At 46.4% G+C, this 374,586-nt stretch carries 298 protein-coding genes, 3 tRNA genes and 7 pseudogenes (1 of these 308 cut by a window edge); 150 read left to right on the forward strand and 158 right to left on the reverse strand.

Annotated elements, in window-relative coordinates; genetic code table 11:
• Positions 1-102: 102 nt before the first annotated feature.
• The 10 genes from EJL04_RS08740 to EJL04_RS08785 form a co-directional block, all read right to left on the reverse strand.
• Entirely contained in the window at positions 103-771 is a 669-nt protein-coding gene (locus tag EJL04_RS08740; RefSeq protein ID WP_125104679.1) for a SprT-like domain-containing protein, read from the reverse strand.
• Positions 772-1,287: 516 nt separating this feature from the next.
• Positions 1,288-1,887: a hypothetical protein gene (locus EJL04_RS08745; protein ID WP_125104680.1), complete on the reverse strand. Its 600-nt coding sequence runs from the start codon at positions 1,885-1,887 to the stop codon at positions 1,288-1,290.
• Positions 1,888-2,979: 1,092 nt separating this feature from the next.
• Complete coding sequence (gene recA, locus EJL04_RS08750) at positions 2,980-4,008, reverse strand: recombinase RecA (protein WP_053399045.1); 1,029 nt, start codon at positions 4,006-4,008, stop codon at positions 2,980-2,982.
• Positions 4,009-4,390: 382 nt separating this feature from the next.
• Complete coding sequence (locus EJL04_RS08755; RefSeq protein ID WP_125104681.1) at positions 4,391-5,629, reverse strand: saccharopine dehydrogenase family protein; 1,239 nt, start codon at positions 5,627-5,629, stop codon at positions 4,391-4,393.
• Positions 5,630-5,784: 155 nt separating this feature from the next.
• On the reverse strand, positions 5,785-6,378 hold the full coding sequence (locus EJL04_RS08760) for a DUF6621 family protein (RefSeq protein WP_125104682.1): 594 nt from the start codon (positions 6,376-6,378) through the stop codon (positions 5,785-5,787).
• A 152-nt stretch (positions 6,379-6,530) separates the two neighbouring features.
• Entirely contained in the window at positions 6,531-8,510 is a 1,980-nt protein-coding gene (locus EJL04_RS08765; RefSeq protein WP_021853651.1) for a KUP/HAK/KT family potassium transporter, read from the reverse strand.
• Between the two features lie 407 nt (positions 8,511-8,917).
• On the reverse strand, positions 8,918-9,934 hold the full coding sequence (locus EJL04_RS08770; RefSeq protein WP_053399042.1) for a zinc-binding alcohol dehydrogenase family protein: 1,017 nt from the start codon (positions 9,932-9,934) through the stop codon (positions 8,918-8,920).
• A gap of 22 nt (positions 9,935-9,956) precedes the next feature.
• Entirely contained in the window at positions 9,957-11,213 is a 1,257-nt protein-coding gene (fucP, locus tag EJL04_RS08775) for an L-fucose:H+ symporter permease (RefSeq protein ID WP_125104683.1), read from the reverse strand.
• Positions 11,214-11,229: 16 nt separating this feature from the next.
• The gene (locus tag EJL04_RS08780) at positions 11,230-12,153 is read right to left on the reverse strand and encodes an amidohydrolase family protein (RefSeq protein WP_125104684.1); all 924 of its coding nucleotides are present in this window, start codon (positions 12,151-12,153) and stop codon (positions 11,230-11,232) included.
• Positions 12,154-12,168: 15 nt separating this feature from the next.
• A complete protein-coding gene (locus EJL04_RS08785; protein ID WP_021853654.1) occupies positions 12,169-13,101 on the reverse strand; it encodes an aldo/keto reductase in 933 nt (310 codons plus the stop codon).
• 499 nt (positions 13,102-13,600) lie between these two features.
• Between EJL04_RS08785 and rhaD the strand changes: the two genes are divergently transcribed.
• Entirely contained in the window at positions 13,601-14,410 is an 810-nt protein-coding gene (rhaD, locus tag EJL04_RS08790) for a rhamnulose-1-phosphate aldolase (RefSeq protein WP_021853656.1), read from the forward strand.
• 880 nt (positions 14,411-15,290) lie between these two features.
• On the opposite strand, the gene rhaT is transcribed toward rhaD, so the two are convergent.
• From rhaT to EJL04_RS08805, 3 genes are all read right to left on the reverse strand, one after another.
• Positions 15,291-16,304: an L-rhamnose/proton symporter RhaT gene (gene rhaT, locus EJL04_RS08795; RefSeq protein WP_021853657.1), complete on the reverse strand. Its 1,014-nt coding sequence runs from the start codon at positions 16,302-16,304 to the stop codon at positions 15,291-15,293.
• 105 nt (positions 16,305-16,409) lie between these two features.
• Positions 16,410-17,666, reverse strand: a complete 1,257-nt coding sequence (locus EJL04_RS08800) for an L-rhamnose isomerase (protein WP_021853658.1) — start codon at positions 17,664-17,666, stop codon at positions 16,410-16,412.
• 39 nt (positions 17,667-17,705) lie between these two features.
• Positions 17,706-19,196: a rhamnulokinase gene (locus tag EJL04_RS08805; RefSeq protein ID WP_125104685.1), complete on the reverse strand. Its 1,491-nt coding sequence runs from the start codon at positions 19,194-19,196 to the stop codon at positions 17,706-17,708.
• A 423-nt stretch (positions 19,197-19,619) separates the two neighbouring features.
• Here EJL04_RS08805 and nhaD point away from each other — a divergent pair, with 423 nt between their 5' ends.
• Entirely contained in the window at positions 19,620-20,969 is a 1,350-nt protein-coding gene (gene nhaD, locus EJL04_RS08810) for a sodium:proton antiporter NhaD (protein ID WP_021853662.1), read from the forward strand.
• Positions 20,970-21,271: 302 nt separating this feature from the next.
• On the opposite strand, the gene EJL04_RS08815 is transcribed toward nhaD, so the two are convergent.
• The 12 genes from EJL04_RS08815 to EJL04_RS08870 form a co-directional block, all read right to left on the reverse strand.
• The gene (locus EJL04_RS08815) at positions 21,272-22,147 is read right to left on the reverse strand and encodes a helix-turn-helix transcriptional regulator (protein ID WP_021853663.1); all 876 of its coding nucleotides are present in this window, start codon (positions 22,145-22,147) and stop codon (positions 21,272-21,274) included.
• A gap of 14 nt (positions 22,148-22,161) precedes the next feature.
• On the reverse strand, positions 22,162-22,734 hold the full coding sequence (locus EJL04_RS08820) for a GNAT family N-acetyltransferase (RefSeq protein ID WP_021853664.1): 573 nt from the start codon (positions 22,732-22,734) through the stop codon (positions 22,162-22,164).
• 103 nt (positions 22,735-22,837) lie between these two features.
• Positions 22,838-24,118, reverse strand: a complete 1,281-nt coding sequence (locus tag EJL04_RS08825; RefSeq protein ID WP_021853665.1) for a hemolysin family protein — start codon at positions 24,116-24,118, stop codon at positions 22,838-22,840.
• Between the two features lie 245 nt (positions 24,119-24,363).
• Complete coding sequence (locus EJL04_RS08830; RefSeq protein ID WP_125104686.1) at positions 24,364-26,664, reverse strand: outer membrane beta-barrel protein; 2,301 nt, start codon at positions 26,662-26,664, stop codon at positions 24,364-24,366.
• Positions 26,665-26,937: 273 nt separating this feature from the next.
• Positions 26,938-28,347: an outer membrane beta-barrel protein gene (locus tag EJL04_RS08835; protein ID WP_125104687.1), complete on the reverse strand. Its 1,410-nt coding sequence runs from the start codon at positions 28,345-28,347 to the stop codon at positions 26,938-26,940.
• Between the two features lie 76 nt (positions 28,348-28,423).
• Positions 28,424-29,464 carry an IS630 family transposase gene (locus EJL04_RS08840; RefSeq protein WP_125103825.1) on the reverse strand — a complete coding sequence of 347 codons (1,041 nt, stop codon included), beginning with the start codon at positions 29,462-29,464 and terminating at the stop codon, positions 28,424-28,426.
• Between the two features lie 38 nt (positions 29,465-29,502).
• Positions 29,503-30,327: a carboxypeptidase-like regulatory domain-containing protein gene (locus EJL04_RS08845; protein ID WP_125104688.1), complete on the reverse strand. Its 825-nt coding sequence runs from the start codon at positions 30,325-30,327 to the stop codon at positions 29,503-29,505.
• Positions 30,328-30,715: 388 nt separating this feature from the next.
• Positions 30,716-32,473: a hypothetical protein gene (locus tag EJL04_RS08850; protein ID WP_125104689.1), complete on the reverse strand. Its 1,758-nt coding sequence runs from the start codon at positions 32,471-32,473 to the stop codon at positions 30,716-30,718.
• Positions 32,474-33,971: 1,498 nt separating this feature from the next.
• The gene (locus tag EJL04_RS08855) at positions 33,972-35,381 is read right to left on the reverse strand and encodes a sensor histidine kinase (RefSeq protein WP_125105332.1); all 1,410 of its coding nucleotides are present in this window, start codon (positions 35,379-35,381) and stop codon (positions 33,972-33,974) included.
• Between the two features lie 42 nt (positions 35,382-35,423).
• Positions 35,424-36,113, reverse strand: a complete 690-nt coding sequence (locus EJL04_RS08860) for a response regulator transcription factor (RefSeq protein ID WP_021855662.1) — start codon at positions 36,111-36,113, stop codon at positions 35,424-35,426.
• 138 nt (positions 36,114-36,251) lie between these two features.
• Positions 36,252-37,610, reverse strand: a complete 1,359-nt coding sequence (locus EJL04_RS08865) for a DNA recombination protein RmuC (RefSeq protein WP_125104690.1) — start codon at positions 37,608-37,610, stop codon at positions 36,252-36,254.
• 78 nt (positions 37,611-37,688) lie between these two features.
• On the reverse strand, positions 37,689-39,179 hold the full coding sequence (locus EJL04_RS08870) for an ATP-dependent DNA helicase (RefSeq protein WP_125104691.1): 1,491 nt from the start codon (positions 39,177-39,179) through the stop codon (positions 37,689-37,691).
• Positions 39,180-39,353: 174 nt separating this feature from the next.
• On the opposite strand from EJL04_RS08870, the gene EJL04_RS08875 reads away from it, so the two are divergent.
• The 3 genes from EJL04_RS08875 (at position 39,354) to EJL04_RS08885 (ending at position 41,344) form a co-directional block, all read left to right on the forward strand.
• Positions 39,354-39,833 (forward strand): hypothetical protein, encoded by a 480-nt coding sequence (locus EJL04_RS08875; RefSeq protein WP_021855665.1) that lies wholly within the window; start codon positions 39,354-39,356, stop codon positions 39,831-39,833.
• Positions 39,814-40,629 carry a DUF3822 family protein gene (locus tag EJL04_RS08880; RefSeq protein ID WP_053397933.1) on the forward strand — a complete coding sequence of 272 codons (816 nt, stop codon included), beginning with the start codon at positions 39,814-39,816 and terminating at the stop codon, positions 40,627-40,629. The genes EJL04_RS08875 and EJL04_RS08880 overlap by 20 nt, the downstream gene beginning before the upstream one ends.
• Positions 40,630-40,786: 157 nt before the next feature.
• Positions 40,787-41,344, forward strand: a complete 558-nt coding sequence (locus EJL04_RS08885) for an RsmD family RNA methyltransferase (RefSeq protein ID WP_021855667.1) — start codon at positions 40,787-40,789, stop codon at positions 41,342-41,344.
• A 699-nt stretch (positions 41,345-42,043) separates the two neighbouring features.
• Here EJL04_RS08885 and EJL04_RS08890 read toward each other — a convergent pair.
• From EJL04_RS08890 to EJL04_RS08900, 3 genes are all read right to left on the reverse strand, one after another.
• Positions 42,044-44,254 (reverse strand): RCC1 domain-containing protein, encoded by a 2,211-nt coding sequence (locus tag EJL04_RS08890; RefSeq protein WP_164511745.1) that lies wholly within the window; start codon positions 44,252-44,254, stop codon positions 42,044-42,046.
• Between the two features lie 53 nt (positions 44,255-44,307).
• Positions 44,308-45,213 carry a T9SS type A sorting domain-containing protein gene (locus EJL04_RS08895; protein ID WP_125104693.1) on the reverse strand — a complete coding sequence of 302 codons (906 nt, stop codon included), beginning with the start codon at positions 45,211-45,213 and terminating at the stop codon, positions 44,308-44,310.
• Positions 45,214-45,354: 141 nt separating this feature from the next.
• The gene (locus EJL04_RS08900; RefSeq protein ID WP_125104694.1) at positions 45,355-45,705 is read right to left on the reverse strand and encodes a hypothetical protein; all 351 of its coding nucleotides are present in this window, start codon (positions 45,703-45,705) and stop codon (positions 45,355-45,357) included.
• 805 nt (positions 45,706-46,510) lie between these two features.
• On the opposite strand from EJL04_RS08900, the gene EJL04_RS08920 reads away from it, so the two are divergent.
• From EJL04_RS08920 to EJL04_RS08955, 8 genes are all read left to right on the forward strand, one after another.
• Positions 46,511-48,727, forward strand: a complete 2,217-nt coding sequence (locus tag EJL04_RS08920; RefSeq protein ID WP_420899299.1) for a site-specific integrase — start codon at positions 46,511-46,513, stop codon at positions 48,725-48,727.
• A gap of 123 nt (positions 48,728-48,850) precedes the next feature.
• Positions 48,851-49,597: a hypothetical protein gene (locus tag EJL04_RS08925; RefSeq protein ID WP_125104695.1), complete on the forward strand. Its 747-nt coding sequence runs from the start codon at positions 48,851-48,853 to the stop codon at positions 49,595-49,597.
• A 157-nt stretch (positions 49,598-49,754) separates the two neighbouring features.
• Positions 49,755-50,219: a helix-turn-helix domain-containing protein gene (locus EJL04_RS08930; protein ID WP_010537131.1), complete on the forward strand. Its 465-nt coding sequence runs from the start codon at positions 49,755-49,757 to the stop codon at positions 50,217-50,219.
• Entirely contained in the window at positions 50,216-51,334 is a 1,119-nt protein-coding gene (locus EJL04_RS08935) for an AAA family ATPase (RefSeq protein ID WP_125104696.1), read from the forward strand. Before EJL04_RS08930 ends, EJL04_RS08935 begins: the two co-directional genes overlap by 4 nt.
• Before the next feature lie 191 nt (positions 51,335-51,525).
• Positions 51,526-52,434, forward strand: coding sequence for a toprim domain-containing protein (locus tag EJL04_RS08940; protein WP_125104697.1), 909 nt, complete (start codon positions 51,526-51,528; stop codon positions 52,432-52,434).
• A gap of 130 nt (positions 52,435-52,564) precedes the next feature.
• Complete coding sequence (locus tag EJL04_RS08945; RefSeq protein WP_206429372.1) at positions 52,565-53,149, forward strand: type IV toxin-antitoxin system AbiEi family antitoxin domain-containing protein; 585 nt, start codon at positions 52,565-52,567, stop codon at positions 53,147-53,149.
• Between the two features lie 10 nt (positions 53,150-53,159).
• A complete protein-coding gene (locus tag EJL04_RS08950) occupies positions 53,160-54,014 on the forward strand; it encodes a nucleotidyl transferase AbiEii/AbiGii toxin family protein (RefSeq protein WP_125104698.1) in 855 nt (284 codons plus the stop codon).
• Between the two features lie 113 nt (positions 54,015-54,127).
• The gene (locus EJL04_RS08955; RefSeq protein ID WP_071122663.1) at positions 54,128-54,379 is read left to right on the forward strand and encodes a hypothetical protein; all 252 of its coding nucleotides are present in this window, start codon (positions 54,128-54,130) and stop codon (positions 54,377-54,379) included.
• 47 nt (positions 54,380-54,426) lie between these two features.
• Here the strand turns inward: EJL04_RS08955 and EJL04_RS08960 are convergent, their stop codons facing one another.
• From EJL04_RS08960 to EJL04_RS08970, 3 genes are read right to left on the reverse strand one after another with little or no spacing between them, the layout of a single operon-like run.
• Positions 54,427-54,696, reverse strand: a complete 270-nt coding sequence (locus EJL04_RS08960) for a helix-turn-helix transcriptional regulator (RefSeq protein WP_071122662.1) — start codon at positions 54,694-54,696, stop codon at positions 54,427-54,429.
• A 15-nt stretch (positions 54,697-54,711) separates the two neighbouring features.
• Positions 54,712-57,018: a S8 family peptidase gene (locus EJL04_RS08965; protein WP_125104699.1), complete on the reverse strand. Its 2,307-nt coding sequence runs from the start codon at positions 57,016-57,018 to the stop codon at positions 54,712-54,714.
• 6 nt (positions 57,019-57,024) lie between these two features.
• A complete protein-coding gene (locus EJL04_RS08970) occupies positions 57,025-58,116 on the reverse strand; it encodes an AAA family ATPase (protein WP_125104700.1) in 1,092 nt (363 codons plus the stop codon).
• 439 nt (positions 58,117-58,555) lie between these two features.
• Here EJL04_RS08970 and EJL04_RS08975 point away from each other — a divergent pair, with 439 nt between their 5' ends.
• The 11 genes from EJL04_RS08975 (at position 58,556) to EJL04_RS09025 (ending at position 66,810) form a co-directional block, all read left to right on the forward strand.
• Positions 58,556-59,092 (forward strand): hypothetical protein, encoded by a 537-nt coding sequence (locus tag EJL04_RS08975; RefSeq protein WP_125104701.1) that lies wholly within the window; start codon positions 58,556-58,558, stop codon positions 59,090-59,092.
• Entirely contained in the window at positions 59,082-59,420 is a 339-nt protein-coding gene (locus EJL04_RS08980) for a DUF4134 domain-containing protein (RefSeq protein WP_010537137.1), read from the forward strand. Before EJL04_RS08975 ends, EJL04_RS08980 begins: the two co-directional genes overlap by 11 nt.
• Positions 59,421-59,524: 104 nt before the next feature.
• Positions 59,525-59,947, forward strand: coding sequence for a DUF4134 family protein (locus EJL04_RS08985; RefSeq protein WP_125104702.1), 423 nt, complete (start codon positions 59,525-59,527; stop codon positions 59,945-59,947).
• Between the two features lie 197 nt (positions 59,948-60,144).
• Positions 60,145-61,317: a site-specific integrase gene (locus EJL04_RS08990; RefSeq protein ID WP_125104703.1), complete on the forward strand. Its 1,173-nt coding sequence runs from the start codon at positions 60,145-60,147 to the stop codon at positions 61,315-61,317.
• Between the two features lie 28 nt (positions 61,318-61,345).
• Positions 61,346-62,614 carry a site-specific integrase gene (locus EJL04_RS08995; RefSeq protein ID WP_125104704.1) on the forward strand — a complete coding sequence of 423 codons (1,269 nt, stop codon included), beginning with the start codon at positions 61,346-61,348 and terminating at the stop codon, positions 62,612-62,614.
• Positions 62,615-62,754: 140 nt separating this feature from the next.
• Entirely contained in the window at positions 62,755-63,072 is a 318-nt protein-coding gene (locus EJL04_RS09000; protein ID WP_125104705.1) for a helix-turn-helix domain-containing protein, read from the forward strand.
• 8 nt (positions 63,073-63,080) lie between these two features.
• Entirely contained in the window at positions 63,081-63,392 is a 312-nt protein-coding gene (locus tag EJL04_RS09005) for a hypothetical protein (protein ID WP_241209969.1), read from the forward strand.
• Between the two features lie 64 nt (positions 63,393-63,456).
• Positions 63,457-64,287 (forward strand): hypothetical protein, encoded by an 831-nt coding sequence (locus tag EJL04_RS09010; protein ID WP_125104706.1) that lies wholly within the window; start codon positions 63,457-63,459, stop codon positions 64,285-64,287.
• Positions 64,288-64,567: 280 nt separating this feature from the next.
• Entirely contained in the window at positions 64,568-64,963 is a 396-nt protein-coding gene (locus EJL04_RS09015) for a plasmid mobilization protein (RefSeq protein ID WP_125104707.1), read from the forward strand.
• 50 nt (positions 64,964-65,013) lie between these two features.
• On the forward strand, positions 65,014-66,192 hold the full coding sequence (locus EJL04_RS09020) for a relaxase/mobilization nuclease domain-containing protein (protein ID WP_241209970.1): 1,179 nt from the start codon (positions 65,014-65,016) through the stop codon (positions 66,190-66,192).
• Between the two features lie 12 nt (positions 66,193-66,204).
• A complete protein-coding gene (locus EJL04_RS09025) occupies positions 66,205-66,810 on the forward strand; it encodes a hypothetical protein (protein WP_206429374.1) in 606 nt (201 codons plus the stop codon).
• Between the two features lie 88 nt (positions 66,811-66,898).
• Here the strand turns inward: EJL04_RS09025 and EJL04_RS09030 are convergent, their stop codons facing one another.
• The 6 genes from EJL04_RS09030 to EJL04_RS09055 form a co-directional block, all read right to left on the reverse strand.
• Positions 66,899-67,891, reverse strand: coding sequence for a hypothetical protein (locus EJL04_RS09030; RefSeq protein ID WP_125104709.1), 993 nt, complete (start codon positions 67,889-67,891; stop codon positions 66,899-66,901).
• A gap of 16 nt (positions 67,892-67,907) precedes the next feature.
• Positions 67,908-68,741 (reverse strand): hypothetical protein, encoded by an 834-nt coding sequence (locus tag EJL04_RS09035; RefSeq protein WP_125104710.1) that lies wholly within the window; start codon positions 68,739-68,741, stop codon positions 67,908-67,910.
• Positions 68,742-68,757: 16 nt separating this feature from the next.
• A complete protein-coding gene (locus tag EJL04_RS09040; protein ID WP_125104711.1) occupies positions 68,758-69,414 on the reverse strand; it encodes a hypothetical protein in 657 nt (218 codons plus the stop codon).
• A gap of 66 nt (positions 69,415-69,480) precedes the next feature.
• The gene (locus tag EJL04_RS09045; protein ID WP_125104712.1) at positions 69,481-70,569 is read right to left on the reverse strand and encodes a hypothetical protein; all 1,089 of its coding nucleotides are present in this window, start codon (positions 70,567-70,569) and stop codon (positions 69,481-69,483) included.
• 18 nt (positions 70,570-70,587) lie between these two features.
• Positions 70,588-72,141 carry a DNA methyltransferase gene (locus EJL04_RS09050; RefSeq protein WP_125104713.1) on the reverse strand — a complete coding sequence of 518 codons (1,554 nt, stop codon included), beginning with the start codon at positions 72,139-72,141 and terminating at the stop codon, positions 70,588-70,590.
• Positions 72,142-72,158: 17 nt separating this feature from the next.
• On the reverse strand, positions 72,159-72,374 hold the full coding sequence (locus tag EJL04_RS09055) for a helix-turn-helix transcriptional regulator (RefSeq protein WP_117692501.1): 216 nt from the start codon (positions 72,372-72,374) through the stop codon (positions 72,159-72,161).
• Positions 72,375-72,713: 339 nt separating this feature from the next.
• Between EJL04_RS09055 and EJL04_RS16615 the strand changes: the two are divergent.
• From EJL04_RS16615 to EJL04_RS09125, 14 genes and pseudogenes are all read left to right on the forward strand, one after another.
• Positions 72,714-72,809 (forward strand): annotated as a pseudogene (locus EJL04_RS16615) (DUF4134 family protein); the annotation flags it as partial.
• A gap of 51 nt (positions 72,810-72,860) precedes the next feature.
• Complete coding sequence (locus EJL04_RS09065; RefSeq protein WP_125104714.1) at positions 72,861-73,163, forward strand: DUF4133 domain-containing protein; 303 nt, start codon at positions 72,861-72,863, stop codon at positions 73,161-73,163.
• A 156-nt stretch (positions 73,164-73,319) separates the two neighbouring features.
• Entirely contained in the window at positions 73,320-73,631 is a 312-nt protein-coding gene (locus EJL04_RS09070; protein WP_125104715.1) for a hypothetical protein, read from the forward strand.
• A 6-nt stretch (positions 73,632-73,637) separates the two neighbouring features.
• Positions 73,638-76,196: a TraG family conjugative transposon ATPase gene (locus EJL04_RS09075; protein ID WP_125104716.1), complete on the forward strand. Its 2,559-nt coding sequence runs from the start codon at positions 73,638-73,640 to the stop codon at positions 76,194-76,196.
• Between the two features lie 6 nt (positions 76,197-76,202).
• Positions 76,203-78,764, forward strand: a complete 2,562-nt coding sequence (locus tag EJL04_RS09080) for a hypothetical protein (RefSeq protein WP_125104717.1) — start codon at positions 76,203-76,205, stop codon at positions 78,762-78,764.
• A 61-nt stretch (positions 78,765-78,825) separates the two neighbouring features.
• On the forward strand, positions 78,826-79,554 hold the full coding sequence (locus tag EJL04_RS09085) for a hypothetical protein (RefSeq protein ID WP_420899307.1): 729 nt from the start codon (positions 78,826-78,828) through the stop codon (positions 79,552-79,554).
• A gap of 43 nt (positions 79,555-79,597) precedes the next feature.
• Positions 79,598-80,383: a DUF5045 domain-containing protein gene (locus EJL04_RS09090; RefSeq protein WP_420899300.1), complete on the forward strand. Its 786-nt coding sequence runs from the start codon at positions 79,598-79,600 to the stop codon at positions 80,381-80,383.
• A 6-nt stretch (positions 80,384-80,389) separates the two neighbouring features.
• On the forward strand, positions 80,390-80,995 hold the full coding sequence (locus EJL04_RS09095) for a hypothetical protein (RefSeq protein WP_125104718.1): 606 nt from the start codon (positions 80,390-80,392) through the stop codon (positions 80,993-80,995).
• Positions 80,996-81,152: 157 nt separating this feature from the next.
• Positions 81,153-81,485: a helix-turn-helix domain-containing protein gene (locus EJL04_RS09100; protein WP_004311699.1), complete on the forward strand. Its 333-nt coding sequence runs from the start codon at positions 81,153-81,155 to the stop codon at positions 81,483-81,485.
• Between the two features lie 4 nt (positions 81,486-81,489).
• Positions 81,490-81,837: a hypothetical protein gene (locus EJL04_RS09105; RefSeq protein WP_125104719.1), complete on the forward strand. Its 348-nt coding sequence runs from the start codon at positions 81,490-81,492 to the stop codon at positions 81,835-81,837.
• Between the two features lie 72 nt (positions 81,838-81,909).
• Positions 81,910-82,560: a hypothetical protein gene (locus EJL04_RS09110; protein WP_125104720.1), complete on the forward strand. Its 651-nt coding sequence runs from the start codon at positions 81,910-81,912 to the stop codon at positions 82,558-82,560.
• A gap of 201 nt (positions 82,561-82,761) precedes the next feature.
• Positions 82,762-83,133, forward strand: coding sequence for a plasmid mobilization protein (locus EJL04_RS09115; RefSeq protein WP_005819428.1), 372 nt, complete (start codon positions 82,762-82,764; stop codon positions 83,131-83,133).
• A 14-nt stretch (positions 83,134-83,147) separates the two neighbouring features.
• On the forward strand, positions 83,148-84,371 hold the full coding sequence (locus EJL04_RS09120; protein WP_125104721.1) for a relaxase/mobilization nuclease domain-containing protein: 1,224 nt from the start codon (positions 83,148-83,150) through the stop codon (positions 84,369-84,371).
• Between the two features lie 29 nt (positions 84,372-84,400).
• Complete coding sequence (locus EJL04_RS09125) at positions 84,401-84,955, forward strand: Mce/MlaD family protein (RefSeq protein WP_029428818.1); 555 nt, start codon at positions 84,401-84,403, stop codon at positions 84,953-84,955.
• A 69-nt stretch (positions 84,956-85,024) separates the two neighbouring features.
• On the opposite strand, the gene EJL04_RS09130 is transcribed toward EJL04_RS09125, so the two are convergent.
• Positions 85,025-85,951 carry a tyrosine-type recombinase/integrase gene (locus tag EJL04_RS09130; protein WP_029428817.1) on the reverse strand — a complete coding sequence of 309 codons (927 nt, stop codon included), beginning with the start codon at positions 85,949-85,951 and terminating at the stop codon, positions 85,025-85,027.
• A 100-nt stretch (positions 85,952-86,051) separates the two neighbouring features.
• Here EJL04_RS09130 and EJL04_RS16725 point away from each other — a divergent pair.
• A pseudogene (locus tag EJL04_RS16725) lies at positions 86,052-86,594 on the forward strand (restriction endonuclease subunit S); the annotation flags it as partial.
• Positions 86,595-86,663: 69 nt separating this feature from the next.
• The gene (locus tag EJL04_RS16730) at positions 86,664-87,146 is read left to right on the forward strand and encodes a restriction endonuclease subunit S (protein ID WP_252197892.1); all 483 of its coding nucleotides are present in this window, start codon (positions 86,664-86,666) and stop codon (positions 87,144-87,146) included.
• Here the strand turns inward: EJL04_RS16730 and EJL04_RS09140 are convergent.
• Positions 87,139-87,519 carry a restriction endonuclease subunit S domain-containing protein gene (locus tag EJL04_RS09140; protein WP_125104723.1) on the reverse strand — a complete coding sequence of 127 codons (381 nt, stop codon included), beginning with the start codon at positions 87,517-87,519 and terminating at the stop codon, positions 87,139-87,141. The two genes, EJL04_RS16730 and EJL04_RS09140, sit on opposite strands and share 8 nt — an antisense overlap.
• Before the next feature lie 163 nt (positions 87,520-87,682).
• On the opposite strand from EJL04_RS09140, the gene EJL04_RS09145 reads away from it, so the two are divergent.
• Positions 87,683-88,312 carry a restriction endonuclease subunit S gene (locus EJL04_RS09145; RefSeq protein ID WP_241209972.1) on the forward strand — a complete coding sequence of 210 codons (630 nt, stop codon included), beginning with the start codon at positions 87,683-87,685 and terminating at the stop codon, positions 88,310-88,312.
• Here the strand turns inward: EJL04_RS09145 and EJL04_RS16620 are convergent.
• The 10 genes from EJL04_RS16620 to EJL04_RS09190 all read right to left on the reverse strand — a co-directional run bounded on the left by EJL04_RS16620 (position 88,305) and on the right by EJL04_RS09190 (position 99,510).
• Entirely contained in the window at positions 88,305-88,922 is a 618-nt protein-coding gene (locus EJL04_RS16620; protein ID WP_241209973.1) for a restriction endonuclease subunit S, read from the reverse strand. The two genes, EJL04_RS09145 and EJL04_RS16620, sit on opposite strands and share 8 nt — an antisense overlap.
• A gap of 59 nt (positions 88,923-88,981) precedes the next feature.
• Positions 88,982-89,494 (reverse strand): restriction endonuclease subunit S, encoded by a 513-nt coding sequence (locus EJL04_RS16625; protein WP_241209974.1) that lies wholly within the window; start codon positions 89,492-89,494, stop codon positions 88,982-88,984.
• A 183-nt stretch (positions 89,495-89,677) separates the two neighbouring features.
• A complete protein-coding gene (locus EJL04_RS09155) occupies positions 89,678-90,793 on the reverse strand; it encodes a PDDEXK nuclease domain-containing protein (protein ID WP_125104724.1) in 1,116 nt (371 codons plus the stop codon).
• Between the two features lie 45 nt (positions 90,794-90,838).
• On the reverse strand, positions 90,839-92,395 hold the full coding sequence (locus EJL04_RS09160) for a type I restriction-modification system subunit M (protein ID WP_029428812.1): 1,557 nt from the start codon (positions 92,393-92,395) through the stop codon (positions 90,839-90,841).
• Positions 92,396-92,399: 4 nt separating this feature from the next.
• A complete protein-coding gene (locus EJL04_RS09165) occupies positions 92,400-93,047 on the reverse strand; it encodes a hypothetical protein (RefSeq protein WP_118354601.1) in 648 nt (215 codons plus the stop codon).
• Positions 93,048-93,057: 10 nt separating this feature from the next.
• Positions 93,058-95,895 (reverse strand): type I restriction endonuclease subunit R, encoded by a 2,838-nt coding sequence (locus EJL04_RS09170; RefSeq protein WP_125104725.1) that lies wholly within the window; start codon positions 95,893-95,895, stop codon positions 93,058-93,060.
• Between the two features lie 40 nt (positions 95,896-95,935).
• Positions 95,936-96,163, reverse strand: coding sequence for a helix-turn-helix domain-containing protein (locus EJL04_RS09175; protein WP_259327090.1), 228 nt, complete (start codon positions 96,161-96,163; stop codon positions 95,936-95,938).
• A 217-nt stretch (positions 96,164-96,380) separates the two neighbouring features.
• Complete coding sequence (locus tag EJL04_RS09180) at positions 96,381-97,013, reverse strand: recombinase family protein (protein WP_029428808.1); 633 nt, start codon at positions 97,011-97,013, stop codon at positions 96,381-96,383.
• A gap of 158 nt (positions 97,014-97,171) precedes the next feature.
• Positions 97,172-98,332 carry a tyrosine-type recombinase/integrase gene (locus EJL04_RS09185; protein ID WP_125104727.1) on the reverse strand — a complete coding sequence of 387 codons (1,161 nt, stop codon included), beginning with the start codon at positions 98,330-98,332 and terminating at the stop codon, positions 97,172-97,174.
• The gene (locus EJL04_RS09190) at positions 98,329-99,510 is read right to left on the reverse strand and encodes a site-specific integrase (RefSeq protein ID WP_125104728.1); all 1,182 of its coding nucleotides are present in this window, start codon (positions 99,508-99,510) and stop codon (positions 98,329-98,331) included. Before EJL04_RS09190 ends, EJL04_RS09185 begins: the two co-directional genes overlap by 4 nt.
• Positions 99,511-99,734: 224 nt before the next feature.
• Here EJL04_RS09190 and EJL04_RS09195 point away from each other — a divergent pair.
• The 5 genes and pseudogenes from EJL04_RS09195 to mobV (EJL04_RS09215) form a co-directional block, all read left to right on the forward strand.
• A pseudogene (locus tag EJL04_RS09195) lies at positions 99,735-100,472 on the forward strand (hypothetical protein); the annotation flags it as partial.
• Between the two features lie 430 nt (positions 100,473-100,902).
• On the forward strand, positions 100,903-101,241 hold the full coding sequence (locus EJL04_RS09200) for a helix-turn-helix domain-containing protein (protein ID WP_420899301.1): 339 nt from the start codon (positions 100,903-100,905) through the stop codon (positions 101,239-101,241).
• A 2-nt stretch (positions 101,242-101,243) separates the two neighbouring features.
• The gene (locus EJL04_RS09205; protein WP_125104729.1) at positions 101,244-101,552 is read left to right on the forward strand and encodes a hypothetical protein; all 309 of its coding nucleotides are present in this window, start codon (positions 101,244-101,246) and stop codon (positions 101,550-101,552) included.
• A gap of 44 nt (positions 101,553-101,596) precedes the next feature.
• Positions 101,597-102,205 carry a helix-turn-helix domain-containing protein gene (locus tag EJL04_RS09210; protein ID WP_125104730.1) on the forward strand — a complete coding sequence of 203 codons (609 nt, stop codon included), beginning with the start codon at positions 101,597-101,599 and terminating at the stop codon, positions 102,203-102,205.
• Positions 102,206-102,473: 268 nt separating this feature from the next.
• A complete protein-coding gene (gene mobV / locus EJL04_RS09215; RefSeq protein ID WP_125104731.1) occupies positions 102,474-103,910 on the forward strand; it encodes a MobV family relaxase in 1,437 nt (478 codons plus the stop codon).
• Here mobV (EJL04_RS09215) and EJL04_RS09220 read toward each other — a convergent pair.
• Positions 103,900-104,931: a hypothetical protein gene (locus tag EJL04_RS09220; RefSeq protein ID WP_125104732.1), complete on the reverse strand. Its 1,032-nt coding sequence runs from the start codon at positions 104,929-104,931 to the stop codon at positions 103,900-103,902. The two genes, mobV (EJL04_RS09215) and EJL04_RS09220, sit on opposite strands and share 11 nt — an antisense overlap.
• A 48-nt stretch (positions 104,932-104,979) precedes the next feature.
• A complete protein-coding gene (locus tag EJL04_RS09225) occupies positions 104,980-105,786 on the reverse strand; it encodes a tyrosine-type recombinase/integrase (protein ID WP_057256673.1) in 807 nt (268 codons plus the stop codon).
• A 60-nt stretch (positions 105,787-105,846) separates the two neighbouring features.
• Between EJL04_RS09225 and EJL04_RS09230 the strand changes: the two genes are divergently transcribed.
• Positions 105,847-107,229 carry a restriction endonuclease subunit S gene (locus EJL04_RS09230; RefSeq protein WP_125104733.1) on the forward strand — a complete coding sequence of 461 codons (1,383 nt, stop codon included), beginning with the start codon at positions 105,847-105,849 and terminating at the stop codon, positions 107,227-107,229.
• On the opposite strand, the gene EJL04_RS09235 is transcribed toward EJL04_RS09230, so the two are convergent.
• From EJL04_RS09235 to EJL04_RS09280, 10 genes are all read right to left on the reverse strand, one after another.
• Positions 107,209-107,685 (reverse strand): restriction endonuclease subunit S, encoded by a 477-nt coding sequence (locus EJL04_RS09235; RefSeq protein WP_174522446.1) that lies wholly within the window; start codon positions 107,683-107,685, stop codon positions 107,209-107,211. The two genes, EJL04_RS09230 and EJL04_RS09235, sit on opposite strands and share 21 nt — an antisense overlap.
• A gap of 8 nt (positions 107,686-107,693) precedes the next feature.
• Complete coding sequence (locus EJL04_RS09240; protein WP_125104734.1) at positions 107,694-108,284, reverse strand: restriction endonuclease subunit S; 591 nt, start codon at positions 108,282-108,284, stop codon at positions 107,694-107,696.
• On the reverse strand, positions 108,281-109,849 hold the full coding sequence (locus EJL04_RS09245) for a restriction endonuclease subunit S (protein WP_125104735.1): 1,569 nt from the start codon (positions 109,847-109,849) through the stop codon (positions 108,281-108,283). The genes EJL04_RS09240 and EJL04_RS09245 overlap by 4 nt, the downstream gene beginning before the upstream one ends.
• A 15-nt stretch (positions 109,850-109,864) precedes the next feature.
• Positions 109,865-110,371, reverse strand: coding sequence for a hypothetical protein (locus EJL04_RS09250; RefSeq protein ID WP_125104736.1), 507 nt, complete (start codon positions 110,369-110,371; stop codon positions 109,865-109,867).
• A 40-nt stretch (positions 110,372-110,411) separates the two neighbouring features.
• Positions 110,412-111,437, reverse strand: coding sequence for a PDDEXK nuclease domain-containing protein (locus tag EJL04_RS09255; protein WP_125104737.1), 1,026 nt, complete (start codon positions 111,435-111,437; stop codon positions 110,412-110,414).
• Positions 111,438-111,474: 37 nt separating this feature from the next.
• Positions 111,475-112,986 carry a class I SAM-dependent DNA methyltransferase gene (locus EJL04_RS09260; RefSeq protein ID WP_057256679.1) on the reverse strand — a complete coding sequence of 504 codons (1,512 nt, stop codon included), beginning with the start codon at positions 112,984-112,986 and terminating at the stop codon, positions 111,475-111,477.
• Positions 112,987-113,000: 14 nt separating this feature from the next.
• Positions 113,001-115,397 carry an EcoAI/FtnUII family type I restriction enzme subunit R gene (gene hsdR / locus EJL04_RS09265; RefSeq protein ID WP_125104738.1) on the reverse strand — a complete coding sequence of 799 codons (2,397 nt, stop codon included), beginning with the start codon at positions 115,395-115,397 and terminating at the stop codon, positions 113,001-113,003.
• Positions 115,398-115,463: 66 nt separating this feature from the next.
• Positions 115,464-115,670, reverse strand: coding sequence for a helix-turn-helix transcriptional regulator (locus EJL04_RS09270; RefSeq protein ID WP_005680006.1), 207 nt, complete (start codon positions 115,668-115,670; stop codon positions 115,464-115,466).
• Between the two features lie 166 nt (positions 115,671-115,836).
• Positions 115,837-116,991 carry a site-specific integrase gene (locus EJL04_RS09275; protein WP_125104739.1) on the reverse strand — a complete coding sequence of 385 codons (1,155 nt, stop codon included), beginning with the start codon at positions 116,989-116,991 and terminating at the stop codon, positions 115,837-115,839.
• A gap of 24 nt (positions 116,992-117,015) precedes the next feature.
• Positions 117,016-118,182, reverse strand: coding sequence for a site-specific integrase (locus EJL04_RS09280; protein ID WP_125104740.1), 1,167 nt, complete (start codon positions 118,180-118,182; stop codon positions 117,016-117,018).
• A gap of 231 nt (positions 118,183-118,413) precedes the next feature.
• Between EJL04_RS09280 and EJL04_RS09285 the strand changes: the two are divergent.
• From EJL04_RS09285 to EJL04_RS09345, 13 genes and pseudogenes are all read left to right on the forward strand, one after another.
• A pseudogene (locus tag EJL04_RS09285) lies at positions 118,414-118,725 on the forward strand (hypothetical protein); the annotation flags it as partial.
• 28 nt (positions 118,726-118,753) lie between these two features.
• Positions 118,754-119,368: a conjugative transposon protein TraK gene (traK, locus tag EJL04_RS09290; protein ID WP_125104742.1), complete on the forward strand. Its 615-nt coding sequence runs from the start codon at positions 118,754-118,756 to the stop codon at positions 119,366-119,368.
• Positions 119,369-119,412: 44 nt separating this feature from the next.
• Entirely contained in the window at positions 119,413-119,805 is a 393-nt protein-coding gene (locus EJL04_RS09295; RefSeq protein ID WP_125104743.1) for a hypothetical protein, read from the forward strand.
• Entirely contained in the window at positions 119,802-120,977 is a 1,176-nt protein-coding gene (gene traM, locus EJL04_RS09300) for a conjugative transposon protein TraM (protein WP_125104744.1), read from the forward strand. The genes EJL04_RS09295 and traM overlap by 4 nt, the downstream gene beginning before the upstream one ends.
• A 34-nt stretch (positions 120,978-121,011) precedes the next feature.
• Positions 121,012-121,878, forward strand: a complete 867-nt coding sequence (gene traN, locus EJL04_RS09305) for a conjugative transposon protein TraN (protein ID WP_125104745.1) — start codon at positions 121,012-121,014, stop codon at positions 121,876-121,878.
• Between the two features lie 12 nt (positions 121,879-121,890).
• Complete coding sequence (locus tag EJL04_RS09310) at positions 121,891-124,074, forward strand: type IV secretory system conjugative DNA transfer family protein (protein ID WP_125104746.1); 2,184 nt, start codon at positions 121,891-121,893, stop codon at positions 124,072-124,074.
• A gap of 36 nt (positions 124,075-124,110) precedes the next feature.
• Positions 124,111-124,653, forward strand: coding sequence for a glycoside hydrolase family protein (locus EJL04_RS09315; RefSeq protein ID WP_125104747.1), 543 nt, complete (start codon positions 124,111-124,113; stop codon positions 124,651-124,653).
• A 578-nt stretch (positions 124,654-125,231) separates the two neighbouring features.
• Positions 125,232-125,633, forward strand: coding sequence for a tail fiber domain-containing protein (locus EJL04_RS16630; protein WP_241209975.1), 402 nt, complete (start codon positions 125,232-125,234; stop codon positions 125,631-125,633).
• A 3-nt stretch (positions 125,634-125,636) separates the two neighbouring features.
• Positions 125,637-125,975, forward strand: a complete 339-nt coding sequence (locus tag EJL04_RS09325; protein ID WP_125104748.1) for a class I SAM-dependent methyltransferase — start codon at positions 125,637-125,639, stop codon at positions 125,973-125,975.
• Between the two features lie 40 nt (positions 125,976-126,015).
• Complete coding sequence (locus tag EJL04_RS09330) at positions 126,016-127,572, forward strand: IS1634 family transposase (RefSeq protein WP_125103887.1); 1,557 nt, start codon at positions 126,016-126,018, stop codon at positions 127,570-127,572.
• 30 nt (positions 127,573-127,602) lie between these two features.
• Positions 127,603-128,301 (forward strand): class I SAM-dependent methyltransferase, encoded by a 699-nt coding sequence (locus tag EJL04_RS09335; protein WP_125104749.1) that lies wholly within the window; start codon positions 127,603-127,605, stop codon positions 128,299-128,301.
• 8 nt (positions 128,302-128,309) lie between these two features.
• Complete coding sequence (gene metK / locus EJL04_RS09340; protein ID WP_125104750.1) at positions 128,310-129,587, forward strand: methionine adenosyltransferase; 1,278 nt, start codon at positions 128,310-128,312, stop codon at positions 129,585-129,587.
• A 31-nt stretch (positions 129,588-129,618) separates the two neighbouring features.
• The gene (locus EJL04_RS09345; RefSeq protein ID WP_125104751.1) at positions 129,619-131,406 is read left to right on the forward strand and encodes a S8 family peptidase; all 1,788 of its coding nucleotides are present in this window, start codon (positions 129,619-129,621) and stop codon (positions 131,404-131,406) included.
• A 46-nt stretch (positions 131,407-131,452) separates the two neighbouring features.
• Here the strand turns inward: EJL04_RS09345 and EJL04_RS09350 are convergent, their stop codons facing one another.
• Positions 131,453-132,058, reverse strand: coding sequence for a M23 family metallopeptidase (locus EJL04_RS09350; protein WP_241209976.1), 606 nt, complete (start codon positions 132,056-132,058; stop codon positions 131,453-131,455).
• A 283-nt stretch (positions 132,059-132,341) separates the two neighbouring features.
• Between EJL04_RS09350 and EJL04_RS09355 the strand changes: the two genes are divergently transcribed.
• The 16 genes and pseudogenes from EJL04_RS09355 to EJL04_RS09430 form a co-directional block, all read left to right on the forward strand.
• Complete coding sequence (locus EJL04_RS09355; protein WP_125104752.1) at positions 132,342-133,100, forward strand: DUF4099 domain-containing protein; 759 nt, start codon at positions 132,342-132,344, stop codon at positions 133,098-133,100.
• 26 nt (positions 133,101-133,126) lie between these two features.
• Positions 133,127-133,351, forward strand: coding sequence for a hypothetical protein (locus tag EJL04_RS09360; RefSeq protein WP_125104753.1), 225 nt, complete (start codon positions 133,127-133,129; stop codon positions 133,349-133,351).
• 12 nt (positions 133,352-133,363) lie between these two features.
• Positions 133,364-134,905: a hypothetical protein gene (locus EJL04_RS09365; protein ID WP_125104754.1), complete on the forward strand. Its 1,542-nt coding sequence runs from the start codon at positions 133,364-133,366 to the stop codon at positions 134,903-134,905.
• A 12-nt stretch (positions 134,906-134,917) separates the two neighbouring features.
• Positions 134,918-136,075, forward strand: a complete 1,158-nt coding sequence (locus EJL04_RS09370; protein ID WP_125104755.1) for a toprim domain-containing protein — start codon at positions 134,918-134,920, stop codon at positions 136,073-136,075.
• 30 nt (positions 136,076-136,105) lie between these two features.
• Positions 136,106-136,594 (forward strand): PH domain-containing protein, encoded by a 489-nt coding sequence (locus EJL04_RS09375; protein WP_125104756.1) that lies wholly within the window; start codon positions 136,106-136,108, stop codon positions 136,592-136,594.
• Entirely contained in the window at positions 136,575-137,273 is a 699-nt protein-coding gene (locus EJL04_RS09380; protein WP_125104757.1) for a hypothetical protein, read from the forward strand. The genes EJL04_RS09375 and EJL04_RS09380 overlap by 20 nt, the downstream gene beginning before the upstream one ends.
• Before the next feature lie 20 nt (positions 137,274-137,293).
• Positions 137,294-137,968 (forward strand): hypothetical protein, encoded by a 675-nt coding sequence (locus EJL04_RS09385; protein ID WP_125104758.1) that lies wholly within the window; start codon positions 137,294-137,296, stop codon positions 137,966-137,968.
• A gap of 18 nt (positions 137,969-137,986) precedes the next feature.
• Positions 137,987-138,646 (forward strand): hypothetical protein, encoded by a 660-nt coding sequence (locus EJL04_RS09390; RefSeq protein WP_117701493.1) that lies wholly within the window; start codon positions 137,987-137,989, stop codon positions 138,644-138,646.
• A gap of 19 nt (positions 138,647-138,665) precedes the next feature.
• Positions 138,666-139,493 carry a M23 family metallopeptidase gene (locus EJL04_RS09395; RefSeq protein ID WP_125104759.1) on the forward strand — a complete coding sequence of 276 codons (828 nt, stop codon included), beginning with the start codon at positions 138,666-138,668 and terminating at the stop codon, positions 139,491-139,493.
• Between the two features lie 11 nt (positions 139,494-139,504).
• Positions 139,505-139,804: a hypothetical protein gene (locus tag EJL04_RS09400; RefSeq protein ID WP_074027658.1), complete on the forward strand. Its 300-nt coding sequence runs from the start codon at positions 139,505-139,507 to the stop codon at positions 139,802-139,804.
• Entirely contained in the window at positions 139,804-141,630 is a 1,827-nt protein-coding gene (locus EJL04_RS09405; RefSeq protein WP_125104760.1) for a hypothetical protein, read from the forward strand. Before EJL04_RS09400 ends, EJL04_RS09405 begins: the two co-directional genes overlap by 1 nt.
• A gap of 27 nt (positions 141,631-141,657) precedes the next feature.
• On the forward strand, positions 141,658-144,075 hold the full coding sequence (locus EJL04_RS09410; RefSeq protein ID WP_125104761.1) for a MutS N-terminal domain-containing protein: 2,418 nt from the start codon (positions 141,658-141,660) through the stop codon (positions 144,073-144,075).
• Between the two features lie 18 nt (positions 144,076-144,093).
• Positions 144,094-145,698: a glucosaminidase domain-containing protein gene (locus EJL04_RS09415; protein ID WP_125104762.1), complete on the forward strand. Its 1,605-nt coding sequence runs from the start codon at positions 144,094-144,096 to the stop codon at positions 145,696-145,698.
• A gap of 4 nt (positions 145,699-145,702) precedes the next feature.
• A complete protein-coding gene (locus tag EJL04_RS09420; protein ID WP_125104763.1) occupies positions 145,703-145,897 on the forward strand; it encodes a hypothetical protein in 195 nt (64 codons plus the stop codon).
• Between the two features lie 74 nt (positions 145,898-145,971).
• The gene (locus EJL04_RS09425; protein ID WP_125104764.1) at positions 145,972-146,580 is read left to right on the forward strand and encodes a hypothetical protein; all 609 of its coding nucleotides are present in this window, start codon (positions 145,972-145,974) and stop codon (positions 146,578-146,580) included.
• 5 nt (positions 146,581-146,585) lie between these two features.
• Positions 146,586-147,785, forward strand: a pseudogene (locus tag EJL04_RS09430) (ArdC family protein); the annotation flags it as partial.
• 106 nt (positions 147,786-147,891) lie between these two features.
• Here the strand turns inward: EJL04_RS09430 and EJL04_RS09435 are convergent.
• Genes EJL04_RS09435 through EJL04_RS09450 form a run of 4 tightly spaced genes read right to left on the reverse strand, consistent with a single transcriptional unit; the run spans position 147,892 to position 149,296 of the window.
• Positions 147,892-148,191, reverse strand: coding sequence for a hypothetical protein (locus EJL04_RS09435; protein ID WP_125104766.1), 300 nt, complete (start codon positions 148,189-148,191; stop codon positions 147,892-147,894).
• Positions 148,188-148,559 (reverse strand): hypothetical protein, encoded by a 372-nt coding sequence (locus EJL04_RS09440; protein ID WP_125104767.1) that lies wholly within the window; start codon positions 148,557-148,559, stop codon positions 148,188-148,190. The genes EJL04_RS09435 and EJL04_RS09440 overlap by 4 nt, the downstream gene beginning before the upstream one ends.
• Before the next feature lie 52 nt (positions 148,560-148,611).
• Entirely contained in the window at positions 148,612-148,986 is a 375-nt protein-coding gene (locus EJL04_RS09445; protein WP_125104768.1) for a DUF2958 domain-containing protein, read from the reverse strand.
• 7 nt (positions 148,987-148,993) lie between these two features.
• The gene (locus tag EJL04_RS09450) at positions 148,994-149,296 is read right to left on the reverse strand and encodes a sulfide:quinone reductase (RefSeq protein ID WP_125104769.1); all 303 of its coding nucleotides are present in this window, start codon (positions 149,294-149,296) and stop codon (positions 148,994-148,996) included.
• A 559-nt stretch (positions 149,297-149,855) separates the two neighbouring features.
• On the opposite strand from EJL04_RS09450, the gene EJL04_RS09455 reads away from it, so the two are divergent.
• From EJL04_RS09455 to EJL04_RS09495, 8 genes are all read left to right on the forward strand, one after another.
• Complete coding sequence (locus EJL04_RS09455) at positions 149,856-150,875, forward strand: type IV toxin-antitoxin system AbiEi family antitoxin (protein ID WP_125104770.1); 1,020 nt, start codon at positions 149,856-149,858, stop codon at positions 150,873-150,875.
• 415 nt (positions 150,876-151,290) lie between these two features.
• Positions 151,291-151,485, forward strand: a complete 195-nt coding sequence (locus tag EJL04_RS09460) for a hypothetical protein (RefSeq protein WP_125104771.1) — start codon at positions 151,291-151,293, stop codon at positions 151,483-151,485.
• 114 nt (positions 151,486-151,599) lie between these two features.
• Positions 151,600-152,445 (forward strand): GLPGLI family protein, encoded by an 846-nt coding sequence (locus tag EJL04_RS09465; protein ID WP_125104772.1) that lies wholly within the window; start codon positions 151,600-151,602, stop codon positions 152,443-152,445.
• A complete protein-coding gene (locus tag EJL04_RS09470; protein WP_125104773.1) occupies positions 152,442-154,982 on the forward strand; it encodes a carboxypeptidase regulatory-like domain-containing protein in 2,541 nt (846 codons plus the stop codon). The genes EJL04_RS09465 and EJL04_RS09470 overlap by 4 nt, the downstream gene beginning before the upstream one ends.
• A 1,086-nt stretch (positions 154,983-156,068) precedes the next feature.
• Positions 156,069-158,933, forward strand: coding sequence for a T9SS type A sorting domain-containing protein (locus EJL04_RS09475; protein WP_241209977.1), 2,865 nt, complete (start codon positions 156,069-156,071; stop codon positions 158,931-158,933).
• A 17-nt stretch (positions 158,934-158,950) separates the two neighbouring features.
• Positions 158,951-168,115, forward strand: coding sequence for an endonuclease toxin domain-containing protein (locus EJL04_RS09480; protein WP_125104774.1), 9,165 nt, complete (start codon positions 158,951-158,953; stop codon positions 168,113-168,115).
• 75 nt (positions 168,116-168,190) lie between these two features.
• Complete coding sequence (locus tag EJL04_RS09485; RefSeq protein WP_206429375.1) at positions 168,191-168,601, forward strand: hypothetical protein; 411 nt, start codon at positions 168,191-168,193, stop codon at positions 168,599-168,601.
• A gap of 642 nt (positions 168,602-169,243) precedes the next feature.
• Positions 169,244-169,447, forward strand: coding sequence for a hypothetical protein (locus tag EJL04_RS09495; protein WP_241209978.1), 204 nt, complete (start codon positions 169,244-169,246; stop codon positions 169,445-169,447).
• A 135-nt stretch (positions 169,448-169,582) separates the two neighbouring features.
• On the opposite strand, the gene EJL04_RS09500 is transcribed toward EJL04_RS09495, so the two are convergent.
• From EJL04_RS09500 to EJL04_RS09530, 7 genes are all read right to left on the reverse strand, one after another.
• On the reverse strand, positions 169,583-170,986 hold the full coding sequence (locus EJL04_RS09500; RefSeq protein ID WP_125104775.1) for an OmpA family protein: 1,404 nt from the start codon (positions 170,984-170,986) through the stop codon (positions 169,583-169,585).
• Positions 170,987-171,015: 29 nt separating this feature from the next.
• Entirely contained in the window at positions 171,016-172,482 is a 1,467-nt protein-coding gene (gene mobV / locus EJL04_RS09505) for a MobV family relaxase (RefSeq protein ID WP_125104776.1), read from the reverse strand.
• A gap of 245 nt (positions 172,483-172,727) precedes the next feature.
• Complete coding sequence (locus tag EJL04_RS09510; protein WP_125104777.1) at positions 172,728-173,588, reverse strand: hypothetical protein; 861 nt, start codon at positions 173,586-173,588, stop codon at positions 172,728-172,730.
• 97 nt (positions 173,589-173,685) lie between these two features.
• Complete coding sequence (locus EJL04_RS09515) at positions 173,686-174,180, reverse strand: hypothetical protein (RefSeq protein ID WP_125104778.1); 495 nt, start codon at positions 174,178-174,180, stop codon at positions 173,686-173,688.
• A gap of 24 nt (positions 174,181-174,204) precedes the next feature.
• Positions 174,205-174,564 (reverse strand): hypothetical protein, encoded by a 360-nt coding sequence (locus EJL04_RS09520; protein ID WP_125104779.1) that lies wholly within the window; start codon positions 174,562-174,564, stop codon positions 174,205-174,207.
• Between the two features lie 15 nt (positions 174,565-174,579).
• Positions 174,580-175,026, reverse strand: a complete 447-nt coding sequence (locus tag EJL04_RS09525) for a hypothetical protein (RefSeq protein ID WP_043610617.1) — start codon at positions 175,024-175,026, stop codon at positions 174,580-174,582.
• 11 nt (positions 175,027-175,037) lie between these two features.
• Positions 175,038-176,042, reverse strand: coding sequence for a hypothetical protein (locus EJL04_RS09530; RefSeq protein WP_125104780.1), 1,005 nt, complete (start codon positions 176,040-176,042; stop codon positions 175,038-175,040).
• A gap of 361 nt (positions 176,043-176,403) precedes the next feature.
• Between EJL04_RS09530 and EJL04_RS09535 the strand changes: the two genes are divergently transcribed.
• Genes EJL04_RS09535 through EJL04_RS09545 form a run of 3 tightly spaced genes read left to right on the forward strand, consistent with a single transcriptional unit; the run spans position 176,404 to position 177,938 of the window.
• A complete protein-coding gene (locus EJL04_RS09535; RefSeq protein ID WP_125104781.1) occupies positions 176,404-177,054 on the forward strand; it encodes a recombinase family protein in 651 nt (216 codons plus the stop codon).
• A 12-nt stretch (positions 177,055-177,066) separates the two neighbouring features.
• Entirely contained in the window at positions 177,067-177,657 is a 591-nt protein-coding gene (locus EJL04_RS09540; RefSeq protein WP_125104782.1) for a DUF6155 family protein, read from the forward strand.
• Complete coding sequence (locus EJL04_RS09545; RefSeq protein WP_125104783.1) at positions 177,654-177,938, forward strand: DUF1294 domain-containing protein; 285 nt, start codon at positions 177,654-177,656, stop codon at positions 177,936-177,938. Before EJL04_RS09540 ends, EJL04_RS09545 begins: the two co-directional genes overlap by 4 nt.
• A 236-nt stretch (positions 177,939-178,174) precedes the next feature.
• On the opposite strand, the gene EJL04_RS09550 is transcribed toward EJL04_RS09545, so the two are convergent.
• The 3 genes from EJL04_RS09550 to EJL04_RS09560 all read right to left on the reverse strand — a co-directional run bounded on the left by EJL04_RS09550 (position 178,175) and on the right by EJL04_RS09560 (position 181,130).
• On the reverse strand, positions 178,175-178,675 hold the full coding sequence (locus tag EJL04_RS09550; protein WP_164511746.1) for an SLOG family protein: 501 nt from the start codon (positions 178,673-178,675) through the stop codon (positions 178,175-178,177).
• Position 178,676: 1 nt separating this feature from the next.
• Positions 178,677-179,255: a type I phosphoribosyltransferase gene (locus EJL04_RS09555; protein WP_125104785.1), complete on the reverse strand. Its 579-nt coding sequence runs from the start codon at positions 179,253-179,255 to the stop codon at positions 178,677-178,679.
• 1,491 nt (positions 179,256-180,746) lie between these two features.
• Positions 180,747-181,130, reverse strand: coding sequence for a single-stranded DNA-binding protein (locus tag EJL04_RS09560; RefSeq protein WP_022121712.1), 384 nt, complete (start codon positions 181,128-181,130; stop codon positions 180,747-180,749).
• 282 nt (positions 181,131-181,412) lie between these two features.
• On the opposite strand from EJL04_RS09560, the gene EJL04_RS09565 reads away from it, so the two are divergent.
• On the forward strand, positions 181,413-181,592 hold the full coding sequence (locus tag EJL04_RS09565) for a hypothetical protein (protein ID WP_125104786.1): 180 nt from the start codon (positions 181,413-181,415) through the stop codon (positions 181,590-181,592).
• A gap of 288 nt (positions 181,593-181,880) precedes the next feature.
• On the opposite strand, the gene EJL04_RS09570 is transcribed toward EJL04_RS09565, so the two are convergent.
• The 5 genes from EJL04_RS09570 to dnaG all read right to left on the reverse strand — a co-directional run bounded on the left by EJL04_RS09570 (position 181,881) and on the right by dnaG (position 187,672).
• Positions 181,881-182,057 carry a hypothetical protein gene (locus EJL04_RS09570; RefSeq protein ID WP_010537206.1) on the reverse strand — a complete coding sequence of 59 codons (177 nt, stop codon included), beginning with the start codon at positions 182,055-182,057 and terminating at the stop codon, positions 181,881-181,883.
• A gap of 4 nt (positions 182,058-182,061) precedes the next feature.
• Positions 182,062-182,316, reverse strand: coding sequence for a DUF6926 domain-containing protein (locus EJL04_RS09575; RefSeq protein WP_010537207.1), 255 nt, complete (start codon positions 182,314-182,316; stop codon positions 182,062-182,064).
• Positions 182,316-182,897, reverse strand: a complete 582-nt coding sequence (locus EJL04_RS09580) for a hypothetical protein (RefSeq protein WP_125104787.1) — start codon at positions 182,895-182,897, stop codon at positions 182,316-182,318. The genes EJL04_RS09575 and EJL04_RS09580 overlap by 1 nt, the downstream gene beginning before the upstream one ends.
• 1,308 nt (positions 182,898-184,205) lie before the next feature.
• Complete coding sequence (cls, locus tag EJL04_RS09585; RefSeq protein WP_125104788.1) at positions 184,206-185,630, reverse strand: cardiolipin synthase; 1,425 nt, start codon at positions 185,628-185,630, stop codon at positions 184,206-184,208.
• A 116-nt stretch (positions 185,631-185,746) separates the two neighbouring features.
• A complete protein-coding gene (gene dnaG, locus EJL04_RS09590) occupies positions 185,747-187,672 on the reverse strand; it encodes a DNA primase (RefSeq protein ID WP_125104789.1) in 1,926 nt (641 codons plus the stop codon).
• Between the two features lie 968 nt (positions 187,673-188,640).
• Between dnaG and EJL04_RS09595 the strand changes: the two genes are divergently transcribed.
• The 4 genes from EJL04_RS09595 to EJL04_RS09610 all read left to right on the forward strand — a co-directional run bounded on the left by EJL04_RS09595 (position 188,641) and on the right by EJL04_RS09610 (position 193,206).
• Positions 188,641-189,081, forward strand: coding sequence for an META domain-containing protein (locus tag EJL04_RS09595; RefSeq protein WP_125104790.1), 441 nt, complete (start codon positions 188,641-188,643; stop codon positions 189,079-189,081).
• Between the two features lie 216 nt (positions 189,082-189,297).
• Positions 189,298-190,167 carry an electron transfer flavoprotein subunit beta/FixA family protein gene (locus tag EJL04_RS09600; protein WP_053397941.1) on the forward strand — a complete coding sequence of 290 codons (870 nt, stop codon included), beginning with the start codon at positions 189,298-189,300 and terminating at the stop codon, positions 190,165-190,167.
• Between the two features lie 128 nt (positions 190,168-190,295).
• Positions 190,296-191,318: an electron transfer flavoprotein subunit alpha/FixB family protein gene (locus tag EJL04_RS09605; RefSeq protein WP_021855678.1), complete on the forward strand. Its 1,023-nt coding sequence runs from the start codon at positions 190,296-190,298 to the stop codon at positions 191,316-191,318.
• Positions 191,319-191,475: 157 nt separating this feature from the next.
• On the forward strand, positions 191,476-193,206 hold the full coding sequence (locus EJL04_RS09610) for an acyl-CoA dehydrogenase family protein (RefSeq protein ID WP_125104791.1): 1,731 nt from the start codon (positions 191,476-191,478) through the stop codon (positions 193,204-193,206).
• Positions 193,207-193,684: 478 nt separating this feature from the next.
• Here the strand turns inward: EJL04_RS09610 and EJL04_RS09615 are convergent, their stop codons facing one another.
• From EJL04_RS09615 to EJL04_RS16370, 9 genes are all read right to left on the reverse strand, one after another.
• Positions 193,685-194,659 carry an IS3 family transposase gene (locus tag EJL04_RS09615; RefSeq protein ID WP_241209979.1) on the reverse strand — a complete coding sequence of 325 codons (975 nt, stop codon included), beginning with the start codon at positions 194,657-194,659 and terminating at the stop codon, positions 193,685-193,687.
• Positions 194,660-194,694: 35 nt separating this feature from the next.
• Positions 194,695-195,069 (reverse strand): transposase, encoded by a 375-nt coding sequence (locus EJL04_RS09620; protein WP_125103787.1) that lies wholly within the window; start codon positions 195,067-195,069, stop codon positions 194,695-194,697.
• 266 nt (positions 195,070-195,335) lie between these two features.
• Positions 195,336-195,872 carry a hypothetical protein gene (locus EJL04_RS09625; RefSeq protein ID WP_125104792.1) on the reverse strand — a complete coding sequence of 179 codons (537 nt, stop codon included), beginning with the start codon at positions 195,870-195,872 and terminating at the stop codon, positions 195,336-195,338.
• A gap of 495 nt (positions 195,873-196,367) precedes the next feature.
• Positions 196,368-197,306 carry a HipA domain-containing protein gene (locus EJL04_RS09630; RefSeq protein ID WP_125104793.1) on the reverse strand — a complete coding sequence of 313 codons (939 nt, stop codon included), beginning with the start codon at positions 197,304-197,306 and terminating at the stop codon, positions 196,368-196,370.
• A 97-nt stretch (positions 197,307-197,403) separates the two neighbouring features.
• Complete coding sequence (locus EJL04_RS09635) at positions 197,404-197,748, reverse strand: HipA N-terminal domain-containing protein (protein ID WP_021855682.1); 345 nt, start codon at positions 197,746-197,748, stop codon at positions 197,404-197,406.
• An 89-nt stretch (positions 197,749-197,837) separates the two neighbouring features.
• Positions 197,838-198,059, reverse strand: coding sequence for a helix-turn-helix transcriptional regulator (locus tag EJL04_RS09640; protein WP_021855683.1), 222 nt, complete (start codon positions 198,057-198,059; stop codon positions 197,838-197,840).
• A 198-nt stretch (positions 198,060-198,257) separates the two neighbouring features.
• Positions 198,258-199,553, reverse strand: a complete 1,296-nt coding sequence (gene dacB, locus EJL04_RS09645) for a D-alanyl-D-alanine carboxypeptidase/D-alanyl-D-alanine endopeptidase (protein WP_125104794.1) — start codon at positions 199,551-199,553, stop codon at positions 198,258-198,260.
• Positions 199,537-199,965, reverse strand: coding sequence for a PH domain-containing protein (locus tag EJL04_RS09650; RefSeq protein ID WP_125104795.1), 429 nt, complete (start codon positions 199,963-199,965; stop codon positions 199,537-199,539). The genes dacB and EJL04_RS09650 overlap by 17 nt, the downstream gene beginning before the upstream one ends.
• 15 nt (positions 199,966-199,980) lie before the next feature.
• Positions 199,981-200,130, reverse strand: a complete 150-nt coding sequence (locus tag EJL04_RS16370) for a hypothetical protein (RefSeq protein WP_164511747.1) — start codon at positions 200,128-200,130, stop codon at positions 199,981-199,983.
• Between the two features lie 137 nt (positions 200,131-200,267).
• On the opposite strand from EJL04_RS16370, the gene nadB reads away from it, so the two are divergent.
• Together nadB and EJL04_RS09660 are read left to right on the forward strand one after the other, a co-directional pair.
• Positions 200,268-201,863: an L-aspartate oxidase gene (gene nadB / locus EJL04_RS09655; protein ID WP_021855687.1), complete on the forward strand. Its 1,596-nt coding sequence runs from the start codon at positions 200,268-200,270 to the stop codon at positions 201,861-201,863.
• A 753-nt stretch (positions 201,864-202,616) separates the two neighbouring features.
• Complete coding sequence (locus EJL04_RS09660; protein ID WP_021855688.1) at positions 202,617-203,159, forward strand: TlpA family protein disulfide reductase; 543 nt, start codon at positions 202,617-202,619, stop codon at positions 203,157-203,159.
• Here EJL04_RS09660 and EJL04_RS09665 read toward each other — a convergent pair.
• From EJL04_RS09665 to EJL04_RS09680, 4 genes are all read right to left on the reverse strand, one after another.
• A complete protein-coding gene (locus tag EJL04_RS09665) occupies positions 203,146-204,657 on the reverse strand; it encodes an alkaline phosphatase family protein (protein ID WP_125104796.1) in 1,512 nt (503 codons plus the stop codon). The two genes, EJL04_RS09660 and EJL04_RS09665, sit on opposite strands and share 14 nt — an antisense overlap.
• A gap of 143 nt (positions 204,658-204,800) precedes the next feature.
• Entirely contained in the window at positions 204,801-205,871 is a 1,071-nt protein-coding gene (gene buk, locus EJL04_RS09670) for a butyrate kinase (protein WP_053397949.1), read from the reverse strand.
• Positions 205,872-205,974: 103 nt separating this feature from the next.
• Positions 205,975-206,889: a phosphate acyltransferase gene (locus EJL04_RS09675; RefSeq protein WP_125104797.1), complete on the reverse strand. Its 915-nt coding sequence runs from the start codon at positions 206,887-206,889 to the stop codon at positions 205,975-205,977.
• Positions 206,890-207,550: 661 nt separating this feature from the next.
• Positions 207,551-208,024 carry an Lrp/AsnC family transcriptional regulator gene (locus EJL04_RS09680; protein ID WP_021855694.1) on the reverse strand — a complete coding sequence of 158 codons (474 nt, stop codon included), beginning with the start codon at positions 208,022-208,024 and terminating at the stop codon, positions 207,551-207,553.
• Between the two features lie 184 nt (positions 208,025-208,208).
• On the opposite strand from EJL04_RS09680, the gene EJL04_RS09685 reads away from it, so the two are divergent.
• The gene (locus tag EJL04_RS09685; protein WP_125104798.1) at positions 208,209-209,501 is read left to right on the forward strand and encodes an O-acetylhomoserine aminocarboxypropyltransferase/cysteine synthase family protein; all 1,293 of its coding nucleotides are present in this window, start codon (positions 208,209-208,211) and stop codon (positions 209,499-209,501) included.
• Between the two features lie 304 nt (positions 209,502-209,805).
• Here EJL04_RS09685 and sov read toward each other — a convergent pair whose 3' ends face one another.
• The 4 genes from sov to EJL04_RS09705 all read right to left on the reverse strand — a co-directional run bounded on the left by sov (position 209,806) and on the right by EJL04_RS09705 (position 220,611).
• Complete coding sequence (gene sov, locus EJL04_RS09690) at positions 209,806-217,404, reverse strand: T9SS outer membrane translocon Sov/SprA (protein ID WP_418874219.1); 7,599 nt, start codon at positions 217,402-217,404, stop codon at positions 209,806-209,808.
• Between the two features lie 169 nt (positions 217,405-217,573).
• The gene (ruvA, locus tag EJL04_RS09695) at positions 217,574-218,179 is read right to left on the reverse strand and encodes a Holliday junction branch migration protein RuvA (protein ID WP_125104799.1); all 606 of its coding nucleotides are present in this window, start codon (positions 218,177-218,179) and stop codon (positions 217,574-217,576) included.
• A gap of 170 nt (positions 218,180-218,349) precedes the next feature.
• Positions 218,350-219,642, reverse strand: a complete 1,293-nt coding sequence (locus EJL04_RS09700) for an ABC transporter permease (protein WP_125104800.1) — start codon at positions 219,640-219,642, stop codon at positions 218,350-218,352.
• Between the two features lie 18 nt (positions 219,643-219,660).
• Positions 219,661-220,611, reverse strand: a complete 951-nt coding sequence (locus EJL04_RS09705) for an ABC transporter ATP-binding protein (RefSeq protein ID WP_021855699.1) — start codon at positions 220,609-220,611, stop codon at positions 219,661-219,663.
• 548 nt (positions 220,612-221,159) lie between these two features.
• Between EJL04_RS09705 and EJL04_RS09710 the strand changes: the two genes are divergently transcribed.
• Positions 221,160-222,425: an IS4 family transposase gene (locus tag EJL04_RS09710; RefSeq protein WP_125104801.1), complete on the forward strand. Its 1,266-nt coding sequence runs from the start codon at positions 221,160-221,162 to the stop codon at positions 222,423-222,425.
• A gap of 390 nt (positions 222,426-222,815) precedes the next feature.
• Here the strand turns inward: EJL04_RS09710 and EJL04_RS09715 are convergent, their stop codons facing one another.
• The 5 genes from EJL04_RS09715 to EJL04_RS09735 all read right to left on the reverse strand — a co-directional run bounded on the left by EJL04_RS09715 (position 222,816) and on the right by EJL04_RS09735 (position 226,034).
• Positions 222,816-223,175: a hypothetical protein gene (locus EJL04_RS09715; protein ID WP_125104802.1), complete on the reverse strand. Its 360-nt coding sequence runs from the start codon at positions 223,173-223,175 to the stop codon at positions 222,816-222,818.
• Between the two features lie 127 nt (positions 223,176-223,302).
• The gene (locus tag EJL04_RS09720) at positions 223,303-224,067 is read right to left on the reverse strand and encodes a hypothetical protein (protein WP_125104803.1); all 765 of its coding nucleotides are present in this window, start codon (positions 224,065-224,067) and stop codon (positions 223,303-223,305) included.
• 393 nt (positions 224,068-224,460) lie between these two features.
• The gene (locus tag EJL04_RS09725) at positions 224,461-225,090 is read right to left on the reverse strand and encodes a flavodoxin family protein (protein ID WP_021855702.1); all 630 of its coding nucleotides are present in this window, start codon (positions 225,088-225,090) and stop codon (positions 224,461-224,463) included.
• A gap of 5 nt (positions 225,091-225,095) precedes the next feature.
• On the reverse strand, positions 225,096-225,635 hold the full coding sequence (locus tag EJL04_RS09730; protein WP_125104804.1) for a flavodoxin family protein: 540 nt from the start codon (positions 225,633-225,635) through the stop codon (positions 225,096-225,098).
• A 15-nt stretch (positions 225,636-225,650) separates the two neighbouring features.
• Positions 225,651-226,034 carry a nuclear transport factor 2 family protein gene (locus EJL04_RS09735; RefSeq protein WP_125104805.1) on the reverse strand — a complete coding sequence of 128 codons (384 nt, stop codon included), beginning with the start codon at positions 226,032-226,034 and terminating at the stop codon, positions 225,651-225,653.
• Positions 226,035-226,254: 220 nt separating this feature from the next.
• Here EJL04_RS09735 and EJL04_RS09740 point away from each other — a divergent pair, with 220 nt between their 5' ends.
• The 3 genes from EJL04_RS09740 (at position 226,255) to EJL04_RS09750 (ending at position 230,280) form a co-directional block, all read left to right on the forward strand.
• Positions 226,255-226,614 (forward strand): winged helix-turn-helix transcriptional regulator, encoded by a 360-nt coding sequence (locus EJL04_RS09740; protein ID WP_125104806.1) that lies wholly within the window; start codon positions 226,255-226,257, stop codon positions 226,612-226,614.
• Between the two features lie 1,280 nt (positions 226,615-227,894).
• Positions 227,895-228,794 (forward strand): diaminopimelate dehydrogenase, encoded by a 900-nt coding sequence (locus tag EJL04_RS09745; protein WP_053397959.1) that lies wholly within the window; start codon positions 227,895-227,897, stop codon positions 228,792-228,794.
• Between the two features lie 598 nt (positions 228,795-229,392).
• Positions 229,393-230,280, forward strand: coding sequence for an alpha/beta hydrolase (locus tag EJL04_RS09750; protein WP_241209980.1), 888 nt, complete (start codon positions 229,393-229,395; stop codon positions 230,278-230,280).
• A 406-nt stretch (positions 230,281-230,686) separates the two neighbouring features.
• Here the strand turns inward: EJL04_RS09750 and EJL04_RS09755 are convergent, their stop codons facing one another.
• Positions 230,687-232,102: a C1 family peptidase gene (locus EJL04_RS09755; RefSeq protein WP_206429376.1), complete on the reverse strand. Its 1,416-nt coding sequence runs from the start codon at positions 232,100-232,102 to the stop codon at positions 230,687-230,689.
• Between the two features lie 195 nt (positions 232,103-232,297).
• Here EJL04_RS09755 and dxs point away from each other — a divergent pair, with 195 nt between their 5' ends.
• The 3 genes from dxs to EJL04_RS09770 are packed head-to-tail and all read left to right on the forward strand — an operon-like array spanning position 232,298 to position 237,062.
• Positions 232,298-234,235, forward strand: a complete 1,938-nt coding sequence (dxs, locus tag EJL04_RS09760) for a 1-deoxy-D-xylulose-5-phosphate synthase (protein ID WP_125104808.1) — start codon at positions 232,298-232,300, stop codon at positions 234,233-234,235.
• A gap of 16 nt (positions 234,236-234,251) precedes the next feature.
• Positions 234,252-235,595, forward strand: a complete 1,344-nt coding sequence (gene trkA, locus EJL04_RS09765) for a Trk system potassium transporter TrkA (RefSeq protein ID WP_021855711.1) — start codon at positions 234,252-234,254, stop codon at positions 235,593-235,595.
• A 9-nt stretch (positions 235,596-235,604) separates the two neighbouring features.
• Positions 235,605-237,062, forward strand: a complete 1,458-nt coding sequence (locus EJL04_RS09770; RefSeq protein WP_021855712.1) for a TrkH family potassium uptake protein — start codon at positions 235,605-235,607, stop codon at positions 237,060-237,062.
• A gap of 211 nt (positions 237,063-237,273) precedes the next feature.
• Here the strand turns inward: EJL04_RS09770 and EJL04_RS09775 are convergent, their stop codons facing one another.
• Together EJL04_RS09775 and EJL04_RS09780 are read right to left on the reverse strand one after the other, a co-directional pair.
• A complete protein-coding gene (locus EJL04_RS09775; protein WP_125104809.1) occupies positions 237,274-238,356 on the reverse strand; it encodes a DUF4435 domain-containing protein in 1,083 nt (360 codons plus the stop codon).
• Between the two features lie 12 nt (positions 238,357-238,368).
• Positions 238,369-239,196 (reverse strand): AAA family ATPase, encoded by an 828-nt coding sequence (locus tag EJL04_RS09780; RefSeq protein WP_125104810.1) that lies wholly within the window; start codon positions 239,194-239,196, stop codon positions 238,369-238,371.
• Between the two features lie 101 nt (positions 239,197-239,297).
• On the opposite strand from EJL04_RS09780, the gene EJL04_RS09785 reads away from it, so the two are divergent.
• Complete coding sequence (locus EJL04_RS09785) at positions 239,298-240,233, forward strand: DMT family transporter (protein ID WP_021855715.1); 936 nt, start codon at positions 239,298-239,300, stop codon at positions 240,231-240,233.
• Between the two features lie 1,203 nt (positions 240,234-241,436).
• A complete protein-coding gene (dnaK, locus tag EJL04_RS09790; protein ID WP_053397963.1) occupies positions 241,437-243,362 on the forward strand; it encodes a molecular chaperone DnaK in 1,926 nt (641 codons plus the stop codon).
• Positions 243,363-243,544: 182 nt separating this feature from the next.
• Here the strand turns inward: dnaK and EJL04_RS09795 are convergent, their stop codons facing one another.
• Positions 243,545-245,227 (reverse strand): Omp28-related outer membrane protein, encoded by a 1,683-nt coding sequence (locus tag EJL04_RS09795; RefSeq protein WP_125104811.1) that lies wholly within the window; start codon positions 245,225-245,227, stop codon positions 243,545-243,547.
• A 48-nt stretch (positions 245,228-245,275) separates the two neighbouring features.
• On the opposite strand from EJL04_RS09795, the gene EJL04_RS09800 reads away from it, so the two are divergent.
• On the forward strand, positions 245,276-246,316 hold the full coding sequence (locus EJL04_RS09800; protein ID WP_125103825.1) for an IS630 family transposase: 1,041 nt from the start codon (positions 245,276-245,278) through the stop codon (positions 246,314-246,316).
• 204 nt (positions 246,317-246,520) lie between these two features.
• On the opposite strand, the gene EJL04_RS09805 is transcribed toward EJL04_RS09800, so the two are convergent.
• From EJL04_RS09805 to EJL04_RS09820, 4 genes are all read right to left on the reverse strand, one after another.
• The gene (locus EJL04_RS09805) at positions 246,521-248,785 is read right to left on the reverse strand and encodes a T9SS type A sorting domain-containing protein (protein WP_164511748.1); all 2,265 of its coding nucleotides are present in this window, start codon (positions 248,783-248,785) and stop codon (positions 246,521-246,523) included.
• An 83-nt stretch (positions 248,786-248,868) separates the two neighbouring features.
• A complete protein-coding gene (locus EJL04_RS09810) occupies positions 248,869-249,687 on the reverse strand; it encodes a hypothetical protein (protein ID WP_125104813.1) in 819 nt (272 codons plus the stop codon).
• A 421-nt stretch (positions 249,688-250,108) separates the two neighbouring features.
• Positions 250,109-254,983, reverse strand: a complete 4,875-nt coding sequence (locus tag EJL04_RS09815) for a RecQ family ATP-dependent DNA helicase (RefSeq protein WP_125104814.1) — start codon at positions 254,981-254,983, stop codon at positions 250,109-250,111.
• 400 nt (positions 254,984-255,383) lie between these two features.
• Positions 255,384-255,719 (reverse strand): macro domain-containing protein, encoded by a 336-nt coding sequence (locus tag EJL04_RS09820; RefSeq protein WP_125104815.1) that lies wholly within the window; start codon positions 255,717-255,719, stop codon positions 255,384-255,386.
• A 480-nt stretch (positions 255,720-256,199) separates the two neighbouring features.
• Here EJL04_RS09820 and EJL04_RS09825 point away from each other — a divergent pair, with 480 nt between their 5' ends.
• The 6 genes from EJL04_RS09825 to EJL04_RS09850 all read left to right on the forward strand — a co-directional run bounded on the left by EJL04_RS09825 (position 256,200) and on the right by EJL04_RS09850 (position 262,857).
• Positions 256,200-256,511 carry a hypothetical protein gene (locus EJL04_RS09825; RefSeq protein ID WP_125104816.1) on the forward strand — a complete coding sequence of 104 codons (312 nt, stop codon included), beginning with the start codon at positions 256,200-256,202 and terminating at the stop codon, positions 256,509-256,511.
• Between the two features lie 260 nt (positions 256,512-256,771).
• Entirely contained in the window at positions 256,772-257,203 is a 432-nt protein-coding gene (locus tag EJL04_RS09830; RefSeq protein WP_053397969.1) for a MarR family winged helix-turn-helix transcriptional regulator, read from the forward strand.
• Between the two features lie 256 nt (positions 257,204-257,459).
• Positions 257,460-258,791, forward strand: coding sequence for a TolC family protein (locus EJL04_RS09835; RefSeq protein ID WP_125104817.1), 1,332 nt, complete (start codon positions 257,460-257,462; stop codon positions 258,789-258,791).
• A 12-nt stretch (positions 258,792-258,803) separates the two neighbouring features.
• Complete coding sequence (locus tag EJL04_RS09840) at positions 258,804-259,838, forward strand: HlyD family secretion protein (RefSeq protein WP_125104818.1); 1,035 nt, start codon at positions 258,804-258,806, stop codon at positions 259,836-259,838.
• 5 nt (positions 259,839-259,843) lie between these two features.
• Entirely contained in the window at positions 259,844-261,436 is a 1,593-nt protein-coding gene (locus tag EJL04_RS09845) for an MFS transporter (protein WP_125104819.1), read from the forward strand.
• 476 nt (positions 261,437-261,912) lie between these two features.
• The gene (locus EJL04_RS09850; protein WP_125104820.1) at positions 261,913-262,857 is read left to right on the forward strand and encodes an NAD(P)H-dependent flavin oxidoreductase; all 945 of its coding nucleotides are present in this window, start codon (positions 261,913-261,915) and stop codon (positions 262,855-262,857) included.
• Between the two features lie 197 nt (positions 262,858-263,054).
• Here EJL04_RS09850 and EJL04_RS09855 read toward each other — a convergent pair whose 3' ends face one another.
• The 3 genes from EJL04_RS09855 to EJL04_RS09865 all read right to left on the reverse strand — a co-directional run bounded on the left by EJL04_RS09855 (position 263,055) and on the right by EJL04_RS09865 (position 267,545).
• Positions 263,055-264,479, reverse strand: coding sequence for an MATE family efflux transporter (locus tag EJL04_RS09855; protein ID WP_125104821.1), 1,425 nt, complete (start codon positions 264,477-264,479; stop codon positions 263,055-263,057).
• An 888-nt stretch (positions 264,480-265,367) separates the two neighbouring features.
• Positions 265,368-266,003 carry a BamJ family beta-barrel-assembly machinery protein gene (locus EJL04_RS09860; protein ID WP_125104822.1) on the reverse strand — a complete coding sequence of 212 codons (636 nt, stop codon included), beginning with the start codon at positions 266,001-266,003 and terminating at the stop codon, positions 265,368-265,370.
• Positions 266,004-267,545 carry a glycine--tRNA ligase gene (locus EJL04_RS09865; protein ID WP_125104823.1) on the reverse strand — a complete coding sequence of 514 codons (1,542 nt, stop codon included), beginning with the start codon at positions 267,543-267,545 and terminating at the stop codon, positions 266,004-266,006.
• A 696-nt stretch (positions 267,546-268,241) separates the two neighbouring features.
• Between EJL04_RS09865 and EJL04_RS09870 the strand changes: the two genes are divergently transcribed.
• The 6 genes from EJL04_RS09870 to EJL04_RS09895 all read left to right on the forward strand — a co-directional run bounded on the left by EJL04_RS09870 (position 268,242) and on the right by EJL04_RS09895 (position 275,873).
• Positions 268,242-270,977: a DNA gyrase/topoisomerase IV subunit A gene (locus EJL04_RS09870; protein ID WP_021853413.1), complete on the forward strand. Its 2,736-nt coding sequence runs from the start codon at positions 268,242-268,244 to the stop codon at positions 270,975-270,977.
• Positions 270,964-271,848, forward strand: coding sequence for a DUF3316 domain-containing protein (locus tag EJL04_RS09875; protein WP_125104824.1), 885 nt, complete (start codon positions 270,964-270,966; stop codon positions 271,846-271,848). Before EJL04_RS09870 ends, EJL04_RS09875 begins: the two co-directional genes overlap by 14 nt.
• Positions 271,845-272,858 (forward strand): S41 family peptidase, encoded by a 1,014-nt coding sequence (locus EJL04_RS09880; RefSeq protein WP_125104825.1) that lies wholly within the window; start codon positions 271,845-271,847, stop codon positions 272,856-272,858. Before EJL04_RS09875 ends, EJL04_RS09880 begins: the two co-directional genes overlap by 4 nt.
• Positions 272,855-273,664, forward strand: coding sequence for an ABC transporter ATP-binding protein (locus EJL04_RS09885; protein ID WP_125104826.1), 810 nt, complete (start codon positions 272,855-272,857; stop codon positions 273,662-273,664). Before EJL04_RS09880 ends, EJL04_RS09885 begins: the two co-directional genes overlap by 4 nt.
• Before the next feature lie 155 nt (positions 273,665-273,819).
• Complete coding sequence (locus EJL04_RS09890) at positions 273,820-274,506, forward strand: response regulator transcription factor (RefSeq protein ID WP_021853417.1); 687 nt, start codon at positions 273,820-273,822, stop codon at positions 274,504-274,506.
• Positions 274,503-275,873, forward strand: coding sequence for a HAMP domain-containing sensor histidine kinase (locus tag EJL04_RS09895; protein ID WP_125104827.1), 1,371 nt, complete (start codon positions 274,503-274,505; stop codon positions 275,871-275,873). The genes EJL04_RS09890 and EJL04_RS09895 overlap by 4 nt, the downstream gene beginning before the upstream one ends.
• Positions 275,874-275,905: 32 nt before the next feature.
• On the opposite strand, the gene EJL04_RS09900 is transcribed toward EJL04_RS09895, so the two are convergent.
• Positions 275,906-276,598, reverse strand: a complete 693-nt coding sequence (locus EJL04_RS09900) for an MgtC/SapB family protein (RefSeq protein WP_021853419.1) — start codon at positions 276,596-276,598, stop codon at positions 275,906-275,908.
• A gap of 200 nt (positions 276,599-276,798) precedes the next feature.
• Between EJL04_RS09900 and mgtA the strand changes: the two genes are divergently transcribed.
• The 13 genes and pseudogenes from mgtA to EJL04_RS16825 form a co-directional block, all read left to right on the forward strand.
• The gene (mgtA, locus tag EJL04_RS09905; protein ID WP_125104828.1) at positions 276,799-279,444 is read left to right on the forward strand and encodes a magnesium-translocating P-type ATPase; all 2,646 of its coding nucleotides are present in this window, start codon (positions 276,799-276,801) and stop codon (positions 279,442-279,444) included.
• 4 nt (positions 279,445-279,448) lie between these two features.
• Positions 279,449-280,498, forward strand: a complete 1,050-nt coding sequence (locus EJL04_RS09910; RefSeq protein ID WP_125104829.1) for a carbohydrate porin — start codon at positions 279,449-279,451, stop codon at positions 280,496-280,498.
• 809 nt (positions 280,499-281,307) lie between these two features.
• Positions 281,308-282,252 (forward strand): DUF362 domain-containing protein, encoded by a 945-nt coding sequence (locus EJL04_RS09915; RefSeq protein WP_021853422.1) that lies wholly within the window; start codon positions 281,308-281,310, stop codon positions 282,250-282,252.
• 190 nt (positions 282,253-282,442) lie between these two features.
• Entirely contained in the window at positions 282,443-284,311 is a 1,869-nt protein-coding gene (locus tag EJL04_RS09920; protein WP_125104830.1) for a TonB-dependent receptor plug domain-containing protein, read from the forward strand.
• Positions 284,312-284,476: 165 nt separating this feature from the next.
• Positions 284,477-284,653 (forward strand): Sec-independent protein translocase subunit TatA/TatB, encoded by a 177-nt coding sequence (locus EJL04_RS09925; RefSeq protein WP_021853424.1) that lies wholly within the window; start codon positions 284,477-284,479, stop codon positions 284,651-284,653.
• The gene (gene tatC, locus EJL04_RS09930) at positions 284,650-285,420 is read left to right on the forward strand and encodes a twin-arginine translocase subunit TatC (protein WP_125104831.1); all 771 of its coding nucleotides are present in this window, start codon (positions 284,650-284,652) and stop codon (positions 285,418-285,420) included. The genes EJL04_RS09925 and tatC overlap by 4 nt, the downstream gene beginning before the upstream one ends.
• 26 nt (positions 285,421-285,446) lie before the next feature.
• Positions 285,447-286,952 (forward strand): 4Fe-4S binding protein, encoded by a 1,506-nt coding sequence (locus tag EJL04_RS09935; RefSeq protein WP_125104832.1) that lies wholly within the window; start codon positions 285,447-285,449, stop codon positions 286,950-286,952.
• Positions 286,953-286,999: 47 nt separating this feature from the next.
• Complete coding sequence (locus tag EJL04_RS09940) at positions 287,000-288,406, forward strand: aldo/keto reductase (protein ID WP_125104833.1); 1,407 nt, start codon at positions 287,000-287,002, stop codon at positions 288,404-288,406.
• Positions 288,399-288,812 (forward strand): DUF1893 domain-containing protein, encoded by a 414-nt coding sequence (locus EJL04_RS09945; RefSeq protein WP_125104834.1) that lies wholly within the window; start codon positions 288,399-288,401, stop codon positions 288,810-288,812. Before EJL04_RS09940 ends, EJL04_RS09945 begins: the two co-directional genes overlap by 8 nt.
• A gap of 17 nt (positions 288,813-288,829) precedes the next feature.
• Complete coding sequence (locus EJL04_RS09950) at positions 288,830-289,348, forward strand: ECF transporter S component (RefSeq protein ID WP_125104835.1); 519 nt, start codon at positions 288,830-288,832, stop codon at positions 289,346-289,348.
• A gap of 658 nt (positions 289,349-290,006) precedes the next feature.
• Positions 290,007-290,399 (forward strand): hypothetical protein, encoded by a 393-nt coding sequence (locus EJL04_RS09955; protein WP_125104836.1) that lies wholly within the window; start codon positions 290,007-290,009, stop codon positions 290,397-290,399.
• A 217-nt stretch (positions 290,400-290,616) separates the two neighbouring features.
• The gene (locus tag EJL04_RS09960) at positions 290,617-292,665 is read left to right on the forward strand and encodes a TonB-dependent receptor plug domain-containing protein (RefSeq protein WP_125104837.1); all 2,049 of its coding nucleotides are present in this window, start codon (positions 290,617-290,619) and stop codon (positions 292,663-292,665) included.
• A 67-nt stretch (positions 292,666-292,732) separates the two neighbouring features.
• Positions 292,733-293,005 (forward strand): annotated as a pseudogene (locus EJL04_RS16825) (heavy-metal-associated domain-containing protein); the annotation flags it as partial.
• A 321-nt stretch (positions 293,006-293,326) separates the two neighbouring features.
• Here the strand turns inward: EJL04_RS16825 and EJL04_RS09970 are convergent.
• The 3 genes from EJL04_RS09970 to EJL04_RS09980 form a co-directional block, all read right to left on the reverse strand.
• Positions 293,327-295,588, reverse strand: coding sequence for a coiled-coil domain-containing protein (locus EJL04_RS09970; RefSeq protein WP_125104839.1), 2,262 nt, complete (start codon positions 295,586-295,588; stop codon positions 293,327-293,329).
• A gap of 125 nt (positions 295,589-295,713) precedes the next feature.
• Complete coding sequence (locus EJL04_RS09975; RefSeq protein WP_125104840.1) at positions 295,714-302,187, reverse strand: dockerin type I domain-containing protein; 6,474 nt, start codon at positions 302,185-302,187, stop codon at positions 295,714-295,716.
• A gap of 921 nt (positions 302,188-303,108) precedes the next feature.
• Positions 303,109-303,480: a LytTR family DNA-binding domain-containing protein gene (locus EJL04_RS09980; protein WP_125104841.1), complete on the reverse strand. Its 372-nt coding sequence runs from the start codon at positions 303,478-303,480 to the stop codon at positions 303,109-303,111.
• 640 nt (positions 303,481-304,120) lie between these two features.
• On the opposite strand from EJL04_RS09980, the gene EJL04_RS09985 reads away from it, so the two are divergent.
• The 5 genes from EJL04_RS09985 (at position 304,121) to EJL04_RS10005 (ending at position 308,834) form a co-directional block, all read left to right on the forward strand.
• Positions 304,121-305,623 (forward strand): cobyric acid synthase, encoded by a 1,503-nt coding sequence (locus tag EJL04_RS09985; protein WP_125104842.1) that lies wholly within the window; start codon positions 304,121-304,123, stop codon positions 305,621-305,623.
• Positions 305,616-306,659 (forward strand): aminotransferase class I/II-fold pyridoxal phosphate-dependent enzyme, encoded by a 1,044-nt coding sequence (locus tag EJL04_RS09990; protein WP_125104843.1) that lies wholly within the window; start codon positions 305,616-305,618, stop codon positions 306,657-306,659. Before EJL04_RS09985 ends, EJL04_RS09990 begins: the two co-directional genes overlap by 8 nt.
• Positions 306,660-306,680: 21 nt before the next feature.
• Positions 306,681-307,613, forward strand: a complete 933-nt coding sequence (cbiB, locus tag EJL04_RS09995) for an adenosylcobinamide-phosphate synthase CbiB (protein ID WP_125104844.1) — start codon at positions 306,681-306,683, stop codon at positions 307,611-307,613.
• A 223-nt stretch (positions 307,614-307,836) separates the two neighbouring features.
• Positions 307,837-307,918 (forward strand) — tRNA-Leu (locus EJL04_RS10000).
• Between the two features lie 403 nt (positions 307,919-308,321).
• Positions 308,322-308,834 carry a porin family protein gene (locus tag EJL04_RS10005; protein ID WP_021853436.1) on the forward strand — a complete coding sequence of 171 codons (513 nt, stop codon included), beginning with the start codon at positions 308,322-308,324 and terminating at the stop codon, positions 308,832-308,834.
• A 241-nt stretch (positions 308,835-309,075) separates the two neighbouring features.
• Here EJL04_RS10005 and EJL04_RS10010 read toward each other — a convergent pair.
• From EJL04_RS10010 to EJL04_RS10030, 5 genes and pseudogenes are all read right to left on the reverse strand, one after another.
• Positions 309,076-309,699 (reverse strand): annotated as a pseudogene (locus EJL04_RS10010) (LytR/AlgR family response regulator transcription factor); the annotation flags it as partial.
• Between the two features lie 10 nt (positions 309,700-309,709).
• Complete coding sequence (locus EJL04_RS10015) at positions 309,710-311,266, reverse strand: IS1634 family transposase (protein WP_125103887.1); 1,557 nt, start codon at positions 311,264-311,266, stop codon at positions 309,710-309,712.
• A gap of 74 nt (positions 311,267-311,340) precedes the next feature.
• On the reverse strand, positions 311,341-311,520 hold the full coding sequence (locus EJL04_RS10020) for a response regulator (protein ID WP_125104846.1): 180 nt from the start codon (positions 311,518-311,520) through the stop codon (positions 311,341-311,343).
• A 21-nt stretch (positions 311,521-311,541) separates the two neighbouring features.
• Positions 311,542-313,500: a tetratricopeptide repeat-containing sensor histidine kinase gene (locus EJL04_RS10025; RefSeq protein WP_164511749.1), complete on the reverse strand. Its 1,959-nt coding sequence runs from the start codon at positions 313,498-313,500 to the stop codon at positions 311,542-311,544.
• An 895-nt stretch (positions 313,501-314,395) separates the two neighbouring features.
• On the reverse strand, positions 314,396-315,406 hold the full coding sequence (locus EJL04_RS10030) for an aspartate-semialdehyde dehydrogenase (RefSeq protein ID WP_021853439.1): 1,011 nt from the start codon (positions 315,404-315,406) through the stop codon (positions 314,396-314,398).
• A 137-nt stretch (positions 315,407-315,543) separates the two neighbouring features.
• On the opposite strand from EJL04_RS10030, the gene EJL04_RS10035 reads away from it, so the two are divergent.
• The 5 genes from EJL04_RS10035 (at position 315,544) to EJL04_RS10055 (ending at position 321,834) form a co-directional block, all read left to right on the forward strand.
• Positions 315,544-317,667: a cation:proton antiporter gene (locus EJL04_RS10035; RefSeq protein WP_125104848.1), complete on the forward strand. Its 2,124-nt coding sequence runs from the start codon at positions 315,544-315,546 to the stop codon at positions 317,665-317,667.
• Between the two features lie 48 nt (positions 317,668-317,715).
• Positions 317,716-318,483, forward strand: a complete 768-nt coding sequence (locus EJL04_RS10040) for an ABC transporter ATP-binding protein (RefSeq protein ID WP_125104849.1) — start codon at positions 317,716-317,718, stop codon at positions 318,481-318,483.
• 65 nt (positions 318,484-318,548) lie between these two features.
• Positions 318,549-319,394, forward strand: a complete 846-nt coding sequence (locus EJL04_RS10045) for a CvfB family protein (RefSeq protein WP_125104850.1) — start codon at positions 318,549-318,551, stop codon at positions 319,392-319,394.
• Positions 319,395-319,475: 81 nt separating this feature from the next.
• On the forward strand, positions 319,476-320,369 hold the full coding sequence (locus EJL04_RS10050; RefSeq protein WP_053399246.1) for an NAD(P)-dependent oxidoreductase: 894 nt from the start codon (positions 319,476-319,478) through the stop codon (positions 320,367-320,369).
• A 424-nt stretch (positions 320,370-320,793) separates the two neighbouring features.
• Entirely contained in the window at positions 320,794-321,834 is a 1,041-nt protein-coding gene (locus EJL04_RS10055) for a tyrosine-type recombinase/integrase (protein WP_125104851.1), read from the forward strand.
• Between the two features lie 1,384 nt (positions 321,835-323,218).
• On the opposite strand, the gene EJL04_RS10060 is transcribed toward EJL04_RS10055, so the two are convergent.
• The 5 genes from EJL04_RS10060 to EJL04_RS10080 all read right to left on the reverse strand — a co-directional run bounded on the left by EJL04_RS10060 (position 323,219) and on the right by EJL04_RS10080 (position 328,842).
• Positions 323,219-323,686 (reverse strand): nucleoside deaminase, encoded by a 468-nt coding sequence (locus tag EJL04_RS10060; protein ID WP_021854210.1) that lies wholly within the window; start codon positions 323,684-323,686, stop codon positions 323,219-323,221.
• 441 nt (positions 323,687-324,127) lie between these two features.
• The gene (gene asnS, locus EJL04_RS10065; RefSeq protein WP_053399175.1) at positions 324,128-325,531 is read right to left on the reverse strand and encodes an asparagine--tRNA ligase; all 1,404 of its coding nucleotides are present in this window, start codon (positions 325,529-325,531) and stop codon (positions 324,128-324,130) included.
• Between the two features lie 138 nt (positions 325,532-325,669).
• Entirely contained in the window at positions 325,670-327,088 is a 1,419-nt protein-coding gene (locus EJL04_RS10070; protein WP_125104852.1) for a pseudouridine synthase, read from the reverse strand.
• A gap of 143 nt (positions 327,089-327,231) precedes the next feature.
• Positions 327,232-328,578 (reverse strand): adenylosuccinate lyase, encoded by a 1,347-nt coding sequence (purB, locus tag EJL04_RS10075; RefSeq protein ID WP_021854214.1) that lies wholly within the window; start codon positions 328,576-328,578, stop codon positions 327,232-327,234.
• A 189-nt stretch (positions 328,579-328,767) separates the two neighbouring features.
• Positions 328,768-328,842: transfer RNA gene (locus EJL04_RS10080), tRNA-Val, on the reverse strand.
• 260 nt (positions 328,843-329,102) lie between these two features.
• Here EJL04_RS10080 and EJL04_RS10085 point away from each other — a divergent pair.
• On the forward strand, positions 329,103-329,297 hold the full coding sequence (locus EJL04_RS10085; RefSeq protein ID WP_125104853.1) for a hypothetical protein: 195 nt from the start codon (positions 329,103-329,105) through the stop codon (positions 329,295-329,297).
• A 667-nt stretch (positions 329,298-329,964) separates the two neighbouring features.
• Here EJL04_RS10085 and EJL04_RS10090 read toward each other — a convergent pair.
• The 17 genes from EJL04_RS10090 to EJL04_RS10170 form a co-directional block, all read right to left on the reverse strand.
• Positions 329,965-330,039 (reverse strand) — tRNA-Val (locus tag EJL04_RS10090).
• A 127-nt stretch (positions 330,040-330,166) separates the two neighbouring features.
• Positions 330,167-331,312, reverse strand: a complete 1,146-nt coding sequence (locus EJL04_RS10095) for an OmpA family protein (RefSeq protein ID WP_125104854.1) — start codon at positions 331,310-331,312, stop codon at positions 330,167-330,169.
• Positions 331,313-331,471: 159 nt separating this feature from the next.
• Positions 331,472-333,316, reverse strand: coding sequence for a DNA mismatch repair endonuclease MutL (gene mutL, locus EJL04_RS10100; RefSeq protein ID WP_125104855.1), 1,845 nt, complete (start codon positions 333,314-333,316; stop codon positions 331,472-331,474).
• Positions 333,317-333,326: 10 nt separating this feature from the next.
• The gene (locus EJL04_RS16375; protein WP_021854217.1) at positions 333,327-333,629 is read right to left on the reverse strand and encodes a hypothetical protein; all 303 of its coding nucleotides are present in this window, start codon (positions 333,627-333,629) and stop codon (positions 333,327-333,329) included.
• A 4-nt stretch (positions 333,630-333,633) separates the two neighbouring features.
• Entirely contained in the window at positions 333,634-335,553 is a 1,920-nt protein-coding gene (locus EJL04_RS10110; RefSeq protein WP_125104856.1) for an OstA-like protein, read from the reverse strand.
• Positions 335,550-337,001: a peptidylprolyl isomerase gene (locus EJL04_RS10115; RefSeq protein WP_125104857.1), complete on the reverse strand. Its 1,452-nt coding sequence runs from the start codon at positions 336,999-337,001 to the stop codon at positions 335,550-335,552. The genes EJL04_RS10110 and EJL04_RS10115 overlap by 4 nt, the downstream gene beginning before the upstream one ends.
• A complete protein-coding gene (locus EJL04_RS10120; RefSeq protein ID WP_125104858.1) occupies positions 337,001-338,434 on the reverse strand; it encodes a peptidylprolyl isomerase in 1,434 nt (477 codons plus the stop codon). The genes EJL04_RS10115 and EJL04_RS10120 overlap by 1 nt, the downstream gene beginning before the upstream one ends.
• Positions 338,435-338,500: 66 nt before the next feature.
• A complete protein-coding gene (gene guaB / locus EJL04_RS10125) occupies positions 338,501-339,979 on the reverse strand; it encodes an IMP dehydrogenase (RefSeq protein ID WP_021854221.1) in 1,479 nt (492 codons plus the stop codon).
• A gap of 586 nt (positions 339,980-340,565) precedes the next feature.
• Positions 340,566-342,743, reverse strand: coding sequence for a DNA helicase RecQ (gene recQ, locus EJL04_RS10130; RefSeq protein WP_021854222.1), 2,178 nt, complete (start codon positions 342,741-342,743; stop codon positions 340,566-340,568).
• Positions 342,744-342,803: 60 nt separating this feature from the next.
• The gene (gene clpX / locus EJL04_RS10135; RefSeq protein ID WP_053399172.1) at positions 342,804-344,036 is read right to left on the reverse strand and encodes an ATP-dependent Clp protease ATP-binding subunit ClpX; all 1,233 of its coding nucleotides are present in this window, start codon (positions 344,034-344,036) and stop codon (positions 342,804-342,806) included.
• A gap of 67 nt (positions 344,037-344,103) precedes the next feature.
• Positions 344,104-344,811 (reverse strand): ATP-dependent Clp endopeptidase proteolytic subunit ClpP, encoded by a 708-nt coding sequence (gene clpP, locus EJL04_RS10140; RefSeq protein ID WP_125104859.1) that lies wholly within the window; start codon positions 344,809-344,811, stop codon positions 344,104-344,106.
• A 131-nt stretch (positions 344,812-344,942) separates the two neighbouring features.
• Positions 344,943-346,301: a trigger factor gene (gene tig / locus EJL04_RS10145; RefSeq protein ID WP_021854226.1), complete on the reverse strand. Its 1,359-nt coding sequence runs from the start codon at positions 346,299-346,301 to the stop codon at positions 344,943-344,945.
• A gap of 324 nt (positions 346,302-346,625) precedes the next feature.
• Positions 346,626-348,212 carry an ATP-binding protein gene (locus tag EJL04_RS10150; protein ID WP_241209982.1) on the reverse strand — a complete coding sequence of 529 codons (1,587 nt, stop codon included), beginning with the start codon at positions 348,210-348,212 and terminating at the stop codon, positions 346,626-346,628.
• A 230-nt stretch (positions 348,213-348,442) separates the two neighbouring features.
• Positions 348,443-349,417, reverse strand: a complete 975-nt coding sequence (locus tag EJL04_RS10155; RefSeq protein WP_241209926.1) for an IS3 family transposase — start codon at positions 349,415-349,417, stop codon at positions 348,443-348,445.
• 35 nt (positions 349,418-349,452) lie between these two features.
• Positions 349,453-349,827 (reverse strand): transposase, encoded by a 375-nt coding sequence (locus tag EJL04_RS10160; protein WP_125103787.1) that lies wholly within the window; start codon positions 349,825-349,827, stop codon positions 349,453-349,455.
• Positions 349,828-350,283: 456 nt separating this feature from the next.
• Positions 350,284-350,772, reverse strand: coding sequence for a bacteriocin fulvocin C-related protein (locus tag EJL04_RS10165; RefSeq protein WP_125104860.1), 489 nt, complete (start codon positions 350,770-350,772; stop codon positions 350,284-350,286).
• A gap of 249 nt (positions 350,773-351,021) precedes the next feature.
• Entirely contained in the window at positions 351,022-352,755 is a 1,734-nt protein-coding gene (locus tag EJL04_RS10170; RefSeq protein ID WP_125104861.1) for a hypothetical protein, read from the reverse strand.
• A gap of 760 nt (positions 352,756-353,515) precedes the next feature.
• On the opposite strand from EJL04_RS10170, the gene EJL04_RS10175 reads away from it, so the two are divergent.
• Genes EJL04_RS10175 through EJL04_RS10185 form a run of 3 tightly spaced genes read left to right on the forward strand, consistent with a single transcriptional unit; the run spans position 353,516 to position 355,101 of the window.
• Positions 353,516-354,076, forward strand: coding sequence for a flavin reductase family protein (locus tag EJL04_RS10175; protein WP_053399187.1), 561 nt, complete (start codon positions 353,516-353,518; stop codon positions 354,074-354,076).
• Between the two features lie 54 nt (positions 354,077-354,130).
• Positions 354,131-354,592 (forward strand): nucleoside-diphosphate kinase, encoded by a 462-nt coding sequence (ndk, locus tag EJL04_RS10180; RefSeq protein ID WP_021854231.1) that lies wholly within the window; start codon positions 354,131-354,133, stop codon positions 354,590-354,592.
• A 41-nt stretch (positions 354,593-354,633) separates the two neighbouring features.
• Positions 354,634-355,101 (forward strand): MaoC family dehydratase, encoded by a 468-nt coding sequence (locus EJL04_RS10185; protein WP_125104862.1) that lies wholly within the window; start codon positions 354,634-354,636, stop codon positions 355,099-355,101.
• A gap of 119 nt (positions 355,102-355,220) precedes the next feature.
• Here EJL04_RS10185 and lptB read toward each other — a convergent pair whose 3' ends face one another.
• Positions 355,221-356,051 (reverse strand): LPS export ABC transporter ATP-binding protein, encoded by an 831-nt coding sequence (gene lptB / locus EJL04_RS10190; protein ID WP_021854233.1) that lies wholly within the window; start codon positions 356,049-356,051, stop codon positions 355,221-355,223.
• A 165-nt stretch (positions 356,052-356,216) separates the two neighbouring features.
• Between lptB and EJL04_RS10195 the strand changes: the two genes are divergently transcribed.
• The 4 genes from EJL04_RS10195 to EJL04_RS10210 all read left to right on the forward strand — a co-directional run bounded on the left by EJL04_RS10195 (position 356,217) and on the right by EJL04_RS10210 (position 361,394).
• A complete protein-coding gene (locus tag EJL04_RS10195) occupies positions 356,217-356,963 on the forward strand; it encodes an MlaE family ABC transporter permease (protein ID WP_021854234.1) in 747 nt (248 codons plus the stop codon).
• Positions 356,964-356,966: 3 nt separating this feature from the next.
• Positions 356,967-357,734 carry an ABC transporter ATP-binding protein gene (locus EJL04_RS10200; RefSeq protein WP_021854235.1) on the forward strand — a complete coding sequence of 256 codons (768 nt, stop codon included), beginning with the start codon at positions 356,967-356,969 and terminating at the stop codon, positions 357,732-357,734.
• 309 nt (positions 357,735-358,043) lie between these two features.
• Complete coding sequence (locus EJL04_RS10205) at positions 358,044-359,123, forward strand: linear amide C-N hydrolase (RefSeq protein WP_241210011.1); 1,080 nt, start codon at positions 358,044-358,046, stop codon at positions 359,121-359,123.
• A 720-nt stretch (positions 359,124-359,843) separates the two neighbouring features.
• The gene (locus tag EJL04_RS10210) at positions 359,844-361,394 is read left to right on the forward strand and encodes an ATP-binding protein (protein WP_053399191.1); all 1,551 of its coding nucleotides are present in this window, start codon (positions 359,844-359,846) and stop codon (positions 361,392-361,394) included.
• Positions 361,395-361,475: 81 nt separating this feature from the next.
• Here EJL04_RS10210 and EJL04_RS10215 read toward each other — a convergent pair whose 3' ends face one another.
• The 4 genes from EJL04_RS10215 to era all read right to left on the reverse strand — a co-directional run bounded on the left by EJL04_RS10215 (position 361,476) and on the right by era (position 365,440).
• Entirely contained in the window at positions 361,476-362,441 is a 966-nt protein-coding gene (locus EJL04_RS10215; protein ID WP_125104864.1) for a hypothetical protein, read from the reverse strand.
• A 128-nt stretch (positions 362,442-362,569) separates the two neighbouring features.
• On the reverse strand, positions 362,570-362,989 hold the full coding sequence (locus EJL04_RS10220; protein WP_125104865.1) for a hypothetical protein: 420 nt from the start codon (positions 362,987-362,989) through the stop codon (positions 362,570-362,572).
• 44 nt (positions 362,990-363,033) lie between these two features.
• Entirely contained in the window at positions 363,034-364,347 is a 1,314-nt protein-coding gene (der, locus tag EJL04_RS10225) for a ribosome biogenesis GTPase Der (RefSeq protein WP_021854240.1), read from the reverse strand.
• Positions 364,348-364,558: 211 nt separating this feature from the next.
• Positions 364,559-365,440 carry a GTPase Era gene (gene era, locus EJL04_RS10230; protein WP_021854241.1) on the reverse strand — a complete coding sequence of 294 codons (882 nt, stop codon included), beginning with the start codon at positions 365,438-365,440 and terminating at the stop codon, positions 364,559-364,561.
• Positions 365,441-365,733: 293 nt separating this feature from the next.
• Here era and EJL04_RS10235 point away from each other — a divergent pair, with 293 nt between their 5' ends.
• On the forward strand, positions 365,734-366,237 hold the full coding sequence (locus EJL04_RS10235; protein WP_125104866.1) for a hypothetical protein: 504 nt from the start codon (positions 365,734-365,736) through the stop codon (positions 366,235-366,237).
• Positions 366,238-366,449: 212 nt separating this feature from the next.
• Here the strand turns inward: EJL04_RS10235 and EJL04_RS10240 are convergent, their stop codons facing one another.
• The 7 genes from EJL04_RS10240 to EJL04_RS10270 form a co-directional block, all read right to left on the reverse strand.
• Positions 366,450-367,148: an SIMPL domain-containing protein gene (locus EJL04_RS10240; protein ID WP_021854244.1), complete on the reverse strand. Its 699-nt coding sequence runs from the start codon at positions 367,146-367,148 to the stop codon at positions 366,450-366,452.
• A gap of 308 nt (positions 367,149-367,456) precedes the next feature.
• Entirely contained in the window at positions 367,457-368,473 is a 1,017-nt protein-coding gene (locus EJL04_RS10245) for a beta-ketoacyl-ACP synthase III (protein WP_021854245.1), read from the reverse strand.
• Entirely contained in the window at positions 368,473-368,658 is a 186-nt protein-coding gene (rpmF, locus tag EJL04_RS10250; protein WP_021854246.1) for a 50S ribosomal protein L32, read from the reverse strand. The genes EJL04_RS10245 and rpmF overlap by 1 nt, the downstream gene beginning before the upstream one ends.
• A 6-nt stretch (positions 368,659-368,664) precedes the next feature.
• Positions 368,665-369,198 carry a YceD family protein gene (locus tag EJL04_RS10255; RefSeq protein ID WP_053399179.1) on the reverse strand — a complete coding sequence of 178 codons (534 nt, stop codon included), beginning with the start codon at positions 369,196-369,198 and terminating at the stop codon, positions 368,665-368,667.
• A gap of 716 nt (positions 369,199-369,914) precedes the next feature.
• The gene (locus EJL04_RS10260; protein ID WP_125104867.1) at positions 369,915-371,528 is read right to left on the reverse strand and encodes a M56 family metallopeptidase; all 1,614 of its coding nucleotides are present in this window, start codon (positions 371,526-371,528) and stop codon (positions 369,915-369,917) included.
• Between the two features lie 43 nt (positions 371,529-371,571).
• Entirely contained in the window at positions 371,572-372,321 is a 750-nt protein-coding gene (locus EJL04_RS10265) for a TlpA family protein disulfide reductase (protein WP_125104868.1), read from the reverse strand.
• The gene (locus EJL04_RS10270) at positions 372,318-372,683 is read right to left on the reverse strand and encodes a BlaI/MecI/CopY family transcriptional regulator (RefSeq protein ID WP_021854251.1); all 366 of its coding nucleotides are present in this window, start codon (positions 372,681-372,683) and stop codon (positions 372,318-372,320) included. Before EJL04_RS10270 ends, EJL04_RS10265 begins: the two co-directional genes overlap by 4 nt.
• Positions 372,684-372,968: 285 nt before the next feature.
• On the opposite strand from EJL04_RS10270, the gene EJL04_RS10275 reads away from it, so the two are divergent.
• Positions 372,969-374,138, forward strand: a complete 1,170-nt coding sequence (locus EJL04_RS10275) for a sensor histidine kinase (protein ID WP_021854252.1) — start codon at positions 372,969-372,971, stop codon at positions 374,136-374,138.
• 243 nt (positions 374,139-374,381) lie between these two features.
• On the opposite strand, the gene EJL04_RS16830 is transcribed toward EJL04_RS10275, so the two are convergent.
• On the reverse strand, positions 374,382-374,586 hold the 3' portion of the coding sequence (locus EJL04_RS16830) for an STM3941 family protein (RefSeq protein ID WP_420899302.1). The gene runs 35 nt beyond the window's last position; 205 of the gene's 240 nt are visible here — the last part of the coding sequence; its start codon lies beyond the right edge, outside the window; the stop codon is at positions 374,382-374,384.

A 374,586-nucleotide genomic window follows, 5' to 3' on the forward strand; every position in this document is an offset into this window, starting at 1 on the left:
TGCACAAAACAGATAAAGCTATGTGCAGTATTATGACAGATTGGGGTTAATATGGGCAGCACACACGCAAGCCACCAACACGGCAGACAACGCAGCATGGCGTCAGCGCTGGCTGATGCCTGCCCGCACCCGGTCTAAAGGCTTCATTCTGCCCGTAAGCTCGGCAAAGACATCTTTGCCTACAATGCGCCCACGGGGAGTCCTCACAGAAGGAAACGAACTGAAAAAGTCGTCGTCTGACACATACCAGTCATATCTGACAATGCCACGCGCACGGCTCATAGTTTTGTCTATTGCCGGCACATAACGCGGACTAACCACAGAGAGCAGGCATCGCCCGTCGGTCATAGCCACTGCCAAAACCACCCTCATGCGCTTACGCGCCTTGCCGGCAGACCTCTGTACGGCGTCCATCTTTGTAGAAACGCTTATGCTCCAGCCGTCGGCGTTTATGGCGCGCATCATCCTGCGGAACACCTCGCCGTGCGGCGACGTGTCCTTTATTCGCCTCGACGTTATGCACAGATGTATCATCTCGTGCAGCAGAACGTTCTTAAAATGGCGCTCGTCGGCATCATAATAGTTGCTCAGGCGTATTGTGTAGTCGGTGTACGACTTTGAAAACATCCTGCGCCTCACCTTGCACGACATACATCCGAGCTGCGTGCGCGAGCGCCCCACTGCAAATGCGGGCACGGGCAGACTGCCGCCGAAATAGCGCACATTAAAGTCGGCAAACCATTCTTTAAGAAGTTCTACGCTTACTTGCATGGATGCAAAGTTAGCACATCTGCGACACAAGAGCAAGCGCTGCGGCAACTTTTTGCATAAGCCCAAATCGGTCATTAGACCGCATATTACTTTATCAATTTTGTGCATTGATGCTGAATCACAATGCCAAAAGAGGGTTAAGGTGGGTTCTATAAATTCCCACGTTTTATTTTTTCTTTCAATGGGCTTATGACTTTTTTCATCTTTTTGTTTTTATGCGGCTCATTTTGCAAGTTCATTCAGTCGTGTAGCCCGCTACATTTCTTTATTCACTTACAAAATCTTCTCGCCTAAAATCAAAAATCTGAAAAAGCGAATTTATAGAACCCACCTTAAGCACGAAAGAATATTCTCTCCCCGACCGACAACAAACAAGCCAGCACACCAACGCCGCAGACATAAAAATAACAGCCATGCCTTGCTCTATAAAAATTGTCAGCAGCATGACAGTTCATACTGCTGACAACAATATCTGTTCTACGCTGATGTCAATCAGACTTGCACCGGCATGCAGCATTATCTGTCATACTGATACGTTACGGGCACGCTGAACTTTAATCCGGACGACATCTCTACAGTAAGGTCAAACCAGAATGTGCCGTGGCCTTCAGGACGCTTGGTAAACCATAAAACTGTCTTATCCGAGTTAAGCAGCTTGGTGTCGGCATAAGATATGTTTTTAAGGGTGTCTGACACAACTGTTGCCCACGGATTGTCGATACCCATTTCATCAGAAGTACTCCATCTTGACTCGATATATTTGCACAAGTTCTCGTTTTCAGGCTTATTCTTTTCTGCATCCGCAACAGTATATCCGTTGCGTATAAAGTCATAATAAGAACGCCCGCAGAACAGCACGATGTCTGCCAGCGACGTGCCCTTGGGATGCTGTGCATCATAATCTGACCTACATGTTACGTCTATCTTTTTTATTGAGTCGCTGACAACAGAATCCAAAAAATAAAATCCCGGTACACGATAATAGGCCGTGTCACCAAACTCTCTTGCCACCTCTTCTGCCGCTTCATCATTATACCATTCACCAAGAAGAGAAAATCGTATATATGGATCGGTCTGTATACTGTCGTAAGTGTCGCTCATATAAAAATATCTCAACTGCTTTGCCTTTATATACACTGAGATGTAACTTTTTTCAGAAAACTTCGGAGTTCTTCCGGGATTGATATTATTATCATCATTATCACACCCATAAAAAAGAGCCACTGACACAACTGCACAGAAAAGCAGTTTAATATAATTGAACATTAATCTCTTCAACCCAGTTTCTTTTCGTGTCTTTTCCATAAAAATCCTCCTTCTGATTAAAATCAACAAAACAAACTTATATAATAAAAAATGAATAAATAACCGCTAGTTTTCTCCAAAGATAAGAAAATAATGCTATATATACAACTCAGAAGTCAAAATATTAACAAAAAACACACAAATACATATAAATTTACACTGCAACAAATCACCTGAACAGATAAATATAACAGCCCAAAAACAATACTGGCGCGCACATGATTGCACGCACAAAGCCCTTCAGATAAAGGTTTTGCACAGATAACACTCTGCAACACATTCTGGGCTTTACGCTTACACTCTGACTTTTGCTGACGCTCTCATACTGCGATATTCTGAAAATAAAATTATCCGGCCGTAAAAACCGGCAAAAATCGTGTGCAAACATAAGCTGCGACGCATCAGAACATTACAGACAATCTACAGCGTTGTGTGCAACGATTTTGCCTGAAAAACGGGCAAAAACCACTGCTTTTTGGCACCAAAAACGGCCAGTTAAAGATGAAAAAACAGTGCATTAACGCACAAAAAGTGGCATATTAATCTGACAAAAACATGCCTTTAACGATGTTTTGTAAATATTGTTTACCTGCAAAACCATATTTCTGCCTAAGCATTTTCTATTTCGCATGAAAATCATGACATAAACACGATGACAAAATGAAAGGCAATAAAGCGTTGCAAGTTTCAAAAATAAAGAGCCATGCAAGACGCATGACAGATAACCGTAGGGACGTACCCAAGGGACGTCCGGATGATAAAGGCACATGATTTATACAAAAAGGCGATGTGGACACACCTGGGGTGTGTCCCTACAGAACATAAAAAAATCCGGCACAGACGCCGTTGCGCCCATGCCGGATGTATATTCAAAAATATTTATAACACAAGACAGACGGCGTATTACTCCACGCTGTCTGATATAGCCTGCATTATCAGTGCCTCAATCTCCTCGCACAGTTCAGGATTGTCTTTCAGCAGCGTCTTGGTTGCGTCGCGTCCCTGAGCCAGCTTGCTTCCCTGATAAGAGAACCATGAACCGCTCTTCTGTATTATGCCATACTCAACACCGAGGTCAACAAGCTCGCCAACCTTAGAGATTCCATCGCCGAAGGTAATCTCAAACTCAGCCTTGCGGAACGGAGGAGCCACCTTGTTCTTAACCACCTTGACGCGAACCTGATTGCCGATAACCTTGTCGCCGTCTTTTATGCTCGTAACGCGGCGTATGTCGAGGCGCACGCTGGCATAGAATTTCAGCGCGTTACCGCCGGTTGTTGTCTCAGGGTTGCCGAACATAACGCCAATCTTCTCGCGCAGCTGGTTGATGAAGATGCACGTTGTGTTGGTCTTGCTTATAGTAGACGTAAGCTTTCTGAGCGCCTGACTCATCAGTCGTGCCTGCAGACCAACCCTGTTGTCGCCCATATCGCCCTCAATCTCGGCTTTCGGAGTGAGCGCAGCCACTGAGTCGACCACCAGAATGTCTATCGCTGAAGAGCGTATAAGCTGATCGGCTATCTCGAGAGCCTGCTCACCGTTGTCCGGCTGAGATATCAGCAAGTTGTCGACATCCACTCCGAGCTTGGCAGCATAGAAGCGGTCGAAGGCATGCTCGGCGTCGATAAAGGCAGCAATGCCGCCCGCCTTCTGAGCCTCAGCAATGGCGTGAATGGCGAGAGTTGTCTTACCGCTGCTCTCAGGACCATAAATCTCTATTATTCGTCCGCGTGGATATCCGCCCACACCGAGAGCGGCGTTAAGGCCGATGCTTCCGGTGGGAATGACCTCAACCTGCTCGATGTTCTCGTCGCCGAGCTTCATTATCGAGCCTTTGCCGAAGTCTTTTTCTATTTTGGCCATGGCAGCCTGCAAGGCTTTCAGTTTGCCTTCCTGTATGCTCATGCCCTCTGTATCTTTTTCTTTTGCCATATAAAAGCGTTTTTTAGTAATTGAGAATGGAGAATTGAAAATGGAAAATTATGATTTGCATTGCTGATATGCATATAATCTTCAATGTCTGTCTAACAGTTCCACTCGAAATATTTAATTGAGAATTGAGAATGGAGAATGGAAAATTATGATTTGCATTGTTGCAATGCATTTAATCTCCAATGTCTGTCTAACAGTTCCACTCGAATTATTTAATTGAGAATGGAGAATGGAGAATTATGATTTGCATTGCTGATATGCATATAATCTTCAATGTCTGTCTAAACAGTTATGAACCAAATACTCCTATCCCATTAGGAATTATAAATTTCAAAACTCACCATCCCAATTATGAATTATGAATTGTGAATTATGAATTAAATTACAGTTCCAGGTCGCCGTCGAACACTTCGTGCCAGGGCAGTCCCTGCTTGTTGAGCTGCTCCATGAACGGATCCGGATCAAACTCCTCTACGTTCCATACGCCCGGCTTGCGCCACAGACCTTTAAAGAACATCATTGCGCCAATCATGGCGGGCACACCTGTTGTGTAGCTTACGCCCTGCATGCCTGTCTCCTTGTAAGCCTCCTGATGCGAGCAGTTGTTATAAACATAATATGTGCGCTCCTTGCCGTCTTTCAGTCCGCTGATACGGCAGCCTATGCTTGTCTCGCCGTCATAGTTCTCGCCGAGATCCTGCGGATTAGGCAACACAGCCTTGAGGAACTGCAGCGGAACAATCTTAACCTTGACAGTCTTGCCTGAGCCGTCGGCCAGCGGAGCCTCATATTCAATCTCGTCGATGCGAGACATGCCGATGTTCTGAATAACGTCGAGATATGTAAGATATTGCTGTCCGAAGGTCATCCAGAAGCGTGCCTGCTTGATTGTAGGATAGTTCTTAACGAGGCTCTCCAGCTCCTCGTGGTGCATCAGATAGCTCTCGCGCGGACCGATGTTAGGATATGTGAGCGCCTTGTGAACCTCGAGCGGCTCGGTTTCAAGCCACTGGCCGTCCTTATAGTAAAGTCCCTTCTGGGTAATCTCGCGGATGTTAATCTCAGGGTTGAAGTTTGTTGCGAAAGCCTTGTGGTGGTTTCCTGCGTTGCAGTCAACGATGTCGAGATACTGAATCTCGTCGAAATGATGCTTTGCAGCATAAGCTGTATAGATGCCACTCACGCCCGGGTCGAAGCCGCAGCCCAGAATGGCTGTAAGTCCTGCCTGCTCGAAGCGCTCCTTGTATGCCCACTGCCAGCTGTACTCAAAATGAGCCTCGTCCTTAGGCTCATAGTTTGCTGTGTCGAGATAGTTGCATCCGCAAGCCAGACAGGCGTCCATTATAGTAAGGTCCTGATAAGGCAGGGCAAGGTTGATAACCAACTCGGGCTTATAGTCGTTGAACAGAGCCTTGAGCTGCTCAACGTCGTCGGCGTCAACCTGCGCCGTCTTTATATCCATGTTAATTCCGGCCTTGTGGATGGCGTCGACAATCTGGTCGCACTTCTCCTTACGGCGACTTGCAATCATGAACTCGGTAAACACGTCAGCATTCTTTGCTATCTTGAACGCTGCAACGGTAGCTACGCCACCGGCTCCAATCATTAATACTTTTCCCATTTTAAAAATTTATTTTGCTTGTTTTTTGTTATTAGTCTTTTAAAGATTATAGGGGATGGGACTTATGGGAGGAATGGGAGTTATTGGGCGGGTAATTGGCGATGACAGACATCTGGCAGCCAAGGCTGCCGCTCCGCCATAATCCCTGCCGCTCCCTATTTTATCTCATCGGCCCTTATGCCCAGCGCGCTCATCAGCGAGTAGCCGAGTATCTCCTGACGGAAGTTGCCGCCCTGCATGGGCTGCATGGCAAACACGGTTACACGCTTTTCGTCGTCAACGTTTCTCAGGGCATGGCGCACACGGTCGTAGATGCGCTCGGCATCGGGCACAACCATAACACGCTTCACTTCTTTCTGTGCGCATATAAGCTCTATCGTCTCAACGAAGAAATCGTCCTTGCTGACAATGTCCTCAACGGGAAGCGCACTGATAAGGAACTCTCCAAGGTTGTCCTTAAACGCCATGCCGTCAAGTTCATGGGCATATTCAGACGGCTTGAAATTGTCAAGTCTGTCTCTGTTCTTGCCGTGTATCAGAATCACCTGCGTCTGGTGTTCACCCTCGCGCAGTCCTCCGTCAAGACCGATGCAGTCAATCCAGCGCGCCATGTCGGCCTGCGGGATGCGCCGCTCTATCATCCTTTCAAAATTAACGATAAGGTCGAACGCCACTTTATCTATATAGTCGGCGTCTACCACCATAACATTCTCGCACCATTTTGCGGTGCCTGCCAAATTGTTATTCATGTATGCAAACTTACACAAAAATAATGAGAATACACACCGTTAGACAAAAAAACTGACTTTTTGATATTCTTTGTAATGTGTCTTTCAAAGCGAAAGACACATTACTCATGTTTTCAGACTAAACTATTATAGTTTTTGCACATTCTGCGGCATCATTCTGCCGGCTCAGCCCTTGCTATACGCCTTCTGCTGCCGTCGCGCTGTCCTGAAATAATCAGCGGCACACGCTCTACCACAACCACCGACGTGTCGAGACCGAGCGCCTTAGGCTCGTCTACGCCAATGCGTCTTATTATAGCATAGAGGCTCATCAGCAAGTTCTGACGGCGGTCTGATGAATCTTCGGGATAATAGATGCGGTGGATTATAATGAAGCGGAAGTCGCCGGCAATGCCCTTGCTGCGCAGCGAAGGATAAGAACTGGTAAGGTCTACCTCGCCTGAAGCCACCAGGTCTTCTATTATCTGGCGGAGATACAGGCTGACGCGCGGCTCAATTCTGAATCCGATGCGCAGGTTTATGCTGAACAGCGTGTCGGGCACGAGTGCCTTGCAGGTGTATTCGAGCGTGTCGGGCGCGTCAACAAACTCAATGTGCAGCAGCCAGTAATGGTCGGCACGCTTGGGCTGCTTGTTTATTATCGAATAAAGCAGCTTGTCGTCCACTCCGCCTTCAGTCGGTGCATGGTTTACATACACAAGGTTTGAGGCATACTTGGGTATGCTGTTGTCTGCCTTTATCGCAGATATTATGTCGTGATAGTCGCTGAGTTTCTTTATGCGCAGATAGCGGCTGCGTATCTTGCGTGCACTTATCCACACAAACATAATGAAGCAGAGCAAGCCGCCTATGAGCAGGGTGAACCATCCGCCGGCAACAAACTTAGACATGTTGGCAGCAAGGAACAGTCCTTCGAGCACACAGTAAAGACCGACAAAAATGATTACGACAAAACGCGGAGCTGACATCTTGCGCAGATAGAAGCCCAGAAGCAGCGTTGTCATCAGCATGGTTATGGTGATAGCCAGTCCGTAGGCAGCCTCCATGCGCGAAGAATCGCCAAAGAGAAGCACCGTAAACACCACGGCCACATACATAAATCCGTTTACCGTAGGAATATATATCTGTCCCTTCACATTGGTAGGGTGCTTTATCCTCATACGGGGCCAGAAGTTGAGGTTCATCGCCTCACTCAATATCGAGAACGAACCGCTGATAAGTGCCTGGCTCGCCACGATGGCCGCACCCGTTGCCATAAACACGGCAAAGAGCAGCATGCCGTCGGGCATGATGGCATAAAAAGGATTGTCGTTGCCGGCTGCACGCACCGGATTGGCAAGCACCCATGCACCCTGACCGAGATAGTTGAGGATGAGCATAATCTTGACAAAAATCCAGCTGATGGCGATGTTGTGCTTACCGCAATGTCCAAGGTCGGAATAAAGGGCCTCGGCACCCGTGGTACAGAGGAAAACGGCTCCGAGCACGAGGAACCACACGGGCGACTCTATAAGCAGACGCGCCGCATAATATGGATTAAAGGCCTTGAGAACCTGCGGACAGCCTATAAGCCACATAAGGCCAACGACACCGAGCAGCATGAACCACAACAGCATGAATGTGCCGAAAGAACGGCCTACATGCTCCGTACCAAAACGCTGCACGAAGAACACAACAGTGATGACGGCAATGGCAACAGGCAGCACGGGTATATCGGGATTGATGCCGCGCAGTCCCTCTATGGCTGTGGTAATGGTGATGGCAGGCGTTATCACTCCGTCGGCCAGCAGCGTGCTGGCTCCTATAACGGCTATGGCATAAATCCAACGCCGCTTATGCCGGCGCAACAGTGCGTAGAGAGCCAATATTCCGCCCTCGCCATGGTTGTCGGCACGCAATGCTATGAGCACATACTTTATGGTAGTCTGCAACGTAAGCGTCCAGATTATGCACGAAAGCGCTCCCAGCACGTAATTTTCTGTCAGAGCTTCGCCCGTGTGTGTTATTGCTTTCATCACATACAGGGGTGACGTTCCGATGTCTCCAAAAACAATTCCCAGCGTCATGAGTATTCCGGCAAGTCCGGCTTTGCTCACTCCCGCCGTAGCATTTACCTTAGATGTTTGTACCATATTGAATATATTTTATTTCGCCTGCAAAATTATAACGATAAAATGAAAGAAATGCTTATTTTTACATTTTATTTTATGCAGTGAGAGAAACGGCCGACTACTTCACGCACAACAAAAGGATGCGCCTACGGAATAATATGAATAAACATGAGACAGGAAACGTCTGTAAAAAACAACGATACAAAAAAACAAAAAATCTGCTGATAAGGAGGCAAGAAAAAACCGGAAGAGCAGGCATAAAGCCTTGTCTTCCGGCAGCTTATAATAACTAAACCATACAACTTTCATAAAGTGAGTCTGACGCAGGCCGCAATACTTTTAATCCCAACCGGTCTTTATCTGTCAGAATTAAAGAACAGCATCAGGACCTTGCGCTGACCGGCATAATGCCTATATCAGCCGTTAAATCAGAACTCAACAAGAATACGGAAAATCTTTCCGGGATTCTCGCTCCAGTCTTTCATTGCATCAGGAGTTTCCTCGGGAGTAACAACCTTAGATATAAACTTCTCGATGGGATAACGTCCTGTGTTAATGCAGTTGATAACGGCTCTGAAGTCAGACGGAGTTGCATTGCGAGAGCCGCGTATGTCAAGTTCCTTCTGAACGAACAGCTTTGTCTGGAAAGCCACTTCGCTCTTGGCATATCCTATGCAAACCACACGCCCGGTAAAGCCAACCTCGTTGACAGCCATAACGTAAGTGGCAGGACTGCCTACAGCCTCGATGACAACATCGGCACCATAGCCTCCGGTTATCTCCTGTATGCGCTGATGAACATCCTCTGTCATGGTGTTAACAGCAAATGTTGCTCCAGCCTCCTTGGCAAGCGCAAGTTTCTCGTCGTCAATGTCGGCAGCAATGACTATTGCACCACGCAAAGACGCACGCATAACAGCACCGAGGCCCACCATTCCGCAACCGATAACCATTACGAAGGTGTTGTCGGTAACCTCAGCACGCGACACTGCATGGAAGCCGACGCTCATAGGCTCTATCAAGGCGCAGCTGCGCACAGGAATATCGCCTGCCGGTATGACCTTTGTCCAAGGCAGAGCTGCATATTCGCACATAACGCCCTGACGCTGCACGCCCAAAGTTTCATTGTGCTCACAGGCATTATAGCGTCCGTTGCGGCAAGAGGCGCAGTTGCCGCAATTTGTGTAAGGGTTAAGCGTAACAACCATTCCCTTCTTCAGTGTGTCGGGTACATCGGCACCAACTTCCTCTATCACGGCACCCACCTCGTGTCCGGGAACGACAGGAAGCTTCACCATTGGGTTGTTGCCGCGGTAAGTATTAAGGTCGGATCCGCAGAATCCTACATATTTTATTTTCAGTAAAACCTCATCAGCCTTTATCACCGGCTTTTCTATTTCAGCCACACCAATCTCCTGAGGTGCGGCAATACGAACTGCTTTCATTTTTTCTACGTTTGTTTTTATTTTAATTTATCACTTTATATCCTTTCCAGCCATAATATGCGCAAAAAGCGAAACATATCATTGGCACAATGTATGCGATGTAGTACATCTCTTCGTTGGCATGCATGAAGTATGCCGTAAGCTGCGGCAGACAGGCGTTGCCGACAATGGCCATGACAAGAAATGCCGAACCGCTCTTGGTCTGGTCGCCCAATCCCTGCAGGGCCAAGGAGAACTGTGTGGGATAGATAATAGACATGAAGAACGACACGGCAAGCATTGCATAAATGCCTACATGTCCGCCAAAAGCGCAGATAACGCCACACAGGATTATCAGCAAGATTGAATATACCATAAGCATGTGTGACGGCTTAAACTTTATCATCAGCGCAGTGCCCACCCAGCGGCCTGCCAGAAACGCCAGCATGTAGAAGCCGAAGAACGTTGTGGCTGTGGCCTCATCAAGTCCGGCATACACACAGCAGTAAACAAGGAAAAGGCTGTTGATGGCCGTCTGTCCGCCGTTATAGAAGAACTGTGCGATGACGCCCCAGCGCAAGTGTGAATGCCTGAGCACGGAGAAGTCGATAAGCTTGCCTTCGCCGCGGGCCTCGCCCGACTTGCTTTCATCTGCTATTTTAGGAAATTTCGTAAACACGAATATCAGCGCCACGACAATCAGCAGCGTGCCCAGAAGCAGATACGGCAGACGCATCGACTCGGTCTCGTGCTGAATGTATGCCTCCCAGCCGCCTTCATAGCTCAGGGGCAATGTCTCACGCGTGTAATTATTGCCGCTCAGCACCAGCTTGCTCAAGAACATGGCTGAGATAAACGCGCCAAGACCGTTGAACGACTGGGCCAGGTTAAGACGCCTTATTGACGTCTCCGGCTTGCCCAATACAGTTACATAAGGATTGGCAGCCGTCTCAAGGAAGCACATACCCGTGGCTATAATGAAGAAGACACACAGATAAACCCAGTATGACTTGATCATAGCAGCCGGGAAGAACAGGAAGCCGCCCAGCGAGGCAAGGCACAAGCCAAAGATGATGCCGGCCTTGTAGCTGTAACGTTTCATGAACATGGCTATGGGTATAGGGAAGATAAAGTAGGCCAGCCAGTAAGCCGTCTCAGTAAACGAAGCCTCAAAAGTGTTGAGCTCGCAGGTCTTCATCAGCTGCCTTATCATCGTCGGCAGCAGATTGCTGCTTATCGCCCATAGAAAAAACAGGCAGAATATCAGCGACAAAGGCACTATATAGCTATTTTTTTTCATAACGACATCATATTATTTACTCCGACATATTCTTTACGTATGGCAGGTCAGGCAGATTGTTGAAGCCATAGAACTTTTCAGCATTCTCGCCGAGGAACAGTCTTTTTTCCCTGTCTGTCAGGTCATTGGTCTTCAGGATAAAGTCATAAGACATCTTATAGGTTATGGCCGTTATGGTGCGCGGATAATCTGATCCCCACATCAGCTTGTCGGCACCAACCATGTCGATGGCCTCCCTGATAGCCCTGACGGCTCCGTTAAAGGGATAGAACTCTTTATTGAACAGCCATGTTATGCCGCCCGACTCTATCATCACGTTGTCGTTAAGGGCGAGTTTTATCTGGTCTTCCCAGCCCGGGGCGGTAACCATGCCGAAATGTCCTATAGCAATCTTCAGGCGCGGACACTCCTCTATCACCTCCTTGATCTCGCCGTTCTGCAAGTTGTTTTCAGCCAGACACAACGACAGGATGACGCCCTTGTTCTCCATCAGATGAAACATCTTCATCATTTCGGGAGAATTCAGGTTTACTCTTCCGTCGCTCAATATCAGCCTGTGGCCTGGTATGGCAATACCCTTGAAGCCGCTATCGATAAGCGAAGCTGCCGTGTCATAGAATCCGGGCTTGAAGTAATCGCACATGCCGAACACAAAGAAGCGTTCGGGATAGTCGCTCTTCACCTTTGCCAGATAGTCGTTCTGTATGCCGTCGATAAACTCCTGCACGACAACAGCTCCGCCCACCTGTGCGTAGTTCATGTTAGAGAGGAACACCTCGGCGCTGTTTACGCCGTCTATCATAAACGGCGGAACCATCTGCACCTCTTCCGTAAGAAAGAACGACCGGCCATTCTTCAATGTCCTGACCGGCATTCCGTTCCAAGAAGTATCCTGGCGCAGCCACAAATGTGAATGCGCATCTATAATTTTATAGTCCATGTCTGCCCTGCTATATTATGTGTTAGCCCAGCGCACACGCATCTGGTCGCCAATTATTTTCTGTACTTCCTCAACCAAGCTGCTGTCCATCGGCGAATTTACATAGTCGATGTTCTTCAGCACGTTCTGAGGATTAGCCGAGCTGAACAGCGTTGTGGCGATGCGCGGATTGCTTGTAGAATACTGCACGGCGAGTTTTTCTATCGGATAGCCGTGTTCTGTGCAGTAGTCAGAAGCACGCATGCAAGCCTCCTTAAGAGCCACCGGAGCCGGATGCCATGCCGGTGCACCGCGCTGCGACAACAGTCCCATCGAGAACGGCGAAGCATTTATTATGCCCACATTGTTTGCCTCAAAGAAGTCGAGATAGTCGAGCAGCATCTCGTCGTTGAGACTATAATGGCAGAAACACAACACAGACTCAACTGTTCCGGCCGGAACATGCTCTATCACCCATTTAAGGTTTTCGGGCTGCAGGTCGGTGATGCCCACATGCTTCACCACTCCTTCCTCGCGGAGCTTCACTAGTGCGGGCAGAGTCTCGTTGACAACCTGATTGAGGTCGGCAAACTCAACATCGTGAACATTAATCAAGTCGATGTAGTCAATGTTGAGGCGCTCCATGCTCTCGTAGACACTGTCGGTTACGCGCTTGGCAGAATAGTCCCAGGTGTTGACGCCGTTCTCGCCGTAGCGTCCCACCTTTGTCGAAAGATAATATCTGTCGCGCTGTATTTCCTTCAAGGCTTTTCCCAATACCATCTCGGCCTTGTAATGACCGTAATATGGAGATACGTCTATAAAGTTAATTCCGTTGTCAACTGCCGTATGGACTGCTTTTATGCCCTCTGACTCGCGTATGTCATGAAAGACGCCGCCTAAAGAAGAGGCGCCAAAGCTGAGATTAGACACACGCATTCCTGTTTTTCCTAATTCATTGTAGATCATAGTAGAAATATTTATATCTTACGATATGACGCAAGGCAATGGAAAATGTCATATTAAAATTGTTTAAATTATTATGTCTTTCTTCACTCAACCTGCCAAATCATGCCTTTTTAAGCACTTTCAGCCACCGCATCACAGGCATTGCCACACCTTATAAATACACGAATAAAGCCATAATACGCATGTCAATGCTTACATTTTTGACAAAAATTATAGGTTGTATCCATAGATTTTCAAGAAAAAGAACGTATATTTGCACATCGCTTGTGAGCGAAAACCACATGGCGCGGATTATCTCTCCGCAGGCAGGCTTCCATCAGGAATACTTTACTAAACACATCGTCATGTTCGAAAAATGAACATCCGGATTCAGAATCATGGTTACATACGCTGAAAGGCAAGAAAAAATCATCCGTCAAAAATCCGAGTTTTAATATCAAATCACAAAGTGGTCATTATGTTCAATTTTGTAAATTTGCGCAGTCAAAATAATCAAAATATGAAAAGTATACTTGACGGACGTCCCGCATTGAAGAAAGAAATTGACAAAGTGGCTGAAGTAGCCGGTTATCTTTGGCAGAAGGGATGGGCTGAAAGAAACGGAGGAAACATTACAATAAACATCACAGAGCTGGTTGACGACGAAATAAGACAGATGCCGGCCATAAGTGAAGTGAAGCAAATAGGAGTAACGCTGCCTCATCTTAAAGGCACATACTTCTTCTGTAAAGGAACAAACCGCAGAATGCGCGACTTGGCCCGCTGGCCAATGGAGAACGGAAGCGTAATCCGTATACTTGACGACTGCGCAAGCTATGTGATCATAGCCGACAACGTGGTTAATCCCACGAGCGAGCTGCCTTCGCATCTCATGGTGCACGACCATCTGATTGAGAAAGGCTCTCCTTACCGCGCATCGCTGCACACTCACCCGATTGAGCTTGTTGCAATGACACACATACGCAAGTTCTTGGGCAAAGACGTGCTTACAAAGCTGCTTTGGAGCATGATTCCGGAGACAAAGGCTTTCTGTCCGCGCGGATTGGGCATCATTCCTTATCAGTTGCCAAGCAGCGTTGAGCTTGCAGAAGAAACTGTAAGACAGCTTGACGACTACGACGTGGCAATGTGGGAGAAACACGGAGTGTTTGCCATCGACAACGACATCATGCAGGCATTCGATCAGGTTGACGTACTGAACAAGAGCGCCCTGATATACATCGCTGCCAAGAACATGGGCGAAGAGCCTGAAGGCATGAGCGACGAGCAGATGGCTGAAATGTCTAAGGCATTTAACTTGCCTAAATAAAGTTTGAATAAAAATCTTATCATTCTCAGATAATATTAGTTTAAGAGTCTATTTAGACGGCGGAATCCTGATGCTGTGAAGCATTGGGATTCTGTTATTTTATGGGATTTTAATATCAGGCAGGACCTTATTTGCAGCTGAATAGATATGCTGACACGCCATAAAATTAAGCCCCAATCGGCATCAGGCCACCATAGCTTTATCTATTTTTGGCATTCATAATTTCAGTCCCTCTTTAGTTCACTTTTTCTTGACATAGCCCGCCATTCCTGCGAAAAATCTAACGAAAATCCCTTCAAAATAAAGCAAAAATACAGACTGGAAACTAATAACGATTTGGGTTGAAACCTCAGGCCAACAGGACGTAGCTACATAAAAGTTTATGTTACGGCTGACTTTACAGAGACGATTATCCACACCTCATGACGGCAGACTTATCCTGAAACAGCAAGATTTGTAAAAGACGGCATTCTGCCCTGTAAAAGGTGGCTTTTTACAGGCTGATATGTGGCTTTTTACATTGCGAAAAGCCACATATTGCATGCCATGAAACAGCACAGATAAATACAAGAAGTTTTTTAAGCCAAATCATACCACTTGCGTTATACAGCCAAACAATATATTTTTTCAGAAAAAAACTCGTCACTCATCACATCTGCACGTAACCATCTGACAGACAGAGACATAACGTGTGACGAGTTGAATAAGCAAAACGTCACCAAACATCACGCCCAAGCAAGGCAGGTGATATATGGTGACGTTTTACAGCTGCAACTCATCACGCCACAAGTCAGTAAAAATCAACAAGTTACACGCAGATGTGACGAGTGATGAATTTTCAGGAAAAACTTTTTTACCTTATTTGCGTCATTCGCCCGATTCACTTCAACAGCTGGGGAAGGAACGAAGACACAACAAGTATGATAATGCCGGCCACGAGCACGGCGATGGTCTTCTGCGAACAGCCTTTCCACTCTTTCAGTATTATTCCCCATACATTGCTGAAGGTTACGTTGAGGGCCATCAGTATGCACCATGAGAATGTTAGCAGTACGGGCGAATCTGTCAGGAATCCCTTGCCAAGGCTAAGACCGAAGAACTGGCTGTACCACAGCAGTCCGGCAAGGGCACAGAACACGATGTTGTTAAGATAAAGACTTGTCTGCGAATAGTCGCCCCATGTGCGGTTCTTGCCGTTCTGGTAGAAACAGTATACCGCATTGGTGACAAAGCCGCCCAGCGTAACGAGGAACGTTGCGGGCAGCGTGCGGAACATCGGGTCAGTGGCGTCGCCGAAGTTGAGATGCTCGCCAAAGCCGAGACCTATGCTGAAGCATGCGCTCATAAATCCTGCAAGCAGCGCAACGATGATGCCCTTGGTGAAGTTGAAGTCCTTAACGGCCTTCTTCTTCTCTTCGTCACTGAGCGACTGCGACTTCATGTTGCCTGCCACGCCAATAACGCCAATACCTATCAGCGTAACCACCACGCCTACGATAACGGGCATCGTAAGGTCTTGTGTGTTGCCCGTAAATATGGGGGTGAGTATGGTTCCGAGTCCGGCGCATGTGCCGAGAGCAATGCTCTGTCCGAGAGCCACTCCGAGATAGCGCATAGAAAGGCCGAACGTAAGGCCGCCGATGCCCCACAGTACGCCAAAGAACATTGTCCACAAAGCCGCCACGGGGTCTGCCATATACACTTCAGCGAGACTGTGGCCTGAAGGCACTGCCAGCAAGGCGCCGAGCAGCGGGAACACGAGCCACGCAAAGACACCCTGCACAAGCCAATAAGACTCCCAGCTCCATTTCTTTATTTTGTTGATGGGCACATAACAGCTCGACTGGCAGAATGCGCCCACAGCTATTATTATCAGTCCTATTATTATTTCCATCAGAAGAAACTGAAAAGATTATAAACTATGGATTATTAATTAAAAAAGAGTTGAGAAATATTTCTCGATTCTCAACTCTTTTCATTTGTCTTTCTGTCTACTATATTAACCTCTTTTTGATGTTACGTCTTTTTCATACTGCTCTACGTCGGCAATGAAAGCCTGACCAACAGGCACATTGTTGCGCAGACAGAACTCGTCGTAAACAGCGTTCCACGGAAGAGCCTTAGCCTCCTCGAGCAGAGCCAGACGCTCAAAGCCCTTGCCCTCGTCTTCATACTTGCGCAGTGTTGCCAGCGGCTCGAGCAGAGCGCGCAGCATGCACTTCTGTGCGGCACGGCTACCTACGACATAAGCACCGATGCGGTTGATTGAAGCGTCGAAGTAGTCGAGGCCATAGTGTACGCGGTCGAGAGCACCTGCACGTACAATCTCGCTGAATAGGTCGAGTGTCGGGTCGTCCATGATTGTAACGTGGTCTGAGTCCCAGCGGATCGGACGGCTTACGTGCAGCATCAGCTCAGGCACATAGAGCAGCATGGCCGAAACCTTGTCGGCAACGCTCTCTGTAGGATGGAAGTGGCCTGTGTCGAGTGTAATCATCTTGTTGTTCTGCGCAGCGTAAGATGTGTAGAAGTCGTTTGAGCCTACAGTATAGCTTTCAAGACCTATACCGAACACCTTGCTCTCTATGCAGTCCTTCATGTTGTCATATTTTGTTGCGAAGATCTGGTCGAGAGAGTCTTTGAGCAGTTCGCGGTATTTCAGCTTGTTCACTGTCATGTCCTTGCTTCCGTCATGCACCCAGAGGTTCATGATACAAGGATCGCCCTGCGCCTTACCCATTTCCTCGGCAATGGCACGACAACGCTTTGTGTGCTCAATCCAGAAGTTGCGTATGCCTTCGTCGGGATTTGCCAGAGAAAGGTTGCCGCTCTTTGGGTGAGAGAATGAAGTAGAGTTGAAGTCGAGCTTCATGTTGTTCTCCTTACCCCACTCTATCCAGCTTGCAAAGTGCTTAGGCTCAACCTGGTCGCGGTCGACAGCCTCGCCCTTGAAGTCGCCGTATATTTCATGAAGGTTCAGACGGTGAGTTCCGGGGATGAGCGACTTAGCCTTTATTATGTCAGCTCTTACTTCGTCTATGTTGCGTGCGCGTCCGGGATAGTTACCGGTTGTAGCGATACCGCCGCTCAGCGAACCTGTAAGGTTCTCGAAGCCGATAACGTCATCTGTCTGCCAGCAATGCAGGCTGAGATGAAAGTCCTGCATCTGATTCAACACCTTCTCTGTATCAACGCCAAGCTCGGCATAGCGCTCTTTGGCTATCTCGTAAGCCTTATTTATCATTTCTTCTTTCATAAGTTATAAGTTTTATAATTTTTTGGTTTATTCGTTTTATTATTTATTTTCTTTTGACTCTACCACTTTCAGGTATTTCTCGTAAGCAGCATCCCACTCAGCCTTGTCCTTAGGCTCGAAGCGCTTCATGCTCACGCTGTCGGCTATGATGCGGCGCATGTCGAAGATATCCTCAACGGCTCCGGCAGCCTTAGCCTGCAGCATGATGTTGCCAAGAGCGGTGCATTCCTGCGGACCGGCAAGCACGGTGACGCCTGTGGCGTTGGCCGTAAACTGGTTGAGATACTCGTTGAGCGAGCCGCCACCGATAATATGAAGAGTGTTTATCGGGAACACCGACATTTCTTTAAGATAGCCGAACACCTGACGGTAACGCAGCGCCAGACTGTCGAGTATGCAGCGGCATATCTCGGCATAGCCTTCGGGTACGTGCTGACATGTCTCTGCGCAATACTGCTTTATGGCAGCCTGCATGTCGGCAGGATTGGCAAACATCTCGTCGTCAGGGTTTATGATGCTCTGAAAGGCAGTAACCTTCATTGCGTCTGCCAGCAGCACGCCATAGTCAGACGGAGCCTCGTCGCCCCACTCCTTGCGGCAGCGCTCAAGCAGCCACATGCCGCAGATATTCTTAAGGAAGCGTGTGGTGCCTTCCACTCCGCCCTCATTGGTGAAGTTCAGCTCATAGCTGCGTCCGTTAATTATGGCGTCCTTGGTCTCAATGCCCATAAGGCTCCATGTGCCGCTGCTGAGATAGGCAAACTTCTCGTCGGCAGCAGGTACGGCAGCCACGGCACTTGCCGTGTCATGACCTGCAACGGCTATCACCGGCACGGGGCCAAGCCCTGTCATCTTCTGCACCTCATCAGTGAGCACGCCTATCTTGTAGCCGGGAACAACCATCTTGCCAAACTTGCCGCGCGGAAGTTCGAGACTCTCGAGCAGCATCTCGTCGAGCTCTTTCGTAACCGGATTGAGCATCTGGCTTGTTGAAGCTATGGTATATTCGCAGACAGCCTTGCCCGTGAGCATCCAGCTGAGCGCATCAGGCATGAAGAGTATCTTCTCGGCATTCTTCAGAGCCGAATTGCCGTCGCGTTTCATGGCATAAAGCTGAAACAGCGAATTGAAGTTCATAAACTGTATGCCTGTGGCGCCATACACTTTCTCCTTTGACACTTTCTTTTCGAAATACTCCTCCATCGCACCAAACGTGTGAGGGTCGCGATATGAGAACGGATTGCGCAGCAGCGCGCCGTCGTCACCCACACATACGAAGTCGACGCCCCATGTGTCGATGCCTATGCTGGTTATCTCGACGTTACGCTTTGCCACAATCTTCAAGCCTTTTATTATCTCGAAATAAAGAGCGTAAATATCCCAGTAAAAATGTCCGCCGGTCTCTATCAGGTTGTTAGGAAAGCGTGTAATCTCCTCTAACTTTATCTTACCGTCTGAAAGAGTGCCGACGATAGTCCTGCCGCTTGTAGCTCCAAGGTCGACAGCAAAGAAACATTTTGAATTGCCCATTTAGTATATTAGTATGTTTTTAGCGTATTAAATTAATTTCTGCAAAGATAAAGATTATTTCAAATAAGTGAATATAACAATTTGATTTTTAGACAATAAGATTTGAGAATAAAACTTAGCTTAACATTATGAAAGCATCTGTGCATCACTTCTTTGCAAACGTTTTCGTAAGGACAAGCATATCGTCCAGAGGGCAAAATCACGGCTCACGGAACGGACAGACATATTGTTACTGCCGACGGGATGACTCACGGCACAAACAGACAAAGATGAAGAAAACAAGCATAACAACACGTCACAAAAAGGCAGAAAACAGGACCAGATTATAACACGAACAAAGTATTTTTCGGTAAATATTTTATTGGAGTAGAAAATAATTACTAAATTTGCACGATAATATGAACTAATCTTAAATAATTAAAAATGTCAACTTTAACATTAGCTATCGTAACCGTATTTATCATCGGTTATCTGTGTATTGCCCTCGAAAGCTTCACCAAGGTGAACAAGGCAGCCATTGCGCTGCTTATGCTGGTGGGCTGCTGGACAATATTTATGTTCGATCCGGGAAGCTACCTGCCCGGTGTTGCCGGCGATAAGATATCGCTTGCTGTAAATGAAATAATTGAGAAGCATTTGGGAAGCACTTCAACCACACTGTTCTTCCTTATGGGTGCAATGACCATCGTTGAGGTGGTTGACCAAAACGGCGGCTTCAACTTCGTCCGCGACATGATGAAGACGAAGAACAAAAAGACTCTCTTGTGGCGAATAACGTTCATGACGTTCTTCCTTTCGGCCATCCTCGACAACCTGACGACCAGCATCGTTATGATAATGATTCTGCGAAAGCTGATTCAGGAACGTAAAGACAGACTCATATATGCGTCGCTCGTGATTATAGCGGCCAACTCAGGAGGTGCCTTCTCGCCTATTGGTGACGTTACGACAATCATGCTGTGGAACAAAGGTCTGATAACGGCTGCAGGAGTTATAAAGGAACTTATTGTGCCGTCGCTTGTTTCTGTGGCTCTGCCTGCCTACCTTCTGTCGCTGTCGCTCAAAGGCGAAATAGCTGTTCCGGCAATAGCCGGAGGCAAGACGGCTGAGACCAACGAACTGACAAAGAGACAGCGCAAGACGGTGTTCCTCATCGGTGTGGGCGGTCTTATCTTCGTTCCTATATTCAAGTCGATAACTCATCTGCCTCCGTTTGTTGGCATATTGCTGGTGCTAGGCGTGCTGTGGACCGTAACCGAACTGTTCTATCGCCATCTGCACAAAAATGAGGAGAGGGGTGCAATGCAGAAAAGAGTTGTAAACATCCTTTCACGCATCGACATGAGCACCATTCTGTTCTTCCTCGGCATACTTATGGCCGTTGCCTGTCTTGAGACAATAGGCGTGCTGGCCACTCTGGGCGAAGGCCTCAACACAACATTCAACGGCAACCATTATATCGTAACAGGCATTATCGGCGTGCTGTCGAGCATCGTTGACAATGTGCCTCTCGTAGCAGGATGCATGGGTATGTATCCTATTGCCGAAGTGGGCGACATGGCACAGGACGGCATATTCTGGCAGCTCCTGGCCTACTGCGCCGGTGTGGGCGGCTCTATGCTCATCATCGGATCTGCCGCAGGCGTTGTTGTCATGGGTCTCGAAAAGATTACTTTCGGCTGGTATATGAAGAGGATTTCTCTTATAGCATTTGCAGGATACATGGCCGGAATATTGATCTATTGGGTAGAAAAGACATTCATCGGACTATAACATAGTCATCTGCCGATAACGGCACGCATCTCATGACGCAACCGTGCATGGGGTGCACAAAATACAAAAAAAGAGGAAATGCATCAAAGCGTGCATTTCCTCTTTTTATATATCCACTTGCTCTGCCTACGCATCATTTCTCCCCCAGCCGGTCATAAAAATTTTCCGTTTTGACATTGAGCAGATTGTCATGGAACGGGTATATAATAAAATAAGGTGTATACCGCAATGAAAAAATCGGCCATTAGACATTGATTATGACTAATGACCGATTCTATTCTAAAGAGCCTTCTGCCGCACTGTCATCTTGTGCCGGCTCTATATTCGCTTGGCTTACAGCCTATCTTCACCTTAAACTTACTTGAAAAATAGTCGGGCGAATCAAAGTTGAGCCTGTAGGCAATCTCCTTTATACTCATGTCTGTGGTAGACAGCAATTCCTTTGCACGCTGCAGGCGCAGGTCCTGCTGATAAAGCGCCGGCGACATGCCGGTGTATTCCTTGAACAGCTTGCGGAAGTTAGAATAGCTTGAGCCAAGTTCTGCCGCAATCTCCTGCACCGTTATCTTCGACTCCACACCCTCGCGTATGCGCAGGCGTGCCTTGTTTATCATGTCTACGTATCCGCCGCGGCGGTTAAGCTCCATGTTGCGTTCAAGCGCATACATGTGGCCGAGCAGATTGTTCACGATGCCGGCAAGTATCTGCTGCGAATAGGCAGCCTCCTCCTTTGCAGCCTTTATGGCCGAGTTATACAGATAAACGATGTCGCCGCTGAAGCCTACATGATATACGGGCTTCTCGAGCGACAGGAAGTTGTAGCGCATACGGTCGTCCATGTTGCGGCCCTTGTAGCCAATCCAATAGCTCTTCCAGAACACTCCCGGCAGAGGATGATACGTATGCCACTCTCCCGGAAACAGCAAGAAGATATCACCGGCCTTGATATGAACATTCCTTACATGCTCCGACGAGAATATGCCCTCGCCTTCTATAAGATAGAGCATCTGATATTCATCAAGCACGCGGCCGCGCTCAACATCAAAAAAATATCCGTCGCCATGTCCCTTGGTAGGATAGTCCTCGTCAGGGCCCACTTCATCGTATCCCACAGTATTTACGACAAGTCCCCATTGGGCGTCACGGTCGTTAGCTACTAAATATTTACTGTCCTGCATGCGTCAATTTATTCTCAGTTAATTACATACTGCAAATGTTTCATGGGATGTCCGCCCCAGGTGTTGTTGCCTACGAACTTGAATCCCACCCTGCCATAAAGTTTCTCAGCCTTCGGATTACCGGTGTCTACGAGCAGTCCTACAGCAGGCAGCCCCATGCCCTTGGCCTTTTCGATAACGGCATTGAGCAATACGGTTGCCACGCCCTTGCCACGGCAGTTTTCAGGTACGGCTATGCTGTCGATATACAGCTCGCCCGGCCCAGTCTCGTCAGCTATATTGCTGAAGTCGCGGCCGAAGTTGTCATTCATGGCCTTGACAAAAGCCTTGCGCAAGTCGTGCAGATGTCCGCCGTCGTAAGACACGCACATACCGCAAACTCCGCCGTCCTCGTCTATAGCCACCATGGTGTTCTTATAGCTGTACTGCGAATCTTCCGAAAGCACGAGTTCTGTCATCACACGCTCAAAATCATCGAGAGTGTGGTCAGGACCGACAAAATACTGGCAACATTCATAATTCATTGCCTGCATTATCAGTCTTGCTATCGAAAGAGCCTGAAATTTCTGAGCTGATTGTATTTCCATTGCAAAAGATTAGATTATATCATTCGTTGCAAAAATACTGAAAATAATACAATCTACAAAATCTATTACTCAAAATCAGCCGGCGCTTAATATTTATAGCGTATTATTCTTCTTTTTTCAGTGTTACAAGCACTTTGTCAATACGCGCACCGTCCATGTCGACAATCTCGAGGTTGAAACCGTTCCATTCGGCACGCTCGCCCGACTGCGGTATATGCTTCAGCTGCTCTATTATCAGTCCGGCCAAGGTGTTGTAGTTCTGTTCGCCGTCGTACAGGTCTTCTTTGTCAAAATAAGACAGGAAGTCGTAGAAAGAGCACTGTCCGTCAACAAGCCAGCTCGCTGCGTCTTCACGCTCTATGATGTCAGGTTCGTTGTTCACCTCGTCTATAGTTCCTACAAGGCCCTCAAGGATGTCTCTCAGAGTGATTACGCCCTGAAAGCTTCCAAACTCGTCGCAGATAAAGGCCTGTGTAAGGCGTTTCTCCTTCATCTGTTCGAGAGCCTTATACACGCTCATGTTCTCGTAGAAATAAACAGCCGGACGCATTATCTCCTTCAGGTTGAGAGTGCTTGCGTCGAGTCTGAAGATAAGATCCTTAAGCGACACCACGCCCACGATGTTCTCCAGACTGTGGTCTATAACGGGATACGACTCATAGAGGTCGTCGTTAAGCACTTGTCTTATCTCGTCCTTAGTCATGTTCACGTCGAGCGTAACCACCTCTGAGCGGTGTGTCATAAGCGAATTTACCTTAAGGTCGCCAAGCATGAACACGCGCTCAACGATGTCCTGCTCAACTTCCTGCACCTCGCCGTCTTCCTTGCCTTCCTGGACAATCGACTTTATGTCCTCCTCTGTAACCTTGCTCTCCGCATTCTTAACGCCGAGCAGGTTGACTATTGCCTCTGTGCTCTTTGACAGAATCCATACGAACGGACTGGCTATGAGCGACAGCACATACATAGGGCGCGATATAACCTTTGACACGCGCTCGGCAACGCTCATGCCTATGCGCTTTGGAACAAGCTCGCCAAGAATTATCGTCAGATATGTAACAATGACTACTATTATTGTCTGTGCCACGGGATAGGCCCATGATGCCGACATACCGGCATGCTCGAGCACGTCAGCAAACTTGCCCGATATGGCCGAACCCGAATAGATACCTGTGAGAATGCCGATAAGCGTGATGCCTATCTGTACGGTGGATAAAAACCGGTCGGGGTCGTTGGCCAGCCTGAGGGCAGTCTTTGCGCCCTTGCTCCCCTTCTTCTCGTCGTTTGTTAATGTTACCTTTCTCGCTGATATAACTGCTATCTCGGACATTGAAAATATTCCGTTGAAAAATATCAATAGCAGAATAATTATAATTTCTTCCATTAATGGTTTAAACCGTATTGTTTCAGTTGCAAAGATAATGCATGTAAAGTTAATTTCAAAATAAATAGGCACATTTTATTTAAATTGAAATACATTATGTGAGTGAAGAGATAAGAGTGAAGAGCGAAGTTTTCAAATGTTATGCCAATTTACATCTGTACAACATCTTACAATACAACATTTGAAATGACCGGCATCTAACCTTATTCCTTCACTCTTATCTTTCACTCCTATCTCTTCACTTCTCAGAACGTCGGTGTATTCACCGGCTTGTTTTTAACCGTAGGCAGTGTCTGATTATTTATCTTCTTTCCTGCCGTGAAGTTCCATGTAACAAACAGCACTACGTGCGAATCCGGTGTAAGCAAAGTGCGTCTCTTCTCCCAGCCTTCACCGAACATAGTAAGTTTCTTTGTGTTGTAGAGTATGTTTTCGTACAGAAGGCTCACGTTCATCTTTCCTTTCATCAGCGACACATATCCGCTGACGTCCATTTTGAACCTCGCGTTCTCATCATAACTTTCAGTCCTGTTTTTGCTCGATGCTGTCATATTGAGCGTAAGTCCTAAATACTTGTTTATCTTGAAGTCGTTGTTGCTTCTGAACGTAAAAGTTCCGTGGTTAATCTTGTTCTCGCCGCTGCGTGAATGTCTGTATAGATATGCAATGCTGGTATTTGTGTGCCAGAAGCTGAATATACGCCCTGTATAGTTCATCGTGAGCGACTGCTGCATGCAGTAGGCTGAGTTTTCAGGCCTGGTGTAATATACGCCCGGGCGGTTTTCGTCTTTATGCATGATTACGCTCACAATGTCGCTTCCGTAGCTCATGCTATATGAGAAAGATAAACGTCTGTTTAAAGAGAAATACAGTTCTACATCGTCATACACTTCCTTTTTAAGATCCGTGTTGCCTATGCTGTAGAGGTCGTCTCCCTGCCATGTCACGTTCGGAATACGGTAGCCGTAGTTGGGCAGATAGAACATGCGGCGGTAGCTGATGTTCAAATATCTCATCTTGTTTTCGTCGATGGTCCACTGTCCTGACAGCGAGGAGCATATTCCGTCCTGCCATCTCTCGAAGTTGTTTGAACTGTCCAGGTAATCCTTGTATTTCTCGTTCGTTCCGCTGTATCTCATCCCGAACTTCAAGAACAGCGACTTGCTTGGTATCAGGCTATATTCAGCCCATGCAGAATAGTAATCCTGATTCAGACAAAACTTGCCGTCTTCTATATATGACATCGTCTTTGTGCCGCGGTTATTGTTCATGTTGGACATATAGTAATACTCAAGGCCGGCTGTCAGGTTCATTTTGTCGTTAAACTTGAAATGGGCGTATGGTGATACTGTCACAAAGTCGATGTCATAATTCTGCCTGGCATTGTCAAACATCCCGTTTGTGTTGTATTCCTGACCGTTGTCATATTTGTTTTTTGAATAGTCTATACGCATGTTCAAGAAGTTTTCTCCTCCGTTGCCCAGTCCCTTGCGGTATTGTGTGCCTATGCTGTATGCACGGCTGATTGGCTTTGCCTTTATATCAAGAGTGTCGTTTCCGCTAATGCTGTTCTTTGACGTTCTGTTCCAGCTTGCCGACACTCCGCCGTACAGGTCTATCCTGTCTGTCTTGTTGAAGGCGTATCTCAGAGACAGGTTGTCGCCGAAAATCCTGTATCTGGTTGTGTTGTGCTTATATGTGTAAGAGTCGTCGCTGCTGTTATATTCCTTTGTGAGGATGTCAGGATATTTCCCGTACTCAAAGGCAGTCAGATAGTTGTTAATCGTAAATTTTCCCTTGGTGTAAAGCAGGTTCAGCCTCGGCGATTCGCCGTACAGATCCTCGGTGTTCATACCTCCGTATACGGTTGCCGAGCCTATGAGGCCTCCTTCTTGCCTAAGATGTATTTTCACCACTCCGCCCGTAGCCTTCTCGCCATACGAGCCGTCGGCAAACGGAATTATCTCAATGTCTTCAATCATTGAAGGCGGTATCGACTTGAGCTGGTCGAAACTTATCTTTCTGTCTTCCAGATAGATAAGGGTATTCTGCTTTCCGTTCAGGCTCAGACTGCTTTCCGTAACATCTATGCCACGCACATATTTAAGAAAATCTTGTGTGCTCTTTCCCTTTGTCAGCGGGTTTCCTTTCACTTTCACAATGGTTTCGCCCGTACGTTTCTGCCTGGTGTAGTTGGCCATCACGGTTATGCCTTCGAGCATCTCGGCCGAGTCGTCCATGCGTATATTCCCAAGGTCTGTATTGCCTTTCACGGTTATGTCGCTTATGTAGTCGGCAAGTCCGATATATGTTATCTTCAGCTCGTAATTGCCGTTGTCAAGGGCGCTGAACGAGAACACTCCATTGTCGTCAGCCACAGTCTGCCGTCTGAACGCACTGTCGCCGGCCATGGTTAAAGTTACACTTGCACGCATCACAGCCATGCCTTCTTTGTCTACAACACGGCCAGTCATGCCATACTTGTTTTCCTGAGCGCCCGAACCTACAGATATCAAGGCGAAAATTATAAAAAGCAGAAATCTCATATTATATATTTTTTGGTTTTACATAGCCCATGCCCTTTTAAGTCAGAAAGGATATGGTTAAAATCTTAAGTCTTCAGTTATTAGACGTACACACATTGCCATTTGTGACATCATAAACAACGTTTTTTCATGGAAAACTTGCAATGATGCCGGTTTGGCCTGCGCCGTAGTGGCGGCATATCATGCACTGCATGCTATGCCGCACTGCATCGAGTCGTATTGACGTTTGAGTTTAAATTTATTTCATTTATATTATAACACCCGAAAATCAAACTAATATTTACGGTTCATCAAGTTGATGTCATCCTGTATGTCCTTCACGATATTGTTGTCCAGGTCTATTCTCTTCTTCTGGTTCTTTCTTATTGTCCATCTGAACAATATATAAGGATGAAAGACGTCTTTCTTGTTTAAGATTGACATTTCATACTCTTTGTCGCGTACACGCATCTTCGACTTGAGGTCCTTTGTAAGAAACTCTGAACCAACCGACAGCGATATATTTGGCGTGATGTTATACGACACAAAGATATTGCTTGTCGTAGGCGTAAGGTTGTGCTGTGCCGACACGTTCGTGTACGTGTAATTGGTATAGGCCACAGAACCGTAAAAGCCCCATTTGCCGGCGGTCTGAAACAGAAAGAGGTTGCCCATAAAGCTCTTCTTGGCATCTTGTCCTGGATAATATTCTACAAAATGCGTCAGGGTCGTACCTACGGTGGTGTTTTTATATCTGTAGTTAAACAGGGCCGACAGATTGATATTTGAATAGTGGCCAAGGTTTTCAAATGTTGACGTATAGACACCGTTGTCGTCAACAAAACCTATATTCTCGTATCTGTCCGTTATATAGCAGTAGTTAAAATAGGCTCCTGCGTAAAATCCGTTTTTATAGTACGAGTATCTCAGCGAAACGCCGTGAGTTTCCTGTGGCTTTAGGTAAGGATTGCCAACGTTACGGCGAAGCGAGTCGGTCGACGTGTCATACGGATTCAGCATAGCCACGTCGGGCGCGGCGCTGTTCAGCGTATAGCCCAGTTGCAGGCTTCCTGCTTTTTTCATGTTCCATGTAAACGCTGACGACACATAAGGGCGATAATAATGGTCTGACACTCCGGCCGACTTGCGCCATATGCCCTCATATCCGAGCGAAACCATGTACATAAAATTCTTTATCATTCCGTTTGCCGATGCATAAAGAAACTCGCTCCATTCATTATGACGGTAGACGGGAAGCATGCCGTATTTTTCGCTGAGCTTGTCGTTTATGTAAGTTGTCGCATTTCCAAACGTAAGCGATGTCTTGTCGTTTACATCCCATGTAAATTCGCTCGTCTGCGACACTGTGTTCTTGCGTGTGCTGAAGTCCGTCATGTCCTTCCATGTCTCTGCCGGATATATGTCGGTTGTGTTGTTTCTCAGATTATTATAATTATACGTGCCCGTAAGATAATTCTCAAGCATCATCTTGTCGTTTATCGTGTGTCTGTAGAACAGTGTGCCTGAATATACCCTTGACAGGTTTTTCGACTTATAGTCGGAAGTCATGACGTCATTGCCCGAATTTCCGTTAACAAGGTCAACGAACGTTCCGCTGCCCTCCGTCTCAGCGTGCGCGCTGTTGTTGTTTCCCTGAAAATAAGCTGCGAGATAGTCTTTTTCAGTCGGCTTGTATTTCAGCATCAAAGTATAGTCAAGCGTCTTGCTGCTTGACAGCGTCTTTTCGTTTATGTCCTTTATATAGCTGTTGCTTTTATAGTTAAAAAGAAATGGTTTGCGAATTACACAAACGAAATTTGAGAGTTAGAAGTGACTCCAACTCTTCTTTATAGTTTCCGATATTGTCGAAGAAATCCTTGATGGCCTGTCTGAATTTCTCTTTTGTCCTGTAGAATCCGGTGTTAATGACCTTCTTCCTGAGGAACTTCCAAAGCCTTTCAATCAAATTGAGGTTCGGCGAGTAAGGCGGCAGGAATATCTGTTTGATTTTCGTCCCGTTTACCCATTCCTTGAGCTTTTTGTTGTGATAATAGCGGGCATTGTCGGAGATGATATAGATGACGGAAGCTTCGGGATGCCTTTCCAAGGCTGACTGATAAACATCCCGGGTGGATTCGGCATTGACGCTCTCACAGTCATGCGCTATCACATCTGTCACGTCATATGCATTAAGCAACCCGTTGATGTTCACCCTGTCACGACCGCTGACGGTCGGCTGTTCAAGTCTCTCGCCTTTCTCTATCCACGCATAAGTGGAACGGCTGTTGTGGGTCGGATGGACACCGTCCGCATAATAAACCACCGCATCTTCCGGCATACCGGAAAGAATTTCTGAAAGTTTCCCGGCAAAGGCCGCCTGCCTTGAGGCATCAGCCTCACAAGGGACTTCCGATGTCTTCTTATAGGTAAATCCGATGCGGTTCAGCAAGTCTGCAACCCCCTGGGGAGTGTATTCAACGCCGAATGCGGACTTTATCCAGGCCGCCACACCTTTGGCATCCGTATATATGTGCTCGCGTAGTTCCTTGCACAAGGCTGCCAGCTGACGGCTGTCAAGAAGCCCCCAATAACCCTTGTAACGGTTTTCCAGAAGTTCATCAGCACCACCATGTAAATAAGCGGAACGATAACGGTATACAGTGGAAACGTCTATTCCAAGACATGAGGACACGAAAGAGGGCGTATTACCCATGCCCAACATCAGAATGCAAGTCACACGGGCATAGTCGGAACTTCCGGCTAAATTCCGTTGAAGTTTACGCAAAACTTCCATTTCTGATGTCGACAACTGAATTTCCATAGTGCAAAGATACTATTTTTTGAATGATTTTTCGCATTTCACTTACTTTTGACTATAGTCCAGATGCCGTTTTCTGATTTCTGGTCGTGTGTGTATTCAGGCCCGAAGTCGGCATAGACTGAAAACTTGCTGTTGCCAATCTCAATTTTTCCCCACGTTGAGCCCCAGTAGTGCGGAAAATCATTGCGCAGGCCATACTCGTAAAACTGATACAAGGTCTTTTGCGGTTTCAGGCGTATGTCCAATATCTTCTGCACGCCCTCACGCATGTATTTCGCATTCACTACATCTTTTATCTCCACATAGTCAATCCTTTTCGGGTCTATTGTCGTAATTCCTGAATTAACTCTTATTCCGTCAACAAGCACCAGCAGCTGCTTTCCGTCCAGTGACTTCACCGTTTCTGTTATATAATTACTGATAATGTCGGGTACTTCCTGCAACGCCTTATACGGATTTCCGCTTTCACGCGCTTTCTTAGACAGGTAATATATATGTCCTGTTGCCGTGGTCACCCGGGGACGTTCGGTAGTAACCAGCACTGAGTCGAGCTGTATGTCTTTCTCACGCAGCACAAAGTCTTCGCTCAAATCCTCGGTCAGGCTTATTTCTTTGTTTACCGATGAATATCCCAAGGCTGACAGCTCTATGTTATATGTATCAGGACTCAGGTTCTTTAAGGCAAATCTGCCTTTGGCGTCAGTAGACGCCAGCGCTACGATAGTGTCGTTCTTCAGCAGCATTATCTGCACATCTTTAAGAGGCGCACCCGTTTCTGTATTAATCTTTCCTGAAAAGGAAATCTGTGAATAGGTGCAGACAATGGCGTTAAGAAATAAGAGTATTAACAAGAATCTTTTCATATTATTAATATGTTACGATTAACGATTTACTTTCTTAAAGTTTTATGGTTTTTATTTTTATTCGCATCTCCAGTCTTTTTGTGGCATCATCAATAACGTTTTACATGGCAACCTTGCAAGTTTGCCGGATCGCCCTGCGCCGTTACTTTCGCAAAACAACGGAAATTTTATAATAAAAACAAATTTTGGCAATTAAAAAAGTTCACAAAAAGTTCACAAGACTCTTTGCGAAAAGCTGCAAACTTCACAAAACTTCACAAACGTGTTTTTCATTAAATTTAGCTGTTCACAACAGTTCTACGGACGTACGTCTCATTAAGTTTCGTGCTGTAAAATCTTTTCACAAAGATTTCACAGCACGTATTTTCTTCATGACGTAAATCACTGTTTATAAAGACTTTATAAATTTGTCAAAGTCTCTCGACGAGCCGTCTTTGCCGGTTATTCTGTTATACATCCGTTTTCGTATGTTGGCAATGTCCTGAAGACTGCGGCCGGTAAGCATATTTATCTGCGAAGGTGCGAAGCCCAGCTTGACCAAGAGGCACAGCTCGTATTCGCTTTCACTCAAAACGGCCTTCAGCCGGCTTATTTCTTCGTAGCTGTCAAACAGGCTTATGAGCATTTTGCGCTCTTCTCCGCTCATCATCACGTGCTCCTTTTCGGCATGTCTACGTAAAATTCTTACGACAGGCTCGTCTGCAAACGGCGTCATTCGGGCTGCAATGTCCTTGTTTTTCTCATATTCGGCTTTCTCTTTTTGCAGCCTTTCAATCTCTTCCTCCTTCTCCTTAATCAGACTTTCCATCCGTGTCTGTCTGTTTTCGGTCAGTATGTCCAGCTCGCGCCTTGCCTTCTTCAGTTCGCTTATGCTGCGTTTATATTCTTTTATCTCGTTAACTCTTGCCCTGCGTTTCCTTATTATATATGTTCTCACGGCCAGTGCCCCGCCAATGGCTGCAGCCATGATAGCCATAATTATGATTATGCTGATATATTTTGTCCGCAATGCGTCTTTCTCAGCCTCTTCTGCATTCTGCCTGTATCTGTTATAGTTGTACATTGCCTGCATCTGCTGGAGATGTTCGGTTGACATACGGGCATAAAAAGAATCTGTCATCTGGCGTGTTAATTCAGAATATTTTGCAACAGAGTCAGGCCGATGAAGTTTTTTGTATAATTCAGTAAGCCCCTCGTAGCTGTATCCAAAATCATTAGGATAATTGGATGTTGTTTTCAGGCACTTGTCAAAGCACAGCCTTGCAGAGTCATAGTCGTTAATGCTAAGATAATAATATCCTTTAATTGCATAATGCACTTCCAGGCCTTTTTTAATGTTGCCATATTTATCAAATCTTCCGCTCATTTTTTCATATACATCCAAGGCATGCTTGGCTTTTGATATGTTTCCGTTTTTTGCGTAAATGTCAATAAGTGGCCCTAAAGAGTAGGCTGCTTCTCTTTTATATCCGTATTTGGAGTAAAGTCCATACAGCTTTTCGCGTATGCTGATGACTGAGTCTATTAAATACTGTTTAGAATAAATATTGGCCTTCTGCTCATATGTAATAATAGCACTTAAAGTGTCCTTTGCCTTCATTGCGTATTTAAACGCCAGGCTATTTTCGTGGAAAGCGTCGCTTATGGCACGCTGATTTTTTAAAATCTCTGCCGACCATACGTGTATTCTGTGCAGTGTAAGGAAGTCGCAGCTGCTGTCAGTGGTGTCTGCCTTTGTTGCTGCTTCATGAAAATACTGCAATGCCGTGGGGGCATCCTGACTTCTTTGATATGCGCTTCCAAGGATATAGTATGCGAGCATACGTTCGTTAGAATCTCCGTGTTTGTCAAAATAGTCGGCAATGTCTTTCAGCGAGTCGGTGCTCATGGGCATTGCGAGCTTGTTTCTTACTTTAGCCTTTAGCAGCAACAGCTTCATGTGCCGGCTTTTGTTCATGGCGCTTTCTCCCTCCAGACTGTCAATAAGCGTCATCGCCCTTTGCGGTGCCGCCTCGCTCAGACTGTCTGCCGCAGCAATATCTCTGTCTGCCGCCTGCTGTCCGCAAGATACAACAGATAATAGTGTTGGCACTATACATACGGCCAATAACAGGCCGCCCGTTATGTTGGTTATAATTCTTTTCATCGTTTTAAATGGTATTCGAGATGCAAAGATAATATTTTTTTTGAGTAGTTAAAGGAGTTAGAGTAGTTAAAGGAGTTAAAGTCAAATGTCTTGTTGGGTATAATTCAACTTACTTGGCATTTGGATTTTTCGTTTTTCACTTAACCTCTTGTGCAACCGATATGAATCAACAAAGCCCTGTAGCCACAAGACAAATGTGCCGGCTGATTTGTAATCTGCCGGAATGGAGTATAAGGATTTAAATCCGCTTACTTCCTATTTTTATTAATAGGTATGAGTTGCGGATCTAAGATCCTGATATTTTATGCTGTCGGATAGCATATCCGACAGAACATTAAAATTCGATACTCTTGTGGATTATTGTTATTTCACTTTTCATTTAACCGCTTGTGCAACCGATATGAATCAACAAAACTAATGTGCCGGCTGATTTGCAATCTGCCGGAATAGAGTATAAGGATTTTAATCCGATTACTTCCTATTTTTATTAATAGGTATGAGTTGCGGATCAAAGATCCTTATATTTTATGCTGTCGGATAGCATATCCGACAGAACAATAGTCCTGTTGCTTTATGACTTTTTTATCATTACAAAACTAATACGCCGTATGTACAACTGATTTGAACCAACAAAGCTAATGTGCCGGCAGATTTGCAATCTGCCGGAATTGAATATAAGGATTTTAATCCGCTCACTTCCTATTTTTGATTAATAGGTATGAGTTGCGGATCAAAGATCCTTATATTTTATGCTGTCGGATAGCATATCCGACAGAACAATAGTCTTGTTGCTTCTTTTCGTTCCAAGCCGCAAATTCTTTGGATTTCCTTTAATCAGCAGTTCTTGCTTTAAGTAAAAACTTAGGACAAAATATTTTTTCAATCTGGAAAACAAAAAGACAACGGATGTTAATTGCATGGCGCGAAAACGCTAAATGGTTAACATTCGTTTGCTTATCAGGATGGATAACGAGGCAAAAAACATGGATTTTGAGCCGTAAAAGCATGGTTTTAGAGTGATTAAAGGGCGCTTTTGAGAGTATAAGTCGGCCACTTTTGGAGCGTAAACGGCAGAGTAATATTTTTTAACTATTGAAGTTTTGAGCTTAAAACGGTATAAGACATTGAATGACAGAGACTTAACGGAAATGCCTGGTTTTTGCCGTTTTTCACGCCAAATCACAGACTTGCGATGAACATCGCTATTCTGAGAGCGTCAAACGGACAGAAAGCATCAGAAATATTTACAAACAAAGAAACATATTTAAGTGAAAAATGAAAAGGGAAAAGTGAAAAATCCAATACTCTTGTGGATTATTATTTGGAGTTAAAGGAGCATATTTAAATGAAGAACGAAGAGTGAAGAGTGAAAAATCCAAATGCCAAGTAGCAGATTATACCCACGAGGCATTTGACTTTAACTACTATAACTACTTTAACTCCAAATAATAATCCACAAGAGTATTAATTTTTCTTCGCGCCTGCTCTTCGCTTAAATTTATTTTTTCAATGTGAAGTCGAAGCGGAGACCGCCTGTGAGGTTGTTGCTAACCTTAATTGTTCCGCCATGCAGCAGCACGGCGTTCTTTACAATGGCAAGACCAAGACCTGTGCCGCCCATCTTGCGGCTGCGGCCCTTGTCTACACGATAGAAACGCTCAAAGATGCGTGCCAGATGTTCGTGAGGAACACCGACACCATTGTCGCTGAAGGTGAAACGCCAGCAGTCGTTGTCATTAACGGCTGAAAGAGTTATGGTGGTGCCTTCGCCGGCATAGGCTATGGCGTTGTCTGTCAGGTTGCGGAACACGCTGTAAAGCAGCGACTGGTTGCCCTTCACCTTGATGCCGTCAGGCAGCATGTTGCTGAATGTCATCTTGCGTTCTGACAGCTGCAGCGCCGTGTCGTTGACAATATTAGACACCATCTGGCTGACGTCAACCACATCGAAGTCGACCATCTCGGGAGCATCGTCGAGCCTGTTAAGCGTAGAAATGTCATGAAGCAGAGATGTGAGGCGCTGCGACTGTGCATAGCAACGCTGCAAGAACTGCTCCTTGGTGGCCTCGTTGATGTTGGGATTTTCGAGTATTGTCTCAAGATAACCCTGAATGCTTGCAACGGGCGTCTTCAGTTCGTGGGCGATGTTCTGCGTCAGCTGGCGCTTCAGGATGTTCTGTTCCTCCTTGGTTTTCTGCAGGCGCTTGTATATCTTTATTATACGCTCTGCAATCTCGCCGAGTTCGTCGCCGGGAAAGTCAACAAGGTCTTCGGTGTCGAGACTCTCGTTGTGGTCGGCACGGCTCGCAAAGAGGCGCAGCTTGGTGATGTTGTCGCCCAGACGGCTCACAAAGCGGTAAAGGATAAAGACAAGCACAAGCATGGCCACGAGCGAGAACCACAGATAATGCTGGTCGGCACGAAGAGTCTTGGCAAGACTGTTGTCGTAGGGCAAGGCACTGCGCACGATGAGCGAGCACTGCGGAACATAGGTGGCAGAATAGAAATAGTCTTGATTGAGAGTGGAGCTTACACGGCTGAAGTCGTAGCCGCTGCCGTCCTTGATGGCCTCTCTGACCTCCCTTCGCGAAAGATGGTTGCCCATCTTCTTATAGTTCTTATATACATTGTCATAGACAACCTTTCCGCTGCGGTCGATAAGCGTAACGCGCAGACCATGAATGTAATGGTTGGCCACATAGCCGTCGAGCGTCTTGTCCGACCTGTCGTCAAGATAGCGCAGCGACTCCATCATACGCTCGTTGTAATCCTGCAGGCGCGTGTTGAGCGTGTTGATTTTATACTCACGCTCACGTGCGTGCTGAAAGATGATGAAGGCCACAGCGAAGACCACAAATACGGACAGCACGCTGATGTAAAGACGCGTGCCAACAGATGTTCTGCACATTTTCATTTAGGTTGCTTTATTTATATTTTTAGTAAAAACGCATCAGGCGTCGAAGTAATAGCCGAAGCCGAGGCGTGTTACGATGCACTTTGAGAAGCGCCCTATCTTCTTGCGGAGGCGCGTTATGTTTACGTCGACAGTGCGGTCGAGCACTAGCACATCCTTTGGCCAGATGCGGTCGATAAGTTCCTGACGGGAGAACACACGGCCCTTCTCGTCGAGCAGAAGGTGAAGAATCTCAAACTCGGTCTTGGTGAACGGAATGTCCTCGCCGTCTATGCTTACGGTCTTTTTGTCGAGGTTAAGCTCGAGTCCCTGATAACTTATCACGTTCGACTGCGGCACACCGTTGTGCTCGGCTGTACGGCGCAGCACGGCGCGCACTCTTACCAGCACCTCACGTATAGAGAATGGCTTCGAGATATAATCGTCGGCACCGAGATTGAAGCCTGTAACGGTGTCGTTTTCAGTGTCACGCGCCGTGAGGAATATTATTGGGATGTCTTTTGTGGCAGGTTCGGCCTTGAGCTGCTTAGCCAGCGCGAAGCCCGACATGCCGCCCATCATAACGTCGAGCAGCAGAAGGTTGAAACTCTCGATGTTCATCTCGAGAGCCTCCTCGGCCGAGTTGGCCATCTCAACGGTATAGCCGTCTGTCTCAAGGTTAAACTTCAAAATCTCACAAAGGTCTTGTTCGTCGTCAACCACCAGTATTCGATAATTATTATCCATAAGTCATTCTGTTTTTTATAATAACCGTTGCAAAAGTAATGATAACTGTATTCATATTTATTACAGACGTGTTACAATGCCGTTACAACACAATACGCCACAAGAAGGAAGCCACGCGGCGACTGCTCCCGGACGGCATCATGCCTGAGAGTCGTCGTCGGGCGATATGTCGGGCAGCGGACGGCGCGGATTCTCCTTCGCGCCCATCTCAACGAGCTTGCGCGCCGACACGATGAAGCTCTGATTGCCTTTTATGGCCTTGCGCGCATCATCAAACGATTTCTGCACGGTTTCGATGTTCTTGCCTATCTTCTCGAAACGTTCAACAAACAACCCTACGCGCTCGATGAGCGTGTCGGCAAGTCCGAACACGAGTTCCTGGTTGTCGGCCTGACGCTGCTGTGTCCACGCTATCTGCAAGAGGCGCAGCAACGAGAAGAGATTCTGCTCACCGGTGATGACCACCTTGCGCTCAAAGGCATAGTTCCAGAGCGACGGATCGGCAGACACGGCAAGCTGCATGGCTGCCTCCTGCGGCACGAACATGATGACAAAGTCGAGAGTGGTGCCGCCCTCCATTGAGTATTTGGCATAGTTCTTTGCCGAAAGCTCGTCTACATGGCGGCGAACGCTCTTAACATGCTCGTCGAGAGCCTTGCGGCGCTCGTCGTCGGTCTCGGCGTTTACATAATTAATAAAGGCAGTAAGCGACGCCTTCGAGTCGATTATCACGTCCTTATGGTCGGGATAATGCAGCACCACGTCGGGGCGCATCATGTCGTTGGTGTCGTCGTTGTGTATCACGTTGCCCTTTGCGTCGCGCATGGTGTACTGCACGTCATACTCAACGCCCTTGGTAAACCCGAACTTATCGAGAAGGTCATTGAGCTTCATCTCGCCGAAGTCGCCCTGAATCTTAGGACCTGTCTGAAGCGCACGCGACAGCTTTTCAGCCTCAGCGCCGAGCGATGCCGTTGTGGCATGCATCTGTCTTATCTGTTCACCGAGCGAAGCCGTGCTGCGTGTGAACGACTCGCGGTTGTCGTCCATCGACTTTTTCATCTCTGTCATTACGGCTTTCAGCGGAGCTATTATCGAGTCCATCTGGCTGCGGTTGCTCTTGTCCAGTTCGTCAGCCCGCTGCTTAAGGAGTTTCTCGGTTGTTGTGCGCAGCTGTTCCTGCAAGAGCTGCAATCTCTCATTAAACTGTTTCTCCATAAGCAGCTCGCGCCCTGCTCTCTCTTCGGCATGCTTGCGCTCGGCATCAGCCATGAGCCGTTCATACTGGCGGCGCAATTCGGTCAGCCGCCGTTCGGCATCCTCACGCGCATCGCCCAACTGCGAACGCAACATATCGGCCTCGCGGCGGCTTGCGGCAGCCTCGTTAGACAAGCGTGCGTTGTTTTCTTTTTGAGCAGCAGCGTTGCGCTGCGACACTATCATCATTGCCACTACGGCAATAAGAAATCCTGCTATAAAAAATAAGAATGATGTCATTATAACTATTTATTTTTTTACTTGAAAAAGACTAATTACACTATGTGAAGTAATGAATGCAGAATAATATAATTAATGTCACCCTTCCGTCTGCGTCTTGGGCCAGTTTACGAGAAAGAGTTTCTCTGTGGCACGCGTGAAGGCTGTGTAGAGCCAGTGGATATAGTCGGGCGAGAGCATGTCGTCGGTCATGTAGCCCTGGTCAACATATATGTGCGCCCATTGTCCGCCCTGCGCCTTGTGGCAGGTAACGGCATAGGCATATTTTATCTGCAAGGCATTGTAACAAGGGTCTTGCCTTACCTTCTTCAGGCGGTCGGCTTTCAAAGGCACATCCTGATAGTCTTCCATAACTCCGTTGAAGAGCCGCTCGCTCTGTTCGCGCGTAAGAGCCGGAGCCTCAGCCATAAGACTGTCGGTTACGGCGGTTACCATTATTTCATAATTGTCGTAATCGGGAAACTGAAGCCACACGTCGGCAAAGTGAAGACTGTAGAACTCGCGCAGGTTTCTAACCCTTACCACCATGGCCCTGTCGCCGTTGGCAATAAACGGCAACGCCTGGCTTTCGGCCTTACGTTCGTCGCCGTTGCCCGTGCTGCTGTCCTCGAGAGCCTTTTCCTCGGCGGCAGCCTTTTCGGTCCAGTAGTAGTTGTTTCTCACCACCATGAGCATGTCGCCCGTTGTCAACTCTTCCTCACGGCCCAACACCATGCCGCGTATGCCGGCGTTGTAGGCATTGGCGCGCTTGTTGCTGCGCGTTATCACGATGGTCTCGTCGGTGCCCACTTCAGAGTAGCTGCTGTTAAGCTGCTCAATGAGTTCGCCTCCCGGCACCATGCGTATGTCGGCAAAGCCTGAAAAAGTTATTTTAGGAAGACGCGTAACCTCGTCGTGGGTTATCATGCTGCGTATCTCCGTGGCATTATAAAGAATGCCGGAACCTGATGCCTGTCGCAAAATCTCGTTAAGGTCGCACTGATAAACCTTCAGTCCGTAGCCCGCCATAAAATCAGCCATCAGCGCTGGCGACTCTTCCTCACCCACCGGAGGCAGCTGTGCCATGTCGCCAATGATCATCATGCGGCAGTTGTGGCCACCGTACACGAAGCTAACCATATCGTCGAGCAGGCAGCCCGTGCCGAAGACAGCTCCCTCGCCGCCTCCGCCGTTGGCAATCATCGACGCCTCGTCGACAATGAAGAGAGTGTCGTGATACATATTGTCGTTAAGACTGAAGCCCGTCGACTCGCCCGCAAAGGTCTTCTGACGGTATATGCGGCGATGTATGGTGAAGGCCGGACGACCGGCATTGACCGAAAACACCTTGGCGGCACGTCCCGTGGGGGCAAGCAGGATCACCCTCTGGCGCAACTTTACAAGCGTCTTAACGATGGCTGCGGCAAGCGACGTCTTGCCCGTACCGGCAGAGCCGCGCATAATCATCACCGAGCTGCCGTCGCGGTCGAGCAGAAAACGGCTGAACACGGCCGTGGCCTTAGCCTGGTCGGCAGTAGGCACAAAGCCGAAAGTCTGCATTATCTGAGTTGCCAGTTCTTCAACAATCATCAGTTTTTATGCCAAAGGTTTGATTTTACGAATTATTTAGTGTAATTTTGCAAATGCACAGAATGCGAAAGCATAATGCAAACTTACATAAAATAATTGATATTTTATGCCATGTGAACTAAGAAAATATTGTTCTTAACCACAGCCGGCCATAAATAGCAGGTCAATAAGGCAATGATAAAAATCAGCAACAATCACATTCTGGCACTCATAGCCGCCATGCTGGCCATAACATGCGTCATGAGTGTGTGCTCGCCCATAAGATTTGAGCGGCAGCAGGCCGGACGCGAGCAAGCGGTGAAGGAGCGGCTGGTGAAGATAAGATATGCCGAAGAGAAATACCGCAGAGCCAACGGCACTTACAGCGGAAGCTTCGACATACTGGTCAGAGAAGGCTATCTGGCCGACTCGCTGCAATACATACCCTTCGCCGGAAAAAAGAAATTCGACCTTACGGCAACGACGCAGATAAGCAAGTCGGGCAGGCAGATACCGCTGATGGAATGCGGAGCCATGTATAACGACTACCTGTCGGGGCTCGACGAGAACAGCATAGCCAATCTCATCGAAGAGGCTAACAACGCGGGGAGATACCCCGGACTGAAAATTGGAGACATAACCACACCTAACGATAATGCAGGAAACTGGGAATAACATAATAACAAAGAAGCCGAGGCTTACCATACGCATAGGCAGGCACTCGCTGTCGTTCTCTGCCCTGAGCGCAGAAAATCCCGAGGGTATAACCTTTGAGCCTTATACCGTGAGAAGCGGCATATCCATGGCGGCTAACCTCAGAGAGGCGTTCAGGGAGATTGACCTGCTGAACAACGGATGGCAGAGAGCAATGGTGATGATCGACTCGCCCGTGATAATGATACCCATAGACGAGTTTAAAGACAGCCAGAAGGAAATGCTCTACCACTATGCCGTTACCGGACATGAGGGCGAAGTGGTGATGTCGAGCGTACTGCCTTCGCTAAATGCCGTGGCCGTATACTCTATAAACAAAGACCTGAAGCTGGTCATCGACGACCACTTCGGCGACGTAAGGTTTGCACACGTGTGCGAGCCGGTGTGGAATCATCTCTACCGCCGCAGCTTCACCGGCATAAGGATGAAGCTGTATGCGTATTTCCACGACAAGAGGATAGACGTGTTCAGCTTTCAGCAGAACAGATTTAAGTTTACAAACAGCTTTGACACCGACCTGGCACCCGACGCCGTATACTTCATACTGAACGTATGGAAGCAGCTTACCTTCGACAACAAGCGCGACGAGCTGCACCTCGTAGGCGAACTGCCCGCCAGGGAGGAGCTGACACAGGAGCTGCACACGTTCATACAGAACGTATACGTGATAAACCCGAAGGCCGAGTTCAACCGCGCTCCGATTACGGCAATAAAGAACATTCCTTACGACCTGATAACATATTTCGTGAAGAGCTGAGCCGCAGGCTGCACAGACAGCGGTAACGCCTGAAAGCCTACGCCGCAGAAACAGCATGAGGCAAAACTGCAGGCAGCTCACTACAAGCCCCCAGACGGAGCAGGGACAGGCAGCAAGCCTCAACAGAAAGCCACAACAACATTAGGAATAAACTGAAATGAGAATAATTACAGGAATATATAAAGGACGCCACTTTGACATACCGCGCACGTTCAAGGCAAGACCGACAACGGACTTTGCCAAGGAAAACATATTCAATGTGCTTAACGGATACATCGACCTTGAAGACGCCATAGCGCTCGACCTCTTCTCGGGTACGGGCAGCATATCGCTCGAACTGGTGTCGAGAGGATGTCAGAGCGTGATAAGCGTGGAGGCCGACCGCGACCATCATGCCTTCATAAAGCAATGCCTGAAGAAGCTCGGCACCGACAGATGCATCGCCCTGCGAGGCGATGTGTTCCGCTTCATAAAGAGCTGCCATCAGCAGTTCGACTTCATCTTTGCCGATCCTCCCTACGCCCTGCCCGAACTGCCCACCCTGCCCAAGCTGATACTTGAGCGCGGACTGCTGAAGCCCAACGGCATATTCGTATTCGAACACGGCAAGAACAACAGCTTTGAGGATGTGCCCGGATTCATTGAGCACAGGGCATACGGCAGCGTGAACTTCAGCATCTTCTCTAACAGAGAACCGGAAGGCGAGGATGAATAAACGCCGTCCGGCCTAAGCCTATTATTATTTGCATTTTCGGTTGAAAGTCAGACCCAACTGACATGAGTTGAAAATATGACGGATTATAACATCTAATCTGAAAGAGATTACGGCTGAAGCAAATAAGAATATTCCATAAATAAAATACAAAAGACGGCAAACTGCATTGCAAAAGGTATGCTTTTGTATCCTGAAACACGGCCTTTTGCAAGACCAAAGCACAGCTTTTCGGCTGAATAAGTTATTCTGTTAATGCGTAATACCGTAAAAAAGTTTTGTTAAAAACTCGTCACTCATCACAAAGCCGCCTAATTCACTAATAATCAAGATGTTATAGTGTGACGAGTTTAATTTGCAACTCATCACATCGAGGTCTACCAAAATCAGGAAAGGCCACAAAAGCCATGGTGTGACGAGTTGCAAATTAAACTCATCACACCATAACGCTATGTATATCAACACGTTACGCGCGAATGTGATGAGTGACGAGTTTTAAAGAAAATTATTTACTGTTGATTTACGGATTGTCCTTTCCTAATTTAGGTCGACTTCAAACAGAGTCGTACAAATCAGCACTGTCAAAGATTTTTTTATTACCAGCCATTAACATCAACGGCTGCACAGACAGATACATAAAAAAAGGAAGAGGCTTCCCGCATACAGCAGAAAGCCTCTTTGTAATAAACCCAGAATATTGAATTATCTCTTTACAACTTTAACAGCATGTTTCTGTCCGTTCTGAGTGTAGACAAGAATGTAAGCGCCGTTGGCAACATCAGACAAATTAAGACTGCCTGCCACAACACCGCACTTGCGTACGAGTGAACCAGAAACGGTATATACACATACGTCATTAACCGGCTGTGATGTATAGAGAGTGTTGCCGTCGAAACGAACAGAAGCTTCGTTGTCAACACCATTAATACCGGTTGAGCCCTTAGCCACCAGATTAAGCTTGCTCCAGTTGGCATCTGCTGCAAAGATGTCATAAACATCCTCATTTACAGTAAGAGTGATGGCCTTAAGGTCAGATATGCCGTCGAACATTCCTGAATAGAATATAGGTGCGCTGTCTTTTGTATAGCTTGTCCAGTCGATGTTTGCCAAAGCTGTACAGTCGCTGAATGTAGCTGAAGCAAAAGCTATCTCTTCGGGCAATACGACATCTGTAAGAGCCGTACAGCTCTTGAATGTGCTGGCCATGCTGCTAACGCCGGTGAGAGACTTAGAGCTGAGCAGATTAACCTTTGTCAGAGACGTACAGCCCATGAAGGCGCTGTTAAGACTCGTAAGGCCTGCGCAGTTCTGCAAGTCGATGTCAGAGAGTTTCTCGCAGTTCATAAACGCATTTGTAAAGTCCTTGAAGTTTGCAGCCTCGGCAGCAGCCGGCATAGCCACCTTCTCAAGAGCCTTGCAATTTACAAAAGCACCATTCTTTGCCAGTCCGCCCTGAACGTAGAGGTCTGTACCTTCTTCAATAAGAACCTCTGACATATCAACAGAAACGAGCGTGGTGTTAGATGCTCCGAAAGCAGTAGTACCTATAGCCTGAGCCAGTTCTGTAAATTTGCTTGTGTTCCATGTTCCAGTCAGTTTGATTTCAGTTGCCTTATTAAGGTCGCTTGGAATATCGTCAGAAGGTACAGTAACAACGTCTTCGTCACCGCCGCCGGGAGTAGCACCGCCAGGACATGCTATCTCAATAGGTTTCTTCTGATAGCTGGTCTGCAGCTGTTCCAACTCTGAGCCGTCGCCAAGCTGTCCACCCTTGTTTCGTCCCCATGCATAGAACTTTCCGTCTGTAGTAAGCACGAATGAGTAGCTCTGTCCTGATGCCAGCATTGAGTAAGTTGCGCCTTCTGGCAGAAGTGGCTTAACAGGTTTTGCCGAGAACGGCATTTCGTCTGAAGATGATGTAGCTGTAAGCAGTTTGCCGTTGCCGTCGCCGAGAGCTCCGTCGCTATTGCTGCCAATAGCATAAATCTCCGTGATGACACCGTCTTTTCCTATGGCAATGGTCGTAGTGTTCTCGCATCCTGATACAGAAAGCACACCATCAGGAACGGTCGTTACCTTTGTGAACTCATAGTAAAGCGACACAAGCTCCTCGTCAGACTGATTAAAGCCGAGCAGGTTTGAATAGTTGTCACCTGTTGCCCACAATGTACCATCAGCCTTTATCGCATAAGTGCGGTTGTCGATAGCCTTGACGTAAACCCAGTCGTTAGCAGTTCCGATCTGTACCGGAGAAGACTGACTCGTAGCATTGCCAAGTCCTAACTGTCCTGAATTATTCTGTCCCCAGCCCCATATTGTGCCGTCAGTCTTCAAGGCTACACAGTGAGAACTTCCTAAAGACACTTGTTTCCAGTCTGTATCAGTTCCAATCTGTACCGGAGTAGTGCGTGTGTTTCTGTCACCAAGACCCAGCTGCGAACTGGTGTTTTCGCCCCAGCCCCATATTGTGCCGTCTGTCTTGAGTCCGATTGCGCTATATCCCCAGAAATGACTTGCCGTAACGTCAGCCCAGTCATTATCAGTTCCTACACGTACAAGTTCTTTATGGTCCATTCCGTCACCGGTTCCCTGCACACCGCTCTCTGATGTACCTGCTGCCCATAGAGAGCCGTCTTCCTTTATGAAGAAGGCGTAAGCCTTGCCACCTATCACTTTCTTCCAGTCTGTATCAGTTCCTACACACTGCCACTCTGCTGTTCTTTCCGACACAGCCGGCGCACCCAGCTGTCCTTTCTCGTTCCAACCGCAGCTCCACAGAGTGCCGTCGTCACGAATAGCATAGGTAGAGGCGTCTCCTGTTGCAACGTATTTCCATACATGCTCCTGTGCATTAACCGATGTAGCCAGAGCCAATAGCCCCGCAACTACAAATGAACGTGTAATCTTTTTCATAAGCATTATTATTTAATTCAAAATTTGGAACAAATGTTCCCTTCTTATTTTTGTCATTTATTTACCAGAACTTTCTTGACGTCAATCAGCTTTCCGTCGCGGAACACCTGCACAAGATAAAGTCCTGCCCCTGGCAGTGTAAGGCTAACATCCTGTCCCTTGACCATATTACGCTCACACACCTTCATGCCGGCAGCATTTACCACGCTTACAGATGTTGCATCGTCGTTGCCTATTGTAAGATTGAGCGAGCTGACCTGTAGCCTTGTTTCGCTGCAGCTGACAAGACTCGGAGTTATGTCTGTGGCGTCGCCGTCCTTATTGTCGACAATAGGACAGATCATAAACGAAGCGCCCGGCGCAGCGCCGAAATAATTAACCGGCATGTTATAGCCCATGTCGTTATAGTTTACAAAAGAATTGTGAGCAAGCATGCTGGTCATCTGCTCCTCGGGTATATCCTGCCCCATTACTTCAGTCAGCATAACGATATCAGACTCTGACGGATCGTCGCCAAAACCTTCAACGGTAACAAAGAACAAAGGCTTGTCCCATATCTGCAGAGGCTGTTCAAAACGGAACTCGCCAACTGCCACATTCTTTATAGGAAACTCGCCCTCATAAGCATCACGAATTTCGCTCACCGGCAACTCAACCACCTCTAACGGCAGACCTGTGAACTCCATGTTGCCCTCGCTCTCCATAGGGTACCATACACGAAGCATCAGCTTTGCATCGGCAGGATATTTTGTAGGCTTAAAGGCGAAATATACGTTTACGCCTGTAATATGGGCATTACCGTGAGCCGTCATGAACAAGTTGCCATAGCCCTTCAGTCCGGCACTGTTGGTTCCGCCGAGATAGCCAGCCGAACCACCGTTTAAAGGCAGATAGCCAAGCTGATATGTCTCGTTCCATTTACGGCAGTTTGCCGTGCTTATTTCGGCCTTACCGCTCACAAGCAGCTCGCCTTCGGCCTGATACGCGCTCTTTTTGCCCGATGCATCAGTAACTTCAAGTGAAGGAAATGCGTAATGACCTAATTTAGTGTATGTTGCAGTTGCGCTTTCTGTTGCGGAAGTTTCTTCTGATGTTCCAGGCTAAGACCAATTATAGGCGGATGCGCCGCTCACATTACTTATATATGTAACAGGCTTGCCTGTAGGTGCCCATAAGAAGTAGTTGCCGTTGGTAAGGCGGTTGGGCGAAAGATAATTGCACACAGGCTGATTCTCAGAAGAATATGTGCCAAGACGGCTCAGTCCGTCAGGATAACTGTATGCAGGCTGATTGTCGGCACGGGTTATGGGATAACTGTCGGACAAGACAGACACTACCGGTTTTTCAACTTGCGGCAACAAAACGCCGACACCATCCTTGGCTCCGTCCACTGCAGAAAAAGCATTCTGGGCCAACAGGCATGACAGAATAATAAAATGCATCCTTTTCATAGTAAAAAAATTGTTTAAGAGATGACTAATATTGAAAGTATATAACTAAGCACCTGAAGTGTATTATGGCAAATATGCAACGCCTGTATACTTACATCTTCTGTGTTCAGATATTACTCAGCATCCGGAATATTCAAGCCGCCCACAGCCTTTGTTGGCCGAAAGGAGATTTGCATATAGCGAAAGCTGTACCGGCGGCAACACGTCCTATTGCTGCGTTCAATCTGAATTCACCGATAAGCTGTAACAGATATCTGTTTTGGTTTACACCACTATCATTCTCACATTTAAAAGATCCGCATGGCGCAAAACTAAAACTTAACAATGACAAAGGAGACAAAGTCAGCAACGACAACATCATTTCACTCATAGCATTTAAGTTTTAGGTTGCTTCTTATACTCCCCAAATTCAGCGTTAACAAACTGGTATTAGATTAATGGAAACAAAAAAGGCATGGGAGTTTCTACTTCTCGCCCATCCCTGCTCTCAGGCCTTCGCATTGCCTCAACTCAAGGATAAGCAACGCAGATACAACGCCAATACAACGTCAAATCTCATGCAACATTCAAAATGATAAGAAATTGCGCGTAAATGCTAATATATACAGCATATAGCAGGTGTTTGACATGATGTATTTTTTGTTATTTATCTGTTACTTTACCATTTGATTTTATAATTTATCATAGTTAATGGTTCGTAATTGGTTCTCGTTTTGGGTAACAAATCCAATTATTTTTCGTATCTTTGCACCGTGAGTAACAAATCTCGCAAAATGACAATAAGTAGAATAAATAACAAAGTAACATGAGAAGTAACAATGAACCTGTGCGCATACGCTACAAGGATTTGGCGAATGGCACAAAGTCGATTTATCTCGACACTTACAAAAGTGGAAAGAGGTCGTATGAGTTCTTGAAGCTTTATCTGCTTCCAGAGGACGATGACAAGGCTAAGGCAGTCAATGCCGAGACCTTGCAGAAGGCAGAAGCTATCAAGAACCAACGAGTGCAAGAAATCCTGTCGGGAAAGTTGGAAACAGTGAAGGCTTCCTTGGAACATCCTGCTTCTACAACAACTTCAAGCAAGAAGAACGCACGTTTAAGTAAGAAGAAAAAAGTCGGCAGTGATAAAACTGGCAAAAGTGTCAAGGGAAAGGAAAGTGAGGTAAACGAAGTCGTTGGAGCCGTTTCTGGCAGAGAAGGACACCAATGGAAGTTTATTGACGATGACGGTGAGGGCAGAGCCATAGATGGAACAATCAAAAAACATAGAGGCAGACCCAACAAGCGTGAAGCTGTCACTCTTCGTTTCAAGGACCTTGCCAACGGCAGCAAGTCGCTCTACTTCGACATATATTATAATGGTGAGCGCAAGTACGAGTTTCTGAAGCTCTATATCAACCCAGAGATTACCGAGGCTGACAAGCAGAATAATGCCTTGGTCATGGAAACCGCAGAGCGTCTGAAAGAACGCAAGACGCGAGAGGTCGTCAATGGAGAGACTTTCACGGATCCTTCTGACGAGCTGAACCAAGTGGAGAAAGTTGAGGAATACACCAGTTCTGTGATAGTCCGTAGTCGCAAGATGCGCAATGGAGACCGTTCCCTCTTTCTTGATATATATTATGGTAAGGGACAACGTGCCTACGAGTCTGTCGGTCTTTATCTTCGTAAGGATGACAGCGAGGAGAAACACAAGGAAATCTGGAAAGAAGCTGAGAAAAAGGCCAGGGAACGCATGAAGGCATTGAAGGACGGAACCTTTGAGAAGCGTGTCGGCAGAAGAGGTTACAAGCCGCATGGAGAAGATCCAGATGCCAACGTGGACAAATACAAGGAGTATCTTGCCACCAAGAAAGTGAAGACAGAGATTGCCGTTGCAGAGACTGAGCGTAAGAGAAATTCCAAGACCAAGGAGCCTGTGAGAATCCGCTTCAAGGAACTTGCCAACGGCAACAAGTCGGTCTATCTATCCATCAATGTCAACGGTCGCCGTACCTATGATTATCTGCGCCTTTATCTCATACCAGAGGTTGACGCAGCTGCCAGGGAGCAGAACAAGCAGACGATGCAAGCAGTCTATGCCATCAAGGCACAACGCATCATGAGCATCACTAACGGTATCGCAGGGCTCAAAGACAAGTCAAGAATCAAAATGCGACTTGTGGATTGGTTGGAGATATTCCGTGACGCACAAGTGGAGCGAGGAAGACAATCTGCCCGAAACTGGGTGAACAGCGTGCTGAATGCAGTGAGAGAACACTCGCCAAACGTGACACTCGCAGAGATGACCAAGGAATACTGCAATGGTTTCATGGTGTTCTTGTTGAACGACTATATCACCTACAAGCACACCCATCCGTCCAAGTCCACGGTGATGAACTATCTCAAATGCCTCAAAGCAGCCTTCAACATGGCTATTGAGGAAGAGATAATGGACGACAATCCCGTATTGCGTCTTCGCATGGATGTTCTGAAAGGTGGCGGTACCAAGCGAGAGTATCTGACCGTTGACGAGGTGAAGAGACTGATTGACACCCCTTGCAAGCGTGAGGATATCAAGGCGGCGTTCCTGTTTTCATGCTTCTGCGGACTCCGTATCAGTGACGTGAAGAGTTTGAAGTGGAAAAACATCATCACCGAGGGTGACAAGACACGAGTTGAGATATTACAGTACAAGACCAAGCAGCCTCTCTATCTTCCTCTCAACAAGCAAGCCCTTCGTTGGATGCCTGAGCGTGGATCTGCGAGTGACGAGGACAAGGTGTTTCCAACACTGCCAAGCAAGAACTACGACTGCATCCCGGAATGGAGCCGTGCGGCAGGTATCAGCAAACATGTGACCTTCCATGTCTCAAGACACACGTTCGCCACGATGGAGCTGACCATGGGCGCAGATCTATACACTACAAGCAAACTTCTCGGTCATACGGAGGTGCGTACGACACAAATTTACGCAAAAATCATCAATAAGAAAAAGGACGAGGCTGTTTCCCTATTGGACAGTGCGTTCGAAGAATAAAAATGGAACATAATAATACATCAAACAACCAAGGACGAGACGACTCCTCGTTCTCTCTTTTTACCCCAATGCAATGAATGCACCTTCGCTAACGGTGTAGGTGGCATTTGTGGTACCAACAAATTGTGGCTGTTCTTCAAGGAAGCCCATGAGTGCTATCAGACGGAAGTCATAGGATGCGGTAAACTATATCACCGCTACAAAAAGGATTTTCTCAACAGCCATTCCTATACGGACTGCCAGTATGCGGCAGGAAAGAACGAGCACAAGAAGAACTTCTATATCATGGAGGAGTTTCTTGAAGAACGTGAGGACTTAGTAGTCATATTCTTTACCAAAGTGGATTTCGAGTATCATGACTACAAGGCTCTTCATCACAAGTTCAACACCACGGAGCCGCCTCCAAACGGTCAGTATCTCCATGGTAAACCACCGTCAATATTACAAACAGCACAAGAAACCAAACCGAAACAGGACTTTCAATGTTACTTTGATTCTACTCAGTTGAACCTCATTGCGCGCCATGCCAATGAGGTTCATTTGTTCTCAGCCGATGTGTCGGAAGAGGATATGCGAAAACTCTTCTCGTGTCAAGTCTGCAAGCAGCTAAAGGCGAGAAGCAACAGACGTGTGGCATTCTTCTTTGACATGCTCTGCAGCAAGAACTTGATTTGCAAGCAATGGCAATCGGTCATTGCCAAGCATAAACTCATTCTGTCTTCATCAACAGACAAGCCACTTACAACAACCAAGCTGTCCTCAGCAACCAGTGATGCCAAAAGTACCAACGCCAGCATCTATGAGGCTATCCGCAAGAAAGTGCAAGAAATAGCAGATTGCGGTAAAAATGACAGCAAGGACACCATCTGACAGATGAAAACCTTGACAGTTGGCTTGATAGTCGGTTGACAGTCAAGCGCACTTCCATCCGATTGGTCAGAAATGCCATTACCTTTGCCCTCTGTAATCAGAAACCTGGTTATGGAGGGCGACCTCGTTATGTGTAACGATAAATAAAATTACGACAATGATTGGACAGACAACAAATCAGGCAAACAATCCACCAAAGGATGGAACTATCCTACCGCCAACGATAGACGTGGATAAACACGAGTTGACAGAACAAGAACTGGCAGATATGACACCAATGAGACTTGCCGAGCGTATTCAACAAATGGAAGAAGCATTCAAGCTGCTTGGACCAGTGGAGGATGTGTTGAACCGCATCAAGTGCTTGGAGAAATGGCTCTTTGCAGGAAAAGACGTGCTCACCCTTGACGAGGCAAGCGTATTCCTTGACGCTTCAAAGAGTCAGCTTTACAAACTGACACGTACCTTTGCCATTCCCCATTACAAGCCAAACGGCAAGACCATCTATTTCAGCAAGGAAGAACTGGTGGAATGGATCAAGAAGCACCCTGTGAAAACAAAAGAGGTGTATGAGCAGGATGCCATACGCTATGTGATGAACAAACCCTTGAAGAGCAGATGACGATGGAAGAAATGAACGACATGAGCCTCTTTGAAGGCGCAGCGGACAATGCTGATTTGTTGGAAAAGTTGCTGAAGGCATCGCTTATCCATGCGGATGAGACCTACCAGACACCGCCACAGATAATATGGGTGGACAACTCGACCATAGCCACGCTTGGCAACTTCAGTGCCTCCACAGGCAAGGCGAAGAGCCGAAAGACGTTCAATGTATCGGCATTGGTGGCAGCCTCGCTCGCTAATGGAAAGGTGCTGCAATATACGGCAAAACTGCCCGATGACAAGCGTAAGATACTCTACGTTGATACGGAGCAGAGCCGTTTCCACTGTCACAGCGTGATGCAGCGCATCCTCCGGCTTGCAGGATTGCCCGACAACATGAACAGTGAGAACCTTGTGTTCTTCGGACTGCGAGAGTACAGTCCCAACCTCAGACTGCGACTGATAGAATATGCCTTGCAGACGCAAAAGGGCTTTGGCTTGGTCATCATTGACGGCATAAGGGACTTGATGCTCGACATCAACAATCCGAGCGAGTCCGTCCATATCATCAACAAACTGATGCAGTGGTCAAGCCGCTATGACCTGCACATACATTGTGTCCTACACTTGAACAAGGGTGATGACAATGTAAGAGGTCACATAGGAACGGAACTCAGCAACAAGGCAGAGACGGTACTGGTGATAAGCAAGAGCAATTCGATGGCGAATGTGAGTGAAGTGAAACCGCTCAACATCCGAGACAAGGACTTTGCACCCTTTGCGTTCCAAATAAACAAGGAGGGACTTCCAGAGATTGCCAAGGACTATGTGGTTGACTCCACCACAGCCAGACAGCCGAAGATGACAATAGCCGACATTACCGATGAGCAGCATGACAAGGCACTTGAAATGGCTTTCGGCAAGAAAGTGGTGTCAGGCTATGAGAATGTGATAAACGCATTGACAAAAGGTTATACAACTATTGGTTTTGCCAGAGGTAGAACAGTGATGTCAAAGCTGCTGACCTTCCTATTGAAGAGCAAACTGGTGGTGAAGTGTGGCAACAACGAGTATTGCAGAATGAAGGATTATCCTTCGCTTCCGCTGCTTGAAGGGCAGGAGGTAAAGACGTGAGGATGAAGCGAAAGTCACTTCAAAAACCACTTCATTCACCTCGGTGTATATATAATAGTAGAACGGACGGATTTTGTGAAGTGGCATCATATTTAACTACATGGACATACGACAAAATGACTTCACAAAACCGTTCATTCACTCTGGTGTATATATAATAAGCGCACGAATGAACAAAAAATGAATGAAAGATGAACATACAACAAGCAAAGGAAATCAAACTCACGGACTATCTGAGCGCATTGGGACATCAGCCCAAACGATGCAGCAAGTCCACATCTTATTATCTGTCGCCATTGCATGCGGAGACAAAGCCATCGTTCAAGGTGAACTTCAGCCGAAACCAATGGTATGACTTTGCTCTTGGCAAGGGTGGCAACATCATTGCTCTTGCCCAACTTCTCTACAATACGGATGATGTGGGTGCTGCATTGCAGCATATAGCAGCGGACATGAACAACCCAAAGTCCACAAAGGCAAAACCTCCCATACTGACACAAGTAGAGACAAACAAGATGGACAAGGTACATATCCAAGACTTGTCCTACCCTGTGCTTATGTCGTATCTGCGTTCACGCCATGTGGATGCGGACATGGGTAAACGCTATTGCAAGGAGATCTGGTACACGTTTAAGGGCAAGCGGTATTTTGGTATAGCCTTTCCAAATAACCGGGATGGGTATGAACTGCGTAACCCATATTATAAAGGTTGTTTGGGCGAGAAAGACATATCCTTGATACATTCACAGCAAGTTGGAGTGCAGGACAGATGCTGCATCTTCGAGGGGTTTATGGACTTTCTTTCGTACAAGACTTTGGAAAAGCGAGGCGACAATGTGATTTGCATACAAGAGCCATGTGATTATATTGTACTGAACTCCATCAGTAGCCTTGGGAAATGCATGGAACGATTGGCGTGTTACACTGCTATCCATTGTTATCTTGATAATGACCAAGCAGGAACGGTGGCTGCCCATACAATCATGGACTGTTATCAAAACAGGGCAATCAACGAATCCATAAGATATGCAGAATACAAGGATGTCAATGATTATCTTATCGGCAGAAAATCCATTATTCCGCATAAAGAGGATGTATAAAACGATAATTTTCTACGGAGAAAGTCAATATTCTCCGTAGAAAACTATATTTTGCGTGATTTTTGCGTAGATTTCCGTACAAACATACTACATTTTTGAAAATATGTAGTAACTTTGTACAGAATTAAAGATGCAAATCATGGAAAAGCGTATGACAAATCCAAAATCTGAAGGCTATATCTCTGCAAAAGATATGGCAGGAAGAGCTGCATACTATAAAGTATTGCAAGCCGCCAAGAATGGCGAACTCACCAGAATAAAAAGAGGTGTGTATGCAACCGATGCCCATTTGGCAAGTCAAATGCTTGATGTGGAAAAGGTTGTTCCTGGTGGTGTGTTGTGTCTGTATTCCGCTTGGTCACATTATCAGTTGACTACACAGGTACCACAAGAATATTGTCTTGCAATAAAAAGAGGCCGAAAAATCACCCTTCCAGATTATCCCCCAATTACACTATACCATTGGAGTGATACCGCCTTTAACCTTGGAATTACGAATACAGAGATTGAGGGTTTCAAGGTGAGGATATATGACGTGGAGAAATGTGTCTGTGATGCAGTAAAGTATAGAAACAAAATCGGCATAGATGTCTGTACGGAGATTATAAAGGAATATCTGAAACGCAGAGATCATAATGTCAGCAAACTGATGAAATATGCCTCACAACTGAGAGTTGCCAAAACATTGGGAACATATCTACAAATGGAACTATAAAATAATAAATATGACAACGAAGAATTATGCTCGCTCGGTAAGAGCGAAACTGCTTAATATATCGAAAGAAGAGAATGTCTTCTACCAATCGATATTGACACGATACTTTCAGGAGCGTCTGTTGTACCGTCTGTCGGTAAGTCCATACAAAGAACGCTTTATATTGAAAGGTGGTGCATTACTGTATGCCCATGAGCATTTGAAAGCAAGACCAACATTGGACATAGATTTCCTTGGTCAACAGATTAGCCGTGAGTTGGACAATATCAAGGAGACATTCAGAAATTTATGCGACATAGAATGTCTGGAAGACGGAGTTGTCTTTGAAAAGGACAGCATTAGCGTAGAAGAAATCACTCTCAAAAAAGAATATAATGGTGTGCGAGTGCATGTCAAGGTAGGACTTGACACGGCAAGCCAAGTTGTTTCCATGGATGTAGGCTTTGGCGACATCATAACTCCTGCACCCGTTGACCTTTCTTATCCGGTGTTGCTGGACACATTACCAGAAGTTGACATCTTGGCTTACTCTTTAGAGACCGTGGTGGCTGAAAAGTATCAGGCAATGATAGACCATGCGACAGAGAACAGCCGCATGAAAGACTTCTTTGATGTGTACAGAATACTAAAAGCAGGAAATATTGACTTGAACACATTGCAAGAAGCCATCACAGCCACGTTTGAGAATAGAGGCACCGCCATCTCTACGGAATATAGCCTTTTCGAGGATTCTTTTGCGACAGATGCCAAACGAAATATTATGTGGAATAGTTATTTGAAGAAAATCAAATTCAAGGAACCACTAACCTTCCAAGAAGTTTGGACATATATCACACAGGAACTGAAACAATATATGGAAAAATAACAGTTCACCAAGAATTTGCCAAGCTCTCCGTTTCGGAGGGCTTTTTTTTATGCCCTTTTCATAAGCAAAGATTATAAGGATGTAAACGATTGTCTAATAGGGAGAAAGAAAGCATGAGGGAAGCAAAAGTGGAATATGACGATATAGCGGATATACACTGGTGGATGGTGGATCATATTCACTATCTGCCAGCCATGATATATGCTGTATTGTTGATAGATATAGTATCAATCGTTGTCATCATCAAACATAGCAAGGGGCTGGAGCAAGACGAGGTATTGGAACGATTGAAGATAGGATGCAGTGTGGCAGTGTTCCTGCTTGGGATGCTGTTGGTGTATTATATAGCATATCTGTTTTGGTAAGGTGATATGGAAAAGTTTGAAAAACGATAGTTTTCTACGGAGAATATTCATTTTCTCCGCAGAAAACTGTTGTATTGAATTTGGATGTTCAGAAGCAATGAAGCAGGAATCCCCATAACTGATTCTATCTGTAAAGCCATTTCTGTGGATAGTTGCCTTTTCCCAGAAATTGTTTCATTTAAAGCTATCAATTCGATATTAGCTTTTTCTGACAATTGCTCTACAGACAGTCCCGACGCAACAAGCTCGTCGTTTATCAGTTCTCCAACATGAGTGGGCACATAGGGAATGGCGTTTGAAAAATCATATGTAGCCATAATAAAGTACGATCATTAATTATCAACTCGAATATCATTATGAATATTGATATCGTTGTGTACATATCCTCTTTGTTCTAGTAAACTGAGACATTCGGTATATATCGTGCCACGATGTCTAGGGTCTTTTATTGTCACAACGACAACAACGTCTTGCGAAAGTACTTCTCCGTCTCTCTCCAAAGCTTGTACAGCTGCATCACGGTAGAGTCCAGTGAGTTTCAGTGCCCATTTTCTGTTTTCTCCCAATGCCTTTCTCCTGTTAGTGTCAGTCATCTTGGAAAGATCAACATAATACTTCTTGATAGGTTGATATTTATCTCCCTGTTCAATCAGCATACGTTCTTCTGCGAACTCCTTTTTGAAAGCTTTTGAGCTATAAATCGATGCATTGAGTACATTAACGGCATCTTTTGATGTTCTTGACTCATTGCGCATCATACCTTCGCCCAATTGAACATGTTCAACATGGTCATAAGTTTCCAATAGAACATCCACTTGACTTTGGCAATACTCACAACCTTGCCCCGCATTAATTACAGGATTCACAGCCATTGACAATGTAATTTCACCGATGAAATAACCGTTTTCAACCAAACTTTGTGGGTATGGAAAATCCAAAGAAACAATATTTGTTCCTTTCTGTAAAGTCTGATGAAAAACCATAGTGCACTCATCAGCATCGTTGTTAAGCATATCTGTAATAACAGATGGCAAACCGAACCCCATTTCCCTGCGAAGTTCTTCTGGCGTTTTCGATAAACCTACAGGGTAATCAGAGTTGTGAACAAGCAATGCTTTCAAAAGCAAGGGATTGCATTCACCTCCAATCATCTGATTAAGATTAGCAGCCAAAGCTGTAATTCGTGGAGTAGAAAAACTAGTTCCACTCCAGCGGCAAAACTGTCTTCCCCATTCTGAAAACAGGGACAGATGTGTATCCATATTGCCGCCATAGTGCACCAAATCTGGCTTTACTGCATTTTCAACACCAGGACCAATGCGAGAAAAAGGACTTCTGTCATTTTCTTTAGCATCATTATTGGTAGTTTTCTTATGAGCTATAGATCCTACAACGAGACTAAGCAAAGAATCGGCGCCATCAGTAATTCTTTGATTTTCTGCTCTTGGATCAACATTACCTGCAGATTTGCAAATCAAGATTCTGTTGTCTTTCTGCAAGCTGTCCAATGCGATGCCCAAGTCGGAATATCTGTCATTATCTATCGTTTTTGTTGTACCTTGCGAGAGATTCCAGATTTTTATATCTGGATGTTTAGCGATAGCATTTTGAATGTTGGCTACCAACTCGTTTTCGTATATTTGGGTTCTGTCCGTATTGACAATACAACTCTTTATTTTACAAGGTCCACATTTCGTCAAATCTTTATTTTCAAGAAAATCACCATAGTTGATGACACTTGCTACAGCTGTTCCATGACTTCTGTTTATGTCTTCATCTTCCAAATCAGCGATATTATCTTCATCATCAATCATCCAAGGACGCAGGTAATCATTATCGCCAACACCAGAATCCAATAAGCCTACCACAGGATATGTTGCGCCTTCCAATGGTGTCATCACTTCGATACAGGAGTTGTCTTCATCTGGGGCAGCTTCAAATTCTATTGTAGGCATTTTTCTAACCGCCAAGACACAATCCATGGATGCAATAGCCTGAAGTGCTTCCTCTGACACATGTTCCAAGGAAAACAAGCGTAAGCTACTAGCATAATTCAGCTCTTCTAATTCAACTCCAAATTCCTTGCATTTTATACTCAAAGCAATACGAGAACGATGATTGTACTCACTATTCAGATAATCAACCAGCTGCAGTTTGAGACGGTCATTTTCTTGAATGCTATCATCAACAACAGCCTTGTATCGAGAAATGTTTTCTATTGCAGACAAACCAATCTTTTTGACTTTCGGCAGATTGGCTGTATTTACCACCTTAAAACCTCGCTCCATTTTCTTCAAATCATTGGCGGTATCAATCTTTACCAAGATTTTACCTACCGATGTGACTCCTAGGACATTTCGTTTAGAGTTTACATCCATCATTTTTCGCACTGCTGGACGATGAGATTTAGCTGTTGCTTTTTTGTTCAGTGTAATCTCTGTAAGCACAGGCATCGTTCTATTTGCATCAGAGAATAATTCTGAGAACAACTCCAATTGATCGTAAACCCTTTCTGCATTAACGGAAATAGCAGTATCATTAACCCACTTTGGTAATTCACTGCCACCACCAGCTTCCGTCAAGAAATTGTCTGTTTCTCCCCTAAAAGATACATTTTGTATAGGATATTCTTTTACCATAATTCACTATTTTTTAGATAATACATTTCTGACCAATCTTGCACTAATATTTAGTTTTTGTACAATCTTGGCTTGACTAACTCCGTTTGTGTTAAGGAACATGATGAGTTTATCTTGTGCTTCGTCTTTTCCTTCGAACTCAAAGATAGTAACAAGTAAGTCCTCATATTCAATAGCTTTGCTTCCATTGATAACGCCCTTCACTTTTAGTTTGTTAAATATCGTAGAGATGTCAGAGGGAGACATTTTTTTTGTTAAGTCACAAACCGTTTTCATCTTTTGTCCATCCTCTACAAAAGGACAATTGAACCCAGATGTTAAGTCCAAAATTATTTTTTTTCTTGCTTCGTCATCAGGCATTCCGACTTCTATTTTTGTTGTGAAGCGTCTCCAAACGGCCTTGTCTAACAATTCGGGATGGTTTGTTGCCGCAATCAGAACGCAAGAAGTTGGCATGGAGTCAATGTTTTGAAGCAAGCTGTTGATGACACGCTTCAGTTCTCCCAGCTCGTGATTGTCGTCACGTGCCTTGGCTATTGCATCAAATTCGTCAAGAAACAAGATGCATGGCATGCTACTAGCATAGCTGAATATTTTTCTTAAGTTCTTTGCTGTACTACCAAGAAGTGATGAAACAATTCCATCCAATCTTGCTACCACCAATGGTAAATTGGTGTTTTCACTGACATAGTGAGCTATAGAGGTCTTGCCACAACCAGGTGCTCCGTAAAGAAGCATGGACTTAGGCATATTAACCCCTGCCTGTTCAAGTTCGTCACTGTGCCTCACCAACTCAATGAATTCACCTACTTGCCTTCCGACATTATCAGAAAGGACAATATTGGTACGTGTTGAGTCTTCGGGAATTACTTCTACTATTTGCAATTTGCTGTCCGAATCTAAAGGTAACATACGCATGGCATCAGCTGTTGCAGAACTTCTTGTGTTAGAGTTTTGAATTTGCTCTTTGATGCAACGAGCCAATTGAATGTTGCCCTCGGCTTCAAGACGAGTAGCTAAACGATTGGAGTAACTTATGATTTTTCTCCTATCGTTATTCAATCCTCCTTCTATAATTCTTAATATATCTGATGACATATGGCTTGTTATACATGTTATTATTATTTTTTGAATACAAAAGTAATAAAATAAAATCCAATGCGGCAAACATATTGAAACATTAACTCATTTTTAACACAAAACGTACATAAAACCAAAATATCTGTACGAATACCTCTGTTTTATGTTATATTTCGTATTAAACAAGTACATATTACAAGATTTAAACAGATAAGGTATTCTATACTTAAAAACATCCGTCTAAGTATAAGGAAGAAACATGCGAAAACTAACAGAAAAAGCTGATTAAAGTATGATTGAGAGTATGATATATAATTATAATTTGAATATATCTTAAACTTTGATGGCCATACTTTACAAAATTCTTTTTTGTCGGATTTTACTCTTTACTTTGCACTCGCAACTGGCACTTTTGCCACTGCATAGAGTATAAATCATCAATAAAACAAAGTATTATATGAGTCCATTTTTGATATTCGCAATCAGCCTTACCATTGCATACGCCATCTACTATGCGGTGATGATAACCAGAGACCTGTATGGTAAGAAGGAAGAAGCCAAGAGCAACGAGGAAATGTTTGACATCAGCAACATAACGGAAGAGGAAGCCGCAGTAGCCGTCAATGAAAGCGATGGTGGCTTTAGCGTTGCCGACAAGCAATACGACACGAGTTTCCAAGACGGCACATCATACGATGAGGGCTATGGCATGGGAACAGAGAACAACGGAATGAGTGATTATTCTCCAAAAACGGATTCTTCCGGCAGAGAAGATGATGTTGATGAAGACGAAGGAAATGATGTCAACCAACAGAAGCCGAAGAACGCAGCCGAGTCGTTGCAGGAAAAGATGGATGGGCAGATGGAGTCCACTTCTCCCATATGGATAGACGGACTATGGCAGGACGACTTTACGGAGAGCCTATTGAAACAAGGCGAGACAAAGCCAGGACAACCAAACATCAAAACAATACCAGTCAAGGATGAAATTTAGCCATATCATAAAGAATGTAGTAAGTTCCTTTGTCTTTGCGCTGCTCCCCCTGTCAGCATCAGCCAAATGCGGTAATGTGGACTATAGCTGGGGAGCAGACGCACTGGCAGGGATGCACGACTATGTGGTGACGATGATGCTGTATGTGCTGTATCTGACATACGCTGTCGCTGCTGTGATGGTGATTATATCCGCTTTGCAGATATACATCAAGATGAACACAGGGGAAGATGGAGTTACCAAGTCCATACTGACGCTGATAGGAGCCTGTCTGTTTATGATAGGCGCATCCATCCTGTTCCCGGCATTCTTTGGCTACCAGATTTAAGACTCAACTGCAGAAGAGTATATCATGTGAAAGCGACAACACCTTTCTATATAATTATAATAAGGTGTTGCCAAACGAATCATTAACAAGTAAAACAAGAAAGAATGTTTAAGAAAACAACGAACTATTTGAAGAAGACCGCCAAGAGCGTCCTTTCTTCAGGACGCTTGAAGACATTGGCATTGATGCTCCTTGTGGGCGGTGGCATTGCCATGGCGCAGAACTCGGCAGGTGACTACACGGCAGGTACCACCGCACTTACAACAGTGACGGAGGAAATTGCCAAGTATGTGCCTATCGTGGTCAAACTCTGCTATGCCATTGCAGGTGTTGTAGCCGTAGTGGGTGCTATCAGCGTTTACATCGCCATGAACAACGAGGAGCAGGATGTCAAGAATATCTTAGTCCTCCGAAATGCGTTTGAAAAGACAAGAAAGCAAATGAAAGTAAATGCGCTAAGTATCAATGCTTTAAGCGATAATTTGAATTTTCCGATGTTTGCCAAGCTCACTCTTAAAAAGACATAAAAGACTGTTTCTTGTTTCCGTTTTGTTTCTCGTTTCTCGGTTTGTTTTCTTATCTTTACATCAGTTTTCCGAAGTAAGGGAAGAGAAAGAAAAGCAAATGTCAGCATTGGAAACCATATCTGACATGAACTTTCAACAAGAGGGAGAAAGACCCTCCAGGCAGCAGAATACAAAAACAAAATAACACTTTATACATCATGGCAAGACCAAAGAAACAAGTAAAGCTGAAAGAGCCGATTAAAATTCGGTTGAAGTCGCTCGCAGATGGCAACAAGAGCATCTATCTTGACATCTACTATAAGGGAGTGAGAAAGTATGAATACCTCAAACTCTATCTCGTCCCCGAAATCAATCCCGTCTGTAAGGAACAGAACAAGCAGACTATGGCGATTGCAGAACGCATCAAGGCAGAGCGCATCAAAGCCCTGCATGGTCATGGCATACAGGACTGGGAAACCGTCAAGCAAGGTTCAATGCTTCTCACTACTTGGATAAAGAAGTATTGTGAAGGTGGTGTCGGCATCAAGAAGTCAACACTCCATTGCCGTGTGGAAATGCTGCACACCGTGGAGAAGTATCTTGACGAGACAAACAAAGGCTTCATTGCCCTTGAAGAGGTCAATGCGGAGTTCTGCCGTGGTTATGTAAAATTCTTGCGTAACTTCCCAAATTCCCATATCAAGTATGGCGAGCCAAGACCTATCAGTGAGAATACGGCAAGCCGATACCTCGGAATGTTCTCCACTGCTCTCAATAACGCTGTGCGCCAAGGCATTATCCGAAACAATCCGATGAAGGAACTTGATGCACGTGAGCGCATCCAACCCAAGGAAGGCAAGAAAGAATACCTTACTATAGAGGAACTTCGTATCCTCATGGCTACGGACAGTTACCGTCCAGAGGTCAAGGAGGCTTTCATCTTCGCCTGTTTTACTGGATTGCGATTAAGCGATATGTACCGTCTTGCTCCGATGCACATCTTCAAGACCGCTGACGGAAAGGGCGAATACATAGACATGGAAATGCAAAAGACGGAGAAGCCAGTTATAATACCTCTCTCGGAAGAGGCTAAGCGGTGGTTGCCAAAGCCAAGAGGAAATGATGTTCCTTTCTTTGACATTCCGACCACACAGACCGTTATAGGCAGGGCTCTCCACAAATGGGCGGAAGCGGCAGGGATTGAGAAGCATATCTCATTCCATTGCTCACGGCACACGTTCGGAACGATGATGCTCACGCTCGGTGCAGACCTTTTTACCACAAGCAAGCTGATGGGACATTCCAACATTCAGACCACGGAAATCTATGCTAAAATCGTGGACAAGAAGAAGGAGGAAGCCATCAACCTCATTGACGGTATGTTCACATAAATCATTGACAACGAAAACATATAGAGACATGACAATAACTATCAGACAAAAGGCACTTGCCAACGACAACATAAGCTTGTATCTTGACATCTACGATGGTGGCAAGCGCAAGTTTGAATTTCTTTCCCTCTATTTGTTGCCAGAGGTTGATGCAGAGACCAAAGCAAGGAACGAAGAAACATTGCAACGTGCTCACCAGATAAGGGCAGAGCGTATTCTTCATCCAGAGACCATTCCTGAGGTAGGTCACTTGATGATTGTGAAGGAAATCCCCAATGACGAGTCTCCCGAGGTCTTAGATTGGATCCAGACTTACATCGACTGGATGAGCGACAATACAGATTATTCCAAGGCTATTGTTGACCAATCAAAGTATCTGAAATACCTAATGAGCGAGTTTCTTGCCAACAAGCGCAGACCTCACATCACTCTGAGGAAGTTCGACAAGGAATGGTTCAAGGCATTCTTCCTTTGGTTGAAGAACGACTATGTGCCACAGAAGTATGTACGAGTTGAAGCCAAGCCTTTGTGTGAAGGCTCCCTTCACAATGTTCAACAGCGCATCGTGGCGGTGTTCAACAAGGCAGTCAAGTTCGGTAAGTTGAAGGCTAACCCTTTCTACCAGTTGGAGAAGTCAGACATCTTCCCCAAGCCAAAGTCATCACATAAGCAGTATCTCACTCCCGATGAACTGAAAAGGTTCATGGCTTCAGATGAGAGAAGTCCAGGGGTAGCAGAGACACAAAAGGCTTTCGGTTTTGCCTGTCTGACAGGACTTCGTATCAGCGACATCAAGGCTTTAAGGTGGAGCGACATCAAGAGAAATGAGGAAACGAACACTCTTGTAATCGTCCAGAAGAAAACCAAGGCTCTCAATGCCGTACCTATCGGCAATACCGCCTTGTCATGGATGCCACCCAAAGGTGATGATGATTTTGTGTTCCACCTTCCTGCTAAGGCTAATGTGGATGCAGCCCTTAAAAGGATAGCCAAAAAGGTGGGCATTGAGAAGAATATCTCTTTTCACTGTTCCCGACATACATTCGGAATTTTGGTGCAGGCGGTTACCGGCAACATTGAGACTACCAAGAAGCTGATGGGACACAAGTCACTCAAATCCACCTCCATCTATGCAGATGTGCTGACGCATGAAAAGGTCAAGGCTGTTGACAATATGAAGAAAGCCTTTCGAGGTCGCAAACAGCGTGAAGAGAACAAGCAAATACCGAGGACAAAGCGGACAGCAGCCACCAACACCCATCCACGCAGAATAACTTTTATACAGGATAACAAGTAAACAGAACTTTTCAGGATAACAACCAGTTAATTTCACTTTTGTAGTCCCCATTTATCGGGCAGGGATTTCTCTCTGCCATGGGGGACTACACTTTCAAAACAAGCAGTACAACGAATTACAAACAATTAAATTACAGGATAATGAACAAAACTATCGACACCGAAACTCTTATTTTGAAGGTAGAGTCACATGAGCACCGCATTGGAATAATGGAGAACCTCCTCCGTGATGCCAAGCAAGTATTGACATTGGAGGAAGCAGCCTTATTCATGGGTATATCAAAGAGCAGTCTCTACAAGATGACACACAAGCATGAACTTCCGTTCTTCCGTCCCAACGGCAAGATTATCTACTTTGAGAAGTCCGAGCTTTTGAACTGGATGCGCCAGAACCGCAGTATGTCCGAGGCAGAGACTAAGGCTGCAGCGACCAAGCACATGAGTGAACTTTGTAAATAGACATGGCGATGATGAAGGACGATATTTCCCATGAGGAGTATAGAAGCAAGTTGGCAAATGTCGCTGACCTTGCCGTGAGCTACATCAATACTGGCAACGGCTACTTTCGGATGCGTGATGCTTTCAATGGACTTGCCGAGCAATGCGGAGCCAACAAGGGCATCAATGATGAAGCAACTATCGGCAGAAGAAAACTTCTTGCCCAGTCTGTTTGCATTGAATGCATTTCACGATTAAGCAGTCATTCTAATGACAGGTTGCAAGGCGAGCTCTATGTTATCGCAGAGGACATTTCCCCAAGGAGAGGATGGCATAGATGATTTTCTCTTTACTGAGAAAAACAGTCTTGCCAGTTATGGTTATAATATTCAAAATTCACAGAACATGGATAAACAAAAGATACATTACTGCTTCACGCTGTCCGATGCACAGATGGAGTATCTTCGCTGCAAGAAGTACAAGATTGACCGCATGGAATGCTTCATGTCTCTTGCCTCTCTTGCTGAACGTGAAACAACTCTTGTTTCTATCAGCAAGACCCAACAAGTGGAAATCTTGTGTGGGCAATGTCTGGTTGACAACACCCAACTTGCCAAACTCTGGGATAAAGACCGCAAGACCGTACCCAAACTGTTACAGGCTATGGAGGTTGTGGGCATTTCCTCTTCACAAAAAGTTGGAGACAACCGCATCATTACCCTGCATTCCCTCTCTGGTTGGTATGTGGACGGAAGATTTGTCAAGAACGGCTTTTCATTGAAACGCAATGAGAATGGCTCTGCAATCATCCACACGGAAGTTCCACAAGCAAGAGTAATTGTTACGACAACGGAGGATGATACAAAGTCGGACAAGGAAGATGGGCATTCTGCCAATGGAATATCCGATACTGACAACAAGGGCAATTCTTCTACGGCAGGTATTTCTTCTTCCCTAAATTCGACTTCATCTAATGATAATGGAAGCGTGGGTAAGGTCGGAACGAATGGCAATCTTTCCGATGCTGTTACTGGCGGTATTTCCCCACAACAAAACTACTCCAGACAGTCTGTTGGCAATCCTTCTTCCATGCAAGAAGCAGAAGCCAAACAGAATGAGGGAGAACACAACACATATCCACAGCATCTGGCAGGAGGACAAACACAACAGTCTAACGGTTCTAATGCCAATGGTTACAAGGCTAACAGCTACAATAACGGCAATCAAAAGGCATAAAGAGGCTTATGAGCAACCATACAGAGAAATCATCCCAAAGGACGATTGACCGCCATAGGCTACCGCCAAACTGTTATACGTTTAAGCAGCCTTGGGGGACGGACGCTGTTAAAAGTGCCGTCATTTTATAGGTACTTTTCGAGAAATCCTTTTGTAATACAGAAGCCGTGTCCGTCTTTCTGTATTCCTAAAAGTTTCTCGGACTACTCGCAGGCTCGCAGTCGTGACCACCTTTGCAAGGTGCTTGTAATCATCCCATTTTAATCAGAGACAAGGACAAATGAGAAAGAAGAAAATCATAAGGAAACCGCCTACGGAAGTCCATACCTACCGATGTACGAACGAAGAGTTAAAGCAACTCCAGACGCTTGCCAAAGAGTGTGGAATAAGTCTGAGCCGCTATGTCGTTGAGACTGGCTTGAAGCACCGTCCACGCATGAGACTCACCAAGGAAGAGGTGGATGCTCTCAACTCTCTCGCCATCGCAAGGACGGATTTGATAAAAATCAGCAACGTGCTATCCAAGAAAACGGCTGAGGAAAAGGCTCGGTTCTTCAAGAACGAGAAGTTCATGCGTTGGTGGATTGATGCCGTTGCAGGACTTATCCAACATTGGTATAGCATTGAAGAGAATATCGCAACAAACGTACAGACCAAATCAAAGGAGGATTCATGATTATGCTCGCAAAGGTAGTATCGTATGGAGGTAACTCCGTAAGGTACGCATTGGAAAAGGAGAAGGCAAAAACGGTCAAGGTGAACAATATGCCAGATGGTCTTGACCCTACCGCCATCTGGTACATGATGAAGCATCATTGCCAGTATCATCAGGCGGAAAGGACGGTGGGCAGAAAGTTGGAAAGGTTCATGACCACTTTTGTACTTTCCCCATCAAAGGAAGAGTCTGCAAACTTCACGATTGAAGATTGGGCGAACCTTCAAGACGAAGCATTGGACGTTTTGGATTCTGTTGGACTTACACCCAACGGTTTCTCCAATGAGATAAAGACCAATTTCACCAATTCTATGAATGTGGGGGGACTGCACTCTGACTCCAAGTCAGGAACGCAGCACCTTCACATTGACTGCTGTCGTGTGGATATGGAGGGTAACACCAACGATGTGCATGATATTCATCTTCGGGCAATGAAGGCTGCGGAAATCATCAATATGAGGCATGGGTGGGAACAACCACAGGAGATTCGGAATATGCGGAAAGTGGAACTTGCGGAGGATTGCGAAAATACCCTCAAAGATATGCAACAGTTTAACATTGACAGATACTTCAATCTGTTGCGCATGAAAGGCTATGAGGTCAAACCTCGTTACGACAAGCAACGGAAACTTGTCGGCTACACAGTCGGCAAGAATGCTTCCGTGTTCAAGGCTTCTGAGATAGGCAGAAGGTTCATGGCATCAAAGATTGAAGACACCTGGAAGAAACTGCACCCACAACCAACACAAGTCAGGACAAAGCCTGTTTCTCCATCCGTTGTTCCTGCGCCTCGCCCAGTTCGTCCTGTCGTTCAGACTCCAACAGCATCACAACCAAAGGTGCAACCTCAAATTACACAAACGGCATTCACAATCAACATTGGCGATGAAGTCAAAAAGGTGTGGATTCCGAACTCTGTCAAAGATGTCTTTACTAATGAGGTTCAGATTCCAGAGGATAATGATATTGCGACAACAGAGAATGTCGCTCATGTAGCGATGCTGTTGTTTGCAGGGTACATTGACGCAGCCACTTCCATGTCAGAGAATTGTGGCGGTGGCGGTTCTGCTCCTTCTTCTGGTTGGGGCAAGAAGGATGATGAAGATGATTGGAAGTTTGCCCACCGTTGCGCACAGATGGCTCATTCCATGTGCAAGCCTAAACCACGCAGCAGAAGTTTTCACCGATAAATCAATGACAATATGGCTATCAGAAAAAGCAAGATAAACATAGACACAGAAGAAAGATCCGATTTCGACAACATGATGAATGATGTCGAAAACGAGGTCGAGGAACAGCAAGCCGAAGACGGACTTGTAAACCGTGTTCCTGAGTTGAAGCAGTTGAGTAAGGACATTGATAAGGCAACCGACACCTTCATCAATGCCACACTTGAACTGGAGTCTGCTATTCAGCAGTATCAGCGTGCAGAAGCCAAATTAGGTGGTGCTGTGACTACCATCAGTAAAAAGGTTGATACCATCAATCAGCACATAGACAAAGTTTTGGAAAATGCTCCCACAAAATTAAAGGTGGCAGTAAATGTCAATGATGCTGACTGGCAGAAGATTCAAGAACTGTTTGCCAAAGAACGCCAATGGATGACCGCACAGATGCAGATGCATATCCGTGAGGTCAATTCCATGTTTGCTGATGAACGGAAAAAAGTCCGTGAGCGATACAAGGAATATGATGGCTGCTATCTCGGTCACTATGCCCAGTGGTTCTTTTGGTTCTTCTTCACGATTGGAATCTTTGTGGTTGCAGGAGGAATAGGTATAATTGTAGCACAAAATTGTGGCAAATGAAATACCAACTGAATTTAGGAACATCATCATTAAATTCAGTTGGTTACTTCTGTATATTTCTGGAAATATATTCAAAACAAATTATGATTTACAATTCCGACAACTCCGTAATTAGTGACGAAACAGAATCTTTTTTTGCAGAATAGATTTTAGTCTGATATTTTTTATCCAATTGGCATCTTTCAATAGCTAATTTCTTTTCATTATCAGCGAAAAAATAATCAGAAATACGCAACCCAATAGCAGCCCTATCTATGTCTATCACATCATTCGGAGTCTGACTTTTCCCGTTGACAGCCATATCTGCATTCAACGATGAACGAATATTCATTGATGGAATTTTTTCAAACCCATGTGTTTCTAATTCACAAATTAATTTCTGAGCTAATCTTTTATCAAGTCTTTTATCACATAGTAGTTTTAATAACAAATCCACTTTATTAGGAATATTTATTTTACCACATTGCACACCTCGAACATTAACCACTCCCTTTCGGCATAGCTCTTTAAGACCTTCTATATATGCTATGGTCTGTATTTTACATAGATAATCCAATGCTAAAGATTTATCTGGTTTACTAAGTTCTTGACCAGCTTTTTTCATGTCTTCTCTTAACCCATTTACATCTTTGAACAGTTCTTGATTATAAAAATGATTCTCTTTGTTGAACTTATGACCATTTGCATAAATGTCAAGTATTTCAATGTCTGCATAGTATGCTTTATGAAAATACATGGATTGTATTGGTTTAACGTTCCCCTGTCTTAGCAACATCATTATCTCCGTTGCTGCGATTTCTTCATATCCATAAAATGTAGTTCCTTTTGCAATCTCGCTGAAGAAATGATGTTGTTGTGCTATTTGTTTTGAATACTCTATACTTTCGTTGCCGTCTTCGCCCATATTGGAACGTCCTAGTGTTTCGTATAGGTGTTCAAGTGGCATAGGACAAGAAAGGATTCTATTGTTTACTTTTTCTATGATAATACTACGTAGCTGTCCCCACAAAGATGTAGGGACAGCATTATACATATTACTTACAGCAAATTGGTCAAGATATAATATTTTCTTTCTTTTCATTGTCTATCTACTATGTTTATGTAAGAGAGACTTCTCCATCTTTAACCTTGTCTATAGTAGCTTTTCTATGGTAACCATTCTTTGTGAATTCGTTAATCCATATCAGTCTCCTTGTGCCATCACCATAAGGTTGCAATCTGAAATGACCACTAACCTTAAAAGATTCATCATTACATATTTCTGTGTACCACTTACTGTCAAATCGATAGTAATCAAGTCCTGGTTCTGTGACATTCTGATTTTTCTTTTTCTTCTTAACCTCTTTTCTAACAGTGGTTGAAACTTTACCTAATTGTACTTCTGCCCATTGTCTTAAACACAAATAATCTAAGACCATATCTATGTAATCTCTGATATTTGCTTCCATACAACCATCAATAAGAGGTAAAACCATACAGTCTAACTGATGTCCATTTCCCTTAATTCTATCCTTTGGTGACACACAAATGTAATATGTAGGTATGGACAAATACTTATCGATGTTGTCTTGGAATATCCATAAAGTAAGACAGCCATTCTTTATGCTATACACGACATAACACCCTTCTATAAAGTATGGGCTACGAACAATTCCATTCTCATTATCTAACTCTTGGAGAATATCAATATGAAATTGTGTAAATTTCATATAGGATTTATCCATCGTATCAATAAATGTCTTAGAGAAAACGACCAAATTACGGCAGTTTCCTTTTACTGTAGATAATTCTCTTATCGCATTCTCTCTGTCAGAATCAATTGCACTACCGATATTATTACACCAATTAAGAATGCTTTGTGGCAATTCTCTTTTATCAAGACAAAACAAGTATCTAAACAATGTAATGTCATTTATGTTTTTTATTTTCATAAACAAATACAATTTGTCAATTAACCCTTTTGATCCATCTATAGTCAGGACCTTTAGTAGTCCACTGAAATTGCCACATTGCACCGTACTTATTGCTTATCAAATAGTATTGATACATACTCGTCATCGGTTGTATTGTAAAAATGCTACTATTACCTGCTTCAAGAACTTCTTCATTAATTGAAACGCAAAGGAGGTTGTCTAAAGACTTGGTATCGTATTGCACTTGCCAAAGTCTTCCTGTAAAACTATCCAACATGATGAATGTCCACATATTTTGAGTAGCAAACATTTTGAATCTACCCTGCCATCTATCAGTTGAAGATGGATATGCTTTTGACCAGTAATTTATTGGTGCAGCAAACATGTAATCTGTTCCTTTTGTGCTAAATTGGACTTGCCAATTCTTTCCTGTAAAGGTATCAAGCATGATGAAAGTCCACATATTCTGTGTTTCATAAAGACAGAAGCGATTATCAGTTTCGCCACCATCTTCCATTGCATCACATATTTTCCAAGATTGACCGTCATCTTGCACCTGTAATACTTCTCCCGTAGCAGTATTCAAACGTAACTGGTTATGGTAGTTACGTGTTTGATACATTTTATAAGTTTGTGCAAATAGGCTGATAGGCATAAAGCACAAAAACAATAAAGCAGCAATTTTTCTCATATCGTTTCTGTTTTACGAAAAACTAAATGGAATTTGGATTATGCAATATTACCATCTTTCCTCCATTTATTCTTTTACGACAAAGATTATGTCGGCAAGACTTTCGTATATTTTTTTATTAAATGTGAATTCAATTTTCTTTAGAGAATTTTCACTGAAGCTATCAAGGTATGTATTTACCTTAGGCTCAATTAACGAGAATGCTCTCTTCATCTTCCACGACTGATTCATGTCCGTAGAATCGACAAGAACAACAAACAGACGGTTTTCAGCACCGAACAAACGAGGACTTTGATTCTCATAAAGCCATTTCATCAGGTTTTCTGGATTATTACGAGCCTCATTTACAATCTGTTTTCTTGTAGCAGTAAGTTGAGATATAACTTCTTGATGTCCTTGATTTTCGATTTCTTCTTTTAAGAAATTATACTGTTCGGAATCAGAAAGATTTTTATCTGGTGTAATACCATATTTCTTAGCCTGACGCTTCAACCAAGTTAACTCAGTGTTGCCTAATGCTTCTTTTAATTTACCTTGCATATAAGCTCCAGGAAAATAGGTAACTTTCAAATCGATAGGGTTATTCTCAATAAAAAAGTCAACACTTTTGATTTCACCAACCGCAGACAACACACGTCTATGCTTCTTAAATATTGATTCAATAAGATAGGATGTCCAGTTGTTATACCAACTTGTTTGAACGAAATTCCAAGCATTTGTTGCAATAGCATCAGCCTTGCTGCGTAGTTCATCATAATCGCTGATTACTTTAATATATCTACGGACAAGATATTGGTCAAGAGAGTTTTCTTGATCTCCTCCCCATTCGTAGTTGTTTATCTGACGTAAACCACTTTTCAATTTTTCTTCATCCACACCCATCGTGTGATACCATTCATTGTTTCTGTCGCACAGATAAGTATCAAGCATAGTCATGCCATTAGGTGTATTCTCCATTATTGAATACAACTCGGCAAACTGCTCGTTAATCTTTGTAGAAGTAAGCTCAATGCCATTTTTCTCAACAAATTGTTTAATCTGTTTTCCACGACATACGGCTCTAACCTTCAAGTACAACAAAGCACTTTCATTGTTGTTGAAAGCGTAAAGATTTTGTGCACGGAACTCTTTGTCCCATTTCTCAAAGTTTGTCATATTGAATATTTTTATATTTTACTTTTGTTTTATACTCCAATTTCCTTCCTTGTCCAGTTGAAAACGATTATTCAGAACTGTAAACACATCGACATTGCCTATTATAATCATATTTCGCAAAATCCATTCCATTATAGCCATCATTATAGCATTTGTGTCGGTCGTCCCCTTCTTGATCGTTTCAGTTATGAACTCCGTTATAATTCTTATAAATTGACTATCATCACAAACACGTAAGTGTACAGGTGCTGGATTCTTTCGAAAAGTCACAAGGACATCACCTTTAATCGATTTAACACGATTAAGTTGACGTGGTGGGTAGGTCTTTTGTTCTAACCATTCATAAGCAACAACATTGAAATTGTTGAAAACACACGCATTGCTAACGGCTTTCCATTCTAGTCCAGAAAGAGAGTGAAATGTAAGTGAAAAATATTTATTATCTTTTAACACTCTTCGAATTTCTGAAAAAGCAGAATTTATATCATGTTCAAAAGCCTCAATATCTTTGTGACGTTGATTACTATCGGATATTACAATTTCTTGCTGATAATCAGGAACAAACTGTAGCCATGAGTTCCAAATTACACTTTGCTCAAAATATGGTACACTATCCCCATAAGGAGGGTCTGTAAAAACATAGTCCACAGAGTTGTCTGGGAGTTGCAACCTCTTTGCATCAAAGTTGGTGATTTTGAAAGTAGATTGGATAGGCTCTTTCATTAAATCACCCAATAGCGCATTCAAGAAATCTTCTTTTCCCTTTATCGCCTTCCTTATGCGATTTTCGTAATAATGTAATACATTATTCTCTATATATGTCTCACCAATATAAAAACCGGTCATCCAAGCTCCTTGAGCAAGTGCCCCTCTGCTTTTGATAGGTGGAACAAGTTTGGAACAGTTGGCTAAATTTGCTGTAAATGCAATTAAAAACAAGTCTTTATCAGATCCTGCTGCATATTTATTTATCAATGACAACAATTTCGCATGACAAGCAAGTGTCCTTTTGGTAAAAAGATCTTTTATTGTCATGTTCGGGCGAGCTGATATTCTGGAGTTTTCAATAATCGAAACCACAGGATACCAATCCGTTATTTTGTAATTGTTTTCTTTCTCACAGAACTCTTTTGCTAACTCTTCTGGAATATCTTTAATAGACGTCTTTCTTCCATCCTTAAAAGTAAATTGCAGTGGTAAACCATCCTTATTTCTTAAAACTGATATAGGCAGATATGTTTTCTCGCCAATGGTAATATTATACCATTCGTTTATGAAAGTAGACATTTCTGCTTTGATCTTTTCCCATACCCTTTTTACTCTTGAAATATTAACATCGTTTGAGAACAAGTTATGTGCTATAAAATTAGCTATCGGATTGAGATCATTTACTATAACGTTTCTATTTTTTAGATATGCTTCACAACAGAAAACTCCATACCCTGAAAATGGATCAATAATAGTATCTCCAGGGTTTGTATATTTTTCAACCAAAGGACTTATACCAGTGGCTGGCTTTTTACCCCAATATTTATGCATAAAATATCGAGGAGCATTTTTTTCACTATTCATTTTTCTATTGTTTAATTTTAAAAGTTTTCATGCAAGTCTGTTGGAACAAGAAGTTCTCTTGTATCTATTTTTAACAGCTTAGCTATCTTACTTAGTGTTTGTAAATCTGGCTGAGCAGAATTAGAGCACCAACGACTGGTCGTTGTAACACTAACTCCAAGTTGTCCTGCTAACCATTTACCTGTTTTCTTTTGTTCTACAAGAACTACTTTTATTCTATTAAGCTCATTCATTGTAATTTTATTTAAGTTCAATGCAAAGATATATACATTTATTGTAATAAACGAGAATCTTTAGGAAATATTGTATAGTGGCATAAAAAATATGTTTTATTACTTTAATTTGCTACTATCTTACGCACGAAAAAGTAACTTTTGTGATTAACATACAACATTAGGGCTTTACTCCCGAAATGAAAGAAAAGGAAAATTATCGTTGTTTTCAGTGTTAATTTATGTTTTCTCATGTTTTCATTTTGGGGTTTCTTGATTTTGTTGTTCCTAATTTGTTTCTTTTGTAATTTTACCATTCTAATTAGTATTGATTATCAGCATATTACGAGCAATCAGTAAGATTTCAAGAAGAAGATCATGATGATTGTAGGAGCATGTATCTTCCTCGTGGCAGCAGCACAGGCATTGCCATTGTTCTTCGGTGTGACCAACTAACGAGTGAGAGTTATTCCGTGCATATTCAGTAATTGAGAAACGACGTGAAGAATGGCAAGAGAAGAGCAGGAAATCCGCTACCCCGATTACCCACTGTTCAAGGGACTCCAGAAGCCCCTTGAATTCATGGGAATACAAGGGCGGTATATCTATTGGGCAGCAGCCACGGCAGGAGGAGCCATCATCGGCTTCATTGCCGCCTACTGTCTGATGGGTATCATTGCAGGACTGATAGTGTTGGTCGTGGCAATCACTACGGGTGCAGGTCTCATCATGTTCAAGCAACGGAAGGGACTGCATACCAAGAAGAACGGCCAAGGAGTGTTTATCTATGCCTACAGCAAGCGCATATAAAAATGTGAAACAAAAAAAGTATCGACATGACCAAGATGTGGATGACAAGTAGAAAGTGAACGACTGGTAGGCTCATTCTCCCCCAAGGGTGTGGGTCTACCTTTATTTGTTTCAGCGAAAGTATCGCATCTTTGACATAAAAGAATGGTTATGAGCATGAAAGCAAAGAACATTATCATTATGGCATTGGCTGGCATATTGCTGACCGCATGCAAGGACAAGACCTACAAGCCACCCACATTGGATGCCATGAGGAGTGCTGACAAGGCAAGAGCTGCTTGGGCGAGAGAGGCAGAAGAACATCCTGCGATCGTGGAAACACAAACAAGCAGGATGGATTCCACTGCAAAGGATAGTGTATCAACCCTTTATAGCGAAGAAAGCTACAATACCTCTTATCAAGAGAATGACAACAAATCATCCAGAATGAGGGGAAATCATCAATCATCCGAAGAAACAGAAGAATAAACGAATATGGTACTATATGTAATCTTATTTTTCGTGGCAACCTGCATTGGCATGGCCATATCGGTCTATGCCTTTGGTACTGGTGGCAAGCGGAAGAAAATCTTTCAGGATATCTATTTCTCCGTGGAAGACACGGACGGTATCGGTGTGCTCTATACAAAGACTGGAGAGTATTCTGCCATCCTGAGAATGGAGAACCCAGTGCAGAAATATTCTGCCAATATAGACAGCTATTATGAGTTCACCAATTTGTTTGCTGCCATCGCACAGACTCTGGGTGAAGGCTATGCCCTGCACAAGCAGGACATCTTTACTAGAAAGCAGTTTAAGGATGAGAGTGGCAAGGGACACGAGTTCCTTTCCGAATCCTACTTCCGCTATTTCAACGGAAGAGAATATACGGACAGTATGACCTATCTGACCATTACGCAGGAGAACAAGAAGAGCCGTCTGATGTCCTTCGACAACAAAAAGTGGCGAGATTTCCTGGTAAAAATCAGAAAGGTGCAAGACCAACTGAAGGATGCCGGTATCAAGTCGGAGTTTCTGAACAAACAAGAAGCAAGTCTGTATGTTGACCGCTTCTTTGCCATGAACTTCCGGGACAAGATGGTGAGCATGACAGGATTCAAGGTGGATGACGAGACGATAGGTATGGGTGACAGACGCTGTAAGGTATATAGTCTGGTGGATGTCGATAGCGCCAATTTGCCGACACAGATACGACCATTCACCAATATCGAGGTGAACAACACCAGCATGCCAGTGGATCTGGTAGCATTGGTGGACAGCATTCCTGGTGTGGAGAGTGTGGTGTATAACCAAATCATCTTTGTGCCGAATCAGAAGCGTGAGCTTGCCATGCTCGACAAAAAGAAGAACCGCCATGCCAGCATGCCGAACCCAAGCAATCTGATAGCCGTAGAGGACATCAAGCGAGTGCAGGAGGTGATAGCGAGAGAAAACAAGCAGCTGGTATATACCCACTATAATCTGATAGTGACGGTGAAGCCAGACACGGATATACAAAAGTGTACCAACCATCTGGAGAATGCCTTTGGCAGGATGGGCATACATATCTCGAAGCGAGCCTACAACCAGTTGGAACTGTTCGTCAATTCATTCCCTGGCAACTGCTATGGGATGAATGCCGACTATGACAGATTTATGACGTTGGGCGATGCCGCCACCTGCCTGATGTACAAGGAAAAGATTGTGCATAGCGAGGACACACCCTTCAAGGTCTATTATACCGACCGCCAAGGAGTACCAGTAGCCATCGACATATCAGGAAAAGAGGGACGAAACAAGCTGACCGACAACAGCAACTTCTTTGTCCTCGGTCCTTCGGGAAGCGGCAAGAGTTTTTATGTAAACTCCATGGTGCGCCAAGCTCATGAGCAGGACACCGACATCGTGCTGGTAGATACAGGTAACTCGTATGAGGGACTGTGTGAATACTTCGGCGGAAAATACATTTCCTATACCGAGGAGCATCCTATCACGATGAACCCTTTCAAAATCAAGCGAGAGGAATGGAACATCGAGAAGTTGGGATTCCTGAAAAACCTCGTGATGCTGATATGGAAAGGAAGTCAAGGCACGGTGAGCAAGACCGAGGACAGGTTGATAGAGCAAGTCATCAACGAGTATTACGATGCCTATTTCACCACCAAGAGAGTGAGCAACCTCTGTTTCAACAGCTTCTATGAGTTCAGTACGGAGCGACTGCCGAAGATATGCGAGGAGAATGGTCTGCATGGCATTGACCTCTCGTCCTACAACTATCTGTTGAAGGATTTCTACAAAGGAGGCAGCCATGATGTGACGCTGAATGAGAATATGGACAGCAGTCTGTTTGATGAGACCTTCATCGTCTTCGAAATCGACAGTATCAAGGATGATCCACTGCTCTTTCCACTGGTGACACTCATCATCATGGACGTGTTCCTGCAGAAGATGCGCATCAAGAAGAACCGAAAGATGCTCATCATCGAGGAGGCATGGAAAGCCATCGCCTCGCCTATGATGGCGGAATACATAAAATATCTGTATAAGACCGCCAGAAAATTCTGGGCAAGCGTGGGTGTGGTGACACAGGAGATACAGGACATCATCGGCAGTGAGATAGTGAAGGAAGCCATCATCAACAACTCGGATGTGGTGATGCTGCTCGACCAGAGCAAGTTCAAGGAACGCTTTGACACCATCAAGGCGATACTCGGTTTGACCGATGTGGACTGCAAGAAGATATTCACCATCAACCGTTTGGAGAACAAGGAAGGACGCAGTTTCTTCCGTGAAGTCTTTATCAGGCGAGGACAGACCAGCAATGTGTATGGTGTGGAAGAACCGCATGAGTGCTATATGACCTACACCACGGAACGAGCGGAGAAGGAAGCATTAAAACTCTACAAGCGAGTGTTGAAATGCAACCACCAACAAGCTATCGAAGCCTATTGCAGGGATTGGGATGCAAGTGGTATCAGCAAGAGCCTCGCTTTTGCTCAAAAGGTAAATCAGGCAGGAAAAGTACTGAATTTAGGGAACAAAAATAAAAAGTAATCAAAGATGAAACGACTTCTATCCATCATAATGCTGATAGTCTGTGTGTTGGCAAAGGCTGACGCACAGTACTACAGCGTGAACTATGACAAGCAGACGGTGGCTGCTATGGCAGCTGCATACGGAACGGAAGCCGTGGCAGAGGCATACTATAACGAGCAGGTGCAGAACATCTTGAAGCACTATAATGCAGCAGAAGTGGCAAGTGCCGGCATCTTCGCCTCAAAATTCTTGGAACGCAAGGCAATGACGGAGTTGGGCATCTGGAACAGTAGCACAGAGAACAACTATTACCGCCGTATCTACAACATGGTGTCGGGCAAAATCATGCCGAAGATATGGACGGTGGCAGGAATGATGCTGAAAAGTCCACAGACTGCCCTGTATTGGGGAACCTATCTGATGAAGATATGTGATGACACCAAGAACCTGTGCATGCAGTTTGAGAGTGTGGTAACAAACAGCACCCTCACATTCTCGGACATCGCCTTTCTACAAATCAACCAGGAGATAGCTGCCATACTGAAACTTTCAGAGATTGGCAACGTGGATTGGAAGAAGATGTTGGACGATTTGTCGAAGGTGCCAGGCAATTTTACAGTAGACAATCTGAAAGCCGACATCGACAATCTGTATAAGGCAGGAGCCAACCTTGCAGGAGCAGGAATGAACAATATCGGCAATGCCCTGTTGCAGAGCAGCCAGTTCAACGACCTTTTCCAAGGCAAGCTCAGTGCAGCCATCGACATTGTGGATAACTATTCCTCGCTGTTCAAAAGTCTCGACAAGAGCGTAGGCAACACCCTCTTGGGCATGATTGGAGGCAAGGACAACGTGGCAGGACTTTTCTCTCTTGCCAACTATAACCTAACCTCTTGGATGACCGACTATCTGGATGAGACGGCAGGAAACTACTACACGCAAAGATGGTATATCGCCCGACGAGACCAAGGACGAGAGAAATTGTGCGACTATGTACCGCCCACCGATGACAACAGCATCTTGAAAGGCGACCACTGGTACAGAATCAACACCAAGGATGCCAACTTCTATCCCAACAATAGCCAAAAGGAAGCTATCCTGCAAAACTCGGAGAATCATGCAGGTTGGTCAAGGACAAGGGTGCAACAGCTCAACAACCAGAATGACGGCTTTACTTATAACATCAGCTATTGGTTGAACAGCTACATCATCAGTAGCAAGAAAAAAGGACAGAAACAGAAGGCATACGCCTACGAGATACAGGTGTACAAGAGTTGGAACAGGACAGAAGAAGTGGATGAGGCAGTCTTTGACTCCTATTCGATGGACTTGAACACCTTCAAGGCACAACTGCAAGCCCGGTTGAGCGAATGGAATGACAACGAGGAAGGTTATACCTATTATATAGGCAGTGATGCACGCAACTACTATCAGGCAACCGATGCCGCCAAACTGAAGGGATGTGAGAGCGTGACCATCAGTGTGACATGCTGCGACGGTGTGCAGTTGGGGCAAGGCACCACACAATACAAATGCAAGAGTTGTGGCGGTTCGCTGAATGATCATAGCAAGAAATGCGCCATGACAACATCGGTGACAGAAAACACCCTCGACCTCTCGGACTTGTATAAACAAGAGCAGGAAGCCAATGCCAAGATAACCTCTTTGCAATCGCAAATCAATCAGTTGGAAGCGGAGAACAAATCACTTGTCAAGCAAATCGCCAATGCAAGTGTGGAAGATGCAGCCAAGTATCGGGAGCAATACAACAAGAACAAAGCTTCCATCGAACAACTGAACAAAGAACTTGCCACATGGCAACAGAAACAAAGGGAAATAGAGGAAGCCAAGGCAGAGGCAGGAAAGGACAATGACGTGGCGACGGATGACTACTATCGCATACCAGCCATTATGAACGACTGCAAGAGTGCCTACAACCTAACTTGGCAAGGGGAAGGAACATGGAGCGGCTATACTTACATTCGAAAAGCCACCATGCCCAACATCAACGGCATCATCACCTTCAAGGCAACATTGAAGATTGCCAGAAAGCCGAAATATTTCTTGGGCATCAAGATACACAGAGCCATCCTGCAGATCAGTTGGGAGCTGACATCGGAATACACCAACACCTCAGTAGTGGATGTGATAACGCTTGAACCAAGCAAGACCGAGCAGGAAAAGGCGGACGAAGTGAACAAGCGCATCTCGGAAATTGCACAGGAATATCCATCGTGCAAGATAACCACTGAATATGCTAAGAGCGCACCTGCCGATGACAATAATACCGATGACACCTATCACCTGCTATGGTCAAGCGATAGGTTAGAGGTAGCCAGAGAGGTGGACAGCAGAATCACCAAGATATACGCAGACTTGGTATCGTTGGAGAAGATGATGCACTACAAGCGCAACATCATCGACGTGCTGATGGACATCGCTCCACATATCAATGCTGACGAAGGACGACGGTTGACACTAGTGGAGAAATGTAAGAAACGTTGGTTAAGGAAAGCTGCCGACACCAAACACTCAGATGACTATCACGGCAAGTTTAATGATGAAGACAATGAAAATGAGAAATAGAAAAGAATACAAGGCTGATGCAGCGGAGAGGGTTGCAGGGTCAGTGAGCAAGAAGCGACGAATGGATATTGTGAGAACATTGCTGGTAGCAATCTTGCTCCTCGCCCTCCCCTCTAAAACATTCGCCCAATGGGGATTTGATGTTGCCAGCGTAGAAGCCTACATCAATGACCACAAGAAACAGCGGAGTCTGTTGCTTGCACGAAGCACGTTGGAATACAGCAATAAACTATTGCACAGTTACAGTAAGGACGAGACCAAGGCATACAAGGAACTTAACGTTGACCTTGACAAGTACACCAGGGCATTTGATGTGATAGATGTGCTATATCAAAGTTTACGAACCAGTCTGAACGTGTACTCCACCTACGAGGGTGTGAGCGACAGAATATCGGACTATAAGAAGCTGTTGGATGACTACAACAAAAAAGTCATCAAACGAAAGCGTATTTCGCTTGCCGATACCATACTGATAGGTATTAACCGACGAGCCATAGAGAATATCGCAAATGAAGGCGAATACCTCTACAAAAGCGTGAGCGACTTGGTGCTGTATGCCACAGGAGCGGCAGCGTGTTCTACGGCAGACCTTCTTGTGGTATTGGAAAGCATCAACACCTCGCTTGACAATATAGAGAAGCATCTGAACAAAAGCTACTTTGAGTCGTGGCGATATATCCAAGTGCGCATCGGCTATTGGAAAGAAAAGGTTTACCAAACCAAAAGCAAGCAGCAAATACTGGAAGATGCCTTCGGTCGGTGGAGAGTGGCAGGTAAACTCGGATATTGAGAGAACGAAGAATTTATAATCCCATATATAATAATGTATAGACATGGATAGAAAGAAAACAAGAATAGGAACCATCATGTTGATGTTGGGAGTCGCTATCAGCGGCAATGCCCAAAGTGGTGTAACATACAATCATGACAGTTCGAAAAAGAACCAGATAACGGTGATGGAAATCGGTAGTGGTAGTCTGTCACCAGAATTGTACTATCAGTTACTGCACAGCAGTTACAAGAAATCGGCTGCGAGTAAGAACAAACTCGGTTTTCGTACCACGGCAGGAATCGGAGCTTACAATCAAGTGGAATATGCCGAAGCCATCGACTCTGCCCTGACCAAAAGAGCAGAGATTGAGGCGTTGAATATGGCAGACCGTCAGATTGACCTCGCCTGGAAAGTGGAAGGAAGCAAAATTAACAGCAAGATGAATGCCTTCAAGAGCAACATCGACCGCATCCTGCCTGTAGGCGGATCCATCGGTGACAAGCAACGCTGGACAGAATACTATCATGTCTATGAGACAGCCATCAAAGCCACCAAGGATGCCTATATGCCCAATGCCAAGCGTAAGAAGATGTACCTACAGATTTATGCAGATGTGGCAAAACAGAACGAGACACTTGTGAAGCAACTGGTGCAGATGTCGAATGCCAGCAAGACCAAGGAATTGTTGACAGCAAACGGCAACTACCAGACCGCCAACAAACGAAGTATCATCAGCAGTGCATCCAGCAAATGGCGAGAGGCAGGAATGGCAGTGAGAAACAACACATATTCTGGCGGTAATAACGGCTCGAATGAGGATGACAATGATTTGAAAATAAACAGATAAGGAGTTATGGCAGACAACAGCAGCATATTATCCGACTTCGGCATCAACATCTTGGAAGAAGAGATTGATGACGTGATTTTCCAGACCAACGAGTTTCTGTGCGACGCTACTTTCACAGGCTCGAATGGGCCTTTTTGGTGGTTACTGGTGGTTGCCGTTACCAATTCTCTAAAACACGACTTTAATCGTTGTAAATCAGCAACTTACAAATTCTTGTCTCGTGACACAAAATCAGCGAGGGACAAAAACGGGACAAAACCACGGAAAAATAAAGTCAAGAACACTTTGCCCGAAATATCCCTTGTGGAATACCTCTGTTTCGTTTGCAAAGGTACAAATTTGTCCCTTGAAAAACGAGGGGAAATCCCTATTTCTCTCATTCACAACTCATTTTCCTACCATTGTACCCCAAATGTGGTTATTGCAAACGGTTTTGACCTCAAACGGCTTGGTTTGCGAAAATTGGGTGTTAAATTTTGTTTTGCACTCTGTTGGACATTTTCAAAAACGAGAACTGGCAATAGAACCAAAGATTTGCCACCCCTATTGTCCAATCCTTGGTTTTGTGAATGTTTGAACGATAGACATTTGAAGATGCTGAATTTCAAGTGAGTGTCCGACCAATCTACCACATTACAGCATGGTAAAATAGAACCAAAGAATTGAAAATCAGCACTTTTAATAAACCATAACGGCTGCTTGAATATCATTGGCAACAATATACCTTTGCAGCCGAAATCGATAACGAAATAAACAAAATATCAGATTTATGACAGAAAAGAACGCATTAAAGATGAACCTCGACCATGAGCGCAAGATAGTGGAGCTTCAGTCGAGAGTGAACAAGTTGGAGAACCTTTGCTATATGACAAAGGAAGTGTTGAACCTTGAAGAGGCTTCCGCCTTTCTCGGCATTGCCAAGAGCACGCTCTACAAGATGACGCATCTTAACCAGTTGCCGTACTTCAAGCCTGCTGGCAAGCTCATCTTCTTTGAGAAGAAAGCCTTGCTTGACTGGGTACGAGGAGCAAGAGCCATGTCGGAGGAGGAGATAAGACTGGAAGCTGCAAACCGTCTGAATGAAATGAACAATAGACCATAGCATCATGACGAAAGATGAACTTGTAAACAGTCTGCAAAAACGTGACCCTCTGTTGGCTAATGCGGTCAGCAATATGGTAGACTACATTTCCGACCGCTTCCCTGCTGCTTACCCAAGCAAGGAACAGACGGAAGCAGTCAATAACTATCTTCATTCGGTCTATGCTGACGGTGACGGAACCATGTCGGTAAGAAACTGTGAGCATCGAAGAATTGCATCACAGAAAATTACCATCAATGCCATACAAGTGCTTGACAGTCCCCAACTTGACCGACTGCAACGTGTGCTTGACCATATCGCATACGACAAGGAGTATTATATGCCAGAAAGAGGCTTTGGCATGAGGCGATAGTTTCTCTTTTGACGGCAGAGAGTTTTCCGCATAACAACATGAACAGATTTACACAACAAAAATAAAACAACGATGAACAGTAATATTTTCAACAGCATTATCCTGAGTAACGAACAAGTGAACTATCTGATGGGTGGCACGGCTGGCATCAATCGCCTTTCATGCCTTTATCAACTCATTCAGATGGTGACACGACAGATTGAAACCTCAAATGAGGTTGGGGAGTCCACAACCGCATTATGGGAGGTGAACATGTCAGAGGTGGCTCTATCCAAACTATGGAAGTGTGACCGAAAAACCGTCTCCAAGATGCTTGACCACATGAACAAATTGGGCATCCTTTCTTCTGTACAGACAAGACGAGGAAGTGTTCACACATTGCTATGCATTTCTGCATGGATTGTTGACGGCAAGAAATATGTCAATCCTCACTATGTTCCCATCAACCAAAGAGACTGTTCCGGCAAGTCTAATACTATGACTTCCACAACCGCATTCCCTAACAAGGAGGATCCACCCATCAAAAATGGCGGTACTTCTCCAACACAACTTGCCAACAGTTCCTTTTCTTCCCTAACTTCAGGAAATGACAATAATGGAGAGGAGGAAGATGTTCCACCGCCAAGCGTCTCTGACATGGAACTGGAGGCAGAAGCCAGAAGGCAATTCTTCAAGGAACAGATGGAAGCGGTGGATGCCCCACAATTGCTGTTGCTTGGGTAATTTGAGAACCGTTATACAACAAGTCTGTGAACTGGTGCAACCACAGTGTGCAGCGTGCTTGTGCGTAAACTCTGATAGCAGTGCTATGCAAGAAATACCAATGTCATACAAACGCACTTCGTTTGTCCGTATGTCAATGGACTTCTTGAATGCTCGCAAGCTCGCATTGGGTTGCACACTTTTATAGAACCAATACTTGGTATGGGAAAGAAGAATATTGAAAAGGAGGTTCCGAAATACACGAGCCGCCTGATAGTAAGGCTGACACCACAGCTTCACAAGGAAATAGCGGAATATGCCGCCCTTTGTGGACTGACCACAAGCGCATACGCACGCAAACGATTGGAAGGAAAATATCCAAAACAACGCTTGACAGACAAGGAAATGGAGGCATTGAACAGCCTTTCGGATGCAAGGGGCGATATACAGAAGTTGTTCGGCTTCCTCAAAGGCCGTCCGCTAACGGAGCGTGAGAATATTCTCCGCAGTGAAATCTTCATGAAACGGTGGAGAACAAGCGCGGAGGTAATAATGAACCGCATGATTGAGATAGAGAAATACTTAACCCAATAGAACACATAATTGATATGATAGCAAAAGCAAAGGTTATAAGTCATGGCGCAAATGCTATACGTTACTCAGTGGATAAGGACAAGGCAGAGATAGTAAAAACCAACCTCTTGCCTGAAGATATTTCCCCAACGGCAATGTGGGCGAGAATGCTTGCCTTGCAGAAAAAGTTCGAGGACAAGTTAAACCGTTATCATCCGCTCAAACGGAATATGATACGTATAGAGGTTTCCCCAACCTCCGAGGAAACGCAGGGTTGGACAATGGAGAACTGGCAGGAGTTGGCTGATGATTTTATCCGAGAGTTTGATGCAGTTGACCTTTCCGCCAAGTCAAAGCGAAAGAGTGCAAAGGCAACCAACCTCAAAGAAAGCCAATACGTGATTGCACTCCATCGTGACAGCAAGAGTGGCATTATGCACCTTCACATAGATGCGAACCGCATAGACATGAGGGGCAAAGTGAATGATGCCCATTATATCTATGAGAGGGCAATGACTGCTGCCGCCAAAGTTGGGCAACAGCGTGGTTGGAAAGATACACAAGAGGTAAGCCGTCAGAACAAGGAAACAGTAACGAATGATTGTCTTTCAGTATTGGCTAAGATGCCGTACTTTGATTGGAGACTTTACACAAAATGTCTCACGCAAATGGGATATGATGTGAAACTACAATCTGATAGCAAAGGACAAGTGCGTGGCTATGCCATTAAGCGTGGCAATTCCATTTACAAGTCATCTGAACTTGGCAAAGGTCGCTGTTTGATGCCGTCAAAAATCGAAAGCACTTGGGCAAAGTTGCATCACCAAGAGGTGGCTAAAGCAGTTTCTATTCCCCCAAAGAATACTCAACAGCCAAAGAACATAACGACATCAAAGACTATGCCCACTGTGGACAACACTCCCAAGATACGACATTTCGACTTTTCTACGGACGAGTTCCACGCTTATTCTGTTGATATTTCTCAGAATTGTCTGGATGTCATCGACAAGAATATTGCCTTGGATGCCGACAATGTGTTTGCCAAGATTAGCGATGTACAAAAGACAGCCATACTTCTTTTTGCTGAATATATTGACGCAGCCACAACCATTGCTGCTCAGTCTGGCGGTGGCGGAGGTGGTGCAACCTCTGGTTGGGGACGAGATAAGGACGAGGATGAACTGTCATGGGCGCATCGTTGCGCTATAATGGCAAGCCGTTTGTGCCGGCCTCGTAAAAAGCAAGGATATGGTAGATAGCCGAATGTTCAACAAACAACGTCAGTACTATGCCAATAGGTAAAAGTAAAATATCGGATATGGATTTCGGTTCTTTCGAGAATACGATTGACAAGAACATCGAGACAGACAAGGCTTCTGACAAGTTCGACAAACAGCTTCAAGCCTACAAGAATGCAGAAGCCACTTTGAATGCTGCAAAATCAAGTCTTGATACGGCAACGATTTCCTTAACGGAGGCAAAAGACAACTTGGTTGAAGCCACCGATAAAGCTGATGCCGTTACAAAAGCCATTGACAGCTTTATTGCCAAGGTGAGAGATATAAAGTTCACGACTAAAGTTGATAATGCCGATATAGAAAAGCTAACTGATGACAGGAAGAAATACATATCGGAGGAGTCCAAACTTCTTGAAGACCACCGAAAGGAGAATAAAGAAATTCTCACTCGCCATTTCTATGATATGTCTAATATGATGTCAAGGAATGAAGGTGTTTGGTTGTCGAATGGTTGGGTGAAGGCTTTACTCTGGATTTTCCTGCCGTGTTTTCTTTACACTGTCATTTCGATTGTCTATTTTGTTGCATCATACATAGAAAAATAAGTGGAGGATGGGGTAATTTGAAATCACCTCATCCTTTTGCCGTTTATAACCAATGCTTATTTTCCTTCCCTATTTTCCAAGAGACTTGAACATCTTGGTGATGCACTTTTTCTTCTGCTCCATGTTCGGGTGAACATAGAGGTTGAGAGTTGTAGTGATGTTGGCATGACCAAGCAATACACTTACGGTCTTGTAGTCGCAGTTGCTCTCAATGCAACGAGTGGCAAAGCTGTGGCGCAGTCCATGATATTTCAGACGTGGAATGTCAAGACGCTTCATCAACCGATGATAGTAGTTGCGGTAAGTCCGTGGCTCTGTCGGTTTCTCCTCATTGGTCAGCACATAGAAATCATCGTTTACCACCTTTTTCAGAGGCTTCACCATTGCCAAGAGTTCTTTGTTCATCGGTATCTCACGGCATGAGTTCTTTGTCTTGGGCGTGTTGATGACCAACTCTGTGTGCTTACGCTCACCATCAACAATGTAGATGCGCTCAATGGTGCGGTTCACGGTGATTGTGCCGTTGTCGGTATTGATGTCCGACCATTTCAAACCGCAAATCTCTCCGATACGCAAACCAGTGGTCAGACTGATATAGATGCCGAGGTTGCGGAACGTGAAGTTCTGCTTGATGAAATCGAGGATTTTCTTGTGGTGTGCCACCGTTAGCACTTCAATTTCCTTGTTCGTCTCTGTCGTAGGGTACTTGATGTCCCACTCACAATAGTTCATCCATTCGTTCTTTACTCCGAACTTCATCACCATCTTCAAAACAATCAGAATGTCTTTCACCGTTTTTATGCTTAGTCCGCCATTTAGTTTCTGCAAAACGAACTCCTGCACAAGTTTCTCACTCAGAGCCTCACAATCGCCAAACGATGGCAATATGTGGTTCTCCAAAACTAACACATAAGCAGCATATGTGGACTGCTTAACGTAGCGTTGCTTGTCAACTTTCCAAGCCAACGCAATTTCTCTAATCGTTTTTGTTGTCATTGTAATCCTTAATTTTGAAGGTGTACATAATAATTAGAGAAAAGTAGCCTCTTATGTCCCAAATCTCAGATTCCCTGAGTTTCAGGGGGAATGGGAGAAGTACGAATTAGGTGATATTTGTGATATTATCACTGATTTTGTGGCAGCTGGAAGTTTTGCCTCTTTGAGAGAGAATGTCAAATATTATCAAGAGAACAATTATGCACAATTGATACGAACTATTGATTTAAAAAACAATTTCACCAATAGCGATTTTGTTTATGTTGATGAAGTCGCTTATGACTTCTTGTGGCGCGTTCAACTCAAAGAGCCTAATATCGTATTGCCTAACATAGGTGCGAACATCGGAGAAAAGTATTATGTCAAGCCACAAGATTTACCCAAAAACAAGAATGTTTTAGGACCGAACGCAATACTGTTAAGAAGTAAATGTAATGACACTCATTTTGTCTATTTCAGATTATCAACATCTTCATATGACAATGAGATGAAGAAGTTGGTTGGCGCAAGTGGACAGCCTAAATTCAATAAAACAGACTTAAAGAAAGTAAGTCTCTTTATGCCTTCACTGATAGAACAAAAGAGAATAGCATATTTTCTTGCATTGTTGGAAGAGCGTATTGCTACCCAAAACAAAATCATTGACAAATTGCAGTCCTTAATCAAGGGAATTGCACAGAAGATAGTTCGCAGCAACAAGCCCAATGTTCGTTTGTATGAGTGTGTAGAATGTAGTTCTTCCACCCAGCAAGAAAGTGAAGTCTGTGAGCAAGGCGCATATCCTGTGTATGGCGCAAATGGCATCGTTGGCTATCTTGATGATTATAATACAGAGGGTGAAGCCGTTTATATTATCAAAGATGGTTCTGGTGTTGGTACAGTTTCTTACGTTACAGGCAAATGTTCTGCAACAGGAACTTTGAATACTTTGCAAGCTAAAGACGGCTATTCACTTCAATACCTTTACTATCTGCTGAAAGTGTTCAACTTTGAACCTTACAAGACAGGTATGGCTATTCCTCACATATATTTCAAGGACTATGGAAAAGCCAAAGTGTTTTGCCCATCATATACAGAACAACTTCAATATGCTCGGTTGTTGTCTGCAATTGATAGCAAACTATCAGTAGAAAAGAACACTCTAAGAAACCTGAGTTTACAGAAGCAATACTTGCTCCGCCAGATGTTTATATGAACATTTGGCGAAGCAGATACTGCTTTTGTAATTCAAGCATATCTCTTTGCTTTACTATAGTTTGCATTCGTGATGATAATGTGGAAAAAGCATGTGCTATTGTTCTAACTATTTGCGTAGTTGGCAAAATGAATTCTTGATTTTGCGTTTCAGCAATATAATGTCTTTTATGCTCATCCGTAGATAAATCAAGATACTTCAAAAACTCAAATGTATAACGCAAGAGTTCTTTGTTCTTTGCCGTTAGAATTTTGATAGCAGATGATTTGACCTTAAAGGGAAAATCAACATATTTGCAATCAAGAGTGAAATCGTCAAATATTATGCAATCGCCCTTGTCGTATATTCCGTCAGTTTCTGATGTGTAACCCAAAACAAAGGCTTTGTTGGCAGTTAATACTGGAGTTCCTCCTGCTGTATATTCAGTATCTTCAACAATATATGGTTGTGGCTGCTCATAACTAAGAACATCGCCAACCTTTGCATTTAAGCCAATATCTTTTCTAAGTTTTCCAAATACATCATTTCTAATTCCCTTGATTAGGGATTTTGAAGTTCGTAGGTCTGCGATTATAGATTATGCAATAAACTCCCTTGATACTGATTTTGGTAAGTTCGGTTCTTTGTATGAAATTGCAGGTGAGGGTGGAACTCCAACAACTTCAAATGCCAGTTTCTACGATAATGGTAAGATACCATTTATCAAGATTGACGATTTGAAACAGAAATATTTGATAGAGAACAATGACTTTATTACGGAACTCGGCTTACAAAAATCATCGGCTTGGCTTGTGCCTACACGTTCTATCCTCTTTTCAAATGGTGCGACCATTGGAGAAATTACAATAACAACATATCCTGTTTGTACCAAACAAGGAATATTGGGAATTGTACCAAAGCAAAGCATTGATGTAGAGTTCCTGTATTATTTCATGTCTTCATCTTATTTCAAAAAGGCAGTTAGTTGCATAGTAACAGAGGGGACGATGAAAACAGCCTACTTGAAAGATATAAACAACATACTTTGCCCGATACCAACAAAAGAGAAGCAACAGGAGATCGTAAAAATGCCATCCGCTCTAAACTCTAAGATTGATATTGAACAAAGTATATTAAAACTATTCATTACGCAAAAGCAACATCTACTGCGCCAAATGTTTATATGAACATATGACGCAGTAAATAGGTCTTTTGATTGTTCAACAGATTAAGGGATAGGGTTTCAACATTTATTTTATCGTCCAAAGACACCAAACACTTAGCCATTCTATGTTGTTCTTTCAAACAAGGCAACAATAGTTTGGCTTTTTCTATATCTGCATAATGCAAATGAATTATAGTGCTTCCTTTTGCATATTTTGCCAATCGTCTTTTGGCAATGTGATTGAAGAAATAACTTAGATATTGAGCGTCAAAATTAGAATTTATGTGTATTCCAAACATATCACCACCTAATACAACATTGTCTATATTGATAACAGATGGAGCTATTAAAGACACTGCATCAACAGTTGTAGAAGAAGGAAATAACAAATCCCCTTTCTTGCTCAAAACCATGCCCCCTGTTTTGTTAGTGCGACTTTCTATTTGAGATATAGTTTCTCCATAAGTTGTAAAAAGTTCACCATACAAAATGCAAGGGGTTCCTGTTTCAGACAAATCATCCTTAGCTAAATTGCCTACACTGAAATGCTCTCCTAAATCTGCTATACAAACAGTCTGCTTCTCTGCTTGTCTATAATGTTTTTCAATAATCGCAGACTTTAGCTTCTTCAAGTCCTCAATGATTTTGTTTTGGGTCGCGATACGCTCGTCAAGAAGAAACACAAGATTAGCTATTTTTCTTGCTCTTTTAAAGTTGGAAAAGAGAAAGATATACCTTTTACAATGTCAGCTGAAAGATTTCCCTGTCCTCCTTGTAAGTATTTTCTAAGATTTTTTGAAACGTGTTTATTCCAAACTGATTCTATGAATTTCTTATTTTGCTTTGTTCTAATACATAGAATTGCTTGATTGATAGCTCCTTTTATTTTAGAGACTGCGATATCACCACTTGTTGCACCATACATTGCCAATAATAAATCTCCGACCTCTACCATTTTGGCAGAAGAACTATCAAATCCTGTTTGTGTTATGAACAACTCTGTACTATCAGCATGGAGTTCTCCAGAACGAATAAATGCAATATTTCCTCCATAGAAATCTTTGTTAGAAGAACTTGGAGTGCCACCCGAGAAGAAAGTACAAATCTCTGATAGCTTACACTTCTCCCACTCCCCCTGAAACTCAGGAAATCTGAGATTTGGGACATTGAGTTTCTTATGTTCGTTATTTATTGTCGTTGTCATTTTTAATCCTTAATTTAAGTTCACCATTGCGGTTCAGTTACATGGTAGTTACATACCTTTTTCCCTATTTTAGAAAGGATTAGAGGCGATTTTGATGTGCTTTCTCGACTTTCAGTTACATACCAGTTACATGTTTTCATGTTTCCTCGTATGAATGTCAAATCATAAAAGCAAATACCAAAATTATTCGTCCTTTGTACTTTTCTCTGTTTCCTTTTCTATTTTTTCTTCCAATTCTTTGATGGATGGAATGGTTCCCTCCACCTTTTTAGGATACAACTTAGATAGTTCGTACTCGGAGATTCCGATAGGCTGACTGCTACCTTCTAAAGCATACTGGGCTATGGTGTTGCTCTTTTGCTTACAAATGAGTAATCCTATGGTCGGGTTATCTCTACCTTCTTGGCGCAAGAGGTGATTGCAAGCTACTACATAACCACTTAGTTGTCCTGCATCTGGAAAGTCAAATTCTCCAATCTTCACTTCTACCACAACATAGCAAGATAACTTCAAATTGTAGAAAAGCAAATCAATGAACTTCTCCTTTTCGTCTATCTGCAAACGATACTCCTTGCCAACATACGCAAAACCTGTACCCAATTCCAACAGGAATTTCGTAATGTTAGCCAGTAAAGCATCTTTCAATTTGCGTTCATTGTATTTACCACGAACACCAGTAAAAGAGAAATCATAAGGGTCTTTTGTAATTTCTTGTGCAAGGTCGCTATTCATATCGGGCAAAGTCTTCTTGAAATTTGTCAATGCCTTTCCACTTCTTTCATAGAAGTCTGTTCCAAGGAAATTCAACAGCATAGAACGACTCCAACCGTTTTCCATTGTTTGGCGAACATAGAACAATGCTTTATGAGCATTCTCCGAACACTTGTCAATGATATAACGATGATGTCCCCAAGGTATAGAGAATAGGATAGTGTGCAAATCTTCCACAAGTTGTGGAAGATTTGTATTCTCTGATTTTTCCACAGCTTGTGGAAGACTTTTTTCAAGAGGCGAGTACAAGCAATAGAATCGTTTTGCATAGCGGACAGATGTTTCAGAAAGTCCGTCAGCATCAGGCAGTTTATGTCTTAAATCACGACTCAGTGCCGCATAAAAGCCACTACCATATTTGTTAGACGCTTCTTTTGTCTCAATATCCTGTCCTAACTCCCAATAAAAACGCAGCATTTCAGTATTCACCTTTACTGCTGCCCTTATTTGACTTTTGCGATAACGCTTGCATAGTTCTTCGACCCACTGCAAGTAATCCTTATCCAATATGTTTATTGATTCACTCATTGCTTAAACCTCTTAATTAAAAATTGCACAAAACTGGCAGAAAGACTATTCAACCAATCCCAGTTCTTTCAAATAGCCTTCAATCTCCTTGTCAAGGTCGGCACGTTTGGCTTCCAACTCCTTGATTTCCTTCATGACGGCATGAATGTCGATAGGCTCTTCTTCCTCGAAAGTATCAACGTAACGAGGAATATTGAGATTGTAGTCGTTTTCTGCCACCTCTTGCAGTGTGGCAAGATGGCTGTACTTTTCTATTTCCTTGCGCTCACGATAAGTATCTACAATTTTCTTGATGTGTTGCGGACGGAGTTTGTTCTGGGTCTTTACCTTTTCAAACTCCTTACTTGCATCAATGAACAGGATGTTGTCATCCTCTTTACGGCATTTCTTAAACACCAAAATACAAGTCGGAATGCTTGTGCCATAGAAGATGTTGGCAGGGAGTCCGATGATGGCATCCACATAGTTCTTCTTCTCAATGAGAAAACGACGGATTACGCCCTCGGCATTACCACGGAACAACACACCATGAGGAGCAACACAAGCCATTGTGCCACCCTCATTAAGGTGGTAAATCATGTGGAGAATAAAGGCGTAGTCGGCTGTCTTGCGTGGTGCCAAGCGTCCTGCCTTGCTGAAACGGTCGTCGTTGTTGAACTTGTCGGCTGCACTCCATTCGGCAGAGAAAGGTGGATTTGCGACGACAGCGTCAAACTGAGTGTCGCCAAAAGCATCAGCCTCTAAAGTATCGCCATTCTCAATGCGGAAATTGCTGAACTTGATACCATGCAGAAGCATATTCATACGAGCCAAGTTGTAGGTCGTAGGGTTCTTCTCTTGTCCGAAAATCTCGTTGGCATGACCGATGCTTGCAGCACGGAGCAGCAACGAACCACTACCGCAAGTTGGGTCATAGACATTGCGCAGACGAGCGTGACCGATGGTAACAATTTCTGCCAAGATACGGCTCACTTCCTGAGGTGTATAGAACTCGCCAGCCTTCTTGCCGGCACCAGCTGCAAACTGGCTAATCATATACTCGTAGGCATCACCGAGAATGTCAATCTCTTGCGATGCTTCTACACCGAAATCTATGTCATCAAGGGCAAGAAGAACATTGCTCACCAATGTGTTCTTATCATCAGCAGTCTTTCCCAACTTAGGCGAAGCAAGGTCAATGTCAGAGAACAGACCGCCAAAGTCCTCTTCGCTGTCCTGTCCGAGAGTGCTGTCCTCAATGCGCTTCAATGAGCGTTCGAGCATAGGTAGGATGTTCTCTTTCTTCTTAATGCTTTCAATGACTGACGAGAACAGGAAGTTTGGCTCTATGAAGTAGCCGATGTTTTCCAAACAGTCAGTCTTTACTTCTTGTTGCAATGCTTCAATATCCTCGTCTTTCTCCATTGCCCACAATTCCTTGAACGTGACTTCATCATCCACCAAGGCGGAGTTTGCATGTTTCTCTATCTTCTCCGACAAATACTTGTAAAAGATAAAGCCAAGGGTAAAATACATGAAGTCACTGGCTGACATATTGCCACGCAGTTTGTTTGCGACTTCCCAAAGCTGGTCACGGAGTTTCTGTTGTAATTCTTCGCTCATATCGTTATTTCTTTTTTATTTTCAATGTTTCACTAATAAAGACATTGTCATCGTCTTTGTCTGTTATATACTGATGGCAATACTTCCCTTTCCCCTTATTTAGTATTATAACGCTATTCCAAAAAGAGGTATGATTGATGGTATAGCCTGGGTCTAAACAAAATATTTTTTCAACAACCCCTTCTTGCTCTTCATAGCCAATAGCAAGTATTGCATGAGCACCACCTCTAAATGATATGGCAGTAACCAAAGGCAAGTTGTCATTTATTGCAGTTTTAAGTTCTTCTACAAATATGGTTTGGTCTGATAGAGAAGCCGTATATTGTAGTGCAGATGATGTTACTTCTTTAGCAAAAGAGTGAGAAAGTTTTTCTTTGATTTCTGAGAAATAGAAACCATCACGGCAAAGTCCTTCTGTTACAAAGAACTCTTTGAAAAGCCTTCCTTTGGCGGTATTTCCTTTGAATGTAGTGTTCAAGTTTACAACTTGGCTACGAGTGAGAACCTTTAGTATAAGAAGATTCATCATCATAGAATACACAGCACATGCTCCATCCATTTCACCTTGTTGTAAATGGATAGGTTGCCACTTGCGGTTATACACGCTGACTCCAAGAGCCGTTATATCTATATCTCTAACTATCTTTATCATTGCAATTTTGTCATTCCCAACTGAATGTTCTTATAATAGAACGCAGTTTATCGAGTATTCTTGTTAATGCTTTGCGCTTTTTTATCAGTCCCAAGTGCTTCTCTTTCAATGCCTCTTGTATGATTTCTGGCTGCTCCTTTTGTAGATAGTCATATTCAGAAAGGTAATGATTGAGCACGGAAGCGTCCAAATCTTCGTCCTTGGCAAGCGTATTGATAGCATTGTTACGCTCTGTGACGATATAGTTGTTCAATCGCTCTTCAAGGTCGCTCGTACCGTCAGCCTTTTGTTTGCGAGCCATGAAGTTGTCACGGTCATCATCTACATTCTTCTGGATAAATCCGTCAATGAGCTTTGCCTTACTGCGAAGTTCGGCATCCTTTATCATTGTGTCGATGATGTGCTTGCGCTTTTCTGAATAATCCTCGCTGTATGGATTGAGGTCTGCAATCAACTCCAAAATGTAGGCAACATTGATAATGTCACTATGCAACAATTCCAAGCAGAAGTCAATATCCGTAAGTTTATGATCTTCTGGAGTTGGTTCGTCTTCATTAGGGTTGGGAGTTGGCTTTGGTGCAGGTGGGTCAACCAAAATAATGCTGTCATGAATGTCAAGATACTTGCTGCGGAAGTCCATAAACTGCTGTTCGGTCATGCCAAGGTCGGGAGCATCTACATCAAACTCGTCATACACCTGTATCTCTGCGTGTTTCTTGATGATGTCACGGAAAGCAAGGATAAACTGCTTCTTGTCGTTCTCGCTTTGGAGATAGTCCACGTAATGTGGTTCAGGATAATGTGTCAAGAAATCCTTGGTCAGTTCTTGATAGTTCTTCTTCACATCATCAAACGGCGGACGCACTATATCTTCAAGATTGTTGCTGTTGCTGAAAAGTTTGATAGACTCGTCCACCTTGCTTTTCAAGTCACGGAAGCACACCACCTTTCCGAAACGTTTCTTCTCGTTCAGCACACGGTTGGTACGGCTGAACGCTTGCAGTAAGCCATGATACTCCATGTTCTTATCAACATAGAGCGTGTTGAGTTTCTTGCTGTCGAAGCCAGTAAGGAACATTCCTACCACAAGGCAAAGGTCGAGAGGCTTCATGTCGGCCTTCTTTTTCTTCATGCGGAGGTTGATGTCATCGTAATACGCGCGGAAGTTTTCGGTGGTGAAACTCGTTCCATACATATTATTATAGTCATCCATGATGGCTTGTAACTCGTCAGCCTCACCTGTGCTGTCGCTTACATAGCCACCTGTGTTCATGCCTGTCTGCTCGTCATCTTGGCTGCTGTTGGCAGCGTATGTGAATACCGCACCAATTCTAATCTTCGGATTGAGACTCTTGAATATCTTGTAGTAGCGGATAAGCATTGGCACAGACTGCACGGCAAACAGTGCGTCAAACTCACCGTCAAATGTTGACTTATTGAAATTATTAAGGATGAATTTGGCTATCTCCGTCATGCGGTCTTGCTCGGCATTGTCCACATCCTCGTTGCCGTGGTAATACTCCACAAGGAAACCGAGCACGTTTTCATCGGCAATGGCATCCTTAATAAGATACTTGTGAAGGCAGTTACCGAAAATCTCTTTTGTAGTGTGTCCGTCCACGGCATTCTCCACAAAAATAGGCGTACCAGTGAAGCCGAATATCTGCGTATTGTCAAAGAACTTCACGATGTTCTTATGGCATTCTCCGAAATGGCTTCGATGACATTCATCGAAAATCATTACGATACGAGAATGGCGTATTTCCTCAATGCGACTACTGTACCACTGCTTGCTAACAGCGGCATTCAACTTCTGGATGGTAGTGATGATAATCTTAGAATTGCTGTGCAGACGCTTCACCAACTCATCCGTGTTGTCGGTACTGTCAACGGCACCAGGCTCAAAGGCCTCGTATTCGGCTTGCGTCTGAGTGTCAAGGTCGTGGCGGTCAACCACAAACATAACCTTATCCACATCGTCCAACTCAGAAACGAGTTGTGCAGCCTTGAATGAGGTCAAGGTCTTGCCTGCACCAGTTGTATGCCAAATATAGCCATTGTCGTTGGAGTTTTCTACACGGTCAAGAATTTTCTCCACCGCATAGAACTGATAAGGGCGAAGCACCATCAGGCACTTGTCACCCTCATGCAGAACGATGTACTTGCCTATAATCTTGCCCAACGTACACTTGTCGAAGAACACTGTGGCAAACTTCTCCAAGTCGTTGAACGGCACATTGGCTGCATCCGTCCAGTTGAAAGTGAACTTATAGCCACTATTCGGGTTGTTGGCAAAATAGCGAGTGTTCACACCATTGGATATGACAAACAACTGGATATAGTCAAACAATCCATGAAAGGAAGTTTTGTGGTAGCGTTGTATCTGGTTGTACGCCTGTTTCAACTCCACACCTCTGCGCTTCAGTTCAATCTGAACCAAAGGCAAACCGTTAATGAGTATCGTCACATCATAACGGCACTTTTTCCTTCCTTCAACTGTAATTTGGTTGGAAACTTGAAACTCGTTTTGACACCAATGGGTACGGTTCAAGAACTCCACCCACAGGCGTTCACCACTTTCAAGTTCAAGCGGAAAGAGGTCACGAAGTTTCTTTGCCTTCTCAAAGCGAGTGCCACCTTCAAGATAAATTAGTATCTTTTCAAATTCAGACTCAGTAAATTCTGTGCGACCGAGTTCTTCCAATTTCTTCTTGTTGTGTATCTCCAACTGCTTCTTGAAATTGGCAGACAGGTTCTTCTCCTCCTCAATATGAACATACTCGTAGTTCATCTTTTGAAGAGTGTCTATAAGTCCGTTTTCGAGAGCGGCTTCACTTTGTACTGGCATATCTTATCTTGTTTTTATCATTACACTTATGAGAATATGACTATTCATCCATTTGCAGGAAATGAATATACAAGGCATTCTCTATTTTGCTTATGGCTTCAAGCGAAAGGTTTTCTCGTCCTTTTAAGATTTTTGAAATGTACTGTTGCGTACAATTCATTTTTTCAGCCAACATCTTTTGAGTCATTCCAAGTTCCTTCATTCTTGCGGACATGGCATTGGCTATCATTTGAGAATGATTTAACCATGATTTTTCTTCTTGGCTCATTTGTGTTCCTGTATTTTGAACAGGAGATATTGTTTCCTTTATCATCTTAGACGTATTTCGCTTTGTTCCATTTATAATTCTTGCTATTGCCATTTTGCCTACAAAGATAACTGATTTTAATGAGAAAACACAACTGCGAGGTTGTTTTCTGCATAAATAAGGCGAATTTGTGCGGTTTTAGTGTCATTTGTAGCTGTTTATTCTTCAAAATGAACTTTTATAGCATCATCAATCGCTTTACTCGTTGCACCGTACTCACACCCTTGCCACTCAGTTTCGCCACATCCCGAATTGAATATCCCTTGCGGAGCAAACTTATTACTTCCCTATATTCGGTCTTTATCTGTTCTGTAGTTTTTATAGAGCCAACCTTGCGTCCGAGTTTTCCGCCTTTCTCTATATACCGCTTCCGTCCAGACTGCAATCGAAATGAGATATTATCACGTTCCAATTGCGCACAGGTCGAAAGCGTGGCTATCATTATCGGGGCAAAGAGGGATGGATGTCCTTCATCGTCCAATAATATAAGCTGTTCCTTTTGTATGTAGAGGTTAATGCCACAGTCAATGAGTTTCTTGACAGAGGCAAGCACCTCAAACGCATTGCGACCCAATCTTGACAGCTCGCTGACAAGTAGGATTCCAATGCGGTTTGCCTTGCAGTATTCCATTGCCTCACACAACACTGGACGCTCATCATTCTTCTTTGCGCCAGAGATGTGTTCCTCAAAGACCTTGAAGACTTCGATACCCTTATATTTTGCATACTCCGACAAGTCCTTGACCTGTCTTTCCGTGCTCTGTCTGTCACCCATACTGGAGACACGAGCGTATATTACTCCTGTTGTCATCTATATCAAAGATTAAATTGAACATGAAAAAGCCTGTGCCCAGATAAGTCTTGCAGATTTATTTGAACACAAGCGTTTTTTGAATACAGCCTGACGGCAATTTCCCAACAAAAGGGAAGAAGTAAGACTTCTCCGTTGTTCGCACTCTGCTGTATGTCTCAATCAAACACGCCATTAAACAGATTGACCGCCTCTATCTTCTTTTCAAGAGCCACTTTTGCATAAACTTCGGTTGAAGTTATGCTTCCATGTCCCAAAACATCCTTCACTGCTGATATGTCAGCTCCTGCTGAGATAGCCAACGATGCTGTCGTATGCCGTGAGCAATGGTAGGTCAAATCCTTTTCTATGCCAGCCTTTTCTTTAAGTCTTCTTACGTATTTCGATACGTTGTCTGACTTCTTGACAAGGTGAAACACAAGACTTTCCGGATTGTCATCCGTCCGAGGTGGCAACAACGATTGTGCCATTTCATTGAGCGGAATAATGGCAGGACGCTTAGTCTTTCGCTGTATGATGCTGATTGTCGGCACGCCATCTATCATTTTAATATCACACCACCTTAGATGCTGCATATCGCCAAGGCGAATGGCAGTCATGGATGATAAACCAAATGCGAGTTGTACGGTTCGTTCATTCTCGCATTCAGCTTCCACCGCCAGGAAACGTGTGAGTTCTTCGGGCGTAAGATACTCTCTGTGTTTGTCAGGAGCATGGAAGCGTTCCAACTTGTTTAGACTGTGTACAGGATTGAATTTAACAAGTCCTTCACGCATAGCCTTGTTAAATATCGCTTTGACTGTTTCCTCAAACAACAGTAATGTGTAATCAGCCAACCGTCCTCCGTTGGTCTTGATTTGGCGTTTGTTGCGATACTTGTTGCGCATATAATCAAAAAGACCGCAAATTTCATCTTTACTGACATCTTTCAGCAGGATGTCTTTCTTATCTACTCTCCGTAAATAAGTGGCGATACGCTTGCGGACAACATTCTTATGACCTATCATCTTCTTGCAGTTGCCACAATCAACAGACCATTTGATATATTCATCGCACCATTGAAGCCAAGTCAAGCCGTTGCCTTGTTCTTCGCTTTTGGCATTCTCTTTCTCCAATACAGGAGGGGTGAGGATGCGCTCTGCTCGTATCTCCATAGCCTTGTTGTATGTAAGCCGATTGTGCTTTGCTGCACCAACGGCATCATCGGGCAAGAGATAGAGATGCAAGTTTTCTCTCTTGCGGAAGCCAGTCTCGTAGTATTCCAGATATAAGGCTCTTTTGCCTTCCGTCAGCTTACGTTCCTTGATTTCTATCTTCATTGTATTACTGGTATTTGGTCAAACATTCCGTTCACGAGGTTCACGGTTTCCAACTTCTTCTTGTCAACAATCTTGGCGTAAATCTCCGTCATCTTGATGCTCTTGTGTCCGAGTATCTTACTTACTACATAGATACTTGCACCAAGGGTCAGGAGCATCGTAGCCGCCGTATGTCGTGAGCAATGGTAGGTTATATGCTTGGTTATTCCTGCTGCCTCCATCCATTCTTTCAGCACCACTTCTACAGTTGTAGATGTGATTGTCAAGTTGTGGAAGATATTGTCTACGCCTTCTTCTCTTTTAGGCATCCACTTCTTTGTTTCTTCCGACAAGGGGATGGTTACTCTATCCTTGGTCTTGACTTGGATATGGTCAATGTATTCCGTCTTGCCGTCAGCAGCCTTGTGGATTTCACTCCAGTTCAAGGCTTTCATGTCGCTATATCGCAGACCGGTGAAACAGGAGAATAGAAAGGCTTTCTTCACCAGTTCATAACGGCATGGTGTGTTCATCACCTTCTTTATTTCCTCTATCGTCAGAAACTCACGCTCAGCCACTCGCTTCTGTGGCTTCTCCTTTGCCTCCAACAGCAAGAATGGATTTTGCTCAATCAGTCCGTCCCTTACTGCCTTTGCCAATGACGAGCCGAAATAGTTGACGAACATACGGCAAGTGGTGGTGCTGAGTTGTTTCTTTCCATCATTGTAGGTGCAAGTCTTCAAAAAAGTAATGAAGCCTTTGCAAAACTCCTTATCCACGTCTTTCAACAGAAACTCTGGCTTGCCTATATGTAATAGGTATTGGTCAATGCGAGCATGAGTGTTTCGCTTTGTCTTCATGGAAGACTCAGACAACTCGGCATTGTACTTCACAAAGTCATCCATCCACTTGGTAAGTGTCATGCGTGACTTCTTCACCTTGTCCCAATCCACAAGACCCTCTCTCTGGATGTCAAGAATGCGCTGCGCCTTGATTTGCTCTGCCAACTTTCTTGTATTGGCGTTTTGCAACTTGGTAGCAGCGTTGATTTCTGGCACAAGATAGAGTTTCAGCGTCTCTTTCTTTCTCAATCCCTTCTGGTAAATGTCAAGATAGAGGCTGATGTTGCCACCTGCTATCTTCTTTTCTCGGATGCGCACAGGCTCCTTCAAACGGATTTCTTTCTTCTTTCGTCCCATTTTATTTCCTTTCTTTTCTGATGTTAATATATTCTTTTATCACTGATTATCAAGCATTTAGCTTGCGATGCAAAGATAATACAACGAGGGACAAAAACGAGACAAAAGTGGGTAAACAATCCGCTAATTTAGGAAAGAATAACGAACCAATCCAAAATCGGCTTCCATTCCTAATAGACTGTAAATCAGTGATATTACATCACCTTACTATCCTTTCATTTCCGATGGTTAGACCCGCTTGGGATAATTGGTGGGTCGTTCAAATGTGTATGGCACTCGCAGCCCTCTTCTCTATCGTGGTGGCAGCGAACATGGCCTACAAGATGATGGTGAAGCATGAGCCACTGGATGTGATGAAACTATTCAAGCCATTGGTGATAAGCATCATCCTCTGTTGGTGGTACCCACCTGCCGATACAGGCATGACGAACAGTGGCAGCAATTGGTGCGTACTGGACTTTCTGAGTTACATACCAAACTCCATTGGAAGTTATACCCATGACCTATATGAGGCGGAAGCCACACAGATAGAGGACAAGTTTACGGAAGTTCAGCAGCTCATCTACACCAGAGACACGATGTACACCAACGTACAAGCCCAGGCAGACATTGCCCATAAGGGAACAACAGACCCGAATCTGGTGGAATCGACCATGGAGCAGACAGGTGTGGATGAAGTGACCAACATGGAAAAGGACGCAGCCAAGCTGTGGTTTACCTCACTGACTGCAGGAGCAGTGGTGAACATCGACAAGATAGTAATGCTGATAGCATTGATCGTGTTCCGTATCGGTTGGTGGAGCACCATCTATTGTCAACAGATACTGTTGGGAATGCTGACGATATTCGGACCGATACAATGGGCGTTCTCGCTACTGCCGAAATGGGAAAGCAGTTGGGCGAAGTGGCTGACAAGGTATCTGACAGTGCATTTCTATGGAGTGATGCTCTACTTCGTGGGATTACTTCGCTATGTAACTCGCTGATTATCAGTGTTGCTATTTTGTAAAACACCTCCACGTAACAAACATGCAACAAAAATTTCCAAATAATAAAGAGATAATTGCGTATTTGTAACTATAAAATTACAGCCCAAGCACCATTTATGCATTTTAAGGCTGTTTTGAGGGTTTGACAACCAAGTTCCAAAAACAGTGTTTCTCTTGTATTCTTACTATCGTTTCTAAGTTTGATTTTGTCTTCACTTTATTTCATTCAAGTATGATTTAGAGTATGAAACAACTTCATTATTATAATATAGCTTAAGATTTCGTCATTGACCAAGCATTTCTAACAGAATGAGAAATTTCTTACATACCTTTGCACCACTTTCAACTTGCAATCACAAACAATGGTCATGATGAAATAGTCAAATTATAACATCAACAGATTATGGAATCACGAACCAATCAAAGCGTTACTCCAGATGTTCAAGCACTCATGCTGGAGAACCTAAAACTCGCCAAGCGAGTGGAAGTGCTTGAAAATACTCTGTCAGCAGGTAAGGAAGTGCTGACTTTGGAAGAAGCTGCCCAATTTATGGGAGTGACAAAAAGTTCGCTCTATAAGATGACACATGAGCAGACCATTCCTTATTACAAGCCGAATGGCAAGATGGTGTATTTTGAGAAAGCTGAACTCTTGACATGGATTCGCAGAAATGCGATTGCGTCAAAGGCACAGGTTTCAGAAGAAGCCAACCGTATCTTGAAAAATCTAAGTGTCAAGTAGCCATGAGGACAACAGAATTTGAAGCCAAGAAGGAACAGGCAGTCAAACTGTCTGTCCTCTGGGCTAAGACAGGACTTCGTGAACTATCCATGAGGGATGCCGTCAATGATTACATTGAAGCAAGTGGTGCAAACCAAGCCATAGACAATGACGAACAAGCCATTTTGTATGGAAGATGTGCCGTTGCATTACGAGTAAGCATAGAGGCAATAAACAGTCTTAACAAAGATGAACTTCAACGCTTGGATAGAAAACTCATGGAGATTGTCAGTGAGGATATGCCACGGCAACAGCATGGTCTTCACCGATGATTTGTTGTCCTTTCAGTCATTCACCATTTATAAACCATTCGGACATGGAAAGAAAAGAGATAGACAAAACTCGCCCTGTCACTTACTATTTGTCATTGACGGACGAACAACTGAATTTTCTCAGTAGCAACGAGGGAGGCATCAACAGAATACAATGTTTCCGCAGACTACTTCACCACACGGCAACTGCCGATACCACCTATACCAAGCGTGGCATATCCAAACCACTAATGCAAGGACAAACTTGTGTATCTGCCCTTGAACTTTCAAAGGAATGGAACTGCAACCGAAAGACAGTTATCCGCTTCTTGAAACAGTTGGAACAGTTGGGTATCGTAACAATAAAAACTGATTGCCTTACCACCATTATGGATATGAGGTGCATAGCAGCGTGGAAGCATGAGGGTGAAACGGTTTATACAGCCAATGCCCTTTATAAGCGAGACAACGGCAAAGCGAAGTCGGAACAGAACCCGAACAAGTCTGTTTCAGATCCGACTTCTTCAACTTTACATTTGCCTTCTTCCGATTCATCAGAAATCACTCCTTCGGAAATGGAGCAAATCCATTCCTTGGAAGAAATCCCTGATGATGTGAGAGAGCAGTTGTTGGCGGAAGATGTAGAGCATTTCCACGAACAACGTGAAATGTAACCTTTCGTTCTTTTTAATCTTGGCATTTGCCTTCATGCTGTCAGTTTGCCAGTAAGAACGCAATGCCAAGACTTCATCAAAACCGTTTTAGAGCAGTGAGGGTACACAACAGAAGAGGCTTGCCTATATGTACGCATAATGTAGATGGGGAACATAATCCTCGGTATGGTTATCACCAACCGAATTATGCTCCATCGGGCAAGCCCTCAGGAGGACACCAGAGCAAGCTCATTTTAATATTTCATTACCCCATCTAAGAAATAACATTATGCCAGAATACCAAGTGTTTCACCAACAAGCCGTCAAGTCGTTTTCGGCAGGTGAAGACAACGAACATCAGAGGCGTTGGACGGAATCCCAATGGGAAGCCAAAGCCTCCAACAAGAAGTTTAACTACGACAAGAGCCGTGCGCATCTCAACTTTGAGATAGTCAAGGGCAGTAAGATTGTACCTCTCGGCTCTTCTAAGCCCATTTTGGAGCGGTTTCAAGACCGTTTGGAAGCCACTGGTGCGGAAGACCCTAACAAAGGGCTTGAAACGCCCAAATACCGCATTGCCTGCAACATGATATTTTCGGGCGATGCCGACAGAATGCGAGAAATGGCTTTCGGAGACCAGAATGTGGAGCGAGCGAAAGGCGCAGACAACAGTCATGTCAAGCGCAAAGCGGAGATAGAATTGTGGGCAAAGGACATCTACAAGGCTGTTGCCGATGCATGGGGCGAAGACAACATCATTGACTTTTCCGTTCATCTTGACGAGTCTTCACCGCATATCCATTGTCTTGTAACGCCAATTATGTACGATGAGAAGAAACAGAAGATGCGTATCAAATACCGAGATACTTTTGGTGGTGACGCAAACAAACTGGATGCTATCCACGACTACTTGGCAGAGGTCAACAAAAAGTGGGGCTTGGTACGTGGCGAATCCGTTTCGGCTACCAATGCCCAGCATGTCCCTCGTGACGAATGGTATAGACAACTCCAAGCCGAAAGCCGTGAGTTGGAAATCGCAAATGGCAAACTGGAACTTGACATTCGCAGAAAGGAGAATGCCGTTAAAGGTCTGAAAACGATGATAGAAAACCTCACTCACCAGAAGTTTGAGGTGGAGAACAAAATCCATGAGGTTGAGAAATTGTTGGAACAACAGAATGGCGAACATTCCGAGTTGTCAAAGGAACTGGAACGGTTCAAAAGTCAGTTGTCCACCTTGGAGTTCAAGCTGACGGACAAACGAGAAAAACTGAGTGCAGCCGATGAAGCCCTTGCCGAGTTCAGAGCCATGACAAGGGCGCAAAAGTCTGAGGCTGAAACATTGCGTGTCGTGCAGGAGCAGACATCACGTACTTTGCAGACATACGCCCAAGCCTCTATTCTTGCTGGCAGTTTTCAAGAACTGCTGACTATGAGCAGTAGAATTTGCGCCAATGTACCCGAAGCCAAGAAAATGGCAGAGAACACCATTATTGAAGATATGTGCGATATGCGTTTCAAAGATGTACTTGGCACAGCCGTTAAGATGTTCATTGAGGGCATCAATGGGGCAACAAGCATCACGCAGTCGGGAGGTGGCGGTGGCTCCAATTCGGAATTGCCTTGGAGGGATAAGGACGAGGATATTTTCAGCTTTGCCAGACGCTGCATGAGATTCGCCCACAGCAAACACTATCCCAAAAAGAGTTCGGGCATTAAGCGGTAGTATCAGCGAGTATTCGCTTCCAGACATCAATATCAGGGAAAGGCATGTATATTTCAAAGAAACCATCGAAATATGCCACTGTCTTTCCTTGATTTATTTTCGCCTCTGCATAGGCTCTGCTTTTGTACTTGTCGGCAAGGCGTAACAATTCCTGTTTCTGTTTCTTTTGCTGATTTTCAAAGAAACTTATTGCAAGAACAAGCAACTCCTTTACACTATTTGTAAGCCCTGCCTTGTCATAGATATAAAGCAGACGGTTGTAAGGCTCTGGCTTCCAATAGCCATTGGCAATCAGCTCTTCATAGATATTGGTTGCAGTGATGTAATCCTTGCTTTTTTCGGCAACCTTTGCCTTGCGTAGTTCATCCTCTATATGGCTGATAATATCTTCTATCTGATGGCACACTGGAATGTCTTCTGAAAACAATGTGTCGTTTCCATTTGTATAGAAATCAAATTCGGGCAGTTGAGCAATCAAACTTTTGTATCGGTTTGCCAATGTATCTTTGGTGGTAATGTTTCTGTGGAGATTGGCTTGTTTGGGTAGTTTGTCTTCTCGTTGCCTTATTACTTCCCTAAATTCGACAACAAGCGCATCTTGGCTGAATTTTGCAGGGACAAGCAATAGAATACGCTTGGCATCACTCCATTGTTCTTTGTTTGTATAATGGCGAAGTAGCCAATTATATGGTTCAAGGTTCAATGAATATCCTTTTTGAACCGCACTCTCGTATTGGCATTTAGTCTGTTCTGTGTCATTTGCTTTCAGATATGACCTTGCCTTTATAACATCTGTAACACCAGGCATTACCAAAGGCTGCTTGGTGAACTGTTGAGGTACATTTATAGAAGAAGGCAAGGAAACGGTCTCTTGCGTGTTTGTCTCCTTGCCTTTGTCGTTGCTGAATATGTCTTTTATCTTCTTGAATAGTCCCATGCGTATTTTCTTTTGACTGCAAAGGTAATGCAAAACGCTGATAATCAATTCTGCTTGTTGTAAAAAGCATATACTCGTTTGCATAGTTTAATAGCATGGATAACATATCAAAAGATATAGAATATGCTCCGATTACCAGGTTATCACTTTGTCAACTATCTCTTGTTGCTCAATGCTGCTTCTTCGTAGATAGATACGTGTCGTTTCTATGCTTTCATGTCCCATAAGGTCTGCAAGCAGGGCAATGTCATTGAACTTCTCCAAGAAATTCTTAGCATAACGATGGCGGAACGAGTGAGGGTACACCACTTTTTCATTCAAGCCATACTTCACCGCATAGTTCTTCAACTGCTGTGATATGCCTCTTGTAGTAATACGCTCGCCAAAGCGATTAAGAAAGAGATAGCCACTTGTGCGATTGAGTGTCTGCAACCACTTTTCTGTTTCTGTGCGCAATGTCTTTGGGATATAGATACGCCGTATCTTGCCACCCTTGGTGTAGATGTCGTAATAGCCTACTTGCACGTGCTCAATCTTGATTTGCACAAGTTCGCTCACTCTGGCACCAGTCGCAGCTAAGAAACGCACCACAAAGTACCACTCCAAGTTGTCTTCCTTCTTCAATTTGTTCTTCAAGAAGGTGTAGTCGGCATTGCTGATGACATTCTCCAAATAAGAACGTTGCTGCACCTTGACCGACTTCAAGCGGAGTTTCGTCTTGCCTACAAATACAAGGTACTTGTTCATCGCCTGAATACGGAGGTTTACCGTCTTTGGCTTGTAAGTCTCAATCAAGTAGGTCTTGTAAACCAACAAGTTTCTCTTGTTCAGCTCTTTGTGTCGAGAGCCAAACTCCTTTACGGCATACAGATATGCCGAAATCGTGTTCTTAGCCATATTGCCTTGACTTAGGAACTCTTCAAATTTGTCTAATTCCATTTCTATTCGTTTATTAGTGAAACATTAAGTTGTCCTAATAAATAGGCATGGATTTGTTCTATGAGTTCCTATTATGAGAAGATTATTGCCACAGGGGAGGTGAAATGTATTGATGAGGAGATTCCATTTGAAATACCTAAGAGTTGGGAGTGGGCACGGTTTTCTACAATTGTAAATATGTCGCCGAATGTATTTGCAGAAGATGATGAAAATGCGGCCTTTATGCCTATGGCATTAATAAATGCAGGGTACGGTAGTGGATATTCCTATGAAACCAAGCAATGGAAATTAATCAAAAAAGGGTTTACAAAAATGGCTGTAGGTGATATTGCCTTTGCCAAAATTACGCCTTGTTTTCAAAATAGAAAATCATTTATTTTGGGAGATGTTCCAGGAAAAGTTGCTGCTACAACAACGGAACTTAACGTACTTCGTATATATGGACAAACATTATCTGCTTGGTATGTCTTATATTTTCTAAAATCTGATTATTTTATTAAATACGCGAAATATAAAGGAACCGCTGGACAACAAAGGGTTTTATCATCATATATTCAAAATAAACTTTTTCCTATACCTTCATATAATGAACAATTTAGGATTGTAGAAAAGATCCAAGGAGTATTGCCTATTGTGGATAAATATGAAAAATTACAAAATGAATTAGATAAAATTAATGTTGTGACTTTTGATAAATTAAAAAAATCAATACTTCAAGAAGCTATTCAAGGTAAACTTGTTCCACAGATTACAGAAGAAGGTACAGCACAAGAATTGCTAGAACAAATAATGCTTGAGAAACAAAAACTTGTTAAAGAGGGCAAGCTAAAAAGATCTATCCTCAATAATTCCATTATTTACAAAGGTGACGATAACAAGTATTATGAGCAGATAGGCAAAAAATGCTGGGATATAACTGAGCAAATTCCCTTTGAAATCCCAAGTAATTGGGAATGGTGTAGAGTTCGTAATGTATCAAACTCTTATATTGGTCTAACGTATAAACCGACAGATATAGACGAGAAAGGAACTATCGTATTACGTTCCTGTAATATACGAAATGGCAAGTTAGCATTAGATGATATTGTAAGAGTAAGTTCTTCCATATCAGAAAAAATGCTTATAGAAGAGAATGACATCATCATTTGTGCAAGAAATGGAAGCAAACGATTAGTAGGAAAATCGGCTCTTATAAAGAATTTGCCAGAGCCAATGACATTTGGCGCATTTATGGCAATATGTAAAACTCCTATTTACGAATATATGTTTGCTTATTTGCAGTCTGATTTGTTCTTTGGGCAGTTGAGAGATGTGAGTAATACAACCACAATCAATCAACTAACCCAAAACAAATTCAATGATTTTCTTATTCCGATACCACCTGTAAGGGAACAAGAGCGTATTGCTTTCAAAATAAGCCAGTTATTTCAAGAGTTGCGCTGACAACTCTATCTTTTGGACTATTCTTTTCTGTTCTTGAAATGGCGGAATGCCAATTATAAGACCATAGAAAAGCTCCTTGTTGAGGTGTGGAATTGCTGCACCTTTCTTAGAATTGCGTAAAGTTTCTTTATAAAACTGTATAAATGCCAATATATAAGGTTCATACATTGAAGAACTTATCCATAGTTGCTTGAAAGTACTACCCATATAGCCATCTTGTGGAACGATGAAAACTTCACCAGAGTTTTCACCGTCCACAAGCATTATATTGTCACCTTTATATACAAGTTTACCTTGTTCTACTATAGTTTCAGAACTTTTACCACGTAAGTATTTTGCATCTAACAAGCATTGCTTGCCAATGGTTTTCAAGCCGTCTGTAAGTTGGCAAACAGCATTTAATCGAGCAAGAGACCAAGAACTCGGAATTTCAAAAGGCAGTTCTATTTCAGACACTTCGCTTCCTATCTGCTCATAATACTTGATAAAACCTCATTTATTTTGCCAACTATTCTACTTTGTTCTGCCATTGGAGGCAATGGTAGATACAACTCTTTCAGCCGTTCTTTACCAAGATTATAAAAAGCAGCACCAGACTTCTTGGTTATTCCTCGCATAGCCTCAATTAGGAATGGACTTTGAAGAAAATACGCAAGTAGCAGGGAGTGATTAAAGGCTTGAATGTATGGGCTAATGATGAATACAAAACCGCCAGCACTAACATTATTGTAGTCTTTTTCTATTACTGCCATTTTACCAATATTCTCCAAACTGGTTACAGCAGGAGTAATAATGCAATTCTTCTTTAGAATGGTATTTGCATTGACAAACTCTTCTGACACAAATACGTCATCATCTTTGAATATATACTTATTGGGTAGAATGTTTCCACCACGTAATATTCTAATGCCTTTCTTGTTTGCGTTTGCTTGCTCTTTTTTGAACGAGGCACCTGTCTGTATTTCCAACAAGTCTTTGACTTTGCACCAAACCCATGTTTCGGGTATTTGAAACGGCAAAAACTCATCAATACAAACAGGACTATCGTCTATCAACTCATAATACTTGTTACAGACTTTATCTTTTGTACTATACGTTGTTGTTCAGCAAATGGCGGAATTGGAACAAGGTAGGCTTTTACTGTCTTTGTCGCCAATTCCTTTTGTTTTGTACTGCCGTCCGATTTGTCTTCTATAACAGACTGTACCGTATTACTTGCAAAATAGTAGTACAGGTATTCTGAAACGATGTGCGTTTTATATGGACGAATTACAGTAACATGGCTGTCAGCAACAGCCAATTCATAAGGATTAAGTATCATGTAGTATATAGCCATTCGACCTAATGTTCCCAGTCCTGTAGAGTTCCACATCAAATCTCTATCTTGCAAAAAATACTCTTCATTATATGATGAAATACTCTGTGGTTCAATAAATTTCGCTTTCTCGATGGAAAATCCATCCCATTGATTGCATTTCTGAGCTACAACAGGATATTTCTTTATTGGGCTATATTTGGGCGATTTGCCTCTATGTATAAAAGAGCAAATATCGTCAAGTCGTACCCATGCCCAATTTGACGGTATCTCAAATGGTATTTCTTCATCAATACATACTGCCCCATCTTCCGACTTCTCCCAATACTTGTTATCGTCACCACGGAAGATAACAGAATCGTTGAGGGCAGACTTCTTTAGTTTGCCTTCCTTGACGAGTTTCTGCTTCTCAGCTTTTATTTGTTCAAGTAGCTCTTGTGCTGTACCTTCTTCTGTTATTTGAGGTACGAGCTTGCCTTGTATAGCCTCTTGGAGAATAGATTTCTTAAGAGATGCTTTTATATTAGAATCAAGAATCTCTTTTTTGTTTTGGAATGTTCCATATCTTTCAATTAGAGGAATAATATTTTCTATTTCATGTACAATCCTTTTTTGTTCATTTACAGGTGGAATTGGTATTAAGCGAGGTTTCATATTCTCCATAGAAACATGAACCATAGTACTTCCTGTTGTTGATGCTTTTACTTGCGTCTTATCAAACAAAAAGAAATAATACAAGTATTCTCTAAACAAAACCCTTGAATTAAACTTGACATTCCAAATATGATAATGAAAAATCGTTTTATCACCATTCCATATTTGTGGACCAAAAGAAGCAGACCATGCATAAAGCAAGTCGCCATTATAGCAATACTTGTCTTCTGGCAATTCTAAGTCTGAATAATACCACTCGTTATTTGTAAAGAAGTTACCAACACGAAGTATTTTGTATTTTCCTTGCGACAATAGCTCTTCTTTTTTATATGCCCTACCATTTACAAAAGTTATAACATCTTGCATTCTACACCATTCCCACCCCTGTGGTATCTCAAATGGTATCTCCTCATCAATACATTTCACCTCCCCCGTAGCAAGCAACTTCTCATAATAGGAATTGTCCTCACCACGGTAGATAATGGATGCGTTCTTGTCACGCTTGATTTTCTTCTCCTTGATCAAGCGTTCTTTCTCTTGACGAATCTTATCAAGCAAAACGCTTGCTGGTTCGTCATTAGGGTCTTGCGGTACAAGTTTTCCCTGTATTGCCCATTGTAATATGCTATTCTTTAATTGCTTTCCGTTCATTGTAATTTTCTATCGTTAGAAATCATTGTCCTTATTCTTCTGCTTCAAGAAGAACTGATAAAGTTTCTTGCCTATTTTATCTTTGGCAAATGTCCGCTCATGCTCAATAGGTATGGTAGATAACCTTATCTTAGCCACGCCTTTTTTCAACAACTCAAATTGTTGTGGACTTATCTTGAATTGAGCTGTAGAACTGATTTCTGTCACTGGAAGGACTATATTGCCAGAAACAATACCTGCCGTTTCAGAGCCGCTACCAATCTGAGAACCATAAAGTTTTATAACTTCACCATCGAATGTTTTCAACAACATGGTTGATTCTTTCAGGAAATTCAGTCGGTCTGACTTTACGGTTGCGATAATGTAATATGCCGTATCTTGCTTTGCAACGCTATATTTCATGTTGCATCCCTCGGCAGCCAAAGGTCGATATGTATATCCAACCGTTTGTGCATTTATATTGACACTGCACATAGTCAGTACAATAGACAAAATGATTAGTATGCCAATATTACTTTTCATAATTATGCTATAAAATCGAAATGTCCTTATTTTATTGTTGTTACTCTGCTTCGTCCAATAATTTGTCAAGTTGCGCTTGCAGTTCTTCACGCTTTGGCAAATAGAGTTGGTAACGTGCCACAAACAATTGATTGGTTATGCCTTCCAAGGCATACTCCATCAGAAGTTCGTCTTTTCTTGCTCCCAAAACTATGCCAATGGGTGGATTATCGTCAGGTTGACATACTTCTGTTTTGAAATAGTTCAAGTAGAGGTTCATCTGCCCAATATCACCATGCTTTATCTCTGCTCGCTTCAAATCAATCAACACATAGCATTTCAAGATACAGTGGTAGAACACCAAATCCACCTTGAACTGTCGGCTTCCAATCTGCATGGAGTATTGTCTGCCCACAAATGCAAAGCCACGTCCCATTTCCAAAAGGAACTGCTCCATGTGGTCTTTCAGAGCCTTTTCCAAGTCACCCTCCTTATAGCGTTTTTGTTTGGGAAGTCCTGCAAATTCAAGCACGAAAGGGTCACGGATGATGTCTTGCGGAGTTTGTACTTGATGTCCCTCGTTAGCCAAAGCAAGAACTCCTGCTTTATCTGTGCTTAGTGCAAGTCGCTGAAACAGACAACTTTTCATCTGTCTTTTCAGCTCCCTAACCTTCCAACATTCCTTGATGGATTCCTTATAATAGAACTGCATTTCAAGTGCATTATCACACTTCAAAAGTTCATAATAATGGCTCCATGTCAATTTGTGGGACAGTGTCCCACATTTTGGGAATGCCAAGTACAACTTACGCATATAGGTAAGATTTGTTCGGTTAAAACCTTTACCATTTCTTGCTGTCAAATCCTTTGCAAGGTTTACAAGTAACCTTTTGCCATATTCAGCTCTTTGTTTACCACCCTGTTCAAATTCAACGATATACTTTCCAGTTTGCCAGTTGGCATCAAGCAATTCCGTATTGACCGCAGCAATGGCTTTTGACTTCGCCTCACCCCATAGCGTGGTTATGTTGTCTATCAACTTCTGATAGGCAGCATCATTTAAGTTTGTCAAACCTTTATTCTCCATGCCAATCTTTTAGATTTGTGGAACACCGTTCCACATTTTACAATTCGTCCACATTTACATTTATCCCCAAGATACGCTGTATCTCCGCCAATGTCTTATCAATTTCATGATCAAGAGCTTTGCGCTTCTTGAAATAGTCGGCAAGCAGTTCGGCAGGAGGCAAGATTTCTTCATCCTCTTTCGGGAACTTGCACAAGTCGAAGTTGCAATCGGTGGCGATAAGGTCTTCAACTGAATAGCAACGAGATTTCTCGTCACCATCAGCAATAATGATCTCCTTACGGTCGTTCCACCACTCACGGATTGGGTCGCAATGTTCCGACTTCATGGACTTTGTCTTGGAGAAATGCTTGTAACCCTCTGGCATATCCAAACGATAGAACCACGTTTCCTTTGTAGAATAGCCCTCTGGAGCACCCTCCGCACTGGTATTGTCGAAGAATAGAATGTTCGTGGCAATGGAAGTGTAGGGCGCAAAGATGCTGCCTGGCAAACGGATAATGGTATGCAAGTTGAAATCTCTAAGCAGCTTGGTCTTGATGGCTATCTTTGTGTTGTCTGCTCCAAACAGGAAACCGTCTGGGACAATGACCGCTGCACGACCATTCTTCTTCAAGCGATACATGATAAGCACCATGAAGAGGTCGGCAGTCTCGCTACTGCGCATATCTGAAGGGAAGTGTGACTTGACATCCGATTTCTCGTTACCACCGTATGGTGGGTTCATCAACACAACATCAAACTTGTCTCCGTCTGTATAGTTGAGTACATCTTTTGTAAGCGAGTTGTCGTGATATACCAATGGCGTGTCGATACCATGCAGCAACAGGTTTGTCACACATAGCATATACGGGAATTGTTTCTTTTCTATGCCAAATACAGACTGATTGTACTCTTTGCGGTCTTCTGCTGTTTTGACCTTCTTATCCAATTCGCCCAACCAGCTTGTGATGAAACCTCCTGTACCACAAGCAAAGTCTGCCATTTTCTCACCAATCTGCGGATTGACTATCTCTGCCATAAATTCGGTTAAGGCTCTTGGGGTGTAGAACTCACCAGAGGAACCAGCCGACTGCATTTCTTTGAGAATAGTCTCGTATATCTCACCGAAAGCATGACTTTCCTCGTAGTCACCAAGGTTCAAACCGTCAATCACATTCAGCACTTGACGAAGTTGAACTCCGTCTTTCATATATTGGTTGGCATCCTCAAATGTGGTCTTTACAATCGCCTGACGGATAGGGGTAGTTGGTGTTATCTCTATGTTTTTGAGTTCCACAAACAATGTGTTGTTGACAAACGAAAGCAGCTCATCACCAGTCAAGGCTTTACCGCTTCCATCGTCATGCGCCCAGTTGCGCCAACGGCATTCTTCTGGAATAATAGACTTGTAATCATCATCGTCCAACTCCCAGTCATTCTCTTTCTCGTCATAGACTTTCAAAAACAGCATCCACGCCATTTGTTCTATGCGTTGCGCATCACCGTTGATACCGGCATCATTGCGCATTATATTGCGTACTCGTTTTACGAAATTTGATAAACTCATATTATGTTTCTATTTTATGCTATATTATATATGTATTGTTCCAGTTCCTTTACGGCATCAAGATAGCCTTGCTTGCCACCAAAGAACTTCACGATGTTTGCCTTTGAGCCCAATTTGCGGAATGGGTCATTTTCAAGCACAGTAAGGCTTTCCAATTCAGACACACCTTCCTTGGTGTACTTATCCAACAGGGCTTCAAGCACAAGTCGTGCCTGTTCACCATACTTGCTGAATATGTCTCGTTTCTTCACTTGTTCGGCACGCTCATGTCGTGTAAGTGTTTTCTTGCCGTAGGCTATATGGCAGATGAAATCGAAATCATCCACATCGTCCATGTCTTGGTCGTGCTTCAATGCTGCAAGATCAATACCACTGTCTTTAAGCATTTCAGCAATATCTGACTTTTTCTTGGTTTCTTGCCACTTGGAAGTGAATGTATCAATCGTAGCGTATGTGTCTATGATACTTTTCTTTGTATAGTCGGTAATGCTTTCCGTGCGAAGCAACTTACCATTTGTGTCATAGACAGAAACGACCTTGTTAATGACCTTTACTGTACAACCGTCCGAGTTGACTATTGGCTTAGGCTGTTTGGGCGGTTGTTGGCAAATACATGGTATCTGACCACATACTGGGCAGGGCTCTGGTGTCGTTTTGGGACACACGCATGGATTCTGTCCACATACAGGACAAATATGTGGTTTAGGCGGATAATTTGGGTCTATCTCAATCGGTCCATCCCAATCAGGGTCAGCAAACAATCGTGTTACATTGCGGAAGTCCATTACTGTGAAGTATGTCTTTCCTTCTTTCTCACGAAGACGAGTGCCACGACCAATTATTTGTTTGAACTCTGTCATAGAGCCGATTTGTTGGTCAAGCACAATCAGTTTTGTCATTTTGCAATCAACACCTGTTGAAAGCAACTTACTTGTAGTTGCTATGACAGGATATTTCTCGGCAACAGAAATGAAATAATCCAACTTGCCTTTTCCGTGTTCGTCACTACCAGTTATACGAACCACATAGTCAGGATTTTTCTTGCACATGTCAGCATTGGCATTAGCCAAAGCCATACGCATACGTTCCGCATGAGTTTCATCAGCACAGAACACTATGGTCTTAGCCATGCGATCTGTACTTTTCAGATAGTTGGTTATCTCTTGCGCAACTTCCCTTATGCGGTCTTCTATGACAATGTTATAGTCATAGTCGCTGTTGTTATAAATGCGGTCTTCTATCTCATTGCCGTAAATATCCTTTTGTCCCTTTGTCGGTCTCCACTCATCGCCAATGTTGGTTGTGATGTTGATTACCTTGAAAGGAGCAAGGAAACCGTCCTCAATTCCGTTTTTAAGACTGTATGTATATATAGGCTCACCAAAGTAGCCAATACTTGACTGGTACTTTGTTTCTTTTGGTGTTGCAGTCATACCTATATGAGTAGCCGAAGAAAAGTATTCCAAGATGTTTCGCCAGTTGCTATCATCCTTTGCGCTACCTCTATGACACTCATCAACGATAACAAGGTCAAAATAGTCTGGGTTAGGAAACAACTCCTTATAATTCTTGGCATCATTCTGTCCAATCAACTGTTGATAGAGTGCAAAGAACACTTGATAAGAACCCAATTCTTCCAAGTGGTTCTTGTCTTTTGAGTAATCTATCTTGTGCGTTACCTTTTCTAATGGTTTGAAGTCCTGCTGTATGGATTGGTCAACCAATATGTTGCGGTCTGCAAGATACAACACTTTCTTCTTCAAACCACTTTTAAGCAAACGCCATACAATCTGAAATGCAGTATATGTCTTGCCTGTGCCAGTTGCCATGACAAGGAGCACACGGTTTTGTCCTTTGGCAATGGCACCAACTGTGCGGTTTACTGCATTGCGCTGATAATATCGTGGCGGAAATATATTCTGACCAGTGCAGAAAGGCTGCTCTATAATAGCCAACTCTTGCTCATTAAGTCCGCTTCCATCGTTAGCCTCATTTTTATATCTTTCGATAAGTTCTTCTTTTGTTGGAAATTCGTCCATAGCAAAAGTGCGTTCCTTGCCTGTCAAGAAGTCATGTTCGGCAAAACCTTCACCATTTGAACTGTATGCAAACTTCACATCAAGCATTTGGGCACAGGTCATGGCTTGTTGCAATCCATGAGAAACAGAATGATTGGCATCCTTTGCTTCTACAATAGCAATGGGTGTTGCCTTATTTGCATAAAGTACATAGTCGGCAAACTTCGGTTTCTCTCTATGCACAAGATTACCATGAAGGCTAATTTTACCGTCAGTAAATTTAACCTTCTGTTCCATGAATATACTATCCTTTGACCATCCCTTGCTTGTGATGGCTTCGTTGATATAGCGGAACTTGATGTCCTCTTCTGTAAGTTCTTTGCTTATGCCCATGTTCTAATAACGTTTTATTATCGGAAGTTATTTTGTCCAGTTCTAAAAATCCAGCATTTGGCATTATTATTCTCGCTCGTCCTCGTCTGTTATCAAGTCCTTCAAATCGACTTGTAGAATTTTTGATATTTCAAGCAATGTTTCCAAATCTGGCTGGTATTTATTTCTGGCGTAGCAGTTTACTGTACTAAAGCTCTTCCCAAGCTGTTTTGCAAGCCATGTCTGAGAGATGCCTTTTTCTTCCAACGTGTCTTTAATTCTGTTCAGTTTCATATTTTCACCGAATTTTACTGCAAATATACATTAAATTTTGCGATAATAATTCGTTATATGGCTCTAACAGGTAAAAATATAACGATATTTCACACTTTCATACCCATTCGATACGAAATAAGGGAATAAAGAGATTTTATCCTCCTTACTCCCTTTCTTTTCTTCCCTAATTTCCAAATACTTTTTCCACTCGCTTGACGGCATCCGCTCTCATCTGCATGGCTACGGAAGCATATATCTGTGTTGTCTTAACACTTTTATGACCCAATAGTTTGCTCACAGTCAAGATGTCACATCCTGCGAGGATAGCCAATGTTCCAAAAGTGTGCCGACTTGTGTGAAATCCGAGAACCTTTGTAATGCCAGCTCGTTTTGCCATGTGCTTCAAGGCTCTGTCACAGTTGCAGATTTGCGGTGTGTTAAACACAAGGCTATCTTCACTTTTATCTTCCCTGTCGGGCAACCATTCCAATGCCTTTTTGCCTAATGGTATCAGAATGGGGTGCTTGGTTTTCTGCATACGAGGCAGATAGATAGCCAATCCCGCATCAGTTTGGCGAATATCCTTCCATCTTAAGTTGGATATGTCACTATGTCTTAAACCTGTAAAGCAACAGAACATATAACATTGTTTGGTTGCAGGACTGCCTGTTTCTACGGAAGCCAATGACATGACCTCTTCTTTTGTCAATGCAACGATATTACTCTCTGCCTTGCTGACCCTTTCCCTTATATCCAATGAAGCAAAAGGATTTGCACTTATCAGACCGTTTCTGACCGCCTTATTCAATATGGTGTTGAGTGTGGTCTGCATTTGGTGCATGGTGGACTGTGCCAACTTTTGAGGGTTGCTTGGAGACTTTGGCGAAACATAGATGTCCCTCATATAGCTCAAGAAGCCCACATATACGTTTTTATTGAAGTCTATCAATCGTATGCCACTTTTATGGCTGTATTTCATATATTGGTGCATGATGGCTATCAGCTTCCATACATTTTTGATGTAGTTCTGAGAATACGCTTGGCTGTTAATCAATCCCTTGTGATAATCAAGCAGCCATTCATAGAAAACAGGCGATGCCTTTCTTAATGCCGTTTCATCTGGAGACTTTGCCTCCTTACGAATACCAAGGAGTCTTTCTGCTTTTATAGCGACCGCCTTTTTCATGGCGTTCTTGTTCTCTCGCTTTGCGTCTTCGTTTACCTCTGGAACAAGGTACAAATGCAGTGCCTCATATTCCCTTTTACCATTCTCATAGCAGTCAAGGTATAGCGATTGACTGCCATTTTTTAACACTCTTGTTCTTATCTCTATACTCATTTTCAGTTACCTTTTTTATTAGTGCTAATCAAATAGATTATCAACCTTGTTGACCGCCTCCACTTTTTTCTCGTCCACTATCTTGCTGTATATCTGTGTTGTAGAGACATTGCTATGCCCCAATAATTTGCTTGTTGTATAGATGTCAACTCCAAGTGTCAGCATCATCGTGGCGAAGGTGTGCCGTGAGCAGTGAAACGAGATGTGCTTTTTAATATCAGCATTTTGCATCCATTTACGAATGTCGTGACATACCGTTGGAGTGCCTGGCAAAGTGAATATTGGCTCGTTCGGGTCTTCCTTTTCATTAAGGCAGTTCAGAGCCTCTTTTGATAATGGAACATTGACGAGTTTGTTTGTCTTCTCCATGATTGTGCGGACAAACTTTGTCTTTCCGTCAGATGCGAGAAACACCTTGTTCCATGTGAGCGCACGTACATCACCCAAGCGCAATCCTGCAAAGCAAGAGAAGATAAATGCCTTTTTTACTTCCGTGTTGGCGCAGTCCGCTTTCATAATGGCTTTCAACTCGTCAATGGTCAGATATTCTCTTACGCTTTCGGCTGGCTGATGCTTCTCCTTAGCATCCAACAGTTTCATTGGATTGCTTGCTATGATACCCTCACGCACTGCCTTATTCAACGCTCCATTGAATACCGCTTGATGATGATGTGCGCAACCTTGACTGATAATAGCTGTAGCGTCTTTCTTCACTCCATGATGTGCCGTTTTCAAAAACTTCACGAAGCCACGGCAGAAATCAACATCTATTTCTGACAAACAGATATTGATGTCGCTAGTCGTGGCAAGGTACTGTTCTATCTTGTGGCGCATCTCCTTTCTGCCTTTCAATGTGGATTTGGCAAAGTTGCCGTCCGACTGCTCATATTTGCAGAGCCAAGTCAGCAGTGGCATATTCTCCTGCTTGATTTTCTCCCATTGTTTGATGCCACGGTTCTGCAACCCCAATATTCTTTCAGACTTCACCTTGTTTGCCACTTGCATAGCGTGTCTGTTCTGGTCTTTTGAAATCGGGTCTTTCTCTGGAACGAGGTAGAGCGACAGCGACTCGTATTTTCTGACACCATCTGAATAAATGTCGAGATAGAGGCTGATATTTCCATTCTTCAACTTGCGCTGACGAATGCGAACAGGCTCTTTCGGTTTTGATACTTTCTTTTGTCTTCCCATGCTGTTATATGCTTTTATTTGTTTCTATTTTATGCCCCCATTCGGGTTTCTCTGAGGTCAAAGTTATAAAGATTATTTTGTTTCGCGTAACAAACGTGCAACAAAAATGTACCAAAAATAGATTTTTAACAGTCAAGGAAATAAAAGAAATCAAATCAAAGAAGTGTCTGTGTATCAATGGGATAACGTGTATTTTCTTTGATTTGTTACGACTTTGTTTTACGCCATAATATCCTCTACTTCGTGGGCTTCTATGTGCTATTGCTCTTCGACATCGTGCTCTGCATACAGGTGGAGAACCTGACGGCTATCACCGCCAGTGAGCAGACGATGGCGGCATATTTGCAGAACTCGTTCTTCTCGGCAGGGTATCTGATGGCAGCAAGTATCGTTGCGTTGAAGTGTCTGAACTTAGTTCCAGACCTTGCGGCATGGATGATACCAGAGGGCGATACCGCATTCTCTACCAGAAACTTCGGTGAGGGTGTGGCACAGCAAGCCAAAATGTCGGCACAAGGAACACTTGCCCATGTTGTTCATTAAAGGTAAAAAGGTAAATAACGAAATAGCAATGGTAATCAAGAATTTAGAGAATAAGGTAAAGTTGGTGACTATCATCTGTAGCTTGTTTCTGGTTGGGTGCGTGCTGATAAGTATCAGCTGCATCTGGACGGCGAAGAACATGGTGGTGGATGCACAGAACAAAATCTATGTGTTGGACGGCAATGTGCCTATTCTGGTGCAGCGCACGACGATGGATGAGACATTGGATGTGGAAGCAAAGAGTCATATCGAAATGTTCCATCACTACTTTTTTACATTGGCACCCGATGACAAGTACATCAAATACACGATGGAGAAAGCCATGTATCTGGTGGATGAGACAGGACTGGCGCAGTACAATACACTGAAGGAAAAGGGTTTCTATTCCAACATCATGGGAACGAGTGCCGTGTTCAGCATCTTCTGTGACAGTATCAAGTTCAACAAGGAGAAGATGGAGTTTACCTACTATGGCAGACAGCGCATCGAGCGCAGAACCAATGTGCTGACACGTGAGCTTGTGACGGCAGGACAACTGAAACGAGTTCCGAGGACTGACAACAATCCACATGGATTGCTGATAGTGAACTGGAGAACCTTGCTCAACAAGGATATTGACCAGAAAACAAAGTCGAACTATTAAAGGTAAAAGGGTAAAGAAGTAAAAAGGTAAAAAAAGAAATAACGATGAACACAAAAGGATTTAAGCAGATGCTCATTGGGGAGAAGATGCCTGACAAGGACGCTCCCAAATACAAGGAACGCTATGAGCGAGACGTGAGAGCTGGAAGAAAGTTTGCCAGGATGTGCAGAATCGACAAGGCCGCAGCTAAGGTACAGAGGTTTGCCGACCTGCATAAGACACTGTTCCTGGTCATCGTGTTCGGTTTTGTAGGTGTGAGTTTCAGTTTCAACATCTATCGCATGGCAAGAGCTTATCACTATCAGGGAGAGCGACGCACTGCTACGGAGCGGCAGGACTCCTTGATAAAGGCTCGCCATCAGAATATGGGAAATGCAAAGAACATAGTAAGAACCAATGAGGATGCACGCCATCCTCATAAAGACAAATCACGATGAAGCTGACAGAAAGAATCAATTTCAGACAACCCAAGTACATGCTACCTGCGATTGTCTATCTCCCACTGCTTGGTGCATCCTACTTTATCTTTGACCTCTTTGATACCAAGGTGGCGGAGAAGCAAGATGCCAATATGCAGACCACGGAATATCTGAATCCGAACCTGCCACAAGCTCATATCAAGGGCGGTGACGGTATTGGAGGCAAGTATGAGAACATGTTGAACGCCTACGGCAAGATAGAAGACCATAGTGCCGTGGAAAATATAGACCGAGACAATGAGCAAGAAAAAGAAGAATACCAAAGCAAGTATTCGGATGCAGAACTGCAACAGTTGGATGCCGAAGCCAAGAGGCAAGCAGAACTGGAAAAACAGAGAGAAGCACAAGAAGCCCATGAGCGACAAAGAGAGAACGAGGCGTTGGCAGAGCTGAACAAGGCACTTGCCGAAGCAAGGCTGAAGGGACAGCAAGCCACGCAACAGAACTCATCGTCTTCAGCAACAGCATCCGATGAAACAACAGCTACAGCCAAGGGTGGTATCAACATTGAGGGCAAAATCAAGGTGAATGAGAATGCCCGAAAGGAAGCAGACGAGAATGACAAGCCAAGTGAGGTGGTGAAAAAGGTGAAGACATCCTCGGACTATTTCAACACTTTGGCGGTGAACGAGAAAGAGCCGACAATGATAAAGGCTATCATTGACGAGAATGTGAAAGCCGTGGATGGAAGCCGTGTCCGCTTGCGACTACTCGATGATGTAGAAATCGGTGAGATAATAGTGAAGAAAGGCGCATATCTGTATGCCATTATGAGCGGCTTCAGTTCACAACGAGTGAAAGGCACGGTAAAAAGTGTGCTGGTGGATGATGAGATAGTGAAAATCAACCTGTCACTCTATGACACAGACGGCATGGAAGGCTTGTATGTGCCAAGCAGCCAGTTTAGAGAGACCACCAAGGATGTGGCAAGCGGAGCCGTGACCGGGAATGTGGATATGAATACCACCAATACTGGCAGCAGCTTTTCGCAGTGGGGCATGCAGACCATGCAGAATGCTTATCAGAAAACAAGCAATGCCATAGGTAAAGCTATCAAGAAGAACAAGGTGAAACTGAAATATGGCACCTTTGTGTATCTGATAAACAGCAAAGATACCAAGAGCAAGTAAATATTAAACACAACAAAGTAAACATTACGCCCATATGAATATCAAGAAGACCATTGGCGCACTCATGATGTGTGCAATAAGTGCCACTCCCCTGATGGCACAACAAACCAGTGCGGAGAGCTATCAGCCCAGCACCTACCAGGAGATGGAGCAGCTGACCGTGAACGAGCAGGTGACTACAGTCATTACGGCAAGCGAACCCATCCGCTTTGTGGATATATCCACCGACAAGATAGCAGGAGACCAACCCATCAACAATACCGTGCGACTGAAGCCCAAGGAGGGACTGCATGAAGATGGTGAAGTGCTTGCCATCGTGACCATTGTGACAGAACGCTACCGTACCCAGTATGCGCTGCTCTATACAACAAGATTGCAAGAGGCAGTGACGAATAAGGAGATACAACAGATAGAAAAGAATGCCTATAATAATCCTGCGGTCACATTGTCCTCTACGGACATGGCTCGTTATGCTCGTGAGATTTGGAGTTCGGAAGCCCATGTGAACAATGTGAAGACCAAAGCCCATAAAATGGTGATGCGACTGAACAACATCTATTCGTCGGGCGACTATTTCTTCTTGGACTTCTCGGTGGAGAACAAGACAGACGTGCCATTTGATATAGACCAAATACGATTGAAGCTGACGGATAAAAAGACCACAAAGGCAACCAACTCACAGATGGTAGAGTTGCATCCAGTCTTCACTTTGGAGCAGACCAAGCGTTTCCGCTATGGCTACCGCAATGTGATAGTCATTCGGAAAATGACATTCCCGAATGACAAGCAATTAACCATCGAAATGACGGAGAACCAAATCAGCGGTCGCACCATCTCATTGAAAGTGAACTATAGCGATGTGCTGTCAGCCGACTCATTCAATCCGATTTTTCTAAAATAGCAATCATATCCAATGGAAGAAAGCAAGGAGCTACAAGGATTTTACAAGATATTCAGGGCGGTCATCTACATATCCGTGTTGATGGAGTTCTTTGAGTATGCCATAGACCCAAGGGCGATAGACGGCTTTGGTGGTGTGGTGTGTGACCTGCACGACCGCATCAAGCAGTGGTTTATCTACCATGACGGGAACCTGGTGTATAGCAAGGTGGTGACATTCCTCTTGGTGTGCATCACCTGTGTTGGCACGAGAAACAAGAAACACTTGGAATTTGATGCCCGAAGGCAGGTGCTGTACCCCTTGGTGAGTGGCGTGCTGCTGTTGGTGTTGTCCGTGTGGCTCTTCGGCTATGCAATGGACACTCGTCTCTATGCCCTAAGATTGAACATCATCCTATATATGGTGGCAACCATCATCGGAACGGTGCTAGTGCATGTGGCCTTGGACAACATTTCGAAGTTCCTGAAAGAAGGACTGATGAAAGACCGTTTCAATTTTGAGAACGAGAGTTTTGAGCAATGCCAGAAGGAAGAATACAACAAGTACAGCGTGAATATCCCTATGCGCTACTACTATAAGGGTAAATTCCGCAAGGGATGGGTGAACATCGTAAACCCATTCCGTGGCACTTGGGTAGTTGGTACGCCTGGTAGCGGTAAGACTTTTTCTATTATAGAGCCGTTCATCCGTCAGCACAGTGCAAAAGGTTTTGCCATGGTCGTTTACGACTACAAGTTCCCTACCTTGGCAACCAAACTGTACTACCACTATAAGAAGAACCAACAGTTGGGTAAACTACCAGAAGGCTGTAAGTTCAACATCATCAACTTCGTGGATGTGGAATACTCCAAGCGAGTAAACCCGATACAGCAGAAGTATATCAATAACTTGGCAGCAGCGAGCGAGACCGCAGAGACATTGCTTGAATCCCTGCAAAAAGGAAAAAAGGAAGGCGGTGGCGGCAGCGACCAGTTCTTCCAGACATCAGCCGTCAACTTCCTCGCCGCCTGTATCTACTTCTTCATCAACTATGGCAAAGAGCCATATGACAAGGACGGTAAGATGCTAATAGCAGAGAAAGTACTTGACCCGAAGACCATGCAGATGAAGCCGACCGGTAAGGTGTTTAACCATGCAGGAGAAGAAGTGGAGCCAGCCTATTGGTTGGGCAAGTATAGCGATATGCCCCATATTCTCAGTTTTTTGAACGAAAGTTACCAGACCATCTTCAATGTGCTGGAGACCGACAATGAGGTAGCACCCTTATTGGGACCGTTCCAGACCGCCTTGAAGAACAAGGCGATGGAGCAGTTGGAAGGTATGATTGGTACCCTGCGTGTCTATACCTCACGTCTTGCCACCAAGGAAAGCTATTGGATATTCCACAAGGACGGCGATGACTTCGACCTGAAGGTCAGTGACCCGAAGAATCCGAGCTATCTGCTGATAGCCAATGACCCAGAAATGGAGAGCATCATCGGAGCATTGAATGCCCTAATCCTCAACCGACTGGTGACACGAGTGAACACAGGGCAAGGCAAGAACATCCCTGTGAGCATCATCGTGGACGAGTTGCCTACACTCTACTTCCATAAGATAGACCGACTGATAGGTACAGCTCGAAGCAACAAGGTGAGCGTAGCCTTGGGATTCCAGGAACTGCCACAGTTGGAAGCAGACTACGGGAAGGTGGGTATGCAGAAGATTATCACCACCGTAGGCAATGTGGTGAGCGGTTCTGCACGAAGCAAGGAAACTCTGGAATGGCTATCCTCTGACATTTTTGGAAAGGTGGTACAACTGAAGAAAGGCGTGACCATCGATAGAGACAAGACGAGCATCAACCTGAATGAGAATATGGACAGTCTTGTACCAGCCAGTAAAATCTCGGACATGCCGACTGGATGGATCTGCGGACAGACGGCAAGGGACTTTGTGGCAACCAAGACCGGCATGAATGGCAGTATGAACATACAGGAAAGCGACGAGTTCAAGACCAGTAAGTTCTATTGCAAGACCGATTTTAATATGGCAGACATCAAGAAAGAAGAAAGTGAATATATGCCACTGCCCAAGTTCTACACCTTCAAGAGCCGTGATGAGCGTGAGCGCATCCTCTATAAAAACTTCGTGCAAGTTGGTGAGGACGTGAAAGCCATGATAGCAGAGATATTCAACAAGAAGAATGCCAAGTGACAAAACAATGAAATCCCCAAAACAAAAACAACGTCCATGATAAAAAAGATAAAGACATACATTCTCCTAACGCTCTTGCTGCTGTGCCAAAGCATCATGGCGCAGAACAAGACACCAACCAACGACAGCCCAAGCCAAGCCGACTTGGACATTTTCGCTTTGCCTCCCTTTGAGCGAGCCGTACGCTGTATCAAGTATTATGAGGGATGGCACGACATCAAGCGCAACTATCCCTATATCGGATGGGGACATCGGATATTGCCGCACGAGAAGTTCAAGAAGAACCTCACTTATCTGCAAGCCGATTCCTTGTTGCGCTCAGACCTCACCAAGTTATGCGCCATGTTCCGCAAGTATGGCAAGGACTCATTAATCCTTGCCGTACTTGCCTACAATGTCGGACCTTATAAGATATTAGGGAACAAAAGATTTCCAAAGAGCCGTCTCTTGCAGAAGATTGAACATGGATTGGATAACATTGAAAAAGACTACCTTGACTTTTGCAGATGGAGAGGCAAGTACATTCAGTCTATAAGAAGACGAAGAATGACAGAACTTCAACTATTATACAACCCATAAAAAAGCAATAGTACTTCATTTACCATCCAAGAAGACCAGTATAGCCTATTTTAGGGAATGTTTCCTTAATGACACTCGATAATGTACAAAACATACAATCCTTTCTTTGTTTTTAGAGTGTTTTTTTTGATTTATCAAAATATAAACCACTAAGTTATGTTAAATAGTTGTTAATAAAATAATATTTTCGTCTATTTCCTATATTTTCTCAATTTATTTTCCTAATTTTGCATTTGTCAATTATACTATAATACAAGTTTTACTTGTTGAGTGGTCAAATATATAACATCTTTAATAAAGTGTAGAATATATAATGTTGATAAAATAGCAGATTACAAACATTAAAATTTAAAAAATATGGCTAGTAAAAAATCTCTTTTGGGAAAAGTATTTGCTTTCTCTCTGTTTGCTGCATTCAGTATGTCTGCAAACGCTCAGATTAAATACAACTCGTCTGGAAGACTATAGGAACAACTACTCCTTATTCTTTCTATCCAACTACACATAATGGTAGCATCTATTTCAAAGATAACTCTTCGCATTTCTTCCAAATAGATATAACTCCTGCAAATCCGAGATTGGCAGGACAAGGAGACCAAGTAGTTTTCTACAACACACAAACGAGTACGTTTAACAGTATTCAAGTCAAGAATGTCTATAATTACTCAGATGCTAGAGCTAAAACGAACATTCAGCCATTAGCTAATTGTATGTCTGGGTTAAAGAAACTACGTACTTATTCATACAAGTTTAAAGACGAAGGAACGGCAGCTAAAGCTTATACTCTTCGAAAGGGAGGACATGGAAAAGAATATGGCTTGCTTGCGCAAGAGGTAGAAAAGGTCTTCCCGAATTTGGTTGTTACAGATAATGAAGGTAAAAAGCTCATAAACTACACAGAGTTGATACCTGTGTTGATTAATGCAGTTCAACAACTGTCTTCTGAGGTAGAGGAATTAAAGGGTAAAATTTCAAAATAGTATATGCAACAAAGACAATTAGACCGTCGATTGTATTTCAAAGAGCTTGCAACAACCAGTGAGAAATACTTTGTTCCTTATTTGGAGAACTTTGTTAAAATCGGTGCTGGCACGAATGTTCTTGAAATCGGTTGCGGAGATGGCGGGAACCTATTGCCTTTTGCAAAATTAGGTTGTAGTGTTGTAGGCTGTGACATTGCAGACATGCGCATTAACGATGCTCGAAAATTCTTCTCGGAAGAACATGTAGAGGCAAAGTTTATTGCGTGTGATGCTTTTTTCCTGACTTCGTCACTCAAAAAAACTAAACATTATAATTCGTTGATAAACAATATTTTGTAATTTTGTGTCACCCATTTTAGGGTGACACGATGCAAAAAACATGTTTATACGTAAAAAGAAATACCCATCAGGCAATGTAGGTGTCATAGTGGTTGAAAAGGTCAAGGGCAAGATGAATGAGCTTACCACTATAGGTATAGCGCGCACTCAAGAAGAGGTAGATTCTCTCGTAATGAAAGGTCGTAAATGGATATATGAGGAACAGGAACACCGCCATCCACGGCTGGATCTTTTCGGTGAGGAACGTAAGAAGTGTGATGCAGAACTTCTGAGTGCCGAACAGATGCTTTCGTGCATAACCAACATCTCGATCAATGGAGCGGACCTGATACTTGACCGTGTCTTTGACAGCGTTGGATTCAACAGGATAGATGATGAGGTATTCCGCCAACTTGTAAAAGCCCGTTTGTCTTATCCTGCAAGCAAAGCTGCGACAGTGGAGTATCTGAAGAATCATTTTGACGAAGATGTCAGCCTGTCGAAGATCTATCGTTATTTGGACAAACTGAGCGATAACCAACATAAGATAGTTCAGGACATAAGCGTCCTTCACACGAAGAATATTTTAGGCGGCCACATCGGTGTGCTGTTTTATGATGTCACCACACTCTATTTTGAATCGGACTATGAGGACGAGCTTCGCAAAACCGGTTTCTCCAAGGAAGGGCGTCATCAGAACCCTCAGATTATATTGGGACTGTTGGTCAGCATTGGCGGCTATCCGCTTGCGTATTGCATCCATGAGGGCAACAAGTACGAGGGGCACACGATGCTTCCGGTAGTGACTGAATTTGTCCGGAAATATGAGCTGGAAGATTTTGTCGTGGTGGCTGACTCAGGGTTGATGAACAACGATAATATAGCCGACCTTGAAGCAAACGGTTACAAGTATATCATCGGTGCGAAAATCAAGAACGAGAGCAGGAAGATACAGGAATGGATACTGGAGCAGCCTAAGACGGACTGCCAAATGGTTGAATACGATAAAGGTAACGGACAGAGGTTGTTGGTCGGATATACAGAAGAGCGTGCCCGAAAGGATGCTTATAACCGTGAGAAAGGTATACGCCGTCTGGAGAAGGCATACCACAGAGGTACGCTTACCAAAGACAATATCAACAAGCGTGGATACAACAAATTCCTGAAAATGGAAGGAAATGTAAAGGTGACCATCAATTACGAGAAACTGGAGAAGGATGCGAAATGGGATGGTCTCAAAGGATACCTTACCAATACGAATATACACGTCAATGACGTATATGCCGCCTACCATAACCTGTGGCATGTTGAAAGAGCTTTCCGCATATCAAAATCAAAGATTGAGATAAGACCAATGTTTCACTTTACAAGGCGCAGGATAGAAGCACATGTCTGTATCTGCTTCGTGGCCTTGAAAGTTTACAAGGAATTGGAGCGTCTGCTGAAACTATCAGGCATAAATATGAGTGTGGACAAGGTGCTCGAACTTGCTAAAACTATAGTGACTATACAGATGACATTGCCTCAAAGTAAGCAGACTATCAACAGAACTATGCTGATGAAACGTCATCAACGCATTGCTTCATTGTTTACTGATGATTTTTGGGTGACACGTTGACGAAGTCAGGAGAAATACTTTGTTCCTTATTTGGAGAACTTTGTTAAAATCGGTGCTGGCACGAATGTTCTTGAAATCGGTTGCGGAGATGGCGGGAACCTATTGCCTTTTGCAAAATTAGGTTGTAGTGTTGTAGGCTGTGACATTGCAGACATGCGCATTAACGATGCTCGAAAATTCTTCTCGGAAGAACATGTAGAGGCAAAGTTTATTGCGTGTGATGCTTTTTTGTTGAAAGACTTAGAGAATCAATTCGATATAATTCTTTGTCATGATGTAATAGAACACATTTATGACAAGATCGGTTTTATGACAAAGTGCAAAAAGTTGCTCAAAAGCAATGGAATTATATTTATGTCTTTTCCTGCATGGCAAATGCCATTTGGAGGTCATCAACAAATTTGCAAAGGATTTCTGCTCAGTCATTTACCTTTTATGCATCTTTTACCAAATATTATCTATAAAGGGTTATTGAAAATAGGAAAAGAAGGGGCTGGTTGTATAAAGGAATTAATGAATATAAAACAAACGAGGTGTTCGGTAGAACTCTTTGAGAATGTTTTAAAAAGGACAGGTTATACTATAGAAAATCGTATAGCATGGTTTATAAATCCACACTATGAAGTTAAATTTGGATTGAAACCACGAAAATTATATATGGTTATAGATAAACTTCCTTACATTAGAGACTTTTTCACGACATCCTCTTTTTATGTATTGAAAAAATAATTATCTATATGGCATATCTATTTACATCAGAGTCTGTTTCTGAAGGGCATCCGGATAAAGTGGCTGACCAAATTTCAGATGCTTTACTTGATCAGTTCTTGGCTTACGATGACCATGCTCATTGTGCCATAGAAACATTTTGTACTACAGGACAGGTGGTCATTATGGGCGAAGTTCGCTCTAATGTATATGTTGACTTGCAGACCATTGCTCGCAAGACCATCAAACAGATAGGTTATACAAAAAGTGAGTATCAGTTTGACGGCGACTCTTGTGGTGTGCTTACTGCAATCCATGAACAGAGCGATGACATCAACCGTGGCGTGAGCCGTGAAGAGGATGAAAATCAGGGTGCTGGCGACCAAGGCATGATGTTTGGTTATGCTACTAATGAAACCGACAATTATATGCCTGTATCTCTCGATTTGGCTCAGATTATTATGCAGGAGCTTGCAGCCATCCGTAAGGAAGGCAAGGTAATGACTTACCTTCGCCCAGACTCCAAGAGTCAGGTCACCATAGAGTATTCTGATGACAATGTACCTCAGCGCATTGATACTATCGTAGTGTCTACTCAACATGATGACTTCATCAAAAAGTCAAATGGTGATGATGATGATGAGGCAATGCTCGACAAGATTCGCGAGGATGTGCTCAACATCTTGATTCCGAGAGTAAAAGCCCAGTTGGACGACAAGGTGTTGGCTCTCTTCAATGATAACATCAAATACTTTGTGAATCCTACAGGCAAATTTGTCATTGGTGGTCCTCACGGAGATACAGGGCTTACTGGTCGTAAGATTATCGTAGATACCTATGGCGGGAAGGGTGCCCATGGCGGTGGTGCTTTCTCTGGCAAGGATTCTAGCAAGGTAGATCGTTCTGCCGCATATGCTGCTCGCTATATTGCAAAAAACATGGTGGCGGCAGGTGTTTCCGATGAGATGTTGGTACAGGTAAGTTATGCCATTGGTGTAGCTGAGCCTGTGAGCATCTACGTGAACACATACGGCAGAAGTAAGGTTGATATGACAGATGGCGAAATTGCCAAGAAGATAGCCGAGATGTTCGATCTCCGTCCTAAGGCTGTCGAGCGTCAATTGAAATTGCGCCAACCTATGTTTTTGGAAACTGCAGCTTACGGACATATGGGACGTAAGAATGAAGTTGTGGAGAAGACCTTCACTAGTCGCTATCATGAGGTAAAACAGATGAAGGTGGAGTTGTTTACGTGGGAAAAACTGGATGTCGTTGATGTCATAAAAAACAAATTCGGCATTAAATAAATCCAAGTATTAATAATTAACATTAAAGGCAATGAGGAATTTCGATAAGATATTTGTGGTAACTGTATTTGCTACCAGTTTGTTTGGAATCACGTCTTGTAGTGAGAAGGATTTCTTAGACTCCTCTAACACTGCAAATATGATGATGACAAGGGCTATGGCAACTTCTGATTATTACTATTGGTATAAAGGGGAAAAAGTTGGTATATCTTCATTAAATGGAACATTTTATGTTTCCAGTTCTGATAGCGTAAAATTGCAGAATCTTTTTAAAAATAATTCTGCAATTTCTTCTAAAGAAACAATTTTTTCGTCTATAGATAAGGAGCATAAAAAACATTTTTGGAGAATAATGGAAACATCCTCTTTGTCATCTTCAACAGAAGATATGATTAAGGAGTTGAAAACCAAAGTGGGAGATGAGAGCATAACCATTGCTCCTGTTTTTGGAGATAATGAAAATTTGATTTCAACATGCGAATATTTTTATGTTCGTTTGAAAAATCAGAATGATTATTCTCTCTTGGAAAGTGTTGCAAAACAAAATTCAACAGAGATATTGGGTGAAGTAGATTATATGCCAAATTGGTATGTATTAAAGTCACCGACAAGTTCTAACGGCTTAGAAATGTCAAATAAGTTTTACGAAACAAATTTATTCGAGGCTGTCGATCCTAATTTTATGTTCAACTTTACACCTAATAGTTGCGTATCAGATCCTTTAGCTGACCAACAATGGGCTTTGAACACTGTAGATGCTTGTGATGCGTGGACTATAACAAAAGGAAAAGGAGTGTCTGTTGCTGTCCTTGACCAAGGAATAGATAGCAATCATAAAGAATTTGCAGAGAACTATAGTTCTTTATCATATGATTTGACAACAAAATCATTGCCAACTCAAGTGTATGGAGAACATGGCACTCATGTTGCAGGAATAATTGGAGCAAATCATAATGGAATACAAATAGCAGGACTTGCTCCTGAGGTATCTTTGGTGTCATTGAGCCATCCTTTAACGGTTGGAACTGAAAGAGTTGCACAATTGGCTTCCGGATTTGGTTATGCAACCACTCATGGAATTGATGTGATCAATAACTCTTGGGGAGACCAAGGTGGTCGTTTGTATCAACAATTGCATAGCTCGCTTTTGGAAGAAAGTATACAGAATGCTTTGACAAATGGAAGAAATGGAAAGGGTATGGTCGTTGTGTTTGCATCAGGAAACCAGGCAGGACAAAGAACGGATTATCCAGGTTATATGTTCCCGGATGCCTTGATTGTAGGTTCTATAAGTAGCAATCTAAAAAGATCATATTTTTCGACATATGATGACAAGTTAGATGTTATGGCACCGGGAGGAGATATTTTATCAACATTGCCAGGTAATTCTACAGGGAAAATGAGTGGAACTTCAATGGCCGCTCCATATGCAACGGCATTGGCTGCACTTGTCCTGTCAGTTAATCCAAGTTTGACCAATAGTGATGTTTGCCGCATCATAGAACAAACAGCACAAAAAGGTGGTGGATATACATATTCTTCAGTTTCTGGAAGACCTAATGGTACATATAATAATGAAATGGGATATGGCATAATAAATGCTCCTAAAGCTATAAACATGGCAAAGGAAGGTACAAATACAATAAACTTTATAGATAAAACAGTTTCTTCAAATCAAACTGTTTCTGGTTATAATATCTATACGAAAAATATAACTGTTAACGATAATTCTTTGCTTAAGTTTATTTTGGCCAATGGAATTGTTATTGACAAACCGTTTGTCGTAAATCAAGGGGCGCAATTAGAAATTTCATTCTGATAAATAGAGTAACAAAGAAAAGCAAGCTATTTCCGTGAGGATGTAGCTAAAAAAGGATGGCAGGATTGATACTCTTCCCATCCTTTTTGCATGTAAGATGTAGGTGTTCACCTGTACTTCGACCGCTACTGCCAGTAACACCGATAATAGTGCCAGAATAAACGTTTTCACCTCTGCCAACTACAATAGAAGACAAATGGCAATAGCTGACACGATAATTGCCATGTTTCAATATGACATAGTTGCCAGAACGATTGTCATACCCTACCTTTTCGACAATACCATCCATCATGGCATAAGTAGGTTCGTTCTTTGCACGAAGATCCAAACCATTGTGCCATGATAGTTTACCCGTAAAAGGGTCACGACGATAGCCATAAGAACTGGTGACCTTGATTGATTTCAGTGGATAAGTGATGCTCGGATAGCTGCTTATCCACTGTTTTTGTTTGCTATCCATTGAGTCTGTTTCCTGTTGAAGTAGATTGGCTTGTATAGAATCTACAGGTTGATTGGCAGGAAGCAGAAACTTCTCCTCAACTTTCTTGACTTTGTAACGGCATACGTTATCGCTGACGGTATTGAACTGTGCTTTTGCATTCGATACCGCCAGACAACTTATTACCCATAATGCCACTATTTTCCTTTTCATGGTGCAAAGTTAGGGAAAAAAATCAAGAGTGATACACGATGCTGTAAAAGTATAACATAAAATAAGATTAAAGTATGATTGAGAGTATGAAATAATGATATAATCATAATAAAACGGAAAAGATTGGGCAGAAGAACGTAGGCTTTCTTGTATTCATTACTCTTGGGCTATCTTTGCATAAGACAAACTGCACTCGGCAATAAGAAAGTAAACTTTCATTGCGCTCGTTTGCATTGTTTTTGCATGGCTATATGCAAAGTATCATTCAAAATATAATCAGAATATGAAAAGAAACTCATTTGAAGAAAGCGAAGTGCCGTATCAGACACTTGCAAAGTTCGGTCTTACCCATGAGATGATAGAAGACCTTCCGATGCATGCCTTGGATGACATCAGCAATGGTCGTCCATCGCCAGTGTTGCCAGTGAGTCTGGAGGTGAACGAAGGCTACAGTATCAAGAGCAGAACCCGATTTGCCTTGGTAAGAATGGCAGACGGAAATGTTGACGTGATGTTCTATCCTGTTTTGAAGTACGCCCCATTGGACAATTTCACCAAGGAGCAGCAGGAACTGTTGAAGCAGGGCAAGGCAGTGGTGGCAGATGTAGATATGCCAGATGGCGCACATATCAAGGCATTCGTGCAGATTGACGGAGAGACCAATCAGGTGATGGCTGTGCCGACACCTGTTATAGGCAGAAATCTACAGGTCTTGTCCGACGAACTCAGTCTTGGAGGAACGGAGCTAAAGAGCATCCAAAATGGCGAGGCACTGACATTTGCCGTAGAAGACGAACCGTTGACCGTAGGCATCGACCTGAAGAGCGATACTAGTATCCGCTTCGCCAACGGCGATGGTGAGCAGTGGCGCAAGGAAGGCAAGCGAGAGTGGGACAAATACACCTTCGGCATCTATGGTTGTTGGGTAATGGATGATGACGGCAATCTCGACTATGTTCCAGAGGAGGAATATACCGAAGAACTGTGGAATGAGCAGAAGAAAGCTGCCGGAAGACATGCATCGGCTGTCGCAAGAAAATAACGTGAAACATCAAATTTAGGGAAGAAATGAGAAAAGGACCTTATTATACAGAAGACATTCTCGTGGAGAAGATGCAGAATGGTGAATACTGTTGGCTCGACTACGTGAACCATTTCAGCGAAGAATGGCAGAACGAGTACGAGGAATACTGCAAGGAACACGCCCTGTGCATCGGCAACGAGAGTGCAGAACAGTTTGTGAAGTACAAGGACGAGCTGTTGGAGCAAGGAATGGAAACAGAGAACGCTTAATAAAATCATGCTATGGCGATAAGAAAGAACTTGAATCCAAGACAGATGGACTTGCAGCCAGAGATGCGTGACATCCTGATGCGCAATGGTATGCAAGCCCATATCATAGCCAACGGTGACGGTTATCAGTTAGCGGTACAGGGACATGACTCCCCACTGCTGACCTATAACCTCACCGAGAAACAGATGTTGGCATTGACTGATTGGGGGACCAACTCTGCCAACAAGAAGGCATATAACACCTTTACCAGCATCATAGGCAAAGACTTCTATATGCCGAGAAACCTTGTCCATGCAAGGAATGCTAACGGAAGAGTGGCTATGGGGCTGCATGGATATAGGATTGGTGCTGGAGAGTACGGACGGTTGGGATGGAGTCCAGAGTTTTTAGGTTGGACACCGAGAATGCAGGACGGCTATCATCTACGCAGAGTCGGCGGACAGATGTTCTATGCAGGAGCACCGATGGTGGCAGAGAGACCTGACAGAAGACTGAAACCAGGTGAGTTAACCTCAGGAGGCTATGGCTTTTACTATAAAGGACAGCAACAAGTAGCATCACAAGCAGATGTATTGCAAAACCTGCAAGCCGTGATGACACCTGTAGAAACACGTCCAAGAAGTCAAGAGCCAGCCAAACCCTACAAGGAACTGATAAGCTCACCTGTATATTTCTCCAACGATCAATGGCAGGAATGCCTGTCTTCACACGGTATCATCATCGATGAGAAGGCAAAGACACTCACCATCCAATCAGAAAGCACCAAAAGTGATATGGTGTATGACTTGACCGACGATGAATTGAAGGCATTGACCAACAATTCTGTCAAGCAAGTATCTGTAGCCAAACGACTGGATATATTGAATAATGTCATCAAGGACGATTTCGCAGACAAGATAACGATGGACATGCTCAACAGCAAGGAGCGCATCCATATCGGTTTGCGTCCAGAGGTGCAGCAGGAGTTGGACGGCAAGATGCAGTTGCAATCTACCGTCGAGCCACTGCAAGTGCAGCAAGAACCTATGAACAATAAAGTAGGTGTTGTGGATGGGCAGGACTTGGACGAGAGCAAGGGATGGTTCCGTGAAGGCAAGCATGGCAGAGAAGTAACTGTTGGTGAGATACGAGTGGAGCCAGCGGAGCAAGAAGGCAAGTTCCTCATGACAGCCATCATCAACGGTGAGCGAGTAAGCCACGAGATAACGCAGAAGCAGTATGACAAGTTCATGGCAGTGGATGACTACCATCGCATGAAACTTTTTTCCAAGATATTCGGTGAGGTGGATATGAAAGACCGTACCAGTTTGGGAACCAAGATTGGAGCCGCACTGTTAGCAGGACTGGGTGTTGCAGCCGAAGTCGGCAGTGAACTTCATAGACCACATAGCGCACCTGTAGTGATAGTTGACCACCATCATGGTGCAGTCCCTACACCACCTCGTCCCTACTTCAAACCAGGAGTAGATACACCGATGGATGTGGCGGCGAGAAACTTTGAGGCAGCCATGAACCAAGAGGTATTGCATCAGCACATGGGGAAAGGACTATAACGGAATACGCTTATGGCAAATAACGAACTGACATATAATGATTTCTTACAGCGTCTGAACATACAGGAGTTATTGGTGGACGCAGGCTATCAGTTGAACAAACGAGATGGCTTGCGCTATCCGTCGTATGTAAAGGTGGACAGTCATGGACAGCGAGTGAGGGGTGACAAGTTCATTGTCACTGGCAATGGCAAGTGTTGTTTTCAGCCACCAGAACAGAAAAACTACAACGTGATAGGCTTCATCAAGGAGCATCCTACGCTGTTTGACGACTATAAGCCAGGGATGTCATTGGACAGACTGGTGAATGTGGTATGCAACAGACTGTTGAATAATCCCATTGACGTGCGTGAAAGCAGAGTGGCAGAACCCAAGCGAGATGCCAAGCCCTTCAACCTGTCAGACTATGACATCTTGCGTTTCCACCCAAGGGAAAAGGACACTCAACGGAAACATTATCCTTACTTCAAGGAAAGAGGCATCAACATGGGGACCCAGTTCGCCTTTCACAAGCATTTCTTCTTGGCGACCAAGCGTCGAAATGACGGATTGAGCTTTGCCAATCTCGCCTTTCCACTATCCTTGCCGTCCAAGCCGGACAGCATCGTTGGATTGGAAGAGCGAGGTAGACCGAGACGAGAGGACGGCAAGGCATACAAGGGCAAGGCGGAAGGAAGCAACAGCAGTGAAGGATTGTGGATAGCCAACCTGACAGGTAAGCCATTGAAAGAAGCCACAAATATTCTATGGTTCGAGAGTGCCTACGATGCTATGGCAGAGTACCAAATCAATCCAGTGAAGAACGTGTATGTCTCGACCGGAGGTACACCGACAAAGGGGCAAATAAAGGGAATGCTGGAAGAGACCCGACAAGCGAACCATTATTTGGGCTTTGACAAAGACGAGGCAGGACGTGGCTTTGTGAAGAACTTCAAAGCAATCGCTAAGGAAATGGGATTTACAGACTTCACGGTGCAAGCCTTTCATCCTTTGGGACAATATAAAGACTGGAACGATGCCTTGCTTGGCAAACGAGACCAACGGTTGATAGACCAAGGAGAGATAGACTTCGACTATTTCGAGTTCGCCAAGGCGCAAGAGGCTGAGAGGCAACAAGAGCAAGCCAAACAGAAGGAAAAAGAGGAACAGACATCGGGCTTCCGCAGATAAAGCACGGTGTCATTATCAAAAAGGAGAATTATGCAGCAGACATATCGGTATAGAAACATCATCATCAAGCCCCATTGGATGCAGTTCGTCATCAACGAGCTGCACCTGTTTGTGCTTATAAGCGTAGGCTTTGTATATGCAGGTATTGATGATGCCGTTCTCTCCACTTTGGTGTTTGTCCTCTCGCTTTTGCTTTCCCTATGCTTGGCATATCGGCTTTTCTATTTATGCAGGATGCGGTACATCATCAGTAACGAACAATTGGTGTTTGAACATGGCGTGTTTCATCGGGAAGAAGATTATCAGGAACTGTATCGTGTGGTGGATTTCAATGAGAGTCAGACATTCATGCAGCAACTATTCCGATTGAAAACCGTGAGCATATATTCTGGAGACAGAACGACACCAAGGCTTGACATTATCGGAGTACCGATGAAGGAAAACTTGGTAACAACCATCAGAGAACGAGTAGAAACCAGCAAACGCAGGAGGAGCATCTATGAGATTACAAATAGGTAAGATATGGTTGATAGCAATTATCTGCATAGCAACGGCATCGAAAGCCAAGGCACAATTGGTGTCATCCAATCCCTTGGAATGGATGGCACTGGCAGAAGGCAATGAACTTATCAACAGTGAGATTGAAAAGCAAATCAACGGACAGACCAAGACGGCGTTGTTGCAGAATACAATGGCTGCTGAGTTTAACCAGATACACAAATGGGAGAAGAAGTACAACAGCTACTTGAAATCAGTGAACGGCTATGCCTCTTCGCTGAAAGCATGTACCCATCTGTATGATGATGGCGTGAAGATTTTCATCACGCTCGCCAAGTTGAAGGCAGCTATTGCCAATAATCCGCAGGGCATTGTGGCAAGCATGAGTATGAATAACCTGTATATCGAGACGGCAACGGAATTGGTATCGGTTTTCAATCTATTGAACGATGCCGTGGCGAATGGTGGCACAGAGAATATGCTGACAGGAGCAGACCGCTCCAAGACCTTGTGGGCATTAAACGACAAACTATCTGCTTTCCAAAAGAAGCTCAACAAACTGTATCTGAGCATCCGCTACTATACAATGAGTGATGTGTGGAACAATGTCACGGCTGGGATGATAGACAGAAGTAATGGTGAGATTGCTAAGCAAGCATTGGGGCGATGGCGGAGAGCTGCCAAAGTCAGTACACCATAATTAAATAAAAGCATTCGAGTATGAGAACATGGATATTTTGCTTTGTCATCATGTTGCTTTCTGTCTGCAAGATGCAAGCCCAGAACGACCCTGTGTTGGCAGGAATGATATACGCCTATACAGACAAGGCTGAAAAGGAGTTGAAGAACCAGGAGAAGGTGATGCTGATGCAGACCACTGGTCATATATGGTTGAAAGAGGAAGTGGAAGGAACCACCAATCTGCAACGAGAGTTCAACAACTACTTGGACTCGTTCCGCTCCATCGTGGTGTATGCTGCACAGGTATATGGCTTCTATCACGAGATAGACCGACTGGTGGATAACTTGGGAGGATTCACCAAACAACTGGATAAACATCCGAGCAATGCCCTTGCTGTGGCACTGTCAGCCAAGCGCAACAAGATCTATCGGGAGTTGATTATGGGCAGCGTGGAGATAGTAAATGACATCAGGCCTGTATGCTTGTCGGGCAACAAGATGACCGAGAAAGAACGAGTGGAAATCGTTTTCGGCATCCGCCCCAAGCTGAAGGTAATGAACAAAAAGCTGCAACGGCTGACCAAGGCGGTGAAGTACACCTCGATGGCGGACATCTGGGCAGAGATAGAGGAAGGTAGCCACGACAAGGCAGACAAGAAAACCATCGTGAAGGACTGCATGAACAGATGGAAGCGAAACGGAAAGATCAAATAACAATAAAAAGATACGACTATGAGTATATGGGCAAAGATAGCAAAGTATGGCGGCAGTGCCTTGAAAGGTGCAGGTAGTGTCGCCAAGCAAGGACTGAAATCTGCAAGCAATACGGCTGTGCATCCCACCCAAGCACTAAAAGGCGCAGGAAGTGCGATGAAAACAGCCGCTGTGGGCAGCGCAGCAGGATATGTGGCATGGCAGAACCTTGTAAACGACAAGAGCATGGTGGAGATAGCCAGTGATGTGGTGGTAGGAAAAGACACCACGGAGAAAATATCCGAAGCTGTGGAAGACGTGAAAGGACTGAAGAACAAGGCTGGAGAAGCTGTGGATGCTGTGAATGGTGCCATGGGCGACATCAACAGTAAGTGGAGCGGAATGAGCAACTTCTTCCGTGGCATCTTCGGAGGCAACGGACTGGAGATGTTCGGCAACTTCTTCAAGAACTTAGGGAAAGGAAACGTGTCGGGACTGAGCCTTGCAGGACTGGTAACAGCAGCGTTCCTCACTTTCGGACGTTTCGGATGGCTTGGCAAGATAGCAGGAGCCATGCTCGGCATGATGCTCATCGGCAACAATTCCAATATCAAGAACATTGTCAGTGGTGATGGCGGTCAAGGAAGAAATGTGAACGAAGCAGAAACGACCACACGCAGTGGCGGCATGAAACGATAAACATAAAAACGACAACAATATGAGATATACAGAAGAAATGATGCTGCAATCAAAAAGCGGCTTTTGCATGCCCTTTGAGGAGCGAGGCAAGGATGTGGAACTGACACTTGGCTATGGCAAACATAAGCATCCTGTAACAGGAACCGTATTCTTCCATCACGGACTGGACTTTGAGGCAAATCACTATCTGCTGTCTGCCTTGGCAAGCGGAACGGTATCGGGCATTGGCAATGATGCGACACACGGCATCTACCAAGTGATACGCTACGGCAAGTATGAAGTGACCTATTCCCATCTTGCCAACGTGTTCGTGAACTTCGGACAAACCGTGAAGGCAGGAAACATCGTGGCATTGAGCGGTGACAGACTGCATTTCGAGGTAAAGTTTGACGGCAAGGAAATCAATCCGATTGATTTCCTAACGATGCTATATGGTAATGTGAAGGCAATGGAACAGACTGGTAAGACTGGTTTTCCTGAGTTTGAGACCTACGACATGAATATAGCCACACAGTATAACAAAGATCAGAAAGAGATAGAAGAACTGATGCTACGCTTCATGCCATCGTATATGGAAGACCTGTATAAAGGTATGTATGTGACACCGCAACATGCAGAGCAGTCGCTAAGGAACATCTTTGCCTTGTCAGCGGCGAAACACTATTTCTATGAAGCTATGCCATCCATCAGCAATCCGTTAGGCATCGGGCAGAGAGCTATGCCCTTGGCTTGCAAGGTGCAGAACTTGCTGATTGCGGATTTCTTGAACTATCTGGCATTGCGGCATGGCATCTATCTGTCCACATTGAGCGAAGTTCTAAAAAAAAACTCCATGACGAAGCCATAAGGACGAGTGGCATCATCGACCCGCTTGCTGAACTGGACATCGATGTGCAGAGCTTTGATATTCCAAGGTTGGTGAGCGTCTATCCCGACCGTGCAGGAGTGAGATGGTGGACAAAGGCGTGGTTCAATAACCGAGAGGAAGGAGAATGCTCCGTGGAGATAGAACTGCAGCAAGCCATCCTCTTCATCCATGACAGAATAGAGAAGGACTCTTGGCTGGAGGAATACTTTCCAAAGCAGATGGAAGTGTATCACCAAGCCATCGAGCAGACAAGAGAACAGATATTAGGTCAACTAAACGTAACGCTATAATGAGTACAATCAAGAACCCGACACGCTTTGCCGAACTGGAGTATTGCCTTCAAGGATATTTTGACGGCAAGCTGGCACCTGTGATGAAACAGGTGCGAGATGACTTGACGCACAAACAACTGGAGGAAAGAGGCAGATACCAGAGCAGTTTGGCAGGAGTGCTTGCTTCTGCCAATCCGTATGCAGGCAACACGGACTTTGTGTTGAAACAGACAGGCAAATGGAACAGTAAAACCACAGAGGACTACTTGGAGATGTGCAACCAGAAGATATGGAAGGACAAAAATATCGTTAAGGACTTGGCGACCATTGCCGGCGAGTGGCGCAATGCCGTGGTGAAGGAAATTGGACGAAGCAAATATGACGCTTTGTCGAAAGCCTGTGGCGAGGATTTGGCATACGCATACGTTGCGCAAAGGATGGAAGACCTGATGATTGGGAAGCTCGTCAAGGACAATACACCCAAGTCAACGATGGACTACATCGTGCGAAAGGCAGCACAAAACAGCATCTGGGGACTGCAAGAAGAACTGATGAAGTCACCATTGACGGTAGAGATAGAGGCTCGTGGCGAGAAAGCCTATAAGCCAAGCAAGACGGAGAAGTTTGCTGGAAGGGCTACCGCCTCGGTAGTGGATGCCGTGACTATGGGCGGTATCGGTAGTTGGAAGTCATTGGCTACCTTGGTGGGGAGCGACATGGCATTGGGCTATATTCTCGATTCCAAGAAGGGAAACGGCGAACAGCGGAAAGAGCAAGCCATGGAATTGAGCATCAGCAAGGGCGTATTCGGACAGAACGGCAATGCCTTCACTGGTTTTCGCTCACAAGCCAAGAAAGTGAATGCCACCGACAATGGCTATGTCAAGACGCTCAACAGCAAACTCCATAACAAGATACATATCCCACAAAAAGCATTTACACCTATGGCATGGACAGATAACAGTATTAAGTTTCCTTTCCAAAAAGAGCAAGAGAAACGGAACGATCCGAAATACAAGAATGTACCGCTGATAGTGGCACCCGGCAAGGAAGATGCCTATCTGGAAGAGAAAGCCAAGCACGACGCAGCCAAGGTTGCAGAGGCTGAGCGTATCATCAAAGAAAGAAATGAGACTGAGGCCCTACAAGAAGATGCAGAACAGCAACAATCGGAAGATACGCAGCAGGAACAGCCAGAGCGTGACAACAGCAACGGATGGGAAGGACTGTTGAAGAACTTCGGACTGGACGGTTTCAGCGACATTGGCAATAACCTCGGCTATGTGATAGCCATGTTGCCCGACATCCTTGTTGGACTGTTCACTGGCAAGACGCAATCATTAGGCTTGAAGGACAATATGATGCCGATAGCCGCCATCCTTGCAGGAATGTTCGTGAAGAATCCGCTATTGAAGATGACACTCATCGGTATGGGCGGTGCCAATCTGCTGAACAAGGCAGGACATGAAGCATTGGCAAACAAACGGAAAAGCAATGATGGAAATGCTGTATCATACGATAATACAACATCACAAGCAGTGCAATATAAGTCCTATCCAGACGAACCGTTGAATCCCCGAATAGCCAACCCTGTGCTGCAAGGCAATTGCTTGGTGGCAACCATCGACCGAGTGCCATACACCATCCAACTGCCAGAGCATGTGGTTGGAGCATATCAAGCAGGAGCCTTACCACTCAACACCCTTGCCAATGCCGTGCTTGCCAAGAGTGACCAAATGAGACAGATGGCAGAACGCAACTATGGCGAGCAAGAAGTGAGAAGTGTGAGAAACGAGGCGATGGAAAACGCAGAGCAGCGAGAAGTTATTCAACGTTCAAGATAATAAAAGAAAACGTAAAACAATCATACAATGAAAGAGAAAAGTCCACAAGAGAAGAATGCAGCAGAGCGTCAAGTGTCACTGATTACCGAGGCCCTGTCAAAAGCAGTCGACAACAAGGGTGTCTGGCTGAATGAGCAAGGAAAGCAATATCCACGGTTTTACCCAAAGGGAGCGGCAGTGAGTCCGTTCAATGCCCTCGTGATGGGATTGAACTCCGATAAGAACGGATTTTCTACAAATCTTTACACGTTATTTAGTGAAGCCAAGAAGCGAGACGAGTCTGTGATGGCGCATGAGAGAGGTGTGCCGTTCAACTGGTATGCGTGGAACAAGTATGTGAACCGACATAATCCGGAAGACATCATCAGCAGAAAGGACTACCAGGAATTGTCGGCAACCGATCAGACACAGTACAAGGGCATACATAATCGGGAAATACGAGTGCTGTTTAACATCGACCAGACCATGCTGCCACTGAAAGACAAGGAGAAATATGAAGATGTGGTGAAGGCGAATGTCGGTGCGAATGAAGACAAGGCATTGCGTAGCCAAGTAAATGACTTCATCCAGAAGATGAAGGAAAACCTGATGGCGGTGCGCAAAGACGGAAGCGGAGTGGCACACTATGACACAGAAAAAGATGCTGTGTATATGCCAAAGCAAGAAAACTTTGAGCATTATAGCGATTATGTGCAGGAAATGTTGCGCCAAACGGTGAGTGCCACAGGACATCAACAGCGACTGGCAAGGGAGGGCATGGTGATGAAAAACGGCATTGCGCCATCGGAGGATGCCGTGAAGCAAGAGAAACTGGTTGTGGAACTAGCTTCGGGCATCAAGATGATGGAAATGGGTATGCCAGCCAAGATTTCCAAGGAGAATATGGGACTGGTGGACTACTGGAACCGCGAATTGAAGGAAAATCCATGTCTGATAGATGCCATAGAGAGTGATGTGAACAATGCCTTGGACGTTATTCGCAAGGCAGAGCGTGGCGAGAAAATAGAATATTCATCCTTGAAGAACGAGCAGCAGACCACCGAGATGCAAGCGCAGATGCCCAAGCATTACTTCGTGGCAGACGAGATAGCCAAGCATCCTGACAGCGAGCAGAAGTTTGTGGTGATTGTAAGAGACAAGGAAAACAAGAGTGCTGATGTGGTGTTACCAGCAGGAGCATCATTGGAAGTGAACAACGAGGTGTCGGGCATGAGCAAGCAGCGCATCGAACATGCCTTACAGAAGGAAGGTTTTCAGTCTGTCAAGTTCTATAATCCCGATGGCGCTTTGGGCTACCATCCTGATGACAGCTATTTTGCAGGAAAGGACATCACTGTGGCAAGATTGAAGAACTGGCAGTTGGAGGACATATCCAAGATTGACGTGAGCGATGCCGTGAGCCAGAGCAAGCAGGTGGGCTTCGACCGCATACAGATGGTGCAGGATGACAACAAACGTTGGGCGATGTATATCAAGCCCGAAGGACAGAAGGCATTCTCTATCTATCCCGACAAGGCGGATTTGAACCGCTTCTTCACCACATTGAAACAGGCGCAGGACACGATGGACAGTTTGAGAGTGGAACTGGCACAGAAATACTATGCGATGGCAGAGACAAAGCCTGACCTGAAGGTGGACTTGTTTGGCAGTGGTCAGCATAACGAGGTGGACATGAACCGCATACAGAAAGTGAACGTGTTCAAGGCAAAGAACGATGTCATTCTGTGTGCAGCCACCATTGATGGCGCAGACAAGTTGCAGCCTCGTGTGGTATCGCCAAGCCAATGGCAACGAATGTGGATTGCCGAAGACAAGAACGAGTACAAAAAGCATCTTGCTGCTACCCTGTTTGCCGACATCCTGCAGAAAGGACAGGCGCAGGAGCAGACAGCATCAGAAAAGCAAGGAGACGAAACCGAGGTGAAGCAAGAAACGCAAGTCTCCACCGACAAGCATGAGGAAGAGCATCGAGAATATCACGAGGAAGAGAATAAGCAAGCTTCCTCTGAGGAAAAGACAGATATTAGGGAAGAGAAGGATGCGACTGTTCAAAGAGATAATAACGCTACTGTGGATAAGAAGGAAGAAACAAAGGGTAAGCAGAAGGAAGAGACCAAGGACTCTCCCATCATGAAGCAATGGAAGGAGTTGAAAGCCAAGCATCCAGATGCTTGGCTGCTGTTTCGTGTAGGTGATTTTTATGAGATGTATGAACAGGATGCCAAGCGAGGAGCGGAAGTGTTGGGGATTACATTGACAAAGAGAAACACCCAAGCAGGTCCCTACATGGCTGGCTTTCCACATCATGCCTTGGACACCTATCTGCCCAAGCTTATCCGAGCTGGAGAACGAGTGGCTATCTGTGACCAGTTGGAGGCACCCAAGCAGAAGCAAGAGGAGCAAAATACTGAGGAACAGCAGCGTTCTGGCGGTATGAAACGATAATAATGAGGATATAAAGACATGAGCAAGAATCAACAATATGCAGAAAGATATGCTGCCGAGGCGATGGAGCAGATGAAGCGATATGGCATCCCTGCTTCCGTCACCTTGGCGCAAGGCATCTTAGAAAGCCGTAATGGACAGAGTGAACTGTCGCAGTTGGGCAACAACCACTTTGGCGTGAAGGCTTCGAAAAGTTGGTTGAAGAACGGTGGCGATTATCTTGTCTATACCGATGACAAGCCGAATGAGAAGTTCTGCAAGTATGCCACGGTGGGTGACTCATACGAGCACCATTCCAAGATATTGAAGAACAGCAGCCGCTACAGCCAATGCTTCAAACTCTCTCCCGACGACTACAAGGGATGGACAAAAGGTATTGAGCGAGGCGGTTATGCCACCAATGGAGGATATGCTGCCAGTTTGCAAAAGATTATCGAAATCAATGGATTACAGAAGTATGACCAACAGGTGATGCAAGAAATGAGGGCTGATGGCAAGAAGTTCGGAGTAGAACAGAATGCAAGGACTTCAGCAACGGTATCGTCTTCGGTATCGACATCCAATAATGACGAAAAGAAGCAAACAGCATCTCAAACATCCAACGACAAATACTCATTCCCTGTGAAAAGAGACGAGTTCTTGTTTGTCACTTCTCCATTCGGTATGCGTCAAGACCCTATGGACAAAAGCAAACAGCAGATGCACAAGGGCATTGACATCAGAGCCAAGCATGATGATGTGTTGGCAACCGAGAATGGTGGCAAGGTGGTAGCTGTGAACCACAATGCCAATACTGGCGGTGGCAAGTCTGTGACAGTGGAATACGCAAGATCGGACGGAAGCAAGGTACAGACTACCTATATGCACTTGGACAGTATTGCTGTGAAGGTGGGTGACGAGGTGAAAGCTGGGCAAAAGTTAGGTGTGTCGGGAAATACCGGCACACGCACTACTGGCGAACACTTGCATTTCGGAGTGAAAAACATATCGGCAGACGGCAAGACAAGGGACGTGGATCCTGCATCATACTTGGCAGAGATAGCACAGAAAGGTAATCTGAAGCAACAGGCATTGTATAACGGCAATGACCTGTTGGCAAAATACAAGGAAAACAGTTCGGCTGTGGACACGAGTCTGTCACCTGATGATTGGATGAAGAAGCTGTTGTCATCTGAGGATGCAAGCACAGGATTGTCAAGTGCAGACCCGATAATGGGATTGGTGACTACCATGTATAGCAGTCTGCTTGCCCTCGCTGTGCAAATAGACAGTAAAAGCGAGGAAGAGCAAAGAACGCAAATCTCAGAAGCTGTAAGCAAAAGGCAGGTGGACTTGAAAACGTTGATGCCGACTATGAAGGAATGTGTGCTGAGTGTTGGCGATAATGGAAAGGCTGTGTTGCAAGCGGACAATGGCACTACCAAAGTGACGAGAGAGCTGACCAATGCGGAGTTCTGTAGATTGTCGCAAGTGTTGGGTGATACCAACCTGAGCAATGATGCCAAGAAAATGCGCATCGCTGGAATGGTGAATACTATCGTGCTGACTCAACAGGCATCGCAAAACTATGAGCAAGTCCTGGAACAGCAAGAAGGTCAAAGTCAGACAATGCAAAGAAAGTAAGGACATGAAGGAAAAAATGAAAAGATGGTTAGCGGTAACGGTTCCACTATTGATGGGACTGTCGCTATTTACGGCAGTGGCATTCGGTGCCTATTTGTTGGGCGGAGTGTATGCAGCTGTCGGATATATCGGGTTCAATGTTATGGTGGGAGTTTGGCTGTTTCGAGAAATCACCAGAGCACCCATGATGGATGATTGACATTTGGAAATAATCAGATACTTGAAGATTCCACATCTTGGTCGATTGAAAACGAATAAAAAAGTATTTGAGCTATGATTAAATGTAACGTAAGTGTGTGCGGAACCGTCAGCAAGGCTGCAGTGGTTCGCAATGGGAAGGACGGAATGCCTTTTACGACATATTCCGTGGATGTGGTGGTGCCAGCCAAGAGTGGTATCAACAAGACCGTGATTGTCAGTTGTATCATGGATGGTGACGATGCGGAAGGCATTGTCGTGGGCAACCGCATTGAGTTGAAAGGTGTATTGACCTTCAAGAAGAAAGATGACAACCTGTATTTCAACTTGAAAGTATCGGAAGTGAACCTTTCGCCTGTATCGGAAAGCAAGGATGGCATCGTGGGCGGCATGGAGTTCAAGGGCAAGGTCGGTAAGGACATTGATATGAAGAAAGGCAAAAATGGTAAGGCTTTCCTGATGTTTTCTGCTTTCAGTGCAGAGAAGATTGGAGAAGAATTTGCCTTTACATGGGTACGCTTTGTCCGGTTCTCGGAAGAAAAGGAAGAATGGCTGCAGTCGAAAGCCACCATCGAGGCAAAGGGCGAGTTGGAAATCTCGGTGTATAACGACAGACTCAACTTAGGCTGCAAGGTGGCGGAGTTGAACCAGTGGGAGAAGAAACCGTATCATCCTAACAATTAGCAAGTATGGCATATTACAATAAGAGTCCACAGAATAATGGCGATGGAAAGAATGCTGAGGACAGAGCCTTGGACACCTTCGCCAACATGATGATAGAGAAAATCGAGTCGTTGGGAAGCAAGGACGGATGGCAAAAGCCTTGGTTTACGGAAGGTACATTGAGTTGGCCGAAGAACCTGTCTGGCAGAGAGTATAACGGCATGAATGCCTTGTTGCTCACCATGCTCTGCGAGAAGAAAGGCTACGAGTTGCCAGTGTTCTGCACCTTTAACCGTGCAGTGGGTTTGAACTATCAGACCGACAAGCAAGGTAACAAGAAGCAGATGGTGGATGCCAATGGCGAGCCGTTGCCCAAGGTTGGCATCAATAAGGGAGAGAAGAGTTTTCCCGTGATGCTGACAAGTTTCACCATTGTACACAAGGAGACAAAAGAAAAGATACCCTATGACGACTACAAGCGAATGAGTGCTGAGGAGCAGAAGGAGTATAATGTCTATCCGAAGTTGAATGTGTATCAGGTGTTCAATGTGGCACAGACCAATCTGAAGGAGGCACGACCTGAATTGTATGCCAAGTTGGAAGCAGAGAACAAGCCAGAAAAGGCATTGGTGAAGGAAGGTGACATGTATTCATTTCCTGCTGTTGACCGGATGTTCAAGGAGCAGAAATGGATTTGCCCAATCAATATCGAACACCAGGACAATGCGTTCTACTCCATTTCCCGCAACCAGATAACCATTCCTGAAAAGTCACAGTTCAAGGATGGTGAGTCGTGGTATGGAACAGCGTTCCATGAGATGGTTCACTCGACAGGAGCGGAAGATCAGTTGAACCGTCTCAAACCGCAGTCGGGCTTCGGTTCCGATGAATATGCACGTGAGGAACTGGTTGCAGAGTTGGGCAGTGCGTTGGTGTGCCAGAAGTATGGCATGACCAAGAATCTGAAGGAAGACAGTGCCGCCTATCTGAAATCGTGGCTCGGCAGTCTGAAGGAGTCGCCAAGTTTCATCAAGACCACCTTGATGGATGTGAAAAAGGCAACGTCTATTCTCACGCAGAGAATAGACGAAGTGTCTTTGGAAATGAAGGAACAACAGAGTGAGGATGTTGCAGCTTCAGTATCGGAAGAAAACAAGGAAGCGAAGGACATGAAGCAATCCGCATCATCAAATGATAGTGAGCAAACTGAGGCAGAAGAAGAAAAGGTCGCAAGGTCTGCGTTCCGCCGATAATGAGGCTATTTGTAGCAAAAAAGCAAAAATCCAAGATGCGCACATATATATCAATGTGTAAGCATCCTGGATTTTTTCATTATTCGGGTGTGGCATCTTCGCTGTCACCATCTTCCTCATCTTCGTCAGCAAGCCATTTCTGCCAATCTTCCTCGTCAATGGTGAGTTCGTTCATTTCCCAATCATATGCGAGTTCAGGCATTGGGTCACGAGAGTAAGGAAAATGGATGGTATAGCCGATTTGTCCATAGGAGACATGGAGCGGAGTGACGCAAAGGTCTCTGCCGAAATAGCTTCGGGTGGTAAGATATTTGCGCCAGTCGAAACGTTCATAGAGAATGTTTCGACATAGGCGGTAAAGATATTGTTCTATTGTCATACGTCTTGAAGTTCTAACTGTGAATAAAATTGTCTGAATGCCTCGTAAAGGTCAGCCATCATGACTTCGGCTTCCTCCATGTCTTTGACTATATCGGCAATGTGGTAAGGTGCGCCATTTTTGCCGTGACCGTCTGAGCCAATCCAAATGTATGCTTCCTCGTCAACATCAAAGTTCTCGTAATACTCATGGATATTGTCGATGAAGGCTTCCATATCATCGTCTTCAAGTTCCACGCTGAAATTGAAATCTTGACCATAGGAAGTATATTTGGCGAAGTTTACATCTGTCTTGCCATTTTGTGGCTCGGAGAAATCAACGCTCCATCCTAACATTTCGGCTATCTCCGTTATCTTTTGCTGTATCATATAGTTTGATTTTTAGCAGCCATAGGCAAGAAGCCTACGGCTGATGAATGGTTTAAACTTCTTCCCTGTCATATATGTCAGACAGGAACGACTGCAATCTTTCGTCGGGAATGTTCCCTATCGGGCAAGGCTTGAAGCTCTTGTCCTGCAATATCGGTATCTTGGGAAGGTTATGTCCGACATCCACGCTGATACTTTCCATTTCCTTGATGGAAGCATAGCCATATTCTGTATCGGCAAGACCGACAACGATAGAGAACAGCGTGAAGTCATTGCCTTCCGGCTGACCTTCCAATACATACCAACGGACTTTGCCGATGAAGAAGACGCATTGGCAAATGGCATCCTTCTTCTTGCCGTCCTGTGAATAAAGCGGATATAGCTTGAACTGCTCCGCCAACTGTGGTGTAATCAATCTGCTTGTCATAATTGCATTATTTTTTGGGTAAATACTCTGATGAAGATGGATAGTAGAGCTGCTGCTCACGCAAGGCTTCAATGGCTGCATGTGCCAAAGTGCAAGCCCATTCATTGCGAAGGTCATAATAGCCCTTCTGATAGTTTATAGCCAACTGCTCCATAAAAGCCATCATCACCTTGAACTTCTCGTTTACAAGAAAGCGGTGGTCATTGGCAAACTCTGCACCCACCTTGGATGCTGAACACATCTTGCCGTTCACGAAGCGTGAAAAATCATTGGCAAACTCCTTGTCTCTTTCGTTAATCATATTGTTCATATCTGTTCGGATTAAATTATGAAACTTCTTTTTCTTCCCTATTCTCGAAGCCTTTATGACTTCATCGAGGGAATTGATTTTACGTGCAATCAAGAGTTCGGGCATGGAGACAGACAAGACAAGGAATTGGATGATTATTTCATTGGAATACCCCAATCTTTGATTGGCGGAAGGCTGCTAAGGAAATAACCAGCCAATAGCAAGGCGATACTTGACGGTCTGGTGGGCTGAACTAAATTTGCTAAGGAAAAACAAGGGAGGATGAAGGGGTATGGGAGATGTGTAGTGACTAAAACTGGTAAGATTACCGCTTTTTGATAATAGAGAGATCTGTTAGAACCGGCATATACAGTTCGAGCATTCCCGTTTTTTGTCATTTGTGTCACTTTTCGGGAATTGTATTTCTGAAAATATCCCTGTTCAATCTTCGCACTATGTTAAATAGTATTGAACAAGATGAAATATTGAACAAAAAGTTCGTTCGTTTAAGTTTTGTTCATTATCATTGCAACGTTCAATCAAATTGAACACAACTGATATATTGAACAAATAACATAAAATGATGGCAAACAATATCATAATAAACCAAGCATTGGATGCTCTTAGAGCAAGCCTTCCTGTGGGGGATGTTGAGTCAACAACAGCCGTCAAAGTAAATTGTACCAATGAAAATGATGTCACTGTTAAGATAATGAATATAGATTTTGTGTGTCATGTAAGGGAAAACATAACCAAGGCCACATTAAATCCGACATTAGCGACTATGCAAACGATGAACAATGACAAGCAGCAAATCTTGCTTGTTACGCAATACGTCACGCCGCAGGTATCAACAGAATTGGCAAACAGAGGTATCAACTATCTGGACTGTGCAGGAAACTGCCTTGTCAGATATACAAAGGCAGGAAACTTGATTTTCCAAATATTTAATCAAGGAAGGAAAAATACGGAGTCCAAGGTGAAAACCTATCCCGTGTTTCAAGATGCAGGATTGAAGGTCGTGTTTTATCTGTTACAAGATGCAGACAATATAAAGAAGCCTTATCGAGAGATAAAAGAGCAAATTGGTGTATCTTTGGGAAGCGTGAAAAACGTTTTGGATGAACTTGCAAGACGTGGTTTTGTTTGTGACACTAAAAACGGGCGCATAATAAAAGACAAAAAACAACTGCTTGACTTATGGGTTAGCAATTACAATGAAGTATTGAAACCCAAATTGCTGGTAGGCGCAATGGCATTTCGAACAGAAGCGAATAGAAATGAGTGGAAAAACATAGCATTGCCAAAGGGCATGTCATGGGGAGGAGAACTTGCCGCAAACTTGACGGATGGCTACTTACAACCAGGACTTTTCGACATATACACGGAAATACCTGCAGCACATCTTATACGAACAGGTGTCGTCAAGCAAGATACAAATGGGGAAATTCATCTGTACAACAAATTTTGGAATTGGGAAACAGACAACAGAACTGTTCCTGCTATATTAATCTATGCAGACTTGATGGGTAGTGGCAATAGTCGCTGCTTGGAGGCTGCGCAACGCATATTAAAGAATAAGCTTAGAGATTTCGAGTGAAAAGGGGTTCTTTTGTGCTATAATTTTTATACAGAATGGTTCTTGTTATGCTTTTAAGTTTTAAACTGTAAGTATTTTGAGGTATCCCTCAATTTTGATGGCACTTTTTCAAGGTGACTCATTTATCAAAACAAAAGTGAATTTGGATAGTTTATCAGGTCTAAATTACACTTTTGTTTTAATCATTTTATATTGTTTTGTGCAGGCAAACAGGTAAAGCATATCTTAAAATACTTTAATTTTAAAGATTTTTCTTATCGAAATATTGGGAAATTCCACAAAAATACATATATTTGTTGGCGAATATTATTATGCTTTGCATGTTGGTATGATATTAGAATTACAAAAACTCCTTGCAATTTAATGTTGCTTTGGATAGATATATTTATTAATTTACATTTAAACCTCAGTAAAAATGAAGAAATTTTTAACAGCCCTTTGTTTGATGATTGGAATAGCTTCAACATCATTCGCTGCTAATTCGGTTGCTTCAACCCCTGTGAATTCTGAAGTTTATAGTGTTCAGAAGAATGACACTCCTGACGTAATTATTGTTGTTGTAGATGACAAAGGAGTTATTATTGACATCATTGTAATTAAACAACGCTAATCGTTGTGGAAAATCATGCTCACTCCTAACTTGATATACTCCAAGTTAGGAGTGAGCATTTTTATATTATATTAATGCTTTGTTGGGTTGTTCGCATCTATAATAATTAATGGTATGGCATATAAAAACATATATATAACTATTCTGGCGTTACTGTACGGCTTTACTGTCAATGCGCAAGAACAAGCAAAATATCGTGTAATTTACGATTGTGATGCGCAGATTGTCACTGGGAATCTGAACATTTACAGGTGGATGCTTGATATTGGAGATACAACTGCTGTATTCTACAATAAGAACTACAGACTGTATGATAGTGAGTTGACTAAAGTAAAAGCCCAAGGAGGAGACAATGCGATGATTGATCAACTCCCTGTTATCGGTGGAAAATATTCACCGAAAAATGACCTTCAAATAATTGTTGGCAATCCTAAAAGGGGAAAATACACTTATTACAAGCAAGTCCTCTCGTCTGGTTTGAAATACGAAGACCAAGTTCCGTCCATAAAATGGCAATTGAACGACAGCACAAAGACCATCTGTGAATATGAATGCAAGCAGGCGGTTGGCTCCGTGTATGGTCGGACATGGACTGTATGGTATTCTATCGAGTTGCCTCTCAATTACGGTCCTTACATTCTTAATGGTTTGCCAGGATTGATTATGGCGGCAAGGGATTCGGAGGGCTTGTTTGATTTCAAAGCTGTTGGTGTAGAGAATGCTCCTGAGAATGCCTTGGTTTCGGTTTACAAAGAAGACAGCCACCAGAAGTGTACCCGAAAGCGTTTCTTGCAACTGCGCTCAGAGTCAGAAGGAATCAATAAAGACCAACTTGTAGATAGAATTCTTAGTCAAAGGACATCGGGTGAAAAAGTGATAGTTTATACTGTTTCTGGGACTGATGCAAAAGTCGATAACGAGGTTGAAGTGCCTAAATATAACCATTTGGATAAAGAATGAGAATTGCCGTTTTTATTTTACTTCTGCTAACAAACCTTTCGCTCTCTGCACAAACCTTCACAGGAAAGGTGAAGGGTAAGAAAGGAGAGCTCTTGGTAGGTGCCTCGGTTGTGGCATCGACTGAGAGCAAGTCAACCGTGGCGTATTGTCTCACAAGCGATAAGGGTGAATATAAGTTGACTATTCCTAAAGGGAAAAATCCTGCAAGCATAACGGTAAGTTATATTGGTTATCAGAAGAAGACGATGCCGTTTGCTGATTTGAAGGATGGCATGACTATCACGTTGGCAGAAGGTGGCTTCAAGTTAAAGGAAGTAAAGATAAAAGCGGAGCGTATAAAAAGCACAGGAGACACGCTCACATATTCGGTTGCTGGTTTCCGCCAGGGACAAGACCGAAGCATTGCCGACGTGATAGCCAAGATGCCTGGACTTGAGGTAAAAGCGGATGGCAAGGTGGAATACCAAGGAAAACCTATCAACAAGTTCTATATTGAGGGACTTGACTTAATGGGGTCGCAATATGGTGTTGCCAACCAAAACATCTCAGCTGATAAGATAAAGAGTGTGCAGGTATTGGAGAATCATCAGTCGGTGAAGTCGTTGCGTGGCGTGTCGTTCAGCGAACAGGCTGCTCTCAATCTTGTGTTGAAGGATGATGCCAAAGCCGTATGGACGGGAGCGGCTGACATAGGTTTGGGTTATGGTGATGATTTTCTATATGACTGCCGACTGATGGGTATGCGTTTCAACAAGAAGTATCAGACGCTGATGATGTACAAGAACAACAACATCGGCAAGCAACTCGACAATGAGGTGCTCGACCTTGCTGCATTGTTGAAGGGAAGAACTGGCTCTGAATCGGGCTTTCTCTCAATGATGTCGGTTGCGGCTCCCGACCTTGCAGACAACCGATATACTTTCAACAATAGTCATCTTGTTGCCGGCAACTGGCTTTGGAAGACTGGCAAGGATTCGGAACTGCGTGTGCAAGGCAACGGATTTATTGACAAGACCGATATGCAGGACTATAGCTCATCCACTTATCTCACCCTTGCCGATATGCCAGTCATAGTTGAGGAGCAGAATGTCTGCAACACCCGAAGCGAATGGAAGGGTGAGGCCAACTATCAGTACAACGGCAGTAAGAGTTTCATCAAGAACAACCTTAAAGGCTATATTGACTTTAACAAGAGTATCGGCACGATGATGTACAACGGACAACGCACCGACATGATGGTGAAGCCGCACAAGCGTAGTATTACTGAGGATTTTCAGATGTCGCACACCACGGCAAAGGGCAACATATATAACGTTGACAGTTATTGGACCTATAGCTATCTGCCAGGACAGTTGCTCACCATTGGTGGAATGACAGAACGGCTGAATCTCGGTTTCTTCTCCACGCAGAATGAAATGCAATATAAACTGAAAGTCGGCAGACACTATCTCAACAATGAGTTGGGAGTGAACTACGACTATCAGAGTATTGGTGTGGCAATGGACGAGGAAGCGGAGAAGACGAATGTGTATCAGTTGCTTCGCACGTATTGGACTCCTTCAATGTCGTTCCTTTTCGGAAAGCACAGAATAGGAATAAAGTCGAAGATAAGTTATGCCCATCAGTCTTACCGTGAGTCAAGAAGCAATCATCTGTGGATAGACCCTTCGGTGAGTTGGAATTGGAAGGCAACTGTTGTTTCTGAATTTTCGGCTAATGTTGGTTATGCTAATGCGCCATTGATGGGAAGGTCTATCTATGACACTCCTATCTTCACAAGTTATCGCACTAAGAAAGTGAATAGAGGCAAGACGGATGCTACTCACTCTATTCATGCAACGGCAGCATATAAATACACCAATCCTGTGTCGGGACTGTTCTTTAATATTCGTCCTTCATATAATAGAATGTCGGGAAACATCCTTTATGAGAGTGCAATGAACGGCAACGTCTATACCATGACTGCTACAGACAAGGAATATATCATGCAGACAATAGGCGTTTCTGGTCGTATAAGCAAGTCTTTTGGATGGGCAAAGACACTAATAGGTCTTGGTGCCTCACACAACATCACAGATTATAGTATGCTTGTGTCGGGCATTGTGAATGATGCACGTATGAACACAACCGCTGTTTCGTTCAACTATTCATTGCGTCCAGCGAGATTTCTTTCTGTTGAGGGTAAGTCGAATGTGAACATTTACAAGCAGAAGAACCTCACGGCTCCCGAACTCTCTTTCAACCCCACAACCGACTGGGAACATTTTCTTAAACTATCTGTTTTCCCTGCCAAAGGATGGATGCTGAGCGTAAAAAACGAACTCTTCCATACCAACGACAAGAGCATAGGCGTAAACCACTTTCTTGACTTTTCCATTGCATACAAGGCTAAGCGTTGGGAGTTATCTGTCACAGCAAACAACTTTATTGGCACTTCAGAGTTTGAACGAAGAACTCTCGGCAACACAATTGAGTCGTATAGCGTGACACGCTTACGCCCAAGGGAATTTCTCACCAAATGGAGTGTGGATTTGTAAACAAACACTGGTGACAAACTATTTGTTTTTCACCTCGTTAGCAGTGTCGGTTTCGGTAACTGACCGCTAACGGTTTGGTAACTGAAATAACTCAATATCCTGCTCGGCTTTGCTTTGCAGCCAATTGGTAGAATTATGAAATATTGCTCATTCTCAACCTCTTGCAGTTCATTTCTCTCATCTTCACTTTCCGTTGCTTTTGCTTAAATTGTGCATTGCTCTAACTCGCTCTAAATTGGACTTTGATTGAAAATCAAGAAGTTGGGCGTTTGCCTATATTCTAATAGGTAACAATATGGAAACGAGCGGACTTCTGCTCGTTTCTGTATTTTGCAATATGCAAAGAACGCCTCAATTCGGGGACAAAGATACGATATTTTTCTTAATATCCCATAATTTGCAAGAAGAGAAACATAGAAATTAGGACTTTTTTTATATGAAATCTCAAACTTGTGAACATAACCCCATCATAAAAAGAATAGCAAGTATTCCTGCTGAGTTTATCAAATCAGGAGACATTGTTGTTGATGACGACTCTACCATCAGCTCATATATACCTTTCCGACACAAGCATATATTGTTTTCGTTTGTACTCCGAGTGTGTACAGTTTCAAAACATGATTTACATTCTAACATAAGAAACTGAAGCCGTGAGCATTTGTGTATTTTTGCCAAACTAACTCCAGTACATACAACAGATGTAAAAGATTTCTGCAAAATTGACCGAAATCATAAGAAAAAAACACCAAACCAGCAAATTTCTTAAAGATAATATCCGTTTATTAAGATTATTTTTGTATATTTGCAGCATTAGTTTGGTGGTAAAGCCTATTGGCCTGCCACGTGACAATAGGACTTTACGGAGCAAGCCTATATCACAAATCTTCTCCGTAGTAACAGTCCGTTCTCTCTCACTGGTCTCTCCCTGCGCGGCAGAGGCATACGTTTTTATATTTTTCAAACACTCCAAATTGACAGCGCATGAGAAAGTTTACTTCTTTGTTACTGTTAGGCTTCGCTCTCGGCAGTTTCGCGCAAACGCCCGGATGAGTCAGCGGAAGCGAACTGTGGTTCAAGACTGCGCCTTTGAACTCAGACCTGCAAGGTTATTACCGTTGGCAGGATTTCTCTGGGGATTCCATACGGCTGATGCTATTGGACAGCCGTGGCGTCAAGTCTGAACTTACTCTTCCGAACAGTTCAGTCCATTACTTCAACTTTAATCCGAGTCTCTGGCTCGCAGACGGATTTCGTAGTCTGAGTGCCAAACTCAAACACGGCAACCTCTCGCAGGCTACCGTCATCGGTGTCTTTGCCCCCGAAATGGCGACCATTGGCAAAGACATGGTGCTTTATGCCCTTGATGGCCGCAAGGGCGACGGAGCAATTCTGAGCAAGGACAAAGCCGTAAGGGGTAGAGGTGTTGAACCACTGGACTATGGTTCAGCATCGGGTGAAGACCTGCTTTATCAATCAAGTGATTCTTTGTCCGAGAACGGTTTTAAGGAAAGCGCTCTGCGCGTTGTGTCCTACTTCAAGGTAAGCAATCCTTCAACAACATTGTGGGGAGACAACTCCAACACCACATTATTCATCGGAACCCCTTCCACCTCGGGCAGCTTCGGTACGGATTTCCCGACCTCGCTCTTCGGTAATGCTTCCATCCTGGGATATGCCCCTGAGCTTATTGCTTTCAGCAGGATGCTTACACCCGATGAGCGCAGAAAAGTGGAGAGCTATCTGGCGGTAAAGTACGGCATCACCCTCAAAGGCTCGTATCTTGACAGCGACGGAAACCTGACTTGGGACATGGCGGAGAACCAAGCCTACCACCATAGGGTCACAGCTGTTGGAACCGACACGGCAGGAAGTCTCTCCCAACCGCTTTCCGCAACATCATATGAGGAAAGTCCGGTGTATGCGGCCTTGAAGGAGAACGGAACTTATCATGGCGCAAATCCATACAACCCTTCATCCGCTTCCCGTCTGCTTGTCATGGGACGTGAAAACGGCAATCCGATGCCGGACAGAGGCTTTACTTTCTGGGGCGACGATGATGTGGCACTTGCAACATATACCTCACCTACAGATTCCCTGTGGCATGTCATGAAACGTACATGGATGGTCAAGACCAACGTGCCGTCAAAGCCCGACAGTACAGTGGCAAGATGGACTGCGCAAGGATTTGAAGTGTCAAGGAATGGCTTTACTGACAATATCATCCAAGAGAAAGCCGCTTCCGGAGCTTATGCCACGACCCCAGCCCTTGTTGGAGGTGGCGGTGCTTTTGAATTCACCTGTCCGACAAGTCACCCGACTTTTGACGTTGGCTTCGGAAGCATCGGTGGCAGCACATGCAAGTATGGATTCCGGTTCACCAATGCTGGAGTTGTTTATCCAATCATCAACGGAGCGGTCTCAAATTCATACATCGCCACGGATGTTGACGGAACGGACATCTCTATCCGCAAGGAAGGCAAAAACATCTATCTGCGTGTTGACGGAACAGGAAGTGCGACAAGAACCATATCCCTTTCGGATGCAACTGACACAGACACAAATGTGGGCATTATCCGAACGGAAGGAGCAGAGTCCGCCTTGAACATGGCAGGCTTGAGGACAGGAGGAATAGATGATGTCGGTTATATGGCAGAGTTGAGCTATGACCTCACATCGGACAGGGAGTTCTCGGACTATTGCCGCAAGCGTACCGTCATGCTCATAGACCCAAGCGGTGAAGGTGATTTCGACATCAACAGCAATAGCAACATAAGATGCTCCAAGCCTGATATGACGAGGGGCAAGACCATATTCCGCAATATCCTATGGGATGCAGACGGAAGCGGAAGCGATGTGTTCACATTCGCCTATTATGACGGCATTTCCTATGATGCCACTCCTACGCCGTCAAGTTGCGAGAATGGAGTTCCACGCAATGACGGGTATATCGACATAGGCATTAACATCGGTACACCAGTCTATTCCTATGTGCTCAGCGTTGACACCGTTGCAGGAAAAGTAAAAGGAGAAACCATTGCCAGAGGAACATTCTTCGGTGACACGCATAGAATCACGAATCTTGCCCCCGGCGCCTATGCGCTGTCCGTATCACAAGGTGGAGGCAACGAGATTTATGCCACTGGCAACGCACTCTACACCTCATACTCACATGACACCAGGACCTATCTGTCTGGCGACATCTCATGGACGGTGAACGATACAAAATCAAACTACCGTGTGGGATTGGAGCCAAGCCTCACGGACGAGATCACCCAATATGGCTTCGACGTGCGGGGCGACAAGGCGCATATCATAACCGGTGGATATACAAGCCTAACCAAATATGTCACCATCAAGCCGGGCGATGTGCTCAGTGTTACAGTCCGCAATATGCAGGTCACATACAAGTTGAACGGACAGACCGTGCATCATGAATATGTCTGGTCACTTCGTGCATGGCGGTTCTGCATCAAGTACGGAAAGGGCGAGACGCATATCACCGACCTTACCGTAAACGGTACGCCTGTAACCTCATTCACCACAAGGGGCAACGTGCAGATAGAAACACCCAAGAAGTGTACGACAACGATGACCGTCTATGTCGGCAGCGAGTGTGATGCAAGTATGCCTAACGGAACACAGGCAAGGGAGAACCATGTGGGCAGCTCGGACAGACAGGCAGACAATACCTTCATTTCTGGAGAAGACGAGGATTTCACTGTCAAGGGCAACGGTTCTACGACAGGCATCTACGAGGCTAAACTCACACAGGACAAGCCTGCTGCAGCCACATTGATGGTGTTTGACGTATCAGGCAAACTGGTAGTGTCACGCCAAATGACAGGCGAAAGCGTCAAGCAAGCCGACTTCAAGGTTCCCGCATCGGGTGTGTATGTCGTGAAGGCAATCTCCGAGAATGGGGAGTATACAAGGAAAATCTCAGTAAAGTAACTTAAAGGAAGATACGCATGAAGAATTATATACAGAAGGTGGCGTGGGCATTGGTTTTACTGCTTGCCGCCACACTGTCCCTTTCGGCAAAGGACGGGACAGCCGTGAGAAAACTCTTCAAGAAGGGTGTCTCTGACAGTATCTCCGTAGGAGGTAGCAAACTGGTCGTTCTTCAGAAAGACCTCATTCGGAACAGAAGCCTTTCCGTGAACTCTATCGGAGAGGAGAATGTTCCTGAGCTTGACTTTGCCATGACCAATGTCACGGCAGGAGGACATGGCTACCGTTTTCTCCCTCACGGAACCCATTTCACAGGCGAGGGCGCGACTGTCAAGATAAAGTATGACCGCACAAGAATACCAAGCGGCTATACCGAGGACGACATCCGTACCTATTACTACGACCCGGCCGAGAAGCATTGGGTTGCGTTGGAGCGTGTGCGTGTGGACAAGAAGGAAGAGTGTGTCGTTTCAAAGACCACCCACTTCACCGACATGATCAACGGCGTGATACAGGCACCGGAGTCTCCGCAGACCGAAGGCTTTGCCCCGACGATGATGAACGACATCAAGGCGGCAGACCCGACGGCGAAGCTCAATGTCATTGCGCCTCCAAGCGCAAACAACCGTGGCTCTGCCAACCTGCAGTATCCGTTCGAGATGCCGCCAGCACGAAACGGTATGCAGCCAAGCCTTGGCTTGCAGTACAGCAGCGAGGGCGGTAGCGGTTGGCTCGGTGAAGGTTGGAACATCAGCGTGCCAAGCATTACGCTTGACACCCGGTGGGGCGTGCCTCGTTATGACCAGTCAAAAGAGACGGAGACTTATCTCTTGTCCGGTTCAATGCTCTCCACTATGGATGACAACGGACAGATGGGAGTCGCACACCGTGGCGAGAAGATGAACAGAAAGGCTGACCGCCAGTTCTACACCCGCCAAGGCGGTGATTTCAGCCGTATCATCCGCAAGGGTGACAGTCCTGCCAACTATTATTGGGAGGTTACAGACAAGCAGGGTGTCAAGTACATCTATGGTGGTGACGGAGCTGTTGTAAAGGGCAATGTCACTGATGCTTCTGGCAGTACCCGTGAGGTGATTGCCGAATGGAAGCTTAAACGTGTCGAGGAACTCCACGGTGACTATATAGAATATGTGTATGACATCGTGGATGAGGATGTGCGTGGCGGCTTGAAGGCCAAGGCTGCATATCTGAAGGAGGTTCACGCAGGTAATGCAGGACAGGAACCGCACACCGTTGTACTCTTTGATGGCAACAAGGTAAAGCAGGTAAAGACCAACAATGCCCGCTATGGATTCCTCGCCTCCTCCAACAGGCTGTTGGAGAAAGTGACCGTGAATTTCCAGGGCGAGACATTGCGCAGCTATGCCTTTGACTACAAGGAAGGTGCATTCCACAAGGAAATGCTCACAGGTGTCAGACAGTATGACAACACAGGAAAGGAAGTGGCTTTCCAGAACTTCGACTATTATGATGATGTGCAGGCTGAAAAGGGATATGTTCCGTTCAAGGACGATTCCGAGAAATGGAACACGCACGATGACGGACTTGACGCTGGTTTCGTCAATCCTTTAAAGACTGTCAGCAAGCGTTTCAGCGACAAGCCAACTGCACTTGGCGGAACGACAAGTTCTTCTGTAAGCGGTTCGTTCTATGCAGGTGTAGGTGTCGTGGACGGAAGTCCCTGGAAAGGCAATACCGTGGGTGGCTCTTACAGTTACTCCAGCGACACGAGCAAAGGACTTTCCGCACTCGTTGACTTGAACGGTGACGGACTTCCTGACAAGGTGTACAAGTCCGGTGGTTCTGTATATTATCGTCCACAGATTAAGACAGACAACGGAGAAGTCGTATATGGTGAGCCTGTCAAGGTAAAGGGCATCAGTAACTTCTCAACAACCAAAAGTTCTACCAACACTTTCGGTGCGAATGCCGTTGTCGGTTGGAATGTCCTGACTGCCGTTGTCGGAACGGACAAGTCAACCACTAAGACCAAGACCACTCAGTATTTCAGCGACATCAACGGTGACGGACTTGTTGACCTCGTTTCCAATGGCAAGGTTTATTTCAACCATTTGGAATTTGACAAGGCAGGCAATGCCGTGCCTACATTTACGTTGAGCAGTGCCGATACACCAAGCCCTATCATCTATGGCGGCAAGGTTGACACTTCTGTCATGGAGGTCAGTAAGGATGAGCAGGCGGAAGCCATCAAGAACTCACCGATGGAGGACATCGTGCGTGTATGGCAAGCACCAAAGGACGGAACTGTCAGCGTAACTGGTAAAGTAAGCCTCATTGCACCAACAGATGACTATGATGCTGACGAGTATCAGAAGGCAGACGGCGTAAGAATTGCCATCCAAAAGGGAGGCAATGAACTTTGGAACAAGACGATAGCCAAGGGTGACAACAGTCCATACAGTGCAGCCGTATCATCTGTTGCCGTCAAGCGTGGTGACAGGATCTATTTCCGTGTCCAGTCTGGCTCTGAGGAAACAAGCAACGGTTCTTTTGACAAGGTAAGCTGGTCGCCTACCATTACATACGCTGGCGAGTCAAATATCTTGCCTAACGGGCTTTCTTCAACAGAGTACAAGCCTGGGGATGGTGCCATCTACGATGTGAACACCTCCGCTAATGTGGAGAATGGTTCAAGCGTGGAAGTTCGCAGTGCCTTCCACAAGCCTGTAACAACCGACGATGTTGTTCTCAGCATCATCGGCAGCAACGACAAGAAAGACAGTGACGGAAACGACAACCCGAACTATATCGAGAAGACGGTCTTTGCTCGTACACTGAAGGCTAATGAGACTTTCAATGGCGATTCACTCAACATCAGTCTGGAGAATACAGAAAAGCTGACCAACTTCAGCTTTGAGATTTCATCCTCCTCAAATGTTGATTGGAAGAATATCGGTTGGCAAGCGTCTGTGACTTATAAGGACTCTGCCAATATCGAACAGACGGTAGCAGTTCCTGCACACTACAATACATTTGCAAATGCCTTGGCAGAGGGCAAGCCATACTTGACCACAGCGACTGATACAATTATGGTTGTGTCACCAGTGCTTACCCTTTCAGACAATTCTATCAACGGTCAGATTACTTTGACCGCCAAGACAGAGGAAGCACTTGTTGGCAAGAAGTCTTTCAATATCGAGAATGGCATCTTGAAAGCCGATATTCTGCGATTTGCAACTACTGCAGGAAAGAACATCTGGTTTGAATACAGCTATCCGGCAGCAATCTCTAATGAAACTGTTACTTCAGCCTCTGTTTCCATTCTGAAAGATGCGGCAGGTCTCGTAACAGAGAATGTGCTTGCTGGATTCTATGCAGAGAATGACAATCTTGGCTTCGGTATGCTTTACCGTGGCTGGGGAGGTTTTGTCTATAACTCGGCAGAGGGCAGATATGCAAAGCCTATTGAAGAGTCATTGCTGAAATTGCCTGAAAACGAGAACGACAAGGTTGATCCTCTCACGATGGCATTCACTCCATTGGGTACAGACCAGACTTCTATGGACAAGTGGGTCGGTCAGCGACAGGACATCTATCTTACTGCAACCGAGGCAAGTACAGCCCGATTGACAGAACAGGATGTACTCCTTACCAATCCATTGGATAATAATGCTGAAGTGGCAGGACTTGCAGGTGAATACTTGCAGGGTACTGGTGCGGCAGCTGTAAGCCAAGTGGTATCAAGCAAGAGTACCGTTGTGCAAGGTGGTGCACTTGGCATTACCCATAACAATGCAAATGGCAGTTCCAAGACGGAAGTAGCCATGATGGATATGAATGGCGACGGATTCCCTGACATCATTGCAGGTGGTACCATCCAATACACCAACTCACAAGGTGGATTGAGTGGTGAAATCTACAAGGGCATCGGAGCGAACAACTCTGACAATGCTTCTGAGGCGTGGGGATATGGTGGCAATCCTGTTGCTTCCGTATCAGGTATCACCAACTTAGCCAAGGGTATTAAACCGTCTTTGAGCAATGTTCAGACGGAATGGTTAGCTCAATTCTCTATTTCTGGTAGTGCACCAAAGAATACGGATGAAGCCGTAGAGTCATTTATCGACATTAATGGAGATGGACTTCCTGACAAGATTCTTTCCGACAAAAAGGTAAGATTAAATCTTGGCTATGCCTTTACTGAGCCTATTGATTGGGAACTTGACCGTATTCAAGGCGGTAAGAGCCACTCTTATGATATAGGAGCAAGCGGTGGCGCAAGCCAAGGCTGGGGAGAAACCAAATACCACGATAACAAAATAAACAAGGCTTCTGGTAGTTTCTCAGCAGGTTTCGGTATCGTAACCTCTGAAAGTGAAGAGGAATACAACCTTATCGACATCAACTCTGATGGTCTTCCTGATAAGGTATGGAAGGATGGTGACGGTATAACTGTTGCCCTCAATACTGGCAACGGTTTTGATGAACCTATCAGCTGGAAAGGTGTAAATGCGCTTAGTGAATCAGCCTCTACATCAGAGTCTGCAAATGCAGCGTTCACTTTGACCATCAACATTCCTGTCATCAGCATCAAGATTTCAACCAACCCTGGTGCATCAACCTCGCACAGTATCAATCGTCCTACCTACTCTTTGCAGGATGTTGATGGTGACGGTTATCTTGACATCGTTGAGTCTGAGAAGGAAAGCGAGTTGAAGGTTACACGCTCAGCCATTGGCAGAACCAATATGTTGAAGTCTGTCACCAATTCCTTGGGCGGAACTTTCACACTCGACTATGCGCATACCACTCCTACCTACGGACTTCCTGGTGGCAAGTGGGTAATGTCTGCCCTTACCGTTGATGATGGTATCCATGACGATGGACCTGTAATGACTACCGCCTTTGAGTACAAGGACGGCAAGCGTGACCGCCATGAACGTGAGTTCCTCGGTTTCGGTGAGGTCATCACCAAGAACCTTGACACGGAGAAAGGCAATTCTGTTTACAGACAGGCTGTTGAGAACTACGATGTAGCCAACTACTACACGCAGGGCAATGTTACCGCCACATCCGTAGAGGATGCCAACGGCAACAAGTACACCGAGACAAAGAACCGTTACGACAGCTACTATCTGACTGCCGACGGTGACAAGTACACGTTCGCAAAGCGTGACGTGAACCTTTGGAGTGACCGTGCATCTGCATTCGTACCTCTCCGCTATACGGCAAACTTGCAGTATGAGGGAGCGGCAAACGGTGTGGTTACATCCGAGGCTTGGAATGAGTACTACCTCAATGGCTATCATGGTGAGTTGAAGTCCTACAAGTACAGCGACAAGGGAAGCCTTGGCGAGGACGGAAACGGCAAGTTTGATTATGCGACTGCTATCAAATATACGGACAATGCCACCAAGCACATCTTTGGACTTCCTGTTGATGTGACTGTTACAGGCGGTGACGGTTCACTCTATCACCATGTGACGGCGAAGTATAATACCAACTACGCCAACCACATCACGCAGATTACACAGCAGTTGAATGAGGGCGAGGCTGTTACGGATTACAAGTACGACTCTTACGGCAACATCATCCAGAAGACTCTCTCTGCCAACGGCAAGGGACAGCGTATGTGGTACAAGTACCGCTATGAGCCTGAGATGAACATGTATGTTGAGCGCATTGACGATGCGTGGGGCTACCGCAGCGAGCAAGGCAATTTTGACTATCGCTATGGCATTGCCAAGGAGCATCGTGACCTCAACAACTTCTATTATGAGACTGATGTAGATGACCTCGGTCGCATCACTGGCGTGCGTGGTCCTAACGAGTTGGCTACGGGCGTGCCTTATGCCATCGCCTTTGAGTATCAGCCTTTGGCTACCTTTGGTGAGAGTGGCATTACCGCTCCTGCATACGCAGTGACCAAGCACTACGACATCCAGCATCCTAACGATGACTTGGAGACCGTTACGTTCGTTGACGGTTTCGGAAGAGCCGTGCAGGTGAAGAAGGACGGTGTTGTGACAAGTACATCCAAGGGAAACTCTGCCAAGGACGAGAACGTGATGATAGTCAGCGGAAGAAACGTGTATGACGCTTTCGGACGTGTGGCAAAGGCTTTCTATCCTACAACGGAAGGAACCGGATCGAAGTCCACATTCAGCAAGTCATTTGACAATGTTTCTCCAACGGTTACTGTTTATGACGTGCTCGACCGTGCTACCTCAGTGACATTACCGGACAACTCTACGACAACTACGGCATATACTGTTGACAACGGCAGTCATGCACTTGTTACAACCATAATAGACGCACTCCATAATGTCCAGGCTACCCATACCAATGGCAGTGGCAAGACCTTGAAGACCATCCAGAAGAGCGGTCCTGACGGTGAGATTACCACATCGTTTGAGTATGACGGCATACAGCGTCTTGTTCGTGTCACCGACACGGAGGGCAATGTAACGACCTCTACTTACGACATGGGCGACCGTCGCACAGAGGTGAACCATCCTGCAAGCGGCATCACCAGCTTCACATACGATGCGCTCGGCAATGTGCTGACCAAGCAGACTGCCAACCTTGCCAAGGAAGGCAAGTTCATCACCTACGATTACGACTATCAGCGTCTGACGGGTATCAACTACCCGGACCATCCGGAGAACAACGTGAAGTATTATTATGGTGGTCGCAACGCCTCTCAGAACCGTATCGGTCGCTTGATGCTCCGTGAGGACGGAACGGGTGCCATCGAATACTTCTATGGCAAGATGGGTGAAGTAACAAAGACCCGCCGCACGATGATTGTGCCTAACCAAGCGATAGCAACCTACGTGACGCAATGGACTTATGACAGTCACAACCGTCTGTTGGAGATGATCTATCCTGATGAGGAGAAGATTACTTACTCTTACAATCTCGGTGGTCAGCTTGAAAAGGTTCATGGCTACAAGTCATACGGCTACGATTATGTAAGCAAGATCGGCTATGACAAGTTCGAGCAGCGCACATACTTGAAATATTGCAACGGTGCTGAGACATTCTACACCTACGACCCACAGCGTCGTAGATTGCAGAACCTCACCGTGAACAGTGGTGGCAACACCATCATGGATAACGCCTACACTTACGATGCGGTGAGCAATGTGCTCAGCGTAGTAAACGGTGCGTCAGTTCCACAGAGTGGCAAGGCTGGCGGACAGATGGCGCATAACTATACATACGATGCACTCTACCGTCTTGTTGGCGCAACAGGTACTTATACAGGTGCGGACAATAAGACTGCAAGCTACACCCTTGCAATGGGTTACGACAACATGCATCGTATTACGTCGAAGCGTCAGATTCTCACGCAGAACAACGTGCAGTTTGATGGTACGCTCAATGCTGGCTATGACCTTACTTATACTTACGGCACAGACACTGGAAAGAAATTCCAGCTTGCCAACGTTAAGGATGTAAACTATCGCACCGAGGAAACTCCTTCCGAGAGCGAGAATGTGAACAACAGCCACGCCTACGAGTATGATGCCAACGGTAATCTTGTTTACGTTAATACAAGCCGCACAAAGAAAGACGGCATGGCTGACGAGAAGACCGCAGAGCGCATGCTTAAATGGGATGAGGAGAACAGACTCCTTGCTTCTGATGATAACGGCTTTGTGACCAACTATTGGTATGATGCTGACGGTGAGCGTACGGTGAAGACATCAGGTGAGAGTGACCAAGTTTATGTGAACTCAGAGTTTGCTGGAGGTCGCACGAACACAGCCAAGTTCTCTTTGTATGTATCTCCTTACCTCGTAGCCAACCAAGGCGGACGTTACACCAAGCACATCTATATTGGTAGTCAGCGTGTAGTCAGCAAGATTGGTGACTTCGACTCTTATGGTTCAGACCCACGCCGCATCCAGTATGCAGGTAGCGAGACGGATGGCTTGTCTGTTGATTATAAGGAAAAATATACCCAGCAGTTGCAGGACATTAAGGATAATTATGCAACCTTTGCAGTGCCGTACAATGGCGAGGACAACAACGACTATGTGGACGGCAAGGGCTTCTGCTGCAATGACGGCAGCTTGGAGGCTGCGCAGACACAGGCTTTAGCGAGAGCTGCAAAGAATAACTTCCAAGAAAGTGACGCATACGAGAAGATGCAGTTCTACTACCACCCAGACCATTTGGGTAGCAGTAGTTACATCACCAACCTTGACGGTGAGGTGGTGCAGCATATTGAGTATGTTCCTTTTGGTGAGGTTTTCGTTGAGGAGCGCAACAACATTTGGAATACACCTTATCTTTTCAATGCGAAGGAATTCGATGAGGAGACGGGATTGTATTACTATGGGGCGAGGTATTATGATTCGAAACTGAGTCTTTGGATTTCAACAGACCCTTTGCGTGAAAAGCATCCAAATATAAATAGCTATTGTTATACAAATAACAATCCTATCAAATATATTGATCCAGATGGTAATGATTGGTTTGTTAACGACCAAAATTTCTATGTTTGGTCTATGTCTAATTATGTACCAGGGGTTAGCTATGCTGGTAATGTTCTTCCTTCAAATGTGTCAAGATATCAAATCTTGGAAAAGATAAGAGGGCAATATTATCATAAGTATACAAGTAATATTTTTGCATCTATAGGAAATACTATTTTGGGTAATGATAAGTTTGTAGAAAAGAAACCATATAGCCATGCTGAAGAATCATTTAACAATGAATTTGTTTCTCAAGGGGCAATGATAGTTGGTCTTTCTACGGTCGGCAAATTAGGAAAAGTGATTCTTAATGCTTTTAAAGCTGGTCGAAATAGTGTCTGGTCTCTTCCATGGTTAGAACGTGGTTTAATAATTGAAGAGCAACTTGGAAAAAATCTAAAGGGAAATTTTCCTACAATTGATAAATTTCTTAATGGCGTTGCAACTAGTATAAAAAGCATAGACCTTAAGGCAAAAAGTTATCAAAATGCAAATGCTTTATATTCCAGATTAAAAGGATATATTAATCAGGTTGCTAAATTCAAAGGACAACGTTGGAATGGAGTTACTATTCAAGAAGAAGACATAACTAAAAGAGCTTTGGATGTTGCAATTCCGCAAGGTGCATCAAAATCACAAGTAGAAGCTATACAAAAAGCTATTGAATACGGCAAAAATAATGGAGTACAAGTAAACATACATGTTATTCAATAAATAAATCAAAATTGTTATTTGCCATAAGTCTTTAGACTGACGGCAAATAACAATTTCAATTATAAAATGAGAAATATGAGAATAGACAAACAGATAACAATTTGTAAATTGGGAACAGAGCTGAAAATCTATCCCGAATCTAAAAATGAAATAGGTTTGTGGATAGCACATCCTCCATGTTTCGTTATTTCATCAAATGACCTTTACGGTGTGGAGAATATTGTCAACAATGCTATAAAATATAGCAATTCTGGAGAATTGGCAAATGAAGATTCCGCTAAATTAGTTCTAAAGGAGTTTCATCTTAAAAGTTGGAACGTATTGTATAAAACTTATAAAATAATTAGTTTTTCTCTTACGTCAGAACAAATTATCATTACACCATATATTTATACAAGAAGGGGAGGATTCCCTGACAACAAGGGTAAATTAATTTTCGATAAAAGCGATTATAGTTGTGCAATAAGAGAGCTTTTAAAATATTGATTATTTGTAAATAAGGCTGTGTTTAGTTATAAGGGTTATAGCTAAACACTGCTTATTTTGGTACTTTTATACTCCCCATTTTATCCTTTCTTATTCAGAGTATAGTTCTTTCTATCCTCTTTTTTAGGTTCGTTGCCAAACGAGTCTATCAGAATAATACTATTGGCATCTCTCACCTTAATAGAATATATTGTCCCCACTCGAAGGATGTACAAGCATCACGATGTTGCCGTCAAGCACTTGGAAGGTACCTCTTAACTTTTCCCGCTCATTCTGCTTTTCTTTGAATGTTCGTATCAACAAATAAGTTTCGTCAGCTAATGTGAGTGTTGTCTCAACATTTGACGGTAATTTTCCGCAATATGTCCCAGTAACAGAATCTAAACTAATATCACAGTTCTCTTTTTTTTGCTTAATGCAGCAATTCCATACAATAATTTCAAATACCTATCGTTCTTTAGCTATGACATAAAGAATGAGCAACATGAAAGTATCAACAAAACAAGGCTATAAACCGCCTTAAAATTCAGTTGGGTTTATCAGAGGATAATTCCCCCTATACCTTTGAAACATTTTCCATCTACAAGGTTCAAACACTACAGCGTGTAGCGTCTTGTTCGTGTCATCGACACAGAAGGCAATGTGACGTCCTCAACTTACGACATGGGTGAAGTCACCAAGACTCGTCGCACGATGATTGTGCCTAACCAGGCGATAGCAACTTATGTGACGCAATGGACTTACGACAGCCACGACCGTCTATTGGAGATGATTTATCCTGATGAGGAGAAGATTACCTATTCTTACAACCTCGGAGGTCAACTTGAGAAGGTTCATAGCTACTAAACAAGATCTTGCGACAGGAGAAAGAACAAAATAACCAATAGCAGAAAGAGTCCATTCATCACGAACGGACTCTTTCTTTTGATAATCATTGTTTTGCAGATTACCGCTTATCGTATGAATGATAGTAAAACACATTTACTGTGCAAATAGTCTGACAGCCGTATGACGGTTGACTGCAATTGGTGTATACTCATCAATACCGCCCTTGCTTTTTGATATTATCATGGACTTGTCAATGCCTCTTGCCACAAGCTGTTGCGTGATATAATCCGCTCTTGACTTGCTGAGAGGATTGTTGATGCCATCGTTTCCTGTGGCACTGTCGGCAGCACCAACAACGGAAATTTTGAGATGATAAGTCTTTGCTATACGAGTAAGCTCATCCAAGTTTGCCATCTGTGAAACGTCAACCAACTGCGCGGTTCCAATCTTAAAAAAGAAGAACACTGGCGAACCGATGCACTTGGTTCCACCTGCCATTTCTGCAACGTATTTGTTCCAAGAAACAGAATCGGAAACAGAGAAACTATACTCCAAAGAGCGGCTTGTTTTTGGCTTTCCCATGCCATTCCAATCCTTGTGAGCCAATCTTGCACGGAGCGAGTTCAAACCGCTGTAGTCATTTTTCGGGTAGATGCGATACTCCGTACTATCCGCATAATATGTCAGGCGGTCGGCATATGCTTTCAGCAATCCTTCAATCTCCAAGATCTTTCTCATTTCAGCGATGGCATTGGCATCCTCCGCATGAGCTTTGCTTAACTTTTGGTTGCGAGCCAACAAATCATTGGTGTAATCTGCCAGCCATTTGTTTTGGTTGATATAAGGAGCGGCATCTACAACCTTCTTCCACCCGACCTTCCCGATGTTGAAAGTCAGTCCGGCAGACAAGGTGAACAAATTGTCACCAAACTTATTGGATGCGCCCACACCATCAAAGTCACGGAATGTGGTTGCGCCACCCAATTCCATGTTGACCGCCAAACGCTTTGTTAAACGATATTGTCCAATCACACCATAGTTGATGACAAACGGACTCTTGCCGTTATCCTCGTTATGGATAATACCGCAACCAGCATACGGAATGAATCCCCATCTTTGTGTGGTGGCATGGTCTTTGACAAAACTGTTGGTCACATTCCAAAGAAAATCTGCATGAACCATCTTGTAATCACGGACATTCTTGCTGGCATCCTTGAACTGAAAACCTTGAAAACTAAACCGATCACCAATCTCTGGCGTGAACCATTTTCCTGCCTCTACTGCCAGGGAAGGTTTCATCCTGTCGAACAAGTTCCCCGTACCATGTGGCTTTCCTACAAAGGTAGATATGCCACCAGACATACCAACGAACCAGTTGGAAGACCATGCGGAGGGTACAGTCACCTCTTTGAGATATGTCGGCCCAATCTGTCGAAGCATATCCTCGTTTATGCCAGACGGTACCAAATCATCCGTGCCATCATCTATTGTCTCTGCATTGGCGTGTAATTGTCCGCACACGCACAATGCCATCATAAATATTGCTTTTCTAATCATAAATTTCAATTTGTCGATTATTTTTTCTATTAACGCTTTCTACTCTTGCTGCCTTTCGGTCGCATCATCCTGTTTGCCATCGCAAGGCAACGGTGCGCCCAACGCCTGTCATCTTCGTCATCGTTGCGTCCCCATTTCATGTCATTGCTGCCACCGCCTCCGCCACCTTGCCCTTCGGCAAATGTCGTAGCTTGGTCGATGTAGCCAAGATACAACAATGTGGCACAATGCAGAACTTCGGCAGTATGCTCGGCTATGGTTTCCAATGGCGAGCCGTCAAATGCGACTTTGATTTCAGGTGGCAACGATACCATCTTGGAACGGTAGTCCGTGACCATGCTTTCCAACATAGCTGTCTTGATAAGTGTGCCAGCACCAGTCTGAGCTTCACGAGAGAACTGCATGGCATCCTGCCGAAGCGTCTCTGTCCGCTCCTTGACAAACTCCATGTCCTTATTCAACTCATCCAACTGCCGGTCAGCCACAGCGAGCTTGTCTTTCTTGTCTGCCAGTTTCTCATCAACGGAAGCTAACTCATTTTGCAATTTTTCCAACTTCTGCGACAAGATGGAACTGTCACCCTCCTTGTTGGCAATCTGCACCTTCAACTTGTCAATCTCCAACATCTTCTGATGTTTCTCTTCTTCCAGATGTTCCACCATAGAAGAGAGACCTTTCGCACGACGTTCTGCCAGTGCTATTTCCACCCGAAGATCACTTACAGCCTTGTTAAGGTTGTCCAGTTCCTCTTCCTTTGAAGAACATTCCTCGGACAGGTGCTTGCGGTATTCCTCCGTAGGTCTGTGTCGTTGCCGAGTCTCCGTTTGGCTCGTTCCACGCAACAGCCCCCAAGGCTCATTGACCATCGCCAAATCGTCATGAAGTTTCGATGTACGTTGACTATATTCCCGATTGTTGGCACCTGCGAAGATTTCTTTGAAGGCAAACTTGCCGTCCTTGATTGGCAGAAGAACGCAATGGATGTGTGGTGAAGTCTCGTCCAAGTGTACATAGAAGGCAACGATGTTCTCCTCACCATACTTTCCTGCGACAAAATTATAAATGTCCGTCGTCCATTGCTCAATCTCAGGCATACGCTTGACGGCATAATTTTCCTTGTTGTCACCGGGCTTGAAAACCACCTCTTGGTCACCGAAGGCAAGCTCACGCATCTTCCATTGCGAACCGCTGAAGATGAAGTCCGCCACCGTTCTGAAACGTGGCTCAGCCAATCCCTCATTTTTGTCCTTGATGCCACGAGCAGCCAAGTTCTCAGCCATCATCTGTGGGATGGACTTGCTCTTGTCGATAGGTGCTATCTTGCCTCCTTTGGAAATCTGGAAGTTCAGATGCTGTCTGCCGAGGTCATAGTTACCCTTGGCAATGGCTACCTGCCATGCCCTGTCGCTCCAGTTTCGTTGGTATTCGCGGCTGAGAGCGGCGGCGCATCCCTTACGTCCCCTGACGTTCAAAACCTGCTTTGCTATTCTTTCCATATCTCTGATATGCTTATATGTGTCAGTAAAAACAGTGTCCCAGCTTGCTGCCTTGGCGGACACTCTCCCGAAGACTTTTAGGTCGTAGGGGTAATGAGTTACCACACTCCCTAAATTCGTGAACAGCGGGCAAGCCCGATGCGCTAAAAAAGGCAAGCCACGACGAGTGCGATATGCCAGTACCGAACCGTGAGGTCTTAAAAGGAGAATGTCCATAAGGCAGCTATAATGGAACAGAATGAACTCTACTTATGGTTGTCCGCCTTGGCGGTTACAACTGGCTTGGCAGCTGTCTCAACTGTTGAGGCAGGACAGCAAGCCTTATAAGCGGAACACAGGGATTGGAAAAGGCTCATGTCTTCAGCAGTTTTTAACTTGATTGAAGCGGCCTTTCCATAACCGGTAATGTCGGGCTGTTCCTTTATCAGAAGGAACAACTGGAGCCAGTCTCGATTGAGAACACGAGTGAAGAACTTGAAGATTGCGTTACGCAACTGAAGTTTGTTATGTTCTTCCTCATCTACAAGAGGCATACAATCCACAAGTCTGCCAATCATACAAGTGGCAATATCATCAGATGAAAGTTGGTTGTCAGATGATGTAGAAGCAGAGTTGTTTTCTTGCGATAATGCTACCGCACCCTTTACAATCTGGCCACAGACAACGGCAGTCTCTTCTGTGGTGGAAGTGCCATTGAACCAACTGTCCATTGTGAAACGGATGATTGGTTCCAATATGCTATTTCGCATTGTCGGAACGTTACCGTCCTTCATGCCAATCATCGTGATGATGGTGTATTTCGTTTCAAACTCCTTGCAGTGTATCAGCCCATGTTCCGTTAATTTTTCGAGGAACTGACGCACTGTGGCACGATGCCAGTGCCAGTCCTCCGCAAGTTGAGTTTTGGTTGTGATAAACTGAAAATCTTTCAATTCGTCTGCCACTTCCTTGCTTACGGCTTTCGGCATGTAGTGTTCACATGCCTTGTCCAGCAGATAGCAGAATGCCTCATGCTTGGAATACCGCTCGTTATGTCGCTCCTGGAGAGATGCCAGAAAGCCGACAGAGAGACTTACCTTTATATTTTCCTTTGGTATATGTTTCATTGAAAATGTCTTGTTGATGTTGTGAAATAATGATTCTCATTTTAGACTGAGTGTTGTGGAATGTGCCAAGTACCAAGTGGCATATTCCAAGAATGGACTAAAAGTAGAAGTTTACGATGTCCTCAGGACATTGCGCCAAGTGTCTGCCACTGTCAGGACATTGTGCCTTGAAGATGACCTTTGAGGACGGATAGTAGATGGATGCCACCAAGAGCAAGCCTACCATCATCCCCAATGTGTACAGATGGGGAGTGAACATGAACACCAATGAGGCTGTAAAAGCGATGGCACATGATTTCCTGTTGTCATGCAACCTATGCAGCAGATTGTCTGCATAGGAGAACTTGAACAGCAACAATGCCAACAGTGCCATTACATGAGCACCAATCTCGTTGGACTGTACTTGATATGCCACGAAACTGAACACCAATATTGCCATCAGCAACAGCAATGTGTACAATTTTCGAAAATTATGCGAAAACACCATGCGGAGATAAAATCTCTGCATCATCCGATTGTTCTTCCTGTAGCACATCGTTGATGCCAAGAGAAGAAACATAGGGAAGAAAAGAAAGATAATCTTGAATATCATAGGTCAAATTGTAATGTAAAACGGTCAATAACCTTCGAATAGCTCCAACTCAATAATTCCATAGGTGACTTCCATGAAAAGTCGCTCAACATCCGCCATTGTCAAAGCATTTGATGCAAGGCGTTTCTTGAAACCAGCATCCTTTCTCATAAGAATCTTGGCACTTCGGTCAATGTCAAGCAGTGGTATATGCCACTCCTGCCCACGGACATAATCATTGTTGGAATGACAGGCTCGAAGAGTCAGACACCGACAGCAGACGGTCTGCACCATGCCATGCCGTGAAACGGCGGTGTCTTTCCAATGGAACGAACTGCCAACGTCTATCCATGTGTGGCATTTGTGGATGATGTCCACGATGTTCTGAAGCTGCACGTCGCTCATAAATGGAACGTAATGTCACATGAAACACATCAGCATGTCCGCCTTGTCACGCTTGTACTTGAAAAAGCCTGTCCTCGCTTGCAGTTCCATGTCGTGGCATAAGTCGCCGTACATGAACTCCAAGGACTCATAGATTGTCACCATGACGGAGTGGACATTTCCATTGGCATCCGTACTGGCATTCATCTTGTACATCCGCCCGAAATTAGGGTTGGAGAAGGCGCAGCAGAACTGTCCGAACTCTGTATGTACGGAAGTCACCTTGTGATAAAGGATGACCAGTTCCATCTGGTCTTCAAAAAGGTTCATCACCTCTTCGAGAGGACAAGGCTTTTCCAACTTGAAGTCAAGCAGGACATAGCCGTCTTCATAGACTGGCTGTTCCATGCGCTCCTGGTTGATAAGCTCCGGCAACTGCAATGGTGCAAGTGCCAGGAAGTCGTTGAGAAATTTATGCAGCATAACTATTGTGTTTATAATGAAGAAATGTATAGCTTGATGAACATATCAGGTAACCCGTCTGTCATATTCTTGTCCATCTGCAAGGAACGGCTAAGAGAGGCGATTGTGCCTAAAGCATCTATTGACAGTTGCACCAAATCCTTTCGCTGATTCTCTGAAAGCATCGCCATTCCGAAGTCATCAATGGACAGGAATGGTTGCAGTATCATCCAAAAATAGGCAGTCCGTTGTTCAGCGGAAGTAACCTTTCCACTCTTAATATCAGCAACGCAAGTCTGCGCATTGGCGATGATTCTTCGATTGGTACGAACCGCCATATATGCCACGGCATCCCTTGCCGGTAAGTTTCCTTTCCTTGAAGATTGAGCAATCATCTTGCACACATCTTCTGTTCCACTTGTTATATGCGAAACCGACACGTCGCTCATCTCGTATAGATGAGATAGAAATGTCCTGAACAGCCTATCCTCCGTTTTCAGAAAGGCGAGGAACTGTGATTGGTTGGCAATGCCTTCCTTCTTCACCTTCTCCAAGAAGAAATGATAGGTGGTCAAGATCCTTGTCTTGTCACCTTTATATAATGGTATGGTGTCCATACTCTCAAAAAACTTTGAAGCCACCAAGGAAAGGCTATCCGTTTCCTTCTTACTTTTATAAGGGGAGGCGTTCATCTTCAACAGGAGCACATCCTTGAATGTCCTTCGCTTGGCGGTAGCTATGCGCATAAACTCGTCACGGATGGAGTCATGGACATTGGAAAATTCTTCCATCGGAAACGAATGTGCCTTTTTGATGGTGTCTCGCATCAGACAAACAGAAACCGAGTCTTCTAAAGTACGCCATTTGGATATTTTGTTGGCAAGGTGTTCCATAGACAAATCCTTGTCTGATTTCATCCTTGAAAGGAACTCCTTTTGCGCATCCAATGCCTCCCTTGCATCATGGAAAGATGATTCTCTGGCATTTTTTGAACAGGATGCCAGCAAAAGAATGGCAAGTATGATGGCAGACAACATGGACATATGTTTTCTACCATCAAAGTATGATATGTGAAAACTTGAAGTGCAAGATTGTTTGCATTTCACCCTCGATCGGCTTTTTGCCGCAGATATGATACTATTTATACTTTCCATTTCGGACTTTGTTTGAAATTTGCGGTGCGAATTTACGACTATTTATCGGGTATTCATTCAAACTAAATCAAACTTTATGTTTTATTCTCATTCATACTTTACAACATGATATGAAATGATAATATATACAAGAAAGTGCAGTACATTAACCTTTAATTAACTATAATAATTATCAGAGTATGATTATACTTTGATGGAATATAAGTATCTTTGTCGGCAAATTACAAATCAGTGTATAATAGCTATGGCAAAAGTAGGTTACATATTTAACTCGGAGCAGTATGACACATTCACCTTTGACCGGGCATGGATGGAGAAGTACGGTTGCTGCCGTATCATAGAAGATAGTGCAAGCCAAGAGAAGACACGCCCAGAATGGAAGCAGCTCATGGATTGTCTGGAACGAGGTGATGAACTGGTCATCTCGAAGTTCAGCAATGCACTGCGTGGCGTTCGGGAATTGGCGATGTTCCTGGAGTTTTGCAGGGTGAAGGTGATAAGGGTCATTTCCATACAAGACAAGATCGACTCCAAGGGTGAGCTATTCCCAAGTACATCAATAGCCGATGTGCTTTTCATGTTCGGTTCGTTGTCAGAAGAGGTCGTTGCCTTGCGCAAGGCTACTGCCCATGTGGAATATATCAAGTCGGGTATTAAACCAGCCAAGAGTTCAACTCCAAAGAAAGGTATCGACCGTGAGAGGAACATCGTCAATATGTATAACAACAACTACACTATCGATGACATTTGGAAAGTCAGCGGCTTCAGGAGCCGCAGCTCGGTGTTCCGCATACTCAACAAGTATGGGGTGAAGCTGAACCGTGGCAAGTTCAGCGGACCGCTTGGCAAGAGAAAGCCCAAGGATGAGAATGGAAATGAGGTTGAAAACGAATAAGAAAGGATTGCTATGTCAAAATCAACGATAAAGAAGCTGCTCCAGTCAATGACGAAGGCAGAAATCATAGAAATGGTACTTGAACTGTATTCCGCCCGTAAGGAAGCCAAGGAATACCTGGAGTTCTATGCCTGTCCTGATGAGAAAGGAAAACTCGAAGAATACAAGAGTATTATCCGTGAGGAGTTCTATCCCAAGAAAAGACGAGAACCACAGACACGCTTTTCCGTTTGCAGAAAGGCTGTGGCTGACTTCAAGAAACTCAAGCCGTCCGCTGATGCCCTTGCGGAACTGATGGTGTCGTATATGGAATGGGCTACCCAGTTCACCTACGACTATGGTGACATGTGGGAACAATACTACGACTCCGTTGAAAGCAACTTCGACAAGACTGTCAAGCACATTGCAGCCAACGGACTGTGGGAGAAATACGACAAGCGACTTCAGCAATGCGTAAAATGGTCTGATGGAAACGGCTATGGCTTTGCAGATGCCGTTGCTGATATGTATGAGGAAGGCAAGGCGATTAATCATGAACTTGCCACAAAATATCCAACTACAAGAATGAGTGAGGCAGAAACAAAAAAGATGTTCGGCAAATGAATTGGCTACACTTTATAATAGTTTGTCTTTTACTTGCCAACGTCGTAACTTTCATCGCTTACGGCATTGACAAATATAAGGCAAAGAAAGGGAAATGGCGCATTTCGGAGGCGACACTCTTGCTAATGGCTGTCTTGGGTGGCAGTATAGGTGCATGGCTTGGGATGAAGGCTTTTCATCACAAGACCATGCACAAGAAGTTTTATATAGGGGTGCCGACAATCATCATACCGCAACTTGCATTTGTGGTACGGCTTACCTATAAGTGTCTTGCGGCATAGGCATACACTTTCCTTCCACAAAGCCATTACTATCTGCGCACGAAAAAGTACACAAGATGTTCTGACCTTGTAGAATAATAAGATTGGCAGATAAGGCAATTCCTTATCTGTCTCTTCTGAAATCATTTCGCTTGTCTCCGTGGAAAAGGCTTTTGAGCGTTCCGCCCAAAGCCTTGAACACGAAGAACACCACGAACAAAGATACGATGTCGTTCATAAGCTATAGTTTTCGTTTATTATACTTGTGACTTGTACAGATTGATGATGTCCATCCCCATCGACTTGGCTTTTCGACAAGTGTAGAACGTGCCGCCCTTGGGCTTGCCGTCGAAGAAAGCAATCAGTCCGCACGAATGAGAAAGCATATAATCATTTCGTCTGAGCAAGCATCCATTGAAATAGTGCTTACTCAACAGGATAGCATCGTCCGCCTTGTCAAGAATATCCCAATAGCGGTCTTGCTCCCTTGCGCTCCACCTCTCGTTCTGACCGTCATAGGGAATGACGGCAATAAGTTTCAGATTGGGAAGTTCCACTTTCAATGAAATCACCTCCTCGGCTGCCAACATATCGAAACCGAGTGCCATGCCACAATAGAAATTGGTGATGCCCATAGCATAGAGCAGCCTTATCTTGCCCCTCAGTTTCTTCCTTATCTCGTCCTTGCGGTCTTCCGCTATCGTGCGATGTCCCGAAAAAGCCACGGAATTGGCTTTGATGTACTTTGTCTTATCCATATCACTTTGCATATTTATAGTGTGTGCGTCCCAAGAAAAGACCTCCCAATACGTTTCCGCCAAACATTTCCAACTGATTGGCAAAAATGGCATAGCTTGCGCCGGTCGTTACCACATCATCAAAAACATAGATGTCCTTGCCTTTGAAGTAGGCTTCATCAAACTCAATCACTTGTGTCTTAGAGATGCTCTTTTCCTTGTCATGGCGGTGCTCGTGTACTGCCAAGCGGTCGCCTGAAACGGATATGTGCGAATAGCCGTTGATGATGCCGCAAAGCTCGCTCACACGATTACAGAAAGCCATGTATCGACTCTCGTTCTTGGCTTGGGTGCTGGCTGGCACACATACAAACACGATGTCCTTTATCTTCTCACCACAAACTTTGATAAGATGTGCTGCGGTCATTTGCGCCACCTTCTCAAAAGCGTTGTCCCTTGCATCCTTGAACGCCCAAATCAGTTGGCGTGCAGCCACTGCGTCCTCGCCCACATTGCGAACCCTCACAGGAAAATACTTCAAGAAGAAATCCATCCTCTTGCTCAGCTGTCTCTTGATGTTGTCGTCTATCATTCTTGCCATAGTCGGAAAAATTATTTGCGTTAAACTCGATTATTTATTTTCCCTATTTTCGGAAGCCTTTCGGCTTGCCCAAGGGATATTTTTCCGCCACGCAAAGGAGTTGGAAGGCAAAAAGACAAATCGGAAGCGAAAAATACGCTCTATATGCAAGGCACATAGAGGAAGATTTTTTGAAAAGCATCCATGATGCCCAATTTGGCATTTGCCACGCAACTGGTACCTTTGCGGAAAATATCCGAAGCGGCAAAGACGATGGACGAAATGAAATGGCTATAAGTGCTACTACATAAGATTACAACAAGAAAAGGGTGGGTGTGGAACTGCGCCATTGGTGCAATTCCGCAAGGGAGGGACGAAGTGCTATAAAGAGAGAATGGCTTGCCGATTATAATAGAAGGACGGAACAAAGATGCCGCAGGAGTAATTGGGAAACTCTCTTGGCATTCATGCCGAGTGTGTTTCCGCTCCAGCCTTCATGCCATGTGGCTTATTGCAGTAGCGACAGTTGGTCGCCACAGTCAAGGAGCCTTTTGGCATGAAATCTTTGTAACGACTATAAAAGGGAAAACCATGGATTATAAAAGGAATACAAGAAGCGAATATAAAAGATATGGGTGGGAGTGAAACTGCGCAACAGCCAGACAAGCAACTTAACGAAAGGGGTGGCATTGGTAGACAGCATGTAAGTGACGGTTGCGTCACGGATGCCGTTAGCCAATGCCATTCTGTTCGTGCTTGTCCTTCGGCAAATGACCATTCTTCATCTTTCAGGATGTTGCTCCCGATAAATGAAGAATGTCGCTTTGACGAACTGTTGGTACGGTTTCGCAGATGGGTGGGACAAAGTAATAAAAATGGAAAGACGACCTGTCGTTTATAAAAGAGAATGGAACAAAGATGCGGCAGGAGTAATTGGGAAACTCTCTTGGCATCCATGCCGAGTGTGTTTCCGCTCCTGCCTTCATGCCATGTGGCTTATTGCAGTAGCGACAGTTGGTCGCCACAGTCAAGGAGCCTTTTGGCATGAAATCTTTGTGACGGCTATAAAAAGGGTAAACCATGGATTATAAAAGGAAGACGAGAAGCGAATATAAAAGATATGGGTGGGAGTGAAACTGCGCAACAGCCAGACAAGCAACTTAACGAAAAGGGTGGCATTGGTAGACAGCATGTAAGTGACGGTTGCGTCACGGATGCCGTTAGCCAATGCCATTCTGTTCGTGCTTGTCCTTCGGCAAATGGTCATTCTTCATCTTTCGGGATCTTACTCCCGATAAATAAAGAATGTCGCTTTGACGAACTGTTGGTGCGGTTTCGCAGATGGGTGGGACAAAGTAATAAAAAGGGAAGACGGCTTGACGCTTATAATAGCAGTACGCATGCGGTTATAAGAGTAAACTTGCTAATAGTGGGTATAAAAGTAAACATGGTTGTATGAGCAAAACAAAAGCGACCGAAGCCGCTTTGTTTATTGGAGAGAATGAAGAAATCCTATTTCTTGCCTTTCTTCGTAGGCTTTTCAGGCTCTGCCGCTGGAGCTTCCTCCTTGTCTGGTGTAGGATAGAACTTGTTTGCGATGAAGACGATGCGGTTGTGCTTGGTGCCTTGCTGATCAACCCACTCGTCTGGCTTGAAGTAGCCCTCGACGGTGAGCATGGTTCCCTTCTGCAGCTTGTCGAAAGAATCAACATGCTCGTTCTTGCGCCATGCCTCCATGTTCATGAAAGCTGATACTCTGTTGGTTTCCTCACCATTCTTCTCCTGACGGCTGACTGCCAATGAGAAACGTGCTACAGAAGCGTTGGTGAACTGACGGATTTCTGCGTTGTTGCCTACGAATCCTGTTACTACGAAAGTGTTCTCGATCTTTTTCATATTGAATTACTTTTTGAAGTGAAACTTAATTTTTACATGCAATCCAAGAGCAGGGATGTGGCACATGAGGGCAGCACCATGAAAATCGACGATAATACTCGTTTTCTGTTGGCGGTGAGGAGAAAAAGGAAGATTATCGGCTATTTTATTGGTCACAGCGAAGCGACCGCACAAGACGGATTCCATCTGTCGAAGCATCACGCTACCTTTGCATAGGAAAAATAGTGGCTTCAAAAAATCGGTAATTCAGGAAAGAACGCAAGAACACCGTAACAGCATCGTATGGCTCAATCATTTGCAGTAACCATCACCAATGCAAAATACGTTTCCATGGCGTGTGCCGTCATAAACAATGGTAAACCAACAGGCAATACACTTTTCCGCATGGAGGGTGGTCGCATGAGCATATTGACAAAGACAAGCAGAAGGAAAACCTGCTTCGAAGGCTACTCCTATTTGTAGAGGAAGGTAAGCATGAGCAACCAACTACAATCGCAATGCTGCAAACAAGATCCATCCTCAGACAAAAGGCTTCATTGTACGAAAAGCTCCAAGAAAGGCGTAGTCGCAGATTTTATCTCATACAAAGAGGCAGGTCGCCATTTGGCGAATACAACCATCAAAGCATAGCCATATAAAAGTTTATCGGCAAACGATGAAGGGAGTTTGCCGTTACATACAAAAGGGCTTTTACTGGCGGAAAGAAAAAAGATGCCTGGCGAGTATAACCTTCACCAAGCATCCTTTTCGTCAGTCATAGACAAGAACGTCATCACGTCTTTCTACAATTTCCTTGCCATTGCGCAATTTCACTACGATGTCCTCACCATAGTCTGCAACCACGAAACCTTCTGTGCGTCCTCTGTAGGGTATCAGCAGTGTACAACTGCAACCGATAATGTCGGTCAATTCTTCGTATTCAAACATAGCTCTATAAAGTTTGTGGGTTCTCCGAATGATAAATCACCTTGCAATCCTCAACCTCAGCAGGTAGTCCAAAGGCAGGATAGTGCGAGAATGATGCGTTTCCATCTTGGCTGAGTGGAGAAACAATCTCCACTTGCCATTTCTGCATGAAGCCATCAACCATCTTGATGTCTTCATCACTCAATCCCGTAGGGTCGCCATTGATGATGTAGCATAATGCCCATGTGGGGATTTTCTCTATCGTCTCAAATCTTTCCATCAGTCAAACGTGAACTTGTTTATATAAAAATAGGTGTCCACGTTCTCATACTCATAGCCGTTGATGAAGTCCACCATTTCATCTTCGGTTCTGTCACCTTGCGAGATACCCATCTTCTCACACCACTTGGCAATAGCATCTTGGCAAGTGTCAAAGATGTCCTCACAAGCATCCTCGAAAGGCTCACCCGAAGAACTCACACAGCATTCCTCTGGGAAGAAGCCTTGCTCGTCATGGACATAGAAAATGTCGCATCCACATTCTATCTCACGATAACTGACGGAAAGTTCTCCACCAAGAACTTTGTTCAGTTCATCAAAGAACTCCTCACAGGCAGACCATGCACTTTCGGTGTCAAAGGACAACAAGCAGATGTCCTCGTCTGCCTCAAACTCTGCCCAATAGATATATCCTCTTACCGATATGCCCATCTTCTCATAGTCGATGCCATAGTGTTCCGCCAACTTGTAGAGATGTACGTTCTTGGTGTTCACCTCCATTGTTTGGAGCGTGTTCCAAAGGTCGGCTACCGCCTTGCGTTCGCCCATCACCTTGTACTGAGTGTCACAAATGTTTGCCATAAGTCTTCATTTTTTTATTCCCTAATTTTGCATCTGCAATTTCGGGATTGTTTTAAATTTTGTTGCCTCAAAAGGTGTCTGTGCTTTTCCTGCAAGGTTCTCTGCTAAAATACAACCTGCAAGGTGGAGATTTTAGCAAGAGACCATAGGCACTGACCTTGCAAGGAATATGGGTACAGACATTACCTTTGCAACCAAATTTATCAAAGCCCAGAAATGGTGATGAAGATTCAGGTAGCGGAGTAACAATTAGAAAAGTTGAGATATGAGGATAAAAAGAGACAAGAACGACTTGAAACAAGCGATTACAAATGGAAAGTAACAGAAATCATACAAGAGTTCTTACTGGCGGAAAGAAAGAGAGCGACAACCCAATACTGCACATGGCACGATTGGGCTATCGCTCCGCAATTCGTTCAGTTCATCCAATCCATTAGTATATATATCCTAAGATGAATGAATTTATATTTGTGTATTGGCTTTGGTTGGCAGCCATAGACAAGTAACACATCTTTTTTCTTTCCGCCAGTAAAAATGGTTCTTGAAGTAAAAGTAACAGGAAAAATGGTTGTTGGGTAGCAAAATTTGTTGCACAAGATTTGTTTTTCATTTTGTTGGTTCTTTCTTGTCACCCAATAAAATGATGCTTACGTTTGAGTTTTCCTGTACCTGCTGATAATCAAGTAGGTAACAAATAAGAAATATCGTCTTTCAATGTACAACGCTGCCAGCCCACGCCAAGTGGAATTATATATACAACACACAGCCATATAAAACTTATATGGCCATCATTGGGATATAATTCACCCACGCAGACGTTCCGTTGCATTATTTCTGTGAGCTGATTCAAAGTTTGCGAAGTTTTGAGAGCACAGAATTAACGTCCGTAAACGCCTTTCCGAAGTCAGCATCCTAAAAATGCCTAAACTTCAATCCATCGATGTTATGACCCCGCCCGTTCCCAGGGAACTGGCATCGTCGGTGGCAAAAATAACAATATTATATCAAATAAAAAAGTTTTTATGTTTATTTTTTATGTTACACGGCATTATTTTTATACACAATTGCCAATTTGTCTAGCATTGAAACGATTTTATAGACAAACGGTCGGCTGGCAGTATATTGGGTTTATATTATACAATTAAACTTATGTTTTCAGCCGTCTTTTTGTTTACTATTTGCGGCTTGCCGCCTGAACAAGCAGAGGCAGACGTCAACATAAAAATATCCCGGCCGTGGACTGCCGGAAAAACAGGCTATACACGAAACTAAAGACAAGAAAGACATTAAGGAAATATTGACTGAAAATCACATCAGCGGCGAGAACACACGCATCAGCGACTCAAGCAAACGGTGAGGGAACGAAAGACGGCGCGTGCTCATATACTTTTCATAGTCGACACACTGCTTCACGTCTTCCATAAAGACCGACTTGATGCGAAGGGCCATATCACGGTCGTAGATAAAGGCGTTGACTTCAAAATTGTTGTCGAAGCTGCGGAAATCGATGTTGGTAGAGCCGCAGGTTGACAGGCTGTCGTCGCTGACAAGCAACTTTGAATGGTTGAAACCGGGCTTATACAGATAGACCTTAACACCGGCATCGACGCTCTCCTGCACGTATGAACGGCTTGCCCACTCAACGAATTTGGCGTCTGAGTGCAGCGGAACCATCAGCCTTACGTCTACTCCGGCAAGGGCTGCGGTGCGCATGGCAAAGAGCACCGGCTCGGTTGGCAGAAAATATGGCGTCTCCATATATACATATTTTTTTGCCTCCAGCAGTATGCGGACATACCCCTGCATCATCTCGGGCCACGGACTGATAGGACTGCTGGTAACTATCTGCATTATGCAGTCGTTGGGGCGGATGTCGTCGTGGGGCGGATAATAGCAGCGGTTGCTGATGAGCGTGCGGTCGACGAAGAACCAGTCGACCAGGAAGGCGCGCTGTATGCCGTAGACGGCGCCGCCCCTTATGCGCAGATGAGTGTCGCGCCATGCGGTTCCGTTGCGGCCCTTGATATACCGCAGGGCGATATTCATGCCGCCGATAAAGCCCACGCGGCCGTCTATAACGCACAGCTTGCGGTGGTTGCGGTAGTTGACCTTGCTGGTAAATGCAGGAAACTTGACCGGCATGAAGGCATGCACGTCTATTCCGGCATTGCGCATACGCTCGAAGAACGAATTGGGAACGTTCCAGCAGCCCACGTCGTCGTAGATGAAACGCACCTCAACGCCCTCTCTTGCCTTGGCAATGAGTGCGTCGGAAACGAGATAGCCCAGAGGGTCGTCGCATATAATATAGGTCTCGAGATGTATGTGATGACGGGCTTGGGATATGTCGCGCAGCAGAGCATGAAAGAATCCGTAGCCGTCGGTATAGATGTCGGTCTCATTGTTCTTGAAAGGCAAAGCCCAGTTTTGGCTGGCAAAGAGCTTTATGAGCACGCTGTGCTCGTCAGGCAACACGAGGTTTTGCTGCTCGGCAAATCCGAGCATGGAGCGCTTTGTCAGCTGGTCCATGCTCTGCTGGCTGATGAGTTTCTCCTTGCGTGTGTTCTGCCCGAAGAAGAAATATAGCACGAAGCCCACAACGGGAAGGAACACAAGCACGAGTATCCACGCCATGGTCTTGGCCGGCTGACGGTTGTCCATGAGCACGGCTACCATTGCTGCTATCACTATGAATGCATAGAGCAAGAAGAATATCCAGTGTACGTAAATCATACGGTATGCCTTTTTACGTTATCTATTCCGCCTGCACGCAAGATGCCTGCGGCTGTATTCTCACTGCCTGAGTGCAACGTCCGGCCACGCAGCATGATACTGCATGAGATGCCACGTCACACGATTATCTCGCTGCCGAGTTCTTTGGCTATCGAGTTGCGTATGCCCTGCATGTCCTTATATTCGGCCATGAGGCTCATCATCTTTTCGGTGTCGCCTGATGCCTGGGTTATCTCGCGCTTCAGGTCTTCCATCTTATGCTCAACATAGTCAAGGCGGAAGTCGAGTATGAGATGTATCACCTGGTTGCGGAGCGTGTCCTCATCTCTCTTCACCTGCAGACTGCGGCTCAGCTGAAAATGGTCGATGGCCATGTCGGTGGCCACGCGGCTCACTTCGATGTCGGGATGATGGGTGAAGTAGGCCTCTGAGTTGAAGCCTTCGTCATCGTTGTGTTCAACGGCTTCCTGCAGTATGCGGTTGTAAAGCTCGTTGTGGAACTTGAGTCCGTCTGCCCCGAGGTCGTAACTGATATACTGCGACACGCTCAGGTTGATCTTTCCGCCATCCTCGGTCTCCACATCTTTATATAGCACCTCGTTGCCGTGGCGTACCACCATCTGCGTGAGCATGTATTCTACCTTCGACTCTACATCCGACTTGGCGTCTACCTCCACTTCAGGCGGCTGTGCGGCGGCTCTTGCCTCCTCGCGCCTTGCCTCCTTGAGTTGCTCCTCCATCTCGCCCTGTATAAACTTGTTGACAGTGCTAACGAGCGTAGCCTCGTTTATGCCAAGCCGGTGTGAGCATTCGGTCATGTATGTGGCCCTGGTTATCTGGTCGTCTATTACAGACACGCTCTTGATAATGCTGCTTATGGCCTGCGAGCGCTTTATCGGGTCGGTTACGCCCTTTAGCAGCAGGTTGGTCTTAAACTCGATGAAGTCGGTCTGATGCGCTTCGATATAGTCGCGAAACTCCTGTGCGGTGTGCTTACGCGCAAAGCTGTCGGGGTCGTCGCCGTCGGGCAGCAGCAGCACCTTTACGTTCATTCCCTCGGCCAGGAGCATGTCTATGCCTCGTATAGAAGCATGTATGCCGGCAGAGTCGCCGTCGTAGAGCACGGTGATGTTTTTCGTAAAGCGGCGTATGAGGCGTATCTGCCCCGTGGTGAGCGATGTTCCCGACGATGCCACTACGTTCTCAACGCCGCTCTGGTGCATCGATGTAACGTCGATATATCCCTCAACGAGATAGCAGCGGTCGTTTCGCGTTATAGCCTGCTTGGCCTGATATATGCCGTAGAGCTCGTTGCTCTTGTGGTATATCTGCGACTCGGGCGAGTTGACATACTTTGCCACATTTTTATCGTTGGTAAGTATGCGCCCGCCGAAGGCCACCACGCGCCCCGTTATTGTATGCACGGGAAATATCACACGGCCGGCATATCTGTCCTGAAGCTGTCCGTTCTCCTTGCGGTAGCACAAGCCGGTCTCTATCAGAAACTGCTCCTTGAAGCCTTTTGCCAGAGCTGCACGTGCCAGCGCGTCGCGTTCAGGCAGCGCATAGCCCAGCTGGAACTTATATATCGTGTCGTCGCGGAATCCGCGCGAACGGAAATACTGCATGCCGATGGCCTGCCCGTCGCGGGTGTTCATCAGGTTGTCCTGGAAGTATTTAAGCGCCCAGTCGTTCACGATGAACATACTCTCGCGCTCGCTCGCCTCGCGCTTCTCCTCGTCCGAGAGTTCGCGCTCCTGTATCTCTATGTGATATTTCTTGGCAAGCCATCTCAGCGCCTCGGGATATGTCATCTGTTCGTGCTCCATGATGAAGCCTACGGGATTGCCGCCCTTGCCGCACGAAAAGCAGTGGCAGTAGCCCTTGGCGGGCGACACCACGAACGAAGGAGTCTTCTCGTTATGGAAGGGGCACAGTCCCTTATAGTTTACGCCCGCCTTGCGGAGCGAAACAAACTCAGACACCACGTCAACAATGTTGGCGGCATCCATTATCTTGTCTATCGTTGCCTGATCTATCATAAGCATTAAAACGTCCGGCATATCACCGCCCTGCCGCCTTAGGCTGACGGAACGGCTGCGGACGAACTAATGCAAAATTAAATATAAATAGCGAGATAAGCAAGTGGCCGACTGATTTTTGTATAATCGGAACATATATTTATCGGTACGACGGAACGGCAAACAGACCTGTCATGAAGGCATTACGGAATATTGTGGACAAAGTGAGCCATGACGTCAGAATGACACTTTGTAAACCGGCGGAGCAGCATGACGCGCAAAACGTAAACAGAGAAAATACAACTTTACTGACCATTCTGGAGAAATATCCGCACCGAAAGCCACGAGGCGCAACGCAGACCGGCAGCCTCAACACGACAAAACGACCAACACAGCAGTAAAAACGAACTGCACCGCCGATATAACACAGTGCTTTTTAATGCCTAAAAGAGTGCAAATCACAACCCGAAACGGCAGCTTTCGACATGCAAAAGGCATGCTTTCAGCCAATAAAGCGCATCAAAAAGATGCACACGTCGACAGCAGTAGCCCGTAAACCGCTGTAGAAGTGCGCTTTACACGCTGCACACCAATATCTGCATTATTCTCGTCCGGCGGAGTTTTATTTGCAAATATCGCAGTATGGGAGCGTCAACAGAAATCAATATGTAAGCAAAACAGCCGATTAAACGACATGAATTTTCATAGCCGCAAAGCCGCCGGAAAAGGCGCGCCGCACCATTGATACAACGGCATACGGCATGCGTCATGACCACGCATAAGGCTATATGCAAAAAAAACGGAATTATGCGAAACATTAGTTATTTATGGTCTTTATTTTACCTTTTCATCGATAATTTACTTAAATTTGCACCCCAAATGGTCAAAAAGGCCACTGCAATCAGGCTGGAAGCACCGGTCAGAAAGACCGGACGCAACCGGCAAAAGCCTGAAAGACAACATTTTATTAACAATAAAGAGTAAAAGGAATGAAAAAAGTATTTGTAGCATTATGCATGGCAGGACTGCTCGCAGCCACAACGTCATGCAAGACATCTAACAGCGCTGCATCATCAGTGTCTGCACTAAACGGAGAATGGAAAATAACCGAAGTTAACGGTCAAAGCATAACAAAGGCAGACAACGACAACGAAGCCTTCATAGGATTCGACGTTGAAAAGAAGAGCATGTACGGAAGCACAAGCTGCAACCGCATCTTCGGCCAGCTTGACGCTGACGCAAAGAAGGGCACGATATCTTTCGGCACAGTAGGCAGCACACGGATGATGTGCCACGACATGAAGACCGAGGAGCAGGTGCTCAAGGCTGTCAACGAAGTTAAGTCTTACGAGCTGAAGGACAACAGCACGCTTACGCTGAAGTCAGCCGACGGAAAAGTGCTGATGACTCTGCAGAAGCGCAACAAGTAACAACCGCCTGCAAGACGGTGAGGCGGCATCAGCGCCTGACATCAGTGAAGCAGAGCATTATTATGTGTGCGGACACAACGCGCGTTGCACATGCCACAACCGTTTAAAAGGGTTTAAATACACGGGTAAAAACGTACGTTTTTGCCCGTTTTTTTTGTCAAAAAGCAAAAATAGTGTATTTTTGCAATCTAAGAATTTACATTATAAGCTTAATCTATGAATTTGAAAATCATCGTACTTGCAAAACAAGTACCCGACACGAGGAATGTGGGCAAAGATGCGATGACAGCCGAAGGCACTGTTAACCGCGCCGCGCTGCCGGCAATCTTTAACCCTGAAGACCTTAATGCCCTTGAACAGGCACTCAGACTGAAAGAACAGAATCCGGGCTCAACCGTAGGAATCCTCACCATGGGACCTCCGCGCGCAGCCGAAATAATCCGTCAGGGACTTTATCGTGGAGCCGACACAGGCTGGCTGCTTACCGACCGCCTGTTTGCCGGAGCTGACACCCTGGCCACTTCTTACGCACTGGCTACAGCCATCAAGAAGATTGGCGGAGCCGACATCATCATAGGCGGACGTCAGGCTATCGACGGCGACACAGCACAGGTAGGACCTCAGGTGGCTCAGAAGCTGGGCCTCGCTCAGGTTACTTATGCAGAGGAAATACTGAAATGCGAGGACGGAAAGCTCACCATACGCCGCCACATCGACGGAGGCGTTGAAACCGTAGAGACTCCGATGCCCGTGCTGATAACCGTAAACGGAAGCGCAGCACCATGCCGCCCCTGCAACGCAAAACTCGTTATGAAATACAAATACGCCACCGTTCCGCTCGAGCGCACACCCGACATGCCTTATGCCGAGCTCTACGAGAAGCGTCCTTATCTTACACTTAACCAATGGTCAGTGGCCGACGTTGACGGCGACCCGCAGCAGTGCGGACTGGCAGGCTCGCCCACAAAGGTGAAAGCCGTTAAGAACATCGTGTTCCAGGCAAAGGAATGCAAGACTCTCACATGCTGTGACGACGAGATCGACTGCCTCATCAAAGAACTGTTGGACGAAAAGATTATTGGATAAAAAGAACCTGCGGAACTGCCCGCCGCACATGCCTTCCGCCGCCTTAACGGCAACTGCGGACGCATGATGCCACAGAAATGCACAAGGACACGTTCCCGGTTTTCTTTCACAAATAAAGCAAGTAAATTATGAATAACGTTTTTGTTTATTGCGAAATAGAGGGTACTGCCGTTGCCGAAGTATCTCAAGAATTACTCACCAAAGGACGCAAGCTGGCCAACCAGCTCGGTGTTGAGCTCAACGCCGTGGTTGCCGGTACAGGCATCAAGGGCAAAGTGGAAAGCCAGATACTGCCCTACGGCGTCGACAAGCTGTTTGTATTCGACGCTGAAGGACTGTTCCCCTACACATCCGCACCGCATACATCTATCCTGGTAAATCTGTTCAAGGAAGAACAGCCGCAGATTTGCCTCATGGGAGCAACCGTAATAGGCCGCGACCTCGGTCCGCGCGTATCGTCATCTCTCACAAGCGGACTCACCGCAGACTGCACACAGCTCGAGATTGGCGACTACGACGACAAGAAGACAGGTAAGCACTATGAGAACCTCCTGTATCAGATACGCCCCGCTTTCGGCGGAAACATCGTTGCCACTATCGTCAACCCTGACCACCGTCCGCAGATGGCTACAGTGCGCGAGGGCGTGATGAAGCGCGAGATTCTCGACGAGAACTACAAGGGCGAGGTGGTTTATGCCGACGTTGCGAAGTATGTTCCCACAACCGACTATATCGTAAAGGTTATCGACCGCCATGTTGAGAAGGCTAAGAACAACCTTAAAGGCGCACCCATCGTTGTTGCCGGAGGCTACGGCGTAGGCAGCAAGGAAGGCTTCGACATGCTGTTCAAGCTGGCAAAGGAACTTCACGGAGAGGTTGGAGCAAGCCGCGCCGCTGTTGACGCAGGCTTCGTTGACCACGACAGACAGATCGGACAGACCGGTGTAACCGTTCATCCTAAAGTATATATCGCCTGCGGTATCTCAGGCCAGATACAGCACATAGCCGGCATGCAGGACTCAGGCATCATCATCTCGGTGAACAACGACCCCGACGCTCCTATCAACCAGATTGCCGACTATGTAATCGTAGGCAACGTTGAAGACGTGGTTCCGAAACTCATCAAGTATTACAAGCAGAACAGCAAATAATCAAATAAACCGGGAGTTGAGCCTCACAGCCACAAGCCGGCACAGCATGCCCTACGCATCGCGACAGCCGGCGCACGGCGGCAGACACAAGGCAAGGCCCTGACACGACGCCAGCCGTAACACAGCTCCCATTTATCTCATAAAAAGAATAACAACAATGGCAAACTATTATACAGACCATCCTGAGTTTGAGTTTCACCTCAACCATCCTTTAATGAAAAGGATTGTCGAACTGAAGGAACGCAACTTCGCCGACAAGGATGAATATGCAGACGCACCTGTTGACTATCAGGACGCTTTGGAGAATTATAAAAGAGTGCTTGAGATTACAGGCGACATTGCAGCCAACGTGCTCGAGCCCAACAGTGAGGAAGTAGACCTCGAGGGTCCGCACCTCGTTGACGGACGCATGCACTACGCATCGAAGACCTACGAGAACCTTGACGTTACACGCAAGGCAGGACTCTGGGGCATATCAATGCCTCGCCGTTACGGCGGCCTCAACATGCCGGTAACTCCCTACTCTATGGCTTCTGAGATTGTTGCCGCAGCCGACGCCGGCTTCCAGAACATATGGAGCCTTCAAGACTGTATAGAGACTCTCTATGAGTTTGGCAACGAGGAGCAGCGCCAGAAGTATATTCCGCGTGTCTGTGCCGGCGAGACAATGAGTATGGACCTCACCGAGCCCGACGCAGGTTCCGACCTGCAGCGCGTAATGCTCAAGGCAACATACAGCGAGGAAGAAGGCTGCTGGCTGCTCAACGGCGTAAAGCGCTTCATCACCAACGGCGACTCTGACATCCACCTCGTTCTGGCAAGAAGCGAAGCCGGCACACACGACGGCCGCGGACTGTCAATGTTTATCTATGACAAGCGTCAGGGCGGCGTAACAGTGCGCCACATTGAGAACAAGCTGGGTATCCACGGCTCACCTACCTGCGAGCTTGTATACAAGAACGCCAAGGCTGAGCTTTGCGGAAACACACGCATGGGTCTTATCAAATATGTAATGGCACTTATGAACGGCGCACGTCTGGGCATCGCAGCACAGAGCGTGGGCGTAAGCCAGGCTGCATACAACGAGGCTCTTGCATACGCCAAGGAGCGCAAGCAGTTTGACAAGGCCATCATTAACTTCCCGGCCGTATACGACATGCTGGCACGCATGAAGGCAAAACTCGATGCCGGACGCAGCATTCTGTATCAGACAGCACGCTACGTTGACCTCTACAAGGCTCTCGAAGACATCTCGAAGGAGCGCAAACTCACACCTGAGGAGCGCCAGGAGATGAAGACCTACACACGTCTGGCAGACGCATTCACACCGCTGGCAAAGGGTATGAACTCTGAATATGTAAACCAGAACGCCTACGACGCAATACAGGTTCACGGCGGTTCGGGCTTCATCATGGAGTATAAGAGCCAGCGCCTCTACCGCGACGCACGTATCTTCTCTATCTACGAGGGTACGACACAGCTGCAGGTGGTTGCCGCTATACGCTACATCACCAACGGAACTTACCTCTCTATCATCAAGGAGATGCTGGCTGAAGAGGTTGCCGAAGAGCTGAAGCCGCTGCAGGTACGCGTTGCCAAGATGACAGAACTCTATGAGCAGGCCGTAAACTATGTAAAGGAGGCCGGCAACCAGGAGGTTCAGGACTTCCTTGCACGCCGTCTGTACGAGATGACCGGCGACATAATCATGTCACTGCTCATACTGAGCGACGCCACACGTGCTCCTCACCTCTTCACAAAGAGCGCCAACGTATATGTACGCCATGCTGAGGCTGAGGTGATCGGCCACTCTGCTTATGTAAAGAGCTTCATCGAGGAAGACTTGGTAAACTTCCGCGCAGTTGAGGAGAAAGCCGCAGAGGAATAAACAATGAACAAACGAAAAGACATGAAGACGGTCTCGGCAAAGATATCTGAAAGTCTTTTTATTTGATACGTTACTACGCGTAACAACAACAGCCAGGCACATACGGAACCGGTTTCCGCTATGTGCCTGGCTTCGTTTTTACCATATTCCGTTATCTTCCATATAACAATCTGACCGACTTATGCTGCCGCTCGCTGCCAGGCAGAATGACAGAAAAACTTTTTCTTAAAAAACTCGTCACTCGTCACAACCGGCCTTAACATGCAGAATATCAGCAAGATGCAGTGTGACGAGTTGAATTGTCAACTCATCACAACTCGTCACATGACGCTTTTTCATGTCCTTTCCTAAAATTGGTTGACTTCTAACAAGCCATTCCCTGATTAAAGTTGACTCTGGTTAAACTTATAACTGTTATTGGTTGACTCTACTTTTAATTACTGATTAAAGTTGACTTTTACCGGGACAGAATCCCTGTTCATGGTGTCCTTGGAGGGCGTAGCCCGGAAAGGACACCATGAACAGAAGGCAAAGATAGTCCATCTTCTCCAATATCGGAGCATTCCTGTCTGTTTTTTATGGCCTTTGTCCTAAAACTGCTCCAACGCTTAGATATCTCACCCTGACATGAAGCAGCCTGTGCCGGTGTCATCATGTTGATGCTCATGTGCGGCCTTTCGTTGTTGTAGAAGTCCACGGCCGTTGCCACGGCTTCCCTGACCTGGCCGATGTCGGTGAACCTCATACCCTTAAGGAGTTCGTTCTTTATGGTACCATTAATACGCTCTGCCTGTGCATTGTCCTTCGGATCCCCGGTCTCCGTCATACTGATACTTATACCATTTTTATTAAGCAGCCTGACATATTCGGAACTTGCGTATTGTACGCCGCGGTCTGAATGATGTATAAGGCTGATGCCGTCCATGCCCTTCAGCCTTCCCAAAGCCATGCACAGTGCTTCAATGGGATAAGCCGTCTCAAGCGTCGGACCGACACAGTATCCTACAATCTCTTCTGTATATGCATCAAGTACAATTGAAAGGTAGCAGAAACGGTAGTGTATGTCGTCTGTCCAAATAATTATGTACGTTATGTCACTGACCCATAGCTGGTTAGGTCTGAGGGGCAACATTTCCTTTATAAGATTGGGATATGTCGGAAGACCGTGCCTTGAGTCAGTGGTACGTGGACGGCGCAACCTTTTACGGAGAATCATGCCGTTACATGACATTATTTCTATAAAACGGTCACGGCCGACGGGACTGTTGCCGCTGAAATCACGCCGGTACATGTGCCAGAGCTTCAATGCGCCTATTCCGGGGTCTATACGGCGCACCTTGCGGATATACTCAATCACAAAGGCATCACGGGCGGCCCTCATCATTGACTTTGACTCATCATACTTGTAATAGGCCTGCTTGCTTACGCCAAACAGCGCACAAAGATGTCTCACCCTGTATCGGACAGGGTTCTTCGTGTGCAGGAATGTTACTGTTTGGCGCCAGATTTTTTTCTTATGCTGATGCCTAACTCGGATTCGGCCACATTTATCATCTCGTCATAAGCCTCGGCCTTTATCTCGGCCTTGGTCAGTTCGGACTTAAGACGGAGTATCTCGGCCTGAAGGGCCTCTATGTCTGACGGGAGGCTGACTGAGTCACGAACATGCTTCTCTCTTAGTGTCTTTTTCTTTGTCATAAAATCGACATAATACAATTCAGGTGCAAATTTAGCACACCAGCGGCGAACTGTAGCCTCTGATACGGGAATTATTTTTGATATTCCCAAAAAACTTACACCTGAAGAGCGAAGATCTATCACTTTTTGAAGATATTGACCCTTTTGTGATTTATTTTTCCTCATAATTATTTTATTTATGAGTCAACTTTTTTCAGGGTAAGACATCACCCCCAAAACCGGCCATCATAATTCAGCATTGTTGCGGTATGTTTCCGGCAGAAACAGCTGATTATGACACGAAAGGCGGACGGCAAGACGATAACGGAAAAGACTAGAACGGCTTAGAGCATATATGTGTCTGTAGGATAAATCAAATTCGGGCAATGAACGGTTGACGGTTAAACGAGCTGCACCATTCCACGGAGGATTCAGACACGTCCACATGACGCTCATTTCCACACCTGCCATCCGTCTACAAGACTGAACAGACGGCCGAGCGACTTGCTGTATGCCGCCGGATAATGCAGCGCATAGACAAACCATACATTGTCGCCCTTGACATATTTTGCATAATAACGGAATCCGTCGATGAGCATCCCGTCCTCATAAAGCGGCGACGACACCACAAAGCTGTTGCCCCTGCGGCGGCATGAGTCGGCCTTCATGGCAGAGGCTATCGAGTCCATATACTCCTTGAAGCCGCGCTCCTTTCTGTCGTAGACCACGTAGCACTCTATCGTAAGCTGCCAAAAATCGAAGCGCGAGCATCCGAAATAGCGGCCGGTGGTGTCGTTGTTCTTTACGAATATGTCGGGATAACGTGCCACGAAGCCAAAGTCGCGGTCTTTATATTCTGCAAGCGGCGCCACGTTGAGCCGCTCCATGAGCCGCCGTTCCATGTCGGGCATATCGTCCTTGCGGTCAAGGGCGTCTATGCCGAAAGCCAAAGCCGCGAGCAAGATGGCAAAAACAAGTATCTTTCGCATAATGCTTAAATCTGAACTATCCGGGTTGTTACATTGCGCAAGCATGCTGCCGCTGCTGCCGGACATTCAGTCAGCATGCCGAAGGTACACATTCCGACGGCTGCGCGGCAGCAGTCTGGCGCAAGCTGTGGCAACTATGCAAAAGTAACGATTTGGCTTTTTTGCAGTGAAAAAACTTGCTGACATTTGTCTGACATTTCACGGATAACGCCCCGAAATGAATGTCAGACAGCAAAGACCGGGAACACCCGCTTTGCAAAAGGCCATCTTTCGGCATGCAAAAGGGCACCTTTTACAAGCTAAAAGGCCGTCTTTCGGAAGGTGAAATACGGCCTTTTGTAACGTGCTGAATATGTGTATGTTACGAAAGCCATAAGCAACGGCGATATGATGCGGCGAGAGCATCATGCAGGCAGGGCTGCATCCGCCCACCTGCCAAGGCTAACCGGCGATATGCCTCTGCCTCAGCAGCTACCTGCAAGCCCTGGACGCATACTATTTCAGCATTATTATGCGGCGCAGGATGAGCGTCTTATACTGATGCTTCATGTCTTCCGGCAGGAACGACATGTCGATAAGCTCAAACCACTTAGGCAACACGCGGCTGAACTTGCGCGCCATGTTCTCTATCACCTTCTCCTCAATGCCCGACGAAGCTATCGACTTTATGAAGTCGGCCTTGCGCAGCTTGCGCTTCTTTCCGTTGAGCGTCAGAGCCAGTTCCTCGGTGTCCTCGGGCATTACGAGGGCCGTTGAGAGCATGTCGTAAGCCGGAGTTAGCGTATACGAGCCGTCCATGGCGTTGTAAAGCGAGAAGTTTTTCAGGTGCATGTCGGCGTTGCCCGTTATCCATGAGAAGACAACAACCTCCCAGAAGTTTACCACATCGAGCTTCGGCGTGGCCGAATATTTCCTTATCGCCTTGGCTATCTGCTCGTAAGAACCTTTATATTTATACTCGGTAAGCCTCTCCGTCAGCTGGCACATATCCTCCATCGGTATCTTGTGCCCGTCGGCCGTGCGGTCTATTCGCCTTGTTATGTAGCACAGTTCGCCGTCGCTGAAGCGTATAAGGCTATGCGGAACGACGGTTATCTTGGCTGCCTCGGCCAGATGCATCGTCAGGTCTTCAAGCTCGGGCAGCGCGCGGTATGTGGTGGTCTGAGGCTTCAGGATGAAGCGTCCCCACAGGCCAACGATGGTAAAGCGGTCGGGCTCGTTCCTGCCTCCGCGGTCGATGTCGAGCGAGAGCTTTGCCTGCACACCCGTAAGCGTAGTCTGACTGCGCACCACCTGACGCGCAAGGTCGCCCAGCTGCGCCCTGACATAAGGCAATGAAGGCGCATTGCGCGTGCCGAAAAACTTGCGGGCACAAGCCGGATGAAAGTCGGTCTGCCCCTCCTTCAACTCCTTGTAACAATAAAGACACCTCATGGTTAATTCATAATTATTAGTTCATAATTCATAATTGGATAAACAAAAGAACACCGAGAAAGAGGATTTAAATTTTTAATTTTTACCTTTTAATTTTTCATTCTTCCCGTTCTTCCTCCTTGTCGTCCTGTTCCGGCACCACGCTCACAGCCCCTATGCAGTCCTTGCAGCAGGCAAGAAGCAGAGACATGCGGTCGCGCTGGTTTATCTTCCAGCTCTTCTCGGCAATGTTGAGGAGCCATCCCTCAGGAATAAGTCCGTCGAAAAACGGAAACAGCACGGTGTCGTGATAAGGCTTGTCGGTAAGGGGCAGCGTAAGGCTGACGGCCTCCGCCCCGTCGGAAGCAAGAAAGTCGGGGTCGTACAAGAACGTAAATCCGTTCTCGTCTTCAGTGAGTCGCCCTGCCAAACGGTCGTAAAGATATACTATCGCTGTTTTCATAGGCACAAGGTTTTAGTCTGTAAGGAATAAAAAACACGGAGACAAACACGCCATACGGCCATGCCCCGCATAACGGCACACGGCACAGCCTACTCATGTTCGCGCCCGGAGCGTATCTCCACGGCACCCACCTGTCGGCCAAAAAGGCTCAGCACCTGGTTCACTTTGTCCATGCGCAAGGTCTGCTTGCCCTGCTCCAGCTCACGGACAAAGCGCAGACCAACGCCCGACTTGTCGGCCAGGTCTACCTGAGTGAGGTTAAACTTCTTTCGCATTTCTTTAACAAAATCTGCTATCAGTCTGTCGTCCATTTTATACCCGTTTGGGTACAAATATACAAAAGAAATATAACAATTATACCTTTTAGGGTATAATTTTATTAATTTTATTTCATATTACACCCTATCGGGTATAAACATAAGTAATATTACCAAACTTTTTATTAAATAAAATTAGGCATAAAAACTAAAAAAGGCAGGCTAGCCATGACGGACTAGCCTGCCTTATGGTCAAGGACGGCACAGCGCCTCGCACACGCGGTCTTGAAAACGTCGGCCCGAAGACGAGTGTCTTATGCCCATGTTGATTATCGAGAAGCACAGCACATGGCCGTTGGCAGCCGTGCAATAGCCCGCAAGGGCACTCACGCCGGTAACGGTTCCGGTCTTGGCATGCACGTTGCCGCGAGCATATCCGCGCTGCATGCGGTCGTCGAGCGTTCCGTCAACGCCGGCCACTGGCATGAGTTCGCGCAGCGGCTCATATATCTTTTTATGCTTATAGGCATATTTCAGGAATGCCACCTCAAGCTCGGGCGACACATAATTATACAGAGACAGGCCGCTGCCGTCGGCAATGTAATACTTTGAAGGCTTAAAGCCGAGCTGCTGAATCAGCCGGTTCATAACCTGGCGGCCCTGCTTAGCCGTGGCAGGAGCATAAGAACCGGAAGACGCTGCCAGATGATAGAACACCGATTCGGAATAAAGATTGTCGCTCTTTTTCATCATGCGGATCATCACGTCGCCAATAGCCCGCTCAACGGTGCATATCCTGCGGGCGTTGCCGGGCGTGCGGCATGAGCGCACGCTGCCGTCTACGACGATGCCTGCCCTGTCAAGCTTCTTTCTGAACGACTCAACGAATTCGTCCTTTCGCGATACTAGCAGCGGCGAGAGCACGGGGTTGTCGTCGTCCCAGCACCATCCCTCGCCGAGGCGGTCGTCGTCTTTCATGGAGAAATCGGCACAGATGTCGCCTGCAATAGTGTCGATGCCAAGACTCTTCAGGCTGTCTACGAAGTCGTTGAGGTCGGACGTTGTGAACGCAGGGTCAAAGTCGCCCTTGCAATAAATATCACCCCTGAGCACACAGCTGTCTATCGTACCTGAATAAGAAAGCGTGGTCTTATACTTATAGCCATAGCCCAGCCTGTCGAGCGCGGCCACAGCCACCATCATCTTCAGCGAGCTTGCCGGACGCATAAGCTGCCGCGCGTTGTGGCAGAATATAGCCGAGTCGGCCGTAAGGTCGTACACCATAATGCCCACAGTCGACGTCTCGAACATGTCGTTCTCAAGAAGCGAGCCTATCCTTGCCTTTACATTTGCCGGCCATGGCAGGTCTTCTTCAGATATAACGGTGTCGGCGTCGGCCGTGTCTTCGTCATTAACGGCGTATGCCGCCATGCTTCCGCGCCCGCTTGCCGCGCCTGCCATGCCCGTAACAGACACCATGGCAACCAGTATCAAGGCAAAAAACAGCTTTATTGCAGATTCTGTATTTCTGTTATTCTTTATCTTCATCTTCATTAATGTTTAAGCTTATGCGCTCCTGCCGGTCTCTCACCTCGCGCATGAAGGCCTCCTCATTGACCGGCTGCACAGTGGTTTCGTGCCCTGCGCCATACTCTATAAGGATGTATCTCACGCCAAGCAGACCGGGTCTGACCACCCTCATGCGGATAATCTCGTTGACGGGGACAGACAGGCTGCGCGAAAAGCGGCCGCGACTGATTATCAGCCGTCCGTCGGACGTGAGCACATAGACCGTATGTATTATCCTCTCTATCATCAGGACGACGACACCCATAAGCAAAAAGCCCACAAGGGCATTGACGGCAGAGCGGTGCCATAGAGAATAGATGGCTGCCCCTGCAACTATAGCTATGCACGTGTAATTGAGCCACGACGCACGATAATGGAAAGAACGGTTCACTGAAACACTGTTTTTTTAATATTTGCCGTATGGCAGAATGCCCTTGCCGGTCTTACGGCACGAAAGCAGCGCAGCGGCAGACAACACGTCTGCGGGCGACAAAAGCGCGCCGACGAAGCCGGCAGACAGGCCACACGGACCACCAACATCTATTTTTTTGACCATGCAAAGGTAGCTATTTTATCATTAAAAGTGGCATTTTGATGTTTTAAAGTAACCTTATATATGTCAAAAATAGAAATCAGGCACACTCAATTTCAAAAATTCTTATTACTTTTGCAAATGTTTTATAATATATCTTTATGGTATTCAAATACGACTTTTTGATTATCGGCGCAGGAGTTGCCGGTATGAGCTATGCCCTTAAAATTGCAAGAGCACACAAAGGCAAGATATGTATTATTTGCAAAACTACACTTGACGAGGCAAACACAGCGTTTGCCCAAGGCGGCGTAGCGTCAGTAACCAACCTCAAGGTGGACAACTTTGAAAAGCACATTGAGGACACAATGATTGCGGGTGACTACATAAGCGACCGCAAGGCTGTGGAGCAAGTTGTAAGAAACGCGCCGGCGCAAATAGCAGAACTCGTCAAATGGGGAGTGAACTTCGACAAGAAAGAGAACGGAGAGTTTGACCTTCACCGCGAGGGAGGACACTCTGAGTTCCGTATCCTTCACCATGCCGACGACACGGGAGCCGAGATACAGAGAGGCCTGATGGAGGCTGTGAGAAACACGCCGGAGATAGAAATAAAGGAAAATCACTTTGCGGTAGAGATTATAACGCAACACCATATGGGCATCGAGGTGACAAGACGCACACCTGACATTGAGTGCTACGGTGCCTACGTGCTGAATCCTGACACAGAGAAGGTGGACACTTACCTGAGCAAGGTTACGCTTATGTGTACGGGAGGATGCGGAGCCGTGTACCAGTCGACCACCAACCCGATTATATCTACGGGCGACGGCGAGGCCATGGTATACCGCGCAAAGGGAACAGTGCAGGACATGGAGTTCGTGCAGTTCCACCCGACAGCGCTCTATCATCCCGGAGAGACTCATCCGGCATACCTCATCACCGAGGCAATGCGCGGCTACGGAGGCATACTGAGGCTGCCTAACGGCGAGTCGTTCATGGAGAAATACGACAAGCGACTGTCGCTTGCGCCACGCGACATCGTTGCACGCGCTATAGACAAGGAGATGAAGATTCACGGACTTGACCACGTATGCCTTGACGTTACGCACAAGGACGCCGAGGAAACCAAGCACCACTTCCCCAACATCTATCAGAAGTGTCTGTCGATAGGCATAGACATCACAAAAGACTATATACCCGTAAGACCTGCAGCCCACTATATGTGCGGAGGCATCAAGGTTGACCTCAACGGCGAATCGAGCATACACCGCCTGTATGCCATAGGCGAATGTTCATGCACCGGACTGCACGGAGGCAACCGCCTGGCAAGCAACTCGCTGATTGAGGCCGTTGTATATGCCGACGCTGCGGCACGCCACTGCCTCGAGCATGTTGACGAATACAGCTTCAACACGCAGATTCCTGAATGGAACGACGAGGGAACGATGACCAACGAGGAGAAGGTTCTCATAACACAGAGCGTAAAGGAGGTTGGCCAGACCATGAGCAACTACGTGGGCATAGTAAGAAGTAACCTGCGACTGAAGCGCGCATGGGACCGCCTCGACCTGCTGTATGAGGAGACCGAAGCCCTATTTAAGCGCGTAAAGGCAAGCCGCGACATCTGCGAGCTGCGCAACATGATCAACGTGGGCTACCTAATTACGCGTCAGGCAATAGAGCGCAAGGAGTGCCGCGGACTTCACTACACGATAGACTATCCGCTCCACGCCTACGACAACAAGAAAGACTGACAAGCCGAGGGCTTTGCTGCCAGCGCGAGGAAAGATGCCCAAACGCCGGACGCACGCCTGAAACTGATGATAAAACAGACAAGAGTCTGCCGCCCTTAACTCACGGACGGCAGACTTTTTTTGTGCCTTTTCGCATGGCAGGCAAGTCGGATAATTATGTACGGAGTTTTCTGTAATCTGGAGAATAAACTTTAAACGGATGTTAATTTAGTACCGACTAAAGTCCCATTTCATTAACTTACGTTCACAAAATCGGCATAAAATAGCCAACAAATCATCAGTTTTGCACACTGAAAGCAATGAGTTTGTGCCATGATTTGTGCCGTTTTGCATCATGAAAGCTATGCTTTTGGCATACAAAAGGCCATGTTTTGCATTCTCAAGCCATACGCATAATCGTACATTTAAGCATAACCGCCTGATAGGCAAGACGTTACATAGAACATAAAAAAATGGAGTTTTTCATCCGAAACCATGCTTTTGCCAAGAGCATGGGCACTCTGAGAGCGTCAAAATCAAAAAGTTTTCTGTTTGCAATGCCACAAAACACGACAAGCGGAACCAGCCCTGAGAGGCTGAGGCGCATACGGCCAGGCACAGAAAAAGCGTCAGACAGCATTAAGTTGTAAGCCCTGCGGCTTGCAGAAGTGACATAAATATCTTATTTTTGCAGACAGAGACACATGTTAAACCTTGCGGCAGGCTACGGCACACACCAACAGGCCGGCCGGCAAAAACAAAAGACACGGCAACATGAACAACACTTTGATAATCAAGCTGACTGCATTTCTGACGGCACTGCTATGCATGGCTTCATGCACGGTAGGCGGAGACGACGACAACGAATACGGAAAAGGAATGCTGGAAGAAGGCACCATTGCCCCCGACTTCATGATATACACCGACAGCCGGCCCGAGGGCTTCGCGCTCAGCTCGCTGCGCGGACAGTATGTTCTGATAGAGTTTTGGGCGTCGTGGTGTCCCGACTGCCAGAAAGAAACCGAAAACATGAAGCAGATGTATGCCACTTATGCTCCGCAGGGCGTGGTGTTTGTTGGCGTTTCGTTCGACACCGACAGAGACCAGTGGCAGCAGTATATCAGCGAGAACGGCCTTAGCTGGATTCAGTTCAGCGAATTAAAGCCGTGGAAAGAGAGTTCTATTTCCACGGCTTATAACGTCAGGTGGATTCCCACCTTATATCTTATCGACAAAGACGGCCGCGTGGTGCTTGGCACGGTCAGCGTGGCCGAGATGAGCAGCAGGCTCGCCGCCCTTGGTCTTAGCGGTCAGTAACGGCTGTAACAGGACTGCCGATGCTGCCGTTAGGAATCTGTATGTCTATCATGGCGCACACCGTAGGCACGATGTCTGTCATCCACACTCTTTCGTGAGTCTCGCCCGGCTCTACGTGCCATCCCATCAGCAGGAACGGAATGTGCGCGTCGTAGGGGTTCCATGTGCCGTGAGTTGTTCCGCCGTCAATCTTCTCTCCATACACATCATAGTTGGCCGGCTGCACTATCAGCTGTATGTCGCCGCTGCGCATGCGGTTGTATCCGTTGATAATCTTCTCGCGGATAAGTGCAGGAACCGTTGCATCCGGCACGTGCTCAAGGTCAACCACATAAGCAAACATCGGGTCTTTCTTCAGCCACTCAATGGCAGCCTTCTTCACGTCGTCAAGACTTACCGCCATAGCCTCAACGGCTTCATGGTTGATAAACACCTTGTAGCTGTCTATGCAGCGCACCAGACTGGTCTTTGAGCCGAACTTGTTCATGAGATACGCGTCAAGTTCCTTCTCAACCTTCGGCACCACAAAGCCGTCGGCAGGAATGCCGTGTTCGCGCGACAGCAGTATGCTGTTGGCAGCTCCGTGGTCGGCCATGAGGAACACGAGATACTGGTCCTTGCCCACATTCTGGTCGAGATAGCCGAACAGGTCGGCCAGACGCTTGTCGAGGTCAACATAAATCTCACGAGTCTTGTCGCTGTGAGTGCCATACTTGTGGCCTATCATGTCTGTGCAAGAGAAGCTTACGGTAAGCAGATCGGTTACATTGTCGCCGCCGAGCTGCTCTCCTGCCACGGCAGCCTTGGCCATTTCCTCAGTTATCTTGTTGCCGAGCGGCGTGTAGCATATCTGGTCTTTCGTCACCTTGCCGATGCTCTTGTTATAGTCAACGGCCCACTTCGGCAGTTCTTTCATATAGTAGGTGCTGCTTATGAAGGTGCCTGTTGAATAGTCAATCCAATAAGCTCCGTCGGCAGCATGTCCTGCAGGGAGTATTGCGGCGCGGTCTTTGAGCGACACACCGATGACTTTTGCCTTAAAGTCGGTGGCTATTTTAAGCTCGTCGCCGATGGTGGTGGTGAGCATGTTGCGGGGCGACATCTTGCCCTCAGCCGACTTGCTGCCCACTGTGCTGACGGTTGAGTCGGAGCAGCAGTACACCATCTTGCCGTTCAGCAGGAAGTTGTTGCCTGCTATTCCGTGTATGGCAGGCACGGTGCCGGTGTATATCGACGCATGACCAACTGCCGTTATCGAGGGCACATAGTTGATCATCGTGTTCTCACAACTGAAGCCCTCGTTCATAAGACGCCTGAATCCGCCTTCGCCAAACATGTCGTAATAACGGTAAAGATAGTCCCAGCGCATCTGGTCAACAACAATTCCCACAACGAGTTTCGGCCTGTCGGCTCCCGCAGCCAACGCTCTGGCGCTGCCAAAGGCCGTGAACATCAACACCGCCGCAACGGCATTAGCAAGTAAAGAAAATCTTTTCATCTTTTGTGTATATTAATTACAGTTTGTTCAGGGTGCTAAATTAACAACACCGGTTTACACGAATGTTTCACCGGTGCTACAATTAAGCTACGCAGCACCACACAAAGTGCGGTGCTGCGTATATGCTAATAAGTAAAATTCTGTTACAGATCCTCGCCCGTGTACTCGAGCAGCGGCAGCGTTCCCCTGAGTGCTCCGAGGGCGTTGTAGGCAAGAGAGCCCATCTCGTCCTCGCCCGGACAGATAACCACAGGAGCTATATATTCTACCTGTGCCTTAAGTCTGTCGGTGCAATAAGTGTCGTAGGCAATACCGCCGGTAAAGATTATGGCGTCTACCTTTCCTACAAGGGCCACATGCATGGCGCCTATCTGCTTGGCGATGGTGTAGAGCATGGCGTCTACAACTTTCTTGGCGTGCTCGTCGCCTTCTTCCACATTGCGCGAGATTGTTATCATGTCGTTGGTGCCGAGATAAGCCGTGAGACCTCCGCGGCCGCTTATCATCTGCTTGATCTGCTTCTGTGTGTATTCTCCGCTGAAGCACATCGCAACGAGCTGGCCTGCCGGAAGCGTGCCCGCACGCTCTGTTGAGAAAGGTCCTTCGCCGTCGAGGGCGTTGTTTACGTCGATTACCTTGCCCTTGCGGTGCGCACCAATAGATATTCCTCCGCCAAGATGCACGACGATGAGGTTAAGGTCTTCATACTTGCGGCCTATCGAAGCGGCGTATCTTCTCGCAACAGCCTTCTGGTTGAGGGCGTGGAACACCGACTTGCGCTCCATGCCGGGAATGCCCGTGAAGCGTGCTTCGGGACAAAGCTCGTCGACAACCACCGGGTCGGCTATATATGCCGGACAAGAGCAGCGCACGGCAATCTCGTCTGCAATAAGCGCTCCGAGGTTGCAGGCATGCTCCATCTGGGCATGTATGAGGTCGTGCTTCATCTTGTCGTTGACGGCATAAACGCCTCCCTTAAGAGGCTTCAGCAGTCCGCCGCGTCCGATAACGGCGTCGAACTTCAGCTCGATGCCGGCCTCCTCTAGACACTTGAGGATGAAATCACGACGATATTCGTATTGGTCACTGATATGATGGAATGCGGCAAGCTCGCTCACCGGATGGTGTGCACCGGTCATCCATACAGACTTTTCGTCTTCATAAACAGCAAGTTTAGTTGACGTAGAGCCAGGGTTTATTACAAAAATTTTCATTCAAGACAAATTGTATAAATGATAAGTTAAAGAACAATTATCTATGGCATGGCCGCCAGAGGCAGCCACGCTCACATGGAAATGTTTTTGCCCTGAGGGCGCGTCAGCCAAGTATGCCTGTGCAGGCAAGAGCCAGACTGTAATATTTTGACTCGCACGAGTCGGCACGTGAAGCAACAACAACGGGCACTGTTGTACCGCAGAGTATGCCTGCCGTCTCGGCTTTTGCAAACAATGTGATTGTCTTATAGAAGACGTTGCCCGACTCGATATTGGGGAATATCAGCACGTCGGCATTGCCCACAACGGGCGAAGTTATGCCCTTGATGCTGCCGCTGTCGGCATCGCATGCCGTCTTGACATCCATCGGACCTCCCAGACACACGTCGCCGTACTCGCCTGCCTCTGCACGCTTCTTCAGTTCTTCGTAGCAGATTGTGTGAGGGAACTTCTCGTTCACCTTCTCTGTGCAGTTGATAAGAGCCACGTTAGGACGGCTTACGCCCATGTGGCGGCTTGCGCTGACGGTGTAACGCAGTATGGCGTCAAACTGATCGAGAGTAGGACGCGGAACCACTGCTGCGTCTGAGAACACGATAAGCTTGCGGTAGCTCGGTATCTGGGCAATAGTTATATGGCTCAATACTCTGCCAGGCTCAAGCAGTCCGTGCTCTTTATTAAGAATGGCGCGTAAAAGGTTATCGGTGTTGAGCGTGCCCTTCATGAGCACGGCAGCCTGACCCTCCCTGACAAGATCCACAGCCTTATAGGCCGCATCGTCGGGAGTAGGCTCCAAATACACCTTTACATGTCCCTCATACATCGAACGGAGACGCTCGAACTCGGGTTTACACTCACCAGCACACACCAACAAGAAGTCGGCAATTCCTTCCTTAAGACATCGTCCTACTACATATTCAGTGTGAGAGTCGGCCGGGCAGACTACTGCCACACGCTTTCTGTTAGTAACAGAACACTGACGGCTGACAATGTCGTCAAAATTTTGTATTGATTCCATAGCGAATAAGATTTGAGTATATAGACTGATTTTGCGGGCATGAACAGACTCACGGACTGTCATTAACTGCACAAATCGCCTTGTTTTGTGCAAAGATAGTGTTTCAACGGCAAACTTCAAAATAATTAGAGCAATAATAATGCGTTTTAAAGAATTTTAGACCAATCAATACGAAAAATGCGGTGTTTTATATCACAACGGCACTAAAACACACAGCCAACAGGTGTATATCATGGCTTATATTTACAATAAGCTCGAAGATTAGCACTTTATTACACAAAACGTTAGTTACGAATTGAAAGCAGAACCATCTAAACGGCTGTCCCGACAGGCAGAAAAGCACCCGACAGACACGCCCGGAGAGGCACGGGCAGATGAAAACCGTAAGTAAAACACCTGTATTTGCTTGTATCTATCACAAAAATCCTACAAATAGTTCTATAATCAAAAGAAAACAACAAGCATTTGGTTATAAACTAAAAGCTATCCTTTCAGGATGCAAAAGGGCATCTTTCACACTGCGAAAGGTCACCTTTTAAAAGGCAAAAGCATAGCAACCGAACGGCATGCGCCCCACCCTGACGGCACGACGCACGCAAACAAAACGGCACAATAGTACTGCAAGGCGCCGGGATGCTTACAGACTGTAAGATGCAGGACGCTAAATGAGCGACAGACCATAGTCGTGCTTTATCTCGTCCATGACAAAGACGCTCTCGATAGACGACAGATAGTCGAGGCGGCCAAGCACATTGAGTATGAAATCCCTGTAACTCTTCATGTCGGTAACGTTCACCTTGAGCAGATAGTCGTATCCGCCGGAGATGTTGTAGCACTCAGTAACCTGCGTCAGCGACCTGACCACGCCGGCAAACATGGCTGCCACATCGCTGTTGAGGCGCGTCAGCTTTACCTTGCAGAACACCACGAAGCCGCGGTTGAGCTTGTCGGCGTTGAGCACGGCCACATATTTCATTATATAGCCTTCGCGCTCAAGACGCTTAAGGCGCTCGAACACCGGTGTGGACGAAAGACTGACGCGCGACGCCAGTTCGCGTGTTGTGAGCCTGGCGTTATCCTGCAGTGCCTGCAATATCTGAAGGTCTACCTTGTCGAGTTTGTCTGTTGCTGCCATAGAATATTTTTCTTTTTAGATGCCGAAAGCGGCATTTGCCAATATTATTTTTCTAAATACAAAGGCAAATATAGTGATATTTTCTAAATTACGGACACATATTGGCAGAATAATCCATACTTTATAACTTTGCAGGACGAAAACAACATTAAGGATAACGTATAACCCTAACAAGACAAACGACATGAGCAAGAATGACGGAAAACTTAGATTTGAGACGCTGCAGCTGCATGCCGGACAGGAACATGCCGACGCTGCCACGGGAGCAAGGGCCGTGCCCATATATCAGACGGCGGCATACGTGTTTGACAACGCTGCCGACGCCGAGGCGCGCTTCAGTCTGAAACAGCAGGGCAACATATACAGCCGGCTGACCAACCCCACGCAGGAGGCGCTCGAGACACGCATGGCAGCGCTCGAAGGCGGCGTGGGCGCACTGGCAGTGGCATCGGGGGCGGCGGCCATAACGTATGCCATAATGAACCTGGCAAGGCAGGGCGACCACATCGTGGCGGAGAAAAACATATACGGGGGAACATATAATCTGCTTGCGCACACGCTGACTGACTATGGCATAAGCGTAACCTTTGCAGACATATACGACCTCGACGCCATTGAAAGCGCCATAAGAGACAACACCAAGGCTGTGATTATAGAGACGCTGGGCAACCCCAACTCTGACGTGGCGGACATAAGGGCCATAGCCGACATTGCCCACAGGCACAGTCTGCCGCTGATTGTGGACAACACCTTCGGCACACCTTATATAATAAGACCGATAGAGCACGGCGCCGACATCGTGGTGCACTCGGCCACGAAGTTCATCGGCGGGCACGGCACTTCGTTAGGAGGAGTGATTGTAGACGGCGGAAACTTTGACTGGAATGCCGGACAAAAGTTTGAACAGCTTACAAGTCCTGATGCCGGATACCACGGTCTGGTGTTCACCGAGGCAGCCGGACGGGCGGCATACATAACACGCATAAGGGCAACGCTGCTGCGCGACACGGGGGCAGCCATAAGTCCGTTTAACGCCTTCATGCTGCTGCAGGGTCTGGAGACGCTGTCGCTGCGCGTTGAAAGGCACATCGAGAACACGCTGAAGATAGTAAATTTCCTCGACGGCCACAGCAAGGTTGTAAGCGTGAGCCACCCCTCGCTGCCGTCGCACAAGGGGCATGACATCTACAAAAAATACTACGACAGAGGCGCAGGCTCTATCTTCACGTTCAACATCAAGGGCGGCAAGCAGGAGGCTTTCAGGTTTATAGACAGCCTCAAGATATTCTCTCTGCTGGCAAACGTGGCCGACGCAAAGTCGCTCGTGATACATCCTGCCAGCACAACTCACTCTCAGCTCACGCCCGAAGAGCAGATGAGCCAGGGCATTGGGCCAAACACGATACGTCTGTCGGTAGGCATAGAGAATGCCGACGACCTTATAGACGACCTGAGTCAGGCTCTCGACAGCATTTAACCCCAATCCGTCATTAGGCCGCACATAGCTTTATCAATTTTGTGTATTCATGCTTTCAGCCCGCCTTTTTGTTTCTATTGGCGTCTTTTTGTTCGCTTTTTCCTGACATAGCCCGCTATGCCTGCAAAAGATCCAACAAAAAGACGCCAATAGAAACAAAAATACAGGCCGAATCATAATAACGGATTGGGGGTTAACTCTAACAGGCTGCACATAAAAACGCCAAGGCGCACATATCCCGAGGGGCCATGCCGCATGGCATAGGCTTTATTCTGCAGGGATGTGTGCGCCTTGGCGTATGTCTTTATCGCGTAAGCGAGAACTTCAGACTCAGGCCAAAGTCCTGAGTGGTGGTAGGATAGCTGCTGCTCGAAAGCAACGGCGTGTTGGTCTGGCGGTCGTAATAGAAGCTCATTGTGAGCAGGCGCGACAGCGTGTAGTCGGCCGAGAACGACAGCTTGAACGCCGAGTTGCCGCTGCTGGCAGAGCTTGTCATCGAGGCTATGTCGCGGCAGATAGACGCCTGCTTGCGGTAAGACAGGTCGAGACGCAAGTTGAGGTCGGTGTTGAATCCGGTGCTGCGCGAGCTGTTCGACGTTGAGTTGTTGTTGTTTTCGTCGTTGCTGCGACTGCTCTTCACCTTGCGACGGCGGCGTCCGCCAAACAGTTTGAAGTTGTTTATCTTGTAACCCATGCCCACAACCCAGTCGTGACTGGTGGCCTCGTTGATCTGTATACTTGTCATACTGAGGCTGAGCACTCTCGTTGTGCGGTACTCCAGCTTGCAGGTAAGGTTGTTGTTGAAGGTCATGTCTATTCCGAGCAGCGGCGAGAAGGCCTCGTTGATGCTCACGGTGCTGATGTTATACATGCTGCTCGGCACGGGGTTGCCGGTTGACACGTCGCTGACGAAGCCCAGACCGTTCATATATTCCATAAACGTGCTGTAAGAGCTGTATGAGCCGATGGCATAGATGCTCTTGTAGGCATGGTTGATGTTGAAGCTCTTGAACACGTCGCGGAACCACGGCAACTGTGACAATCCGCTGTACTTCACCGTCCAGTTAGGCAGCAGGCGCGACAGTGCGGGGAATATGTTCAGCGAGTTGCCGCCCATGCTCGTATAGGCCGAAAGGAAGGCCGGTATCATTACGTCGGCGCTGTACTTGCTGACTGATCCGTTAGCAGGGTCGAACTTCTGTCCGGCAAGCGAGCTTCCGGCTGGATATTCGGCATTGGTGTATTGTGCCTCGACACGGCTTCGGAACGACTCGAGCGAGTTGCAGAACTTCTCGAACGTAGCCGAATGATAGCCGTTTGTGGCGTCGCCCATTCCCTCAAAAGCGCTGCCAAGACTTATCGTGGTCATGGTGAGCGTTCCGCTCTGTGTGGTCGGCGAGCCGGAGTACATATATTGTATGCTCTTCGACTTGGTTTCGGTGCGGCTTGCGTTGAGGTCTATCTTCAGGTTCTTCACCGGTTCGAGTGTCATTCTGAGCTGCAGGTCTTCAGTCAGACTTGTCGTTGCAGGCGTGGCCACACTGTCGTTCATGAGCAGCCAGCCGCGTTCGGCACTCTTCTCGATGTAGCTGTCGTCAACAAAGCCGAACGCAAAGTCGAGACCCGGAGCCATTGTTCCGCCGCTGCGCTGACCGAACACGTCGCCAACGTTGGGCATGAAGCCCGGCAGATACATGCTGTACTGGTTGCGGTAAGAGAAGCTAACGTTGCGCACGAGCATCAGTCCGCGTGCCACACACTGGGCAGTCTTATACCAGACGTTCTCATCCAGCGGAGCCTTCGGCGTAACGGTGAGCTTCAGCGTCGTTGTGCTGTCAACCTTCGACGTTATCTTAATGCGGTTGTTGTCCACAGCCTTATACTTCAGTCTGAAGGCCTTGCCGTCCTTTGTCTTGGCCGTAACCATAAGCCTCTTGCTGTTCTTGCCGTGAGACACTATCAGCGTGGTGTCAGGATTAAGCACAATCTCCTTTTCAAAGCTGCGCTTGTTCTTCGGCAGCAAGCTCTTTTCCTTGTCGGCGTCCTTTCCGTCCTTACCGCCGTTTCTGCCATTCTTGTCGTCGGCCTTCGACGTCTTGTTGTTGGCAGAGTTCTTTGCCTGCTTCAGCTGGTTGCGTCTCTTCAGCTGAGACGTGCGCGACGTTCTCGAACTCTTGTTGAATCTGTCGTTGGCCTTCTTCAGGAACGGCACATGGTTGTAAAGCCTTTCAAGATTGAACGTTCCGTTAAGGTTGAACGTGCGGTTTGTAGATATCTCGTTACCCAGCGACGTTCCGTCCTCAAGGTCGGTTCCACGGGTCCAGCTGTAGGTTGCATTATAGTTGGCATCAGAGTTGATCCAGTCGAATATCGGAATAAGATTCAGCGGCAACTGATACGACATGTTGAACGTCTGGTTATAGTCAAGCGGGCGTCCAAAGTCCTTTATACTTGTCCACACAGAGTCTTTCCATGCCGCATACTGATCGGGATAGAGGTCTTTGTTTATCGGCGTGTAAGGCTCTTCTATCTCGGCATGTGTGGCACTGTTGAAGTTCATGTGGAGATTCTTGGTCAAGTCCCAGCGTATCGAGAACTCACGGTTCCACAAGAACTGCTCGCTGAAGGTCAGCGGCAGCTGATTGCCGTCGGTGCTTTCCATGTCGCGCTCCTGAAGTTCATAATAGTTGCGCAGCATTTCCGTGTCGAACGTTATGTTCTGCGGCAGCCAGTTAAGACCGAAGTTCTTCACGATGTCATACCACTTACTCTTGCTCTTTATCATCTTCTTGAACGGCTCGAAGGTCTTGTAGACAGGAGTGTAGCTGTAGTTGATGGCTCCGCGCCAGTTGTCTTCGTTCTCATAGACGGTTGTCTCGCCGCTCGTGTGGCGGTGACTATGGCTGTAAGAGAACGAGAAGTTTGCCGGGTCGTACGGCATAGGGTGACGCTTAGTCTGTATTCCGACACGCACATTCGACAGTGAGAAGTTTGTGTTTGTGGTCTTCGTCACGGCAATGCTCTCTATTGAGTCGCGCTCATGCTCGTTGGCTGTTGCCTCGAGAGCATCTTCAAGGAGCATATCCGTATCAAGCGGATTATACTTCGGACGTGTTTCTTCCTGCGTTATAGAGTAATAAAGCGGAGCCGTAACCTTGGCCTTGTCGGGGAAGAACTTGCCCAGCTCTACGTTTGCCGTGAAGCTGTAAGTCTTATAGTCGTCCTGCGAACGCTCGGCTACGCCGTCTTCAAGTCCGCCGAATCCGTCGGTAACTATTTTTCCTGTAGCGTTTATAGTTCCTACATCCGACAGCTGAACGTTGAGCGCTCCCTGTGCTGCCCATCCGCCTTCGTTGTTATATTCCTTCAGACGGAGCTCGTTGACCCAAACCTCTCCTGACTTCATCTCACCCGAAAGGTTACGCACACCTATCATCATGACCTTAACCTCGCCAAGGGTAGGATTACCCATGATGCTCACCTTGTTGTTAGGTTTGTCTTCATCATAGGCCGAATACACTGTGTTGTATGATGCAAGTCCGAGTCCGCGTGCCTTGTTGCGTTCTTTCTTCAGCGATGTGAACACGCTCAGCGGTATGTCGAGCATATTCTCCTCCGGCCATACGAGCTTACAGTCTGCCAGGCTATATCTGTTGTATTCACCCGGAGCAGTAAGTTTCAGGGGTATCTCATACTCATAGTAGTTGTTCTTATAGTCGCTTCCAAGACGGACAAACACGGCAAGCTGATTGTCTGTCAGATTAGTTGTATTCTGCTCAAAGGCATTGGCATGCACAAACATCTGCAGGCGCTTATACTGACGAATGTCGAGCGTGGTGTTCTTGTATACGGCCTTCGACTCATTTGTCGACATGTTCTCAATCACGATGTTGAGAGCCTGTTCGTTGTCTTCAGTAAGCTGCGGCTGTGTGGGGTCTTGTCCGCGCTGTATGCCCGGAGGCAGCACATAGTTGACAGGCGTTTTGTCGCTGTTTTCCTCAATGCTCACCGCACTTACCGACATGCTTCCGGTTTCATTTGCTCCGGTGTTGAGCGACTGGTCGTAGACGCGCCATTCGCCTCTTACAAGGTCGAACGTGGCGAAACGCAGCACGATAGGCTTCTGGAAGTTTGTAAGGAACATACGCATGAAGCGCACTGATGTGAAATCGTTTATCGAGCCTACGCGCTCCTCATACTCGCTCAGAGGTATTCTGAACTGATACCATGTGGCATGTCCTGGCTTGCCGTTACGCAGCGTGGGCGATGTCTCGCGCTTGTCGACAATGAAGTTTCGTCCCACCACGAGGTCTTCGGGGCGGATGCTTATCTTGTACTGATAATACTTTTCATATTCGTTCAGCGTGTAGTCCTGGTTGATATCCTCAACGTCAGGCGTCGTCTTGTAAGACGTGTCATAGCTTTCTGTACGGCTGTCGCTGTCAGGCGAGTTGCCCTGAGGATTGTTTATCCTCTTATATCTCTGCAGGATAGACGCCTCTATCTGGTCGAAGTCTGATCCGCGGAAGTAATGATAGTCGTCGTTGGCGGGGTCGTTCATAATAGAGTCGAGCTGTGCCGCTGACACCTTACCCTGAATGGCTGTGAGGAACTCCTGATATGGTCCGAACTCTCTTTCCTCTGCGTCGGTAAGTCCGTTGTAACCTACATCCTGCAAAGCTCTTGAACCGGTTGTGGTTGCAAAGGCGTAAGTAACGGTGGCCTGTGTAGGTATCTTACCCCACTGTGTGGTAGTGTAGCTGCCTGAACCGTCGACAGACATGCCGCTCTCATAAAACTTCTTACCGTCGCGCAAGATGTCTTCGCTCACTTCTCCGAGGTTGATGTAGAAGTCGCCGCCATATTGGTTGGCATCGCTCTGTTCATTAGAATAGATGAACGGGTCGAGCAGCCAGAACTCGATATACTCAATGTTGGCTGTCTCAAAGTCGCTTGTGTCGAGCTTACGCATCATACCGCCCCAGTGCTGCGTAGGATTCTGCAGCGTTCCGTCATAGTTGAGGTTTGGATTAAAGTTGTAAGGACCGCGCTCAGAAGGATAATATGCGAGGTTGAGTATAGGCAAGGTGGCTGTTGCGCCGCTGTAGCTGTTGTTGTCGCGGTTAGGGAAAAGTTCCTTTACATACACCTCACGCACGTAATAGTTGCTTAGCTGCTCAAGGTCGCCCTTGATGTGAGCCGGAGTGAGCGACGAACTGCGGCGCGTGAACAGCGGGTCGATGTTATACCATGCCAGCAGCGCACGGTTGTATCCGCTGGAAAGCGTCGTCTTGTCCGACTGCTCGGGGAACATGGAAGGCACGCTCGAAAGCACCCACGATGTAGGCGATGAAACGTCAATAGTGTTCTTGGTGTTCTCAAAGTCGTCGATATACGACGCATTGTCCTGCACTCCGCTTGCCTGACCTGCGATGAGCTGAGCAAACTCTCCGGTGAATGATATCACAGAGGGCTGCGTACAGTGAAGGAAAGGCAGCTTGTCGAGCATGTTTGTCAGCCACTGGCTCTCTTTCTTCCAGTTGATGTTGAAGCCCCATAGGGTGTTGTTCAAGGGTTCAGAGCCCATCGTAACCTTCGTGGTGAGCGCCTGTTCCGACAAGTGCTGTATAGTACCGCTTATCTGGAAGTCCTTCGAGAAGTCGTATTGCCAGTTGAGTCCGAGCATGGTCTTGCGCTCCTGGGCATAGTCGGTGTTGCTCTCGAGCGATACGTTAATGGCCGTGCCGGCGTCAATGATGCTCTGATTAAGGATTGTCACCTCGCCTGACGAATAGTCTACGGTATAGTCAGAACCTTCGGTAAGCGTAACACCTCCGGCCGTAACAACTACGGATCCCTGCGGCACATTGTATGCACCGAGCGATATTACGTTGGCAAGTGTTCCGCGGAACTGTCCTACAAGCTGATACTTGTCTTTCTCCGCTATCTGCTTTGCCACGGTCTTTGTTGAGTCATAAAGCTCTGTAAAGCTATATTTTGCAGCCACATCCGGAGCCACGCCCTTGGCTGTAAGAGCCTTATACATATAGTCGCCGAACGGCTCTGCCTCAGGGAAGAACACGCGTCCGTTGCTTATGGTATAGCCTTCAACATAGTCGAAATATCCGTTGCTGTTTGCCTTGTTGTTATTGTCGAGGCGGTCGGCACCGAGAAGCTTTATGATGGTCTGGTCCTTCACCTGCTGTTCGGGGATGTAAGACAGGTAGACGCCCGTGGTGTCGCTCTGGAACTTGACGTCAAGACGGAACTTGTCTTTTTCCACAGAAGAAGCAAGATAATAAACGTTCTTCATCATCAGGTCCCAGTTGCCCTGCTGCGGGTTGTTGCTCGTGTTCTTGAGCGATTTTACGAACAAGGCCTGGTTAACGTCCTGTATGTCGGAAGCAAACTCTCCCACCTGATATGTAACGCCGCCATAGGTATATTCGTAAGCAATGGCCAGCACCTGGTCGGTCTGCAGCGTCGACTTCAGCGAGATGTATCCCAGCGATGTGTTGACGGTATATTCAGAACTGTTAAGCAGGCGTGCGCTCTCCAGTTTTTCATAGTCAACACCACCCACGAAGCCTGGAATAGCATCAAGTACGGAAGAGGTCTGGTTAATATCGCGTGCAGCTGCATAGCTGTTCACCATTGTCGAATATTCGCTGTTGGCATTGTTTCCCGGCACATTCTGCCCTGTCAGTCCCCACATGGAGTTGCTCACCTTGGTGTTCTCTCCAAGGTCGGTCAGCGCCACGATGTTGCGCGAGTTTGATGTCGTACCCGTCTTGTTGGTCACCCATATCTCCACGCGGTTGATGGTTATACCTGTGGTTATGTTAGGCAACTTCTGCATGGCTGCGTCATACTTGTCGCGGAAATATTGCGAAAGGAAGAAGTGGCGGTTTTCCTCATAGTCGGCAGCATCGATCTCGAACGGCGTAAGCTGCACACCACCCTGCGACGACACGCTCTTTGACGACGACTTCTTCTGTGAGATTACGGTCTGCAGCGACAGCTTGCCAAACTGCAGGTCGGTTCTGATACCAAAGAGCGAGGTGGCTCCATTGACGAGCGACGAGTTGCTCGGGAACGACACGTTACCGCCCTCAACCAGCTTTATTATCTCGTCTTCCTTGCCTTCATACTTCAGCTTCATGTTCTGCGAGTCGAAGTCGAAGGTAGCGTCGGTGTTGTAGTTGAGGTTCATGTTCACCTTGTCGCCCACCTTACCGTTCACGCTCAGGTTTATTTTCTCGTCGAAGTCCATCGTCGTGGTCTTACGGTTTCTGATAGGCAGCGAAGGGTTGTCTATGTTCTTGAGCGTGGCTCCAAACTTCAGCTCGGCCGTACCCTGCGTCTTTATCCTCACACCGCCGGGACCGAATATCTTTTCTGCCGGTCCGAGGTCGAAGTGCATGTCGGTGAACGAGAATTTCTCCTTGCCCTGCTCCTTTACTATCTCGTCATTCTTTGAACGGAAGAAGCGGTCGAACTCCTTTTTCTCGCTCCACGCGCGATACTCTTCTGGCGTCATGGCTATCGGCGCCGAAAGATATCCCTCGCCCATCTTTGAACCTATGTAGTAGCGGTTGAGCGTGTCGTTATAGACAACCTCCTGCGAAATGTTTCCGGGCATAGACAGGTCGGCCATACCGCGGTCGAGATCGTCCTGAGTGATCGGCACAATGCGCTGTATCTTCCAGCGCGGATGCAGCAGCGAGTCGGGTATAGAGTCGTCCTCTATTATCACTTCGGGCATGGCCACTGCCGTGCGCTTGGCCGTATCGGCCTGAGCCACATTGCCGCGCGCACCCTGCTGACGGTTGTTCTGCCGTGTGCGGTCGTCCTGAGTGTAGGGCAAAGCCAATCCGTAGCTGGCCGCACTCACGGCAAGCATTATCAGCAAAAGCCCATAAATCACCCTTTTTATACGCATATCAAAGTTAATGATGAAGAATGGCCGGCAATCAGAAAGGCCGGTTCAGCCATACGTGCCAACAATACAAAACCATTCTTCGCTTTTTGAGTTATTCTTAAATTATCCGTTTATCGCTATATCCAGCACTTTACTTTATCTGCTTCAAGGCCAGCTTAACCACCTGCTCAACCGGCAGTTCGGGCTGCTCCTTCAATATTGCCACGACAACCTTTGCCGACGGTGCAGGCGCAAAGCCGAGCATGGTGAGCGCACCCACAGCCTCGTCCTTCACTTCCTTGTTAACAATGTCAGCCTGCTGTGCTGTCTCCTGCGGCACTTCGCCTGTTATGCCCAGAGATGCTATCTTGTCTTTCAGGTCTACTATTATGCGCTGTGCCGTACGCAGACCGATGCCTTTCACGGTCTTGAGCACGCGCTCGTTGCCCGACGATATGACGCCGCACAGTTCTGCCGGCGAAAGCTCGGAGAGAATCATTCGGGCCGTGTTGGCTCCTACGCCCGACACAGATATGAGCAGCAGGAACATGTCGCGCTCCTCGCGTGCGGCAAAGCCGAAAAGCACATACGCGTCTTCGCGTATGCTCTCATATACGTGCAACTTTACTTCTTTCTTGCCTTGAATGGCAGTATATGTGTTTAGCGAAATGTTCAGTCCGTAGCCCACGCCGCCCGTGTCTATCACGGCATAAGCCGGGCTAAGTTCTGCCAGTTCGCCTCTTACGTATTCTATCATTATCTTGTCTGTATTGCTTTTTTACCTTATTTATAACGAGCATATTTATCTTTTATTGCATGACGCCGGGCTATTTAACCAAAAATGTCGCCGGGCACATGCTGCCTGACGACATTTTGTCTATATCTGATTATGCTTTTCTGCGTATCGGTATGTGCTTACCGTGGCGCTTATTTGTATCTCATCCACTTTATCATCTCGCCTATCGACGGCTTCTTGCCGTACATAAGTATGCCTACTCTGTAAATCTTGCCTGCCATCCATATCAGGGCCAGGGCCGACGCATAGAGCACAACGAGCGAAAGCACTATATGCCATACCGGAGCACCGAGCGGCAGTCTTACCATTGACACTATAGGCGAGGTGAACGGTATGAACGAACACCACACGGCAAGAGGTCCGTCAGGGTTGTCGGCACTGTACATCGCGGCATAAAGGGCAAAGACAAGCACTATGACGATGGGCGTCATAAACTGCTGCGAGTCTTCCGACTGGTTGACCGAAGCGCCTACGGCGGCGAATATAGAGGCGTAAAGCAGGTAGCCGCCTATGAAGTTGAGAACGAACACCAGGCCGAGCATGGGAAGGTTGAGTCCGGCTAAGGCCGACATGAAGGCGGCCATATCATCTGAAGCCATATCGGGAGTGGCAGCCATGCCTGTGGCCATCATGTCGGGATTAGACAGGCCGAAGCCCACTCCTGCAACGCTCATTATCACGGTTATCATTATTCCCCAGATGGCAAGCTGCAGTATGCCCACAAGGCCGATGCCAATAATCTTGCCTATCATGAGCTGGAACGGGCGCACCGACGACACCATAAGCTCCACTATGCGGTTGGTTTTTTCTTCCATTACGCTCTGCATCACCATTCCGCCGTAAGACATCACAAACATATATATGAGGAACGTGAGCACCATGCCTGCCAGCATTGCCAGTTCGGCGCTCGACTCCTGCTCTGAGCCGTCGTCGGTCCATTTAACGGTTCTTATGTCGTAGCTCTTGTCGAAGTCGTCCATTATCTGCTTGAGCTGCGGGATGTTGTATTTCACGAGTTTGTCGTGGCGTATCTGCTCGTCGAGCGTGTTGTTCACAATGCGCGAGAGACCCTGCGGCACTTCCTTGCGCGAGTAGATTGTGGCTGCCTCGGGATGCTCCAGCAGGTCGGCCTTTATCTCTATCACGGCGGCAAAGGCGGTAGTGTCCGACTTAAACTCACCCAACATCATGGGCGTGAGCACAAAGCGGTACGACTCGTCGTCCTTGAACAGCTTGGCATATTTGCCGGTATGGTCTATCACTGCCACCTGTTTCTGCTCGCCGCTCTTTATCGTCGACAGCATTAGGGGCACAAATATCAGTGCCGCAAAGACAAAGGGCATGAGTATGGTGAGCAGGATGAATGATTTTTTGCTCACGCGGTTGATAAACTCGCGCTGTATTATTATTAGTGTCTTGTTCATGATTTGCTCTAAGTTTATTTATTGTTTGCTATCTTCTCCGGCCTTTTCTTCCGTCGCGCCGTCGCCTCCCACGGTCCTGATGAATATCTCGTTCATCGAGGGCAGACATTCGGCAAACGATGTTATCTCGTTGTTTGCCGACACCGCGCCCAGCAGCTGCGCGTTGCTCATGTCGGCCTTCTTGCGCAGGGTGTATATCGTCTCGCCGCCCTTGTTCTCTGTCTCTGTCACCTCAATGCCTTCCACGGGCACAAGCTGCTTGCCGGCAGCTAGTCCGAGGCGGTAAGTGTCGGTCTTGAAACGTGAGCGCACCTCGTTGACATCGCCCTGCAGCACCACTTCCGAATGGTTTATCAGAGCTATGTTGTCGCATATCTCCTCCACCGACGACATATTGTGCGTAGAGAATATTATGGTATGGCCTTCGTTTTTAAGTTCAAGTATCTCGCGCTTCAGCAGTTCGGCGTTCAAAGGGTCGAAACCCGAAAACGGCTCGTCGAATATCAGCAGCTGCGGTCTGTGCAGCACGGTTATAACAAACTGCACTTTCTGCTGCATGCCCTTCGACAGCTCTTCGAGCTTTTTGCCCCACCACGGCATTATGCCAAACTTATCAAACCATTGTCTAAGTCTTTTTTCTGCCTCGGCCTTATCCAGGCCTTTCAGCCGTGCCAGATAAATGGCCTGCTCGCCCACGCGCATCTTCTTGTACAGTCCGCGTTCCTCAGGCAGATAGCCGATGTTGCAGATGTCGTCTACCGACAGCGGATGTCCGTTGAAGGTAACGCTGCCTGAGTCGGGCACGGTTATGCGGTTGATTATTCTTATCAGGGTTGTCTTTCCGGCGCCGTTCGGTCCAAGCAGTCCGAACACCTTGCCTTCGGGCACTTTTATACTTACTCCGTTGAGTGCAGTATGGTTAGCGTAGCGTTTCACTACGTCGTGCGTCTCGAGGAATATTTTGTCCATGTTATTTTAAAGTATGATATGTTATTGTGCCACAAAGTTAAGGTTTATTCGTCAACAAGCAAAAAAATCTGCAATCTTTATTAAGTTAAAAGTGAAAAGAGAAAAGTGAAAAATCCAAATGCAAGTAAGTAGATAATACCCACAAGACATTTGACTTTAACTACGGAATGTCAGGCGCATTAGTCTTATAACTATAATAATTTATGGCTTGGAACGAAAAGAAGCAACAAGACTATTGTTCTGTCAGATATGCACGTGTTGTTGAGCCCAGCGAAAAATTCGACAGCATTAATTATTAGGATCTGTGATCCGAAATGCATACCTGATAATTTAGAATAAGAAGTAAGCGGATTGATAAATCCTTATATTCAATTCCGGCAGATTGCAAATCAGCCGGCACATTAGCTTTGTTGGTTCATTTTAGTTGTACAGAAAAGAAATCATTAGTGTTCGAAAGATTTTAACTATCTGAAAATCAGCTATTTATTTGCATATGTCAATATTTTTTTGTATCTTTACATCATAATAATAGAGCAAAAAATATTGAAATGAAAGATGTAAAAGTTCATGCAAAAGACATCCTGCGCATGATACCCGATGAAGAACTGGCCAAACTGTCCAGTTCTACAAAGGTGGACTATTGCGCCAAGGTATTGAGCGGCGAGCGGATGTTCTATCTCCTTGTATTTGCCCTCCTGGCGGCAGATCAGATAAGTCAGCGCAAACTTGAGGTTGTATTCAACAATTCCATGTTCAAGACGCTGTTCAACATAAGTGCAGACGCCCATGTTACGCACAGTTCCATTTCCACCCGCCTGTCAAAGATAGACCTGAGCTTCTTTGAGAAAGCCTATGAGATTATATACAGACGTTTCTCCCAACTGTACACTGAAGAGGAAATTATGCATCTGTATCTGATACGTGTTGACAGTTCCATGGTGGCCGAATGCTGCAACAGGCTCAAGGCCGGTTTCACCGTCGGCAAGAAGCCCGGAGACGGAAGGCAGCCGCGCAAGCAGATAAAGTATACCATGGCATACGACGGTTTCGCCGTCAGACTGGCCGAGGTGTTCAACGAGGCTGTATATCTTAGCGAGGACATGGCCATCCCAAAGGTAGTACTCAAGCTTGTCAAAAAAGACAGCAGACATGCGAACTTATATGTTATAGACCGCGGTCTCAGTTCCCTGGACAACTTTAACGCCATAAACGAGTGTGATGGCAAATTTGTAGGAAGGATAAAGACCAGCCGCAACATGGAAGTGGTGGAAAGCCTTATGAAAGAAGACACAGACACCGACCTTGGCAATCTTGAGCTGTATGAGGACAATATTGTACATCTGTACGACAATGAGGAGAAGAAATACTCCGAAACGCCATACCGCGTTATAAAGGCACGCTTCAAGCATCCGCGTGACACCACACGCCCTGCAAACAAAGGCAAGGTAAGGAGGGTTGAGAACGAGGTGTTCCTGATAACCAACGATTTCAGCCTTACGCCGAAGCAGGTAGCCGAGGCATACAGGAGACGCTGGGATATAGAGGTATTCTTCAAGTTCCTGAAGCAGAACCTGTCTTTCTCGCATTTCGTGTCAACAAGTGAGAACGGAATTAAGGTTATACTGTACATGACGCTCATCACTGCCATGCTCGTGATGATTTACAAGCGTGAGAACGGCCTGGGATTCTCTATAGGCAAATTCATGTTCTTTATGGAGATGCAAGATTGGGTCTGTCAACTTATGGTCGTGCTAAATGGCGGTAATGCGGACAAACAGAATGGTGACATCCGGCTGAAGGCAAGAATTCCGTAAAACGGATTTTAGCCATTGCAACATAACATGAATAAAATAATCTTTCGAACACTAGTGAAAAGAAATCCAAAGAATTTTAGCTTGTAAACTATAAAAACGTCAAGAAGCAACAAGACTATTGTTCTGTCGGATATGCTATCCGACAGCAATAAATATCAGGATTTGTGATCCGAAATTCATACCTAAGATAAAAATAGGAAGCAAGCGGATTGATAAATCCTTATACTTAATTCCGGCAGATTACAAATCAGCCGGCACATTAGCTTTGTTGATTCATATCAGTTGCACATGGAATACCACGTAAGTAGACAATACCCACAAAACATTTGACTTTAACTCCTTTAACTACTTATAACTCCTTTAACTCCAAATAAAAATCCAACTCTTCACTTAAAACGCTATTAGCGTTAACACCGAGTCGACTACAGACGCTATGGCGTCGCCGATGGTGAACTTGGCATGAAAGAATATTCTTACACACAGGTATGCGAGAAACATCGTAACCAATATAAACAACGCAGCAGCAAGCAGCATAGCCCATGAAGGATACAGCGCCACAGCCAGCGTGGCACCACTGATAAGCATATATTCTATGCCTGAAACAATACGTATTCCGCGCAAGTCTGACTTGCTTAATGTTCCCGGGTACATTCTTTTAAGTCCGGGTATCAGCATGTCTGCCTTACCCGACATCACCACAGGCGCAACAATAAAGATGATGCAAGCAACGATAAACAAAGATATTTTCATAGGCTCGGTTTATATATTATCGCCACAAATTTAACTTGTTTACATCAAAAGAACCGCAAAAAAGCTTTTAAATTTTCATAATAATACTGTCTGTCCATCTAAAACTTTCACAATATGATGTCTACTTTTATTTCTGCTGCAACGGCTCCAACTTAATATATAACGAGACCTCCCAAACCTTATCAGGAATTGACAAATCTTTCGAAATATTTCTGTCGAGCATCGCCTCTTTTGAAATAGTCAATATTCCTTCCTGACATGATATGCGTTTCACCCTACGGTTATACTTTTTCAACATTATGTTCAGGTCTTCTGCCAAAGGAGTCTTCGCAAGCTCTTTCGTCATATCCGAATGCCAATAATAGCCATGCTCGTTAAGCTTACAATTTGCATTCAGCAGATTGGTTGTCATTACGGCTATATCGCCAAATGTAGACAAAAACCCAGACATCGCATCCATTGTTGTTAAATCGTAGACCTTGGATGCTGCGTCTAAACATAACTCTATTTCATGGATTGTTTCTTTATATGTGGGACTATAAAAATCATAAGAAATAGGAGATGCATATCCCACTGCCGCAGTGTCATTTTTACTGACATTTTTTCCAGTAAAACAAATTTTTGGACCAACCAAATTATAAAACTCAACATTTTTCACTTTACCATCTCTTGTCGTTATTATACACGAAAGCGCAGAAGTATCTTTTTTTGTTGTCACATAATATTCTGTGTCCTTCCATTTATCAGATGAATCAACAAACTCTGCACGTACTATCGTGTCCGGCTGTGTATTGCCTTTAGGCATACTGCAACTTTGACCGGTTAAGGTAAAGCTTGCAGATGCGGCAAGAAACACTATCGGCAACAATATTTTCTTAATTTCTATTTTCATTTTTACACAACAAGGTTTTTATTGTTTTAGATTTAAGTTACAAAGTGTATAGCCCCATAATTCTTTATCACAAAAGACATCAACATGCCTAATTACACTTTAATCATCGCCACAAATTTAATAAAATTAAGACAAATGAACAATTAAGAGACTGACTTTTTCATTTAACATCAGAAGTTTTATAGACTGAAATTAGCTTTACTGACCATCGGCTACTTTATTATATTCCGGCAGTTCTTTCGATGTGCTCAACAATTCGTATAAACCAGCCGGAACAAATTTCATGCAACAAAATAGCAGACAGCACAAAATTTGCATGGAAAACATTCCGTACGAAAATAAAAAAGATGATAATGCGTCTTTACAGACGCGCCATCATCTTTATATTACAGCCTAATACTTATCCTGAATGAAGTGTGTGCGCAATCTTTGTTCAGACTGAGGTTTGTCAATGCCGTTATTGCGCCCACACTCAATACATTTCAACAGCCACGCCATATTATGACCTAACACACGCATGGTCTGCAGTCCTTCTTTATCCTTCATCACATCATCGGGCGTGAAGCCATGCACAGAATTCCAGTATTGAGAAGACACAACGGGCATATTGCATATAGTAAAATACTGGTTAAGCTGTTCAAACGTGGCAGACGCTCCTCCCCTGCGGCACGACACCACCGAGGCGCCCACCTTACCGGCCATGCGGCTTTCGGAAGAATAGAACAGACGGTTAAGGAACGACACAAGCTGACCCGACGGACCGCTGTAATAAACCGGCGAACCGATGACTATGCCATCAAACTCATCAAGCCTTGCCTGTATGTCCTTTACTATATCGTCTCTGAAGCAGTGGCCCGTGCGCATGCAGCTTCCGCACGCTATACATCCTGCCAGCGGCTTCTTGCCGAGATAAAGCAGTTCTGTGTCTATTCCGTCGGCTCTCAAAGCCGTTTCAACCTCATGTAAGGCGGTGTAAGTGCAGCCCTCCTTGTTAGGGCTGCCGTTAATAAGCAATACTTTCATTGGCTTCAGAATTTATGTGCCAGTTCGGCAGCCTTGGCGCAACCGTCGGTCTTGTTTATGTCTCCCTCGTTAAGCACGGCAGGAACAAGCACTTCGCCCACAACGTCCCATTTCAACAAAGCAGCCGAACGCTCAAGCGGAATGCGTACGCCGTCCATAACCGTCATGTCGTCTTCCTCGCAGCAGGCAATCAAGCCGAATTTCTTACCTGCAATATCCTTTCCGCCTACAACAAGAGAAAACAGACGGTCAATAACGCCTTTTATCTGTGCAGGTATAGAATACCAGTAAGTTGGCATTGTAAACACCACGGCATCGGCATTTAATATTGCCGGGGCTATTATATTGAAATCATCGTCAAACGAGCATGCCTTTCCTGTCTTATAGCATGTCATGCACGCATGGCATCCGCCAATCTTCATCATTGCCGCATCAAAACGTTCTATCTTGTGTCCGCACTTCTCAGCCTCCTTTATAAAAGCTTCTGTCATGGCAAAGCTATTGCCGTTTTTACGCGGACTTCCTGTAACTACAACTATATTCATAACCTAAAGTTCTATTTATTTCTGTATTGTGTCTGAATTCTGATTATATGCCTTGGCCACGCATTTCCACTCACCGTTGATTTTAAGCATCAGCAGATAATCGGTGAAATCAATGCGTCCGCCCCATTTTTCTTCAAGAACGCGCACCACGGCAAGCGTTTCTTCAACGGCAATAACGTCTACACGCGCCTTGAAGTCTGCGCCTCCGCCAACCGAGTCGACATTGTTATAAAACTGATTTATGCTTCCGTGCTCAAGTTTTCCGTCAAGATAGCCAAACAGCACGGCCTCGTCTATAAACAGTTCTTTAGCATAACTGCTGTCGCCTTCGGCAACACTTCTGACAAACTTTATGGCTGCTGCCTCAACAGCCTTGTATTCTTCAATACTTGCTCTCATAATGTTTTCATAATTTAAAGATTCATTTTATAATGAAAGCGCAAACAAGACGCAAGGGCGTCTAACCGGCCGGAATGCAACTTATCGTGTGCAAAGATACGAGATAGTAAACATTTTTGCAAGTACCGAAAAATTATTCAGATACTGAAAAATATATCAGTATATTAACTTTTCGGATTATTATGTTTACTTTTGCACAAACATTAAGACGAACAATACCATGTATGAAAGAAAGATACCCGTTAACCTCGACTGTCCGCTACGCCTTACGATGAGTCTGATAGGTTCAAAATGGAAGTCGTGCATCTTGGACGAGCTGCGCGACAAGACGCTCAGACCGAGCGAGCTTCATAAGATATTTCCCGAAGCCACGCCGCGCGTGCTCGACTTGCAGCTTAAAGAGCTTGTTGAAGACGGACTGGTGTCAAAGACCATATACCCCGAACTGCCTCCCCGTTCTGAATATGCCATAACGCCACTCGGAGCAACATTAATTCCGATTATCGACGCCATGATTGAATGGGGCAACAAGAACACCGAGCTGTTTCAGAAAAAATACGGCAAGCCTAAAAACGGATAACAACAACTCTTTGCCGTATGCAGAGTGAAACTATTGTTCCGGTGAATTTATGCGAGTTAATAAACGCAGCAAAAAAATAAGACAACATAAAGTATAAGAACCAAAGGTCAGTAAATAATTTTGAAATAGCACCGCTTCGGGTGCTGTCGGTTTGTTGAGTAATAATCCGTGGGTGACACACCCACGGTTACTAAAGTGAAGCCCTTCGGGCTAAGAGTTAGCCTTAATCAGCCGCAACGCATTTGAATTCTTCACTCTTCGTTCTTCACTCTTCACTTAAACTTGCCCTTCGGGCTATGAATTATCGTTAATCAGCTTAACTATAGACAACACCCTACAAAGCACATGTTTTTTCACTTTCGTAAGACAGGAGTTAAAGCAGTTACAGAAGTTATCGCTCACTTTGGTGAGCCAGGAGCATCTTTAAGAAAAGAACGAAAAGTGAAGAGTGAAAATCCAATAGTCGTCTTGTGGTTTTTCGTCAGCTACAGAAGTAAATTTCTTAATTTTTAATTGCTTTTGCGTCTGCTCTTCACTTAAACTTAAATTTCCTCTTTTTGCTTACACTCTGATTTTCCTTGACGCTCTCAGACGGCGATATTTGAAAAATAAAATCTGTCGGGCGTAAAAACGGGCAATTTTCGTGTGCAATTATAAATAGCTGACCGAATGTGTGTTATCATTAATCATAGTCATTATGTGCAACAAAATCAGGCCTAAAACGGCATAAAAACAGGGCTTTTTGCCTTGAAAAGTGGGCTGTTTTTGATGCGAAAACGGGCCACTTTCGGATAAAAAGTGGCCGAGTAATTTTTCAAAAGCATACCTTTTGCGATTTATTGTAAATATACTTTACCATCTGAACCGAACCAAAGGCTCTCTAAATTCTATTTCGACAGAAAATCCTGACAAAAGTCAGATATCATTTTGAACGGCATTATGCACTTATTGCTTTCATTATGAAACATCACAATAACCGCCATGACACTGAATGTGCGGCTAAACATGCGGCTGCATAAGCTGTAAACAGAGACCTACATACAGGCCGTTTTTAAGCCAGGTAACAATCCTTTGCCGTTTGCCTTATTTACACGTTCAGAAAGTAAGATATATAATATTTTCAGTTACGTTTAATAACATTAACGCTGATTATTGTTGAAAAAACACATACAAATTATCCGTCAACTGAAAATTTGCATTATCTTTGCATAAGATAAACTGCATCTCAGCATAAATAAAAGAAATAGGATAATAAAGAATCAGATAAATTTTTAGACAATATGAAGAAAATCAGAGCAGCCGTAGTGGGCTACGGCAACATAGGCAAATTTGCCGTTGAGGCACTCGAAGCAGCTGAAGACTTCGAGATTGCAGGTATAGTAAGACGCCACGGAGCAGAGAACAAGCCGGCAGAGCTGGCCGACTATGAAGTGGTGAAGGACATCACTGAGCTGAAAGATGTTGACGTGGCTATCCTTGCCACACCGACACGCAGCTGCGAGGAGTATGCAACAAAGATTCTTGCACTCGGCATCAACACCGTAGACAGCTTCGACATACACACAAGCATACGCGAATATCGTTCTAACCTGATGAAGATATGCAAGGAACACGGCACTGTGGCTGTGATTGCAGCAGGATGGGACCCGGGTTCTGACAGCGTTGTGCGCACACTTATGCAGAGCCTTGCACCTAAAGGACTGAGCTACACCAACTTCGGTCCGGGCATGAGCATGGGCCACTCTGTATGCGTGCGCTCTAAAGAGGGCGTAAAGAACGCTCTGTCTATGACCATACCTAAGGGCGAAGGCATACACCGCCGCATGGTTTATGTTGAGCTTGAAGAGGGCGCAAGTCTTGAGGAGGTTACAAAGGCTATCAAGGCCGACCCGTATTTCGCAAGCGACGAGACATACGTTATGCAGGTTGACAGCGTTGACGCTGTGCAGGACATGGGCCACGGCGTAAACCTCGTGCGCAAGGGTGTGAGCGGAAAGACTCAGAACCAGCGCATGGAGTTCAACATGAGCATCAACAACCCTGCCCTGACAGGTCAGGTGCTCGTAAACGTTGCGCGCGCATCTATGCGTCAGCAGCCCGGATGCTACACCATGGTTGAAATCCCCGTAATCGACCTTCTGCCCGGCGATCGCGAAGAGCTGATAAGCCACCTGGTGTAAATTCTAAGTGAAGAGTGAAAAATCCAATAGTATTGTGGATTTCTGTCTGTAGTTAAAGTCAATATGCTTTAACCACTGAAATAAAGTTAAGGAGATGTTTCTTTGAGCGCAGCAAAAAAGGGAACATCTCCTATCTTTATCAGGCCATAACGGATTGAATTGTCTGCCAGCTACTCACTGTGCATAAGAAGCGTAATGTAGCTAAATGTATTTTAACCAAAATCGTTATTAGAATCCGGTCGGGATTTTTGCTTTATATAAAGCGAATTTTCGTCAGTTTTTGCTGTCATAGCGGACTATGTCAGGAAAAGCGAACAAAAAGACGGCTGAAAGCATGAACGAACAAAAGTGATAAAGCAATGTGCGGCATAATGACCGATTGGGGTTTAATAAACAAGCCCGCCGGAAAAGATTAAGTACGCACTGAATTTTATTCCGCCAACGGATGATTTTATATAGTCCTATGCATTTTATATCGAACATAAACCGGTTTATTATAACAGCATTTATAATATTCAATTCATTTTCTGCATATTCAGCAAATACAGGATACGATGAATATTCAGAGCGAAATGAAGCAGATTCATTCATTGCCCGTATGCCTGAAAAGCTGCAGGAGCGTCAGACTGAAGCTATCCGCAAGGCAATGTCCGGCAATAACGACATGCTTCTTAACGTAAGAAACGCCCGCAATACAGCAGCCAAGCTGCCCAACGGTGTCTATCGAACAGACATCAGTAAGAGTCTGACTCTTTTTAGAAGCAAGCGCTACGACAACGACGCAATACCACTGCTTGTATATTTCCATGGTGGCGGCTGGGTTATAGGAAGTATAAACAGTTGTTCACGTTATTGTGCTGCGATGGCCGAAAGAGGCATTGCCGTACTTGCCGTAGATTATAGGCTCGCCCCCGAGCATCCTTTCCCGGAAGGGCTGAAAGACTGCATAGATGCCGTAAAATTTGCCTGCGAGAATATGGAGGAATGGAAATGCAGCAGCATATCCGTAGGCGGAGACAGCTCAGGCGGAAATCTTGCCATAGCCACGGCATTGAGCTTCCCTGAAAACACTTTCAGCAGCCTGATTACATTCTATCCCGTTACAAAAGCCTATGCTGACAACTCCGAATCATGGAAACTGTTCGGAAAAGGATTCGGACTTGACAGCGAACTTATGAACGCTTTCAACGAAGCATACACCACCGAATCGCATAATCCATTAGTATCTCCCGCAGAAGCAGACGACCATGCCCTTGCAAAACTTCCGCCAACGTTGCTCGTAGCGGCCGAACGCGACATCCTACGATGTCAAGGCGCAGAATTTGCAGAGAGGCTGAAAAATATTGGCATAGAACAGAAATACATTCTGATTCCCGGTTCGGTCCACTTGTTCATTACGGTTGACGGACAGCCTACAGCGTTCAAACATTCTGTAAATGAATCGTCTGAGTTCATATTCAGACATTCAGGACAAGCCACGCAATAAGGATAAGCGCCATATATGCGCTGAAACCACATGTATTGCACAACAGCAATCCACCCCAAGAAAAAGCAACGCCCATTTATGCAGCTCTACCGTATGCCGGAAAACAAAAGGTCTATCGCCACTCTGACTTTCCACATACGTGAGGTAGCATATTTTCTTATACAGGATTAACTTTAATCGCAATATTCAGAAACGAATATTTTTTCATTCATAAGCATAAAAAAATCCGCCGGACAAAAGGACGTCCGACGGATTTTATTTTTAAGTATGAGTAAAAGACAAATTAAAGAGTTAATCTTCGCAGATATCAATTGTCAATAGCAAAAGCCCTAATCACTCCATTATCAACAAAGCATATGGCTTTAACTCCTTTAACTACTTCTAACTACTTTAACTCCTAAAAGAACTATTCATCCGGCAAGAAGAGCGGATCTTCGGGCATAACCATAACAGGCTTCTGCTCATACTGCTTAAGAGTCTTGGCAGGAACATACTTCTTGTCAACAACGAGGCGGAACATATACTCATTGAACCACTCGTTGGTCATTATCAGGCAGCCCTTCTGGCCCCAGTCGCCGCCCCAGCTGTTCTCAACCTTCCACTTTGTGGGGTTGCCCTTGGCGTCGAGGTCAACGGCCGTAAGAGTCATGGCGTGAGTGGAGCCGCTGTCGTAAGTCATGATGCGCTGAGCCTTGTTCATGCCGAATGTTGTGCCGAAGAGCGAGCCGTAGTCATAGTTGCGCGGGTCGCAATAGCCACGCTTGCGGTCGAGGAACTTACCCACGTCGTAAGAGCTGTACATCTTCTTGCCGTCTTTCAGAGAGGCGATGGCAAGCTTGGCTATTTCTTCCATCGGCAGGTTAAGATATTTCCAGTTAGTTCCGTCGTATGTGTGGCGGTCGTATTCCACCTCGTAAGTCTTGTAATACTCGCGGCGCGGGTCATTCATAACCATGATGAAAGAGCCGCCTATGGCTTTGCCGCCAAGCATCTCGGCAGCAAACGACTTCGGGGTGAATTTCTTTGCCTCGGTAACGGTGCGTCCGTCCTTGTTCTTGAAGGCATAAGTAAACTCCTTTACAGGCTCGCCTATGGTAAGAGCCAGCATACGGTAGATCTCGCCCAGCATCTTTGTCTTCTCGGCGTTAATCTCCTTTGCGCTCTTTCCGCCGTTGGCCATGTCGCGCAGCTTCAGGCCGAACTCGCGCAGCTTTGACTTAATCAGTGACGTAGCCTTAGATGTGTTCTCGGCAGAGAAAGTCTCGGGCATTACCTCGGCAGGCACAAGTCCGTATTTGTCAACAAGGTCTGACACACCGCAGAATGTACCGCCGTCGTTGAGCGGACTCTTGAAGAAGAACTGAACACGCACATCGTCCATAGGCTTCGACGCACAGTCGATAACGCCCTGCAGGAAGAGATTTGACTTCTCGAGCTGATCCCAGAAGAAGAGATAAGCATGAGACAGGTCGACACGCAGCGAGTCGGTGCGGTTGGCGAAGTTTGAGCGTATCACGTTGAAGCCGCTGAACATCCAGCAACGACCGCTCTGCTTCTGGTCGGTAATGCTCTGCGACTTGGTCTCAACACTGAAGTAGGTGTCGAGAGCGCCCTGGTTGGCGTAGTTCTGAGCCAGGTTGTCGATACTGTTAGACGCCACGGCGTTAAACAAAGCCTTGTCGGCAGTTGTCAGCTTCTGCGACTGCTGAATTTCCTTGAGCATATCAGCCGATATGCCTCCGTCCTTTGTCTGTGCATGACATGGCAGCGATAACAGCGCAACCACCATGCCCGACATGAAAATACCCTTGTTAATATTCATTTTTTCTTTATTTTTTTGTTTGTCGCAAATTTACATCTTTTTATTGAAAAACACACTATACGGCCTTTCATTTTACATTTATCCCCACTTAATTACAGTCATTAACGCCCCCATTTCATCCGCCAGGGCACTTTACACCTTAATAAAAATAAACGAATTTATTTTGTTCTTCAATCTGTTTACATTATCTTTGCAATGATATTCAATAATAAGACGACCGTGGAATCTAACGATTTTAAGCTTCTTAACAAAATAAATTATCCCGCCGACTTAAGAAAGTTGAAAGAAGAACAGCTGCCGCAACTGTGCAAAGAGCTGCGCGATGACATTCTGAAAGAACTTTCGGTAAACCCGGGGCACATGGCCTCGAGCATGGGAGCAATAGAACTTACCGTAGCCCTGCACTACGTGTTCAACACACCGGAAGACAGACTGGTTTGGGACGTGGGACACCAGGCCTACGGACACAAGATTCTGACAGGCAGGAAAGACCGCTTCTGCACCAACCGCAAGCTGAACGGAATAATGCCCTTTCCGTCGCCGTTAGAAAGCGAATACGACAGTTTTGTGTGCGGACATGCCTCTAACTCTATTTCTGCCGCGCTGGGAATGGCACTGGCAGCAAAGAAGACCGGCAACGGCAAGAGACATGTGGTGGCTATTATAGGCGACGGCGCCATGAGCGGCGGACTGGCCTTTGAGGGACTCAACAACGTGTCGACCACGCCTAACGACATGCTCATCATCCTCAACGACAACAACATGAGCATAGACCGCAGCGTAGGCGGACTGAAGCAGGCTCTGCTGAAGCTGAACACCAACGAGACCTACAACAATGTTAGATTCAAGCTGTCGAAATGGCTCAACGCAAAGGGATATCTCGACGAAGACCGCCGGCAGGGCATACTGAGGCTGAACAACGCGCTGAAGTCGGCCATAAGCCATCAGCAGAACATCTTTGAAGGCCTCAACATAAGATACTTCGGCCCGTTCGACGGACACAACATAACAGAACTGGTAAGGGTGCTGCGACAGCTAAAGGACATGAAAGGGCCCAAGCTGCTGCACCTGCACACGATAAAGGGGCACGGATATGCACCGGCCGAAAAGGCTGCAACGATATGGCATGCCCCCGGAAAATTCAACATCAACACAGGCGAGCGCATAACAGACGACGAGACAGGAGTGCCGCCTAAATATCAGACAGTGTTCGGCGAGACGCTGCTCGAACTGGCAAAGAACAATCCGCGCATAATAGGCGTTACGCCGGCAATGCCTACAGGATGCTCCATGAACATTCTGATGAAGGCGATGCCCGACAGAGCCTTCGACGTTGGCATAGCCGAAGGCCACGCCGTAACGTTCTCGGCAGGAATGGCAAAGGAAGGCATGCTGCCGTTCTGCAACATATACAGTTCGTTCGCACAGCGCGCCTACGACAACATCATTCACGACGTGGCAATACTGAAACTTCCCGTCGTTATATGTCTCGACCGCGCCGGACTGGTAGGCGAAGACGGAGCCACACACCACGGTGCCTTCGACATTGCTGCCCTGAGACCTGTGCCTAATCTGACCATAGCCTCACCTATGAACGAGCACGAACTGCGCAACCTTATGTACACGGCGCAGCTCGACGGCAAAGGACCTTTCGTGATAAGATATCCGAGAGGACACGGCGTGATAGTAGACTGGCACAATGAGTTTGAAGAAATTGAAGTGGGAACAGGACGCAAGCTGAAAGACGGCAACAGCGTGGCCGTGCTGTCAGTGGGCCCGATAGGCAACAACGTTACCAAGGCCATAGAAGCCGTAGAGAAAGAATGCGGCGGAGCACAGATTGCCCACTACGACATGCGCTTCATAAAGCCGCTCGACGAGAAACTTCTGGCCGAGGCAGCATCAAAGTTCAAGCATATCATAACCGTTGAAGACGGAGTGCGCAAGGGCGGATTCGGCTCAGCCGTGCTCGAATGGCTCAGCGACAACAACTATACAACACGCGTCACAAGACTCGGACTGCCCGACAAGTTTATCGAACAGGGCACTGTAAACGAACTGCAGCACATAACGGGCATCGACACCGAAACGATAGCCGCGACAATAAAGAATGCCACAGGCAGCATATCCTAAACAATAAAGATGTAAAATGAAAATCATCATAGCTGGAGCTTATGCCATAGGTACTCACCTGGCAAAGCTGTTATCACGCAACGATCAAGACATTGTGCTGATCGATGAAGACGAGGAAAGGCTCAACAACATCAGCAATGACTACGACCTGATGACCATCCACTCCTCGCCTTCGAGCATACAAACTCTTAAAAACGCCGGCGTGCAACACGCCAACCTGTTCATCGGAGTCACGCCTGACGAGAACATGAACATGAACAGCTGTATACTTGCAAAGGCTCTCGGAGCAAAAAGAACGGTGGCAAAGGTGAACAACTATGAGTTTATTGACGAAAAGCTGAAAGAATTTTTCAACAATCTCGGCATCGACTCGCTCATCTATCCTGAGAACCTCGCCGCACGCGACATAACCAACGGTCTGAAGATGAGCTGGGTAAGGCAGCGCTGGGACGTGCACAACGGCGCACTGATAATGCTCGGCATAAAGCTGAGGGAGACATGTGAAATTCTGAACGAGCCGCTAAAAGACCTCTGCAAGCCCGAATCGCCATATCACATCGTGGCGATAAAACGCGGCGAAGACACCATTATACCACGAGGCGACGACGAGCTGAAGATATACGACATGGCATACTTCATGACCACACGCAACTATATTCCGTATATCAGAAAGATTGTCGGCAAGGAACACTACGTGGACGTAAGGAACGTGATGATAATGGGAGGCGGCAACACGGCCATAAGAGCCGCGCTGACCATGCCCGAATACATGAACGCAAAGATCATTGAAGCCGACGAGAAGCGCTGCGAATATATCAATGAGATTGTAGACACCGACAGGACAATGGTGATAAACGGCGACGGACGAGACCTGCCGCTGCTCATTGAGGAAGGAATAAAGAACACGCAGGCCTTCGTTGCCCTGACGGCTAATGCCGAGACAAACATCCTGGCATGCCTTACGGCGAAGCGCATGGGCGTGAGAAAGACCATAGCAATGGTTGAAAACCTCGACTATGTGAGCATGGCTGAAAGCCTTGACATCGGTACTATCGTCAACAAGAAGGCCATAGCCGCAAGCCACATCTACCAGATGATGCTCGACGCCGACGTGAAGAACACCCGTTTCCTCATGACCGCAAACGCCGATGTGGCAGAGTTTACGGCACAGCCGGGTTCGAAGATAACCAAAAAGAAAGTATACGAGCTGGGACTTCCCAAGGGAACGACAATTGGAGGACTGGTAAGAAACGGCGAAGGACATCTTGTGTCCGGTAACACGGAGATTGAGGCAGGCGACATAGTGGTTGTGTTCTGCCACAACGTCAACATGAGCAAAATAGAAAAGTTCTTCAACTAAAAGCATAAAATGATAAACTTCAAAATCATATATAAGGTTATAGGCTCGCTGCTCTTTATTGAAGCGATAATGATGCTCTACAGCCTGTGCGTGTCGCTCTACTATAAAGAAGACGACATTATGGCGTTTGTCATATCAATAGCCATAACCGTCACCACGGCCATAGGACTGAAATATAAGGGCTATCATGCCGAAAACAGCATGGGACGCCGCGACGCTTATCTGCTTGTAACGCTGACATGGGTCATATTCAGTATTCTTGGGGCCTTGCCGTTCGTGATAAGCGGATATATACCGAGCTTCACTGATGCCTTCTTTGAGACGATGTCTGGCTTCACAACCACAGGAGCCACGATTATCGACGATGTGGAGAGCCTGCCCCACGGCCTCGTGTTCTGGCGCTCCATGACCCACTGGATCGGCGGCCTTGGTATCGTGTTCTTCACCATTGCCATATTGCCGTCGCTCGTAGGCGGAAGCATGAAGGTGTTCTCGGCAGAGGCTACGGGCCCGATAAAGACGAAGATGCACCCACGACTGAGCACCAACGCCAAGGCTATATGGGCCGTCTACCTGCTTCTCACCGTAGGATGCGCAGCCAGCTTCTATGTTGCCGGCATGAGTCTTTTCGACTGTCTTAACTACTCAATGTCGATAACGGCCACAGGAGGCTTCGCACCTCACAACTCAAGTACAGGCCATTTCCATTCGGCCGTGATTGACTATATCTCTATAATATTCATGTTTCTGTCGGGAACTAACTTCACCCTGCTGTATCTAAGTCTCTTTAAGGGCAAGATAAAGTCGGTTGTGAAGGATGCCGAACTTAAGTTCTACTTCTGTGTTGTGGCCCTGGCCACTGCCGGAATTATGTTCTTCCTGATAAAAGACCTTAACTATAATCTGGCCGACTCGTTACGCTACGCACTGTTCCAGGTAGTAGCGTTTATAACAACAACTGGTATATTCAACGCCGACGCGGGCAAATGGCCGCACATAACATGGGTGATTCTCAGTATCTGCATGTTTGTCGGAGCATGTGCCGGCAGCACGAGCGGCGGCTTTAAGTGCATCAGAAGCGTCATTCTGCTGAAGATTATAAAGAACGAGTTCAGGCACATCATTCATCCCAAGGCCGTGCTGCCCGTAAAGATAAGCAACAACACGGTGCCCTATCAGGCGCAGGCCACGCTGCTTGTGTTTCTGTCTCTCTATCTCGCCGTGTGCCTGTTTGCATATTTCTCGCTTACATGCATGGGCATAGACAGCACCAACTCCGTAACGATAGCGTTGAGCTGTGCCAGCAACGTCGGCCCTACGCTCGGTCTTGAGATAGGTCCTACGATGTCGTGGAGCGGCATTCCTGACGCCGGAAAATGGATTTGCTCGATACTGATGCTTATGGGGCGTCTCGAGTTTTTCAGCGTACTGGTGCTGTTCACACCTGCTTTCTGGAAGGAAAACTGATGCTTGCGTGAATCAACAAGAGTCTGTTTTTTATATAAGACTTTACTTACAGGAAACGGACTTTTACCTTTATATAAGAAATAATGAATAATGCATCTGCTGCGGAATTATTAATTTCATCCGCAACAGATGCATTATTCATTTTCTGCGCCATTACAGCGGCTATATTCTTAACAAGACTTACACATTGTAAACACACTGAAGGCGGCTGTCATTGCCGCCCTTTCTCGTGCCTGTTGCTATCTGAATTCTTATTTTCAGATGGCGTACCTGCCGGCGCATCACCGTCTGCCGCAGCATTGCCGGCCTGAAGATACTCCTCGATGTCGCGCTTCATACGCATGAACGGACCTGAAGTGTAATAGCCCATGTTCTTCTTCAGCATCTGCTCTATGTCCTGAACGCTGTGAGAATAGCACGAAAGCTCGTTGCGCATCTGCGTTGAATGTACTGCCTGACGCCTTATCTCATTCTCACGCTCACGCACAAGCCGCTCGCACACCTTGGTCATTACGGGCACCACCACCTTGTCGAACAGATGATGTCCCTGTATATACAGATAGGTGGTGTCGGGCGTTACGCCAAGGCTTATCAGCTCTTTCTTCAGCGCCAGATACGACTCCTTGGCGTTGGGGTTATGATGATGCAGCCAGTTGATTTTCTTTGTAACCTTGTTGCGCACGTTGGCTATGGCCTGCTCCGGTGCGCCAAGACTGAAGCTGCCTATCTCTATCACGCGGTTAAACTCAGTTATGGTGAACTGCGTGTAGATGTCTCTGCGGTAGTACCATATAGACCATACGAACAAAGGGAAGATGGCCTCGCTGTACTGCTTGAGGAACTCGCTGAAGTTGAATATGGCGTGGTCGTTGAGCGTAACCATCACACAGACATTGTGCAGCGACGGGGCATAGCACTGAAGGTTCTCTATCGAATAGGCATAGGTGTGAAAGACGAACGGATTGCTTAGAATGTTGCGCGACGTAACCGTAGCGCCCTGTATCAGATAGTCGTAGTCGGCATCCACGCAGGCTATCATGTCCTGCCCCACCTTGCCGTATAACAAGTTCATAAGCACGGAGCGCTTGCCCCGCTCGAGCGTGTTGTGCGACGGCAGCATCACCTCAAAATATTTTGTGTCGTCCTCATAGCTGCCGAGCAGCATGCGCCAGAAGAGCACGTCGTCGTAGCTCTCAACGTAGGCCACGATGCGCCGGCGGGCAGTCTTCGACTTCAGTCTGTTTGCCGCCTCAAAGTATTTTGAGTTTATGTTGTCCTTCAGCCGCCTGTTCATATGCCCTAAACCTTAACGTAAGTTCTGGTCGGTGATGTCGCTCACCTCTGTAACATTGTCCATCCATCCGTTCATTATCACGGCCGGCGAGTGTGTCGTCAGGATAATCTGCACGTTAGGATTAAGGTCGAGAATGAGGTCGATGAGCCTCTTCTGCCACTCGATGTGCAGACTGACTTCAGGCTCATCCATGAACAGCACGTAAGGAAGATTGTCCTCTATGAGCACCGTGAGCAATATAACCAGCATCTGCTTCTCGCCGCTCGAGAGCTGATAGGGATGCAGCGTCTCGCCTATCTGCGTGAATCTTATCTCGTTTTCGGTGCGTATAATCTTCTTTCCGGTATCAGAAAAGAGGTCGTCTATCAGGTCCTGAAACTTCTTCTTGGGCTCCGACAGCTGCTGCGCCTTCACCGCCGCGTCGGGCTCTCCGCTCTGAAGGGCCGCAATGATGCGGTTGCCGATGTTCACCTGATAGTCGAGAAACTTGCGCTGAAGCTTGAACAGCTGCCAGTCGAGCTCTGTCACAAGGTTGGCTCCCACCTCGCTCAGCATGTCGGCATTGAGCAGCGGACGGTCGAAGGAGCGTATCACGTCGAACCGTATATACGTGGCGTCAGCCGGATTTACCTTGATGTGAACACCCTTGAGCAGATGGTTGTATATGTCGCCAGTTATGCCGACGCTCTTCACCAGCTTGTTAAGGATGGTGCTCTTGCCCACTCCGTTTATGCCGCTAAGGACGTTCACCTTGCGGTCGAGGTTCCACTCCACATGGCGGCGCCCGCTCCATAGCGACTCTATCTCCACCTGTTCTATATAGTCAGCGTATTTCTGCATAATATCAAATTAATAAGCTCTTTAGACAGCAAATATAATTATTTTATCCGAAAATGTGTACCTTTGCACCCGTAAATATATCAAAAAAATAAAAAAACAACATGCAAAACAATCGTCCGCTAATTGCTCACCTCTGCCTGTTCTTCGCATGTGCGTTCTGGGGTCTGATGGCTCCGCTCGGCAAAGATGCCATGACGCACGGCATAACGGGCATAGACATGGTGACATTCAGGGTAACAGGAGGAGCCATCCTGTTCTGGCTGACATCGCTGTTCACGCCAAAGGAACACGTTCCGCGCAAAGACCTGCTCATGCTTATAGGAGCTGCCATATTCGGCCTTGTGACCAACCAGTGCTGCTACACGATAGGCCTGAGCATAACATCGCCCATCAACGCGAGCATCGTCACGACGTCGATGCCTATCTTCGCGATGATTCTGGCAGCAATAATACTTAAAGAACCCATAACGGGCAAGAAGGCCCTGGGCGTGGTGTTCGGATGCACGGGCGCCGTGATACTGATAGTTACGAGTGCGGCTGCGGCAAGCTCTAAGGTGGGCGACATCCGCGGCGACCTGCTCTGCCTCGGCGCGCAGCTGTCGTTTGCGCTCTACCTGTCGCTCTTCAGCAAGCTGATAAAGCGCTACTCGGTGATAACCGTGAACAAATGGATGTTCACCTATGCCACGATACTTATCCTGCCGTTCACGTTCAACCACGTGGCAGGCATCAACTTTGCGGCTGTGCCTACAAGCACATGGCTCGAAACGGGCTTCGTGGTGTTCTTCGGCACATACATAAGCTACATCCTGATGATGATAGGACAGCACACGCTGCGCCCCACCGTGGTGAGCATATACAACTATGTGCAGCCGCTCGTGTCGGTTACGGTGAGCATACTCACGGGCATCGGCGTGTTCAAGCCGAGCCAGGGACTGGCCGTCATACTGGTTTGTCTCGGCGTATGGCTCGTAACCAAGTCGAAGTCGCGTGCCGACATGGTGAAGGAACAAGACGCTACGCAAAAGCAGGCATAGGCCTGACGCAGAAAAATCTACATAACAAAGTCCGGCAAGAGGCGGGCTGCGGTTTCATGACAACTGAACCACAGGCGCGGCTTTTGCCGGATTTTTTGTATCATGACATATTGCAAGACATAAAAATCTAAACGGATACAGAAGGGATGACGGGAAACCTGACCGGACAGACAGGCAGCACGCCGCAGACGGAACCTGACCGGCTGTAGGCACGACACTGACCAACCGCCAAACAAGACACATAAACATATCCTCCGGCCGGCGCTGATTTACGGGCGATGAGAAAGTAAAAAATCAGGACATGAGTTTTCTTTAATCTGGAAAACGAAACGCAAACAGAAGTTAACGGCACTGACGTTACGGCTGCACACATTTAACATTTCATTACATCTGCATAGCTTATAAAGCCAAAAACCGCCGTTTTTCCGACTGAAATTCAATGGTTTTACGCTGCAAAACGTGCCCTTTCGACTTGCAAAAGGTATGCTTTTGCAACGTAAAAGCATACCTTTTAGGCATAAGGAAGATACGATTAGCGCCACAGAAGCTACTAACTCACTGATTAGCAACAGGTTATAAAAAGCCTCGTTTTTTACGTATTTTCGCGTCAAAACACGTTTCTGCGCAGGGCATGGCCATTCTGAGAGCGTTAAACAGACTGAGTTTTCTGTTTTTATCCCCAACCAAACATCACCATTCAGCCCATTATCTGCTCCATGCCGGGCAGGCCGCCGCCGGCTTGTTTGCAGCCATTGCCATTCATGCCAAGACCATAACGGCACGTAAAGGCAGGCTGAAAGCATAAACAAGACAGCTAACAGAAATAAGCATAAAGCATGATGCCGGATGCGGCTTACGGCTGATTTCAGCCTATAAGGCGGCAACGCCTTGCGTACATTATATATAATGCGCGCGCATATTTACAGAAATGATATTCTGTCATAACCACAAAAGGCATCATGCGCGCCTTATCCAAAGGGCGCACATTCCGCCGAACTCTCTATTATTCAGCATGTTACAATCACGCAGAATCACACATAGCTGGCAAACAAGGCATAAAAAAGGCCTTAGCACATGACATATTATTACGACAAAATGTCACCACGTGGCACACTTTATGCCACATTTTCGCCTTTGGCACACGATTTGTATAAAAGTAAGCGAATTAATTAACATCGATAAAAACAAAAAAAATATATAATTATGGGAAAGATTATAGGAATTGACTTAGGTACAACAAACTCATGCGTTGCAGTTTTCGAAGGCAACGAACCTGTTGTAATAGCAAATAGTGAAGGTAAGCGCACCACTCCTTCTGTAGTGGGCTTCGTAAAAGACGGTGAGCGCAAAATCGGTGACCCGGCTAAACGTCAGGCCATAACAAACCCGAAGAACACCGTTTACTCAATCAAGCGCTTCATGGGCGAAACTTACGCTCAGTGTGAAAAAGAGACAACACGTGTGCCGTTCACAGTAGTCAACGAAGGCGGATATCCCCGCGTTGACATCGAAGGCCGCAAATATACTCCGCAGGAAATTTCTGCAATGGTTCTTCAGAAGATGAAGAAGACAGCAGAAGACTATCTCGGACAGGAAGTTACAGACGCCGTAATCACCGTTCCGGCATACTTCTCTGACTCACAGCGTCAGGCTACAAAAGAGGCCGGACAGATTGCAGGACTCAACGTTCGCCGTATCGTCAACGAGCCTACAGCCGCAGCTTTGGCTTATGGTGTTGACAAGGCAAACAAAGACATGAAGATTGCTGTGTTCGACCTTGGTGGTGGTACATTCGATATCTCTATCCTTGAGTTCGGCGGCGGCGTGTTCGAGGTGCTTTCTACTAACGGTGACACTCACCTTGGCGGTGACGACTTCGACCAGGTTATTATCGACTGGCTCGTTAACGACTTCAAGGCTGCTGAAGGCATCGACCTCTCTAAAGACCCGATGGCAATGCAGCGTCTGAAGGAAGCTGCCGAGAAGGCTAAGATTGAGCTGTCAAGCTCTACATCTACAGAGATCAACCTGCCTTACATCACAGCTGAAGGCGGTGTGCCAAAGCACTTGGTAAAGAATCTTACACGTGCTCAGTTCGAGCAGCTGGCTCACTCTCTGATCCAGGCTTGTCTCGTTCCTTGCCAGAACGCCATAAGAGACGCCAAGCTTAACACAGCCGACATTGACGAGGTTATCCTCGTAGGTGGTTCAAGCCGTATACCTGCCGTACAGGAGCTGGTTAAGAACTACTTCGGCAAAGAGCCTTCAAAGGGCGTTAACCCTGACGAGGTTGTGGCAGTAGGTGCATCAATCCAGGGTGCTATCCTTAACAAGGAAGGCGGCGTAGGCGACATCGTGCTCCTCGACGTAACACCTCTTACACTGGGTATCGAGACAATGGGTGGCGTAATGACAAAACTTATCGACGCCAACACCACAATACCTTGCAAGAAGAGCGAAGTGTTCTCAACAGCAGCCGACAACCAGACCGAGGTTACAATCCACGTTCTGCAGGGTGAGCGCCCGATGGCAGCACAGAACAAGAGCATCGGTCAGTTCAACCTGACAGGCATCGCTCCGGCACGTCGTGGTGTTCCTCAGATTGAGGTTACATTCGATATCGACGCCAACGGTATCCTGAAGGTTTCTGCAAAGGATAAGGCTACAGGCAAGGAGCAGGCCATCCGCATCGAGGCTTCATCAGGTCTGAGCAAAGAAGAAATCGACCGCATGAAGGCAGAGGCAGAGCAGAACGCTGAAAACGACAAGAAAGAGCGTGAGCGCATCGACAAGATGAACCAGGCTGACTCAATGATCTTCACCACCGAAAACTTCCTGAAGGATAACGGTGACAAGATTCCGGCTGACCAGAAGGGCAACATCGAGAACGCACTCAACCAGCTCCGCGATGCTCACAAGAGCGGCGACATCACAGCCATAGACAACGCCATCAACGGCCTCAACACTGTTATGCAGGCAGCCAGCGCTCAGATGTATCAGAACGCAGGCGGTGCACAGCCTAACGCAGGCCAGGGCTTCAACGGCGCCAACGCCGGAGGTCAGCAGGCTCAGAACAACGGCAAGGCTGACGACAACGTACAGGACGCTGACTTTGAGGAAGTGAAATAAGGTTTCATAACCTAATATGATATAAGAAGTCCGTGTAACTTATTGAGTTGCACGGACTTCTTGTTTTATTCTACCACAATGTTTAATTACACATAAAAGACAATAAAAAGGGCTGAAACCATCAAATTGATTTCAGCCCTACTTATGTTTAGTAAAATAGGTTTTATCTTATGGCAATAATTCTAAAATCTGATTTTTCGCATTGTTGTCTGTCCTGATTCAGAAGTATGCTTAACGATATAAACACCATGAGTCAGGTTATGACCAGGAACCTGGATACCTTGGAGATTGAAAACTTCCAGTTTACCTTCCTCAGAACAGCATATTGTTCCCTCCGGAGTTACGTAAATTGAAACATTAGTTATTTCATTATTTCTGATATCAGTTGCTCCGGTTTCAATGTGTGCCTTTGCGGCATTGTCTATAATACCGGTCTTACCATTTATCAGCAAAGCTACGATTGACAGATATTTTGTGCTCTGTACTCTCGGCAGCTCAATATCCTTAGTGAAATCATAAAATTCTCCAACCTCAACCTCTGAAGGCATACTGTTTTCTATTCCATTATAATCGAATATACCTCTTGCCACATGATTGAATTTAATCGGTGCCGGATTCGGAAGGTTTTCAAAGCCTCCCATCTCACCATTCGCACCTCCGGAATAAGCATTTGCCTGCGTAACTCCGGTGATACTGTCCTCAAGTATGACAAAAGCTATGCGATAGTCAAGATCCTTGCCTGGATTAGCAAACGTCGCCGTAACCTTTGCATGTACGACATTGTCTTCTAAGTTTGCACTTGTCACCATGCTGGCAACGGCCTGGTCCCTTACAAGATTCTTGTATTCACTTTCAAGATTACCCGACAACGGACTGCAAACCTTTTGCGGGTCTCTGTTAATGATGCAGTTTGGATATGAGTCGAAATAATTCTGTATAGGTGCATAAGTGTCCTCGCTGAAGACATCTCTATCGTGAGCGGCTATACCGATAAATGTATCAGGATATTTCTCATCCATATACTCGAAAGCCACAATTCCTTTAGGACACCATCCGCACCAAGTGCCAGTACCTTCTTCAACAACCATCCTTCTTACAAAAGAATTCTCTGTAACTTTGATATATGCAACAACATCATTATTAACAGGATTGGCATCTTCTATGCCATTAACAGAAACAAGTTTCATATTGACTGTGTGCATTCCAAATTCGTTAATAGCAGGCACATCAATGCTGAAGCTTGTAGAAGAACCGCCTGTAAGATACGTGGTTTTCTCAATTGTCTGAGTTTCGCCGTTGTCAATATTGTATTCAACCTTATAGCCCTTTATAGCCTTAGTCGAAAGATTTTCAAGTTTTGCCGTAAGTTTAAATCCCTCACCCGGTTTTACCAATGTTTCATTGTTTACTATTAAGCGTGCGTCTTCGGGCAAGTCTTCGCCTTCAATGCGGACAGCAATATTCAGAGCATTGTATTTATACTCTTCATTACCGGCATAGTCTATCCATGCGTTGTCTCCGTCTTTCACCCAACATCCGTTTACATTATAAATGCTTGAACGTCCTATAGGGTTTATACCTACGCAAGAATATCCCACATAAAATCCCTTGCCGCTTATTACGTATGCATCATCGAAACTAAAAGAAGCCACACCTGTTTTTTGCGAACCGAACGTTTTCTCTGTTTCAGGTGTACCGTCTAGATCTTCAGTAATGAACACCTTCAATTCACTTACCGAATTATACAGTCCAACACGTACAGCCGTAGCCTTCTTTCCCTTGTAAAGTTCTGCTACTTCAGAAGGTATGTATATGGCTCCCGAAACAGTTGTATTCTGCCCTATACCGATACCATTTATAGTCAAAAGTAAGTGAAATGCGAAAAATCATTCAAAAAATAGTATCTTTGCACTATGGAAATTCAGTTGTCGACATCAGAAATGGAAGTTTTGCGTAAACTTCAACGGAATTTAGCCGGAAGTTCCGACTATGCCCGTGTGACTTGCATTCTGATGTTGGGCATGGGTAATACGCCCTCTTTCGTGTCCTCATGTCTTGGAATAGACGTTTCCACTGTATACCGTTATCGTTCCGCTTATTTACATGGTGGTGCTGATGAACTTCTGGAAAACCGTTACAAGGGTTATTGGGGGCTTCTTGACAGCCGTCAGCTGGCAGCCTTGTGCAAGGAACTACGCGAGCACATATATACGGATGCCAAAGGTGTGGCGGCCTGGATAAAGTCCGCATTCGGCGTTGAATACACTCCCCAGGGGGTTGCAGACTTGCTGAACCGCATCGGATTTACCTATAAGAAGACATCGGAAGTCCCTTGTGAGGCTGATGCCTCAAGGCAGGCGGCCTTTGCCGGGAAACTTTCAGAAATTCTTTCCGGTATGCCGGAAGATGCGGTGGTTTATTATGCGGACGGTGTCCATCCGACCCACAACAGCCGTTCCACTTATGCGTGGATAGAGAAAGGCGAGAGACTTGAACAGCCGACCGTCAGCGGTCGTGACAGGGTGAACATCAACGGGTTGCTTAATGCATATGACGTGACAGATGTGATAGCGCATGACTGTGAGAGCGTCAATGCCGAATCCACCCGGGATGTTTATCAGTCAGCCTTGGAAAGGCATCCCGAAGCTTCCGTCATCTATATCATCTCCGACAATGCCCGCTATTATCACAACAAAAAGCTCAAGGAATGGGTAAACGGGACGAAAATCAAACAGATATTCCTGCCGCCTTACTCGCCGAACCTCAATTTGATTGAAAGGCTTTGGAAGTTCCTCAGGAAGAAGGTCATTAACACCGGATTCTACAGGACAAAAGAGAAATTCAGACAGGCCATCAAGGATTTCTTCGACAATATCGGAAACTATAAAGAAGAGTTGGAGTCACTTCTAACTCTCAAATTTCGTTTGTGTAATTCGCAAACCATTTCTTTTTAACTATAAAATGATATTATCACTGTATCCCCAATAAATTTGGGCCGCTACATCAGCCCGGCCAAGCATAAAGAGCAAAGATAATAATAATAATTTTAGATATTTCATTTTGAATAAAATAAATAGGGTATGATGTTATTATTGTCTTTTTATAAAAATCGGATTACGACCTTCCGTTGCAGGGAGGTCGTAATCCGGACAAAAAGATTATCTGCATACATTAACTTTGACGTTGTTCATAGAACCGTCAGCAGCAACAGTGTGTATTATATACAATCCAACAGGAAGATTGACTGCCAAAGAATTCTGCGAGCCGTTCAGATTAAACATCTTTATCATCTTACCGCTGATATCATATACATAAACCTTCTTAAGGTTATTTTCATTAAAGTTCAAAGTAGAAGTCTTTGAATCATACCATACAGAGTTAGCACCAATATTTACATTTTCAATACTGCCTGCAATGCCCCTTACTGCCATATGTATAACAGGAACCTTCCAATATGCCATCGGTGAACCGTCACTAAGGATTGATCTTGTATTTTCAAAATCATCATTGTTGAACATCTTAAACAATGCAGGATAGTCATTTCCAACCAAACCGTTCTTGACAACTGCTATACACAAGTTTTTATCTTTCTTGTATTCAAATTCTTCAGAAAGGATGAAAGACATAAAGTTTGTTCCAGGATTGATTGTTACAGATCCTTCGTAAACCTGTGTCATATCTTCAAGTGGAATAGCCTCGCTTTCAGTCTTGAAGATCGTCTTGTCCGTATTGCACATATAGATTTTTACATCTACCGGACCAAGAACAGAAGTGATTTCGTTACCGGTATATTCATATGCTATACGGCTTATACTTCCGTCAGTCTCAACATTGATCTCGTCTGCAAAATATAACGTCTGTGTCATACTTTCACCTACGATGAACGACATAGGAATTCTGGTGTCATCACCTATTGTATTTTCATCTGTAACGAGAACATTGTACGGCGGCATGCCTTCCGGCAAAACATTTACAGTATACGGTTCTGTAACATTATTACTTTCGTCGCCGTCACCCTCAATTTCAACCAAGCCAACAAGTTCGACCTGGTCTTCAACATCAGGAACGTAAGTTACAGTAACTTCTGCAGTCTTGAACATTTCAACAGCAGGAACATCTGTAGTTGAACCTAAGACAACATAGTTACCATTGTCTACACGTGCAATCTTAACTTCGTATTTGTCTGCCGTCTTATAAGAGTTGTTGTACAGTTTTACCTTACATGTATTATTTCCATTGCATACTGCGTCAATAATTCCGTCCAAGCTTACAGCGCTCATATCTACAGGATGAATCTCCTCTATCGTTACTTCCTGCAAGCTGAAGATATCGTCGCCTGTTACCAAAGACACGTCTATTCCATAATTGTAAACACCTGTCTCCTTAATTTCAACAATGTCTTCAAATGTCTTAACGTAGTAATATTCATCTGCAGAGTAATCCTTCTCTTCGCGAAGCACGTTTGTCATATCGCCAGCAGTCTTTCCTTGACCGACAGCAATTCTAAAGTCTTCCTTACAGCCATTAGGACCATAATAAGTCTTTATCTTTGTTGTTATTTTATACGTCTTTCCTGCTTCCAGCTTGACATCCGGTGAAATCAACCAACAGTTTTCTCTCTGATGTGTTGTTGTCATCATTCCTTCGTCTCCAGCCATAGAGCCACCGCTCCATTCCCAATCGCCAAGATTTGTCCATGCTTCTGAGAGAATCTGGTCTGTGAAATTGAATTTCACAGGAGTTGTGTATGCTGCTCCGGCTATGAACTTCTCTGTCTCTGTTGTCTCACCGACACCTGTTACGTTTGAAGTCTGTATTGTATAATAGTAGCACTGCTGATTACCTAGATTTGTATCTGTAAATGTAGTTTCAGTCTGGTCTTTAGCAATTTCAATTTCGTCAGGATAACGTATGATTGTATATTTAAGTCCATCAGGATTTACATATCCGCCGTTCATACCATATTCTGGAGCATCCCATGTAACAGTAACACTTTCTCCATTGTTCTTCACCACAATATTTCCGACAGCTCCGGGAACATCCTCGCCTACGAAAACGCTAATGCTGTCCTTGATACCTTTTCCAAATTCATTGCACGGAACAACATAATATGTGTTTATTCCTGCATTTGGAGTTTCATCTGTCCATGACATTTCCTGTCCTTCCTTGCCTTCTGCAGGGAGAGTAGCCGCCGGTGTTTCTGAACCGTCCTTATATATCTGTACTTCTTTCAGGTCTGTAAGTTCCTTTTTATTCCACTGCAATGAAGGATTCGTCCATGTCAATGTGCTTTTCATTAATCCTGTCATATCGGGAGTAGCTTTCAAATCCTGAACTTTTGCAGGTGCATTCTCATTTTCAGGCAACGTATAAGGAATATACAGTCCTACGAAATCACCCCAGAATGCTCCAAGAGCTTCCATATTACCAGTTTCCAGATTTACAGTATACAATTGCTGCTTGTTATCATCTGCTCTAAGGGCGATCCAATATAAGTCACCTGTAGTTAGTCAAATGACATTGTTCCATAATAAGCTGTAACAAACGAACTTCCGTTATAAGAAAGCTTCACTTCTTTTTTAACATCGAAGTTGTCTGTATCATATGCAATAAGCTTTGCACCTACGTTACTTTCACCTTCATATATTGAATTCTGCACCCATAATGTACCTTCCATATCTACAGACATAGCAAAAGATATGAAATCAAAATCATGCAGTTTTGTCGGCGTACCCGTAGCTCTGTCTATTTTGTAAAGAGTTGACACCTGTGCCTGATTTTCTTTTGTTGTCTGTCCAAGAGCATACACCTCGTCTTTCACGGGGTTATATGTCATGCAATACAACGTATAGCTATGCCAGTTGTCATAAAAATCATCTCCCTGCTCGAAATTCTTGACTATATCCAGTTCTCCCGTCTCCGGTTCAACTTTTACAAAGGCATACGGATAGTCATATCCCAATGAATACTGGAAAATATAAAATGCATAATAAGCATCGCCGCCCCAGCATCCACATCTCAGACCATCAACGAATGACTGTGAACCAGGATTCCAAGTTTTTAGCTTTATAGCATTTTGAGGCTCTTTTGACCAGAACTTATACCATCCACGCTCTTGATTGTAATAATTATCCAATGTTGTTGCATACATCAGGATTCCTTTTTCTTTTTCCTCATTAGGATTCACTTTTTGCATGCCATTAGTCTGTAGTTTAGAGCTAACTCCTAATTTAAAATCAGGAAATTTTTGTCCCGTTTGCGCATGAACGGAAAACGATGTTGCTGCTACTAAAAGTAACAAAAACAAATAGTAACTTTTTTTCATAGATAAAGTTTTTGTTGTTAACAATTATTGTTTTAATAAAGATTTCAAGCCATATCAAGCTTGATTTTGTTGAGAGGATGCCGCCTGCAGGTGTGTATGCAAAGAGGACTGTGAACTTAAACAATTACCGGTTGAAATGGGAATAAAACCTATTAAAAAAGGAATTTAAAATCAACTATAAAGCAGAAACAACTCCCTAAACCTGGGTAAAGATAAATACAATATTTCAAAGCTGAAATATTTTGCCTGGTAAATCTTATTATTTTAATGTTTTTTAAATTTAACATTTATAGCATTTTTAATTGCAATATGCTATACTTTGTACATATTTATTTACAAACTGAAAAAGGCATGAATAGGCGTTTCTGCCCATTTCTCAATACGACAGCACACATAAAATCGACAAATGGGGCACACAATATCACAAAGAAAGAATCATGTCCGCCAGCAGAACGGCAGTCTCAGCTTCATCCCTCGGAGCATCCTTCGGTTTCCATGCAACAATGAATCTTACCGATGCCGACCTGACACTGTAACCTCTGCTCTCCCACTCCGCAAGCGTTTTCTGCATATTGACAGACAACTTGGCCACAGGCATGCCGGCCGCATTATACAGAAAATGATTACCGTATGTAAGCCTGTCGCCGCTACGCAAGGCAAGAACTTCGCTTTTACGGCCTTCGAAGAACTGCAGATACACATCTTTGTGAGAAAGCTGCAAGACTATCTCCTCAGGCATGGCATACTGCTCTCGGTCTGTCATGTGGCGGTCAGCTCTCAGACGGTCAAAACAGTTGCCGTTGGTATAGACAATGAGTCGCTGCTTAGCCCGCGTCATTCCTACATAATAGCGGCGCATCAGGCAGTCGTCTTTCGCATAATTGCCGGAGATAAGCATATACACATCGTCAAACTCACGGCCCTTTGCCTTGTGTATTGTCGATACAACGACATCGGCCCCTGACAGGTCGCAGAAATCTTCGACAGACGACTCAAACACAAACTCCTTGAAATCGCTTAGATATTTAGTCTTGCTGGTCTGCTCAAAAAGTTCGATGCAACGCTTCAGATACACCAAACTTTTACTTCTTTCATAAGACGAGAATGTTTTCTGTTTGGCCTTTTCCCATAAATCATCCTGAATCAGCGGTGAAGTAACATGCTTGCTTATGTATTTCATGAAGTATCTCACCTCTACCATGTTCCAAAAGAGCAGGCCTTCCATCGACTGTATCAGTTTACATTTTATGCCGTGTCTGCGCAGAATGGCAACAAGCGTAACCGTTTCTTCGTTGGTCTGTGTGAGTATGCACGAGGAACCTTTGCCCTTATGCGACATCAAGCAGTCCACGAGCGGCTTATACATATACAAAGAATTGCAGTGGACGACCTCTACCCTACCGTCGCTGTCTTTCATCGACTTTATAGGCGTTACCTTCATTCTCCGGCTTACATTACGCAAAAAGTCGTTAGAGAAATCAACCAAATGACGCTCACTGCGGTAATTCTCCGTCATTTCTATAAAACGGCTACCCTCTTCCTTGGTCAACTGATACATATATTTAGAGTCAGACCCGCGAAACTCGTAAATGTTCTGGTCGTCATCACCAACGGCTATCACGCGCATGTCATCATTGGCATCCATCAGTGCCTTTACAAGTTTATATTCGTCGCCACTCATATCCTGCGCCTCGTCAATAACAAGCACCGTCTTGCCTATCTTTGACGGCTCCACCTCACCGTCGACAATCATCTGAGCCGCGCGCCCAACAACATTGTCAACATCGTCAAGATTGCCGATACGCCCGAGCAAATCAAAGCAATAAGAATGGAATGTCTTTATCTCAACAAAGTGGGCTGCGTTGCCAATAAGCTGCATCAGCCGCTGCTTAAATTCTGTCGCCGCAGCCCTCGAGAACGTCAGCATCAAGAGCTGCTCATGCTTCACATCTTCAAGCAACAAAAGCGATGCCAGCTTATGAACAAGCACACGCGTCTTGCCGCTGCCCGGACCGGCAGCCACGACAATACAGCGCGACTCTTTATCAGAGATAATTTCCATCTGCCGTTCCGACAGCTGTCCAAAAAGCTGCTTGTATTTCTTTGGCGTAAGATTGCGCTGCAGGTCGTTAACTCTCTCACCCTTGAAATATTTTGATATAAACTTTTTATAATCCATCCGGAAATAGTCGCTGACATACTGCAGAGCCGCGTTATAGTCTTTCACCATCAGGTTAGCATATTCGCCTACGATATGCACCTGCTGTATCTTCTGCTTGTAAAACTCATTGAGCATGCGGTAATCTTCCTGCTTGAACCTCGATTTTGTGTCCTTTATTCTTTGTATGTTCATCGCGTTATAAAGAACAAGAAATCCTCCTTCAAGCTTGAGCGCGCCTATCCTCGACAGATACAGCAGAGCCTCTTCCACGTCATCTAGCTTTACATTATCTAACTCGGTGAAAAACGATTTTTGTTTTTGCTTTATATAATTAAGGAGTCCCACAACAGAGAACATAACCGGTTTGCTGCCCGACTTGTCGCCGTCTTTATCATCCACCTGTCCGTAAAGCCATTCTATCGCAACCTGGCATATCTCCATACGCTTTTCAAGACGCTTAATAGTCGACTCCATATCGCCCATGCGCCTCAGCTCCATGTTATGCTGTGCGTCCTCCTTTTTGCGCACATATCCTTTCACTGTCAGAAAATAAAGCAACGTGCGTATGTCTTTCTCTTTAGACGTGGTTATGCCATAGTTCAAGGCATTGTCGTTAAACTGCTTGCACGATATGCGCAACGGTTCATCGGGCAGACAGGTCAATATGTATTTCTCAAGTTTCTCAAATCTCGTCAGCAGCAACATTGCCTTACGCTCAGAGTCGCCTGCGTCAAGCAGGTATGCCGAGATATCCCTGCTGTCGGCCAAGATGCCAGCCTGCCGCATACGCTCAACAGCAGACACCACTTCGCTCTTGCTCAGTCCTAAAATGTCTGCCAGATAGTCAATGCGCGACTCGCCCTCAGCGTCTCCGGCCTTGGCTATGTTCTTCTGCGATATAAGTGACTTTATTATTCTCACGGCTGTCTCCGTTTCGTCGCTGCCGAACAATACCGACGATGTTATGCGCTCTCTTGCCTCGTCCATGTTTTTCACGGTGATGCCTGTAGCATAAACATGCGGCACGTTGTTGCCCCTTATCAGATATCCGCTCTGTTCAAGCGTGGCGAGTGCCGTGCGCACGCGTGTTTCTATGTCATACACCGAATCGTCCCATCCGGCGCAACGCGCTATCTCCAATGCCGAACAGCTGACTTTCGTGCGGAGTTTGGTAAGATTCTTCACGGCTCTCCACACCTGCTGGATTTCGCTGATGCTCAGCTTTGTCTGATTAAGCAATATGAAATGCTTGTCCAGATCGTTGTCATTATACAGCACGTAGCAGCGTGCCGTCAGTTCGGGGTCGCGCCCTGCCCTGCCGGCTTCCTGAACATAATTTTCAAGCGAGTCGGATATGTCGTAATGCACAACAAGCCCCACATCTTTCTTATCAACTCCCATTCCGAAGGCCGAAGTTGCCACTATTATGCGCACCCTGCCGCTCATAAAGGCATCCTGATTGCTTATCTTCTCATCGGCATCCATCTTGCCGTAGAAAGGCAAAGCCTTCAGCCCGTCGGAAGTCAGCTTGCGCGCAAGGTCGACAGTGCGCTTTGTGCGCGACACATATACTATCGCGGGACAGTTGAATTCAGACACCAGCGACCTGAGCTTCAGATACTTGTCATTGTCGGTTTCGGCATATATAACCGAATAACGCAGATTGGTTCTTGAGGAATTAGAGGCAAAAAGTTCAAGATTGATGTTCAGCGTCTTGCTGAAATAATCGCAGATGTCCTGTATCACTTTCTGCTTTGCCGTCGCAGTAAAGCACGACACGGGTATAGGCGTCTTGCACCTTTTTCTTTTATGATATTCGCTGATAAACTTGCCTATGTAGAGATAGTCAACCCTAAAGTCCTGCCCCCATGAAGAGAAGCAGTGAGCCTCATCGATGACAAACCTTACCACATTGCGTGCTGTCAATATCTTTTCGATTGTCTTCGACCTCAGAGTCTCGGGGGAAATATACAGGAGTGAAGCGTCGCCGTCCTGCACTCTTTTTATTGCCAGCGAGCGCGATATAGGGTCAAGCAGTCCGTTAATGGTAACGGCGTCAGTTATGCCACGGTCAGCAAGATTGTCCACCTGGTCTTTCATCAGCGACTGCAAAGGCGAAATTACTACAGTCAGTCCGTGAACGGAACGGCCCTGCATCAGTGCCGGCAACTGAAATGTAAGCGACTTGCCTCCGCCTGTAGGAAATATGGCAAGCAGCGACTTGCCGTCTATCGCAGCCTTGGCAGCCTGCTCCTGAAGCGGCACTCCGTCGTAAGTGCGAAAGCCGTCGTATCCGAAGAAAGTCTTCAGGTTATATCTCACGTTGAGCATTGTGTTGCAGTAGTCGCATCCTTCGCTGCAGCTTGTCTCACGCAGCAACTTCATGACAAACTCAACGGCAGGATAATTCTTAAGCACCCAGCCGGGAGTAACCGAACGATGGTCTGTAGTATCTATCAGCACCAGCGCATACGCCAGTTCGCAGGGATACAGCCTTATCATCATGTCTATGTCTGCATTGCCGCAAATCATTCCTTTATATATGCTGCGCACAAGGTCTGCAGGTCTGTCGTCGACAGCCGTTGCACCAACCATCTTGAAAAATCCTTCAAACTCACGTTTATCTTTCAATAACAATGCGAACAGCATACGCTTTTCTTCAGGCAGCGAATTCCATTGTGCCACTTCGTCCATCAGCAAATCTCTTGCCTTCTCGCAGTCGTTCACGGGATTGTTCATCTGCTCGCTCACCAGCTTGTCGTCTTTCACAAGTCTGTGATACGGACGCTCGGGAAAGAGCAACGGCGAAACATAGAGCGTGTCTACCAAAATCCATGGGCATGGCTCGTCTTCAAACAGATATTTTATGTCATGGTGTATGATGTTATGGCCGCACAGATAATCAACGTCTTTCAGAAAACCGAGCAGCTCGCTTTTAGATGACTTATGAAACACGCCACCGTCATGGCGCAGCGCACCAATGTCATGCACCTTATGGTCACTAAGCCCAATCTCAGCATCTATCACGGCATAATGCGGAGCATTATTATATGTTTCGGATGTAGTTTTCTGACTGAAGATTCCATTCTTATCCTCAGCCTTAATTCCCCGTATTAGTCTTTCCCATATTTTCATGCTTTCCAACCGTAAAAAATTTGTCAACGGTGCAGTCTGACGGCATCATCAATATGCCTCTATCTGCAAATATCCAATTATCAAGGTTACACTTATCAGATTGCAAGACTTGCAATAATTCTTTACAAAAATACAAAAAACTATTTTATTCACATTAATTCAACAAGATTTTATTCGAATTAATGCCACCAGCGCAAATTAACTCAAGCTGCAGCAATAACAGCTAATAATACTTATTATAAAAATCTATGCGAATAAAAATCAGCTGGAAACCATGTTGCGTTATCTGAATTTACGAAACATCATACTGCCATATCCTGCCTTTCGAGAAACAAGATATGGCAGTATTATTTATAGAAGAGAGATGCTTTATTGGTAATTTCCGAATCAATTATGCAACCTATTGCTCATTCTCCCCCTGGTAAGCCTCAACTACATATAAATCAACCATAGGATAACTACTTGCCACACGCTCGATACATCTCTTCACGTCATCCCACTTTAAGCCCCCCAATCCTGCACCTATCGCCGGCATGGCTATTGCCTTAACATCATTACAGACGGCCAAGTAAAGCATTCTGTCTAACGAACCTTCAATATACTCAATTTCAGCCCGGGTACGCCATGTAACCTGAGTTCCGAGATTATATATATGTCCGCCGCCATAATCATAGTCGAACACATCTCCGGGACAAAATTCCCCTTCTTTACACAACTGCTTATACTTAACATACATATCAGGAAATTTAAAGCACAGAAAGCATGGCTAAAATGTTCACGCTGATTTCCTAAAAATAACTCTATGACTTACGCATAAAAAGTGGCCCACTTTTGAGTGAAAAGTGGCCGAGTTACGGGTCGTAAACAGGCCACTAACAGTTTGAAAGTGAATATACGTTGTTTTGTTACACAAACACTATATAAAAAGAGCGAAAATATCAATCTCAAACATAACAAGCCGAAAATGTTACGATTTTCACGCACTTTTTTCTTTATAATGAATTTCTGGGCTTGAAATGACGCAAAAAAGGATAAGGAGAAAGCAGTAAGATGATGTATTGAACGACGGTAAAAACTGACATACGGACATTACTTGCGGCTGGCAAAAAAGCCATAATAAGAAGATGCTTTGCCATAAAGCATGATTATGTTTTTTTACTAAAAAAATCAGAAAGCAATCAGAATTTATTCTATCTTTGCAAAAAAGCACAAGATTATGAAGAAACTCTATTTAATAACATTAATATTCAACGTCTGCATCCTGTCTGCTGCAGCACAAACGTCAGCTAAACAGAATGCACGACAGCCTGCTGACTCTATAAAAATAACAAGGGGCAATGCCGGCATGACGACGATAAGAAATGTTCATCTTGGCAAGAAGGATTCTACGATGCATAAACTAAAGGTGTATAAAATTGACAACAATGCCATAAAGACACCTAAATACGATGCATTCAAGGAGAACATGAAAAGAAAGCCACAGGCCGTTGACTTGCTAAGAGACATTGCCGGACACATTATTAAATAATAGACAAACGCAGAATTAAATAACCTGTATACGCCGAAACATCAACATCAGGGATAAGCCAACAGCAGGATATGATGGCATAAAGCGTCAGCGCAAGATTCTTACAGATGATAAAATCCAAAGAAAAATGCCATGTGCCTATGAGCCGTTCTTGACTTAAGGCATGAAACATGGGCATGAAAGAATTATTTAACACAAAAATTAGTACGCAATAGCAACTAATTCAAAATATAATATTACCTTTGCAAAAAATTTAAATTATGCCAAAGGAATTATTAGGAACAACAATAGGAAAACTGCGCAACAAGCTGCACCGCCTGATGAAACAGCGATATGCTGCCGAGGCAAGCATAAAACTTACCGTTGAAGAGTTTATACTCCTGACAATGATAAGGGCAAAGACCGACCAGATTCTGCAAAACATTGCCATAGCAACAGGCAAGAACAAGTCGGTTGTGATGCGCATGATAGACTCGCTCGAGAAGAAAGGTCTCGTGAAACGCACCGTAAACCCGGAAGACAGACGCGAGAATCTGCTCAGCACCACAGACATGGGCGAACAGGTTGTTGCCGAATACCACAAAATTGAGAAGAAGCTGTCTTACGAATTATTGAAGGGCATACCCGACGAAAAGGTGGAGGTGTTCTTCGAAGTAGTAGAGGAAATATCAAGGCGCACAAACAGTCTTTAACGCGATAAAGGCTGACTATCAGGAAAATAAAGCTCACATCAGCCGTTATATCTCAAATTCAGTCATCCCGAAGTTTAAGTCGTCCACATTGCCCGGACCGCAGAAACACCAAGGCACACAATGCTTTAGCCTGCGGCGCGAAAGGCAACGAAGACGGCAACATAAAAGGTGACCGAAACATAACCTTATGTTTGAGCTTATTATTTTATAGGGATAGTTGCTATTGTAAACTATTTATATTATCAATAAAAATCAGATGAAGAATATAATTAAAAATGTTATTACGTGCCTGTTGCTGATTTGCCCGGCATCATTACACGCACAGCAGACAGCACGCATCATGAGTTTGAATGAATTATTCTCACTGGCCGACACGCAGAGCAAGACGATAAAGATTTACGAGTCGGTTGTAAGCGGTGCCGAGAAGGACATCTCGGTGGCAAAGAATGCCTATCTGCCAAGCGTGGAGTTCTCGGCATCGGCAACGTTCAACGGCAACGCATTGGTGGCCGACCGCGACTTTTCAAACGGACATTCATTTTCATCGCCTCATTTTGGCAACAACTTCGCAATAGAAGCTTCGCAGGTGGTGTTTGCCGGAGGTGCAATCCACTATAACATAAAGGCCCTGGAGATACAAAAGAGAATAAGGGAGTGGGAACTTGCCTCGCACAAGCAGGACGTTTACTTCCTGCTGACAGGCTATTATCTCGACTTGTACAAATACCGCAACCTGCTCACGGTGTATGACAGAAACATGGAACAGACGCGCCAGGTGATACGAGACATGCATGCACGCGAAGCTGCCGGAGTGGCACTGAACAACGATATCACGCGATATGAGGTGCAGTATCAGAATCTGCAATATAAGCGCACTGAGCTTGTAAGCTCGATAAACATCTGTAACGACAAACTGGTAACGATGCTCGAACTGCCTAAGGACACGGAGATATTGCCCGACACGACACTCCTGTCGAGTAACATGCCGAAACCCGTCGAAGCCGAATTTCAGGACATAGCCTACAAGAATTCGCCTATACTAAACAAGAACAGACTTGCGCTCGACATGCTCAGCAAGAAGGAGAAAGTGATAAAATCGGGCTACATGCCGCAGATAAGCATCATAGCCGGCGACAATCTTAAAGGTCCTATCACATACGAAATACCTACATTGGACAACAATATCAACACATGGTACGTAGGCGTGGGACTGAAATTCAACATAGGCAACATATACAAGCTGCCAAAAGACCTGTCGCGCCTGCGCTCTTCAGTGGAGCAGTCGCACAACGAACTTGCGTCGGCCGAAGAAAGCGTATCGCTCGACGTAAACGCCGCATATACAAGATATCTCGACTCGTTTGAACTTCTGAAAACACAGGAAAAGAGCCTTCAGCTTGCACGCGAGAACTACGACGTGATAGCCAACCGCTATGCCAACGACCTTGTGCTCGTGACCGACCTCGTAGACGCCGACAACCTCAGACTGTCGGCCGAGGTTCAATATGTCAACGCACAGATAAACGTAATATACAATTATTACAAGCTCATTTACTCAACCGGTTCACTGAATACGATAATTAAATAATCAAAAATAATTATGAACAGAAAAAATAAAAAGATATTGCGCAACATCATCGTAATCGCAATAATTCTGAGCGAACTGACATGGGTCTGCTCAAAGTTCATACACTTCGGCAATGTTGAATACACCGACAATGCCCAGATAAGACGAAACATCATACCGATAAACTCACGCGTGCAGGGCTTCATACAGAAGGTATGCTTCGATGATTTCCAGTTTGTACACAAAGGAGACACTCTCGTAATCATCGAAAACTCTGAATATAAGCTGAAATTAGAACAGGCAAAGGCAAACTATCAGAAAACCCTCATGGAGAACACGGCCATGGGAACGGCAATATCTACCACGGCAAACAATCTTTCGGTTTCTGACGCAAGCATAGAGGAACTGAGAATAAGGATGAACCAGACCGAAACAGACTACCAAAGATATAAGCAGCTGTATGCACAAAAGGCCGTTACACGCCAGCAATATGACAACGCAAAGGCCGACTATGAGGCTACGAAGGCCAAATATGACATGCTCGTGAGACAAAAGAAGAGTACATCGCTCGTAAAAGACGAACAGACACAACGCCTTGAGCAGAACCAGACAAACATAGACGTAGCCAAGGCAGCAAAAAACCTGGCCGAACTGAATCTGTCGTACACCGTGATTGTTGCCCCGTGCGACGGCTACACATCACGCAAGGCCCTGCAGGAAGGACAGTTTATACAGCCGGGACAGACTCTGCTGTCAATAGTTGAATACGACAACGTGTGGATTATAGCCAACTATAAGGAAACACAGACGGCCAACATACGCGAAGGCATGCCCGTAAGCATAAAGGTGGACGCCGTGCCGGGCGTTGAATATCACGGCAAGGTAGGCAAGCTGGCCAACGCCACAGGCGCACAGTATTCGATTATACCGCAGGACAACTCTGCCGGAAACTTTGTAAAGATTGAACAGCGCGTTCCAATAAAGATTGTATTCACAAAGGAGAACAGCAAGGAAGCTATAGAACGCCTGCGCTCGGGAATGAACGTAGAATGTGAGGTTAAATACTAAAGCCTATGCCAGCACCTTCACCACAAGAAGTAGCAGCCGCAAGGCGCATAATGGTATGGAAAGACTTTGTGCCCCAGCCTCTGCGCTTTCCGCTGATAATATTTATAATTGTTGTCTACATGTTCTCCGGCGGTATATACATGTCGGCCGTGGCCGAGATGACCGGAACATGGGGCTGGATCAACGAAGACGTAATGATGGCAGGCTATGCCTCAATGACGGGACTTACAATGGCCTTTCCGCTGCTGTTCAGGATACTGTTCAGATTCACAACGCGCGACGTTCTCCTGTTCTCTGGTGCAGTGTTTATCATATGCGATTACATCTGCATGATATGCGACTTTCTCCCGCTCGTTGTTGCCCTGTCATTCATTAGCGGTTTCTTTAGAATTGTAAGTACTTTTGTTTGTTGGAGCAGCATCCAGCTTAAGATTACGCCAAAGAGAGACTTTGCGGTGTTCTTTCCATTCCTGTTCACGTTTGTCCTCGGCAGCGTGCAGCTTGTCAACGTTGCCACAGGATACAGCATTTATGCATTCGACTGGCAGGCCATGCACCGCATAACCATTGGTGCGTTCATACTTGTTTTCGCGCTGGTTTATTTCTGCATGCGCAGCAAGTTCCGTCAGGGTCCCTACATCCCGTTCAAGGGCATCGACTATCTCGGTGGAATAATGTGGACACTGTGGCTGTTCTGCATCATATTCATCTGCGTATACGGCGAACACTACGACTGGCTTGACGGCGAACCAATCCGCATAGCCATAGCGTTTGCGGTAATTCTGCTGCTGATGTGTCTGCAACGCGCTGCCACAATCAGGCATCCTTACATAAACATAAGGACGTTTTCGCAACACAACATGCTCTATATATTCATCCTGTTCGGGTGTATGACGCTGATGTCTGCCACGGCTACATCCACCCAGAACATATTTACCTGTTCGATTCTTGGATACGACGCACGCCACAATGCCGACCTCAACTGGGGCATAACGGCAGGAATAGCCGTAGGCACGGGCTTTTTCTTCATGGCTCTGACGAAGTGGAAATGGCGAATTAAGGACATCGTCTTAACCGGGTTTGTTTCTTTTCTGCTTTACCAGACGATGCTGTATTTCCTTATCGACCCTTCAACGGAGAAATACATGCTGTATCTGCCCATGCTGCTTAAGGGCGCCGGAGTGAGCATTGTGTACACATCGCTCACCTACGCCCTTGCCGGCTGCGTCACGTTTGAGTATTATTTCGAGGCCATGTGCGTCATCGGATTTATCCGAACGAGCTTCGGCGGACCGCTCAGTTCGGCCATAATGACCAGGATTTTCAATAACGTCAAACAGGCAAACACAGCCAATCTGGGCAGCTATATCGACCCGATGTACTACAACTGCGAATCATTTCAGACTCTATACAGCGAGTTTCAGCGCCAGATGCTCATGGTTAGCCTTAAAGAGGTCTACGGATGGGCCGTGATAATGGCCGTGATAATCCTGCTCGCCATACTGCTGTCTGACTATCGCGTTCACCTTGGTGCAAGGGCTAGTCAGATGCTCAGGTTGTCACAAATATGGAGGCAAGTGCGCCACAAGTCTGACTAAGGTGCAAAAAGCATAACGGCACGGAGCCTTACGGACGGCAGCACAAGACACGGCAAATAAGCCGTCTGCCGGATATTTCTGCCGCAAATTACAGGTATGCTCTGAAAACGGCCGAAAAACCGTAACTTTTTCGCCAAATATAGTTAAAGATTAAGCATTGGCAACGTCAATAAGCATTATATATTAAGAAAACATCGCAGGTTTAGTTTCAAACCGTTAGTGGGCCGTTTACGACCTGTAAACGGCCCACTTTTCATGCAAAAGTGGGCCACTTTTTATCCGCAAACGGCATACTAATTTCAGACTAAATGCAAGTTGATGAAACAAGGGAGACACAACAAGCGGCAAGGCACGCTGCACTATAAATGAAACAAGGACACCGGACACCTAAAAAATAACGGCAAACACACAAGAATATCGCTGCAAAATCTTATCTTTGCAGCGATATTTTTATTTTACAAAAACAGAAAATGCTTATGAAAAATAACAGAATAACCGAACTTTTCGGCATTGAATATCCCGTAGTTCAGGGCGGTATGGTGTGGTGCAGCGGCTGGCGACTGGCTTCTGCCGTGAGCAATGCGGGCGGTCTGGGACTGCTCGGAGCCGGATCAATGCACCCGGAGACACTGCTTGAGCACATAAACAAGATGAAAGCTGCAACCGACAAGCCATGGGGCGTGAACGTTCCGCTGATGTATCCCGAGATAGACAGACTCATGAAGATGATAATAGACGAGGGCGTAAAGGTTGTGTTCACGTCGGCAGGCAGTCCGAAGAAGTTCACCCCGATGCTTCACGAAGCCGGAATAAAGGTGGCACACGTGGTGTCGAGCAGCAAGTTTGCCGCAAAATGCGAAGAGGCAGGCGTAGACGCTATCGTTGCCGAAGGCTTTGAGGCAGGCGGACATAACGGACGCGAAGAGACAACCACGATGACTCTGATACCGCAGGTGCGCAAGGCAACCACAAAGCCGCTCATAGCAGCAGGCGGAATAGCATCGGGCGAGGCCATGCTCGCAGCCATGGCTCTCGGCGCAGAGGGCATACAGGCAGGCACACTGTTCGCACTCACCGAGGAGAGTTCGGCGTCTGAAGAGTTTAAGAAGAGATGCACAGAACTTGCCGAAGGCGACACCATGCTGTGTCTGAAGAAGATTGCCCCCACCCGACTCATCAAGAACGCCCTATACACCAAGCTGGCCGAAGCTGAAGACAAGGGAGCCACAGCCGACGAACTGCGCGAGATACTCGGCAGGGCAGCATCAAAACGAGGAATATTTGAGGGCGACATGGAGAGCGGCGAACTGGAGATAGGTCAGATTGCCTCAGCGATAAAGACGATAAAGCCTGTGAGTGAGGTGATGAAAGAACTTATCAGCGGCTTTGAAAAGGCAAAGGAAAGAGTTGCACTTCTGTAAGCCTCAACGCTTGTTTATCATCATTTTGCGGCAGAATAAAATGATTCTGCCACAAAATATTATACCCATAAAACAATTCGTCATCCGCAACATCCTTATAAAGCGGCAACAAAAGTCTGCCGCATGATGTTACGGATGACGAATATAATTATCAAACAATATCACGACGGACATCCGTCCGACATCACATATAAATCTTATCCCAACTTTACTTTGAGCCATCGTCCGCTGAACAGGCGCCATAAGAATATTGCGCCGCGGAACGTAAGCTCTATGGCCATCGCCATCCATACGCCGCGCAAGCCGTAGATAGGCGCAAGATAAGCCGCAAGAGTAAGGCGCACGAGCCACATGCTGGCAAGGTTCATACAGGCAGGAACAAGCGTGTCGCCTGCACCGAGGCATACGCTGTAAGCCACTATCGAGGCGGCAAACATCGGCTCGGCAAAAGCCTCTATACGCAAAGCACCGATGCCCAGCTGGCGAATTTCTTCCACAGGCGTCATTATTCCAATCATCTGCGGTGCCGTGATATACATCACGACGCTGATGGCCGCCATGACAATCATGCCAAGAAATACGGTGCGGTAGGCAAAGCTGCGCGCCAGGCGCGGCTGACCTGCACCGATGCTCTGCCCAACAAGCGTGGTGGCAGCCTCGCCGATGCCGTATCCCGGCATGTAGCAAAGGCTCTCGGCGGCTATGGCAAACGTGTTGGCGGCTATGGCAAAGTTGCCAAGCGGGGCAACAATCATCGTACTTACTATCTGCGCACCGCTCATCATAATATACTGTGCGCCCATCGGCGTGCTTATCTTTGCTGCGTTGCGCAGATAATCCCACAGCGGTGCAAAGGTCCATTTCTCCTTTTTCAGCATCAGTTCCGACGACCTGAGCGTTGCAAACCATATCAGCATCACACCCGTAACGATGTATGCAAGAGCCGTTCCAAGGGCAGCTCCTGCCACGCCCATGCCCATTCCGGGCATCAGTATGTCGTAGCCAAGCACGGAGACGTGACGCGTGCTGAATATAAGGAAATAGTTGAACACCACGTCCAGAAGACACATCAGCACGCTGACGGCACTGGGCACGCGCATGTTTCCCGAACTCTTAAGCATGCTCGACGACAGTATTCCAAGCTGATATACGGGCAGCGACATACAGAATATGGCAAAATAGCGCGACGCGTCGGGAGCGATATCGGCTCCTCCGCCAAGCCACAGGGGCAGCGGATCGGCTATGACAAGGCATATGGCAGTAAGGATGAGCGTGAAGAGCGCCGTGGCCATTATGCCCTGACGGAACACCTGGCGCGCCTTTACAAAGTCGTTGGCACCGATAAAGTGGGCAGCCTGCACCGAGAAGCCCATGGCAGCGGCCGATGTAAGACCGCCAAAGAGCCACGTAGTTGACTGTACTATGCCTATCGACGCCGAAGCCTTGGCACCAAGCGAACCAACCATCGACGCATCGATATATACCATCAGGGTGTTTGTCAGCTGTGCCAGAATGGACGGCACGCTGAGCTGGGCTATCAGATTGAGCATCTGACTGCCGTTCATCGTCTGGCCGTTGCGTATCATGGCCAGCAAGTCTTTTCCTTTATTAGCTGAAAACATCGTGCGAAATTACTACTTTTAAGATGAATAAACAAATTACGCGGACAAAAAACACGCGGAAATCTTTTATTAAAGACTTCCGCGCACATTATTCAGTTAATTCAATTTTCTAAAAAAAATGGAGGCTCATGCAATTCGTTTATGCTTTCCCTTACCCCCAATACCTGTTGCTGTATTCACAGCAAACAGGGTTAACATCCGTTACCTTAAACAATCTTTTTTATTTACCTTAATTACCTATGAAAACTTTTTCATGCCTCGCGGCATCTTTGTTATCCTTTACCAAAACAATCTTTCTCTTTACCTTAGCTTTATACCTATGAATTATTAATACCTATTGTTTTGTTTTGACGATGCAAAGATACTGCTGTTTGCGCACACAACCAAACATTTCAAGCATTTTATGCATCAAAACGCATGTTTTTTGACATAAATCAAAATCAGTATACGGGATGTTGATTTTTACATATTATTTGATTACACAAAACGCCACGCTGCGTCAGCACTGCCATGCCGCAACACACATGCGGACAAGAAAGGCTAGGCACGGCAGGACATTGCAATACATAAAGCAGAAAAAGAAAAAGCATGAGGACAAAACGCAAAGACATATACATAATGAAATAAAGGCGCATACATAACATATTTAATATATAGGCATAACCATCGAACATACCAACGTTTACCAACCGTGTATGTTTACATAATAGATTTAAGGTGAATGTATAACTATCGAACTCACAAACGCTACCGACCATACGTGTTTACATTACAAAATTAAGGTGCATGCATAATAAAATTAAGGCATATACATATATAATATAATGTAAAAGGGACGGAAGCGGCATAATGCCGTCCGTCCCCAGGAACATTATCTTTACGTAAGTGTTATTCTGTTATCCACTTGCCTTTCTTGGCATACCACGGGTCTGGCGTAACTCCCGGACGATAATATGCCACGAGGGCTATATCGAACACCAGCGTGCTGTAAGCCGGAATACCGGTGCTTCCGGTTGATCCGTAGCCCAGCTGATAAGGGATATAAACGCGCCAGCGGTCGCCTATGTGCATATACTGCAGCGCTGTGGTGAAGCCGTCTATAAGGCCGCCTACGTACAGCTGGCGAGGCAGAGCTGTCTGAGGATTGAACTCTCCCTCATAGCTCTCGTCGAACACATATCCCTCGGAATAAGAAGTTGAGGGCAGGAGGCGTCCGCGATAGTGCACCAACACAGAGTCGGTGAACATTGGGCATCCGCTGCCCGTTCCTTCCTCGAGCACCTCTACCACGATGTGATCGGCATATCCGGCCGGTATGGTGTCCTCAAGCGAGTAGTTTCTGATAATCTTCCAGCTGCCGTCCTCAATGCCCATAGCCTTCTCGTAGATATTGTCAAAATAGGCCTCGTTGCGGTTTTTCCAGTCGGGAAATTCCTCAACGGTGTCTTCGTTCTCGCTGCAGGCCATGAAGCACAGCGGTGCAATAAGCAGCATCAGAAGGGCAAAAATATTGTACTTCTTCATTTACTGTATCTTTTTAAGAAGACTTGCAATGCTTACCTTATCCTCAATAATGCCGTTGAGTTCGTCGATGCTGACTCTCTCCTGCTCCATTGTGTCGCGGAAGCGCAGCGTAACGGTGTTGTCCTTCAGCGTGTCGTGGTCAACGGTTACACAGTAAGGCGTACCTATTGCGTCCTGACGGCGGTAGCGCTTGCCGATAGAGTCTTTCTCGTCGTACTGGCAGTTGAAGTGGAACTTCAGATTGTTTATTATCTCGCGTGCCTTCTCGGGCAGTCCGTCTTTCTTTACAAGAGGCATCACGCAGAGCTTGACAGGAGCCAGGGCTGCGGGCAACTTGAGCACAACGCGTGTCTCGCCGTTCTCGAGTTTCTCCTCGCAGTAAGAGTGGCACATGATTGAGAGGAACATACGGTCAACGCCGATAGATGTCTCGATGTCATACGGAGTGTAGCTCTCGTTGGTCTGCGGGTCGAAGTATTTGATCGAGCGGCCTGAGAACTTCTCATGCTGCGACAGGTCGAAGTCGGTGCGGCTGTGTATACCCTCAACCTCCTTGAATCCGAACGGCATACGGAACTCGATGTCGGTAGCGGCGTTTGCATAGTGGGCCAGCTTCTCGTGGTCGTGGAAACGGTAGTTCTCCTCGCCGAAGCCGAGGGCCTGATGCCACTTCATACGTGTCTCCTTCCACTTCTGGAACCACTCGATCTCTGTTCCGGGCTTAACGAAGAACTGCATCTCCATCTGCTCGAACTCGCGCATACGGAAGATAAACTGGCGTGCAACAATCTCGTTGCGGAAGGCCTTGCCTATCTGTGCTATGCCGAAAGGTATCTTCATGCGGCCTGTCTTCTGCACGTTAAGGTAGTTTACGAATATACCCTGTGCTGTCTCGGGGCGCAGATAAATCTTGCTTGCGCTGTCGGCTGTAGAGCCCATCTCGGTTGAGAACATGAGGTTAAACTGGCGCACGTCGGTCCAGTTCTTTGTTCCGCTGATCGGGTCGACGATGCCTTCGTCGAGTATTATCTGCTTCAGCTCATTGAGGTCCATGGCGTTCATGGCCTCGCTGTAGCGCTCGTGCAGGGCGTCGCGCTTCTTCTGGTTGTCGAGCACGCGTGGGTTGGTCTCGCGGAACTTAGCCTCGTCGAAAGCCTCGCCAAACTTTTTGCGGGCCTTCTCCACTTCCTTGTTTATCTTTTCCTCGTATTTTGCTATCTGGTCTTCAATAAGCACGTCGGCGCGGTAGCGCTTCTTTGAGTCGCGGTTGTCGATGAGCGGGTCGTTGAATGCGTCAACGTGTCCCGATGCCTTCCATATCGTTGGGTGCATAAAGATGGCCGAGTCGATGCCCACGATGTTCTCGTGAAGCAGCACCATGCTCTTCCACCAGTATTCCTTAATATTGTTTTTCAGTTCAACACCGTTCTGTCCGTAGTCGTAAACTGCGGCCAAGCCGTCATAGATGTCGCTGCTCGGGAACACGAATCCGTACTCCTTGCAGTGAGACACTATTTTCTTAAAAACATCTTCTTGTGCCATTGTTGTTTATTTACCTTAAATTTTTATTTCACAGAAAAGCCCTCTGCGAGGGCAACAAAAAGTTATCGTATAAACACTTTTGCGTGCAAAGATAATGCAAAGCTACCGAAACACAAAACTTTTTCACACACATTATTATATTTATTTCGTCCGTGGCCCGTGCCGGCGGGTGCCTGCTGCCATGCGGCGCGTTATGTTTATTTAACACGGAGACGGCTGCCGGTTTTTCATGTCTGAAGCCGGATTCTTGAGCAGCACGGGCATTCTGAGAGCGTCAAACGGACGGCAACGGGCATTTCCGATTAACTTTATTTAACCTCGCACAGACCGTCCTCAACGGCATCTCAGCATAAGGCCGCGCTGCCGCTCCTTATATAAAAAATAAAATATTTATTTTGCATTGTCTCCGATTTTAGCTATCTTTGCATAAGATAAGCGGCATCTCAGCATAACACTTAAACATGTTTCAACAAACAGGTTTAGTGGTTCTGCGTTCGATTTGCATTATCTTTGCATAAGATAAGCGGCATCTCAGCATAACACTTAAACATGTTTCAGCAAACAGGTTTAGTGGTTCTGCGTTCGATTTGCATTATCCTTGCATAAGATAAGCCGCACGAAGGCATCAAGCTAAAACAAGCCGGGCTGCAAAAGCCACACCGATTTGCATTATCTTTTCTACAGACATACATCATCATGGACGACAATATTAAAGACCCCGAAAACATAGAAGAGCAGGACATGCCCGTTCAGGACGACAGCAACGACATCGAACCCGAAAGCCACTCTGACTATAAGCCGGCCAACAGGTTTGACGCCTCTGCCGTGCATCATCTGAGCGGAATGTACCAGAACTGGTTTCTCGACTACGCATCATACGTTATCCTTGAGCGTGCCGTGCCCCACATCGAAGACGGACTGAAGCCCGTTCAGCGACGCATACTGCACTCTATGAAGCGCATGGACGACGGACGCTACAACAAGGTGGCCAACATCGTGGGCCACACCATGCAGTTTCACCCTCACGGAGACGCATCTATAGGCGACGCGCTCGTGCAGCTCGGACAGAAAGACCTGCTCGTAGACTGCCAGGGTAACTGGGGAAACATACTCACGGGCGACCGTGCCGCCGCTCCGCGATACATCGAGGCGCGCCTGTCTAAGTTTGCGCTCGACGTGGTGTTCAATCCTAAGACCACCGAATGGCAGCTGAGCTACGACGGCCGCAACAAGGAGCCTATCACGCTGCCGGCAAAGTTTCCGCTGCTGCTGGCACAGGGAGCCGAGGGCATAGCCGTGGGATTGTCGTCAAAGATTCTGCCGCACAACCTCAACGAGATATGCGACGCCGCCATAAGCTATCTGCACGGCGAGCCGTTTACGCTCTATCCCGACTTCCCGACGGGCGGAAGCATCGACGTGAGCAAATACAACGAAGGACAGCGCGGGGGCACGCTGAAGGTGAGGGCAAAGATAGAAAAGCTCGACAGCAAGACGCTCGTGATACGCGAGATACCCTTCGGCAAGACCACCACTACGCTTATCGACTCGATACTCAAGGCCATCGAGAAGGGCAAGATAAAGGCACGCAAGGTGGACGACAACACGGCCGCACAGGTGGAGATACAGGTGCACCTGGCTCCCGGCGTGTCGTCAGACAAGGCCATCGACGCCCTCTACGCCTTCTCCGACTGCGAGATAAACATCTCGCCCAACTGCTGCGTAATCGAAGACAACAAGCCGCAGTTCCTGACCGTGAACGACGTGCTGCGCCACTCTACCGACCGCACCATGGCCCTGCTGCGCAAGGAGCTCGAGATACGCAAGCATGAGCTGCTCGAGCAGCTCCACTTCTCGTCGCTCGAAAAGATATTCATCGAGGAGCGCATCTACAAAGACCGCAAGTTTGAGCAGGCTCCCGACATGGACGCAGCATGCGAGCACATCGACAACAGGCTGACGCCGTTCTATCCGCAGATGATACGCGAGGTTACAAAGGACGACATCCTGCGCCTCATGGACATCAAGATGGCACGCATACTGAAGTTCAACAAGGACAAGGCCGAGGAGCTGATAGCCAAGATAAAGGCCGAAGTGGACGACATAAACCATAAGCTGAACAACATGGTTGAGGTTACGGCCGACTGGTTCAGGTATCTGAAGGAGAAATACGGAGCCGCACATCCCCGACTGACCGAGATAAAGAACTTCGACACCATCGAGGCTACAAAGGTCATCGAGGCCAACGAGAAGCTGTATATCAACCGCAACGACGGCTTCATAGGCACCGGACTGAAGAAAGACGAGTTTGTGTGCAACTGCTCCGACATCGACGACATCATCATCTTCTACAAGGAAGGCAAATATAAGGTGGTGCGCGTGGCCGACAAGATATTCGTGGGCAAGAACATCCTGCACGTGGCCGTGTTCAAGAAGAACGACCGCCGCACCGTCTACAACGTTGTCTACCGCGACGGAAAGCAGGGCAAATACTTCATGAAACGCTTCTGCGTGACCAGCATTACGCGCGACCGCGAATACGAGTTCACGCAAGGCACGCCCGGTTCGCGCGTGGTTTACTTCACCGCCAACCCCAACGGCGAGGCCGAGGTGATAAAGATTACGCTCGACCCGGCACCGCGACTGAAGAACATCTTTAAGGAGAAAGACTTCTCTGAGGTTGCCATCAAGAGCCGCGGGGCAAAGGGCGTGGTGATGACACGCTTCAACGTGCACCGCATATCGCTCAAGAGCCACGGCCACAGCACGCTGGGCGGACGCAAGGTGTGGTTCGACCCCGACGTCAAACGACTCAACTACGACAGCCACGGACGCCTGCTCGGCGAGTTTAACGAGGACGACAGCATACTGGTGGTGCTCGACAACGGCGACTTCTATCTCACCAACTTCGACGCCAACAACCATTATGAAGACAACATAAAGATTATCGAGAAGTTCGACGAGCACAAGGTGTGGACCGCCGTGCTCTATGACGCCGACCAGCAGGGCTATCCTTACTTGAAGCGATTCACCATGGAAGCCACCAAGCGCAAGCAGAACTACGTGAGCGACAACCCGGCAAGCCGGCTCGTGGCGCTCACCGACGAGCCTTATCCGCGCTTCCTCGTAACCTTCGGAGGACGCGACGCCTTCCGCGGCACGATGGAGATTGAGGCCGAACAGTTTGTAGGCGTTAAGGGATTCAAGGCCAAAGGCAAGCGCATAACCAACTGGGAGACGGAGAGCATAGAGCAGCTTGAGCCGGCACAACAGCCCGAACAGGAGCCTGAAGACAGCACACCTGAAGAGCAGCCGGCTGAAGAGACACCGCAACAGGAGAACCTCGACCCCGATGCAGGCAAGAGCCAGCAGCAGGTGATAGACGAGATTACAGGACAGCTCAGCCTTTTCAACGACAATGAAGATAATTAAGCTATTAACGCTCGCGGCCATGCTTGCCTCCTCTGCGGCGGCATGTGCCCTGCCCTGCGGCAAAGGGTCTGAAGACGGGACGGCACTGCACGGCAGCCTCAACACAGGCAACGTATATGTCCCCGACACCATAAGGAACAACAAAATTATAACCAACGCCCAGATGATAGGCATCGGGGCAGTGAACATTCTCGACACTTACCTCTCGCCCGAGAAGTATCGCGGCACCGAGCTGCGCTACATTTCACACACGCTGCGCGAGCGCAGGGACAGCCGCTGGTCGCGCCTGATAGTACATCAGGGCAACATGTCCTACAGCGACAACCGCTCGGGCAACGGCGGCGAGATAGCCGGAGCCTACACGTTCAGCTACGGCGTACACTACAACTGGAACTTCTTCGACGGCAGCCTCAACGTCAAGGCCGGCGCACAGGCCGATGTCAACGTGGGCTTTCTCTACAACACGCGCAACAGCAACAACCCTGCGCAGGCACGCCTGTCGCTCAACATATCGCCGTCGGCAGCCGCCACATACCGCTTTCGCCTGTGGCAGCACAACTACTCGCTGCGCTATGAGCTGAGCGTTCCGCTCATGGGACTGATGTTCAGCCCCAACTACGGACAGTCGTACTACGAGATTTTCAGCCGCGGCAACTACGACCACAACATCGTGCCTACCACCTTCGGCAGCACGCCGTCGCTGCGCCAGATGCTCACCTTCGACTTCTCGCTCGGCCGCACCACGCTGCGCCTTGGCTACATGGGCGACTTCCAGCAGGCCAGGGTGAACAACCTGAAATATCATTCTTACTCTAACATGCTGCTCATCGGCATTGTCAGACAGTTCAACATAACTAAAATAGTACCATGAGAAGAGTCTTAAACTTTCTGCTTCCGCTCATCGTGGCACTTGCCGCCGTGTCGTGTGTCGACGAAGAGGAATACAGCGACGACCCGCGCGGCAACTTCGAGGCGCTCTGGAAGATAATGAACGAACACTATTGCTTCTTCGACTATAAGAACAGCGAGTACGGACTCGACTGGAACGAGGTGTATGCGCGCTACAGCCGGCAGATAGACGACGGCATGACGAGCACCCAGCTGTTTGAGGTATTGGGCAACATGCTCGGCGAACTGCGCGACGGACACGTCAACATGTACGCCTCGTTCGACCAGTCGCGCTACTGGAGCTGGAAGGAAGACTATCCCGCCAACTTCAGCGACTCGCTGCAACGGCGCTATCTCGGCACCGACTACAAGATTTCTTCGGGCATAAAATACCGCAAGCTCGACGACAACATAGGCTACATCTACTGCGGATCGTTCTCCAACGCAATAGGCAGCGGCAATCTTAACGACATACTTATGGACCTCGCCACGTGCAACGCTCTCATCGTTGACGTGAGAGACAACGGCGGAGGAATGCTTACCTCGGCCGAAACCCTGGCGTCGCGCTTCACCGACGAGGAGATTCTCGTGGGCTACATACAGCACAAGACAGGTCCCGGCCACAACGATTTCTCCGAACCGGAAGAGCAGAAGCTGAAGCCTTCGAGCGGACTCAGATGGCACAAGCCCGTGGCCGTGCTCACCAACAGGGCCGTGTTCAGCGCCGCCAACGAGTTTGTCAAGTATATGAAGTGCTGCCCCGGCGTAACCGTCATCGGCGACAAGACGGGCGGAGGCGCAGGCATGCCCTTCAGCAGCGAGCTGCCCAACGGCTGGTCGGTGCGCTTCAGCGCATGCCCCATGTACGACCGCGACATGAACTGCACCGAGTTTGGCATAGAGCCCGACCATAACGTACAGCTCACCGACAGCGACTTTGCCAAGGGCCGCGACACAATAATAGAATATGCACGCAACATCCTTAACCAATGAACAACAGCAACACTTCTGACACAATAAGGCTCGACAACCTTACCATAGGATACAAGACACACGACGGCATACGCACCGTGGCAAAGGACATCAACGCTTCTATAAAGAGCGGCAAGCTGACATGCCTCGTCGGGACCAACGGCATCGGCAAGTCTACGCTGCTCAGAACGCTGTCGGGATTTCAGCCACGGCTTGGCGGAAGCATTGTCATCAACGGCAGCGAGCTGTCGGGCTACACGCCGCGCGACCTCTCGCGCATAGTCAGCGTGGTGCTTACGTCGAGGCCGTCGTCGATAAACTTCACCGTAGAGGAGATAGTGGCACTTGGCCGCACGCCCTACACCGGATTCTGGGGAACGCTCAATGATGCCGACAAAGAGATTGTAAGCGAGAGCATCAGGCTTGCCGGAATATCCCATCTGGCCAAGCGCAACGCCATGTCGCTAAGCGACGGAGAGCGTCAGAAGATGATGATAGCCAAGGCACTTGCGCAGCAGACGCCCGTGATAATGCTCGACGAGCCCACCGCCTTTCTCGACTATCCGAGCAAGGTGGAGACAATGCTCCTGCTGACACGCCTGTGCCGCGAGGAAGGCAAGACGATATTCATGTCGTCGCACGACCTCGAACTCGTCATTCAGCTTGCCGACATCTTATGGGTTATGGAGCAGGGCGGCACCATATCTGTAGGCACTCCCAAGGCTCTCGCCGACGAGGGAACGCTCAACCGCTTCATTGAGCGCACCGGCATAATGTTCGACAAAGAGGCAATGCGCATAACCGTATGCAAGAGCGGCGCCGACTGACATTTTAAGACGATACTAAAGCGGCGGGCATACACATTAGTATGAATATGTATGCCTTGCTTAAAAAATTCCAAGAATTTATATTTTTTGTACACACCTGTGATAAGTCGTGATTAATTATTAAATTTGCATCAGAAACATAAAGTTCATAAGCCATGCAATCCATACTTATCATAGAAGATGACAAAAGAGTGGCCGACCTGCTGAAAGCCGGACTTGAGGAAAGCGGATACCATACGATGGTGGCATACGACGGTGCCATGGGGCTGCGGCTGTTTGCATCCAACAGCTTCAACCTTGTGCTTTCAGACGTTATTCTTCCAAAGCTGGACGGTTTTGAACTTTGCAAGGAGATACGCAAGACCAATGCATCTGTACCCATACTCATGCTGACAGCCCTTGGCTCTACTAACGACAAGCTCGACGGTTTCGATGCCGGAGCCGACGACTACATGGTTAAGCCTTTCGACTTCCGTGAGCTAAACGCACGTATCAAGGCGCTGCTTAAGCGCAACACCAACATCGCGACAGAGCAGCCCGAGGAGCTGAAATATGCCGATCTGACGATAAATCTCAAAAGAAAGGAAGTCTGGCGAAACGGGGTAATGATAAAGCTGTCGCCCAAGGAGTATAACCTGCTGCTGTATCTGACGGAGAATGCCGAGCGCGTGATAAGCCGCACGGAGATTGCGGAGAAAGTATGGAACACCCACTTTGACACGGGTACAAACTTCATCGACGTTTACATAAACTATCTCCGCAAGAAAGTTGACAAAGAATTTGAAATCAAACTAATACACACAAGGCCGGGAATAGGCTTTATCTTCACCGACAAGCCATGAAAATACGCACAGCCCTGACATTAAAGAACACATGCGCCACGGCAGCCGTTTTCCTGCTGTGCACAATATTAATCTATATTGTCAGCGAACATACCCGTAGCAAAACCTTCTTTCATGACCTGAGAAGCGAAGCCATAACAAAGGCACATCTGTTCCTGCAGAACAAGGTTGACCCAAAGACAATGCAGGACATTTACCTTAACAACAAGGAATTTATCAATGAAGTAGAGGTTGCCATTTACACGCCCGACTTCAAGATGCTGTATCACGACGCTGTGCAGAACGACATAATAAAGGAAAACCGCCAGATGATAAGCAGCATCCTGAACAAGAAGGAAATAGAGTTTTATATAGGCAAATATCAGGGCATAGGCATGCTCTACACCCTCAACGGCAAGAACTACATCGTAACGGCTGCCGCCTACGACGGCTACGGATATGCCAACTTGACAAAACTGAAGAATGCACTGCTCATCTTGTTCATCATAGGTCTAACCCTGCTGTTCGCAACAGGCTACATACTTGCACGCACTGCGCTGCGCCCGATAAGGGAGATTGTAAAGGAAGCAGACATCATTACTGCGTCGCAAATATCAAGAAGGCTGCCCGTAAAGAACAGAAAAGACGAACTCGGCGAGCTTTCCACCACATTCAATGCCCTTCTGAACCGCCTAGAAGTTTCGTTCAACGCACAAAAGATGTTCGTCAGCAACGTATCGCACGAGCTGAGAACTCCGCTTGCAGCCCTGATTGCCGAGCTCGACATAGCATCTCAGAAAGAACGCAGCTGCCAGCAATACCGCACGACAATACTAAACGCACTTAACGATGCAAGACGCATGACCAAACTGATTGACGGACTTCTTAATCTTGCCAAGGCCGACTATCAGCAGGAACAGATAAAGATGGAGCACATACGCCTGGATGAACTGCTGCTCGACGTCAGAGAATTTATCCTGAGGGCACACCCTGACTACCATATAGAAATAATATTCGAACAGGAGGAAGCCGAAGACGACAGTCTGATAACCGTAAACGGCAACCATTATCTGCTGTCAATAGCATTCTCAAACCTCATCGAGAACAACTGCAAATATTCGGCCGACCATTCCTCGTTCATACAAATATCCTATTGGGACAAATGCGCAGTGGTGCGCTGTTCTGACGACGGCATGGGAATGTCTGACACCGACAAGCAGCACCTTTTCAAGCTGTTCTACCGCGGCGAACAGGAGAAAGTGGCCGAAGGTCACGGAATAGGCATGGCCCTTTCACAAAAGATTATCCGTCTGCACAGAGGCGATATCGCCGTACATTCGGAAAAAGAAAAGGGCACAACCTTTATAGTTGAGCTTCCGCACATATAGCAGCAACCGGAGAAGGGCGCCAGCACTGACAGCTACAATTCGCCGCCACGCAGTTCACGGCGATGCCAGCCTGCACTTATAACGCCGGCATGAGCTTGCAGCCGCCGTATTATCAGTTCTGACAAAGTCCTGTCATCACCACGTGCCTCAAAATCACAGAACACGACAAACACGCCATCAGCCTCCTTATAGAACAGCTCATTGACCCTTGCCTCGCCAAAAAGCAAGGTGTTCGTTATAATATTCCTTACGGCGTCAAGCGACTCCTTATCACATTCCACCTTTACGGTCAGCGACGCCGCCCCCTCAAACTTTGTTTCGATAAAATGGCATAAAGGCCTGAAAAGGCAATGAGTGACAAGTACACAGGCAACAAGGACCGCCAGCTCTGAGAAGAAGCCGACTCCGGCAAGAGTTCCGCATGCGGCAGAACACCATATCGTGGCAGCCGTATTGAGTCCTCTCACGTTGAATCCGTCTTTCAGAATAAGTCCTCCGCCCAAGAAGCCTATGCCCGAAACTATCTGCGCCGCAACTCTTGAAGGGTCGCCGTTTTGAGACGTTATGGCATACGACAACACCGTGAAAGCGGCAGACCCTACAGAAACAAGAATGTTGGTGCGCAGTCCGGCGTTGCGCTGCCTGCACTGACGCTCCAGCCCGATCAACGCTCCGGCAAGAAAAGCGCTGCCCATCCTTATCAGATAATCAACAAACAGAATCATAAGTTTTTTATGCAAAGTTAGCCCTGCGGCAGCAGAACGGCTGTTAGAAAATCATTAGACCCGGATTAAAATTTTATTAGAACTTTCTCTAATGATTTTCTAATACCGTTCTAATGACATTCTAACGGCCTTACAGAAAAACAATTCCGACTTTTGCAGCGCAAAAAACAATAGTATTAATCTAAAAACACGGATACGCTATGTGGAAGAAAACGCGCAAGATGAAATTAGAATTCAATGCCGAGAAGATTTTTCTGGCATCAGAACTGCCTATGAGCTCTGTGTTCAGCTATTTCCAGACAGCCCCGCAGGGCCTGAACAATGAGGAAGTGGAAAAAAGACAATCGCTTTACGGAAGAAACGAAGTGGAGCATGAAAAGAAGCTGCATCCGCTGACAATGCTTATAAAGGCCTTTATAAATCCCTTCATCGGAGTGCTTACGGCTCTGATAATCATTTCGTATATTATTGATGTATATATCGCCGCTCCCGAGGAAAAAGACTTCACGTCGATAATTATCATAGCCTCGATGGTTATACTCAGCACCATTCTCCGCTTCTGGCAGGAATACAAGGCCAGCGTGTCGAGCGAGGCGCTGCAGAAGATGGTCACCAACACATGCACCGCTAAAAGAGACGACGGCACGGAACACGAGATCGGCATTTCGTCGCTCGTGCCCGGAGACATCGTGAAACTGGCGGCAGGAGACATGATTCCGGCAGACATACGCATCATAGAGACGAAAGACCTCTTTGTAAGTCAGGGCACACTGACAGGAGAGTCGGAGGCTATAGAGAAGAGAGCGGAGGCAAGCGGAGGCGACAGCCGCGGGCGGAGCATAGTGGAACTTGAGAACATCTGCTTCATGGGTTCCAACGTGGTGAGCGGCTCTGCCACGGGCATCGTTGTGTCTACAGGCAACAACACGTATCTCGGCACCATAGCCCGGAGCATTGCCGGCCACCGTGCCTCTACCGCCTTCGACAAAGGCATTGCCAAGGTGAGCATGCTGCTGATACGCTTCATGCTGATAATGGTTCCGTTTGTATTTCTGGTGAACGGCCTGACAAAGGGCGAATGGCTCGACGCCTTCCTCTTTGCGGTGTCTGTAGCCGTGGGCCTTACGCCCGAGATGCTTCCGATGATCGTAACGGTCAACCTGTCGAAGGGTGCCGTTGCCATGTCGCGCAAGAAGACTATTGTGAAAGATCTCAACGCCATACAGAACTTCGGAGCCATGAACATTCTGTGTACCGACAAGACCGGCACGCTGACCTGCGACCAGATTGTGCTCGAGAAGTATATAAACGCCGACGGCACAAGCGACAACAGCAGACGGATACTGCGCCACGCCTACTTCAACAGCTTCTTCCAGACAGGCCTGAAGAACCTTATGGACAAGGCCATACTGTCGCACGTAAGGGAGCTTGAGATGGAATCTGTCAGGGAGAGCTACAAGAAGGTGGACGAGATACCCTTCGACTTCACGCGCCGCAGGATGTCGGTAGTGGTTGAAGACGTCAGCGGCAAGAGACAAATAATAACCAAGGGTGCCGTAGAAGAGATGATGCAGATATGCTCGCACACCGAAGTGGGCAACTGTGTTGTGCCCTTCACGCCCGAATTAAGGGTCAAGGCATACGAGATAAGCAAGCGCATGAACCGCCAGGGACTGCGCGTGCTGGCCGTGGCACACAAGAGTTTTCTGAGCAAGGAGAACAACTTTGCCGTTGAAGACGAGAGCGGCATGGTGCTTATAGGCTTCCTGGCGTTTCTCGATCCGCCCAAGCAGTCGGCGGCCGGAGCCATAAGGCAGCTCCATGCCCACGGAATAGAGGTGAAGGTGGTGTCGGGAGACAACGACGCCGTTGTGCGCACGATATCAAGACAGGTGGGCATCGACACGACAAACGTGCTCACCGGTGCGGAGCTGAGCGCCATGAACGACGAAGAAAAGCGTGAGGCTGTGGCCAGGACAAGGGTGTTTGCCAAGGTAACGCCCATGCAGAAGACCGAGATTATAGCTCTGCTGCAGACTCAGGGCAACACGGTAGGCTTTCTGGGCGACGGCATCAACGACGCTGCAGCCCTGCGTCAGTCGGACATAGGCATATCTGTTGACTCTGCCGTAGACATAGCCAAGGAGAGCGCCGACATAATACTTCTGGAAAAAGACCTCATGGTGCTGGAGAACGGCGTGATAGAAGGGCGCCGCACCTTCGGCAACATAATAAAGTATGTGAAGATGACCGCCGGCTCCAACTTCGGCAACATGTTCAGCGTGATGGCCGCAAGCGCCTTCCTGCCCTTCCTGCCTATGCTCCCGATACACCTGCTCGTGCAGAACCTTTTGTACGACATGTCGCAGACGGCCATACCGTTCGACCGCATGGACGACGACTATCTCAGCAAGCCGCGCCGCTGGGACGCCTCCGACCTGAGCCGCTTCATGATATACACGGGGCCCATAAGCTCCATATTCGACATCACCACCTATCTGCTCATGTGGCATGTGTTCGGGTGCAGCTCGCCCGGCGCCCAGTCGCTGTTCCAGTCGGGATGGTTTGTAGAAGGACTGCTGTCGCAGACACTCATCGTGCACATGATACGCACCAAGAAGATTCCGTTCATACAGAGCCGCGCGTCGTGGCCGGTGATGTGCATGACGCTGGCGATAATGGCGGCAGGAATAATAATACCCTTCACGCGCTTCGGCTCGTGCATCGGACTTACGCCCCTGCCTCTGTCCTACTTTCCCTGGCTGGCGGCAACGCTCATAGCCTACTGCGTGCTGACGCAGGTAGTGAAGGAATGGTATATCAGGCGGTTTAAGAGATGGCTCTGAGCAGATGAACAAGATTGCATGCCTCATCATCGCGGCAGCGGCATACGGCTGCTGCCGCGCCACGGCACAAGACATCAGCGCGCAACTTACAGCCGAGATGCAGGCCGACGCCGGGGGACACACCAACATGTCGAGCCTGCTGCGCATTGACTTCATGCAGCCTTTATGCAAAGGCGTAAGGCTCGATATGGCAGTCATAAGCATAGCAAGGACGCGCAGCGGGGGCATAGACGACAGCCGTCAGGGCTTCTCAAACATCGACGAAGACAACACCACGCTGGCTCCGGCCGTGGCCGGACTGACCTTTACATCGGGCGGCAGCATGCTGTTTGCCGGCATACGCAACATGAACGAAGACTACTTCACGTCGCACTTCATGTCTCTCTTCACCAACAGCTCGTGCGGCATATTCCCAACCATATCGGCCAACTACCGCATAGCCAACTATCCGCTGGCGTCCATGGGCATTCATCTTGAGCGGAAAATAAGTGAGCTGACCATAATGGCATCGGTCTACAACGGCGTGGGATACAAGAGTTTTTCGGGCCGTCAGAATGTTTTCAGGCTTTGTCCTGAATCCGACGGACTGTTTTCAATATTATCCGTAAATTATCAAAACAATGGCAGCACTTTTAATATTGGAGCTAACCTGCATTATGGCAATAACGTGTCTTATGAGGAACTTGCAGGCACCGCGACGGCAGAAAAGGCGCAGAAGACGCAGAAGAAGACAGCAACAGGGGCTGTATGGGGATATGCCGAGCTGATGATTGCGCCGCGGATGTGCGCCATCATGCAGTATTCGGCCAACCCGTCAAAGGGCGTCATCTGCCGGAGATATGCAGGCATAGGACTCGTAAGGACGATGCGCAATGCCGAACTGGGCGTCTTTGCCGACCGCGCCGTGTATAAGGACGAAACCGAATGGGCGGCGGAACTTACGTGTCGGATAAACTGCTTAGGCAGGGGATATCTGCAGCCTGCGATACATCTGATAAAGAACTCTGACGGGGCTTACTGCGCAGGACTGCTGCGGATGAGCTACACGATATGAACCGACGATGCTGACCGCGGCGGCTGAGCATGGCGGCTGTATAACGCTACGCATCATCAGCTGCATGTATGAAACAGAAATGCGTGCCGTCGTGCATGTCTGAAATGCGAAAAAAACGTACAAAACGCCAACCGGTTAACGCCTCTAGAATAGCGATGCTCATCACGGCGCTGCTGTTTTGGCCAAAAAACGGCCAAAATAAGCATCTTCAGTTAAGCCGTTGATATATTGCGCTTTACATATTTCACGCCGCCAACCGGCAGCTTTAAAAAGTGAAAATCAGGCATTTTTTATGCCAAAAGCTATGCTTTTGCAACACAAAATGTGCCCTTTGAGCATTCAAAACGTATGCTTTCAAGGCACAAAAAGTGCCTGCTCTGCATCATCATCACGCCAAAACGCAAACAGATGTTAACAAAACAGCATACTACGCCCTGCCCGTTTAACCTTCATTAACCTTCAATTTTCCAGATAAGAAAAAACTTTTGTCCTGATATTTTACTTACGGACATGCCGGCGGCTGCATAAATCTGCAACGCGAATGCAACAGTCTGAAGCCGGCAGCGGCACGCATACGTCATCAGCCGGTGAGGCAGACCGATGCATGCCGTTATCGGTAAAAATGACGCAAAAATAGGCATTTATGTAAAAATGGTACTTTTTTCTGTAATACGGATAGCGCGTCAACGGGATAATAAATATAACTTTGCAGAGCAAAGAGCAGCCGGAGCATGCACGGCAGACAGGCATACGGCGGCGCAACCGCTACCGGCAGGGACTGAAAAAACAACAAATAACACTATATGTATATGAAAACGTTAATAGCATTGGCAGCCGCGCTGCTGTTCAACTTGTGCGCGCAGGCTCAGCCTAAAGTTTACTTTACCAAAGAGATTTCGCCCGAAGCACTCGTGCGCATATACAAGGCCCTGGGCAAGGAGGCCAAAGGCCGAGTGGCCGTAAAGATAAGCACGGGCGAGGCCGGAGGCAACAATTATCTTAAGCCTACGCTCATACGCAACCTCGTAGACGAGGTGGGCGGCACCATCGTAGAGTGCAACACGGCATATGCCGGCAGCCGCAACACGTCAGAGGCTCACTGGAAAACGATACATGAGCACGGCTTCGACTCTATCTTTGCCGTCGACATCATGGACGAATACGGCGACATAAGGATTCCGGTGAAGGACAAGAAGCACATAAAATACGACATCGTGGGCGCACATCTGGCCAACTACGACTTTATGATAAACCTGGCCCACTTCAAGGGTCATGCCATGGGAGGCTTCGGCGGAGTGCTTAAAAACCAGTCGATAGGCGTGGCATCGAGCGCAGGCAAGGCGTACATACACACCGCAGGCAAGGTGCAGAGCCAGGAGGAACTGTGGAACAACCTGCCCGCACAAGACTATTTTCTTGAGAGCATGGCGGCAGCTGCCCAGGCCGTGGCCGACTATTTCGACGGAAACATCATATACATCAACGTGATGAACAACATGAGCGTCGACTGCGACTGCGACAGTCATCCTGCCGCTCCGGCCATAAAGGACATGGGCATAATGGCATCGCTCGACCCCGTGGCACTCGACCAGGCATGCCTCGACAAGATTTTTAACCACAAAGCCTCTGCCGGCGACGACAACAAGCCGCTCATAGAGCGCATCAACCGCCAGCACGGCACATACATAACCGACTATGCGGAGAAGATAGGGCTTGGCAGCAAGACCTACACTCTCGTAGATATAGACAATTAATAACTTCTTCTACAACTGAATGAGCCGGACGGGACCCGGCAGAACACCTGCTCCAATAGCCAGAATCGTTGAAATACCGACTGACAAGTCGAATCCTAATTTTGTCCTCCAACAACGGCTGACCGCAGGAGCCGGCATCTGCCTGTCCCACCGGCTTTTATCACAGACACATCATCAGCAAGACAAACTTATGAACAAGACATTTTTTTCAGCCTTATTCATCGCCTTAACTGTTACAACATCACACGCACAGACCGACTCGCTCACATATCAGCTCGACAACATTGTCGTAACGGGCACGCGCAGCACAGCCAGCATAGGGCATCTGCCTGCCACGGTTACGGTGGTGGGCCGCGAGACTCTCACAGAGACTCAGCGCACAAGCGTGCTGCCCACCCTTGCCGAATATGTGCCCGGACTGTTTGTCACCTCGCGCGGAATGCTCGGCTATGGCGTAAGCGACGGTGCTGCCGGCACTATCTCTATGCGCGGACTCAGCAGCTCGCAGGGCCGCTTCATGGTGCTAATCGACGGCCATCCGCAATATCAGGGCATCTTCGGCCACTCCATAAGCGACTCTTATCAGACCATGCTGGCCGACCATGTCGAGGTGATGCGCGGCCCGGCCTCAACGCTCTACGGCTCCAACGCCATGGGCGGAGTTATAAACATCGTAACCAGAAAGATGAAGTCAGACGGCGTAAAGACCGACGTACATCTCGGCGGAGGCTCTTACGGCACGTTCCAGGGCGAGCTGACCAACCGCATAAGGAGCGGCAGGTTTTACAGCGTTGTGTCGGGACAATATGCCCGCACCGACAACAACAGGCCGCGCATGGGCTTCGAGCAGTATGGCGGATACGTCAAGCTGGGCTACGACATGTCGCAACATTGGTCGGCATACGCAGACATCAACCTCACCCACTTCAACGCCTCTTATCCCGGAAGCGTGCAGGTGCCCGTCTATGACGCACGCCAATGGATTACGCGCGGCGTGGCATCTGTAGTTGTGAGCAACGACTACGGCAGCACATCGGGAGCCGTCAGCGCCTATTACAACTTCGGACGGCACAAGATCAACGACGGATATGAGGACGGCGAGCAGCCCAAGGACTATTACTTCAGGTCGGACGACGCTCTCGCCGGACTGTCGGTATATCAGAATATCAGGCTGCTGCGGGGCAACCTGACCACCATAGGACTCGACTATCAGCACATCTACGGCAAAGCCTGGAACCGCGACAGGGCTTCGGGCGAGACTACTTCAGTCATAGGTCATGAGAATGAGAACGAGATAGCAGGCTACGTTGACATAAGCCAAGACCTGCTTTCGTGGCTCACACTGAGCGCCGGAATACGCCTCGACCACCACTCGCAGTCGGGCACTGAGTGGATTCCGCGCGGCGGCATTGTGTCGAGAGTTATAAGAAACGGCGAGATAAAGGCCATGGTGAGCAAGGGTTTCCGCAATCCGTCGATACGCGAGATGTATTTTTGGAAACCCGCCAACGACGAGTTGCGCCCCGAACGCATAATGAACTACGAGCTTTCGTGGTCTCACAAGCTGCCGTCGGCAGGCCTAAGCTACGGCGTCAACCTCTATTACATGAAGGGCAGCAACATCATCCAGCAGCAGATGGTGGACGGACGGCCAATGAACGTGAACACGGGAGCCATTGAAAACAGCGGCGCCGAACTCGACCTTAGCTGGAGAATAAACAGCTGCTGGCAGGTGAACGGCAACTACAGTCTGCTGCACATGCACAATCCTGTTGTGGGAGCGCCCGAGTCTAAGCTGTGGCTCGGAGCTAACTATAAGTCGGGACGATGGAACGTAAACGGCGGACTGCAGTATATCAGCGGCCTTTACACCCAGACCGGCGCCGACGAAGTGAAGGAAAACGTTGCCCTGCTCAACGCAACCGTAAGCTACAGAGCTTGCCGAATGATGCAGCTGTGGGTAAAGGGCGAGAACCTTCTGGCACAGAAATATGAAATCAACTACGGCTACCCTATGCCAAAGGCAACGTTCATGGCAGGCGTAAACCTGTCTTTCTGAATATAGCCGCCAGCCCGGACGATATCCCAAACATTCACTGCCGGCTAAAAGCGGATTACAGAATAATAAAAAAAACATAAACTTACACCGCCTAATGGGTGCAAAGAGAGAGAATAAAAAGAATTTATATTATTTTTGCATTGCGAACAAAACAAGAAAAACATTATGATTGGAACACCTGAACTTATTTTAATCGTGCTGGCGCTGGTGCTGCTCTTCGGCGCAAAGAAGATACCCGAACTGATGAAGGGTCTCGGACAAGGCGTCAAGAGCTTTAAGGACGGCATGAACGGCAAGATAGACGACACTGCTGAAGACAAGGAGAAGAAGAAGGACGAATGAGCAACGCTGAAAGCAACAGCGGCAAGCCGCAGACGTTCTGGGATCATCTCGAGGAGTTAAGGGGATGCATCCTGCGCATGCTTGCGGCGGCAGCAGCGGCAGCGGCCGCAGCCTTCGGCTTCAAGGAAGAGCTGTTCGGCATAGTGCTTGCTCCTGCCGACCCTGACTTCATAACCTACAGGATACTGGGCGCGGAGCCGTTTAAGTTTCAACTGATAAACACCGGGCTGACAGAGCAGTTCATGATACATCTGAAGACGGCGTTGGCCGCAGGTCTGCTCATAGCCTCGCCCTACATTCTGTATCTGCTGTTCAGATTTGTGTCTCCGGCTCTGTATGACAACGAGCGGCGCTACTCTGTAAGCATCACCCTTTGGGCCTACGCCATGTTCCTTATGGGCGTTGCCGTCAACTATTTTGTAGTGTTTCCTCTCACCGTCCGTTTTCTCGGCACCTATCAGGTAAGCGCTGCAGTGATGAACATGCTCAGCATAAGCTCGTATATGGACACCCTCCTGGGCATGAGCCTCGTCATGGGCGCCGTGTTCGAGATACCGGTGATAAGCTGGCTTCTGGCCCGCTTCGGACTTCTCAAGGCCCGCTGGATGTCACACTATCGCCGCCACGCCATAATAGTGATACTCATCCTTGCCGCCGTGATAACGCCTACATCCGACATGTTCACCATGCTTATCGTCTCGCTGCCTATATGGCTGCTCTATGAGGCAAGCATAATGATAGTGAGAATTACCGAAAAGAAACAATAATAATCTGAAAACAATATCTATAAACCATGCTAAGGAAAATAAGAATCTTGCTGGCAGCAGTAACCTTCACTCTGATTACGCTGCTCTTTCTCGACCTGACAGGCTCGCTGCACGCATGGCTCGGATGGCTGGCCAAGATACAGTTCTGGCCTGCCGTGCTGGCTTTGAACGTGGCTGTAGTGGCCGGTCTTCTGATTTTAACACTGATATTCGGGCGCATCTACTGCTCCGTAATATGTCCGCTGGGCATAATGCAGGACCTCATATCAGCCCTGCACGGCAGACGAAAGCGCAACCGCTTCAGCTTCTCGCCCGAAAAGCGCTGGCTGCGCTACGGCGTGCTGGTGGTGTTTCTTGCGTCATGCGTTGCCGGAATCAACGTAATCGTGTCGCTGCTTGCGCCCTACAGTTCTTACGGCCGTATGGTCAACAGCATCTTGCGCCCCGTATGGACGGCAGGCAACAACGTGCTGGCATCGCTTGCCGAACGCATGGACAGCTACGCCTTCTACAGCGTTGACGTGTGGATGCGCAGCCTGCCTACGCTCATAATTGCCGCCGTAACGTTCGTGATTATTGCCGTGCTGGCATGGCGCGGGGGCAGAACTTACTGCAACACAATATGCCCCGTTGGCACAATTCTGAGTTTCTTTGCACGTTTCTCGTGGTTCAAGATCAGCATTGACGGCAACAAATGCATAAGCTGCCGCCTCTGCGAGAAGAACTGCAAGGCGTCGGCCATCGACGTAAAGACAGGACGCATTGACTATAGCCGCTGCGTGGTGTGCGGCAACTGCATAGGCAAATGTAATAAGGATGCCATAAGATATATTCACCCGGCTAAAGCTGAGGCACGCAAAGCAGAAGCCAAGCATGAAGGAGGAAACGAAAGCAGCAGCATTGACAGCGGCAGAAGATCGTTCCTGCTCGGTGCAGCAATAGCAACTACGGCTGCGGCGCTGGCTCAGGAGAAGAAGAAGGTGGACGGCGGACTGGCTGTTATTGAGGACAAGGTGCAGCCCGAACGCGCCACGCCGATAACTCCTCCCGGCTCTATGTCTGCACGCCACATGGCCCAGCACTGCACGGCATGCCAGCTCTGCGTGTCGGCATGTCCCAACGACGTGCTGCGTCCGTCGTCTGACTTGTCAAAACTGATGCAGCCTACAATGTCGTATGAGCGCGGCTACTGCCGCCCCGAATGCACCCGATGCAGCGATGTGTGCCCTACGGGTGCCATCAAGCCGATAACACGCGAGGACAAGTCGGCCACACAGATAGGACATGCCGTATGGATAAAGAAAAACTGCGTGAGCGTTACTGACGGCGTTGCCTGCGGCAACTGTGCCCACCACTGCCCCGTGGGAGCAATAACGATGATACCGCTCCACCCCGGCACCGACTCAAAGCTGACCATTCCTGCAGTGAACGAGGCGAGATGCATCGGCTGCGGAGCGTGCGAAAACCTCTGTCCGGCACGTCCGTTCAGCGCCATCTATGTTGAGGGACACGAAGTTCACCGCACGGTATAGCTTCACCCCGATGTCTCTTTATCAACAACTAAAAAACAATTACCGTTATGAGTAAAGACATAAACAGAAGAAGTTTTCTGAAACTGCTCGGAGGCGGAGCCGTGGCCACATCGGCACTGCTCACCGCCTGCAAGGGCAACGACAATAAATCCACTGCCGCCAAGGAACCGCCCAAGGGCAAGATGACCTACCGCACCAACCCCAAGACCGGCGAGAAGGTGTCCATCCTGGGCTACGGCATGATGCGCCTGCCGGTGGTGGGAGGCAACGACGCCAAGAAGAAGGAAGGCGAGGTTACGCCCATAGACCAGGAAATGGTGAACCGCCAGATTGACTACGCGCTGGAGCACGGCGTCAACTACTTCGACACGTCACCAGCCTACTGCCAGGGACAGTCGGAGCGTGCCACGGGCATTGCCCTGAAGCGTCATCCGCGCAACAAATACTTCATTGCCACCAAGCTCTCCAACTTTAACCCAGAGACATGGACGCGCAAGGCATCTATCGAGATGTTTGAAAACTCTCTGAAGGAGCTTCAGACCGACTATGTCGACTATCTGCTGCTGCACGCCATCGGACAGGGCAAAGACTCGCTTGCCACATTCAACGGCCGCTATATGGACAACGGCATACTCGACTGGCTCGTGGAGCAGCGCGAGAAAGGACGCATACGCAACCTCGGCCTCTCTTACCACGGCGATGTCAAGATATTCGACCTGATGCTAAAATGGCACGACGAAGGCAAGTATCACTGGGACTTCGTGCAGATAGAGCTTAACTATCTCGACTGGAACTACGCCAACGAAATCAATCCAGTGAACACTGATGCCGTATATCTCTACAACGAACTGAAAAAACGCAACATACCGGCAATAATCATGGAGCCGCTGCTGGGCGGACGACTCGCCAACGTGCCCGACCCTATCGTGGCCAAGATGAAGGAGCGCGAGCCCGAGAACAGCGTGGCCAGCTGGGCATTCCGTTTTGCGGGCACTCCCGACGGCGTGCTCACCGTGCTGAGCGGCATGACGTATATGGAGCACCTGAAAGACAACCTCTGCACCTACTCGCCGCTGAAACCGCTCACAAAGGAGGAAGAGGCGTTCCTGATGGAGATTGCCAACGACATATACAACCTGAACACGATACCTTGCAACGAGTGCAACTACTGCATGCCCTGCCCCTACGGCATAGACATACCTGCGGTGCTGTCTCACTATAACCGCTGCATCAAGGAGGGCAACATGCCCAACAAGGGCAGTCAGGACCCCGACTACCGCCGTGCGCGCCGCGCCTTCCTCATAGGCTACGACCGCAGCGTGCCGCGCCTGCGCCAGGCATCCCACTGCATTGGCTGTGGCCAGTGTGTTGAACATTGTCCGCAGGGCATCAAGATTCCGGAAGAGATGCACCGTATTGACAAATTCGTGGAGGAGCTGAAGCAGAATGGATAAGCTCATCAGCATGCTCGGCCATGACGGCTGCCGCGGAGTGATGCGCTCACCGGGCGGCAAGACCATTGTGTTCAGACGCAGAGGTGTGGCAGACCTCTTCGATGCCGTAACCTCTCATCCCGACCTTACGCAGGGCGCCTCGGTAGCCGACAAGGTTATCGGACTTGGTGCGGCTTTCCTGCTCGTCAAGGGCGGCGTGGCCGAAGTATACGCCGAAGTCATCAGCCGGCCGGCTGTCAGCAAACTGCAAGATGCCGGAATAAGCCTCAGCTACGGCAAGACTGTAGAGCACATTATCAACCGCGAAGGCACCGGAATATGCCCCGTTGAACAACTGACATCTACAGCCCAATCGGCCGACGAGGCATGGAAACTAATTAAAGAATTCATAAAGCGTAATTCATAATTCACAATTAATAATTAATGGAAACAACAATATCACAGATACAACAGCTTAGCTACCGCGAAGGCAAGACCTACGCCCAGGCTGCTGCGTTCGTGGCAGGCAACATCCTGCTGCCTCAACTGTGCCACATGCTGCCGCAGGGCGGACTGGTGTGGCTGCCAATATACTTTTTCACGCTCATTGCAGCCTACCGCTACGGCATCACCGCCGGACTGCTCACGGCCATAGCCTCGCCGTTGGTAAACAATATGATGTTCGGCATGCCGCCGGCACCCATGCTGCCGATAATATTAATCAAGTCGGGCCTGCTCGCCCTTGCCGCTGCTGCCGTTGCATCGCGCTGCAGGAAGGTAAGCATAGTAGCCGTAGCCGCAGCTATTGTTATATATCAGGCCATAGGCACAATGGCCGAATGGGGCATGACTGGCTCGATGGCTGCCGCCCTTCAGGACCTGCGCCTCGGCTGGCCCGGTCTGCTCGTTCAGCTGTTCGGCGGATATGCCCTGCTGAAACTCATGGCACGCAAGGCCCGCTGACAAGACAACGCACAGCATATCACGGACAAAAAGCCAAGATAAATAGGACAAGAAGTCTTTTTAGATAAAAACCTGCCACTCGCCACATCTGCAAGTAACTCCCTGAAAAAGTTACTTAAAGATGTGGCAAGTTGTTTTTTACTCCATCACGAAACACCAAAAAGACGCCTGCCAAAACAGCCTGTCATATAAAACGGCAAAAAATCATAAGAAAAACGCACCGTTTTCATTAACAAACACTCAAAACAAAAGCAAATAAAACGCCGACCGTAAGCAAAACAAAGTGTATTGCTTTCAAATCATTAACCTATCGTTTACGGGTCAGAAACGGGCCACTTTTGATGTGAAAGTGGCCCGTTTTTTCATCAAAAACAAGTGCTTTATAACTCCCCAGCCACACGTTCTCAAAATATGCCCGAGCTGCTCGCGATTAATACGCAATCTACATATACCATTTTCTCATTGCATCCGCAATATTATCAGCACGAGACAACTATACCGAAATCATTATTTTGTCTGTGAAGTTTATAAAAAAAATTAATTTGCTTTGCATTGTAAGGCTCATGCTATATATTTGCACAAAAAATTTTCATTAACGCAGCAAGGGCTGAAGCAACATCCCGGCTTGTTTAACACTGTCACATAACGCACAAAAGAAATGATGAAACGCCAAGGCAACATACTGATATGCATGCTGCTGTCACTGATGATGGTGGCCGGCGGAGTTGGTTTTGTGATTGTGAAATGCTGCTGCAAGAGCAACACGGCGCAGACCGAATGCCGCAGCACATGCTGCCGGCAGTGCGACAGGCTGCACATGGAAGCAAAGTCGTGTGCCGAAACAGTGGTGATGAAACTGTGGCCGACAACCACGGGGCAGCAAAAGCCGGCAAGCGTGCCTGACGCTCAGGCCACGATGCTGCCGCCATACAGCATTGCCTCATACTGTCAGGCGCCCGCTTCAGCATATCTCATCTGCCGGTATGCGCCAAGACTGCTGCACGCTCCGCCACGGCTATATCTGGCCATGATAAGAGTGCTGATAATCTGATTTTATCCTGTTTTTTATCATAATATTTTTTACTCACCCTTAAGTCAGGCGCCCAAGTATGCGCGCCTGACCATATCATGCATGGCTGAAGCCTCTGCAGCAACGAGGCGCCACCAAGGCACGACGGGGGAGACAAAGACATAACGGCTGAGGCACAGACAGCACGCAGCCGAAAACTAAAGAACAATAAAAAAACGGATAAAAGCAAGAATTACTGATGAACATAAGACTTACTGCTGCAGGAGCCGCACTGGCAGCCTGCACCACAATATGCGCCGGCAATGGCCCGGCCTCACTGACCACAGACAGCATAAGCCATAACGACAGCATACACCGCGAAAGCTCGCTGGGCGAGGTGGCTGTGGTGGCGCGCCGTGCCGGAACGACACGCATGGGCGGAGCCGTAAACGGATTCAACCTGAACCGCGAGGAGCTGTTCCGCGCGGCATGCTGCAACCTTGGCGAGAGCTTCACCACAAACCCTGCCGTAGACGTGAGCTACAACGACGCCACGACGGGCGCAAGGCAGATAAAACTGCTGGGACTGGCCGGCACCTACGTGCAGATGATGACCGAGAACATGCCCAACTTCCGCGGTGCGGCAGCGCCCTATGCGCTGGGCTACGTGCCCGGCCCTTGGATGAAGGGCATACAGGTGTCTAAGGGTGCGGCGTCGGTGAAGAACGGCTACGAGGCCATAACAGGACAGATAAACGTAGACTACAAGAAACCCGAGGACGAAGAGGGCATAGAGGTAAACCTCTTCGGCGACACAAAGAGCCGCATAGAGGCCAACGCCGATGCCAACCTGCACATAAACAAGCAGCTGAGCACGGAGGTGCTGATGCACTACGAGAACAGCTTTGAGAATCACGACGACAACGGCGACGGCTTCTACGACAAGCCGAAGGTGGAGCAATATAACCTGCAGAACAGATGGCTCTGGGCAGGAGAAAAGTATATATTCCACGGAGGCATAGGCGCACTGAAGGAGCACCGCAACGGCGGACAGACAGGCCATCGCGGCAACGACGGCGCCGAACTGTTCAGGATAGGGCTCGACACGGAGCGGTATGAGGCCTACATGAAGCACGCCTTCATCATAGACCGCCACAAGGGCACCAACATAGCCCTCATGGCATCGGGCTCGATGCACATGCTCGACGCCGGATACGGACACAAGACATATGACGTGAACGAGAAGAACGTGTATGCATCGCTGGTGTTTGAGACCAACTTCACCAAGATGCACAACCTGTCGGCCGGACTGAGCCTCAACCACGACTATCTGGGACAGACCGTGCGCATGGTGAACGACAAGGAGGCATCGCCCGTAAGGATGAACGAGAAGGAGACCGTGCCCGGCATATATGCCCAATATACATTCAACCTCGACCACCGGCTGACAGCCATGGCGGGCATAAGGGCCGACCACAGTTCGGTGTACGGCACATTCGTAACGCCGCGCCTGCACCTGAAATACATGCCCACCGACATACTTACGCTGCGCCTCTCGGCAGGCAAGGGCTACCGCACACCGCACGCTCTGGCCGAAAACAACTATCTGCTAGCGAGCGGACGCCGGCTCGTGATAGACGACCTTGAGCAGGAGGAGGCATGGAACTACGGGGCGAGTGCCGCACTGAACATTCCGCTGCTGGGTGAGACGCTGAAGCTCAACGCCGAATACTACTACACACGCTTCACGGCGCAGGCCGTAACCGACTATGACACCGACCCGGGCGTGATACACATAGGCAACCTGAACGGCAAGTCGTATTCGCACACGCTGCAGATAGACGCCACCTACCCCATATTCAAGGGCATGACGCTCACGGCTGCCTACCGTCTGAACGACGTGAAGGCCACCTACGGCGGCCGACTGCTCGAAAAACCGCTGACAAGCAAGTACAAGGGACTTATCACTGCATCATACAAGACGCCGCTCGGCCTGTGGCAGTTTGACGCCACGCTGCAGCTCAACGGCGGCGGACGGATGCCCGATCCTTACGAACTTCCGGACGGCACAATGTCGTGGAACAAGCGCTTCGGCTCATACGAGCAGCTCAGCGCACAGATAACGCGCTGGTTCCGCCACTGGTCGGTATACGTCGGAGGCGAAAACCTTACCGGCTTCACCCAGAAGACATCTATCTACGGTGCCGACAATCCATGGGGCACGGGCTTCGAGCCTACGCTTGTATGGGGCCCAGTGCACGGCCGCATGTTCTATGCCGGAGTGAGGATAAACATCGGAAGGATGTAGTAAACCGAACAAAGTACAGACAAATTATCATACAAAAAATAAAACCAAACAGATAAAACAGAAAGTTATGAAACGACATTTTTTATTATTGACATTGGCGCTGTGCGCTATCACAAGTTTTGCCAAAGACATCAAAACAATCATCGTAACCACAAATCCGCAGATGCACTGCGAGGCATGCGAGAACAAGATTAAGAGCAACATGCGCTTCGAGAAGGGCATAAAGGCAATAGAGACAAACATTAGCCGGCAGGAGGTTACACTGACCTACGACGCCGACAAGACAACGCCCGAAAAACTGATGAAGGGCTTTGAGAAAATCGGATACACGGCCACTGTTAAGACCGGCTGCGACAAGAAGCAAACTTGCTGCGAGAAACAGCAGGCAAGTTGCGGACAAAAACAGAATTGCTGCGACAAGCAACAGGCGGGCTGCAGCAAACAACAGGCAAACTGTGAGAAGAAACAGAACTGCTGCGAAAAGCAACAGACAGGATGCAAACAAGACTGCAAGAATTGCAGCAAAACCGAATGCTGTAAGAAGAAGTAAAACAGGTATAGACTTGAAAACAAAAAATACACGGCAGGGAAAAGCCCTGCCGTGCTGCAATCTGAATTTTAATGTTACGCGACTCACGTCGAATAACAATTTACCTGCATTCTACTTAACTTGTATTTTATAGATCTTACCATTCGAATATTTCACAATATTCAATTTTCCTCTAACCAATGAGTTAAGTTTCTTTCCGGTAATATCATATACTTCAACATCACCGTTCTGTATATCATCGATTGTTATTCCATAAATTCCGGTTGCCTCTTCATACTCTTTCTGAGCTTTTTCAGCATCTGCTAGAAGCTTTGCAATAGCATCTTTTACTGTCTGAGAGTCGATCGTGCTTTCTTCTGTAAGCTTAACAGCCTCATAATCACTTTCTACTTTCTCCGAAATTTCATCGATTTCATCCTGAATGGCCTTAATGTCATCAACAAACTGATCAGCTACGTCCTTACACTCGGTATTGACAGTCTCTTCAGCGGAATCGAGTTCTGCCTGAAGGGCCTCAAGTTCTTCTGTCAGACGGGCATAAGCAGCCTCATTGGCATCAACCACAGCCTGAGCAGCCTTGGCATCAGAAAGGAGTTTTTCGATAGAGTCTTTCACTGACTGAGAATCAATTGTACTCTCTGCAGTAAGTTCACCTGCCTCATAAGCAGCCTTAACGCTGTCGGAGATTTCCGTGATGCGAGTCTGGATGCTGTCGACCACTTCTGTAAACTGAGAGGCAACGTCCTTACACTCAGTATTGATTGTTTCCTTTGCGGCATCGAGTTCTGTCTGAAGTGAAGCTATTTCAGCTGTCAGACGGTTATAGGCTGCCTCATTGGCGGTTACAACAGCCTGAGCGGCCTTGGCGTCTACAAGAAGCTGGGCGATAGATGCCTTTACTGACAATGAGTCGATTGTGCTTTCTGATGTAAGCTCTACAGCCTCATAAGCTGTCTTAACGCTGTCGGAGATTTCTGTGATGCGAGTCTGGATGCTGTCGATTACTTCTGTAAACTGAGAGGCAACGTCCTTACACTCAGTATTGATTGTTTCCTTTGCGGCATCGAGTTCTGTCTGAAGTGAAGTTATTTGAGCGGTCAGACGCTTGTACGCCTCTTCGTTTACAGCTTCCTTATTGCCCTGAGCAGCCAAAGCATTTTCAACAAGAGCTTTTATCGATGTAGCTATATCATCGGCTCCAGCCTGAACATCAGCAAGACCTTCGGCCAAAGTTTCATTGGCATAAGAGTCATCAACAACCTTATGCAAACTATCAATCTTTGCTACTATTGCAGCTTCAGCGGCAAGAATGTCTTCGTTATCCTTAACGTTAGCGGCATTTGCGGCAATGCTGTCAACTGCCTCGTTGTACAAATTACGCAATGAATCTACCAATGCCTTTGCCGGAGTATAATGTGCAAGATAAGAGTTTGTAACGCTAAGTTTCACTTCGTCATAGAGGCCGAAAGCATTACCGTTCTCGTTAGAAACAATGACATCATTTATCACAAGATCAGATTTCAGCGCCAATGTTTCGTCAGCCTTAACATAGAAAGCCAGCACCTCACCTGTTGTTCCGGCAAAATTCTCTGTTGTCATACCAGCAACAGCAATCTTCAATTTGCCGTCAGATGTCATGTTAGAGCTTATAGTAGCATTCTGAGGCAGACGGCTGCCATACTCAAACTTCGGTTTACCGTTGTCTTTAACTTCAAACGAAAGTCCTTGAGGCAAAGTTATCAGAGCCTGCATGCCTCTTACGTTAATAAAGTTGTCGAGCACAAGGCTTACCTTCTTTGATGTTCCGTCGGTCTTTATAGCCAATGTGTCAGCAGCTGTATAAAGTTTTCCTACATAAGGAGCTACATCTGCGCTAAAGTCAGCCATGGGGAAACTCTTTGTATAGCCGTCTTCACCTTTTTCATGGCTGCTGCCAAGGATGTTTGTGAAGTCTATTTTACCGGCTTTTACAAAACTGTTTTCAGCCTTAACCTTAAAATAAGCTACGGCACCGCTATCGCCAAAGATAGAGACAGTGTCTGAAGGAACAATAAGCAAACGGAGATTGCCGTCAGAAAGAGTGCTCATAAAAAGAGAATGGTAGTCGCGGTCAAGACGTACCTCATCACGTGTCAGACTGTTGGCTACATAAACGATACCATCGGGAAGGGCTATATCCATCTGCAAAGCAGTAATCCTGTCGCTGTTGTCAAGACACACAGCAACAGTCTTTTCCTCGCCTGGCTTTATGTTAAAGCTCTCTATCGTCACCTTGTTGTCGGCCAATGCGCAAGCAAAAGAACCAACCGCCATAAGGCATGCCATAATCAGCCGTGAGGCAAAGTGACATTTAAGAATGTTTGTTTTTATCATACTCAATTTTTAAACTAAATGGTTTCTTGAAATTATTTTCCTTAAACAGAAGGCGTGACAGCCTACGTGACGCCACGCCTTCATGTCCATAAGAGTATAATTCTATCTAACTTTCAGGGTCTCGATTATTTGCGAAGCACTTTCTTGGTTGAACCGTCTGAGCCACGCAGGATGCTAACACCCTTCTTCAGAGTCTTTATCACCTGACCGCCTACAGAGTAGATCTTATCCTTCAGACTCTTGTCTGCGTCAACACCGCCGATACCTGTTGTGCCCTCGCCTGTGCCGTCGATGCTGTAGGCAATACCTCTTGCATCAGAAGCAAACACGTTAGCGATGCTTATGTTGCCGTCAACCTTGCCAGCAAGTTCGAGCAATACAACAGCCTCGCCGTTGGTGCCGAGCGCGCTGTTCTGCATAGAGCTTACAACCACACGCTGTGTGCCGTCGGCCAATGTGTTCTGATAGAGGTTGTGCTCGCTGCTGCCGGATGTAGCACTGAGCAGTGTTACACCTGCCGGAAGCTTGATGTCCATCTGTGCGCCTACATATGCAGCAGAACCATTAATCCTGACAGCCACACGTGTCACGTCACCATTACTTTCTGTAGCAAGTTCGAGGCTACCTGCAGCACCCTGCTGAGCTGCCTCATAGCGTGCCACTGCTCTCAGGCCTGTATTATTGTTGCCGAGAATAGCATTTGTAACAGCTGTAACGTCACCGATATTTATGTTGCCATCCTCGTTTACATCAGCTGCAAGATATTCCATTGAGCCTTCATCTACCGTCTCAACCTCAAGAACATAGTTCAGAATCTGAGTATAGTCGTCTACCAGTACCGAACCGTCGCGGTTAACGTCGCCAAGGATATAAGCATAACCTTCGGCATCTGCCTTCAGGCTGTTAAGCTGCTCTGTCAGCTCGCCATAACGCTCCCATACGGCAGGAACGGCCTCTGTCATATAGTCGATAGCCATGCCCTGAACTCCGGTTTCTTCATCGAGCAACGGATTTCCGTCAAGGTCTTGATTTACAGTACCATTATTATATGCATCTGAATTATAAGTATAAAGCAATCCAATTAATCTATTGAGACGAAGACGTTCAGCTCTAAGTTCATCTCCGTTTTCCTCTGTATACTTGCTTGTGTTTATAATATTCGAAACCTTATTATAAAGAGCCAACAAGCCAGACTTGTTCTCATTACTATTATAAATACGCTGCTCAAGCTCATCATATGTTGCATATTTATCTAAATCTGCAATACATAATTCAACAAGGGACTTGTTTACATTCTCACTATTTTCTGTCAAAGAGAACGCTGCATTGGTTTCCTCAAGTATCTGACGGTCATAATCAATTACGCCTCTAACATCTTCAATATAATATTGATATTGTTTTATATCGAAGAATTCGTAATTGCTAATCTTCTCAACAACAGCATCGAGACTTGCCTCCAGCTTGTCGAGCTCTGCTGTAAGCTCTACATACTTCGCATCGTTGATTGTGTATGGTTTCTGAGCATCAGCAATATCCTGTGTGAGCTTAGCCAACTCTGCCTCAACAGCTGCTATGCCGGTAGAGAGTTTGCCTTCATAGAACAATATTGAGCCGGCCTCAGCATACTTGGCTATTTCGGCGCTCATATTGTCGATAGAAGTCTTAACGGCAGCGAGAGCCTCAGTGTAATCATCTTTTACATTTTGATGGCATCCGTTAAGAACTTTAAGTTCGGCATTATACATGCTCTCTACCTCGGCTAAAGCAGAGTTAAGAGTTTCTATTGTTGTAGCAGCAAGATTTGCATCATAATATGCAGCAAGCTCGGCACGCATTGTGGCAATCTTTGTCTCAAACTCAAGATACTTAGGCTGCTTGTCTTTCTCATCGAGAGCGATGAAGTCAGCATCTGTTTCCATATCTTCAAGTTCTTCAGCCATAGAGTTTATCTTTTCGATATAAGCATCTACCTCGGCAACCTTGTCTGTACCTTCTACAGCTGCGGCAGCTTTGTTCTGATCACCCTTGAGCGAAACTATCTCATCTGCAAGTCTAAGACTTTCTCTATCATTTGCAGTGACATAAATAGATGCTATTGCAGCTTCTATGCCAGCACAATTTGTCTTAAATGCTCCCTCACCGTCATCATAGTAGTCAACACATCCGCCTGATGACAACTTACGATCTATGATTGACTGCTGTGTGTTTAAAAGATTCTGAGCTGTTACCTCACCGCAATCAACCGTAATTACATAGCCATTTACAAATTCCGCTGCAGCTTCAAGACTTGCCTGAAGTTCACCGAGAGCAGCCTTCATTGCATTGTAAGCCTCTTTATTGGCAACCTGATCCTGTGATGCAGCCTTTGCGTCAGAATAAATTGTACTGCTTTCAAACGGAGCAAGCAAAGCCTTTATTGACGGCAGACTTGCATACAAATTGCCCTTTTCTACTTCTGTATATGCATTCTTAGCAGCAGTAACAGTAGCCTCAACAAGTGCATCATAACTATCAATTATCTGCTGCTTTTTTGTTCCGTCTGTATCGCCGATATATTCAAAAGTTTCAAGGTCGGCGCTTTCTTTAGCCACCTGCTCGTCGATAGCTGTAATAACAACTGTCCATTCACGCTGTGCAGCATCTTCCTTATCTGCAACAAGCAGTTCGTCGATAGTGGCGAAAGCGTTAAGATGAGCATCAACAGATAAAGCAAAATACTTGTCGGCAAAATCTTTATTTGCATCTGCAACAATCTTTCTTACATCAGAGAATGATTTTGCTATAACATCAGAATTATAACCGGCATCTGTCAATTCTGTAATTGCTGCATCCAACTTAGCGTTTGCCAAAGCAAAGTTGTTACTGAACACACTCTTGGCAACGGTGCTTACAGCGTTATCAAGTGCAGCTACAGCATCATTTATCTTTGTAATATAAGTTTCAGCCTCTGCCTTATGAGACTCAGCAGCATCGAATATTGCCGGACTTACAGTTGCCAGATATTCTTCTGAAACATTACTTTCAAGTACACGAAGGTCTGTAAGTATACCATTGATTGCAGCATTAGCTGTAGTTACAGCTTCATTTGCAACTGATACAAGTTCAGAATTTGTAAGGGCACTGAACTTAGCTATTGTGGTGAGGGCCTCATTATAAGTATTTCTTGCATCCTTCACAGTAGCAGTAAACGCGTCATAGCGTGCCTTGTTGTCTGCTGCAACAGCTGCATTATAGCCTTCTTCCTGAGTGTCGGCAATAGCCTTAACAGTAGTCTTAATCTCATTCAGTTTCGCCAATACATTCTCATTCTCAGCAACCGATTTACCTTCATTGTAATTCTTCAGCATCTGTGCATTCAGTTCTGTAAGAGCTGTCTGCTGCTCTGTGAGCTGCTTAAGGTATTCCTGAACGATACTTGTCTGGTCGCCGGTTGAAATCTTGTAATAAGTTTCAGACCAATATTCGTTTGTCTTTTTATACTCTGCAACCTGCTCCTCGTATGTTGTCTGGTTATTCTTTGCATCAGTGCCAACGGCCTTAATAAGGGTATTAAGGTTTTTGAGTTGTGCTATAATCGTTGCTGAAATCTCTGCGCAGTTGCGGTCTTCACCTGAATAAGCGTCAAGAGCTTTCTGCTTCAAAGTTGCGAGATTATCGCTGTAGCCGCTGATTAAACCGTCATAATAAGCCTTTGCCTCAGCATTTATACCTTCAACGGCAGCTACTGCATCTGTTGCCTTTGTTATATTAGCATCAATATCAAGATCAACGATTGTCTTCTGTATCTCGGTATAAGCCTTATAGTTGGCCGTAGAAGCCTGAGCAGCCTCGCGTGCTGCCTCAACATCAGCAGATATCGCATTCAGCTTGCTCTCAATGCCTTCAACCTTATTGCCCTCTTCATCTTCACTGTCAGCCCATGCAGCAACAAGTGTCTCTGTAGCATCTGCATCATTAACGGCCTGACGCTGCTCATCAATTTTGCCATTCAGCTCATTTACCATAGCAGTAAACTCGTCTGCTCTTGAAGCATCCTCGTTCAACTCTTCTACGCCTTTAACTGTGCTGCGGTTTCCAAGAAGCTGTGTCACTATGCCGTTAATAACTTTGTCGGCTGCTGTCTTGGCATCTTTATTGGCCTGAACCTTTTCTTTTACTCCGTCAGCTTCTTTTATCAGTTCGTCAATCTTGGTATTTATTTTGCTTACTTCTGTCGTCACACTTGTAAGCACTGCCATTGCAGCAGCCTTATCAGACTCTGTTTTTGCGCCTTCAATCTTACTTTCCTGATCTTTAAGCTCTGCTTCGATGGCTGCCTTCTTATTATTGATATCGCCGTGTGAAAGTCCGAGTTCCTCCTGGCTCCAACTATAGGCATTAATCTTACCATAAGCTCCCTCAACAAGAGTTGTTGCCTGCGCAAGAAGTTTCTCCAACGCAATGCTTACCACATCCTCATCATACTTAGCTTTATCGGTATCATAAGAATTAACCAAAGTTTCGGCTTTACCTTCAATTTCAACTTTTGCGGTGTATGCCTCGTCAGCTACTTCAATAAGCTTATCACTATGTTCTTTGCCTTCAAGGTCGAGGGCTGCATCCTTATCAGTTGTTATCTCTTTTATAGTAGCCTTGAAGCCGTCGATCTTATCGCCATAAGTTACTTTTTTCTGGTCTGTAGATTCTGCATATACATATACCGAACGGTTGGTAACTTTCTCTTCAAGGTAAGCGATGGCCATATTACAGTTTGCAACCTCACCAACAATAATCTCGTATGCGTCAAGGGCAGCCTCAGCAGCTTGCTGATAATCATTAACTTTAGTAGATATTTCGTTGATTGCATCTGCGTTGTCTGTCTGATATTTAACGCACGTCCCTTCTTTCAGAGCAGTCTCAGCACTTGATTTAAAGCCATCTATGCTCTTCTGGATAGCAGCTTCTTCTGTTGCATATTTTCCGCTTACAACATACACCTTGTCTGTTGACACCAACGCATTTACGGCTTTCTTTGCATCGTCGAATTCGCCCTGTTTGCCTTTCAGAAGTTCTGTAACAGCGACCCAAGCGTTATAGTTGTCAACAGCACCTTGCGAACCGCTTGTAAGCTCATCGATAGCTATGCTTATCTTGCTTACTGTTTCTGAGTAATCCTTGCTGTCGATTGTATTTTCCTTATTATCAGCCTCTATTGTGCTGCTAAATGCGTCGATAGATGCCTGTATCTCGCTGATTGTCTCTGCAAACTCAGCATTGTCGCCTACGCCCGGAGTTTTCTTCAAAGCGTCAAGACGGTCTTGCAGGCCTTTCAAGTCTGCCTTAGCTTTTGTATAGGCTTCTTTAAGGGCATTTGCCTTGTCAACATAAGTTGTCTTCAGCTCGTTGATTGAAGCTGTATATTCTGCAAGTTTGGCAAGATTTTCTTCTTTTGCAGTTGCCGCACCGGCATGATTCTCATCTGTTCCGTTAGCCTTCTCAACGGTCATGATATTTACATAAACGGCGTTAAGCTCTGTCTGTGCCTTTGTGCGCAGTGCCTCATAGACATCAGGATGAGTATCGTCACCCTGCAGGCCGCTATAGATTTCCTGCTGAGATTCGGTATAAAGAGTCTTGATTGTTGCAATAGCCTCACCCACCTCTACATAAGCGGCATGATCAGCTTGAGCTGATTCTATCGCATCAGAATAGTCTGATATAAGACCATTTATCTTTGTTACAAATTTGTTGTTATATTCTGTCGTAAACTTTACGCCGGCAGTACCTTTTGCATATGCGGCATCGACTTCAGTTTTATATTTTTCAATCTCTTCGCTGATAGTGTCGTAAGCACCTTTTGTCATTGCCTCAACATATGTTTTCTCGTCAGCATCAGCTATTGCATCAACAGCGGCCTTAGCTGTAGCAAGAGCTGTTGTCTGTGCTTCATAAACCTTCTTAGCCTCAGCATAAGCAGAAGAGTTGTTTGCCTGAGCGTCAACTTTCTTGCTGAATTCTGCTATTTCGTTGTAAATTGCAGATTCTTCAAGAGTCTCGGCATAAAGACCATACTCTATATATTTAGCATAAGAGTCTTCATTGTCGTCAGCAATGGCAGCCACCTTAGTTGCCAATGAGCTGGCTTCCTGCAATAGAACCTTTCCGGCCTCATCTTCAGCATAAATTTTAGAAGTAGCCTCGCTAAGCATCGATGTGAGCACGCTCTTGGCATTTGCAAAGTTATAGACCAGTGTCAGTTTAAATCCGCCTACTTTATACTGGCTTCCATCCTTGCTCTCAATGCTGATGATTACGTCTTTAACAGCATTAATCTTGAACTGGCCATTAGCAGCAAGTTCTTTGCCGTCAATCAAGATCTTAGCATTCTCATTAGTTTCAGCTGTAAGCGTATATGTTCCGGGATACAGCTTTCCGATATTCTGCGTGACTGTTGCACCAGACGGAGAAACAATCAGTCCGCTCTCAATTTCCAAGTCAGACGCACCTTCCCAGTCGGTTGCAGCATCTGTCTTAATCTGATCTACATCCGCATTGGCCCATGCCGGCATAGTTGAAGCCGAGGTCACAGCGAGAAGAGAAACCAGTACATTTTTTCTCATAATTCAGCGTTTTTAAAATTAAAGTTTATTTTATAATTTATGTTTCAGTATCACCATGCACACCTTATTTATATATGTATATGCATACATTTGCAGACAAAATTAAACACATTTTATGCAGGCATGGCATTATAAAACCGTGTTATTCGTGAGCCCTGCCATTCTTTTCGTGAATTTACTTCCATAAACAACATATCAGCGAAATGAAGCAATTTATCAAAAAATATACAACAACACTTTGCAGCCACCTCAGACGCTCTGAGATGTTATATAAAAACAATGATTCTGCATACATCGAATTATGTTAAAAGAGCCTTGCCCTGCCTACACGAAACAGACAAGGATACAGAAAAATTCTGACACTTAAACCCAAAATTCTCAGTAAACGACAAGAATGACTATTCGACATGAACATTGGGCATACACAGCGGTTGGCAATAAGCACTTATGTTACAGGCAAGGCACATCAAAGTATTGATTTTTTTGTCCGGACAGCCATATAGTTTAATCCGCAAGAAGCAAAGACCGCCCATCCCATAAAAACTGCAAGCAGAACATATGCCTTCCGTTAAAAATCCGCCAATACGACTTTATACCGGACACAGATTGAAAGCAAAACCAGACTTAAAGGTTTCAAATCATTAACCTATCATTTACGTGTAGTTAACGGGGCACTTTTTATGAGAAAACAGCCCGTTTTTCAGCAGCAAACAAACCGTTTGCCGTTGCCACCCAAAATACTGCATTTTCCCGGTGCAGAATACGCTTAAAACTAGCATAAACCAACCACAACAATACACGTTAATTAGAGATGTATATTTCATACTTGGCTTTCATGTGCCAAACTATGTTCAATCAGAGTTCTCATCATTCCGTTTTAATAGATTAATTTCTGTGCTTGTGTTAATTCCCGCAATAATTTTATCTGTCCGCCTGAGATACGGCCTCATCCAGCAGTCCCATTAACGTACGCAATACCGGTTTAGGCAAATGTATCGTATGATTAACTCCATGACTGTCAGAAACCAGCAAAACTTGCTTTATTGCATTTACATGAAACACATATCCTATGTTTACAATATATGTTCTGCCCAGTCTTACAAATCGCTTACGAAACTGCTGTTTTTCATGTATAGCGTCTTCCACTTTTGAAAGCCCGAAAGGTATCATAAAATGCGTACCTGATGAATAATATATATGAGTATAATGATCGTCTGCCTTAAAATACATCGTCTGGTTAAGGTCAACAACATACAACTCACCATAAACAATAAAACGTAATTTAGTCTGCATAAGTTAATACCATGCCAACTGTGCGGCATATCACTGTGCCCGCTTTCCAATAAGCACAAAATTATCAAATTCTCAATTATTAGTCAATTGCAATATACAGAAAAAAGCGTGGAAAACTTGCCCGCCAGCCGTCCCACACACTGAGGCTCTCGCATTGCCCATATCAGCAGAACAGATGACGTGCAGTTCCACGCTGATATGAACATAACATCCCTACTTGCCCTTGCCCCGGCAAAATAGCCAAGATACAAAGGCAATATAGGAATGTTCTTTTGCACACATCCCGTGACCATCTGCCTCGCCATGTCTTGACTGATACTTCGAATTTGCGAGATTCCAGTGTGTCAAGAACAAAGCGTCAAAGCAAACGCCTTTCTAATACATGCACATCCTTATCAAACACAGACCTTATTTAATAACCTGCATACGCAAGAATGCTTTGCAAATATAATTAAAACATTTCATCCAAACAACTTTAAATGCCATAAATTTAAGGTCCTTGTATATTTTTTTTACCAAAAAATAACTTTTGTAAACTACTTATTTACACAAAAAAACATACACTATGCTATGTTCTGATTTTTATCCGTAACTTTGCATTTCGGAACATAGATAAAAATCTTACTTAAGGAAAGTAAAAATGAAGAAACTTCACCCCATAATGTTCGCAGGAACAGGCAGCGACGTCGGCAAAAGCGTGGTGGCGGCCGGTTTCTGCCGCATATTCAAACAGGACGGATACTGTCCGGCACCATTTAAGGCGCAGAACATGGCGCTCAACTCTTATGCCACGCCCGACGGACTGGAGATAGGAAGGGCGCAGGCCGTGCAGGCCGAGGCGGCAGGACTCAGTCCGCATACGGACATGAACCCGCTGCTGCTGAAACCGCAGACCGACAAAACGTGTCAGGTGGTGCTCAACGGACGGCCAATAGGCAACCGCGACGCCTACAGCTACTTCAACCCCAAGGGGCGCGACGTGCTGCGCAACGAGGTGAACGCCGCATTCGACAGACTCAACAGCCGCTATAATCCTGTTGTCATGGAGGGCGCAGGCAGCATATCGGAGATTAACCTGCGCGAAACTGACCTCGTGAACATGCCGATGGCGATGTATGCAGGAGCCGATGTGATACTCGTTGCCGACATCGACCGAGGCGGAGTGTTCGCCAGTGCCTACGGCTCGGTGATGCTTCAGCGCCCGGAAGAGCGCAAGCGCATAAAGGGCATACTGATAAACAAGTTCAGAGGCGACATCAGACTGTTTGAACCGGGCGTCAAGATGATTGAGGAACAGTGCGGAGTGCCCGTCATAGGTGTGCTGCCCTACTTCAAGGACATCTTTGTAGAGGAGGAAGACAACCTGCAGCTGGCGTCGAAGGCACGCCATGCATCCGGCAACGGCAAAGTGAGCGTAGCTGTGGTGCTGCTGCGCCACATAAGCAACTTCACCGACTTCAACATGCTTGAGCGCGACAGTCGTGTAAACCTATATTATGCCGACAGTGCCGAAGACATAAGCAAGGCCGACATAATAATAATTCCGGGCAGCAAGAGCACCCTGGCCGACCTCAGCCTTCTGCGCAAGAGCGGCATGGCACAGGCCATAATCAAGGCTGCCGAAAGCGGAAAGACCGTTGTGGGCATCTGCGGCGGCTACCAGATGATGGGCACGATGATAAGCGACCCCGAAGGCATTGAGGGCAGCATAAGCGGCATGCCCGGACTGGGACTGCTGCCCATGCACACCGTGATGAACCGCGAGAAGACGACAAAACAGGTAAGATTCGGCCTCAACGGCAGCGACAGCTGCGACATGGAGGGCTACGAGATACACAACGGGCGCACCGAGGCCGACAGCGGCAGCAGCATAAGACCGCTTTGCACACGGCAGGACGGCACGCACGACGGATGCATCGCAGGCGAAAGGTGCATGGGAACTTATATCCACGGCATATTGGACAACAGCGGATTTGTTGACTTTCTGCTGAGTCCCTACACACAGGAGGAACACTCAAAGAGCGAAACGGACAACTGGAAAGAGTTTAAGGACGAACAATACGACAAACTGGCTGACCTGATACGCCGCAACGTGGACATGAAACTGGTTTACGAAATTCTGCAAAACGACAACGATGATTAACGGACACGGAGACGACCTGTATAAATATAATGTGGAGGTGAAATCGAACTTCAGCTCAAACATCTACTCGCACGCCGACCTGAGCGGTCTGAAAAAGTATCTGGCCGGCCGCATGGACGTAATAGGCAGCTATCCAGAGCCTGAACCCTACTCGCTCGAAAAGGCCCTGGCTGAAGAATGTGGCATAGAGGCGAACGAGATTATGGTTACCAACGGAGCAACCGAAGCCATCTACCTGGCGGCAAGACTCACTAACGAGAAACTTGCCGGCAGCGGCATCAATCTGATCAGCATGCCGACATTCAGCGAATATGCCGACGCATGCAGGATGGCCGGAGGAAAGACCATGAGCAGCGAAAGTGGATACAGAGGCGAGGCAACTCACTGGCTGTGCAACCCGAACAACCCTACGGGCACCGTTATCGGCGGAAAAGAACTGCTGAACATAGCCGCAGAAAGCAAGAACGACATCTTCGTGATAGACCAGAGCTATGAACACTACACCACCCTTAAGCTGATTTCTGACCGCGAGGCTGCCGACGCTGGCAACATCATCCTGATACACTCCATGACAAAGCAGTTCTGCATACCCGGACTGCGGCTCGGATACGTAACGGCAGCGCCGCAGCTAATCAGCCGGCTGAAGGCCCTGCGCCATCCGTGGAGCGTAAACGCACTGGCCATCGAGGCGGGACTTTACCTCATACAGAACAAAAAGAAGGCGATATCTGATGTCGGCGGTCTGCTCGACGAGGCGCAGAGACTGAGAAACGAACTGAACAAGATCGACGGAGTGAGCGTCAGACCGACGATGACAAACTTTATGCTCGCAAGCCTTAAGGGGCGCAAGGCAGCCGACCTGAAGGAGTTTTTGGTGAACAGCTACGGCATACTGATACGCGACGCATCTAACTTCGAAGGGCTCGACAGCTCATATTTCAGGGTGGCGGCACAGACACGCGCCGAAAACGACATGCTCGTAATTGCGATAAAAGACTTTATGAGTCACGACCGTTACAGACAACAAGACAAATAACGAAACTGCATAAGAAACGAAATGACACCTATAATATCAATAATAGCCGGATGGACGGCCGACCGTCTGCTTGGCGACCCAGAGCGTCTGCCCCACCCCGTCGTGTGGTTCGGCAAGGCCATAGCAGCAGGCGAACGCCGGCTAAACAAAGGCAGCCACCGCAAAGCAAAGGGAGCCGCAATGTCTGTCTCGCTCACTATAATCACCTTTGCCGTTACGGCGGCGATAATAATGCTCGCCGAGATGCTGTCGCACACGGTAGCCATCATCATCCAGGCCTTGCTGATATTCTATTGTCTTGCCGGACAGACGCTGATAAAAGAAGTGAAGGGCGTGTTCGAGGCGCTCGACAGGTCGCTCGACTGCGGACGCAAGCAAGTGTCGAGGATTGTCGGACGCGACACATCACAACTTACCGACAACGAGGTAAGAAAAGCAGCACTCGAAACTCTTGCCGAAAATCTCAGCGACGGAGTAATCGCTCCGGTGTTCTGGCTCATAGTTCTCGGTGTGCCGGGCATGATGGCGTATAAGATGATAAACACGCTCGACTCGATGATAGGCTACCGCACCGAGCGCTATAAAGACTTCGGTATGGTGGCGGCGCGCACCGACGACGCAGCCAACTTTCTGCCGGCACGGCTCACGGCACTGCTCATGGTGCTCATGTCCGGAAGGCCTTCGCTGCTCAAGTTTGTTGCAACAAACGGACGCAAGCACGCAAGTCCGAACAGCGGCTATCCCGAAGCAGCCCTGGCAGGAATACTAAACTGCCGCTTCGGCGGAGGCCACACCTACTTCAACGAATATTTCTACAAGCCCTACATTGGCGACAACGAACGGCAACTGACAACTGAAGACATGAGAAAAGCCGTAAAGATAAGCCGCAGGACAGAGCTGGCCATGCTGCTGATAACTCTTGCAGCGGAAATTGCACTTGTGGCAATAATATAAAGGCATTGGCCTCTCAATCCGGATAATTGCAACCGACAAAACATCAGTAAAACGGCAACATACATAAGAAAAGGAACACCTGAAAAATAAAAAATAGTCAAAAACCCATAAAGATCCTTGGTTTTTACACAAAAAGGATGTACCTTTGCAAAAGTTTTTGCGAAAAGCTCAAAACATGACGTAAACGTTCATGCTTTATGCCGCAGCAAAACATAAAAAGTCTGCGCCTGTGGCGGAATTGGTAGACGCGCTAGACTTAGGATCTAGTGTCCCGCGACGTGTAGGTTCGAGTCCTATCAGGCGCACAGATATAAAAAAGAGGTGAAATGTCTTCAACGACTTTTTACCTCTTTTATTTTTTATATATCACCCAAAACAACACTTCCGTTTATCAGCCTTGCCCTTGGATATAGGCACCCGATATACAAAAAAATGCAGATTTGATGATTAATTGACGACCTGCACCCGTGTATCCGACTGAACATTTACATCATTTTATCTACGCCGACTTGTAGAGATAAGGCATCTTGATTTCAGGTCTCTTCACTCTATTTTTCGACCAAATAAGCCATAAGACGGCAGTATAAGCACATTTTGATACAAAAAAGTATATTTAACTTACATTTTGTGTTTGTCATTAAAAAAGAATTCGTATATTTGCGGCATAGAGTTTTAAATCAAGTATTATTAACCAAAAAAGAATCGACTATGAAAAAGATTTTATTGGTAGCCCTTTTTGCAATAGTTGCAATAGGCGCAAGTGCACAGAAGAACATCACAATATGGTGGGGTGGAAACGTTTCTGACGTTGACGGCGACTTCAACACGAAGTCTGAATTTAAAGCTTTGAATATCGGTGTATCTTATACAGCTCCAATTGACAACTCGTTCGACTGGTCGGTAGGTGCTGCTTACGTTACTAAAGGATGCAAGGACTGGGATCCGGGCTTCATACAGCTCGAAGGAAACGGTGCGTGGAACTTCGTTAAGGGCGGCGACGCCAAAGTTGGCCTCTTCACCGGTCCGTATGTAAGCTTCCTCGTTGCAAAAGATGACATGGAAAGCGCCAACACATTCGACATCGGATGGCAGGGAGGTGTGGCAGCAGCCTATAAGTTCCTGTCGTTTAAGGTTGGATATGAATACGGCTTCTGCAATCTTGTTGATGAGATTGACGGAAAAGCAGGCGACTTCTTCTTCAGAGTTGGAGTTAACTTCTAAGATAATATAAAACAAAAAATGGCGTCCGACCAAAAGTCAGACGCCTTTTTTTATTTTGCATAGACCACCATAAACATGAGTTGCAATCTACGAACATTAGTTGTCTGCAACAAATCTGCTATGCAGGCCGGTGGTTATAATATTCAATGCCGGCCAAGTTTCACTGCGCCAATCAAGTATTTTACAACCGACATAAGAACTGTATGCGCCATAAAAAAGCCCATTATCATGACCGGCAGACTTATAACGCACTGAAACGTTTGATAAGTTTGCGGCGATAAAAGCGGCCCACCTTGACATAGTCGATATTGTCAAACGGCGGATAAAAGCGGCAGATGTTGTCGCACACCTCCATAAGATAGTTGATGTTGATGATGTATTTCTGGCTTACCTGTATGAAGCTGCTGTCAATGCCGAGCAGCACGTCCTTGTTGACATTGCGCTTCAGGCGCATGGGTTTGTCGCATCCGGCAGCCACCGCCATCCATACACGCGTGTCGTGATCGTAGGAAAACACGCAGATGTCGCGTATCTGCACCAGACGGAAGTCAACGGTATTAGTGTAGAACAGCAGTTTGTCGTTGCCGTTTTTTATGATGCTGTCGTCCTTTATCACCGCGGCCTTCTCGCTGTCGCGCTCCTCATAGAAGCGGCTTATCACGGTGTCGAGTTCCTTGTCGTCAACAGGTTTTAGCAGAAAGTCGAACGCCTTGTTGCGGAAAGCCGGGAGCATATAGTCAGTGTAGGCGGTGTATATCACCACATGGCAGGGCCACTCGGCCAGATCGTTAAACTGCGAGAGAAACTCTATGCCGGTCATGTCGGGAAGCTCAACATCGAGAAAGAGCAGGTCGGGCTTGTGTCTCCTGACTTCGTCAACGTGTCACCCAAAAATCATCAGTAAACAATGAAGCAATGCGTTGATGACGTTTCATCAGCATAGTTCTGTTGATAGTCTGCTTACTTTGAGGCAATGTCATCTGTATAGTCACTATAGTTTTAGCAAGTTCGAGCACCTTGTCCACACTCATATTTATGCCTGATAGTTTCAGCAGACGCTCCAATTCCTTGTAAACTTTCAAGGCCACGAAGCAGATACAGACATGTGCTTCTATCCTGCGCCTTGTAAAGTGAAACATTGGTCTTATCTCAATCTTTGATTTTGATATGCGGAAAGCTCTTTCAACATGCCACAGGTTATGGTAGGCGGCATATACGTCATTGACGTGTATATTCGTATTGGTAAGGTATCCTTTGAGACCATCCCATTTCGCATCCTTCTCCAGTTTCTCGTAATTGATGGTCACCTTTACATTTCCTTCCATTTTCAGGAATTTGTTGTATCCACGCTTGTTGATATTGTCTTTGGTAAGCGTACCTCTGTGGTATGCCTTCTCCAGACGGCGTATACCTTTCTCACGGTTATAAGCATCCTTTCGGGCACGCTCTTCTGTATATCCGACCAACAACCTCTGTCCGTTACCTTTATCGTATTCAACCATTTGGCAGTCCGTCTTAGGCTGCTCCAGTATCCATTCCTGTATCTTCCTGCTCTCGTTCTTGATTTTCGCACCGATGATATACTTGTAACCGTTTGCTTCAAGGTCGGCTATATTATCGTTGTTCATCAACCCTGAGTCAGCCACCACGACAAAATCTTCCAGCTCATATTTCCGGACAAATTCAGTCACTACCGGAAGCATCGTGTGCCCCTCGTACTTGTTGCCCTCATGGATGCAATACGCAAGCGGATAGCCGCCAATGCTGACCAACAGTCCCAATATAATCTGAGGGTTCTGATGACGCCCTTCCTTGGAGAAACCGGTTTTGCGAAGCTCGTCCTCATAGTCCGATTCAAAATAGAGTGTGGTGACATCATAAAACAGCACACCGATGTGGCCGCCTAAAATATTCTTCGTGTGAAGGACGCTTATGTCCTGAACTATCTTATGTTGGTTATCGCTCAGTTTGTCCAAATAACGATAGATCTTCGACAGGCTGACATCTTCGTCAAAATGATTCTTCAGATACTCCACTGTCGCAGCTTTGCTTGCAGGATAAGACAAACGGGCTTTTACAAGTTGGCGGAATACCTCATCATCTATCCTGTTGAATCCAACGCTGTCAAAGACACGGTCAAGTATCAGGTCCGCTCCATTGATCGAGATGTTGGTTATGCACGAAAGCATCTGTTCGGCACTCAGAAGTTCTGCATCACACTTCTTACGTTCCTCACCGAAAAGATCCAGCCGTGGATGGCGGTGTTCCTGTTCCTCATATATCCATTTACGACCTTTCATTACGAGAGAATCTACCTCTTCTTGAGTGCGCGCTATACCTATAGTGGTAAGCTCATTCATCTTGCCCTTGACCTTTTCAACCACTATGACACCTACATTGCCTGATGGGTATTTCTTTTTACGTATAAACATGTTTTTTGCATCGTGTCACCCTAAAATGGGTGACACAAAATTACAAAATATTGTTTATCAACGAATTATAATGTTTAGTTTTTTTGAGTGACGAAGTCAGGAAAGAGCAGGTCGGGCTTGTGTCTCATTATCATGTCGAGACCCTCCTCGCCTGTTCCGGCAGTGGCAACGACGCTCACATCGGGATATTTCTGCAGCTTGTCCACCAGGTTGTCTATTGCCGCCTGAGTGTCGTCTACGATTATTGCGTTCATAATATACGGTTGTTTGCTATGCTAAGAATTTTTTAGTCCAAGCGGCAAGCTCAGCGATACCTCGCATCCGGCCACCTTGCCGTCATCGCCGGTAAGGTTTCTTATGCCTAATCTTATCTTGCGCTTGTTGTTACGGTTAATTATGTTTATAGAACTTCTTATCACCTTGAGTCCGGTGCCCGTTGAGTTAGGGTCGCTGTGGCGTATGTCGAACCCGGCGCCATTGTCGGTCACGGCGATGTTGCAGCGTGAGCCTTCCATCACAACGCTCACCCTGAGCGACTTGTGTCCGGCTCGCCTTTTCAGTCCGTGCTTAATGGCATTCTCAACGAGTATCTGTATGAACATCGACGGCACCATGACATTCTGGAGCACATCATCCGGCGGCGCCTCGACGCTGAACTCGAAGTCGTCGCCTATGGACGAGCGCTCCACGCTGATATAATAGCGCACAAAGCCCAGTTCCTCCTTAAGCGACACGTAATATTTGTCAGACATCTTCAGGTTGGCCCTTATCAGCTTGGTCAGTGCCATCAGTTCGTCAGCGTCACGGCTTCCTGTCTTTGATATGCTGTTGTTGAGCACATTGAAGATGAAATGTGGCGATATGCGGCTGCGGGCATTGGCCAGCTTAAGCTGCATGAGCTGCATGTAGGTCTGCAGCCTGCGCTTGCGCATGTATGTCAGCAGATAGAGGAACAGCAACACCAGCATGACGGCAGCCAGCGCCACCACATACATCACCCATCGCACCCTGCGTATGTCGGCGTCCTTGCCCTGCAGCACAATCTGATGATGCAGCTTCAGCGTGTCCTGCGTGTATCGCATCATAATTTCCGACGTGCGCATATTTGCGGTGTTATGCTTGAGCGAGTCGTTGCGCTCAATGCTCCCCATAAGGTTTTCGTATGCCTTCTTATAATTTCCGGTCTTGGCATAATACTCGCGCAGATAGCGCTGGCGTATGTTCACAAGGTTGAAGTCAACCACGGTGTTGATCTTTTCCGCCTCGAGTATACGTCTGACCTCATTGACATCACCTTTTTTCAGTGCAAGCCCTATGCGTATTGTGTGGCAGTAATATATCGCCATGTCGTCGTTTATGCTGCCGAAGAAGGCTTCTGCCTCGTCGAGATACCTGTATGCCTCTGCCATGTTGCCGAGATTGAGATATACGTCGGCCATGTTTACCTTGCACAGATACATCTCGTAGCTCTGCTCCATGCGGCTCTGCTCAAGCAGTTTCTTGAGCCTAAGGAATATGGCCAGGGCCGACGGATAGTCTTCGGCGTAATAGTAATAGTTGCCGTAGTTGTTAAGGAAGTAGAGCTTCAGATTGAGCGGCATTAGTCCGAAGTTGCGGTCGGACACCTGATAGCAGCGCAGAGCCTCCTTGAAGTCGCCCAGATTGAGATATATACGGCCAAGCCCCATATACAGGCTAACGTTGGTCTCCTTGGGCAGGCGCAGCGAGTCAGAAAGATAAAGGGCCCGTCTGTACCACATGGCGGCATGCGGCATGTCGTTGACTGCCACGTAGGCATCGCCAAGATTGGCGCATACGTCAGGCAGGCGATACTCCATGTCGCTGCCCATGATACATTCGTACGACTTATAATATAAATCTATTGTCTCGTGCGGATTGTAATGAAACTTGTGATAATATGAGCCCTTGGCATTATATAAGAAGCCCATCATGCCCCTTACGCGCGGCGTGGGCTTCTGCCGCTTCAGAAATCCGAACGGCCCGTCCCAGTTGAGCCTCATCGTGTCGGGCGAATCGAGCGACACTCTGTAGCGCAGCCAGCGCAGGTAGAAGTCGTAATAGTCGAGGCTGTCGGCTGCATTGGCCATGCCCTCACGCATGGTGCGCATGACATATTCTGACTTAACGAATATCGAGTCGTCAAGACTCTTCAGAGCCGCCTCGTGCTCCGGCGTGCGCTCATCGCCGCGCTTTCCGTCGTCTGAACACGACATGACCGACATGCACAGCAAGGCGGCAACCGCCGAAACGGCCGCCAGCCTGCACAACGAGGTACAGGCATGAACATATAAACTGATAGCGCCGGTCACTTTCACTTACGCTGAAAATCTCTTAAACTTATGACTTCAAATAATACAAAACCGACACAAAGTTAACAAAAAATTACTTAAACAGGTATCTTTATTTGATTAAATTACGGTTATTGTTAATGTTTTGAAATGTATTTCAGCAGATTTTAGGGGTAAACGGCCATAACATGTAAACGTCTGGTTTACAGACATAAACGCATTCTTCATGATTTGCACATACAGACGACCCTATCTTCAGGCTATAACGCCCCACCCGACCTAGCCGCAGCAGGCACAATAACGCCATGAATAATACTGCTGTAGGGGCACGTTATGCCGTACTGATTCACGGCCGTTATCATACGTAAATGTAAAAGACGGCAAATCAGCCTGCAAAAGGTGGCCTTTCATGATGCAAAAGACGGTCTTTTAGACTCTAAAAGGGCACCTTTTACAAAGCCACTGATATTCAGCACGTTACAATCAGGCAGCCAACATGCCGACAGACTTGCACTACTATGGCGGAAACTCTGCCTCACAGCATCGCAGAAAGGCGAAAAATCACCGGACGGCAGACTTATCGCCCGGAGCCTTTCTGCCGGCAATCCTTACGTCATCATCCTGCTACATGTGCATAGCTGCAATCCGTACGGCAGGCGTGCCTTATCTCTGTATATCAGAAACGCGTCAACGACAGTCTGCCATTAGCCCGAGACGGACAATAATCAAGGCTGACGCCATAAGAAAACGACAATGCCCGGCACAGCCGCTAAGGCCGTGTCCGGGCATTGAATCTGTTTATCAGAATGCTACATTAAAATTATTTCACGTTTCCTACCTTTATCAGATATTCGGCTATCTGAACGGCATTGAGCGCAGCGCCCTTGCGTATCTGGTCGCCACTGAGCCAGAATGTCAGTCCGTTCTCGTCTGCCAGGTCTTTTCTTACACGGCCAACATATACGTCATCCTTGCCTGCTGTGTCGAGCGGCATGGGATAAACCAGGTTAGAGGGATCGTCCTCGAGCGTTACGCCGGGAGCAGCGGCCAGAGCCTTCTGTGCCTCCTCAACGCTGATGGGGCGCTCTGTCTCGATCCACACTGACTCAGAGTGGGCACGGAGCGATGACACACGCACGCACATTGCAGAACACTTAACGTCGCTGTGCATAATCTTGCGTGTCTCGTTAAACATCTTCATCTCCTCCTTGGTGTATCCGTTGGGCTGGAACACGTCTATCTGAGGAATTACGTTGTAAGCCAACTGATGGGGGAACTTGCTCACGGTTACGGGCTTGCCGTCGATAATCTCCTTATACTGCTGCTGCAGTTCGGCCATAGCCGCAGCACCCGCGCCGCTTGCGCTCTGGTAGCTTGCTATGTGTATGCGGCGTATGTGGCTGAGCTGCTCGAGCGGCTGCAGAACCACCACCATCATTATTGTCGTACAGTTAGGGTTGGCAATGATGCCGCGCGGACGCTTGAGGGCATCCTCGGCGTTGCACTCAGGCACAACCAGAGGCACGTCGTCGTCCATGCGAAACGCGCTCGAGTTGTCAATCATCACGGCTCCATACTTTGTTATGTCGGCGGCAAACTCTTTTGAAGTGCCGGCTCCGGCCGACGTGAAGGCTATGTCCACGTCCTTGAAGTCGTCGTTATGCTGAAGCAGTTTTACCTCATACTCTTTTCCCTTAAAAACATATTTCCGGCCTGCCGAACGCTCTGAACCGAACAGCACAAGGTCGTCAAGCGGAAAATTTCTTTCTGCGAGAACGCGGAGGAACTCTTGTCCAACAGCGCCGCTCGCGCCAACAATTGCTACTTTCATTTATCGCTTATTTTTATTACAAAATATATTAATCTGCTAATTATTCGGTACAAAAGTACAACTTTTAGCCCAATCACTGCAAAAATATGATTTTTTTTTGCACTTTTGCATATAGATTTGCAACATAACGAATATTTATGCCGGATATATCGCAATTTTTCCCCATAACAGCCCCGACGTTGATATTCTTCGTCGTGCTGTGCATCATTCTCTTCGCACCCATAATAATGGGCAAGCTGCGCATACCCCATATCGTGGGTATGGTGCTGGCCGGAGTCATCGTCGGACCCCACGGGTTCAACATCCTTGCCAAGGACAGCTCGTTCGACCTGTTCGGGCATGTGGGCCTCTACTACATCATGTTCCTTGCCGGACTCGAGATGAACATGAGCAACTTCAGAAAAAACAGGCTGCGGACGTTCACCCACGGCATCATGGCCTTCGTTATACCTATGGCCATGGGCTTCGTGTTCAACACGGCCGTGCTGAAATACAGTTTCTTAACGTCGGTGCTGCTGGCCAGTATGTATGCCTCTCACACGCTGATAGCCTATCCGACCATCCTGCGCTACGGCCTGTCCAACCAGCGCAGCGTCACGATAGCCGTGGGAGCTACGGCCATTACCGACACGCTTACGCTGCTCGTGCTTGCCATTGTGGGCGGAATGTTCAAGGGCGAGATAACCAGCAGCTTCTGGATCATGCTGTTTCTGAAGATTGCGGTGGTGTTCTTCATCATAATATTCTATTTTCCGCGCATTGCCCAGTACTTCTTCCAGAGGTATGAAGACAACGTCACGCAGTTTATCTTCGTGCTGGCCATGACGTTCCTCGGCTCGGTGATGATGGAGATGATAGGCATGGAAGGGCTGCTCGGCGCCTTCCTTACGGGTCTGGTGCTCAACAGATACGTGCCCAACATATCGCCGCTGATGACTCACCTTGAATTTGTGGGCAACGCCATATTCATCCCCTATTTCCTCATCGGCGTGGGCATGCTCGTCAACGTTAAGATACTGTTCGGCGGACTGGGCACGCTCGAGGTGGCAGCAGTGATGATTGTGGTGGCCCTGTCGAGCAAGTGGATAGCATCGCTGTTCACGCAGAAGCTGTTCGGCATGCGGGCCATTGAGCGCGAGCTGATATACGGCTTGAGCAACGCGCAGGCAGGAGCTACGCTTGCCGCAGTGCTCGTGGGCTACAACCTGATATTGCCCAACGGCCAACGCCTGCTCAACGACGACGTGCTCAACGGCACTATCATACTTATCCTCGTTACGTGCATATTCAGCTCGTTCACAACGGAGCGTGCCGCCAAGAAAATAGCTCTCGAGACCAAGAGCAGCCTGCCTAAGGACGAAACCGCTGACGACGAGAAGATAATGATACCGATGAGGTATCCTGAAACGGCCGAAAACCTGATTAAGATGGCGTCGCTGATGCGCAACCGCAAGCTCAACCGCGGCGTGGTGGCGCTCAACGTGGTCTACGACGACGACAACCGCCTGATGTATCAGGAGCGCGGACGGCAGCTGCTGGAGCACATAACCAAGGTGGCCAACTACTCGGGCATGATGGTGCAGACGCAGGTAAGAATAGCCACAAACATCAGCAACGGCATAAAGCACGCCTTCATGGAGTTTAACGCGTCAGAGCTTATCATGGGCATGCACATACGCCAGGAGGTGTCGAAGAAGTTCTGGGGCGAGTTCATACAGAGCATCTTCAGCGGCCTTAACCGCCAGATAACCATCGTGCAGTGTCTCACGCCGCTCAACACGCTGAGACGCATACAGGTGGCCGTGCCGTCGCGAGCCGAATACGAGCCGGGATTCTACCGCTGGCTGGAGCGTCTCTCGCGCATGGCCGAGAACCTTGAGTGCCGCATACAGTTCCACGCAAAGCACGAGACGCTGTCGCTCATCAACGAGTATATACAGAACCGCCATCCTGGCGTGAGGGCCGAATACACATACATGGCCCACTGGAACGAACTGCCGGGACTGGCCGACAACGTGAACGAAGACCACATGTTCGTGGTTATCACCGCACGTAAGGGCACCATATCATACAAGAACGCGCTTGAGCGTCTGCCGGAGGAGATTACGCGATACTTCGCAGGCAAGAGCCTCATGATAATCTTCCCCGACCAGTATGGCGAACCGCTGGGCGCAATGACCTATGCAGAGCCTCAGCATCACGAACAGCCTAGCGCATACGAGGTGCTGCTGACATGGGTAAGGAAAAAATTCAAGATATAAACAACTCTCTACATAACGACAACAAGCAAACAAAGAAACAGAAAAAACATGATAGATATAAAAGGCATAACCAAGAGCTTCGGCTCGCTGCAGGTGCTTAAGGGCATCGACTTGCACATAGGCAAGGGCGAAGTGGTGAGCATCGTCGGACCGAGCGGTGCCGGCAAGACCACACTGCTGCAGATAATAGGCACACTCGACAAGCCCGACAGCGGACAGATAATAATAGACGGCACCGACGTGAGCCGCCTTAACCGCAAGAAGCTGTCAGAGTTCAGAAACCAGCGCATAGGCTTCGTGTTTCAGTTTCACCAGCTTCTGCCTGAGTTCACCGCGCTCGAGAACATCATGATACCGGCCTTGATTGGCGGAAAATCGCGCAGCGAGGCAAAGAAGAAGGCCGAAGCCCTGCTCGACTTCATGGGACTGGCCGACCGCGCAAAGCATAAGCCCAACGAGCTTTCTGGCGGCGAGAAGCAGCGTGTGGCAGTGGCACGCGCACTGGTAAACGACCCTGCCGTTATTCTTGCCGACGAGCCGTCGGGCAGTCTCGACTCGAAAAACAAGGAGGAACTGCACCAGCTGTTCTTCAGTCTGCGCGACAAGCTCGGACAGACATTCGTGATTGTAACGCATGACGAAAACCTGGCAAAAATTACCGACCGCACCATAGCCATGCGCGACGGAATGCTCGAGACCGACGTCTATGCCGCAGCCGACGCAGCAACGGCAGCTAGCAGCAGCACCGCCACAACCGACAACGACACGGACGGAGCTGACCGTGCGGACGAAAATGCCGACGGCAAGGCCGAATAGAACGCAGAAAAGAACTGCGAGACCACAAACATTTGTATTATAAAAATCAAACACCGATAAAGAATATGGACTTCATAAAACTTGGCGACTACAACCTCATGAAGGTTGTCAAGAAAGTAGACTTCGGTATGTATCTCGACGGAGGCGACGAAGGCGAGGTGCTGCTGCCACAGCGCTACGTGCCCGAAGGATGTAAGGTTGGCGACGAGCTCAACGTGTTTATCTATCTCGACAACGAAGAAAGGCTCGTAGCCACTACGCTCACGCCGCTGGCCAAGGTTGGCGACTTTGCCTTCCTCAGCGTGGCATGGGTTAACGAGTATGGAGCCTTCCTCAACTGGGGACTGATGAAAGACCTCTTCTGCCCGTTCCGTGAACAGAAAATGAAGATGGAAACAGGCAAAGGCTACATCGTGCACGTACACCTCGACAGCGAGAGCTACCGCATAGTGGCCTCGGCCAAGATTGAGCGCTACTTCAGCAACGAGCAGCCCGAATACAGACAGGGCGACGAGGTGAGCCTGCTGGTATGGCAGAAAACCGACCTCGGATTTAAGGTGATAATAGACAACAAATATCCGGGACTTGTCTACAAGGACCAGATATTCAAGGATATACACACCGGCGACAGGATGAAGGGATACATAGGCACAATAAGACCCGACGGCAAGATAGACGTGACGCTGCAGCCTACGGGACGCAAGATGACAACAGAATTCAGCGAGGTGCTTCTGCAATATATGAAGGAACACGACGGCGTGTGCCGCCTGACAGACAAGAGCCCGGCTGAAGACATCTACAAGACCTTCCAGGTGAGCAAGAAGAACTATAAGAAAGCCGTGGGCGTTCTCTACAAGCGCAGGCTTATCTCTCTGTTCGACGACTGCATAGCGCTCACACAGGACGAATGACAAAAGCGCACGGCAGCACAACAGCAGGTCTGCCGTGGTGGAAACGATAAAAAAGTATATTATAAGTAAAGGCTAACGACAATGAGAAAATTCAGAAAATTAGTGGCAATAGAGCCGATAAAGATGATTCCGGAGGCTATAGACAGCCTCGGGCGGTATGCCGACGAGGTGATCATCCACAGCGATATGCCACAAACCGCTGATGAGACAGCAGCACGCATAGGCGATGCCGATGCCGCGCTGGTAAGCTTCACTACGGCCATAACCGCAGAAATCCTTGCCAAATGCCCATGCCTGAAATACGTAGGCATGTGCTGCTCGCTCTATTCACCCGAAAGCGCAAACGTAGACATCCACTATGCCGACGGACACGGAATAACCGTAACCGGCATACGCGACTACGGCGACGAGGGCGTGATAGAATACGTGGTAAGCGAGCTCGCCAGATGTCTTCACGGCTTCGGTCAGCCTGCATGGTTCGGCGCACCAAGCGAGATAACCGGCCTGAAAGCCGGCGTGGTGGGTCTGGGCAAGTCAGGAGGCATGATAGCAGACGCCATGAAGTTCTTCGGAGCCGAGGTGGGCTACTTTGCACGCAGCCAGAAACCCGCAGCCGAGGCTAAAGGCTACAGGTTTATGCCCCTGGACGAACTGGTTGGATGGAGCGACGTGATATTCTGCTGCCTCAACCGCAACACCGTGCTGCTGCACGAAAAGCAGTTTGAACTTATGGGCGACCATAAGATACTCTTCAACACCGGCCTGTCGCCGGCATGGGACGAACCTGCATTTGAAAAATGGCTCGACCGCGACAACATCTGCTTCTGCGACACCACAGGAGCGGCCGGCAGCGAGCGCATGCAAAGCCACAGGCACATGCACTGCATGGGCGTATCGTCAGGACTTACAAAGCAGTCGTATGAACGGCTCAGCCAAAAAGTTCTGGCAAACATAGAGAACTATCTGAAAGATTAGGAACTAGCTGAACATCAACATAAAAGAGGGAAGTGAAAGTAAAGGAGTTAATATATAACCTTGAAGACTTGATTACCTGCATCGGTAAAATGCAACGACATTATCACAGCCTGGCACTGCAAACAGACTGACGGTTAAAACCCTTACTTAAATACAGCATCCCAAAGTCCCTCTACAAAACAGAGCATAAGCCAACACGCCTCAAAGCTTATGCCCTGTTTTTTTGATTTCAGCCGAAGAAGTCAATAAAACAAAATTAATAAACAATAAATGCAACGACAAATGAAAACAAATATAACAACGACAGACAAAAAACCTGCAATAAAACAAGAGGAATGCATCTGCAATCAATTAAGGAATGCACCTCCTCATTTCACCGGATGTAAATTTACTTGTTTATTAAGTTTAAATTTTCAACAGCAAAATGACTACAATTAGAATTAAACTTTCTCCTCAGCTTATAAAGACGGGAGAAGAAGAACTTCTCATCGAAATAGATGAGAGCGTTCTGTCAGAAGAAAAGCTGCAAGTCAAGAAAGACAGATATTTGTTCCTATACATGGAGAAAATAATCAAAGAACTTGAAAGCAACAAGCAAAGCAGCACGGCAGATAACTACAAGAGCACGCTGAAAAGCTTTAAGCGATTCAGGAAAGGCAAGAACATCACGCTCGGCAAAATCAACGACAAGATGATGCAGCAATATGAGATGTATCTGAAAAACGAAGGAATAAAGATGAACACGATATCCTTCTACATGAGAGTGATGCGTGCGGTATACAACAGGGCGGTGAACGACGGACTCGCCACGGAGAAACAGCCGTTCAAGAACGTCTACACCGGGATTGACAAGACCGAGAAAAGAGCCATACCGCTGCAGACCATAAAGGCCATAAAGGAGCTCTATATGCCGTCGAGAGCATTACACTTTGCCAGAGACATGTTTCTCTTCAGTTTCTACACCCGCGGAATGTCGTTCATAGACATGGCTTATCTTAAAAAGACCGACCTAAGCAACGGCATACTGACATACAAGCGGCGCAAGACCAAGCAGCAGCTCTCAATAAAATGGGAGAAATGCATGCAGGAAATAGTAAACAAATGGCCATCGTACAACGACTATCTGCTGCCGATAATTACGATACCCGGAAAAGAAGAGAGAATGCAGTATAAGAGTTGCCAGAAGAACGTGAACATGCAACTCGACAAGATATCCAAAATGCTGAAAATGCGAAAAGGCATAACCATGTATGTGGCACGTCACTCATGGGCAAGCATTGCAAAAAACATGAACATCCCCATAGGAGTGATAAGCGACAGCATGGGGCACACATCGCTAAAGACCACACAGATTTACCTCAGCGCAATTGACATGGATGTCATAAATAAGGCCAACCTGAAGATATTGAATAAAATAGAGAAAAGGAACGAAGAGACAAAGCGATTTTCGCAAACCGTAAAATAAAAGTCTCATAAACCTGCAAACGACTAATTGGATATAAATACAAACAGCCTAAGCACACGTGCTTCAAAGCAACTACTAACTACATACAAAATTGACAAACTGACTCTCGGGCTGCTTTAAACTCTTAACGACTGATTATTAACTATTTAGAATTATTATTTTATCTAATATCATTTATTTAAATTGCCAACATTATGAAATGTCTTATACAACTTAAAACATCTAATATTTAGAGAATCGGTATTTCTGCGTCTTACGCACGCAGACAATCAGCATAGCAAGCATCTCTAACGATTAAAATATCATCACAAAGACGTCTTGCACTACATTGTAAAAAAGCCACAACAGATATCCGTGGCAATTTACACAATTTACCAATACGTAATCACCCTCAGGCATTACGCCACCATAAAAAAGACGGCGTTGCAGAGATTAAAATACAGGAGTCTGCCCTATCCGGGACGGCTTTCACATTAATAATAAGGGTGCTACAATATGGCGTTTGTCAACGGCACACATTCTATTAACTAACAGCATCCGGTGAAACATCATGATGTGCTGAACGCCATTACACAAAATATTGATAAAGATTATTAATTAAAAACTCCAATAAAACGGCGGAGGATGTGCTCTACACTCATCTCCCGCCGTTATTGTGTTCCATACGGGCCGACACATCAAACGCAGCATTCCACATTAGTTGTAGCCAAACAGAACCTTGCTATAGCAATGAAACATTGGCATAAATAATAATGTTACAGAATGCAGGTAGCATATACACGGCAAGTTGTATTCACTGCAAAAGGTGCCAAAACGCAATGCGAAAGGGCATGTTTTACAACATGAAATGCGGCAAATTGGAATGTAAAAGGTATGCTTTTACAACAAAGGACATAAACAGGAAAGTAAAGCGAAAAAGTTTTTTGTATAAACTCATCACTCGTCACAAAGCCTCATAACTCACTGCATGTCAGCACATTAGGCTGTGATGAGTTGCCGTACCGACTCATCACACAACAAGGTGGAAAGCCTGGCGTGATGAGTTGAGAAAGAAACTCATCACACCATAACGCATTATAATTCAACACTTTACGCATGAATGTGATGAGTGATGAGTTTATACAAAAAACTTTTTCTGTTTATTTCCGTCAGTTATCCGGCATGCTGTCGTCATGGCAACAAGGCATTAAAATAACACTATCACGCCTGCCGTAAGACATGAGCCGAAAGCCTGAAACATAAAAGGACTACTTACAGAAGCCTGCCGGATTCATAGCTTACAACTCCTCCGGCCGGATTGCAGTCCGGCAGAAAGCGGGAAACAGTACCGGACACAGCATATCCGGCACAGCCAATAATCAAAGGGCTTATCTGCCAAGATACGTCAATACTCTATCTTATCGTCTTTCTGCGCCCACATCTCAAAAGCCTTGATGGCCTCGTTGCGCATCATCTCCTCTGACGACAACTTGCGGCCTTCACGCGGCAGAGCCAGCTCGTCGTAGATAAACGAGTCGTCAAATCCGATGTTCTTGGCATCGGTCTTGTTGTTGGCAAAATAAACCTTCTTCAGTCTTGCCCAATATATTGCGCCAAGGCACATGGGGCACGGCTCACACGACGTAAAAATCTCGCAGTCGCTTAGGTCGAACGTACCCAAGGCGGCAGCTGCCGCCCTTATGGCGCTCACCTCGGCATGGGCTGTAGGGTCGTTGTTGGCCGTCACGCGGTTGACTCCTGTTGCAACAATCTCGCCGTCGCGAGCTATCACGGCTCCGAAAGGTCCTCCGCCATTGTTGACATTATCTATCGAAAGCTCTATGGCCTTACGCATAAGTTCGTCTTTTGTCATAATGATTTCTTTTATTAACGTTTGAAACAATCATACACCCGGCAGCTGCCGCAGCACGGCCTTGATGCAAGGGCGCACTTGAAGTATGACATCTGCCGGCATACCGCAGCAAATATACTAATTTATAAATTATAAAAAGAAAATAGACAAATTAAATAATAATTATTTCAACTATTTATAAAAAAATGTGGACAATGCTTCCGGCTGTCATCTGCCGGTTTTCCCCAACCGCTCACTATACTTATGCCGGCTCTTTGTCTCACATTAAGCATAACGGCAAATAACAAACAAGCGCTCAGCCAAAATCAGGCGTCAAGCTCTGCCTACGGGCTTATCAGGCGTAGTAAACCTGACACGAAAACAACGAAAAAAAGCGTGTCAGAATGCATACAAAAGCACATTCTGACACGCCTTCTTGATTAGTATATAAGAATATTAGCTTTAGAATTCAGCATTTTTCGGAGTACGCGGGAACGGTATCACGTCGCGTATGTTCTGCATACCTGTAACGAACAGGATAAGGCGCTCGAATCCGAGACCGAATCCTCCGTGAGGGCATGATCCGTATTTACGTGTGTCGAGATACCACCACATATCCTTCATCGGGATGTTGCGCTCGTTGATTTCGCCTATCAGCTTGTCGTAGTTCTCCTCACGCACGCTTCCGCCGATAATCTCTCCAATCTGCGGGAACAGAACGTCAGTGCCCTGAACAGTCTTGCCGTCCTCGTTAATCTTCATGTAGAACGCCTTTATGGCCTTAGGATATCCGGTCATGATGACAGGCTTCTTGAAGTGTTCTTCAACGAGATAACGCTCGTGCTCGCTGGCAAGGTCCATGCCCCAGCTTACGGGGAACTCGAACTTATGACCGTTCTTAACGGCCTCTTCAAGAATATTGATACCCTCTGTGTACTCAAGACGGACAAAAGAACCGCTGACAACCGACTTGAGTCGCTCTATCAGCGTCTTGTCTATCATCTTGTTGAGGAACTCAAGGTCGTCCTTGCAGTTGTCCAAAGCCCACTGAACGCAGTATTTGATGAAGTCTTCCTCGAGGTCCATCAGGTCGTTGAGATCGATGAATGCAACCTCAGGCTCTATCATCCAGAACTCTGCCAGGTGGCGCGGAGTGTTTGAGTTTTCGGCACGGAAAGTTGGTCCGAAAGTATAGATGGCACCCAGAGCCGTTGCTCCGAGCTCGCCCTCGAGCTGTCCGCTCACGGTGAGTGAAGTCTGCTTGCCGAAGAAGTCGTCGTCGTAGGTTATCTTGCCTTCGTCGTTCTTCTTAAGGTCGTAGAGGTTCTTGGTTGTAACCTGGAACATCTGTCCTGCACCCTCACAGTCGCTGGCTGTGATGAGCGGTGTGTGGAAATAGAAGAATCCGTGATCGTGGAAATACTTGTGGATGGCTATGGCCATATTGTGGCGTATGCGCATCACGGCTCCGAAGGTGTTAGTACGAAGGCGCAGATGTGCATACTGGCGCATGTACTCGAAGCTCTGTCCTTTTTTCTGCATCGGATAGTCGCTGGCACAGAGACCGTAAATCTCAATCTCACGGCACTGCAGCTCTACCGTCTGTCCTGCTCCCTGGCTCTCAACCAGCTCGCCGTTGACATTGATGCATGAGCCTGTGGTTATCTGCTTGAGCATGCTCTCGTCGAACTTTGACGGATCGACAACTACCTGTACGTTCTTTATTGTTGAACCGTCGTTAAGCGCGATAAAGTCTACTGACTTGCTGCTACGGTGGGTACGCACCCATCCTTTTACGTTGACGACAGCGCCGAAATCTGTGCGCTGAAGCACGTCTACGACTTTTGTTCTCTTGATTTTTTCCATTTTGTTATATGTTTTGACAGTAATCCGGCGCATGCCTCAGCCATGCTGTCGGCCACGTGGCACAAACAGAGCCGCAGGCCTGCACCAAAATACGTTTCGTCTAAAAAGCTTCAGCCTTTAATTCTGATTGTTGTACTATTATTCAAAAGCTCCCATGCGCAGCATGTCAACTTCCTTCTCTGTGAGGAAGCGCCAGTCGCCGCGGCGGAGATTCTTCTTAGTCAGACCAGCAAAGAGCACACGGTCGAGCTTGACAACTCTGTATCCGAGGCTTTCGAAGATACGGCGGACGATACGGTTCTTGCCGCTGTGTATCTCGATGCCCACCTGGCTCTTGTCTGTTGCGCTGGCATACTCGATGGCGTCGGCATGCACCTCGCCGTCCTCAAGAGTTATGCCTGTGGCTATCTGCTGCATGTCGTGAGCAGTAACCTTCTTGTCGAGGAAGACGTGATAAATCTTCTTCTTCAGGAATTTAGGATGAGTGAGCTTGCTGGCCAGATCGCCGTCGTTGGTGAGCAGGAGCACTCCTGTGGTGTTTCGGTCAAGGCGTCCTACGGGATAGATACGCTCCGGACATGCGTTCTTTACGAGATCCATCACAGTCTTGCGCTGCTGCGGGTCGTCGCTTGTTGTAACACAGTCCTTTGGCTTGTTGAGAAGCACGTATACCTTCTTCTCCATTGACACCTTCTGATCGTGGAATCTGATGTCGTCAGTGCGCAGAACCTTTGTTCCGAGCTCTGTAACAACCTGACCGTTAACGCTGACCACGCCTGCCTGTATGAACTCGTCGGCCTCACGGCGGCTGCAGATACCTGCATTGGCCAGATACTTGTTAAGTCTTACGGGCACTGTCGGGTCGATGTTGGCCTCTTTATATTCTATACGCTTCTTCTGGCTGTACTTTGCGTTAGGATCATAATCAGGGGTACGCTGACGGTAACCGCCGCGCTGATAAGAGTTCTGACGGGGCTGATAGCCGCCCTCGCCTCCTCCGTTGTTGTAACGCGGACGATAGCCAGCCGACTGGCGGGGCTGATAGCCGCCGTCCATGCCCTGATTGTAGTTCTGGCGGTAGGGCGAGCCCTGACGCTGGCCATACTGGTTCTGGCGGGGCTGATAGTTGCCGTCGGCATCGCTGTTATAACGCGGACGATAGCCGCCGCGCTGCTGCGGCTGATAGCCCTGACGCTGCTGATAGCCGCCCTGCTGTCCGCTGTTATAACGCGGACGATAGCCGCCGCGCTGCTGCGGCTGATAGCCCTGACGCTGCTGATAGCCGCCCTGCTGTCCGCTGTTGTAGCGCGGACGGTAAGAACGCTGCTGACCTCCGTCTGACTGGAGCGCTGCGCCGAATCCCTCAGGACGGAAGCCTGCTGAATCGTTATTATAGTTTCTGCTAGATGAATATGCACGCTGTACCTTGATGCGCGGACGCATAGGTCTTTCTCCGTTACGGTAGTTTGTGTTTTCAGCCGGTTTGTAGCCCTCACGGCTTACCTCGTTTTGTCCGGCATACATACCTTCTTTCTTGTTTTCTAAATCTTCTGTCATATTATTTCAGATTAATGCCTCACGGCGGTTTGTAATTATGTTATTTTTATATTTTGTTCTGCTACATTTACTAAGACATTCAAACAAACAGGCATCCACACGGCCGGTAGTCAATACTGAAGCCGCGGGCGATGCCTTGCTTATTATATTCCGGTGTAATTGTGAGGTGTTATGGCCATAAGCTCAGCCTTAACCTCATCGCTTACATTCAGTTCTTTGATAAATTGATGTATTGTTTCTTCTGTCATTTTATGGTTAGTACGTGTAAGTGCCTTGAGAGCCTCATACGGATGCGGATAGGCCTCACGGCGCAGTATGGTCTGAATGGCCTCAGCCACAACGGCCCATGTATTGTCAAGGTCGGCACTTATCTTCTCTTCGTTGAGTATGAGCTTGCGCAGTCCTTTCAGTGTGCTCTGTATTGCGATGACAGTGTGTCCGAGAGGCACGCCGATGTTGCGAAGCACTGTAGAGTCGGTAAGGTCGCGCTGCAGACGGCTTACGGGCAGCTTCTGTGCCAGGAACTGCAGCACAGCGTTTGCTACGCCGAGGTTGCCTTCACTGTTCTCGAAGTCAATAGGATTGACCTTATGAGGCATTGCGCTCGAGCCAACCTCACCGGCCTTGATCTTCTGCTTGAAGTATTCCATTGAGATATACATCCAGAAGTCGCGGTCGAGGTCTATTATTATCGTGTTTATGCGGCGCACGGCATCAAGCACTGCACCCAGACAGTCATAGTTGCTTATCTGCGTGGTCCACTGCTCGCGCACGAGTCCGAGTTTCTCGCTGACAAACTTATTGCCGAAAGCCTTCCAGTCGTACTCGGGATATGCCACATGATGGGCATTGTAGTTACCCGTAGCACCGCCGAACTTGGCAGTAAGCTCACACTGACGTAAAGAGTCGAGCTGCTTCTGCAGACGGTATGCGAACACCATAACCTCCTTACCGAGACGTGTGGGCGATGCAGGCTGTCCGTGAGTCTTGGCCAGCATGGGCACCTCTTTCCACTCTTCGGCATAGTCGGTGAGCTGCTTTATGAGCTCTTCCACCTGCGGAACCACAACATCGCAAAGCGCATCCTTAAGCGAGAGCGGCACTGAGGTGTTGTTGATGTCCTGCGACGTCAGTCCGAAATGAATAAACTCCTTGAACGGCTCGAGACCTCCGATGGCGTCGAACTGTTCTTTTATGTAATACTCCACGGCCTTAACATCGTGGTTTGTGATGCCTTCAATTTCCTTGACACGTGCCGCACCGGCTTCGTCAAACGTAAGATAGATGTCACGCAGACGTCCAAACAGCGAATGGTCGAAATCCTTGAGCTGAGGGAGCGGAAGCTCGCACAGCGCAATAAAATATTCAATCTCCACACGTATACGGTAACGTATGAGAGCATACTCAGAAAAATAGTCTGCAAGCCGTTCGGTCTTGCCTCTGTATCGGCCGTCTATCGGAGAGATGGCAGTAAGTAAGTCAAGATTCATAACTAATACGTATTAACGGTTGCAAAATTAATAATTTAAATCGATTTAATGGCACTTACAGACAATAAAAGTTTGTTATAAATTGCATTTTTATAAATACCGGACAGGCAACACACGCAAGCGGCAAAATCATGACAAGAGTGTGCATAAAGAAAAAACCGACAGCACCTTGGTGTTGTCGGTTTTGCGTGGGCGTTGACGGATTCGAACCGCCGACCCTCTGCTTGTAAGGCAGATGCTCTAAACCAGCTGAGCTAAACGCCCTTGTTCTTGTAAGCGAGTGCAAAGATACGGCGTTTTTTCCTTTCCGCCAAATTTTTCGCGAACTTTTTTCATTTTTTCTTAAATTTAGTTCCTAAACAGGCATTTTTTGTCTAAGATGCACCAATAATCCAGTTCTATGCAAGACTCACCGCACATAACGCTCAGCGCTCCTCACAGAAAGCAGCAATGGACGCTGACATACGGAACAGGCACTAATATTCCGGACAAAGACATAAAATCAGCAAAACCAACGAGGACTCATGCGCGAAGAAAAAGCAACAGCCGCCACACGGCAAAAACAACCTAACACCACGACAAATAAAAGGATACCGGCTGCATGCCTTGCACAAGGTAAAGGACGCAAGAACTATCTGCAAAATGCCGACGCCAACAGGCATTCGCACTCACCACACAACCTTCTGACAATCAACGCATTACAAAAGGGCACATTTTAGGCGGCAAAAGGTGTCCTTTTAGCCTGCAATTTGTATCCTTTCGCAACATAAAAGAACGCAAATCAGAAATAAGACAGCGCACAAAGAGCCAGCCGAGTGCAACGAGCGCCAACCGGGCATACGATAATACATGCATCAAGCCGAGACATTGCGCATCTAAAGCGTCTACAGCCATTCTTTCTACATCAACCGCAAGAACTCCTCACCTATTCTACCCGACAATGTATTTCTACAAGAAATAAGCCAGCAAAGACAAAAGGATACATACAAAACCGCCGACAACAAAGCTGATCCGAAATTCAAACACACATCTATAGAGCTGCCACTGTATTAACCCTCAACCGGTCATTATACAGCACATAGCGTTATCAATTTTGTGTATTCATGCCTTCATCCCGCCTTTTTGTTTCTATTGGCGGCTTTTTGTTCGCTTTTTCTTGACATAGCCCGCCATGCCTGCAAAATCCAACAAAAAGGAGCTCAATATAAAGCAATAATACAGACCGAATCATAATAACAGATTGGGGTTAAAGCAAGACACAAAAACTATCAGGAAAACATGCCATACAGGCCACGACTGCAGCGAAACGAAGAAAAGACAGACAAGCGGCAACAATGACAATAAACGAAAAATGCCGGACAAATTGTCCGGCATTCTGTTTTGATGTGGGCGTTGACGGATTCGAACCGCCGACCCTCTGCTTGTAAGGCAGATGCTCTAAACCAGCTGAGCTAAACGCCCTTGTTCTTGTAAGCGAGTGCAAAGATACGGCGTTTTTTTCTTTCCACCAAATTTTTCGCAAACTTTTTTCAAAAAAAGATGCCCCGACATGTCGGGGCACCATTTAAACTTTAACTGATATGGAATTTTACTTTGCAATCTCAACAGTAGCGCGACGGTTGTATGAAGGAGGAACAAGTGTGTCTACACCGCCCTTAGCCTCAATCTGGATGTTTTCTCTCTTAACACCCATCTTAACCAATTCGTCAGCAACTCTCTCAGCACGTTTCTGTGACAGAGCACGATTGTATGCAGCAGGACCTGTTGCATTGTCAGCATATCCGGTAACAATCAACTTAGCGTTGTTGTCCTTAGAATAGTCTGCAAGATTCTTAACGTTAACAAGGTCTTTTCTTGAAGCGATTGTAGACTTGTTGATGTTGAAGAATACAGAAACAGGATTTGTTATATACTCTTTCTCAACCTTTGTTGTTGCAGTAGCAGTTCTGTTTGCAAGCTCGTTCTTCAGACGGCTGTTCTCTGCCTTCTCGTCTGCCAGCTGAGCATTGAGAGCGTCTAGCTGTGACTGTGAAAGAGCCTTGATGGCGTCTACATCAGGAACTTTGTTCCATGTGCCCTTACCTACGTTGTAAGTGATACCAACCTCTGCATAAACGTTGTTAGGATGGTTCATCAGGAAGCCATCGCCCATATCGGCCGGCATACCGCAGATGTCGCTCTCCATGCGGTTCCAACCAAGTTCGAAGTTGATGGCAACCTTTCTGCTTACCCAGAACTCGTTCAAGATACCTACTGACCAGCCCATTGCATATCTGTTATATGTGCAAGAACGGCCAACACCGGCACCTGCGAAAGGTATGAAGTTCCATACACGGTCAGGATTGTAGCCACAGAACATATTGCTGAGGTTGAACATTACCTGCTCATTCAAGATCCAATACTTGTTGCCGTTGCCTTTGTTCTGATCGCTGTAAACAGCCTTACCCCAGATTCCCTGCAGCTTTGTACGGAGACCTATTCCAGGTGTGAACCATTTACCGATGGCGATAGAAGCTCCAGGGTTAGAACGGAATTTCTTGAAGGGGCTCTTTGACCAGCCTCTGCCATCTTCATAATTACCATACCAAGCGTTCCATTCAGCACCGGCCTGAATAAACCAGTTGCTCCAGAACGAATTTGTAGCAACGCTGTACTTTTCAGTAGCGTCGTTCTCCTGCGCCATTGAGGCAACAGAAGCACCTGCTAAAAGTAATACAATTAATAACTTTTTCATAACTCTTAATATTAAACAATCAATAAAAATATGTCAAATGCCTTTATATACAAAGCTTATCTTCAATTGCAAAGATAGCAATATTTTTCAATTAAACACGTTTTTTGTAATTTTATTTTCACATTTACAGAAAATAATACAAACTATTATAAAAACGTGTCAACAGAACAAACTATCAATGTCATGTTGCTTAAGCATGCCTATCACAGGCTTGCCGTCAGGAGTGTAGTTTACGTTTGAGCACGTAAACAGTTCGTTCACAATGCTTTCCATCTCTGCATTGTCGAGCACTTGTCCGTAAGGGATGGCTGCACTTTTTGCCAATTGCAGTGCCAGTGCGCTGTTTATTCCTTCCGTCGGCCCTATTCCGGTTTCAATAAAATCATCCACTATATTCTTCAACAGCTTTACATAGTCAACGTCTTCAAGTCCGGCGGGAATTCCGTTTATCGAGTAGCTGCCGCCTCCAAGAGAAGCGAGATCGAAACCTATATTGGCTATTTCGTTGCTTATCTTATCTATAATCACTGTTTCGGAAGGAGAAAACTGTATCATCTCCGGGAACAATATCTGCTGCGAACTGCATCCCTTTCCGTTAATCTGCGAAAGATAGCGTTCATAAAGTATGCGCACATGGGCACGGTACTGGTCGATAACCATCAAACCAGACTTAACGGCAGTCATGATATACTTTCCCTTATATTGATAATGTGCAGGTGACTTCTCGTCTATAACGCTGCCTCCGCCCGAGATTATCGTTCCTTCCGGTTCAGGCTGGGCTACATCTGGCATAAAGAGGCTTTGCTCTTCGCCGCCGCTCACTCCTTCATAGAGCGTTTCCCATGAGTCAGGAACCGTTCTACGGTTTGATGGCATACTGCCTGCTGACGTCTCCTTGAAAGGATTATACTCCGGATTAAAGTCAAGTTTGGGAGCTGAAGTGCCGCCCACAGAGGGGTCGAACACCGGTATATCAGGCCTTCCTTCAGTGTCGAAGTCTATCGAAGGAACATCATTAAAGCGGCCGAGAGAGTCTTTAACGGCAGCCATAAGTATCTGCCATATAGTCTGCTCATTCTCAAACTTTATCTCGGTTTTTGTAGGATGGATGTTCACATCGATGTCTTCGGGATTGACATCGAAGTAAATGAAATAAGGCACCTGCTCGCCCATAGGTATAAGGCGGTCGAAAGCCGTAAGCACGGCCTTATGAAAATACGGATGCTTCATATATCTCCCGTTGACAAAGAAATACTGATGAGAGCATTTCTTACGGGCGGCTTCGGGCTTGCCGACAAATCCCGAGATATTGCATACCGTTGTCTCTACGTTAACGGGCAGTATGTCGTGATTGAGTTTCTTGCCGAACACATCTACTATACGCTGTCTCAGGCTGCCTTTACGCAGGTTGAACATCTCCACGCCGTTGCTATGGAACGTAAAGTTTATCTGCGGATAAACAAGCACTATACGCTCAAAAGCAGCAAGGATGTTATTAAGTTCCGTAGAGTTAGACTTCAAGAACTTACGTCTTGCAGGGACGTTGAAGAATATATTGTTTACAGAAAAGTTACTTCCTATAGGACATGAAACAGGCTCCTGGGCCATAACCTTAGAGCCGGAAATAGTGATATGCGTTCCGAGTTCGTCATCTGCAGTGCGTGTTTTCAGTTCAACCTGGGCCACGGCAGCGATGGATGCAAGCGCCTCGCCACGGAATCCCATTGTATGAAGAGCAAACAGGTCGCTTGCCTGGCGTATCTTTGATGTTGCATGACGTTCAAACGACAGGCGCGCATCGGTTTCCGACATGCCCTTGCCGTTGTCTATCACCTGTATCGAAGTGCGCCCTGCATCGGTAACCAGTACCTTAATTGTATCTGCTCCAGCATCAACAGAATTTTCAACAAGTTCCTTGATTACAGATGCCGGACGCTGTATAACCTCACCCGCAGCAATCTGATTTGCCACAGAATCAGGCAGAAGCTGTATAATGTCACTCATGATTTTTCAACTAATTAAAATAAAGCAAAAACTTCCAAACTACAACAAGCAGGACAATCAGCAGCAGGATGACACCCGTACTAAGGATGAATCCGCCGGACAAACGCCGTTCGCTGCGGCGCCTTGCATATTTCGTAGCGTTAAGGAAAGCGCCTCTTATGCGGTCTTCATGGCTTGACTTGCCTTTGTCGTCTGTCACACCAAGCTCCCGTTTCGCACGTTCCTCCACATCCTTCAATACATCCTTACGTTCATCAGCATACAGGTATTGATGCTGAAACCCACGCGGTCTGCGCTGCTTGAACAGTCCCATAAGCTTATTTGTTGTCTTTTAGCTCAACATCGGTCTTGGCCTCTGTTTTTGTTTCTCCACCCGGCGCAGTCTGAACGTCAGAATCCTTTACGCTGTCGGATGCAGGAACTGGAGCAGATTCCGGCTTACTTTCCGGTAAACCTGCAGTTTTCTGTTTTTCTGACGCGCCATCTGCAGACGATGTTTGCTTTGCGTCCGCTCCATCATCCGGCTTCGACTGTTCTGCGCCTGCAACAGGCTTAACTTCACTTTCAACAGAAACAACAGAGCCGGAACTTATATGCTGCAACGGTGCTGAACGGCGCGGAATGTTCTTTAGCTCTGTGCCGCTCTTCTTGCCGCGCCATACGAATATGTCATTCTTGTCAAGCGGCCTGACATAGTCAAACCATGCAAACGACGGCAGCTTAGACTTTGCCACGGGCGTCTGTGTGATAGGATACATAACATTCTGACTCTTGCATGTCCAAAGAGTTTCCAGCTGTCGGTTTCTCATGAACATACGCATCGTATCCGTCTCAATATATGCCATGTTGGTGAGCGAGCTGTCCTTGTCTTCTTCAAGGTAATACACGGCAAGCACGTTACCTATCGCCTCGGTCTTGCGTATTTCTCCATTTTCAAAATATCCGAACATCTCTCTCGAAGATATCTGATTAAAATGGATGCTGTCGGGCAACTGCTCTATCGAAAGAGCCTGATTTATAACATGTGCGCGGTCAATTGTCGAGTCTTTCATGAACACCTCGATAACCTCACCTAACAGCTGGCGGTTAGCATTCCATGTTATCGGGTCTTTATACATTATGAGACACGAGTCTTTCGTGTTGTAAATCAGAGAGTCGCAAACGGCCTGAACATCCGGTCTGAACGCCCTTACCTTATTATAACAATGGGCCACACGATAAACAGAGTCGGTGTTTATATTAAAGGTGTAAACCTTCATCGTGTCAGAATGCAGATAAAGCGTGTCACGCTGAGAGAAATCCATCATCACGGCGCTGTCTGTTGCGAAGGCAAAACCTGTCTTTTCATTATACCAGAAGTAGTTGCTGTTCAGCTGATTCTTGTTAAGCGAATCCTTGTACACAACATTATGAAAGCCCTGACTTATACCTGTCTTTTCGTTATAGAACAGACTGTCGCCCGTAAGTTCCTTACCGTTGTTGGTAAGACGCGACCGTCCATATAGGCGGGCTTTCTCCTTATTGGTGTCATAATATCCCTGAGATGTATATATCGTGCTCTTTCCCGAAGTGATTTTCGACGGTCCAACGATATGCGCCATTGAAGTACGTGTGTCATAATGGAGCGTATCTGTGGTAAGAACAAACTTAGGATTCTTCAGATTTACATTATAATTGAACACGGCGTTGCGTGTTTCCGTGTCATATTCGCCCCAGTCAGAAACCAATACGTTCTTCTTGTCGACCATCTTTCCGCCTTCAAAGAAATATCCGATGCCGTAAAGACGGTCGTAGTTAAGACTGTCGGTGTAAAGCGTGGTGCCCCTATGCTTCAGCACAACATTGTAGCGTGCCTCGGCCATCTGGTCGTTGCCGTCATAATAGGCATAGTCGCTGAACAGCGAGAGGGTGTCTCCCTGATACATCTTCACATGTCCGAAAGCCTTAAACGAGTTTGACTCCTGATAAAGATACGCACTGTCACAGAACAGGCGCGCACCATTATGCCTGAATGCCACACGCCCCTTAAGCACCTGGGCCGTAGGGTTGTCGCCGAACATGTCATAATTGGTAACATCGGCATGAACAAGATAGACGCGCTCGTTTGTACTCTTGCGCGGTTTCTTCTTATTCGGCTGGCGTGATTGGACCACACTAAGTCCAAACAGGCACAGGAGTACCACAATCAGTATCCTATGCCCGCTGAATAAGACTTTTATTCTATTGTTTGTTGTCATTTAACCCAACCTTGATATTCAAAGTTACAATTCTTATAACGATCGTTTATTCGTATATACGTATTCTTTATCTTATCCTTTATCCAGTCTTTTATGAACTCTTCCTTGCGCTTGGCAAGCACGATGTTCTTCATCGTCTGAAAATCTTCGGTTATCGTAGCCCTGTGCATCTCCACGCGGCTCTTCAGCTTTGCGACGACACAAACGAGCTTACCGTTTTTCTCATTAATCATCTGGAAAGGAGCCGACACCTCACCAACCTTCAGCGTGTCTACCACACGTGCTATCTCTGAAGGCAGATTGCGGAGCTGGAACTTACTTGTACGTCCTGACTCGGTGGTGTTGGCCATCAGACCGTTGTTGTTGCGGGTATCCTTATCGTCTGACAGGAATGACGCTGCCTGCTCGAAGGTGAATTTGCCCGCACGTATCTCGTCTGCTATAGAGTCAAGCTGCATTGAAGCTGTCTCGATAGCCTCATTAGAAACGTTAGGCTTAAGAAGGATGTGTCTTACCTTAATCTTGTCGCCTCGCTTGTCTATAAGCTGGATGATATGATATCCGAAGTCGGTCTCTACGATTTTAGATATCTTCTTCGGGTCTGTAAGGTTGAAAGCCACGTTAGCAAAAGCCGGATCGAGCATGCCTCGGCCTACATAATCAGGAAATTCGCCACCCATACGGGCTGTACCCGGATCTTCCGAATAAAGCTTTGCCAATGCCGTGAAAGAAGTCTGACCGCTGGTGACCATCTCGGTGTAATTGCGAAGTTCGTTCTTTATACGGTCTATTTCGGCCTGCTCCACTTTCGGAGTACGTGTTATAATCTGTACTTCAACCTCTGTCGGAACCATAGGGATACTGTCTTCAGGCAATTCGCTGAAATATCTGCGCACATCGGCAGGCGAAACTGTGATGTCCTCAACGAGCTTCTCGCGTTCTCTTTCAATGAGAAGGCGGTCTTTGAAGTCATCGTGAAGAGATATTCGCAGCTCAGCAAGACTCTTCCTCTTATACTCCTCCAGACGTTCCTTGTTGCCGTCGACCATCTGAAGCCATGCGCTTATCTGATGCTCAACACTCTGAGCCACCTCAGACTCGCTGACCTCGATACTGTCTATCGCAGCCTGATGCAAGAACAGCTTCTGCACGGCCAACTGCTCAGGAATGGTACAGTCGGGATCACCTTCCCACTTGACGCCTTCCATCTCGGCCTGCATACGGGCCATTTCGACGTCAGACAAGAGTATTGGCTCGTCACCGACAACCCATATAACCTCGTCGACCACGCTTGCCGGATCGGCAGAATCAACGGTGTCAACCTTTGCAACCGAGTCGGTTTTTGCAACGTCTTTATCGTCGCCACCCTGTAAAGGCCGCGCGCTTACAGTGGCAAAGAACACCATCGATACTACGGCCCATAAGGCTGTTTTGCTTCTAGATCTCATTATTTAGAATGATTATTTACTGTTTTCAACACATCATAATATACTTCCACGGGATATTTCTTTCTGAGGTCGGCCACCCACTGCTTCTCCAGCTGGTCCTGATAGTCGGCCGTAACCAGTCCACGAACATCCTCGTAGTTTTCGGGCTTACGCTTAAGTATCTTTCCGTAAACAGCATCGATAGGGAAGTTCTTGACCGGAGTAACCACGGTGTCTTTCTTAAACACCATCTTGTCGATAAATGCATTGTCGCCGGCCTTGAATATACCTTTCTCGACGCGTATTCTCAACACAGAGTCGTTGTTGAACGTAACACGCAGTTTCTCAGCCCATTCGTCAAACGGAACATCCTTCACGCAGTTCTTAACAGCCTCTACGTCTTCATTCTGCTTGACGTGGTATACCATACCCTTGTATCTGGGTTCGTCCCAATAATATCTTTTCTTGTTCTTCTTGAAATATGCGGCAAGTCCGACATCGTCTTTTGCGGCCTTGTCCCACACCATGCGGTTGCTTATCTCATAAAGCAAGAGTCCGTCGTGATATTCCTTGATAAGATTCTTCAGGTCAGAGTCCTTGCTTGCCATCTCTTCGGCCCTTGCCTCAAGGATGTTCTCTTTGGTAAGTTTTCCGTCAGACTCTTTTACAAGTTCTTCAAGCTTTTTGTCAACAATTCTCTCACGTGCGCCACGTGCCTCGATAAAGCGTATGATGTCAGTCTTCAGCGTGTCGAACGGCTCAAAAGCCTTGCGGTCCTTCATGAGAATGATGTGATAGCCCACAGGTGAGAGCACCGGTTTGCTCATTTCGCCGGTTTTCAGAGCATAAGCTGCGTCTTCAAACTCCTTGAGCGTCTGTCCGGGCTGAAGCCAGGGCAGTTCTCCTCCGTTCTTGGCCGAACCCGGATCCTGCGAATATTTCTTGGCAAGCTCGGCAAAGTCGGCTCCGCCTTTCAGCACGTTGTAAAGCGAGTCGGCGCGCAGGCGTGCCTTCTCGAGCTTCTCAGCAGGGGCTTTCTGCTCAACATATATAAGTATGTGTGCAGGCTTAATCAGTCCGCGCTCGCCGATACGCTCCTTTGTCTTGTCGTAAACCAGGCGTGCCTCGGCCACGATGTCAGAATCGTTGACAAACGACGGACGTACCTGCTGGTCGCGGTACATGGCAAACTCTTTCTTAAACGAGCTGAGCGTGTCGAGCTTAGCGTCATAGGCTGCTGCGACCTTAAGTTTGTAATTAACAAACAAGTCGACGTATTCGTCAACAGTCTTCTTGTCGATTACGTCGTCAGAATTGTTCTTATTATATGAATACTCAAACTCAGAGCGTGTCACTGGCACCCCGTTGATTTTCATTACAACGGGATCGTCGTGCTGAGCAAGAGCCATGCTCCCACAGAGGAGCATGGCTACAAAAAGCTTAAAAGATTTCATTTCTTAATATTGCGGTATTTAAATAATACTCATCTCGGCTCACATGCGAGCCTCTATACATGCCGGTTATTCAGGGCGTGAGTAGTTGGGAGCCTCACTTGTGATAGAGATGTCGTGAGGATGGCTCTCGAGCACGCCTGCATTTGTTATGCGCACGAATTTGGCATTATGAAGTGCCTGTATGTCGTTGGCTCCACAGTAGCCCATACCTGAGCGCAGACCGCCCACGAGCTGATAGATAACCTCCTGCAGAGTGCCTTTATAAGGAACGCGGCCAGCAATGCCTTCGGGCACAAGTTTCTTAACATCCTTAGTCTCTGACTGGAAGTAGCGGTCCTTAGATCCGTTCTCCATGGCCTCGAGACTGCCCATTCCGCGATAGCTCTTGAACTTACGTCCGTTGAAGATTATTGTGTCGCCGGGGCTCTCTTCTGTTCCGGCTACCAGCGAACCGATCATGACGCAATATCCGCCGGCTGCAAGAGCCTTGACAACATCGCCTGAATAGCGCAGACCGCCGTCGGCAATGAGAGGAACGCCTGTACCCTCGAGGGCGCAAGCCACGTCATAAACAGCGCTGAGCTGAGGAACGCCCACACCGGCAACGACACGTGTAGTACAGATACTGCCCGGACCGATACCTACCTTTACTGCGTCGGCACCGTTATCAACGAGCATCTTGGCAGCAGCGCCTGTAGCCACGTTACCCACAACGATGTCTACACCGGGGAATGAGTGCTTAGCCTCAACAAGCTTCTCGATTACATATTTAGAATGTCCGTGGGCTGTGTCTATCACGATAGCATCGGCATTGGCGTCAACAAGAGCCTGCATACGGTCGAGCGTATCAGCAGTAACGCCTACTCCGGCAGCAACGCGCAGACGTCCCTTGGCGTCCTTGCATGCCATAGGCTTGTCCTTAGCCTTGGTGATATCCTTATATGTGATAAGTCCTACCAGTTTGTTGTCGTTGTCAACAACGGGCAGCTTCTCTATCTTGTTTTCCTGCAGAATGGCAGCCGCAGCTGTAAGGTCTGTCTGGATGTTAGTCGTTACAAGATTCTCGCTTGTCATTACCTCGTCGATCTTACGGTCGAGAGTGCGCTCGAATCTCAGGTCGCGGTTTGTAACGATACCTACCAGATGGTTTTCGTCATCAACGACAGGAATACCACCGATATGATATTCTGCCATCATGGCCAGAGCCTCTCTTACGGTAGAACCGCGGCGGATTGTAACAGGGTCGTAAATCATACCGTTCTCCGCACGCTTAACAATGGCAACCTGGCGTGCCTGCTCCTCTATCGACATGTTTTTGTGTATAACGCCGATACCGCCTTCGCGGGCTATGGCTATAGCCATGGCCGACTCTGTCACGGTGTCCATTGCGGCCGTAACAAAAGGAACGTTCAGGCTGATGTTGCGCGAGAACTTGGTTTTCAACTCTACCGTCTTTGGCAGTACTTCCGAATAAGCTGGGATTAAGAGGACGTCGTCAAAAGTCAGACCGTCCATCACAATTTTATCTGCAACAAATGATGACATATATTTATTTAGAAATTTATTGCGTGCAAATTTAGCAAAAAAAATCCATATCAGACGCCACAAACGTCATTTTCTTTTCTAATTAATGCTATTTAACGCAGCCCGCGGCAACGGCCGGCGACATGCCGAAAACATTAAAAAGCAGCCTTTTGAGCATACTGTTTGGCGTTTTTTATGTTTTAGTCGACAAAATCGGCCAACAGACCGCATATAGTTTAAACAGGCAAGCACATTACCTCCTTCATCCGTCTTTGTTTTTTCTGCTACAATCTTGCCGTCATCCTTCTATTGACACTGTACGCTGTTCAGCGAAAAAACTTACGACACTGCGCTCAATATGCCACGAAAATACAGCCATACGCCAACAACCGGCCTGGACAAAAACAGCGACCGACGTCCTGCCACGGAACGTCCTGATATACAGCGCATTGCAATACATGGTCTTTTGCCTGCCAATATGCCGCATATTACACGATAAAAGGTGGCCTTTCGCAATGCAAAAGCCACCTTTCATCAACTATGTTATTATCTGTACCTAAGCCGCAGGATGTCAGCCGCCATTGTTCCGGCTTGTCCCGGCCTAGGATTAGTTGCCCATGTCTGATATAAACTTTATTCTAACCAGACGGATCTCGTCTTCACTATAATCATCGCCAAGCTCTTCCATGGCAGTCTCAAGGTCGTCGGTCTCGCTCTCCTTGAAGTAGTCGTAGATGTCGTCCACATGGTCGTCGTCCATCACTTCTTCGAGGAAGTAGTCAATGTTTATCTTTGTTCCGCTGTAGACGATGGCCTCAACCTCATCGAGCAGGTCTTCAAAGTCGATGCCCTGTGCATCGGCAATGTCGTCGAGGGCTATCTGCCGGTCGATGCTCTGTATGATTTTCACCTTCAGCACCGACTTCTTTGCCACTGTACGCACACGCAGGTCTTCGGGGCGCTCTATGTCGTTCTCCTCGCAGTGTTTCTTTATCAGCTCGACAAACTCCTTGCCGTAGCGGCGTGCCTTGCCTGCTCCCACTCCCTGAATGTTCTGAAGTTCTTCGAGAGTTATAGGATAAACGGTGGCCATCTGCTCCAACGACACATCCTGGAAGATGACATAAGGCGGCAGCTGATGCTTGCTGCTGACCTTCTTGCGCAGGTCTTTCAGCATGGAATACAGCATCGGATCGAGTGCTGCACCAGCTCCGTCGCTTACTTCCTCTTCGTCCTCTTCGTTGAAGTCGTTGTCCTTCACGATCATGAACGACTCAGGATTCTTAATGAACCTCTTGCCGGCAGCAGTAAGTTTCAGTATGCCGTAGTTCTCCACATCCTTCTTGATGTATCCTGCAATGAGTGCCTGACGTATTACCGGATTCCAGAGTTTTTCGTCCATATCCTCACCCGAGCCGAACTCGTCAAGCTTGTCATGCTTGTGAGCCACTATGTCGTTGTTGTCTTTTCCTTCAACAAAGTCTATGACATAGTCTGTCCTGAAGTCCTCCTTTATTGCCGCGATAGCCTGCAACACAACGAGCAGCGCATCCTTGGCCTCAATCTTCGTCTTCGGATGCAGGCAGTTGTCACAGTTGCCGCAGTTGTCCTTGTCGTACACCTCGCCGAAATAATGCAGAAGCATCTTTCTGCGACACACGGAAGACTCGGCGTATGCGGCTGTCTCCTGCAGCAGCTGGCGACCGATGTCCTGTTCGGCAACAGGCTTTCCCTCCATAAACTTCTCAAGTTTTCTGAGGTCTTTATATGAGTAGAATGCGATACACTTGCCTTCCCCACCATCTCTACCGGCACGGCCAGTTTCCTGATAGTAGCCTTCAAGACTTTTGGGTATGTCATAATGGATCACAAAGCGCACGTCGGGCTTGTCTATTCCCATACCGAAAGCAATAGTGGCAACGATTACGTCGAGGCGCTCCATCAGGAAATCGTCCTGTGTTGCCGAGCGTGTAGACGAGTCGAGACCGGCATGATATGCCGCAGCCTTGATATCGTTGGCACGCAGCACCGCGGCCAGTTCTTCGACCTTCTTGCGCGACAGACAATAAATGATGCCGCTCTTGCCGGGGTTCTGCCTTATGAACTTAACTATCTGCTTGTCTATATCCTTCGTCTTATGCCTTACCTCATAATAAAGGTTCGGACGGTTGAACGAACTCTTGAACTCTGTTGCGTCGAGTATTCCGAGGCTCTTCTTTATATCCGTTCTCACCTTGTCGGTGGCCGTAGCCGTAAGCGCTATCACCGGGGCATTGCCGATCTCGTTGATAATCGGGCGTATACGGCGGTATTCAGGACGGAAGTCGTGTCCCCATTCAGATATACAGTGTGCCTCGTCTATGGCATAGAAAGAAATCTTAACAGTCTTGAGGAAGTCGACATTATCCTCCTTTGTGAGCGACTCAGGCGCAACATACAGCAACTTGGTCTTGCCGGCCATGATGTCGCTCTTAACATGGTCGATGGCCGACTTGTTAAGAGAGGAGTTAAGATAATGAGCCACCCCGTCGCTCTCGCTCATGCCGTTGATCACGTCAACCTGATTCTTCATCAGTGCAATGAGCGGCGATATCACTATTGCCGTGCCGTCCATGATGAGCGACGGCAACTGATAACACAACGACTTTCCGCCTCCGGTAGGCATAAGCACAAACGTGTTCTTGCCATCGAGCAGATTGCGTATAATGGCTTCCTGGTCACCTTTAAACTTATCAAAGCCGAAATATTGCTTCAGTTTTTCTGTAAGATTAACTTCCTTGTTCATATAGTTAGTAAGCAGAGTTTCCCGGTTTTATGTTACTTTATATTTAAGAGCCTTGCCGGCTTAAGCACTCTCCAGCTTTTCGAAGTGAGCCTTCTCGAGCTGCTGGCGTGCATAGTCGAGAGTTACTTCAAATGTCTTGACGCGCTTTGACGGAACTTCAAACATTGCATCCATCATAACGCTCTCCACGATAGAGCGCAGTCCGCGTGCTCCGAGCTTGTATTCCATGGCCTTGTCGACAATGAAGTCGAGCGAGTCCTCTGTGAACGACAGCTCAATGCCGTCCATCTCGAACAGTTTGATATACTGCTTTATTATGGAGTTCTTTGGTTCTACGAGTATCGACCTTAGAGCCTGACGGTCTAACGGATTAAGATATGTCAGCACCGGCAGACGGCCGATAATCTCAGGTATCAGTCCGAACGACTTGAGGTCTTGCGGCAGGATGTATTTCATGAGATCGTTCTTGTCGATGTTGCGCACGTTCTGCACCGAGTTATAGCCCACCACATGAGTGTTGAGCCTCTGTGCTATCTTGCGCTCGATGCCGTCGAAGGCTCCGCCGCAGATAAACAGAATGTTCTTGGTGTCTACATGAATATACTCCTGGTCGGGGTGCTTGCGTCCGCCCTGTGGCGGGACATTCACCATCGAGCCTTCAAGCAGCTTGAGCAGTCCCTGCTGAACGCCCTCGCCGCTCACGTCGCGTGTTATGGAAGGATTGTCGCTCTTGCGCGCAATCTTGTCTATCTCGTCGATGAACACGATGCCGCGCTGCGCAGCCTCAACATCATAGTCGGCCACCTGAAGCAGTCGGCTCAGTATGCTCTCAACATCCTCGCCCACATATCCGGCCTCGGTGAACACCGTGGCATCTACAATGGTGAAGGGGACATCGAGCAGCTTGGCTATGGTGCGCGCCATGAGGGTCTTGCCCGTACCGGTGCTTCCCACCATAATTATATTGCTTTTCTCTATCTCTACGCCGTTGTCGTCTTCCGGTTGCTGAAGTCTCTTGTAGTGGTTATACACCGACACGGCCAGACAGCGCTTTGCGTCGTCCTGACCGATGACATACTGGTCGAGATATTTCTTTATCTCGCGCGGCTTCGGCACCTTCTTAAGTTTAAACTTAGTATTTTGCTTTTGCTTGTCTTCGTCGAGCAGTCCTGTCGACTTAACTATCTCGTAAGCCTGCACGGCACAGCTCTCGCATATATATCCGTCAACGCCCGTTATGAGCAGCTTGACGTCTTTTTCGCTACGTCCGCAAAAGCTACAAACTTTATTCATCCGATTGTCGTATATTTATATTTGTATTGATTAAGCTCCGTGTGCTTGGAGCTTCACTCTTCATGCATTATTTTTCCTGTCCCTCGTTCTGTACAGAAGCTGCGGCCTTTCCGCCTTTTCTGATAAGCACATTGTCTATCATGCCATACTCCTTAGCCTCTTCGGCCGTCATCCAGTAGTTGCGGTCAGAGTCTTTCCACACCTTGTCGTAAGGAGTGTGTGAGTGGTCAGATATTATGGTGTAGAGCTCTTTCTTGAATTTCATTATCTCCTTGGCCTCAATCTCGATGTCTGAAGCCTGTCCCTGCACTCCGCCGAGCGGCTGGTGTATCATCACGCGGCTGTGAGTAAGAGCCGAGCGCTTGCCTTCAGTTCCGGCAACGAGCAGCACGGCAGCCATAGACGCAGCCATGCCCGTGCAAATAGTGGCCACGTCGCTCGATATGAACTGCATGGTGTCATATATGCCAAGTCCGGCCGTAACGCTTCCGCCGGGGCTGTTTATATATATAGATATGTCTTTGCCGGGATCGGTCGAGTCGAGATACAGCAGCTGAGCCTGCAGCGTGTTGGCTGTATAGTCGTCAATCTGTGTGCCCAGAAATATGATGCGGTCCATCATAAGACGTGAGAACACATCCATCTGGGTTACGTTGAGCTGGCGCTCCTCCAGGATGTAGGGGTTCAGATACTGAGCCTGAGCTTTCATTACGTCATCGAAGACCATACCGCTCATGCCAAGATGTCCGGTAGCGTATTTTCTAAAATCGTTCATAATTATTATAGTTCATTTTTCGTAGAAAGAAAGGAGGTTACCGACCCTTTCTATCTGTTCTTAGGAACAAAGATAATAAAAAAAGTCGATAACCTCCTAACATGCGGAAGTTTTTTATAAAAAAATATTTTTTATTCTGCCTGCATCATTTTGTTGAATTCCTCGAGTGTTGCAGTCTTGTTCTCGAGCTTAACAACGTTCTTGAGGATTTCTGTCAGCTTGCGGTCAATGCTGCGGTCAACGAAAGAGTCGATATACTCTCTCTTTTTCAGCATGTCCTTGGCATAGTTCTCGATATATTCCTCAGGAATGTTGTTCATGCCATACTGAGCAAACTGTGCCTTGGCAGCCTCTTTGGCTGTCTCCTCGATGTCAGCGTCCTCAATCTTAATGCCGTTTGCCTTAACGAGCTGCTCCTTGATGAGGTGCCATGTAAGCTCCTTGATGCTCTGCTCGTAGTTCTTCTCAACAAACTCCTCGCCCTTGTCCTTGTTGTTGTTCAGCATGATGCGCTTCAGCAGGGCATCGGGATATGTAAGAGCGCCTACCTTGTCAACAAGATACTTGCGTACATCCTGGATGAACTTGAAGTCAGAGTCAACGGCAAACTGAGCCTTGAGTCCCTCTGCAATCTTCTCGCGGAAGTCTTTCTCGTCCTTGATTACGTCCTTGCCGTAAACCTGGTCGAAGAGTTCCTGATTTACCTCAGCCTTAACATAGCGAGATATCTCAGTGATCTGATAGCTGAAGTCGGCTGTCAGGTCGGCAACTTCTTCCTTCTTCATCTTGAGCAGTGAAGAAACCTCGATGTCGCTTTCAGGATAAGCCTTCTTCGGGTTGAATGTGATGATGTCGCCCAGCTTGGCTCCGTCGAAGAGTTTCTTCTGGTCTTCCACCTTAATATATTCAGGCATGAGCACTGCACCCTCAACTGTGATGCCGCCCTCCTTGGTGTTGCCGTTTTCGTCGAGCTCGCGGATGTCGCCCTTCAGCATGTCGTTTGCCTGATAGTCCTCTACCTTGTCGTAGTGGCCAGCACGAGATGCGAACACGTCTATCTGCTGGTCGATGATCTTGTCGTCAACAGTTATTGTGTAATAGTCTATTGTGTCGTCGCCTGTCAGTTCAGCCTTGAACTCAGGAGCAACAGCTATATCGAACATAAATGTGTAGGGAGCTTCCTTCTCCATGTCTACCGGCTCCTGCTTGTCTGAAGGCAGCGGCTCGCCCAGCATCTGGATGTTGTTGTCTTTTACATATTTGTAAATCTGCTCGCCCAGCAGCTTATTGATTTCGTCAACCTTGGCAGTTGTTCCAAACTGTCTCTTTATCATGCCCATGGGCACCATGCCGGGACGGAATCCGGGCACGTTAGCCTTCTTGCGGTAGTTCTTCAGTGTCTTCTCGACATTCTCTTTGTAGTCAGCCTCTTCGACTGTCAAAGTCAGCAGTCCGTTGACTTTGTCGGGATTTTCAAATGAAATTTTCATCGTTTAATGTTTATATTGTTTTTAAATTATTAATCAAATTGAGGTGCAAAATTAGTCAATATTGACGTAATTACCTAATATAATAGGAAAAAACCTGCAAAATTTATCATTTTAAACATCTCGGCTGAATATTTCAGCATATTTTTTTGACAATTTTATACCAAAGATTCTACATCGCCAAAGTATGGAAAAATTTAGCTCTTGCTTCATACAAGCACCTTATTGTCAATACTTACGGAAACACCACACAACAGAAAATGCCAATACATAGGGTTATAAACGTAAATAAATCCACTTCTCCAGCATTTTGATACGATCTGCCGGCTAATCTAGAAATTGTCCGACAACATTGGATACATTTTCAAAAAACATGACATAATAAACCGGAATATACGTCACACCATTTTCCATATAGACATTCTGCTCATTGGAAAGCACATAAGCCCTTTTTATGTTATACTCATCATTAGACAAAAATTTATCCAAAGCGCTGTGAATGGTATAATCTTTTCCTGACTTAACCTCTATTGGGATATTAGACAAGTTGTCGGCATCATCAATCAAGTAGTCAACCTCACCATTTTTTTTATTATCATAATAGTATAATTCATACCCATGAGCTTTCAGTTCCTGGGCAACAACAGTCTCATAAATTGAACCGAGATTTATGCTCCTCATATCAGACATCACGGCAGTGATATTGTTACGATAAAAAATACCGGATAATATACCCACGTCATTTAAATAAAGCTTCAGCAAATTCTTACCGCTGTTTTCAACCAAAGGATAAGACGGCTTGCTTATAGCCTTTACTTCAAGGGCTATGCCGGATGATATGAGATAGTCAAACTCATCCAGATAATCATTAGTCCTTTTCCATGTCTTATTCTCAATATCTTTTATCACCACACGTTTCTTCTTGTTCTCAAGATTTGAAGGTATCATGTCAAAGATGCGCCGTATTTTCAGTTTCCGGCTGTGTTCTTCTTCATATTTCGACGCATCTATTCCATATAATGTATGAACCTCATTCTGAACGGACCTGAACTCAACAACGTTGCGGCTCTTTACAAACGTATCAACAGCCTTGGGCAGACCACCTACCAGAATATATTTCTTAAAAAGATCTATCATCTTTTTGTGCATGGTATCCGGCAGTGCCTGAAGACTATTAAATTTCTCTCGCATTGCCTCAACAGCATCTTTTCCGACACCATTAGCATAGAGAAACTCCTCGAAGTCCATTGGATACATATGTACTATATCCAGACTTCCTATCGGCACAGACTGCGTATTCTTCAATGTCACGCCTAACAGCGAGCCACTGGCAATATAAGTAAATTTCTTTTCTCTCATCAAAAATTTAACCAAAGTCAGAAGATGGTCATAAGCCTGTATCTCATCTATGAACACAAGCGTGTTTGCCTTATCTTTCATCTTGTCGCCGGCAACTAGACTCAAGGCCATATAAAAATCACTTGTAGTCTTGGCTTCAGCAAATACTCTGTCGCCCAACTTATCTTCTTCCATATTTATTTCAATATAGTTAGAAAACATTTTTTTCCCGACCCAGCTGATTATATACGACTTTCCAATTTGTCTTGCTCCGTCAATCAACAACATCCTGTCTGAATCTGAAGAAAGATATTCTTCTATACGGCTTGCAATTTTTCTGTATAACATAATATTTATATTGCCTTTTAATTCACTGCAAATATAATGTTTTTTTGGCATAAAGGTGCGTTTTCCTATAAGAATCAGCACTAAAAAACTGCGTTTTCCTATAAAACAAGGCTCCCAAAAGGTGCGTTTTCCTATAATTTCAACAGCAAAAAAGGTGCGTTTTCCGAAAAACCTTTGCCTGAACAAGGCATACACAAAAAGTTTTGACAAAAACTCGTCACTCGTCACAAAGGCATATAAAGCACTGGAATACAACGCATTATAGTGTGACGAGTTATATTTTCAACTCATCACGCCAAAGTCTCCAAGCCAAGGATGTGTCCTTTCCTAAAATTGGTTGACTTCTAACAAGCCATTCCCTGATTAAAGTTGACTCTGGTTAAACTTATAACTGTTATTGGTTGACTCTACTTTTAATTACTGATTAAAGTTGACTTTTACCGGGACAGAATCCCTGTTCATGGTGTCCTTGGAGGGCGTAGCCCGGAAAGGACACCATGAACAGAAGGCAAAGATAGTCCATCTTCTCCAATATCGGAGCATTCCTGTCTGTTTTTTATGGCCTTTGTCCTAAAACTGCTCCAACGCTTAGATATCTCACCCTGACATGAAGCAGCCTGTGCCGGTGTCATCATGTTGATGCTCATGTGCGGCCTTTCGTTGTTGTAGAAGTCCACGGCCGTTGCCACGGCTTCCCTGACCTGGCCGATGTCGGTGAACCTCATACCCTTAAGGAGTTCGTTCTTTATGGTACCATTAATACGCTCTGCCTGTGCATTGTCCTTCGGATCCCCGGTCTCCGTCATACTGATACTTATACCATTTTTATTAAGCAGCCTGACATATTCGGAACTTGCGTATTGTACGCCGCGGTCTGAATGATGTATAAGGCTGATGCCGTCCATGCCCTTCAGCCTTCCCAAAGCCATGCACAGTGCTTCAATGGGATAAGACGTCTCAAGCGTCGGACCGACACAGTATCCTACAATCTCTTCTGTATATGCATCAAGTACAATTGAAAGGTAGCAGAAACGGTAGTGTATGTCGTCTGTCCAAATAATTATGTACGTTATGTCACTGACCCATAGCTGGTTAGGTCTGAGGGGCAACATTTCCTTTATAAGATTGGGATATGTCGGAAGACCGTGCCTTGAGTCAGTGGTACGTGGACGGCGCAACCTTTTACGGAGAATCATGCCGTTACATGACATTATTTCTATAAAACGGTCACGGCCGACGGGACTGTTGCCGCTGAAATCACGCCGGTACATGTGCCAGAGCTTCAATGCGCCTATTCCGGGGTCTATACGGCGCACCTTGCGGACATACTCAATCACAAAGGCATCACGGGCGGCCCTCATCATTGACTTTGACTCATCATACTTGTAATAGGCCTGCTTGCTTACGCCAAACAGCGCACAAAGATGTCTCACCCTGTATCGGACAGGGTTCTTCGTGTGCAGGAATGTTACTGTTTGGCGCCAGATTTTTTTCTTATGCTGATGCCTAACTCGGATTCGGCCACATTTATCATCTCGTCATAAGCCTCGGCCTTTATCTCGGCCTTGGTCAGTTCGGACTTAAGACGGAGTATCTCGGCCTGAAGGGCCTCTATGTCTGACGGGAGGCTGACTGAGTCACGAACATGCTTCTCTCTTAGTGTCTTTTTCTTTGTCATAAAATCGACATAATACAATTCAGGTGCAAATTTAGCACACCAGCGGCGAACTGTAGCCTCTGATACGGGAATTATTTTTGATATTCCCAAAAAACTTACACCTGAAGAGCGAAGATCTATCACTTTTTGAAGATATTGACCCTTTTGTGATTTATTTTTCCTCATAATTATTTTATTTATGAGTCAACTTTTTTCAGGGTAAGACAATTATAAAAACAAGCCAGACAACCACAGAAATGACATATACAGCTTTTATTCTGCACACAAAACAGATGTACGTCAGCACCGCAGCAAGCAGCCAGCCCAACGACTGCATCAGCGAGATGAGAGAGTCGTAGAAAGTAACGGCATAAAACGGTATCATAAAAGCAAGAATACCTGCCAACATCGCCATAAAATGCCTGTTTGTGTTTTCTCTCTTTCGCTGTATGGCAGACAAACGCCAACATACGACAGCCGACAAAAACAGCCCTCCTGCAAATGAGGATATGAAGAGAGACTCGAAACAATTAAATATACACGCCGCCATTGTTGACAGCAGCATCACGAAGAACGAACATAAATAATCCTTGCAATTCATAGGCAAACATCAATATAAGGCATTGCCGGAGGCATGACAAATTAATCGTTTTCATATTTTATCACCATTTCTTCGCCTGACGCGGCTATCGAATACACCATCTGCCGGCTCCATCTGAACTGCCGTTCTGCCGTCTGCATCCACCCTGCCATAAACGCATTTACTTCGGTTTCCTGTTCAGGAGTAATCTGCTTACCAGTAAACAAGCCTTGATGGCTGTCTATAAAGTCATAAAGCTTCATCACATGGCTCTTTTCCTTTTCCGACAACTTATCGTCAGCTGCGATGTCCGTCAGCTTATCTTTCCAGAACTGCACTCGCTGTTCAGGAGAAAACCTTGTGTATGCAGCACGCCTAATCCCGTCTGTCGGAAGTTTGAGCCATTCGCTGCGCGTCATCTTCGCTATTCTGTCTTTGTTAGCTTCAGCCCAAGCCTCCGACACGGAGTCGCCACAGCATACGCTGTCTGTCTGTGCATAAACCATATACGGTGCCAGCAACAGGAAAAACATTAATACACACTTCTGCATGATAAATCAGATTTAAGTTAAACATTAATCACCAAGCGACGGACTTACATTCTAAATGTCTGCCTCACACAGCTTGTTTTTATCTGCAATAATAACAGAGGTCATCACCTGCTGATTTTTTCAGCGCTTTAAAGTTTGTCAAATATACAAACATTGAAAAACTTTAGGTGAACAATCAGCTTAACAAAACTTCACCATATTGTTCCGTCCATGCAATAAAACTTTGGAAATCAACATATTATAAAACATCTAAAAATCACGGATAAAGGTATCAAAGTCTCTCGATGAACCTTTCTTGCCGAGCATTTTACCATACAGGCGAACCTTAGCCATGCCGATGGAACTGTACGAATAAGACGAAATGTTGCATATCTCTTTAGAGGTCAGACCGGCCTTTACCATGCAGCATATCCACATCTCATTGCTACGTATGTCGGGATAAAACTCCTTTAGGCGCAAGGTGAAATCACCGTATGCCTTGTTCAGAGCCTCAACAAGCATGTGGTAATCGGCAGATGTAGGTTTTGCAATCGGATCGTGATAAAGTTTATACACATCCGTATCGGCCAAATCTGCCACAAGCAGCTCGCCGTGCTTCTGCTCAAAGGCTGTCAAGGCGTCTTTATATTTCAGCATCTCGGCCTCATTGCGGATAAGCTCCTGCCGCAGTTCCGACAGCGTCTGGTTTGATGCCATCAGTTCATTTTCAAGTAAGGCTATGCGCTCCTTGTTCTGCTGCGCGCGCTGTTTTTCCTTCATGCTGCGTTCGAGGCGATAACGTCTCACTCGCTCCAGCTGCTCCCGCTGCTTTCTCTTGCGCTTGAGATACATCCCCAGCAAAGCCACCGAGGCAATAACCACCACAACAACCAGTATAGACATTACTGCTGCAAGGCGTAACTGCGAGGAGGCCAAAGCCGCATTTTTACGCTCCACATCTATACTCTTTTCCACCTGCAACAACATGTCCGATGTTTCCTTCAGCTCACTTGCTTCCACAGAGTCAGAATATACAGAATATTTCTCATAATATTCCATTACCTCGTCACGCTTGCCCTGCTTCGTTAACAGTCGCGCCAAGTCTAAAGAGACATCCCTCTTTATTGAAATTTCGCTATATTTCATCCCACGCTTATCATATGCAACGGCAGAATCAAGCTGCCCTATTTTCTCAAAGTACATAGCCCAAATGTAATAATGAGACGCAATGTCTTTGTCTGTCGTTGCCAGAAATTTCGTATTCAATGCCGCATAGGCTTCATCAAGCCGACCTTCTTCAATATATATACCTGCCAATTCCTCCATAACCATATTATAAAGGTTCGCGTCATCAATAGTTTTTGCTTTTTTTGCAGCTTGTTGATAATAAGGTATGGCAATGTCATTTCTTTTTAGATCACGATACGACCGCCCAATGTCTCTCAACGAATAAATCTCTGTAACCTGTGCACCGGCCTTCTTGGCATATCCGTATGCCAACTTATTATATCGCAACGCATCTTTATGCAAGCCCTCAACCTCATAAACATATCCTGCCCATGTGGCGGCACGGGCTTTATAGCGATTGATGACAGAATCGTTCTCCGCGTCAACGGCAATGGCCTTGTTGAACGATGTAAGGGCGTGGCCGTAGAGATGCATGTCACAATAAACGCGACCGAGAAGATAATCAGCACGTACGCGCTGAAGGGCACTGCCGTAAGAATCATAACACCCTGCGGCTATACGTATGGCCGAGTCTGACACATGCAGGATATAGCATTTGTCGTCGGCTTCGGTGCGCGACAGAGCATACCACAGGCGAAAGTCTTTACCCGAACGGCATATTTCGAGTGAGTCGTGCTTCAATATCGCCAACGCGCTGTCGGGATGTTCCTCCATAAGGCTGTCGGCTGTGCGCAATATGCCCTCCGCCCTGCCTCCGTCACGACAAGAAAAGAATGTTGCGCAGAGCAGCAAGAAGGGGAGTATTCTTGTAGTCAAAGAAGTTATAGTAGTTAAAGGAGTTAAAGTCATATGCCCTGTAGTATTTTATCTTGAGTGAAGTTATCCGAATTGTGTCTTACCGTGAGCATTGCCCGCAAAGTCTGTTTTAAACGTTTGACATCAGTTCTTTATAGTGTTTTTGCATTTTAGGCAGTGAACAGACAAGTTCTGCGCAGTGCAAATATAATAAATTCATTTTAATTGGCTTACTACTTACATTCAAATTCTTCACTCCCGACTTTCACAACTCCGCATTTAGATTGTTCACTTTTAACTTTCGCAAGACGGGAGTTAAAGTAGTTATCGCCAACAAGTTGGCTAGGAGTTAAAGTCAAATGCTTTGTTGCTATAAAGTAGTTCTGCAATTGGATTTTTCACTTTTCTCTTTTCGTTTTTCACTTAAACCTGGCGAAGCAGCCCGGAGGGCTACACTTTCGTAACCGGGTGTGGCGAAGCTCCGCGGAGCCACGCCCGGATATTCTATAATGAGGAACGTGCACCCGAAGTGGTGCTACTTTTGAGCCTCTCTTAATCTTTGGATCCCGCATTGAGTGCGGGATGACCTCAATAGCCTTGTTGCTTCTTATCACCACTCTATATTTTAATTTTTCATTGCGCTTTGCGCCTTCGCGCAGCGCCTGCTCTTCACTTAATCTTCAATCGGATTGTTCGCTTTTCACTTAAATAATTTGCCTGTGTCAGACAAAGTTTGTATTTTTGTAAGTTAACTTTCAGTTATCAAAGAACTTAAAGCATTATGAGAAAGAATTTTGGAGCAAAGCCGCTGACATATCCGCAGCCGGTGTTCATCATAGCAACATACGGCGAAGACGGCACACCCGACGCCATGAACGCAGCGTGGGGCGGCATAAGCGAGATAAAAGAGATAAGCATGTGTCTCAGCGCAGGACACAAGACAGTGAAGAACATACTGAAACGCAAAGCATTCACGGTGAGCATGGCCGACGCCGCACATATCGTGGCATGCGACTATGTAGGACTAGTGTCGGGAAACAATGTGCCAGACAAGTTTGAGCGTGCAGGATTTCATGCCACCAAGTCGGAGTTTGTCGATGCTCCGCTGATTGACGAACTTGCCGTGGCCGTTGAGTGCCGTCTGATAGACTATAATCCTGATACGTGCATACTGCGCGGCGAGATTGTGAACGTAAGCGTTGACGAGAGCGTTATAGGCGAAGACGGAAAGGTTGACGTGGAGAAGGCTGCCCCCGTGATATTCGACCCGTTCAACAACGAATACCGCAAAATCGGCGCCAAGGCAGGCAACGCTTTCTCTGACGGCAAGGAGCTGAAATGACACGCCGCAACGGCAACAACTGAACATAGAAAAACCTTAATATCAAAACATAACATGGAAAGAACACTAATACTGCTGAAGCCCTGCACCGTGCAGAGAAGGCTTATCGGAGAAATAATAAACCGCATTGAGCGCAAAGGCCTGCGCATTGTGGGCATGAAGATGATGCAGCTGACAGACGAACTGCTCAACGAACACTACGCCCACCTGGCCGAAAGACCATTCTTTAAATTCGTGAAAGCCTCAATGATGGCTGCCCCGGTGGTGGCTCTGTGTGTTGAGGGATGCGAGGCAGTTGAAGTGGTGCGCACCATAACAGGAGCCACCAACGGACGCAAGGCTGCGCCGGGAACAATAAGAGGCGACTATTCTATGAGCGGACAGGAGAACATAATACATGCTTCTGACAGCACGGAGAACGCCGCAATAGAGATTAAGCGATTCTTCAAGCCCGAAGAGCTGTTTGACTATGCCGACCCGCTGGCGCAGTATCTCTACAGTCCCGACGGAGTATGATTGAAATCAACTAATTTACAAATCTATAAACATCAAGAAAAGTGAATAAAGTAATTATCAACAGTTATGAAGAGTTTGCCGCTCTGCTCGGCAAGAACATCGGAGTGTCTGACTATGTAGAGCTGACACAGGAACGCATAAACATGTTTGCCGACGCCACACTGGACCATCAGTGGATACACGTAGACCAGGAGCGCGCAAAGACAGAGAGCCCGTTCAAGACAACTATAGCCCACGGCTATCTCACGCTGTCGATGCTGCCCTATCTGTGGAACCAGATCATTGAGGTAAACAACCTGAAGATGATGGTGAACTACGGCATGGACAAGATGAAGTTCGGACAGGCTGTAAAGTCAGGCGAATCAATACGCCTCGTGGCCGACCTGCACAGCATTGAGAACCTGCGCGGAACGGTAAAGGCCGAAATAAAGTTCAGTATTGAGATAAAGGATTCGCCCAAGAAAGCCCTGACCGGCATTGCGACATTCCTGTACTATTTCAATAAATAAATCTTTTTAATTCATAATTCACAATTCATAATTCATAATTGATTGGCGGATACGTCGTTTCGTTTATTGTGAAAATAATCAACCCTATTATGAATTATGAATTGTGAATTATGAATTAATTAACCGTTTTCCTCTGCCTCGCGTGCTTTTTTCTCCTCGTCGATAAGCTGGAAGTCTTTCTTTCGGAGAACGAAGCTGTTACTGAGGTATTTCTCCCTTACAATCTTATTCTCGGCAAGCTGTTCAGGCGTACCACGGAACAATATGCGGCCCTCGAACAGCAGATATGCACGGTCGGTGATGCTCAGGGTCTCCTGCACGTTGTGGTCGGTTATAAGGATGCCGATGTTGCGGTATTTAAGCTGCCACACAATGTGCTGAATGTCCTCAACGGCAATAGGGTCTACGCCGGCAAAGGGCTCGTCGAGCATGATAAACTTAGGATCGATGGCCAGACAGCGCGCAATCTCAGTACGGCGGCGCTCACCTCCCGAAAGCTGGTCACCCTTGTTCTTGCGCACCTTGTTCAGGCGGAACTCGCGTATGAGGCTCTCCAGCTTTTCCTCGCGCTCGGCACGCTTCAGTCCCGTCATCTCGAGCACAGCCATGATGTTGTCTTCAACGCTCAGCTTGCGGAACACGCTTGCCTCCTGCGGCAGATAGCCTATGCCCGCCCTTGCGCGCTTGTATACAGGAAAGTCGGTTATCTCCTTGTCTCCCAGATATATATGGCCCGCGTTGGGCACGATAAGACCTGTGGTCATATAGAACGACGTTGTCTTGCCGGCACCGTTAGGTCCGAGCAGTCCGACAATCTCGCCCTGCTTCACGTTGATCGAAACGTCGTTAACAACGGTGCGCTTTCCGTAGCGCTTCACCAGTCCCTCGGCACGCAGCACCATGCCTTCGCCCTGCTGCATGCCCGCATTCAAATCTTTTTCTCCGTTCATTTAAGACTGTAACAATGTTTATTTATGCAAAAGTAGTAAAATTGTATCTAATAATATCTACAGAATCGAAAAACTCTTGAACTTGTTGCAGTTTTTTATCAATTTTTGGTTACTTTTGTAGCGGTTTCACGCCAAGAGAAATTATATAACAGACTTTTTAAGACAATGCTGATAGACAAATATCTAACAAGTTTCGGTAAATACCTGATACTTATGGGCCGTGCCTTCTCGCGGCCTGAACGCATGCGCATGTTCATGAAGCAGTATCTGAAGGAAATGTCATCGCTGGGCGTAAACTCGATAGGCATTGTGCTGCTGATATCGTTTTTTATCGGCGCAGTAATCTGCATACAGATAAAGCTGAACATACAGAGCCCGTGGATGCCGCGCTTCGTTACAGGATACGTAACGCGCGAAATCATGCTGCTCGAGTTTTCATCGTCAATAATGTGTCTTATCCTTGCCGGAAAGGTGGGCTCTAACATTGCCTCGGAGATAGGCACGATGAGAGTGACGCAGCAGATAGACGCACTTGACATCATGGGCGTCAACTCGGCCAACTTCCTCATCCTGCCGAAAATCATGGGCATGATAACCATCATGCCGTTCCTGGTTATATTCAGCACGGCATCAGGCATCATCGGCGCCTACGCCACCTCGTATCTGGGACACGTGATAAGCGCGGAAGACCTTACGATAGGCTTGCAGCACGACTTCAACCCGTGGTTTATGTATATGAGCATCATCAAGAGCCTCTTCTTCGCGTTCATCATCACGAGCGTGTCGTCTTATTACGGCTACACCGTTGAGGGAGGCTCGGTCGAGGTGGGCAAGTCGAGCACCAACGCCGTGGTTACTAGCAGCGTGCTTGTGCTGTTCTCCGACGTATTTTTAACTCAAATACTTTCATAGGCCATGATTGAAGTTAAGAACCTCTGCAAATCCTTCGGTGAAAAAGAAGTGCTGAAAGACATCAGCACCGTTTTTGACAGCGGAAAGACAAACCTGATAATCGGACAAAGCGGCTCGGGAAAGACCGTGCTCGTGAAGAACCTCGTGGGACTGCTCGAGCCTACAAGCGGCGACGTGCTCTACGACGGACGCAACTTCATGGCCATGGACAAGAAGGAGAAGATAATGCTGCGCAGGGAGATGGGCATGATTTTCCAGAGCGCGGCGCTGTTCGACTCGATGACGGTGCTCGAGAACGTTATGTTCCCGCTCGACATGTTCTCTAACATGAACCTCCGCGAGCGCATACAGCGCGCCAAGACATGTCTCGACCGCGTAAATCTGAAGGACGCCGGATCAAAGTTTCCGGGCGAACTCTCGGGCGGTATGCAGAAGCGTGTGGCAATAGCCAGAGCCATAGCGCTTAATCCTAAATATCTGTTCTGCGACGAGCCTAACTCAGGACTCGACCCTAAGACGTCGCTCGTGATTGACGAACTGCTGCATAGCATCACGCACGAGTTTAACATCACCACGATTATAAACACTCACGACATGAACTCGGTGATGGGCATCGGCGAGAACATCATCTTTATATACGAAGGACACAAGGAATGGCAGGGCGTGAGCGCCGACATAATGGGCTCGAGCAACCAGAAGCTGACCGACTTCATATTTGCGAGCGACTTGCTCAAAAAGATGCGCAACGCCGTGATTAACAAGGAAATGTAAACAACAGAAATATCAACAGAGACGGCATCCGCACATGCGGATGCCGTTTTTTATTATACCGTCTGACGACATGAGATAAAAACATCTGTGACAACACACCTTAATAAGATGAACAGACTTGACCTTAATCATTAAATTTACAAATAAACGGACTTATGCATTGCGGTGTCAAAACTATTCTGTATCTTTGGATAATGGCAGACAAGAGCCTCCTACGGCAAAAACAAAGGAAAGGCCGGCATAAGAAAAAGGGGCCGGGCAGCTGCCTGAAAGAAACAATAATCAACAAAAAACAAAGAGATTATGAGAATGAAACTATTAGCCGTAATGGCCGCAGCGGCCCTGATGGCAACAAGCACACAGCAGGCAGAAGCCTGCACAGGCATAACACTGAAGACTGCCGACGGAACAAGCATCCCGGCAAGAACTATCGAATGGGGCGGAAGCGACCTTAACAGCAAGTATGTAATCGTGCCGAGAGGATATACGCAGCAGTCGTATATACCGGGCGGACAGAAGAACGGACTGCAGTTTACAGCCAAATACGGATATGTAGGCCTGGCCGTTGAGCAGGAGGAATTTGTGGCTGAAGGCCTTAACGAGAAAGGACTGTCGGCCGGTCTGTTCTACTTTCCGAGATACGGACAGTATGAGGCTTACAGCGAAGCCAACCGCCAGTCGAGCATAGCCGATTTGCAGCTGGTGGCATGGATTCTGGGCAACTTCAGCACCGTAGACGAGGTAATTGAAGGAATGAAAGACGTTCATGTGGTGGCAATAGACCCGAGAGCCTCAACAGTTCACTGGCGCATAACCGAGCCGTCGGGCCGTCAGATAGTGATAGAGATAACCGAAGGCAAGGTGAACGTGTTTGAAAACAAACTGGGCGTGCTGACCAACTCGCCTGGCTTTGAATGGCAGATGACCAATCTGAACAACTACGTAAACCTCTATCCCGGCACGGCACAGGCAAAGACACTCGACGGCACAGCCCTCACGTCGTTTGGCGCCGGCAGCGGATTCTTAGGCATACCGGGCGACGTAACTCCGCCTTCACGCTTTGTGCGCGCGGCGTTCTATCAGGCAACGGCTCCGAAAAAACAGACTGCCGAAGAAACCGTGCTGCAGTGTTTCCAGATACTCAACAACTTCGACATACCCGTAGGCATTGAGTTTGCCGACGGCGAGACTCCAGCTGACATTCCAAGCGCAACGCAATGGACATCGGCCACGGACATGAAGAACTTGGCGATATACTACCGCACGATGCACAACAGCGCCATAAGGAAGTTTGACCTGAAGACAATAAAATTCGACAAGGTGAAATATCAGGCCGTACTGCTCGACGCTACAAAGAATCAGCCCATAACGACGGTCAAGGTAAAGTAAGAATATTGAGGAGCAGGAAGTTATCCACATACGTTCAGTCTGCACCTGCAACATGCAATAACCAGACAAGCGGACAAAGGCAATAATGTTTTGCCTTTGTCCGCTTATTTTATTCGGCAGAAAACATGATTCATGCTATAACAAGCATACAGACGAAGCCGGCACTCAACGACTGACTGGTGCAAAGGCTACACACAGCAGCCATGCATATAGAGATGTTCTGCCATGCCCTCGCCCATCTGAAAATTAAACCCTGCGATTCAGACAAAATTACCCTATGGTTTACGGATAAAAAGTGGGCCGTTTTTGCATAAAAAGTGGCCCATTTACGAGTCGTAAACAGGCCACTAACAGTTTAAAATCAAAACAGTGTGATTATCTTAATAAACAGGCGTTAAAACACAGTGCAAATTACCATCTAAAACATAAAACCGATTAAAAGTTACGATTTTCGGACGCTTTTCAACTCATTGTAAATATAATTCCACAAAATCTGATTAAAGTCCGCAAATACTTACATACTTTTTTACCGGGTATTTATAAAAATCATACTTTTTCATCATATAATTCAAAGAATATAGGAGGCGGCTCGGAACTGTCAAAACAAAAAACATTGTTTTTCTTTTGACTTTTCACTCGCCTTTCACTATCTTTGCATAAGGCATGAAGGCAACACGTTACAGACGGATGCCGCATGACGTAACAAAAATGAAGAGAGAAATGGAAAGACTTTATCCGATAGGCATACAAAACTTTGAAGACCTGAGACGCAACGGGTATATATATGTAGACAAGACGGCACTGATACATCGCCTTGTACGCACAGGCAAATATTATTTTCTCGGCCGCCCGCGACGCTTCGGAAAAAGTCTGATGATTTCTACTCTGGAGGCTTATTTCCAGGGAAAACGTGAACTATTCAAGGGACTCGACGTTGAAAAGCTGGAAAAAGAATGGACTGTGAGACCTGTGCTGCACATCGACCTGAATGGTCAGGAATACAAATCACGACAGGACCTTGAAGATATGCTCAACAGCTATCTTGCAAAATGGGAAAAGATGTATGGGTGCGAGACATCTGAGAAATCTGCCTCACTACGCTTTTCTGCCATAATAAGAAATGCGGCAAAACAGACCGGACAGAACGTGGCAATACTCATAGACGAATATGACAAGCCACTGATACAGGCCATCGGAAACGAAAAGCTGCAAGATGAATACCGCAACACGCTTAAAGCATTCTACGGCAACCTGAAATCGTGCGACGGATATATCAAGTTTGCCATTCTTACAGGCGTAACCAGATTCAGCAGGGTAAGCATATTCAGCGACCTGAACAACCTGAACGACATAACAATGGACGACAATTATTCTGCCTTATGCGGAATAACCGAAAAGGAACTGAAGGGCAACTTTGAACCTGACATCAGGCAACTGGCCGAAAAGATGAACATATCGTTCGACGAAACTTGCAACCGGCTGAAAAAACTTTATGACGGATATCATTTCACCGAAAACGGCGAAGGCATGTACAATCCGTTCAGCCTGCTGAACACATTCTATAGGATGGAACTCGACAACTACTGGTTTGCCACAGGAACCCCTACCCTGCTCGTAAAGATGCTGAAGCAGAACGACTATCGTCTGAGCAATCTTACGGAAGGCGTGCAGGCTTCGTCTTATGAGCTCAACGGAATGGAGAACACGGAGAACAATCCTGTGCCTATGTTCTTCCAGACAGGATATCTGACAATAAAAGACTACGACAAGGAGTTTAAGACATATACACTTGGATTTCCCAACGAGGAAGTTGAACACGGGTTTATCAACTTTCTCATGCCGAGCTATGTCAACATAAACGAACATGAGTCGGCTTTTCAGATAATGAACTTTGTAAAGGAGGTTAGAGCCGGAAAGATTGACGACTTTATGGCGCGCCTGCAAAGCTTCATGGCCGGCACGCCCTACGAACTGGCACGTCAGCAGGAACTTCACTATCAGAACGTGCTCTACATAATGTTCAGCCTACTGGGCTTTTATACCGAAGCCGAATACCACACGTCGCAGGGAAGAATAGACATGGTGGTAAAAACAAAGGAATATATCTACGTCATGGAGTTTAAGCTTGAAGGCACTGCGGAAGAGGCCATAAAGCAAATCAACGAGAAACAATATGCTGCCCCGTTTGCATCAGACCCGAGAAAGCTGTACAAGATTGGCGTAAACTTCAGCCGCGAGACAAGGAATATAGAAAGGTGGATAGTGGAATAGCACTATCCTCGACAAACAGGACATACCGGCAATATTACTGAATGCGCAAACAGTAATATTACAGTATGTAAACGTTTCTTATTATCTTTGATAATTGATTTCCGGCGGTCCGAAAGGTATCGGTCCGGGCATCGGCGTAAACTCAGGCATAATCATCGGCCCTTGCTTCTTGTTGTTCTTAAACACAGCCTCATCAAGTACTTCTTTTACCAGCCAGCCCACAGGCAGTTCAAGCGTAAACTTTTCGCTGAATTTTATCTTAGGCGTTATTATCGGCGACGTAACCCAACGGCCGGCAAACGAGTCATAATATCGCTCAACACCCACATCCATGCCGAACGTTTCGCCCATTAAGCTCAAGAAACCTCCGTAACCGCTCGAACTCATATAAGGCATGGCTCCCATCGTGTAGTACGACTGCCCGGTATAATAACGGCCAAATATAGTGGCCGAGACGTTTTCGTTGAAGTTATAGGTAACAGAGCCCCTGAAGCCAAACATGGTGTTCATGTTGCGCCACATAGAATAGCGGTCGGCTGAAACTCCTCCGGCAAAGGTGAAGTTGCCGACATTCTGCACAGCGCTGAACGACACGTTCTGGTTAGACATCAGAACAGGCATGATGGTGCGCGAGCCGGAACCAATAAGATAGCCGTTCTTCCATGAAGTGACGACACCGCTGCGGCTGAAGTCGTAGGCATAAGGCGATGCAGTAAACTTCGGTTCGGGCATGCCGTAAAGCATTATGCGCTCTATACTGTCAACATGAAACTTTGGTTTGGGAGGCTGAACCGACGACATCATCCTGCTGAATGTGCTATTCGTAAAACGGCTTTCGGGCAAAGGCACCGAAAACTCCGGCGAATAGGCATCATGCATAAGCTTATCCTGAAATGCTGACGGCACGGAATCAGTAATGTCATTGCCGCCGTCGTTGATTTTAGAACTGCCGAAAGGCTCTTGGGCAAAGACCGTAAAGACGAAGGACAACAGGCATACAAGGGCCATTGTTCTTCTGCGGACAAACTGACTGATATTAAATTCCATACCGCAAAATAATTTAATTACCATGACGGCTGTTCAACTTTTGACAAGCTGCTGCATCCGCAACCGACAACACAACGTACAGCCCACAGACAGGGCCAAGGACTTAGCCAAGAAATGGCTAAAATGCCTTATCGCATAAGCCAACGGTTCTTATGGAAAACCATTGGTACGACAACTTCCTCGTTAAGGCTGTCGCCGAAACAGAACACAAGGAAGGCTTCGGATGCATGGACAGACTTGTCTGTCTTTTCAATATGGATTGTGTCGTTGACACAGTTCATTATCCTGACTTCACGTATGCCGTGATGCTCCTCTTTGACACGTTCCACAAACATCTTGGCATTGGCCTCGAGCTCTTCGCGATAACCGTCGGGGATGGTGTCGGCAAGATACATGCCGCGAACAAAATATGCATAATTTCCGGCCAGCAGCGAGTCGTAATACTCCTTTGCGGCCTTGGCTGCAGCGATATCGTTTTTATGTTCTTCGCTGCACGCAAAGAACATAAAAACGCAAAAAGTGAATATGACGAAAAATATTTTTCTCATTTAATTATATTAGCATCTATAAAACATGGCCAACGCGCCACAAGTTATTTTTGCCTGATAAAGATGTTTATCGGTGAGCCCGTGAGAGTCCAGTTCTCGCGAATCTTGTTCTCGAGGAAACGTCTGTAAGGCTCCTTGATGTATTGCGGCAGATTGGCGTAGAACACGAACGAAGGTATCTGCGTGTTGGGCAACTGCGAGCAATACTTTATCTTGATATACTTGCCCTTTATCGATGGTGGCGGATAAGCCTCAATCAGCGGCAGCATAACCTCGTTGAGCTTGGTGGTTCCGATCTTGGCCTTGCGGTTGAGATAAACCTGCTTGGCTGTTTCGAGCACCTTGAATATGCGCTGCTTTGTAAGTGCCGAGGCAAAGATTATGGGGAAGTCGGTAAACGGAGCCATGCGGTTGCGTATGGCAGTAACGAAGGTGTCGATAACCTTCTGGTCCTTGTTCTCTACCAAATCCCACTTGTTCACCACAACCACGAGCGACTTGTTGTTCTTCTGTATAAGCTGGAAGATGTTCATGTCCTGTGCCTCGATGCCTCGTGTAGCGTCGATCATAAGTATGCAGACGTCCGAGTTTTCGATGGCGCGGATAGAACGCATCACGCTGTAGAACTCAAGATCTTCAGTAACCTTGTTCTTACGACGTATTCCGGCAGTGTCGACAAGGTAGAAATCGAAGCCGAACTTGTCGTAACGCGTATAGATACTGTCGCGCGTAGTGCCGGCTATCTCGGTTACAATGTTGCGGTCTTCACCTATAAAGGCATTGATGATGCTGCTCTTGCCGGCGTTAGGACGGCCGACAACGGCAAAGCGAGGAATGCCGTCTTCGAGCAGTTCGCCGCTGTCGCTCTTGAACTTTGTAAGCATGAGGTCGAGCAAATCGCCCGTGCCGCTGCCCGTGGCGCTGCTTATGCACTGCGGATCGCCAAGTCCGAGCTTATAGAACTCGGCAGCACTATACTGCAGGTCGTTGTTGTCAACCTTATTGACCACCACGATAACCGGCAGCTTTGTACGGCGCAGGATGGCAGCCACGTCCTCGTCCCAGTCGGTCAGACCGGTTGTAACGTCAACAAGGAAGAGCACCAGGTCGGCCTCTTCGGTGGCTATAATCACCTGCTTGCGTATTTCTTCTTCAAAGATGTCATCCGACTTTACCACCCATCCTCCGGTGTCGACAACGGAAAACTCCTTTCCGTTCCACTCGCACTTGCCGTACTGACGGTCGCGTGTGGTGCCGGCGGTGTCGCTGACTATAGCACGACGCGACTTTGTGAGTCGGTTAAAAAGCGTAGACTTACCTACATTAGGGCGTCCTACTATTGCTACTAAATTTGCCATTTGTCATTTGTTTTAGAGAGATCAAGCCTGCCGGGATTCATCCTTGATACGCATGCCGGACGCTGAGTCCTGCCGCACGACGGCCGAAACGGAGGCCAACACATCTCCCTCTGGTTTATATTTATTATAGCTTCACTCTTTATCTGTTTATTCAAAGCATCAGGAATGCCATATTGGAGCATGTCAAGAAGCCGAAAACAACAATACGTGATTACTCCGGATTGTAGCCAAAGTTGTCGAGTTCTTTCTTGGAACTGCGCCAGTCTTTGTCAACCTTGACGAACATCTCGAGGTAGATGCTCTTGCCGAAGAACTTCTCAAGAGTCTTGCGTGCCTCGGTGCTCATCTTCTTCAGGGCCACGCCCTGATGTCCGATGATAATGCCTTTCTGCGAGTCGCGCTCAACATATATTACCGCACGTATGTGTATGTGGCGCTCGTCTTCCTTGAACGACTGCACGCTGACCTCAACAGAGTAAGGTATCTCCTTGTCGTAATAGAGCAGAATCTTCTCGCGTATTATTTCGCTCACAAAGAAACGTGCCGGTTTGTCGGTGAGCTGGTCTTTGTCGAAATAAGGCGGAGAGTCGGGCAGCAGCTCCTTAATGCGCTTCAACAGCATGTCGATGCCAAACTTATTCTTTGCCGATATGGGCAGAATCTCAGCCTCGGGCAGCAGCTTATGCCACAGCTCAACCAGGTCGCCGAGCTTCTGCTGGTCGCTCTCGTCAATCTTGTTGATAAGCAGGAGCACCGGAATAGTCATCTTGCGCACCTTCTCAAGGAAGTCCATGTTCTTTTCGGGGTTCTCCACCACGTCGGTTACATAGAGCAGCACGTCGGCGTCTTTAAGTGCCGACTCAGAGAAAGCCAACATCGACTCCTGCAGCTTATAGTTTGGCTTGAGCACTCCCGGGGTGTCGGAGAACACAATCTGCATGTCGTCCGTGTTGACGATGCCCATTATACGGTGGCGCGTGGTCTGCGCCTTGAATGTGGCAATGCTTATGCGCTCGCCTACAAGCTGATTCATCAGCGTCGACTTGCCCACGTTAGGATTACCTACAATGTTTACAAATCCTGCCTTGTGCATCTGTATTTTTATTTTGCTTGAATAAAAGATTATAATCTAAGTCTGCAAATATACGAAAAATTTTCAGCACAACCAACTAAGCAGGTTGCATGTGGCAAGAAATCAAGATAAAAGATGTTAAACTGACACTTGGAACACGTTGCCATACGCCAACAGGAAAAAGCGTCCGAAGCCTGCATTAATCACCACATTATCAGGACGTTAAGCAATCCGCATGTCAATATATTCGATAACACAATAAAGTAACGGAAGGCACGTTATAACAATAGTAAATTAAACTAAAAAATATTATTATGGTCAAGAATTTTTTCATCTTTCTTATTGTGGCCATCGGCCTTTGTTCATGCGATGGAGCTGAACCACACCTCATCGTAACCGAAGCGAACAAAGCAACTAAAGAGCTTAACGAAAGGTATTTCGACATCACTTGTGGCGAATGGTATAACGAGGTGTCTGACAGTACAGGAAAAATTTACGAATATATCTATCTCGGAAAAGACAGAAAGAACGTACATATAACAAAGATTGTAACAAGAGAAATTGTAAAAATCAACGGTAAAGACACCTACACTGATTGGCGAATACTGAAAAACGATACGACCAAAGGAGACTGGAAATTGTACTGCACAGAAGAAAACGGAAATCTGACACCATATATCGAAATAGAAATATACTATGGCAACAACTGCGCAAACGGAAGATTCGGCCATTTCTACCATGCCGATGCAAACGAACTTCATGCAGACGTGTTCTATTTCGACAAAATGAAGCGAGGAAAAGCAGAGCCGAGCTTCTGACGAAATAAAAAAGACTTCGCAGGCTGATGTCCGGCGAAGTCTTTTGTTTATTTAAACCAACTCAATTTTTTAGGCTACAAGAACCTAAATTAAAATCACATTTCTCATACGATCTCACTGTTTAAGCCATACGGCGAAATTACATCCACGGCATGCACAACGCATCTGACTGCAACGCCCTAATGACTTAAACACCGGCGCATCGCCCCGCGCTAATCCTTCAGCGAATACGTAACCGTGGTAACCACACGCACCTTCTTTATGTAAGGCGTGTTGCTGTCGCGATCGTCTATAGAGAACTGTCCCTGGTCGGCAGTCATAATCTTGTCGAGTTTGCTGTTGCTGTTTTCGGCAAACTGTGCCGCCGTCTGCTCTGCGTTCTTTATAGCCTCCTGCATCATCTTAGGCTTCATCTGCTGGAACGAGACATACTCATAAGACACTCCGCTGCCATATCCGCCGTCGACAACGGCCACGCCCTGCTTAAGCAGTTCGCCCTGACGCGCAATGATGCTTCTTACGAGCTTCACGTTGCGCGACGTAACGGTAACCGTTGACGTTATGTTGTAACGGTAGTTGCGCTTTGCCATGCTGTACTGGTCGGCATTAAGGTCGATCACCACGGGGGCGTTGACGCTGATTTCGCTCTCCTTGATGCCGTTCTGCGTCAGAAAGCTCTTCACCTTGGCCGTGGTAGCGTTTATGCGCGTGTATAGCTCCGGCAGGTTGTCGCCCAGCTCCTTTGTAAGTATCGGCCATGTAACCTTGTCGGCCGCCACCTCCTTCTCGGCAAGTCCCTTCACTGTAACCTTGCGGTCTTTGTTGGTAAAATTGTCGAAACCCGACTTGATGCAGAGGCCCAATATAACGATGCCTGCCGCAATGATTGCTGATTCCCATATTCTGTTCATAGCCTATAAATGTTAAGATTTACGCCATAAATGTACGAAGTTTTTCGACATGTTGCTCTCTGCGGGCCACTTTTTACCTTATGTTAACCTTTCGGACCATACCGGCAACAATATTTACGAAACTTCGGAGTAAAAACATTCAATATGAAAGAATATTGACGGCACGCACGACATCTATGCCTCAGGACAAGCCATGCCCGTGCGCACGCCACTGAATGACGCCGCGCACGGGCATGGCACAAAAAAAGAAACGCACCTGCCATATAAGGGCAGATGCGTCGTCTTTCTATCTGATATTATCTTTCTGTCTATTTTCCGACAAAGTCTGATCCGTCGTAAGCCCACTTGTAGTAAGAAGCTCCGTGAACGAATCCGGCGCCGAATGCCGTCATGATGAGGTTGTCGCCCTTCTTGAGCAGATGCTCGTTCTCCCAGATTGCGAGCGGAATAGTAGCCGCACTGGTGTTACCGAAGTGCTCAATGTTGACCATAACCTGCTCCATGGGCAGCTCAAGACGCTTGGCCACAGCCTCGATGATGCGGATGTTGGCCTGATGAGGAACCACAAAGCGGATGTTGTCCTTGTTGAGGTTGTTGCGCTCTGCAATAAGTGCGCAGTCGTCGCTCATGCTTGTAACGGCATAGCGGAACACTGTGCGTCCCTCCTGATAGAGGTAATGCAGACGGTGGTCGACCGTGAAGTGTGACGGAGGACATACCGAACCGCCGGCCTTAAGATGGAGGAAGGGAAGTCCCTTTCCGTCGGCACGGAAGTAAGAGTCCATCGCACCGATGTTCTGCTCAGTTGTGCCTTCTACGAGAACCGCTGCCGCACCGTCGCCGAAGAGAGGGCATGTGCTGCGGTCTTTATAGTCGACAACTGACGACATCTTGTCGGCTCCGATTACTATTATCCTCTTGTAGCGTCCGCTCTGTATCATCGACGTTGCCACGTCGAACGAATAGAGGAAGCCGCAACAAGCAGCCCAAAAGTCGAAAGCAAACGCGTTTTTCAGTCCCAGCTTGCCTATAACGATAGATGCTGTTGACGGAAAAGCATAATCGGCTGTCGAGGTGGAAACGATGACAGCATCGATGGTATCGGGGTCGACGCCCGTTTTCTTAAGGAGCTGCTTTGCAGCCTTGCGCGCCATGTATGACGTGCCGAGGCCTTCCTCGGTGAGGATGCGGCGCTCCTTGATGCCGACACGCGTCATAATCCACTCATCGTTGGTGTCTACCATTCTTGACAGTTCCTCATTGTTGAGGACATAGTCAGGAACGTAACCGCCGATTCCTGTGATTATTGCGTTTATTTTCTCCATTATTCAGCTGTTTCCTTTACAATAGCGATCTTACCTCTGTAGTAACCGCATGTCGGGCAAACTGTGTGATAAATATGATAAGCGCCGCAGTTAGGGCATACTGCCAGTGTAGGAGCTACAGCCTTGTCATGAGTTCTTCTTTTAAGTGTACGTGTCTTTGACTGTCTTCTTTTAGGATGTGCCATTTTCTTTTAATCTTTAATTATTGTTTTTAATTTTTCTAATTCACTCCAACGCGGGTCCACGGGCTTCTCCTCATCGCCATCACTGCTTCGGGCAGCTGAATGCTCTTCGAGAGCTTTTATCATCGCAGGGTTGCATTTTCCAGGTGCATGCACATGCTTAATGGGTATGCTGAGGGCTATGAACTCGTATATAAACCATGAAACGTCGAGCCGGCCTTCGTCGCGCTCTACCGTTATGAGGTCGTCGTCTTCTGAATATTCTTCTCCAAACTTAACCGTCAGCCTGTTGTCAGAGCTTACGGGCTGCTCCATGTCGTCGAGACAGATGTCGCACGGAACATTGACTGTGCCTTCTGAGTGGAAGTTGAGCTCGAAATACTCTGACGTGCGCTGAACTCTCAGCTCCACCTCTACCGCTCCGCTCCTTACCTCAGGACCGTCTACAGCCTCAAAATAAGCATTGTCGAGGTCGTACTTAAAGATGGTTTCGCCCTCCTTAAGACCTTTCAAATCAATTTTAAAAGACTCTAAACTGCACATTTTTTGATGAATAAAATAAATGACTTCATGCGCACGGAATTACAGCAGCACCCCGGGTGCTTCTTCCACACGCATCGCCTTTGGGCTGCAAAGTTACAAATTATTTTTTATTCTTGTATTACAAATGCCGAAAATTTCATGTATTTATAGACTAAAGTGGCATTGTTTCACCATGTTGCAGCATTTATCTGCTGTTTAGGAGCATGTTAAAAGTATTGACAAATGGCACGTGCCGCATAATTATATGCCGCAAATGCCTACTGCCGGTGCGTGCATATGCCTTAAAATATGGCTGCGCAGGCATGGCGGACATATACCAAACGCCTAAACGGCACATAGGTTGCGCGGCACGGCTTATGGCTCACGGTGCACACTGAAGGCACTTAATACGGCTCCGGCATTTATAAATTTCACACCGGGCATGCGCCCCTTTACGGTGCCCCGGCTACCATTTGGCAGGCTGTTTCAGTCGTCCGTGTAACGCATTGTGTATCAATGTGTTGCAAAAGGCCGTCTTTTACGCTCTAAAACATGGTCTTTTACATGCTGAAAGGTGGCCTTTCGCAACGCAAAAGGCCACCTTTTGAAAACCAGCAGGCATCCATCGCCCTGTCTGTTGGCTCTGCACGCCGTTATGAGCCTGTGGCGTGAGGCAACAAAAGTATATCTTAGCGATGCCGGCCGGAACATGCCCGGGCGGCCGATGCATCTTCATCTTATTTCTTGGTGCTTACCACAATGGCGCCGTTCTTGGCCTGTTCGCCAAATTTTTCAACGGCAGACTCGCCTTTAAACACCTCTATGCTATTTATTTTATCTGCGCTTATCTTTTTCAGCTCGGCGGTACTGACGTGCACACCGTCTACGACATAATAAACATCATCGCTAAAGGCAATATTGCTGCCGGCGGCTTTCTGGCTTTCGCTGTCAGGTCCGCCGTCCATGCGGAAGTTCACTGGCAAGGTGTAACGCACGTTTACTGCCTCGCCGCGCTGATAGCCCGGCACCCATTTTGGCATGGCGGCAACCACTCTGACAGCCTCGGCGTCGAGCTCCGGACTGATGTTTCTTATTGGCTTGACATCTCTAACGGTGCCGTCCTTGCCTACAACAAACTGCACTATCACCTTGCCTTGTATGCCGGCCTTGGCGGCTTCGGCAGGGTATTTTATGTTATCACGCAGGTATGCCATAAGGGCATTAGTTCCGCCGGGATAGCGCGGCTGCTCCTCGACAACGTCGAACACACGGCCGTCATCTTTTGAGTTGCCTGCAGAAACGCCGGCCACACGCCCCCTGAGGCTGTCGGCGGCAGCAGTCTCCGCCGCAGCGGCTTCAGCCGGCATGCCTGCGGCGCCGGCCTCGCCAGTGCTCATGGTCAGATGCTCGGCCGTGCCCGGCATGCTTCTAACAACAGAATTTACGAGAGCATTGCTGTCGTGCTCTATCTCCTTACTCAAGCTTTCGGCCTTCGGCGTGGCAAAAGCCACTACGGCAACGGCCGCAACGGGAACGGTAAGCAATATCTTGGCGCGGTTCCACGGGTTAGACTTTTTAATCAGCATCATAGTTATTCGTTTTTTTAGTGAGTTATGATTTAGATTGTTTGCCATACTGAATAGCCGCTCGCCCACGGCCTTGCGTATCAGAAGGAGCTGATATTCGGATGCGTCGGCACCGCTCTGTATCACGGCCTCGTCGGCCTCATACTCGTGTATGTTCTGCAGCTCGCGGCGCAGCAGCCATGCGGCGGGATTAAACCACTGGAATATCAGCAGCATGTTGCACAGCATTATGTCGAGCGAGTGGCGGCGTGCTATGTGTGCCTTTTCGTGTATTAGTATTTCGCTGCGTCCGCTTTCATAGTCGCTCCTGCTTATCACAATGTTGTTAAACCAGCTGAACGGCGCCACGTCATCATCAATCACTACTATCTTTATGCCTTCGGCGGTTGTAACAGAGTATTTTCCCGAGATAAGCCTATGCAGCCTTACGAGCGAGCATATCTCGCCTACAAGGAACAAGGCCACACCTATTATATATATGGCGAAGAGCACCTGTATGAGCGTCGGCCCCGAGGGCGCAGGGCCGTCGTCTACAACGCCCATGGCCAGCAGTTGCTCTATCTGCACCATTCCGTCGTAAGCCACGGTTGGCTCGTCCACAGATATGTTCACAAACGGCAGCACGAGCGACAGCAGCATGAGCAGCAACAGCGTGGCGCGGTTGAACGCATGAAACGTGTCGCGGCTGAGCAGCAGTTTGTAAAACAGGTAGAAAGCCGCCAGGCATATAGCCACCTTTATCGAATATATGAAAAACATTCCCATGGCATTATCGTTTTTTATCCGTATTTTTATCCTCAAACCGGTCTCAGCGCACGGCCGAAACTTCCTTTATAGCCTCAAACATGTCGTGGCGTTTCTGGCCGTTGGTTCCTATGACCAGCTTGCGCACCACTCCGTCCTTGTCTATCAGCACCGTCGTAGGCGTCTGCTGCACCATGAACATCTCCCAAAGCGTTCTGTCGCCGGCAACTTGCGTGAACCTGAAGTTCTGCCGTTCTACGATGTCTTTTATTTCTTCAAACGAATTATACGTAACGGCAAGGAAGTTTACATCAGGACACTCGCCTTTCCATTTGCTTATCTCGGGCATTTCTCTTATGCACGGTCCGCAGCCCGTATACCAGAAGTTGAGCACCAGCGCGCGGCCCTTGGTTGATGCGTTGTCCCACACACGTCCGTCTACATCCTTCACGCTGAACTGCCCTATCGTGTCGCCTTCGGCAACTCTGGTCTTCTTCGGCACGTTGTAAACCATCTTCATTGCCATAGATTCTCTTACCTGCGCCTGCTCAATCCAGTAGTCGGCGTTGGGCACATCTTCCTTCTTCACGGCATAGCGCTTAGATTCGTCACTTAGCTTGACGCCCTTTATCGCCATGATTTTGTTGCCGTCCTGGTCCGACAGGATTATTACACCAACCTGTTTTCCGTCAACATCCGACGGCATTTCGTTAAAGAAGCAGCCGTCTATGAGAAGTTTCGGCAGTTTTCCGTCGGCAAAAGAGCTTGCAGAAATACACAAGGCGAGCAACAATGTCAGCAGCAGTTTCTTCATTTTTTGTTCTCCTCAACCTTTTTTATGAGGTCTTTCAGCTCGTCGAGCGATATTTTCTCTTCGCTCACAAGTGTTGACACCACTCCAAGATACGACTTGCCGAAGAACTTGTTGACAACGTTATTAAGCGAACCGCGCTTGTAGCCTTCGCGCGATATCTTCGGGAAATAGGCATATGTGCGTGTCTTCAGGTTGCGGTGCGACAGGAAGCCTTTGTCTTCCAGTATATGCACAAGTGTTGAAAGCGTGTTTACATGCGGCTTCGGATCGTCATACAAAGCCTGCAGCTCGCGTATCTGCATCTCGCCCTTGTCCCAATAATGGTTCATTATCTCTTCTTCTTTGTTTGTCAATGATTTCATAGCTATTTGTTTTTTGTTTACCGCAAAGTAACTAAATAGATTAGTTATATGCAAAAATATGCGTGTTAATAAAATTAAAACGGACGCACTTTTAACTAAACAGCTTAGTTTATTAACAATGTAAACGGTCTATTTAACTAAGCAGAATAGTTTAAACATGCGTTCCGCCCAATCCTTTTCTTTCAGCTGAATCATGCTGCATGCTCAATGCCGATGCGAAGCCTGTGGCATCATTTTAATGCGCGCGCAAACAATATTATTATTTTTAAGGCGTTATAAAACTGTATGCAGTGGACAGACCGAATAAGACAGGTGAAGATAATACTCGTGCTGGCGGCCATAATTATTGCCGTTGCTTCTCTTATTGTGTCCAATAATCTTGTAAAGAAGCTTGCCGACGAAGAACACAACAAGATGGAGGTATGGGCTGAAGCCATGCGCTCGCTTAACAAGGCAGACGAAAACACTGATCTCAATCTTGTCCTTAAGGTCATCAACGAAAACAACACCATACCGGTAATTGTTACCGACTCGAAACGCAACGTGCAGATTTACCGCAACGTCAACCTTAAAGGCGTAAATTATGAGGACAGCCTGAAAAATGCCGGAAGCATAAGCGAAAAATTGCTTAACGAAGGAAAATTCATCAGGATTTATCTCGACGACAGCCTTAAGAATGATTATATCAACGTGTGCTACGACGATTCTGTCATTCTGAAACGCCTGTCTACATATCCTTACATCCAGCTTGGAGTTGTCATGCTGTTTGTAGTTGTTGCGATATTCGCACTGCTTACATCCAAAAAGGCAGAGCAAAACAAGGTGTGGGTAGGTCTGTCCAAGGAAACAGCCCACCAGCTCGGCACGCCTATTTCGAGCCTTATGGCATGGACAGAGATATTAAAGGAGAATTATCCTGACGACGAGCTGATACCCGAAATGGATAAAGACGTCAAGAGACTTGAACTTATAGCCGAGCGTTTCTCAAAGATTGGTTCACTGCCGGAGCCTGTTCCTTCAAGCCTCATGGACGTCATGACTCATGTAATCGACTACATGGACCGGCGTACTTCGTCAAAGGTAACCTTCATAAAAGAGTTTCCCGAAAACGACATAACAGTAAGAATAAACAGTTCGCTCTTCGAATGGGTAATCGAAAATTTGTGTAAAAACGCTGTAGATGCAATGGAAGGATGCGGCACAATAACGCTTCACGTCGAGGAAACGGCATCGAGAGTAATCATTGAAGTTACTGACACAGGCAAAGGTATAAAGAAAAAGAACATAAGAAATGTTTTCAAACCTGGCTTTACAACTAAAAAACGCGGCTGGGGCCTGGGACTGTCGTTGGCAAAACGAATCGTTGAGGAATATCATAAAGGCCGCATATTCGTGAAAAACTCAGAAATAGGCAAAGGCACAACATTCAGAATTGAACTGACAAAGCGTGCATGAGAGCGTTTTTAGAGCAATTTCGGTAAGGAACAATAGTTCCGTTCCACATATCCCGTTTCGATGCACAATTAGCCGGCGAAAATAAAAGTCCTTTCTCATTATGTTCAAGATTGCCTTTCATCCAGACATCTTCTGTCCGTTCAGGCGTTCATTCTACAGATGGCAAATATCATTTCCCTTCATTATAAGATTAGAGACATATATAGTTTCAATAGCTCCTGTTACATAGAAATTAAATGCCATCTACTTTTTGACTATACCTGAAGTGGTTCTAGATTTCATTTTCTTCAAAAGACATGCGTCCTTGTAGTCAATGGCTATTTGCATGGTACTATTTATTTTAATTAGTCTGAAACTCTTTATATCTGCAAGATATATTGTATTATACCCTGCTTTAAATTGCACGTAATGCTCCACCCTGTCATCATAGATAATTAAATATGGTATG

This window comes from Prevotella marseillensis, assembly GCF_900625065.1.
GTDB classification, from domain to species: domain Bacteria; phylum Bacteroidota; class Bacteroidia; order Bacteroidales; family Bacteroidaceae; genus Prevotella; species Prevotella rara.

Bases quoted from the DNA above. Each gene is read 5' to 3' on its own strand.
- EJL04_RS08740 (WP_125104679.1), bottom strand. From the start codon at position 771: ATGCAAGTAAGCGTAGAACTTCTTAAAGAATGGTTTGCCGACTTTAAT.
- recA (WP_053399045.1), bottom strand. From the start codon at position 4,008: ATGGCAAAAGAAAAAGATACAGAGGGCATGAGCATACAGGAAGGCAAA.
- EJL04_RS08755 (WP_125104681.1), bottom strand. From the start codon at position 5,629: ATGGGAAAAGTATTAATGATTGGAGCCGGTGGCGTAGCTACCGTTGCA.
- EJL04_RS08760 (WP_125104682.1), bottom strand. From the start codon at position 6,378: ATGAATAACAATTTGGCAGGCACCGCAAAATGGTGCGAGAATGTTATG.
- EJL04_RS08765 (WP_021853651.1), bottom strand. From the start codon at position 8,510: ATGGTACAAACATCTAAGGTAAATGCTACGGCGGGAGTGAGCAAAGCC.
- EJL04_RS08770 (WP_053399042.1), bottom strand. From the start codon at position 9,934: ATGAAAGCAGTTCGTATTGCCGCACCTCAGGAGATTGGTGTGGCTGAA.
- fucP (WP_125104683.1), bottom strand. From the start codon at position 11,213: ATGAAAAAAAATAGCTATATAGTGCCTTTGTCGCTGATATTCTGCCTG.
- EJL04_RS08780 (WP_125104684.1), bottom strand. From the start codon at position 12,153: ATGGACTATAAAATTATAGATGCGCATTCACATTTGTGGCTGCGCCAG.
- EJL04_RS08785 (WP_021853654.1), bottom strand. From the start codon at position 13,101: ATGATCTACAATGAATTAGGAAAAACAGGAATGCGTGTGTCTAATCTC.
- rhaD (WP_021853656.1), top strand. From the start codon at position 13,601: ATGAAAAGTATACTTGACGGACGTCCCGCATTGAAGAAAGAAATTGAC.
- rhaT (WP_021853657.1), bottom strand. From the start codon at position 16,304: ATGGAAATAATAATAGGACTGATAATAATAGCTGTGGGCGCATTCTGC.
- EJL04_RS08800 (WP_021853658.1), bottom strand. From the start codon at position 17,666: ATGAAAGAAGAAATGATAAATAAGGCTTACGAGATAGCCAAAGAGCGC.
- EJL04_RS08805 (WP_125104685.1), bottom strand. From the start codon at position 19,196: ATGGGCAATTCAAAATGTTTCTTTGCTGTCGACCTTGGAGCTACAAGC.
- nhaD (WP_021853662.1), top strand. From the start codon at position 19,620: ATGTCAACTTTAACATTAGCTATCGTAACCGTATTTATCATCGGTTAT.
- EJL04_RS08815 (WP_021853663.1), bottom strand. From the start codon at position 22,147: ATGCAGGACAGTAAATATTTAGTAGCTAACGACCGTGACGCCCAATGG.
- EJL04_RS08820 (WP_021853664.1), bottom strand. From the start codon at position 22,734: ATGGAAATACAATCAGCTCAGAAATTTCAGGCTCTTTCGATAGCAAGA.
- EJL04_RS08825 (WP_021853665.1), bottom strand. From the start codon at position 24,118: ATGGAAGAAATTATAATTATTCTGCTATTGATATTTTTCAACGGAATA.
- EJL04_RS08830 (WP_125104686.1), bottom strand. From the start codon at position 26,664: ATGAGATTTCTGCTTTTTATAATTTTCGCCTTGATATCTGTAGGTTCG.
- EJL04_RS08835 (WP_125104687.1), bottom strand. From the start codon at position 28,347: ATGCTGAAATACAAGCCGACTGAAAAAGACTATCTCGCAGCTTATTTT.
- EJL04_RS08840 (WP_125103825.1), bottom strand. From the start codon at position 29,464: ATGGAAATTCAGTTGTCGACATCAGAAATGGAAGTTTTGCGTAAACTT.
- EJL04_RS08845 (WP_125104688.1), bottom strand. From the start codon at position 30,327: ATGAAAAGATTCTTGTTAATACTCTTATTTCTTAACGCCATTGTCTGC.
- EJL04_RS08850 (WP_125104689.1), bottom strand. From the start codon at position 32,473: ATGAAAAGAATTATAACCAACATAACGGGCGGCCTGTTATTGGCCGTA.
- EJL04_RS08855 (WP_125105332.1), bottom strand. From the start codon at position 35,381: ATGTGCAGAACATCTGTTGGCACGCGTCTTTACATCAGCGTGCTGTCC.
- EJL04_RS08860 (WP_021855662.1), bottom strand. From the start codon at position 36,113: ATGGATAATAATTATCGAATACTGGTGGTTGACGACGAACAAGACCTT.
- EJL04_RS08865 (WP_125104690.1), bottom strand. From the start codon at position 37,610: ATGACATCATTCTTATTTTTTATAGCAGGATTTCTTATTGCCGTAGTG.
- EJL04_RS08870 (WP_125104691.1), bottom strand. From the start codon at position 39,179: ATGATTGTTGAAGAACTGGCAACTCAGATAATGCAGACTTTCGGCTTT.
- EJL04_RS08875 (WP_021855665.1), top strand. From the start codon at position 39,354: ATGATAAAAATCAGCAACAATCACATTCTGGCACTCATAGCCGCCATG.
- EJL04_RS08880 (WP_053397933.1), top strand. From the start codon at position 39,814: ATGCAGGAAACTGGGAATAACATAATAACAAAGAAGCCGAGGCTTACC.
- EJL04_RS08885 (WP_021855667.1), top strand. From the start codon at position 40,787: ATGAGAATAATTACAGGAATATATAAAGGACGCCACTTTGACATACCG.
- EJL04_RS08890 (WP_164511745.1), bottom strand. From the start codon at position 44,254: ATGAAAAAGATTACACGTTCATTTGTAGTTGCGGGGCTATTGGCTCTG.
- EJL04_RS08900 (WP_125104694.1), bottom strand. From the start codon at position 45,705: ATGAAAAGGATGCATTTTATTATTCTGTCATGCCTGTTGGCCCAGAAT.
- EJL04_RS08920 (WP_420899299.1), top strand. From the start codon at position 46,511: ATGAGAAGTAACAATGAACCTGTGCGCATACGCTACAAGGATTTGGCG.
- EJL04_RS08930 (WP_010537131.1), top strand. From the start codon at position 49,755: ATGATTGGACAGACAACAAATCAGGCAAACAATCCACCAAAGGATGGA.
- EJL04_RS08935 (WP_125104696.1), top strand. From the start codon at position 50,216: ATGACGATGGAAGAAATGAACGACATGAGCCTCTTTGAAGGCGCAGCG.
- EJL04_RS08940 (WP_125104697.1), top strand. From the start codon at position 51,526: ATGAACATACAACAAGCAAAGGAAATCAAACTCACGGACTATCTGAGC.
- EJL04_RS08945 (WP_206429372.1), top strand. From the start codon at position 52,565: ATGCAAATCATGGAAAAGCGTATGACAAATCCAAAATCTGAAGGCTAT.
- EJL04_RS08950 (WP_125104698.1), top strand. From the start codon at position 53,160: ATGACAACGAAGAATTATGCTCGCTCGGTAAGAGCGAAACTGCTTAAT.
- EJL04_RS08955 (WP_071122663.1), top strand. From the start codon at position 54,128: ATGAGGGAAGCAAAAGTGGAATATGACGATATAGCGGATATACACTGG.
- EJL04_RS08960 (WP_071122662.1), bottom strand. From the start codon at position 54,696: ATGGCTACATATGATTTTTCAAACGCCATTCCCTATGTGCCCACTCAT.
- EJL04_RS08965 (WP_125104699.1), bottom strand. From the start codon at position 57,018: ATGGTAAAAGAATATCCTATACAAAATGTATCTTTTAGGGGAGAAACA.
- EJL04_RS08970 (WP_125104700.1), bottom strand. From the start codon at position 58,116: ATGTCATCAGATATATTAAGAATTATAGAAGGAGGATTGAATAACGAT.
- EJL04_RS08975 (WP_125104701.1), top strand. From the start codon at position 58,556: ATGAGTCCATTTTTGATATTCGCAATCAGCCTTACCATTGCATACGCC.
- EJL04_RS08980 (WP_010537137.1), top strand. From the start codon at position 59,082: ATGAAATTTAGCCATATCATAAAGAATGTAGTAAGTTCCTTTGTCTTT.
- EJL04_RS08985 (WP_125104702.1), top strand. From the start codon at position 59,525: ATGTTTAAGAAAACAACGAACTATTTGAAGAAGACCGCCAAGAGCGTC.
- EJL04_RS08990 (WP_125104703.1), top strand. From the start codon at position 60,145: ATGGCAAGACCAAAGAAACAAGTAAAGCTGAAAGAGCCGATTAAAATT.
- EJL04_RS08995 (WP_125104704.1), top strand. From the start codon at position 61,346: ATGACAATAACTATCAGACAAAAGGCACTTGCCAACGACAACATAAGC.
- EJL04_RS09000 (WP_125104705.1), top strand. From the start codon at position 62,755: ATGAACAAAACTATCGACACCGAAACTCTTATTTTGAAGGTAGAGTCA.
- EJL04_RS09005 (WP_241209969.1), top strand. From the start codon at position 63,081: ATGATGAAGGACGATATTTCCCATGAGGAGTATAGAAGCAAGTTGGCA.
- EJL04_RS09010 (WP_125104706.1), top strand. From the start codon at position 63,457: ATGGATAAACAAAAGATACATTACTGCTTCACGCTGTCCGATGCACAG.
- EJL04_RS09015 (WP_125104707.1), top strand. From the start codon at position 64,568: ATGAGAAAGAAGAAAATCATAAGGAAACCGCCTACGGAAGTCCATACC.
- EJL04_RS09025 (WP_206429374.1), top strand. From the start codon at position 66,205: ATGGCTATCAGAAAAAGCAAGATAAACATAGACACAGAAGAAAGATCC.
- EJL04_RS09030 (WP_125104709.1), bottom strand. From the start codon at position 67,891: ATGAAAAGAAAGAAAATATTATATCTTGACCAATTTGCTGTAAGTAAT.
- EJL04_RS09035 (WP_125104710.1), bottom strand. From the start codon at position 68,741: ATGAAAATAAAAAACATAAATGACATTACATTGTTTAGATACTTGTTT.
- EJL04_RS09040 (WP_125104711.1), bottom strand. From the start codon at position 69,414: ATGAGAAAAATTGCTGCTTTATTGTTTTTGTGCTTTATGCCTATCAGC.
- EJL04_RS09045 (WP_125104712.1), bottom strand. From the start codon at position 70,569: ATGACAAACTTTGAGAAATGGGACAAAGAGTTCCGTGCACAAAATCTT.
- EJL04_RS09050 (WP_125104713.1), bottom strand. From the start codon at position 72,141: ATGAATAGTGAAAAAAATGCTCCTCGATATTTTATGCATAAATATTGG.
- EJL04_RS09055 (WP_117692501.1), bottom strand. From the start codon at position 72,374: ATGAATGAGCTTAATAGAATAAAAGTAGTTCTTGTAGAACAAAAGAAA.
- EJL04_RS09065 (WP_125104714.1), top strand. From the start codon at position 72,861: ATGGCAAGAGAAGAGCAGGAAATCCGCTACCCCGATTACCCACTGTTC.
- EJL04_RS09070 (WP_125104715.1), top strand. From the start codon at position 73,320: ATGAAAGCAAAGAACATTATCATTATGGCATTGGCTGGCATATTGCTG.
- EJL04_RS09075 (WP_125104716.1), top strand. From the start codon at position 73,638: ATGGTACTATATGTAATCTTATTTTTCGTGGCAACCTGCATTGGCATG.
- EJL04_RS09080 (WP_125104717.1), top strand. From the start codon at position 76,203: ATGAAACGACTTCTATCCATCATAATGCTGATAGTCTGTGTGTTGGCA.
- EJL04_RS09085 (WP_420899307.1), top strand. From the start codon at position 78,826: ATGGATATTGTGAGAACATTGCTGGTAGCAATCTTGCTCCTCGCCCTC.
- EJL04_RS09090 (WP_420899300.1), top strand. From the start codon at position 79,598: ATGGATAGAAAGAAAACAAGAATAGGAACCATCATGTTGATGTTGGGA.
- EJL04_RS09095 (WP_125104718.1), top strand. From the start codon at position 80,390: ATGGCAGACAACAGCAGCATATTATCCGACTTCGGCATCAACATCTTG.
- EJL04_RS09100 (WP_004311699.1), top strand. From the start codon at position 81,153: ATGACAGAAAAGAACGCATTAAAGATGAACCTCGACCATGAGCGCAAG.
- EJL04_RS09105 (WP_125104719.1), top strand. From the start codon at position 81,490: ATGACGAAAGATGAACTTGTAAACAGTCTGCAAAAACGTGACCCTCTG.
- EJL04_RS09110 (WP_125104720.1), top strand. From the start codon at position 81,910: ATGAACAGTAATATTTTCAACAGCATTATCCTGAGTAACGAACAAGTG.
- EJL04_RS09115 (WP_005819428.1), top strand. From the start codon at position 82,762: ATGGGAAAGAAGAATATTGAAAAGGAGGTTCCGAAATACACGAGCCGC.
- EJL04_RS09120 (WP_125104721.1), top strand. From the start codon at position 83,148: ATGATAGCAAAAGCAAAGGTTATAAGTCATGGCGCAAATGCTATACGT.
- EJL04_RS09125 (WP_029428818.1), top strand. From the start codon at position 84,401: ATGCCAATAGGTAAAAGTAAAATATCGGATATGGATTTCGGTTCTTTC.
- EJL04_RS09130 (WP_029428817.1), bottom strand. From the start codon at position 85,951: ATGACAACAAAAACGATTAGAGAAATTGCGTTGGCTTGGAAAGTTGAC.
- EJL04_RS16625 (WP_241209974.1), bottom strand. From the start codon at position 89,494: ATGACAACGACAATAAATAACGAACATAAGAAACTCAATGTCCCAAAT.
- EJL04_RS09155 (WP_125104724.1), bottom strand. From the start codon at position 90,793: ATGAGTGAATCAATAAACATATTGGATAAGGATTACTTGCAGTGGGTC.
- EJL04_RS09160 (WP_029428812.1), bottom strand. From the start codon at position 92,395: ATGAGCGAAGAATTACAACAGAAACTCCGTGACCAGCTTTGGGAAGTC.
- EJL04_RS09165 (WP_118354601.1), bottom strand. From the start codon at position 93,047: ATGATAAAGATAGTTAGAGATATAGATATAACGGCTCTTGGAGTCAGC.
- EJL04_RS09170 (WP_125104725.1), bottom strand. From the start codon at position 95,895: ATGCCAGTACAAAGTGAAGCCGCTCTCGAAAACGGACTTATAGACACT.
- EJL04_RS09175 (WP_259327090.1), bottom strand. From the start codon at position 96,163: ATGAGCCAAGAAGAAAAATCATGGTTAAATCATTCTCAAATGATAGCC.
- EJL04_RS09180 (WP_029428808.1), bottom strand. From the start codon at position 97,013: ATGACAACAGGAGTAATATACGCTCGTGTCTCCAGTATGGGTGACAGA.
- EJL04_RS09185 (WP_125104727.1), bottom strand. From the start codon at position 98,332: ATGAAGATAGAAATCAAGGAACGTAAGCTGACGGAAGGCAAAAGAGCC.
- EJL04_RS09190 (WP_125104728.1), bottom strand. From the start codon at position 99,510: ATGGGACGAAAGAAGAAAGAAATCCGTTTGAAGGAGCCTGTGCGCATC.
- EJL04_RS09200 (WP_420899301.1), top strand. From the start codon at position 100,903: ATGGAATCACGAACCAATCAAAGCGTTACTCCAGATGTTCAAGCACTC.
- EJL04_RS09205 (WP_125104729.1), top strand. From the start codon at position 101,244: ATGAGGACAACAGAATTTGAAGCCAAGAAGGAACAGGCAGTCAAACTG.
- EJL04_RS09210 (WP_125104730.1), top strand. From the start codon at position 101,597: ATGGAAAGAAAAGAGATAGACAAAACTCGCCCTGTCACTTACTATTTG.
- mobV (WP_125104731.1), top strand. From the start codon at position 102,474: ATGCCAGAATACCAAGTGTTTCACCAACAAGCCGTCAAGTCGTTTTCG.
- EJL04_RS09220 (WP_125104732.1), bottom strand. From the start codon at position 104,931: ATGCAAACGAGTATATGCTTTTTACAACAAGCAGAATTGATTATCAGC.
- EJL04_RS09225 (WP_057256673.1), bottom strand. From the start codon at position 105,786: ATGGAATTAGACAAATTTGAAGAGTTCCTAAGTCAAGGCAATATGGCT.
- EJL04_RS09230 (WP_125104733.1), top strand. From the start codon at position 105,847: ATGAGTTCCTATTATGAGAAGATTATTGCCACAGGGGAGGTGAAATGT.
- EJL04_RS09245 (WP_125104735.1), bottom strand. From the start codon at position 109,849: ATGAACGGAAAGCAATTAAAGAATAGCATATTACAATGGGCAATACAG.
- EJL04_RS09250 (WP_125104736.1), bottom strand. From the start codon at position 110,371: ATGAAAAGTAATATTGGCATACTAATCATTTTGTCTATTGTACTGACT.
- EJL04_RS09255 (WP_125104737.1), bottom strand. From the start codon at position 111,437: ATGGAGAATAAAGGTTTGACAAACTTAAATGATGCTGCCTATCAGAAG.
- EJL04_RS09260 (WP_057256679.1), bottom strand. From the start codon at position 112,986: ATGAGTTTATCAAATTTCGTAAAACGAGTACGCAATATAATGCGCAAT.
- hsdR (WP_125104738.1), bottom strand. From the start codon at position 115,397: ATGGGCATAAGCAAAGAACTTACAGAAGAGGACATCAAGTTCCGCTAT.
- EJL04_RS09270 (WP_005680006.1), bottom strand. From the start codon at position 115,670: ATGAAACTGAACAGAATTAAAGACACGTTGGAAGAAAAAGGCATCTCT.
- EJL04_RS09275 (WP_125104739.1), bottom strand. From the start codon at position 116,991: ATGAGTATAGAGATAAGAACAAGAGTGTTAAAAAATGGCAGTCAATCG.
- EJL04_RS09280 (WP_125104740.1), bottom strand. From the start codon at position 118,182: ATGGGAAGACAAAAGAAAGTATCAAAACCGAAAGAGCCTGTTCGCATT.
- traK (WP_125104742.1), top strand. From the start codon at position 118,754: ATGGTAATCAAGAATTTAGAGAATAAGGTAAAGTTGGTGACTATCATC.
- EJL04_RS09295 (WP_125104743.1), top strand. From the start codon at position 119,413: ATGAACACAAAAGGATTTAAGCAGATGCTCATTGGGGAGAAGATGCCT.
- traM (WP_125104744.1), top strand. From the start codon at position 119,802: ATGAAGCTGACAGAAAGAATCAATTTCAGACAACCCAAGTACATGCTA.
- traN (WP_125104745.1), top strand. From the start codon at position 121,012: ATGAATATCAAGAAGACCATTGGCGCACTCATGATGTGTGCAATAAGT.
- EJL04_RS09310 (WP_125104746.1), top strand. From the start codon at position 121,891: ATGGAAGAAAGCAAGGAGCTACAAGGATTTTACAAGATATTCAGGGCG.
- EJL04_RS09315 (WP_125104747.1), top strand. From the start codon at position 124,111: ATGATAAAAAAGATAAAGACATACATTCTCCTAACGCTCTTGCTGCTG.
- EJL04_RS09325 (WP_125104748.1), top strand. From the start codon at position 125,637: ATGCAACAAAGACAATTAGACCGTCGATTGTATTTCAAAGAGCTTGCA.
- EJL04_RS09330 (WP_125103887.1), top strand. From the start codon at position 126,016: ATGTTTATACGTAAAAAGAAATACCCATCAGGCAATGTAGGTGTCATA.
- metK (WP_125104750.1), top strand. From the start codon at position 128,310: ATGGCATATCTATTTACATCAGAGTCTGTTTCTGAAGGGCATCCGGAT.
- EJL04_RS09345 (WP_125104751.1), top strand. From the start codon at position 129,619: ATGAGGAATTTCGATAAGATATTTGTGGTAACTGTATTTGCTACCAGT.
- EJL04_RS09350 (WP_241209976.1), bottom strand. From the start codon at position 132,058: ATGAAAAGGAAAATAGTGGCATTATGGGTAATAAGTTGTCTGGCGGTA.
- EJL04_RS09355 (WP_125104752.1), top strand. From the start codon at position 132,342: ATGAAAAGAAACTCATTTGAAGAAAGCGAAGTGCCGTATCAGACACTT.
- EJL04_RS09360 (WP_125104753.1), top strand. From the start codon at position 133,127: ATGAGAAAAGGACCTTATTATACAGAAGACATTCTCGTGGAGAAGATG.
- EJL04_RS09365 (WP_125104754.1), top strand. From the start codon at position 133,364: ATGGCGATAAGAAAGAACTTGAATCCAAGACAGATGGACTTGCAGCCA.
- EJL04_RS09370 (WP_125104755.1), top strand. From the start codon at position 134,918: ATGGCAAATAACGAACTGACATATAATGATTTCTTACAGCGTCTGAAC.
- EJL04_RS09375 (WP_125104756.1), top strand. From the start codon at position 136,106: ATGCAGCAGACATATCGGTATAGAAACATCATCATCAAGCCCCATTGG.
- EJL04_RS09380 (WP_125104757.1), top strand. From the start codon at position 136,575: ATGAGATTACAAATAGGTAAGATATGGTTGATAGCAATTATCTGCATA.
- EJL04_RS09385 (WP_125104758.1), top strand. From the start codon at position 137,294: ATGAGAACATGGATATTTTGCTTTGTCATCATGTTGCTTTCTGTCTGC.
- EJL04_RS09390 (WP_117701493.1), top strand. From the start codon at position 137,987: ATGAGTATATGGGCAAAGATAGCAAAGTATGGCGGCAGTGCCTTGAAA.
- EJL04_RS09395 (WP_125104759.1), top strand. From the start codon at position 138,666: ATGAGATATACAGAAGAAATGATGCTGCAATCAAAAAGCGGCTTTTGC.
- EJL04_RS09405 (WP_125104760.1), top strand. From the start codon at position 139,804: ATGAGTACAATCAAGAACCCGACACGCTTTGCCGAACTGGAGTATTGC.
- EJL04_RS09410 (WP_125104761.1), top strand. From the start codon at position 141,658: ATGAAAGAGAAAAGTCCACAAGAGAAGAATGCAGCAGAGCGTCAAGTG.
- EJL04_RS09415 (WP_125104762.1), top strand. From the start codon at position 144,094: ATGAGCAAGAATCAACAATATGCAGAAAGATATGCTGCCGAGGCGATG.
- EJL04_RS09420 (WP_125104763.1), top strand. From the start codon at position 145,703: ATGAAGGAAAAAATGAAAAGATGGTTAGCGGTAACGGTTCCACTATTG.
- EJL04_RS09425 (WP_125104764.1), top strand. From the start codon at position 145,972: ATGATTAAATGTAACGTAAGTGTGTGCGGAACCGTCAGCAAGGCTGCA.
- EJL04_RS09435 (WP_125104766.1), bottom strand. From the start codon at position 148,191: ATGACAATAGAACAATATCTTTACCGCCTATGTCGAAACATTCTCTAT.
- EJL04_RS09440 (WP_125104767.1), bottom strand. From the start codon at position 148,559: ATGATACAGCAAAAGATAACGGAGATAGCCGAAATGTTAGGATGGAGC.
- EJL04_RS09445 (WP_125104768.1), bottom strand. From the start codon at position 148,986: ATGACAAGCAGATTGATTACACCACAGTTGGCGGAGCAGTTCAAGCTA.
- EJL04_RS09450 (WP_125104769.1), bottom strand. From the start codon at position 149,296: ATGAACAATATGATTAACGAAAGAGACAAGGAGTTTGCCAATGATTTT.
- EJL04_RS09455 (WP_125104770.1), top strand. From the start codon at position 149,856: ATGATGGCAAACAATATCATAATAAACCAAGCATTGGATGCTCTTAGA.
- EJL04_RS09460 (WP_125104771.1), top strand. From the start codon at position 151,291: ATGAAGAAATTTTTAACAGCCCTTTGTTTGATGATTGGAATAGCTTCA.
- EJL04_RS09465 (WP_125104772.1), top strand. From the start codon at position 151,600: ATGGCATATAAAAACATATATATAACTATTCTGGCGTTACTGTACGGC.
- EJL04_RS09470 (WP_125104773.1), top strand. From the start codon at position 152,442: ATGAGAATTGCCGTTTTTATTTTACTTCTGCTAACAAACCTTTCGCTC.
- EJL04_RS09480 (WP_125104774.1), top strand. From the start codon at position 158,951: ATGAAGAATTATATACAGAAGGTGGCGTGGGCATTGGTTTTACTGCTT.
- EJL04_RS09485 (WP_206429375.1), top strand. From the start codon at position 168,191: ATGAGAATAGACAAACAGATAACAATTTGTAAATTGGGAACAGAGCTG.
- EJL04_RS09500 (WP_125104775.1), bottom strand. From the start codon at position 170,986: ATGATTAGAAAAGCAATATTTATGATGGCATTGTGCGTGTGCGGACAA.
- mobV (WP_125104776.1), bottom strand. From the start codon at position 172,482: ATGGAAAGAATAGCAAAGCAGGTTTTGAACGTCAGGGGACGTAAGGGA.
- EJL04_RS09510 (WP_125104777.1), bottom strand. From the start codon at position 173,588: ATGAAACATATACCAAAGGAAAATATAAAGGTAAGTCTCTCTGTCGGC.
- EJL04_RS09515 (WP_125104778.1), bottom strand. From the start codon at position 174,180: ATGATATTCAAGATTATCTTTCTTTTCTTCCCTATGTTTCTTCTCTTG.
- EJL04_RS09520 (WP_125104779.1), bottom strand. From the start codon at position 174,564: ATGAGCGACGTGCAGCTTCAGAACATCGTGGACATCATCCACAAATGC.
- EJL04_RS09525 (WP_043610617.1), bottom strand. From the start codon at position 175,026: ATGCTGCATAAATTTCTCAACGACTTCCTGGCACTTGCACCATTGCAG.
- EJL04_RS09530 (WP_125104780.1), bottom strand. From the start codon at position 176,042: ATGTTGTCTGCCATCATACTTGCCATTCTTTTGCTGGCATCCTGTTCA.
- EJL04_RS09535 (WP_125104781.1), top strand. From the start codon at position 176,404: ATGGCAAAAGTAGGTTACATATTTAACTCGGAGCAGTATGACACATTC.
- EJL04_RS09540 (WP_125104782.1), top strand. From the start codon at position 177,067: ATGTCAAAATCAACGATAAAGAAGCTGCTCCAGTCAATGACGAAGGCA.
- EJL04_RS09545 (WP_125104783.1), top strand. From the start codon at position 177,654: ATGAATTGGCTACACTTTATAATAGTTTGTCTTTTACTTGCCAACGTC.
- EJL04_RS09550 (WP_164511746.1), bottom strand. From the start codon at position 178,675: ATGGATAAGACAAAGTACATCAAAGCCAATTCCGTGGCTTTTTCGGGA.
- EJL04_RS09555 (WP_125104785.1), bottom strand. From the start codon at position 179,255: ATGGCAAGAATGATAGACGACAACATCAAGAGACAGCTGAGCAAGAGG.
- EJL04_RS09560 (WP_022121712.1), bottom strand. From the start codon at position 181,130: ATGAAAAAGATCGAGAACACTTTCGTAGTAACAGGATTCGTAGGCAAC.
- EJL04_RS09565 (WP_125104786.1), top strand. From the start codon at position 181,413: ATGGCTCAATCATTTGCAGTAACCATCACCAATGCAAAATACGTTTCC.
- EJL04_RS09570 (WP_010537206.1), bottom strand. From the start codon at position 182,057: ATGTTTGAATACGAAGAATTGACCGACATTATCGGTTGCAGTTGTACA.
- EJL04_RS09575 (WP_010537207.1), bottom strand. From the start codon at position 182,316: ATGGAAAGATTTGAGACGATAGAGAAAATCCCCACATGGGCATTATGC.
- EJL04_RS09580 (WP_125104787.1), bottom strand. From the start codon at position 182,897: ATGGCAAACATTTGTGACACTCAGTACAAGGTGATGGGCGAACGCAAG.
- cls (WP_125104788.1), bottom strand. From the start codon at position 185,630: ATGATTTACGTACACTGGATATTCTTCTTGCTCTATGCATTCATAGTG.
- dnaG (WP_125104789.1), bottom strand. From the start codon at position 187,672: ATGATAGATCAGGCAACGATAGACAAGATAATGGATGCCGCCAACATT.
- EJL04_RS09595 (WP_125104790.1), top strand. From the start codon at position 188,641: ATGAAAAAAGTATTTGTAGCATTATGCATGGCAGGACTGCTCGCAGCC.
- EJL04_RS09600 (WP_053397941.1), top strand. From the start codon at position 189,298: ATGAATTTGAAAATCATCGTACTTGCAAAACAAGTACCCGACACGAGG.
- EJL04_RS09605 (WP_021855678.1), top strand. From the start codon at position 190,296: ATGAATAACGTTTTTGTTTATTGCGAAATAGAGGGTACTGCCGTTGCC.
- EJL04_RS09610 (WP_125104791.1), top strand. From the start codon at position 191,476: ATGGCAAACTATTATACAGACCATCCTGAGTTTGAGTTTCACCTCAAC.
- EJL04_RS09620 (WP_125103787.1), bottom strand. From the start codon at position 195,069: ATGAGGAAAAATAAATCACAAAAGGGTCAATATCTTCAAAAAGTGATA.
- EJL04_RS09625 (WP_125104792.1), bottom strand. From the start codon at position 195,872: ATGCGAAAGATACTTGTTTTTGCCATCTTGCTCGCGGCTTTGGCTTTC.
- EJL04_RS09630 (WP_125104793.1), bottom strand. From the start codon at position 197,306: ATGAGGTGTCTTTATTGTTACAAGGAGTTGAAGGAGGGGCAGACCGAC.
- EJL04_RS09635 (WP_021855682.1), bottom strand. From the start codon at position 197,748: ATGAAAACAGCGATAGTATATCTTTACGACCGTTTGGCAGGGCGACTC.
- EJL04_RS09640 (WP_021855683.1), bottom strand. From the start codon at position 198,059: ATGGACGACAGACTGATAGCAGATTTTGTTAAAGAAATGCGAAAGAAG.
- dacB (WP_125104794.1), bottom strand. From the start codon at position 199,553: ATGAAGATAAAGAATAACAGAAATACAGAATCTGCAATAAAGCTGTTT.
- EJL04_RS16370 (WP_164511747.1), bottom strand. From the start codon at position 200,130: ATGGTCAAAAAAATAGATGTTGGTGGTCCGTGTGGCCTGTCTGCCGGC.
- nadB (WP_021855687.1), top strand. From the start codon at position 200,268: ATGGTATTCAAATACGACTTTTTGATTATCGGCGCAGGAGTTGCCGGT.
- EJL04_RS09660 (WP_021855688.1), top strand. From the start codon at position 202,617: ATGAACAACACTTTGATAATCAAGCTGACTGCATTTCTGACGGCACTG.
- EJL04_RS09665 (WP_125104796.1), bottom strand. From the start codon at position 204,657: ATGAAAAGATTTTCTTTACTTGCTAATGCCGTTGCGGCGGTGTTGATG.
- buk (WP_053397949.1), bottom strand. From the start codon at position 205,871: ATGAAAATTTTTGTAATAAACCCTGGCTCTACGTCAACTAAACTTGCT.
- EJL04_RS09675 (WP_125104797.1), bottom strand. From the start codon at position 206,889: ATGGAATCAATACAAAATTTTGACGACATTGTCAGCCGTCAGTGTTCT.
- EJL04_RS09680 (WP_021855694.1), bottom strand. From the start codon at position 208,024: ATGGCAGCAACAGACAAACTCGACAAGGTAGACCTTCAGATATTGCAG.
- EJL04_RS09685 (WP_125104798.1), top strand. From the start codon at position 208,209: ATGAGCAAGAATGACGGAAAACTTAGATTTGAGACGCTGCAGCTGCAT.
- sov (WP_418874219.1), bottom strand. From the start codon at position 217,404: ATGCTTGCCGTGAGTGCGGCCAGCTACGGATTGGCTTTGCCCTACACT.
- ruvA (WP_125104799.1), bottom strand. From the start codon at position 218,179: ATGATAGAATACGTAAGAGGCGAACTGGCAGAACTTAGCCCGGCTTAT.
- EJL04_RS09700 (WP_125104800.1), bottom strand. From the start codon at position 219,642: ATGAACAAGACACTAATAATAATACAGCGCGAGTTTATCAACCGCGTG.
- EJL04_RS09705 (WP_021855699.1), bottom strand. From the start codon at position 220,611: ATGGACAAAATATTCCTCGAGACGCACGACGTAGTGAAACGCTACGCT.
- EJL04_RS09710 (WP_125104801.1), top strand. From the start codon at position 221,160: ATGAAAGATGTAAAAGTTCATGCAAAAGACATCCTGCGCATGATACCC.
- EJL04_RS09715 (WP_125104802.1), bottom strand. From the start codon at position 223,175: ATGAAAATATCTTTGTTTATCGTTGCTTGCATCATCTTTATTGTTGCG.
- EJL04_RS09720 (WP_125104803.1), bottom strand. From the start codon at position 224,067: ATGAAAATAGAAATTAAGAAAATATTGTTGCCGATAGTGTTTCTTGCC.
- EJL04_RS09725 (WP_021855702.1), bottom strand. From the start codon at position 225,090: ATGAAAGTATTGCTTATTAACGGCAGCCCTAACAAGGAGGGCTGCACT.
- EJL04_RS09730 (WP_125104804.1), bottom strand. From the start codon at position 225,635: ATGAATATAGTTGTAGTTACAGGAAGTCCGCGTAAAAACGGCAATAGC.
- EJL04_RS09735 (WP_125104805.1), bottom strand. From the start codon at position 226,034: ATGAGAGCAAGTATTGAAGAATACAAGGCTGTTGAGGCAGCAGCCATA.
- EJL04_RS09740 (WP_125104806.1), top strand. From the start codon at position 226,255: ATGTATGAAAGAAAGATACCCGTTAACCTCGACTGTCCGCTACGCCTT.
- EJL04_RS09745 (WP_053397959.1), top strand. From the start codon at position 227,895: ATGAAGAAAATCAGAGCAGCCGTAGTGGGCTACGGCAACATAGGCAAA.
- EJL04_RS09750 (WP_241209980.1), top strand. From the start codon at position 229,393: ATGCCTGAAAAGCTGCAGGAGCGTCAGACTGAAGCTATCCGCAAGGCA.
- EJL04_RS09755 (WP_206429376.1), bottom strand. From the start codon at position 232,102: ATGAATATTAACAAGGGTATTTTCATGTCGGGCATGGTGGTTGCGCTG.
- dxs (WP_125104808.1), top strand. From the start codon at position 232,298: ATGATATTCAATAATAAGACGACCGTGGAATCTAACGATTTTAAGCTT.
- trkA (WP_021855711.1), top strand. From the start codon at position 234,252: ATGAAAATCATCATAGCTGGAGCTTATGCCATAGGTACTCACCTGGCA.
- EJL04_RS09770 (WP_021855712.1), top strand. From the start codon at position 235,605: ATGATAAACTTCAAAATCATATATAAGGTTATAGGCTCGCTGCTCTTT.
- EJL04_RS09775 (WP_125104809.1), bottom strand. From the start codon at position 238,356: ATGAACAGGCGGCTGAAGGACAACATAAACTCAAAATACTTTGAGGCG.
- EJL04_RS09780 (WP_125104810.1), bottom strand. From the start codon at position 239,196: ATGCAGAAATACGCTGACTATATAGAACAGGTGGAGATAGAGTCGCTA.
- EJL04_RS09785 (WP_021855715.1), top strand. From the start codon at position 239,298: ATGCAAAACAATCGTCCGCTAATTGCTCACCTCTGCCTGTTCTTCGCA.
- dnaK (WP_053397963.1), top strand. From the start codon at position 241,437: ATGGGAAAGATTATAGGAATTGACTTAGGTACAACAAACTCATGCGTT.
- EJL04_RS09800 (WP_125103825.1), top strand. From the start codon at position 245,276: ATGGAAATTCAGTTGTCGACATCAGAAATGGAAGTTTTGCGTAAACTT.
- EJL04_RS09805 (WP_164511748.1), bottom strand. From the start codon at position 248,785: ATGGAAGCTCTTGGAGCATTCTGGGGTGATTTCGTAGGACTGTATATT.
- EJL04_RS09810 (WP_125104813.1), bottom strand. From the start codon at position 249,687: ATGAAAAAAAGTTACTATTTGTTTTTGTTACTTTTAGTAGCAGCAACA.
- EJL04_RS09815 (WP_125104814.1), bottom strand. From the start codon at position 254,983: ATGAAAATATGGGAAAGACTAATACGGGGAATTAAGGCTGAGGATAAG.
- EJL04_RS09820 (WP_125104815.1), bottom strand. From the start codon at position 255,719: ATGTATGTTAAGTATAAGCAGTTGTGTAAAGAAGGGGAATTTTGTCCC.
- EJL04_RS09825 (WP_125104816.1), top strand. From the start codon at position 256,200: ATGAAGAAACTCTATTTAATAACATTAATATTCAACGTCTGCATCCTG.
- EJL04_RS09830 (WP_053397969.1), top strand. From the start codon at position 256,772: ATGCCAAAGGAATTATTAGGAACAACAATAGGAAAACTGCGCAACAAG.
- EJL04_RS09835 (WP_125104817.1), top strand. From the start codon at position 257,460: ATGAAGAATATAATTAAAAATGTTATTACGTGCCTGTTGCTGATTTGC.
- EJL04_RS09840 (WP_125104818.1), top strand. From the start codon at position 258,804: ATGAACAGAAAAAATAAAAAGATATTGCGCAACATCATCGTAATCGCA.
- EJL04_RS09845 (WP_125104819.1), top strand. From the start codon at position 259,844: ATGCCAGCACCTTCACCACAAGAAGTAGCAGCCGCAAGGCGCATAATG.
- EJL04_RS09850 (WP_125104820.1), top strand. From the start codon at position 261,913: ATGAAAAATAACAGAATAACCGAACTTTTCGGCATTGAATATCCCGTA.
- EJL04_RS09855 (WP_125104821.1), bottom strand. From the start codon at position 264,479: ATGTTTTCAGCTAATAAAGGAAAAGACTTGCTGGCCATGATACGCAAC.
- EJL04_RS09860 (WP_125104822.1), bottom strand. From the start codon at position 266,003: ATGAAGAAGTACAATATTTTTGCCCTTCTGATGCTGCTTATTGCACCG.
- EJL04_RS09865 (WP_125104823.1), bottom strand. From the start codon at position 267,545: ATGGCACAAGAAGATGTTTTTAAGAAAATAGTGTCTCACTGCAAGGAG.
- EJL04_RS09870 (WP_021853413.1), top strand. From the start codon at position 268,242: ATGGACGACAATATTAAAGACCCCGAAAACATAGAAGAGCAGGACATG.
- EJL04_RS09875 (WP_125104824.1), top strand. From the start codon at position 270,964: ATGAAGATAATTAAGCTATTAACGCTCGCGGCCATGCTTGCCTCCTCT.
- EJL04_RS09880 (WP_125104825.1), top strand. From the start codon at position 271,845: ATGAGAAGAGTCTTAAACTTTCTGCTTCCGCTCATCGTGGCACTTGCC.
- EJL04_RS09885 (WP_125104826.1), top strand. From the start codon at position 272,855: ATGAACAACAGCAACACTTCTGACACAATAAGGCTCGACAACCTTACC.
- EJL04_RS09890 (WP_021853417.1), top strand. From the start codon at position 273,820: ATGCAATCCATACTTATCATAGAAGATGACAAAAGAGTGGCCGACCTG.
- EJL04_RS09895 (WP_125104827.1), top strand. From the start codon at position 274,503: ATGAAAATACGCACAGCCCTGACATTAAAGAACACATGCGCCACGGCA.
- EJL04_RS09900 (WP_021853419.1), bottom strand. From the start codon at position 276,598: ATGATTCTGTTTGTTGATTATCTGATAAGGATGGGCAGCGCTTTTCTT.
- mgtA (WP_125104828.1), top strand. From the start codon at position 276,799: ATGTGGAAGAAAACGCGCAAGATGAAATTAGAATTCAATGCCGAGAAG.
- EJL04_RS09910 (WP_125104829.1), top strand. From the start codon at position 279,449: ATGAACAAGATTGCATGCCTCATCATCGCGGCAGCGGCATACGGCTGC.
- EJL04_RS09915 (WP_021853422.1), top strand. From the start codon at position 281,308: ATGAAAACGTTAATAGCATTGGCAGCCGCGCTGCTGTTCAACTTGTGC.
- EJL04_RS09920 (WP_125104830.1), top strand. From the start codon at position 282,443: ATGAACAAGACATTTTTTTCAGCCTTATTCATCGCCTTAACTGTTACA.
- EJL04_RS09925 (WP_021853424.1), top strand. From the start codon at position 284,477: ATGATTGGAACACCTGAACTTATTTTAATCGTGCTGGCGCTGGTGCTG.
- tatC (WP_125104831.1), top strand. From the start codon at position 284,650: ATGAGCAACGCTGAAAGCAACAGCGGCAAGCCGCAGACGTTCTGGGAT.
- EJL04_RS09935 (WP_125104832.1), top strand. From the start codon at position 285,447: ATGCTAAGGAAAATAAGAATCTTGCTGGCAGCAGTAACCTTCACTCTG.
- EJL04_RS09940 (WP_125104833.1), top strand. From the start codon at position 287,000: ATGAGTAAAGACATAAACAGAAGAAGTTTTCTGAAACTGCTCGGAGGC.
- EJL04_RS09945 (WP_125104834.1), top strand. From the start codon at position 288,399: ATGGATAAGCTCATCAGCATGCTCGGCCATGACGGCTGCCGCGGAGTG.
- EJL04_RS09950 (WP_125104835.1), top strand. From the start codon at position 288,830: ATGGAAACAACAATATCACAGATACAACAGCTTAGCTACCGCGAAGGC.
- EJL04_RS09955 (WP_125104836.1), top strand. From the start codon at position 290,007: ATGATGAAACGCCAAGGCAACATACTGATATGCATGCTGCTGTCACTG.
- EJL04_RS09960 (WP_125104837.1), top strand. From the start codon at position 290,617: ATGAACATAAGACTTACTGCTGCAGGAGCCGCACTGGCAGCCTGCACC.
- EJL04_RS09970 (WP_125104839.1), bottom strand. From the start codon at position 295,588: ATGATAAAAACAAACATTCTTAAATGTCACTTTGCCTCACGGCTGATT.
- EJL04_RS09975 (WP_125104840.1), bottom strand. From the start codon at position 302,187: ATGAGAAAAAATGTACTGGTTTCTCTTCTCGCTGTGACCTCGGCTTCA.
- EJL04_RS09980 (WP_125104841.1), bottom strand. From the start codon at position 303,480: ATGCAGACTAAATTACGTTTTATTGTTTATGGTGAGTTGTATGTTGTT.
- EJL04_RS09985 (WP_125104842.1), top strand. From the start codon at position 304,121: ATGAAGAAACTTCACCCCATAATGTTCGCAGGAACAGGCAGCGACGTC.
- EJL04_RS09990 (WP_125104843.1), top strand. From the start codon at position 305,616: ATGATTAACGGACACGGAGACGACCTGTATAAATATAATGTGGAGGTG.
- cbiB (WP_125104844.1), top strand. From the start codon at position 306,681: ATGACACCTATAATATCAATAATAGCCGGATGGACGGCCGACCGTCTG.
- EJL04_RS10005 (WP_021853436.1), top strand. From the start codon at position 308,322: ATGAAAAAGATTTTATTGGTAGCCCTTTTTGCAATAGTTGCAATAGGC.
- EJL04_RS10015 (WP_125103887.1), bottom strand. From the start codon at position 311,266: ATGTTTATACGTAAAAAGAAATACCCATCAGGCAATGTAGGTGTCATA.
- EJL04_RS10020 (WP_125104846.1), bottom strand. From the start codon at position 311,520: ATGAACGCAATAATCGTAGACGACACTCAGGCGGCAATAGACAACCTG.
- EJL04_RS10025 (WP_164511749.1), bottom strand. From the start codon at position 313,500: ATGTCGTGTTCAGACGACGGAAAGCGCGGCGATGAGCGCACGCCGGAG.
- EJL04_RS10030 (WP_021853439.1), bottom strand. From the start codon at position 315,406: ATGAAAGTAGCAATTGTTGGCGCGAGCGGCGCTGTTGGACAAGAGTTC.
- EJL04_RS10035 (WP_125104848.1), top strand. From the start codon at position 315,544: ATGCCGGATATATCGCAATTTTTCCCCATAACAGCCCCGACGTTGATA.
- EJL04_RS10040 (WP_125104849.1), top strand. From the start codon at position 317,716: ATGATAGATATAAAAGGCATAACCAAGAGCTTCGGCTCGCTGCAGGTG.
- EJL04_RS10045 (WP_125104850.1), top strand. From the start codon at position 318,549: ATGGACTTCATAAAACTTGGCGACTACAACCTCATGAAGGTTGTCAAG.
- EJL04_RS10050 (WP_053399246.1), top strand. From the start codon at position 319,476: ATGAGAAAATTCAGAAAATTAGTGGCAATAGAGCCGATAAAGATGATT.
- EJL04_RS10055 (WP_125104851.1), top strand. From the start codon at position 320,794: ATGACTACAATTAGAATTAAACTTTCTCCTCAGCTTATAAAGACGGGA.
- EJL04_RS10060 (WP_021854210.1), bottom strand. From the start codon at position 323,686: ATGACAAAAGACGAACTTATGCGTAAGGCCATAGAGCTTTCGATAGAT.
- asnS (WP_053399175.1), bottom strand. From the start codon at position 325,531: ATGGAAAAAATCAAGAGAACAAAAGTCGTAGACGTGCTTCAGCGCACA.
- EJL04_RS10070 (WP_125104852.1), bottom strand. From the start codon at position 327,088: ATGACAGAAGATTTAGAAAACAAGAAAGAAGGTATGTATGCCGGACAA.
- purB (WP_021854214.1), bottom strand. From the start codon at position 328,578: ATGAATCTTGACTTACTTACTGCCATCTCTCCGATAGACGGCCGATAC.
- EJL04_RS10085 (WP_125104853.1), top strand. From the start codon at position 329,103: ATGCGCGAAGAAAAAGCAACAGCCGCCACACGGCAAAAACAACCTAAC.
- EJL04_RS10095 (WP_125104854.1), bottom strand. From the start codon at position 331,312: ATGAAAAAGTTATTAATTGTATTACTTTTAGCAGGTGCTTCTGTTGCC.
- mutL (WP_125104855.1), bottom strand. From the start codon at position 333,316: ATGAGTGACATTATACAGCTTCTGCCTGATTCTGTGGCAAATCAGATT.
- EJL04_RS16375 (WP_021854217.1), bottom strand. From the start codon at position 333,629: ATGGGACTGTTCAAGCAGCGCAGACCGCGTGGGTTTCAGCATCAATAC.
- EJL04_RS10110 (WP_125104856.1), bottom strand. From the start codon at position 335,553: ATGACAACAAACAATAGAATAAAAGTCTTATTCAGCGGGCATAGGATA.
- EJL04_RS10115 (WP_125104857.1), bottom strand. From the start codon at position 337,001: ATGAGATCTAGAAGCAAAACAGCCTTATGGGCCGTAGTATCGATGGTG.
- EJL04_RS10120 (WP_125104858.1), bottom strand. From the start codon at position 338,434: ATGAAATCTTTTAAGCTTTTTGTAGCCATGCTCCTCTGTGGGAGCATG.
- guaB (WP_021854221.1), bottom strand. From the start codon at position 339,979: ATGTCATCATTTGTTGCAGATAAAATTGTGATGGACGGTCTGACTTTT.
- recQ (WP_021854222.1), bottom strand. From the start codon at position 342,743: ATGAACAAGGAAGTTAATCTTACAGAAAAACTGAAGCAATATTTCGGC.
- clpX (WP_053399172.1), bottom strand. From the start codon at position 344,036: ATGAATAAAGTTTGTAGCTTTTGCGGACGTAGCGAAAAAGACGTCAAG.
- clpP (WP_125104859.1), bottom strand. From the start codon at position 344,811: ATGAACGATTTTAGAAAATACGCTACCGGACATCTTGGCATGAGCGGT.
- tig (WP_021854226.1), bottom strand. From the start codon at position 346,301: ATGAAAATTTCATTTGAAAATCCCGACAAAGTCAACGGACTGCTGACT.
- EJL04_RS10160 (WP_125103787.1), bottom strand. From the start codon at position 349,827: ATGAGGAAAAATAAATCACAAAAGGGTCAATATCTTCAAAAAGTGATA.
- EJL04_RS10165 (WP_125104860.1), bottom strand. From the start codon at position 350,772: ATGCAGAAGTGTGTATTAATGTTTTTCCTGTTGCTGGCACCGTATATG.
- EJL04_RS10175 (WP_053399187.1), top strand. From the start codon at position 353,516: ATGAGAAAGAATTTTGGAGCAAAGCCGCTGACATATCCGCAGCCGGTG.
- ndk (WP_021854231.1), top strand. From the start codon at position 354,131: ATGGAAAGAACACTAATACTGCTGAAGCCCTGCACCGTGCAGAGAAGG.
- lptB (WP_021854233.1), bottom strand. From the start codon at position 356,051: ATGAACGGAGAAAAAGATTTGAATGCGGGCATGCAGCAGGGCGAAGGC.
- EJL04_RS10195 (WP_021854234.1), top strand. From the start codon at position 356,217: ATGCTGATAGACAAATATCTAACAAGTTTCGGTAAATACCTGATACTT.
- EJL04_RS10200 (WP_021854235.1), top strand. From the start codon at position 356,967: ATGATTGAAGTTAAGAACCTCTGCAAATCCTTCGGTGAAAAAGAAGTG.
- EJL04_RS10205 (WP_241210011.1), top strand. From the start codon at position 358,044: ATGAAACTATTAGCCGTAATGGCCGCAGCGGCCCTGATGGCAACAAGC.
- EJL04_RS10210 (WP_053399191.1), top strand. From the start codon at position 359,844: ATGGAAAGACTTTATCCGATAGGCATACAAAACTTTGAAGACCTGAGA.
- EJL04_RS10215 (WP_125104864.1), bottom strand. From the start codon at position 362,441: ATGGAATTTAATATCAGTCAGTTTGTCCGCAGAAGAACAATGGCCCTT.
- EJL04_RS10220 (WP_125104865.1), bottom strand. From the start codon at position 362,989: ATGAGAAAAATATTTTTCGTCATATTCACTTTTTGCGTTTTTATGTTC.
- der (WP_021854240.1), bottom strand. From the start codon at position 364,347: ATGGCAAATTTAGTAGCAATAGTAGGACGCCCTAATGTAGGTAAGTCT.
- era (WP_021854241.1), bottom strand. From the start codon at position 365,440: ATGCACAAGGCAGGATTTGTAAACATTGTAGGTAATCCTAACGTGGGC.
- EJL04_RS10235 (WP_125104866.1), top strand. From the start codon at position 365,734: ATGGTCAAGAATTTTTTCATCTTTCTTATTGTGGCCATCGGCCTTTGT.
- EJL04_RS10240 (WP_021854244.1), bottom strand. From the start codon at position 367,148: ATGAACAGAATATGGGAATCAGCAATCATTGCGGCAGGCATCGTTATA.
- EJL04_RS10245 (WP_021854245.1), bottom strand. From the start codon at position 368,473: ATGGAGAAAATAAACGCAATAATCACAGGAATCGGCGGTTACGTTCCT.
- rpmF (WP_021854246.1), bottom strand. From the start codon at position 368,658: ATGGCACATCCTAAAAGAAGACAGTCAAAGACACGTACACTTAAAAGA.
- EJL04_RS10255 (WP_053399179.1), bottom strand. From the start codon at position 369,198: ATGTGCAGTTTAGAGTCTTTTAAAATTGATTTGAAAGGTCTTAAGGAG.
- EJL04_RS10260 (WP_125104867.1), bottom strand. From the start codon at position 371,528: ATGGGAATGTTTTTCATATATTCGATAAAGGTGGCTATATGCCTGGCG.
- EJL04_RS10265 (WP_125104868.1), bottom strand. From the start codon at position 372,321: ATGAAGAAACTGCTGCTGACATTGTTGCTCGCCTTGTGTATTTCTGCA.
- EJL04_RS10270 (WP_021854251.1), bottom strand. From the start codon at position 372,683: ATGAAATCATTGACAAACAAAGAAGAAGAGATAATGAACCATTATTGG.
- EJL04_RS10275 (WP_021854252.1), top strand. From the start codon at position 372,969: ATGCAGTGGACAGACCGAATAAGACAGGTGAAGATAATACTCGTGCTG.